442 protein-coding genes, 1 tRNA gene, 5 pseudogenes and 2 riboswitches (1 of these 450 running past the window's edge) are annotated in these 447,488 nt (G+C 63.4%); of the genes and pseudogenes, 234 read left to right on the forward strand and 214 right to left on the reverse strand.

Annotation, left to right across the window (positions count from 1 at the left end; all coding sequences use genetic code 11):
- The 4 genes and pseudogenes from FJ490_RS00005 to FJ490_RS00020 form a co-directional block, all read left to right on the forward strand.
- Positions 1-153: pseudogene (locus tag FJ490_RS00005) on the forward strand (S-(hydroxymethyl)glutathione dehydrogenase); the annotation flags it as partial.
- A gap of 273 nt (positions 154-426) precedes the next feature.
- Entirely contained in the window at positions 427-1,260 is an 834-nt protein-coding gene (gene fghA, locus FJ490_RS00010) for an S-formylglutathione hydrolase (RefSeq protein ID WP_140728063.1), read from the forward strand.
- A gap of 27 nt (positions 1,261-1,287) precedes the next feature.
- Positions 1,288-1,413: pseudogene (locus FJ490_RS00015) on the forward strand (isocitrate/isopropylmalate family dehydrogenase); the annotation flags it as partial.
- 55 nt (positions 1,414-1,468) lie between these two features.
- Positions 1,469-2,539 carry a tartrate dehydrogenase gene (locus FJ490_RS00020; RefSeq protein ID WP_140728064.1) on the forward strand — a complete coding sequence of 357 codons (1,071 nt, stop codon included), beginning with the start codon at positions 1,469-1,471 and terminating at the stop codon, positions 2,537-2,539.
- A gap of 41 nt (positions 2,540-2,580) precedes the next feature.
- Here the strand turns inward: FJ490_RS00020 and FJ490_RS00025 are convergent, their stop codons facing one another.
- Positions 2,581-3,516 carry a LysR family transcriptional regulator gene (locus FJ490_RS00025; RefSeq protein WP_140562362.1) on the reverse strand — a complete coding sequence of 312 codons (936 nt, stop codon included), beginning with the start codon at positions 3,514-3,516 and terminating at the stop codon, positions 2,581-2,583.
- A gap of 77 nt (positions 3,517-3,593) precedes the next feature.
- Here FJ490_RS00025 and FJ490_RS00030 point away from each other — a divergent pair, with 77 nt between their 5' ends.
- Complete coding sequence (locus FJ490_RS00030; RefSeq protein WP_140728065.1) at positions 3,594-4,121, forward strand: hypothetical protein; 528 nt, start codon at positions 3,594-3,596, stop codon at positions 4,119-4,121.
- A 64-nt stretch (positions 4,122-4,185) separates the two neighbouring features.
- Here the strand turns inward: FJ490_RS00030 and FJ490_RS00035 are convergent, their stop codons facing one another.
- The 3 genes from FJ490_RS00035 to FJ490_RS00045 all read right to left on the reverse strand — a co-directional run bounded on the left by FJ490_RS00035 (position 4,186) and on the right by FJ490_RS00045 (position 7,370).
- The gene (locus tag FJ490_RS00035) at positions 4,186-4,932 is read right to left on the reverse strand and encodes an SDR family NAD(P)-dependent oxidoreductase (RefSeq protein ID WP_140728066.1); all 747 of its coding nucleotides are present in this window, start codon (positions 4,930-4,932) and stop codon (positions 4,186-4,188) included.
- Between the two features lie 59 nt (positions 4,933-4,991).
- On the reverse strand, positions 4,992-6,503 hold the full coding sequence (locus tag FJ490_RS00040; RefSeq protein WP_140728067.1) for an altronate dehydratase family protein: 1,512 nt from the start codon (positions 6,501-6,503) through the stop codon (positions 4,992-4,994).
- A gap of 192 nt (positions 6,504-6,695) precedes the next feature.
- Positions 6,696-7,370 carry a GntR family transcriptional regulator gene (locus tag FJ490_RS00045; protein ID WP_140562356.1) on the reverse strand — a complete coding sequence of 225 codons (675 nt, stop codon included), beginning with the start codon at positions 7,368-7,370 and terminating at the stop codon, positions 6,696-6,698.
- Between the two features lie 310 nt (positions 7,371-7,680).
- Between FJ490_RS00045 and FJ490_RS00050 the strand changes: the two genes are divergently transcribed.
- From FJ490_RS00050 to FJ490_RS00075, 6 genes are all read left to right on the forward strand, one after another.
- Positions 7,681-9,180: a sugar ABC transporter ATP-binding protein gene (locus tag FJ490_RS00050; protein ID WP_140728068.1), complete on the forward strand. Its 1,500-nt coding sequence runs from the start codon at positions 7,681-7,683 to the stop codon at positions 9,178-9,180.
- Positions 9,177-10,175, forward strand: a complete 999-nt coding sequence (locus FJ490_RS00055) for an ABC transporter permease (protein WP_246672596.1) — start codon at positions 9,177-9,179, stop codon at positions 10,173-10,175. The genes FJ490_RS00050 and FJ490_RS00055 overlap by 4 nt, the downstream gene beginning before the upstream one ends.
- Positions 10,175-11,170 (forward strand): ABC transporter permease, encoded by a 996-nt coding sequence (locus FJ490_RS00060; protein ID WP_140728324.1) that lies wholly within the window; start codon positions 10,175-10,177, stop codon positions 11,168-11,170. Before FJ490_RS00055 ends, FJ490_RS00060 begins: the two co-directional genes overlap by 1 nt.
- A 14-nt stretch (positions 11,171-11,184) precedes the next feature.
- The gene (locus FJ490_RS00065) at positions 11,185-12,123 is read left to right on the forward strand and encodes a sugar ABC transporter substrate-binding protein (RefSeq protein ID WP_140514469.1); all 939 of its coding nucleotides are present in this window, start codon (positions 11,185-11,187) and stop codon (positions 12,121-12,123) included.
- Between the two features lie 165 nt (positions 12,124-12,288).
- The gene (locus tag FJ490_RS00070) at positions 12,289-12,504 is read left to right on the forward strand and encodes a KTSC domain-containing protein (RefSeq protein ID WP_140514471.1); all 216 of its coding nucleotides are present in this window, start codon (positions 12,289-12,291) and stop codon (positions 12,502-12,504) included.
- A 133-nt stretch (positions 12,505-12,637) separates the two neighbouring features.
- Positions 12,638-13,318, forward strand: coding sequence for an aspartyl/asparaginyl beta-hydroxylase domain-containing protein (locus FJ490_RS00075; protein ID WP_140514473.1), 681 nt, complete (start codon positions 12,638-12,640; stop codon positions 13,316-13,318).
- Between the two features lie 43 nt (positions 13,319-13,361).
- Here the strand turns inward: FJ490_RS00075 and hutH are convergent, their stop codons facing one another.
- Positions 13,362-14,858 (reverse strand): histidine ammonia-lyase, encoded by a 1,497-nt coding sequence (hutH, locus tag FJ490_RS00080; RefSeq protein WP_140514475.1) that lies wholly within the window; start codon positions 14,856-14,858, stop codon positions 13,362-13,364.
- Between the two features lie 249 nt (positions 14,859-15,107).
- Here hutH and FJ490_RS00085 point away from each other — a divergent pair, with 249 nt between their 5' ends.
- Both FJ490_RS00085 and FJ490_RS00090 read left to right on the forward strand, forming a co-directional pair.
- Entirely contained in the window at positions 15,108-15,788 is a 681-nt protein-coding gene (locus FJ490_RS00085) for a GntR family transcriptional regulator (protein WP_246672594.1), read from the forward strand.
- A gap of 197 nt (positions 15,789-15,985) precedes the next feature.
- Complete coding sequence (locus FJ490_RS00090) at positions 15,986-16,819, forward strand: SDR family oxidoreductase (protein WP_246670986.1); 834 nt, start codon at positions 15,986-15,988, stop codon at positions 16,817-16,819.
- 6 nt (positions 16,820-16,825) lie between these two features.
- On the opposite strand, the gene FJ490_RS00095 is transcribed toward FJ490_RS00090, so the two are convergent.
- Positions 16,826-17,701 (reverse strand): SMP-30/gluconolactonase/LRE family protein, encoded by an 876-nt coding sequence (locus tag FJ490_RS00095; RefSeq protein ID WP_140728069.1) that lies wholly within the window; start codon positions 17,699-17,701, stop codon positions 16,826-16,828.
- A complete protein-coding gene (locus tag FJ490_RS00100; protein ID WP_140497561.1) occupies positions 17,698-18,357 on the reverse strand; it encodes a GntR family transcriptional regulator in 660 nt (219 codons plus the stop codon). The genes FJ490_RS00095 and FJ490_RS00100 overlap by 4 nt, the downstream gene beginning before the upstream one ends.
- Positions 18,358-18,498: 141 nt before the next feature.
- On the opposite strand from FJ490_RS00100, the gene FJ490_RS00105 reads away from it, so the two are divergent.
- The 9 genes from FJ490_RS00105 to FJ490_RS00145 all read left to right on the forward strand — a co-directional run bounded on the left by FJ490_RS00105 (position 18,499) and on the right by FJ490_RS00145 (position 28,016).
- Positions 18,499-19,695, forward strand: coding sequence for a UxaA family hydrolase (locus tag FJ490_RS00105; RefSeq protein WP_140728070.1), 1,197 nt, complete (start codon positions 18,499-18,501; stop codon positions 19,693-19,695).
- A gap of 35 nt (positions 19,696-19,730) precedes the next feature.
- Complete coding sequence (locus FJ490_RS00110) at positions 19,731-20,501, forward strand: ABC transporter permease (protein ID WP_140663305.1); 771 nt, start codon at positions 19,731-19,733, stop codon at positions 20,499-20,501.
- Complete coding sequence (locus tag FJ490_RS00115; RefSeq protein ID WP_140583911.1) at positions 20,498-21,250, forward strand: ABC transporter permease; 753 nt, start codon at positions 20,498-20,500, stop codon at positions 21,248-21,250. Before FJ490_RS00110 ends, FJ490_RS00115 begins: the two co-directional genes overlap by 4 nt.
- Positions 21,247-22,053, forward strand: coding sequence for an ABC transporter ATP-binding protein (locus FJ490_RS00120; RefSeq protein ID WP_140497569.1), 807 nt, complete (start codon positions 21,247-21,249; stop codon positions 22,051-22,053). The genes FJ490_RS00115 and FJ490_RS00120 overlap by 4 nt, the downstream gene beginning before the upstream one ends.
- 24 nt (positions 22,054-22,077) lie before the next feature.
- On the forward strand, positions 22,078-23,310 hold the full coding sequence (locus FJ490_RS00125; RefSeq protein ID WP_140497572.1) for a PhnD/SsuA/transferrin family substrate-binding protein: 1,233 nt from the start codon (positions 22,078-22,080) through the stop codon (positions 23,308-23,310).
- A 52-nt stretch (positions 23,311-23,362) separates the two neighbouring features.
- On the forward strand, positions 23,363-24,262 hold the full coding sequence (locus FJ490_RS00130; protein ID WP_140497574.1) for an NAD(P)-dependent oxidoreductase: 900 nt from the start codon (positions 23,363-23,365) through the stop codon (positions 24,260-24,262).
- Complete coding sequence (locus tag FJ490_RS00135) at positions 24,259-24,540, forward strand: UxaA family hydrolase (RefSeq protein ID WP_140497576.1); 282 nt, start codon at positions 24,259-24,261, stop codon at positions 24,538-24,540. The genes FJ490_RS00130 and FJ490_RS00135 overlap by 4 nt, the downstream gene beginning before the upstream one ends.
- Before the next feature lie 125 nt (positions 24,541-24,665).
- Positions 24,666-25,454 (forward strand): DeoR/GlpR family DNA-binding transcription regulator, encoded by a 789-nt coding sequence (locus FJ490_RS00140; RefSeq protein WP_140728071.1) that lies wholly within the window; start codon positions 24,666-24,668, stop codon positions 25,452-25,454.
- A gap of 84 nt (positions 25,455-25,538) precedes the next feature.
- Positions 25,539-28,016: an FAD-dependent oxidoreductase gene (locus tag FJ490_RS00145; protein WP_140555613.1), complete on the forward strand. Its 2,478-nt coding sequence runs from the start codon at positions 25,539-25,541 to the stop codon at positions 28,014-28,016.
- Here the strand turns inward: FJ490_RS00145 and FJ490_RS00150 are convergent.
- Positions 28,013-28,882, reverse strand: a complete 870-nt coding sequence (locus tag FJ490_RS00150) for a LysR substrate-binding domain-containing protein (protein ID WP_140497582.1) — start codon at positions 28,880-28,882, stop codon at positions 28,013-28,015. The genes FJ490_RS00145 and FJ490_RS00150 overlap by 4 nt on opposite strands.
- 293 nt (positions 28,883-29,175) lie before the next feature.
- Here FJ490_RS00150 and FJ490_RS00155 point away from each other — a divergent pair, with 293 nt between their 5' ends.
- From FJ490_RS00155 to FJ490_RS00195, 9 genes are all read left to right on the forward strand, one after another.
- Positions 29,176-30,375: a 2-aminoethylphosphonate--pyruvate transaminase gene (locus FJ490_RS00155; protein ID WP_140497584.1), complete on the forward strand. Its 1,200-nt coding sequence runs from the start codon at positions 29,176-29,178 to the stop codon at positions 30,373-30,375.
- A gap of 25 nt (positions 30,376-30,400) precedes the next feature.
- Positions 30,401-31,657 carry a phosphonoacetate hydrolase gene (gene phnA / locus FJ490_RS00160; RefSeq protein WP_140728072.1) on the forward strand — a complete coding sequence of 419 codons (1,257 nt, stop codon included), beginning with the start codon at positions 30,401-30,403 and terminating at the stop codon, positions 31,655-31,657.
- Between the two features lie 238 nt (positions 31,658-31,895).
- A complete protein-coding gene (gene phnY / locus FJ490_RS00165) occupies positions 31,896-33,353 on the forward strand; it encodes a phosphonoacetaldehyde dehydrogenase (protein ID WP_140583899.1) in 1,458 nt (485 codons plus the stop codon).
- Positions 33,354-33,424: 71 nt separating this feature from the next.
- Positions 33,425-34,783: an aspartate aminotransferase family protein gene (locus FJ490_RS00170; RefSeq protein ID WP_140728073.1), complete on the forward strand. Its 1,359-nt coding sequence runs from the start codon at positions 33,425-33,427 to the stop codon at positions 34,781-34,783.
- Between the two features lie 2 nt (positions 34,784-34,785).
- A complete protein-coding gene (locus tag FJ490_RS00175) occupies positions 34,786-35,796 on the forward strand; it encodes an NAD(P)-dependent oxidoreductase (RefSeq protein WP_140728074.1) in 1,011 nt (336 codons plus the stop codon).
- A gap of 256 nt (positions 35,797-36,052) precedes the next feature.
- Positions 36,053-37,081 (forward strand): 2-aminoethylphosphonate ABC transporter substrate-binding protein, encoded by a 1,029-nt coding sequence (locus tag FJ490_RS00180; protein WP_140555604.1) that lies wholly within the window; start codon positions 36,053-36,055, stop codon positions 37,079-37,081.
- Positions 37,082-37,140: 59 nt separating this feature from the next.
- Entirely contained in the window at positions 37,141-38,253 is a 1,113-nt protein-coding gene (locus FJ490_RS00185; RefSeq protein ID WP_224680228.1) for an ATP-binding cassette domain-containing protein, read from the forward strand.
- Positions 38,246-39,103 (forward strand): 2-aminoethylphosphonate ABC transporter permease subunit, encoded by an 858-nt coding sequence (locus tag FJ490_RS00190; protein ID WP_140497597.1) that lies wholly within the window; start codon positions 38,246-38,248, stop codon positions 39,101-39,103. Before FJ490_RS00185 ends, FJ490_RS00190 begins: the two co-directional genes overlap by 8 nt.
- A gap of 2 nt (positions 39,104-39,105) precedes the next feature.
- On the forward strand, positions 39,106-39,903 hold the full coding sequence (locus tag FJ490_RS00195; protein ID WP_140514512.1) for an ABC transporter permease subunit: 798 nt from the start codon (positions 39,106-39,108) through the stop codon (positions 39,901-39,903).
- 7 nt (positions 39,904-39,910) lie between these two features.
- Here the strand turns inward: FJ490_RS00195 and FJ490_RS00200 are convergent, their stop codons facing one another.
- The 8 genes from FJ490_RS00200 to FJ490_RS00235 all read right to left on the reverse strand — a co-directional run bounded on the left by FJ490_RS00200 (position 39,911) and on the right by FJ490_RS00235 (position 47,220).
- Positions 39,911-40,357, reverse strand: coding sequence for a MaoC/PaaZ C-terminal domain-containing protein (locus tag FJ490_RS00200; RefSeq protein WP_140514514.1), 447 nt, complete (start codon positions 40,355-40,357; stop codon positions 39,911-39,913).
- A gap of 8 nt (positions 40,358-40,365) precedes the next feature.
- The gene (locus tag FJ490_RS00205; protein WP_140514516.1) at positions 40,366-41,442 is read right to left on the reverse strand and encodes a Gfo/Idh/MocA family oxidoreductase; all 1,077 of its coding nucleotides are present in this window, start codon (positions 41,440-41,442) and stop codon (positions 40,366-40,368) included.
- Positions 41,435-41,764: an L-rhamnose mutarotase gene (locus tag FJ490_RS00210; protein WP_140497605.1), complete on the reverse strand. Its 330-nt coding sequence runs from the start codon at positions 41,762-41,764 to the stop codon at positions 41,435-41,437. Before FJ490_RS00210 ends, FJ490_RS00205 begins: the two co-directional genes overlap by 8 nt.
- 10 nt (positions 41,765-41,774) lie before the next feature.
- A complete protein-coding gene (locus tag FJ490_RS00215) occupies positions 41,775-42,887 on the reverse strand; it encodes a mandelate racemase/muconate lactonizing enzyme family protein (protein ID WP_140728075.1) in 1,113 nt (370 codons plus the stop codon).
- A 4-nt stretch (positions 42,888-42,891) separates the two neighbouring features.
- Positions 42,892-43,989, reverse strand: coding sequence for a sn-glycerol-3-phosphate ABC transporter ATP-binding protein UgpC (ugpC, locus tag FJ490_RS00220; RefSeq protein ID WP_140728076.1), 1,098 nt, complete (start codon positions 43,987-43,989; stop codon positions 42,892-42,894).
- Between the two features lie 4 nt (positions 43,990-43,993).
- Complete coding sequence (locus FJ490_RS00225) at positions 43,994-44,860, reverse strand: carbohydrate ABC transporter permease (RefSeq protein WP_140728077.1); 867 nt, start codon at positions 44,858-44,860, stop codon at positions 43,994-43,996.
- On the reverse strand, positions 44,860-45,756 hold the full coding sequence (locus FJ490_RS00230) for a sugar ABC transporter permease (protein ID WP_140728078.1): 897 nt from the start codon (positions 45,754-45,756) through the stop codon (positions 44,860-44,862). Before FJ490_RS00230 ends, FJ490_RS00225 begins: the two co-directional genes overlap by 1 nt.
- A gap of 144 nt (positions 45,757-45,900) precedes the next feature.
- Entirely contained in the window at positions 45,901-47,220 is a 1,320-nt protein-coding gene (locus FJ490_RS00235) for a sugar ABC transporter substrate-binding protein (protein ID WP_140728079.1), read from the reverse strand.
- A 169-nt stretch (positions 47,221-47,389) separates the two neighbouring features.
- Here FJ490_RS00235 and FJ490_RS00240 point away from each other — a divergent pair, with 169 nt between their 5' ends.
- Both FJ490_RS00240 and FJ490_RS00245 read left to right on the forward strand, forming a co-directional pair.
- The gene (locus FJ490_RS00240; protein WP_140497617.1) at positions 47,390-48,175 is read left to right on the forward strand and encodes an IclR family transcriptional regulator; all 786 of its coding nucleotides are present in this window, start codon (positions 47,390-47,392) and stop codon (positions 48,173-48,175) included.
- Between the two features lie 62 nt (positions 48,176-48,237).
- On the forward strand, positions 48,238-49,074 hold the full coding sequence (locus FJ490_RS00245) for an amidohydrolase (protein ID WP_140520947.1): 837 nt from the start codon (positions 48,238-48,240) through the stop codon (positions 49,072-49,074).
- Positions 49,075-49,094: 20 nt separating this feature from the next.
- On the opposite strand, the gene FJ490_RS00250 is transcribed toward FJ490_RS00245, so the two are convergent.
- The 8 genes from FJ490_RS00250 to FJ490_RS00285 all read right to left on the reverse strand — a co-directional run bounded on the left by FJ490_RS00250 (position 49,095) and on the right by FJ490_RS00285 (position 56,657).
- Entirely contained in the window at positions 49,095-50,063 is a 969-nt protein-coding gene (locus tag FJ490_RS00250) for an ABC transporter permease (protein ID WP_140728080.1), read from the reverse strand.
- 1 nt (position 50,064) lies between these two features.
- Positions 50,065-51,015: an ABC transporter permease gene (locus FJ490_RS00255; RefSeq protein WP_140728081.1), complete on the reverse strand. Its 951-nt coding sequence runs from the start codon at positions 51,013-51,015 to the stop codon at positions 50,065-50,067.
- Positions 51,012-51,752, reverse strand: a complete 741-nt coding sequence (locus FJ490_RS00260; RefSeq protein WP_140623720.1) for an ATP-binding cassette domain-containing protein — start codon at positions 51,750-51,752, stop codon at positions 51,012-51,014. The genes FJ490_RS00255 and FJ490_RS00260 overlap by 4 nt, the downstream gene beginning before the upstream one ends.
- The gene (locus FJ490_RS00265; protein WP_140497628.1) at positions 51,745-52,482 is read right to left on the reverse strand and encodes an ATP-binding cassette domain-containing protein; all 738 of its coding nucleotides are present in this window, start codon (positions 52,480-52,482) and stop codon (positions 51,745-51,747) included. The genes FJ490_RS00260 and FJ490_RS00265 overlap by 8 nt, the downstream gene beginning before the upstream one ends.
- A 72-nt stretch (positions 52,483-52,554) precedes the next feature.
- Positions 52,555-53,742: an ABC transporter substrate-binding protein gene (locus FJ490_RS00270; protein ID WP_140623718.1), complete on the reverse strand. Its 1,188-nt coding sequence runs from the start codon at positions 53,740-53,742 to the stop codon at positions 52,555-52,557.
- Between the two features lie 22 nt (positions 53,743-53,764).
- Positions 53,765-54,910 (reverse strand): extracellular solute-binding protein, encoded by a 1,146-nt coding sequence (locus FJ490_RS00275; protein ID WP_140624033.1) that lies wholly within the window; start codon positions 54,908-54,910, stop codon positions 53,765-53,767.
- Positions 54,911-54,942: 32 nt separating this feature from the next.
- Positions 54,943-56,103 (reverse strand): CaiB/BaiF CoA-transferase family protein, encoded by a 1,161-nt coding sequence (locus FJ490_RS00280; protein WP_140497632.1) that lies wholly within the window; start codon positions 56,101-56,103, stop codon positions 54,943-54,945.
- 2 nt (positions 56,104-56,105) lie between these two features.
- Complete coding sequence (locus tag FJ490_RS00285) at positions 56,106-56,657, reverse strand: MaoC family dehydratase (protein ID WP_140623716.1); 552 nt, start codon at positions 56,655-56,657, stop codon at positions 56,106-56,108.
- Between the two features lie 199 nt (positions 56,658-56,856).
- On the opposite strand from FJ490_RS00285, the gene FJ490_RS00290 reads away from it, so the two are divergent.
- Positions 56,857-57,954, forward strand: coding sequence for a lactonase family protein (locus FJ490_RS00290; protein WP_140648981.1), 1,098 nt, complete (start codon positions 56,857-56,859; stop codon positions 57,952-57,954).
- A 299-nt stretch (positions 57,955-58,253) separates the two neighbouring features.
- Here the strand turns inward: FJ490_RS00290 and FJ490_RS00295 are convergent, their stop codons facing one another.
- From FJ490_RS00295 to FJ490_RS00305, 3 genes are all read right to left on the reverse strand, one after another.
- Complete coding sequence (locus tag FJ490_RS00295) at positions 58,254-59,243, reverse strand: Tim44 domain-containing protein (RefSeq protein ID WP_140497638.1); 990 nt, start codon at positions 59,241-59,243, stop codon at positions 58,254-58,256.
- A 68-nt stretch (positions 59,244-59,311) separates the two neighbouring features.
- Positions 59,312-59,608, reverse strand: coding sequence for a zf-TFIIB domain-containing protein (locus FJ490_RS00300; RefSeq protein ID WP_140648984.1), 297 nt, complete (start codon positions 59,606-59,608; stop codon positions 59,312-59,314).
- A 254-nt stretch (positions 59,609-59,862) separates the two neighbouring features.
- Complete coding sequence (locus tag FJ490_RS00305; protein WP_140648986.1) at positions 59,863-60,852, reverse strand: zinc-dependent alcohol dehydrogenase family protein; 990 nt, start codon at positions 60,850-60,852, stop codon at positions 59,863-59,865.
- Positions 60,853-60,955: 103 nt separating this feature from the next.
- Between FJ490_RS00305 and FJ490_RS00310 the strand changes: the two genes are divergently transcribed.
- Positions 60,956-61,858: a LysR substrate-binding domain-containing protein gene (locus FJ490_RS00310; RefSeq protein ID WP_140648987.1), complete on the forward strand. Its 903-nt coding sequence runs from the start codon at positions 60,956-60,958 to the stop codon at positions 61,856-61,858.
- Between the two features lie 140 nt (positions 61,859-61,998).
- Complete coding sequence (locus tag FJ490_RS00315; RefSeq protein WP_140728082.1) at positions 61,999-63,645, forward strand: acetolactate synthase large subunit; 1,647 nt, start codon at positions 61,999-62,001, stop codon at positions 63,643-63,645.
- Positions 63,646-63,728: 83 nt separating this feature from the next.
- Here the strand turns inward: FJ490_RS00315 and FJ490_RS00320 are convergent, their stop codons facing one another.
- Positions 63,729-64,376 (reverse strand): GNAT family N-acetyltransferase, encoded by a 648-nt coding sequence (locus FJ490_RS00320; protein WP_181165161.1) that lies wholly within the window; start codon positions 64,374-64,376, stop codon positions 63,729-63,731.
- Between the two features lie 166 nt (positions 64,377-64,542).
- On the opposite strand from FJ490_RS00320, the gene FJ490_RS00325 reads away from it, so the two are divergent.
- The 4 genes from FJ490_RS00325 to FJ490_RS00340 are packed head-to-tail and all read left to right on the forward strand — an operon-like array spanning position 64,543 to position 68,895.
- Positions 64,543-65,844, forward strand: a complete 1,302-nt coding sequence (locus FJ490_RS00325; protein WP_181165160.1) for an ArgE/DapE family deacylase — start codon at positions 64,543-64,545, stop codon at positions 65,842-65,844.
- The gene (locus FJ490_RS00330; protein ID WP_140728083.1) at positions 65,841-66,899 is read left to right on the forward strand and encodes a phosphotransferase; all 1,059 of its coding nucleotides are present in this window, start codon (positions 65,841-65,843) and stop codon (positions 66,897-66,899) included. Before FJ490_RS00325 ends, FJ490_RS00330 begins: the two co-directional genes overlap by 4 nt.
- A gap of 6 nt (positions 66,900-66,905) precedes the next feature.
- On the forward strand, positions 66,906-68,210 hold the full coding sequence (locus FJ490_RS00335; RefSeq protein ID WP_140514542.1) for an aspartate aminotransferase family protein: 1,305 nt from the start codon (positions 66,906-66,908) through the stop codon (positions 68,208-68,210).
- A 28-nt stretch (positions 68,211-68,238) separates the two neighbouring features.
- The gene (locus FJ490_RS00340; RefSeq protein WP_140555566.1) at positions 68,239-68,895 is read left to right on the forward strand and encodes a GntR family transcriptional regulator; all 657 of its coding nucleotides are present in this window, start codon (positions 68,239-68,241) and stop codon (positions 68,893-68,895) included.
- A 32-nt stretch (positions 68,896-68,927) separates the two neighbouring features.
- Here FJ490_RS00340 and FJ490_RS00345 read toward each other — a convergent pair whose 3' ends face one another.
- Genes FJ490_RS00345 through FJ490_RS00365 form a run of 5 tightly spaced genes read right to left on the reverse strand, consistent with a single transcriptional unit; the run spans position 68,928 to position 73,666 of the window.
- A complete protein-coding gene (locus tag FJ490_RS00345) occupies positions 68,928-70,226 on the reverse strand; it encodes an FAD-dependent oxidoreductase (protein WP_140728084.1) in 1,299 nt (432 codons plus the stop codon).
- Complete coding sequence (locus FJ490_RS00350; protein WP_181165180.1) at positions 70,223-71,200, reverse strand: branched-chain amino acid ABC transporter permease; 978 nt, start codon at positions 71,198-71,200, stop codon at positions 70,223-70,225. The genes FJ490_RS00345 and FJ490_RS00350 overlap by 4 nt, the downstream gene beginning before the upstream one ends.
- Positions 71,197-72,105, reverse strand: a complete 909-nt coding sequence (locus FJ490_RS00355) for a branched-chain amino acid ABC transporter permease (RefSeq protein ID WP_140623697.1) — start codon at positions 72,103-72,105, stop codon at positions 71,197-71,199. Before FJ490_RS00355 ends, FJ490_RS00350 begins: the two co-directional genes overlap by 4 nt.
- Positions 72,102-72,869, reverse strand: a complete 768-nt coding sequence (locus FJ490_RS00360) for an ABC transporter ATP-binding protein (RefSeq protein ID WP_140562033.1) — start codon at positions 72,867-72,869, stop codon at positions 72,102-72,104. The genes FJ490_RS00355 and FJ490_RS00360 overlap by 4 nt, the downstream gene beginning before the upstream one ends.
- Positions 72,866-73,666 (reverse strand): ABC transporter ATP-binding protein, encoded by an 801-nt coding sequence (locus tag FJ490_RS00365; RefSeq protein WP_140514551.1) that lies wholly within the window; start codon positions 73,664-73,666, stop codon positions 72,866-72,868. The genes FJ490_RS00360 and FJ490_RS00365 overlap by 4 nt, the downstream gene beginning before the upstream one ends.
- A gap of 145 nt (positions 73,667-73,811) precedes the next feature.
- Here FJ490_RS00365 and FJ490_RS00370 point away from each other — a divergent pair, with 145 nt between their 5' ends.
- The 6 genes from FJ490_RS00370 to FJ490_RS00395 all read left to right on the forward strand — a co-directional run bounded on the left by FJ490_RS00370 (position 73,812) and on the right by FJ490_RS00395 (position 78,202).
- Positions 73,812-74,540, forward strand: a complete 729-nt coding sequence (locus FJ490_RS00370) for a GntR family transcriptional regulator (RefSeq protein ID WP_140497664.1) — start codon at positions 73,812-73,814, stop codon at positions 74,538-74,540.
- Positions 74,541-75,038, forward strand: coding sequence for a DUF3830 family protein (locus tag FJ490_RS00375; RefSeq protein WP_224706122.1), 498 nt, complete (start codon positions 74,541-74,543; stop codon positions 75,036-75,038).
- 1 nt (position 75,039) lies between these two features.
- The gene (locus FJ490_RS00380) at positions 75,040-75,399 is read left to right on the forward strand and encodes a TIGR04076 family protein (protein WP_140648998.1); all 360 of its coding nucleotides are present in this window, start codon (positions 75,040-75,042) and stop codon (positions 75,397-75,399) included.
- Positions 75,396-76,451, forward strand: a complete 1,056-nt coding sequence (locus FJ490_RS00385; RefSeq protein ID WP_140728086.1) for an aldo/keto reductase — start codon at positions 75,396-75,398, stop codon at positions 76,449-76,451. The genes FJ490_RS00380 and FJ490_RS00385 overlap by 4 nt, the downstream gene beginning before the upstream one ends.
- A complete protein-coding gene (locus FJ490_RS00390; protein WP_140555557.1) occupies positions 76,448-76,879 on the forward strand; it encodes a DUF4440 domain-containing protein in 432 nt (143 codons plus the stop codon). Before FJ490_RS00385 ends, FJ490_RS00390 begins: the two co-directional genes overlap by 4 nt.
- 63 nt (positions 76,880-76,942) lie before the next feature.
- Entirely contained in the window at positions 76,943-78,202 is a 1,260-nt protein-coding gene (locus tag FJ490_RS00395) for an ABC transporter substrate-binding protein (RefSeq protein ID WP_140562039.1), read from the forward strand.
- 108 nt (positions 78,203-78,310) lie between these two features.
- Here FJ490_RS00395 and FJ490_RS00400 read toward each other — a convergent pair whose 3' ends face one another.
- The gene (locus tag FJ490_RS00400) at positions 78,311-79,972 is read right to left on the reverse strand and encodes an alkaline phosphatase family protein (RefSeq protein WP_140728087.1); all 1,662 of its coding nucleotides are present in this window, start codon (positions 79,970-79,972) and stop codon (positions 78,311-78,313) included.
- 131 nt (positions 79,973-80,103) lie between these two features.
- On the opposite strand from FJ490_RS00400, the gene pcaD reads away from it, so the two are divergent.
- Entirely contained in the window at positions 80,104-80,928 is an 825-nt protein-coding gene (pcaD, locus tag FJ490_RS00405; RefSeq protein ID WP_140520927.1) for a 3-oxoadipate enol-lactonase, read from the forward strand.
- On the opposite strand, the gene FJ490_RS00410 is transcribed toward pcaD, so the two are convergent.
- From FJ490_RS00410 to FJ490_RS00420, 3 genes are read right to left on the reverse strand one after another with little or no spacing between them, the layout of a single operon-like run.
- Positions 80,918-81,781: a carbohydrate ABC transporter permease gene (locus tag FJ490_RS00410; protein WP_140497680.1), complete on the reverse strand. Its 864-nt coding sequence runs from the start codon at positions 81,779-81,781 to the stop codon at positions 80,918-80,920. The genes pcaD and FJ490_RS00410 overlap by 11 nt on opposite strands.
- Entirely contained in the window at positions 81,778-82,668 is an 891-nt protein-coding gene (locus FJ490_RS00415; protein WP_140728088.1) for a sugar ABC transporter permease, read from the reverse strand. Before FJ490_RS00415 ends, FJ490_RS00410 begins: the two co-directional genes overlap by 4 nt.
- Before the next feature lie 8 nt (positions 82,669-82,676).
- Positions 82,677-83,969 (reverse strand): sugar ABC transporter substrate-binding protein, encoded by a 1,293-nt coding sequence (locus tag FJ490_RS00420; protein ID WP_140562043.1) that lies wholly within the window; start codon positions 83,967-83,969, stop codon positions 82,677-82,679.
- Positions 83,970-84,290: 321 nt separating this feature from the next.
- Between FJ490_RS00420 and FJ490_RS00425 the strand changes: the two genes are divergently transcribed.
- From FJ490_RS00425 to FJ490_RS00460, 8 genes are all read left to right on the forward strand, one after another.
- Positions 84,291-85,559 (forward strand): extracellular solute-binding protein, encoded by a 1,269-nt coding sequence (locus FJ490_RS00425; protein WP_140514572.1) that lies wholly within the window; start codon positions 84,291-84,293, stop codon positions 85,557-85,559.
- A gap of 50 nt (positions 85,560-85,609) precedes the next feature.
- Positions 85,610-86,542: a sugar ABC transporter permease gene (locus FJ490_RS00430; RefSeq protein ID WP_140514575.1), complete on the forward strand. Its 933-nt coding sequence runs from the start codon at positions 85,610-85,612 to the stop codon at positions 86,540-86,542.
- Positions 86,539-87,396 (forward strand): carbohydrate ABC transporter permease, encoded by an 858-nt coding sequence (locus tag FJ490_RS00435; RefSeq protein ID WP_140555548.1) that lies wholly within the window; start codon positions 86,539-86,541, stop codon positions 87,394-87,396. The genes FJ490_RS00430 and FJ490_RS00435 overlap by 4 nt, the downstream gene beginning before the upstream one ends.
- Positions 87,393-88,130: a PIG-L family deacetylase gene (locus tag FJ490_RS00440; RefSeq protein ID WP_140555546.1), complete on the forward strand. Its 738-nt coding sequence runs from the start codon at positions 87,393-87,395 to the stop codon at positions 88,128-88,130. The genes FJ490_RS00435 and FJ490_RS00440 overlap by 4 nt, the downstream gene beginning before the upstream one ends.
- Complete coding sequence (locus FJ490_RS00445) at positions 88,127-89,002, forward strand: ROK family protein (protein WP_140497694.1); 876 nt, start codon at positions 88,127-88,129, stop codon at positions 89,000-89,002. Before FJ490_RS00440 ends, FJ490_RS00445 begins: the two co-directional genes overlap by 4 nt.
- Positions 88,999-89,769, forward strand: coding sequence for a GntR family transcriptional regulator (locus FJ490_RS00450; protein WP_140497696.1), 771 nt, complete (start codon positions 88,999-89,001; stop codon positions 89,767-89,769). Before FJ490_RS00445 ends, FJ490_RS00450 begins: the two co-directional genes overlap by 4 nt.
- 40 nt (positions 89,770-89,809) lie before the next feature.
- Positions 89,810-90,601 carry an SIS domain-containing protein gene (locus FJ490_RS00455; protein WP_140514582.1) on the forward strand — a complete coding sequence of 264 codons (792 nt, stop codon included), beginning with the start codon at positions 89,810-89,812 and terminating at the stop codon, positions 90,599-90,601.
- 286 nt (positions 90,602-90,887) lie between these two features.
- Positions 90,888-91,922 carry a LacI family DNA-binding transcriptional regulator gene (locus tag FJ490_RS00460; RefSeq protein WP_140728089.1) on the forward strand — a complete coding sequence of 345 codons (1,035 nt, stop codon included), beginning with the start codon at positions 90,888-90,890 and terminating at the stop codon, positions 91,920-91,922.
- On the opposite strand, the gene FJ490_RS00465 is transcribed toward FJ490_RS00460, so the two are convergent.
- Positions 91,910-92,860 carry an alpha/beta hydrolase gene (locus FJ490_RS00465; RefSeq protein ID WP_140685301.1) on the reverse strand — a complete coding sequence of 317 codons (951 nt, stop codon included), beginning with the start codon at positions 92,858-92,860 and terminating at the stop codon, positions 91,910-91,912. The two genes, FJ490_RS00460 and FJ490_RS00465, sit on opposite strands and share 13 nt — an antisense overlap.
- 23 nt (positions 92,861-92,883) lie before the next feature.
- A complete protein-coding gene (locus FJ490_RS00470) occupies positions 92,884-94,032 on the reverse strand; it encodes a Gfo/Idh/MocA family oxidoreductase (RefSeq protein ID WP_140728090.1) in 1,149 nt (382 codons plus the stop codon).
- A 175-nt stretch (positions 94,033-94,207) separates the two neighbouring features.
- Between FJ490_RS00470 and FJ490_RS00475 the strand changes: the two genes are divergently transcribed.
- The 6 genes from FJ490_RS00475 to FJ490_RS00500 are packed head-to-tail and all read left to right on the forward strand — an operon-like array spanning position 94,208 to position 99,487.
- Positions 94,208-95,029 carry a sugar phosphate isomerase/epimerase gene (locus FJ490_RS00475; protein WP_140728091.1) on the forward strand — a complete coding sequence of 274 codons (822 nt, stop codon included), beginning with the start codon at positions 94,208-94,210 and terminating at the stop codon, positions 95,027-95,029.
- 4 nt (positions 95,030-95,033) lie between these two features.
- Positions 95,034-96,110: a Gfo/Idh/MocA family oxidoreductase gene (locus FJ490_RS00480; protein ID WP_140675127.1), complete on the forward strand. Its 1,077-nt coding sequence runs from the start codon at positions 95,034-95,036 to the stop codon at positions 96,108-96,110.
- Positions 96,110-96,931 (forward strand): sugar phosphate isomerase/epimerase, encoded by an 822-nt coding sequence (locus FJ490_RS00485; RefSeq protein ID WP_140728092.1) that lies wholly within the window; start codon positions 96,110-96,112, stop codon positions 96,929-96,931. Before FJ490_RS00480 ends, FJ490_RS00485 begins: the two co-directional genes overlap by 1 nt.
- On the forward strand, positions 96,928-97,761 hold the full coding sequence (locus tag FJ490_RS00490; RefSeq protein WP_140728093.1) for an alpha/beta hydrolase: 834 nt from the start codon (positions 96,928-96,930) through the stop codon (positions 97,759-97,761). Before FJ490_RS00485 ends, FJ490_RS00490 begins: the two co-directional genes overlap by 4 nt.
- Complete coding sequence (locus FJ490_RS00495) at positions 97,758-98,480, forward strand: ribulose-phosphate 3-epimerase (RefSeq protein ID WP_140520915.1); 723 nt, start codon at positions 97,758-97,760, stop codon at positions 98,478-98,480. Before FJ490_RS00490 ends, FJ490_RS00495 begins: the two co-directional genes overlap by 4 nt.
- On the forward strand, positions 98,477-99,487 hold the full coding sequence (locus FJ490_RS00500) for an ROK family protein (protein ID WP_140555534.1): 1,011 nt from the start codon (positions 98,477-98,479) through the stop codon (positions 99,485-99,487). The genes FJ490_RS00495 and FJ490_RS00500 overlap by 4 nt, the downstream gene beginning before the upstream one ends.
- Positions 99,488-99,607: 120 nt before the next feature.
- On the opposite strand, the gene FJ490_RS00505 is transcribed toward FJ490_RS00500, so the two are convergent.
- Positions 99,608-100,936, reverse strand: coding sequence for a dicarboxylate/amino acid:cation symporter (locus tag FJ490_RS00505; RefSeq protein WP_140497716.1), 1,329 nt, complete (start codon positions 100,934-100,936; stop codon positions 99,608-99,610).
- A gap of 323 nt (positions 100,937-101,259) precedes the next feature.
- On the opposite strand from FJ490_RS00505, the gene FJ490_RS00510 reads away from it, so the two are divergent.
- From FJ490_RS00510 to FJ490_RS00520, 3 genes are all read left to right on the forward strand, one after another.
- A complete protein-coding gene (locus tag FJ490_RS00510) occupies positions 101,260-103,065 on the forward strand; it encodes a sensor histidine kinase (protein ID WP_140728094.1) in 1,806 nt (601 codons plus the stop codon).
- A complete protein-coding gene (locus tag FJ490_RS00515; protein ID WP_140728095.1) occupies positions 103,062-104,453 on the forward strand; it encodes a sigma-54 dependent transcriptional regulator in 1,392 nt (463 codons plus the stop codon). Before FJ490_RS00510 ends, FJ490_RS00515 begins: the two co-directional genes overlap by 4 nt.
- Positions 104,454-104,518: 65 nt before the next feature.
- Positions 104,519-104,947: a GNAT family N-acetyltransferase gene (locus FJ490_RS00520; RefSeq protein WP_140663198.1), complete on the forward strand. Its 429-nt coding sequence runs from the start codon at positions 104,519-104,521 to the stop codon at positions 104,945-104,947.
- On the opposite strand, the gene FJ490_RS00525 is transcribed toward FJ490_RS00520, so the two are convergent.
- From FJ490_RS00525 to murA, 9 genes are all read right to left on the reverse strand, one after another.
- On the reverse strand, positions 104,948-106,063 hold the full coding sequence (locus tag FJ490_RS00525; protein WP_140497724.1) for an anhydro-N-acetylmuramic acid kinase: 1,116 nt from the start codon (positions 106,061-106,063) through the stop codon (positions 104,948-104,950).
- Positions 106,063-107,064: a serine hydrolase gene (locus FJ490_RS00530; RefSeq protein ID WP_140497727.1), complete on the reverse strand. Its 1,002-nt coding sequence runs from the start codon at positions 107,062-107,064 to the stop codon at positions 106,063-106,065. Before FJ490_RS00530 ends, FJ490_RS00525 begins: the two co-directional genes overlap by 1 nt.
- A 226-nt stretch (positions 107,065-107,290) precedes the next feature.
- Positions 107,291-109,039, reverse strand: a complete 1,749-nt coding sequence (locus FJ490_RS00540; RefSeq protein WP_140663195.1) for an ABC transporter ATP-binding protein — start codon at positions 109,037-109,039, stop codon at positions 107,291-107,293.
- Positions 109,036-109,875, reverse strand: a complete 840-nt coding sequence (locus FJ490_RS00545) for an ABC transporter permease (protein ID WP_140555523.1) — start codon at positions 109,873-109,875, stop codon at positions 109,036-109,038. Before FJ490_RS00545 ends, FJ490_RS00540 begins: the two co-directional genes overlap by 4 nt.
- On the reverse strand, positions 109,875-110,834 hold the full coding sequence (locus FJ490_RS00550; protein WP_140663190.1) for an ABC transporter permease: 960 nt from the start codon (positions 110,832-110,834) through the stop codon (positions 109,875-109,877). The genes FJ490_RS00545 and FJ490_RS00550 overlap by 1 nt, the downstream gene beginning before the upstream one ends.
- Positions 110,835-110,979: 145 nt before the next feature.
- Complete coding sequence (locus tag FJ490_RS00555) at positions 110,980-112,494, reverse strand: ABC transporter substrate-binding protein (RefSeq protein ID WP_140728096.1); 1,515 nt, start codon at positions 112,492-112,494, stop codon at positions 110,980-110,982.
- Positions 112,495-112,634: 140 nt separating this feature from the next.
- The gene (gene murQ / locus FJ490_RS00560) at positions 112,635-113,567 is read right to left on the reverse strand and encodes an N-acetylmuramic acid 6-phosphate etherase (RefSeq protein WP_140623650.1); all 933 of its coding nucleotides are present in this window, start codon (positions 113,565-113,567) and stop codon (positions 112,635-112,637) included.
- A gap of 174 nt (positions 113,568-113,741) precedes the next feature.
- Positions 113,742-114,626, reverse strand: a complete 885-nt coding sequence (locus FJ490_RS00565; protein ID WP_140562070.1) for an N-acetylglucosamine kinase — start codon at positions 114,624-114,626, stop codon at positions 113,742-113,744.
- Complete coding sequence (murA, locus tag FJ490_RS00570) at positions 114,623-115,879, reverse strand: UDP-N-acetylglucosamine 1-carboxyvinyltransferase (protein ID WP_140728097.1); 1,257 nt, start codon at positions 115,877-115,879, stop codon at positions 114,623-114,625. The genes FJ490_RS00565 and murA overlap by 4 nt, the downstream gene beginning before the upstream one ends.
- A 169-nt stretch (positions 115,880-116,048) precedes the next feature.
- On the opposite strand from murA, the gene FJ490_RS00575 reads away from it, so the two are divergent.
- Entirely contained in the window at positions 116,049-116,909 is an 861-nt protein-coding gene (locus FJ490_RS00575) for a MurR/RpiR family transcriptional regulator (protein ID WP_140497745.1), read from the forward strand.
- A gap of 15 nt (positions 116,910-116,924) precedes the next feature.
- Here the strand turns inward: FJ490_RS00575 and fhuB are convergent, their stop codons facing one another.
- The 5 genes from fhuB to FJ490_RS00600 form a co-directional block, all read right to left on the reverse strand.
- Positions 116,925-118,916: a Fe(3+)-hydroxamate ABC transporter permease FhuB gene (gene fhuB, locus FJ490_RS00580; RefSeq protein ID WP_210239456.1), complete on the reverse strand. Its 1,992-nt coding sequence runs from the start codon at positions 118,914-118,916 to the stop codon at positions 116,925-116,927.
- 11 nt (positions 118,917-118,927) lie between these two features.
- On the reverse strand, positions 118,928-119,776 hold the full coding sequence (locus FJ490_RS00585) for an ABC transporter substrate-binding protein (protein ID WP_224680222.1): 849 nt from the start codon (positions 119,774-119,776) through the stop codon (positions 118,928-118,930).
- A 49-nt stretch (positions 119,777-119,825) separates the two neighbouring features.
- A complete protein-coding gene (locus FJ490_RS00590) occupies positions 119,826-122,015 on the reverse strand; it encodes a TonB-dependent siderophore receptor (protein ID WP_140728098.1) in 2,190 nt (729 codons plus the stop codon).
- A 136-nt stretch (positions 122,016-122,151) separates the two neighbouring features.
- Complete coding sequence (locus FJ490_RS00595) at positions 122,152-123,036, reverse strand: AraC family transcriptional regulator (protein WP_181165159.1); 885 nt, start codon at positions 123,034-123,036, stop codon at positions 122,152-122,154.
- 127 nt (positions 123,037-123,163) lie between these two features.
- Positions 123,164-124,519, reverse strand: a complete 1,356-nt coding sequence (locus tag FJ490_RS00600) for a glutamine synthetase family protein (RefSeq protein WP_140728099.1) — start codon at positions 124,517-124,519, stop codon at positions 123,164-123,166.
- A gap of 474 nt (positions 124,520-124,993) precedes the next feature.
- On the opposite strand from FJ490_RS00600, the gene ftsZ reads away from it, so the two are divergent.
- Positions 124,994-126,031, forward strand: a complete 1,038-nt coding sequence (gene ftsZ, locus FJ490_RS00605; protein ID WP_140728100.1) for a cell division protein FtsZ — start codon at positions 124,994-124,996, stop codon at positions 126,029-126,031.
- Between the two features lie 115 nt (positions 126,032-126,146).
- Here ftsZ and FJ490_RS00610 read toward each other — a convergent pair whose 3' ends face one another.
- Positions 126,147-126,437, reverse strand: coding sequence for a hypothetical protein (locus tag FJ490_RS00610; RefSeq protein WP_140728101.1), 291 nt, complete (start codon positions 126,435-126,437; stop codon positions 126,147-126,149).
- Between FJ490_RS00610 and FJ490_RS00615 the strand changes: the two genes are divergently transcribed.
- The 13 genes from FJ490_RS00615 to FJ490_RS00675 all read left to right on the forward strand — a co-directional run bounded on the left by FJ490_RS00615 (position 126,366) and on the right by FJ490_RS00675 (position 141,406).
- Positions 126,366-127,340, forward strand: a complete 975-nt coding sequence (locus tag FJ490_RS00615; protein WP_181165158.1) for a sugar-binding transcriptional regulator — start codon at positions 126,366-126,368, stop codon at positions 127,338-127,340. The two genes, FJ490_RS00610 and FJ490_RS00615, sit on opposite strands and share 72 nt — an antisense overlap.
- A 45-nt stretch (positions 127,341-127,385) precedes the next feature.
- Positions 127,386-128,831: an extracellular solute-binding protein gene (locus FJ490_RS00620; RefSeq protein WP_140497757.1), complete on the forward strand. Its 1,446-nt coding sequence runs from the start codon at positions 127,386-127,388 to the stop codon at positions 128,829-128,831.
- Positions 128,832-128,991: 160 nt separating this feature from the next.
- The gene (locus FJ490_RS00625; RefSeq protein WP_013896837.1) at positions 128,992-129,915 is read left to right on the forward strand and encodes a sugar ABC transporter permease; all 924 of its coding nucleotides are present in this window, start codon (positions 128,992-128,994) and stop codon (positions 129,913-129,915) included.
- A gap of 12 nt (positions 129,916-129,927) precedes the next feature.
- On the forward strand, positions 129,928-130,785 hold the full coding sequence (locus FJ490_RS00630) for a carbohydrate ABC transporter permease (RefSeq protein ID WP_140497759.1): 858 nt from the start codon (positions 129,928-129,930) through the stop codon (positions 130,783-130,785).
- A gap of 4 nt (positions 130,786-130,789) precedes the next feature.
- Positions 130,790-131,908 carry an ABC transporter ATP-binding protein gene (locus FJ490_RS00635; RefSeq protein ID WP_140728102.1) on the forward strand — a complete coding sequence of 373 codons (1,119 nt, stop codon included), beginning with the start codon at positions 130,790-130,792 and terminating at the stop codon, positions 131,906-131,908.
- The gene (locus FJ490_RS00640; RefSeq protein ID WP_140728103.1) at positions 131,905-133,029 is read left to right on the forward strand and encodes an ABC transporter ATP-binding protein; all 1,125 of its coding nucleotides are present in this window, start codon (positions 131,905-131,907) and stop codon (positions 133,027-133,029) included. The genes FJ490_RS00635 and FJ490_RS00640 overlap by 4 nt, the downstream gene beginning before the upstream one ends.
- Positions 133,029-134,582: an FGGY-family carbohydrate kinase gene (locus tag FJ490_RS00645; protein WP_140728104.1), complete on the forward strand. Its 1,554-nt coding sequence runs from the start codon at positions 133,029-133,031 to the stop codon at positions 134,580-134,582. The genes FJ490_RS00640 and FJ490_RS00645 overlap by 1 nt, the downstream gene beginning before the upstream one ends.
- Positions 134,583-134,592: 10 nt before the next feature.
- The gene (locus FJ490_RS00650) at positions 134,593-135,633 is read left to right on the forward strand and encodes a 2-hydroxyacid dehydrogenase (protein ID WP_140728105.1); all 1,041 of its coding nucleotides are present in this window, start codon (positions 134,593-134,595) and stop codon (positions 135,631-135,633) included.
- Positions 135,634-135,678: 45 nt separating this feature from the next.
- Positions 135,679-137,196 (forward strand): glycerol-3-phosphate dehydrogenase, encoded by a 1,518-nt coding sequence (locus FJ490_RS00655; protein WP_140728106.1) that lies wholly within the window; start codon positions 135,679-135,681, stop codon positions 137,194-137,196.
- A 48-nt stretch (positions 137,197-137,244) separates the two neighbouring features.
- Positions 137,245-138,186 carry a TIM barrel protein gene (locus tag FJ490_RS00660; protein ID WP_140514624.1) on the forward strand — a complete coding sequence of 314 codons (942 nt, stop codon included), beginning with the start codon at positions 137,245-137,247 and terminating at the stop codon, positions 138,184-138,186.
- A 234-nt stretch (positions 138,187-138,420) separates the two neighbouring features.
- Positions 138,421-139,254 (forward strand): transporter substrate-binding domain-containing protein, encoded by an 834-nt coding sequence (locus FJ490_RS00665; protein ID WP_181165157.1) that lies wholly within the window; start codon positions 138,421-138,423, stop codon positions 139,252-139,254.
- A gap of 2 nt (positions 139,255-139,256) precedes the next feature.
- The gene (locus tag FJ490_RS00670) at positions 139,257-140,618 is read left to right on the forward strand and encodes a cation:dicarboxylase symporter family transporter (RefSeq protein ID WP_140564338.1); all 1,362 of its coding nucleotides are present in this window, start codon (positions 139,257-139,259) and stop codon (positions 140,616-140,618) included.
- Positions 140,615-141,406 (forward strand): amino acid racemase, encoded by a 792-nt coding sequence (locus tag FJ490_RS00675; RefSeq protein WP_140580660.1) that lies wholly within the window; start codon positions 140,615-140,617, stop codon positions 141,404-141,406. Before FJ490_RS00670 ends, FJ490_RS00675 begins: the two co-directional genes overlap by 4 nt.
- Before the next feature lie 21 nt (positions 141,407-141,427).
- Here FJ490_RS00675 and fba read toward each other — a convergent pair whose 3' ends face one another.
- Entirely contained in the window at positions 141,428-142,492 is a 1,065-nt protein-coding gene (gene fba, locus FJ490_RS00680) for a class II fructose-bisphosphate aldolase (RefSeq protein WP_140559305.1), read from the reverse strand.
- A gap of 263 nt (positions 142,493-142,755) precedes the next feature.
- On the opposite strand from fba, the gene FJ490_RS00690 reads away from it, so the two are divergent.
- From FJ490_RS00690 to FJ490_RS00700, 3 genes are read left to right on the forward strand one after another with little or no spacing between them, the layout of a single operon-like run.
- Positions 142,756-143,526, forward strand: a complete 771-nt coding sequence (locus FJ490_RS00690; protein ID WP_140564337.1) for a DeoR/GlpR family DNA-binding transcription regulator — start codon at positions 142,756-142,758, stop codon at positions 143,524-143,526.
- An 18-nt stretch (positions 143,527-143,544) separates the two neighbouring features.
- Positions 143,545-144,303, forward strand: coding sequence for a triose-phosphate isomerase (locus FJ490_RS00695; protein ID WP_140728107.1), 759 nt, complete (start codon positions 143,545-143,547; stop codon positions 144,301-144,303).
- 34 nt (positions 144,304-144,337) lie between these two features.
- A complete protein-coding gene (locus FJ490_RS00700) occupies positions 144,338-144,781 on the forward strand; it encodes an RpiB/LacA/LacB family sugar-phosphate isomerase (RefSeq protein WP_140497783.1) in 444 nt (147 codons plus the stop codon).
- On the opposite strand, the gene dhaL is transcribed toward FJ490_RS00700, so the two are convergent.
- From dhaL to FJ490_RS00720, 4 genes are all read right to left on the reverse strand, one after another.
- Positions 144,778-145,413, reverse strand: coding sequence for a dihydroxyacetone kinase subunit DhaL (gene dhaL / locus FJ490_RS00705; protein WP_181165156.1), 636 nt, complete (start codon positions 145,411-145,413; stop codon positions 144,778-144,780). The two genes, FJ490_RS00700 and dhaL, sit on opposite strands and share 4 nt — an antisense overlap.
- A 10-nt stretch (positions 145,414-145,423) precedes the next feature.
- Positions 145,424-146,431: a dihydroxyacetone kinase subunit DhaK gene (locus tag FJ490_RS00710; protein WP_140580665.1), complete on the reverse strand. Its 1,008-nt coding sequence runs from the start codon at positions 146,429-146,431 to the stop codon at positions 145,424-145,426.
- 95 nt (positions 146,432-146,526) lie between these two features.
- Positions 146,527-146,982, reverse strand: a complete 456-nt coding sequence (locus tag FJ490_RS00715) for a 6,7-dimethyl-8-ribityllumazine synthase (protein ID WP_140728108.1) — start codon at positions 146,980-146,982, stop codon at positions 146,527-146,529.
- A gap of 76 nt (positions 146,983-147,058) precedes the next feature.
- Positions 147,059-147,261: riboswitch (FMN riboswitch) on the reverse strand.
- Between the two features lie 59 nt (positions 147,262-147,320).
- Positions 147,321-148,511 carry an MFS transporter gene (locus tag FJ490_RS00720; RefSeq protein WP_140580667.1) on the reverse strand — a complete coding sequence of 397 codons (1,191 nt, stop codon included), beginning with the start codon at positions 148,509-148,511 and terminating at the stop codon, positions 147,321-147,323.
- 49 nt (positions 148,512-148,560) lie between these two features.
- Between FJ490_RS00720 and FJ490_RS00725 the strand changes: the two genes are divergently transcribed.
- Entirely contained in the window at positions 148,561-149,100 is a 540-nt protein-coding gene (locus FJ490_RS00725) for an Lrp/AsnC family transcriptional regulator (protein ID WP_140497789.1), read from the forward strand.
- A 146-nt stretch (positions 149,101-149,246) separates the two neighbouring features.
- Positions 149,247-150,065 carry a class I SAM-dependent methyltransferase gene (locus FJ490_RS00730; protein ID WP_140580668.1) on the forward strand — a complete coding sequence of 273 codons (819 nt, stop codon included), beginning with the start codon at positions 149,247-149,249 and terminating at the stop codon, positions 150,063-150,065.
- 81 nt (positions 150,066-150,146) lie between these two features.
- On the opposite strand, the gene FJ490_RS00735 is transcribed toward FJ490_RS00730, so the two are convergent.
- Both FJ490_RS00735 and oiaX read right to left on the reverse strand, forming a co-directional pair.
- Complete coding sequence (locus FJ490_RS00735) at positions 150,147-151,469, reverse strand: four-carbon acid sugar kinase family protein (protein WP_140520887.1); 1,323 nt, start codon at positions 151,467-151,469, stop codon at positions 150,147-150,149.
- 8 nt (positions 151,470-151,477) lie between these two features.
- Positions 151,478-152,728, reverse strand: coding sequence for a 3-oxo-isoapionate-4-phosphate decarboxylase OiaX (gene oiaX, locus FJ490_RS00740; RefSeq protein WP_140728109.1), 1,251 nt, complete (start codon positions 152,726-152,728; stop codon positions 151,478-151,480).
- 282 nt (positions 152,729-153,010) lie between these two features.
- Between oiaX and FJ490_RS00745 the strand changes: the two genes are divergently transcribed.
- Complete coding sequence (locus tag FJ490_RS00745) at positions 153,011-153,724, forward strand: transcriptional regulator NanR (protein WP_140514647.1); 714 nt, start codon at positions 153,011-153,013, stop codon at positions 153,722-153,724.
- Between the two features lie 2 nt (positions 153,725-153,726).
- Here FJ490_RS00745 and FJ490_RS00750 read toward each other — a convergent pair whose 3' ends face one another.
- The 10 genes from FJ490_RS00750 to FJ490_RS00795 form a co-directional block, all read right to left on the reverse strand.
- Positions 153,727-155,565 carry a hypothetical protein gene (locus tag FJ490_RS00750; RefSeq protein ID WP_140728110.1) on the reverse strand — a complete coding sequence of 613 codons (1,839 nt, stop codon included), beginning with the start codon at positions 155,563-155,565 and terminating at the stop codon, positions 153,727-153,729.
- Entirely contained in the window at positions 155,562-156,596 is a 1,035-nt protein-coding gene (locus tag FJ490_RS00755; RefSeq protein ID WP_140580673.1) for a Gfo/Idh/MocA family oxidoreductase, read from the reverse strand. Before FJ490_RS00755 ends, FJ490_RS00750 begins: the two co-directional genes overlap by 4 nt.
- Before the next feature lie 2 nt (positions 156,597-156,598).
- Positions 156,599-157,663 (reverse strand): ABC transporter permease, encoded by a 1,065-nt coding sequence (locus tag FJ490_RS00760; RefSeq protein WP_140655646.1) that lies wholly within the window; start codon positions 157,661-157,663, stop codon positions 156,599-156,601.
- Positions 157,663-159,210, reverse strand: coding sequence for a sugar ABC transporter ATP-binding protein (locus tag FJ490_RS00765; RefSeq protein WP_140580676.1), 1,548 nt, complete (start codon positions 159,208-159,210; stop codon positions 157,663-157,665). Before FJ490_RS00765 ends, FJ490_RS00760 begins: the two co-directional genes overlap by 1 nt.
- Complete coding sequence (locus tag FJ490_RS00770) at positions 159,207-159,851, reverse strand: DUF2291 family protein (RefSeq protein ID WP_140655649.1); 645 nt, start codon at positions 159,849-159,851, stop codon at positions 159,207-159,209. Before FJ490_RS00770 ends, FJ490_RS00765 begins: the two co-directional genes overlap by 4 nt.
- Before the next feature lie 76 nt (positions 159,852-159,927).
- Positions 159,928-160,869, reverse strand: coding sequence for a D-ribose ABC transporter substrate-binding protein (locus tag FJ490_RS00775; RefSeq protein ID WP_140559315.1), 942 nt, complete (start codon positions 160,867-160,869; stop codon positions 159,928-159,930).
- 275 nt (positions 160,870-161,144) lie between these two features.
- Entirely contained in the window at positions 161,145-161,972 is an 828-nt protein-coding gene (locus FJ490_RS00780) for a phosphogluconate dehydrogenase C-terminal domain-containing protein (RefSeq protein ID WP_140655651.1), read from the reverse strand.
- 95 nt (positions 161,973-162,067) lie between these two features.
- Complete coding sequence (locus FJ490_RS00785; protein WP_140655654.1) at positions 162,068-163,117, reverse strand: ABC transporter permease; 1,050 nt, start codon at positions 163,115-163,117, stop codon at positions 162,068-162,070.
- Complete coding sequence (locus FJ490_RS00790) at positions 163,114-165,594, reverse strand: ATP-binding cassette domain-containing protein (RefSeq protein ID WP_140655657.1); 2,481 nt, start codon at positions 165,592-165,594, stop codon at positions 163,114-163,116. The genes FJ490_RS00785 and FJ490_RS00790 overlap by 4 nt, the downstream gene beginning before the upstream one ends.
- A gap of 74 nt (positions 165,595-165,668) precedes the next feature.
- Positions 165,669-166,691, reverse strand: coding sequence for an ABC transporter substrate-binding protein (locus FJ490_RS00795; RefSeq protein WP_140520883.1), 1,023 nt, complete (start codon positions 166,689-166,691; stop codon positions 165,669-165,671).
- 360 nt (positions 166,692-167,051) lie between these two features.
- Here FJ490_RS00795 and nanR point away from each other — a divergent pair, with 360 nt between their 5' ends.
- The 4 genes from nanR (at position 167,052) to FJ490_RS00815 (ending at position 170,882) form a co-directional block, all read left to right on the forward strand.
- Positions 167,052-167,765 carry a transcriptional regulator NanR gene (gene nanR, locus FJ490_RS00800; RefSeq protein WP_140497819.1) on the forward strand — a complete coding sequence of 238 codons (714 nt, stop codon included), beginning with the start codon at positions 167,052-167,054 and terminating at the stop codon, positions 167,763-167,765.
- 104 nt (positions 167,766-167,869) lie between these two features.
- Positions 167,870-169,132 carry a ribulose-bisphosphate carboxylase large subunit family protein gene (locus FJ490_RS00805; RefSeq protein WP_181165155.1) on the forward strand — a complete coding sequence of 421 codons (1,263 nt, stop codon included), beginning with the start codon at positions 167,870-167,872 and terminating at the stop codon, positions 169,130-169,132.
- Positions 169,133-169,178: 46 nt separating this feature from the next.
- A complete protein-coding gene (locus tag FJ490_RS00810; RefSeq protein ID WP_140655663.1) occupies positions 169,179-170,024 on the forward strand; it encodes a phosphogluconate dehydrogenase C-terminal domain-containing protein in 846 nt (281 codons plus the stop codon).
- 57 nt (positions 170,025-170,081) lie between these two features.
- On the forward strand, positions 170,082-170,882 hold the full coding sequence (locus tag FJ490_RS00815) for a sugar phosphate isomerase/epimerase (protein WP_140655666.1): 801 nt from the start codon (positions 170,082-170,084) through the stop codon (positions 170,880-170,882).
- A gap of 37 nt (positions 170,883-170,919) precedes the next feature.
- Here FJ490_RS00815 and mtnA read toward each other — a convergent pair whose 3' ends face one another.
- Entirely contained in the window at positions 170,920-172,014 is a 1,095-nt protein-coding gene (gene mtnA, locus FJ490_RS00820; RefSeq protein ID WP_140559320.1) for an S-methyl-5-thioribose-1-phosphate isomerase, read from the reverse strand.
- Positions 172,011-173,282: an S-methyl-5-thioribose kinase gene (gene mtnK / locus FJ490_RS00825; protein WP_140514666.1), complete on the reverse strand. Its 1,272-nt coding sequence runs from the start codon at positions 173,280-173,282 to the stop codon at positions 172,011-172,013. Before mtnK ends, mtnA begins: the two co-directional genes overlap by 4 nt.
- A gap of 134 nt (positions 173,283-173,416) precedes the next feature.
- Between mtnK and FJ490_RS00830 the strand changes: the two genes are divergently transcribed.
- From FJ490_RS00830 to FJ490_RS00840, 3 genes are all read left to right on the forward strand, one after another.
- Positions 173,417-174,928, forward strand: a complete 1,512-nt coding sequence (locus tag FJ490_RS00830; RefSeq protein ID WP_140559476.1) for a sugar ABC transporter ATP-binding protein — start codon at positions 173,417-173,419, stop codon at positions 174,926-174,928.
- Positions 174,929-175,020: 92 nt separating this feature from the next.
- Positions 175,021-176,016, forward strand: a complete 996-nt coding sequence (locus FJ490_RS00835) for an ABC transporter permease (protein WP_140520875.1) — start codon at positions 175,021-175,023, stop codon at positions 176,014-176,016.
- Between the two features lie 40 nt (positions 176,017-176,056).
- Positions 176,057-177,109, forward strand: coding sequence for a substrate-binding domain-containing protein (locus FJ490_RS00840; RefSeq protein WP_140623603.1), 1,053 nt, complete (start codon positions 176,057-176,059; stop codon positions 177,107-177,109).
- Between the two features lie 74 nt (positions 177,110-177,183).
- Here FJ490_RS00840 and FJ490_RS00845 read toward each other — a convergent pair whose 3' ends face one another.
- The 4 genes from FJ490_RS00845 to FJ490_RS00860 all read right to left on the reverse strand — a co-directional run bounded on the left by FJ490_RS00845 (position 177,184) and on the right by FJ490_RS00860 (position 180,891).
- Positions 177,184-177,450: a type II toxin-antitoxin system YafQ family toxin gene (locus FJ490_RS00845; RefSeq protein WP_140728112.1), complete on the reverse strand. Its 267-nt coding sequence runs from the start codon at positions 177,448-177,450 to the stop codon at positions 177,184-177,186.
- 1 nt (position 177,451) lies between these two features.
- The gene (locus tag FJ490_RS00850) at positions 177,452-177,709 is read right to left on the reverse strand and encodes a type II toxin-antitoxin system RelB/DinJ family antitoxin (RefSeq protein WP_140520872.1); all 258 of its coding nucleotides are present in this window, start codon (positions 177,707-177,709) and stop codon (positions 177,452-177,454) included.
- A gap of 82 nt (positions 177,710-177,791) precedes the next feature.
- Positions 177,792-179,846 carry a bifunctional aldolase/short-chain dehydrogenase gene (locus tag FJ490_RS00855; RefSeq protein ID WP_140728113.1) on the reverse strand — a complete coding sequence of 685 codons (2,055 nt, stop codon included), beginning with the start codon at positions 179,844-179,846 and terminating at the stop codon, positions 177,792-177,794.
- A gap of 79 nt (positions 179,847-179,925) precedes the next feature.
- The gene (locus tag FJ490_RS00860) at positions 179,926-180,891 is read right to left on the reverse strand and encodes a sugar-binding transcriptional regulator (protein WP_140497839.1); all 966 of its coding nucleotides are present in this window, start codon (positions 180,889-180,891) and stop codon (positions 179,926-179,928) included.
- Between the two features lie 193 nt (positions 180,892-181,084).
- Between FJ490_RS00860 and FJ490_RS00865 the strand changes: the two genes are divergently transcribed.
- From FJ490_RS00865 to FJ490_RS00880, 4 genes are all read left to right on the forward strand, one after another.
- Positions 181,085-182,725 carry an acyl-CoA synthetase gene (locus tag FJ490_RS00865; RefSeq protein WP_140728114.1) on the forward strand — a complete coding sequence of 547 codons (1,641 nt, stop codon included), beginning with the start codon at positions 181,085-181,087 and terminating at the stop codon, positions 182,723-182,725.
- A gap of 405 nt (positions 182,726-183,130) precedes the next feature.
- Entirely contained in the window at positions 183,131-183,739 is a 609-nt protein-coding gene (locus FJ490_RS00870; protein ID WP_140497843.1) for a TetR family transcriptional regulator, read from the forward strand.
- A 56-nt stretch (positions 183,740-183,795) separates the two neighbouring features.
- Complete coding sequence (locus FJ490_RS00875) at positions 183,796-184,941, forward strand: efflux RND transporter periplasmic adaptor subunit (protein WP_140497845.1); 1,146 nt, start codon at positions 183,796-183,798, stop codon at positions 184,939-184,941.
- Positions 184,942-185,189: 248 nt separating this feature from the next.
- Positions 185,190-188,339 carry an efflux RND transporter permease subunit gene (locus tag FJ490_RS00880; RefSeq protein WP_140728115.1) on the forward strand — a complete coding sequence of 1,050 codons (3,150 nt, stop codon included), beginning with the start codon at positions 185,190-185,192 and terminating at the stop codon, positions 188,337-188,339.
- 78 nt (positions 188,340-188,417) lie between these two features.
- Here FJ490_RS00880 and FJ490_RS00885 read toward each other — a convergent pair whose 3' ends face one another.
- From FJ490_RS00885 to FJ490_RS00960, 16 genes are all read right to left on the reverse strand, one after another.
- Positions 188,418-190,127, reverse strand: a complete 1,710-nt coding sequence (locus tag FJ490_RS00885; protein WP_140564312.1) for an APC family permease — start codon at positions 190,125-190,127, stop codon at positions 188,418-188,420.
- Between the two features lie 251 nt (positions 190,128-190,378).
- Positions 190,379-192,748: an aminomethyltransferase family protein gene (locus FJ490_RS00890; protein ID WP_140728116.1), complete on the reverse strand. Its 2,370-nt coding sequence runs from the start codon at positions 192,746-192,748 to the stop codon at positions 190,379-190,381.
- 307 nt (positions 192,749-193,055) lie between these two features.
- Positions 193,056-193,682: a sarcosine oxidase subunit gamma family protein gene (locus FJ490_RS00895; protein ID WP_140728117.1), complete on the reverse strand. Its 627-nt coding sequence runs from the start codon at positions 193,680-193,682 to the stop codon at positions 193,056-193,058.
- Positions 193,675-196,656, reverse strand: a complete 2,982-nt coding sequence (locus FJ490_RS00900) for a sarcosine oxidase subunit alpha (protein ID WP_140728118.1) — start codon at positions 196,654-196,656, stop codon at positions 193,675-193,677. Before FJ490_RS00900 ends, FJ490_RS00895 begins: the two co-directional genes overlap by 8 nt.
- A 202-nt stretch (positions 196,657-196,858) precedes the next feature.
- Positions 196,859-197,134 carry a sarcosine oxidase subunit delta gene (locus FJ490_RS00905; protein ID WP_140520863.1) on the reverse strand — a complete coding sequence of 92 codons (276 nt, stop codon included), beginning with the start codon at positions 197,132-197,134 and terminating at the stop codon, positions 196,859-196,861.
- Positions 197,135-197,144: 10 nt separating this feature from the next.
- Entirely contained in the window at positions 197,145-198,398 is a 1,254-nt protein-coding gene (locus tag FJ490_RS00910) for a sarcosine oxidase subunit beta family protein (protein ID WP_140497859.1), read from the reverse strand.
- A 35-nt stretch (positions 198,399-198,433) separates the two neighbouring features.
- Complete coding sequence (glnT, locus tag FJ490_RS00915; protein WP_140514695.1) at positions 198,434-199,741, reverse strand: type III glutamate--ammonia ligase; 1,308 nt, start codon at positions 199,739-199,741, stop codon at positions 198,434-198,436.
- 63 nt (positions 199,742-199,804) lie between these two features.
- On the reverse strand, positions 199,805-201,133 hold the full coding sequence (locus FJ490_RS00920; protein ID WP_095771140.1) for an FMN-binding glutamate synthase family protein: 1,329 nt from the start codon (positions 201,131-201,133) through the stop codon (positions 199,805-199,807).
- A gap of 6 nt (positions 201,134-201,139) precedes the next feature.
- The gene (locus FJ490_RS00925; protein WP_140497863.1) at positions 201,140-201,871 is read right to left on the reverse strand and encodes a GXGXG domain-containing protein; all 732 of its coding nucleotides are present in this window, start codon (positions 201,869-201,871) and stop codon (positions 201,140-201,142) included.
- A gap of 4 nt (positions 201,872-201,875) precedes the next feature.
- On the reverse strand, positions 201,876-202,772 hold the full coding sequence (locus FJ490_RS00930) for a glutamine amidotransferase family protein (RefSeq protein ID WP_140497865.1): 897 nt from the start codon (positions 202,770-202,772) through the stop codon (positions 201,876-201,878).
- Positions 202,773-202,858: 86 nt separating this feature from the next.
- Positions 202,859-203,188 carry a hypothetical protein gene (locus FJ490_RS00935; RefSeq protein WP_140497867.1) on the reverse strand — a complete coding sequence of 110 codons (330 nt, stop codon included), beginning with the start codon at positions 203,186-203,188 and terminating at the stop codon, positions 202,859-202,861.
- Entirely contained in the window at positions 203,185-203,874 is a 690-nt protein-coding gene (locus FJ490_RS00940) for a hypothetical protein (protein ID WP_181165153.1), read from the reverse strand. Before FJ490_RS00940 ends, FJ490_RS00935 begins: the two co-directional genes overlap by 4 nt.
- Positions 203,875-203,917: 43 nt before the next feature.
- Positions 203,918-205,321, reverse strand: coding sequence for an amino acid permease (locus FJ490_RS00945; RefSeq protein WP_140497869.1), 1,404 nt, complete (start codon positions 205,319-205,321; stop codon positions 203,918-203,920).
- Positions 205,322-205,335: 14 nt separating this feature from the next.
- Entirely contained in the window at positions 205,336-205,497 is a 162-nt protein-coding gene (locus FJ490_RS00950; RefSeq protein WP_140497871.1) for a hypothetical protein, read from the reverse strand.
- Positions 205,498-205,511: 14 nt separating this feature from the next.
- Positions 205,512-205,889 carry a hypothetical protein gene (locus tag FJ490_RS00955; RefSeq protein ID WP_140497873.1) on the reverse strand — a complete coding sequence of 126 codons (378 nt, stop codon included), beginning with the start codon at positions 205,887-205,889 and terminating at the stop codon, positions 205,512-205,514.
- A gap of 15 nt (positions 205,890-205,904) precedes the next feature.
- Entirely contained in the window at positions 205,905-206,186 is a 282-nt protein-coding gene (locus FJ490_RS00960) for a hypothetical protein (protein ID WP_140497875.1), read from the reverse strand.
- Between the two features lie 282 nt (positions 206,187-206,468).
- Between FJ490_RS00960 and FJ490_RS00965 the strand changes: the two genes are divergently transcribed.
- From FJ490_RS00965 to FJ490_RS00980, 4 genes are read left to right on the forward strand one after another with little or no spacing between them, the layout of a single operon-like run.
- Positions 206,469-207,602, forward strand: coding sequence for an aminomethyltransferase family protein (locus FJ490_RS00965; RefSeq protein WP_140497877.1), 1,134 nt, complete (start codon positions 206,469-206,471; stop codon positions 207,600-207,602).
- 40 nt (positions 207,603-207,642) lie between these two features.
- Complete coding sequence (locus FJ490_RS00970) at positions 207,643-208,239, forward strand: dimethylamine monooxygenase subunit DmmA family protein (protein ID WP_140497879.1); 597 nt, start codon at positions 207,643-207,645, stop codon at positions 208,237-208,239.
- Entirely contained in the window at positions 208,236-209,201 is a 966-nt protein-coding gene (locus FJ490_RS00975; protein ID WP_140663114.1) for a PDR/VanB family oxidoreductase, read from the forward strand. Before FJ490_RS00970 ends, FJ490_RS00975 begins: the two co-directional genes overlap by 4 nt.
- A gap of 9 nt (positions 209,202-209,210) precedes the next feature.
- Positions 209,211-210,251, forward strand: a complete 1,041-nt coding sequence (locus tag FJ490_RS00980) for a DUF3445 domain-containing protein (protein ID WP_140497883.1) — start codon at positions 209,211-209,213, stop codon at positions 210,249-210,251.
- A gap of 128 nt (positions 210,252-210,379) precedes the next feature.
- On the opposite strand, the pseudogene FJ490_RS33000 reads toward FJ490_RS00980, so the two are convergent.
- Together FJ490_RS33000 and FJ490_RS00990 are read right to left on the reverse strand one after the other, a co-directional pair.
- Positions 210,380-210,749, reverse strand: a pseudogene (locus FJ490_RS33000) (endonuclease domain-containing protein).
- Positions 210,750-210,860: 111 nt separating this feature from the next.
- On the reverse strand, positions 210,861-211,583 hold the full coding sequence (locus tag FJ490_RS00990; RefSeq protein ID WP_140580709.1) for an XRE family transcriptional regulator: 723 nt from the start codon (positions 211,581-211,583) through the stop codon (positions 210,861-210,863).
- Between the two features lie 261 nt (positions 211,584-211,844).
- Here FJ490_RS00990 and FJ490_RS00995 point away from each other — a divergent pair, with 261 nt between their 5' ends.
- Complete coding sequence (locus tag FJ490_RS00995; RefSeq protein WP_140685241.1) at positions 211,845-213,203, forward strand: NAD(P)/FAD-dependent oxidoreductase; 1,359 nt, start codon at positions 211,845-211,847, stop codon at positions 213,201-213,203.
- Positions 213,204-213,209: 6 nt separating this feature from the next.
- On the opposite strand, the gene FJ490_RS01000 is transcribed toward FJ490_RS00995, so the two are convergent.
- The 7 genes from FJ490_RS01000 to FJ490_RS01030 form a co-directional block, all read right to left on the reverse strand.
- Positions 213,210-213,587, reverse strand: coding sequence for a GFA family protein (locus FJ490_RS01000; RefSeq protein ID WP_140685242.1), 378 nt, complete (start codon positions 213,585-213,587; stop codon positions 213,210-213,212).
- A gap of 34 nt (positions 213,588-213,621) precedes the next feature.
- Positions 213,622-215,598, reverse strand: coding sequence for an ABC transporter permease subunit (locus FJ490_RS01005; RefSeq protein ID WP_140728119.1), 1,977 nt, complete (start codon positions 215,596-215,598; stop codon positions 213,622-213,624).
- Entirely contained in the window at positions 215,595-216,680 is a 1,086-nt protein-coding gene (locus tag FJ490_RS01010) for a glycine betaine/L-proline ABC transporter ATP-binding protein (protein ID WP_140663108.1), read from the reverse strand. The genes FJ490_RS01005 and FJ490_RS01010 overlap by 4 nt, the downstream gene beginning before the upstream one ends.
- A 76-nt stretch (positions 216,681-216,756) precedes the next feature.
- Positions 216,757-217,731, reverse strand: coding sequence for an ABC transporter substrate-binding protein (locus FJ490_RS01015; protein WP_140663106.1), 975 nt, complete (start codon positions 217,729-217,731; stop codon positions 216,757-216,759).
- A 451-nt stretch (positions 217,732-218,182) separates the two neighbouring features.
- Positions 218,183-218,947, reverse strand: a complete 765-nt coding sequence (locus tag FJ490_RS01020; protein WP_140514719.1) for an SDR family oxidoreductase — start codon at positions 218,945-218,947, stop codon at positions 218,183-218,185.
- A gap of 80 nt (positions 218,948-219,027) precedes the next feature.
- Positions 219,028-219,897 carry a DUF427 domain-containing protein gene (locus tag FJ490_RS01025; protein ID WP_140497901.1) on the reverse strand — a complete coding sequence of 290 codons (870 nt, stop codon included), beginning with the start codon at positions 219,895-219,897 and terminating at the stop codon, positions 219,028-219,030.
- Positions 219,898-220,070: 173 nt separating this feature from the next.
- On the reverse strand, positions 220,071-221,726 hold the full coding sequence (locus tag FJ490_RS01030) for an ABC transporter substrate-binding protein (protein ID WP_140514720.1): 1,656 nt from the start codon (positions 221,724-221,726) through the stop codon (positions 220,071-220,073).
- Positions 221,727-221,840: 114 nt separating this feature from the next.
- Between FJ490_RS01030 and FJ490_RS01035 the strand changes: the two genes are divergently transcribed.
- Positions 221,841-222,743: a LysR family transcriptional regulator gene (locus FJ490_RS01035; RefSeq protein WP_140559339.1), complete on the forward strand. Its 903-nt coding sequence runs from the start codon at positions 221,841-221,843 to the stop codon at positions 222,741-222,743.
- 22 nt (positions 222,744-222,765) lie between these two features.
- On the opposite strand, the gene FJ490_RS01040 is transcribed toward FJ490_RS01035, so the two are convergent.
- The 10 genes from FJ490_RS01040 to FJ490_RS01085 all read right to left on the reverse strand — a co-directional run bounded on the left by FJ490_RS01040 (position 222,766) and on the right by FJ490_RS01085 (position 236,381).
- A complete protein-coding gene (locus FJ490_RS01040) occupies positions 222,766-224,817 on the reverse strand; it encodes an ABC transporter ATP-binding protein (RefSeq protein WP_140559340.1) in 2,052 nt (683 codons plus the stop codon).
- A complete protein-coding gene (locus FJ490_RS01045) occupies positions 224,810-225,688 on the reverse strand; it encodes an ABC transporter permease (protein WP_140497909.1) in 879 nt (292 codons plus the stop codon). Before FJ490_RS01045 ends, FJ490_RS01040 begins: the two co-directional genes overlap by 8 nt.
- Positions 225,685-226,638, reverse strand: coding sequence for an ABC transporter permease (locus FJ490_RS01050; RefSeq protein ID WP_140728328.1), 954 nt, complete (start codon positions 226,636-226,638; stop codon positions 225,685-225,687). Before FJ490_RS01050 ends, FJ490_RS01045 begins: the two co-directional genes overlap by 4 nt.
- A gap of 70 nt (positions 226,639-226,708) precedes the next feature.
- The gene (locus FJ490_RS01055; RefSeq protein WP_140497911.1) at positions 226,709-228,373 is read right to left on the reverse strand and encodes an ABC transporter substrate-binding protein; all 1,665 of its coding nucleotides are present in this window, start codon (positions 228,371-228,373) and stop codon (positions 226,709-226,711) included.
- 233 nt (positions 228,374-228,606) lie between these two features.
- Positions 228,607-229,791, reverse strand: a complete 1,185-nt coding sequence (locus tag FJ490_RS01060) for a mandelate racemase/muconate lactonizing enzyme family protein (RefSeq protein ID WP_140728120.1) — start codon at positions 229,789-229,791, stop codon at positions 228,607-228,609.
- Positions 229,788-230,894 carry a mandelate racemase/muconate lactonizing enzyme family protein gene (locus tag FJ490_RS01065; protein ID WP_140728121.1) on the reverse strand — a complete coding sequence of 369 codons (1,107 nt, stop codon included), beginning with the start codon at positions 230,892-230,894 and terminating at the stop codon, positions 229,788-229,790. The genes FJ490_RS01060 and FJ490_RS01065 overlap by 4 nt, the downstream gene beginning before the upstream one ends.
- 29 nt (positions 230,895-230,923) lie before the next feature.
- The gene (locus FJ490_RS01070) at positions 230,924-231,616 is read right to left on the reverse strand and encodes a GntR family transcriptional regulator (RefSeq protein WP_140558256.1); all 693 of its coding nucleotides are present in this window, start codon (positions 231,614-231,616) and stop codon (positions 230,924-230,926) included.
- A 176-nt stretch (positions 231,617-231,792) separates the two neighbouring features.
- Complete coding sequence (locus tag FJ490_RS01075; protein ID WP_140559343.1) at positions 231,793-232,947, reverse strand: efflux RND transporter periplasmic adaptor subunit; 1,155 nt, start codon at positions 232,945-232,947, stop codon at positions 231,793-231,795.
- Positions 232,948-232,962: 15 nt separating this feature from the next.
- A complete protein-coding gene (locus FJ490_RS01080) occupies positions 232,963-236,139 on the reverse strand; it encodes a multidrug efflux RND transporter permease subunit (protein ID WP_140728329.1) in 3,177 nt (1,058 codons plus the stop codon).
- Positions 236,133-236,381 (reverse strand): hypothetical protein, encoded by a 249-nt coding sequence (locus tag FJ490_RS01085; protein ID WP_140497921.1) that lies wholly within the window; start codon positions 236,379-236,381, stop codon positions 236,133-236,135. Before FJ490_RS01085 ends, FJ490_RS01080 begins: the two co-directional genes overlap by 7 nt.
- A 246-nt stretch (positions 236,382-236,627) precedes the next feature.
- Here FJ490_RS01085 and FJ490_RS01090 point away from each other — a divergent pair, with 246 nt between their 5' ends.
- Positions 236,628-237,221, forward strand: coding sequence for a TetR/AcrR family transcriptional regulator (locus FJ490_RS01090; protein WP_140497923.1), 594 nt, complete (start codon positions 236,628-236,630; stop codon positions 237,219-237,221).
- 336 nt (positions 237,222-237,557) lie between these two features.
- Here the strand turns inward: FJ490_RS01090 and FJ490_RS01100 are convergent, their stop codons facing one another.
- The 5 genes from FJ490_RS01100 to FJ490_RS01120 all read right to left on the reverse strand — a co-directional run bounded on the left by FJ490_RS01100 (position 237,558) and on the right by FJ490_RS01120 (position 242,963).
- On the reverse strand, positions 237,558-238,580 hold the full coding sequence (locus FJ490_RS01100; RefSeq protein ID WP_140728122.1) for a LacI family DNA-binding transcriptional regulator: 1,023 nt from the start codon (positions 238,578-238,580) through the stop codon (positions 237,558-237,560).
- A gap of 116 nt (positions 238,581-238,696) precedes the next feature.
- On the reverse strand, positions 238,697-239,488 hold the full coding sequence (locus FJ490_RS01105) for an ATP-binding cassette domain-containing protein (RefSeq protein ID WP_140497927.1): 792 nt from the start codon (positions 239,486-239,488) through the stop codon (positions 238,697-238,699).
- A gap of 3 nt (positions 239,489-239,491) precedes the next feature.
- Positions 239,492-240,478 carry an ABC transporter permease gene (locus tag FJ490_RS01110; RefSeq protein ID WP_140497929.1) on the reverse strand — a complete coding sequence of 329 codons (987 nt, stop codon included), beginning with the start codon at positions 240,476-240,478 and terminating at the stop codon, positions 239,492-239,494.
- 119 nt (positions 240,479-240,597) lie between these two features.
- Positions 240,598-241,533 carry a substrate-binding domain-containing protein gene (locus tag FJ490_RS01115; RefSeq protein ID WP_140497931.1) on the reverse strand — a complete coding sequence of 312 codons (936 nt, stop codon included), beginning with the start codon at positions 241,531-241,533 and terminating at the stop codon, positions 240,598-240,600.
- Positions 241,534-241,805: 272 nt separating this feature from the next.
- Positions 241,806-242,963, reverse strand: a complete 1,158-nt coding sequence (locus FJ490_RS01120; protein WP_140623570.1) for a fumarylacetoacetate hydrolase family protein — start codon at positions 242,961-242,963, stop codon at positions 241,806-241,808.
- Between the two features lie 420 nt (positions 242,964-243,383).
- Between FJ490_RS01120 and FJ490_RS01125 the strand changes: the two genes are divergently transcribed.
- The 3 genes from FJ490_RS01125 to FJ490_RS01135 all read left to right on the forward strand — a co-directional run bounded on the left by FJ490_RS01125 (position 243,384) and on the right by FJ490_RS01135 (position 244,924).
- Positions 243,384-243,869: a 2'-5' RNA ligase family protein gene (locus tag FJ490_RS01125; RefSeq protein WP_246676707.1), complete on the forward strand. Its 486-nt coding sequence runs from the start codon at positions 243,384-243,386 to the stop codon at positions 243,867-243,869.
- Positions 243,870-243,999: 130 nt separating this feature from the next.
- Entirely contained in the window at positions 244,000-244,353 is a 354-nt protein-coding gene (locus FJ490_RS01130) for a nuclear transport factor 2 family protein (protein ID WP_140497937.1), read from the forward strand.
- Between the two features lie 217 nt (positions 244,354-244,570).
- The gene (locus FJ490_RS01135; protein WP_140520840.1) at positions 244,571-244,924 is read left to right on the forward strand and encodes an ArsC family reductase; all 354 of its coding nucleotides are present in this window, start codon (positions 244,571-244,573) and stop codon (positions 244,922-244,924) included.
- A gap of 186 nt (positions 244,925-245,110) precedes the next feature.
- On the opposite strand, the gene FJ490_RS01140 is transcribed toward FJ490_RS01135, so the two are convergent.
- From FJ490_RS01140 to FJ490_RS01150, 3 genes are read right to left on the reverse strand one after another with little or no spacing between them, the layout of a single operon-like run.
- A complete protein-coding gene (locus tag FJ490_RS01140; RefSeq protein ID WP_140514740.1) occupies positions 245,111-245,464 on the reverse strand; it encodes a DUF488 domain-containing protein in 354 nt (117 codons plus the stop codon).
- Between the two features lie 23 nt (positions 245,465-245,487).
- Positions 245,488-246,744, reverse strand: coding sequence for an aminopeptidase (locus FJ490_RS01145; protein WP_140728123.1), 1,257 nt, complete (start codon positions 246,742-246,744; stop codon positions 245,488-245,490).
- The gene (locus FJ490_RS01150) at positions 246,741-247,733 is read right to left on the reverse strand and encodes a LysR substrate-binding domain-containing protein (RefSeq protein ID WP_140728124.1); all 993 of its coding nucleotides are present in this window, start codon (positions 247,731-247,733) and stop codon (positions 246,741-246,743) included. The genes FJ490_RS01145 and FJ490_RS01150 overlap by 4 nt, the downstream gene beginning before the upstream one ends.
- 93 nt (positions 247,734-247,826) lie before the next feature.
- Between FJ490_RS01150 and FJ490_RS01155 the strand changes: the two genes are divergently transcribed.
- The 3 genes from FJ490_RS01155 to sbmA all read left to right on the forward strand — a co-directional run bounded on the left by FJ490_RS01155 (position 247,827) and on the right by sbmA (position 250,639).
- A complete protein-coding gene (locus FJ490_RS01155; protein ID WP_140497946.1) occupies positions 247,827-248,027 on the forward strand; it encodes a hypothetical protein in 201 nt (66 codons plus the stop codon).
- Positions 248,028-248,103: 76 nt separating this feature from the next.
- Positions 248,104-249,264: a YbfB/YjiJ family MFS transporter gene (locus FJ490_RS01160; protein WP_140728125.1), complete on the forward strand. Its 1,161-nt coding sequence runs from the start codon at positions 248,104-248,106 to the stop codon at positions 249,262-249,264.
- A gap of 115 nt (positions 249,265-249,379) precedes the next feature.
- Positions 249,380-250,639: a peptide antibiotic transporter SbmA gene (sbmA, locus tag FJ490_RS01165; protein WP_140497950.1), complete on the forward strand. Its 1,260-nt coding sequence runs from the start codon at positions 249,380-249,382 to the stop codon at positions 250,637-250,639.
- Between the two features lie 36 nt (positions 250,640-250,675).
- Here the strand turns inward: sbmA and FJ490_RS01170 are convergent, their stop codons facing one another.
- Complete coding sequence (locus tag FJ490_RS01170) at positions 250,676-251,689, reverse strand: polysaccharide deacetylase family protein (protein WP_140558293.1); 1,014 nt, start codon at positions 251,687-251,689, stop codon at positions 250,676-250,678.
- 190 nt (positions 251,690-251,879) lie between these two features.
- Here FJ490_RS01170 and FJ490_RS01175 point away from each other — a divergent pair, with 190 nt between their 5' ends.
- Both FJ490_RS01175 and der read left to right on the forward strand, forming a co-directional pair.
- Positions 251,880-252,545: a tetratricopeptide repeat protein gene (locus tag FJ490_RS01175; RefSeq protein ID WP_140497952.1), complete on the forward strand. Its 666-nt coding sequence runs from the start codon at positions 251,880-251,882 to the stop codon at positions 252,543-252,545.
- Positions 252,546-252,548: 3 nt separating this feature from the next.
- Positions 252,549-253,982, forward strand: coding sequence for a ribosome biogenesis GTPase Der (gene der / locus FJ490_RS01180; protein ID WP_140497954.1), 1,434 nt, complete (start codon positions 252,549-252,551; stop codon positions 253,980-253,982).
- Between the two features lie 74 nt (positions 253,983-254,056).
- Here der and FJ490_RS01185 read toward each other — a convergent pair whose 3' ends face one another.
- Positions 254,057-254,977, reverse strand: a complete 921-nt coding sequence (locus FJ490_RS01185; protein ID WP_140497956.1) for a LysR substrate-binding domain-containing protein — start codon at positions 254,975-254,977, stop codon at positions 254,057-254,059.
- A gap of 116 nt (positions 254,978-255,093) precedes the next feature.
- On the opposite strand from FJ490_RS01185, the gene FJ490_RS01190 reads away from it, so the two are divergent.
- The 7 genes from FJ490_RS01190 (at position 255,094) to FJ490_RS01220 (ending at position 260,706) form a co-directional block, all read left to right on the forward strand.
- A complete protein-coding gene (locus FJ490_RS01190; RefSeq protein WP_140728126.1) occupies positions 255,094-256,449 on the forward strand; it encodes an MFS transporter in 1,356 nt (451 codons plus the stop codon).
- 68 nt (positions 256,450-256,517) lie between these two features.
- The gene (locus tag FJ490_RS01195; RefSeq protein ID WP_140671794.1) at positions 256,518-257,699 is read left to right on the forward strand and encodes a cell wall hydrolase; all 1,182 of its coding nucleotides are present in this window, start codon (positions 256,518-256,520) and stop codon (positions 257,697-257,699) included.
- A gap of 257 nt (positions 257,700-257,956) precedes the next feature.
- Positions 257,957-258,355 (forward strand): AtpZ/AtpI family protein, encoded by a 399-nt coding sequence (locus FJ490_RS01200; RefSeq protein WP_140728127.1) that lies wholly within the window; start codon positions 257,957-257,959, stop codon positions 258,353-258,355.
- An 87-nt stretch (positions 258,356-258,442) separates the two neighbouring features.
- Complete coding sequence (locus tag FJ490_RS01205) at positions 258,443-259,201, forward strand: F0F1 ATP synthase subunit A (protein ID WP_140497962.1); 759 nt, start codon at positions 258,443-258,445, stop codon at positions 259,199-259,201.
- 84 nt (positions 259,202-259,285) lie between these two features.
- The gene (locus tag FJ490_RS01210; RefSeq protein ID WP_140497964.1) at positions 259,286-259,510 is read left to right on the forward strand and encodes a F0F1 ATP synthase subunit C; all 225 of its coding nucleotides are present in this window, start codon (positions 259,286-259,288) and stop codon (positions 259,508-259,510) included.
- Between the two features lie 94 nt (positions 259,511-259,604).
- Complete coding sequence (locus FJ490_RS01215) at positions 259,605-260,204, forward strand: F0F1 ATP synthase subunit B (protein WP_140497966.1); 600 nt, start codon at positions 259,605-259,607, stop codon at positions 260,202-260,204.
- 10 nt (positions 260,205-260,214) lie between these two features.
- Positions 260,215-260,706 (forward strand): F0F1 ATP synthase subunit B, encoded by a 492-nt coding sequence (locus FJ490_RS01220; protein WP_140514758.1) that lies wholly within the window; start codon positions 260,215-260,217, stop codon positions 260,704-260,706.
- Positions 260,707-260,956: 250 nt separating this feature from the next.
- Here FJ490_RS01220 and FJ490_RS01225 read toward each other — a convergent pair whose 3' ends face one another.
- Positions 260,957-261,652: a ribonuclease HII gene (locus FJ490_RS01225; RefSeq protein ID WP_140514759.1), complete on the reverse strand. Its 696-nt coding sequence runs from the start codon at positions 261,650-261,652 to the stop codon at positions 260,957-260,959.
- 142 nt (positions 261,653-261,794) lie between these two features.
- The gene (locus tag FJ490_RS01230; RefSeq protein ID WP_140728330.1) at positions 261,795-262,949 is read right to left on the reverse strand and encodes a PA0069 family radical SAM protein; all 1,155 of its coding nucleotides are present in this window, start codon (positions 262,947-262,949) and stop codon (positions 261,795-261,797) included.
- Positions 262,950-263,099: 150 nt separating this feature from the next.
- Here FJ490_RS01230 and FJ490_RS01235 point away from each other — a divergent pair, with 150 nt between their 5' ends.
- Entirely contained in the window at positions 263,100-263,624 is a 525-nt protein-coding gene (locus FJ490_RS01235) for a glycosyltransferase (protein ID WP_140497972.1), read from the forward strand.
- 148 nt (positions 263,625-263,772) lie between these two features.
- On the opposite strand, the gene FJ490_RS01240 is transcribed toward FJ490_RS01235, so the two are convergent.
- The 7 genes from FJ490_RS01240 to FJ490_RS01270 form a co-directional block, all read right to left on the reverse strand.
- Complete coding sequence (locus FJ490_RS01240) at positions 263,773-264,018, reverse strand: hypothetical protein (protein ID WP_140497974.1); 246 nt, start codon at positions 264,016-264,018, stop codon at positions 263,773-263,775.
- 322 nt (positions 264,019-264,340) lie between these two features.
- Positions 264,341-264,895 (reverse strand): molybdenum cofactor biosynthesis protein B, encoded by a 555-nt coding sequence (moaB, locus tag FJ490_RS01245; RefSeq protein ID WP_140497976.1) that lies wholly within the window; start codon positions 264,893-264,895, stop codon positions 264,341-264,343.
- Positions 264,882-265,784: a 4-(cytidine 5'-diphospho)-2-C-methyl-D-erythritol kinase gene (locus tag FJ490_RS01250; protein WP_140497978.1), complete on the reverse strand. Its 903-nt coding sequence runs from the start codon at positions 265,782-265,784 to the stop codon at positions 264,882-264,884. Before FJ490_RS01250 ends, moaB begins: the two co-directional genes overlap by 14 nt.
- Positions 265,785-265,810: 26 nt before the next feature.
- The gene (locus FJ490_RS01255; RefSeq protein ID WP_140497980.1) at positions 265,811-265,996 is read right to left on the reverse strand and encodes a hypothetical protein; all 186 of its coding nucleotides are present in this window, start codon (positions 265,994-265,996) and stop codon (positions 265,811-265,813) included.
- A gap of 137 nt (positions 265,997-266,133) precedes the next feature.
- Positions 266,134-266,997 carry a S49 family peptidase gene (locus tag FJ490_RS01260; protein ID WP_140497982.1) on the reverse strand — a complete coding sequence of 288 codons (864 nt, stop codon included), beginning with the start codon at positions 266,995-266,997 and terminating at the stop codon, positions 266,134-266,136.
- Positions 266,998-267,084: 87 nt separating this feature from the next.
- Complete coding sequence (locus tag FJ490_RS01265; protein ID WP_140497984.1) at positions 267,085-267,885, reverse strand: methyltransferase; 801 nt, start codon at positions 267,883-267,885, stop codon at positions 267,085-267,087.
- A complete protein-coding gene (locus tag FJ490_RS01270; RefSeq protein WP_135901951.1) occupies positions 267,885-268,109 on the reverse strand; it encodes a DUF2007 domain-containing protein in 225 nt (74 codons plus the stop codon). Before FJ490_RS01270 ends, FJ490_RS01265 begins: the two co-directional genes overlap by 1 nt.
- Before the next feature lie 165 nt (positions 268,110-268,274).
- Here FJ490_RS01270 and FJ490_RS01275 point away from each other — a divergent pair, with 165 nt between their 5' ends.
- From FJ490_RS01275 to FJ490_RS01295, 5 genes are all read left to right on the forward strand, one after another.
- Positions 268,275-269,291 carry a polyprenyl synthetase family protein gene (locus tag FJ490_RS01275; RefSeq protein ID WP_140514769.1) on the forward strand — a complete coding sequence of 339 codons (1,017 nt, stop codon included), beginning with the start codon at positions 268,275-268,277 and terminating at the stop codon, positions 269,289-269,291.
- Between the two features lie 106 nt (positions 269,292-269,397).
- Entirely contained in the window at positions 269,398-270,066 is a 669-nt protein-coding gene (locus tag FJ490_RS01280; protein WP_140497988.1) for a GntR family transcriptional regulator, read from the forward strand.
- A gap of 105 nt (positions 270,067-270,171) precedes the next feature.
- Positions 270,172-270,753, forward strand: a complete 582-nt coding sequence (locus FJ490_RS01285) for a biotin transporter BioY (protein WP_140497991.1) — start codon at positions 270,172-270,174, stop codon at positions 270,751-270,753.
- An 8-nt stretch (positions 270,754-270,761) separates the two neighbouring features.
- Positions 270,762-271,277 (forward strand): DUF1284 domain-containing protein, encoded by a 516-nt coding sequence (locus FJ490_RS01290; protein ID WP_140514773.1) that lies wholly within the window; start codon positions 270,762-270,764, stop codon positions 271,275-271,277.
- 110 nt (positions 271,278-271,387) lie between these two features.
- A complete protein-coding gene (locus FJ490_RS01295; protein ID WP_140514774.1) occupies positions 271,388-273,160 on the forward strand; it encodes a tetratricopeptide repeat protein in 1,773 nt (590 codons plus the stop codon).
- 62 nt (positions 273,161-273,222) lie between these two features.
- On the opposite strand, the gene FJ490_RS01300 is transcribed toward FJ490_RS01295, so the two are convergent.
- Positions 273,223-273,684, reverse strand: a complete 462-nt coding sequence (locus FJ490_RS01300; RefSeq protein WP_140514776.1) for a GNAT family N-acetyltransferase — start codon at positions 273,682-273,684, stop codon at positions 273,223-273,225.
- 210 nt (positions 273,685-273,894) lie between these two features.
- Between FJ490_RS01300 and FJ490_RS01305 the strand changes: the two genes are divergently transcribed.
- From FJ490_RS01305 to glyS, 3 genes are all read left to right on the forward strand, one after another.
- The gene (locus FJ490_RS01305; protein ID WP_181165179.1) at positions 273,895-274,815 is read left to right on the forward strand and encodes a glycine--tRNA ligase subunit alpha; all 921 of its coding nucleotides are present in this window, start codon (positions 273,895-273,897) and stop codon (positions 274,813-274,815) included.
- Between the two features lie 180 nt (positions 274,816-274,995).
- On the forward strand, positions 274,996-275,712 hold the full coding sequence (locus FJ490_RS01315) for a DUF559 domain-containing protein (RefSeq protein ID WP_246672590.1): 717 nt from the start codon (positions 274,996-274,998) through the stop codon (positions 275,710-275,712).
- Positions 275,713-275,931: 219 nt separating this feature from the next.
- A complete protein-coding gene (gene glyS / locus FJ490_RS01320) occupies positions 275,932-278,232 on the forward strand; it encodes a glycine--tRNA ligase subunit beta (RefSeq protein WP_140728128.1) in 2,301 nt (766 codons plus the stop codon).
- 87 nt (positions 278,233-278,319) lie between these two features.
- Here glyS and FJ490_RS01325 read toward each other — a convergent pair whose 3' ends face one another.
- On the reverse strand, positions 278,320-278,769 hold the full coding sequence (locus FJ490_RS01325) for a hypothetical protein (RefSeq protein WP_140728129.1): 450 nt from the start codon (positions 278,767-278,769) through the stop codon (positions 278,320-278,322).
- A 162-nt stretch (positions 278,770-278,931) separates the two neighbouring features.
- Here FJ490_RS01325 and FJ490_RS01330 point away from each other — a divergent pair, with 162 nt between their 5' ends.
- The 3 genes from FJ490_RS01330 to FJ490_RS01340 all read left to right on the forward strand — a co-directional run bounded on the left by FJ490_RS01330 (position 278,932) and on the right by FJ490_RS01340 (position 282,096).
- Complete coding sequence (locus FJ490_RS01330; RefSeq protein WP_140762446.1) at positions 278,932-279,906, forward strand: L-threonylcarbamoyladenylate synthase; 975 nt, start codon at positions 278,932-278,934, stop codon at positions 279,904-279,906.
- A 10-nt stretch (positions 279,907-279,916) separates the two neighbouring features.
- Complete coding sequence (locus FJ490_RS01335; protein ID WP_140558224.1) at positions 279,917-281,347, forward strand: FAD-binding oxidoreductase; 1,431 nt, start codon at positions 279,917-279,919, stop codon at positions 281,345-281,347.
- A gap of 182 nt (positions 281,348-281,529) precedes the next feature.
- The gene (locus FJ490_RS01340; protein WP_140498020.1) at positions 281,530-282,096 is read left to right on the forward strand and encodes a DUF6101 family protein; all 567 of its coding nucleotides are present in this window, start codon (positions 281,530-281,532) and stop codon (positions 282,094-282,096) included.
- 75 nt (positions 282,097-282,171) lie between these two features.
- On the opposite strand, the gene ubiA is transcribed toward FJ490_RS01340, so the two are convergent.
- Entirely contained in the window at positions 282,172-283,155 is a 984-nt protein-coding gene (ubiA, locus tag FJ490_RS01345; protein ID WP_181165178.1) for a 4-hydroxybenzoate octaprenyltransferase, read from the reverse strand.
- Positions 283,156-283,223: 68 nt separating this feature from the next.
- Positions 283,224-284,135: a LysR family transcriptional regulator gene (locus tag FJ490_RS01350; protein ID WP_140728130.1), complete on the reverse strand. Its 912-nt coding sequence runs from the start codon at positions 284,133-284,135 to the stop codon at positions 283,224-283,226.
- A gap of 91 nt (positions 284,136-284,226) precedes the next feature.
- Between FJ490_RS01350 and FJ490_RS01355 the strand changes: the two genes are divergently transcribed.
- Complete coding sequence (locus tag FJ490_RS01355; protein ID WP_140558219.1) at positions 284,227-285,048, forward strand: phytanoyl-CoA dioxygenase family protein; 822 nt, start codon at positions 284,227-284,229, stop codon at positions 285,046-285,048.
- Between the two features lie 159 nt (positions 285,049-285,207).
- Positions 285,208-286,491 (forward strand): phosphoribosylamine--glycine ligase, encoded by a 1,284-nt coding sequence (gene purD / locus FJ490_RS01360; protein ID WP_140559370.1) that lies wholly within the window; start codon positions 285,208-285,210, stop codon positions 286,489-286,491.
- Positions 286,492-286,515: 24 nt separating this feature from the next.
- Here purD and FJ490_RS01365 read toward each other — a convergent pair whose 3' ends face one another.
- From FJ490_RS01365 to FJ490_RS01380, 4 genes are all read right to left on the reverse strand, one after another.
- Positions 286,516-287,631, reverse strand: coding sequence for a glycoside hydrolase family 25 protein (locus tag FJ490_RS01365; protein WP_140728332.1), 1,116 nt, complete (start codon positions 287,629-287,631; stop codon positions 286,516-286,518).
- 127 nt (positions 287,632-287,758) lie between these two features.
- Positions 287,759-288,250 carry a GNAT family N-acetyltransferase gene (locus tag FJ490_RS01370; protein ID WP_224684799.1) on the reverse strand — a complete coding sequence of 164 codons (492 nt, stop codon included), beginning with the start codon at positions 288,248-288,250 and terminating at the stop codon, positions 287,759-287,761.
- A gap of 8 nt (positions 288,251-288,258) precedes the next feature.
- Positions 288,259-288,546, reverse strand: coding sequence for a DUF1778 domain-containing protein (locus FJ490_RS01375; RefSeq protein ID WP_140514791.1), 288 nt, complete (start codon positions 288,544-288,546; stop codon positions 288,259-288,261).
- Positions 288,547-288,584: 38 nt separating this feature from the next.
- A complete protein-coding gene (locus tag FJ490_RS01380; RefSeq protein WP_140514793.1) occupies positions 288,585-288,833 on the reverse strand; it encodes a hypothetical protein in 249 nt (82 codons plus the stop codon).
- Positions 288,834-289,056: 223 nt separating this feature from the next.
- Here FJ490_RS01380 and FJ490_RS01385 point away from each other — a divergent pair, with 223 nt between their 5' ends.
- Together FJ490_RS01385 and FJ490_RS01390 are read left to right on the forward strand one after the other, a co-directional pair.
- Positions 289,057-290,826 carry an acyl-CoA dehydrogenase gene (locus FJ490_RS01385; RefSeq protein WP_140623535.1) on the forward strand — a complete coding sequence of 590 codons (1,770 nt, stop codon included), beginning with the start codon at positions 289,057-289,059 and terminating at the stop codon, positions 290,824-290,826.
- Positions 290,827-290,845: 19 nt separating this feature from the next.
- Complete coding sequence (locus tag FJ490_RS01390; protein WP_140728131.1) at positions 290,846-291,595, forward strand: crotonase/enoyl-CoA hydratase family protein; 750 nt, start codon at positions 290,846-290,848, stop codon at positions 291,593-291,595.
- Positions 291,596-291,735: 140 nt separating this feature from the next.
- Here FJ490_RS01390 and pdxH read toward each other — a convergent pair whose 3' ends face one another.
- Positions 291,736-292,353 (reverse strand): pyridoxamine 5'-phosphate oxidase, encoded by a 618-nt coding sequence (pdxH, locus tag FJ490_RS01395; protein ID WP_140498039.1) that lies wholly within the window; start codon positions 292,351-292,353, stop codon positions 291,736-291,738.
- 40 nt (positions 292,354-292,393) lie between these two features.
- On the opposite strand from pdxH, the gene FJ490_RS01400 reads away from it, so the two are divergent.
- From FJ490_RS01400 to FJ490_RS01415, 4 genes are all read left to right on the forward strand, one after another.
- Complete coding sequence (locus FJ490_RS01400; RefSeq protein ID WP_140498041.1) at positions 292,394-292,855, forward strand: RT0821/Lpp0805 family surface protein; 462 nt, start codon at positions 292,394-292,396, stop codon at positions 292,853-292,855.
- Between the two features lie 99 nt (positions 292,856-292,954).
- Positions 292,955-293,902, forward strand: coding sequence for a DnaJ C-terminal domain-containing protein (locus FJ490_RS01405; protein WP_140498043.1), 948 nt, complete (start codon positions 292,955-292,957; stop codon positions 293,900-293,902).
- 105 nt (positions 293,903-294,007) lie between these two features.
- Positions 294,008-294,826, forward strand: coding sequence for an enoyl-ACP reductase FabI (gene fabI / locus FJ490_RS01410; protein ID WP_140498045.1), 819 nt, complete (start codon positions 294,008-294,010; stop codon positions 294,824-294,826).
- A 51-nt stretch (positions 294,827-294,877) separates the two neighbouring features.
- The gene (locus FJ490_RS01415) at positions 294,878-295,465 is read left to right on the forward strand and encodes a histidine phosphatase family protein (RefSeq protein ID WP_140498047.1); all 588 of its coding nucleotides are present in this window, start codon (positions 294,878-294,880) and stop codon (positions 295,463-295,465) included.
- Between the two features lie 105 nt (positions 295,466-295,570).
- Here the strand turns inward: FJ490_RS01415 and FJ490_RS01420 are convergent, their stop codons facing one another.
- On the reverse strand, positions 295,571-295,831 hold the full coding sequence (locus FJ490_RS01420; protein ID WP_140551058.1) for a DUF1344 domain-containing protein: 261 nt from the start codon (positions 295,829-295,831) through the stop codon (positions 295,571-295,573).
- Between the two features lie 182 nt (positions 295,832-296,013).
- On the opposite strand from FJ490_RS01420, the gene aroC reads away from it, so the two are divergent.
- Positions 296,014-297,135, forward strand: coding sequence for a chorismate synthase (aroC, locus tag FJ490_RS01425; RefSeq protein WP_140728132.1), 1,122 nt, complete (start codon positions 296,014-296,016; stop codon positions 297,133-297,135).
- Between the two features lie 125 nt (positions 297,136-297,260).
- Entirely contained in the window at positions 297,261-298,361 is a 1,101-nt protein-coding gene (gene ribB, locus FJ490_RS01430; protein WP_140498053.1) for a 3,4-dihydroxy-2-butanone-4-phosphate synthase, read from the forward strand.
- A 50-nt stretch (positions 298,362-298,411) separates the two neighbouring features.
- Here the strand turns inward: ribB and FJ490_RS01435 are convergent, their stop codons facing one another.
- A complete protein-coding gene (locus FJ490_RS01435; protein WP_140674977.1) occupies positions 298,412-299,635 on the reverse strand; it encodes an MFS transporter in 1,224 nt (407 codons plus the stop codon).
- A gap of 120 nt (positions 299,636-299,755) precedes the next feature.
- On the opposite strand from FJ490_RS01435, the gene FJ490_RS01440 reads away from it, so the two are divergent.
- Complete coding sequence (locus FJ490_RS01440) at positions 299,756-300,361, forward strand: TetR/AcrR family transcriptional regulator (RefSeq protein ID WP_140498058.1); 606 nt, start codon at positions 299,756-299,758, stop codon at positions 300,359-300,361.
- A 41-nt stretch (positions 300,362-300,402) separates the two neighbouring features.
- On the opposite strand, the gene bluB is transcribed toward FJ490_RS01440, so the two are convergent.
- Positions 300,403-301,155, reverse strand: coding sequence for a 5,6-dimethylbenzimidazole synthase (gene bluB, locus FJ490_RS01445; protein ID WP_140520811.1), 753 nt, complete (start codon positions 301,153-301,155; stop codon positions 300,403-300,405).
- 48 nt (positions 301,156-301,203) lie between these two features.
- Positions 301,204-301,384, reverse strand: a riboswitch (cobalamin riboswitch).
- A 121-nt stretch (positions 301,385-301,505) separates the two neighbouring features.
- Here bluB and FJ490_RS01450 point away from each other — a divergent pair.
- The 6 genes from FJ490_RS01450 to FJ490_RS01475 all read left to right on the forward strand — a co-directional run bounded on the left by FJ490_RS01450 (position 301,506) and on the right by FJ490_RS01475 (position 306,469).
- Positions 301,506-302,432 carry a histone deacetylase family protein gene (locus tag FJ490_RS01450; protein WP_140728133.1) on the forward strand — a complete coding sequence of 309 codons (927 nt, stop codon included), beginning with the start codon at positions 301,506-301,508 and terminating at the stop codon, positions 302,430-302,432.
- Between the two features lie 3 nt (positions 302,433-302,435).
- The gene (locus tag FJ490_RS01455) at positions 302,436-302,687 is read left to right on the forward strand and encodes an exodeoxyribonuclease VII small subunit (RefSeq protein ID WP_140498064.1); all 252 of its coding nucleotides are present in this window, start codon (positions 302,436-302,438) and stop codon (positions 302,685-302,687) included.
- A gap of 96 nt (positions 302,688-302,783) precedes the next feature.
- Entirely contained in the window at positions 302,784-303,050 is a 267-nt protein-coding gene (locus tag FJ490_RS01460) for a DUF2277 domain-containing protein (RefSeq protein ID WP_140551052.1), read from the forward strand.
- A gap of 40 nt (positions 303,051-303,090) precedes the next feature.
- Entirely contained in the window at positions 303,091-304,011 is a 921-nt protein-coding gene (locus FJ490_RS01465) for a pirin family protein (RefSeq protein ID WP_140728134.1), read from the forward strand.
- 77 nt (positions 304,012-304,088) lie between these two features.
- Complete coding sequence (gene dxs / locus FJ490_RS01470; RefSeq protein WP_181165150.1) at positions 304,089-306,026, forward strand: 1-deoxy-D-xylulose-5-phosphate synthase; 1,938 nt, start codon at positions 304,089-304,091, stop codon at positions 306,024-306,026.
- 149 nt (positions 306,027-306,175) lie between these two features.
- Positions 306,176-306,469: a hypothetical protein gene (locus tag FJ490_RS01475; protein ID WP_140514815.1), complete on the forward strand. Its 294-nt coding sequence runs from the start codon at positions 306,176-306,178 to the stop codon at positions 306,467-306,469.
- A 25-nt stretch (positions 306,470-306,494) separates the two neighbouring features.
- On the opposite strand, the gene FJ490_RS01480 is transcribed toward FJ490_RS01475, so the two are convergent.
- Complete coding sequence (locus tag FJ490_RS01480) at positions 306,495-306,896, reverse strand: GFA family protein (protein ID WP_140655750.1); 402 nt, start codon at positions 306,894-306,896, stop codon at positions 306,495-306,497.
- Positions 306,897-307,071: 175 nt separating this feature from the next.
- Here FJ490_RS01480 and FJ490_RS01485 point away from each other — a divergent pair, with 175 nt between their 5' ends.
- The 3 genes from FJ490_RS01485 to FJ490_RS01495 all read left to right on the forward strand — a co-directional run bounded on the left by FJ490_RS01485 (position 307,072) and on the right by FJ490_RS01495 (position 309,501).
- Positions 307,072-307,836 (forward strand): TlyA family RNA methyltransferase, encoded by a 765-nt coding sequence (locus tag FJ490_RS01485; RefSeq protein WP_140514818.1) that lies wholly within the window; start codon positions 307,072-307,074, stop codon positions 307,834-307,836.
- Positions 307,833-309,068 carry a class I SAM-dependent RNA methyltransferase gene (locus FJ490_RS01490; RefSeq protein ID WP_140564261.1) on the forward strand — a complete coding sequence of 412 codons (1,236 nt, stop codon included), beginning with the start codon at positions 307,833-307,835 and terminating at the stop codon, positions 309,066-309,068. The genes FJ490_RS01485 and FJ490_RS01490 overlap by 4 nt, the downstream gene beginning before the upstream one ends.
- A 148-nt stretch (positions 309,069-309,216) precedes the next feature.
- Positions 309,217-309,501 (forward strand): hypothetical protein, encoded by a 285-nt coding sequence (locus FJ490_RS01495; protein ID WP_140655752.1) that lies wholly within the window; start codon positions 309,217-309,219, stop codon positions 309,499-309,501.
- Between the two features lie 21 nt (positions 309,502-309,522).
- On the opposite strand, the gene tldD is transcribed toward FJ490_RS01495, so the two are convergent.
- Both tldD and FJ490_RS01505 read right to left on the reverse strand, forming a co-directional pair.
- Positions 309,523-310,935, reverse strand: a complete 1,413-nt coding sequence (gene tldD, locus FJ490_RS01500) for a metalloprotease TldD (protein WP_140514821.1) — start codon at positions 310,933-310,935, stop codon at positions 309,523-309,525.
- 164 nt (positions 310,936-311,099) lie between these two features.
- Positions 311,100-311,645: an invasion associated locus B family protein gene (locus tag FJ490_RS01505; protein ID WP_140494976.1), complete on the reverse strand. Its 546-nt coding sequence runs from the start codon at positions 311,643-311,645 to the stop codon at positions 311,100-311,102.
- Between the two features lie 258 nt (positions 311,646-311,903).
- Between FJ490_RS01505 and coxB the strand changes: the two genes are divergently transcribed.
- The 12 genes and pseudogenes from coxB (at position 311,904) to rnhA (ending at position 321,320) form a co-directional block, all read left to right on the forward strand.
- The gene (gene coxB / locus FJ490_RS01510; protein WP_181165149.1) at positions 311,904-312,920 is read left to right on the forward strand and encodes a cytochrome c oxidase subunit II; all 1,017 of its coding nucleotides are present in this window, start codon (positions 311,904-311,906) and stop codon (positions 312,918-312,920) included.
- A 38-nt stretch (positions 312,921-312,958) separates the two neighbouring features.
- Positions 312,959-314,611 (forward strand): cytochrome c oxidase subunit I, encoded by a 1,653-nt coding sequence (gene ctaD, locus FJ490_RS01515; RefSeq protein WP_140655758.1) that lies wholly within the window; start codon positions 312,959-312,961, stop codon positions 314,609-314,611.
- A 72-nt stretch (positions 314,612-314,683) separates the two neighbouring features.
- Entirely contained in the window at positions 314,684-315,628 is a 945-nt protein-coding gene (locus tag FJ490_RS01520) for a heme o synthase (protein ID WP_140494970.1), read from the forward strand.
- Between the two features lie 2 nt (positions 315,629-315,630).
- The gene (locus FJ490_RS01525; RefSeq protein WP_140494968.1) at positions 315,631-315,792 is read left to right on the forward strand and encodes a hypothetical protein; all 162 of its coding nucleotides are present in this window, start codon (positions 315,631-315,633) and stop codon (positions 315,790-315,792) included.
- Between the two features lie 8 nt (positions 315,793-315,800).
- Positions 315,801-316,433, forward strand: coding sequence for a cytochrome c oxidase assembly protein (locus tag FJ490_RS01530; protein WP_140514826.1), 633 nt, complete (start codon positions 315,801-315,803; stop codon positions 316,431-316,433).
- Position 316,434: 1 nt separating this feature from the next.
- Positions 316,435-317,313: a cytochrome c oxidase subunit 3 gene (locus FJ490_RS01535; protein WP_140494964.1), complete on the forward strand. Its 879-nt coding sequence runs from the start codon at positions 316,435-316,437 to the stop codon at positions 317,311-317,313.
- 74 nt (positions 317,314-317,387) lie between these two features.
- Positions 317,388-317,581 (forward strand): annotated as a pseudogene (locus FJ490_RS33005) (hypothetical protein); the annotation flags it as partial.
- A gap of 4 nt (positions 317,582-317,585) precedes the next feature.
- A complete protein-coding gene (locus FJ490_RS01545; protein WP_140494962.1) occupies positions 317,586-317,972 on the forward strand; it encodes a DUF983 domain-containing protein in 387 nt (128 codons plus the stop codon).
- A complete protein-coding gene (locus FJ490_RS01550) occupies positions 317,969-318,724 on the forward strand; it encodes an SURF1 family protein (RefSeq protein WP_181165148.1) in 756 nt (251 codons plus the stop codon). Before FJ490_RS01545 ends, FJ490_RS01550 begins: the two co-directional genes overlap by 4 nt.
- Before the next feature lie 87 nt (positions 318,725-318,811).
- Positions 318,812-319,822: a 4-hydroxy-3-methylbut-2-enyl diphosphate reductase gene (gene ispH, locus FJ490_RS01555; RefSeq protein WP_140558201.1), complete on the forward strand. Its 1,011-nt coding sequence runs from the start codon at positions 318,812-318,814 to the stop codon at positions 319,820-319,822.
- Between the two features lie 5 nt (positions 319,823-319,827).
- Positions 319,828-320,790, forward strand: a complete 963-nt coding sequence (locus tag FJ490_RS01560) for a homoserine kinase (protein ID WP_140629242.1) — start codon at positions 319,828-319,830, stop codon at positions 320,788-320,790.
- Positions 320,787-321,320, forward strand: a complete 534-nt coding sequence (rnhA, locus tag FJ490_RS01565; RefSeq protein WP_140514831.1) for a ribonuclease HI — start codon at positions 320,787-320,789, stop codon at positions 321,318-321,320. The genes FJ490_RS01560 and rnhA overlap by 4 nt, the downstream gene beginning before the upstream one ends.
- A gap of 172 nt (positions 321,321-321,492) precedes the next feature.
- Here rnhA and FJ490_RS01570 read toward each other — a convergent pair whose 3' ends face one another.
- The 3 genes from FJ490_RS01570 to FJ490_RS01580 form a co-directional block, all read right to left on the reverse strand.
- Complete coding sequence (locus FJ490_RS01570; RefSeq protein WP_140728135.1) at positions 321,493-321,972, reverse strand: DUF2938 domain-containing protein; 480 nt, start codon at positions 321,970-321,972, stop codon at positions 321,493-321,495.
- Between the two features lie 2 nt (positions 321,973-321,974).
- Positions 321,975-322,457 (reverse strand): peroxiredoxin, encoded by a 483-nt coding sequence (locus FJ490_RS01575; protein ID WP_140728136.1) that lies wholly within the window; start codon positions 322,455-322,457, stop codon positions 321,975-321,977.
- Between the two features lie 84 nt (positions 322,458-322,541).
- A complete protein-coding gene (locus FJ490_RS01580; protein WP_140514836.1) occupies positions 322,542-323,348 on the reverse strand; it encodes a protein-disulfide reductase DsbD domain-containing protein in 807 nt (268 codons plus the stop codon).
- 169 nt (positions 323,349-323,517) lie between these two features.
- On the opposite strand from FJ490_RS01580, the gene FJ490_RS01585 reads away from it, so the two are divergent.
- Entirely contained in the window at positions 323,518-324,126 is a 609-nt protein-coding gene (locus FJ490_RS01585; RefSeq protein ID WP_140629245.1) for a YqgE/AlgH family protein, read from the forward strand.
- A 22-nt stretch (positions 324,127-324,148) separates the two neighbouring features.
- Here the strand turns inward: FJ490_RS01585 and FJ490_RS01590 are convergent, their stop codons facing one another.
- From FJ490_RS01590 to thrC, 4 genes are read right to left on the reverse strand one after another with little or no spacing between them, the layout of a single operon-like run.
- A complete protein-coding gene (locus FJ490_RS01590; RefSeq protein ID WP_140514838.1) occupies positions 324,149-327,037 on the reverse strand; it encodes an EAL domain-containing protein in 2,889 nt (962 codons plus the stop codon).
- Between the two features lie 3 nt (positions 327,038-327,040).
- Entirely contained in the window at positions 327,041-327,637 is a 597-nt protein-coding gene (locus FJ490_RS01595; protein WP_140520802.1) for a GNAT family protein, read from the reverse strand.
- A gap of 15 nt (positions 327,638-327,652) precedes the next feature.
- On the reverse strand, positions 327,653-328,945 hold the full coding sequence (locus FJ490_RS01600; RefSeq protein ID WP_140494943.1) for a pitrilysin family protein: 1,293 nt from the start codon (positions 328,943-328,945) through the stop codon (positions 327,653-327,655).
- Between the two features lie 14 nt (positions 328,946-328,959).
- On the reverse strand, positions 328,960-330,357 hold the full coding sequence (gene thrC, locus FJ490_RS01605) for a threonine synthase (RefSeq protein WP_140558194.1): 1,398 nt from the start codon (positions 330,355-330,357) through the stop codon (positions 328,960-328,962).
- A gap of 129 nt (positions 330,358-330,486) precedes the next feature.
- On the opposite strand from thrC, the gene FJ490_RS01610 reads away from it, so the two are divergent.
- The gene (locus tag FJ490_RS01610; protein WP_140494939.1) at positions 330,487-331,212 is read left to right on the forward strand and encodes a hypothetical protein; all 726 of its coding nucleotides are present in this window, start codon (positions 330,487-330,489) and stop codon (positions 331,210-331,212) included.
- Between the two features lie 29 nt (positions 331,213-331,241).
- Here the strand turns inward: FJ490_RS01610 and FJ490_RS01615 are convergent, their stop codons facing one another.
- Positions 331,242-331,931: an HAD family phosphatase gene (locus tag FJ490_RS01615; protein ID WP_140514843.1), complete on the reverse strand. Its 690-nt coding sequence runs from the start codon at positions 331,929-331,931 to the stop codon at positions 331,242-331,244.
- 165 nt (positions 331,932-332,096) lie between these two features.
- Between FJ490_RS01615 and FJ490_RS01620 the strand changes: the two genes are divergently transcribed.
- Positions 332,097-333,230, forward strand: a complete 1,134-nt coding sequence (locus FJ490_RS01620) for a site-specific DNA-methyltransferase (protein WP_140623520.1) — start codon at positions 332,097-332,099, stop codon at positions 333,228-333,230.
- 66 nt (positions 333,231-333,296) lie between these two features.
- Here the strand turns inward: FJ490_RS01620 and FJ490_RS01625 are convergent, their stop codons facing one another.
- Both FJ490_RS01625 and mutY read right to left on the reverse strand, forming a co-directional pair.
- On the reverse strand, positions 333,297-333,908 hold the full coding sequence (locus FJ490_RS01625; RefSeq protein WP_140728137.1) for an HAD family phosphatase: 612 nt from the start codon (positions 333,906-333,908) through the stop codon (positions 333,297-333,299).
- A complete protein-coding gene (mutY, locus tag FJ490_RS01630; RefSeq protein ID WP_224680328.1) occupies positions 333,901-335,175 on the reverse strand; it encodes an A/G-specific adenine glycosylase in 1,275 nt (424 codons plus the stop codon). Before mutY ends, FJ490_RS01625 begins: the two co-directional genes overlap by 8 nt.
- On the opposite strand from mutY, the gene FJ490_RS01635 reads away from it, so the two are divergent.
- From FJ490_RS01635 to smc, 3 genes are all read left to right on the forward strand, one after another.
- Positions 335,174-335,674: a DUF721 domain-containing protein gene (locus tag FJ490_RS01635; protein WP_140555929.1), complete on the forward strand. Its 501-nt coding sequence runs from the start codon at positions 335,174-335,176 to the stop codon at positions 335,672-335,674. The two genes, mutY and FJ490_RS01635, sit on opposite strands and share 2 nt — an antisense overlap.
- Positions 335,675-335,816: 142 nt before the next feature.
- Positions 335,817-336,560, forward strand: coding sequence for a DsbA family protein (locus FJ490_RS01640; RefSeq protein WP_140494928.1), 744 nt, complete (start codon positions 335,817-335,819; stop codon positions 336,558-336,560).
- Positions 336,561-336,674: 114 nt separating this feature from the next.
- Positions 336,675-340,133, forward strand: a complete 3,459-nt coding sequence (gene smc / locus FJ490_RS01645) for a chromosome segregation protein SMC (RefSeq protein ID WP_140629253.1) — start codon at positions 336,675-336,677, stop codon at positions 340,131-340,133.
- Positions 340,134-340,211: 78 nt separating this feature from the next.
- On the opposite strand, the gene FJ490_RS01650 is transcribed toward smc, so the two are convergent.
- The 3 genes from FJ490_RS01650 to FJ490_RS01660 form a co-directional block, all read right to left on the reverse strand.
- Complete coding sequence (locus FJ490_RS01650; protein WP_140555925.1) at positions 340,212-340,580, reverse strand: VanZ family protein; 369 nt, start codon at positions 340,578-340,580, stop codon at positions 340,212-340,214.
- A gap of 67 nt (positions 340,581-340,647) precedes the next feature.
- Positions 340,648-340,722 (reverse strand) — tRNA-Gln (locus FJ490_RS01655).
- Positions 340,723-340,855: 133 nt separating this feature from the next.
- A complete protein-coding gene (locus tag FJ490_RS01660; RefSeq protein WP_140494922.1) occupies positions 340,856-341,200 on the reverse strand; it encodes a VOC family protein in 345 nt (114 codons plus the stop codon).
- Between the two features lie 214 nt (positions 341,201-341,414).
- Here FJ490_RS01660 and ppdK point away from each other — a divergent pair, with 214 nt between their 5' ends.
- Together ppdK and FJ490_RS01670 are read left to right on the forward strand one after the other, a co-directional pair.
- On the forward strand, positions 341,415-344,093 hold the full coding sequence (ppdK, locus tag FJ490_RS01665) for a pyruvate, phosphate dikinase (protein WP_140580795.1): 2,679 nt from the start codon (positions 341,415-341,417) through the stop codon (positions 344,091-344,093).
- A 144-nt stretch (positions 344,094-344,237) separates the two neighbouring features.
- The gene (locus tag FJ490_RS01670; protein ID WP_140649181.1) at positions 344,238-344,978 is read left to right on the forward strand and encodes a polysaccharide deacetylase family protein; all 741 of its coding nucleotides are present in this window, start codon (positions 344,238-344,240) and stop codon (positions 344,976-344,978) included.
- Between the two features lie 38 nt (positions 344,979-345,016).
- On the opposite strand, the gene FJ490_RS01675 is transcribed toward FJ490_RS01670, so the two are convergent.
- Both FJ490_RS01675 and FJ490_RS01680 read right to left on the reverse strand, forming a co-directional pair.
- Positions 345,017-345,406, reverse strand: a complete 390-nt coding sequence (locus FJ490_RS01675) for a DUF427 domain-containing protein (protein ID WP_140520795.1) — start codon at positions 345,404-345,406, stop codon at positions 345,017-345,019.
- A 140-nt stretch (positions 345,407-345,546) separates the two neighbouring features.
- The gene (locus tag FJ490_RS01680; protein ID WP_140551013.1) at positions 345,547-345,903 is read right to left on the reverse strand and encodes a hypothetical protein; all 357 of its coding nucleotides are present in this window, start codon (positions 345,901-345,903) and stop codon (positions 345,547-345,549) included.
- Positions 345,904-346,208: 305 nt separating this feature from the next.
- On the opposite strand from FJ490_RS01680, the gene FJ490_RS01685 reads away from it, so the two are divergent.
- Together FJ490_RS01685 and FJ490_RS01690 are read left to right on the forward strand one after the other, a co-directional pair.
- The gene (locus FJ490_RS01685) at positions 346,209-347,837 is read left to right on the forward strand and encodes a fatty-acid--CoA ligase (protein WP_140728138.1); all 1,629 of its coding nucleotides are present in this window, start codon (positions 346,209-346,211) and stop codon (positions 347,835-347,837) included.
- A gap of 175 nt (positions 347,838-348,012) precedes the next feature.
- Complete coding sequence (locus FJ490_RS01690) at positions 348,013-348,798, forward strand: DUF1499 domain-containing protein (RefSeq protein ID WP_140494907.1); 786 nt, start codon at positions 348,013-348,015, stop codon at positions 348,796-348,798.
- 10 nt (positions 348,799-348,808) lie between these two features.
- Here the strand turns inward: FJ490_RS01690 and FJ490_RS01695 are convergent, their stop codons facing one another.
- Positions 348,809-349,717 carry an MBL fold metallo-hydrolase gene (locus tag FJ490_RS01695; protein WP_140520793.1) on the reverse strand — a complete coding sequence of 303 codons (909 nt, stop codon included), beginning with the start codon at positions 349,715-349,717 and terminating at the stop codon, positions 348,809-348,811.
- A gap of 117 nt (positions 349,718-349,834) precedes the next feature.
- On the opposite strand from FJ490_RS01695, the gene FJ490_RS01700 reads away from it, so the two are divergent.
- The 4 genes from FJ490_RS01700 (at position 349,835) to FJ490_RS01720 (ending at position 352,896) form a co-directional block, all read left to right on the forward strand.
- The gene (locus FJ490_RS01700) at positions 349,835-350,425 is read left to right on the forward strand and encodes a biotin transporter BioY (RefSeq protein ID WP_140494902.1); all 591 of its coding nucleotides are present in this window, start codon (positions 349,835-349,837) and stop codon (positions 350,423-350,425) included.
- 61 nt (positions 350,426-350,486) lie between these two features.
- Positions 350,487-351,512 (forward strand): NAD-dependent epimerase, encoded by a 1,026-nt coding sequence (locus FJ490_RS01705; RefSeq protein ID WP_140728139.1) that lies wholly within the window; start codon positions 350,487-350,489, stop codon positions 351,510-351,512.
- A gap of 77 nt (positions 351,513-351,589) precedes the next feature.
- A complete protein-coding gene (locus tag FJ490_RS01710; RefSeq protein ID WP_140728140.1) occupies positions 351,590-352,297 on the forward strand; it encodes an SOS response-associated peptidase in 708 nt (235 codons plus the stop codon).
- A gap of 419 nt (positions 352,298-352,716) precedes the next feature.
- A complete protein-coding gene (locus FJ490_RS01720; RefSeq protein WP_140728141.1) occupies positions 352,717-352,896 on the forward strand; it encodes a hypothetical protein in 180 nt (59 codons plus the stop codon).
- Positions 352,897-352,986: 90 nt separating this feature from the next.
- Here the strand turns inward: FJ490_RS01720 and FJ490_RS01725 are convergent, their stop codons facing one another.
- The gene (locus FJ490_RS01725; protein ID WP_140555912.1) at positions 352,987-353,337 is read right to left on the reverse strand and encodes a hypothetical protein; all 351 of its coding nucleotides are present in this window, start codon (positions 353,335-353,337) and stop codon (positions 352,987-352,989) included.
- Positions 353,338-353,717: 380 nt separating this feature from the next.
- On the opposite strand from FJ490_RS01725, the gene FJ490_RS01735 reads away from it, so the two are divergent.
- Genes FJ490_RS01735 through FJ490_RS32525 form a run of 3 tightly spaced genes read left to right on the forward strand, consistent with a single transcriptional unit; the run spans position 353,718 to position 355,167 of the window.
- Positions 353,718-354,230 (forward strand): hypothetical protein, encoded by a 513-nt coding sequence (locus FJ490_RS01735; RefSeq protein ID WP_140555911.1) that lies wholly within the window; start codon positions 353,718-353,720, stop codon positions 354,228-354,230.
- Positions 354,227-354,976 (forward strand): hypothetical protein, encoded by a 750-nt coding sequence (locus FJ490_RS01740; RefSeq protein WP_140728142.1) that lies wholly within the window; start codon positions 354,227-354,229, stop codon positions 354,974-354,976. The genes FJ490_RS01735 and FJ490_RS01740 overlap by 4 nt, the downstream gene beginning before the upstream one ends.
- The gene (locus FJ490_RS32525; protein WP_181165183.1) at positions 354,973-355,167 is read left to right on the forward strand and encodes a hypothetical protein; all 195 of its coding nucleotides are present in this window, start codon (positions 354,973-354,975) and stop codon (positions 355,165-355,167) included. The genes FJ490_RS01740 and FJ490_RS32525 overlap by 4 nt, the downstream gene beginning before the upstream one ends.
- Here FJ490_RS32525 and FJ490_RS01745 read toward each other — a convergent pair.
- Positions 355,097-355,988: pseudogene (locus FJ490_RS01745) on the reverse strand (IS1595 family transposase). The gene FJ490_RS32525 and the pseudogene FJ490_RS01745 sit on opposite strands and share 71 nt — an antisense overlap.
- A 309-nt stretch (positions 355,989-356,297) precedes the next feature.
- Between FJ490_RS01745 and FJ490_RS33010 the strand changes: the two are divergent.
- The 5 genes from FJ490_RS33010 to rfbD are packed head-to-tail and all read left to right on the forward strand — an operon-like array spanning position 356,298 to position 360,216.
- On the forward strand, positions 356,298-356,783 hold the full coding sequence (locus FJ490_RS33010) for a hypothetical protein (protein ID WP_246672588.1): 486 nt from the start codon (positions 356,298-356,300) through the stop codon (positions 356,781-356,783).
- 19 nt (positions 356,784-356,802) lie between these two features.
- Complete coding sequence (rfbA, locus tag FJ490_RS01755; protein ID WP_140514965.1) at positions 356,803-357,684, forward strand: glucose-1-phosphate thymidylyltransferase RfbA; 882 nt, start codon at positions 356,803-356,805, stop codon at positions 357,682-357,684.
- Entirely contained in the window at positions 357,685-358,239 is a 555-nt protein-coding gene (rfbC, locus tag FJ490_RS01760) for a dTDP-4-dehydrorhamnose 3,5-epimerase (protein ID WP_140564241.1), read from the forward strand.
- A gap of 31 nt (positions 358,240-358,270) precedes the next feature.
- Complete coding sequence (gene rfbB, locus FJ490_RS01765) at positions 358,271-359,341, forward strand: dTDP-glucose 4,6-dehydratase (RefSeq protein WP_140564240.1); 1,071 nt, start codon at positions 358,271-358,273, stop codon at positions 359,339-359,341.
- Positions 359,338-360,216 (forward strand): dTDP-4-dehydrorhamnose reductase, encoded by an 879-nt coding sequence (gene rfbD / locus FJ490_RS01770; RefSeq protein ID WP_140728143.1) that lies wholly within the window; start codon positions 359,338-359,340, stop codon positions 360,214-360,216. Before rfbB ends, rfbD begins: the two co-directional genes overlap by 4 nt.
- A 75-nt stretch (positions 360,217-360,291) precedes the next feature.
- Here rfbD and FJ490_RS01775 read toward each other — a convergent pair whose 3' ends face one another.
- The 11 genes from FJ490_RS01775 to FJ490_RS01825 all read right to left on the reverse strand — a co-directional run bounded on the left by FJ490_RS01775 (position 360,292) and on the right by FJ490_RS01825 (position 374,071).
- A complete protein-coding gene (locus FJ490_RS01775) occupies positions 360,292-361,410 on the reverse strand; it encodes a glycosyltransferase (protein WP_140494864.1) in 1,119 nt (372 codons plus the stop codon).
- Between the two features lie 60 nt (positions 361,411-361,470).
- A complete protein-coding gene (locus FJ490_RS01780) occupies positions 361,471-362,586 on the reverse strand; it encodes a glycosyltransferase family 1 protein (RefSeq protein ID WP_140494862.1) in 1,116 nt (371 codons plus the stop codon).
- Between the two features lie 52 nt (positions 362,587-362,638).
- Positions 362,639-363,250 (reverse strand): NeuD/PglB/VioB family sugar acetyltransferase, encoded by a 612-nt coding sequence (locus tag FJ490_RS01785; protein ID WP_140494860.1) that lies wholly within the window; start codon positions 363,248-363,250, stop codon positions 362,639-362,641.
- A 69-nt stretch (positions 363,251-363,319) separates the two neighbouring features.
- A complete protein-coding gene (locus FJ490_RS01790; protein WP_140520772.1) occupies positions 363,320-365,002 on the reverse strand; it encodes a glycosyltransferase in 1,683 nt (560 codons plus the stop codon).
- Positions 364,993-367,290: a glycosytransferase gene (locus FJ490_RS01795; RefSeq protein WP_140520771.1), complete on the reverse strand. Its 2,298-nt coding sequence runs from the start codon at positions 367,288-367,290 to the stop codon at positions 364,993-364,995. The genes FJ490_RS01790 and FJ490_RS01795 overlap by 10 nt, the downstream gene beginning before the upstream one ends.
- Before the next feature lie 109 nt (positions 367,291-367,399).
- A complete protein-coding gene (locus tag FJ490_RS01800) occupies positions 367,400-368,152 on the reverse strand; it encodes an ABC transporter ATP-binding protein (RefSeq protein ID WP_140520770.1) in 753 nt (250 codons plus the stop codon).
- On the reverse strand, positions 368,149-368,931 hold the full coding sequence (locus FJ490_RS01805; protein ID WP_181165147.1) for an ABC transporter permease: 783 nt from the start codon (positions 368,929-368,931) through the stop codon (positions 368,149-368,151). The genes FJ490_RS01800 and FJ490_RS01805 overlap by 4 nt, the downstream gene beginning before the upstream one ends.
- A 22-nt stretch (positions 368,932-368,953) precedes the next feature.
- Positions 368,954-370,054: a DegT/DnrJ/EryC1/StrS family aminotransferase gene (locus FJ490_RS01810; RefSeq protein WP_140728144.1), complete on the reverse strand. Its 1,101-nt coding sequence runs from the start codon at positions 370,052-370,054 to the stop codon at positions 368,954-368,956.
- A gap of 2 nt (positions 370,055-370,056) precedes the next feature.
- On the reverse strand, positions 370,057-371,145 hold the full coding sequence (gmd, locus tag FJ490_RS01815) for a GDP-mannose 4,6-dehydratase (RefSeq protein WP_140555890.1): 1,089 nt from the start codon (positions 371,143-371,145) through the stop codon (positions 370,057-370,059).
- 80 nt (positions 371,146-371,225) lie between these two features.
- Complete coding sequence (locus FJ490_RS01820; protein ID WP_140555889.1) at positions 371,226-372,641, reverse strand: mannose-1-phosphate guanylyltransferase/mannose-6-phosphate isomerase; 1,416 nt, start codon at positions 372,639-372,641, stop codon at positions 371,226-371,228.
- Positions 372,638-374,071, reverse strand: coding sequence for a phosphomannomutase (locus FJ490_RS01825; protein ID WP_140494848.1), 1,434 nt, complete (start codon positions 374,069-374,071; stop codon positions 372,638-372,640). The genes FJ490_RS01820 and FJ490_RS01825 overlap by 4 nt, the downstream gene beginning before the upstream one ends.
- Before the next feature lie 542 nt (positions 374,072-374,613).
- Here FJ490_RS01825 and FJ490_RS01830 point away from each other — a divergent pair.
- The gene (locus FJ490_RS01830) at positions 374,614-376,596 is read left to right on the forward strand and encodes a nucleoside-diphosphate sugar epimerase/dehydratase (RefSeq protein ID WP_181165146.1); all 1,983 of its coding nucleotides are present in this window, start codon (positions 374,614-374,616) and stop codon (positions 376,594-376,596) included.
- Positions 376,597-376,815: 219 nt separating this feature from the next.
- Positions 376,816-377,355, forward strand: a complete 540-nt coding sequence (locus FJ490_RS01835) for a sugar transferase (protein ID WP_140494844.1) — start codon at positions 376,816-376,818, stop codon at positions 377,353-377,355.
- Here the strand turns inward: FJ490_RS01835 and FJ490_RS01840 are convergent.
- Positions 377,343-378,290, reverse strand: coding sequence for an NAD-dependent epimerase/dehydratase family protein (locus tag FJ490_RS01840; RefSeq protein ID WP_140728145.1), 948 nt, complete (start codon positions 378,288-378,290; stop codon positions 377,343-377,345). The genes FJ490_RS01835 and FJ490_RS01840 overlap by 13 nt on opposite strands.
- Before the next feature lie 17 nt (positions 378,291-378,307).
- Positions 378,308-379,585, reverse strand: a complete 1,278-nt coding sequence (locus FJ490_RS01845) for an O-antigen ligase (protein ID WP_140728335.1) — start codon at positions 379,583-379,585, stop codon at positions 378,308-378,310.
- A gap of 483 nt (positions 379,586-380,068) precedes the next feature.
- On the opposite strand from FJ490_RS01845, the gene cysD reads away from it, so the two are divergent.
- The 3 genes from cysD to cysQ are packed head-to-tail and all read left to right on the forward strand — an operon-like array spanning position 380,069 to position 383,716.
- Complete coding sequence (cysD, locus tag FJ490_RS01850; RefSeq protein ID WP_140728146.1) at positions 380,069-380,974, forward strand: sulfate adenylyltransferase subunit CysD; 906 nt, start codon at positions 380,069-380,071, stop codon at positions 380,972-380,974.
- Positions 380,975-380,976: 2 nt separating this feature from the next.
- Complete coding sequence (cysN, locus tag FJ490_RS01855; protein WP_181165145.1) at positions 380,977-382,914, forward strand: sulfate adenylyltransferase subunit CysN; 1,938 nt, start codon at positions 380,977-380,979, stop codon at positions 382,912-382,914.
- A 10-nt stretch (positions 382,915-382,924) separates the two neighbouring features.
- Entirely contained in the window at positions 382,925-383,716 is a 792-nt protein-coding gene (cysQ, locus tag FJ490_RS01860) for a 3'(2'),5'-bisphosphate nucleotidase CysQ (RefSeq protein WP_181165144.1), read from the forward strand.
- A gap of 10 nt (positions 383,717-383,726) precedes the next feature.
- Here cysQ and FJ490_RS01865 read toward each other — a convergent pair whose 3' ends face one another.
- The 4 genes from FJ490_RS01865 to FJ490_RS01880 all read right to left on the reverse strand — a co-directional run bounded on the left by FJ490_RS01865 (position 383,727) and on the right by FJ490_RS01880 (position 387,958).
- Positions 383,727-384,869, reverse strand: coding sequence for a DegT/DnrJ/EryC1/StrS aminotransferase family protein (locus FJ490_RS01865; protein WP_140728148.1), 1,143 nt, complete (start codon positions 384,867-384,869; stop codon positions 383,727-383,729).
- Positions 384,870-385,364: 495 nt separating this feature from the next.
- Positions 385,365-386,288 carry a carbohydrate kinase gene (locus FJ490_RS01870; protein WP_140514911.1) on the reverse strand — a complete coding sequence of 308 codons (924 nt, stop codon included), beginning with the start codon at positions 386,286-386,288 and terminating at the stop codon, positions 385,365-385,367.
- Entirely contained in the window at positions 386,285-386,731 is a 447-nt protein-coding gene (locus tag FJ490_RS01875) for an RbsD/FucU domain-containing protein (RefSeq protein ID WP_140494830.1), read from the reverse strand. The genes FJ490_RS01870 and FJ490_RS01875 overlap by 4 nt, the downstream gene beginning before the upstream one ends.
- Entirely contained in the window at positions 386,732-387,958 is a 1,227-nt protein-coding gene (locus tag FJ490_RS01880; RefSeq protein ID WP_140728149.1) for an ROK family protein, read from the reverse strand.
- A 230-nt stretch (positions 387,959-388,188) separates the two neighbouring features.
- On the opposite strand from FJ490_RS01880, the gene FJ490_RS01885 reads away from it, so the two are divergent.
- The 10 genes from FJ490_RS01885 (at position 388,189) to FJ490_RS01930 (ending at position 404,421) form a co-directional block, all read left to right on the forward strand.
- Positions 388,189-389,205 carry a sugar ABC transporter substrate-binding protein gene (locus FJ490_RS01885; protein ID WP_181165177.1) on the forward strand — a complete coding sequence of 339 codons (1,017 nt, stop codon included), beginning with the start codon at positions 388,189-388,191 and terminating at the stop codon, positions 389,203-389,205.
- Between the two features lie 156 nt (positions 389,206-389,361).
- Positions 389,362-390,423: an ABC transporter permease gene (locus tag FJ490_RS01890; protein WP_140494823.1), complete on the forward strand. Its 1,062-nt coding sequence runs from the start codon at positions 389,362-389,364 to the stop codon at positions 390,421-390,423.
- Entirely contained in the window at positions 390,420-391,202 is a 783-nt protein-coding gene (locus FJ490_RS01895; RefSeq protein ID WP_140495053.1) for an ATP-binding cassette domain-containing protein, read from the forward strand. The genes FJ490_RS01890 and FJ490_RS01895 overlap by 4 nt, the downstream gene beginning before the upstream one ends.
- Before the next feature lie 132 nt (positions 391,203-391,334).
- On the forward strand, positions 391,335-393,803 hold the full coding sequence (locus FJ490_RS01900) for a glycogen/starch/alpha-glucan phosphorylase (RefSeq protein WP_140662996.1): 2,469 nt from the start codon (positions 391,335-391,337) through the stop codon (positions 393,801-393,803).
- Between the two features lie 104 nt (positions 393,804-393,907).
- On the forward strand, positions 393,908-396,154 hold the full coding sequence (gene glgB, locus FJ490_RS01905; RefSeq protein WP_140564227.1) for a 1,4-alpha-glucan branching protein GlgB: 2,247 nt from the start codon (positions 393,908-393,910) through the stop codon (positions 396,152-396,154).
- Positions 396,155-396,157: 3 nt separating this feature from the next.
- A complete protein-coding gene (gene glgC / locus FJ490_RS01910) occupies positions 396,158-397,423 on the forward strand; it encodes a glucose-1-phosphate adenylyltransferase (protein WP_140494816.1) in 1,266 nt (421 codons plus the stop codon).
- A 135-nt stretch (positions 397,424-397,558) separates the two neighbouring features.
- Complete coding sequence (gene glgA, locus FJ490_RS01915) at positions 397,559-399,004, forward strand: glycogen synthase GlgA (RefSeq protein WP_140728150.1); 1,446 nt, start codon at positions 397,559-397,561, stop codon at positions 399,002-399,004.
- 3 nt (positions 399,005-399,007) lie between these two features.
- Positions 399,008-400,636 (forward strand): alpha-D-glucose phosphate-specific phosphoglucomutase, encoded by a 1,629-nt coding sequence (locus FJ490_RS01920; RefSeq protein WP_140514918.1) that lies wholly within the window; start codon positions 399,008-399,010, stop codon positions 400,634-400,636.
- 157 nt (positions 400,637-400,793) lie between these two features.
- Entirely contained in the window at positions 400,794-402,797 is a 2,004-nt protein-coding gene (gene glgX / locus FJ490_RS01925) for a glycogen debranching protein GlgX (protein ID WP_140728151.1), read from the forward strand.
- On the forward strand, positions 402,790-404,421 hold the full coding sequence (locus FJ490_RS01930; RefSeq protein ID WP_140728152.1) for an alpha-glucosidase family protein: 1,632 nt from the start codon (positions 402,790-402,792) through the stop codon (positions 404,419-404,421). Before glgX ends, FJ490_RS01930 begins: the two co-directional genes overlap by 8 nt.
- Positions 404,422-404,441: 20 nt before the next feature.
- Here the strand turns inward: FJ490_RS01930 and FJ490_RS01935 are convergent, their stop codons facing one another.
- Complete coding sequence (locus FJ490_RS01935; protein WP_140728153.1) at positions 404,442-406,211, reverse strand: TadG family pilus assembly protein; 1,770 nt, start codon at positions 406,209-406,211, stop codon at positions 404,442-404,444.
- Positions 406,212-406,658, reverse strand: coding sequence for a TadE/TadG family type IV pilus assembly protein (locus FJ490_RS01940; protein ID WP_140555953.1), 447 nt, complete (start codon positions 406,656-406,658; stop codon positions 406,212-406,214).
- A gap of 285 nt (positions 406,659-406,943) precedes the next feature.
- Here FJ490_RS01940 and FJ490_RS01945 point away from each other — a divergent pair, with 285 nt between their 5' ends.
- The 4 genes from FJ490_RS01945 to FJ490_RS01960 all read left to right on the forward strand — a co-directional run bounded on the left by FJ490_RS01945 (position 406,944) and on the right by FJ490_RS01960 (position 412,362).
- Positions 406,944-408,536, forward strand: coding sequence for a peptide ABC transporter substrate-binding protein (locus FJ490_RS01945; protein ID WP_140494803.1), 1,593 nt, complete (start codon positions 406,944-406,946; stop codon positions 408,534-408,536).
- Positions 408,537-408,706: 170 nt separating this feature from the next.
- On the forward strand, positions 408,707-409,630 hold the full coding sequence (locus FJ490_RS01950) for an ABC transporter permease subunit (RefSeq protein WP_140494801.1): 924 nt from the start codon (positions 408,707-408,709) through the stop codon (positions 409,628-409,630).
- Positions 409,623-410,741: an ABC transporter permease subunit gene (locus tag FJ490_RS01955; RefSeq protein WP_140520753.1), complete on the forward strand. Its 1,119-nt coding sequence runs from the start codon at positions 409,623-409,625 to the stop codon at positions 410,739-410,741. Before FJ490_RS01950 ends, FJ490_RS01955 begins: the two co-directional genes overlap by 8 nt.
- 1 nt (position 410,742) lies before the next feature.
- On the forward strand, positions 410,743-412,362 hold the full coding sequence (locus tag FJ490_RS01960) for an ABC transporter ATP-binding protein (protein WP_140520752.1): 1,620 nt from the start codon (positions 410,743-410,745) through the stop codon (positions 412,360-412,362).
- Between the two features lie 26 nt (positions 412,363-412,388).
- On the opposite strand, the gene FJ490_RS01965 is transcribed toward FJ490_RS01960, so the two are convergent.
- Positions 412,389-412,733, reverse strand: a complete 345-nt coding sequence (locus tag FJ490_RS01965; protein ID WP_140520958.1) for a hypothetical protein — start codon at positions 412,731-412,733, stop codon at positions 412,389-412,391.
- Between the two features lie 304 nt (positions 412,734-413,037).
- Here FJ490_RS01965 and FJ490_RS01970 point away from each other — a divergent pair, with 304 nt between their 5' ends.
- Positions 413,038-414,156 carry a glycosyltransferase family 9 protein gene (locus FJ490_RS01970; RefSeq protein ID WP_140520751.1) on the forward strand — a complete coding sequence of 373 codons (1,119 nt, stop codon included), beginning with the start codon at positions 413,038-413,040 and terminating at the stop codon, positions 414,154-414,156.
- A 305-nt stretch (positions 414,157-414,461) separates the two neighbouring features.
- Here the strand turns inward: FJ490_RS01970 and FJ490_RS01975 are convergent, their stop codons facing one another.
- From FJ490_RS01975 to FJ490_RS02110, 27 genes are all read right to left on the reverse strand, one after another.
- Positions 414,462-415,577 (reverse strand): tyrosine-type recombinase/integrase, encoded by a 1,116-nt coding sequence (locus FJ490_RS01975; protein ID WP_140767585.1) that lies wholly within the window; start codon positions 415,575-415,577, stop codon positions 414,462-414,464.
- Positions 415,578-415,964: 387 nt separating this feature from the next.
- The gene (locus FJ490_RS01985; RefSeq protein ID WP_140767586.1) at positions 415,965-416,369 is read right to left on the reverse strand and encodes a hypothetical protein; all 405 of its coding nucleotides are present in this window, start codon (positions 416,367-416,369) and stop codon (positions 415,965-415,967) included.
- Positions 416,366-416,749, reverse strand: coding sequence for a hypothetical protein (locus FJ490_RS01990; RefSeq protein WP_140767587.1), 384 nt, complete (start codon positions 416,747-416,749; stop codon positions 416,366-416,368). Before FJ490_RS01990 ends, FJ490_RS01985 begins: the two co-directional genes overlap by 4 nt.
- A complete protein-coding gene (locus FJ490_RS01995) occupies positions 416,746-416,997 on the reverse strand; it encodes a hypothetical protein (protein WP_140767588.1) in 252 nt (83 codons plus the stop codon). Before FJ490_RS01995 ends, FJ490_RS01990 begins: the two co-directional genes overlap by 4 nt.
- Positions 416,994-417,191 carry a hypothetical protein gene (locus FJ490_RS02000; RefSeq protein WP_140767589.1) on the reverse strand — a complete coding sequence of 66 codons (198 nt, stop codon included), beginning with the start codon at positions 417,189-417,191 and terminating at the stop codon, positions 416,994-416,996. Before FJ490_RS02000 ends, FJ490_RS01995 begins: the two co-directional genes overlap by 4 nt.
- Positions 417,188-417,718: a hypothetical protein gene (locus FJ490_RS02005; protein ID WP_140767590.1), complete on the reverse strand. Its 531-nt coding sequence runs from the start codon at positions 417,716-417,718 to the stop codon at positions 417,188-417,190. Before FJ490_RS02005 ends, FJ490_RS02000 begins: the two co-directional genes overlap by 4 nt.
- Complete coding sequence (locus FJ490_RS02010) at positions 417,711-417,935, reverse strand: hypothetical protein (protein ID WP_140767591.1); 225 nt, start codon at positions 417,933-417,935, stop codon at positions 417,711-417,713. The genes FJ490_RS02005 and FJ490_RS02010 overlap by 8 nt, the downstream gene beginning before the upstream one ends.
- A complete protein-coding gene (locus tag FJ490_RS02015; RefSeq protein WP_140767592.1) occupies positions 417,932-418,402 on the reverse strand; it encodes a hypothetical protein in 471 nt (156 codons plus the stop codon). The genes FJ490_RS02010 and FJ490_RS02015 overlap by 4 nt, the downstream gene beginning before the upstream one ends.
- Positions 418,399-418,659 (reverse strand): hypothetical protein, encoded by a 261-nt coding sequence (locus FJ490_RS02020; RefSeq protein WP_140767593.1) that lies wholly within the window; start codon positions 418,657-418,659, stop codon positions 418,399-418,401. The genes FJ490_RS02015 and FJ490_RS02020 overlap by 4 nt, the downstream gene beginning before the upstream one ends.
- Positions 418,656-419,051, reverse strand: a complete 396-nt coding sequence (locus tag FJ490_RS02025; protein WP_140767594.1) for an HNH endonuclease signature motif containing protein — start codon at positions 419,049-419,051, stop codon at positions 418,656-418,658. Before FJ490_RS02025 ends, FJ490_RS02020 begins: the two co-directional genes overlap by 4 nt.
- A complete protein-coding gene (locus FJ490_RS02030; RefSeq protein WP_140767595.1) occupies positions 419,051-419,692 on the reverse strand; it encodes a hypothetical protein in 642 nt (213 codons plus the stop codon). The genes FJ490_RS02025 and FJ490_RS02030 overlap by 1 nt, the downstream gene beginning before the upstream one ends.
- Entirely contained in the window at positions 419,689-420,318 is a 630-nt protein-coding gene (locus FJ490_RS02035) for a J domain-containing protein (protein ID WP_140767596.1), read from the reverse strand. Before FJ490_RS02035 ends, FJ490_RS02030 begins: the two co-directional genes overlap by 4 nt.
- Entirely contained in the window at positions 420,315-421,151 is an 837-nt protein-coding gene (locus tag FJ490_RS02040; RefSeq protein WP_140767597.1) for a hypothetical protein, read from the reverse strand. Before FJ490_RS02040 ends, FJ490_RS02035 begins: the two co-directional genes overlap by 4 nt.
- A 26-nt stretch (positions 421,152-421,177) precedes the next feature.
- Positions 421,178-421,672: a hypothetical protein gene (locus FJ490_RS02045; protein WP_140767598.1), complete on the reverse strand. Its 495-nt coding sequence runs from the start codon at positions 421,670-421,672 to the stop codon at positions 421,178-421,180.
- 95 nt (positions 421,673-421,767) lie between these two features.
- Positions 421,768-422,670, reverse strand: a complete 903-nt coding sequence (locus FJ490_RS02050; protein ID WP_140767599.1) for a recombinase RecT — start codon at positions 422,668-422,670, stop codon at positions 421,768-421,770.
- A 2-nt stretch (positions 422,671-422,672) separates the two neighbouring features.
- Positions 422,673-422,873: a hypothetical protein gene (locus FJ490_RS02055; RefSeq protein WP_140767600.1), complete on the reverse strand. Its 201-nt coding sequence runs from the start codon at positions 422,871-422,873 to the stop codon at positions 422,673-422,675.
- Positions 422,873-423,871 (reverse strand): hypothetical protein, encoded by a 999-nt coding sequence (locus FJ490_RS02060; RefSeq protein ID WP_140767601.1) that lies wholly within the window; start codon positions 423,869-423,871, stop codon positions 422,873-422,875. Before FJ490_RS02060 ends, FJ490_RS02055 begins: the two co-directional genes overlap by 1 nt.
- Positions 423,868-424,050 (reverse strand): hypothetical protein, encoded by a 183-nt coding sequence (locus FJ490_RS02065; protein WP_140767602.1) that lies wholly within the window; start codon positions 424,048-424,050, stop codon positions 423,868-423,870. The genes FJ490_RS02060 and FJ490_RS02065 overlap by 4 nt, the downstream gene beginning before the upstream one ends.
- A 7-nt stretch (positions 424,051-424,057) precedes the next feature.
- A complete protein-coding gene (locus FJ490_RS02070) occupies positions 424,058-424,639 on the reverse strand; it encodes a hypothetical protein (protein WP_140767603.1) in 582 nt (193 codons plus the stop codon).
- Entirely contained in the window at positions 424,636-424,887 is a 252-nt protein-coding gene (locus tag FJ490_RS02075) for a hypothetical protein (RefSeq protein WP_140767604.1), read from the reverse strand. The genes FJ490_RS02070 and FJ490_RS02075 overlap by 4 nt, the downstream gene beginning before the upstream one ends.
- A complete protein-coding gene (locus FJ490_RS02080) occupies positions 424,887-425,216 on the reverse strand; it encodes a hypothetical protein (RefSeq protein ID WP_181171847.1) in 330 nt (109 codons plus the stop codon). Before FJ490_RS02080 ends, FJ490_RS02075 begins: the two co-directional genes overlap by 1 nt.
- Positions 425,217-425,250: 34 nt before the next feature.
- Positions 425,251-425,484 (reverse strand): hypothetical protein, encoded by a 234-nt coding sequence (locus FJ490_RS02085; protein WP_140767606.1) that lies wholly within the window; start codon positions 425,482-425,484, stop codon positions 425,251-425,253.
- A complete protein-coding gene (locus FJ490_RS02090) occupies positions 425,481-425,798 on the reverse strand; it encodes a hypothetical protein (RefSeq protein WP_140767607.1) in 318 nt (105 codons plus the stop codon). Before FJ490_RS02090 ends, FJ490_RS02085 begins: the two co-directional genes overlap by 4 nt.
- Positions 425,795-426,598 (reverse strand): hypothetical protein, encoded by an 804-nt coding sequence (locus tag FJ490_RS02095; RefSeq protein WP_140767608.1) that lies wholly within the window; start codon positions 426,596-426,598, stop codon positions 425,795-425,797. The genes FJ490_RS02090 and FJ490_RS02095 overlap by 4 nt, the downstream gene beginning before the upstream one ends.
- Positions 426,599-426,628: 30 nt before the next feature.
- Positions 426,629-426,817 (reverse strand): hypothetical protein, encoded by a 189-nt coding sequence (locus FJ490_RS02100; RefSeq protein WP_140767609.1) that lies wholly within the window; start codon positions 426,815-426,817, stop codon positions 426,629-426,631.
- Between the two features lie 388 nt (positions 426,818-427,205).
- Positions 427,206-427,415: an Arc family DNA-binding protein gene (locus FJ490_RS02105; RefSeq protein ID WP_140767610.1), complete on the reverse strand. Its 210-nt coding sequence runs from the start codon at positions 427,413-427,415 to the stop codon at positions 427,206-427,208.
- A gap of 430 nt (positions 427,416-427,845) precedes the next feature.
- Positions 427,846-428,169, reverse strand: coding sequence for a helix-turn-helix transcriptional regulator (locus FJ490_RS02110; protein ID WP_140767611.1), 324 nt, complete (start codon positions 428,167-428,169; stop codon positions 427,846-427,848).
- 97 nt (positions 428,170-428,266) lie between these two features.
- Between FJ490_RS02110 and FJ490_RS02115 the strand changes: the two genes are divergently transcribed.
- From FJ490_RS02115 to FJ490_RS02135, 5 genes are read left to right on the forward strand one after another with little or no spacing between them, the layout of a single operon-like run.
- Positions 428,267-428,491 carry a helix-turn-helix domain-containing protein gene (locus tag FJ490_RS02115; protein WP_140767612.1) on the forward strand — a complete coding sequence of 75 codons (225 nt, stop codon included), beginning with the start codon at positions 428,267-428,269 and terminating at the stop codon, positions 428,489-428,491.
- On the forward strand, positions 428,488-428,682 hold the full coding sequence (locus tag FJ490_RS02120) for a hypothetical protein (RefSeq protein ID WP_140767613.1): 195 nt from the start codon (positions 428,488-428,490) through the stop codon (positions 428,680-428,682). Before FJ490_RS02115 ends, FJ490_RS02120 begins: the two co-directional genes overlap by 4 nt.
- Positions 428,679-430,046 (forward strand): MT-A70 family methyltransferase, encoded by a 1,368-nt coding sequence (locus FJ490_RS33015; RefSeq protein ID WP_246687844.1) that lies wholly within the window; start codon positions 428,679-428,681, stop codon positions 430,044-430,046. The genes FJ490_RS02120 and FJ490_RS33015 overlap by 4 nt, the downstream gene beginning before the upstream one ends.
- Entirely contained in the window at positions 430,043-430,405 is a 363-nt protein-coding gene (locus tag FJ490_RS02130) for a hypothetical protein (protein ID WP_140767614.1), read from the forward strand. Before FJ490_RS33015 ends, FJ490_RS02130 begins: the two co-directional genes overlap by 4 nt.
- Positions 430,398-430,604, forward strand: a complete 207-nt coding sequence (locus FJ490_RS02135) for a hypothetical protein (protein ID WP_140767615.1) — start codon at positions 430,398-430,400, stop codon at positions 430,602-430,604. The genes FJ490_RS02130 and FJ490_RS02135 overlap by 8 nt, the downstream gene beginning before the upstream one ends.
- Positions 430,605-430,618: 14 nt before the next feature.
- On the opposite strand, the gene FJ490_RS02140 is transcribed toward FJ490_RS02135, so the two are convergent.
- Positions 430,619-430,840: a hypothetical protein gene (locus FJ490_RS02140; protein ID WP_140767616.1), complete on the reverse strand. Its 222-nt coding sequence runs from the start codon at positions 430,838-430,840 to the stop codon at positions 430,619-430,621.
- 90 nt (positions 430,841-430,930) lie between these two features.
- Between FJ490_RS02140 and FJ490_RS02145 the strand changes: the two genes are divergently transcribed.
- The 11 genes from FJ490_RS02145 (at position 430,931) to FJ490_RS02190 (ending at position 436,820) form a co-directional block, all read left to right on the forward strand.
- The gene (locus FJ490_RS02145) at positions 430,931-431,287 is read left to right on the forward strand and encodes a hypothetical protein (protein ID WP_140767617.1); all 357 of its coding nucleotides are present in this window, start codon (positions 430,931-430,933) and stop codon (positions 431,285-431,287) included.
- Between the two features lie 60 nt (positions 431,288-431,347).
- Entirely contained in the window at positions 431,348-431,521 is a 174-nt protein-coding gene (locus FJ490_RS32530; RefSeq protein WP_181171849.1) for a hypothetical protein, read from the forward strand.
- Between the two features lie 26 nt (positions 431,522-431,547).
- Positions 431,548-432,126 carry a hypothetical protein gene (locus FJ490_RS02150; RefSeq protein WP_140767618.1) on the forward strand — a complete coding sequence of 193 codons (579 nt, stop codon included), beginning with the start codon at positions 431,548-431,550 and terminating at the stop codon, positions 432,124-432,126.
- Positions 432,126-432,680 (forward strand): crossover junction endodeoxyribonuclease RuvC, encoded by a 555-nt coding sequence (locus tag FJ490_RS02155; RefSeq protein WP_140767619.1) that lies wholly within the window; start codon positions 432,126-432,128, stop codon positions 432,678-432,680. The genes FJ490_RS02150 and FJ490_RS02155 overlap by 1 nt, the downstream gene beginning before the upstream one ends.
- Positions 432,680-433,312: a hypothetical protein gene (locus FJ490_RS02160; RefSeq protein ID WP_140767620.1), complete on the forward strand. Its 633-nt coding sequence runs from the start codon at positions 432,680-432,682 to the stop codon at positions 433,310-433,312. Before FJ490_RS02155 ends, FJ490_RS02160 begins: the two co-directional genes overlap by 1 nt.
- Positions 433,309-434,787 (forward strand): DnaB-like helicase C-terminal domain-containing protein, encoded by a 1,479-nt coding sequence (locus FJ490_RS02165; protein WP_140767621.1) that lies wholly within the window; start codon positions 433,309-433,311, stop codon positions 434,785-434,787. Before FJ490_RS02160 ends, FJ490_RS02165 begins: the two co-directional genes overlap by 4 nt.
- A 169-nt stretch (positions 434,788-434,956) precedes the next feature.
- A complete protein-coding gene (locus tag FJ490_RS02170) occupies positions 434,957-435,139 on the forward strand; it encodes a hypothetical protein (protein ID WP_140767622.1) in 183 nt (60 codons plus the stop codon).
- Positions 435,136-435,468 carry a hypothetical protein gene (locus tag FJ490_RS02175; RefSeq protein WP_140767623.1) on the forward strand — a complete coding sequence of 111 codons (333 nt, stop codon included), beginning with the start codon at positions 435,136-435,138 and terminating at the stop codon, positions 435,466-435,468. Before FJ490_RS02170 ends, FJ490_RS02175 begins: the two co-directional genes overlap by 4 nt.
- Positions 435,465-435,917 (forward strand): hypothetical protein, encoded by a 453-nt coding sequence (locus FJ490_RS02180; protein WP_181171850.1) that lies wholly within the window; start codon positions 435,465-435,467, stop codon positions 435,915-435,917. Before FJ490_RS02175 ends, FJ490_RS02180 begins: the two co-directional genes overlap by 4 nt.
- The gene (locus FJ490_RS02185; RefSeq protein ID WP_023803165.1) at positions 435,914-436,153 is read left to right on the forward strand and encodes a hypothetical protein; all 240 of its coding nucleotides are present in this window, start codon (positions 435,914-435,916) and stop codon (positions 436,151-436,153) included. The genes FJ490_RS02180 and FJ490_RS02185 overlap by 4 nt, the downstream gene beginning before the upstream one ends.
- The gene (locus tag FJ490_RS02190) at positions 436,140-436,820 is read left to right on the forward strand and encodes a hypothetical protein (RefSeq protein ID WP_140767624.1); all 681 of its coding nucleotides are present in this window, start codon (positions 436,140-436,142) and stop codon (positions 436,818-436,820) included. Before FJ490_RS02185 ends, FJ490_RS02190 begins: the two co-directional genes overlap by 14 nt.
- Here the strand turns inward: FJ490_RS02190 and FJ490_RS02195 are convergent.
- Entirely contained in the window at positions 436,817-437,047 is a 231-nt protein-coding gene (locus tag FJ490_RS02195) for a hypothetical protein (RefSeq protein WP_140767625.1), read from the reverse strand. The genes FJ490_RS02190 and FJ490_RS02195 overlap by 4 nt on opposite strands.
- A 14-nt stretch (positions 437,048-437,061) precedes the next feature.
- Between FJ490_RS02195 and FJ490_RS02200 the strand changes: the two genes are divergently transcribed.
- From FJ490_RS02200 to FJ490_RS02270, 14 genes are all read left to right on the forward strand, one after another.
- Entirely contained in the window at positions 437,062-437,565 is a 504-nt protein-coding gene (locus tag FJ490_RS02200) for a hypothetical protein (protein ID WP_140767626.1), read from the forward strand.
- Entirely contained in the window at positions 437,498-438,841 is a 1,344-nt protein-coding gene (locus tag FJ490_RS02205) for a terminase family protein (protein WP_348641008.1), read from the forward strand. The genes FJ490_RS02200 and FJ490_RS02205 overlap by 68 nt, the downstream gene beginning before the upstream one ends.
- The gene (locus tag FJ490_RS02210) at positions 438,841-440,649 is read left to right on the forward strand and encodes a phage portal protein (protein ID WP_140767627.1); all 1,809 of its coding nucleotides are present in this window, start codon (positions 438,841-438,843) and stop codon (positions 440,647-440,649) included. The genes FJ490_RS02205 and FJ490_RS02210 overlap by 1 nt, the downstream gene beginning before the upstream one ends.
- On the forward strand, positions 440,649-440,909 hold the full coding sequence (locus tag FJ490_RS02215; RefSeq protein WP_140767628.1) for a hypothetical protein: 261 nt from the start codon (positions 440,649-440,651) through the stop codon (positions 440,907-440,909). The genes FJ490_RS02210 and FJ490_RS02215 overlap by 1 nt, the downstream gene beginning before the upstream one ends.
- Before the next feature lie 316 nt (positions 440,910-441,225).
- A complete protein-coding gene (locus FJ490_RS02225; RefSeq protein ID WP_140767630.1) occupies positions 441,226-442,374 on the forward strand; it encodes a DUF2213 domain-containing protein in 1,149 nt (382 codons plus the stop codon).
- 2 nt (positions 442,375-442,376) lie between these two features.
- A complete protein-coding gene (locus tag FJ490_RS02230; protein ID WP_140547134.1) occupies positions 442,377-442,814 on the forward strand; it encodes a DUF2190 family protein in 438 nt (145 codons plus the stop codon).
- A 14-nt stretch (positions 442,815-442,828) separates the two neighbouring features.
- Positions 442,829-443,782, forward strand: a complete 954-nt coding sequence (locus FJ490_RS02235) for a major capsid family protein (RefSeq protein ID WP_140767631.1) — start codon at positions 442,829-442,831, stop codon at positions 443,780-443,782.
- A 10-nt stretch (positions 443,783-443,792) separates the two neighbouring features.
- Positions 443,793-444,128: a hypothetical protein gene (locus FJ490_RS02240; protein WP_140767632.1), complete on the forward strand. Its 336-nt coding sequence runs from the start codon at positions 443,793-443,795 to the stop codon at positions 444,126-444,128.
- A 4-nt stretch (positions 444,129-444,132) separates the two neighbouring features.
- Positions 444,133-444,618 (forward strand): DnaT-like ssDNA-binding protein, encoded by a 486-nt coding sequence (locus FJ490_RS02245; protein ID WP_140767633.1) that lies wholly within the window; start codon positions 444,133-444,135, stop codon positions 444,616-444,618.
- Complete coding sequence (locus tag FJ490_RS02250) at positions 444,619-444,999, forward strand: hypothetical protein (protein ID WP_140767634.1); 381 nt, start codon at positions 444,619-444,621, stop codon at positions 444,997-444,999.
- 3 nt (positions 445,000-445,002) lie between these two features.
- The gene (locus FJ490_RS02255; protein ID WP_140767635.1) at positions 445,003-446,043 is read left to right on the forward strand and encodes a head morphogenesis protein; all 1,041 of its coding nucleotides are present in this window, start codon (positions 445,003-445,005) and stop codon (positions 446,041-446,043) included.
- Positions 446,043-446,492: an HK97 gp10 family phage protein gene (locus tag FJ490_RS02260; RefSeq protein ID WP_246676247.1), complete on the forward strand. Its 450-nt coding sequence runs from the start codon at positions 446,043-446,045 to the stop codon at positions 446,490-446,492. The genes FJ490_RS02255 and FJ490_RS02260 overlap by 1 nt, the downstream gene beginning before the upstream one ends.
- Before the next feature lies 1 nt (position 446,493).
- Positions 446,494-446,907 (forward strand): DUF4128 domain-containing protein, encoded by a 414-nt coding sequence (locus FJ490_RS02265; protein ID WP_140767636.1) that lies wholly within the window; start codon positions 446,494-446,496, stop codon positions 446,905-446,907.
- A 55-nt stretch (positions 446,908-446,962) separates the two neighbouring features.
- Positions 446,963-447,488, forward strand: partial view of a hypothetical protein gene (locus tag FJ490_RS02270; protein WP_140767637.1) — the 5' portion only. It continues 209 nt past the right edge of the window; 526 of the gene's 735 nt are visible here — the first part of the coding sequence; its start codon is at positions 446,963-446,965; its stop codon lies beyond the right edge, outside the window.

The following is a 447,488-nucleotide window of genomic DNA, read 5'->3' on the forward strand; positions in this document are numbered from 1 at the left end:
CGCACCGACGTGCCCAGGATCGTCGACTGGTACATGGACGGCAAGATCGAGATCGACCCGATGATCACCCACACGCTCAAGCTCGAGGACATCAACAAGGGGTTCGACCTCATGCATGAGGGCAAGTCGATCAGGAGTGTCGTGGTTTATTGAGGGCGGCCACACGCCGCGGGCCCGAGGACATCCCCGCTTGGACCGACAGGAGCCCTGTCGGCTTGAGAAGGCGGGCCACAGAAATGCCCGGACTTTTCGCTACCTCCAGCCTCCCGGCCAGGTCGGCGTGTTCCCAAAGTCCGGCGTCGACCGGCGGCGTGACCAAGGTGCACCTCGGTTACGCCGCCGGTGCTGTTTGCAGGGCTGAAGGTTGCGGGTGCGGCGGCCGGCAGCTATGTCGGACGGAAAGGTCATGACGAAAAGGCAGAGTTGATGAAAGTCGTTTCCACGTCCAAGTCGCATGGCGGCGTCCAGGGTGTTTATTCGCACGCTTCAGAGGTCTGCGCCTGCGACATGACCTTTGCCGTCTTCGTGCCGCCGCAGGTCAAGGATGGGCCGGTGCCGGTGCTGTGGTATCTTTCGGGTCTCACCTGCACTCATGCCAATGTCATGGACAAGGGCGAGTACCGGCGCCTGGCGGCCGAGCTTGGTCTCATCGTGGTCTGCCCCGACACCAGCCCGCGCGGTGCCGATGTGCCGGACGAGAAGGATAATTGGCAGTTCGGCTGCGGCGCCGGTTTCTATGTCGATGCGACGCAGCAGCCTTACGCCAGGAACTACCGTATGTATTCCTACGTCCTCGACGAGCTGCCGGGATTGATCGGCGCGAACTTTCCTGCCGACATGGCGCGCCAGGGCATATCGGGGCATTCGATGGGCGGACACGGCGCGTTGACGATCGCGCTGAAGAACCCCGACCGCTTCAGGAGTTGCTCGGCCTTCGCGCCGATCGTTCAGCCGACGACTGCTGGCTGGTCGCGGCCTGCGCTCGAGAAATATCTCGGCGCCGACGACAGGGACTGGCGCGCCTATGACGCCACGCTGCTTATCGAGGACGGCCGCCGTTTTGGCGAGTTCCTGGTTGACCAGGGCACGGCCGATGGGTTCCTTGACGAAGGCCTCCGTCCGTGGCTGCTCGATGAAGCCTGCAAGAAGGCCGGCATCGACCTCACCTTGCGCATGCAGGAAGGCTACGATCATTCCTACAACTTCATCTCGACCTTCATGGACGATCACCTGAAGTGGCATGCCGCTCGGCTAGGCTGAAGAACCGCCGGGCATCATCAGCGGTAGGGCCTGTGCATCGGCGAAGGCGACATAGCCACGGCGCAAGCGGCGCACGGGTCCGCGCCCGATATCGCCGGCAAGGGCATCGTCAATCCCTATGCGATGATCGAATCCACCCGCATGCTGCTGCAATGACTTGGCCACAACCGCGGCGCCATCGTCGCTGCCATCGAGAAGGAAACTGAAAATGTCCTCGCATAGGATCGCTGTCATCGGTGGTGACGGTATCGGGCCGGAGGTCGTCGAAGCCGGCGTGAAGGTGCTGGAAGCCCTGACCGCTGTCGAGCCGGGTCTGGCCTTCGACTTCAAGCGCTTCGACTGGGGCTCCGATTATTACCGCCGCAACGGCCGCATGATGCCGCCGGACGGCCTCGGGCAATTGGAGGGTTTCGATGCGATCTATTTCGGCTCGGTCGGCGATCCGGACCTTCCCGACGACATCACCCTCTGGGGCCTGCGCCTGGCCATCTGCCAGGGATTCGACCAATACGCCAACGTGCGGCCGACGCGCCTCTTGCCCGGGCTGACCGGCCCGTTGCGGCCCGATCTCGGCAAGCAGATAGACTGGGTGATCGTGCGCGAAAACAGCGAAGGCGAATATGCCGGTGTCGGCGGTCGCGCCCATCGCGGACTGCCTATCGAGGTCGGCATGGATGTCGCCGTCTTTACCCGCGCCGGGATAGAACGCATCGCCCGTTTCGCCTGCGAGCTTGCGCTGTCGCGCCCCCGCAAGCTTCTGACGGTCGTCACCAAGTCGAATGCGCAGCGTCATGGCATGGTGCTGTGGGACGAAGTCGTGCGCGGCGTGCTTCGCGACTACCCTGATCTCACCGTCGACTGGATGCTGGTGGACGCCATGACCCAGCGCATGGTCAACAAGCCCGGCAGCATCGACACGGTTTTGGCGACCAATTTGCATGCCGACATCCTCTCCGACCTGGCCGCCGCGCTGGGCGGATCGCTCGGCATCGGCTCGACGTCGAACATCGATCCCTCGCGCAGCCGGCCGTCCATGTTCGAACCCATCCACGGTTCGGCCTTCGACATCACCGGCAAGGGCGTCGCCAATCCGCTCGGATCGTTCTGGACGGCGAGCCTGATGCTTGAGCATCTCGGCGAGCAGGCCGCCGCGCGGCGCCTCATGGTTGCGATCGAGCTTGTCACGGACCGGGCGGAATATCTCAGCCCCGATCTCGGCGGCACCGCGAGCACCGCCGAGGTTACCGCCGCGGTGATCGCGGCCCTTCGCGCCAATTAGCGCGGCACGAGCAGGCAAGCACGTCACCGAGGGCGGTGGCCTCAGGGAGTTCGCGCGCCTTCGGCGTCCGTCCCCCGATATTTCACATGCTCTATGAACGCGCGCAGCTTGGGCAAGACCTGGCGTCTGTCGGGATAATACAGAAAAACGCCCGGCGTCGTGACGGCGAAGGGCGTGAGCAACGCTTGCAACCGGCCATCGGCAATCGGGGCCTCGGTAAGAGGGCCGGGCACCTGTGCAAGTCCGACACCTTGGATCGCCGCGCCAAGCAGTGTCGGGTAATCATGCGCGACCAGCGGCCCGGAGACGATTGCCTCGACGGTCTTGTTGCCGTCGATGAAGGGCCAGGGCGCGATCGATCCGTTGGAGCGGCGCATGCGCAGGCAGGCATGGCCGCGCAGATCGTCGAGGCGCTCCGGCCGTTTCTGCCGGCGCAGATAGCCAGGGCTGCCGACGACCACGAGCGGGAACGGCGGCGTCAGCCGAACCGCGACCATGTCGGCGGCGATGAACTGGCCGAGCCGGATGCCGGCGTCGAACCCCTCGGCCGCCAGGTCGACCAGCTCACCGCTTGCGGCGATCTCCACCTCTACTTCGGGATAGGCCTGGCAAAAGGATGCCACCAGCGGCTCCAGCAGGATCGGCACCACGGCGCGCGGCACAGAGAGGCGCAACAGCCCAGTCGGCCGCTGCCCAAGTTCACGTGCGACTTCGCTTGCGGCGACCAGTTCCTCGAAAGCGGGCTTTGCGCGCGAAAGGAACCGTTCGCCGGCTTCGGTCAGGCCGACGCTGCGCGTCGTGCGCATGAAGAGCGCCGCACCGACGCGCACCTCGAGCGCGCGCACCGCCTGGCTGATCGCCGATGGCGTGACGCCGAGCTCCGCGGCCGCTTTTCGGAAGCTGCGGTGTTGCGCGACGCCGAGGAACGCCTCCACGCCGTCGAGCGCACCTTTCCGGATTGTGAAGTTCTGCTTCATGCCCCGTCAACATTATCGCGAATAGTCGACCGCTGGAAGCGGGCGTAAATTGCGCCTTACATCTCTTGGGAGGCCATATGTCGCCTGCAACCATTTTCCTGTTACATCTCGCTCTAGGCTACGTGCCTTGGCTGCTCTGCGTCGGCGTGTATGTCTTGCCCCGGCTCAGATCCGTCAACCTGGTCGAGGCGCAACGTGCCATCGCCACGCTGCACAGCTTCCGCTTCTTCGGGCTTGTCTTCATCGTTCCAGGCGTCGTCGGGCGCGATTTGCCGGCTGATTTCGCCACCTTCGCCGCCTATGGCGACTTCGCAACCGGAGTGTTGGCGATGCTGGCGCTTTTGACGACGAGGATACGTCCGCTGTTCTGGTTGTTCGTCGTCGCGTTCAATCTCGTGGGGACGATCGATATCGCCGTCGACTACTATCACGGCAGCCAAGCCGGTCTTCCTGAGCTGGCGGGGCAGTTGGGCGCTGCATACGCGATCCCCGTAATCTATGTCCCACTGCTGCTGATCACGCACGCCGTCGCGTTCTACCTGATGCTGCGCCCCCAGTTCCAGGCAGCTCGAGTCTTCGCCGGCGACGCGGCCGCATCTCCGTGACGCAGCAAGTGCCGGTGTACCGGGGCGCCGCGGCGCAGACGCTTCGCGGCGCGCCGGTATTCGACTAATAGGTCGTGCGCCCGCCCGACAGGTCGAAGGTCGAGGCGGTGGTGAAGCTGTTTTCCTTTGAGACGAGCCAGGCGACCATGGCGGCGGCCTCGTCGACCTCCAGCAGACGGCCGCGTGGAATGCGCGAGCGCATGTATTCGATGTGCTCGGGCGTGAGCTGTTCGAGGATTCGAGTCTGCGCGGTGGCCGGCGAGATGCAGTTGACCGCAATGTCATACTGCGCGAGCTCCTTGCCGAGCGACTTGGTCATGCCGATGACCGCCGCCTTCGAAGCGGAATAGGCGGCGGCGTTGGGATTGCCTTCCTTGCCAGCGACGGAAGCGATGTTGACGATCCGCCCGTAATTGCGCGCCTTCATCCCGGGCACCACGGCGCGGTTGACGTAGAAGGTGCCGTTGACGTTGATGTCGATGATCTTCTTCCACGTCTCTATGTCGTAGCTGTCGAGCGGGGCGGCGGGACCGGCAATGCCGGCAGAATTGACCAGGATGGAGATTTTGCCGACGCTCTCCTCGGTTTTTGCCCGCGCGGCGTCCACCGTCTCCCAATCCGCAATGTCGACGACCAGGGTCGTGGCGGCCTTGCCAAGGTCGCGCTTGGCCGCTTCGAGGCGCGCCTCGTCGACGTCCCATAAGGTGACCGTCGCGCCGGAGGCGACGAAACGTTTGGCCATCGCGAAGCCGAGGCCTTGCGCGCCTCCGGTGACCACGGCGTGTTGGCCGTCAAGATCGATCCTGTTCATGCCGAGCGTTCTTTCTGGTTGAGTGAATTGAGGTTGCCCGTTGCGGGCGGGCGATGTCGCTACATGGTAGCGCCGAGGTTCCAGGGCACGAACTCATTGTCGCCGTAGCCCAGCGATTCCGATTTGGTACGCGCGCCCGATGCCACGCGCAGGATCTCTGCGAAGATCTCCTGGCCTTTGTCGTCCAGCGTGACGCCGTCGAGGATGTCCCCGCAATTGATGTCCATGTCCTCGCGCATCTGCTCGAAAATGAAGGAATTGGAGGCAAGCTTGATCGAGGGCGTCGGCTTGCAGCCGAAGGCCGAACCGCGCCCGGTGGTGAAGCACAATATGTTCGCGCCGCCGGCGACCTGGCCGGTTGCCGAAACCGGATCGTAGCCGGGCGTGTCCATGAAGACGAGGCCGCGTTCGTTGATCGGTTCGGCATATTCCAGCACCGCGCGCAGATTGGTCGTCCCGCCCTTGGCGGACGCGCCGAGCGACTTCTCCAGGATCGTCGTCAACCCGCCGAGCTTGTTGCCGGGAGACGGGTTGTTGTTCATCTCCATGTCGTGCTTGGCTGTGTAGTCCTCCCACCAGCGGATGCGCTCGATCAGCTTCTCGCCGACCGCGCGGTTTTCCGCGCGCATGGTCAGCAGATGTTCGGCGCCGTAGATCTCCGGCGTCTCGGACAGCACCGCCGTGCCGCCTTGCGCGACAAGCAGGTCCACGGCGGCGCCAAGCGCCGGATTGGCGCTGATGCCGGAATAGCCGTCCGACCCGCCGCATTGCAGCGCGAGCACCAGTTCGGAGGCCGGTTGTGGCGTCCTTTGCGCGGCGTTGACCATGGGCAGCATATCGACGATCGCCTTGACCCCCGCCTCGACCGTGTTGCGTGTGCCGCCGGTCTCCTGGATCGTCATCGTGCGGAAGGTCGTGCTCTCCTCGATGTTGTAGGACTGCATCCAGCGCGGAATCTGGAACGCCTCGCAGCCAAGCCCGACCATCAGCACGCCGCCGACATTGGGGTTCGTGGCAAAACCCCACTGCGTGCGCTTCAAGAGGTCGTAAGCGGGGCCTTTGGTGTCGATGCCGCAGCCAGTGCCATGGACGAGTGAGATCACGCCGTCGACATTGGGATAGTCGCGCAGGATGCCGCAGCGGTTGACCTCTTCCACGATGAAGCGGGCGACACTGGCCGAACAATTCACCGAGGTCAGGACAGCGATGAAGTTGCGCGTCCCGACCTTGCCGCTCGGCCTGCGGTAACCCATGAAGCTCACGCGCTCGGCTTCAGGGACGACGAGCGTTTGCCTGGCGTTGGTGCCGAACAGATAGCCGCGTTCGAAATTGCGCAGATACACGTTGTGCTCGTGAACCCAATCGCCGGCGGCGATCGGTCCGCGGGCGAATCCGATGGTCTGTCCGTATTTCACGACCGGCTCGTCCGAAGCGATGTCGCAGATCGCCATCTTGTGGCCGCGCGGTATGCGCGCCTTCGCGGGGATGTCGCCTGCCTTGTCGCCGATCATCAACGGATCGACCGCCAGAAGGATGTTGTCGGCATGCGAAAGCTGGATGAACCGCGCCATTACGAACTCTGAAAAAGCCCCGCCGGCACAATGCCGCCGAATGGATCGGAATACTAATATAATAGAACGTCAACCGTCAAGCTGCGAACATTGCTCGCCGGGCATCGGCAAACCGGCCGGATGGCAGGTTACAGGTCGACGCTGAATGGACCTGGAACCTCCGCCGCCCGTCTCAGCGCTCAGTCGAGGTCGTCAGTCGAGAAGCTCGGCGGCGACTTCGAGCGTGTTGCGAAATGACGTCTCGAGGTGATGCTCCATCGCCTGTGCGGCGCCCTCGGCGTCGTGACGCTTCAGCGCGTCCAGAATGGCCTCGTGCTGCTCGATCGTTTGCTCGCCATAGCCGGGCTTCGGAATGGCGAGATAGCGGCCGCGATCCATCTGCGCCTTTGAGATGTCGACGGCGCGCCAGATCATCGGCAAGCCGCATATTTCGGCGATGGTGCGGTGAAAGACATCGTCGAGCTGAATCGCTGTGGCGTACCTGCCGCGCGCTATGGCGAGCTTATGCGCTGCCATGTTGTCTTCCAGCAATTCACTGGCAGCCGGCGTCAGCTTGGCGGCGGCGCGCCTGGCGCTCTCCATCTCCAATGCACGCCGGATGACATAGGCTTCCTCGAGGTCGGCCCGGCTGATGGGAGCAACGTAGGTGCCGGTCTGCGCCAGGATCTTGACGAGCCCTTCGTCGCTGATGCGTTTGACCGCTTCGCGCACGGGCGTGCGCGAGACGCCCAGCGCTTCGGCAATTGCGATCTCATTGATGACCTCACCCGGTTTCAGCCGTCCGACGACGATCATGTTGCGGATCTTGTTGTATATCTGGTCGCGCAGCGGGAGGGCTCGATTGAGGGTCGAAGGATCTAGATCCATGGAAAATCCCATCGTTCGTCCACCTGAAATGGCAAAATTATTCGAATGTCAAACGGAATGCACCTGCTTGCGACGCGGGGTTCGTTGCGATCCGACGCCAGTGACGGAGCGGTCAGATCCAGCTTGCCAGAACTATTATATTAGTGCAATAGTGCCGCCCGTTGCGTGATTTTCAGCCTATGGTGAAGTGCCTGGTGCGGATGCGCTGAAAGGGGCCTTCGGGCGGGCTCGAGGTGGGCCGAACCGTGCCTTGAAGTGCATTATACTAACATAACGCTGCCCGCATGCTACCAGGGAGGACCAAGCCTAGATGAGTGCCGCCGCCGATTGTGCCCTGGACATGAGAGGCATCTCCAAGAGTTTTCCCGGCGTGAAGGCCCTGTCGAACGTCAATTTCGCTGTCCGGTTCGGCACCGTCCATGCGGTCGTCGGCGAGAATGGCGCCGGCAAGTCGACGCTGATGAAGGTGCTCAACGGCTCCTACGCTCCGACCGCCGGCACGATCCTCGTCGGCGGCGCCGAAGTGCGCATGCGGCGTCCCGCCGACGCCCAGGCGCTCGGCATCCGCATGGTGCACCAGGAGATCAATCTTGTTCCCGACCTGACCGTCGCGGAGAACGTCTATCTCGGCCGCATGCCCGGCAAATGGAGCTGGCTGCACAAGGGCGAAATGGTCAGGAAGGCCGCCGCCGTCCTCCACGAGCTGGGCGCGGCCATCAACCCGCGCGCGCGGCTCGGCGACCTGTCGATCAGCCAGCAGCAACTGGTCGAGATCGCCAAGGCCTATGCGGCGCAGCCCAGGATCATCGTGCTGGACGAGCCGACATCGAGCCTGAGCGAGCACGAAACCGCGGCGCTGTTCCGGATCCTTCGCAAGATGCGCGATGACGGCATCGCCATCGTCTACATCAGCCATAGGCTGAAGGAGGTTCTCGAGATCGCCGACGAGGTGACCGTGCTGCGCGACGGCTCAATGATCGAGACCCGTCCGATCGACGGCATAACCGCGGCCGAGATGATCAGGCTGATGGTCGGCCGCGAGGTCGCCAACGTGTTCCCGAAAAGCCCGGCCGCGATCGGCAAGTCCGTGCTGCGTGTCGAACGCATCGGCGACGGGGCGCATTTCCGCGATGTCAGCTTCGATGTGCGCGCCGGCGAGATACTGGGCTTGACCGGACTGGTCGGGGCGGGTCGCACCGAGGTAGCACGCGCCATCTTCGGCCTGTCGCGGCTGGTGGAGGGAACGGTCAGCGTCTACGGGCGCAAGGTCGCCATCAACTCTCCTTCCGAGGCGGTGCGAGCCGGGATCGCCTACGTCCCCGAGGACCGCAAGGGCGACGGCATCATTCCGGGCATGTCGGTCCGCGAGAACATCAGCCTGTCGATATTGCGGCGTCTGACCAGCTTCGGCCGTATCAGGCGCAGCGCCGACCGTTCGCTGGCGACGACCTATGTGAAGCAGTTTTCCATTTCGCCGCCCGACGGGGAGCGGCGCATCAACCTGTTGTCGGGAGGCAACCAGCAGAAGGCGGTCATCGCCAAATGGCTCGCGGCCAAGCCCTCCGTGCTCATCCTCGACGAGCCGACGCGCGGCGTCGACGTCGGCGCCAAGGCCGAGATCCACAGCATCATCGGCCGGCTTGTCGCCGACGGCATGGCGGTGGTGATGATCTCGTCGGAACTGCCCGAAATCCTCGGCGTCTGCGATCGCGTCGTTGTGATGCGCGACGGCCGCGCATCGGAGCCGCTCGCCCGCGCCGAACTGAGCGAGGAGCGCATCATGGCGCTGGCGACGGGGGAGGCGGCATGACTGATGCGGCCATGGAGACCAGCGGGGCGAACCGCAATGACCGCTTCACGCGCGGCAGCAGGCTTGCCGATGTCCTGTCCAAGGCGGGGCTTGGCTTTGCCATCCTTGCAGTGATGCTCTACGGCTCATTCGTCAGCCCCGCCTTCTTCACCACGGGCAATCTGCTCAACGTCCTGACCTCGATGTCCATTGTCGGCATCGTCGTCGTCGGCATGACTTTCGTGCTTGTGGCAGGCGGCTTGGCCGACCTGTCGGTGCCGGCCACCATCGCCTGCGGGGCCATCCTTTCGCTCGGGCTGCAGCCAATGATCGGGCCGGTTCCTGCCTTCGTCCTGGCGGTGGCGCTTGCGGGCCTTATCGGCCTGCTCAACGGCGTGCTGGTCGGCTATGTCGGTATCAATCCCATCATCGCCACGCTCGGCATCGGCACCATCGGGCTGGGCATCGTGCAGGCCACTGTCGGCGGCGTCATCGTCTATGGCAACAATCCCGCTTCGGCCGAATTCGCCAAGGGCCGGCTCTTCGGCGTCCCGGTCGTGGTGCTGATTTTCCTGCTGATCGCTCTCATAGGGCATTTCGTCCTCTCGCGCTCCTTCTGGGGCAGGTGGACGCTCGCCACGGGCGGCAATTACAGCGCCGCCGAGGCGAGCGCGGTGCCCGTGCGAGCGGTGAAGGCCGGTGCGTTCGTGATCACGGCGTTGGCTTCGGGCGTCAGCGGCGGCCTGCTGGGCCTGACCTTGCAAAGCGCGCGGCCGCTGATCGGCGCCGGCTACGAGTTCAGCGCCATCACCGCGGTCGTGGTCGGCGGCGTGTCGATTATCGGCGGTTTCGGCTCGGTGCCGAGGGCGATCGCGGGCCTGATCTTCGTGCAGCTTCTGACCAACGTCATGGTGCTCGACGGCGTGCGCACGCCGATCCAGGGTTTTGTCCTCGGCATCCTGATCGTCGGCGCCGTCGGCATGGACGCGGCATTGCGCAAGAGGGGGGTGGCGTGATGAGGTTCCTGGCGCTTGCCTCGCGGCACAGGGTGGTGATCATCCTCGGCCTGACGCTGATCATTTCCGCCTTGGCGGTTCCGGGTTATTTCTCCGCATCGACCCTCGGACTCGGCCTCGACCGGGCGGCGACGATCGGCCTGATCGCCATTGGACTTACGGTGCTTCTGGTCGCCGGCCAGATCGACCTCTCCGGCGGCGCGGTGTTCGCGCTGGCGGGGATCATGTCGGTCATCCTGCCGCGCGAGATCGGCATCCTGCCTGCCGCACTTGTCGGTATCCTGGTCGGCATGCTGGCAGGCGCCATCAACGGCGCGCTGGTCGTCGGGCTGAAGGTGAACTCGCTAGTGCTGACGCTGGCGACGATGCTGATCTTCCGCTCGCTCGCGCATTGGATCACCAACAGCCAGCCGGTGACCGGCACCGACATCATGCTTTCGCTGGCGTTCGCCAAGATCCATCTCGAAATCTTCACCATCCGCAGTGCGCTGTTCATCGTTCTGATCGTGCTGCTGCATGTCTGGCTGACGCGTACCATACCGGGCCGAAATGTCTTTGCGGTCGGGTCCAATCCGGCGGCGGCCAAGGAGAGCGGCATCGCCTCCGATCGCATCGTTTTTCTGGGCTTCGTCTTCGCCGGCACGCTCGCCGGTCTCGCAGGCGTTCTCCAGAGCCTCGTCACCAACACCGGTTCGCCCGTCTTCGGCTCGGAACTGACGGTCGCCGTCATTGCCGCGGTCGTGGTCGGCGGAACCCGCCTCGAAGGCGGCAAGGGATCCGCGCTCGGCACGCTTGGCGGCGTGCTGACGATCGGCTCGCTGACCATCGCGATGGAGTTCCAATCCGTTCCCGCATACGTCCAGCAAGTCGTGTCGGGGCTTATCCTGATCCTGCTCGTCGTGCTCGATCGGGCCGTGACTACCAAGGGGAGGGCGCCGGGCACAGGCCCCGCGCTCATTCGCGACAATCCAATCACTCAAGGAGGAAATACATGATCGGGAGGAAACCTATGGTTGGCAAGAAAAGCATGCTCCACATTACCGCCATGGCGGTAATATTGGCCTCGACGGGCTGGGCCAGTGCAAAGACGGTCTGCTACGTCACGGCCGCGGATTCGCATGCCTATGCGACGCCGGCCAACAAGGCGCTCCAGGCGCGCGCCGGCGAGCTCGGCATCGAGATCCTGAGCCTCAGCCAGGATTTCGACGTCCAGAAGGGCACCGAGCAGCTCAACACCTGCGTCGCGCGCAAGGTTGACGGCATCATCCTGTGGCCGCTCGACCCGCAGGCCTACATACCGGGCCTCGCCCGCGCACAGCAGGCGAACATTCCCGCGATCCTCATCAACTCGCCGATGAGCGACGATGCCAAGCCGTTCATCAAGTCGTTCACCGGGCCCGACGTTTACGAGGAAGGCAAGCTTGCGGCCGACTCGCTCAGCAAGGCGCTTGGCGGCAAGGGTTCCGTCGTCATCATCGCCGGCCAGGCCGGCAACGGCACGACGATCGGCCGCGTCGGCGGCTTCACCGATCGTCTCAAGGAAACCAGCGCCGACATCAAGGTGCTCGATACGGTCAATGCCGATTTCGACCAGCAGAAGGCGCTGGTGGTCAGCCGCGACCTGATCACCCGTTTCGGCGACCAGATCAGCGGCGTCTATGCCAATGACGACACCATGGCGCGCGGCTTCATCGACGCCTGGAAGGAGGCCAATCCGTCCAAGGCGGCACCGCCGATCGTCGGCATCAACGGCCAGAAGGACGCGTTCGAATCGATCCGCACCAACGAAATGTACTCCACCATCGTGCAGTCGCCGGTCGAGGACGGCCGCCTGGCGATCAACACCATGGCGGAGATCATGGACGGCAAGGAGGTCAAGGACCGTTTGCCGATCCCGCTGACGGTCGTCACCAAGGACAATGTCAACGCGGTCGAGCCGGCGTTCTGATCCCTTGGGGCCGGCTCGGCAGAAGCGGGCCGGCTCCTTCATCTCCTGGCGCGGACGGACGATCCGGCTGCGCTGCTCCCGAATGGAAAGGCCTGTCGGCCAGGGCTGCCCGGCACAGTTGGAACTTCCGTTTGCGCCCCGGATTATCCATCCGGGAGAACGCCAATGCCTTCTACGGCCATCCGCAGCACACAGTACGATCCCACCACCAGGGCGCTTTCGGTCTGGTTCGTACCGAGCGGAAACCGCTACGACTACGAAGACGTGGAGCCCGAGACCTACGCTGCCTTCAAAGCCGCCTCTTCCAAGGGGCGCTTCTTCAATGAATTCATACGGGATCGCTACAGGTTTCGTCTGGTCGAACGCGCCCCTGAACGCTGACGAACGCCAGCAACAAGGCGCGGGATCGCGGGACTGTTCGTCGGTCACGAATTCGTGCTGACAGGCATACGCCGAACAAGATCAGCAACTTAATTGCCGGATATTCGTTTCATGATGTCCTCGAGGCCATGAAATGTCTCAAGTTTACGATCTTGCATCCGGTCTGGTGCGGCGGATCTACGAAAAGCGCATCGACGCGCCGGCGATCCTCGATACCGCCAGCGAATTTCCAAACGCCACCAAGTTCACGGCCGCCTGGCAGGCCATCCGCGACGAAGCGCTTGCCGTGGGCAAGGCGCCCCGCTTCCACGACATCATGCCTGAACAGGCCGACATCTCGGCCAATGACGGTCGCGACTGGCGTATGTTCGTGCTCAAGGCTTACGATGTCGCGGTTCCGCAAAACCTCGCGCGAATGCCGGTCCTCGACCGGCTGCTTGCAGAATGCCCTGAGGTGAAATCGGCGGCGATCTCTTTCCTGGCTCCGGGCAAGCACATTCCCAGCCACCGCGGCCCATTCAGGGGCATAATGAGGTTCCATCTCGGCCTGGTGATCCCTCGACAGGCAGATGGTCGTCCGGCGACGGTCATGATGATCAATCATCAGGAGAGGCGGATCGCCGACGGCGAGTGTCTGTTGTGGGACGACACGTTCCCTCATGAAGTGACAAACAACGCCGACAAGCCTCGCGTGGCCCTGCTTTTGGATATCTGGCGTCCACGAATGCCGCCCGACATGGAAATCCTGTCACGGCTGATCGTCCACGGCGTGCAGGCAGGCATGCGCCGCAGAGGCGTGTCCTTTTCTGCGTGAGGAGAGGCTCGCGGGCCATGGGCTCGCCGAGCGCCTTGGCGCGTCAGTCGCGTGGGCCCGCCACCATCCGTGCGATCCGTGTCATGTCCGTGCTCATTTCGCGGTCGTCGTCAAGCGGGCTGACAAGGGAGCGCACGGCGGCGAAGGTGCGCTGCGGTCCGTCGCCCATGCCGTCGACGACACCGCGCAATTCTACCCCCGTAGCCGCAAAGATCAGTTCCATCGCAACGAGATAACGCAGCCGCTCGACGATCTCGGCTGTCTTGGCCACCACGCGCGGGGCCATCGACGACTGATCCTCGATGCCGTCCGAAACGGCAAGCGGGCTGAGCGACATCGGGTTGGCGAGGTGCCGGATCTCGACTTCCAGCGCGGCAAGCGGTTTCTGCAGCTCCGCGTAGCCCTGGCGGCTCCCACCCCTGGCCGACAGGAAGCGCGGCAGCTCCGCCGTTATCGGCGACATCAGCTTCATGCAACGGTTGGCGGTGCCGACCGCGCAATGCGCAAGCGCCTGGCCGAGCTGTTCCCAGGCCAGCGTCATCGCCGTCAGGTCGAAGTTGCCGTTCGAGACGACCCGCTCGATCTCCGGCAGGATAACCGGGTTGTCGCCCGAATGAGCCAGTTCGATCTCCGTCGCCAGCTTCGCCTGTTCGAACGCATGCAGCAGGCCGCCCCACACCTGCGGCACGCAGCGATAGCTGAGCGGGTCCTGGAGACGCCGCGCGGCGTTGTCCTCCCACAGGCCGCTTCCCGCCAGTTCCGCCCGCAGACGCGCGCCGATCTCGCGCTGGCCGAATGCCGGGCGGGCTGACAGCGCCTCCTCGCTGATTGCGCTGACGGATGAGCGGAATGCCTCATAATTGAGGGCCACGGCAGCCAGCGACCAGTCGATGAGATGGGCGACGTCTTCCAGGCACAGGCATGCCGTTCCGGTCGAAAGGCTGTTCGCGACGATGATGGCGTGGCCGTCCTTCTCGCGCAGGTTGAGTGGTTCGAGCCCGGCGAGAGCCAGCGCCTCGGCGGACGGCATGATCTTGCCCTGGAACTCCGCTTCGCCGTCGCCGCGCAGCGCCCTTGCCATATGCCCGAGGGCGGCAAGGTCCGCCGCCCCGATCGATCCCCAACTGGGGATCACCGGATGAACCCCGGCGTTAAGTGCCGCCACAAGGCCCATGACCACATGTTCGGAGGTGCCGGTGCCGCCGGCCGCCATGCCTGAAATCCTTGCGGCCATAAGCGCCCGCACGGCCTCCGTCGGAAGGGCGGGGCCGATGCCCATACTGTGGCTGAGCGGTACGCTATGCTGGAACGCGATCAGGTCGGCCTGCGCAAGCGGCGTATCCACGCACGCACCGAGACCGGTGGTGACGCCATACATGGGCTTGCCAAGTTGCGTGAGATGCTCGATGAGCGCACGGCTCTCGCGGATGCGGCGCATCGCCTGACCGCCCAACTCGAGGCGGGCGTTGCGCCGTGCGACCTCGGCCACATCAGCCGCACTGAGCGGCTTGCCGTCAAGCACTACCATTCTGAGTGTCATATCCTGCCCCCATGATCGCTGCCGCCAATGCCGCGCGGGCCTCACCGCATGCGGCTGGCGGCTGCCGGTTTTGCTGTTTCCGCGGGCCAAACTGCAAGCCATTCCCGTTCCGAAGGTTTCGCCGCGGCGATCTCGCGTCCATGCCGGGCGCATCGCCGCCGGCTTGCAACTCTTCTCGTACACATGGATACCTATATCCGAGAATGAAGCTTTCCCCTAAGCTGACGATACGTGAAATGGGAGCATGGATTGCGCGGATTTGGCGAAGGCTTGATCGAGAGGCCGCAAACGGTTGCCGAGCAGGTCGCCAATGTCTTGCGCGAGGCCATTGCCAGCGGGACCCTGAAGGCCGGCACGACGTTGCGCCAGGATGATCTGGCCGAGCAGTTTGGCTTCAGCCGGATGCCGATCCGGGACGCGCTTCGTCAGCTCGAGGCCGAAGGCATCGTGTCCATCCACCCGACAAAGGGTGCGCACGTCGCCAGAATGGACGGCGACGAGATCCGAGAGATCTATGCCGTGCGCGAACTGCTCGAGTACGAGGCACTGCGGCTCTCCATTCCCGGCCTGCCCGGCGGCAAGCTGGACGAGGCCGAACAGGTGCTCGATCAGATCGATGCCGAGCGCAATGTCGGCAGGTGGGGCGTGCTGAACCGGGCCTTTCATCTGGCGCTTTATGACGCCTGCGGCAATCGCCGGTTGCTCGGCCTGATCGAGGCGCACCATAATGCGGCCGACCGCTACGTCCGTATCCTGTTGTCGAACCTCGACTACCGCGCCCGCTCGCAGACGGAGCATCGCGACCTCTTGGCCGCTTGCCGGCGACGCGACCCCGGCGAGGCCGTCAGCGTTTTGACGCAGCATCTGCGCCAAGGCAGCGAGACACTGGTCAACGCCATAGAAGGCGACGGTCTGTCGCGAAAATCTTAGAATCTTTGTCCAATTCCGATGGGCGCGCGTGACGGGCTGTACGCCTTCGTCTAGCCGCTGCCGCCAGGGACGCTGCTTTTCAGCCTGCCTGATTTGATCAAATGGAAGAATTGGTTCTGGATTTCTCCCTGAAAATGCGTTTTGAAGAGCACTCCAAATAAAAGTGTGATCAAATTGGAAAGGCTGGGCTATTGACGGTGCAAAAAGAAGAGATCGACATCCAGAATGCGCTGGCTCTTGCCGAGCGCTTCACGATGGCTGGCCGGCGCGCCTTGGTGACCGGCGGCAGCGTCAGCATCGGCCGTGAGATCGTGCGGGTTTTTGCCGAGGCGGGCGCCGATGTGGCCGTCCATTTCGCTCGCGACGCCGACGTGGCATTCGGGCAGCCGGATGCGGCCGCCGAAGCTGTCCGTGAAATTCGCGGGAAGGGCAGGCGCGGCGTCGCCATCGATGCTGATTTCGCTCGGGCCGGAGAGGCGGCTCGCTGTGTCCAGGCGGCGATCGAGGCGTTGGGTGGTGTCGACGTGCTTGTCGTCTGCGCCTCGATCCAGTACCGCACGCCTTTCCTCGACCTTCCCACCGATCAGATCGAGCACCAGATCCAGATCAACTTCAAGGCGACGATCGAATTGCTGCAGGCCGCCTTGCCCGGCATGAAGGACAATGGCTGGGGCCGTGTGCTGACGATCGGCAGCATCAACCAGACGCGGCCCGAATCCGATCTCGCCGTCTATGCCGCGCTGAAGAGCGCGCAGCACAATCTGTCATTCAACCTTGCCAAGGATTATGCGCCACACGGGGTGACGATCAACAACCTGTCGCCCGGGCTTGTCGTTACCGAGCGCAATCGCTGGCGCCGCGAGGACGCGGCCAAATGGGCGGAGATCCAGAAGGGGTCCGCGCCGATGCAGCGGGCCGGCGAGGCGCGCGAGATGGCGGGAGCGGCGCTGCTGCTTTGCTCCGACGCCGGCAGCTTCATCACCGGGGCGGACCTGCAGGCGACGGGTGGCCGCCATCTCGGCTGGCAATAGCCGAGATTAACCGGCAAAAGCCGGCTCCGGCAGTCCCGCCACGCCGACGTCGAGTGCAAGCAGGCAACCCGCCAGGGGCTCGTTGGCCAGTTGATCCTCCGTCAGCTTCTGCGTTGCGGTCGTTACGTACAGTGTCTTCAGGCCTGGACCGCCGAAGGCGCAGGAGGTCGGCTGGGTGACTGGGAGAGGGACCAGCCTGTCGAGCCGGCCATCGGGCGCGAACCGCGCCAGCGAGCCGCCTTGGTAGCGCGCATTCCAGAGGAAGCCGTCCGCATCGACGGTGGCGCCGTCGGGCCTTCCAGGCGCCGCGTGCCGGTCGGCGAACAGAGACCACGGCCCCACGAATCCGCTCGCCGGGTCGAAATCCGCCCGCTCTATGTCGCCTTGCCGCGTATCCGTGAAGTAGACGGTACGGCCATCCGGGGCAAAGGCGATCGCATTGGGCACGGCGATCCCGTCGCGGATCCGGCTCGAACTTCCGGCGGCGTTGATCCGGTAAAGCGCCCCGGACGCATGCAGCCCATAGTCCCACATGCTGCCGCAGATTATGCCGCCGCCGGGATCGCACTTCATGTCGTTCAGCCGATGCTCGGGCGGCCCATCCTCCACGCGCGCCAGCAGGCTCAGTGCGCCGCTGGCGGGATCAAATGCGTGGAGACCTTGCCGCAAGGCCACGACGACACCGCCCGATGCTCGTGGAACCACCGAGCTGATGACCTCAGGCATCGGCCACGATGTCACCGCTCCTGTCTCGGGCCGCAGCCTGTGCAGGCAAGGACGCCGCAGATCGACCCAGAACAGCTCTCCGCCCCGCGCCAGCCATGTCGGCGATTCGCCCAGCGTGTCGCCCGTCGACGCCGCGACCTCGAACCCGGCCGTCATTGCCGGCCGATATCGGGTTTGGGATCGACGGCGATGCGCGCCAGGAGGTCGTGTTTGGCCTTTTCGATATGCGCGCCCATCAAGGTCGCCGCCGAGCCGGCATCCTGGCGCTCTATGGCCCGGATGATGTGGCGATGATCGTCGATGACGCCATGGAAGCGCCCCTCGTCATAGCCGTAGCGTTGCCAGATCGCCGCCACCAGCAGCCAGTTGCGATCCACCATCGACAGCGCGCCCGGATTGCCGGCCGCCTCGTTGATGACGCCGTGAAAGATGTTGTTGGCATGTGGGACGGCAAGGAAGTCGTCGCTGGCCACTCTTTGCTCAAGCATGTCCTGCGCGGCCTTCAGATCGCGCAGGTGCTCGGCGGTGCGCCTTTCGCTGGCGCGCCGCGCCAGCATCGTTTCGACGGCGCTGCGGATATCGAACAGGTCGATCACAAACGACATGTGGACCGTCCTGACACTGGCGCCGCGATTGGGTTCCAGCACGACCAGTCCCGTGCCGCTCAAGGCGCGCAAGGCCTCGCGGACCGGCATGTGGCTTACGCCATAACGGCCGGCGAGATCGTCGATCCTCAGCCTTGCCCCGAATGGAATGGCTCCGGAAACGATGTCGTCACGAAGAAGCTTCTGAACGTCGGGAATACGCGCCATGCATCCAAGCCTACCCTGATTTGAGCAAATATTGCTCGCACGGCGATCGAAAGAAGTCAATTTTGCCCTTGCCAAGGCGACATTTGATCAAATATTGAGATTTGAAGAGATTGCCACGCTCGCGACGGTTTGGAAACGCCAATGCCACTGCCTGCCTCCGGTGCCGACAAAACCGACGGCCTGCCGCCATTCAGTGGCTACAGGCGGGTCGATGGCCGCGCCGGAATCCGCAATTATGTGCTGATCCTGTGCATCAATGGTTTGGCGCTGCGTGTCAGCGAGCGAATTGCGGCGGGTCTCGAAGGCGCGCTTCTGGCCGCGACGAGCGCGGGCAGGGGGCACATCGAGCCGGACCTCGGCCTGCACCTTGATCAACTTGTCGGTCTCGGCCGCAATCCGAACGCCGCCGCCGTTCTGGTGGTCGGAGTGGATTCGGCGACGACCGAGATGGTCGCGGCCCGCATTTCGGCTTGCGGCAAGCCGGTCGGCAGCGTTTCCTTCGCCGAGCAGCATGAGGACATGCTGTCGGTCATGGGCGAGGGCATCAGGCGCGGCGCGGCGTTGCTGCGCGAGGCTTCGCGGATCCGGCGCGAGAACTTGCCCGGCGCGCAGCTGGTGGTCGGCATCGAATGCGGCCATTCCGACGCGACGTCGGGTCTGGTCAGCAATCCGGTCGTGGGGGCCGCGGTCGATCTTCTGGTTTCGCATGGCGGCACCGTCATTGTCGGTGAGACCGTCGAGTGGCTGGGGGCAGAACATATACTCGCGGCGCGCGCTCGCGATGCAACGGTGGCACGACAGATCCTGCAGGCCGTGGAGCGCAAGGAACGCTTCGCCGCCGCTTCCGGCCACAGCCTGACCGGCAACAATCCGGGCGAGGAGAATATACGCGGCGGGTTGAGCACGATCGAGGAGAAGTCCCTCGGTGCCCTGGCCAAGACGGGAACTTGCCGCATCGACGGCGTGCTCGGCATGGCCGAGCCGGTCACCGCCGGCGGCCTTTACCTCATGGACGGCCCGTCCTTCTCGCCGGAATCGATGACAGGCTTCGCCGCGGCCGGTGCCCAGATCATGCTGTTCACAACCGGGCCAGGCAACAGCACCGCGAGCGCGCTCGCGCCGACGATCAAGATCACGGCGCGGCGCGAGACGGCTCGCCGGCTGCCTGAGCAGATCGATTTCGACGCCAGCCCGGTTTCGGAGGGGATCGAAACCGTCGCCGAAGCGGCGAACCGGCTGCTGGCGACCATCCTCGATGTCGCCGGCGGCACCCTCACCTTCGGCGAGATTTTGGGGGAAGGGCTCGAAGTTCCGACCCGCGTGCGGGGCTCGTTGTGACGGCTATCTCCTCGAACGATGCCGGCCAAAGGACAATGCGCTTTGCGCGCCTGACCAGCCTGTTCGTGTATTTGCGCACGATGGGCCTGTTCGTCCTTGCCTGGTATGTCGGCTCGTTCTTCGTGCCTTCGAAGCTGCTCTTGCCGTCGCCGGTCGCGGTTGCGCTTGCGCTGCGCGATACGGCCCTCAACGGCGAACTGCTCGGCAATGCAGGGATCAGTCTGGCCCGTCTGCTGGTAAGCGTCGCGGCTGCCGCGGCGGTGGCGGTGCCGCTCGGGCTGCTGATGGGCCGCAGCTGGCTCTGGAACGATCTGCTCGAACTGCCGGTGGAGATCCTGCGGCCGATAGCCGGCATCGCATGGATACCGCTTGCGCTCTACATGTTCGGCATCGGCCATCGGCTGCCGCTGTTCATCATGTTCTATACCGCCTTCTTCCCGCTGCTGATCGGCACCGCCGCGGGCGCCGCCGCCGTCGACAGGCGGCTCGTCGCGGCGGCCAGCACGATGGGCCTGTCTGGGCGGGCGATCATGCGGCGCGTCATCGTTCCGGCGGCGCTGCCGGCGATCCTGGTCTCGGCACGGCTTGCGGTGGCGGCCTCGTGGACCGCCGTCGTCGCTGCCGAACTGGTAGGAGCGCCGAACGGCCTCGGCTACGCCATCGAATACTACCGCAGCATGCTGTCGACGCCGACGGTGATGGCTTTCATCGTCGCCATCGGCCTGCTCGGCTTCCTGACGGACAAGGGGTTGCGCTGGCTCTCTGATGTCTTGACTCCGTGGGCGCGGACGGAGGTGGCGCGATGAACAGGTTTGCGCTTCGCCTCATCGTTCCCGTGCTGCTGCTGGTCGTCTGGGAAGCTCTCGCGTCCGGCTCCGCCCAGGCGCCACGCCCCAGCACGGTGGCCGAAACGGCCATTTCCATGCTGCGCGACGGCGATCTCGTGGCCGGTCTCGCCACCAGCCTCGGACGGGTCTTCGCCGGCTTCGCGGCGGCGGCCCTGTTGGCGATCCCGCTTGGCATCGCCATGGGCAGCATGCCGGCCGTCGAGCGCAATCTCGATCCGCTGGTCGAGACCTTCCGGCCGATAGCGGCACTTGCCATCCTGCCCCTGGTTATCCTCTGGTTGGGCTCGGGCTCCGGGGCAGCTGTCGCCATCGTTGCCTATGCCGCCTTCTTCCCGATCCTGATCAACACCATCTCGGGCGTGAAGCGTATCGAGCCCAGTCTGATGCGCGCCGCGCTGACCATGGGGCTGGCGCCGCTGACGCGGATGCGGGTGGTGCTGCTGCCGGCCGCCTTGCCATCCATTCTGGTCGGCATGCGCATCGGCCTCGGCATCGCCTGGACGGCGATCATTGCCGCCGAGCTCGCGGTCGGCGCCAAGTCCGGCAGCAGCGGCGGCATCGGCCAGATGATGTTCGTCTTCTACGCCTACTCGATCAACCTCAACGGCATGGTGGTCTGCATGATCGCGGTCGGCATCGTGGCCTTCGCGCTCGACCGCATCCTGCGTGCCGCACTCGCCTTCGCCGTGCCGTGGAGCCAGCCATGAGCGATGCCAAGATCCGCCTCGACGGCGTCAGCAAATGCTTCGGGGAATCTGCGTCCGTGGTGGCGGTCGACAGCCTGTCGCTGGACATCAAGGCCGGCGAGTTCATGGCTATCGTCGGCCCGTCCGGATGCGGCAAGACGACCGTTCTCAACATGCTCGCCGGCCTCGACAGGCCGACGTCGGGTACGATGAGCCTGAACGGCAGGCCGATCGAAGGACCGGGGGCCGAACGCGGCGTGATGTTCCAGGACTATGCCCTGTTTCCCTGGCGCACCGTGCGCGGCAATGTCGAGTTCGGATTGATCTATGGGCCGGCCGGGCGAGGGCTTTCGCCCGCGCAGCGCGCCGACCGCGTCAACCGCACCGTCGAAATGGTCGGCCTGACCGGCTCCGAGGACAAGTACCCGCACCAGCTATCGGGCGGCATGCGCCAGCGCGTGGCACTGGCGCGCCTGATGGCGAACGAGCCGGAAATCCTGCTGATGGACGAGCCGCTAGCGGCGCTGGACGCCCAGACCCGCGTCATCCTGCAAGACGAATTGCTGCGCATCTGGGGGCAGGACCGCCCCGCTGCCGAGCGGCGGACGGTCGTCTTCATCACGCACGCCATAGACGAGGCGGTGTTCCTGGCCGACCGGGTCGCGGTGCTAAGCAGCCATCCGGGCCGCCTGAAGCAGGTCATCGACATCGACCTGCCCAGGCCGCGCGGCGACGAGACGCGGCGCTCCGGCGATTTCGCCAGGCTCAGCCAATCGATCTGGGAACTGATCCGCGAAGAGGCTTACCGCGCAACGATGAACTGAAACGACAACAGGGAGAGGATTGTCATGAGGAAACTTCTGGAAACCGCATTCAACCGACGCGCAGTCCTGAGTGGTGCCGCGGCTGCCGCGCTGGCCATGCCATCGATCGTGCGGGCGCAGGACCGCAAGCCGGCCAAGGTCTCAATCGGCCGCCAGCCCTACGCGGCTGGCAACTCGCCGCTGACGCAACGCATGATCAACGAAAAGCTGCTCGAGAAGGCGGCCGCCGAACTCGGCTACGACCTGACAGTCGACTGGCGCGACTATCCTTCCGCGCTGCCGATGGTGGAGGCTTTCGTCTCCGGCGATCTCGACATCGGCATGTGGGGCAACACCCCGATCGTGCGGCTGCTTTCGCAGGCGCAGCCGATCAACATTCTCACCGTCGGTGAGGGCCACATGCGCATGGTGCTGGCGACCCGCAAGGGCTCCGCCATCAAGAACATCGGCGACCTCAAGGGCAAGACCGTCGGCGCGCTTGTCGGCGGCGACCCCTACAACGCGCTCTCGCAAATGCTGCTGCAGGAACTGGGCGACGCCGACCCGCGCGCCTTCGGCATCAACATCGTCAACACGCCGACCCAGGCCGTTGCCGCGTCCCTCCCGGAGGGCATGGACGCGTCGGTGGTGATCTACCCGGCCTTCCTCAAGGCGAATGCCGAAACCGGCCTCACCGGGATCATGAATTCGTTCGGCTATACCGAGGCCGGCTACAGCGGACCCGCGGGCGAGGGCGAAGGCCACATGCTGCCCGGCGTCAAGAAGTCGAAATTCTACCCCGACGGCTACTATTTGCACCGTTCCTTCTGGATCTGCAGCGACCGCATCGTCGGCGACGATGCCGCGCTCGGCCAGGCCTTCCTGACGGCCGCGCAACGCGCGCTTGCCGATCTCCAGAAGATCGACCCGCGGGAGATCTCGCAGTCGGTTGTCAAATATTGGGGGCTCGATCCTGCGCTGGGCGCCAAGGTCATCGGCGACGAGGTGCTTTTCCAGCGCGGCTGGATCTGGCCGACCGAAGGCGATGCGGCGGCAATCAGCCAAATCTCCCAGTTCATGGTTGCCGGCAAGATGATTCCTGAGGCGCTGAGCTGGGACCAGGTCAAGGCCGCCTTCGGCAAGGCGGCGCCGCTGCTTCAGAAAGCCTATGAGGGCACGGGCAAGGTGCCGGACGAAAGCGGCTTCACCGACAAGAATGCCAAGGATCTGCGTGGCCTGCCGGCATGGCAGCTCGACCAGTGGAAAGTGCCGTCCTGAGGAGTTCGGGCGGCACGCGCATTCAGAGTAATTCAGGGAAGGAAGTTGATCCATGACGTCAGTCGGTTTTGTCGGGCTTGGAACCATGGGCGCACCCATGGCCCGCAACGTGCTCAAGGCGGGACACGCGCTGACGGTCTTCGACCTCAATCCCGTGGCGGTGAAAAAACTCGTCGAGGCCGGCGCTCGGGCGGCGGCGTCGCCGCGCGAGGTTGCACAGCAATCGGAAATCGTCATCACCATGCTGCCGGATGCGCCTGATGTGGAGGCCGCCGTGCTCGGTGCCGACGGCATCGGTCATGGCCTCAGGGCCGGCAGCCTCTATATCGACATGAGCACGATCGACCCGCAGACCACCCAGCGTATCGGCGCATGGCTGGCGCAACGCGGCGTCGACATGATCGACAGCCCTGTTGGCAAGACGGTGGAGCACGCCATCGCCGGAACCTCGACGCTGATGATCGGCGGCGATGCCGCCGTGCTGGAGCGCGCGCGCCCGATCCTGTCGAGCATGGGGGCCGACCTCATCCATTGCGGCGGGCTCGGCATGGGGCAGGCAATGAAGCTCACCAACAACCTGCTGGCCAGCGTGCTGATAACGGCCAGCTCCGAGGCGCTGGTCGCCGGCGCCAAGGCGGGCCTGACGCTCGACACCATGATCAACGTGCTGAAGACGACGATGGCCTGGAACCAGCAATTGGCGGTGGCGATGCACAATCGCGCGCTCAAGGGCGACTTCGAGCCAGGCTTCATGGTCAAGCTTGCCCACAAGGATTGCCGGCTTGCCCTGGCGATGAACGACGCGCTCGGCGTCGAGACGCCGGTCGGGGGCGCCACGCTCGCCGTGCTCAGGGAGGCGATGGATGCTGGCATGGCGGGCAAGGATGTCGGCGCCGTGCTGAAGCTGCGCGAAGACGCGACCGGCGTCCAGGTCCGGCTTGCCGGCGCATGACCAAGCCTGGAGCCATAGTGCTGCACGCTGACGACGACGTGGCTGTCCTCGTCGAACCGGTCGAGGCAGGCGCCGAAGTGACGACGCGAGGCGCCCGCGAGGGGGTTGTCCTCAAGGCCGGCGCCGCGTTGCAAGCCGGTCATAAGCTGGCGTTGCACGACCTGGCCGCCGGCTCCACCATACGCAAATACGGCGAGGCGATCGGCCGCCTGACGGCTGCCGTGGCGGCCGGCGACCACGTCCACGTGCACAATCTGCAAAGCCTGCGCGGACGCTGACGCTGGGTCAGCACCCGAACAGGGCCAGACCTTATCGATCGACTATGGCCACGCCGTCCTCGCGGTTGCCTCCCGGCCGGTTCACTGCCACATATCGCCATCATTCGTTCGATATGAGGTTCTTCATGTCCCCCGACAGCCGTCTGCCGGCACGTGCCCTTGCTCCTCGCCGCCATGACGAGATCCTGAGGCGCCTGGGTGCCCAGGGCTCGGTCAGCGTCGCCGAACTGGCCGGCTTTTTCGACGTCTCGCGCGAGACCATCCGCCGCGACCTGAAGCTGCTTTCAGACCAGGGACGGCTCGGCATCGTGCATGGCGGCGCCGCTCGCTTCGAGCCGAGCGAGCCGGCGATGGGCCTGCGCAGCCGGGAGAATGCGCACGGCAAGGCGGCGATCGGCAGGGCGGCGGCCGGCCTTGTCAGCAGCGGTATGGTGGTGTTCCTCGATTCCGGCACCACCACCTTGGCCGTCGCGCAGGCCATGAACGACCTGCGCGATCTCACCATCTGCACGACCAGCCTGAAGATTGCACTGCATCTGTGCCATGTGCCCGGCATGCGCGTGCACATACTGGGCGGTGAAGTCGACCCAGGCGAGGAGGCCGCTTCCGGCATCGATGCGCTCGATGCAATGGCGCGCTTTCGCGTCGACATCGCCTTTCTCGGCGGCGGCGCGTTGTCGCCGAATGGCGAGGTGACCGATTTCACCAGGGCCGGTGCCGAGCAGCGCGGCCGCATGATCGCGCTCGCCGGCAAAACCTATTTCGTCCTCGACAGCAGCAAGTTCGGCAAGCTGACGCCGCTCAGGATTCCGAATTTCGACCGCGCCGCCGGCGTTATCGTCGACGCCCGGCCGCAAACTGCGCTTGCCGACGCGCTTTTACAAAAAGGGCCGGAACTGATCATCGCATCTTGATGTGATATTTTGTGACTTTTTGGCTTGATATTTGACTTTCCTGTGTTAGCTTGCCGACCATCCCTCAAGATGGCGGAACCCCTCATGGCACATGAATTTCCCACGCAGGCACGCGTCGTGATCGTCGGCGGCGGCATCATCGGCTGCTCCGTCGCTTATCACCTGACGAAGCTTGGCTGGGCCGACGTCGTCCTGCTTGAACAGGGGCAGCTCAGCGGCGGCACCACCTGGCATGCCGCGGGCCTGGTCGGGCAATTGCGCAGCCATTCCAACATGACCAGCCTGATCAGATACTCCACTCAACTCTATGGCGAACTGGAGGCCGAGACCGGTCTCGCGACCGGCTGGAAGAATTGCGGCTCGCTGTCGGTGGCGCGCACCGCCGACCGCATGACGGTGCTGAAGCGCACGGCTGCGTCGGCGCGTGCGCAAGGGGTTGAGATCGATGTCATCTCGCCGAGCGAAGCCGGCGATCTGTGGCCGGTCATGGCGACGGACGATCTGGTCGGCGCGGTCTGGCTGCCTGGCGACGGCAAGGCCAATCCGACCGATCTCACGCAATCGCTCGCCAAGGGCGCGCGCAATCGCGGCGCGAGGATATTCGAGCGCGTCAAGGTCACCGGCATCACGGTGAGAAACGGCGTCGCCTGCGGTGTCGAGACCGACCGTGGCGACATCGCCGCCGAGATCGTCGTCAACTGCGCCGGCCAGTGGGCGCGTAAGGTCGGGCTGATGTGCGGTGTTTCGGTGCCGCTGCATTCGGCCGAGCACATGTACATCGTCACGGGCCGGATCGAGGGTGTGCATCCGGACCTGCCCGTCATGCGCGATCCGGACGGCTTCATCTATTTCAAGGAAGAGGTCGGCGGGCTGGTCATGGGCGGCTTCGAACCGCATGCCAAGCCGTGGGGCATGAACGGCATCCCCGAGAATTTCGAGTTCGCGCTGCTGCCGGACGATTGGGATCAGTTCGAGATTCTGATGGAAAACGCGCTGGTGCGCGTGCCGCAACTGGCGCAAGCCGAGGTCAAGAAGTTCTACAACGGTCCCGAAAGCTTTACGCCCGACAACAATTTTCTCCTCGGCGAGGCGCCGGAGCTGAAGAATTTCTATGTTGGCGCCGGCTTTAACTCGATGGGCATCGCCAGCGCCGGCGGTGCCGGCAAGGCGCTGGCCGAGTGGATCGTCAACGGCGCGCCGACCATGGATTTGTGGCCTGTCGATATCAGGCGCTTCGCCGCCTTCAACAACAATCCGCGCTGGCTGCATGATCGCGTCAAGGAGACGCTCGGTTTGCATTACGCCATGCCGTGGCCGAACCGCGAGCTGGACACCGCCCGACCCTTCCGCCGCTCGCCGCTCTACGACCGGCTGGCCGCCAGGGGCGCCTGCTTCGGTTCCAAGATGGGCTGGGAGCGCGCCAACTGGTTCGCGGCCCCGGGAGAGAGGGCCGGGAACGATTATGCCTTCGGCCGCCAGAACTGGCATGAGGCAGTCAAGCGCGAAATGAAGGCGACGCGCGAGGCTGTTGCCGTATTCGACCAGACCTCTTTCGCCAAGCTTCTCGTGCAGGGCCGCGACGCCTGTGCCCTGCTCAACCGCATCTGCGCCGGCAATGTCGATGTACCGGTCGGTACATCCGTTTACACGGGCGTGCTCAACGCGCGCGGCGGGTACGAAAGCGATCTCACCGTAATGCGACTTGGTGCGCAAAAATTCCTCATCGTCACCGGTTCGGCGCAAGCGGTCCACGACGCCGACTGGATCGCCAGGAACATCCCACCGGACGCACATGCCATCGTGACCGACGTCACCTCGTCCTACGCGGTGCTGGCGCTGATGGGGCCGCGCTCGCGCGATCTCCTGGGCAAATTGTCGTCGGCCGATCTTTCCAACGCCGGCTTCCCCTTCGCCACCATCCGCGAGATCGATATCGGCTACGCTACCGCCTACGCCAACCGCATGACCTATGTCGGCGAGCTCGGCTGGGAGCTGATCGTGCCGACGGAATTCGCCGTCGGCGTCTACGAGGCGCTGCACGAGGCTGGCGGCGAATTCGGCCTCCTGGACGCCGGCTACTACGCGCTTGATGCCTTGCGCATCGAAAAGGGTTTTCGCGCCTGGGGCCGTGAGTTGACGCCTGACATTACCCCCTGGCAGGCGGGGCTTGGCTTCGCCGTCGCCATGGACAAACCGGGTGGCTTCATCGGCCGTGACGCGCTGGTCGAGGCCAAGCCGTCGACGGCGCCAGCAAAACGCATCGTACTGTTCACGCTCGACCATGCCGAGCCGATGCTGTGGGGCGGCGAGCTGATCCTGCGCGACGGCAAGCCCGTCGGCGAGGTCCGCTCGGCCGCCTACGGTCACACGCTTGGCCGCTCGGTGGCGCTCGGGCTGATCGAGAACGAGACGGGCGTCGACGCTGCGTTTCTGGCTAGCGGCCGTTTCGAGATCGATCTTGCCGGCGTTCGCCACGCGGCCACGGCACATTTGCGCACCCCTTACGATCCGAAGTCGGAACGGGTGAAAGCGGATGTGGAGGAGATCAGGGCCGCCGCCTAATCCGCCGACATCGAACGCGCCATGTCGAGGAAGGCGCGCACCAGCTTGCCGCCGCTGCGTTCGCGCAGGCAGATCAGCGCTTCGTCCATCAACGTCTCAGGCGCGTCGAGCGCGATCGCTACCAGCCGCGAATCCTGGCCGAATTCGGCCGCCGAGACAAAGCCGATGCCGGCACCCGAGGCGACGATCTCGCGGACGGCTTCACGGCCTTCCGCCTCGATCACCGGCCTGAGTTCGACCTTCGATGCCGCGGCCAGATCCTCGAGCTTCTGGCGCGTCTTGGAGCCGCGCTCCCGCATGACCAGCGATTCCTGCGCGAGTTGCTTGAGGCTCAATGATTTCTTGCCCGACAGCGGATGATCGACGGACGCAAAAGCGATGATCGGCGTCGAATTGAGTTTCAGCACCTCGAAGTCGCGTCCGGTCGGCACCTCGCCCAGCACGCCGATGTCGGCATCATAGCTGTAGAGGCTGCTGATTACCGTCTCGGTGTTGCCGGCGCGCAGCGAAACCTGGACGCCGGGATAGCGCGCGCGAAAACTGCCGAGGATGTGAAGCAGATGATGCGCGGCGTCGGCGACGATGCGCAGCGTGCCGGAGCGCAGGGCGCGCGATTCCGTCAGAAGCTCGAGCGCCTGCTGCTCGGTGTCGAACATGCGGTGGGTAATTTCGAGCAGCTTCTGGCCCGAATGGGTCAGCGTGACCTGCTTCTTGTTCCGGTTGAACAGCAGCACGTCATATTCTTCCTCGAGCTTGCGCACCTGGTCCGAAATTGCCGGCTGCGTCAGGAACAGCGCTTCCGCGGCACGTGAAAACCCGCCTGATATCGCCACCTGGTGAAAGGCTCGCAATTGAACGTAGCGCATGTTCTCACCTTTCTAGATCCGAGTTCCGGCCGCCAACCTATCATAAGCCTCGCAGGCAAAAAGGCATGAAGGAACGATTCTTCTTATATCTGGGGATGATCGCCCACGGTCACGCACATGTCATGGATACCACGCAGGCTGCGCTCGGCTGGAGGCGCGATTATCCCGCCGGGCAATAATTCGACCGCAAGCCAGATCATCGGGTTAGCTTATACATCAATACAAAATAACGATTTTACAAATAGGTCGTTCCAGCCAAGAATGGCCACACATAAAAAGCAGCGGAGGACACTATGCTCGCCGAGACGAAATTTGCCGCGGAGCCGTTGGCCGGTCCGGCGCTGGGCGAGCCATACCTGCTGACGCCCGGGCCGCTCACCACCTCCTATCCGGTCAAGCAGGCGATGCTGCGCGACTGGGGATCCTGGGACGGCGATTTCCGCGCCATGACGTCAGACATGCGCCGCCGCCTGCTGGCGCTGACCGGCGATGCAAAAGGCGAATTCGACTGTGTGCCGATGCAAGGCAGCGGCTCCTTCTGCGTCGAGGCGATGCTGGGTTCGTTCGTGCCGAAGGACGGCAAGGTTCTGGTCCTGGCCAATGGCGCCTACGGCCTGCGCGCGGCCCAGACCATGCAGTATCTCGGCCGCGCCTATACGCTGATCGACAAGGGCGACTACCTGCCGCCGCGCGGCGACGAGGTGGCCGCCGCCCTCGAGGCCGATCCTGCCATCACGCATGTGATCGCCATCCATTGCGAGACCAGTTCCGGCATCCTCAACCCCGTCGCCGAGATTGCCGAAGCCGTCCATGCCAAGGGCCGCAAGCTGCTGGTCGATTCCATGAGCGCCTTCGGCGCCATCGCGCTCGACGTGAACGAGATCCGCTACGAGGCGATGGTCTCGTCCGCCAACAAGTGCATCGAGGGCGTGCCGGGCTTCGGCTTCATCATCGCCCGCAAGAGCGAATTGGAAGCCGCCAAGGGCCGCAGCCATTCGCTGTCGCTCGACGTCCATGCGCAGTGGGCGCATATGAACAAGACCGGGCAGTGGCGCTACACGCCGCCGACCCATGTCGTCGCCGCCTTCCTTGAAGCGCTTCGCCAGCACGAGGCCGAGGGCGGCGTTGCCGGCCGCGGCGCCCGCTACACCAGGAACCGCGACGTGATGGTGGCCGGCATGCGCGAGCTCGGCTTCGAGACTTTGCTCAGGGATCGCTGGCTGTCGCCGATCATCGTCACCTTCTTCAACCCGGCCCACGCCAACTTCGCCTTCGACCGCTTCTACGAGCTGATGAAGGACAAGGGCTTCATCATCTATCCGGGCAAGCTGACCGTCGTCGATAGCTTCCGTATCGGCTGCATCGGCCAGATGGACGAACATGTCATGCGCCGCGTCGTAGAGGCGGCGGCGCAGTCGCTGAAGGAGATGGACGTCGACACCGCCGCTCCTCCCGCCGCGGCAATCGCCGAGCGCGCCAAACTCGCCGCCTGAAGCGGCAGAATTTTTGAGGATTTCGATGAACCAGATGTCTCCCATCAACGTCGCGGTCAACGGCCGCACCTACGCCTGGCCACGTGTGCCGGCCATCGCCATCTGCCTCGACGGCTGCGAGCCGGCCTATCTCGACGAAGCCATCAAGGCCGGGCTGATGCCGGCGCTGGTCAGGATCAAGCAGAAAGGCACGGTGCGTTTTGCGCATTCTGTCATTCCGAGCTTCACCAACCCCAACAATCTGTCGATAGCCACAGGCCGCCCGCCCTCGGTGCACGGCATTTGCGGCAACTACCTCTACGAGCGCGAAACCGGCAAGGAAGTGATGATGAACGACCCGCGCTTCCTGCGCGCGCCCACCATCTTCCAGGCCTTCTACGATGCCGGCGCCAAGGTCGCGGTGGTCACCGCCAAGGACAAATTGCGTGCGCTGCTCGGCAAGGGCCTCGCCTTCGACGACGGCCGCGCGCTGTGCTTCTCCGCCGAAAAATCCGACACCACCACCAAGGCCGAGCACGGCATCGACAATGCCTCGAAGCACTTTGGGCTGCCGGTGCCGGAAGTCTATTCGGCCGAACTGTCGGAATTCGTCTTCGCCGCCGGCGTCCAACTGCTGAAGGAATTCCGCCCCGACATCATGTACCTGACCACCACCGACTATGTGCAGCACAAATACGCGCCCGGCGTGCCCCAGGCCAACGCCTTCTACGAGATGTTCGACAAGTACCTGGCCGAGCTTGATGCGCTGGGCGCGGCAATCGTGGTGACCGCCGACCACGGCATGAAGCCCAAGCACAAGCAGGATGGTTCGCCTGACGTCGTCTATGTCCAGGACCTGCTCGACGAATGGCTGGGCAAGGATGCCGCGCGCGTCATTCTGCCGATCACAGATCCCTATGTCGTGCATCACGGCGCGCTCGGCTCGTTCGCCACCGCCTACCTTCCTGACGGCGCCGATCAGGCCGACATCATGGCGCGGCTGGCGAAGATCGACGGCATCATGCTGGTTGTCGACAGCCCGACCGCCTGCGAGCGTTTCGAACTGCCGGCCGACCGCATCGGCGACATCGTGCTGATCTCGACGCAGAACAAGACGATCGGCACCTCGGAACACCGCCACGACCTGGCAGCCCTCAACGAGCCGCTGCGCTCGCATGGCGGGCTGACCGAGCAGGAGGTGCCGTTCATCGTCAACCGCGTGCTGGCCGATTTGCCTGATGAGCCCGTGCTGAGGAACTTCGACGCGTTCTACTACGCGACGATGGCGGCCGCGCAGGCTTGATCTCGAGCGTGATTGTCGACCCCCACTCCGCCGAGCTTCGCTCGGCACCTCTCCCCCGATCGACGGGGGAGAGGAAAGGCGCCAGGGCTAGCGGCGGCTTAGCCCGGAAACGTGGTGGCGCCGACCTCACCTGATTTCCTCTCCCCCGTCGATCGGGGGAGAGGTGGCCCGAAGGGCCGGAGTGGGGGTCGACAATCCGTTGCACCACTTTCTCCTTCGAATTGCTGGAACGGAACCGATGACCAAGCTCGATACTTCGATCAAAGTCCGCCACGAACCGATGCGCATAGCTGGTCGCAAGGCCGACGCCGACGGCGTCGTTCCTGTCCACTACCCCTATACCAATGCGGTTATCGGCACCGTGCCCGCCGGCCGCGCCGAGCATGCCCGCCAGGCCTTCGAGATCGCCGCCGGCTACAGGTCGAAGCTGACGCGCTACGAGCGCCAGCAGATCCTGTTCCGCACGGCGGAAAAACTGGCGTCGCGCCGGGAAGAAATATCTGATCTCATTACGCTCGAGCTCGGCATCTCCAAGACGGATTCGCTCTATGAGGTCGGCCGCGCCTATGACGTGTTCACATTGTCGGCGCAGATGTGCATCCAGGATGACGGCCAGATCTTCTCCTGCGATCTCACCCCGCACGGCAAGGCGCGCAAGATCTTCACCACGCGCGAGCCGCTGAAGGCGATCTCGGCGATCACCCCGTTCAACCATCCGCTCAACATGGTCTCGCACAAGGTGGCGCCGGCGATCGCCACCAACAATTGCGTGGTGGTCAAGCCGACCGAACTGACGCCGATGACGGCGCTGCTTTTGGCCGACATCCTCTACGAAGCCGGCCTGCCGCCGGAAATGCTCTCGGTGGTGACCGGCTGGCCGGCCGACATTGGCAACGAGATGATCACCAACGACAATATCGACCTGATCACCTTTACCGGCGGCGTGCCGGTCGGCAAGATGATCGCCCGCACCGCCGGCTACAAGCGCCAGGTGCTGGAGCTCGGCGGCAACGATCCGCTGATCGTCCTCAACGATCTCTCGGACGACGATCTGGCCAGGGCCGCGGATCTCGCCGTCGCCGGCGCCACGAAGAACTCCGGCCAGCGCTGCACGGCGGTCAAGCGCATCCTTGTCCAGGAAAGCGTCGCCGACCGCTTCGTGCCGCTGGTGCTGGAGCGGGCCAGGAAGATCCGCTTCGGCGACCCCATGGACCGCACGACCGATCTTGGCACCGTCGTGCACGAGAAGGCGGCGGCACTCTTCGAAGCCCGGGTCCACATGGCCGCCGGGCAGGGCGCCGAAATCCTCTACAATCCGGGCCGGCAAGGCGCGCTGCTGCCGCCGATCGTCGTCGATCGTGTGCCGCACACATCCGAACTGGTGATGGAAGAGACCTTCGGCCCGATCATCCCGATCGTGCGCGCACCGGACGATGACGAGGCGCTGATCAGGCTCTCCAACTCGACCGCCTTCGGCCTGTCGTCGGGCGTCTGCACCAACTCGTTTCCGCGCATGCAGAAATACATCACCGGCCTTGAGGTCGGCACCGTCAACATCTGGGAAGTGCCGGGCTACCGCATCGAGATGTCGCCGTTCGGCGGCATCAAGGACAGTGGCAATGGCTACAAGGAAGGCGTCATCGAGGCAATGAAGAGCTATACCAATGTGAAGACGTTTTCGCTGCCCTGGTCCTGACCGGACGACTCGGCTGACAGAACAACCGAGGGAGCGTTCCACGCTCCCTCATTCGCGTTTCGGAGATGGTTATGGCCGCGATCAAAGAGCTTGTGCATACCGAGGGCGATTCCAACACCACGGCGGCCCGCAGCCGCTGGGATTCCGGCCAGGACGATCCACGCATCCGCGGGCTGCTTAACCGCGACGCTTCGGCCTTCATGCACCAGAGCCTGTCCAGCCCTTGTCTTTCGACGATCGCTAAGGCCGAAGGCATCTGGATCGAGGACACCGCCGGCCGCCGTTTCATGGATTTCCACGGCAACAGCGTGCACCATCTCGGCTATGGCCATCCGAAGCTGGTCGCCGCGATCAAGAAACAGCTCGACGATCTCTGTTTTGCGCCGCGCCGCTTCACCTGCGAACCCGCTGTCGAACTGGCCGAGAAATTGGCCGAGTTGGCGCCCGGCGATCTCGGCAAGGTGCTGTTCACGACAGGCGGTTCCGACGCCATCGAGGTGGCGCTGAAGATCGCGCGCGCCGCGACCGGCCGCTTCAAGACGGTTTCGTTCTGGGATGCCTTTCATGGCGCTGGCTTCGGTGCCGCAAGCGTCGGCGGCGAAGCGACCTTCCGTTCCCATATCGCCGGGCCGATGATGACCGGCACCGAACATGTCGCGCCCTGGGACGGCTACCGCTGTCCTTACGGCCACGGCACCCTGGAAGCCTCCGGGCTCGCCTGCGCCAACATGATCGCCTATGTGCTCGGTCGCGAACAGGATGTGGCCGCGGTCGTCGCCGAGCCGATGCGGGCAACGCCCAACCCGCCGCCGCCCGGTTTCTGGAATCGGGTGCGCGAGGCCTGCGACCGGCACGGCACGCTGCTGATCTTCGACGAGATCCCGACCGGCCTTGGCAAGACCGGAAAATTCTTCGCCCATGAGCATGACGGCGTGACGCCGGACATCGTCGTTCTCGGCAAGTCGCTCGGCGGCGGCATCCTGCCGATCGCCGCTGTCATCGCCCGCCGCGATCTCGACGTCACCGGCGGTTTTGCCATCGGTCACTACACCCACGAGAAGAACCCGGTGACGACGCGCGCGGCGCTGACGACGATCGATATCATCCTGGAGGAAGGACTGGTCGAGCGTGCGGCCGAGCTTGGCCGGCATATGCTGGGACGCATGCAGGATCTGATGGGGCGCTCGCCCCATGTCGGCGATGTCAGGGGCAGGGGGCTGATGGTCGGCGTCGAACTTGTCGAGGACCGTACCTCGCGCCAGCCCGCGCGCGATCTTGCCGAACGCGTCTTCTATGCCTGCCTCGAACGGGGGCTGAGCTTCAAGGTCAGCCACGGCAACGTGCTGACGCTGTCACCGCCGCTGGTGATTTCGAAAGCCGATCTCGACCGTGCGCTCGACATCGTCGAACGCGCTGTGCTGACAGCCTGACCGTGAAGGCCGTCCGCACCGACCGCGAGCTCGAATGTCCAGGCATCGATGCCGGCTTGCGGGCAAGGGGTGTCGAGCTGGTGACGCTGCCGGACGGCATTTCCGAGGCGGAGCTCAAAGCCGCGGTCGCCGACGCCGATCTGCTCTTGATGTGCTACACGCCAGTCACTGCGGAGGTGATCGACGCGGCGCCTAGGTTGAAGGGCATCGTCAAATATGGCGTCGGTATCGACGCCATCGATATCCCCGCTGCCATGAGGCGCGGTATCCCCGTCGTCAACGTGCCCGAATATGCCGAGGAAACCGTCGCCGAAGGTGCTTTCGCCATGATGGTCGCGCTGGCCAAGCGGCTGCCCGCCATCACCGCGGCGGTATCGCGCGATGGCTGGATCTGGCCCGAGCCGCGCTGGCTGGGACGCGACATTTCAGGCGCCACGCTTGGGATCGTCGGTTGTGGCAAAATCGGCCGCAGCATGGCGCGCATGGCCGGCCAGGGATTTCATGCGCGGCTTCTTGGCTTCGATCCCGGTGTCGACGCCGAAACGATGCGCGCCGCCGGCATCGAAAAAGCCGACGACCTCCAGGCAATGCTTCGCGCCTGCGACTTCGTCTCAATCCATTGCGTGCTGAACGACAGCACGCGCGGCCTGATCGGCAAGGCTGAACTCGCCTGTCTCAAGCCCTCCGCCATCATCGTCAACGTCTCGCGCGGCGCGCTCATCGACGAGGCGGCCCTTGTCGAGGCGATCGTTTCCGAGCGCATCGGCGGCGCCGGGCTCGACGTCTATTCGGTCGAGCCGCTGGCCAAATCGGGCCATCCGATGGGCGCGCTTTTCGGCCGCGACGACGTCATCCTGTTCCCGCACCTCACCTTCTTTACGCATCAGGCGATGCGCCGGCTCGAGGACGACACGCTCGCGCGCTGCTTTGAGATTCTCGACGGCCGGCCGGTGACCGTGCGCTCGTCCGACCCGCGGTTGCGGGCGCAGACTTTTGGCGTTTCATTCGTCTGATCACCACCTGCTCGAACGCTTCGACGGCCTGCCCTGAGCAGGCCGAAACATGTTCACGACATGACTGCGACGGTTCCATGACAACTATCAGACGAAGTTTGCCTGTCATAAAATAAATAGATTTTACTTATCGATCTCCAATCCCCAGAGTTGCGCTTAACGACGACGCTGCCGGCACCCACGAAGCAGAAGCAGCCGGCGCGGTCGCCACAGTGCATCGCAGAATGTGCCATCAATCAAAAAAGGGGAACTGGACATGAAATCACGCAACGCAACCATGGTCGCGGCTTTCGCCGCGTTGCTGGCGTCGGCTGCCCTCGTCGGACCGGCGATGGCAGATGGCGTCGTCACCATCTACTCCGCCGATGGCCTGCATGACGGCAACGGCAGCTGGTTCGAAACCGAGTTCGCCGCCTTCACCAAGGCCACCGGCATCAAGGTGCAGTATATCGAGGCTGGTTCGGGCGGTGTCGTCGAGCGTGTCGCCAAGGAGAAGTCGAACCCGCAAGCGGACGTGCTGGTGACATTGCCGCCCTTCGTGCAGCGCGCCGCCGCCGGCGGCCTGCTGCAGGATTACAAGCCCGAAGGGGCGGACCAGATCGACGGCGGCACCGACAAATACCGGCCGCTGGTCAACAACTACATGAACTTCATCTACAACAGCGCCGTGCTTTCGGAAGCGCCGAAGAGCTACGACGACCTGCTGGACCCGAAATTCAAGGGCAAGATCCAATACTCGACGCCCGGCCAGGCCGGCGACGGCACCGCTGTCATGCTGCAGATCATCCATGCCTTCGGCGGCGAGGATGCAGGTTTCGAGTTCATGAAGAAATTGCAGGACAACAATGTCGGCCCCTCCGCTTCGACCGGCAAGCTGACGGCGCTGGTCAACAAGGGCGAGCTGCATGTCGCCAACGGCGATTTGCAGATGAACATGTCGCAAATGGCCGACAATCCCAATATCAAGGTGTTCTGGCCGGCGGGGCCTGACGGCGTGCGCTCCACCTTTGCGCTGCCCTATGAGATCGGCCTGGTAACCGGCGCGCCCAATGCCGACAACGGCAAGAAGCTGATCGACTTCCTGCTCTCAAAGGAAGCTCAGTCGAAGGTCAGTTCCGTGGCTCTTGGCCTGCCGGCCCGCAAGGATGTGACGCCGAACGACGCCAATTTCGCGAAGGCGCAAGAGGCGATGAAGGGCCTGACCATCTGGTCGCCGAACTGGGATGACGCTCTGGCCAAGCTGCCTGACTACGTCAAGCGGTGGAACGAAGCGACCGGAAGTTGATCCCTGCCAATCCGGAGGACCATGCCATGTCGGCCGCCGCTTTTACTGGGACCAGTGTCATGGACATCGACGCCGCGAAGGTTCGCGGCGCCGGCTCCAACGTCCATTTCGACAAGGTTGTTGTCGCCTATGGCGCTCACGTCGTCTTGCATCCGCTGACCCTGGATATTGCTCCCGGCGAGATCCTGGCGATGATCGGCCCGTCCGGCTCCGGCAAGACCACCGCCTTGCGGGCGGTGGCCGGCTTCGTGCGGCCGAGAAGCGGACGAATCCGCATTGGCGCGACGGATGTGACCGATCTGCCGCCTTATGAGCGCGGGCTCGGCATGGTGGTCCAGAACTACGCGCTGTTTCCGCATATGCGGGTCGAGGACAACGTCGCCTTCGGCCTCAGGGCTCAGGGCGCCGACAAGGCGCTGATCGCCGAGCGGGTCAAGGATGCGCTCGGTACCGTCGGCATGGCTGCCTATGCAGGACGTTATCCGCGCGAGCTTTCCGGCGGCCAGCAGCAGCGTGTCGCGATTGCGCGCGCTCTTGCCGTGCGGCCCCGCGTGCTGCTGCTTGACGAGCCGCTTTCGGCGCTGGACGCACAGATCCGCCGCAATATGGTCGAGGAGATCGCCAGGCTGCACCGCAGCCTGCCGGGCCTGACGATCCTCTATGTCACTCACGACCAGACAGAGGCGCTCACCCTCGCCGACAAGATCGCCATCATGCGCGACGGCTCGGTCTGTTCGCATGGACCGACGACCGAGCTCTACCGCCGTCCGCCCAACCGCTTCACCGCCGAGTTCCTCGGCCGCGCCAATCTACTGCCGGTCACCATTGCCGAGGCTGCCGGCTCCAAGGGTTTTGCCGCGGCAAGGCATGGCGACGCGGTGCTGATGGGCACCGGCCGTGACGAGAAGGTCGGCGACAAGAGCCTGCTTTGTATCAGGCCCCAGCACCTCAGCCTGACGGCCGATGGCGACCATACCAACCGCATTGTCGGCACGCTCCTGGAGGTGCACTGGCAAGGCGAACTCACCCATCTCGTGCTCGACGTCGACGGTACGACGGTGCGCGTCTCGGCGACGAGACTGCCGATGGCCCTGCCGGAACCCGGCGCCAAGGTGCCGCTGTTCTTCGCGCCCACCGACACCTCGCTCGTTCCGGAAGACGCCGGTGTCTGAGGCTGTCGCTATCGCCTCGCCAGCGGTCAGGAGAGAGCCTGGCAGATTCTGGATCGTGCCGCCGGCCGCACTCTTGGCCCTGCTGTTCTTCTATCCGCTGGCGCTCATCGCCCGGCAGGCCTTCCTGGACGACAGCGGCGTTGCCAATGTCGCCGAAGTGATCCGCGTCCTGCATTCGCGCTTCTTCCTCAACGCGCTGATCAACACGGTGACGATTTCGGTTACCGCGACTGCCGGGTGCCTGATCGTCGGTCTCGTGCTGGCACTGATCCTGGCCTTTGTTCCGTTCCCCGGCAGCGGCTTCATTGCCAGGCTGATCGACACCTTCATCGCATTGCCGACCTTCCTGGTGACGCTCGCCTTCACCTTTCTCTACGGCTCCGCAGGCATGCTCAACGCAGGGCTGATGGAGACCTTTTCACTGCCGTCGCCGCCCGTCGATTTTCTCTATTCGAGCTGGGGCGTGGTGCTGGCCGAGGTCACTGTCTACACGCCGTTCATCCTGCGGCCGCTGCTTGCCGCCTTCTCGCTGGTGGACCGCGGCCAGATCGAAGCGGCAAGCGTGCTCGGCGCGCGGTCGTTCCGCATCGTGCGCCAAATCATCCTGCCGGCCGCCATCCCGGCGCTCATTGCCGGCGGCAGCCTCTGCCTGCTGCTCACCGTCAACGAGTTCGGCATCGTGCTGTTCATCGGCGCCAAGGGGGTCATCACGCTGCCGCTGCTGATCTATGGCAAGGCGATCCAGGAATCGGCCTATCAGGTCGCCTGCATCATCGCCCTGATCAACATCGCGCTGTCGCTCGGCCTGTTCGGGCTTTATCGTTTCGCAGCCGGCCGGCTGGGGGTCTAGCCATGCTGGTCTGGTCCCGCTCCGGTCGCCTCGTTCTGTGGCTCCTCTTCGCGCTGATCTTCGGTGTGCTGTTCCTGGCGCCGCTTGCGGTCATTCTCCTGTCCAGCCTTGCCGGCCAGTGGAACGGGGTGCTGCCGAGCAGCCTGACGACGGAACACTACAGCGACGTCCTGCATGGCGCGGCCGGCGATGCGGTCAAGGCGAGCCTTCTCACCGGTTTTGCAGCCAGCGCGCTGGCGCTGGTCAGCGGCACCTGGGCGGCGCTGTCGCTGCGGGTCCAGGGGCATGCGCTGCGGCGCCTGCTCGGCCTGTTGTTCTTCATCCCCAGCGCCGTGCCTTCGGTCTCCGTCGGCCTTGGCCTGCTGGTCGCCTTCAGCCATCCGCCGCTGCTGCTCAACGGTACGATCGCGATCGTCATGATCGCGCATTTCGTGCTGATATCGGCCTTCACCTTCGGCAATGTGTCGGCCGGCCTGGCGCGGCTCTCGCCCGACTTCGAACAGGTGGCATCGAGCCTCGGCGCGCGGCCGGCCTACCGCCTCTGGCACGTCACCTTGCCTCTGCTCGCACCCTATCTGGTCGCAGCGTTCGGGCTCAGCTTCGCACTGTCGATGGGTGAACTCGGCGCCACCGTGATGGTCTATCCGCCGGGTTGGGTGACGCTGCCGGTGTCGATCTTCAGCCTCACCGACCGAGGCGACATCTTTGCGGGAGCAGCGCTCACCATGATCCTGGTGGTGGCGACCCTGGCGCTGCTGCTCGGTCTGGAGCGCATCACCGCGCGCGCCACCGGATCGTAGCGCTGCCTCAGCCGGGTTTGCGTTCGACGATGTAGATGTGATCCGCGGCCAACACCACTTCGTCGCGCTGGTTGATCACCTCGCAGCGTTCGATGACCCGGCCCGCGGCCGGCCGCTTCGGATCGTCCTCCTTGGCCGCGATGGTGGTGCGCGTGCGGATCGTGTCGCCGATGAACACCGGCTTGATGAAACGCAGCCGATCATAGCCATAGGAGAAGGCAACGGGATTGACGACGCTTGCCGTCAGTCCGATGCCGACCGAGAACACCAGCGTGCCGTGCGCGATGCGCTGGCCGAACGGCGTCGTCTTCATGAACTCGGCGTCCATGTGGTGCGGAAAGAAATCGCCGGTGTGGCCGGCATGGACGACGAAATCGGTCTCGGTAATGGTGCGGCCGCTGGTCAGCCGCGAGGAGCCGATCTCGTAGTCTTCGAAATAAATGATCTGTTCCATGTCCTGCCTTACGGCTTTTCGGCCAGCGGCGTCGCCGGCGCCGCGCTCGATTTATAGGCGGCTTCCACCAGCGCCATCGTGCTCCAGGCGTCCTCGACCGAGCTGACCAGCTCGTCGTCTTCTCCGCAAGCAAAACGCTGGACATTGGCCATACGCCCGACAAAGGCATCGGGGAACCATTCGCCTGCGAGTGGCACGGCAATCCAATCCGTCCCGCCTTTCGGGTATATTTCCAGGATGTCCGGTTCGCCGCGGGGATAGTCGAGGTTGAGGCCGAGTTTGAGATAGGCCGCGCCCTCGGTGCCGCCGATGCGGAATTCGCAGGCCTGGTGCCGGCGCCCGAACTTGTGGTCATGGTTGATCGACAGCGCGCAGCGCACGGTGTCGCCATAGTCGAGGATGGCGCTGGTGCGCGTCTGAGCCACGGTATGGTTGGGGTGGCCGAGCGTCTTGGCGTGCACCCCTTTGGGTTCGCCCAGCAATTGCCTGACGAGGTCGAGATAGTGGATCGAATGCATCGCGATCTCGACGCGCGGCGCCTTGAGCAGGAATTCCCACAGTTCCCAAGGTGTCGCCAGCGCCAGCCAGGCATCGAAGTCGACGACCTCGCCGAGCCATCCCTTGGCGATGGCGTCCTTGAGCGCCAGCATCATCGGCGCGAAACGCAATTGGAAATTCACCGCAGCCTTGAGCTTCCTGGCGCGGCAGATTTCGAGGATTTCGGTTGCCTCGCCGAGATAGTTGCCCATCGGCTTCTGGATCAGTGCGACCGCCCCCTCGGGAAGCGCCTTCAGGATCTCGGCATGCCGACCGGGCGGTGTCGCGAGATCGAAGATCGCATCGTTGATTCCGGCGGCTTCTTCCACGGAGCGGAATGCGGTGACACCCCATTTCTCGGCCAACGTCCGCGCCTTGGCCTGGTCCGGATCATAGAGGCCGGCAACCGGAAACTCGGCCTTCCGGTAGGCGGGAAAATGGGCATCGCCGACAATCGAACCTGCGCCAAAGGTGACGATCGGCCGGGGCTTTGTAGGCTTAGGCCAGGACTGGATGAGTGAGGCAGGGTCGAAACCGCCTTCAGTCATGATGGAAGACCTCGTCCATCGAAGCCCACCATTCGCCCTCCTTGCGGGTCGCCAGCGGCTCCTGGCAAGGCATGCAGAGGGCCCACCATTCCTGTGTTTTCGGGTCTGCCGCCATCTTGGCCATGTCGGCGGCATAGTCGGTGCCGTGGTATTCGAAATAGGCAAACAGCAGGTTCTCCGGCCGCTTCAGGTAGATCGAATAGTTCTCGATGTTGCAAGCCGAGATCATGGTCAGCACGTCGGGCCAGACGGCGGCATGGAGGCGCACATATTCCTCGACCTTTTCCGGCTTCAGTCCCAGAACCATTCCCATCCGCTGCATGTTCGTTCCCCTATTTCGTGATCGCCGTGGTGAATTCGGCGATGCTCATGGCCTTGACCGCGTCCCAGTCCCAATCGATGCCGATGCCGGGCTCCTCGGGTGCCAGAGCGTGCCCATCCTCGATGCGCATGCGCTTGCCGGTCAACTGGTCAAGCTGCGGAATGTACTCGACATACCGGCCGTTCTGAACAGCGCAGGTGAGGCTGACATGCAATTCCATCAGGAAATGCGGACAGACCGGGATGTCGAAGGCCTCCGCCGCATGCGCCACCTTTAGCCAGGGCGTGATACCGCCAATGCGACCGACATCGACTTGCACGATCGAAGAGGCGCCTTTCTGCATGTATTCGCGGAAATGCCTGATGGAATAGAGCGACTCGCCGATGGCAATCGGCGTCTGCGTCGAATTCGACAGCCTGACATGGCCATCGATGTCGTCGGCCGGCAGCGGCTCCTCGATCCAGGCGAGATCGAGTTCACGCAGCCTCGCTGCGCGGCGGATCGCTTCGTCGACGGAGAATCCCTGATTGGCGTCGGTCATGATCTCGTAGCCGTCGCCCACCGCCTTGCGCACCGCCGCCAGCCGCGCCAGATCTTCCGATCCGTGCGGTTTGCCGATCTTCACCTTCGAGCCGCGAAATCCCTTGGCCTTCGCGGCCAGCGCGTCATCGACCAGCGCCTGCGTCTCGATGTGCAGCCAGCCGCCCTCCGTCGTGTAGAGCGGGCAGCGGTCCTTGGCGCCGCCCGCCAGCTTCCACAGCGGCAGCCCCTGCTTCTTCGCCCGCAGGTCCCAAAGCGCGGTGTCGATCGCCGCGATCGCGATGGCCGTGATCGCGCCGATCGTGGTGGCGTGTGTGGCGAATTCGAGATCGTGCCAGATCGCCTCGATCATGTCGGGGTCGCGGCCGATCAGGCGCGGCGCCAGATGGTCGGACAAGAGCCGCATCACGGACGAGCCGCCGGTGCCGATCGTGTAGCTGTAGCCGGTGCCGACGGCGCCGTCGGAATCGGTGATCGTGACGAGAGGCGTTTCCTGGCTGACGAAACTCTGGATCGCGTCGGTGCGCTTGACCTTGGGCACAAGGTCCACCATCCGCAGTTCTATCTTCTCGATCTTGGCCATGTCGTCAGCTCCGCAATGACTTTCCGGTGTCGGCGGCAAACAGATGCGCCTGCGACAGGTCGAGGCTCATGGCCACCCGCTCGCCCGATCTCAAAGCTCTTGGGTTCAGCATGCGCGAAACCCAGTCTGCGCCATTGAACTCGACGAACACCAGCGTCTCGTTGCCGAGTGGTTCGGTGACCGTGATCGGCAATTCGATCTGGTGGACGTCGGCCGCACCACCGGAACTGATACCATGGCCGGTCGGGTAGATGTCGTCGGGCCGCAACCCGAACACCACCTTGTTACCCCTGGCGACATTGGCTTTGAATTGGCTAGGCAATGGCAGCTTTTCGCCGCTGGCGAAAACCAAGTGGCCGTCATCGATCGTCGCCTCGTGCAAATTCATCGGCGGCGAGCCGATGAAGCCCGCGACGAACCGCGTCGCCGGCCGTCGGAACACCTCGTCTGGGGTGCCGACCTGTTCGATATGGCCGTCGCGCATGATGACGATGCGGTCGGCAAGCGTCATCGCCTCGACCTGGTCATGGGTGACATAGATCACCGTCGACCGCACCTTGGCGTGCAGCTTCTTGATTTCGGTCCGCATCTGCGTGCGCAGTTTGGCGTCGAGATTTGAAAGCGGCTCGTCGAACAGGAACACGTCGGGATCGCGTACGATGGCGCGGCCCATGGCGACGCGCTGGCGCTGGCCGCCGGAAAGTTGCGACGGTCGGCGGTCGAGCAGCGTGTCGAGGCCGAGGATGGCCGAGGCCTCTGCGACGCGGCGGTCCATGTCTTCCTTGGCGGCCCCGGCAATCTTCAGGGAGAAGCCGAGGTTCTCGCGCACCGTCATGTGGGGATAAAGCGCGTAAGACTGGAACACCATCGAGATGTTGCGCGAACGCGGCGGCAAATCGTTGACGACGCGGCCGCCGATCTCGATCGAGCCGGCACTGATCTCTTCCAGCCCTGCGATCATCCTGAGCGTCGTCGACTTGCCGCAGCCGGAGGGGCCGACCAGCGCGATGAATTCGCGGTCCGCGATGTCGAGGTCGATGCCGTGCACGATCCCGACATTGCCGTAGCGCTTGGTCAGCTTTTGGAGGGAAACCGTTGCCATGGGATCAGCCTTTCACCGCGCCGGAGGTCAAGCCGCCGACAAGGTGTTTCTGGACGATGTAGGTGAGGGTGAGCGCCGGGATGATCATCACCACGGCGAGCGCGCACATGCCGCGCCAGTCGATGGTGAATTCGGCCGTGTAGTCGAGCAGGCCGACCGGCAGCGTCTTGGCGCTGACCGAGCGGGTAAGCTGCGAGGCCAGCGCGAACTCGTTCCAGCAGGTCAGGAAAGCAAAGATCGCGGCGGAGGCGATGCCCGGCCCGGCAAGCGGGAACTCGACCTGCCAGAAGGCCTGCCAGCGGGTGCAGCCGTCGATCTGGGCGGCTTCCGCGAGGTCCTTCGGCACCTGGCGGAAGAAGCCGTCGATCAGCCAGATGGTGAACGGCACGTTGAGCGCGACATAGGCCAGGATCAGTCCGAAATGCGTGTCGATGATGCCGAGCCTGACATAAAGGAAGAACAGCGGCAGCGACAGCGCGATGCCCGGCACCGTGCGCGTCAGCATCAGCCCGAGAAAGACGCCCGACTTGCCGCGAAAACGGTAGCGCGCGAAGGCATAGCCGCCGGCCATGCCGATGGCGACCGCGATCACCGTCGAGGTAACCGATATGATCAGCGAGTTACGGAAATATTCGATGACCGGGATGCCGCCCTTGCCGATGCCGCTGAACATCGCGACATAAGCGTCGAACGAGATTTCCTGCGGGATCCACACCGGCGGCTTGGCCATGATCTCGACGGTCGGCCGCAGCGATGACAGCACGATCCAGAGACCGGGCAGGCAGATGATCAGCATCGCCAGGAACAGGCCGATGCGATAGGCGATGCCTGCGAGCCGTCGCTTGAGGCGGGCGGAAGAATTCTCGTCCATCACCACTCCGCACCGATCTGCGTGCGCGCCGCGGCGAGCTTGTTGAAGAAATAGACGGTGAAGGCAATCGACAGCAGGATCGAGAAATAGGCCATGGCATTGGCCATGCCCATGCGTCCGTCGCTGTAGGCGGTGCGTGCTACCAGCGTCCACAACAGTTCGGTACGGCCCGCCGGCCCGCCATCGGTCATGATCTTGACGATGTCATAGGCGCGCGCGACGTCGAGCGAGCGGATGGTCATGGCGATGTAGGCGAAAGGCATGATGAACGGCCAGGTCACATAACGGAATGTCTGCCATGGCGTGCAGCCGTCGACGCGCGCCGCCTCGATTGGCTCCTTGGGCATGGCGAGCAGCCCGGCGAGGATCAGGATGGCGAAGATCGCCGTCGACAACCAGATCTCGGCGATCGAGATGGCGATGAAGGCGAGATGGCCTTCGATCAGCCACGGAATGGCATCCCTGGTGATGCCGAGCGATTGCAGGGCGTTGTTCACCAGGCCGATATTGTCGTTGAACATGAACTTGAACTGGAAGCCGACGAGGATCGGCGAGAACATCATCGGAAACATCATCAGCGTGCGCAGGATGCGCTGGCCGCGCGTCGCCTTTTCGACCAGCATGGCGAGGCCGAGGCCCAGCAGCATTTCGAGATTGAGCGCGATGGTCAGCAACAGAACCGTGCGGCCGAACGCCCACCAGAAACCGGCGTTCGCCAGGATCGAGAGATAATTGCGGAAGCCGACAAAGACGAAGAACGTTTCGGGCTTGGTCAGGCGGAACGGCGTGAAGCTGGAATAGAGCGACAAAAGCAACGGCACCACGACGACCGCCGCCAGCACGATCATCGCCGGAAGCAGCAGCAGGAATGGCGCGGATGGCTTGAAGCCCTTCATTGGGACCCTGTGAGTTGCATTCGATTGCCGCCTGTCGAGCCGGGCGGGGCCGGCATCGTCATCGTGGAACACCCGAGGCAGTGCGCGCCCTAAAACGCGAGCGCCTCCCCCATCCTGATGGGGGAGGCGGCCTTGGGAGCGGTTCTACAGCTTGCCGGCGTCTTCGAGGATTTGCGTCGCCTTGGCGGCGGCTTCGTCCAGCGCCTGCTTGGACGTCTTGTCGCCGAGGATCGCCGCCTGCAATTCGGGATAGACGGCGTTCGAGATCTCGATCCATTCAGGCGTCTGCGGCACGGCGAAGGCGTGCTTGGCTTCTTCCTGGAAGGCGGAGAGGACCTCCTTCTTGTAAGGATCGTTTTCGGCCTGCTTCAGGTCCCAGTCCCAGACCGCGGTGCGGGTCGGCAGCGGGCCCGCGGCGGCTTCCAGCTTCTGGCTGTCCTCATTGGTGAGCCACCACACCAGCGATGCCGCGGCCTCCTTGTTCGGGCAGGTCTCGGTCACCGAGAAGCCATGGAAACCGGACCAGCCGGTGCGCTTGCCGGACGAGCCTTTCGGCGCGACCTTGACGCCGACATTGCCGGCGACCTTCGACGATTTCGGATCGTTGAAGAAGCCGGCCCAGCCCGGCCAGTCCAGATTGATGGCGACGGTGCCGGAGGCAAAACCCTGGCCGAGATCGTCCCAGAGATAATTGGTGGTTCCGGCCGGCACAGCCTTGGCCTTGTAGAGGTTGACGAACCAGTCGAGCGCACGCACGCCGGCTTCGGAGTTGAAGACTGGCTTGCCGTCCTTGTCGAGATACTCGCCGCCCTCGGCCACCACCATCTCGTAGAAGCGACCGTTGATCGCCTCTTCCTTGCCGGCGAACTGCGTACCGTAGAAATTGGGCGGATTGGCGAAGAACTCGGCCTGGTCGGTGACCTCTTTCCAGGTGTCCGGCGGCACCAGATCATAGCCGTATTTCGCCTTGAACTTGGTCTTGTTGTCGGCGTTCTCGTAGAGGCTCTTCTGGTAATAGAGGGCAGAGACGTCGAACTGCGCGCGCGGCAGCATCTCCAGCTTGCCATCTATGGTCGCCGCCTTGATCGTCGATGGCACGAAGGCGTCGATCTCTTCCTTGGGCAGCAATTTGCTGAGGTCGGTATAGAGGCCGGTATACTGCGGCGCGAAGGAGGAATGGTTCCAGCCGACGCACCAGTTGGTGCTGCCCGAGGCGATGTCGGACTTCAACTCCTTGTCGATGTCGAAGCCGTTCTTCTTGGTCAGGATGTTGACCTTGGCGCCGGTCGCCTTCTCCCATTCGGGGATGCGCTCGTAGAGCTTTTCATATTGCTGGCCGCCGATCAGCTTCACGTCGACGGTGACGCCTTCGAACTTGCCGGGCAGGTCGCCGGCAAGGGCTGCGCCTGCGCCTGACGCGAGCAACAAAGCGCCGGCGCACACGCCGGAAAGCAGTCTGTTCATTGGTATCCTCCCTGGGGTGCGCCTTGGCGGCGACCGCAACTCGTCTGATGACAAGAAGCGCTACATTCATATACAAACAAAACATTCATAGAAACGTCAAGGCGAAATTTGTTTCCGTCGGCGGCGTTCCTGCGTATATGAAGAATCGATTTCACTGGAGGGAAAGCCCATGGATGATAGCGAAGACGAGCGGTATCGCGCGCCTGCGCTCGACAAGGGGCTCGACATCCTGGAACTGCTGGCCGGCGTCGACGGCGGCCTGACGCAGGCGGAAATCGCCAAGAAGCTCGACCGCAGCCCCAACGAGTTCTACCGCATGCTGGACCGGCTGGTGCGACGCGGTTATGTCACGCGGCTCGACGGTGACCGCTATTCACTGACGCTCAAGCTGTTCGGCCTGGCGCAACTGCACGCGCCGGTGCGGCGGCTGGTTTCCTATGCGACGCCGTTGATGCGGGAGCTGGCGGAGACGTCGCAGCAGGCCAACCAACTCGTTGTTTTTGATCGCGGTTCCGCCGTGGTCATCGGCCAGCAGGAGGCGCCGAACTACTGGGGCATCTCGATCCGGGTCGGCGCCCACATCAGCCTGTTCGACACCGGTTCGGGACATGTGCTGCTCGCTTTCCGTTCGCAGGAGGAGCGCCAGATGATGATCTCCGAACATGTCCGCAGCACCGACAATACGGCGCAGCCGCCCGAGTTCTTTGCCCGTCTCGACCAGATCAGGGAACGGGGATATGAGATGATGGCCTCGATGCAGACTGCCGGCGTCTACAATCTGTCGGCACCGGTGCGCGGCTCCGACGGCAAGGCGATCGCGGCGCTTTCGATTCCTTACATCACCGTCGTCAACGCACCGTCCGCGCCGGACATGACCCGCACCATCGAACTGCTGCTGGCCACATGTGAAAAGCTGTCGCGTCTGGCCGGGTCGGCCGTCGGTTCATCGGCGTAATTCTTATTTGAATGAAGAATTCCTCCGTGAGATGATGTGAAAGATACGGGAGGAGCCCTGCCATGATCATCGACACCCACCTGCACCTCATCGACCGCTCGGCCTTGCGCTACCCGTGGCTTGCCGGCGTGCCCGCTCTCAACCGCGACTTCTCCTATGAGGAGTACGGCGTGGAAGCTCAACGTGTCGGCGTCGAGCGTGTGCTGCATATGGAGGTCGATGTCGACCCTGCCGATATCGAGGCCGAGACCGAACGTGTCGAAGGCCTGTCGAGACAGGCCGGCAGCATGCTGGCCGGGGCGATCGCCGCCTGCCGTCCGGAAGAGGCCAATTTTGCGGCCTATCTCGAGCGCCAGCGAGCAAAGCCGTTCGTCAAGGGTTTTCGCCGCGTCCTCCACGTCATGCCCGATGAACTCTCGGAAGGCGCGCTATTCCGGGACAGCATCCGGCGGCTCGGCGGCACCGGGCTCACCTTCGATCTCGTCGTGCTACCGCATCAGATTCCCAAGGCGATCGCGCTCGCCGATCTGGCGCCCGACGTCCAGTTCGTGCTCGACCATTGCGGCGTCCCCGACATCAAGGGCAATGGCGAGCACCCGTGGCGCGAGCACATGAGCGAAATCGCGCGGCGTCCCAACGTCGTGGCCAAGATTTCCGGCGTCGTCGCCTATGCGGATCCCGGCAGTTGGACGGTCGAGACGCTGCGGCCCTATGTCGAACACACGATAGGTTCGTTCGGCTGGGACCGCGTCGTCTGGGGCAGCGACTGGCCTGTCTGCACGCTGGGTGGCGGTCTGTCGACCTGGGTGGCGGCGACTCATGCGCTGCTTGCCGGCTGCAGCGTTGCGGAACGCGACAAGCTCTTGTCCGCGAACGCCCGCAAGCTCTGGCGGCTTTAACCGGCTCTGCTTGGGGCTCTTCAGATCGTCGCCGAAACGTGCGGTTCGCGGCCGTAGAGCGACACCAGCAGCACGATGATGAAGCCGAGTGCTGCCTGCACCGCCGAGGGCTGGAAGCCCAGCCCGATGAGCAGCGTGTTGATCTCGGTCAGCACCAGCACGCCGGCGATAGTGCCGAGATAGCTGCCGCGCCCGCCGACCAGCGCGGCGCCGCCGACGACCACGGCCGCGATGGTCTGGAACAGGTAGGGCTGCCCGACATCGCCATAGGCCGAGCCGGTGAAGCCGAGCAGCAGAACGCCCGCCACCGCGGCGAAGAAGGCGCTTGCCGCATAGGTGATCACCCACATGCGGACGGGATCGATCAGCGCCAGAGGCGCGGCACCCGGATTGCTGCCGAGTGCGTAGAGCCGGCGCCCATAGGGCGTCCGCTCCAGCACCAGGACGACGAGCGCCACCAGCACGACAAGGCAGGGCACCAGCCATGGAACCGGCAGTGGCCCGGCCGATCCGCCGATCGACACGAAGCTCGAAACCGCTTGCGGCGCGGAGCCTGAAGGGAAGCCCGCGGTCCATAAAAGCACCAGCCCTTGCACGACCATGCCGATGCCGAGCGTGACGATGAGCGGCTGGATGTCGAGGCTGCGCGCGATCAGCCCGTTCAGGCCACCGATAAGGATCGCCAGCACGCCGACGAGGCCGCAGACGAGGACAAAATTCCAGCCATCGCCGTAGAGTTGCGCGGCCACGACATTGGCAAAGCCGATGACGAAGGGGATCGACAGGTCGATGCCGCCCATGATGACGACCAGCGTCTGCCCGATCGAGGCGACGGCGAGCAGCGAGGCAAGCACCAGCATGGCGCGCACCGCAAACGGGCTGGAGTAGCCCGGAATGAGGATGATGCCGGCAAGATGCAGAAGGGCGGCAACACAGAAGGCGCCGACGACACGGGCATTGGTTGTCGCGAATAGATTTCGGCCAGCCATGTCAGCGCCTCCCGATGGCAAAGCGTTCCTGCAGCGCGGTCAGCATCACCGCCAGCACCAGTATGGCGCCGTAGGCGATCTGCAGCACGAAGGTCGAGACGTTGAACGTCGTCAGCACGCTTTGCAGCAGGAAGATGTCGACAGCGCCGATCGCGGCACCCGCGACGCCACCACGGCCGCCGGCAAGACTGACACCGCCGAGCGCCACGGCGGCGATGGCGATCAGCGTGTAGGTCGGGCCGATGTTGGGATCGGCCGACCCGATCAGCGCAGTCAGCATCAGTCCGGCGCAGCCGCCCAGGATGCCGGTCATGACATAGGCGATGAAGCGCACGAGCGTGACGTCGACGCCGGCCGTATAGGCGGCGCGATCGTCGCTGCCGACCGCCATCAGCTGGTCGTAATAAGGGCTGCGCCGCACCAGCCACCAGAAAAGGAACATCAAGGCGAGCGGCAGAAGCGAGAACGGGCCTGCCAGGGCTTTCAGCCAGGCCGGCGCCGGGCCGATCGGCGCCGGCAGGATGGTCAGCGTCACCCCCGTCAGGATCAGATAGGTGCCGAGCGTGGCCACGATCGGTTGGATGCGCACGATGGTCGCCAGGAAACCGTTCGCCGCCCCGACCAGCGCACCGATGAGCAGCGCCGCCGGAACAAGCGCCAGCGGCGAGGATATTCCGGCGCGCAGGAAAAGCACCTGGATCACGATGGCGTTGACGAAGCCCATCAGCGGCCCGACCGAAATATCGATGCCGCCGCGCCCGGCGAGGATCACCGGGGTCGAGGCGATGGCCGCGCCGATCAGCGGCGCCGCCAGCCCAACCAGCGCACCCCAGGAGCCCGGCTGGAACCGTGCCGGGCTCAGCATCAGATTGACCGCCAGCAGGACGATCAGCAGCACGGCGGCGAAGCCGACGCTTCGGCCGAGGGACAGGATGCGTGCGAAGGGTCTCATGCTGCGCGTCCGAACATGGCTGCGATCACGTTCCCGGTGGTCATCGCCTGGCCGGCGATTTCCGCCGCGACTTCATTTTCGCGGAACACCAGCACGCGATGGCAGAGAAGAAGGATCTCCTCGATCTCGCTGGACAGGATGACGAGCCCCATGCCGTCGGAAGCCAGCCCGCGAAAGACGTCGTAGAGAACATGCCGGGTCGCCACGTCGACGCCGCGCGTCGGATCGTTGAGAAGCAACATTGCGGGGTCCAGCGCGAGGGCCCGCGCCAACAGCACCTTCTGCTGGTTGCCACCGGACAGGGTGGTGATCGGCGCGTCGGGCCGAGGCGCCGATATCGACAGCCTTTCGCGATAGGCCTCGTAGCGCGCCTTGCGCGCCGCCGGGCTGATCAGGCCGAGGCGGGTATCGCGAGACAGCGTCGAGACGGCGAAATTGTCGAGCACCGATTGCGTCGGGAAAATGCCGTTGGCACGCCCGCGCGGAAGATAGGCGATGCCGCTCGATACGGCCTTGCGGAAGCCGGTGATGGCGCGGGATGCGCCGGGCAGATCGAGGGTTATCGAACCGCCAAGCGGCGCGACTAGGCCGGCGAGCATCTCGAGGAAAAGCTCCTGGCCGTGGCCATCCAGGCCGGCGAGCCCAACGATCTCGCCGGCGGCGACCGCCTGCATGATCGGGCTGGCGTCCGGTGCGATGACGAGGTCGCGGATAGTGAGGGCGGCGCGATCAGCCATGCGCCAGCTCCGCGGCGGTGCGTGGCGCCATCGCCTTGAGAAGCTCCGCCGGCGTCGAAGCGCCGCGCTCCTCGGTGCGCACCACGCTGCCGCCGCGCAGGATCGAGATGCGATCCGAAAGCGACGTCACCTCATCCATGCGGTGGGTGATGAACAGGATCAGGCAGCCTTCGCCGGCAAGCGTGCGCATCAGCGAAAAAACGGACTCGCGGTCGGCGAAGTCGAGTGCTGCGGTCACTTCGTCGAGGATCAGGATCTTTGGATCGCGCACGACCGCACGAGCAAGAACGACGAGTTGCTGTGCTGCGAGCGGCAACTGCCCGGCGGGCATGTCGAGCGGCACGTTGGTGACGGCGAAACGTTTGAGGGCGGCGGCTGCCCTGTCGCGCCGCTCGTTGCGGGGAACCGCGCGCCGGACCAGGCCGTCGAGGCCAAGCAGGATATTGTCGGTCACGCTGCGGTCCGGCGCGATCAGCACTTCCTGGAAGACCGTGGCGAAGCCTTGCGCCTGGAAGGCCGAGGGGGTTCCGCCCGAAAACGGCCTGCCTTGCAGGAGGACCGTGCCGCTGTCGGGCTGAACGATGCCGGACAGCAGCTTGACCATGGTGCTCTTGCCCGAACCATTCTCGCCCAGGATGGTGTGGATGGTTCCTGCCCGGAACGCGATCGAGGCGTCCGCAAGCGCGACCGTCTCGCCATAGCGTTTGGATATGTTTCTGATTTCAAGCATGTCGCGTTTCGAAGCTGGCAAGCCGGCCCTCCGAAAGGAGCCGGCTTGTCGAGGTCTTATCTGGCCCAGGCGTCACTTCGCGCAGGCGTCTGGCACCTTCGAATAGTCCCATCCCTTGGTCGGCGCCGGGTTGGAGAAATAGGCGTCGAGCCATTCTTCCGGCATCGGATCCTTGGGCGGCACCGGGAAGATCGATACGGCATCCGTCGTCATGCAGTCCTTGTACCAGGCGCCGAGATCGGCATTGTGGACCGGCGGAATCGGAATGAGCAGCGTGTTCAGCTTCGGCTTCTGGCCGTCGAGCATGCGTTCGCCGACGCGAAACAGCGTTTCGGCGGTCCAGTGCGGCAGCACGGCATGGCCCTCGAAGCGGTACTTGTCGGGATTGGCCTTCCAGTAGCCCAGGGCATCGCCGGTGATCGAACCGGTGATCAGCGGCGCCGGCCGGCCGGCTTCGGCGAACGCCTCCGCGACGACGCGGCTTTCGCTGCCTGTCGTCCACACCGCATCGATCGGCGCCGGGTTGGTGGCGATCGCCTGCAGCACCACCGTCTTGGTGACATTGGCCGTCCAATTGCCGTTGACCGTGCGCGAGATCTTCAGCTTGGGGTTTTCCGCCAGCGCCTTGTCGGCGCCCTGGCGCTCCTGAACCACGATCGGGTGGCCGGCGATGCCTTCGACCAGAAGGATGCTGGCGCCATCAGGCTTGGCCTTGCCGATCGCGGTCATCATGTCATAGCCCCAGCGCGCATAGTTGGAATCGACATTGATCGCGTTCGGGCTGGTCACCGAACCGGCGGCGGTGATGAACGGGATGCCTGCCTTGGCGGCCGCATCGATGGCGTCGTCGAGCGCTGTTGCCGAGCCCGGGATCGAGGTGATGATCGAGCACTTCTTGTCGATGAAGGCGCGGATCTGGTTGATCTGCTGGCTGGCGTCGTTGTTGGAATCCGACACTTCGAAGCTGGAGACGGTGCCGTCGGCGATCAGCCCGTCGACCAGGCGCTTCAGCTCCTTGGTGACGGTGACCCGCCAGGGGTTGCCCTGGTAGGATTCCGAATGGCACCATTTCCATGGCTTGGACGGCGGGTTGAAATTGTCCCAGGCCGATGGCAGCACCTTCTGCGGTGCGCCGTCATATTGCGCCTTGAGTTCATCGGGCAGCCCGCTGATGACGCCTTGTACGTCTTCGGCAAAAGCTGTCGTTGCGAGTGAGGCGAAGGCGGTTGCGGCCACAAGGCCGCGGATCAGGGTTTTCATTTGTCTCCTCCGTTCGATTTCTTCAGGCTCCTCCACCGGCAGTGCCGGTCGCCTGCGCCGGGGCGCTCTGCCGAAACAGGCGATTGAGATCGGCAATGACCTGGCTGGAACGATGCCCTGAGGTCATGCCGGAATTGACGCGGTCGGACGCGGCCTGCTGGAACGCCATGTAACCATCATGGCGAGGCCGCACCCATGCGCCCTCCAGGGTCGCGCGCGTATCGCGATAGAAATTGCCGGTCGCCGCATTGACGGCCTGATCCTCCCAGGCCGCGGCATGGCCGGGCTGTCCGCCGGCCGCGGCATAGGGGCCACGCTGGATCTCGCCGCTGGCGAGCCAGTAGGCGAAATCGGTTGCCGCCTCTTTCGCCTTCGAGAAGGCCGACACCGCTATGCCTGTGCCGCCAAGCGCCGTGCCAATCGGGCCGCTGGATCCGACAACAGGGATGTCGCCAAATGCCAGGCGATGTGGGCGAAACCCGGCCATAGCGTAGGAAACATAGCCGTAGATCAGCGGTGCGCAGACGATCGGGGATCCGGCCTGCGCCATCCGCTCCGAAACGGCGATCGGATCCATCTCGAAGCAGGCCGGGTCGACCAGCGCGGCAATCTCGCGCATTGTCTCGAAGACTTCGCTGCCGGCCTCGCCGTCGATGAGATCGTTGGATGGGTCGGTCGCGCAAGCATGCCCGAGATTGCCTGCGAGCGTGAAGAACACCATCATCGAATGCGGTGGCCGCAACGGCAGCAGCACGCGTGCCTGCCGGGCGAGATCGAGCACTTCGCTCCATCGCGATGGCGGTGCGCCAAGCGCATCGGGCCGCCATGCCTGGACCTGCGTCGCGGCATCGATGGGAAACGCCCACTGCCGTCCCTGCCATGTGTAACTCGGATAGGACTGGCCGACGCTGCCGGAGGAAAGTGCCGCGCGCTCCGCCTCGCGGCCGGCGACATCGAGCGGCTCCAGGCAGCGTTCGGCGGTGATCTGGCCGACATGCGGATGGTCGATGACGATCAGATCATAGGCGCGCGCCAGTTCCTCGACCGGGAAGGACTCGAAGTCCTGCAGCGAACGCTTGTCCCATTCGACGGCAATGCCGGTTTTCTGCTTCCACAGCGACGAGCAGGCGACCATCGGATCATAGCCGCGCGGATGGTTCCAGGTCATGCCCCTGAGCGTGGGCTTTAGGAAGCGCGTGGTCACAGGCCGAACTCCTCGCGGATCGCGGCGCTATGCTCGCCGATGCGCGGTGCTGCCCGGTCGACCTTGGCCCTGATGCCGTCGACCCTGAGCGGCGAACTGGTGGTAAGGATCGAGACATCGTCCTCGCGCGTCACCGTCTGCAGCATGTCGAGCGACTGGAAGCCCCCGCTTGCCAGCATTTCCGGCCAGGTCAGCACCTTGGCGCACCAGATGTCGGCGGGTTCGAGAACATCAAGCCACTCGTCGACCGTCCTGGTCGCGATCCGCTGCGCGACGATCGCCTTGATGTCGTCGCGCGCGGTGAACCAGGATGCCGGCTTGTCGCGGTAGGGCGCCAGTTCCTCCAGCGACAGCAGGTCGGCGAGTTTCGGGATTGGCGTCATGGCGATGGCGAGATAGCCGTCCTTGGCGGGATAGACGCCGTAAGGTGCCGACAGATAGGCATGCGCGCTGCGGAAGCTGGAGCGGCGCGGCAAACGGCGGCCGTCATTGAGATGCGTGGTCAGTACCTCGAACTGGAAGTCGACCAGCGCTTCCAGCAGGCTGGTTTCGATATGGCTGCCCTGGCCGGTGATGCCGCGCCGCACAAGGGCGGCCAGTATGCCTTGCGCGCATGCCGCGCCCGCCAGCATGTCGCCGATAGCAAGCCCGAACGGCACCGGCCCCTGGTCCTCGTCGCCGTTCAGCCACATCACCCCGGAGCGCGCCTGCGCCAGGAGGTCCTGGCCGGGCCGCTTGACCCATGGGCCGTCCTCGCCATAGCCGCTGATCGAGGCATAGACCAGGCGCGGGTTGATCTTGCGGACCGCCTCGTAGTCGAGGCCGAGCCGTTCGATGACACCCGGCCTGAAATTCTGGATCAGCACGTCGGCCTTCGCCAGCAGGCCGCGCAGCGCCTTGAGATCCGCCTCGTCCTTCAGGTCGATGGCGAGGCTTTCCTTGGCCCGGTTGATGGCATGGAAGATGGTGGAATCACCGCCGATCTCGGTGTCGCTGAGATAGAGCCGGCGCGACAGGTCGCCGCCGTCCGGACGCTCGATCTTGATGACGCGGGCGCCGAGATCCAGCAGCCTGAGCGAGCAGTAGGGCCCGGACAGGAACTGGCTCATGTCGACGACGACGAGACCGGCAAGCGGCAATTCGGCTGCTGCCGGCATTTCTACTTCTCCGTCTTGCCGAGGAAATCGGCAGGGTTGCGGTACTTCACCGTCTGCAGATGCTCGCAATAGAGAACGAGTTCGCCTTCGCCCTTGAACACCTGGTAGCTGGCGCGGATCAGCCCCATGTCCTTGTAGCGCGGCGTCTTGTCGAGGTTGGACCGGATCGAATAGATCGTCTCGCCGATGAAGACGGGCTTTATGAAGCGGAGCTTGTCGTAGCCATAGGAAAACGCGTTGACGCAGTTGGTTGCGACGAGCCCCAGGCCAGCCGAGAAGACGAAGGCGCCCGCCACCAGCCGCTTGCCGAAAATGCCCTCTGTCTCGGCAAACATCTGGTCCTGCACGTAAGGATGGATGTCGAGCACCAGCGTGTTGAACAGGTGGCTGTCCCCTTCGGCCATGGTGCGGCGCAACGAGCGGATCTTCTGGCCGACCGGCCAGTCCTCGTAGAACCAGTTCTCGGCGTTCCAAACCGGCAAGGCGGCATGTTCCGCGGGCATGTTGGCCGGATGCGTCGAGGCGACGCCGACGGTCGGTGCGAAGTCGTTCATCGCTGGCTCCGCTGGCACTGCGCAAGGCACGGCACAAGTTTCGGAACACGCGTCAAGGCGCCAGATTGCACGACGTCTCCTCCCGTCAATCTTCTTTTGTAAATACTATTTTCACATATGGGGTTGCGTTGCAAGCGAGGACGGGCGAAATTTTGGCTGTTTCCGCTGCGCTCGAGCCCGGCGGAACAGGGAGGAAAACATGCGCGATGCCTGTCTGGTCTTTGTCGGCAGCCTGAACCGGGAGGCGCCCTATTTTCAGGGCGCACGCGGCGTCGGCCTCGGCGTCTACAGCTTCGACGAGGAGACGCTGGAAACACGAAAGCTGGCCGAGACCAGTGACATCGACAATCCGACCTTCCTTTCGGTGACGCCGGACGGTTCGCGCCTCTACGCCAATTCGGAAGTCTTCCCCTGGCGCGAAGGAACGGTTTCGGCCTACGGCTTCGACCGCGCCTCGGGCACGCTCACTTACCTGAACAAGCAGCCGTCACTCGGCAGCATCACCGCGCATAACACCATCACCCGCGATGGCACGAAGCTGCTGGTCGCCAATTACGGCATGGGCGAGGGCGGTCCGGATCGCGCAGTCGCGGTCTATGGCTTCGACAGCGATGGCGCCTTGTCGGCTCCTCTGGCCAGCGTTTCGCACAAGGGCACTGGCCCGAATCCAGCCCGGCAGGAGCGCTCGCATGCCCATAGCGTCACCGAAACCATCGCCGGCGGAACGGCCATTGTCGCCGATCTCGGCATCGACCGGCTGGTGTCCTACCGGATCGAGCACGATGGCAATCTGACCAAACTGGCCGAATCCGCTTTGCCGCCGGGCGCCGGTCCACGCCATCTCGCCTTGCATCCGAACGGCCGTTTTGTCTTCGTCATGAACGAGCTGGATTCGACCATCGTGTCGATGGCGCTGGACAAGGCAAGCGGCAAGCTCTCGACCATCGACGCCAGGCCGGCCGTGCCGGCCGAGGCGCGCCAGGCCAATCACTGCGCCGATATCCAGATCTCGCCCGACGGCCGCTTCCTCTACGGCTCCAACCGAGGCCATGACAGCGTGGTCATCATGGCCGTCGACCAGCAAAGTGGCGCGCTGAGCCTCGTCGGCCATGTCCCTTGCGGGGGCGCCACGCCGCGCAACCTGGCGCTGACGCCGTCCGGCGGCCACCTGTTCTCGGCCAACCAGAATGCCGACCGCATCTCGATCTTCGCGCGCGACGCCGAGAGCGGCGGGCTGACCGACACCGGCCGTGCCATCGAGATCGGCACGCCGATGTGCGTCAAGATCGTGCGGTGAACCGTGCGCGACATCGGCATCGAGCTTCGGACGGAAACGGGCCGGAGCTCAGGCCGGGCGATCCGGGTTGACGGGTGCCTTCGCCGGAGCTGTTGACGGAGCATTGAACGAAAAAAACCCGCCTGCGCGGCGGGTTCCTGGCGCAACTCAGCACCATAGATAAATATCTACCATAGTTGCCTTCACCCAGTCAAGAAAAAATTCCTATCTTGAGAGCTGCCGGCCATGGAAGGCTGCTGACACAGCCGGACCGGCCGTCGTCAGGCCGCCTTTGTCAACGCGAGTTCGCACGCTGGAGCTCAGGCCTGTTGGATTGCCGAGAGCTTCCAACTCGAGCCATTCTGACGCGTGAAGGTCCACAGCTCCGTCGTCTCCGTGGGATGATCCTCGTCGCCCTCGACGACCTTGCCGCTGGCCCGTTCGCGCATCACGTCGCGCGATTCATAACGCAGGGCCGCCGTGGCATAGTCGCGGTCATCCTCGCGCCAGCTTTCCGCGATGTCGGCCTGCAGGAGGGTGACGTCGGATACCTCGTTCCTGAGGCCCTTCTTCGCGTTGTCGGCCAGCTCTTCAGAGAGATAGGACACCATTTCGGGAGTCGTCGTCTTGCGCAACGCGGCATGATCCTCACGCCCGAACGCTTCCTGGACATCGCTCAACAGCTGCTGGAATGCGTCGAGGTCGGTCTGGGCGAGCCGGATTTCATCGGAACCGGTGGCCGCCGCGGAGCCTCCGCCTGAACCGCCGCCAAAGCCGGGAATGGCGAAAGAACGCGCATTGTTGGCATCGCTCTGTCCGGCTGCGCGGTTTTCAAATCGCGAGGCATTGCCGGCGCCGGCGAGCGCAGGGGCGGGGCCACGCGCGGATTGCGACCGGAAGAACCTGATTGCCAGCATGATGGCGCCACCGATCAGCACGGCCTGCAGCAGGAAACCGAACATGCCCGCCAGCCCACCGAAGCCCTGGCCCAGGAGCAGCCCGATCAGGCCGCCGATCAGCAGGCCGCGCATCATCGTTCCACCGAAGCCGCTCATGAAGCCGGGCCTCTGCGGGCCGGCCTGCGGCTGCCGGGCCGCGGTGTTCACGCCGGTATTGGGCGTCATCGAACGCTCGACCGGAGCGGTCGGCGCCGGAGCGGTCCTGGTCGGCGGCGCTGATTGGAACGTGCGCATGCCGCGGCTGCCGAAACTGCCGCCGCGACGGGCCTCGGCATGGTCTACCGCGACCATGGAGAATGCCAGGAACAGTCCGGCAAACAGGGCGGCAAATCGGCTTGTGCGGGAAATCATCTGGACGGACCTTTATCGATGGGTTTCGGAAATTCTCGACAGACGTCGGGCCGGCTACCGGCGTGCGGTCAATCGAACAGCTCTTCGAAGAACGATTTCTTCCGTTTCGGATAGCGGTGGCCCTGCGAGCGCGCATAGTCGTCATCGCGGTCCCGGCCATGCTGGGGCTGGGAGAACGCTGCCGGCTGTGGCGCGGACGAGGCCTCCTTGGCCGATCTCTCGATGATCTTGTCGAGTTCGCCTCGGTCAAGCCACACGCCACGGCACTGCGGGCAGTAATCGATCTCGATACCCTGGCGTTCGCTCATCACGAGCGCGACGCGGCAGGAGGGGCAAACCAATCCAAGAAGGGAAGACGATGTCATATGGGGCTCCAAACCAAAAGAGATGAGCCCGCTTGACCGAAAGGATGGAAACGGGCCCGTTAAAGCGGTCCGACATCACGGTCGCGAGGTGCGACAGTCAGAGGGGCCCGGCCCGCATGCGAGAGTTAGGAACACAGAGCGGCGCCTTCAAGAGCGACATTGTCCGCGAGGATCGAATTTGTTCCCCATCGCTGACGTCATTGCGCTTCGAGCGCTGGGTACCGCGCCTGCGCCAACGACCCCGGCGTCCCTGCTCAGACCGTCACCACGATCTTGCCGAACTGCTCGTTCGACTCGAGATAGCGATGCGCCTCGACGATGTGCTCGAATGGAAAGGTCCTGTCGATGATCGGCTTCAGCGTGCCGGCCTCCAGCCCTTCGAGGATGAACGCCTTGGCGGCTTCCAGCTTCGCTGGGTCGCCGGTGATCTCGTGGACGAGGTAGCCGCGCAGCGTCAATGTCTTGCCAAGCACGGCGGGCAAGGGAAACGGCGTCGGCTCGGAGCTCAACCCGCCATATTCGATGAGAATGCCACCACGGGACATCGCCGCCGCGAGCGGCTCGAAAATCGGGCCGCCGATCGCGTCCAACACGATGCGCACGCCTCGCGGCCCGGCGATCCGGCCTAGCCGCGCCTCCAGATCCTCCTCGGCCAGGACCACGACTTCAGCCGCGCCGGCGTCGAGCAGGGCCTGCTTCTTCGTCGAGGTCCGTGTCACTGCGATCGCCGTCGCGCCGACGCTGTTGGCGATCTGGATCGCGGCAAGCCCGACGCTGCTCGAGGCTGCCGTGATGACGACGAAGTCCTCGTTGCGCAGCCTGGCGATGTCGATCAGCGCGCCATAGGCGGTGAGGTACGGCATCCACATCGCGGCCGCGGTCTGCCAGTCGAGTGATATCGGGTTTTTGACGACGAGCCCGGCGGGATAGGTAACAAGCTCTCCATAAGCCGGCCAGCGGATCATCGATTGCGGCGGGATGACGCTGACGGCATCACCCGGAGCCAGACCCGTCACGGCTCCGCCGACCGTTTCGATGAGGCCTGCGGCCTCCAGGCCAAGCCCGGAGGGCAGGGGGGGCGTCTCGATATAGGTGCCCGCGCGCAGGAGCGCCTCGGCGCGATTGAGGCCGAGCGCCTTGACGCGGATCTGCACCTCGCCCGGGCCGGGTTGGGGAGGGTCCACATTTTCGATCCGCAGGACCTCGGGGCCACCATGCCGATGAAAGCGAACGACGCGCGCCATTCGGTCTACTCCTAATTGTCTGAACCGAAAGGAGCTATGCCGGTAAGACGAAGTCGGATAAATGGCCTTCGGAGCAGAACAGTAGAAACCAGGAGTTTCGAATATGGATCGGCTTGAGAGCATGGCCGTGTTCGTCAGGGCGGTCGACCTCGGCTCGTTCGCGGCGGCCGCGGCCGCACTCGATCTGTCCGGACCGATGGTCGGCAAACACGTCCGTTTTCTGGAGGAGCGTCTCGGCATGCGCCTGCTCAACCGCACCACGCGCCGGCAGAACCTCACCGAGTTCGGACGCGCCTATTACGACCGCTGTCGGCTGGTGCTGGCCGAGGCCGAAGCGGCCGATCAACTCGCCGCCGACCAGCTCTCGCAACCGCGTGGCAAGCTGCGCGTCACCATGCCGGCGCATTTCGGCCGGCACTGCGTAACACCCGTGCTGCTGAAACTGGCGCGGCAATATCCGATGCTGGAACTCGACCTGTCGCTCAGCGACCGCTTCGCCGATCTTGCCGAGGACGGCTACGATCTTGCCATCCGAACCGGCGATCTGGAGGATAGGGCAGGCGTGATCGCGCGCCGCGTCGCGAGCCAGGACATGATTGTCTGTGCGGCGCCGTCCTACCTGAAAATTCAGGGCGAGCCACGGCGGATCGAAGATCTCGCCAATCATCATGCCATCGTATATCGCCGACTCGGCCAAGCCGTTCAGCCTTGGCTGTTCCCGCGCGAAGGACAACCAGCACAGGAGATCATGCCCGGCGGCCGGCTGCGGCTCGACGATCTCGATGCCATCGCCGACGCTTCGGCCGAGGGCATGGGGCTCGCCTGGTTGCCTTGGTGGCTGGTTCGCGAGCGCATTCAGGCAGGCGCGCTGGTCGAGCTCTTGCCGAACCAGCCGCGATATCTCTATGACTGCCACGCCCTTTGGCTGCAGACGCCCCATTTGCCGCTGAAAGTTCGGCTGGCCGTCGATGCGCTGGCGGCCGCCTTGCCGAAACGGATGGCGTGATCGCCAGCCTCACGGCCACTCTCGTTCGGGATCGCGCGGACATTCCGTAGAGAGGCGCCTCGGCTCTTTGAGGCATCGCTTTCCAGTGCCATATGAGGCAAAGCTGGCGGCATGCAGGCACATTGCAGGAGAGGCGGTTGATGACCAAAGGTTCGGATCTGTTCGTGGCGGCCCTCGAGAACGAAGGGGTCGACCGGATATTCGGCATTCCGGGCGAGGAGAATCTCGACATCGTCGAATCCATCCGCCGCTCCTCGATCCAGCTCATCCTGACCCGTCACGAGCAGGCGGCCGCCTTCATGGCCGCCACCTATGGCCGGCTCACCGGCAAGCCAGGTGTGTGCATCACCACGCTCGGCCCCGGCGCGCTCAACCTGGCGACCGGCTCGGCCTATGCGCTGCTCGGCGCCATGCCGATGATCATGATCACCGGCCAGAAGGGAATCCTGTCGTCCAGGCAGGCGCGGTTCCAGATCGTCGACATCGTCGCGGCGATGAAACCGCTGACCAAGCTGTCGCGCCAGATCGTCTCGCCCAAAATGATCCCCTCGCTGGTGCGCGAAGCCTTCCGCGTCGCGCAGGAAGAGCGGCCGGGTCCCGTGCATCTGGAACTGCCAGAAGACATTGTGGCGGCTGAGTGTGAGGATGTCCCGCTGGTGCCGACGCATCCGGTCGAACTGCCGCTGGCCGGTGCGGGCGCGCTCGACCGCGCCGCCCGCATGATCCTCGAGGCCAAACGTCCGCTGCTGATGTTCGGCGCCGCGGCGTCGCGGCCGCGCGTCACGCCCGATGTCGCCCAGTTCGTGCTGCGCACCCAAATTCCCTATTTCACCACGCAGATGGGCAAGGGCACCGTGCCCGGCGGCACCGAACTCTACATGGGAACGGCGGCCCTTTCGGAACGCGACTACGTGCACGAGGCCATCGAACAGGCCGACCTGATCATCACCATCGGTCACGACACAGTCGAGAAGCCGCCCTTCATCATGGGCGTCAACGGGCCGAAGGTCATCCATGTCGGCTATCAAACCGCCGATGTCGAGCAGGTCTATTTCCCACAGACCGAGATCGTCGGCGACCTCGGCCCTTCGCTGGCGCTGCTGGCGGATCGCATCGAGGGCAAGATCCCCAACGCGCAGGCCCTGTTGCCGTTGCGCGAAGGCATTCTGAGCCGCATCGCCGCGCGCGCCACGGAAGACCGCTTCACGCCGCAACGCATCGTGCATGACGTGCGAGCCGTGATGCCCGCCGACGGGATCCTTGCCCTCGACAACGGCATGTACAAGATCTGGTTCGCGCGCAACTACCGCACGCGCATGGCCAACACGCTGCTGCTCGACAATGCGCTGGCCACCATGGGCGCGGGGCTGCCGTCGGCGATGATGGCGGCACTGCTCCATCCGCAGCGCCGCGTCATGGCCATCTGCGGCGATGGCGGCTTCATGATGAACAGCCAGGAACTGGAGACCGCCGTCCGGCTCAAGCTCAATCTTGTCGTCCTGCTGCTCGAGGACCACGCCTATGGCATGATCCGCTGGAAACAGGCGGTCGACGAGTTTCCGGATTTCGGCATGACCTTCGGCAATCCCGACTTCGTCAAATACGCCGAGGCCTATGGCGCCAAGGGGACCAGGGTCGGCGCGATCGCCGAATTCCGGCCGGCGCTGGAACAGGCCTTCGCCGGCGGCGGCGTGCATCTCGTCGTCGTGCCCATCGACTATTCCGAAAACATCAGGGTGCTTGTCGACGAATTGCGTGAGCGGCTTCCAGCGGTCCAGGCGACCTGACGGCGGCCGGCGCCAAGGCCGAACCGTACGATCAAAACTACGGATGTCGATGCCGAGATGCCTGGCTGGTTGTGAAGGCGTTTTCATCTGGCGTCGGGGGACCAGTCCGTCTCGATCAAGGGAATCTGCGGCGCCGCATCACGCGGCAACGTTCCCTTGGTCCTGGGGTCGTCGGCGATTTCGAAGCCGGTCGCAAAGGGCTCAAATCCGCAGGCCCTGTAGAAACCGATGACACTGTGATGGTCGAAGCTGCTGGTATGAAGCCAAATGCGGCTGGGCCGGAGACGCCATGCCTGGTCGAGCGCGCCGGCCATCAGCCGCTTGCCGAAGCCACGGCCGGTCAAGGAGGGGAACAGGCCGAAATAGGTGATCTCGATCTCGTTGTCCTCGGCCACCGAGAACTCGACCATGCCGACATGGGCGCCGCTTTCATCATGGCCGTAATAGAGATGCTGGCGCGGATCGGCGAAATGCGCGGCGATCTCGGCATCCGACATTTCGGCGGCGCGATCCCAGAGCCAGGGAGCGCCGATCTCCAGGAAGATTGCACGGTAGGAAGCACTGTCGGGTTTCGCGATCCTTGTCATGGTCAACGGCCTCGCGAGACCCGGCACCGGCGCGCGCGCTTCCATCCATGTCACCGCATTGACGATCTTGCCGGCCGGCACCCGCCGATAGCCGACCGTTAGATTGGTGATTTCATCAGGCAATCTGCCTTCGGTGACCAACATCTGTCCTCGACCTTCCCCACCGGCGCGCAAGGAGCTGATGCCAACTCTGCGCTCGCCTGCCAAGAGGCTCCCGAGGTGGGTCAAGATTTTTGGCCCGCCTGTCCCTTGCGTTTCACAGAGATGGCATATGAGATATGATACACCATCGAACGGAAAGCGGAATATCATGCCTGAGCGAATTGCCGACGAGGCCATTTTGAACGCGGTCGACGACGGCTTCGCGCGGCAGGTGGAATTCCTCGCGAACCTCGTGCGCTTCCCCTCGCAACGCGGCGAAGAACACGCGGCGCAATCCTTCATGGCAGCCGCGTATGAAGCAGATGGCTATACGGTGGACATGTGGCGTGTCGATGTCGATGCGATCCGCGACCTGCCGGGCTTTTCGCCCGTGGCCGTCTCCTATGACGACGCCTTCAACGTCGTCGCCACCCACATGCCGCGAAACGCGACCGGCCGCTCGCTGATCCTCAACGGCCACATCGACGTCGTGCCGACGGGCCCGCTCGATCGCTGGCTGCGCGATCCCTATGATCCGGTCATCGAGGACGGCTGGATGCATGGTCGCGGCGCCGGCGACATGAAGGCTGGGCTCTCGGCCTGCCTCTACGCGCTGGCCGCACTGCGCCGCCTCGGCTATCAGCCGGCCGCGAAGGTCTTCCTGCAATCGGTGGTCGAGGAAGAGTGCACCGGCAATGGCGCGCTCGCTTGCCTGCAGCGCGGTTACCGCGCCGACGCAGCCTTCATCCCCGAACCGCTGGAGCCGAAGCTGATGCGGGCGCAGGTCGGCCCGATCTGGTTTAGGGTCGAGGTCGACGGCGATCCCCAGCATGCGTCGGGCGCTTTCTCGGCCGGCGCCAACGCCATCGAAAAGGCTTTCCTCATCATCCAGGCGTTGAAGCAGCTCGAAATCGTTTGGAACGCGCGCAAGGTCGACGACAGGCATTTCTGCGATCACCCGCATCCGATCCGTTTCAATCTGGGCAAGATCGAAGGCGGCGAATGGACATCGAGCGTCCCCGCGCGCTGCGTGTTCGAGATGCGTGTCGCCACCTATCCCGGCCAGAAGCTGGAGGATGCCAGAGCCGAGCTCGAGGCCTGCATCGCCGACGCGGCCCGCGCCGATCCGTTCATGGCCAACCGCCCGCCCAGGATCACCTACAATGGCTTCATGGCCGAGGGCTATGTGCTGGAGGGCGCCGACGAGATGGAAACCGTGCTGCGTCGTAGCCATACCGCCGTCTGGGGCGAGCCGCTGCAGGAACACGTCACCTCTGCCACCACCGATGCGCGCTTCTTCGGCCTCTACGCTGACACGCCGGCCATCGTCTACGGTCCGATCTGCCGCATGCCGCATGGCTATGACGAAGCGGTGGACCTTGATTCCGTACGCAAGGTCACCCAGACAATCGCACTGTTCATCGCCGACTGGTGTGGGCTGGAGCCTGTCGACCCCGAGGCAAGGCCATGACCGGCGCCGTGACCAATGCATTCGGCGAGACGCTGGCCGAGGACGCGCCCGATGTCTCGATCGCCGATGCGCTTGCCATCCTGCGCCAGCACTACGGCCTTGCCGGCACCGCTCAGCCCTTGCCCGGGGAGCGCGACCACAATTTTCACATCCGCACCGATGGCGAGGGCGAATTTGTCCTGAAAATATCGCATCCGGCGGAAGAGGCCGGCTTCACCGATTTCCAGAACAAGGCGCTGGACCACATCCTTGCGGTCGATCCCGCCTTGCCGGTTCCCTCGGTGCGCAAAAGCCTCGATCGCGATGCGCAGTTCGCCGTCAGCATCGGCGATTCGCAGCCGCGCATCATCCGCCTGGTCACCTATTTGCCCGGCCAGTTGCTTTCGCGCTCGCCTGTATCGCCTGTGCAAGATCGCAATCTCGGCATCTTCCTCGCTCGGCTTGGCCGGGCACTGCGCGGCTTTTTCCACCCGGCCGCCGGCAGCGATCTTTTGTGGGATATCCGCAAGGTCGCCAAGACGCGGCCCATGCTGGCACATATCGCCGATGCCGGGCGCCGGGCCATGGTCGAGCGCGTCATCGATGCCTTCGAGGAGCACGCCGCACCCGTCATCCCCAGCCTGCGCGCCCAGATCGTCCACAACGACATGAACTCGTACAATGTGGTGATGGACGCATCGCGGCCGGAGATCGTCAGCGGCATCCTCGATTTCGGCGACATGATCCATTCGCCGCTGATCTGCGATCTCGCCATCGGCGCCGTCTACCGCTGGCCAGCCGACGGTCACCCGCTGGCGCCCGCCGCGCGCTTCGTCGCCGGTTATCAGTCGGTGCAGCCGCTCGAAGCCGAGGAGATCGGCATCCTGTTCGACCTGATCCGTGCCCGCCTTGCTCTCATCGCCAACATTGCCACCTGGCAGGCGGAGCGCTTCCCGGCCAAGCGCGATTATGTGCTGCGCCTCATCACCGAGGTCTGGGCCTCGCTCGAGCGGCTGGACGGACTGTCACACAGCGATGCCCGCCGTTATTTCCTCGATCATTCCAATCCGGAGTAGACGCTCGTGTCCCAATCCTCGCCCGCAAATGCCTCCGCCGATGCCGGTGCATCAGCATCCGCGCTGCTCGAGCGCCGTGCCAGGCTGCTCGGCCCGACCTATCGCGCCTTCTACCGCAACCCGATCCATCTCGTGCGTGGCAGCGGCGTCTGGCTCTACGATGCCCAGGGTCGCAAGTATCTCGATGCCTACAACAACGTCGCTTCGGTCGGGCATTGCCATCCACGTGTCGTCGAGGCGCTGTCGGGGCAGGCGGCCACGCTCAACACCCACACGCGTTATCTCAGCGAAATCATCCTCGACTACGCGGAAAGACTTCTCGGCACGCTTCCGCCTCATCTCGGCCATGCCATGTTCACCTGCACCGGCAGCGAGGCCAACGATCTCGCCATCCGCATCGCCCAGCATTCCAGCGGCAATACCGGCGTGATCATCACCGATTTCGCCTATCATGGCGCCACCATCGCCACCGCGCAGCTGTCGCCGGCTGCGGTCGGGGCGAAGGGCGTGCCCGCGCAGCACAGGACCGTGGCCGCCCCGGATGCGTTTCGCAACCAGGGCCGGGCCGCGCGCGATTTCGCCAGGAATGTCGCCGCCGCCATCGAGGACATGCGCGCACAGAACGTGCGCCCGGCGGCGCTGCTGCTCGACTCGGCATTTTCCAGCGACGGAATTTTCTTCCCCGATGCATCGGTGATGCGCGAGGCGGCCGATCACGTCAGGAAGGCGGGCGGCATCGTCATTGCCGACGAAGTCCAGTCCGGCTTCGGCAGGCTCGGCCAGGGCATGTGGGGTTTCGCCAATTACGGCCTCGAACCTGACATCGTCACCATGGGCAAGCCGATCGGCGACGGGCATCCGATGGCCGCGGTCATCGTGCGGCCGCAGCTTGTTGCCTCCTTCGGTTCCAACACCGGCTACTTCAACACATTCGGCGGCAATCCTGTCGCCGCCGCCGTCGGCATCGCGGTGCTCGACGTGATCGAAGGCGAGGGGCTGGTCGAGAATGCGCGCACGGTTGGGGCCTATACGGGCGAGCTGCTGCGCGCCTTGCAGGGTCGCCACGCCATGGTCGCCGATGTCAGGCATAACGGTCTTTATTTCGGCGTCGAGTTGACTGCGGAGGGGGACGAGGCGCTGGCCTCCACCAGGACGTCGGCGGTCGTCGAAGCCATGCGCGAGGACGGCGTGCTGATCTCGTCGTGCGGTCCGCGCGGCAACGTGCTGAAGATCAGGCCGCCGCTGCCGTTCGCCAGGGACAATGCCGAGCAACTTGCCGAAACGCTCGATCGCACCCTGTCGCGCTGGTGAGGGGATAGGAAAGGGGGCGGCGATCGACATGCTGAAGCTCGAACATCAGACCCTGAACGACCGCGCCTATGGCGCGCTCAAGCAGGAGCTGATTTCGGGCGGCTTCAGCCCGGGCCAGACATTGGTCATCCGCAAGCTTGCCGAGACGTTCGGCATTTCGACGACGCCGATCCGCGAGGCGCTGCAACGGCTCGTCGCCGAGCGGCTTCTGGAATTGCAGAACAACCGCTCGATCATCGTGCCCTTGCTGTCTGCCCCCGCCTTCGAGGAACTGACGCGCATCCGCGTCGCGGTGGAGGGGCTGGCGGGCGAGATGGCCGCCTCGCGCATCACCGAAGACGGGCTGGTCGACATACAGGCCACGCTGGCGGGCATGCAGCGCGCGATCGAGGCGGGCGACGCCGGGGCCTATCTCGCGCTCAACGAGGCCTTCCACTTCGCCATCTACCGGCATGCCGGCGCGCCGATCCTCCTCAACATGATCCGTGATCTCTGGGGGCGGGTTGGGCCCTATCTCAAGCTCCTGATGCAGGCTGAGCGCTACAAACCCCAGTCGAACGAGGCGCATCGCAAGATCGTCGCGGCATTGGCGCAGCGCAACGGCGCCGACGTCAGGACCTCCATAGAACAGGACATCGCCACGGCGGCAGCGGTGCTGGCGGGGAACCTTCGCGCGGCCGAATGACGACGCGATCCCGTCGCGCCCCGGCGATCGGCCTATCCGGTCTTGTCCAGCCGGTCGCGAAGCATGCTCCACGGCAGCAGCGCGTTCGGCGCGAAGCGCAGCAGGCTGTGGAACGGCATCGGCGACGGTGGCCCGAAGGGCAGCGGCAGATCGCGGGCGTCGGTTCCACCAGCCCAATCCGCAAGCACCTTGCCCAGGGCCGTGGTCATGGCGATGCCGCGGCCGTTGCAGGCGCGACCCGCGATCAGCCCCGGTCCGAGATCGATGAGGTGGGGCAGGAAATCGGGTTCGACCGCAGCCATGCCCGACCAGCCATAGGCGAGCGGCGGCAGGTCCGGGAGCTCGAGATGCCGGGCCAGCCGCCGCCGGATCGTCTGCGGCAGGCGTCGTTCCGCACCCGCGCCGAAGACATGCATGCCGCCGCTGATCAGCCTGTTTTCGGCATCGAAGCGGTAGGTGAAGAGATTGCGTCTCGTGTCGCCGACGCCTTGCCCGTAGGGCAACAGGCGGCTGCGCACCTCGCGCGGCAGCGGCGCCGTCGCGATTTGGAAGATTTTCAGCGGGAAATAACTTTTCCGAAGCTCCGGATTGAGCCGTCCGCCATAGGCGTTGGTGGCGATCAGCACCTTTCCGGTGCGCACCGAACCCGTTTGCGTCTTCAGCGACCAGCCGTCCGCGATGGGGTCGATCGCGACGACGCGCGTGTGCTCGAACAGGCGCGCGCCGGTTTTTTCCGCCACGTCGGCCAGGCCGCGCGCATAGGCGACCGGATTGAGTACGCCTCCGGAACGATCCATCCAACCGCCGACATAACCGCGGGCGCCGGTCAGCGCCTCGATTTCTTGCCGGTCCAACACGACGGCCGGTCGGCCGCGCTCCGCCCATTGCCCCGCGCGTGATTTGACCTTTTCGAGCGCGACAGGGGAATGTGCCGGCTGGATCCAACCGTTCTGCACCGCGTCGCACTTGATGTCGTGCCGCCTGATCAGGCCGAAGACCAGGTCGGCGCTGCCAGCGGCGAAGTCGATCAGCCTCTCGCCGCGCGCGGGGCCTAGATGGGCCTTTATCGCATCCGGATCCATTTTGGCGAAGTTCGGTACGATGAAGCCGGCATTCCTGCCGGTAGCGCCCCAGGCGATGGTTTCGGCCTCGAGAACGGCGACCGAAAGACCTCTGGCCGCGGCATGCAAGGCCGTCGAAAGGCCGGTGAAGCCGCCGCCGACGATGGCAAGGTCGACATCGAGCTCGCCTTCCAGCGCCGGGCGGAGGCGGGTCTCACGGCTGACCGCGTGCCAAAGCGAGAGCGCTTCCTGCCGGGCCATTGCGGTCACGAGCCGCTCTCGCTGGCGGCCACCTTCGCCCGCTTGCCGAGCCGTGCCCGCCGCGGCCGTTCCCCGAACAGTCCGTTGGGGCGGACCAGGAGGATGATGCACAGCATGACGCCGATTGCCACGATCTGCAGGGATGCGGCGCGGGCCTGTTGCTCCGGCGGGAACAGCGCGCTGGTGAGCGTGCCCGACCCGGCCCATATCCCCCAGACCAGGATGCTGCCGATGACGGCACCGGCATTGCTGTCCGAGCCGCCGACGATCAGCATCACCCAGACCTGGAAGGTCAGGATCGGCAGGTAATTGTCCGGCGCAATGAAGCCGGTGAAATGCGCCTGCAAGGCGCCCGCTAGGGCCATGATGGCACCGCCGACCGCGAAGGCCTGGACACGGTAGAAGCGCGCGCTCTTGCCGAGCGAGATCGCCGCCCGCTCGTCCTCCCGCAGCGCCTTCAGCACCCGGCCCCACGGGCTTCGAGACAGGTGCTCCAGCGCCAGATAGGCAACCAACGTGACCGCCGAGACGACGGCAAGGTTCGACAGGTTGAACAGCAGCGGCGTCTCGGCGAGGCTGCCGAAGGGGCGCGGGATGAAGCCGATGCCGAACGGACCGCCGGTCAGTTTCTGCGCATTGAGCGCGACCAGTTGCACGACCACGGCGACGCCGAAGGTGGTGATGGCCAGATAGTCGGATCTGAGCCGCAGCGTGGCGATGCCCGTCAGGGCCGCGGCGATGCCGCCGACGACCATGGCGCCGACCCAGCCGGCCAGGATCGGCAGGCCGAAACCGCCCAGACGCGCGGCATCGTCCGGCGTCGTCAGCAGCGCCGAAGTATAGGCGCCGATGGCGACGAAGCCGGCGAGCCCGACATTGAAGAGCCCGGTCAGCCCCCATTGCAGATTGAGCCCCAGCGTGACGAGCGAAAAGATCAGCGCCGTGGTCAGGAAGAAAGCGCCATAGCCGAGCAGGTCCATCAGCGTTCCCTCACACCAAAAAGGCCGATCGGCCGCACGAACAGCACCGCCATCAAGATGATGAAGGAGACCGCCGCGCGCCATTCGGCGCCGATCAGTTGCACGGCGCCCGCTTCGGCGAGCCCGATGATCAACCCGCCGAGCACGGCGCCCGGGATGCTGCCGATACCGCCGAGAATGGCGGCGGCGAACATCGGCAGCAGCATGTCGAAACCCATGAACGGGCGGATCTGCACCAGGATGCCGATCATCACGCCGGCGACGCAGGCAAGCGCTGCGCCGAGGATCCAGGTGACACGCACCACCTTGGCGACATCGATGCCGACGATGCGGGCAAGGGCCGCATTCTGGCTCAGGGCCTGCATGGACCGGCCGGTCTGCGTGCGCGTCATCAACAGGTGTACGCCCAGCACCAGAATTGCTGTCAGCAGCAACAGCGCGATCTGGTCCGGCGTGATGCGGATGCCGAAGCCGACCGGCATGGCGATCTGGATGGCGCGGCTGAAATAGGTCGGGCGTGAGGTGAAGGTGAACTCGAGCAGGCTTCGCAGCGCCATCGAGGCGCCGAAACTTGCCATCACCACGATGATGGCCTGGCCCTGAGAGCGCAGCCGCGCGAACAGCACCTTGTCGAGCAGCAGCGCCAGCAGGGCGGTGAATGCCATGCCGACGACCAGCGCGACGATGAGCGGCCAGCCGAAGGAAAGCGGGGCGATCGGCGCCACCTTGCCGATCGTCGCGCCGATGGCGCCTACGACGGCCAGCGTCGCATAGGTGCCCCAGGCCATGAAGTCGCCATGGGCGAAGTTCGAGAAGCGCAGGATCGAATAGGTCAGCGTCACGCCGATGGCGCCGAGGCCTATCATCGAGCCGGTCAGCAATCCGTCGACGATGAATTGCAGGTTCATGCCGCACTTCCCTTGCCTGAAGGCGCGGCCTTGCCGGCACTGTCCGGGCGCTGGCCAAGATAGAGCTCGGCGACCACCGGATCGCTCCACAATTCAGCGGCGATGCCCTCGTGCCGGTCCTTGCCTTCGACCAGCACATAGGCGCGGTCGCCGATGGCGAGCGCCGCCTTGGCGTTCTGTTCGACGAGAAGGATGGTGACGCCGGACTTGCGGATGCCGGCCAGCATCTCGAACACCATCGAGACGAATTTCGGCGACAGGCCGGCCGACGGCTCGTCCAGCACCAGCACCTTGGGGTGGACGATCAGCGCCCGCGCCACGGCCAGCATCTGGCGTTGCCCGCCCGACAGATTGCCGGCGGCGATGCGGCGCTGGCGCGCCAGGTCGGGGAAGGTCGCGTACATCTCGTCGATGCGGGCGGGAACCCCGCGGCGCTCGATGATGCCGCAGGCAACCCTGAGATTGTCGTCGACCGACATCAGTGGAAACACGTTCTCCGTCTGTGGCACGAAGGCGAGCCCTAGCCGCACCATGGTGTGGGCCGGTGCGGTGGTGATATCCTTGCCGTCGAGGAGAACGGTGCCGCCGGTGACCGGGACGAGACCGGCAATTGCCTTGATCAGGCTCGACTTGCCGGCGCCGTTGGGGCCGAGAACGACGACGATTTCGCCCTTCCTCACCGTGATCGAGGCACCGCGCACGATCGGCACGCCGGGTTCGTAGCCGGCTTCGAGGTTGCGGACGTCAAGCACGGTGCCGGTCACGCCGCGCCCCCGAGATAAGCCTCTATCACGCGCGGATCGCGCGCCACCTCGTCGGCCGTGCCCTCGCACAGAAGCTCGCCGCCCGCCATCACCAGAACGCGATGGCAAAGCCGGGTCACCATGTCGATGTTGTGCTCGATCAGAAGAAAGGTGATGCCGCTTTTGTTGATGTCGCGGATGCGGTCGATGATGACTTCGAGCAGCGTGGCGTTGACGCCGGCCGCGGGCTCGTCGAGCAGGATGATGGCCGGGTCGGCCATCATCACACGGGCAAGTTCGAGCAGTTTGCGCTGGCCGCCGGAAAGCACCCGCGCCGGTTCGTGCGCCAGCCGGGTGAGCGAGACGAGTTCAAGCAGTTCGGCAGCCTTCTCGGCGGCTGCCTTCTCTTCGGCGGCGACCCGCCACGGGATCAGGAAATTGGCGAGCAGCCGCTCCCCTGCCTGACGTTGCGCGGCAAGCATGACGTTTTCGATCAGCGTGAGATTGGGCAAGGGCCGGGGAATCTGAAAGGTGCGCCCAAGACCGCGGCCAATGCGCAGGTGCGCTGCTTCGCCGGAGACGAGCGCCCCGTTGAGACGTATCTCGCCGCTTGTAGGCAGGATGCTGCCGGCGAGCAGGTCGAACATCGTCGTCTTGCCGGCGCCGTTGGGGCCGATCAGGCCGAGGATCTCGCCCGGGCGGACCTCGAACGAGACATCGTTGACGGCGACAAGGCCGCCGAAACGCCGCACGACGTTCTTTGCTGCCAGAACCGGCGCCTGGGTCTCCGTCCCATGCCGTTTCGCCGTGTCGTTCATCAAGCCCTCTGGCCGAAGCGATCTTTGCCGCTTTCTGATTTTTTGATTTGTGATCACACTTGCTTTGATCACGCTAATCAGCTTTAATTTTCTCCGCAAGCCGAAAACAGGCCAGGCCGTCGAAAAGGCCAAGATCGGGAACGCCATGCAAAGGGCTGCTGTCGAGCGCACCAACGAGGTCATCGCCGCGCAACTCGCGCCGGTCGGCCGCGAGACGGTGCAGGACCGCGTCTATTCCGAATTGCGCCGGGCGCTGATTGGCGGTCTCTTCGAGCCGAGCCAGGTTCTGACCATACGCGGCCTTGCCGATGCGCTGGTCACGTCTACCATGCCGGTGCGCGAGGCGCTTGGGCGGCTGATCACGGAAAAGGCGCTGGAAGCGCTTCCAAACCGCTCGGTGCGGGTGCCGCCGATCACGCTGGAACGCATCGACGACCTCCTGCGCGCCCGTGCCCTGATCGAAGGCGAGGCAATCGCGCTTGCCGCCGCGCGCATGGATCCGCGTCAGATCGCCACCATCGAAACCATTCTCGGTGAATGGGACGAGATGCGGGCGCTGAAGCACAAGAAGGATGTCGACCGCGAGGTGACGCTCAATCAGAGCTTTCATTTCGAAATCTATCGCGCCTGCGGTTCCGCCGTGCTGATCCCGATGATCGAGAGCCTCTGGCTGCAGTCGGGACCATGCATCCGAGTTGCAATCTATGCCTTTTCCGAGGCCGGCGAGGTCGACACCGCCCATTATCATCGCAGCATCGTCGCCGCGCTTGCGGCGCAGGATGCCCAGGCCGCACGCGAGGCGCTGGTGGCCGACATCAGCCGCCCTTTCGCTTTCCTGCGCGACAAGCTGAAGTTGACGGCAAAGGCGGAGTGAATGCCTGATATGACCAGACGCATCATCAGGATCACCGAGCCGCATTCCGAGCTGTCGGTGACGGCGCAGTTGCTGCCGGAAAAAGCGCCAGAGAACGCAACGTTCCTGTGGTCTTACCTGGCCGAGCCGCGCGTCGTCGCGGGCATTCATGCCATGTGGACCGGCCCGGAAATCTCCTGTCCGATCCCCACGGCACATCTGGACGGCGAGGCCTTTGCCCAGGCCTTGCCGGCGGAGAACGCGACGCTGACGCCGCAGCCCGGCGACATCGTGCTTTCCTATGTGCCGCCGCGCATGTGGGGCGGCAACCCGCACGCGATCTTCGACATTGGCCTGTTCTACGGGCAAGGCGCGCGCCTGCTGTTTCCGATCGGCTGGCTCGCGGGGAGCGTCGTTGCGCAGGTGCTGCCTGAGCAACGCGATCAGTTCGCATCTGCCTGCGGCATCATTCGCCGCAATGGCGCCTGCGACGTCACCTTCGCGCGGCTGGAGAGCTGAAATGGCTGAACGCGACGACAGCTTCGAACTTTTCGACCTCCGCGTCGAGGCTGTCGTCCCCGAGGGCAAGCCGGTTTATTGCGGCGCCAGGCCCGGCGACTATTTCGAGCTGAAGGGCGAGATGCTGTCGATGCCGGCGGGCCAGGGATTTTCGATCTATTCCATAGCGGCCGTGCTGCCGCTGCTGGCGGCGAAGCAGCGCCCCACCCATGCCAATGACTGGATGACCTCGGATGCCGAGATCGCCTGTCCCGATCCCAATTGCGCCAGCAGGCTCAGGATCGTCAGGACCGGCAAACGGCGGTTCAGCCACGCCGAGACCACGGCGGTGCCGCTGCCGAAGGAGAGTGAGCAGAGATGACCGCCAAGACTTTCGAACTCAGCCCCGGCTACACAATCTCGCGCGTCATTCGCGGTGGCTGGCAGTTGGCCGGCGGCCACGGCGCGGTCGACCGTCAGCAGGCAGTATCTGACCTGATCGCCACGTTCGACGCCGGCATCTGGACCTATGACTGCGCCGATATCTACACCGGCGTCGAGGAGCTGATCGGAGCGGCGCGGCTGCGTCTGGCCAACGAACGTGGTCTCGATGCCGCCGCCAGGATGAGGGTGCACACCAAGCTGGTGCCGGACCTCGAGCGGCTCGCCGGCATCAGCCGCGATTACATCAGAGGCATCGTCGACCAGTCTCTGCGCCGGCTGAAGACCGAACGGCTCGACCTCGTGCAGTTCCACTGGTGGGACTATTCAGTGCCTCGCTATGTCGACGCGATGGGTTGGCTCGACGAGGTCCGGCTGGAAGGCAAGGTGCGCAATGTCGGCACCACCAATTTCGATACGCAGCACCTTGGCGAGATCCTGTCGGCCGGCGTGCCAGTCGTCAGCCAGCAACTGCAATACTCCGTCCTCGACCAGCGTCCGGTGGCGAGCCTCGCCGCGCTCGCGGCACGCAACGGCGTCAGTTTTCTCTGCTACGGTTCGGTGGCCGGCGGCTTTCTCGGCGACAGATGGCTCGGCGTCGCCGAACCGGACATGCCGCTCGAAAACCGCTCGCTGGTCAAATACAAGCTGATCATCGACGACTTCGGCGGCTGGGAGCTCTTCCAGGCCCTACTCAGTGTGCTGAAGCGGATCGGCGACCGCCACGGCGTCGACATCGCCACTGTCGCCAGCGCCTGGGTGCTCGAGCAGCCGCAAGTGGCGGCCGTCATCGTCGGCGCCCGCAACCAGGCGCATGCGCTGGCCAATGCGAAGATCATGGATGTCGCGCTCGGGACTGAGGATCGGGCAGAGATCGGCGCCGTGATCGCCCAGAGCCGCGGTCCTCTCGGCGACGTCTACACGCTGGAGCGCGATCGTCACGGCCGCCACGGCTCGATCATGCACTACAATCTCAACGCGGCCCGGCCATGAGCGCCACCACCGAAAGGCTGTTTTCGCGGGCCAGCACCGAAATCGTCGAGTTGCATCGCTTCTTCGTCGACTGGTTCGTCGCATCGCGCGCCGGCAAGGCCGATTTCAGCCGCTTCGAACGCGTCATGGGCGAAGGCCTGGCCATGGTCACGCCTGACGGCACGGTCCTCGATCGCGATGCGGTGGTCGACCATGTCCGCGCAAGCCGCGCTTCCTGCGACGAAGCCTTCGCCATCTCGATCGAGGACATCCGGCCGGGCTGGCAAACCGGCGACGCGATCGTCGTGCTCTATGTCGAGGCGCAGTTGCGAGGCGGCAAGCATAGCCGCCGTCAGTCGAGTGCGCTCTTCACCACCAATCCATCGGCGCCCAACGGCGTCGAATGGCGACATCTGCATGAAACCTGGCTGCAGATGCCGGAAAGCTGAACAGGCTCCAGACGTGAAATTTGGTTCGTGTAACTCAATTCGTGTAGCTCAAGGGGAACAACAATGAGAAAGACGATACTCCAACTCACCACCGCGCTCGCTCTCGTGACGATCGCCGGCACGGCACATGCCGCCGACTGCAAGATCACGGTCGGCCTGGTCATGGAATTGACCGGACCGGCCGGTGAATACGGCCAGGCCGGCGCGAAATCGGTCGAGATGGCCTTCCGCGACATCAACGACGCCGGCGGCGTTCGCGGCTGCGATCTGGTGACCGACACGCGTGACAGTCAGAGCCAGGGCAATATCGCCGTCGATGCGGCGACCCAGTTGGTTCAGGTCAAGAAGGTGCCGGTGATCATCGGCGGCATCATCTCCTCGGTGTCGATCCCGATCCTGACCTCGGTCACCGCACCGGCCAAGATCGTGCAGGTCTCGCCGGCTTCGTCCTCGCCGACGCTGACCGCACTCGGGCGCGACGGCAAGACGAACGGCATCTTCTTCCGCACCATCACCTCCGATGCGCTGCAAGGCGTGGCCGCCGCGAAATACGCCATCGACAAGGGCTTCAAGAAGCTGTCGATCATCCATGTCAACAATGATTTCGGGGTCAACATGGTGGCCGAATTCTCCCGCGCCTACAAAGCGCTCGGCGGCACCGTCGTCTCCGACACGCCCTACAATGAGAAGCAGTCGAGCTATGCCTCGGAAGTCACGGCGGCCATGGCCGGCGAGCCTGACGGGCTTTATCTCGTCAGCACGCCGGTTGACGGCGCCACCGTCGCCCGCACCTGGATTTCGCAAGGGGGCGTGCAGAAATTCCTGCTCAATGACGGCATGAACAGCCCGGACTTCATCGAGTCCGTCGGCGCCGACTATCTCAAGGAGGCCTATGGCACCTCGTCCGGCACCAGCCCGACCGCCTCCACCGACTACTTCACCAAGAATTACAAGGCGTTTTCGGGCATCGAACCGTCCAATCCCGCGGCCGACCGTTCCTATGATGCCGGCGCCATCGTCGGCCTGGCAATCGCCATCGCCGGCTCAGAGGATCCGGCCAAGATCAAGGACGCCATGTACAAGGCGGTCGATCCGGCCGGCGCGCCGATCTTTGCTGGCAAGGAAGAATTCGCCAAGGCGCTCGGATTGATCAAGGACGGCAAGCCGATCCGCTACGAAGGTGTAATCGGCCCGGTCGCCTTCGACAAATATGGCGACATCACCGGTCCGTTCCGCCTGTGGAAGATCGTCGACGGCAAGGTAACGACCGACGGTGAAATGACCACGGACGACGTCAACGCCCTGCAGGCGAAGCTCCAATAGGCCGCCACATCAGGCAGTCCGGCACCGATCGCTCGATGCCGGACTGCTCGCAACCCGCTCCGGCACTGCGCTCTGAAAACATGCCGTCCACAACAATGGCTGCGGGTTTCATTCTCCCGACCTGCGTGACAGCCAGCGCCTGCGTCTTTCGCGCTGTTCGGCGAGCTCGGCCTCGTCCCAGTAGCCGATCAGCACGCCGGGCTCGATCAACGGATCGAAGTGCCGCATCTTGTCGTCGTTTCCCGTCAGCCATTCCTCGGCGGCGGTGATGCGGTTGTTGGGCAGCGCCAGCCAGCGGAACAGCGCCTGCCGCAGTCGTTCGATGTCGGCCGCCGCCGATGCTTCGGTGCCGAGGTCGCGCAATTCGTCCGGATCGCCGTTCAGATCGAAGAACATCGGCGCCAGGCCCTCGCCATGGACCAGTTTGAAGCGGCCGTCGGTGATCATGTAGAGCTTGCAGTCGGCGACCGGCATAACGAGCTTCAGCCGCGCGGCATCGCCGCCATAGTCGTACTCGCTCACCGCGTGGCGCCGCCAGTTCACGTCCTGGCCGGCCAGCAGCGGCGCCAGCGACCGGCCCTCGAGAACGTGCGGCTTCGCCTTGCCGCCGAAGAAGTCGAGGAAGGTGGGCGCGAGGTCGATCATCTCGACCAGCGCATCGGACGTCGTGCCGCGCGTCGCGTCGGCCTGCCGGCGCGGATCGCAGACGATCATCGGCACCTTGGCCGCGACGTCGTGGAACAGGTATTTTTCGCCCAGCCAATGGTCGCCGAGATAGTCGCCGTGGTCGGAGGTGAACACGATCATCGTGTTGTCGAACAGGGCGCGCTGCTCCATGAACTCGAACAATCCGCCCAACTGATCGTCGATCTGCCTGATCAGGCCCATATAGCAGGGAACGACCCTTTCGCGGACCTCGTCGCGGGAGAAGTTCCTGGAATAGCGCTCCTGCTGGAAGGCTTCGAAGATCGGGTGAGGCGAGACGCGTTCTGCTTCGCTGCGCACGACCGGCTTTATGTCGGCCTTGCCGTACATGTCGTGATAGGGCGCCGGCACGATGTAGGGCCAGTGCGGCTTGATGTAGGAGAGATGCGCGCACCAGGCTTCGCCCCTTGCCTCGGCCTCCTCGATGAAGCGCATGGCGCGGCGCGTCATGTAGGGTGTTTCCGAATGCTCCTCGGGAATGCGCGCCGGCTTGTCGGCATGGACGAGCAGCCAGCCGTTGAAATTTTCGCCATCCTCGCCTTCACCGGAATTGGCCCAGTGCTCCCACGGATTGGCGGCGTCGAAGCCGTGCTCGCGCAGATATTGGTCATAGGCCGGATCGGGATCGTAGGCGGATGACGGATGCAACCCGTCGTCGCGCTCGAACGGTTCGAAGCCGCATTCGGCGACCAGCACGCCGATGATGGACGTCTTGTCGATGCCGAGGCGCTCCATGCCTTCCTCGTCGGCCCTCATATGCGTCTTGCCGATCAGCGCGCAGCGCACGCCGATCTCGCGCAGATGCTCGCCGAGCGTAGGCTCGCCGACCCTGAGCGGCACGCCGTTAAGCGTCGATCCGTGCGAGCGGACATAGCGGCCTGTATAGGCACTCATGCGCGAGGGCCCGCACACGGTCGATTGCACATAGGCGTTGGTGAAGCGCACGCCGCGGCTGGCCAGCCGGTCGATATTCGGCGTGTGCAGGGTCTGGTGTCCGGCGCAGCTCAAATAGTCGAAGCGCAGCTGGTCGCACATGATGAAAAGGACGTTGCGGCGGTCTGTCATTGGTCGTCCGTCATTGTGGTTCGCGCAAGACCGATGTGCCAGAACGGCCGATGTCCTACAACGATGCCTCAAAATATCATTTTACCCAACCAGATGCCTCATGCACTGTGGGAGCCGGGAGGGTCGAAATCGTGCCGTTCGTCACCATTGGCGGCCTTGCGCTGCACCACCGCTATGTCGAGGCGACCGGCACCGCGCGGCCGGTGATCTTCATCAATTCGCTGGGTACCGATTTGCGCATCTGGGACGATGTCATCTCGCAATTAAGCGGTGACATGCCTCTGCTGGTCTACGACAAGCGCGGCCACGGACTTTCCGATATCGGCAGCGGCATCCGGTCGATCGATGATCATGTCGACGATCTCCTGGGCCTCATCGATCATTTCGATCTCGGCAGGGTCGTGCTGTTCGGCCTGTCGGTCGGTGGCTTGATCGCGCAGCGGCTCTATACCCGTCATCCCAGCTGCGTTGAGGCTCTGATCCTGTCCGACACGGCACACAAGATCGGCACGGACGAGAGCTGGAATAAGCGTATCGCCACCGTCGAGCGCGACGGGATCGAGGCGATAGCCGACGGTGTGATGGAAGCATGGTTCACGCCCGGCTTCCATGCCGCGCGTGCGGCCGACCTTGCCGGTTGCCGCAATATGCTGACCAGGCAGGCGCTGCCGGGTTACATCGGGACATGCATGGCGGTCCGCGACGCCGACCTCACCGAGGCCGCGCGGCGTATCGCGGTGCCGACACTTTGCATGGTCGGCGACCAGGACGGCTCGACACCGCCCGATCTCGTCCGCTCGCTGGCAGCGCTGATCCCCGGCGCCCGCTTTGAAATCATTCCTAATGCCGGCCATATTCCCTGCATCGAACAGCCGGAGGCGGTGGTCGCGCTGATCCGCGATTTTGTCGCGTCGCCTCCTCCGGGGCAGAAACCTTTGAGCGCGGCTACCCCTTGATCGCCGAGCCGACGATGGAATCGACGAAAAAGCGCTGCAGCAGGACGAAGAGGATGAGCGGCGGCAGCACGGCAAGCGTCGCGCCGGCCATCACCAACCCGGTGTTGACGGCGCCTCTGTTGTAACTCAACAGCCGGCTGAGGCTGATGACGATCGGATAGGCGTCGGCGTTGCCTTGTAGCACGGTCAGCGGCCACAGATAGCTGTTCCAGTGATAGACGAAGGCAAACAGCGCCAATGCTGCGATCGCCGGCGCCACGCTGGGCGCCACGATCTTGAACAGGATCAGCAGTTCGGAGGCGCCGTCCATGCGCGCAGCGTCGATCAGATCGTCAGGCACGCTTGCAATGAACTGGCGCATCAGGAAGATACCGAAGGCATTGGCGAGGTTGGGCACGATGATGCCGGCGAGGCTGGCATTGAGGCCGATCGAGCCGACGAGGCGATAGAGCGGGATCAGCGTCACGATCGGCGGCAGGAACATGGTCGCGATCAGCACCGAGAACAAAAGCGAGCGGCCGGGGAAGTGGTATTTGGCGAAGGCGTAGCCGGCCATCATGCTGGTGATGAGGATACCGGCTGTGGTGATCGAGGCGATGACCAGGGAATTCCACATAGAACGGCCGACATTGACCACGCCCGAAACTTTCCCGTAGGCGTCGAGGCTCGGCGTGTGCGGGATCCACACCGGCGGCACCTGCATGCTCTCGGCCGGAGTCTTGAGACTGGACAGAACCATCCAAACCAGCGGAAAGGCCGACGCCACGGCCACGAGCAGCATGAGCGTGGCCAGCAGCGCCTTGCGGCCGGCGGGGCGTCTGCGCGGCAACCGGCTCGACGATCCCGCGCTCATTCCTGATCCTTCCGGTTGGCAAAGGCGAACAGAGCGCAGACCACGACGATCAGCGACAGCATCAGCATGACGGCCATGGCCGAACCCAGTCCGCCCTGCGCGCGCTCGATGCCGACGCGGCGTATGTGATAGGTCAAGACATTGGTCGAGCCGACCGGCCCGCCCTGCGTGATCAGCGCCACCGGCTCGAACACCTGCACGGCGTTGATGATGGCGATCACCGCGCTGAACAGGAGTGTGCGCCGCAGCAACGGCAAGGTGATGAAGCGGAACTGCTCGAACCGGTTGGCGCCGTCGAGTTTTGCCGCCTCGTAGAGGCTGCCGGAAATCTGGGTCAGCCCCGCAATCGCCAGCACCGTGAAATAGCCGACCTGCTGCCACACATTGAGCAGGACGATCGAGATCAGCGCCGAGCGCGGGGACGACAGAAAGGGCTGCGGGCCGACGCCGATCAGGCCGAGCATCTGATTCAGCGGCCCTTCACCAGGCGAATAGAGTTTCGACCACACCAGCGCCACCGCGATCATCGGTACCATATAGGTGGAAAACAGCACGGTCCGCAGCGCCGTGCCGCCGCCAACATCGTGCTGGTGGACCATCAGCCCGAAGGCGACCGAGAGCGGCAGGATGAGGATGACGGAAAGCGCGGTGTAGATGGAGGTGTTGATCAACGCGCCCTTGAAGTCGCGTCCGACCGATGAGGCGCCGAAAATCTCGCGAAAATTGTCGAAGCCAATGAAGGTCGCATTGGAAAAAGGCGTCTGCGTCGACCAGTCCTGGAAGGATAGCCAGACGGTGAGCAGCATCGGCAACAGGATGAAGATGCCGATCAGCGTCACGGCGGGCGCCAGCATGATGCCCGCCGAGGCACGGTACCTGTTGATCATGGTTCAGTCTACTTGGCGGCGCGCTCCAGGATCGAGGCGGCGTCCGCTTGCGCCGTCGCCTGCGCATCCTTGGCCGAGACCTGGCCATACTGCAACGCCTCCAGCGTCTGCTGCAGGGATTCCGAGAACTCCTGTCCGCCCGGCACGACCGGGAAGGGCTTGGCGTCGGCCAGCACGCTGACATAGCCCGACAGGAATTCCGAGCCGAGCTTGTCCTTGTGGGCCTCGATATCGGAGCTGCGCGAGGGCAGGATGCCCATCGACATCAATATGTCGGACATCGCCGAGGCGCCGTTCTTGCCGGATTTCGGATTGTTGAGCCAGGCCAGGAATTCCCATGCGGCCTTCTGCTCGGCCTCGCCGGCATTGCCGTTGACCACGGTCATCCAGGAATAGGAGATCGAATGCGGCTTGTCGCCGCTCGGGCCGACGGGGATTGGTGCGGTGGCGATATCCGCGAACCTGTCGCCCATGCCTGCCTTCAGCGCGCTTTCCCACCAATTGGCCATGATGATCATGCCGGTCTTGCCGGAGACGAAATTGTCGAGGAAGGGGCCGGTGGTGTTGGCGTCTGCCGTCGCCATGGCCGGCACGCTGGCGCCCGATTTGATGAGATCCTCATAGAGCTGGAAGGTCTGCGCGGCCTGCGGAGTGTCCAGCGCCGGCTTGCCGTCCTTGACCAGGTCGCCGCCATTGGAGACCAGCAGCGAGGCGAAGGGGTGGACGACGCCCGCCGCCCAGGAATTGATCATGCCGAAACCCTGCTGGCCGGCATCCTTGTTGGTCAGCTTCTTCGCCGCCTCCTTGAACGCGTCCCAGGTCTTCGGCGCAGCAGTAATGCCGGCCTGCTTGAACAGTGCCTTGTTGTAGTTCAGCGCGTAGACGTCGATCTCGTTGGGAATGCCGTAGAGCTTGCCGCCGACCGACGCGGCGCTCACCACGCCAGCGGGCCATGCTCCCTTGACCTCTTCGGCGACAGGGTCGGGGGCGGGCGCGACGAGCTTGTCGCGGGCGAGCTCAGGCAACCAGAGATCGTAGATGCCGCCGATCGTGGGACCGTCCGCGCCGCCGCCCTGGGAGCGCAGCGTGGTCAGGAGATCGCCGAAGGGAACGGCGCGCACGGTGACGCTGACATCTGGATTTGTCTTCGCATAGTCCTTGGCCGCCGCTTCCAGCAATGCGACCGTCTCCGGCGACCAATGGGTGAGATAGGAGATGTTGACCGACTGCGCCCAGCCGCTGGCGGGCAGGATGGCCAGGCTCGCGGCCAGAGCCAGTTTCGAAGTCCAGGCAAGAGACATCCTCATCCTCCCTCAGGCTAGCGATCACGATGACGTTATGACAACATGAAGCATTGGCGCAAGGGCCCGATTGCGAAAAAGCTGCGCATGGCGCTGTCCCTGATTTCTCTGCTGTCCGTTCACATACGAAATTTACGGTGGAAATACAGTTAGCTGTGAAGGAATCATGGTTGATTGGCTTAGCCCAGCCGTTCCCGGAGGGAGTGTCAGACCTCTTGCGGAGGCTGCTATGTCGTTATAATGACTTTCCTGAGGAATGACTCTCCGCGGCGTCGATAGGGCCGCGGGACGCCAAGGACAGATAAAAATGGGAGACTGGCAATGAGCATGCTTTCAATTCACCGACGCGCAGCCCTTGGCCTGATCGGCGGCCTTGCCGCCTGCGCTGGCCTGTTCACCAGCCTGCCGGCGCGGGCCGACAGCACGGTGACGCTGTGGAGCTGGCGCACCGAGGACGAAGCCGCGATGCGCCGCATCTTCGATGCCTTCGAGGCCAAGAACCCAGGCATCAAGGTCAACATCCAGTTCACGCCGGATGCCGACTACCAGAACCGCCTGAGCACGGCGTTGCGTGGCGGGCGCGGGCCCGACATCGCCCAGCTCAAGGCCTATGGCGAATTGCAGCCTTTCGTCGAGGCGGGCTATCTCGACGCGCTCGACGAGAGCGTGCCGGAACTGAAGAGCATGCCGGACGCAGCCCTTGGCGGCGCGCGTGGGCGCTCCGACGGCAAGCTCTACGGCGTGCCCTATTCGGTGCCGATGATGGGCGTCTTCTACAACAAGGATATCTTTGCCGCGCAGGGCATCGAGGTCCCCAAGACCTACAAGGATTTCGTCGCCGCCTGCGACAAGCTGAAGGCGGCCGGCATCACGCCGATCGCCACCGGCGGCGCCAACGGCTCGGCGTGGGAACTGGAGATCGGCGTCGGCGTCATCGGCCCGACCGTCTACGGCCCCGGCTTTTACGACGAGATGATGACCGGCAAGGCGACCTTCGAGGATCCGCGCTATGTCGCGGCGCTGAAGCGCTTCGCCGAGCTGAAGCCTTATTTCCCCGACGGCTTCGCCGGGATCGACTACACCACCGCCACCCAGCAGTTCATTGGTGGCAAGGCCGCGATGTTTCTTGGCGGTTCGTTCGAGAATGGCAGCTTCAAATCGCAGAACCCGAAGCTGAAATTCTCGATCTTCCCGTTCCCCGCCGACGATGCGGGGGCAAAGCTCTACACCTCGGCCTTCTCGGACGGCTCCTACGGCCTCGTCTCCGAAAGCGCGAACAAGGAAGCCGCGATCAAGGTGCTGGACTTCATGGCCTCGGCCGAATTCGCGCAAATGTTCGCCGACGAACTCGGCTGGCCGCCGGCCCGCACCGATGTCACGGTGAAGGACCCGGTATTGGCCGAGATGATGGAGATGTCGAAGAACTCGACGCCCTACCTGACGCTGGTCGGCTTCCGCTGGCAGTCGCCGACCGCCTCTTCCGTCCTGCAAGCGGAGATCATCGACATGGTCGAAGGCAACATCGCACCGGAGAAGCTGGCGGCCGACATGCAGGCCGCCGTCGCCACCTGGTTCAAGCCGAAGCAGTAAGGAGCCGGGCCGGCCGCAATGCGGCCGGCCTCCCACCGGGCAAGCCACGCATGATCGATCGTCGCCGCAAAAGCAGCCTGAAGCGAACGCAGCAGCGCATGGCCGTGCTTTTCATCCTGCCGGCGCTGGCCGTCTACGCCCTGTTCGTCCTCTATCCCTTGGCGATGTCGCTGTGGGGCAGCTTCTTCATCTGGAAGGGGCTGCGCATCACCGAGTTCGCCGGCCTGTCGAATTTTTCGCGCCTGTTCGTTTTCCCCAGTAGCGCCAGGCTCTACGGCGCGCTCTGGCACAACACCGCCTGGTTCTTCGGCATCATGGTCTTCCAGAACGGCATCGGACTGCTGTTCGCCTGGCTGCTGTTCCTGCGTGATCGAGGTGCGGCCTTCTTCCAGTCGGTTTTTTTCTTCCCCGCGGTGCTGAGCCCGGTCATCGTCGGTGCGCTGTGGCGCCTGCTCCTGGCGCCGGGCGGCGTGGTCGAATGGGCGCTGAACGGGCTTGGCCTGCACCAGGGCAGCCTGACCGTGCTTGGCAACAGCCACACCGCGCTGGCCATGCTGGTCGCCGTCGACGCCTGGAACTGGATGGGCCTGCCGGTGCTGATCTACACGGCGGGCCTGCGGCAGATTTCGGGCCAGATCTTCGAGGCGGCGAAACTCGACGGCGCCGGCAATGCGCGCATGCTGTTCTCCGTCGCGCTGCCCTTGCTGATGCCGGCGCTGGGCACGCTGACGACTTTGTCCTTCATCAACACCTTCAACCAGTTCGACATCGTCTATGTGATGCAAGGCGTGCAGGGCAATCCGAGCTATTCGACCGACACGCTGGTGACCTATTTCTACAGGCTGGCCTTCGGCGCGGAGGGCGCCGTCGGCATCACCGACATCGGCCTGGCGCTGGCGTTGGGCACCATGCTGTTCCTCATCCTCAGCGTCGGCACGCTGTTGATGCTGCGTTTCTTCGACCGCCGCACGGTGCAGCTATGAGCGCGCTGACCATGGCAGGCAATCCCGTGATCTCGCGCCGGCTTTCGCGGCTGCCCGGCTGGACGGTGCTTGCCCTGTGGACGGCGGCCGTGCTGCTGCCGCTCTACATCCTCGTCGTCTCCTGCTTCAAGTCGACGGCCGAAATCTACGACAACCGGCTCGGCCTGCCGGCAAGCTGGGCCTTCGACAATTTCGTCAACGCCTGGACGCGCGCCGACCTCGGCCACAATTTCATCAACAGCCTGATCGTCACCGCCGGGACGGTCATCCTCACCATCGTCGTCTCGGCCATGGCCGCCTATCCGCTCAGCCGTTACCGGCTGGGCTGGAACGCCATCATGCTCGGCCTGTTCCTGTCCGGCATCATGCTGCCGATAAGGCTCGCCTCGGTCGAGCTGTTCACGCTGATGCGCAATCTCGGCCTGCTGGATTCCCTGACCGGACTGATCCTCGTCTATTCGGCGATCCGCATTCCCTTCGCCGTCTTCATCTTCGCCAATTTCATGCGCGTTCTGCCCTCCGAACTCGACGAGGCGGCACGCATGGACGGCGCCGGCGAGGTCCGCATCCTGTTCCAGATCATCCTGCCGATGGTGAAGCCAGCGGTGTCGATCGTCGCCATCTTCACGGCAATCGCCGTGTGGAACGACTTCTTCTTCCCGCTGATCTTCATCTTCGACGACCGCTACAAGACCGTGCCGCTGGCCATCAGCGTCTTCGTCGGCCAGTACCGCACCGATTGGGGCCTGGTGTTCGCCTCGCTGGCGATCTCCATGGCGCCGATCCTGATCATGTATTGTCTGCTCGCCCGCCAGATTCGAGAGGGCGTAGGCGCCGGGGGAGGCATGAAATGATCGAGGACAGGATCTATGACGCCAAATCCATCCTCGTCGTCGGTGCGCATGCCTTCGATGCCGAGGTGATCGCCGGACCGCTGGCGGCGGCCGCCGTAATGAGGGGCGCCACGGTGACGTTCCTGCACCTGAGCATGGGCGAGCAGGGCCATCCGTGCCTGATCCCCGAGCATTATTGCGCCCAGAAGGAAGAGGAAGCGGGCAGGGCCGCCGCTCGCCTCGGCGTCGCCATACGCAATCTTGGCCTGCATGACGCCTTCCTGCCTTCCGACGACGAGACGGCGCTGAAACTGTGCGATGTCATTCGCGAGCTGAAGCCGGAAGTGGTCATAACCCATTGGCACGGCAGCTGGCACAAGGACCATCGCGCCGCAGCCAAGCTGACGCAGACCGGCATCTTCTTCGCCGCCCTTCCGACTGTTGCGCGCGACCATGCCGCCTTTACGCCGGGCTTGCTGCTGTTCGGCGAGAACTGGGAGGACGATGACGGTTTCCGCCCCGAGCACCTGGTCGACGTCAGCGACGGCTTCGAGGCGTGGAGCGAGGCGGTGCATGAATACGAGCTGGCGCGGGGCCTGAGCAGCTTCCCCTATGTCGATTACTACAGCGCGCTCTACCGTCTGCGCGGCTGCCTGCGCGGCACGCGCCATGCGCAGGCCTTCGCGGCGGCCTCGCATTCCTGGAACGCCGGCAGCGGTCTGTTCGCGCCACCGGCTGCCGGAGGGCGCCGATGACGCGGGTTCTGGCCATCGATCTCGGCGGCACAAATCTGCGTGCCGCCGTCCAGTCCGGCAATGTCAGCGCGCTGGAGAGGCCGAGCCGCGAACCGGCGCCGGCAAGCCTTGATGCCTTCGTCGCCCGTATCGCGGCGCTTTGCGCCGAGGCTGGCGCGGTCAAGGCGTTGGGCCTGGCGGTGCCAGGTCTCGTCGAGGGGTCGGTCTGCCGCTGGATCCCGAATCTCCCTTGGCTCGACGGTGTCGACATCGCGGCGCTGTTCCCGCAATTGCGCGTCGCCGTTGGCAATGACGCGCAGATCGCCCTGCTGGCGGAAGCCGTTGAAGGCAGCGCGAAGGGCATGTCGGATGCGATCCTGCTGGCAATCGGCACGGGCATAGGCTCGGCGGTGCTCGCCAACCACCGCATCGTCGCCGGCACGCATGGCGGCGCCTGCTCGTTCGGCTGGGCCTGCGCCGACATCAAGGACCATGGCGAGGAGCGCAGCGGCTGGCTGGAGCGCGTTGCATCGGGCCGTGCGCTTGACGCGCTTGCCGGTCAGGTCGGCCTTGCCAGCGGCCGCCAGCTGATCGCGGCTGCCCAGGCGGGCGAACTCGCGGCACAGACCTTGCTCGAGCTGCCGGCGCGCCGGCTGGGCACCGCGCTTGCCGGCGCCGTCGCGCTGCTCGACCCCCAGGTGATCCTGGTTTCCGGCGGCCTTGCCGATGCGCTTGACGTCATCGGACCGCCGCTGCTTGCCGCGCTGCGGCGCCAACTGCCGCCGCATCTGCGCGGCATTTCTCTCAAGGCTGGCGCGTTCGGCCCTGGCGCAGGCCTGGTCGGTGCGGCAGTGGCCGGGCAGGCCGGAAGCGGGTGGAGACAGATCCGATGAGTGAAGCCAGTTTTCAGCAGCCGGATCGCAGAAGGCCCGAGCCGCTCTGGTATCAGGTCGAGGAGGCCATCCGCGCCATCGTCAAGAGCGGCGAATGGGCGACGGGCGACCAGATCCCGGCCGAAGACCGGCTGGGCGCGCTGTTCGGGGTCAGCCGCATCACGCTGCGCCACGCTTTGCGCAATCTGGAGGAAAGCGGATTGCTGCGCCGCGAACACGGACGCGGCACCTTCGTGCGCTCCACCACGCTCGTCGCCGGCACCCGCGAACTGACGAGCTTCACTCAGGAGATGGGCAATATCGGCGTCGTTGCCGGCTCGCGCCTGCTCGATTGCAGCCTCACCACCGCCAATGCGGCAGCGGCCGGCGCGCTGGAGATTGAGGAGGGTGACCCGGTGGTGCGCATCCGGCGGCTGCGGCTCGGCAACAACGAACCGATCGGCATCCAGACGGCGCAGCTCTCAGCCGCACGTGTGCCGGGCTTCCTCGACGCCGGCCTGCTGCAGGGATCGCTGTACGAGGCGCTGGAGCGCCACTACGGCATCGTGCCGGTGGCGGCGCGCGAGAATTATCGCGTCGGCGCGGTTGGCGCGGCGGATGCCGAGCTGCTCGATCTGCCGATCGGCAGTCCGGCTTTCGTGGTCGAGCGTATCGCCACCGACGAGCGCGGTCCGTTCGAGTTCACCGTCTCCATCATGCGTGGCGACCGCTACGAGATACGCTCGACGCTGCGCGCCGGGCGCGTCCCGTCAAATCCGCGAAGCTGATCCATCATCACCCAAGCAGACACTTAACAGGAGTACCCACGTGTCCGACCTCTACATTCACCGTCTCGCCGCCCTCATCGACCAGGCAGCGAAAACCAATGAAGCGGCCTTTGCCCAGGCAGCCAGCCGCTTTGCCGACTCGCTTGAAGGCGGCGGTCTGATCCATCTCTACGGTTCAGGCCATTCGGTGCTGCCGGTGCAGGAAGTGTTTCCGCGTTACGGCAGCTATGTCGGTTTCAACCCGCTGACGGACCCGCGCGTGATGTGGCACAATGTGCTCGGCGCCGGCGGCGTGCGTGAGCTGCTGTGGCTGGAGCGCACCGAGAAATACGCCGAAAAATTCCTGGATCATCAGCCGCTCAACAAGGGTGACTCCATCATCATCTTCGGCCACAGCGGCCGCAACTCTTCCGGCATCGATACGGCGCTCTATGCCAGGAAGCGCGGCATCTTCGTCGTTGCGGTCACCAGCAAGAACAATCTCGACAAGCCCGCGACGCACTCCTCCGGCAAGCGACTGGCCGACGCGGCCGATCTCGTCATCGACACCTGCTCGCCGATCGAGGATGCGATCGTGCCGGTCGAGGGCTGGAGCCGTCCGGTGTCGGGCTCGTCGACCGTGCTCGCCATGATCCTGGCGCATGAGCTGGTCGCGCGTACCGCCGAGCAGCTCGCCAAGCGCGGCATCGAACTGCCGGTCTTCGCCTCGCCGACGATCGCGGGCGTGACCCTGCACGACACCGATGTCATCTACGGCGTCTACCGCGAACGCATGCTGGAAGCGCAGAAAAAGCACCTGCCGGCCTTCCAGGCGACGATGCGGGGCGAATGATGTTCGGGGGCGGGAGGCGTCGCGGACGCCTCCCGCCCATGGATGCGCCCAATGCGAGCTTATCATCGTCGATGCAAGACCGGGCCTATCCCCTTGGCTTCCTTCTGAAGCTCCAGTGCCGCTTTGAAAGCGTCAATAAATAATTTGACGCGCGTAATGACTCTGCGATCCATTGGGAACCGTTAAAACTTGACTGGACAAGTTCGGTCGAGCATTGCTGCTTCCAGGCAACGGCCGCGTGACTGGTGTCGGCCGGGGCGGCGAGGGCAAGGGACCCTGAATATCGATGGCGGAAAAGACGCACCGCACGATGGATGACTTCGCCCGGGCGTGCGGCGTGTCACGGCCGACCCTGTCGAAATATTTCGATGATCCGGCAAGCGTCAAGCCGGCGACGCGCGCCCGCATCGAGGCCGCGCTTCGCTCCTCGGATTATCAGCCGAACCTCTTCGCCCGCAATCTCAACCGCAAGCGCACCCGCAATGTCGGCATCGTCGTGCCGGCGATCACCGATCCGTTCTATGCCGAGATGGTCAGCCGCATTGAACTGCGCTGCCGCGACGAGGGTTTTTGGCCGATCGTCATCTCCTCGCACGGTTCGCCCAGGCTTGAGTCGGAATCGGTCAAGACGCTCACCTCGCTGAAGGTGGCCGGCGCCATCGTGGCCCCGCTGGGATCGGTCTCCGAGCCAGGCGTCTTCGAACGGATGGGCAAAGACATCCCGATCGTCTATTTCGACACCTATATCGAGGGTGACACGCCCTTCGTCGGCAACGACAACCACCAGAGCACGTCGATCATGGTCGATTATCTCTGCCGGTCCGGCGAGCCGCCGGTGTATGTCGACATCCCGCACGTCAACCACAATTCGGGCGAGCGACTGCAAAGCTATATCGAGACGATGCGGGCCGCCGGCCTTGAGCCTGTCGTCATCAACGCGGCGCGCGACTACACCTGGGACTTCGAGCGGATCGGCCATGAATGGATGGAAAGGACGCTCGACAAGGGAGGCCTGCCTGGTCGCACGATCCTGTGCGCCAATGACCGGCTCGCCTTCGGCATCATGTCGGCCGCTTTCACGCGCGGGCTGAAGATCGGCCGCAAGCCCGATTGCGACTTCCGTGTCGCCGCCCATGACGACCACCCGTTGAGCCGCTACACCTGTCCGCCGCTCACCACCATGGCGCAGGACTTCGCCGCAATGGCCGGCCGCAGCGTCGAGATCCTGCTGGCCTTGCTCGACGAGGCCCGCCCGCCCGCGCATGACCTCGTGCGAAACGTCAAGCTCGGCGCGACCCTGGTGATGCGTCAGTCGGCCTGAGCGCGCGTCTGCAATTGGAGCCAGGCCGCGGCCTCGCTCATCGCTTGCCGCGCGGCGAGAATGTAGCGGCCCATCGAGACGAAGCCGTGGATCTGGCCCGGCCAGTGCCGCAGGACCAGCGGCACCCCTTCAGCAAGCAGGCGTTCGCCATAGGCGGTCCCTTCATCGGCCAGGATATCGTGACCGGCGGTCACGACAAACGCCGGCGCCGCGCCTGCAAGGCTCGGTGCCAGCAGCGGCGAAACGCGCCAGTCCTTGATGTCGTCCGGGGTGCGCACATAGTGGTCGCGGAACCAGGCCATGGTGGCGGCGGTCAGTCCAAAGCCGTTGCCGAAACGGCGGTAGCTGTCCGCCGTCTGGCGGGCATCGGTGTTGGGATAGATCAGGATCTGGGCGGCAAGCGGCGGTGCTTGCCCATCGCGGGCGAGCAGTGCCAGCACGGCGGCAAGATTGCCGCCGGCGCTGTCGCCGGCAACGGCGATACGGGCAGGATCGATGCCGAGCTCCCCGGCGTCTTGCGCGATGAAGCGGAGCGCTGCCGCGCAGTCTTCGAGCCCGGCGGGGAATTTGTGCTCTGGTGCCAGTCGATAATCGGGGCAGACGACGAGGGCATTGGCCAGATTGGCCAGCCAGCGGCAGATCTCGTCATGCGAATCGAGATTGCCGATGACCCAGCCGCCGCCATGCAGATAGAGCACGGCGCGCGCGCCGGTTCGCGGTGCGCCGATGCCGCGATGGATGCGGATCGGGACCGGGCCGTTCGGTCCGTCGATCTGCCGCTGCGACGTCGCCGCGACCGGCTCACGTTCGCCTTGCTGCGCCGGGAACGAAGCATTGTAGGCGGCCCGCGCCGCCGCCACGCTGCCGTTCTCGAACGGCGCACCGCCGGCCGCGCGGCCGATTTCCAGGGCACGCAGAGCATCAGGATCGAGCGTCATCGCAATCTCCGTCATGATTGCATCTAGGCGAGCAGGCCGCGCGCCTCGTCCTCCGAGAGTAGGGCCGGCTGGACGACGTCGCCAGCGATGTCGACCGGGCTTTTCATTTCGCCGGAGCGCAGGATCGCCTCCATGATCTCCAGCACATGCAGCGCCAGATTGCCGGACGCCCGGGGCGTGGCACCTGTCGCGAGCGAACGCACAAGGTCGGCGACGCCGAGCATGCGATAATTGGCGCGGTCGGGCGCGGCATAGGGCCAGTTCCGGGCGCCGTAGAGTGCGCCCTCGCTGGGGAAATCCTTCCACTCGGCGCCGCGCTCGGACAAGGACACGGTGCCGCCGAACGTGTCGGGGTCGGGCAGGCGCAGCGAGCCCTCCGTGCCGTGCAGTTCGATCGGATGGTTGGAGTGCTTGAAGACGTCCCATGAGGCGCCGAAGGTGACTGTCGCGCCTGACCGGAATTCGAGCAGCGACAGCACGTTGGTCGGCGTGCCGACCTTGAAGGTCGTGTTCTTGAACGGTCCCTCGGCTGATATCAGCCGCTCCTGCTGGCCCAGCGTCGCCATTGCCATGACGCGTTGGACGGGACCGAGCAAATTGACCAGCATGGTCAGATAGTAGGGGCCCATGTCGAACACCGGGCCGCCGCCCGGCTGGTAGTAGAATTGTGGGTTGGGGTGCCAGTGCTCCATGCCGCGGCCCATCATGAAGGCTGTGCCGGTCACGGCGCGGCCGATGGCGCCATCGTCCATCAGGCGGCGCGCCCGCCGGCCGGCGGCGCCGAGGAAAGTGTCGGGGGCCGAGCCGAGCAGCAGCCCCCGCTTGGCCGCCTCCGACACCAAGCGGCGCCCGTCGCTGGCCGAGGTCGCCAGCGGCTTTTCGGTAAACACATGCTTGCCCGCCGAAAGCGCCGAAAACGAGACGTCGAAATGTGCCGCCGGGATGGTCAAGTTGAGGACGAGATCGATCTCGGGATCGGCCAGCATCGCATCGACGCCGAGCGCACGAATGCCATATTCCTTGGCGCGCAAGGTAGCCATGTCGGCCGAGATGTCGGCGCAGGCGCGCAGCTCGATGCCGCCGAAAAGCGCGGCATTGCGCAGGTAGGTCATCGAGATGTTGCCGCATCCGACGACGCCGATCCCAAGCTTCGTCTTCGATTGTCCGTGCATTTTCTTGTCGTTCCTCCGATGCGGCCACGCTCTGCCCGATCCGTTGCCCGCCAATGGATCATTCCTCGCAGCCGCTATACAACATATTGAATATTGACGCGCGTAAAATTTTTATAGACCATGCGAAACCCAGGGGCGCCAAGGAAACCCAGGGCGGCGTCAAGGAATGAACGACATGACGAAGACGAAGCTCAAGGTCGGCTGCCAGACCTTCACCTGGGAGATGCTCGGCAAGGCCTGGACCGGCGGCCCCAACGATCTCCTGAAGGCGATCGCCGATGGCGGCTATGCCGGCATCGAGATCACCGACACCATGATCGGCCGCTATGCAGGCAAACCGACGGAGTTCGCCGCGGCGCTTGGAGCATCCGGCCTGACGCTGGTCTCCTTCGCCTTCGGTTCGAAAAGCGGGTTCACGCTGAAGGACGAGATCGGCGCCGACCTCGAAGCCGCGAGGCGCTGGATCGATTTCGCTGCCGCCTTCCCAGGTGCGCTAGTCTCGATGGGCTCGGCGACCGTCGTCTCCAACGGCTCGCGCGACGACAAATTCGCTATCGCCGCGGAGGTCTACAACAGGGCCGGCGAGATCGGGCGAAAGGCCGGCGTCCAGGTCGCAGTGCATCCGAGTTCGCACCACAACACGCTGCTGTTCGACCGCGCCGACTACGACGCGATCTTTGCCTTGCTCGAACCCGACCTGGTCGGCTGGGTGCCCGATACCGGCCACATATTGCGCGGCCACAAGGACATGGCCGATACGCTTACCACCTACCGCGACCGCATCCGCTACATCCATCTGAAGGACGTCGACGCCAAGGGCGATTGGGCGATGCTGGGTAAAGGCGTCTGCGACATCCGTGAAGTGATCGAGATCGTCGGTAGGGCACCGCGCTTCAACGGCTGGCTGGTGCTTGAGGAAGAATCCGACACGGCCGCCGCCGATCCTGCCGGCGCGGTCAAGACCAACCGCCAGACGATGCGCGGCTACGGAGCCTGAGACGATGATCAGGAAACAGGACAGGCGCCTCAGGGTCGGCGTGCTCGGCTGCGGCCCCATCGCGCAGTTCGCGCATCTGGAATCCTGCGTCAAGGCAGGCAATGCCGACCTCTACGCCATCTGCGACGCCGCACCCGACCTGCTCGCCCGCATGGGCGTCAGCTATGAGCCGCGGAAGATGTATGCCGACTATGACGAGATGCTCGCCGATCCGGAGCTGGAAGCGGTCATCGTCGCCACCTCGGACGCCTATCACGTGCCGATGTCGATCAAGGCGCTCGACGCCGGCAAGCATGTGCTGTGCGAAAAGCCGATCGGAACTTCGGTCGAGGAAGGCGAGGCGCTGGCGGCGGCGGTGAAACGCTCCGGCAGGATCCTGCAGGTCGGCCACATGAAACGCTTCGATCCGGCGCTGGAGGCGGCGCGCGACTTCGTCCGCGACGAAATGGGCGAGGTGCTGGCGCTGAAGGCCTGGTATTGCGATTCCACCCACCGCTACACCAACACGGATGCGGTGCAGCCGCTGCCTGTCACCAGCAAGCTGGCGAAGAAACCGTCCGGCAATCCGAAGGCGGATCTCCGGCAGTATTTCATGCTGGCGCACGGCTCGCATCTGGTCGATACGGCCCGCTTCCTCTGCGGCGAGATCACGGCCGTACGCGCCCGTCTCAACGAACGCTTCGGCGCCTATTGCTGGTTCGTCGAGACCGAGTTCGCCAGCGGCGCGCTCGGCCATCTCGATCTCACCGTCGCCGTACGCATGGACTGGCACGAGGGTTTCCAGCTCTATGGCGAGAACGGCTCCGTCATCGCCAAGACGTTCAATCCCTGGTACTTCCGCGCCAGCGAGGTCGATATCTTCCATGAGAAGGACGCGACCTCGCGAAAACCGCTCGGCGCCGACGGCCATTTCTTCCGCCGCCAGCTGGAAGGTCTCGCCGACACGGTGCTGAACGGCGCGCCGATGCGCGGTGCCAATGTCGAGGACGGCATTGCCTCGATCCGCGCCATGGTCGCCATTGCCCGCTCCGTCGAGACCGGCGAGCGGATCGAGCTCGCTTCGGTCTCGGGTGCGGTCTGATGCGTCTCGGCATCTTCGCCAAGACCTTTGCGGGCACCGAGCCGGCTGTTGTGCTGGAAGCAGTGCGGCAGGCGGGCTATGAGACGACGCAATTCAATCTCGCTTGCGCCGGCCTGCCGTCGATGCCCGATGCGGTGCCTGACGCAGCCATTTCGGCCATTCGCGCCGCCGCCCGATCAACAGGCGTATCGCTCGCCGCCCTGTCAGGCACCTACAACATGGCGCATCCAGACAAGGCGGTGCGCGACGATGGTCTTTGCCGCCTTGCCGTCGTCATCGATACAGCCGCCGCCCTCGACATTCCGCTGGTCACGCTCTGCACCGGCTCGCGCAATGCAGCCGACCAATGGGCCTATCATCCCGACAACGCCACACCGGCCGCCTGGTCCGACATGGCCACTGAGATGGAAAAGGCGCTGGCGCTGGCCGAAGGGGCAGGCGTCGATCTCGGCATCGAGCCCGAACAGGCCAACATCGTCACCTCGGCGAAGGATGCCACCCGCTTGATCGCCGACATGGGCTCGAAGCATCTGAAGGTCGTGCTCGATCCGGCGAACCTGTTCGAGCATGCGACGCCGGGCGAGGCGCGCGCCATCGTCGCGGCGGCGATCGACGAGGCCGCTGCCCATATAGCCATGGCGCATGCCAAGGACCGGCATGCCGACGGCCGCTTTGCCGCAACAGGGGAGGGCATTGTCGATTTTCCGGATTTCGTCGCGCGGCTGAACGCTGTGAAATTCGATGGCCCGCTTGTCACGCACGGACTGTCGGCCGACGAAGCTCCCGCCGTTGCCGCCTTTCTGCGCCGCCTGCTCCGATGAGCGTCGCACCGACGACCATGCTTCGCGACGATGCGGCGCTTCGTGTCTTCGACACGGAGCAAGGCAGGCTTCCCGTCGTCTTCCAGCACGGTCTCGGCGGTGACGCCGCCCAGGTGGCGCAGAGTTTTCCCGACGGCCCGTCGCGACGCCGGCTCACCGTCGAATGCCGGGCGCAAGGCGGCTCCGGTGCCGGCCATAAGCGCCCCTTTTCGATCGCCATGTTCGCCGACGACGTGCTGGCCGCCGCCGATGCGGCCGGCATCGAACGCTTCGTCGCCGGCGGCATCTCGATGGGTGCGGCGATCGCGCTGCGCCTGGCCGTCCGGCATCCCGAGCGCGTCACCGGCCTGGTGCTGGTCCGTCCGGCCTGGGCCTTCGACGCGGCCCCTGAAAACATGCGTCCCTATGCGGAAGTGGCCGAGCTCATCCGAAACCGTCCGCCGAACGAGGCGCGCGCCGTCTTTGCCGCTTCGGCCACGGCCGCCCGGTTCCGCGCCGAGGCACCCGACAATCTGGCTTCCCTTCTCGGTTTCTTCGAGCGCAACAATGCAGCGGACTTCGCCGAAATGATGCAGGCAATCGCTGGCGATGGACCCGGCGTCTCGCGTGGCGTGGCCGGCTCGCTCGCTGTCCCCACACTGGTCATCGGCAGCGGTACCGATCTCGTCCATCCGTTGGCGATTGCGCGCGAACTGGCGAAGACAATCCTCAACGCGATCTTCACCGAGGTGACACCGAAGGCCACCGACAAGGATCGCCACTTCGCCGAAATCCGTGCCGCGATCGGCGGCTTTCTCGATAAAAATTTCAACAACCAGGACCAGTCATGATCTCGAAACTCCTTTCAGGCCCGGCCGCCATCGCCGCATTGCCGCGCGATCGTCTGATCGCCGAATTCTCGCTGTGGTCGGCCGATCTCGCCAATTTCGAGAGCGACCTCAGGCGCATCGAACCCTATGTCGATCTTCACCACATCGATGTCGCTGACGGCCACTTCGCGCCGTCCTTCCTGTTCTTTCCCGATCTGGTCGCTCGCATCGCCAAGCTGACGGCCAAGCCCATCCATGTCCATCTGATGGTCGACGGGACAATCGTCGGGGAACAGACGCGCCAATTCATCGAGGCCGGCGCCGACATGATCAGCGTCCATGCCGAGAATGGCGAAGCAGGATTGCGCGCTGTGCGGCTGGCGCGCGAACTTGGCGCCGAAGCCGGCGTCGTGCTGCGGCTGGAAACGCCGGTCGAAGCGGTGAGGCCCTTCGTGTCCGAAGTCGCGTTCGTCACGCTTCTGGGAACCGCGATCGGCGTCAAGGGGCAAGGCCTTTCGGAGAAAGCCTGCGACAGGTTGGTTGAGGCCCGCGCCATCCTGCGCAAGACCGGACGCGAGGCGGACGTGGTTCTTGCCGCCGACGGCGGCATCCGCCATGAGACCGTGCCGCTGCTGCGTGCCGCGGGTGCCGAGACCGTGGTTCTTGGTTCGCTCGCCTTCGGTGACAAGGATCTGGCCGGCCGCATTGGCTGGCTGCACGGGCTGAAAGTCGCGGCATGAGCAACGAGGCCGCTCTCGCGATCGATCTGGGCGGCACCGAGCTTCGTGCCGCCCTGGTCGACCGTGATGGCAAGATACTGGCGTTCGCGGCGGTGCCGACGCAGGCGCAGGCCGGTCCCGAAGTGGTGATCGGCCAGATCGAGGCTCTCGCCGCGACCATCCATGCCGAGGCGCCGGCGCTCGCCATCCTCGGTGTCGGCGTCGGCGCGCCGGGACCGCTCGATCCGCTGGCCGGCATCGCGGTCGGGCCGCCGACGCTTGCCGGCTGGCTGGACGTGCCGCTGGCCGACATCCTCGAGCGGCGGCTCGGCCTGCCGGTGCGGCTGGAGAACGACGCCAATGCGGCAGCGCTCGGCGAGTGGCGCTTCGGCGTCGGCCACCGCGCCCGTTCGCTCGTCTTCGTCACCGTCTCGACCGGCATCGGCGGCGGCGTCGTCGTCGACGGGCGCATCCTGCATGGCCGCCGGGGTCTTGCCGCCGAGATCGGCCACATGACCATAACCAACGAAGGCGAGCGCTGCATATGCGGCGTCGTCGGCTGTTTCGAGGCCATCGCCTCGGGCACCGCGCTCGGCCGCCGCGCCAATGCCGCGACGTCGGCCTTCGACGGCTCGACGCTGCGCCGCCTCTCGGCTAATGCCGAGGTGACGGGCCGCCATGTCGTCGATGCAGCGCGGCTGCAGGACGATCTCGCCCTGGCCCTGCTCGAGGAGGAAGCGCGCTGGCTGGGCGTCGGCTTCACCAACCTCCTGCATCTCTATTCGCCCGACGTGCTGGTCGTCGGCGGCGGCATCGCCAATGGCCTCGATCTGATGGCTCCGGCAATAGAGGCGACAATCCGCCAGCGCGCCATGCGCGCCTATCGCGACGTGCCGGTGGTTCAGGCCCAGCTCGGCCGCCACGCCGGGCTGATCGGCGCGGCAAGCCTTGTCCTGTTCGCCGATGGCACGGCCCGCCTGCCTGTCGACGGGCCGAGCAGATATCCCGGACACGAGGACGGACACTGATGGTCGAGGTCAAGCTGCGCGGCGTGCGCAAGTCCTGCCGCCTCACGCGGTGAACATACGAAAAATGGCCGGAGGCAGCGATGCCTCCGGCCGTTTGCTATCGCTGTGCGGCCGTTGTGATTACTCGGCTGGAACGATGTCCGCCGGCAGGCTGTCGTCGGCCGTTCCCGCCAGCGCCCTGGCCAGCTTGGCCTCGTCGAGCTCGCCTTCCCAGCGCGCCACCACCAGCGTCGCCACCGCATTGCCGACGAAGTTGGTCAGCGCCCGGCATTCCGACATGAAGCGATCGACGCCGAGGATCAGCGCCATGCCGGCGACAGGCACAGCCGGCACCACCGAAAGCGTGGCGGCAAGGGTGATGAAGCCGGCGCCGGTGATGCCGGCCGCCCCCTTGGAGGAAAGCATCGCCACCAGGAGCAGCAGGATCTGGTCGCCGAAGGAGAGGTGGATGTTCGTCGCCTGCGCGATGAACAGCGCGGCCAGCGTCATGTAGATGTTGGTGCCGTCGAGGTTGAAGGAATAGCCGGTCGGGATGACCAGCCCGACCACCGAGCGCTTCGCGCCGGCCTTCTCCATTTTCTCCATCAGCGAGGGCAGTGCCGCTTCCGAAGACGAGGTGCCCAGCACCAGAAGCAGCTCCTCCTTGATGTAGCGGATCAGCGACAGGATGGAGAAGCCGTTGTAGCGGCAGACGGCGCCCAGCACGATGAACACGAACAGAAAAGCGGTCATGTAGAAGGTGCCGACCAGCATGGCGAGGTTGATGACCGAGCCGATGCCGTATTTGCCGATGGTGAAGGCCATGGCACCGAAGGCGCCGATCGGGGCTGCCTTCATCAGCACGCTGACCAGCTTGAACATCGGCGCCATCAGCGCCTGCAGGAAATTGAGCACCGGCGCGCCCTTGTCGCCGACCAGGGCCAGCGCGATGCCGAACAGCACCGAAAAGAACAGCACCTGCAATATGTCGCCGTCGGCGAAGGCGCCGACGATGGTCGTCGGGATGATGTTCATCAGGAAGCCGGTGACCGACTGGTCGTGCGCCTTGGCGGCGTAGCTGTTGACGGTCGCGGCGTCGAGCGTCGCCGGGTCGATGTTGAAGCCGGCCCCGGGCTGCACGACATTGGCCACGATCAGGCCGATGATGAGCGCCAGTGTCGAGAAGGTGAGGAAGTAGAGCATCGCCTTGCCGGCGACGCGGCCTACCTTCTGCAGGTCGCTCATGCCGGCGATGCCGGTGGCGACCGTCAGGAAGATAACCGGGGCGATGATCATCTTGACCAGCTTGATGAAGGCGTCGCCAAGCGGCTTCATGCTCTCGCCGAGCGACGGATAGAAATGGCCGAGCAGGATACCGACGGTGATCGCCACCAGCACCTGCACGTAGAGTTGGGCGTAAAGCGGCTTGCGCTGCGCGGCGGGCGCGCGTGATTGGTCTGCCATGTGCATCTGCTATCTCCCTGGCCGGAGGGAACGGCACGCGCCGCCCCGCAAGACTTCTCCCATCGCGGCGCTCCGGTCGCTCGCCGCTGTCGAGAGTTTTGCAAGCGCCGTGCCAGATCGAGAAAAGGCCGGAACCCTGGATTCCCGGCAGTTTTGTCCCCGCTTCGATGGAGGCCTGTGCGGATTTCCGCACTCGCCCTTGTTTGCCTGGGCGGAGTTTCGCATTACAGTGGCTGCTGAACAGCGAACGGTGGAGAGGGCAGACGCCGCAGGCAGACACCGATAGCGCATCCCCGGAGTTCGCCGGCCGCGACCTGCTGCGCGAAGCGATGGCCAGGCTGCGTGACGGCCGCTGGCTCATTCTCCTGATCGGCCTGGCAATGCTGGCGGGAGCGGTCGCGATTGCCGGGCGCCTTGCCGCCAACCAGGCTGCCGGCGATCTGCGCGACGGAGCACTGGCAGCCTTGCCGCTGGCGGCGGGCACCTTGACCGGCGAAATCGAAAAGCAGCGTCTCGTTCCCTTGGTGCTGGCACGCGACGATGCCGTGCGCGACGCGTTGCGCCGGGCCGGCAAAACGCAAGAGACGGCGCTCGACGACAAGCTCCGGGCCATTGCCGCCGATGCCTCGGCATCCGCCATCTATGTCATCGACACGGCAGGCATCGCGATATCGGCCAGCAACGCCGGCGAGCCGGGCAGCTTCGTCGGCATCGACTACAATTTCCGCCACTATTTCACCGACGCCATGACCAAGGGCGCCGCCAGCCAGTATGGCCTCGGCACGATCAGCGGCAGGCCGGGACTTTATCTCGCCAGCCGCGTCGATGACGGCAAGACGCCGCTCGGCGTCGCCGTACTGAAGGTCGAACTCGACGGCGTCGAAGCCAATTGGCGCTCCAGCGGCTTTGTCGTATTTGTCACCGACGAGCGCGGTGTCGTGCTGGCGACCAGCTGGCCCGAGTGGCGGTTCCACGCGCTTGCGCCGCTCTCGGCCGCGGATGCCGCGACAGCTCACGCGCAGCTTCAACTTGCCGAAACCGGCTTCGAACCGCTGCCGATACGACGCGGTGCCGGTGACGGCCTGGCGACAATCGACAATGCCGGAAAATCGCGCCAGTTCGTCGAAGTGGCGCAGGACCTGCCCGGCGCCGTTCCCGGTTGGCGTCTGTGGCTGCTCACGCCTGCCGATGCCGCTTTGACGTCGGCCGCCAACACGGCACGCCTGACCACGCTGCTGGCGCTGCTGTTCACGGGTTTACTTGCCTACGTGCTTCTCAGGCGCCGCCGTGCGCGCCGCGTGAGGCAGGAAGCGCTGGCGCGCATGAATGCTGAACTGGAGAGCAGGGTAAGCACGCGAACGGCGGAACTGACCCGCTCCAACACCGCCCTTGCCGGCGAGATCGCCGAGCGCGAAAACGCCGAGGCCAAGGTCCGCCGACTGCGCGACGACCTCGCCCAGGCCAACCGGCTTTCCATCCTCGGCCAGATCGCCGCCGGCGTCGCGCATGAGATCAACCAGCCGGTGGCGGCGATACGCACCTACGCCGAGAATGCCGGCCGCTTCCTGCATGGCGACAAAGTCGAATCCGTCTCGGGCAACCTGACATCGATCGTGTCGATGACCGAGCGCATCGGCGCCATCACCAGCACGCTGCGCAGTTTCGCGCGGCGGCCAGGCGTCGCCGCCTCGCCGCTGCCGGTGCGCGAAGCGATCGACGGCGCGCTGTCGCTCCTGTCCGGCCGCATCCGCGATTCCGGCGTGACCGTCGTCAAGCCGCGCGGCACCGCCTCGCCGGCGGTCATGGCCAGCCGCATCCGGCTGGAGCAGATCCTGGTCAATCTCTTGCAGAATGCGCTGGATGCCCTGAAGGACCGGCCCGATCCGCGCATCGAGATCGAGCTTGCCGAGCGCGACGACAGGGTGCTGGTTTCGGTGCGCGACAATGGACCTGGCCTCGGGCCGGAAGCGGCCGGCAATTTGTTCATGCCGTTCCAGACCACCAAGGAGAAGGGGCTTGGCCTCGGGCTGGTGATCTCGCAGGAGATCGCTCAGGAACTGGGTGGCACGCTGCGCCTCGACCCCGACAGCAAAAAAGGCGCGTCCTTCACCATCGACCTGAGGCGAATTGAATGACTGAGGGATCAGGGCTGGTCGCGCTCGTCGAAGACGACGCGGATATGCTTCACGCCACCACGCAATTGCTCGAGCTTGCCGGCTTCGGCGTGATCGCGTTCAAGGCCGCGGAGGCAGCGCTTGCCGCCGTCGACCGGGATTTCCAGGGCGTGGTTGTCAGCGATATCCGCATGCCCGGCATGAACGGCTTGCAGCTGTTCGATCGCATCAGGGCGATCGACATCGACATACCGGTGATCCTGGTCACCGGGCATGGCGATGTCGATCTCGCGGTGGCGGCGCTCAAGGACGGCGTCTACGATTTCATCCCGAAACCCTATGCGGGCGAGCGCCTTGTCGAGGCACTGAAGCGGGCAAGCGAAAAGCGGCGGCTGGTGATGGAGAACCGGCGGCTGCACGAGGCCGCCGCACAGGCCGCCGACGGCCTGCCGCTGATCGGCGAGGCGCCCGCCATCCGCCGCCTGCGCGAGACCTTGCGTCAGATCGCCGACATGGATGTCGACGTGCTGGTGGAAGGGGAGACCGGCACCGGCAAGGAGGTGGTGGCGGATCTCCTGCACCGATGGAGCCGGCGCCGCGCAAAGCCTTTCGTGGCGCTGAATTGCGGCGCCCTGCCGGAGACCGTCATCGAGAGCGAGCTGTTCGGCCACGAGCCGGGTGCGTTCACCGGAGCGCAGCGGCGGCGGATCGGCCGCATCGAGCATTCCAGCGGCGGTACGCTGTTCCTCGACGAAATCGAATCCATGCCGCCGCCGCTCCAGGTCAAACTGCTGCGGGTGCTGGAAACGCGCAGCCTCACCCCGCTCGGCTCCAACGAAACGCGCCGCCTCGATCTGCGGGTCGTCGCGGCAACGAAGGTCGATCTAGGCCGGCCGGACCAGCGCGGCGATTTCCGCGAGGATCTCTATTTCCGCCTCAACGTGGTGACGCTGCGCATCCCGCCGCTGCGCGAGCGGCGCGGCGACATCCCGATGCTGTTCGGGCATTTCCTGGGCAAGGCCTCGCAGCGTTTCGGCCGCCCGGTCGCGGCCGTGAATGCCGCGGTGAGCGACCATCTCCAGTCGCATGACTGGCCGGGCAATGTGCGCGAGCTCGCGCATTTTGCCGACCGGGTCGCGCTTGGCCTCGGGCCCGACGAGGAGGCCAGGGCAACGTCCGCGCGCTTGCCGGAGCCCTCGGCGGCGCTGCCCGAACGGGTCGGCCGCTACGAGGCGCAACTCATCCGCGAGGCCTTGCGCGATCATGCCGGCGACGTGCGCGGGGCCATCGACGCACTCGGCGTGCCGCGCAAGACTTTCTACGACAAGCTCAAGCGCTACGGCATTTCCGCCTCCGAATTCCGCAATGGTGGCACCCCGGACCGGCACCCTGTTCGGGGACGGACATAGGCGTTGCGCAGGCGCTCCGGCCTTCGTAACTCTGTTCGTCTCCCGTTGCGCATTTCGGATGAGCCATGATCACGACACTTGAAACGACGGCAACCCCCTTGCCCGAGGAGCTCGCCTTTCTCGGCGAGCGGTTGATGGCGTTCAACGACGGCGATGTCGGCGCTTCCGAAAGGAAGGCCCTTGCGGTGTTCGTGCGTGATGAAGCCGGCGCGATTGTCGCGGGCATTTCGGGCTACACCGCCTGGGGCTGGCTTTACGTGCAATGGCTGTGGGTCGACGAAAGGCTGCGCGGTCGGCACATGGCCGGCACGATGCTGGACGCGGCTGAGAAGGAGGCGATGGCGCGCGGCTGCCAGAACGCCTGGATCGACACCTTCAACCCCAACGCCGCCAGGGTCTATCGGCGCCAGGGCTATCAGCCCTTCGGAACACTCGCCGATTTCCCCGTCGGCCGCAGCCGCGTCTTCCTGCAGAAAAAACTGTCGGCGGGCTGATCAACCGGCCAGCCGTCCGCCGCGCATCGGCTGCGGCGCGCCCGTCGTGCTGGGGAAACTGATCGGCAGGCCGCGCAGCACGCGCACCGCCAAAAAGGCAAAACACTCCGCCTCCACCGCGTCGCCGCTCCAGCCGAGGCTTTCGGCCTGCACCACCTCGACACCGGCGCGGCTGGCGATCATTGCCATCATCGTCGGGTTGTGGCGGCCGCCGCCGCTGACCACCAGTCTTTTCGGCCGGCTCGGCAGAAGATCGAGTGCCTTGCCGACCGCGGCGGCGGTGAAGGCGGTCAAAAGCGCGGCGCCGTCCTCGGCGCTCAGGCCATCCGCCATGGTGGCGCCGAAGTCGAAACGGTCCAGCGATTTCGGATAGGGTTTGGTCAAATAGGGGTGTTGCAGCAGCTTGGCGAGCCGGGCTTCGTCGACCGTTCCCCCCCGGCCAAGCGCGCCGTCGCGGTCCATTTCGCCGAGCCCCTTTGACTTGATGAAGTCGTTGAGCGGCGCGTTGGCGGGGCCGGTGTCGAAGGCAACGACATTGTCGCCGCCGTCCCACCAGGTGATGTTGGCGACGCCGCCTAGGTTGAGCACGGCTACCTCGCCACTGGCGCCGGCGCTGCGCATCAGCGCGGTGTGATAGGCGGCCGCCAACGGCGCGCCCTGTCCTCCGGCGCGCATGTCGGCAGAGCGGAAATCATAGGCGACCTTGGTGCCGAGGATCGCATGCATCAACTCGCCGTCGCCGAGCTGCCGGGTCTGTCCGAGCCTGCCGATTTGCGGCGCGCGATGCAGCACGGTCTGGCCGTGGAAGCCGACGACGCCGATATCCGCCATTGTCATCCCATGGCCTTCGACGAGCTCCCTGACCGCCGCCGATTGCGCGCGCGTCAGCGCCTCCTCGGCCTCGCGGAAGATCGCCGGCTCCGGTCCGGCAAAATTCCAGCCCCGCGCCTGCTTAAGCGTCTCTTCCAGCAGCGAGCGGATCGACGGGGGGTAGGGCATCAGCCGGTAGGTGCCGAAATCGTCGATGCGCTCGCCATCTGTCTTGATCAGGGCGACATCGATGTTGCCGTCCAGCACGGTGCCGGTCATCAGGCCGACGGCCCAGATGGATTCCATTATCGAACTCCATTGATGAGATCGCCGACCGCTTGGCGAAGCGCGACGATTCCGCTGTCGAAGTGACGTGTCGGATGGATCCGGTTGGTAAGCAAGGTCCAGGCCTTTCCCTTGTCGAAGTCGATCCACAGCCCCGTACCGGTAAAGCCGGTGTGGCCTATCGTTTGCGGGCTGCACAAGGCGCCGCCGGACCAGCCGTCATAAGGACGCTCCCAACCGTGGGTGCGGGTAGCGGACAAGGGCGTGCGCATCAGCGCGATCGACCGTTCGGATGCGCCGTCCAGCAGCCCTTGGGCGAAATCGAGCACCGAGGCCGCCGTGCCGAACAGGCCGGCATGGCCGGCGCCTTGCAGCGCCGCGCAATTGTCGTCGTGAACCTCGCCGGACAGAACCCGATGGCGCCAGGTGCAGTCTTCTGTTGCAGCGGCGAGATCTGGCTCGGCGGACCACGCAAAGCCCGGACCGGGCTCCATGTCGCGGATGGTTTTGCCCGACAGCCGCTCGAGCGCAAAACCGAGCAGGATGAAATTGATGTCGGAATAGACCGGATCGCGGGCCCGCCATTCCCGTTGCAGGATGAAGGCGCGCAGCAAGTCGGGGTCGCGCCCGTAAGTGTAGATCGGTTCGACGGCCGGGAAGGGCGTCTGGTGCCCGAGGCACTGGCGAAACGTCACCTTCCGCTCCCAGGCACTCGCGTCATATTGGCGAAGGTCCGGCAGCACCGAGACGAGTGGTGCGTCGAGATCGATGGCACCGTCCTGAGCCAGCGCCAGAATGCGCGGCGTGGTGAAGATCACCTTGGTCAGGGATGCCAGGTCGAACCAGGTCTCCTCACGCATCGGTCGCTGCTTAGGCACGAGTTGGGCTGAGCCGATCGCCCTGGTGATGCGGTCGCCATTCCTGTCAACGATGCCGAGCACGCCACCGGGGATGCGCTTGGCGGCAACTGCCGCTGCGAGTGGTTGGAACGCGCGGTCGAAGATCTGGGCGAGGTTGGTCAATGCGGGCCTCCTGAAAGGCCGAGTTCCGTCACACCCCCCTCTGCCCTGCCGGGCATCTCCCCCGCAAGGGGGGAGATTGGCAGAGTTGATGTCCCGCCAGCCTTCCAACATCGGAGATTGGCGAAAGCCGAGGCGACATCCGATCTCCCCCCTTGCGGGGGAGATGCCCGGCAGGACAGAGGGGGGTGCTGTCCCGCCGACCTAACCGAGCCCAGGGCACCATGCATCACCCTTCCACCCTCGCCATATGATCTACCCCAAATTCCTCCCATCTCGCCGGCGCCGGCTCAAACCCTTGCGGGCGCACCAGGGAAGGCACCTGGCGTGTGTCGACCTCGAAACGCTCATGCCGCCGGTCGATGGCCGGAACCGCTGATATGAGCTTCTTCGTGTAGGAATGTTTCGGCGCCGACAGCACCGAGGCCGCGTCTCCGATCTCGACGATCTGGCCGGCATAGATGACGGCGATGCGATGAGCGATCCGCTCGACGACAGCCATATCGTGTGAGATGAACAGATAGGCCAGCCCGAACTCGCGCTGCAGGTCGACCAGCAGCTCCAGCACCTTGGCCTGAACCGAAACATCGAGGGCGGAAACCGCTTCATCCAGAACGACGACCGACGGGTTGAGCATCAGCGCGCGGGCAATGCACAGCCTTTGCCGCTGGCCTCCGGAGAATTCGTGCGGATAGCGCTGCAAACTGTTCTGCGGCAGGCCGACGCGCTCCAGCAGGCTCGCCATCCTGGCTCGCGTTTCGGCGTCCGCCCGGCCGCCATTGGCGATCACCGGCTCCGCCAGGATGCTCTCGATGCTCAGCCGCGGGTTGAGCGAAGCGTAGGGATTCTGGAAAACCATCTGCACGGGCTTGGCGCCGTGCTTTGCCGAGGCCGTCCGGGCGCCGACCGAGAAGCTGCCGCGCGTCGAGCGCACCAGCCCAAGGACTGCTTTCGCGGTGGTTGATTTGCCCGAGCCACTCTCGCCGACAATGGCCAATGTCTCTCCCGGCATCAGGTCGAAGTCGACACCGTCCACGGCGTGCACCGCGCCGCTGGCATGGCTGAAGAAACTGCTCTTGAGCGAAAACCGCACCACGAGGCCGTTGACCTCAAGGGCCGGGTCCGTCCTTGCGTTCTTGTCGCGCTGCCCGTCCGTGCGTGTCGCGCGGCCGTGGGCGAAATGCGGCACATCCTGCAACAGATGCTGCGTGTAGGCGTGCTGCGGCCTGTCGAGGACCTGGTTCAGTTCGCCCTGTTCCATGGCCTGCCCGTTCTGCATCACCATCACAGTGTCGGCGATCCCGGCGACAAGGCCGATGTCGTGGGTGATGAAGATCATCGACATGCCGCTTTCCTGCTTGAGCTCCGCAAGCAGCGCCATGATCTGCGCCTGTACCGTCACATCGAGCGCCGTGGTCGGTTCGTCGGCGATCAGCAGACGCGGATTGCAGGCGAGCGCAATGGCGATCATCACCCTTTGCAGCATGCCGCCCGACAGCTGGTTGGGTGTGTATTTCAGCCGCCTTGCCGCATCGGGGATGCGCACTCGGTCGAGCGCGTCCCTGGCCGCCGCCGTGGCCTGCCGGCCGGTCAGGTCGCGATGCAGCCGGAACGATTCCTCGATCTGCGTGCCGATCGTCAGCACAGGATTGAGCGAGGTCATCGGCTCCTGGAAGATCATGCCGATCTCTGCGCCGCGAATCCCGGTCAGTTGCCGCTCGGTCGCGGTCGTCAGGTCGAAGAGACTGCCGTCGGCCCGTTTCAGCGTCATGGCGCCGCCGGTGATGCGGCCGCCGCCGAAATCGATGAGACGGTTGATCGACAGCGCGGTGACGGACTTGCCCGAGCCGCTTTCGCCGACAATGGCCAGCGTTTCGCCGTCGGCGAGATCGAAGCTGACGCCGCGCACCACCTCATTGGCTTTCGGGTGGCGGCCGAAGCCGACGCGCAGATCGCGGACCGACAGAAGCGGGATCATGCGAGCGCTCTCCGCATTCTGGGATCGAGGATGTCGCGCAAGGCGTCGCCCAAGAGGTTGAAGCCCAGAATACTGATCATGATCGCCAGGCCCGGGAAGATCATCAGCCATGGGGCGGTTTCCATCAGATTGCGGCTGTCGCTCAGCATCAGGCCGAGCGAGGCGGCCGGTGGCTGCGTGCCGAGACCGAGGAAGCTGAGGCCAGCCTCGGTCAGCAATGCCCAGGCGAGCGCCAGCGTCACCTGGACGGTCAAGGGCGCGATCAGATTGAGCAGCAGGTGCCGCGTGATGATGTAGCTGGAGCTGCTGCCGAAGGTGCGCGCGGCGTCGACGAATTCGCGCGCCTTGAGCGACAAAGCAGGGCCGCGCACCACGCGTGTGAAGATCGGCGTATAGACGATGCCGATGGCGACCACGCTGGTCCATGTGCCCGGTCCGGCAACGGTGACGATCAGCAGCGCCAGAAGAATGGCAGGAAAAGCCAGCAGCACATCCATGATCCGCATCAGCACGCCGTCCCAGCGACGCCCGAGCCAGGCGGCGGCGAGCCCCAGCACGGTGCCGGCAAGCGCGGCGAAGGCGACCGAAAGAAAGGCAACGGTGAAGGACTGGCCGACGCCCGCCATCAGCCGGCTCGCCACGTCGCGGCCGAACAGGTCGGTGCCCATCCAGTAGGCGGCACTGGGCGCATGCAGCCGGTCGACCCGGTATTGCGTGATCGGATTGTGCGGGGTCAGTCCCAACAGGCCGAGGATGGCGACCAGGAGATAGACGCCGACGATCACGCCGCCGACACGGCCGCTGCCGTGCCCGAAGATGGCGCGCAGCATGCGCATCACTGCTCGTCCAGCCGGATGCGCGGATCGAGCGCGACATAGGCGAGGTCGACCAGGAGATTGACGATCATGAAGTTGAAGGCGATGAACAGCACGCTGCCCTGCACCAGCGCGTAATCGCGCTGGAGTATGGCGTCGAGCACCATGCGGCCGAGGCCGGGCAGGGCATAGATCTGCTCGACGATGACCGCGCCGCCCAGGAGATAGCCGAACTCGATGCCGCTCAGCGTCACCACGGGGATCAGCGCGTTGGGCAGCGCATGCCGCCAGATGACGCTGCGCGCCGAGGCGCCCTTGCTGCGGGCGGTGCGCACATAGTCGTCGCTCAACACGTCGAGCATGGCCGAGCGCGAGATGCGGGTGACCGATGCGGCGAAGGCGAAGCCGAGCGTGATGGCAGGCAGGATCAATTGGCTGAGATTGCGCAAGGGATCCTGCCAGAGCGGCGCGAATTCGCCCATGGCCGGCAGCACGCCGAAGCCGGCCGACAGCGCGTAGATGATCAAAAGGCCGAGCACGAAGCTCGGCGTCGACTGGCCGATCATAGCGACGACGCGCACACCGAGGTCGGACAGTTTCTCACTATGCGTGGCGGCGTAGATGCCCGCCGGCATGCCGGCGGCGAGTGCGATGATCATCGACAGCACGGCCAGTTCCAGCGTCAGCGGGAAGCGCTCGAGGATGACGTCCAATACCGGCCTACCATAGGTGACGGAGATGCCGAAATTGCCGTGCAGGATGCCGCCGATCCAGCGCCAGTACTGGACGAACCAGGGCTGGTCGATGCCGAAATAGGCGGCGAGCGCATCGCGCTGTGCCGGCGTCAGCAGGCCGGCTTCGGTGCCCAGCATCGCGGTGATCGAATCGCCCGGCACCATCCGGATCGCCACGAAGACCAGGATCGACACGCCAAGCAGGACGAGAGGAAACGCCGCAAGTCGTCGCATCAGATAGTTCACGCGAAGAAGACCTCTCGTCTAGAGCATGATGCCGAGTGTGAAGCGGTTTTCGGACGACATCATGCTCTATCCCTTTGATCTAGAGGCGGATTCAGATTTCAGGTCGATTCAACCTGAAATCATCCGTCTCCAGGGCCGCCCACGGCTACTGCTGGATGGTAACCTTGCTGAGGCTGAACAGCGTGCCCGTCGGCGTCGGCACGAACCCGGCGACGTTCTTCTGCTGGGCGGTATAGCTGTAGGACGTGTAGAGCCAGATCCAGGGCGAGACTTCGGCGAGGTGCTTCTCGAACTCGGTGAAGATCGCCTTGCGCTTGGCCGGATCGGTCTCGGCGCGGCCTTTCTGCATCAGGCTGTCCAGCGTATCGTCGATGTAGTTGGCCACCTTCTGCAGATTGCCTGATTTGGTCCAGTAGCGGTTGTACATGGTGTAGGGGTCGGCGCGGCCGCCATTGAGCGCGATCGCCATGTCGAAATCGCCCTTCAGCCAGGCGTCGACATAGACGTTGAGCTCCATCATCTTGATGTCGAGCTTGACGCCGATCTCGGCGAGCTGCGATTGGATGACCTGGGCTTCTGCCGCCGCCGTCGGCGGCTCGCCGGTGGCGCCGATCACGGTCGCCGAAAAGCCGTCGGCAAAGCCTGCCTCCGCCATCAACTTCTTGGCCTTCTCGACATCACGCTTGTAGCAGAAGAGCTGGCTGGGATCGGTCGCAAGTGCTGGGATGGTCAGCGGTCCGGTGACCTTGCCTTCGCCGAGCGCGGCGGTGTCCAGAACCTCCTGCCGGTCGATGGCGCAGGAGATCGCCTGGCGCACCTTGAGTTCGGTCATCGGCTTGCGTGACGGATTGAGCTGCAGCACGTTATAGGCCAGCACCGGCGCGCGGTTCAGTTGCAGGCTAGCCTCCTTCGGCACCAGCGTGGCGACGAGCGGATCGTTGAGCAGCGCGAAATCGACCTGCTTGGTGCGCATGGCGGCGAGGATCGCCGCTTCATCGGGCAGCACGCTGATTTCGATACCGTCGACGCCGGTCGCGCCGCCGGCCCATTCCTTGTTGGCGCTCAAGACTTCCTTGGCGTTGGGGTCCCATCTATCGAGCTTGAACGGGCCGGAGCCGACCGTTTTGGTGCCGATCGAGCCGGCCTTGATCTCGGCCGCCGGCACGATGGCCGCGTTGATGTCGCTCATCGCCGTCAGGATCGGCGCGTCGGGCTGCGATAAATGGAACACGACGGTTCCAACGTCCGGCGTGTCGATGCTGGCGATCGACAGGAAGTTGGCGCGGGCGGCGGCGCCTGTCTTCTCGTCCAGGATGCGCTCGAAAGACGCCTTGACGTCGGCCGAGGTCACGGCAGCGCCGTCCTGGAATTTCGCCTTGGGATCGAGCTTGAAGGTCAGCTCCTTGCCGTCCTTGGAGAATTCCCAGGACGTGGCGATGGCCGGGATGATCTGCAGGCTGGCATCGACCCGCACCAGCGGCTCATAGATCAGCTCCAGGAGCCGCAGCGAGGAAAAGGCCGTCTGCTTGTGCGGATCAAGTCCCGTTGCGTCCTGCGACCAGGCCATGTGCAGCGTCGCCGCCTGCGTCGAGACCGTGGCGATGCCGAGCATGGCTGCCAGCGTGATGCCCGACAGCAGCTTTCTTGTGAGGTGAACCATTCTCGTCTCCCATCTTTGCTTGAACCCGATGCCCTTGCAGTTTCTGCGGACCGCTTCCAAGACACACGCGCTTTGGACTATCGGCCCAGTCTATGCGGCTTCGCGCCGTCTTGTGTAAAGCAGCTTCACGCCGTCTGGTCTCAAGCGCCTTCATGCGTCTCGTCGCTGATTGCCTTTCGCAGGAAACCCCTTGCCTTGGCGAGGGCTGCGCGCGCCTCCTCGACCTCAAGCCCGGTGATGGTCAGCAGGATCGCCAGCTTCACGTCGTTGCCGGTCCGGCCGAGCGCGTGGCGCGCCTGCGCCGCCGTGCAGCCTGTGGTCTGCATCACGATCCTGGTTGCCCTGGCGGCCAGTTTCCTGTTGGACGGATTAAGGTCCACCATCAGGTTCTGGTAGCTCTTGCCGATGCGGATCATCGAGGCCGTGCTCAGCATGTTGAGCACCAGCTTCTGCGCCGTTCCGGATTTCAGCCGCGTCGAGCCGGTCAGCACCTCGGGACCGACGACCGGCGAGATGGCGATGTCGGCAATGCCTGCTATGGTCGATGCCGGATTGCAGGACAGGGCGACCGTCGTTGCCCCCACCTGCTTGGCATAATTCAACCCGCCGATCACATAGGGCGTGCGCCCGCTGACCGCGATGCCGACCACCACGTCGTCCGGGGTGAGCTTGATGTCCTGCAAGGCCCTGGCGCCCATCTTGGGATCATCCTCGGCCCCTTCGGTCGAGCGCACCAGCGCGTCGGGCCCGCCGGCGATCAGGCCAACGACCATGCCTTCCGGCACGCCGAAAGTGGGCGGACATTCCGAGGCGTCGAGCACGCCCAGCCGGCCGCTGGTGCCGGCGCCCATATAGATAAGCCGAGCGCCTTTCTGGAAGGCGAGGACGATGCGGTCGACCGCGGCCGCGATGTCCGGCAGCACCTTTTCGACCGCTGCCGGAACCACCCGGTCCTCGTCGTTGATCTTGCGCAGCACATCGATCGTCGGCAGCAGGTCGATGTCCATGGTCCGCGGATTCCGGCCTTCGGAAACCAGCCGGTCCAGCTCGGACATCAAACCTTGCTCGCTCATCCCAGTGCTTTCAAATCAGTGCTTTCAAAAATCAGGCCGCTCAGCCTGTTCGGAAGTGGTTCCTCTTTGGCTCCGGCACACGCGTATTTCGTTATGCTACCCCGTTTCGTTAACGTCTTAGAATTCAATATTCGTTCCGTCAACGGAAAGATGGAATAAATTATTCCTGCCGCGCTAATGCTTGCCGAGTGACCTGCGGGCAAGAATGATCGCCCCGGAAACCGCGTCGCCATCGGCGGCTTTCAGGCGCCGGCGAACGTCGGGTGCGAGCCATGGTTCGAGCGGACTGGCGAGCCCGCCCAGCAGGGCCACGCGCGGCGCGCCTTTTTCGAACAGAACCCGCACCAGCGTGTCGATCTGTTCGGCGGCCTTTTGCACGATGCGCCGCCCTGCCGGATCGCCTTGGTCGGCGTGGCGCATCACCATCGGCGCCAGGGCCGCATAGTCGGTGGCGCTGGCGCGGTCCATCCAGGCCACGGCTTGCATCGGGTCGTTCTCGAAACGCTGCATGACTTCCGCCAGCAGTGCCGTGCGCTCATGCCGGCCGTCATGGGCGCGCAACGCCAGCTGCACGGCCTTCAGCCCGAGATCGGCGCCGCTGCCTTCGTCGGAGATCGGAAAGCCATAGCCTCCGGCGCGCAGGTCGCGGCCCTCGACGAAGCCGAGGCCGATCGAACCGGTGCCGGCGATGACGATGGCGCCGTCCTGGCCCGAATGCGCGCCGAGGCAGGCGGCGACGCCATCGCTGACGAAATCGATGCTGGCAAAGGGATGCGCGATCGCCCGCAGCGCCTCCAGCGCGCCCTTGCGGCCGATCCCGGCAAGGCCGATGCCGGCGTGAATTCGGGCGCTTTCCGCCGCGCCGAACCCTGCCTCCTCGATCGCCGCGCCAAAGGCCTTGGCAACCGACGCCCAGGCCGTATCGATGCCGAGCCGCGTCGACGCCGGACCGGAGAGGCCTTGTCCCAGCACGGTTCCCTCGGCATCCTCGACGCGGGCGCGACAGCCGGTTCCGCCGCCGTCGACGCCGAGAAAATAATCGGAGCGGCCGTTGTTCATGCGCTCAGCCGCTCGATGTCGGCGCCGCACAGACGCAGCTTGCGGTCCAGTTGCTCATAGCCACGGTCGAGATGATAGACCCGGTTGATGGTCGTCTCGCCCTCGGCGACCAAGGCCGCCAGCACCAGCGACACCGAGGCGCGCAAATCGGTGGCCATGACTTGCGCGCCATGCAGTTTCTCGCCGCCGCGCACCAGCGCGGTGGTGCCTTGCAGCTTGATGTTGGCGCCGAGCCGCATCAGTTCGGGAACATGCATGAAGCGGTTCTCGAAAATGGTTTCGCGCAGCAGCGACGCGCCCTGCGCGCAGCACATCAGCGCCATGAACTGCGCCTGGAGATCGGTCGGAAAGCCCGGATAGGGTTCCGTCGTGACGTCGGCGGCCTTGAACGGCCGCTCGCGCGACACGATGAGCCCGCGGTCGCCCGGCCAGACGCCGACGCCGGTCGCCTCCAGCAGTTGCACCACCGAGGCCATGTGCTCGAGCCGGGCATGCGTCAGTTCCAGTTGCCCGCCGGTGATCGCCGCGGCGATGGCATAGGTGCCGGCCTCTATCCGGTCCGGAATGATGTCGTGCCTGGCCGCGCGCCAGTCCGTGTCGCCGGCGATCAGGATGCGATGCGTGCCGGCGCCTTCGACGCGCGCGCCCATCGCGTTGAGGCAAGCGGCGAGGTCAGCCACCTCCGGCTCGCGCGCCGCGTTGAGGATTTCGGTTTCGCCCTTGGCCGTGGCCGCCGCCATCATGGCGGTTTCCGTCGCCCCCACCGATGGCGAGCTCAGCACGATGCGCGTGCCGGTGAGCCCGTTCGGCGCCGAGGCGACGATCAGCCCGTTCTCGATGGCGATGCGGGCGCCCAGCGCCGCGAGTGCGGCGACATGCATGTCGACCGGCCGCGCGCCGATCGCGCAGCCGCCGGGCAGCGAAACCCGCGCATGGCCGAAACGGGCGAGCAGCGGCGCCAGCACCAGCACCGTCGCGCGCATCTTTCTGACGGTGTCGTAGGACGTCTCCCTGGAAACGGCGGCACTGGTGTCGATCGTCGCGGCATGGGCCGATCGCGTCACCTTGGCGCCGTGCAGCCGCACCACGCCGAGCATGTTCTCGACATCGGTCACATCGGGCAGGTTGGTCAGTTCGAGCGGGTAGGGACTGAGCAGCGCCGCCGCGATCTGCGGCAGAGCGGCGTTCTTGGCGCCCGATATGGTGACCGCGCCTTGCAGTCTTTGCCCGCCGACGATGCGCAGTCTGTCCATGGCTGAAACCTTGTGCGCCGGGCCGCGTCCGGGCGCGGCGCTCTCGAAAGCTGTTCCCGAGCTCAATCCGGCCCGCTTGAGAATTAATTCCGCGTTCTTGGCTGTCAATCGAAATTGGAATAAATTATTCCTTGGCCGTGCGGCTGGACGCCAAAGCGCAAGGGGAATCATGTCCGTTCTGAACAGGATCAATGCCAAGCTCGACGGCATGGCGCCCGGCGATCGTGAGATCGGCCAGTACATCGTCGAAAATCCCGAGGAGATGCTGCGGCTGTCGACGGCTGCTCTTGCGGCTGAGATCGGGCGCAGCCAGTCGAGCGTCGTCAAATTCAGCCAGAAGCTCGGCTATGCCAGCTACCAGGAGCTCAAGCTCGCCGTCAGCGAAGCCAAGGCGCGGGAATGGCAGGTGCCGGCCGGTATGATCCACGGTTCGATCGAGGTCGGCGACGGCTATCAGGTCATCTTGAAGAAGCTGATCGGCAGCAAGCTTCTGTCGATGGAGCGGACCGTCGCCGCCAACAGCGAGCGGATCATCTCCAGGGCGCTGGAACTGCTGGATGGTGCGCGCCGCATACATCTGGCCGGTGTCGGCGCCTCCTCGCTGGTGGCGCGTGATTTCTCCTACAAGCTGATGAAGCTTGGCCGCAATGTGCTGCATGACAGCGACAGCCATATCCAGATGGCCAATGCCTCGACGCTCGGGCCTGACGATGTGCTGTTCGCGCTCTCCCATTCGGGCGCCAGCATCGAAACTCTGCGCATCGCCGAGCTTGCCCGCAAGCGCGGCACCATGGTGATCGCGGTCACCGGCCTGCACGACAATCCGCTGAGCCGCGTTGCCGATATCTGCCTCTACACCATCGCCGACGAGGAGCGTGCGCGCTCATCGTCCATCACCGCGCGCGATGCGCAGCTGACGCTGACCGACCTTCTGTTCATCCTCCTGGTGCAGAAGCAGCCGGACGCCAATGACTACGTCCACAACAGCGAGGCGGCGGTCTCGGTGCTGAAGGCCGAATGGTCTTCCTGACATGCCCGGACCGCGTCAGCCCTGACGAGGCACGCCCTTGGCAAGCAGGTAGACGAGATACGGCCCGCCGAGCAGTGAGGCGAACAGGCCGACAGGCAGTTCGTACGGGAAGGCCGCCATGCGCGACAGCCAGTCCGATATGGTCATCAGCAAGGCGCCCAGAAGCATCGCCCCGGCAAGATGAATGCGTGCGCGCCAAAAGCCGAGGAGCCGGGCAAGGTGTGGCGCGATCAGGCCGACGAAGCTCAACGGGCCGACGATCAAAGCGGCCAGCGCGGTCAGGAGCGCGCTGACGACGACCAGCATCAGCCGCCCGCCGGCTACGGGCACGCCAAGTCCGCGCGCGCTGTCGGCCCCGAGCGGCAGGATGTCCAGCCAGCGCGCGGCAAGAAAAAGCGGCAGCGTCAGTGGCAACAGGCAGGCCAGTGCAACGGCTGCGTCCAGGGCGGTCGCCTGGCCGGTCGAACCGCTCAGCCAGCGCAACAGCACATAGGACTGTGTATTGCCCATCGCGATCGTCGCGGTGATCAGCGCGCTGCACAGTGCGCTCATGGCAATGCCGGCAAGCAGCAATCGGTCGGCGCCGAACTTTGCCTTGGCGGCGATGGCCAGCATGGCGGCCAGTGCCGCCAGTGAGCCCGCGGCCGAGCCGGCGAGCTGCCAGCCGAGCCCGGTCGTTGCGCTGACCGTCAGCACGGCGGTCAGACCGGCGCCCGCGCCGGTGCCGACGCCAAGCACTTCGGGGCTCGCCAGAGGGTTGCCGGTAACGCGCTGGATGACCACGCCCGCCGCCGCGAGCATCGCGCCGGCGGCCGCGGCCACGCCGACACGCGGCGCGCGCCAGGAGACAAGATCGGCCAGCAGGTCGCCGCTGGCGATCGACCACCCAGCCGGTCCGCGCCCGACCACGAGGGCCAAGGCGGCGGCAAATGTGAGCGCAAGCAAGACGAGGATGATGAGCCACGGACGGCGGGCCTTGCGCGGCGTCACGCCATTGGAACCGAGATGCGGCCATTCGAACATGCGCAACCGCGGCAGCAGCCACAGCAGCAGTGGGCCGCCCAGAAGCGCGGTTCCCGCGCCGGTCGGAATACGCTCGCCGCCGGAGCCGGCGGCCAGCTGGACCAGCCCGTCCGTCAGCCACAGCAGTACCGCGCCGATCAGCGGCGCGGCGATCAGCTTCTGCCGCAGGGTGCGCGCGCCCGAAAGCATGGCGAGCGCCGGCGCGGCAAGGCCGACGAAACCAATGACGCCGATCTGCGCCGCGACCGTCGTTGCCATCCATACCGCAAGAGCGATGATGAGAAAGCGGCTGGTGTGGCGGGCAACGCCAAGGCCGCGAGCCGAGGCGTCGTCGAGGCCAAGGATGGTCAGCGGCCGCGCCAGCATCAGCGCCGCGGCGGCGCCGGCCGCCAGCCTGATCGTCAGCGCGATGGCCGGTCGCCAATCCTGCTGCACCAGCGACCCGCCGCCCCAGATGAACAGCGAGAACAGGTAATCGCCATTGGCGAGGATCAGCGCGGCGCTGACGGAACTCGCGGTCAGCGCCACCATCATTCCGGCGAGCACGACCGACACCGGCTCCAGCCCGCGCCGCCAGGTCAACGCCAGCACCAGCAGCACAGCGGCGGTGCCGCCGGCAAAGGCCACCAGCCCTTGCGATCGCTCCATCAGCAACGGCGCGTAAAGCGAGGCGAGCGTCATCGCCAGTTGCGCGCCGCCCGAAATGCCGAGCGTCGATGGTTCCGCCAGCGGATTGCGCAGCACATGCTGCAACAGCAGGCCGGACAGGCCGAGCACGGCGCCCGCCAGCACCGCTACGACGGCGCGCGGCAGCGAGCTGTAGAACAGGATGACATGGCGGAGATCGCCCGGCACCGATGCCGGCTGCTGCATGCCGACGCGCCATGCGAACAAGAGTGCGGCCAGCCCCGCGAGCAGGCCCCACAGGATGATGGGCGACAGCGCGCCGCCGATGGTGCGGTGAGGTATCTCGCTTCGGGCCACAGCGCGCTCCGTCACGAAGCATGACCCGCAAGCGCCGCCGTCGCCAGGCGCGCGAAGCGGCGGGCCGACGGCAGGCAGCCGAAATGGTTGATGGCTTCGAGCACCGCGACGCGGCCCTGGCGCACGGCCGGCAGCGCGTTCCACAAGGCATTGGTGGGAAGCGAGCGCCCGACGTCCGCCGGCAAGGGCGAGACGATCAGGATGGAGGCCTCGGGCACCCGCGCCAGCGCCTCCAGGCCAACGGGTGCTGCCGCGCTGTAACTTGTCTCGTCGGACCAGGCATTGACCAGGCCGAGCCGCGTGAGCACGTCACCGAACATGGAGTCCCGGCCGAAGGCGCGGAAGTGCCTGGAGTCGCCGAGGCTAATGACAAAGACCGGCCGTGCGGACCTGGTTGGCAAGGCGGCGCGACGCCGCGCTATGTCGTCGGCGGTTTCGTCGAGGTAACGCTTCGCCTCGGCCGGTCGTCCGAGCTTCTCGCCCAGCGCCAGCGTCGCTGCCTCGGCAAGAGCGTAGGGCGGTACTCCGGCCTCGTAGACGGTTTGCGCGAACACCGGCGCTATGCGTTCCAGAATCGGACGTTGGTACTCGTAGAAATTGGAGATGACGATCAGGTCCGGCGCGACGATGCGCAACAGCTCGTAGTTGGGCGTGCCGCGCAGTCCGAGATCGGTCACGGTTTGGGGAACGGCAGGCTCGACCGCAATCCTGCGGAACTGGATCAGTTCGGTCGCCGCCGCCGGCTCGACGCCGAGCGCCAGAAGCGTTTCCAGCATGCCCCAATCGATCGCGGCAACATTTGGGGTCGCAGTCCTGCCGGCAACCGGCGGCAGCAAGGCCGCGGCCGTTAGCGCAAGCACCTGCCGTCTGTTGGGCGGATGGATCATCGCCGGTGGGTTCGGTCCATGACTACCAACTCGTGTGCGCCTTCAGCTTGAAGGAGCGGCCTTCGCCGTAGGAGCAGGTGAGCGTTGTCTGGCAACTCGACACATAGCTCTTGTCGAAAAGGTTGGTGATGTTGAGGTCGACGCCCCAGTTCTCTTTCTCGTAGCCGAGCTTCAGGTCGGCCAGCGTTACCGCCGGAACCTTCGATGTATTCTCATTGTCTGCCCATGAGGAGCCGATATAGCGCAAACCGCCGCCAATCGAGATGCCGTCATACCAGTCGCCACGGAAGGTGTAATCGACCGATGCGGAAGCCATCACTTCCGGCACGATGAAAGGCGTCTTGCGGATGAGCGCCGGGTTGGCGTCCTTGGTGATGTCGATGTCGTAAGCTGTGAATGCACCGGTAACCCGGAAATCCTCCGTCACGTTCACCTTGCCTTCGAGTTCGACGCCGCGTGAACGCACCTCGCCGGTCTGCATCTGGGTGAAGGGAGTGACATTCGACGGCACGTTCTGGCGGGTCAGGTCGAACAGCGACAGGGTGAACAGGCCATCGACAAAAGTCGGCACGTATTTCACGCCGACTTCGTATTGCGTGCCCTCTTCCGGCTTGAACAGATTGCCCATCGCATCGGTGCCGATGATCGGATTGAAGAAGGTGGCGATGCTGGCATAGGGGGTTACGCCGTTGGCAAACTCATAGGCCAGGCCGGCGCGGCCGGAGAAGTCGCCAACCGTGCTGCTCTGCGTGCTGGAGCCCGCCGAGTAATAGGTCGGGCGGTTGTCGGCTTCGAGCCAGCCACGGTCGTAGCGGCCGTTCAGTGTCACCAGCCAACCATCGCCGAAGCGCATTTGATCCTGTGCATAGAAGCCAAGCTGCTTCTGCGTCAGGTCCTGATTGAGATAGCTGACGCGAGGCGTCAGCGGCGAACCGTACACCGGATCGAAAGCGTCGATCGGATTGTCATAATTGGGATCGTAGAGGCCGGAAGACTGTACCTGGTCGATGTTGTAATATTTGAAATCGACGCCAGCGAGGATCGTATGTTCGATCGCACCGGTTGCCACCTTGCCTTCGATCTGGTTGTCGGCGAGGAACGTCTTGGCCGTGGTGTCGTGATCGAAATTGATGCGCGCCAGCTCGGTCGGCCCTCCGATGGTTGACCAGCCGTTCGGATAGACGCTGACCTCGTCGATGTCGGCGGCGGTGAAACGGGCGCTGGAGCGAACGGTCCAGTCGTTGTCGAACGTGTGCTCGAACTCGTAGCCGAGGGAGTCCTGTTCGCGCTTGTAGAGATCGATGCTCGGCTCCGTGAAGTTCGCATCGGGATCGATGCGGCCATAGTTCACGCCGCCGACAATGTGATCGACCACGGTGCCATCGTAGGGCAGGAAGCTGCCGCCATTATGGTTCTCGTCGATGTGGCTGTAATTGGCCAGTATGGTTAGCGTGGTCGCTTCGTCTGGCTTCCAGCTAATGCTCGGCGAGATGAAGCCGCGCCAGCCGTTCTGCAGGTCGCTGTAGGTATCGCCGCCGGCGACCTTGCCCGTCATCCGGTAGCTGACCGTGCCGTTGCTGGCGACATCGCCGATGTCGAAGCCGAGATAGACATTGCCGGCATCGTTGATGCCGGTTTCGACATAGCGCGTGCGTTCGAAATCCGGGCGCTTGCTGACATAGTTGACCAGGCCGCCCGGATTGCTGCCGCCATAAAGCACCGAGGCCGGCCCCTTCAGCACTTCGATGCGCTCAAGGCCGAAGCTGTCGACATAGAAACCGCCGAAACCATAACTGAACAGCTGGAGGCCATCCATGTAGGTGCCGGTGGCCGTTGCATCGAAGCCGCGAATGTACATCCAGTTGGTGTCGCTGTCGGGACCGAAGGGTTGGGCAAAGACGCCGGCGGTGTAGCGCAGCGCCTCGTCAGCTTTCTGTGCACCCTGATCCTCGATCTCCTGCCGTCCGACCACTGAGACGGATTGCGGGACCTCCTTGATGTCGGTCGCTGTCTTGGAGCCGGTTCTGGTTGTCTTGGCGACGACGCCGTCGACCGGCCCGGTCGCGCTGTCTCCGGCCTCGCCCTCGACCACGACCGGTTCGAGCTGGGTGCTGGATTGCGCCGTCTGCGCGAACGCCGGCATTGGCGGGATCGTCGCGGCAGCGGCGACGCCAGCCGCCAGAAGCGCCTTGATCCGGTAAATTCTGCTCATCAGGAAAGTCCCCGCCTGTCGTCGTTGAGATACTTGATGGTTTACCTCAACTTATCAACGGGTCATTGGACTGATTTGGGCGGCTTGTCCATTCTTGTCCAAACCACTGATATCGCGGTGCCGTGTTGCGGAAATGTCACCGGCGGCCGGCGCTCTTCATCCACGCACCCGGGGTCAATCCGACCACGGACTTGAACACGCGGGTAAGGTGCGCCTGGTCGAAGAAGCCGGTGGCCTGGGCGATGTCGCCAAGCGAGGCAGCCTCATGCGCCATCATCGCCTTTGCCCTGTCGATCCGCGCCTGCATCTGCCAGCGATGCGGCGGCACGCCCGTTGCTGCCTTGAAGGCATGGCTCATCGCGGTTTCGGACAGGCCGGTCAGCGCGGCAAGATCAGCAAGGCGGATCCTGTCCAGGCAGTGGGCGTCGATGTAATCTGTGACGAGGCGCAGTTTGCGGCGGGGCAGGGGCGACCGGCGCCTGGCGGCACTTGGCCGGTCTATCTGGAAAAGGCATGCGAACAAGGCGTTGAGCAGACCTTCGCCATAAAGATCATGCAGGTTCCACTCGCTGCCGCATTCAGCGGCGATAAGCCCGGCAAGCGTAGCGATCCGATCATCGCGAAACTGGAGGCGCGATATCTGCAAGGCATCGCGATCGAGGCTGCGGCCGAAGCGACGGGTCAGTGTCGCCGCGTCGAAATGAAGGTCGAGATGCCTGATCCGTTTGAGTCCTTCGACGCGGCCGCGGATCGGCACCCCGGCCGGTATATAGGCTATGGAAAACGCTTGGTTGTGGCGGCGCGGTTCGCCCTGGGCGCCTTCGACGACGAAGGCACCGTCGCCGTCGATATCGAGAGCGACGAACAGCCGGGGGTCGGGAGAGACGTAATAACCCTCGGCATTGTCACCGCATGAGACATCCCAGAGGTCGGCGACGACGCCGTCCCAGACGTGCCATTTCAGCTCGCCGATCACGGCAAATCCCTGAATCCGGCTCTCCATGCGCGCGACGAAGGTCAATTCTGCTTATCCCGGGCATAAACATGATAGAAAAGATCATGTTTATGCCCGGTCAGCGACAGCACCGCAAGCCCTTGCGTTCGAAGGTCGTGCTGAACCGACGCCGCTGCTGTCGGTCAGCGCAGCCTCAGACGCTTTCGAGATAGGTCTCGATCTCGAAGTCGCTGACGTTGAGCGCGAATGTATTCAGTTCCTGGCGTTTGCAGGCGATGAAAGAGTGGCGCAGGATCGCCGGGAAGATCTCCGCCACATGCGTCCCGCTTTCAAAGGCCGCGATCGCGGATGCCCAGTCCGGCGGCAACTTGGCCGGGGCAAGGCCTTGCCCATCATTCCCGGTTGGGTCGCCCGGTGACATCTGCCTTTCGATGCCGACCAGTGCCGCGCCCAGTATGGCGGCAAGCACAAGATAGGGATTGGCGTCCGCTCCCGACACGCGATGCTCGATCCGGCGCGCACCAGTCGGGCCGCCGGGAATGCGGATCGCGACCATGCGGTTCTCGTAACCCCAGGCGACGGCGGTCGGCGCGTAGGATCTCGGCCGGAGCCTGCGGTAGGAGTTGAAATGCGGCGCGAACACCAGCGTGCTCTCGGCCATCGCCGCCAGCAGTCCGCCGACAGCGTGGCGCATAATGCCGGAGCCCTGGTCGGTGCCGTCGTCGAAGACGTTGCGCCCGTTGGCGTCGACAAGGCTGAAATGGACGTGGAAGCCGTTGCCGGCTCGGTCGCCATAAGGCTTGGCCATGAAGCAGGCGGCAAAGCCGTGCTTGCGGGCAATGCCCTTCACCGTGCGCTTGAACAGGACGGCGTCGTCGGCCGCCCGCAGCGCGTCCGCGACATGGTTCAAATTGATCTCGAACTGGCCGACGCCGTTCTCGGCAATGGCGGTATCGACGGGAATGTCTTGTGCCCGGCAGGCTTCGTAGATGTCGTGGATGAAGGCCTCGAAGTCGTCGATCTCGTCGATTGACAGTGCCGCGTCGGAATCCAGACGCCGCCCGGTGACCGGCGAGACAGGCCCGACCGGTCGCTGCGATTGCGGGTCGACAAGATAGAATTCGAGCTCGGTGGCGGCCACAGGCGTCAGGCCCAAAGCCTTGTAGCGGTCGAGGATACGGGCCAGTGCCCGCCGGGGATCACCGAGATACGGTGCGCCGCCTTCGTCGGCGAGCCAGAGCGGGATGAGGGCGGTCGGATGGGCCGTCCAGTTCACCGGAAGGATGCCGCGGCCTGTCCATTGGCACAATCCGTCTGCGTCGCCGGTCGAGAACACCAGCGCGTTGCCTTCGATATCCTCGCCCCAGATGTCCAGCCCGATCAGCGAATAGGGCATGCGCAGCTTGCCCTCCAGCGCCTTGCGCGCCTGCTCGACCGGGATGCGTTTTCCCCGCATGATGCCGTTGAGGTCGCACACCGCGGCCCTCAGGCTCTGGATGTCGTTTCGGCCCTCAAGCCAGTTCAGAACATCCGCAATTGCATCGCCCAATTTCCAACCTCTGGTTTCGAAGGTGCCCGAGCCCTGATCGGCCGCGCTGTCCCTGGTAAAAATGGCTTGTGAGTTTTCGGGATCCATATCTGGCCGCAGCCGGGATGTTTCCCTATTTATTCAAGTCATTAGCTGGGATGTCGGGAGGCATTTCAAAACCAGTTGCGCGATCTGCGACCGAAACATAGAGGCAAGAGCGTGGAAAGCCAAGGCTCGGCATCGGGCTCGGCGCGCGCAGGTGAAGCCGGGATGCCGGCATCACTCTCGGGCATGCGCGGCCGTCGTGGGGATATGAAACGTCCCTATCACAAATCTTGACCTTCCCCGCACTTGCACCTCTGGCCGCTCTCTGGCTTTTTGGGACACCCATCCGAGCGGACTGATTCGTCACGCCGCTCTGCGTCGATTGCCGTTTTGCGGTGTGATCGATCTGGCGGGGCGTGAAGCGCGAGCGACTGGCGAAGGAGAAGAGGCATGGCCGAGTTCAAGAAGCCCGAGATCTCCGAGATGAGACCCAAGATCACCGTTGTCGGCGTCGGCGGCGGCGGCGGCAACGCCATCAACAACATGATCGCCGAGCAGCTTCAGGGCACCGAATTCATTGCCGCCAACACAGACGCGCAGGCGCTCACCATGTCCAAGGCGACGCGGCTGATCCAACTCGGCGCGCATGTAACCGAAGGGCTGGGCGCCGGATCGCTTCCCGAGATCGGCCGCGCCGCGGCCGAGGAATCGCTGGACGAGATCATGGACCATCTGGCCGGCACCCACATGTGCTTCGTCACCGCCGGAATGGGCGGCGGCACCGGAACCGGCGCCGCGCCGGTCATCGCCCAGGCGGCGCGCAAGGCAGGCATCCTGACGGTCGGCGTCGTCACCAAGCCGTTCACTTTCGAGGGCAGGCGCCGCATGCAGATGGCCGAAGAGGGCATCGAGCGGCTGCGCGAAAGCGCCGACACCGTGATCGTCATCCCCAACCAGAACCTGTTCCGGATCGCCGACGCCAAGACCACATTCGCCGATGCCTTCGTCATCGCCGACCGGGTGCTCTATGCCGGCGTCAGCTGCATCACCGATCTCATCGTCAAGGAAGGCCTGATCAACCTCGACTTCGCCGACGTCAAATCGGTGATGCGCGGCATGGGCCGCGCCATGATGGGAACCGGCGAGGCGTCAGGCGATAGCCGGGCGATAAAGGCGGCGGAAGCCGCCATCGCCAACCCGCTGCTGGACGAAATGTCGATGAAGGGCGCCAAGGGCGTGCTGGTCTCGATTTCCGGCGGCCGCGACATGACCCTGTTCGAGGTCGACGAGGCCGCCACGAGAATCCGTGAAGAGGTCTATGAAGACGCCGACATCATCGTCGGCGCCATCTTCGACAAGAGCATGGAAGGCCGGTTCAGGGTTTCGGTGGTGGCCACCGGCCTCGACCGCGGGCTCGGCGTGGAAGATGCCGATGCCGGCATGGCGCACGACCATTCCATGCCATTCGCGGCGCGGACGTTGCAATAGGCGCTGCTCGCCGGCGGCCTTGGCCGCTGCCGGGCACCTCGACGTCGCCGGCGCACCACCAAGTTCAGCCTGGAACTGATCACCCGAAAGCGGCTTGCCGAATGGTGCGATCCGCTCACCGGCGAATGCTGGGCGCCGCCGCTTCACCTGGACGGCGGCGATGGTGATCGGGTTCCTGCGCTTTCGCTGCCGCTGTTACCCTGACCGGTGTCACGCCGGTGTTCGCTCGTCCATTCTCGTTGAAAATCAGCGTTTGCAGGCGCTTGGCGCTTGACTCCGATGCGTCCATGTGAAAAATTTTGCAGAAACTGAAAAAAATATCAGAGGGCGGAACGTGGTTGGATTTGGAAACGGCCTCTTGCGCGATGATGAAACCGGCATGGCGGCACGCGCCGCCTGGCTTCATTACGCCGGCGGCCTGACCCAGTCCGAGGTTGCCAAGCGCCTCGGGCTGACCAGCCTCAAGGCCCACCGCCTCATCACCAAGGCCAATCAGGAAGGGCTGGTGAAGGTCTATATCGACGGCGAAGTCTCGGAATGCGTCGAGCTCGAGGACGAGCTGTCGCGCCGCTACGGCCTCGATTATTGCGAGGTGGTTCCCGATTTCGATTCCGAGGAATTGCCGCTCAAGGCGCTCGGCATCGCCGGCGCGCAATTCCTCAAGCGTGAGATCGAACGCGGCGAGCAGGCGCTGATCGGCGTCGGCCATGGCCGCACGCTCGCCGCCTGCGTGGAATACCTGCCGCGCAGCTCGACAGACAAGATCCGCTTCGTTTCGCTGCTCGGCGGCTTGACGCGGAAGTTCTCGGCCAACCCGCATGACGTCATTCACCGCCTCGCCGAGCGCACCGGCGCCGAAGCCTATGTTATGCCGGTGCCGATGTTCGCCAACACGGTGGACGACCGCGCGGTATTGCTGGGACAGAAGGGCATCAGCGAGGTTTTCGATCTCGCAAGATCCGCCGACCTTTTGTTTGCCGGCATCGGCACGGCCGAACGCGAAGCCTCGCTCGTCGCCACCGGCATGATCGAGAAGGGCGAGATGGAGGAGATCCGCCGCAATGGCGGCGTCGGCGAATTGCTCGGCCATTTCTTCGACGATGCCGGCAAAGCGGTGGCGACAACCCTTTCCAATCGGGCGCTGGCGCTGGCGCGCGAGGACATCGCCAGCCGCCGGATCGTCGCGGTCGCCGGCGGCAAGGTCAAGGTTCGAGCCGTCAAAGCGGTGCTGGAGGGCCGCTATCTCAAGGGCCTGATAACTGATGAGCGGACAGCGCGATCGCTCGTGGAGGAGACGCCAGTCGGGTAGCCGGCGTCGGTTCAGTTAAAACTACCCTGTGGAGGAGAAGACCAAATGCATGAGAAAGAGAAAGACCTCATTGACGCTTTCCTGCGCGGACAAGTCGACCGTCGTGGGCTGATCAAGGGCCTGGGTGCGATGGGCCTTGCCGCCGGCACGGCCGGTACGCTGCTCAATCTTGGGCAGACCCGGGCGCTGGCCGCCGACTTCGACTGGAAGGCGCACCAGGGCAAGACCATCAAGCTCCTGCTCAACAAGCATCCCTATGCGGATGCGATGATCGCCAACCTCGAAAACTTCAAGCAGTTGACCGGCATGAATGTCGTCTACGACGTGTTCCCGGAAGACGTCTATTTCGACAAGGTCACGGCCGCGTTGTCGGCGAGCTCGCCCGAATACGATGCCTTCATGACCGGCGCCTATATGACCTGGACCTACGGCCCAGCCGGCTGGATCACCGACCTCAATGAATGGATCAAGGATCCGGCCAAGACCAACCCCAACTATGCCTGGGATGACTTCCTGCCCGGCGTCAAGAACTCCTGCGCCTGGAACGGCAAGCCGGGCGGGGCCCTGGGGTCCGAAGACGCCAAGCAATGGTGCATTCCGTGGGGCTTCGAACAAAACAACATCACCTACAACAAGGGGATGTTCGACAAGGCAGGCGTCAAGGTTCCCGGCAATATGGACGAGATGGTGGCCGCGGCCGCCAAGCTCACCAAAGATGTCGGCGGCGGCGTCTACGGCATTGGCGTGCGCGGGTCGCGCTCCTGGGCGACGATCCATCCGGGTTTCCTTTCGGCCTACGCCAATTTCGACCAGAAGGATCTGAACGTGTCGGCCGACGGCAAATTGTCGGCCGCCATGAACACCGCCCAGTCCAAGGCTTTCCACAAGCAATGGGTGCAGATGATCCAGGAAAGCGGTCCGAAGGACTGGTCGACCTACACCTGGTACCAGGTCGGCGCCGATCTCGGCGCCGGCGCCTCGGCGATGATCTTCGACGCCGACATCCTCGGCTACTTCATGAATGGCGGCGACAACAAGATGGCCGGCAAGCTTGCCTTTGCCGCCTTCAAGGCCAACCCGGAGGCCAAGGCGCCAACGCCGAACATCTGGATCTGGTCGCTGTCGATGTCCAACTTCTCCAAGGACAAGGACGCCACGTGGTACTTCATGCAGTGGGCCTCCGGACCCGAGCATGCTCTGTTCGGCGCCACCAAGATGGATTTCGTCAATCCGGTCCGCCAGTCGGTCTGGAAGGATGAGACGTTCCGCGAGAAGCTGAACAAGAGCTATCCCGGTTATGTCGAGATGTTCGACGCCTCGGCGCCGGGCGCCTCGATCAAGTTCACGGCGCAGCCGCTGTTCTTCGATCTCACCACCGAATGGGCGGCGACGCTGCAAAAGATGGTGGCCAAGGAAGTGCCGGTGGACGAGGGTCTCGATAAGCTGGCCGAAAGCATCAACGGCCAGCTCAAGGAAGCCGGCCTCGGCTAGATGTAATGGAGGACCGGCCAGCCTTGGCAGGCCGGTCCTCACCTGACCTTTTCAAGATTGCGACGCGGGGCCGTAAGGTGGCCGCCAATTCGCCCGACCGGCCGCCTTGCTCCCTTGGGCGGCCGGCAGGGCGGAGCGACAGGGACAACGGAGCAGCACGATGACTGCGGTGGTATCGCAAAGGCCCAAGCCCTCGGGCTTCAGGATCAGCAAGAGAGTGCTGCCCTACGTGCTCAGCCTGCCGGCTCTGCTGGTCTGCATCGGCATCCTGATTCCGTTCCTGACCTCGGTCGTCTATTCCTTCCAGCGCTATCGGCTGAGCCAGCCCTGGGCGCGGCAGTTCAACTGGGGCGACAACTACATCTCCTTCTTCACCGATCCGAAGTTCTGGAACACGCTCAAGATCTCGCTGCTCTATGCCGGCACCACGGTGGTGCTGGAACTGCTTCTTGGCCTGGCCATCGCGCTGCTTTTGCAGAAGCGATCGACCCTGAACAACTTCATCTCGATCATGCTGCTGATGCCGCTGATGACGGCGCCGGCACTGGCCGCGCTGATGTGGAAGCTGATGACCAATCCCGGCTTCGGCGTGCTGAGCTATCTTGCCAGCCTCATCGGCTTACAGGATTTCCGCTGGGCCTCGTCGCCGTCGACGGCTTTGTTCACCGTCGTTCTCGTCGATATCTGGGTCTACACGCCCTTCATCATGATCCTGCTGCTTGCCGGCCTGCGCAGCCTGCCGACGCAGCCCTTCGAGGCCGCGGCCCTCGATGGCGTGCCGAGGAGCTTCGTCTTCTTCCGCATCACGCTGCCGATGCTGACGCCGTATATCCTGACGGCGACTTTGTTCCGCCTGCTCGATTCCATCCAGCAGTTCGACATCATCTACGCCATGACGCAAGGAGGACCGGGCGACACGCTGACCGTCTTCCAGGTCGAGGCCTATCTCAACTTCTTCCAGTCGACCAATGTCGGCCGCTCGGCGGCGCTGATGATCATCCTGTGGGCGATCACCTATTTCCTCTCCAACATCTTCATCAAGAACTGGCTCAGGCTGCGCGAGCGCGCCCGTGGCCAGGCATAGGAGGAGGCAGCCATGGAACACACCTCCTTGCTTGAACGCACCCTGCGCGGCGCGGCACTCACGCTGGTCGTGATCTTCTTCATGTTCCCGATCGTCTGGATCCTGATGATGTCGTTCCAGACCAACGAGACCATCCTGCGCATTCCGCCGCAGCTGGTCTTCGAGCCGACGCTCGCCAACTACACCGCGCTGATCACCGGCAAGCTGACGACCGCCGCCGGCACGCTCGACATCGCCTTCATGCGCAACCTGTGGAATTCGGTGTTCCTGTCGGTGACCTCGGTCGCGGTCTCGCTGCTGCTCGGCGTCCCGGCGGCCTACGCCTTCGCGCGGCACAAGTTCCGCGGCTCGGAGGACATCGCCTTCACGCTGCTGTCGTTCAGGTTCGCGCCGGCCCTGCTGGTGCTGTTGCCGCTTACGCTCTATTTCCAGAAGCTCGGGCTGGCCAACACCTATATCGGGCTGATCTGGGTCTATCAGCTGATCTGCCTGCCGCTGATCCTGTGGATCGTGCGCGGCTATTTCGAGGATATTCCGGCCGACATCGAATATGCCTATCGCATCGGCGGCCATTCCTGGTTTGCCACCTTCCGCAAGATCGCGCTGCCGCTCGCCGGCCCCGGCATCGCCGCTGCCGGCCTGCTTGCCTTCATCTTCGCCTGGAACAATTTCGTCTTCGCGCTGGTGCTGGCCTCGGCCGACAAGCAGCCGGTGACGGTCGGCGCGCTCGCCTTCATCACCTCCTCGGGCATCCAGTACGGCCAGATCTCGGCGGCCATCGTCCTGTCGATCACGCCGACGCTGGCGCTCGCCCTCTATGCACAGCGCTATCTGGTCGAAGGCCTGTCGCTCGGCGCGGTGAAGGGGTAGTTCCATGGCCAGCCTCGAACTCAGAAACCTCGTCAAGCGCTACAAGAGCCAGACCGTGCTCGACAATCTTTCGCTGACCGTCGCCGACGGTGAGACGCTGGTCCTGTTCGGACCCTCCGGCGCCGGCAAGACGGTGCTGCTGCGCCTCGTCGCCGGCGTCATCGACCCCGACGAAGGCAAGATCCTCATCGGCGGCGAGGACATGACCGACGTCGACGCCGAATTTCGTGGCGTCGGCATGGCGTTCCAGAATTTCGCGCTGTTTCCGCATATGAGCGCGTTCGACAACATCGCGACGCCGCTGGAGGCCAAGCGGTCGTCGCAGGGAGCGATCAAGGCCGGCGTCGAGAGTGTCGCCAAGCTGTTGAAGATCGCCCATGTGCTTTCCCATAAGCCGCGCGCTCTTTCCAACGGCCAGAAGCAGCGCACCGCGCTCGCCCGTGCGCTGGTCGGCTCGCCGCCGCTGCTGCTGCTCGACGATCCCTTGCGCAATGTCGACGCCAAGCTGCGTTTTGAGATGCGGCTCGAACTGCCGCGCCTGCTTGCCGACCGCGGCGCCACCGTCGTTTACGTCACCCAGGATTATAAGGAAGCCATGGCGCTCGGCGACCGCATCGCGGTCATGTCGCAAGGCGTCATCAGCCAGCTCGGTACGCCCGAACAGATCTATCGCGAGCCGGCCAACATCGAGATCGCGCGGCTGTTCGGCGACCCGACCATCAACCTGCTCGACGTCAAGCCGGCGCTTGGCGCCAAGGGAATCCATGTCGCCCTGTCGAATGTGCAGGTCCATCTCGCCGGGGCTCCCGAGACCGCGGTCGGCCGCGACTGCATCATCGGGCTCAGGCCGGAAGCACTGCATTTCGTCGGCGAAAATGAACCCGGCGCCATTCCGGTGACGGTCGAGGCCGAAACCCCGCTCAACGAAAAGATCGTCACGCTGGTGCGCACGTTGCGCGGCCGCGAGATCCTGGTTTCGCGGCCGGCCGGAACACCGGGCCGCAGCGAAGGCAAGGCCCACATTGCCGTCGACGGCAAGAGCGCCCTGTTGTTCGATCGCGCCGGCGGCGAGCGCATCGGCTCGAAGAATGTCGTCAGTTTGCGCAACGGAGAAGCCGCATGAGCGCGAGCGCACTCACCATTTCCGGCGTCGACAAATTCTATGGCCCGATCGACCGGGGCGTCCACGCCGTCAAGAAGCTGACGATGGAGATCGGCAAGGGCGAGGTCGTGGCGCTGCTCGGTTCGTCCGGCTGCGGCAAGACCTCGACCTTGCGCATGATCGCCGGCTTCGAGGAGGTGTCGCGCGGCGCGATCTCGGTCGCCGGCCGCCAGGTGCACACGCTGCCGCCGGTCAGGCGTAACGTGGCGATGGCCTTCGAGGGCTATTCGCTCTACCCGCCGCTGACGGTGCGCGAGAACATGGCCTTCGCGCTCAAGGCGGCCCGGCTGCCCAGAAGCGAGGTCGAGGCCAGGGTCGCCAGCATCGCCAAGCTGCTCGAGATCGAGGATATATTGGAGCGTTACCCAAGCTCTATCTCCGGCGGCCAGCAGCAGCGCGCCAGCCTCGGCCGGGCGCTGATCCGCGACGCCGATTTGCATCTGCTGGACGAGCCGATGGGGCAGCTCGAACCGCAGCTGCGTGCCGTGCTGCGCGGCCGCATCAAGCATTTCATCAAGGAGCGCGGCTTGACCGCGATCCTGGTCACGCACGACCAGACCGAGGCCAATGCGCTTGCCGACCGCATCGCGGTGATGGAAGGCGGCGTGCTGCAGCAGTTCGATACGCCGGACAGGATCAAGGAGCGTCCGGCGAACCTGTTCACCGGCACCTTCGTTGGCGAGCCGCCGATGAACGTCTTCGAGGCCTATGTCGGCGCCACCGCCGGCCGCATCAATCTCAGGCTTCCCGACGGGCTGTCGCTGGACTACGACAAGGACGCCTTCAGCGCTCCGGTCCGCGACCAGCTGCTCAGCCGCGAGCGGGTGGTCATCGGCATCAGGCCTTATGCGGTGCGGCGCTCGAAGGAGGGTGTTCCCGCCAGGGTCTCGGCCAACCAGTGGCTTGGCGACCAGACCCATATCGCGGCCGATTTCGCCGGCGGCTCGCTGGTCCTGGTCGAGCACGACCGCACCCGGCTGGACCTTGGCGCGCCGATCAATGTCAGCATCGACCCGAAGAACCTGCATGTCTTCGACCAGGCGAGCGGCGAGGCCATTTCGCACGGCATGGAGCTCGCCTGATGCGTGATCTCTTGATCGGTATCGACGCCGGTACTTCCGTCATCAAGTCCATCGCCTTCGACACGAAAGGCCGGCAGATCGCCGCCGCGGCAACGCCGAACCATTACGAGACGCGGCCGGGCGGCGGCGCCGAACAGGATCTTGCGCGCACATGGGCGGATGCGGCGGCGACCTTGCGCCAGCTCGCCGAGAAAGTGCCCGATCTCGCCGGCCGGACCATCGCCATCGCGGTGACCGGGCAGGGCGACGGCACCTGGCTGATCGACGGCAAGGGCGAGCCGGTGGCGAAGGGCTGGCTCTGGCTCGACGCGCGCGCCGCCGGCGTCGTCGAGGAGATCCGCGCGCGGCCCGAGGACCGGCTGCGCTTCGAAAAGACCGGCAGCGGGCTCGCCGCCTGCCAGCAGGGCTCGCAGTTCGTGTTCATGAAGCGCAACATGCCTGAAATGCTCGACAAGGCGGCGACGGCGTTTCACTGCAAGGACTGGCTCTATTTCAAGCTGACCGGCGAGCGCGCCACCGACCCCTCCGAGGGAACCTTCACCTTTGGCGATTTCCGCACCCGCGACTATAGCGAGGATGTGCTCGACGTGCTCGGCGTCGCCGACCTCAGGCATTTGCTACCGCCGGTCACAGACGGCACCAGGCACAGCGCCGGTCTGTCGCAGGCGGCGGCCGCCGCCACCGGCATACTTGCCGGCACGCCGGTCGTGCTCGGCTATGTCGACGTCGTCTGCACCGCGCTTGGCGCCGGCCTGCTCGACCGCGAGCGCAAGCCCGGCTGCACCATCATCGGTTCCACTGGCATGCATATGCGGCTGGCCGAGACGCCGGACGACGTGCAGCTCAACGAGGCCGCGACCGGTTACACCATGGCCATGCCGGCGCCCGGCGTGTTCGCGCAGATGCAGTCCAACATGGCGGCGACGCTAAACATCGACTGGGTGCTTGGGCTGGCCTCCGGCATCCTCGCCTCGCAAGGCATCACCCGCAGCAATGGCGAAATGATTGCGCTCGTCGATGCCTGGATCGCGGCCTCGCAGCCCGCCTCACTGCTCTACCAGCCCTATGTGTCGGAGGCCGGCGAGAGGGGGCCGTTCGTCGATGCCAATGCGAGAGCCGGCTTCGTCGGCATTTCCTCGCGCCACGGCTATGCCGACCTGGTGCGCGCCGTCTTCGAGGGATTGGCCTTCGCCGCGCGCGATTGCTACGCCGCCATGGGGCCATTGCCGCGCGAGATCCGGCTGACCGGAGGCGCCGCCCGAAGCCCGGCGCTGCGCAAGATCCTCGGAGCCGCCGTCGGCGCAGATATCCGCACCAGCCAGCGCGAGGAGGCCGGGGCGGCCGGCGCGGCGATGATAGCCGCGGTCTGCGTCGGCCTGTACAAGTCGATGGACGAATGCGTCGCGGAATGGGTGACGCCGCTGCTTGGCGAGGCGGAGCCGAGCGACCGGAACCTCGCCGCGATCTACGACAGGATGACCCCGTCCTACATGTTGGCGCACAAGGCGCTGCGGCCGGTCTGGCGCGCGATGGCTTCAGTGCAGGCAAATTGAGAAGTCGAGTATGCCCAGGAAAATAGCGATCATTGGCGACAACTTCATGCTTCCGGAGGTGTTTCGCGCCAAAATCGAGAAGGTCGCGAGCGGTGACCTCGATGTCAGGACATTGCAGACGGCCTGGCCCGACGAGCCGATGGAATTCGGCGATCCGGCGCTCGGCCTCGACAAGGTCAAGGAGTATTTCGGCCGTCCCGACGAGGTCGTCGAGTTCATCGGCGACGCCGAGATCCTCGTCACCCAGCTCGCGCCGCTGTCGGAAGGCATGATGCGGCGCCTGCCGGCCCTGAAGCTGGTCGCGGTGTCGCGCGGCGGCCCGATCAACATCGACATGGAAGCGGCCCGCGCGCATGGCATCACCGTCGTCAACGTGCCCGGCCGCAACGCGACCGCCGTGGCCGAATTCACCATCGGCGCGATATTGGCCGAAACACGGCTGATCCGGGTCGGCCACGAAGCGCTGCGCAGGGGCGAATGGCGCGGCGATCTCTACCGCGCCGACCGCACCGGCCGCGAGCTTAGCGAAATGACCGTCGGCGTCATCGGCTATGGCAACATCGGCACGAAAGTGATCAGGCTGTTGCGCGCCTTCGGCTGCCACGTCTTGGTCAGCGACCCCTATGTGCAGTTGAGCGCAGAGGATCGCAACGCCGGCGTCGAACTGGTCGCGCTTGACGATCTCCTATCCCGCTCCGACGTGGTCACGCTGCATTCGCGGGTGACGCCGGAGACGCGCGGCCTGATCGGCAAGGACACCATCGCGCGGATGAAACCCGGCGTGATCTTCGTCAACACGGCGCGCGGGCCGCTGGTCGACTATGACGCACTCTATGAGGCGCTTGTTTCAGGCCAGATCGCCAGCGCCATGCTGGAGACGTTCGCGGTCGAGCCTGTGCCGTCGGACTGGCCCTTGCTGCAGCTTCCCAACGTGACGCTGACGCCGCATATCGCCGGCGCCTCGGTGCGCACCGTGACCTATGCGGCCGAGCAGGCCGCCGAGGAAGTGCGCCGCTATATCGCCGGGCTGCCTCCGGTCAATCCGTGCTGAGGCGGCAGCCATGGTGTGTAAATCCGGCAGCGAGATCGTGACGAGATGAGTGGCGGACCCGAAATCGTCGACCTTTTCGTCATCGGCGGCGGCGTCAACGGCGCCGGCATAGCCCGCGATGCAGCAGGCCGCGGCCTCTCCGTCATCCTGTGCGAAAAGGACGATCTGGCGGAAGGCACCAGTTCGCGATCGGGCAAGCTCGTCCATGGCGGCCTGCGCTACCTCGAATATTACGAGTTCCGCCTGGTGCGCGAGGCGCTGATCGAGCGCGAGGTACTCCTGGAATCGGCACCGCACATCATCTGGCCGATGCGCTTCGTGCTGCCGCACAGTCCTGACGACCGGCCGGCCTGGCTGGTGCGGCTCGGCCTGTTCCTCTACGACCATCTCGGCGGCCGCAAGCGGCTGCCGGCCACCCGCACGCTCGACCTGCGCACCGCGCCCGAGGGCGCGCCGATCAAGGACGAGTTCAAGCGCGGTTTCGAATATTCCGATTGCTGGGTCGACGACGCCCGTCTCGTGCTGATCAATGCGCTGGATGCGCGCGAGCGCGGAGCGAAGATCTTCACCCGAACCGCCTGCACCGCCGCCCGCCGGGAAGGCGGCCTCTGGTCGGTGGAGATGCGCGACGGCAAGACCGGCGTGAAAACCACCGTGCGAGCGCGGGCGCTGGTCAATGCCGCTGGCCCTTGGGTCAACGACATCATCAACCGCGTTGCTGGCCAGAACTCGACGCGCAATGTCCGCCTGGTCAAGGGCAGCCATATCGTCGTGCCCAAATTCTGGGAGGGCCGCCAAGCTTACCTCATCCAGAACAACGACAAGCGGGTGATCTTCATCAATCCTTATCAGGGCGATCTCGCCTTGATCGGCACCACCGACATTCCCTATGACGGCCGACCCGAGGACGTGGCGGCGGATGAGAGCGAGATCGAATACCTGATCAGGGTGGTCAACCGCTATTTCAAGCGCGGCCTCGCGCGCGGCGATGTCGTCTATTCGTTCTCCGGCGTCAGGCCGCTCTATGACGACAATGCCGATAACCCGAGTGCCGTGACCCGCGACTATATTTTCGAACTCGACGCGCCGGATGCTGAGGCGCCGCTGCTGTCCGTCTTCGGCGGCAAGATCACCACCTTCCGCAAGCTCGCCGAGCATGCGCTGGACAGGATCGCTCCGTTCTTCCCCCGGATGGGCAAGCCCTGGACGGCGAAGGCGCATCTGCCTGGCGGCGACATCGCCAATGCCGATTTCGAACAGTTTTTAGGCGATCTCGGGCGGGAGTATCCATGGATGCCTGCATCGCTGCTCAAGCACTACGGCCGGCTCTACGGCACCAGGACACGCCTTCTGGTCGGCGCGGCCCGTTCGCTCGCGGAACTCGGGCGATGCTTCGGCAAGGATTTCTTCGAGCGCGAGGCCAGTTACCTGTTCGAGCAGGAATGGGCTGAGACACCGGCCGACATTCTCGAACGGCGCACCAAGCACGGCCTGCATCTTTCCGCCGAGGAGAGATCGGCTTTCGAACACTGGTGCGCGAGCCGGCTGGCGAGGGCAGGGTGATGGCAATCATCGCCAATGTAGCGCGAAAGGGCTGAGAGGATCGCGATCGTGGCATTCACGCTCTCCCTCAACACCAATCCGCTGGTCAACCGCTTTGCCGAGCCTGACGACCTGGTCGATACCATCGCCTATGACATCGGCATCAGGGACATTCAGCTCACGCATGAATTCGTCAATCCGGGCTGGCCGGCGGCGACGATCGTGAAATTCGTCCGCCTGTTTCGTGGCGCACTCTCCCGCACGGGCGTGCGCGTGACCTCGGGCATGACCGGTCCTTACGGCCGGCTCAACCATTTCGGCCATCCAGACGCGGATGTGCGCCGCTACTATGTCGGCTGGTTCAAGACCTTTGCCGACATCTCGGCCGAGCTTGGCGCCGGCGGCATGGGTACCCAATTCGCGATCTTCACCCATCGCGATTATGATGATCCCGCGCGCCGCGCGCGCCTGTTCGACATTGCACTGGAATGCTGGCGCGAGGTCGCCGAACACGCCCGCGCGGCCGGGCTTAACTACCTGTTCTGGGAGCCGATGTCGGTCGGCCGCGAGTTCGGCCACACGATCGAGAATTGCAGGCTGCTGCAGAATGCGATCGACGCGGCCGGCATGGCCATTCCGCTGGAGATGATGGTCGACATCGACCATGGCGACGTCACCTCCAGCAACCCGGCCGATATCGATCCCTATGCCTGGGCCGAGGCTTTCCCCAGGAAGTCGCCGATCATCCACATCAAGCAATCGTCGATGAACAAGGGTGGTCATTGGCCGTTCACAGCGGCTCACAACAGGGACGGCCGCATCACGCCTGAAAAGCTGCTGGAGACGGTGCGGCGCGGCGGCGGCACCGACAACGAGATCTGCCTCGAACTGTCGTTCCGCGAGCGCGAACCGGTCGACCACCAGGTGGTCGCCATGATCCGCGAATCGGTCGACTACTGGGCGCCCTTTATCGACACGGGCAGGCCTGATCTGCTGCCGAAAACCGGGTAGAGGTCGGGGCGGCAGCCGATGCCACTCGCGCCTGTTGGCGGTCCAACCGGTTGGCCCGCCAGCGAAGCAATCAGATATCCCAGATACATTACATAATGCGAGTATTGCGGCAGCCTGCGTCGCTGATTGCTATAAAAGTACAATGCGAAAGATACTTTTGTTTAACTTCGCCATGCATACTGCGAATTGGTCCGATTTGTTTGTCCGGCTTCCCTCGCGAACTAGAGAATCCGCATGTCGGTTACACGTCGTACGCTGCTCACGGCCGGAAGCGTCGGCTTGCTGGTCGCGCAAGCTCGGGCGGCCAATACTCCAGGACAGCAGGCGGAGATCGCTCCCGTCGTCGGCGACAATGCGCTGCGCATTGCAATGCCGGCTTTTGCCTCCGATCCATTCTTCCCGGCCGATGGATCGGGGAACAGCGGCATAGACATGGAACTGGCCCGCGGCATAGCAGCGGAGCTCGGCGTCGAGCCGGTGTTCGACCGATCCGCCGCAACGTTCGACGGCATGGTGAAACAGCTGACTTCCGGCCAGACGGACATAGCCATCGGCAAGCTCAGCCGAACCCTTCGCCGTGGCCGCTCAATCCTCTATTCCCGGCCCTATGCCATGCTGCACCAAGGCCTCATCGCCAATCGCCTCAACCTGGCGCGCATCGCGCAAGGCAAACCACCCGAGCAGATCATCCGCGATTTCTCGGGCGATCTCGGCGTGATCGAGGGCTCTTCATTCGCAACCTATGCCGCGACGACCTTCCCGCATGCACAAGTTCATCGTTTTGCAGGCTGGGACATGGTTGTCGATGCGATCCGCGATGGGACGATCGACATGGCGTATCGCGACGATTTCGAGATCAAGAAGCTGATGGTCGACGATCCGTCGATGACGGTCGCCGCGCGCTCGATCACGCTGACCGACAAGGTAGACACGATCGCAATCGGTGTGCGACCGGACAATCCGCATCTCGCGGCGTTTATCGACCTTTACCTCGATCTCGCGCGCGGTCAGCAGGTTCTCAACACTGACGAGATCATCGCGCGCTACCGGTTGGGGAGCAAAGCCTGACGATGGCCGTCACGGAAGCAGCCGGACCCTTGGCTTTCGATTGGCGCCTGGCGGCGAGGCACATATTGCGCTCGCCCGCGACGACGATTGCGATGATCGGGGCGGGAATCCTTTGCGGCCTCTATTATCCAGCGTTTGCCCATGCGATCAGCCCGGTGGCGCAGCTCTACCTGAATTTCCTCAAGATGGTCGTCCTGCCCTACCTGGTCTCGTCGGTCATCTTCTCGATCATGTCGATGGTTCAGGATCCCAACTCGGTCCGTTACCTTGGCCGGGTGGGTATGGCGGTGCTGGTCGTGTCGTTCCTGAGCGTATTGGTGAGTGGCACCTACTCGCTTGTCCTTCAGCCGGGCCAGATCGAGAATTCTCAATCGCGCATCGAGCTTGGCGAGTTCATCAATTCGCAGGGCAGTGTATCCACCGATCTCGCATTCCCCTACCAACCACCACCCAATGAGGGATCCGACACCGGGCATTCGATACTGCTCGATCTTGTACCGAACAACGTCTTCAGCGCGCTGGCCTCCGGTCAAACCATCCAGGTCCTGCTGTTCTGCCTGCTTTTCGGGCTCGCGATGGGCAAGATTCCCCAGCCTTCGTCCATGAGCCTGTCTCAGGCGCTGAACGCGGTTTACCGGGCCTGCACGGTCCTTACCAACTGGTTCATCTGGGGATTGCCGTTTGCAACCTTCATCCTGATCGCGGATCAGACCGCGTCGACCGGAACCAAGCCGCTCACGCTGATGGGCGGTTATCTGCTGGTGATGGGTCTTTCCTGCCTCACATTCATCGCCGGCGCATTTGGCGTTATCGCCATCCGCTCTCGGCGAAGCTACTGGGCCACGATCAAGACCTGTCAGCCCCTTCTTATGGTAGCCATCACCACGCGCTCTACCGTCGCCTCGCTTCCGTGGGTCATCAACCTGCTGAGCGAGCGTCTGCGGTTCAGCCTCGTGGTCGTCGAACTGCTCGTGCCGCTGCAGGCGGCATTGCTGCGGACAGGCCCGGCGCTGCTTTACACGTCTGGTGTTCTTTTCATCGCTCAGCTCTACGGCCGTCCGCTGGCAATCCCCGACCTCCTGCTCGTCGGCATCACCTCGGCGCTTCTCGCGCTCACGACCGGCGGCATGGGCAGCCTGCTCATCCTGTCCCAGATGTCGATCGTCTGTGGCTACCTGAAGATTCCCTTCGAGGCGGCGTTCGCCCTGTTCGTCGCGGTCGACGCGGCCGTCGACACGTTCATGACGCTGTCTAGCGTCTGCACCGTTGCGGCGAGCACCGCAATGATCGCGCCCAGCCACAGGGAGACAACGCAGTCTGTCGAAGCGGCGTCGGAACAGCTCGAAGCCGAGCCCGCTCGATGATCGACCATGGCATCAGCCTCCAGCTCGGCGTCATTGGCGGCCTCGGGCCGTTGGCATCGGCTGACTTCTACTTCAAGCTGACCCGAATGACCCAGGCGTTCCGGGACAATGAGCATGTGCCCGCCGTCATCCTCAGCGTGCCACAGCTGCCTGACAGGACCGAGGCGATCCTTGCCGGCCATGACGGTCCGCTGGCGTCTTTGAAAGCCGCGGTCTCGACGCTCAATGCGCTCGGCGTTGCCTGTATCGCAATGCCCTGCAACACCGCCCATCATTGGTATGAGCAGCTGGCGGCGAGCTCGCAGGCGCGGATCATCCATATCGCCGACGCGGTCGTAGCTGAAACCCATCGTAGCCTGGGCCGAGGCAAGGTTACGATCCTCGCCACGCAGGGCACACTGGTCTCCGGCTTCTATCGGGACAGGATGTCGGCGGCGGGATTTGAGCTCTGCTTTCCCGCTGTCACGGAATTCCAGGGTCGCGTCGATAGAGCGATCGGCCTCGTCAAGGCCGGTTCGATCGCGGAGGCGGCGAGCGAAACCGAGCGCGCGCTTGAAATCGCGCGATCGGCCGGCACCGACACGGCCATTCTCGGCTGCACCGAACTATCGGTGGTGGCCGCCAGCCTCAAGCCTACGAACGGATTGGTCGTCATCGACAGCAATGCAGCCCTGGCGCGAGCCTGTTTGACACGGTTGGGCTTCGCCGCGCAGGACGTTCCGCGACCTCGGCCGGTGTTCTCATCCCGCAAAGAGCTGGAGCGGTTCGGCGGTTCTATCCAACACTGAACCGCTCCGGGAATTGGTCGTTTAGCCGAATTTCGGATCGAGGCTGCCCGCTTTGTAACGCTTGGCCATTTCCGAGACCGGCAGCGGCTTGATCTTCGGCGCGTTGCCGGCGGTGCCGAACTGCTCGAAACGCTCCTTGCACAGCTTCCTCATCGCCGCCATCGCCGGCGTCAGATATTTGCGCGGGTCGAATTCCGAGGGATTTTCCGTCAGCACCTTGCGGATCGCGCCGGTCAGCGCCATGCGGTTGTCGGTGTCGATGTTGATCTTGCGCACGCCATGCTTGATTCCGCGCTGGATCTCTTCCACCGGCACGCCCCAGGTCGGCTTCATCTGCCCGCCATATTTGTTGATGATCTCCTGCAGATCCTCCGGCACCGAGGACGAACCATGCATGACCAAGTGCATGTTCGGCAGGCGGCGGTGGATTTCCTCGATGACGTTCATCGCCAGCACCGCGCCATCCGGCTTGCGCGAGAATTTATAGGCGCCGTGGCTGGTGCCCATGGCAACCGCCAGCGCGTCGACATGGGTGTCGCGCACGAACTGCTCGGCCTGCACCGGATCGGTGAGCAATTGGTCGTGGCTGATCGCGCCTTCGATGCCGTGGCCGTCCTCCTGTTCGCCGCCGCCGCTCTCCAGCGAGCCCAGCACGCCGATCTCGCCTTCGACCGAAACGCCGCCCCAATGCGCCATGTCGACGACGCGCTTGGTGATGCCCGAATTATAGGCGTAGTCGGCCGGCGACTTGCCGTCCTCCTTGAGTGATCCATCCATCATCACCGAGGTGAAACCATGCTGGATCGCGGTGACGCAGGTAGCCTCGTTGTTGCCGTGGTCGAGGTGCATGCAGACCGGGATGTCGGGATGGATCTCGACCAGCGCATCGATCAGCTTGGCCAGCACCACGTCATTGGCATAGGCACGCGCACCGCGGCTTGCCTGCAGGATGACCGGCGACTTGGTCTCCTCCGCAGCCTCCATGATGGCGAGGCCCTGTTCCATGTTGTTCATGTTGAAGGCCGGCACGCCATAGCCGTATTCGGCGGCGTGATCGAGCAATTGTCTCAGTGTGATGCGAGCCAACGAATAGTCTCCCGTATCTGGTTTCTAACCTTTGCTTGCTGGCTGTCCGCGCATCGTCCAGCCCACCGATGCTTCTGGCCGGATTTCCGCGCAACCGCAACCGTCAGACACCGTCCCGGCAGCAATTCTTGTTACAGGGCCGTGATGAAAGCCACGGGAATATCCCAGGAAAATATCTCATTATAACAAAAATCATGATAGTTTCAGGAAGAAATATGTTATCTTGTCGAGGAGCCAGCGCCGGTTGGCGGATAACGGCAGCAATGAAGAGCGATAGCAGACGTCAAGGCATCATGGACTTTCTGATGGACGTCGGCGCGGCGAGCGTCGACGATCTTGCCTCACGCTTTGGCGTCTCCAGGATGACGGTGCATCGTGATCTCGACGACCTTGAGGAGAGCGGTTTCCTGCGCAAGGTGCGTGGCGGCGCTTCGATCCAGCCGAGCGGTCTCTTCGAAAGCGATTTTCGCTACCGGCAAAAGCAGGCGACAGGGGAAAAGCAGCGCCTTGCGGCGGCCGCCGTGGCGATGATCGAACCCGGCCAGACTGTCATCATCGACGACGGCTCGACGGCTGGCGGCATCGCACGGCATCTCGCCGATTTCAGGCCGCTGACGGTGATCTCCAACAATCTGGCCGTCATCCAGGACCTGGCCGGCGCCGGGGGCATCGACCTGATTGCGCTCGGCGGCCAGTATAGCAAGAAGTTCCACGGCTTCTTCGGACTGCTTGCCGAGGCTTCGCTGAGATCGCTGCGCGCGGACGTCGCCTTCCTGTCGTCATCGGCTATCCACGGCGCCTCCGCTTTCCACCAGGACCAGGAGGTGGTGCAGATCAAGCGGCTGATGATGGAAGCAGCGACCCGCAAATACCTTCTGGTCGATCACGGCAAGTTCGGCCGCACGGCGCTGCATTTCCTGACCGACCTCGAGGCGTTCGATGCCGTCTTCACCGGTCGCGCGCCTGAGCCCGGAATGCGCGCCGCACTGGATGCCGCCGGCGTTTCGCTGACGGTGGTCGCCAACAAGGATTGAGGATCAAGGAGCGCAGGCGTGGTTTATTGGGTCGGTACAAGCTGGAAGATGAACAAGACGCTCGCCGAGGCGCTGGATTTCGCCGGGGCATTGGCCGGCTTCGTGCCAGGCTTCGACGAGCGCATCCAGCCTTTCGTCATCCCGCCGTTCACGGCGGTGCGCGAGGTCAAGCAGGCGCTGTCGTCGACGCGGGTCAACGTCGGTGCCCAGAACATGCACTGGGCCGATGCCGGGGCCTGGACCGGCGAGATCTCGCCGCTGATGCTGAGCGACTGCGGTCTCGACATGGTCGAACTCGGCCACAGCGAACGGCGCGAGCATTTCGGCGAGACCGATCGTACCGTCGGCCTGAAGACGGCGGCCGCCGTCAAGCACGGACTGATACCACTGATCTGCGTCGGCGAGACGCTGGCGGAGCGCGAAAACGGCAAGGTCGATGCGGTGTTGACCAGCCAGGTCGAGGGTGCATTGCAGTTCCTCGAAGGCGAGGCGAAGGCGGCAAAAATCCTGTTTGCCTATGAGCCGGTCTGGGCGATCGGCGACAAGGGTATTCCGGCCAGCTCCGTCTATGCCGAAAAACAGCAGGCGCTGATCAAGAAAGTGGCCGGCGGCCTGCTGCCGTCCATCCCGCCGGTGCTCTATGGCGGCAGCGTCAATCCCGGCAATGCGGCCGAGCTGATCAGCCAGCCCAGCATCGATGGCCTCTTTATCGGCCGCTCGGCCTGGCAGGCGGAGGGCTACATCGACATCCTCAGGCGCGCCTCGGCGGCGATCTGAACGAACGAAATCTCATTCAAGAAAGGACACGACCATGAAAATAGCCATTGGAGCCGACAGCGCCGGCAAGCCGCTGCTCGATGTCATCGCCGCGCATCTCGCGACAAAATCCGGCCTCACCGTCAGCGACCTCAGCCAGGCCGGCTTTTATGCCGACCTGTCGCAAAAGCTCGCGCAGACGATCATCGACGGCGAGAACGACCGCGGCATCCTGTTCTGCGGCACCGGCATCGGCGTCTCGATCTCGGCCAACAAAGTGCCCGGCATCCGCGCGGCACTCACCCACGACACCTATTCCGCCGAGCGTGCCGCCAAATCCAACAACGCGCAGATCATCACGATGGGCGCCCGCGTCATCGGCCCTGAACTCGCCAAGGCGATCGTCGATACCTGGTTGGCCTCGGAGTTCGACGAGAAGGGGCCGTCGGCCGGCAATGTCCAGGCGATCAACAAGCTCGATGAAGCGAAGCAGGCCTAAGCCAGGTTGTCGCGCAACGCCTCGATGACGGTCACGGCCGAGGCGGCGCCGGGGTCGATATGGCCGAGCGAGCGTTCGCCGAGCCGCGAGGAGCGGCCCTTGGCGGCGATCATGTCCTTGGTCGCCTCCGCCCCCCGGCGCGCCGCGTTCACTGCCGCGTCGAGGCTTTCGGCAAGGCCCTTTCCGGCCGCATTGCTGGCGCCGGCCGCTTCCGCCGCCGGCAACCAGGCGTCGATCATCGTCTTCTCGCCGATCTCGGCCTTGCCGCGATCGCGGATGCCTTGCGCCATCGCCTGGAACAGCGCGACGACATCCGCATCAGCTAGCGTGGTCTTGCCCTTGACGGCAGCGGCGGCGCGCATGAAGGCGGTGGCATAGAGCGGGCCAGACGACGCACCGACCGCGTTGAGGAACGATTTAGCCGCCATGTTGAGAAGCGCGGTCGGCTCGGTCGCCGTCAGGTCGAGTGGCGCCAGCGCGTCGCGCACTGCGTTGAAGCCGAGCGCCATGGCGATGCCGTGATCGGCGTCGCCGATGACGCCGTCGAGCTGGCAGAGCCGGTCCTTGTCGGCTTCGATCGCCACCGCGATCGCATCGAACATTCTCTTCAGGTCAGCGCTATCGATGCTCACGGGTCACTCCTCAGCCGGCGCGGAACATGGCGCAGTCGCACGGATGGTCGAGCATGGTCTGCAACTCGCCATCGAGATGGAACAGCGTCACCGAGGCGCCGGCCATTTCGAGCGACGTGCAGTAATTGCCGACCCAGGTCGCATGGATGGAAACGCCGATGTCGTCGAGACGCTGCTTGACGCGACGGTTCATGATGTAGAGCTCCATCAACGGTGTCGAGCCCAGCGAATTGACCAGCACCGCAACCTTGTCGCCACGCGAAGGCGCCATCTCGGCAAGGATATTGTCCAGCATCTCGTCGCTGATCTCGTCGGCGGTCCCGAGCTTGCCGCGCGCGATGCCCGGCTCGCCATGGATGCCCATGCCGATCTCCATCTCGTCGGCGCCGATCTCGAAATTCGGCCGCCGGGTCTGCGGCAGCGAGCAGGGCGACAGCGCCACGCCCATGGTGAAGGTATGGTCGTTGGCCTTGCGCGCCATGCGCTCGCATTCGTCGAAGGAGAGCATACGATCACAGGCCGCGCCGGCCGCTTTGAAGACGAAGAAATTGCCGGCGACGCCGCGGCGCTTCTGCCGCTGGTCGCGCGGTGCCGAGGCGACATCGTCGGTGGTCAGCACCGTGCGCACCTCGATATCGTCCATGGCGGCCATTTCGGCCGCCATGTCGAAATTCATCACGTCCCCGGCATAGTTGCCGTACGTGAACAGGACGCCGGCGCCGCCGTTCGCCGCCTTGGCGCATTCAAGGATGGGATCGGGTGGCGGCGAGGCAAAGACATTGCCGATCGCCGCCGCGTCCGCCAGGCCCTTGCCGACAAAACCGAGAAAGGTCGGCTCATGGCCCGAGCCGCCGCCGACGACGAGCCCGACCTTGCCGGGACGCGGTCCGTTGCGGGCGATGATCGAGCGCGGGCTGCCGTCCGCGCTCCTGAGATGGCTGGGATGCGCGGCCAGAATCCCCTCTAGCATCTCGTCGACGGCACGGTTGCCGTCATTGATGATCTTCTTGGTCTGCACCGGCATCCTCCCGAACTCGGCATTTTCCCGAGATACTACAGGCTGTTACCGCGATTTCCACCCCGCTCTCGGCTGTTTCAGGCGGCGATGTGCCTTCACGCCGCCAGAATCTGGAGGCATGCGCCGGCCGCTTCCTTGCCCTTTACCTGGAAGTGCTCGAGGAAGAAGCGGTGGTGCTCGGAGCTGTCGTGGTAATTGTGCGGCGTCAGTACCGCCGAAAGCACCGGCACGCCGGTCGTCAACTGCACATTCATCATGCCGTCGATGACCGCGCCGGCGACGAATTCGTGCCGGTAGATGCCGCCATTGACGACGAAGGCAGCGCCGAGGATCGCGGCGTAGCGACCCGTCTCGGCCAATGTCTTGGCGTGCAGCGGGATCTCGTAGGCGCCGGGCACGTCGAAGATTTCGACGGCAAAGCGGCCGTCGCCCAGTGCAGCAAGCTCCGCCTCGAAGGCAGCGACACACTGGTCGACGATATCCGCGTGCCAGCGCGCCCTGACAACGGCAACGCGGGTCGTTTCATAGTCTTTGTGGGAATGCTGATTCATGGGTCCATCCTTCCGTTTCGAACCAGAATCAGGACGCACGATACGAAAACCGGCCGCCGGGGCGGTCCGTCTTCCGTTTCGTTCTCTTCCATCCGGACTGTAACCGTCGGCTCCGGAATCACACCGGATCTGCTGACCCTTCCGGTTTTGCCGGAAAGCGCTCGCGGGCTTGGGTCCCGCGCATGACCCCGAAAACCGGACCGGTTTTCGGAAAGAAATCATGCGCAATCAGGAGTCCTTACCGCCGGTGGGGACTTTCACCCCGCCCTGAGAACATTAACGGCTTTGTATGGAAGGGCAGGGGCGCCGCTGTCAACCGCGCGCGGGCTGGTGGCCCATCACGTCCTGTGTGGCTGGCGCGTGCGCCAGGCGGCGGCCGAAGCCGCGACCAGCATCAGCAACGCCGCCACCATTGCCGATGCGGCAAAGCCGAAATCCGAATATAGCGGCCCGAAGCCGGTGGTGCCGACAAAGACCGCCAGATATGTCACCGCGCTGTTCAGGCCCATGATCGTGCCGCGCCGTGACGGATCGAGCGCCGACAGGCGCATCACCAGCACGTTCAATCCGAAATGATTGGCGAGACCCCAGGCCGCCACCATGGCGAGCGTCATGCCATAGCTGTTGCTTGTTGCGGCGATCGCGACATAGACGATGGCGACGAGCAGGTAAGCGAAGGGCATGACGCGGCGAGCCCCCAGACGATCGATGATGCCGTCGAAGAGCGCCGCCGTGCCGAACCCGGCGCCATAGGCGAGTGCGGCCAGGCCGTTGGCGCTGACCGGCTGGCCCAGCCCGCTGTGCAGATGATCGCCAAGATAGCCATAGACACCGTAGAAGGCGGTCATGAAAGCGCCGCAGGCGATCAGAAGCGGCACGATGCCGGGAATGCCGAGCGCCTCGAGCGGCGCTGGAGCCGGGCCGGCCTTTCTGACATCCGGGAGTGACGATGCGGTAAGGCTGCCAAGCGCCAGCGCCGCCAGCAGCGCCACGGCGGCGAAGACGGCCCGCCAGTGCACGAGATCGGCAAGCACCGCCGACAGCGAAACGCCGGCCACCATGCTGAGCGTCCATCCGGTCAGCACAACGCCGATCGTTCCGCTTTCCCGTCCAGGTGGGGCAATCGCCGCGGAACTGGCATAGATTGCCGGCATGGCGACGCCGGCGGCGATGCCGGTGAGAAGCTGCGCAGCGACCAGCGCCATCACCGTCGGCGCCACCGCGCTTGCGACAAGCGCCAACGTCAGCAACAGCAAGGCCGCCTGAAGCATCCGGCGCGCGCCGACCCGGTCGATGTAGCGTGCCAGGAACAGGGCGCTCGCCGAGGTGCCGAGGCCGAAGGCGGCGGCCGCCATCATAACGACAGGCACGCTGGTCGCGAACGACACGGCCACGGCGGGAGCAATTGGACCCAGCACCAGGGAGTTCGAGCCGATGACGGCGATGCATCCGGTCAAGAGATAGGCCAGCGCCGGGATGGGCGGCCGGGCATTCGCACCCAGGGTTGCTGCTTGATCGCTGTTCGACATATATTCATAATGGCCGTATTTTATTCGGCTACAATCGGGAATTTCCACTATGGACGAAGAAACAAATGGCATTCCGCAGAACAGGCCGGCGCCCCGCGATCTCGACGCGATCGACAGAAAGATATTAGGCGTTCTCGTCGACGACGCCACGGTCAGCTATGCTGAGCTTGGCGATCGTGTCGGCCTCTCGCCGCCCGCCGCGCATGAGCGCGTCAAGCGCCTTCGGCGCAGCGGCGCCATTCGCGGCACGGCTGCCATCATCGACCCCAAGGCGGTCAAGAAGCCGCTGCTGGCATTCGTGCATATCGACACCAAGGGCTGGGGCAAGACGCCGGAGCTGATGGCGGTTTCGCAATATCCGGAGGTCGAGGAGATCCACACGGTTGCGGGCGACACCTGCATGCTGCTGAAGGTCCGCACGGAGGACACGCGGGCGCTCGAAGGCCTGCTGTCGCGCCTCTACGAGACACCCGGCGTCACCTCGACGCGCAGCTACGTGGTGCTGTCGACCTATCTCGAGCGGCCGGTGCAGCCCGGCGTCACGACGCAGTGGCCGGCGCCCAGGCACATGGCCGAGCCCCTGTACTAAGGCCTGATGCCGATAGCGAAGCGGTTTTCGGACGACGTCATGCTCTATCTCTTTGATTTGGAGCTGGACTGGTCGTCTCCGCCGAAAACGGCGCAAAACAAGCAATGATATGCTAATCTCCCGAGCCTCTAGGCAGAGGGCGGGTGATGGCAACGCTGGAAACGGACAAGGTATTCGCTGGCTCCATACCGGAAAACTACGACCGCTATATGGTGCCGTTGATTTTCGAGCCGTTCGCTGCGGATCTTGTAGCGCGAGCAGCGTCCCTGTCGCCCGCCGCGGTTTTGGAGACGGCCGCCGGCACCGGGGTCGTTACCCGAGCATTGGCGCCGAAATTGTCTCCCGGCGCAAGCTATACCGTAACCGACCTCAACCAGCCGATGCTCGACTACGCCGCTTCGCGACAACCTCCCGACGGTCGCATCACATGGCGTCGGGCGGACGCCTTGGCGCTGCCGTTTGAAGATGCGGCCTTCGACCTCGTCTGCTGTCAGTTCGGTGCGATGTTCTTTCCCGACCGGCCATCTGCCTACCGCGAAGCCAGGCGTGTCCTGAGGCCGGGCGGACATTTCCTGTTCAGCGTATGGGATCGCATCGAGGAGAACGTCTTTGCCGATGATGTGACGAATGCTCTCGCAAGGATCTTCCCCGACGATCCGCCGCGCTTTCTGGCACGCACACCCCATGGCTACCACGACAAGGCAGTGATCCGTCACGAGCTGGAGGATGCTGGGTTCTCCGGTGTAATGATCGAGACGAGAGCCGAACAAAGCCGTGCATCCTCGCCGCGCCTTCCCGCCGTCGCTTATTGCCAGGGAACTGTGCTTCGCACCGAAATCGAGGCCCGGGAGGCTGGGAAGCTGCAAGCCGCGACCGACTACGCCGCATCCGCGATTGCAGACAGACATGGCAGCGGCGCGGTGGCCGCCAAAATTCAGGCCCACGTCATCATGGCAACGGCTTAGAGCAATTCCAGGAAAAGTGTGTACGGTTTCCCGGGAAAAGCGCGTAGCGCTTTCCCTATGGAATTGCGCAAAAACAAACATCTAGCTTCCCAGCCGGATCGTCTCGAAATAGGCGTCGGTGCCGACCTGGCCGCCCTTGAGCGCGATTTCGAGTCCATCGATCGCACCGCCGCCATGGGCGACACAGAGCGGTGATCCCGGCGATTGCGGCAACGGCATGCGCACGGTCAGCGCGTCGATGGCCAATTGTCCGAGCGCGTGACTGGAGGTGTCGCCACCGGCGATCACCGCGCGCTTGAGTTTCTGTTCCACGATCAGCCGGCGCAGGATTGTTCCCAGCGCTCGCCCGAGCGTGTTTCGCGCACCTTCGATCCGGTCGATCTCGGCGCCACGGTCGGCCTGTGGGCCAAGCGCGGTGTAGAGGATGACGCTGCGCCCCGCAGCCAGGCTTGCCAATCCGCTCGCGACGGCGCGCTCGATTGCCTCCTTGGCGCCCTCCGTGACCAGTTGCATGGCATCCATCTCGACGCCGTCGAAACCGTGGGCAAGGGCGTGGCGGATCTGCTTTTCGGTGGTCGGCGACACGCTGCCCGAGACCACCGCGAGGCGGTCTACCGGTCCCGGCGGCGCGAACGACGCCTGCCCGGAGGCAATGCCTTTGCCGGCCCATTCGGCAAGCAAGGCATATTCGACGCCCGAGGATCCGACGACGAAGCCATGGCCTTGGTCATGGATGCGCCAGATCTGTTCGCCGACGCGTCTCTGTGTCTGGCGGCTTTCGACATCAAACAGGATGATCGCCCTGTTTTGCACGGCCTGGTCGACCGTTTGCGCGAGATCGTCGGTCTGCAATGCAGCCAGGTCGACAAGGCCGGAGCTGAGACTGGTCTGGCGCGAGAGATGCACGAGCAGGTCTGCTTCGTTCATCGGCGTCACCGGATGCCTGCTCATCACCGGATGCCTGTCGATGCGGAAATACTCGCCGCGGAACGCCGCGAAAAGATTGCCGAAGGCCGTGTAGCGCTTGAGCTGCGGCGCGCCGACGACCATCGGCACGCTACTCTGGCCGAAGATGCGCCGGCCGATCTCGATGGCGCGGCCGATATTGCCGACCGTCGGGCTGGAATCGAAGGTCGAACAGATCTTGTAATGGCAGATCGCCGCTTCGAGGCTCTTCAGCCATTCGAAGGCGGGCGCCAGATTCTGCTCCATCCATTGCGGCGTTTCGCTTCGGCTGGTGCCGGCCAGTCCGACGGCGCGGCAATGGAAAAATCGCGCCAGCAGGCGCTCATCGGGCCGACGCATGAACAGCACCGTCGGCACGCCGCCGAGCTCGAGCGCCTCCATGACATCCGTCGAGCCGGTGAGGTCGTCGCCATAATAGCTCAGGAGCAGGTTCTGCATGGCTTCGCTCAGGCCGCCTTGCCGTCGCTGAATTTCTCGATCGAGCGTGCCAGCTCGGCATGGTCGCGCGCGAATTCGTCGAGGGCAATGCCCTCGACCGCGGCCTGCCACGCTTGCAGCACCGCGCGCACCCCGGCGCCGGGCCCGTCCGGATGGCTGACGATGCCGCCGCCGCAGAGATAGAGGAGATCGACCGTGCGGCCGGTGCGCTCATAGGTCTCGGGCGCCTGGCCGCCCCATTGGCCGGAGCAGGCCACGGGCAGCGCGCAATCGTCTGATGAAAACAGCGGCGTGGTCACCGCTTCGAAGGAGCGGATGAAAGAATCGTCCGGCTCCCAGTATTTCGAGCCGATACCGTTGATCTGGAACTGGTCGACGCCGAGCAGCCGCCAGAATTGCTGCCATACCTTGAAATCCATGCCGAGGCCGGGATGGCGGGTGAGAATGTCCCAGCCATTGCGGTGCGCATGCAGCACCAGCCCGGAGCGCTTCCTGAGGAAAGCCATGCCGCCGAATCCGATGGAGTTGATGTTGACGACCGCGCAATTGCCGCCGGCTTCGAGCACCAGATCGTGGTTGCGCATCATCTCGTCGGGATCGGCATGCGAGATTCCGAAGGCGTACATTACTTTCTTGCCGGTCTTTTGCTCGTGGTCACGGATCAGCGGCATGATCGCCTTCACCCGCTCAGCGAGCGGCGAATAGGCCGGGCTCATCAGCTTCTCGTCGTCCTTGATGAAATCGACGCCGGCTTCGATCAGTTCGCTTACCATCGCGGCTGTCTCGTGCGGCCTGAGGCCAAGCGCCGGCTTGACGATGGTGCCGATGATGGGACGGCCCTCGACCCCGGTCAGCCTGCGGCTGCCGGCAACGCCGAATTGCGGGCCGGGATGGGCGCCCCGGTATTGTTCCGGCAGCTTCATGTCGATGACCCGGATACCGGACAGGCCCCTGATCGAATAGGTGCCGCTGATGGCGATCGTCATCAGCGCCGACAGGTCGGTGCCGATGGCGTCGAACGGGAAGCCGATATCGACATCGGCGCGCCGGAAGGGGCCGTTCCCGGATCCGGGAAGCGACGGCTGCTCGGCATCGGGCAGGGGCCTGATCGCCAGCACACGAGCCGCCACACGCGCCTTTAATTCCTCGGTCTCGCCGGGCAGTGGGACGAAGGTGCCGGTCGACTGGTCGCTCGCGATCTTGGCCGCCAGCGCTTCGATGCTGCCAGAGGTTTCGATGCGATAGGTAAGCGTGATCATGGTCTGTCGGCCGCTCGAAAAGGGTTCGAAAAAAGTTTTGTCGCGCAGGAAATCTGGTATAATGAGTACCTAAGTATTGCAAGCAATATCCCGACTTCGGCAAGAGGGCCGGCTTCGGCAATTCCGGGAAATGAGCGGCGTTTTTCGTTCGGAATGCCTGGAACAAACAGCTGGCGCGGCTTGGCGATTGCATGAAATCGCGGGACCGCTCCAGGCGCAGGCATTCCGGTAATCCTGCCTGGAATGCTAAACAGGAACCGGGCCAGGGAGTGATTCGTCACGATGAACCGTTCGGAGCCGATCGTCCGGCGCAAACTTTCCGACGAAGTCTTTGCAAGGCTGAAGCGGCTGATCACCAGCGGCGAGCTGCAGCCGGGCGACGACATGCCGTCCGAACGCGAGTTGATGGAGCGCTTCGAGGTCGGCCGGCCGGCGATCCGCGAGGCCATGCAGGCGCTGAGCAATATGGGACTGGTCGCCATCTCGCATGGCGAGCGCGCCAAGGTGCTGCAACTAACCGCCAAATCGATCATCAAGCAGGTCGACGGCGCGGCCAAGATCATCCTGTCTTCATCCAGGGACACGCTGGAGCACCTGAAGACGGCGCGCATCTTCTTCGAGCGCGGCATGGTCAGGGAAGCCGCGGAAAAGGCGACCGCCGAGGATGTGCAGCGGCTCAGGGCAACGGTGGCCGAGCAGCGCGCCGCGCGCGGTGATTCCGAAGCCTTCATCTCCGCCGACATGAAGTTCCACACCCAGATATCGGCGATATCGGGCAATCCGATCTATGTCGCCGTCAGCGAAGCCACGCTCGGCTGGCTGAAGGAATACCACACCGAGATGCTGATCTGGACCGGCAAGGAACAATACACGCTTACCGAGCATGAGGAGATCATCGACCGCATTGAGCACCGTGATGCCGACGGCGCCGAAAAGGCGATGATCAAGCATCTCGAACGCTCGCGTGCGCTCTATGTGATGAATTCCGATAAGTAGCTCTAGCCAACCCGGACAATGGCGTAGGGCGACATCGTAAGATGGCCCTGACCCAGTGCCGAAACATCAACCGGGACGTCGTTCGCCGTCAGGTTCGCCAGCCAGACGGCAATGTCGCCCGAGGCGGCGCGACCGGCCAGCGCCGCAACACGCGTCTCGTCGCTTGTTTTCGCGGCAACATGCGCGAGCCCAGCCAGTTCGCAAAGCCCTTGGACGGCCCGGAAAATCGGCCGCGGCGATCCCTCGGCGACAGGTTCGCCGGATGCGGCCAGCACGCCGAATGGTCCGGTGATGCTGGACAGTGTCAGCATCTCCAGCCCGGCCGGCGCGACGCGCGCGGCATAGCCAATGGTCCAGGCGGCGGCAAACTGCGCGGCATGGCGGGGATCACGGTTCGCCATGGCAATGCGTTGGCCGGCAAAATTGTCCTTGGTCGCGCCGCCATAGGGGTTCTGTCGCATGGCAATGGTCGACGGGCCGATCCGGTAAGGCTTGTCGCCGAAGATCTTGCGGGTGGACCGGGTGATGAAGGGCAGCGCCTCCAGCGATTGCATGACGCTGAGATCGTCGGCGGCGTGAACGATCGGACAGGTGCAGTGCGTGACGAAATCGAGTTGGTCGGCGGGCACGCGCTTACGGTTGAGCTCGGTGAAATAGCTGAACATGCCGCCGCCGAGGCGGATCCCGGGAAAGGCGCGCCGCGCCGCGGCATAGATTTCTTCCAGCGGCGGGCATGCCGGCCAGGCGCTGCCCGGCGGCGTCGACTGGCGGTCGACCGAAGGCGAGACGGCAACCGCATCGAGCCGCAGGCCGACCCGGCGCACCATATGGGCGACATCGGAGAATTCGGCATCGAGGTCGCCCGTGCAGGCCACCACGCATTCGAGCGTGGTCGAGGCGGGATGCGCCGCGGCGAGCCGGGCATGGGCGCGCAGCGCGTCCAGGCCGTGGCCGCGCGTCGGATCGAAGTGGAACAGGAGTTGCTGCGGACCGAGCCTTGCGAGCATCGGCAGTTCGGCCAGCGTTGCCTCGACGTCCTCGGGATAGACGATCACGCCGACATCGGGCAGCCTCGGCCCGGTCTCGCCGAGTTCGATGCGGACCGGTTCGGCACTCGCGGTCGCGGCGGGCATCCCGGCGCTGCCGGTGAGGCGCAGGGTCACCGTCTGGCGCAGCGGTTCGCCGGCCGGCAGCACATAGGGCCACGGCAAGGCCAGCGGCCGCACATAGGTCTTGTAGGAGGCGTCCGACCAGTTGCGCTGGTCCTCCATTTCGAAAGTATCGCCTTCCGTCCTGCATTCGGCGCTGACGCCGGGACGCACTGCATGGGTGATGGCACGCAGGTCCTTGAAGGGCTGCCATGGGTCGATCAGATCAGGCAGTTCCGTGTCCACCACCCTGCCATCGGTGTGCTCCACCGTCACCGGGCTGCCGGCGAGGCCGGCGATCGGATGCAGGATGCAGAAGCCGCAGCGGTTGGTCTCGAAATCGCTCTCCGGCAGTGCGGCCACATCGAAGACCAGCCTGCCGTCGGCGGAGCCTTCGATCGTCGCGTGGAAGCGCAGGCTGCTGCCGCCCGGGCCGGTGCAATTCGCCTCATAGCTTACCGAGAAACGGTCGACCTTCTGGTCGATGGTCAGGTCCGTGAGCTCCGGCTCATAAGTGCCCCAGTCGCGGTCGCGTACGATATAGGCGATGGCGCGCAGCACTTCGGTGCCGGCATGCCGGATGGTGCGCAGATTGCCATTGACCAGCTCGGCACTCAGCGCGCCCGCCTGCAGCAGGATCGGTGCCGCTTCGGCCGCCCGTGTGCCGTAAAGATCGAACACGTCGGCCGTCATTGCAGCAAGGCTTCGATCTGCACCGGTTCGCGGCTCGCAGCACCCGCATAGGCGGCCTCGACCAGGGCGAATGTCTTCAGATTGTCGGCGCCCGAGGTCGCCGGCTCCTTGCCGCCGACAAGGCAGTCGACCCAGTGCCGCTGGATGGCCAGCACGCTTTCCTGGATGTTGTGCCATGGCCGCGAGGCCCAGGGCAGGAGCGGCGGCGAGACATCGCTCACTCTGGTTCCGCTCTTGCCGGTGACGGTCAGCCGGTAGCCCTGCGCCAGCCGGATCGTGCCGTCGACGCCGTCGAGCTCGATAAGTGTTTCCGGGAACGGCTCGGTGGCAAGCTTCGTCGCATAGCTGCAATCGACAACCGACGTGGCGCCGCCGGCATGATCCATGAGCATCGTCGCCACATCCTCGCCGGCGATCGCGGGGTTGATGCGTGTGGTCCGCGCGGTCAGGCTCGTGACGTCGCCGAGCAGGAAGCGGGCGATGTCGAGGATGTGGATGCCGAGGTCCTCGATGATGAAGCGTTTTCCGGTCGCCAGATAGGGCTGGCCGGAAAACACGTCATAGCCGGAGCGGAAGGAGATGCGGCCGAAGAACGGCGTGCCGATCTCGCCCTTGTCGAGCAGGGCGCGCACCGCCTGGATCGGCGACTGCCAGCGGAAGTTCTCATGCACCATAAGCGGCACGCCGGCCTTGGCACAGGCTGCGACCATCGCCTTGGCATCGCCAAGCGTCGGCGCGAACGGCTTCTGGCAGATGACGGGAACACCATGCGCGGCCGCCATCTCGACCAGCGGTCGATGGCTGCCGACAGTGGTGGCGATGTCGACGAAGTCGAGCGTCTCGGCGGTGAAAAGTTCCGCCGCATCGGTGTAGCGCCGCGCCACGCCGAACTGGTCGCCGACGATCCGCAACCGCTCCGGATCGCGGTCGCAGATGGCGACGATCGAGGCGCCCTCTATGTCGCGCCAGGCATGCATCTGGTTGACGGCGAAGAAGCCGCAACCGATCAGCGCTCCACGCAACTCCGCCATGCTCAGCCCGCCTTTGCCATCTGCATCAGGGTAACGCGCTGCTGCAGCCGGCGCTGCGCCTGGTCGACGACGACGGCGACGATGATGACGAGGCCCTTGATCACCATCTGCCAGAACGAGCTCACGCCCATCATCACCAGCCCGTCCGAAAGGATGCCGATGACGAAGGCGCCGACGATGGTGCCGCCGATCGTGCCGCGGCCGCCCGACATCGAAGTGCCGCCAAGCACCGCCGCGGCGATGGCGTTGAGCTCAAAGCTCTCGCCCGTCGCCGGATGCGAGGCCATCAGCTCCGACGAGATGATCAGCCCGACGATTGCCGCGCAGAAGCCGGAGAACATGTAGACGAACATCTTGACCATGTTGACGCGCACGCCCGAGATGCGCGCGGCGCGCTCATTGCCGCCGACGGCGAAGATGTGGCGGCCAAGCGGCGTGTAGCGGGCGAGATAGGCCGCCCCCAGCGCCACCACGATCAGGATCCAGATCGAGACCGGCAGGCCGAGCAGCCGGCCGGCACCCAGGAAGCCGAAGCCGGTGGTGCCGAGTTCCGGCTTGCCGACGAGATTGGGGAAAGTGCGGCCGTCGGAGGAAAGCAGCGCGAAGCCGCGCGCCACATAGAGCACGCCGAGCGTGGCGATGAAGGGCGCGACGTTGAGCCTGGTGATCAGCAGCCCGTTGACGGCGCCGATCAGCATGCCGACCGCGAGCGTGATCAAGGCGATCTCGACGACATTGAAATAGATGGTGTAGCCGATCTGCAGGTCGATGCCGTTGAGCACGACGTAGCCGGCCACCATGCCGCACAGGCCGACGATCGAGCCAACCGAAAGGTCGATGCCGCCGGTGATGATGACGAAGGTCATGCCCATGGCGAGAAAGGCATTGAGCGCCACGTGCTTGGCCATCAGGATCAGATTGGCGGCCGACAGGAAGTTCGGCGCGGCGATCGAGAAGAACACCAGCACAGCGATCAGCGCAATGAAGGTTCTGAGCTTCATCAGCGTCAGCAGCGCCGAGCCGCTGGAGGCGGAGGAAGCGGCCGCCCTGGCCGGAATGTCAGTCATCAGCGTTGCTCCCCATGTGCGGCCGGTCCGTGGCCCAGCGCGGACGCGGCGACGATCGCCGCCTCCGTCGCTTCGGCGCGGTCGAACATGCCGGTCAATCTGCCATTGCTCATCACCGCGATGCGGTCGGACAGCGCCATCACCTCATCGAGGTCCGAGGTGGCGAACAGGATGCCCAGCCCGTCGCGCGAAAGCTTGCGCATGGTGCGGAAGACATCGGCCTTGGCGCCGACATCGATGCCGCGGCTGGGCTCGTCCATCAGAAGCACTTTCGGTCCGGTGAGCAGCGCCTTGCCGATCACCACCTTCTGCTGGTTGCCGCCCGACAGCGACGAGACCTCCTGCGCCGGGTCGGCGACCTTGATTGCGAGTTCCCGCACCATCTGCATCACGGCCTGCCGCTCGGCGCCGCCTCGGATGTGAAACAGGCGCACGAAGCGCGACAGGCTCGCCATCGTCAGGTTGCTGGCGACCGACAGGATCGACACCAGGCCCTCGCGCTGGCGGTCCTCGGGGATCAAGGCCAGCCCTCGCTGGATGCGGCGCGTCGTGTCGCGATCCTTCACCTGCTTTCCGGCGATGAAGATCCTGCCGCTGGCATGGCCGTGACGGCCCATGATGCAGTCGAACAGCTCGCTGCGCCCCGCGCCCATCAGCCCGTATATGCCGAGAATCTCGCCGGCGCGCAGCGACAGCGAGACGTGGTCGACCGCCAGCCCGCCGGTGACGCGTGGCAGGCAGATCTCCTCGGCGCGGAAGATTTCCGCGCCCGGCACATGGCCGTCGGCCTTGGCGAAGTCCTTGGCGTCCGAGCCGATCATCTGCCGCACGATCCACTGCGTATCGACGTTTTTCATCTGCTCCTGGCCGGTGATGCGGCCGTCGCGCAGCACGGTGATGTAGTCGCCGATGCGGATCAGTTCCTCCAGCCGGTGGGAGATGTAGACGATGGCGACGCCGCGCGCCTTGAGGTCGGCGATCACCTTGAACAGGATCTCGACTTCGGCGGCGCTCAGCGCCGAGGTCGGCTCGTCCATGATGAGGATCTTGGCGTCGAGCGAAACCGCCTTGGCGATCTCGACCAGTTGCTGCTGGCCGATGCGCAGATCCTCGACCAGCATGTCGGGCCGGATGCCGGCTTCCAGCCGCTCCAGGAATTCACCGGCCCGGCGCTCCTGTTCCTTGCGGTCGATCTTGCGGAAGCGGTTGGTGATCTCGCGCGTGGCGAAGATGTTCTCGGCGACCGACAGGTTGCCGAACAGGTTCAGCTCCTGGAACACCATGCCGATGCCGCGGTCGACCGCATCTCCCGACGACGAGAAAGAGACCTCTTCGCCTTCGAGCAGGATGCGCCCTACGGTCGGCTGCTCGACGCCGGCGATGATCTTCATCAGCGTCGACTTGCCGGCGCCGTTTTCGCCGACCAGCACGTTGACCGCGCCCTTGCGCACTTCGAAATTCGCCTGCTTGACCGCGACCGTGCCGGCATAGACTTTCGAGACATCCTCCAGCTTGAGGATGACGTCATGGCCATTGGCCTGGCTCATGGCTTCGGCCCGATCTCGGCCTCAGCCGGCGTCACCAGCGGCAGGTCCTGGCCGCCTTCGATCGTATAGGCGCCGAGCACCTTGGCGGTGCGGCCTTCCAGCGCCTCGCGCGGCAGCTTGGAGAGCATCGTCTTGGCCGCATGGGCGTTGAAAGCCTTGCCGAACTGGGCGAAGTCGATCTGGTTGGTGAAGTCGTTGAACTGGACGAAGTCGAGGCTGTCGCGCAGTGCCGTGCCGCGCATCGCCGGCCCGATCTGAACGCGCGCGTCCGCCTTGCCGTCACCGTCGGCGTCGACATCGATGGTGGCCGCGCGCGACTGCGTGTTTGCCGCGACGATCTTGCCCTCGACGCGCACGGCGAACGTCCATGGCGAATTCGCCTGCTTCTTCGGATTGCCGTATTTGGCGCCGGCCGCGGCCGGATCGGTCTTCGCCAGCGCATGGACCTCGGCGAACGGTCCAGCCTTCTGCTGCAGATAGGGAATGACTTTCGCCGCCCAGATGTCCTCGACCATCTTGTCAGGGTTGAAGGCGGAGGCATTGCCGTCGCCTTGCGCCGATGGCGTCGGAAGGATCTTGCAGGCGCTGAGCGCGATGCCGGCGGTCAGGGCAAGGATCGGCCAACTCGGCTTTTTCTGCATGGCGGTCGAGGCATCCTGGTGAAAAGGAGCGAGGGACGAACCTCGGTTCGCCCCCCGCTGTTCGCGTTGCGCCGGCTCAGTTCTTGAGCGCGAAGGTTTCCAGCTTGGCGGCATTGTCGCCATTGATGAGCACGCAGTCCATCAGCTGCTTTTCCTTCTCGGGCGACTTCTTGTTCTTGATGAAGTCGTTGGCCTGTTCGACCGCCATCTGCGCCTGGGCATAGGCCGGCTGCAGCACCGTCGCCTTGATGCCGCCCGAGGTGATGGAATCGCGCACGTCGTTCGATCCGTCGAAGCCAACGACGATGACGTCCTTGCGGCCGGCCGCGGCAAGCGCCGCATAGGCGCCCATCGCCATCGTGTCGTTGCCGGAGATGACGCCCTTGATGTCAGGATTGGCCTGCAGGATCGATTCCATCTTGGAATAGGCCTCGGTCTGGCTCCAATTGGCCGATTGCTGCGCGACCATCTTCAGGTCCGGATAGTCGTCGATGACGTCGTGATAGCCCTTGGAGCGGATGCCGGCATTGGTGTCGGATTCCTTGCCGACCAGCTCCACGAAATTACCCTTCTCGCCCATCAGCTTGACGAATTCCTGCGCGCCGAGCTGGGCGCCCTGGTAGTTGTTGGAGACGATCTGAGCCACCGCGACGCCGGTGGCGTTGATCTCGCGGTCGATAAGGAAGGAGGGGACGCCGGCCTCCTTGGCCTTCTGCACGGCGGCGACGGTGGCGTCGGCACCGGCATTATCGAGGATGATCGCCTTCGCGCCGCGGCCGATCGCGGTGTCGATCAGTTCGGACTGCTTGTTGGCGTCGTCGTCATGCACCAGCACCAGCGCCTCGTAGCCCAATTCCTTGGCCTTGGCTTCGGCGCCGACGGCTTCCGCCTTGAAGAAGGGATTGTCGTGCGATGGGGTGATGATGGCGATGAGATCCGCCGCGTAGGCGGGCATCGCCGTGCCGAGTGCCAGCACGCCTGCGAAGGCGGCAAGCGTCATTCTACGTGTCAGTTTCATGAAGTCCTCCCGTTGAAACCCCTGCCTCGATCGTTTCGAGGCCTCTATCTACGATTGAATTCGTCAGGCAGGGCCGGCAGCGCGCCGCCCGGATTTCAGAGCCGATCGCCGGCTGTCATCCGAACTGCTCCTCGCTCCGCTCCCGCCGTCCTCACTCGCATCAACTTCAAACTTCCAACGAAGCATGACCGATCCGAGTCCGGGAACAGCTAAAGCTAACTGGTATAATGAGTCAACCACTAATTCAGGTGATCTGTATCTAAGCGGCGGCCCGCTCAGGTAATCCGCTGGATGCTGGCTGCGATCTCTTCCGGTTCGAAGACCCGCTTCCAGTCGTCGCGCATCAGCACCGGCTTGCCGAATTCGATGGCCTTGTTGCAGGCGTCGGAGAACACACCTTTGGTTTCGCCGAAGATTACGGCGCCGAGCACATTCATGTGGCCGAGCAGGAAATCGAGGGCCGCCTGCTGGTCGACGCCGCGCGCCACGACCTCGTCGACAGCTTCCTTCATGACCACCAGCAGCGAGGCGCACACGGTCTCCGAAAGGCCGGGCTCGAGCAGCGCCATCTGTTCGACGGAGACGCGGTGCGAGCGCATCACCGGCGCCCAGATGATCTTGGCAATGGCCTCGCCCTTGGCGTAGTCCGCTTCCGGTCCCTGCATCAGTGCGCTGACCATGTGCTGCTTGGCCTTGACGCCGCCGAAATAATCTTTCTTGGCCGCCATGTCGGTTTCGTCGTTGAAGATCGGCGGATGGCAGGGGTGGGTGACGAAGTAGGTCAGGTCGGGACGATCAGGCAAATGGCCGGCAAACGGCGCCGCGGCATCGAGAACGATCACCATCGTGCCCGGCGCAAGCTTGCTTTCGATGCTTGCCGCGACCTTGCCGATATGGGTGTCCGGAACTGCCAGGATCACCACCTCGGCGCCGTCCAGCGCCTCGTCGGCACCGACCGTATCGAAGCCAAGCCCGGTCTTCAGCCGCTCGCGCCCGGCCTCGCTGACCTCGACATGGCGGATCGTATAGGGCGAGCCGCGGAAATTGGTCGAAAGGCGGTAGCCCATTTTGCCGCCGGCACCGAACAGCGCGATCGTCGTCATCTAGCTTTGCTCCTAAATATTGAACGATGGTCTCGCCAATCGTCACCTTATATACTGGTATGATCACTCTACCATCTTGGCAAGAGAAATCATTGTCACTGCGGCCTAATTGCCGCAGCGCCCGCCTTAGGTTTCGCCGTGCCGTCGCCGGCTGCGCTCTCGATGGCGGCAGGGTCGATGGCGGCGCGCCGCGACAGCACCTGCCGGCCGGCCAGCGCCAGCACGAAAATGACGACGATGCCCTGGACGATGTCCTGAGCGCCGGGCGGCAGGCCGATGATCTGCATGGTGGTGACGATGAGGATCAAAAGGATGCTGGCGAACAATGTGCCGAGCGCCGTCGCGGAGCCGCCGAAGATCAGCGTCCCGCCCAGCACCACTGCGGCGATGGATTGCAGGAGATAGGGCTGGCCCATTTCAAGAAAGGCGCCGCCGATATAGGCACCCAGCAGCAGCCCGTTGAGCGAGGCCAGCACCGAGGAGATGATGAAGGCCGAGGCGATGACCCGGTTGTTGCGGATCGCTGCTAGCCGCGCCGCCGCGCGGTTCTGGCCGACTGCCGAGAGCAGTTGCCCGTAAACGGTATAGCGTAGCACGAACGACGTTGCGGCGACGCCCAGGATGGCGATGACTGCCATGATCGGCACGCCCGCGACACGGCCCGTCGCCAGCGTCTTCAACAGCGGACTGACGGCGAAGCCCGATATCGCGCGGTTCGACAGCAGCGTTGCGGTTGCCAGCACATAGCCCGTCGCCAGCGTGGCGATGATGGCCGGTATGTTCAGCCCGACGACGAGCAGCGCGTTGAGAGCGCCGACCGCAAGGCCGAGCAGGATCGCGGCGCCGACGCCGACGGCGAGGTTGGCGTCCTGGCCCTTGATGGTCAGCAGCGCCACGAAGGCGCTGAGCGTGATCACCGAGGCCACGGAAAGGTCGATATTGCCGCGCCCGGTGGTGACGACGAACATCTGGCCGATGCCGACGACCGTTAGGAACGAGGCCGACAGAACGATGCCCGACAGGCTGGAGAGGCTGAAGCGGTTGGTGACGATGGACAGCACCAGCCAGAGCAGCAGCACCCCGATCGCCGACCAGATCCAGCGGTTTTTCTGCGCCCAAGGGCTGAAGGCGGCAAGCGCGTTCATTGTTCGCTCCTGCGGTCCGCGGTCAGGCTGCGCAAGGTCAGCAGGGCGATGAGGATCAATCCCTGCGTCGCCGCATTGAAGTCGCTGCTCACGCTCAGCGTGCCGAGCAGGGCGCCGATCAACGCCAGCGTGACCGCGCCGGCGACGGCGCCGACCGGCGAGATGACGCCGCCCAACAGCGAACAGCCGCCCATCACCACGGCGGCGACGCTGAGCAGGGTGAACGAATTGCCGGAATTGATGTCGCTCGCCGTGTTGATCGCCGTCAGCGACAGGCCGGCGGCGGCGGCGAACAGCCCGGCGACGAGATAGCGCACCAGCGCGTAGCGCGTCGGCGACCAGCCGGAACGGATCATCGCGGTCGGATTGTTGCCGAAACCGCGCAGCACCACGCCGAGGGGCAGCCGGTCGATCACGAACACCACGATTGCCACCGCGGCGATGAGGATGATCGAGGTTGGCACAAAGCCGAGTGACCAGTTGAACATTGCCGACAGCCATTCGGGGCTGGTGCCGCCGGGCGTCGGCTGCAGCGCATAGCCTATCCCGACCCAGATGAAGGAGGCGCCCAGCGTGACGACGATGGCCGGGATCTTGCGCGCCTGGATCAGGCCGCCGAGCCCGGCATAGGCGGCGATCGCCGCCGCCAGCGCCAGGGCGCCGAGCCACGGCTGGTCGTAGAGCAGCGTGGCGCTGAGCACGCTGACGAGCCCCGCGAACGCGCCGACGCCGAGGTCGATCTCGCTGCCGCCGACGATGAACATCTGCGCCGCGGTCACCAGCACCAGCGACAGCGCCGGCATCAGCAAGAGGTCGAGCCCGAAAATGGAGGCGACCGCCGGATTGGCCGACATCATCACGGCCAGTACGGCGGCGAGGCCGATGAAGGGGGCAGCGTTCACCAGCCTGCGGGCAAGCCCGGCGCCGACAGCGCCGCTGCGTCTCGCACTGGCAGCTTTGTCCGTCTGCTGGGCAAAGGACGCTCCAACGACGGCTGATTCCGTGATCGCCTCGCCGGCCAGTTCCTTGACGATGCGGCCGCCTGAAAACACCAGCACGCGGTCGCAGGCCAGGAGTTCGGCATCTTCGGTCGTGTGCCAGATGAGCGTGCGCCCGCCTCGCGCAATGTCGTCGCAGAGGCGGTAGAAGTCCTGCTTGGTGGCGATGTCGACGCCGCGCGTCGGGTCGTCGAGCAGGACGATCGGCGTGTCGGCGACGAGCGCCCGGGCAACCAGCGCCTTCTGCTGGTTGCCGCCGCTGAGCTCCAATATGTTGGATCCGAAGCGGGTCTCGTCGAGCCGCAGCCGGCCGGCGGCGTCGGCCGCTGCCGCGCGGTTGGCGCGGTCCGAGACCAGGCCCAGCGCCGGGCGGCGCGCCAGAGCGCCGATGCTGATGTTTCCCAGCACGCTCCACAAGGGGAACACGCCTTCCTTCTGGCGGTCGCCCGCGATGAAACCGGCTTCACCGTTCCTGGCGACGGCCGCATCCGTTCCGGAATCGGGCTTGAAGATTGCGTGCAGCAACTCTTTCTGGCCGCTGCCCTCGAGGCCTGCCAGTCCGATGATTTCACCGCGGCCGATCTCGATGTCGTGGCCGAGTTCGGCCGTCAGGAACCCGGACAGTCGCACCAGCGCTTCGCGGCTGCCGGTGGTGGCGGTACCGTGCTGGTGGATCGAGTTGGCGTCGCCTCCCATGAGCTGCACCAGCTTGCCGATCGACGTATCGGCCACATCGCCGCGCCAGGCGGTGCGCCCATTGCGCAGCACGACCACCTGAGTGGCGATGTCGATGATTTCCTGAAGCTTGTGGCTGATGAAGATGAAGGCGAGGCCGGATTTGGCCCGCTCGCGGATGAAGGCCCGCAACTGTCTCGAGCGATCGAGATCGAGCGAGGAGGTCGGTTCGTCAAGAACGATCAGCTTGACACCGGGTGTCGCGGCGGCGCGCGCAATCTCGACCATTTGCCGTTCGGCGATGGAGAGGTGGCCGACTTCGGCATTCACATCGATGCCGTTTGCGGGGAAGACGGCGTCCAGCGCCGAGCGGGCGCGCGCCCTGTAGAGTGCCCGCCAGCCCGGCCGGTTGGCGGCATCCGCCGGAATTTCCAGGAAGAAGTTTTCGGCCACCGAGAGGTTGGCGCACAGCGACAATTCCTGGTGCACCATGCGGATGCCGCGGCGCTGTGCCTCCGCCGTGTCGTAGCCGGCGAAGCCGATATTCTGGCCGGCAAACGAAATCGAGCCCAGGGTCGGCCACATCGCCCCGCACAGGATGCGCATCAGCGTCGATTTGCCGGCGCCGTTGCCGCCGACCAGCCCGATGATCTCGCCGGTGGAGACGGCGAGGTCGATCTCTGCATTCGCCAGCGTCGGTCCGAAGCTCTTGGTGATCCCGGAAAGCGAAACAACGCTCTGCCGGGTCGGATCGGCGAGCACCGCGGCGGCTGCGCCTTCCGGGGCTACGGCGAGATGGGACATTCGTCCTCCGTTTCTTCACGGGCAGGGACCGGGCGCGGCCGTTCCGCGGCGCCCGGTCCCTGGCATTGCCAATCTTACTTGCTCAGCAGGTTCTGCTTGACCCAGTCGAGCGAATAGCTGGGGCTGATGATCTGGCCGCCAGGCAGCTTTGCATATTCCTTGAGGTTGCCGGCATCGACGGTGGCCACCGGCATGATCATCATCTTGGGTGCCTTGGCGCCCTTGAGCAGCGACAGGCCGAGCCAGAACGCGGCGCCGCCAATACCGGGCGTGGTGTTCATCGAGACCGTCTGGTAGCCGTTCTTGGCGTTCTCCTCGGCCCACCATTTGACGAAGTCGGTGCCGCCGCCGCCTTCGATGATCGGCATCTTGCCGGCATAGTCGCCGCCATACTGGACGAACGCCTGGGCGATGCCGACATCGTCGCTGCCGCCTTGTGCGAGCACGGCGTCGACATGCGGCAGGGAGGGCAGCACGTTGGCGATGGCCGCCTGTGCGACCGACGCGGTCGCCTGGCCATAGACCGTGGCGACAACCTTGATATCGGGATATTTGGCCAGCACCGACTGTTGCGCGTTGAACATGTCGTTGTCGGGCGCCGAACCCTTGACGCCGCGCACCTGGATGACGTTGCCCTTGCCGCCGATCATCTTGAAGACGGCCTCGGCCTGGGCTGCCTTGTAGCCCTTGAAGTCGAAGTTGAGCTGGTAGTTGCAGGGCGCCGAGGCGACCGAATCGAACGAAACGACGATGATGCCGGCCTTGCAGGCTTTTTCGATGATCCCGTTGACCGCGGTTTCCGATGCGGCATCGACGGCGAGCACGTCGACCTTCTTGAGGATCAGCTCGGCGATCTGGCTGTTCTGCTGCGCCACCGAGCCGTCGCCGTTCATGACGATGTAGTCGGCAATCTGGCCGGCCGCCTTGGCTTCCTTGGCCGAGGCTTCGAAAGCCTCCACCATCTGGTGCCGCCAGGTGTTGCCGTAATAGGCGTTGGCGAGCGCGATCACCGGCGCATCCGGTGACGCCATTGCCGGCACAGCCGAGACGCTGACCAGCGCGGCGCCGGCAAGCGCCGCCACGGTTGAAAACTTCATGATATTTTCCTCCCAAAAAACACCGGCCGATACGTCGGCCTTCTGCCATTCCGTTACGACGTCCTCCGAAAGACGCCATACCAGCTACATGTTATACCAGCATACCAAATAGGCAAGCGGGCACCGGAACCTCGATTGCCGAAACCTCCTTCGATTTAAGGACGAGACGAAGCTCGGCCGTCAGCTTCGTTCTTCCTTGGCCAAACGGAGCCGGCCTGCTCCAGCAACTGGTGACCAGTCCAAAGTCGGCCGTAGACGGACGTTAGGTCATCATATATGTAATGTCAATCGATGGCGCGACCCTTGTCTGCCGACGCGACTCGGGATCGATTGTTCCGCGAACACCCCAGGGAGGGACAGATGGAGCCGGTCCAGAAAAAGAAATTGTATGTGGAGGTGCTTGACCGGCTGATGGCGGCAATCTCGACGTCCGAATTCCCGCCCGGCTCTCAATTGCCGTCGGAAAAGGAACTAATGACGATGATCGGCGTCGGCCGGCCCTCGATCAGGGAAGCGATGCTGTCGCTGCAGCAGATGGGACTTATCAGGATCTCGCACGGAGAACGTGCCCGCGTCATCAATCCGACGCCTGATGTCATCGTCGATCAGGTCTCAGCGGCGATGGTCATGATGCTGGCGACGAACTCTCGCGGGCTTGAAGAACTCAAGGAAGTCAGGCTCTTGCTGGAAACCGGCCTGGTTCGGATAGCCACGCGGCGCGCTACGGCCAAGAGTTTGGAACGCCTCGCGGAGACCTTGCGTCATTTGCGCGAGGCAAAGGGCGACCAAGCCCGGTTTGTAGCTGCCGACATGGAGTTCCACGCCGTCATTGCGGAGATGAGCGGCAATTCGATGATAGCGGCGGTGGCGAAGGGAATGCTCGAATGGCTGTCCCGTTTCAAGCGGGATCTGGTGGCGATGAAAGGCGCCGAGCGGCTGACGGTCGAGGAGCATGAGCGGATCTACAAGGCAATCGCCGGCGGCGATCCGGAAGGCGCGAGCGCGGCAATGGCCGACCACATTGGCCGCGCCAACGAGCTCTATTCGAAACTGGCCGGCGGCGGCGCCGGCTGAGCGGCCGCCGAAATTTTTTGCCCGGGAAAACTCATATGATGACATGATTTCTTTTTGGTGCTAACGGTCACTCCGTGAACGTCATTCCAGTCGGGAAGCCTGCATTGTCCGGTCGCCTCCGCGCCACCTATCTGATCGAAACCCGCTACCCGCTGGAGGTTGCCGCGGCTGCGATGGCGGGCGAACAATCAAGCGGGACTTTCCGCGCCATACCCGGAGAAACGCCGGAGCTGCTGCGCAGGTTCGGAGCCCGCGTCGAATTCATCAGCGATGTTGCCGAGGTCGACAGCGAGGCGTTGCCGTTCTCGCGCTCGCCAAAAAATGCGACCGTGAGGCCGCACCGGGCCAAGGTGGGCCTTTCCTGGAACATCGAGAATACGGGGACAGTGCTGGCTTCGGTCTGGTCGACGGTTCTCGGCAATCTGTTCGAGCTGCATCATTTCTCGGCCATGCGTCTCCTCGACGTTACCTTTCCCGATGCCTTCGCGGATGCCTATCCAGGGCCGGCCTTCGCCGTCGAGGGAACGCGTCGCCTGACAAGCGTCGAAGGGCGCCCGCTGATCGGCACCATCGTCAAGCCGAGCGTTGGTCTTACCCCGCAGGAGACGGCAGCCTTGGCCGACACGCTGATTGCCGCGGGTCTTGATTTTATCAAGGACGACGAATTGATGGGAGACCCTCCGCATTCGCCGTTCGAACACCGGTTCGAAGCGGTCATGGCGGTGATAGACAGGCACGCCGACAGGACCGGGCGCAAGGTCATGTATGCGGCCAACATTTCCGGTGACATCGACGCCATGCGTCGCCAGCTGGATCTGGTCGAGCGCCGTGGCGGGACCTGCGCCATGCTGGTCCTGAATTCCGTCGGCCTGTCCGCCGTCATCGAGATGCGTCGCCACTCCGCCGTTGCGCTGCACGGCCATCGGGCCGGCTGGGGCCTCTTCAGCCGCTCTCCCGATCTCGGCATGAGCTATCTCGCCTATCAGAAATTCTGGCGTCTGGCGGGCATCGACCACATGCACGTCAACGGGCTGTCCAACAAGTTCTGCGAGCCGGACGAATCGGTGATGGCGTCGGCCCATGGCTGTCTCACCCCGATGTTCGAGCGGGCTGGCCGTCCCGATACGGTCATGCCGGTGTTTTCGTCCGGGCAGACCGCTGTGCAGGCAGCCGAGACTTATACGAGGCTCGGCTCGGACGATTTCATCTATTGCTGCGGCGGCGGGATCATGGCGCATCCAGGCGGGCCGGCCGCCGGCGTTCGAAGCCTGCATGATGCTTTCGAAGCCGCGGCGGCAGGGATTCCCGCACGCGACTATGCCGCCACGCATCCGGAGCTCGAAGCCGCGCTGCAAGCGTTCGGCTGAATCTGCGCCATCGGCGCGCCATCAAGGCAAATGGGAGAGAAAGCAAATGACGACATCCGTGGCGGTGCTTGGGGCCGGAGGGAAGATGGGCTTCCGCGTGACACGCAAGTTGATCGAAGCGGGCTACGATGTCCGCGCCGTGGAGATCGGCGAGGCCGGCCGCAAGCGGCTGGGAGAGGCCGATATCGGCGCCGTCGCCATGGACGAGGGCATTCCCGGCGCCAAGGTGGTGGTAATGGCCCTGCCGGACAATATCATCGGCCAGGTGGCGCGGCAGATCTCGCCGATGCTTGCCGCGGGCACCATGATCCTCATTCTGGATGCGGCAGCGCCCTATGCCGGCGACTTGCCCGCGGATCGGCCGGATCTCACCTATTTCGTCGGCCATCCCTGCCATCCGCCACTGTTCGGCGAAGAGACGGAATGGGCCGCGCGTCGCGATTACCATGGCGGCATCGCCAGGCAATCGATCGTCTGTGCCCTGATGCAAGGTCCGGAAGAGCACTATGCGCTTGGCGAGGAAGTGTGCAGGGCCATGTGGTCGCCGATCATCGACAGCCATCGCGTCACGGTCGAACAATTGGCGATCCTGGAGCCGGGCCTGTCCGAAATGGTGGCCATGCCCTTCGTCGACACCATGGTCGAGGCTGTCGAGGAGTGCGAACGCAAATATGGCATTCCCAGGAAGGCCGCGATGGATTTCCTGATAGGCCATCTGAACGTCGAGATTGCCATGTGGTTCGGCTTCTCTCCGAAAGTGCCGTCCGATGCGGCGCTACGCCTGATGCGGTTCGCCAAGGGCGTCGTGGTCCGTGACGATTGGCGCGAAGCGCTGTCTCCTGCCAAGGTCAAGGAAGCCTCGGAATTGATCGTCTACGGCAAGGGAGCCTGAGCCCTGCCTTCGCCGCGCCGGACCTCGGTATCGACCGCGCTCTTCGATGGCTATCCCATGGAATTGGCCCTCGAGGAGATTGCGGCGGCCGGCGCCCTCCATGTCGAGCCGGCCTTCATCCGCGGCTATGTCGATTTCGACGAAGGCATGTTTGCGGCTGCGCACGCCGCGAAGTTGCGCCAGGCAGCGGAACATGCCGGGCTGGGGATCAATGCCGTGTCGGCTCATCTCGACCTGTCGGGGGCCGATGCCGTCGACGCCTTGTCCCGCCGCATCGGCTTTGCCGCCGGTCTTGGCGCGTCCTTCCTGATTACCAATGCCGGCCCGGCGAGAAACAGCGCGGCGATCCGCAAAACGATTGACGCCCTCCTGCCGAGGCTGGAGGAAGTCGGCATCGTCCTGGCGCTTGAAAACCCCGGACATGGCCAAGGCGATCTGCTCGGCAGTGCCCGGATGGGGGCAAGCTTCATTCGGGACATCGGATCGCGACACGTGCGCCTGAACCACGACGCCGGAAATGTCTTTACCTACAGCAACGAGACGGTGCAGCCGGCGCAAGATATCGCTGATGCCATCGATGCCGTTGGGCATGCTCATCTGAAGGATGTCGTCAGCACCGGGGAGGGATGGACATTTTGCGCCATCGGTGACGGCTCGATCGGCTACGAACCGTACTGGGCAACGCTTCCCGCGACGCTGCCGGTCAGCATCGAACTGCCATTGCGGCTGCGGCGCCCGCAGCACCGTGATCCCCAACGGCGGAGCGCGCCGGTGGATATCGCCACCATTCGGAGCGCGCTGCGGCGTTCACTGGATTTCGTCAACTCGCTGGAGATCGCAAAGAGCAGCACCTTCTGAACAGCGAAAGGTGGTTCCTTGCCTTTGCGAGAGCCGGCTATCCACGCTCCGGGAACATCGCCTTCAGCCCTTCACGCGAGGCCTTGGCGACGCCGCGTTCGGTGATCAGGCCGGTGACCAGCCGCGCCGGCGTCACGTCGAAGGCGGGGTTTGCCGCGGGCGTCGCTTCCGGCGAGACGCGCACCTGGGCGATCTCGCCGCTCGCGGTCTTGCCCCACACCAGCGAAACCTCGTCGCCGGAGCGTTCCTCGATCGGGATTTCGGCAAGTCCGTCGCCCACCGTCCAGTCGATGGTCGGCGAAGGCAGCGCAACGTAAAACGGCACGTCATTGTCTGCGGCGGCGAGTGCCTTCAAATAGGTGCCGATCTTGTTGCAGACGTCGCCGTCGGCCGTCGTGCGGTCGGTGCCGACGATGACCATGTCGATTGCGCCGCGCTGCATCAGATGGCCGCCGGCATTGTCGACGATCAGCGTATGCGGCACGCCGTGGCCGGCCATCTCCCAGGCCGTCAACTGGGCGCCCTGGTTGCGCGGCCGCGTCTCGTCGACATAGACATGGACCGGAATGCCGGCCTCCGTTGCCAGGTAGATCGGCGCGGTGGCCGTGCCGTAGTCGACGGTAGCCAGCCAGCCGGCGTTGCAATGGGTCAGGATGTTGACGGTTTCGCCCGGCTTTTTGCGCGCCGCGATGTCCTTGATGATGGCGAGACCGTTCTCGCCTATGGCGCGATTGAGCCCGACATCCTCGTTGGCGATCTCGCTGGCGCGACGATAGGCGGCTGCGGCGCGTTGTTCCGTCGGCAGCGGCCGCAGGAACCGCCGCATCTCATCCAGTGCCCAGCGCAGATTGATCGCCGTGGGACGCGTCTCGTGGAGCGTCTCCCAGACGGCATCGAGCGCGGCATCCGCCGGATCGTCCGCCATCTGCATGGCAACGCCATAGGCAGCGGTGACACCGATCAGCGGCGCGCCGCGCACCCACATGTCGCGGATGGCGGTGGCGATGCCATTAACGGTGTCGACCTTCACGATACGGAAGTCATGCGGCAGCCAGCGCTGGTCAATGATCTCCACCGAGCGCCCATCGTCGCTCAGCCAGATGGTGCGATAGTGGCGCTCGCCGACGTTCAAATGCGGTTCTCCTGTTCGATCAGCGCGGCCAGGTTGTTGACCTCGTCGATGCTGTGAATATGACGCCTGTTGACGGCGATGTGGCGGCCGAACTTCAGCGCCCTCGCTTCACATGTGGCGCGCAGGTCTTCGTCGGCAATGGTTTCGAAATCGGCATTGTGGGCGAGGCCGAGGATGCGCCGGTGCACCTCGATGCCGGCAAAGCCGAGGAGGTCGTCCCATATCTGGTGCAGCACATGGTCGAGCGCCTGTTCTGCGCCCAGCCTGTCGCCCTGATCCTCGAACAAGCTCTTTTGATAAAGCATGCCGTTGCGCTCCGTGCGCCACAGATGCGAGAATTCGGTGCGGAACACCGACCACGTCTGCGCCGTGACATCGAGCAGATAAGCGCGCATGGCGTCGCGCTTGCCGCTCTGCTCATGACCCCGCTGCGAGAAGAAGGCCATCCAGAAATTGGCGAGCAACATGCCGACGTCGAACGCCATCGGCCCGTAGAAGGCGAATTCAGGGTCGATCATCCTGGTCTCTGTATCCGTGACCATGATCGAGCCGGAATGCAGGTCGCCATGCAGCAATGTCTCTGCATTGGCGGCGAAAAGATGCTTCAGGCGCTGCGCTTCCACCTTGAGGTCGCGGTCGGCGCGCAACTCGGCGACCAGGGCGTCGAGTTGCGGCGAAGTGTGCCGGTTCATCTTGGCGTCGAAGTAGGGGTCGGAGAACACCAGATTCTCGGTGATGTCGCACAGCTCGACATTGTCGGCGAACAGCGCCAGATCCGCTTTGCGATCCTTGGTCACCATCGAGAAGTCGGAGCCGCGGAACAGGGTGCGGGCCATGAACAGCCCGATATCCCTGGCGATGTTCGGCAATTGCCGGCCCTCGATCAGCGCCCGCCGCAAAATGATGTGCGGCGACAGATACTCCATGATGATCAGCGCCTGGGTCTCGTCGAAATGGTAGATGGCCGGCACCGAGCCCGGCGCGCGCGCCTCCTGCCGTGTCAGCGCGTGATATTCGAAGAAGGAACGCTTCAGCGGCAGCGGCCAGCTGTCGCCGACCAGCCGGACATAGGGCAGGGCCTGCTTGACGACAGCCGCGCCCTTGTCGCCCTCGACGATGAAGACGAGATTCAGATTGCCATCGCCGACCTCGCGCACCTTCCAGCGGCTGGTGTCCTCGCCGATGCGCTGGGTGAGCGCCTCGTTGCTGCCGAGCCGCGTGGCGAGCGTCTCCACCGACAGTGCTTCGAACGGCGTCTTCCCGGTCATCCTCACCTCTCCTGCTCGTCCCCTATAGTAGCGGAGCCACGGCGGCGGGGCCAAGCTAGGTAGCGCTCTGGCAATTGTCAATCGTGTTGACAATTGCCGACGTAGCCCATAGCGTCACCGTCAGGGAGGAACGCATGGTCGGCAATGCCGTGTTCCGCGTAGAGGGACTGAGGAAATCCTTTGGCCGCAACGAGGTGCTTGGCGGCGTCTCGCTCGAACTCCATGCCGGTGAAGTGACCGTCCTGATGGGCGCCAACGGCGCCGGCAAATCCACCCTCGTCAAGATCGTCAGCGGCGTCTACGAGCGCGACGGCGGCACCATGACCCTGGCCGGCCAGGACTTTGCGCCGGGAAGACCGGCGGAAGCGATCCGCGCTGGCGTCGTCACCGTTCACCAGAACATCAATGACGGTGTCGTCGCCGACCTTGACGTGGCCACCAACCTGACATTGGACAGGCTGAGCGGCAGTGGCGCCCCGGTGCTCTTCAACCCGGTCCGTGTGCGTCGCGAGGCCAAGGCGGTTGCCGACCGCATGGACCTGGCGATCGACTTGAAGGCGCGCGTCAGCGATCTCTCGCTGGCCGATCGCCAGATGGTGGCGATTGCCCGCGCGCTGGCACATCAGCCGAAAGTGCTGATCCTCGACGAACCCACCTCATCGCTATCGAGCGCCGAAGCCGATCGGCTTTTTGCGCTGGTCGACAGGCTGCGCGCGCAAGGCGTGGCGATCCTCTATATCTCGCACCGCATGTCCGACATAAGGCGGCTTGCCGACCGCATCGTCTCGATGCGCGACGGCGCCGTGTCCGGCGTCTTCGACAAGAAGCCGCTCGACTACGAAGGTGCGGTCAATGCCATGCTCGGCCGCAAGATCCACCTCGACCAGATCGTCGCCAGGCACTCGGCCAAGGCGGTGCTGACCGTCGAAGGCCTGCGCATCGCCCAGGGCGCCAGGCCGATCTCGCTGACCCTTGGCGACGGCGAGGTCGTTGCCGTCACCGGGCTGGTCGGCGTCGGCAAGACAGCGCTTGCCGAGACGCTATTCGGCGTGCGCAGGCCGATCGCCGGCACCATGACGATGAACGGCAAACCCTACGCGCCGCGCTCGGCCGGCGATGCGATCGCCGCCGGCGTCTTCCTCATCGCCAAGGATCGCGCCACCAGCGGCATCGTCGGCGGCTTCAACATCGAGCGCAATGTCAGCCTGCCGTTCCTGAGGCGGATGTCGAACCTGGGCGTGCTCAAGCGCCGCCTCGAACGCGCCACGGCGCGCCGGCAGATCCAGGAACTGGGCATCGTCTGCCGCTCCGAGAAGGACGAGATGTCGGCATTGTCCGGCGGCAACCAGCAGAAGGTGATGGTCGCCCGCTGGATGGCGCAGGATGCAAGCCTGTTCATTCTCGATGAGCCGTTTCAGGGCGTCGACATCTCGGCGAGGCGCGACATCGCCGCCAAGCTGAGGGCAAGCGCCAATGGCCGCGCGACGCTTTTGTTCGTCACCGAACTCGACGAGGCGCTGGAGACGGCCGACCGTATCCTGGTGATGTCGGAGCAGACCGTCGTCGGCGAACACCGCAACGCGGACATCGATCTCGATCGCCTGCTGGCCGAGGTGGCCGGCGGGCTGCCGCACCGCGCGGCTTGACCGGCTGGAATTGAAGAGCTGACAATGACAATTGGAATGGAGAGCATGGGTTCGAGTTGGGTAAAAACGGCAGCGGCGCGCGGGGGCGCTGAATGACGCAGCGCAACCACGCCATCCGCTACGGTTTCATCGTCCTGTTGTTCGGGCTCGTCGCTTATTTCGCGATCGCCGCCGACGGTTTCGTTTCGCCGCAAAGTGCGGTCTTCATTTTCCAGTCGGTCGCCATCACCGGCGTGCTGGCGCTTGGTGTCACCGCCACGCTGGTCGTTGGGGGTTTCGACCTGTCGATCGGCTCGGTCGCCACGTCAGCCATGATGGCGGCGGCCTATGTCATGGTCGTGCTGGAGCAGAACGCTGTCATCGCGGTCATCGTCTGCCTGCTGATCGGCGTTATCGTTGGGCTCATCAATGGTTGGCTGATCGTCTATATGCGCGTGCCGGACCTGCTGGCGACGCTCGGCATGATGTTCCTGCTGGTCGGCCTGCAGCGTATCCCGACCGAAGGCCGCTCGATCGCCACCGGCATGACCATGCCCGATGGCTCGGTCGCCAACGGCAAGTTCGGCGAGGCGTTCCTGGCGCTCGGCCGCCACCGCTTCGACTTCTTCATTCCCAATCTCGTTCCGGTCTCGGTCGTCGTCCTGGCGGTGCTCGCGGTGCTGATCTGGTTCTTCCTCGAATACACCCGCTTCGGCCGCATGATGTATGCAGTCGGCTCCAATGAGCGCGCCGCCGAACTCGCCGGCGCGCCTGTCAAGGCATACAAAATCTGGGCCTATATCATTTCAGGAGTTTTTGCCTCGATCGGCGGTATTTTGCTCGCCGCCCGGCTTGGACGCGGCGACATCGCCTCGGGTAATAATCTGCTGCTCGACGCCGTCGCCGCGGCGCTCATCGGCTACGCGGTGCTAGGCGCCGCCAAGCCGAACGCGTTCGGCACGGCTGTCGGCGCCGTCTTCGTCGGTGTCCTGCTGCAGGGCCTGACGATGATGAACGCGCCGTACTACACGCAGGATTTCATCAAGGGCGCCGTTCTGGTCGTCGCCCTTGTCTTCACCTTCGCTCTTTCCGGCAGGGGCAGGACATAGATTTCGACCGGGTTGCATTTCAACAAGTGGAGGAAACGACGTGAACATCACAAGAAGACTTTTGGGCAAAGCAGCGCTCGGGCTCGCCGGCGCGGCGTTGCTGGTGCAAGGGACGGCCCTGGCTGCCGATCGCCCGGCGCCGTTCGACAAGCCAGGCGTCAAGATCGCCTTGGTGCGCTATCTCTCGACCGGTGACTTCTTCCAGGCCTATCTGTCCGGCGTCGAGGCGCAGGCCAAGGCCCTCGGCGTCGACCTGCGCGTGCTCGACAGCCGCCAGGACGCCGCCCTCCAGGCCGACATGGTCGACCAGGCCATCGCGCTTGGCGTGCAGGGTATCATCATCCAGCACGGCCTGACGGAATCGATGAAGGACGCCGCCCAGCGCGCGGTCGACGCCGGCATCAAGGTGGTCGCTTTCGACGTCAACGTCGAAAACCCCAAGATCCCGCAGATCGAGCAGTCAGACCGCGACCTTGCGCGCCTCGCGCTCGAGCAGGCGGTCAAGGACAATGGCGAGAGCTGGAAGGCCGGCTATGTCTATGTCGCGGGCATAGCCCCGCTCGACCGCCGCAATGAAACATGGGTCGACGTGAAGAAGAAATACTCGGGCATCAACGAAGTCGCCATGTTCGGCACGCTGGACAACCCGATCGCCAACTCGGTCGCCAACCAGGCGCGCTCGGTGCTGACCGCCCATCCCGACATCAAGGTGATGTTTGCTCCCTATGACGAGTTCGCCAAGGGCGTGAAGATCGCCGTCGACGAGGCGGGCTTGAACAAGGACATCAAGATCTATTCGGCCGACATCTCGACCTCTGACATTGCGGCGATGCGCGAGCCCGACAGCGCCTGGGCGGCAACCGCGGCCACCAATCCGGCCGTCGTCGGCCAGGTCTCGGTGCGTGCGCTGGCGCAGCTGCTGGCCGGCGAAGACCCCGGACACAACGTCGTCGTGCCGCCGACGCTGATCACCCAGAAGGACCTTCTCGACAAGGACATCAAGAATATGGAGGACCTGTCGGCCAAGCTGCCGCAGTTCGCCCATGCCGATGTCGCCATGCCGGCCTGGATGCCGAACCCGAACGCGAAGTAGGCCAATCGATATTGCAATTCGCTCACACTTGGAACAGCCGCTTGCAGCAACTGCAGGCGGCTTTTTTGCTGTCTTCATTCGTTGAACAGATCGGAGTAGGAGCCGGTGCGGGCAAGCCGCAGCTCATCGTCGGCAATGCGGTAGATCAAGAGCCAATCAGGTTCTACATGCGCATCCCGATAGTCTTTCCAGTCGCCTTTTAGAGGGTGATCCTTATAACGCGCCGGCAGTCCGGCGATGAGCAGGCCCAACAACTCGCGCAATTTAGCGAGGTCTTTGCCACGCTTCTCCATGCGCTTAACGTCCCTGCGGAATTGCCCGGAGTGAACGGGCGTCGGCATGTCAGATGCCCAAATCCTTGAACAATTCGTCGGCTGACGCGAAACGCTTGCCTTTGCCTTTTTCCAATTCGGCAATGGCCTTTTGGGTGGTTGCGTTCGGCACCTTCACCGGAAAGGGAAATTCCTTGTCGGCGGCGACGCGGACCAGCAGCAGGCGAATGGCGTCGGAGACCGACAGTCCCATTGCCGCCAGGGCTTCGGTAGCCTGGTCCTTTGTCGCCGTATCAATTCGAGCGCGGACAACCGTATCCGTTGCCATATTGTGACTCCTTGAGTTTGAGCCGCAATGTAGCTACACGCTGGTGTTCTTGCAAGCCTCCTGTGCGCTATGCGTGACCGTGCTACCGCAGCGCCGCCGCGATATTGCCGCCGTCGACCGTCGTTACGTCGGCGGTTGTGCGGTCGGCCAGCGCGTGGTGCAGGAAAGCCTGCGCCACGTCCTGCGCGGTCACTTCCTGGCCGAGCAGATTGCCGGACATGTATTCTTTTTCCGAGACACCGCGCGCGCCGGAACGGCTTGCGATCATGGCGTCGGTCAACAGCCCGGAGCGGATGCGGTCGGCATTGACGGCGTTGGAACGGATGCCATGCGCGCCGTAATCCAGTGCATATTGCCGGGACAGGAACAGCGTCGCCGCCTTCGGCACGCCATAGGCGCCGAATTTCGGACCCGGATTGACCGCCTGCTTGGAGGTGTTGAACAGGAGAGCGCCGCCGGTGCCCTGTTCGAGCATGATGCGCACCGCGTTCTGCGCCACCGACTGGTGGGCGAAGAAATTGAGCTCGAAGCTCTTGCGCAGCAGCGCGTCGTCAAGTTCGCCGATCCGGCCTTCCCAGGCGGCACCGGCATTGGACACCACTATGTCGACGCCGCCATACACGGCGACCGCCTTGTCGAAGGCTGCACGCACTTGGTCCGGATCGGTGATATCGGCGGCGACGCCGATCGAATTGTTGCCCGCTTTCTTGGCCGCATCAGCGGCTTTTTCGCCATCGAGATCGACGACCACCGCATGGGCGCCATTGTCGGCGAAAAGCTTGGCTGTCGCGGCGCCGATCGCACCGGCTCCGCCAGTGATCAGCACGACCTGGCCGGTCAGCGGCTTCGGCTTGTTGGAGGCGAGTTTGGCCTGTTCCAGCGACCAGTATTCGAGCGGGAACAGGTCGGCCTTGGAAAGCGGATGAAAACGGCCGACCGCCTCGGCGCCACGCACGGCCTCGATCCACATTTCGCCGACATCGGAAGCGATCCTGGCATCCTTCAGCGTGCGGCCATGGCCGAACATGCCGAGCCCCGGCACCAGCGTCAGCCGCGGCATCGGGTCGAGCATGGTGCGTTTGACGTCGTCGAGCGCGTCATTGGTCTCGAAATAGGCGCGGTATTCCTTGGCGAAGGCGTCGACATGGCTCTTGATGACGGCCTTGTGGTCGCCGGCCTTGTCCGCATCTGGCGCCGGCACCGCCATCGGCCCGGTCTTGATGCGGATCGACAGGTCCGGCGTCGACACGCCGCGCGCGGCGTAGTCGGCGATCTCGGCCGAATTGATGAAATCGACGATCGCATCCGAGGTGCGGAAATCGCTGATCATGCGGTCGAAGCGGCCTTCGCCGCGTGCCACCGCCACGGCGCCGCGCAACATAGGAGCGATGGAAGCCGGCGTCGCGAGCTTCGCCGGAAGCGCGGCCTTTGCCGCCTTGGGCTTGGCATGCTTGGCTACATACTCCTCGGCGACATTCACATAGTGGATCATCCGGTTGTAGGCCTGCTTGGCGTCGTCGCCGAAGGTGAAGATGCCGTGCTTGTCGAGGATCAGTCCTTCCACATCAGGGTCGGCATCGAAGACGTCGGCCGCCGCCTTGGCGAGGTCGAAGCCCGGCATGATGTAGGGCACGTAGCCCATCTTGGTCCCGAACACCGTCTTCACCAGCGGCTTGCTGTCTTCCTGGTCGACGATCGCCAGGATGGCGGTCGAGTGCGTGTGGTCGACGAATTTGTGCGGCAGGAAGGCATGCAGCAATGTCTCGACCGAAGGATTGGGCGAGGACGGATCGATGAGGTTCGCCCGCTGCAGCGCGACCATGTCCTCGTCGGAGAGCTTGTCCAGCGCGCGCGCCTTGATGAGCGCGCCCATCTTCACCGCCGGCAGGCCCTGCGGCTCGATGACGGCCATATCCCAGCCGCTGCCCTTGACGCACAGCACGTCCCATTCGTCGCCGACGAGGTCGGTCGCCTTGGTCTTGCAGGAGGTGTTGCCGCCGCCATGCAGCACCAGTCGCGGTTCGCCGCCCAGCAGGCGCGTCGTGTAGACGCGCAGCGCGAGATCGCGTCCGACGCCTTTCTTTGCATAGTCGGCAACCATCTTCTCCGCGTCGCCGTCATTCCACAGGTTCTTCATTAGCTTCGTCCAGTTGCTGTCATAGTGGTGAAACAGGAATGCCACGACGCCTTGATGACGGCCGCGGCAGGAATGGTCTCTAGGATACCTTTTTGCCTGGCGCTCCGGCATGATCCAGAAGCCGCTGCGCCATATCGGCGCCGACCACCAGATGTGTGCAAAGACCGCCGGCGATCGCCGCGAGCAGGGGTTCGAACTTGCTGTTCTCCTGCACCACCATCAGCCGCTTCTGAATGGCGCGCAGCGAGGAAAGCTCCGCCGAGATCACCCGCCGGTTGTAGCCGCAGTCGAGCACCTTGCCCTCGGCATCGATGATCTGCCCGGCAATGACGCCGGCCGCGCCCGCCTTGCGCAGGTCGGCCATTTCGTCTGATGTCAGCGCGCCGCATTTGACCAGATGGCTGTCGGCATCGACGGCGCCGACCGAATACAGCGCCAGATCGCATTCGTGGATGCTCGACAGCTGTTCGCGGATTACAGGCTCGGCCCGCAGGCCGCGCGCCAGCTCTTCGGTGGTCAGCACGAGCGGCGCGTAGAAATTGATGCCCTTGGCGTTGAGCCGCCGGGCGATCTCCATCGTGCACTGGTCGGGACGATAGGAATAGGGCGCGCCGAGATTGCCGCAGAGCTGCACCACGGTGACATCCTGGAGATCGGCGTAGGACATGATGTCGGCGATCATGTAGACGGTGCGTCCCCAGGCGACGCCGATGCGGTCGCCTTTTTTCACCAGTTCGAGAAAGACGCTCGCCGCCAGCACCGCGATGTCGGTGGCGGGATCGGCGATATGGCCGTTTTCCGGCGCGATCCAGACCGCGTCGAGACCGAGTGCATCCTCGAGCTTGCGCGCCATGACGTCGTCGGTGAAAAGCTGGGTCGAGGTCGAGATGTTGACGATGCCGGTCTCGCGCGCCTTGCGCAGATACATGGCAACCGAGGCGCGGGAAATGTTAAGCTGGCTCGCCACCTGGTCCTGGCGCAGGCCATGCGCATAATAGAGCCAGGCGGCCTTGTGGATAAGTTGTTCTGCCGGTCGGATTGCCATGCCTTCTCCTCGGCTGACATTAGTCACGGCTCTCGACAAAAGTCAAACCGCGCGGAGGTACGCGATGCCTTTACGCGCGGCAAATCTAGATCATCATTGCGCCAGACGCGCTTTGTCGTGGCATCGTTGCTGGTGACGCGGCCCCAGCCTGTGGTTAGAACATGTCGGCAAAGGGACATACGGGGAGGACACGATGGGCAACCCTTACGAACAGGATCTCGACAGGAACGCTGCCAACCACCAGCCGCTGACGCCGCTCACTTATCTGGAGCGGGCCGCCAAGACCTATCCCGATCATGTCGCCATCATCCATGGCCGGCAGCGCGTGACGTATCGCGATTTCTGGCGGCGTTCGCTGCAGCTCGCCTTGGCGCTCTCCAGGCGCGGCATAGGCAAGGGCGACACGGTGACGGTGATGCTGTCGAACACGCCGCCGATGCTGGAGGCGCATTTCGGCGTGCCAATGGCCAAGGCGGTGCTGCATTCGCTCAACACTCGCCTCGACGCCGCCGTGATCGCTTTCCAGCTCGACCATGCCGGGACCAGAGTGCTTATCGTCGATCGCGAATTCTCCGAAGTGGTTCGGCAAGCGCTTGACCTGGCCAAGGTGAAGCCCCTGGTCATCGACTATGACGATCCCGACTACGCCGCGGACGCTCCCTATCCGAAGGGCGGTCGCATCGGCACTCTCGACTACGAGGCCTTCGTCGCCGAGGGCGAGGGCAATTTTGCCTGGTCGGTGCCTGACGACGAGTGGGACGCCATTTCGCTCAACTACACCTCGGGCACGACAGGCAACCCGAAAGGCGTCGTCTATCATCATCGGGGTGCTGCGCTGATGGCCTACGCCAACACCGTCCATGCCGGCATGGCCAAGCACGCGGTCTATCTGTGGACACTGCCGATGTTCCACTGCAATGGCTGGTGCTTTCCGTGGACGTTGGCCGTCCAGGCCGGCACCCATATCTGTCTGCGCTGGGTTCGGCCGAAGCAGATCTACGACGCCATCGCCGACCATGGCGTCACCCATCTGTGCGGCGCGCCGATCGTCATGTCGGTGCTGATCAACGCCAGGGATGAGGACAAGCGCCAGTTCCCGCAAGCCGTCACCTTCAACACGGCCGCCGCGCCGCCGCCGGAAGCGGTGCTCACCGGCATGGCCGATGCCGGCTTCGCCGTCACGCATCTCTATGGTCTGACCGAGACCTACGGCCCGGCGGTGGTGAACGAATGGCACAATGAGTGGGATCATCTGGAGAAGGGGCAGAGGGCCACGAGGAAGGCCAGGCAAGGCGTCCGCTACGCCGCGCTCGAAGGCCTCACGGTGATGGATCCCGAAACGATGACGCAGACGCCCGCCGACGGCCAGACCATCGGCGAGGTCATGTTTCGCGGCAACATCGTCATGAAAGGCTATCTCAGGAACCGCAAGGCCACCGACGAGGCGTTCGCCGGCGGCTGGTTCCACTCCGGCGATCTCGGCGTCATGCATGCGGATGGATATATCCAGCTCAAGGACCGCTCCAAGGACATCATCATTTCGGGCGGCGAGAACATTTCCTCGATCGAGGTCGAGGACGCGCTCTACAAGCACCCGTCCGTTGCGTCTTGCGGCGTGGTGGCGCGGGCGGACGAGAAATGGGGCGAGGTGCCGGTCGCCTATGTCGAGCTGAAGCCTGGCAAGACGGCGACCGAGGCAGAGATCATCGAGCATTGCCGCGCGCTGCTTGCCCGCTTCAAGCTGCCGAAAGCGGTGGTGTTCGCCGAGATCCCCAAGACCTCGACGGGGAAGATCCAGAAATTCCGGCTAAGGGAGATGGCGAAGGAGGCGTAGGCCGCATGGCCGCTCTTGCCATGACCTCGACAATTTGCGGCGGGCCTTGTGACTTCGTCATCCCAGGGCGAAGCAAGGACCAAGCGACGCGGCGCAGACCCTAGGATCCATGCCCTGATGTCAGTCAAAAAATGAGGTGGATCAGGAAGTTACTGTAGCCTACAGCAGCCATCCTCGACGGCCGGAGCACGGCCGCAAGGCCACGGCATGGATCCTAGGATTTCCGCGACGTCGCTTCGCGACTGCTCCACCCTGGGATGACGAAGTGCGAGGCGAGCCACCCCCCTCACTGTCACCATCTGTCACCATTTTGTACGCGTACGCCGAATCCGCGTTGACATCGCGTTCCTTTCGATTTACGAGTGACGAAAATCAAAATTCATCACTAGTAAATCGAAAGAGGCTATGTCCGAAACCGCCAACCTCGTCGCCGATGCCGCTCGCCAGGAGAATGTAACGCGCATTCTCGATTGCGCCGAGCGCCTGTTCCGGCACTATGGCTACGGCAAGACCAATGTCGCCGACATTGCCCGCGAACTCGGCATGTCGCCAGCCAACATCTATCGCTTCTTTGCGTCCAAGGTCGAAATCCACCAGGCGGTCTGTGGCCGGATGCTCGGGGCCAGCTACAGGATGGCCTACGAGATCATGCATTTGCCGATCAGCGCCGAGGAACGGCTGCGGCGCTACGTGCACGCGCAGTACAAGATGACGATGGAGGTCATGCTCGACGACCAGAAGGTCCATGAGATGGTCATCGTCGCTCTCGAGCGCGATTGGGGCGTCATCGACAAGCATGTCGACAGTATCCACGATCTTTTTGCCGAGGTGATCCGCGAGGGCATCGCGGCCGGCGAATTCAGGGAACAGGATCCGGTGATTGCGTCGCGCTGCTTCGGCGCCGCCACGGTCATTTTGTGCCACCCGCAGATGGTGGCCCAGTGTCTTGCCAAGACCAACCGGGCAATGCCCGACGACCTCATCGACTATGCGATCAAGGCCTTGAAGAAATAGCCGCCGCCCGCCGGGCGCCGGCAACGACAATCAATCTCCAGTTTGGGAGTGCTAAGGTGTCTTCGTCCAATTCCATTATCCGCTGGCTGCCCGTTGCCGGCCTGATCGTCGCGGCACTCGGCCTGGCCGGTTGTTCCCAGGAGAAGGCGGAGGTCAGGGATATCATCCGCCCCGTCAAGGTCGTCGAGATCGGCGCGGCGCAGACCACCCGCCAGCTCGATTACTCCGGCTCGGTGCGTGCTCGCACCGAGATGAATCTCGGCTTCCGCGTTGCCGGCAAGGTCACCGAGAGGCTCGTCGACATCGGCCAGCATGTCACCTCGGGCGACGTCCTCGCCCGCATCGATCCCTCCGATTACGAGCTTTCGGTCAAAAGCGCCGCGGCGAGCCTTGACGCCGCCGAGCGCCAGGTCGAGACGGTGGATCTCGCCAGGAAGCGCGCCGAGCAGCTTTATGCCAAGAATTTCGCGCCGAAATCGCAGCTCGAGCAGGCGACGCTGGCCTACAACCAGGCGGTCGCGACGCGCGATGCCGCCCGCTCGACCCTCGCCCAGGCTCAGAACCAGGTCCACTATACCGACCTCAAGGCGAGCGAGAACGGCATCGTCACCGCGGTCAGTGCCGATGTCGGCCAGGTGGTCGGTGCCGGCACGCCCGTGATGACGGTTGCCGTCGATGGCGAGAAGGAAGTGCTGATCGCGGTACCGGAAATGGATATTGCCGGCTTCAGGCCGGGCAAGGAGGTCAAGGCAAGCTTCTGGGCGGACGATGCGCTGACGCTTGCCGGCAAGGTCCGAGAAGTGGCCGGCAGCGCCGACCCGCAGTCGCGTACCTTCGCCGTTCGCGTCTCGCTTCCCAACGATCCGCGCGTGCTGCTCGGCATGACCGCCAACGTGCAGGCCTCGATCGACAGCAAGACCCAGCTGGTCTCGATCCCGCTCAGCGCCCTGGCTGAAAAGGACGGCCAGAAGATCGTCTGGGCCGTGGACCGCGGCAGCGACACCGTGCATTCGCGTCCGGTCAAGATTGCGAACTTCACCGCCGATGGCGTCGCGGTTGCCGACGGCCTCAAGCAGGGCGACGTCGTGGTTGCCGCTGGCACCCAGTTCATGACCGACAATCTGAAGGTCAAGCTGTCCGGCGATAGTCTCCAGCAGTCCGCCTCGGCGGCGGACGACGCTGCCACCAGCAGCCTGCGCTGACAGCCAGGCACTACGAAAGCCCCCCTGTCTTGGCGGCGCGAGCCGCAAGACCGGGCAGGCCATGGTTTCCGGGCGGCAGGCGCCCGATCGTCGAGACGCCGGCAAGATGGCTCCCCCGCATCATTGTCGCGTCACACGCGATGCGAGTCTCTCCGCTTGAGGGAGCTTCGCCGCCCGGAAGCCAGACGAAGAACGCATGAACGGCATGATGAACCTGCCCTGCAGATCAATTGGACTGGACTGGCGCCATGACCACCGACAGCAACACTGAAAAGCGGCCTTTCAACCTCTCGCGTTGGGCGATCGGGCATCCGAGCATCGCACGTTTCCTGTTCGGCCTGATCATCCTTGCCGGTGCGCTCGGCCTGATGCGCATGGGCCAGAAGGAAGATCCCGATTTCACCTTCCGCGTCATGGTCGTGCAGGCGATCTGGCCGGGTTCTTCGATCCAGGAGATGGAAGACCAGGTCGTCAACAAGATCGAACGCAAGCTGCAGGAAACGCCGCATCTCGACTTCGTGCGCTCCTACACGCGCGCCGGCAGCGCCATCATCACGGTTCAGATCAAGGGCGACACCAATGCTGCCCAGGTCAACGACGCCTTCTATCAGGTGCGCAAGAAGGTCGGCGACATAGCAGGCGATCTGCCGCAGGGCCTGCTCGGCCCCTATTTCAACGATGAATTCGGCGACACCTTCATCACCTTGCATTCGATCAGCGGCGATGGCTTCAGCTATCCCGAATTGAAGAAGTTCGCCATCCAGGCCCGCGATATGCTGCTGACGACGCCCGGCGTCGAAAAGGCGGTCATCATCGGCGACCAGCCCGAGAAGATCTATATCGACGTCTCGTCCAAGGCGCTGGCCGAGCGCGGCCTGACGCTGACTGACCTGCAGAACGCGATCAAGGGACAGAACAATGTCGACCCGGCAGGCTCTGTCGACACCGGCCTGCGCTCGGTCCGCATTTCGGTCGAGGGCGACGTCACCAGGGCGGCCGACATTCGCGAGCTGCGCTTGCGCGCCGGCAACCAGGTGACGCGCCTTGGCGATATCGCCACCGTGAGCTCGGGGCTGGAGGATCCTTTCGAGCGCAAGTACCGGTTCAATGGCCACGAGAGCGTCCAGCTCGGTGTCGTCATGGCCAAGGGCTTCAACGTCACCGATGTCGGCAAGGACGTCGAGGCGACCTACAAGCGATTCGAGGAGGCGCTGCCCTATGGCGTCTCCGTCGACCAGATATCGGACCAACCCGAGGTCGTCAGGGACGCTGTCAGCGAGTTCATGCATGCGCTCGGCGAAGCGCTGCTGATCGTGCTCGTCGTCTCGTTCCTGTCGATCGGCTGGCGCTCCGGACTTGTCATTGCGATCGCCATCCCGCTGGTCCTGGCCGCCACTTTCGCCATCATGTACGAGATCGGCATTGACCTGCAGCGCATTTCTCTCGGCGCCTTGATCATCGCGCTCGGCCTGCTTGTCGACGACGCCATGATCGTCGTCGAGATGATGGAACGCAAGCTGGAGGAGGGGCTGGTCAAGATCGAGGCGGCGGGTTTCGCCTATTCCTCGACCGCTTTCCCGATGCTGACCGGCACGCTGATCACCACCGCCGGCTTCATTCCGGTCGGCTTCGCCGCCTCCACCGCCGGCGAATATGTCCGCACGCTGTTCTACGTCGTCGGCATCGCGCTCGTCGTGTCCTGGTTCGTGGCGGTCTATTTCACGCCATGGCTGGGATATATGATCCTCAAGCAGCGCAAGCATGCCGGCTCCCACCACGACGTCTTCGACACCAGCTTCTATCGCCGGCTTCGCTCGACCGTTACCTGGGCCGTGCGCCATCGCATCATCGTGCTGACGATGACGCTGGTGACCTTCGCCGCCAGCCTGTGGGCCTTCCAGTTCATTCCGCAGAACTTCTTCCCGCAATCGTCTCGCCCGGAAATCCTCGTCGATCTCTGGCTGCCGGAAGGCACCAGCATCAAGGAAGTCGAGACGCAGGCCAAGGCGCTGGAAGCCAAGATGATGGACGACAAGGACAAGCGCTTCATCGCCACCTATATCGGTGAAGGCGCGCCGCGCTTCTTCCTGCCGCTGGACCAGCAGCTCAGGAATCCGAACTTCGCCCAGCTTCTTGTGATGGCCAATGACGAGCCGGCGCGCGAGCGGCTGATCGTCAAGCTGCGTACCATCCTGGCGCAGGACTTCCCCTCCATCCGCGGCAAGGTCGACCGCTTGTTCCTCGGGCCGCCGACAGGCTGGCCGGTGCAGATGCGCGTCATGGGTCCGGACCGCCAGGAAGTGCGGCGCATTGCCGACCAGGTGAAGGCGAAATTCCAGGCCAACCCGCTGCTCGGCGCCGTCCATGACGACTGGCTGGAACCTGTGCCGGCGATGAAGCTGGTCATCGACCAGGACCGCGCCCGCGCGCTGGGCGTCACCTCGCAACGCATTCGCCAGATGCTGCAGGCGTCCATGTCCGGCGCGCCGCTGGGCGACTTCCGCGACGGCGAAGAAACGGTGTCCATCGTCGCCCGCGAGCCGGATGCCAGCCGCGCGCTGCTGTCCTCGGTCGATTCCATCTACATCCCGACCGATTTCGGTGGCTTCGTGCCGCTGTCGCAGGTGGCCAAGGTTGTGCCGGTGCTGGAGCAAGGCGTCGAGTGGCGGCGCGACCGCTTGCCGACCATCAGCGTGCGGGCGACCTTGCCCGACGGCGTGCAGTCCAACGACGTCGTCACCAAGATGTACAACGACATGAAGGGCCTGCGCGACGGCCTGGCGCCCGGCTACAAGATCGAGATCCAGGGCGGTGCCGAGGATTCGGCGGAAAGCCAGGCTTCCATCGCCGCCAAGGCGCCGATCATGCTGGCCGTCATCGTCATATTGCTGATGGTCCAGCTGCAGCATTTCGGCAAGGCCATGCTGGTGCTGGCCACCGGTCCGCTCGGCATCATCGGTGCGGCCGCGGCCCTTTTGATCAGCGGCGCGCCGTTCGGCTTCGTCGCCATCCTCGGCGTCATCGCGCTGCTCGGCATCATCATGCGAAACTCCATCATCCTCGTCGACCAGATCGACCAGGACATCGCGAAAGGCATGGAACGCTCCGAAGCGATCATCGGCTCGGCTGTGCGCCGTTTCCGGCCGATCGTGTTGACGGCAATGACCGCGGTTCTGGCGCTGATCCCGATCTCGCGCGGCGTATTCTGGGGGCCGCTCGCCTACGCCATGATGGGCGGCATTCTGGTTGCAACCGTGCTCACCATCCTGGTGCTGCCCGCCGGCTACGCCCTGTTCTTCGGCCGCGAGCGCAAGAAGGTGCCGACCGACGAACAGACGCCCGAACCAGAAATCGTCGAAGGCGTCGAGAGGCCGCAACTCGCTTTGGCGGCTGAATGAACGAAATCGGCCGGTCTCATTTGAGACCGGCCAATTTCTGTTCTTGCGGAGCCGAAGGCCGCTTGCCCGTCAGGCAAATCAGATGACGAAAAACCAGTTGGCGATCAGCATTACCGCCACGCCGGCGACCAGCGTCAGATAGGGCAGCATGCCCGCCTTTTTCACCGAGAGGTCCGCTCCCGCCATGCCGAGGTCGGCCAGCATGTGGTCGGGGAACTTGCCGCCGTCCTGGATGTAATGGCGGAAGCAGAACACCGGGATGATCAGCGCCGCGGTGATCAGCCCGGCCCACAGCGCCATCGGGTTCCACACCTTGGCGCCGGCGCCCATGAAGATCGCGTTGACATAGGCGAAGATCGCCCCGATCCCCAAGAGCCACGTCGGGGCCTTCCACGGCCGCGCGATATGGCCGTTGTCGATGCGATGGATCCAGCCGGCATTGAGGTTGAGGAAGTTGAAGATGATGTAGCCGCAATTGGATACGGCGAGGATGAAGAAGAAGCTCGTCGCATCGGCCGAGGCGATCGCCAGCACGATCAGGTTGAAGCACAGGTCGGTCCACATCGCCCGCGTCGGCGCGCCATGCTCGTTGACGTGGCTGAGGTAGCGCGGCAGCCAGCCGTCGACGGAGCCCTGGTAGAGCGTGCGCGAGGAGCCGGCCATCGCCGTCATGATGCACAGCACAAGCGCCAGGATCATCAGCATCACCAGCAGGCTGTGGATAAGCCCGCCGCCGCCGACCATGCCGGCGAGAGCATCCGCCACGCCCGAACCGTCGACGATCGGCGTCGCCAGCATGCCGTTGAGGCCGAGCACGCCCTGGAAGGTGAACGGCACCAGGATGAACAGCAGCATGCAGAGCAGGCCGGAATAGAAGATGGCCTTGAAGGTATCGGTGCCCGGGTTCTTGAACTCGGAGGTGTAGCAGACGGCGGTCTCGAAGCCGTAGGTCGACCAGGCGGCGATGAACATGCCGCCGAGCACCAGCGTCCAGCCGGCGATGTTCCAGGCGCCGGGCTCTGGCGCATAGGCGGCGGCCAAGGGAACCAGCGGCGAGAAATTGGCCCAGTTGATCTGGCCGGTGAAGATCGGCACGACGCCGACGATCAGCATCGGGACGATGACAAGCAGGCCGATATATTTCTGCACATTGGCGGTGCCCAGGATACCGCGATGCTGGATCGAGAAGATCATCAGCATCAGCACGGCGCCGATGAAGAAGGTGGCGTTGAAGGTGAAGGACACCGGACCCAGCGTGTGGCTGAACGCCGACCACGTGCGGATCGCCGGGGTCGCCGCCGCGGTCACCGCGGTAATGGCGTCGCCGGCGCTCGTTCCGGCATGTGCCGCGATATAGGCGGCGACCTCGGGCGACGTGTCGGTAAAGATCGGCACCGGCGCCAGCGCATTGAGGATATAGGCGGCGGCGATCGAGCAGCCGAGCGAGAGCACCGGCGACCAGGCAAACCAGTTGCACCATACCGACAAGGGCGCGATGAACTTGGAGTAGCGCAGCCAGGCGGTGGCGCCGTAGATCGAGGCGCCGCCCGATTTGTTCGGGAACAGGCCGGCGATCTCGGCATAGGTGAAGGATTGCAGGAAGCCCATGACCATGGACACCGTCCAGATCAGGAAAGCGAGCGTCCCGGTCGTGCCGGCAATGCCGCCGATCGAGAACAGGACGAGGGCCGGGACGCCGCTCGCCACCCAGAAGGCGCCGCGCCAGTCGATATGCCTGAGCAGCTTGCTTTCGGCAGGCTGGTCCAGGACTGTGCTTATGGTGCTCATGTCGGTGAATTCCCCTTTTTGATGTTCCCCGCCGGCGACGCCTCGGCTGTGCGAAGCTTGCTCCCGGCCAATATCGCCGCGACTTCAGTGTTTCCACTCAGTCGTATTTTTTTCTTAGGAGTGAAGATTGATCCGGCGCGCTTTCACGTCAAGCGTTTTGTCGCGCCGTGCACATCACGCTTGCGGGCGGGCGCACAAATGTGCCCCGCGGCGCCGCCGATGGGCAATCCCGTATGCCCGGAAGGCCGCGGTCAGGAACGCGGCCTGGTCTTCTGCGGATCGTAATGGGCGAAGGCCACGACTCGCGCCGGCAGCCGCTTGGCGTGGCCGTCGAGCTTGCCGATTTCAACTCGCGCGCCGATGGCGGCGTGGGTGACATCGAGCCGCGCCAGCGCGATGGTCTTGTTCAGCACCGGCGAGCGCATGCCCGACGTGACGACCCCGATCTGGGCGCGGCCGACATGCACGCAATCGCCATGGCCGACCGCGACGTTGGCATCGATGTCGAGCCCGACCAGTTTGTTCTGCGGGTTCTCCTTGCGCCGGATCAGCGCCTCGCGGCCGATGAAGTCGTCGGTCTTGGACTTCAGCGGCACGGTGAAGCCGATGCCGGCCTCGAACGGGTCGGTCTGGTCGGAGAACTCGTAACCGGCGAAGATCAGCCCGGCCTCGATGCGCACCATGTCCAGCGCCTGCAGGCCCATCGGCTTCAATCCATGCGGCTGGCCGGCGGCCCAGATCGCGTCGAAGACCTTTTCGGCGTCGCGCGGATGACACCAGATCTCGTAGCCGAGTTCACCGGTATAGCCGGTGCGCGAGACGACGACCGGAACGCCATTGCCGCCGCCGATGCGCGCGACGGCGAAGCGGAACCATTCCAGTTCCTCGATCGACGGCTGCAGCGGCGAGGTCCAGATCACCTTCCTCAGGATATCGCGGCTCTTCGGCCCCTGCACGGCGATATTGTGCATCTGGTCGGTGGACGAGCGTACCAGCACGTTGAGGCCGAGCTTTGTCGCCGTCTCGCGCAGCCATTCGCCGGACAGATCGTCGCCGCCGACCCAGCGGAAATTGTCCTTGCCGAGCCTGAGCAGCGTGCCGTCGTCGATCATGCCGCCATGCTCGTAGCACATGGCGGAATAGACGACCTGGCCGACGCCGAGCTTCTTGACGTCGCGGGTCAGCGTGTACTGCAGCAGCGCTTCGGAATCCGGGCCGGTGACCTCGAATTTGCGCAGCGGCGACAGGTCCATGATCACGGCGTCCTGCCGGCAGGCCCAGTATTCGGCGATCGCGCCTTCCCTGGCGAAGGAGTTGGCCAGCCAATAGCCCCTGTACTCGACGAAGTCGCGGGTGTGCTTGGCAAAGCTCGAATGAAAGGAGGTCTCGCGGGTCATTTTCGGTTCCGAATCGGGCGTCATGCGTCTGGCGATCGCACGCGAGAATTTGTGCTGGCCGGAATAGGTGCGCACATGGATGTCGGTCAGGTCCCAGCCATTGGCCGGCGTCGTATCGTCGGGGCAGGCGGAGGACACGCAGACGATGTCGGTCAGGGCCCGCAGCAGCACATAGTCGCCGGGCCGCGACCATGGCTCGTCGGAGACCATGATGCCATGCGCGTCGATTGCCGTGTTGAAGAAGAAGTTGATAGCCATCCAGCCGGCGCGTGGTGTGACGCCCTTGTCCGACAGCGCGCGGTTGAAGTTCTCCGAGCAGTTGGCATGGCCGGGATAGCCGATGTCATCGTAATATTTGGCGGCGCATGCGAGCGCGAAGGCGTCGTGCCGGCCGCATGTGTCCTGCACCACTTCGACCAGCGGCTCCATGTCCTGGTCGTAATATTTCGAGTGCAGCCCCGGCATCGGATAGCTCGCGCCCATCAGCGTGCGTGTCGTCGTCACATCGAGCGGATGGTCGAGCCCCTTGTCCAGCTTGCGCGCCGAAAAGCACTGGAAGTCGGTGCATTGGCGCCCGTCGACGTCGATGATCTGCAGATAGTCGCCGGCTTTGACGAAGTAGGATTCCGCCGTCGCCGAATGGACGCGCAAATCGAGCACCGGATCGGCGAGCGGGTCGGCCAATAGCGACTTCGCCGCCGGACGGATGGTGGCACGCCGCACGATCACGGTAAGCGGCGTCGCCGTATCATGGCCGTCGACCAGCATCGGCCCGCCGGGCGCGGCAATCACCACCGAGCCGTCGCGCACGACGGTGAAAGCTTGTTCGGTGCCGGCCGGCGTGGCGCCGCCGAACACGCGCACCGCCTTGGCCTGGTCGAGCCGCACCTGCCGGCGTGCGAGCCCGCGCCGCAGGGACGCGAGGCTGTCATCGCCCTCGGCAAGCAGCGCCTTGATGCCGGCGGCATTGCTGTTGGAGTTTTCCCCGAGGATGGAGGGATCGGTCGCACCGGTGCCATCCCATGCCAGCAGTTCGCAAGCCTGGCCGCCCTCGACATTGCGCACTGTGATCGTGTCGCCGGCCTCGACCTCGATCAGCACCGCACCATTGCCCTGGACCGTATAGCGCTCCATGCCCGGCGGCAGCGCGATCTGGCCGGGCCGCAGGATCAGGCTCGGCCGGGGTGGTCCGGATGCGACGGCAGGGTAGGGCGACTGGCTCATCTCAGCCTTGCGGTTCGAGAAACAAGTTTGCCTGTGCGTGAAATTATTTTAGCAGCAAGAATAGCAGTGCGGGTGGGTTTGGCAAGGCGGTGGTGGGGCAGGTTCTTCCTTCTCCCCTTGTGGGGTCCGAAGGACGGGGCGAGATCCGTGGCTCGCCCCAGGGCGGTGGATCAGTGCGCAGCGCCGAGACGGTCGAGGGGGTGGGTGACGGAGTGCCGTCATTGCCAAGCTGGAGCACCGCTCATCCGACCTCGCTCCGCGCGGCCACCTTCTCCTACAAGGGGAGAAGGGAAGGGCGCGCGCAAGGCTACGTCACTTCCTCGGAATGGCTGATATCCACACCATATTCCGCCGCCGCATCGAGCATCGTGTGCCACAGGCTCTCGGCAAAGGTCGCGAAGACCAGAGCGTTGAACATCGGCTGTCCGTCCGCCCGATCATTCCCACGCCAGAGCGAGACGCTGGTGTGATCCATCGAGGTTGCGGCGGCAGAGCCGACCGCGAACACACCGGCATGCAGATCGAGCGATGAAAGCTTGGCCAACATCGCCCGCGCCTTGTCACCGGAGATGCTGATCAGCGCCCGCGCATGCGACTGGTCAGACAGCGAAGCCGATCCGGCAAGCAGAGGAGCAAGCGCCTTCATCCCGTGCTTGCCACTCTTCGACAGCACGAAAAACTGATCCGGCCCGGACCAGATCAGCGTGGCGTCCGCAATCCGCACCGCCTTGGGCGCATCCGGACCGGCAATGCCGAAACACGCCGTCGCAGCCCTGGCCAGGTCACCCGCCTTGCCGCGGCGTGCCATCACTTGCACGAGGTCGAAATTGCGGATCTCGGTCAGCGAAACGCCGGTATCGCCCTGCGCGCCATGCGGACCGACGACCAGCGTGCGGTCGAGAGGGCTGCGCGCATCCCAGGTAAATTCAGCCACGCTGGCGCCCTCCATCCGGGTCGTAGAAGACGGGATTGCACAGTTCGACATCATACTCCTCTGCGCGCAGCGGATCGTGCGCGCGCACGGTCTCGCCGATACGCTCGCGACCACGTTCCACGAGAGCAAGCCCGATCCATTGATCCGATGTCGGCGAGAAGCAGACTGAGGTGACATAGCCCTGGTCGTTATCAGGTCCGGGCGTCTGGCCCTTCGGAACGATGTGCGCGCCGGAGCGCAGCCGCCGCGCCTTGTCGGTCGGCTTGATGCCGACGACGACCTGCCGGTCCGGCGCGACCAGTGCCTCGCGCCCGGCCATGATGCGGCCCACAAAATCCTTCTTGGTCGACATCATCTTGCCCAGGCCGAGGTCGGCGGCCGTGGTCGTGCCGTTCAGTTCCGGTCCGGCGACATGGCCCTTTTCGATGCGCATGACGCCAAGAGCCTCGGTGCCGTATGGCGTCACGCCGAACGGCTTGCCGGCCAGCATCAGATTGCGCACGAGCGCCTCGCCATAGCGCGCCGGCACCGAAATTTCGAACGCCATTTCGCCGGAGAAAGAGATGCGGAACAGCCGCGCCTTGATGCCGCCGCGCAGCGCGACTTCGCGTGCACCCATGAAGGGGAAGCCCTCGTTCGACAGGTCCTCTGTCGGGTCGACGATCTCCTTCAGCAGATCTCGGGTCTTCGGCCCGGCGATCGAGAATTGCGCCCACTGGTCGGAGACCGAGGTCAGTTGCACGTCCAATTCGGGAAACAGCACCTGCCGGCAGAATTCGAGATGCTGCATCACCAGTCCGGCCTTGGCGGTGGTGGTGGTGAGGAAATAATGATCCTCGGCCAGCCGCGAGGTCGTGCCGTCGTCGTAGACGAACCCGTCTTCGCGCAACATCAGCCCGTAGCGTGCCTTGCCGACGGCGAGGTTGGAAAAGGTGTTGATGTAGACGCGGTCGAGGAAGGCGCCGGCATCGGGGCCGTGCACGTCGATCTTGCCGAGCGTCGAGACATCGCAGAAGCCGACGCCGGAACGCACCGTCTTGACCTCGCGTGTGACTGATTCCAGCCAGTCCTTCTCGCCCGTGTGCGGATACCATTGCGCGCGCTTCCACAGGCCGGTGTCGACGAAGACGGCACCCTGTTCGGCGGCCCAGTGATGCGAGGGCGTCAGCCTTGTGGCGTGGAAAGTCTCGTCGCGGTGATGGCCGGCAAAGGCGCCGATCGCGACCGGCACATAGGGCGGGCGGTAGATCGTCGTGCCGGTTTCGGGAATGGACTTGCCCGACACCGCAGCCATGATGGCGAGGCCGGCGACGTTGGAGGTCTTGCCCTGGTCGGTCGCCATGCCGAGCGTCGTGTAGCGCTTCAGATGCTCGACCGATTCAAAGCCCTCACGCTGTGCGAGTTCGATGTCGGAAGCTGTGACATCGTGCTGCTGGTCGACGAACGCCTTGCCCTTGCCGGCGACATGCCAGAGCGGCGTCAACGAGAACGCCTCGTCATCGGCAGTCGGCGCTGTGCCGGCCTTGCCGCAGCGCCCGGCGTCGAGCGCGGCCGCCGCGCCTGCTGCAAACCCTCCCGCCAGGCAGGCGCCGAGACCGAACGAGCCATTGGCTGCACCGGCGGCGACCATGCCGGGAGGCGCTCCGTCGGGCACGAAGGCGGCGATGTCGTCGCGCCATTTCGGCCGGCCGCGATGATAGGAGGTGAGCCCGACCGCCGGGTTCCAGCCGCCGGAGACGGCAAGCCCGTCCGCTTCCACTTCGGCTCGCGCGCCGCCGGTGAGAGAGACGGAGATTTTCCTCACACCGTCCTTGCCGCCGTCCGCACGGCTGACGGCGCCATGCAGCACCGGGAAGCCGCTCTTCGAGGCGAGCGAACGATGGGCGGGCGAGACGTCAGGCCGTGCGTCGATGACCGCCGCAATCTGCAAGCCTGCGCCGAGTACTGTCTCGACCGTGCGCCAGCCATCCTCATTGTTGGTGAACAGCGCGATGCGTTTTGCCGGCGCGGCGGCATAGCGCGCGACATAGGTCCGCATGGCCGAAGCCATCATCACGCCGGGCGTATCGTTGCCGGCAAAGACGACCGGCCGCTCGAGGGCGCCGGCCGCGACGACGCAACGCCTGGACACGATGCGCCACATGCGCTGGCGCACCTGGTGCTCGGGCGGCGAGGGCAGATGGTCGTTGACCCGCTCGATCGCGCCATAGGTGCCGCCATCGTAGACGCCGAACAGCGTCGTGCGGGTCATGATGCGGACATCGGGCATTGCCTCGAGTTCCGCCAGGGTTCGCGACAGCCACTCGGCTGCCGGCAGCCCGTCGATCGTGCCGCCATCCGAGAGCAGGCGGCCGCCGGGAATAAAATCCTCTTCGCACAGGATGACGCGGGCGCCGGAGCGGCCGGCGGCAAGGGCCGCCGCAAGCCCGGTCGGGCCGGAGCCGGCGATCAGCACGTCGCAATGCGCCCAGGCCTTGTCATAGTGGTCGGGATCGGCAACGCCGGCGGCGCGGCCGAGGCCTGCGGCGCGGCGGATCGCCGGCTCGTAGATCGCCTCCCAGAATTTGGCCGGCCACATGAAGGTCTTGTAGTAGAAGCCGGCGACGAAGATCGGCGCGAAGAGCTGGTTGACCGACATCACGTCGAAATGGAGCGACGGCCAGCGGTTCTGGCTGACGGCCTCGAGCCCTTCATAGAGCTCGGCGGTCGTGGCCTTGGTGTTCGGCTCGCGGCGTGCGCCGGTGCGCAGTTCGACCAGCGCGTTGGGCTCTTCCGAGCCGGCGGTCAGAATGCCGCGCGGACGGTGGTATTTGAACGAGCGGCCGACCAGCTTGACGCCGTTGGCGATCAGCGCCGACGCCAGCGTGTCGCCCTCGAAGCCGAAGAACGTCTTGCCATCGAAGCGGAAGCTCAGCGGTGACGAACGATCGACGAGGCCGCCAGTGGAGAGACGATTGGACTGGGAGGAAATCACGATGCAGCCCCATGCACTGGCGTCGCGCTGCCCCTCATCGCCCTGCCGCTTCTTACCCTCCCCCTGGTGGGGAGGGTCGCTGCGAAGCAGCGGGGTGGGGGGGCGGCGCCGACCCCCACCCGGACTTGCGGTCCGACCTCCCCACAAGGGGGAGGTAAAGACGTACCGGCCTTCACCGCGGCGCTGAGCTGGACAGAAAAATTCATTTCGCAACCTGCCTCGCCCCGGCGCCCGCCGCCGGCTCCACGGCCGAAATTTCGTGCGTCAGCGTGTTGCGGGTGACCTTCAGCCACGCTCGGCAGCCGCCGCCGTGGTACCAATTCTCGTCCATCACGCCGGCGACATTGTCGCGCAGGTAAACGTAGTCGAAGACGTCGTCCTCCGAAGCGCCAGCCTCCGGACGCATCGGCTTGGCGTCGCCGAGATAGGTGAACTCGCCGAGGTCGCGTTCGCCGCAGAAGGGACAGGTGATGCGCATGGCAGGGCCTTCAGTGCAGGTTCGGTTGGGCGCCCTGGCCCTTTTCGTCTATCATCGCACCAGACCGGAACCGGTCGAGGCGAAAGCGGGCGGCCTCCTTGTGGGATTGGTCGCGGGCCAGCAGGTGGGCAAAGACGAGGCCTGAGCCCGGCGTCGCCTTGAAGCCGCCATAGCACCAGCCGGCATTGAGGTAGAGCCCGTCGACCGGCGTCTTGTCGATGATCGGCGAGCCGTCCATCGACATGTCCATGATGCCGCCCCACTGGCGCAGCAGGCGCACGCGGCCGATCATCGGCATCAGCGCCATGCCGCCTTCGCAGACGTCTTCCATCACAGGCAAATTGCCGCGCTGGGCGTAGGAATTGTAGCCGTCTATGTCGCCGCCGAAGACCAGGCCGCCCTTGTCCGACTGGCTGACGTAGAAATGGCCGGCGCCGAACGTCATCACATTGGGGATGAGCGGCTTGATCGCCTCGGAGACGAAGGCCTGCAGCACATGGCTTTCGATCGGCAGGCGCAGGCCCGCCATCGCGGCGACACGCGAGGAGGAGCCCGCGACGGCCATGCCGACTTTCCCGGCGCCGATCTTGCCGCGCGAGGTCTCGACGCCGGTCACCTTGCCGTTGGCGTCGCGCACGAAGCCCGTCACTTCGCAATTCTGGATGATGTCGACGCCGAGCGCGCTCGCCGCATGGGCGTAGCCCCAGACCACCGCGTCGTGCCGCGCCGTGCCGCCGCGCCGCTGCAAGAGCCCACCTTGCACGGGAAAGCGCGCATTGTCGAAATTCAGGAACGGCATCATCTTCTTGACCGCGGCAAGGTCGAGCAATTCGGCATCGATGCCGTTGATGCGCATCGTGTTGCCGCGCCGCGCATAGGCGTCGCGCTGCGCGTCGGAGTGATAGAGGTTTATGACGCCGCGCTGGCTGACCATCGTGTTGTAGTTGAGGTCCTGCTCCATCCGCTCCCACAGCTTCATCGATAATTCGTAGAAGCCGGTGTTGCCGGGCAGGCCGTAATTGGAACGGATGATGGTGGTGTTACGGCCGGCATTGCCGGAGCCGATCCAGCCCTTTTCCAGCACGGCCACATTCCTGATGCCGTACTCGCTGGCGAGGAACCAGGCGGTGGCCAGACCATGCCCGCCGCCGCCGATGATCACCACGTCGTAGCGGTCCTTCGGGCTGGCGTCGCGCCAGGTGCGCTGCCAGTTCTTGTGGCCGGAGAAGGCGGCGCGGGCGAGCGAGAAGATCGAATATTTCATACGTTCATTCCGAGGTCGCTCGCACGCTGCGCCGGTCAGATATCCAGCGTGTGGTCGCGCTCCCATTGCGTGAAGTGCGAAGCATAGGAATTCCATTCCTGGTGCTTCAGCTTTAGATAAGCCGACGAGAATTCCTCACCCAGCGCCGTCTTGAGCGATTTGTCATTGTCGAATTCGCGCAACGCGTCGAGCAGGTTGAGCGGCAATTTCGGCGCGCCCTCCACCGTGTGACCGTGCTGGTACATGTCGATGTCGTAGCGCCTGCCGGGATCGGCCTTGGAGCGGATGCCGTCGAGGCCGGCGGCGATGATGACGGCTTGCAGCAGATAAGGGTTGGCCGCGCCATCAGGCAGCCGCAGCTCGAAGCGGCCGGGGCCGGGCACGCGCACCATGTGGGTGCGGTTGTTGCCGGTCCAGGTCACCGTGTTCGGCGCCCAGGTGGCGCCCGAAATGGTGCGAGGCGCGTTGATGCGCTTGTAGGAATTGACGGTCGGGTTGGTGATGGCGGCGAGAGCCGAGGCATGTTTCATGATACCGCCGAGGAAGTGCTTACCCTTGGCCGACAGGCCGAGCTCCATCGAATTGTCGGCAAAGACATTGGTCTTGCCTGATTTGTCCCACACCGAGATGTGCGCATGGCAGCCATTGCCGGTCAGTCCCTGGAAGGGCTTGGGCATGAAGGTGGCGCGCAGGCCGTGCTTTTCCGCGATCGACTTGACCATGAACTTGAAGAAAGAGTGCTTGTCGGCGGTCGCCAGCGCATCGTCGAAGGCCCAGTTCATCTCGAACTGGCCGTTGGCATCCTCGTGGTCGTTCTGGTAGGCGCCCCAGCCGAGCGCCAGCATGTGGTCGCAGATCTCGGCGATGACGTCGTAGCGGCGCATCAACGCTTGCTGGTCGTAGCATGGTTTCGCCGCTGTATCATATTCGTCGGAGATCGTTTTGCCGTCAGGCGAGATCAGGAAGAATTCCGCCTCGACGCCGGTCTTGACATGCATGCCGTCGTTAGCGGCTTCCGCGATCAGTCGCTTAAGCGTGTTGCGCGGTGCCTGGTCGACCTCCTTGTCGTCCATGATGCAGTTGGCGGCGACCCAGGCGACGTCAGGCTTCCAGGGCAGCTGGATAACCGAATTCGGATCCGGCACCGCCAGCATGTCGGGATGTGCCGGCGTGAGGTCGAGCGAGGTAGCGAAACCGGCGAAGCCGGCGCCATCCTTCTGCATATCTGATATCGCCTGCGCCGGCACCAGCTTGGCGCGTTGCCCGCTGAACAGGTCGGTGTAGGAGATCATGAAATATTTGACGTTTTTCGCCCTTGCGAACTCTGCAAGATCAACTGTCACGGAAGTTCCCCATTTTTTGTCGATTGTTGGCCCTAGAGCATATGGCCTTCGGCCCTTTGTTGATCAGAAGCCGTTCTTCCCCGGTATCCAGTTGGTGCCGGCCAGCGGCACGCCGGCCATCGCGGCGGCCTCGATCGTGAGCGCGACGAGATCCTCGGGTTCGAGATTGTGCAGGCTGTTCTTGCCGCAAGCGCGGGCGATGGTCTGCGCCTCCAGCGTCATCACCTTGAGATAGTTCGCCAGCCGGCGGCCGGCGGCCACCGGATCGACCCGCTTCATCAGTTCGGGATCCTGCGTGGTGATGCCGGCCGGGTCGCGGCCCTCGTGCCAATCGTCATAGGCGCCTGATGTGGTGCCGAGCTCGTTGTACTCCGCCTCCCAGCGGGGATCGTTGTCGCCGAGCGCGACAAGGGCAGCCGTGCCGATGGAGACCGCGTCGACGCCGAGCGCCAGCGCCTTGGCGACATCGGCGCCGTTGCGGATGCCGCCCGAGACGATCAGCTGCACCTTGCGATGCATGCCGAGATCCTGCAGCGCCTGCACCGCCGGCCTGATGCAAGCGAGCGTCGGCTGGCCGACATTCTCGATGAACACTTCCTGCGTCGCCGCCGTGCCGCCCTGCATGCCGTCGACGACGACGACGTCGGCGCCGGCCTTCACCGCAAGCGCTGTGTCGTAATAGGGGCGGGCGCCGCCGACCTTGACGTAAATCGGCTTTTCCCAGTCGGTGATTTCGCGCAGTTCGAGAATCTTGATCTCGAGATCGTCCGGCCCGGTCCAGTCGGGATGGCGCGAGGCCGAGCGCTGGTCGATGCCCTTGGGCAGCGTGCGCATCTCGGCGACGCGATCGGAGATCTTCTGGCCGAGCAGCATGCCGCCGCCGCCGGGCTTGGCGCCCTGGCCGACGACGACCTCGATGGCATCGGCGCGGCGCAGATCGCGCAAATTCATGCCGTAGCGCGACGGCAGGTATTGGTAGACGAGCTGCTTGGAATGGCCGCGCTCTTCCTCGGTCATGCCGCCGTCGCCGGTCGTGGTCGAGGTGCCCGACAGCGTCGCGCCGCGCCCGAGCGCTTCCTTGGCCGGGCCCGACAGCGAGCCGAAGCTCATGCCGGCGATGGTGATCGGGATTTTCAGCTCGATCGGCTTCTTGGCATGGCGTGAGCCCAACACGACTGATGTGTCGCAGCGCTCGCGATAGCCTTCGAGCGGATAGCGCGAGATCGATGCGCCCAGGAACAGAAGGTCGTCGAAATGCGGCAGCTTGCGCTTGGCGCCGGCGCCCCGGATGTCATAGATGCCGGTGGCCGCGGCGCGGCGGATCTCGGAAAGCGTGTAGTCGTCGAAAGTCGCGGATTTGCGCGGCGTCGTCGGCGGGTTGCGATAGGTCATGCTGCCTCAATACGCGTCGGCGTTGTCGATATTGAAATTGTAGAGCGTGCGCGCCGAGCCGTAGCGCTTGAATTCAGACGGCTTGACACCGGTGACGCCGGCGCGGTCGAGCAGGCCCTGCAGCAATTCCAGGTGTTCGGGCCGCATTTCCTTGGCGATGCAGTCGGCACCCAGGCTGCCGACCTTGCCGCGCACGAACAGCCGTGCCTCGTAGATGGAATCGCCGAGCGCGTCGCCGGCATCGCCCAGCACCACCAGATTGCCGGACTGCGCCATGAAGGCCGACATATGGCCGATATTGCCGTGCACGACGATGTCGATGCCTTTCATCGAAATGCCGCACCGCGAGGACGCATTGCCCTCGATGACGAGCAGCCCGCCCTTGCCGGTGGCGCCGGCATATTGGCTGGCGTCGCCTTTGACTGTTATCGACCCCGACATCATGTTTTCGCCAACGCCGGGTCCCGCCGAACCATGCACGGTGATGGCACTGCCGGAATTCATGCCGCCACAGTAATAGCCGACGCTGCCGCGCACATCGATGCTGACCGGCTGGTCGACGCCAACGGCGACCGAATGGCTGCCCTTCGGGTTCAACACTTCCCAGGCGGTCTCGTTCGAGCCTGGCGTCAGATTGTGCAGTGCCTGGTTGAGCTCGCGCAGCGACATCTGGTCCAGGTCGAACACCCGGGAGGCATGGTCGCTCGCCGCCGCGGTTGAAAGTTTTGTTGCCGGCATGAACTCAATGCTCCCAGAAATAGACGGTTGCGGGTTCCGGTTCCCAGACTCTCGCATTGTCTATGCCGGGCAGTTTGGTCAGCGCGCGATATTCCGAGCCGAAGGCGACATACTGGTCCGTCTCGGCCATCACGGCGGGCTTGCAGGCGATCGGGTCGCGCACCACGCCGAAGCCGTTCTTGGTGCCGACGACGAAGGTGAAGAAACCGTCGAGATCTGAGAGGGTGCCCTCCAGCGCCTCGCCGAGGTTCTTGCCATGCGCCATCTGCGAGGAGAGATAGGCGGCCGCCACTTCGGTGTCGTTCTCGGTCTCGAATTTCATGCCTTCGCGGACCAGTTCGCGGCGAACGTTGTTGTGGTTGGACAGCGAGCCATTGTGCACCAGGCACTGGTCGGCGCCGGTCGAGAACGGATGCGCGCCCATCGTCGTCACCGCCGATTCCGTCGCCATGCGGGTGTGCCCGATGCCATGCGTTCCGGTCATCCCACGGATGTCGAAGCGGTCGACCACAGCCTCGGGCAAGCCGACTTCCTTGTATATTTCCACGGCTTCGCCGGCACCCATGATGCGGATGTCGGGCCTGAGCGACTGGATGGTCTCACGCGCGGCATCGACCTTTTCGGGCGTGGTCCTGATGACGGCATGCGTCGATTTTACCATGACGCTCACCGGCACGCCGAGCGCCTTGGTGAGTTCGGCGTCCAGTCCACGGAAATCACGCTCCGGCCTCGGCGACTGGATGGTGATCTTGGCCTCGTTGCGGGACGGCGCGCCATAGATCGCGATGCCGGCGCTGTCGGGTCCGCGATCGCTGAGCGATACCAGCATCTGCGACAACATCGCACCGAGCTGCGGCTCCAGCGCCTTGTCCTTGAGGAAAAGTCCAACGATTCCGCACATGCCAGCCTCCAGACCCTTTGTAGCTAAAAATGATGTATCGAATGAGTTCGGGGAATTCAATTGGTATGAAAAAAATATTCCTCTCGTTACGCGTTGTGTTTTGTCCCATCCGGCGGCCCATCGCCTTGTCGGCGCATGGAATGGGCCCATTTGGCGGTCCGGATACGAGCCATCTTGTAGGCGTCGAGGATCGACAGCGCATAGATCAGGAAGCCGCCGGCGTGGCGGCCGACAAAGCTGGCGTCGGGCGGGGCGATCTTCGCCGTCACCCAGGCCAGGATGACCATGAAGAAAAGAAACTGCAGGCCGCGCGTCGGAACGCCCAGCATGACGTGGCCGCTGCCCGGTAGCAGGGTTGCCGCGCCCAGGACGATATATGGGCTGGTAGGTCCGGGCGAGGGGGTTGCGCCGGTCATGCCGCTTTCCGTTCGTTCCTGTTGATCGCGTCGCGCAGTCCCGAAAGGGATACGAGCAGCCGCGAGATCAGCGCCGGGTCGATTTGCGCGTCACCGAAAGCGGCTTGCCGGAAGACACCGTAGCGGGCCCGCTCGGCTTCGGCCAGCAGCCAGACGATACGCACACCCTTTGGCGTGATCAGTAGCTCCTTGGCGCGTCCTTCTGAAAAGGGCTCCAGATGGTCGGCGATGATGTTTTGCGGGAAGCGCACGCCTCTGCGGTCCGTTCGAAGCACCGCCTCGGCGGGAAAGCCGGGCGCCTTCGGCAGCGTGTGGTCGAGATGGTCGAAATTGGAGAATGTCGTCGGCGAGCCCGGCCGCATCATCATGTCGAAGGTGCCGGGCACGGCTGTTTTCTCCGTTATCGATACGCTGAGCCAGCGCGCCGGCAGCTTTCTCGTCGCCAGCGTGTCGACGATGGTGCGCAACTGCACGCGCTGGCCGTTCCACGAGCCTTCCCACGTAACGACGCCGGCAGTACCGTCCGAGACATCTTCGGCGTCGGCAATGACGGCGCGGATGCTGGCCTGGTCGGCGGCGCGCGCCACGGCAGCCCTGTCGCGGCTGCGGCGTGCCAGCCAGGCAAAGTGCAGGACGAGAGCCAGGACAGCCGCCCCGGCAAGCAGTGCTGACGTCACCTCGGACATTTCGTCATGCCAGGCCCGCCCAATTCGGACGGGCCTACTCCCATCAATAGCCCTGCGGTTTCGGCCACGGCATGGTGAACTGGTCGCCGCGCCGTACGAATTTGTAGCGGTAGAAATGGAACCACAGCGAGATCAGGAAATAGAACGCGACCATGGCGATGAGCTGCGAGCCGAAGCCGAGGAAGATGGCGAAGAAGGTCACCACGCACAGGCAGAACAAGACGATCGCCGGCAGCGGGTGAAAGGGATGCGTGTAGCCGCGGCGGATCGAACCCAGAGGCCACTTCTTCCGGAACATCATGATGTTGATGCTCATGAACGTATATTGCAGCACGCCGGACAGGATCGAGAAGGTGATCGCCTGGTTGAGGTCGGCGATAAAGGCGAAGGCGAGCGCGATCGGCAGCAGGAACAGGATCGAGCGGTAGGGTGTGCGGTATCTCGGGTGCACCGCCGAGAACCAGCTCGGCAGGTAGCGATCGCGGCCGAGCGAGAACCAGGCGCGCGCCGCGTCGTTGATGCAGCCATTGGCGGACGCCAGTGCGGCAAGCAGCGTGGCGATGAACAGCAGGTTTTCCAGCAGCGGGTTGCCGGTCAGCTTGCCGGCGTCCCACAGCGGATAATAAGTGATGCCGAGATATTCCCAGGGCATCAGCGAGGCGCAGACATACCAGGTCATGGCGGCGGCGATCAGAAGCGTGATCATGCCGGCCATCGTGCCATAAGGCAGCGAGCGCGCGGGCGAGCGCACTTCCTCGGCCGCCTGCGTGGTGCCCTCGATGCCGAGATAGTACCAGATGCCGAACTGGAAAGCGGCGATGACGCCGATCCAGCCATAGGGCAGCGCGTTCTCTGGGGTGACCAACTCGTTGAGCTTGAGCACCGCGCCTTGCGTCCACGGGCTGACCGAGAAGAACAGGATGACGATAGAGATGTAGGCAATCGCGGTGATGACGAAGTTGACGTTGAGCGTCATCAGCACGCCGCGATAGTTGAGCCATGCCAGGACGACGATGGTGGCGGCGATGAAGGAGTTGTGGGTGAGGCCCTCGACGCCCGCCTTGGCGACGATCGTGTCGCCGAGCAGGATGGCGTCCGACACTTCGAGCATGGTGTAGGCAAAGACCAGGAACAGCGCGACGTTGAAGGCCATCAGCGGCCCGACGATGTGCTTGGCCTGCGCATATTGGCCGCCCGCGGCGGCGACCGTCGACGTCACTTCGGAATCGATCATGGCGACCGAGGTATAGAGCAGCCCGACGACCCAGCAGACAATCAGCGCGGCAAGCGCGCCGCCCTTGTCGGCGGAGAAATTCCAGCCGGTGAACTCGCCGACCAGGACGATGCCCACACCCAACGCCCAGACATGGGCCGGGCCAAGCACCCGAAGCAGCGAGACCCTGTCGCCATTTGTTGCCGAACCCGCAGTTTCAACCACGACCGTCATCGATCAATCCCCACTCAGATCCGGTGTTTTTCGGAAGCGGCTTCAAGTTCGCCTTCGCGCGAGGACGTCAGCACATCCTCGGAGTAGGTCGTATCGACCTTGAACCAATCGTAGAGCATCCACAGCGCAAGCACGATCGAGATGCCCCAGCATGCGTAAGAGAGTACTATCCACATGGTCTGTCCCCGGATTATTTCTCGTCGAACTTCTCGTTGATGACGTCGCGATATTCACGGTCCGATGCCCGGAACAGGAACACGAAATAACCGATCAACACGGCTGCCATGACAACCAGCGTCGGCCAGTCGATGATGTAGTGGAAACGGTTCTGGATGATGTCGTGCGCGGTCTCGGGCGTATAGCCGAGCCTTTCCCAGATCGACGCCATGGTCGGGTTCTGGCCGAGCGCCTCCCAGGTCTTGGCGTCGAGCGCATCGATGGACTTGGCTGCTCCCGCCAATCCCAGTTTCAGCGGCAGCCACAGCGCCACGAAGATGGCGACCACGACGACGGCGATATCGAAGACCTGCCCGGCCTTGCTCTGTTGCGGCGGCGTGTAGCGGGACATGCTTCTCTCCCCCCCTCAGGATTTGCGGTTGCGGTCGTAATTCTTGATGTCGAGCCCGTAGATGAACTCCTTGTCTTCCTTGTAGTGGTTGACCATGGCCAGGATCGCCGCCGTGTTGAAGATCAGCACCGCGGCGGCGGCAATCGCGACGACGGCCTTGATGCCGTCATGCGGGATATGCGGCCATGTCATGAAGAGGACGAAGAGGATCGTCGCCCACAGGCAGATGATCAGGAGCGCGGATCCGCGCAAGTCGGAACGGTACAGCGCCTCGATGCGCTGCTGCAGGTCTGACATCGGTTTTCCCCTTTTTCGACGTCCGGTTCCGAATCCACCGCCCGCCGTTCTCTTTCAAGAGAGTGAAATTTTTTTCATAAATTCAGACCGAATTCGGAAATTGTCAAGACGAATTTACGCAGAGTTAACCGCCTTGTTCGGATGACGAATTTGCCTGACAATGAAATTATTTGCTTTCAGGGGATTGCAGGCCTCCCGCGTTTGCGATCAATATTCGCTCAAAGCTCCAGCCCACGCGCACAGGAGCAGGGAACATAATCAAAATATCAAACGGAGGATCGGATGACGGCATCCTGGAGATTTTCAACCCTGGCGGATCGCCATCGCGCGCTGGGTTCGAAACTCGAAGACTGGAGCGGCATGGGCACCGCCTGGACCTACGACAAGGATGCCGACGAGGAATACATCGCTATCCGCACCAAGGCCGGGCTGATGGATGTCTCGGGCCTGAAGAAGGTCCACATCACAGGCCCGCACGCCTCGCACCTCATCGATCTCGCCACCACGCGCGACGTCGAAAAAATCTATCCCGGCAAATCGGCCTATGCCTGCATGCTCAACGAGGCGGGAAAATTCACCGACGACTGCATCCTCTACCGCACCGGGCCGAATAGCTGGATGGTGGTGCATGGCTCGGGAACCGGACATGAGGAGTTGCAGCGGGCGGCGATGGGCAGGGACGTGTCGCTGCGCTTCGACGACAATCTGCACGACCTCTCGCTGCAGGGGCCGGCGGCGGTCGACTATCTTGCCAGGCACGTGCCGGGCATTCGCGACCTCAACTATTTCCATCACATGCAGACGCAGCTCTTCGGTTTTCCGGTGATGATCTCGCGCACCGGCTATACCGGCGAGCGCGGCTATGAAATCTTCTGCCGCGGCCAGGATGCCGGCACGATCTGGGACAGGATCCTCGACGAGGGCAAGAGCGCCGGCATCATCCCGTGCCGCTTCACTACGCTCGACATGCTGCGCGTCGAGAGCTATCTCCTGTTCTATCCCTACGACAATTCGCAGAAATATCCGTTCGAGAATGAAGGCCCCGGCGACACGCTGTGGGAACTCGGCCTCGACTTCACCGTCAGCCCGGGAAAGACCGGCTTTCGCGGCGCCGAGGAGCACTACCGTCTCAAGGGCAAGGAGCGCTTCAAGATCTATGGCGTGTTGCTCGACGGCAAGGAGCCGGCCGACGAGGGCGCCCCGGTCTATCGCGATGGGAAGAAAGTCGGCGTCGTCACCTGCGCCATGTATTCGCCGCTGGTCGAGAAATCGATGGGCATCGCCCGCCTCGACGTCGACTGCGCCGTCAAGGACACAAGGCTCGAGATCCGCAACAGGAGCGGATCGATCAAGGCGACGGCGCAGCCATTGCCGTTCGACGACCCAAAGAAGACCAAGCGCACGGCGAAAGGCTGAGGCATAGTCGAAGGCGAGGGTTCGAGGCACGAAGCAGAGAATGGCAGCCAAGTCGATCATCAGCCGGCCCGTCTACGGAACCTTGTCTCCGCAGCCCGGCAAGCACCATCTTTTCATCGCCGATGCCGAGGGTGCGCTCGCGATAGCGGACATGGCCAAAACGGCTCCGGACGGGTTCTTCGACGGTGCCGAGATCGTCTTCATTCCCGGGCCGGACGACAGGCAAGTCGCCGCTCTCGAAGCGCTGAAACCGGCGCGCTTCCACCAGGCGCCGTCCTTCGCCAGTCTGCTGCCGCGGCTGAAACAGACGCTTGATAACGCGCATATGGGCCTGCGCCTCTATCTCGCCGGTACCGAAGGGCTGATCGGCCAGGCCATGCAGGTGGCGCTCGATGCCGGCATCGACCACACCGCGATCCAGACCGAACATCGCGGCTCGCTGGCGCGCCGCGTGCAGTGCGTGCATTGCAAGGGCATCACCGAGAATGTAACGACGCAACCCGCCACCTGCTCGCATTGCGGCCTGCTACTTCTGGTACGCGACCACTATTCGCGGCGGCTGGCGGCGTTCCAGGGCGTCTGCATCAATGCCGAGGATCGCAGCGAAATTCCTCCGTTCGAGGAGGTCTTCCGATGAGCACCGGCACCACCAAGCTCGACGTCGTCGTCAGCGATGTTGTGCCCGTCAACGAGCTGGTCACCCGCTTTCATTTCCGCCGCCGCGACGGCGAGCTGTTGCCGACCTTTTCAGGCGGCGCCCATGTCGTGGTCGAGATGCGCGACGGCGACCGCACAAGGCTCAATCCCTATTCGCTGATGGGCTCGCCGCTCGACACGCGCGAATACACGATCTCGATACGTCGCGACGATGTCGGCCGGGGCGGCTCGCTGTTTATGCACCGGAGCGTCAAGCCCGGCCTGGAGATGGTGATCTCCTATCCAGTCAATCTGTTCTCACTCGATCTCCGGGCGAAGAAACATTTGATGCTGGCGGGCGGCATCGGCATCACGCCCTTCATGGCCCAGACCGCGCAGTTGGCAGGCGAGGGCGGCAATTTCGAACTGCACTACACCTGCCGCACGGCTTCGCTCGGCACCTATGCCGATGTGCTGCAACAGCGCTACGGCCGCCGGGTCCGGCTCTATCACGACGACCGCGGGGAACGCATAGACCTCGACCGGCTGCTGTCGTCGCAGCCGCTCGGCACGCATCTCTATGTCTGCGGTCCGGCAGGCATGATCGGCTGGGTGCGCGAGCGCGCCGCCGCGCTTGGCTGGCCACCGGAGACCGTGCATTTCGAGCATTTCGCGGCGCCGCAACCGGGATTGCCCTTCGATGTGACGCTGGCCGTCAGCGGCAAGACCATCCGGGTCGGCGAGCAGCAGAGCCTGCTCGAGGCGATCGAGGCGGCCGGCGTCGATCCGCCCTATCTCTGCCGCGGCGGCGTTTGCGGCCAATGCGAAACCAACGTCATCGCGTCCGACGGCAAGTTCATCCACAACGACCATTGGCTGAGCGAGGAAGATCATCGCTCCGGCTGCAAGATCATGCCGTGCGTGTCGCGCTTCGAAGGCAAATCGCTGGTCTTGGAAAGATAGGAGGCGAGCTTGGGCATCACCTTTCGCAAGGAAACGTTTCGCGACGACTTCACCTTCAGGAACAGCCCTGAGCACATCAGGCGGTTCCCGTTTCCGTTCCATGAAGACAGCTACATGTATGCGGTCAACATCGAGCCGCATGTCGTCGGTCCGAAGGGCAGCGTGCTGGAAAACCTGATAGATGTCGATGAGCACTATGTCGCCGAGATGCAGGACCGCGCTCTGGTCCTGGCCGAGGATCCGTTGCGCTGCCAGTCGCTGCCGCACATGACGCTCGCCGGCTGGGATCTGCTCGAACTTCTGATGGAGCAGCAGGCGCTGGGCTATCCCGAGCATTTCACGCTGACCCGAGACGGCGATCGCTGGCGCTGGATCAACCGGCCGCTCGGCATCGACGACACCTTCACCTTCGGCGACACAACGACGCTGCCTTACGGGCCGATGGAGTACATCACCCGCCAGAGCCAGGGCGATTTCTGCATCCTCGATCAGCGCGACGGCAATCTTTGGATGGATGCCGGAATGGTCACCACCCAGGCCGACTGGTCGCTCGATTTTGACATCGGCATGAACTTCTTCGAGTGGCACGCGCCGGTACCGCTGGCACATGAAAAGGGGATTTTCGTCAGGGCGCTGAAGTTCCTCATCAACATCCAGCAGGGCAAGCCGGCGCGTCGCCTGAACTGGACCATGACCGTCAATCCGCGCCTCGACACCAGCCCCGAGAATTATCACAAATGGGGCCCGGACCGGGCGACGGTGACGCCCGACAATGTCGGCGACAAGGTGCATCTGCGCGTCGAGTTGCAGAGCTTCTGGCGCCTGCCGCGCTCCAACGCCATCGTCTTCCCGATCCGCTGCTACCTGATCAAGATGGACGAGCTGGTGACGCAACCGAAATGGGCGCGCCGCCTGCACCGCGTCGTCCGCGACCTGCCCGAGGAGCTTGCCACCTACAAGGGGCTGACGCGCTACCGCCCGACACTGGTCGAGTGGCTGTCGAAATTGGATGATGGCAGTGCGACGAGCCCGGGATTCGGGCCGGATTGATTGCTGTATTGACGCTGCCCTCCAAGCAGCCAATCTCCCCCCAAGAGGGGGAGATGCCCGGCAGGGCAGAAGGGGCGCCGTGGAGCGCAGGCCTTGCCCAATGTCCAACCTCTAACGCTCCGCGAAACTCACCCGCCGCCCAGCCCGGCCACAATCACGACATGCTGGCAGACACTGTCGATGTCGCGGATAACATCGTCGTTCCAGAAGCGCAGGACGGTCCAGCCCAGGGCTTCGAACTTGGCGGTTCTTGCAGCGTCCAATTCCAACGCTTCGGCTTGGCCATGCTGGGAACCATCAAGCTCGACGATCAGCTTTTTGTCCGGGCATGCAAAATCGACGATATGGCCGGCGATAGGCATCTGGCGCCGAAAACCCCAGTCCCATCAACCTACGTGCCCTGATCTCATTCCAGAGCTTGAGTTCGGCGTCGGTCATCACCTTGCGCATCCTGCGCGCATTGCGGCGGTTGTTGGAGGATACGAGATTATGCGTCATCGCGGTTCGCCCCCCTCTGTCCTGCCGGACATCTCCCCCTCAAGGGGGGAGATCGGATGTCACTTCGGCTTTCGCCAATCGCCAATGCTGTAAAAAAGGAATCGAGCCCCGTTAACCCGCGCTCTGCGGATAGCAAATAATCGACAGATAGCGCATGGGCAGTTTCGTCAGCTGCTCCGGTCCGTGCGGGGCGTCGGCGTCGAAGAACAGGCTGTCGCCGGGCTTCATCGGATAGAGATTGCTGCCGTGCCGGTAAATGACCTCGCCCTCGAGCATATAAAGGAATTCCATGCCCTCGTGCTGGAAGGTCGGGAACACGTCCGAATCCTCGGTCAGCGTGATCAGATAGGGCTCGACGACGACGCCGCTGGTGTTTGAGCCGATATGGCCAAGCAGATTGTACTGGTGGCCGGCGCGCGTGCCGCGGCGCTCGACGTCCAACCCTTCGCCCGCCTTGACGAAAACGGCGCTGCGCTCCTCTTCGAAGCGGCGGAAGAAGGCGGTGACGGGAACACCCAGCGCCCGCGACAGCGCCTGCAAGGTGGTCAGCGACGGCGAGGTGATGCCGTTCTCGATCTTCGACAGCATGCCCAGCGAAATGTCGGTGGCGACCGCCAGATCGGCGACGGTGATGCCGAGCTTCTTGCGGAACGCGCGCACCTCGCGGCCGATCGCCACTTCCAGCACCTTTTCACGCGTGTCGCGGATGGCGTGCGGGTTCTGGGTAAGCGGCGCGCGGATGGTCTTCCCGTCCACCGAGACCTTTGGCAGCGGCTTTGCCTTTGCGCCGCCGGCTCCAGCACCGGCCTTTGGATTTGAAGCGTTTTTCGCCATGTCGCCCCCGGACTTCGCGGATTTATTTCACTCAAGGTGAACATATTCGGTGGCGATACATGAGCGCAGCCGCGTCGGCAAGCCGTCTTATGCCGCATGCGCCAATCCCGCGATTTCGGGCAATGCGGGTTCTTCGCCAGGAATCCGCCTTGCGCAAACGCCGTTCCCGCAGATGGCTGTTGACAGTGCCGGAGGGCCAATTACTGTCACTGCCAGTGAAATTTGTTTCGCTGGGGAAATCAAAAAAATGGAGGCCCGGACATGAACACTCGCGTTGCCGTCATCGGGGCCGGACCGTCCGGCCTAGCACAGCTCAGGGCCTTCAAGTCAGCGGCCGACAAAGGGGCAGACATTCCCGAGATCGTCTGCTTCGAAAAGCAGTCCGACTGGGGCGGCCTGTGGAATTATACATGGCGCACCGGCCTCGACGAACATGGCGATCCGGTGCACGGCTCGATGTATCGCTATCTCTGGTCGAACGGGCCGAAGGAATGCCTGGAATTCGCCGACTACACGTTCGAGGAACATTTCGGCCGACCGATCGGCTCCTATCCCCCGCGCGCCGTGCTGTGGGACTACATCAAGGGCCGCGTCGAAAAGTCAGGCGTGCGCAAATGGGTGCGCTTCAACAGTCCTGTGCGCATGGTGACCTTCTCGGACGAGACGAAGAAATTCACCGTCACCGCGCATGACCGCACCAATGACGTCACCTATTCGGAAGAGTTCGACAATGTCGTCGTCGCCTCCGGGCATTTCTCGGTGCCAAACGTTCCCTATTTCGAGGGGTTCTCGACCTTCAACGGCCGCATCCTGCACAGCCACGATTTCCGCGACGCGATGGAATTCAAGGGCAAGGACATCCTGATCATCGGACGCTCCTATTCGGCCGAGGACATCGGCTCGCAATGCTACAAATACGGCGCGAAGTCGATCACCTCGAGCTACCGCTCCAAGCCGATGGGCTTCAAATGGCCTGAGAACTGGAAAGAGGTGCCGCTGCTGCAGAAGGTCGTCGGCAAGACCGCGCATTTCAAGGATGGTTCAACCAAGGATATCGACGCAATCATCCTGTGCACCGGCTATCTCCATTCCTTCCCCTTCCTCACCGACGACCTGAAGCTCAAGACCGCCAACCGCATGTGGCCGCTGGATCTCTATGAAGGCGTCGTTTGGGAGAAGAACCCGAAGCTTTTCTACATCGGCATGCAGGACCAGTTCTACACTTTCAACATGTTCGACGCGCAGGCTTGGTACGCGCGCGACGTCATCATGGGCCGCATCAAGCTGCCGTCCGCGCAGGCAATGGCCGAGCACGGTGCCAGATGGCGGGCGCGCGAGGAGACGCTGGAAGACGCCGAGCAGATGATCTGGTTCCAGGGCGACTACACCAAGGAACTGATGGACCAGACCGACTATCCCGGCTTCGACGTCGAGGCGGTCAACCAGACCTTCATGGAATGGGAGCATCACAAGGTGGAAGACATCATGAGCTTCCGCGACCATTCCTACCGCTCGTTGATGACCGGCACCATGGCGCCGCTGCACCATACGCCCTGGCTTCAGGCGCTGGACGATTCGATGGAGAGCTATCTGGAGGTGAATGGCGTCGCGGCGGAGTAGCGGCTTTCAGGCCGGCAACACGACCCAGTCGTGGCGGCTTTCGCCATAGACGGCTTGCGTCGGCGCAGGGAATGAGGGATCGGCGAAACAGCCGACCGCGACAGCGACCGCCTCCGGTTTGCGCGACGGATACCAGAACACCGTCGAGCCACAGTTTCCGCAGAAGTGGAAAGTGACGGGAAAGCCGCTGTCGGAATTGCGCCGGAATGTCTGGGATGAGCCGTCGATGTCGATCGCGTCGGCATCGAAGAAAGCCGCTATCCCGAACGGACTGCCGGTGCGCCGCTGGCAATCCAGGCAGTGGCAAAGCGATATTTTGGCCGGCTGTTGCGGACAGCGGATCTGCAATTGGCCACAGGAGCAGCGGGCAATCCTGCTGGTCATGTCTTCCTCCCTTGATAAGTTCGCCGCTTGAGCTTTAACCCAGCCTCGCCCGTGCCTTCGCCGTCCAGGCATTGAACAGCCGGTCGGCGACGATGCCGATGAAGGCGATGGCGAGGCCCGCCACGATGCCGCGGCCGGAATCGGCCTTGGACAGCGCGATGAACACCTCCTGGCCGAGATCACGGGTGCCGACCATGGCGCAGATGATGATCATCGCCAAAGCCATCAGGATCGTCTGGTTGACGCCCAGCATGATCTCGGGCAGCGCGAGCGGCAATTGCACGCGAAAAAAGGTCTGGCGCTGCGTGCAGCCCGAAACCTTGGCCGCCTCGATCAGCGCCGGCGGCACCTGCCTGATGCCGTGATTGGTATAGCGGATCGCCGGCACCACGGCGAAGGCGATCGTTGCGATCATCGCGGTGACGTCACCGACGCGGAACAGCATCACCACCGGAATGATGAAGCAGAAGGAGGGCAGCACCTGCAGCGTGTCGATGACGGGCGTGATCACCTTCTCGACGCGATCGCTGCGCGCGGCCATCAGGCCGATGGGAATGCCGATCAGGCAAGCGATGAAAGCAGAGATGCCGCAGAGATAGACCGTCGCCATCGTCTTTTCCCACAGCCCGGTGACGGCGCAGAAGGCGGTCAGCACTGCCACCAGAGCGGCCAGGCGCAACCCGGAAAGCTGATAGCCGGCAAGGCCGAGCAGGAACACCGCGCCCAGCCACGGAAAGCCCTCGCAGAAGGCCCGCACCGGGTTCAGCACGTTAAGGATCAGCGCCACGCGGAACGCCTCGATGACATCGAAGAAGTTGATCGTCACCCAATTCACCGCCGCTTTCCACAATGGCGCGGTGGTGAAGGTGATCGCCTTCGGCACCGCCGCGAAGGCAGGCACGAAGAGGCCAAGCAGTGTGGTGACGATCAGGATGGCGACGGCCAGCGTCAGATTGCGCCGCCAGAAGGCGGGCTGGACTTGCCGGTGGACGTGACCTTTTGCATGGTTGGCGGCGATGGCCTGGCTCAGCCGGTCGAGCGCGATGGCTAGCGCCACGATGGCCAGCCCCGCTTCCATGGCTTCGCCGACCTTCAGCGCACGCAGCGCCAGCAACACGTCATAGCCTAGCCCGCCGGCGCCGATCATCGAGGCGATGATCACCATGTTCAGCGCCAGCATGATCACCTGGTTGACGCCGACCATCAGCGTCGGCCGCGCCGACGGCAAAAGCACGCGCCACAGTTTCTGCCGCGCCGTGCAGCCGGCCATCTCGCTGAAATCGTCGATCTCGGACGGCACCCGCGACAGGCCGAGCATCGTTGCCCGCACCATTGGCGGCGTGGCGAAGATGGCGGTGGCGATCATCGCCGAAACCGGACTGTTGCCGAACAGAAGCAGCATCGGGATGAGGTACGCGAAGGTCGGGATGGTCTGCATCAGATCGAGGGCAGGGGAGACCACCAGCCGCTCCGCCCAGGGTTTCCGCCAGGCCCAGATGCCGACGAACAATCCCGTGGCGATGCAGAATGGCACGGCGATGGAAATCAGCGCCAGCGTCAGCATGGCGCTGGTCCATTGGCCGAACAGCGCGATGTAGAGCAAACAGCCGCCGACCAGCATGCCGAGCTTGCGGCCGCCAGCGGCATGCCCGGCGACAAACGCCGCCGCGCAGACGCCGATCCAGGACAGGCGCGGCAGCATATGGGCGTCGGCACCGTGGCCGATCTTGAAATTCTTTGCCAGAAGGTCGAGCGCGAAATCGAGCGGCACGCCGAGCACGGCAGTGATCGACCGCGTCAGCCATGACAGGTTTATCTTTATCCAGCGCATCAGGGCGCTGACCCAATCGGCGACCGGCACGATCGCCTCGGCCGGATAGTTGGCAGCCCAGGGGAGACTGTCCTGGAGCAGGAACACGACCAGCACCACGGCAAGCGCTGCGGCCCAGACCAGCAGCCGGGTCTGCGCCGGTCGCGGCCTCGTCCCACTGGCGCTTGCCGTTACTGTCATGCACCGGCTCCTGACCGCTCGATGCCGGCGAGCAGGTCGATCACCGCTTGCGGCGTGACTTCGCCGATCGGCTTGCCGCTGCCGTTGACCACCGCGAACGGTCTGCCGGCCGCGACGATGCTGGCCGAGAAGCTGGCAATCTTGGCCTCTGGCGCCACCGTGCCGCCATGCTCGGCGCCGTCGCAGGCGCGCATCAGGCTCTTCGCCGAGATCACCTTGGCGCGGTCGACGTCGCGGGTGAATTCGGCGACATAGTCGGTCGCGGGATCAACCACCAACTCCTCCGGCGTGCCGATCTGGATGACTTCGCCATCCTTCATGATGGCGATGCGGTCGGCCAGCCTTATCGCCTCGTCGAAATCATGGGTGATGAAGACGATGGTCTTGTGCAGCATGGTCTGCAATCGCATCAGCTCGTCCTGCATCTCGCGGCGGATCAACGGGTCGAGCGCCGAGAACGGCTCGTCGAGGAACCAGATCTCCGGCTTGGTCGCCAGGCTGCGGGCGATGCCGACACGCTGCTGCTGGCCGCCTGAAAGTTCGCGCGGATAGAAATGCTCGCGGCCGCGCAGGCCGACAAGCTCGATCACGTCGCGGGCGCGTGCTTCGCGCGTCGCGCGGTCCTGCCCCTGGATGCTGAGCGGAAAGGCGATGTTGTCCAGCACGTTGAGATGCGGCAGCAGCGCGAAATTCTGGAACACCATGCCCATGCGGTGGCGCCTGAGTTCGATGAGCGCCGCATCGGAGATCTTGAGCAGGTCCTTGCCCTCGAACTCGACCTTGCCGTGCGTCGGCTCGACCAGACGCGACATGCAGCGCACCAGGGTCGACTTGCCCGACCCCGAGAGCCCCATGATGGTGAAGACCTCGCCCTGGCGGATTTCAAGATCGACGCCGCGTACCGCCCCGACCAGTCCGGCAGCGGCGACATCGGCCATGCTGGCCTTGCCGTCGCGCTCGCGGATGAAACTGGCCGCGTTCGAACCGAACAGTTTCCAGACATTGCGGCAGGCCAGCTTTATCGGGCGGGCATCCTTTGGCGCGCCCGCAACGTTTGATCCCTGTTCGGTCTTGTCAGGCATTCAAGCGTCCTTCTGGAATATCGACGATTGAGGCCCGGCCGATCGACGGCCGGGTCTCATTCTCCAGTCGGAGCAATCACTGTGCCCAGGCTTTCCAGTCGGCTTCGTGGACGGCGATCCAGGCGGCGGCGACGTCCTCCGGCGTCTTGCCGCCGAGGTCGATCTCGCCGCTCATCTTGTTGAGCTCGTCGGTGTCGACCGTGTAGGCCTTGGCCACCTTGTAGGCGACGGGCCATTTGTCCTTCATGCCGTTCCAGGCATATTTCCAGATCTCGCCATGCGGCTTGCCGCAATCATATTTGGCATCGGGATTCGTGCCCCATTTCGGGTCGCTGTAGCATTCGGGCGTGTATTCGGGGAATTCGACCCACTCGCCCTTGTATTTGGCCGGCGCCCAATGCGGCGAATAGATCCACAGCATGATCGGCGCCTTGCGCTGATAGGCCGAATCCAGCTCCGCGAACATCGCCGCGTCGGTGCCGGCGTGGATGACTGTGAATGGCAATTTGAGTGCCTCGACGCGCTCGTCGTCAAAACCCTCCCAGGTCACCGGACCGCCGAGATAACGACCCTTGGGTGTCGTCTCGGCTGTCGAAAAGGCCTCGGCGCATTTCGGGTCTTTCAGCGCTTCCCAATTGGGCAGGCCGGGGCATTTCTCTTTCATATATTCGGGGAACCACCACTCTTCCTTGGCCTTGGGGCCGAGCTTGCCGAGGCGCTCGGTCTGGCCGGTGGCATCGGAAGCCTTCATCGCCTCGCCGGCGGTCGTGTCCCAGAATTCCAGGCCGACATCGAGGTCGCCATTGGTGAGACCGGTGGTCAGGCTGGAGAGGTAATCGGCGGTCGGATATTCGACGGTGTAGCCGAGCTTTTCGAGAATGCCGCCGAGAATCTTGGCGTTGAGGTTGACGCTGGTCCAGTCGAACAGCGCGATCTTGATGGGGTCGTTGGATTCAGGGGCTGCGGCGTGGACGGAAAGCGTTGGCAGGCTCAGTGCCGCGAGCGCGGCGGCGCCCAGGCACAGTTTAGAAACTCTGCTCCGAAATGACATGCTTGTTCTCCTTCAAGCTGTGACGGTTATCGTTCGTTCCCTTCTTGCGTCTTTCTGCCCTTGTTGGGTTTTTTCTTGATTGTGTTGGAAAGACCTGCCTTTGCGCAAGGCCGTTTCCGCCATCGCGCGGCCAAAACCGGCGCAGGCGGGATTGTGCTGAGTTTTTGATTTGCGGAAATGGTGCTGAGAGGGTCGGCGTCATAGCTGCCGACGCATCGCTACGACAGCGATCACCTGCCGGTCGATTGCCAGCCTTATGGCGCCCTGCAAAATGCGAGCCATCAGGGTCCCCTGACCTCGGCTATCGGCCCGGCAAGCCCCATCGCCAGGACGGTTTCATGGGATGAAAATTATATATACCAACGTTCATCGCGCGCAACGACTAAGGCTTTGCTGGATGCATAATTCGGACCGCAGGCGAGGTCGCACCCAACCCACCTGCCGAGCCACCTTACCAGCAGACGTAGCCGCCATCGACGATCAGGTCGAGGCCGGTGACGAAGCTCGACGCGCGGCTGGCCAGGAACACGGTCGGCCCGACCATTTCCTCGGGCGCCGCCATGCGCCCCATCGGCGTGTCGCGCTTGAAGATCTTTATCTCTTCCGCCACCTCCGGCCGCTTGTTCATCGGCGTCAGCGTGTAGCCCGGGCTGACCACATTGACGCGCAGGCCGCGGTCGGCCCACTCCATGGCGAGGCTCTTCGACATGTGGATGACGGCGGCCTTCGAGGAATTGTAATGCGCCTGCGTCAGCCCGCGATTGACGATGGTGCCCGACATCGAGGCGATGTTGACGATCGAGCCCTTGCGCCGCGCCAGCATCTTGCGCGCTTCGGCCTGGCAGGACAGGAACACGCCGGCGACATTGACCTCGTGCACCTTCCGCCACGTCTCCAGGGCCATTGTCTCGGCCGGCTCCGATCCGGCGATGCCGGCATTGTTGACGGCAATCGTCAGGGCGCCGAGTTCGCTCTCGACGCGGTCGGTCGCCGCCGCGAGATCGCCCTCGGACGTCACCGTGCCCGTCAGCACCAGCGCCTTGCGCCCAAGCGCGGTGATACGCTGTGCGGTCTCCTCCAGCCCGCCCTTCGATGCATGGCCGAAACAGGCGACGTCGGCGCCGGCCTGCGCCAATCCGATCGCGATTGCCTGGCCGATGCCGCTGCCGGCACCGGTAACCAGCGCGACATCGCCGTCCAGCTTGAAAAGATCCATCGATAGCCCTCCCTGCTTCAGGGAGGGTATGCGCTGTCCCGCGTTCCGATCAAGCCTTCAGCGCGGGCATGGCGACACGGCTAGAAATAGCCGTCGGAGGCGGCCGTGGCTTCTTTCGGGATCTCGACGCCGTCGACCAGGATCTTGTCGACCAGTTCGTGATGGAAGCAGACCAGGCCCTTGATGCGCTCCGCCTCATGCACCGGCTCGGGATAATACCAGACGAGGTTCTCGTGGCGCTTCTTGCCCGTCGTCACGTGATAGTAGTTGGAGATGCCCTTGTAGGGGCAGCGCGAGATGTAGCGGCTGGGCGCGAACATATCGAGCCGCGTGTCGGAGATTGGCAGATAATGGCGTACCGGATGGCCGGTCTCGAACAGGAACACGCCGCGCCGTGAATCGGCGACCTGCTCGCCGTCCAGGATGACCTGCACCCGCCGTGAGGACGGCAGGCAGTCGACCCGCCGGAACGGGTCGCGGGCGTGGACGAAGATCTCCTCGTCCTCCTCATACCAGTGCGTCATCTTGGGCCAGTAGAAGGACATGTAGTCCGCGATCGGCGGACAGCCCTTGACCGGGTCGAGATAGCGCCAGGCGGCATCCTCGACCAGCGTGATGCCGGTGTTGAGCGAGTAGTGCGTAGCCAGGCCCTTGAACGGATCTTCCGTCGTCGTCCTGCTCGGCAGCAGGAACTCCTCGCGCACGTCACTCATCGGGAAGTAGTAGACCGGCAGGTGATCGGATTCGTAGAACACCAGCGCCCTGGTCGTGTCGGCGACGATCATCGATCCCACTTGCACGCGCAGCCGCTTCTGCATCGGCATGGTGAAGGCGACGTAGCCGGGCTCGAACTCATACTGCACGATCGTGTCGAGCAAGGGAAAATGCGGCCCGCGGCCGCGCAAATGAGGCTTGCGAATGGTAGTCTCCCGTTTCTTTTCTTTTGTCATCGAGTGTTCGCGCAAAGCGAGATGGACCTGGATTGAGTCATCGTATCGGAGTGGGTTTCCGGGCGGCGGGCTTCTCCTGAGTCGAGCGGCTCGAACAATGGCCCCCCATCGCCCTTCGCAGCCCGCTGGCGGATAGCCTCGCCGCCCGAAATCAGAAATTGTCCATCCAGCCTCTATCCCAGCGACACCCGGTCGAGCAGCAGGCCGGCGGCGATCGGCGGCAGCCCGCTGACATTCTTGCGCACCGGCACCAGGAGGTCGGGGAAATAGCTGAAGATGACAGGCGTCTCGTCGAGCAGCAGCTTCTGGATGTCTGACGCCGCCGCGCGCTGTGCGCCGATGTCGAGCGCCTTGAGATAGGAAGTGACCATGCCGTCATAGGCTGGGCTCTTGAAATGCGCCGCGTTCCACGGACCGTCGCTGACCAGCGGGCTTTTCAGGAACACGTTCGGCACGCTGCGATGGGCGTAGTCGGTGATGCCGAGCGGGCTGTCCAGCCAGTCCGATTGACCGAACACCGCCTTGCCGTAATATTTGTCCTGGTCCTCGATGTTGAGCGAGACGCGCGCGCCGATCTCCTTGGCGAAGTTCTGGAACAGCTGCGCGTAGCCGGGAATGTCGGAGTAGCGCAGCGTCGTCAGCGTGATGTCGAAGCCGCTGCCGAGGCCCACGGCTTCCATAAGCTGCTTGGCCTTGGCGATGTCCTGGGCGCGCTGCGGCACCGTTCTGTCGGTCGCGGGGAAGGCCGGCGCAAACGGGCTGTCATTGCCGGTCGCCGCCATCCCGCGGCACAGCCCGTCCACCAGCTTGGAACGGTCGATGCACAGCGCCAGTGCCTGGCGCACGCGCTTGTCGGTGAAAGGCGCCATGTCGCAGCGCATGTGAAGCTGGCGGTGCGCGGTCGAGGCGACGCGCAGCACGGTGATGTCGGGGCTGTTCAGCACCACCTGGCTGACATCGAGTGGAACGGCGTCGAGAATGTCCACTTCGCCGGCCTGCAGCGCCAGGATGCGCGGCTGGACATCGCCGTAAAATTTGAACTCGAGCCGGTCCGGCAGCGCCTTCTCGCCCCAATAATCGGGGTTGCGGATGAAGGTCGCGCCGACTTTCGGCGTGTAGCTCTCCAGCCGAAACGGGCCGGTGCCTTCAAAGGTCTTTTCGTAATCGCCCTTGTAGCTCGCCGGCAGGATGACGGCATTGTAGTTGTCGATCGACACCGAATAGGGAAAGCTGCCGTTCGGCACGTCGAGATGGAAGGCGACGGTGTGGTCGTCGACCTTGCGGGTGCCGCCCTTCGACAGCAGGCCCTTGAACACCGAAAGCGCGTTCGAGGCCCCGTCCGGGTCGGCCAGCCGGTCGAAGGTCGCGACGACGTCGTCGGCCTTGAAGTCCTCGCCATTGTGGAATTTCACGCCCTTGCGCAGCTTGAACGTCCAGACGCTGCCGTCCTCGTTCGGCGACCAGCTTTCCGCCAGCACCGGCTTCAGCGTGAGGTCCGGCTGTGTGACGCAGAGGAATTCGGCGGTCTGGAAAACCAGCTGGTAGCTGCCGCTGTCGTAGTAGGTGACGGGATCGATGGCCCCGCCCGGCGTCGCCACGCCGGCGCGCACCGTGCCGCCCGGTTTGCCTTCGGCGCGGGCTTCTTGCGTGCCGAGACCGGCGGCGGCGAGAAGGCTGCCCAAGAACGGCAGCGAAAGGCCGAGAACGCTGCCATGGCGCAGGAAATCGCGTCGGTCGAGCCGGCCGGCCAGCAATTCGTCGACAGCGGAATTTTCGATTGCAGTGAGATTCCGGCGGGCGATGTCGATCCTCTCGAAACGCTTCGGCATGGCTGCAATCCTCGCTTGTATTGGGGCAGGCCATCTAGTTCATCGTTGACCGCCAGCGGAAAGCGATATTTTTTGATAGGGGCCATCGGAATTTTCGATGCGGAGAGCCAAGACATGGACACCGAAAACCTGCGCAGTTTCCTGGAGATTGCCGAGCATGGCAGCTTCACCGTCGCGGCCAATCGGCTGAACCTTGCCCAGTCCACCGTCAGTGCGCGGATAAGAGTGTTGGAGGAGCAGTTGGGGCGACGGCTTTTCGTCCGCGACCGCGATGGCATCACGCTGACGCCGGCCGGCCGCCAGTTCCTGCCGCATGCGTCCGCCATCACCCGCACCTGGGAGCAATCGAGGCAGGACATCGCCGTTCCCGATGGCTATGAAACACTGCTGCGGCTGACCGCGCCCGCCTATCTGTGGGAGCGCATCACTTCGCCATGGGTCGAATGGATGCGCGCCGAGCGGCCGAACGTTGCGTTACGGCTCGAGGGCAGTTTTCCCGATCTGGCGATCGACCAACTGGCCGAAGGCCTGCTCGACATCTGCATCCTCTATCTGCCGCGGCCGCATCCCGGAATCGTTTACGAAACGCTGGCCGTCGATCAGGTCGTGCTTGTCCAGCATGCCGCGCAGACGAAGCCATGGACCGAGAATTACATACTGATGGACTGGGGGCTCGAATTCCGCATCGAGCATGATCGGGCGTTTGCCGGCATGGTCAAGCCGGCCATTTCGGCCGGCCTGGTCTTCATCGGGTTGCAGCACGTGCTGTCGCAGCAAGCCGCCGCCTATCTGCCGCTCAGCGCCGTCAGCGCCCATATCGAGCGCGGCGAAATGAAACGCGTCGCGAACACGCCCGTGTTCCAGCGGCCGATCTATCTTGCCTATCCCAGCAATCCGGCGTCGTCGGATGTGCTCGACGTGGCCTTGGCGGGATTGCGGGCACTGACGAGGGATTGGGCCGGCGAGCAGGGCTTTGCCGAGGGCGACCGGTCCTTCAGCATGGCCGGCCATCCGTGAAGGGCAGGGGCCGTATGTTCGGCTACGCCGGCTCGGTATCGACCGCTGCCGGCCTCTGCAGCCTGGCGAGTTCCGCGTAGGGAATATGGCAGCGGATCGAGTGTCCGGGGCGCGCCTCGGCCAGCGGCGGTTCCTGCTGTTCGCAGATCGGGCCGATCTTGCGTGGGCAGCGCGTGTGGAAGACACAGCCCGGCGGCGGATTGGCGGCGCTGGGGATTTCGCCGTCGAGACGGATGCGCGCCGTCTCGGTCTGGTCGAGCCTGGGCACGGCCGACAGCAGCGCTTCGGTGTAGGGATGATGCGGGCCGGAGAAGACGTCTTCCGACGGGCCGAGCTCCATGATGCGGCCGAGATAGAGCACGGCGATTTTGTCGGAGAGGTAGCGCACCACGCCAAGGTCATGCGAGATGAAGATGTAGCTGACGTCTTCCTCCGCTTGCAGATCGGCGAGCAGGTTCAGGATCGCGGCCTGCACCGACACGTCGAGCGCCGAGGTCGGCTCGTCGCACACGACGATGCGTGGATCGCCGGCGAAGGCGCGCGCTATGGCAACGCGCTGTTTCAGTCCGCCCGACAGCTGGCGCGGCTTCACGGCCAGATGCCGGTCGGTCAGCCGCACCGAGCGGACGAGGTTGTCGAGGCGCGCCTCGAGCGCCTTGCCGCTCAAGCCCGCCAGCCGCTTCAGCGCGCGGCCGATCAGATGCCTTATCGAATGCGACCGGTTGAGTGCGGAGTCCGGATTCTGGAAGACGATCTGCATCGCCTTGACCTGGTCGTCGCTGCGGTCCCCCAGCCGCGGCGCCAGCGCCTTGCCCTCGAGCTCGATGCTGCCGCCGTCGTCGGGCGGCACAAGGCCGAGCAGCAGCCTGGCGAAAGTGGTCTTGCCGCTGCCGGATTCGCCGACCAGCCCGAGCGTTTCGCCCGGCCTGAGATCGAGCGACACGTCCTTCACCGCGCGCAGCGAATGGCCATGGCTGGCAAAGGTCTTGTTCAGCCCGGCGACCCGCAATACCGGCGCGGCTGCGGCTTTCGGCGCGGCGGGCGCGTCGCTGGGCGTCGCGCGCGGCAGGGATTGCGCCTTCTCGTGATAGTGGCAGCGCGACAGCCGGCCGCCCAGTTCGTAGAGCGGCGGCAACTCGTTGCGGCAGCGGTCGGTAGCGAGAGCGCAGCGGTCGGTGAAGGGGCAGCCCTTGATGTCGGCCCCGATGCCGGGCAAAAAGCCCGGGATGGTGTCGAGGCGGCCCTGGTCCTTGCGCTGGCCGCCGCGCGGCAGGCAGCGCAGCAGCGCTACCGTATAGGGATGGCGCGGATCGTTGAAGACGGCCTCCGTCGGCCCTTCCTCGACCAGCATGCCGGCATAGAGCACGCCGACGCGATCGCACATGTTGGAGACGACGGCGAGATTGTGGCTGATGAACAGGATCGAGGCCGACAATTCTTGCCGCAGCTGCGCGATCAGGTCGAGCACCTCGGCTTCGACGGTCGCGTCGAGGCCGGTCGTCGGCTCGTCCAGGATCAGCATCGAAGGATCGTTGGCCAGCGCCATGGCGATCGCCACGCGCTGCTGCATGCCGCCGGAAAGCTGGTGCGGATAGCGTTGCATGACGCTGGCCGGATCGGAGATCCGCACCCGGTTGAGCATGGCGATTGCGCGATCCTCGGCTGCCTGCCCCGTTTTGCCCCCAAGCTCGAAGATCTCGGTCAGCTGGCGACCGATGCGGATCGACGGGTTGAGCGCCTTGCCGGGGTCCTGATAGACCATGGAGACGCTTTCGGCGCGCATTTGCCTGAGCGCCTCGGCATCGAGCTTCATGACGTCCTGGCCGTCGAGCGAGATCGCGCCGCCTGATATCGAACCGTTTCGCGGCAGGTAGCGCACGACGGAAAGGGCGACCGTGGATTTGCCGCAGCCGGATTCGCCGACCAGCCCATAGGCCTCGCCTTGGCCGATGGTCAGGCTGAGATTGCGCAGCACCGCCCGGTTTCGGCCCGAAACACGATAAGCGACCGACAGGTCGTTGAGGTCGAGTGCGTTCTGGGCCTTCGCCTTCCGGGTCTTGGAGGGTTCAGTCATTGAAGGCTCCATGCACGCCGTCGGCCGCCAGGTTGACGCCGATCACCAATGAGGCGATGGCGAGCGCGTCGAACAGCACGGTCCACCAGAAGCCGCCGCCGATCATGCCGTAATTGCTGGAAATCGAGAGCCCCCAGTCCGGCGACGGCGGCTGGATGCCGAAGCCCATGAAAGAAAGCGTGGCAACCGCGAAAATGGCATAACCAAGCCGCACGGTGGTTTCGACCAGGATCGGCGGGATGACGTTGGGCAGGATCTCGACGAACATCGTATGCAGCGCACTCTCATGCCTGAGCTGGGCCGCGGCGACATAGTCGAGCTCGCGCTCAGCCAGCACCGCCGAGCGCACGGTGCGCGCGATGATCGGCGCGAAGCTCAGCCCGATGACCACGATGACGGTGGTCTTGGACGTGCCGAGCGCCACGATGGCGAGCAGCGCCACGATCACCACCGGGATTGCCATGAAGGCTTCCAGGATGCGGCTGACGACATCGTCGACGATGCCGCGGAAGTAACCGGTGAGCAGCCCGAGCGCCGTGCCGGCCACCGTCGCCAGCAATGTCGCCAGCGGCGCCACGGTCAGGATGTCGCGCGAGCCGACGATGACGCGCGAGAAGACGTCGCGGCCGATCTGGTCGGTGCCGAACCAGTGTTCGGCCGAAGGCGGCGCCAGCGCGTTGATGATGTCGTCGGCGAGCGGATCGTAGGGCGCGAAATGTTCGCCGAACAGCGCACAGGCGACCCAGAACAGCACAATGGTGATGCCGACGAGGAAGGTGCCGGAGCGAAGCAGCGAGGACAAAACCTCCGCCAGGGGGCTGCGCTGGCGGGTGTCGTCCTGTCTGGCGGGACTGGTCTGGACGGCGCTCATTGTTCTGACCCCAGCCGGATGCGTGGATTGAGCACGGAATAGAGGAAGTCGGCCACAAGGGTGGCCACGGCATAGACGATTCCGATGGTCAGGATGCCCGATTCCAGCATCGGGAAATCCTTGCCGCGCGCAGCGGTGAAGATCAGCGAGCCGATACCCTGGTAGCGGAACAGCGTCTCGATCACCACCAGCCCGCCGATGAGATAGCCGGTCTGGGTGGCAATGACGGTGATGGTCGGCAGCAGCGCATTGCGCAGCACATGGCGCCAGATCACCGTGCGCCAGGGCAGGCCCTTGAGCACCGCGGTTCGCGTATAGTCGGAATCGAGCGCCTCGATCATGCCCGAGCGCGCCATGCGCGCGATATAGCCGAACAGCACCAGGAACAGCGGCAGCGCCGGCAGGATCAGGTAGTAAAGCTGCGTGAAGAAACCGGCATCGCGCGGCCATGCCGCCGAGATCGGCAGCCAGCGCAGCCAGACGCCGAAGATCAGGATCAGGATGATGCCGGTGACGAACTCCGGCAGCACCGTCACCGACAGGCCGCCAAGGCTGATGATGCGGTCGAGCGGCCGGTTGAGGTTGAGGGCCGCGACGACGCCGCCAAGGATGCCGATCGGCACCACCAGCACGAAGGCGACCGCCGCCAGCTTCATCGAACTCCCCAGCGCATCGATGACGAAGGGGGCGACTGGCGAGCGGAAGATGTAGGACGTGCCCATGTCACCCTGGACGAAGTTTGAAATCCAGCTCCAGTACTGGGCAAGCAGTGGCCGGTCGACGCCGAGCGAATGGTTGAGCGCATCGACGGCGCGCTGGTCGGCGAACGGCCCCAATATGGCGCGCCCGACATTGCCGGGCAGCACCTGCCCGCCCAGGAAGACCATGATGCTGAGCAGGAACAGCGTGACGAGCGAAAGCGAGACGCGCCGGACAAGGAAGGAGAGAATGGCTAACACTCCCTGAGTAGCCAGCTCCCGTCAGGAAGCTGGCTGTTATAGGATTGGCTTTCCCTTCCGCTCAGGCCTTCGACGCCTTTTCGAGGAACAGCTGCGACATCGCGGTCGGCTGCACGCCGGCCACGCCCTTCGCCGTCGCCGTCAGATAGTCGTAGAAATAGCCGAAGATGACCGGCGTCTCCTCGAGCAGAAGTTTCTGGATCTTGCCTGCCGTCGCCTTCTGCGCTTCGAGATCGAGGGCCGCGATATAGCTGGTCGCCAGCGCGTCGTAGTCCTTGTTCTTGAAGTGCGCCGCGTTCCACGTGCCTTCGCTCTTCAGCGGGGCGGCAAGATAGACGTTCGGCACGCCGCGGTGGCCGTAGTCGGTGATGCCCATTTCCGAGTCCAGCCAGTTCGATTTGCCGAACACGGCGTCGCCGTAATAGGCGCTCTGGTCGAGGATGTTGAGCTCGAGCTCGATGCCGATTTCCTTGACCCAGTTCTGGATGAGCTGGGCGTATTCGGGGATTTCGAGATAGCGCTCGGTGGTCAGCGTCATCTTGAAGCCCTTGCCCGCGCCCGCCGCCTCCATGAGCTGCTTGGCCTGCGCGATGTCCTGCTTGCGCTGCGGCACGCTCGCATCGGTCGAGGGATAAACCGGGGCGAACGGGCTGTCGTTGCCAGCCACGGCGCGCCCCTTCATCAGGCCCGCGACCAGCTTGTCGCGGTCCAGGCTGAGCGCGATGGCGCGGCGCACGCGCGCATCCTTCATCGGCCCGTCGTCGCAGCGCAGGTGCAGTTGCTGGTGCGCCGACGATTTCAGGCTGATGATGTCGATGTTGGGATCGTTGAGCAGCGCCACGCCAGACAGCACAGGCATCTGGTTGATGATGTCGACCTGCCCGCCCTGCAGCGCCAGGATCATTGGCTGCATGTCGGCAAAGAAGGTGAATTCGGTGCGTTCCGGCAGCGCCTTCTCGCCCCAGTAGCCTTCGTTGCGGACGAAGGACGCGCCGACCTTTGGCGTGTATTTGTCGATCTTGAAGGGCCCGGTGCCGTCGAAGCTCTTTTCGTAGTCGCCCTTGTAGCTCGCCGGCACGATCACGGCGTTGTAATTGTCGGACGACACCATGTAGGGAAAATTGCCGTTCGGGGCGTCGAGGTGGAATTCCACCGTGTAGTCGTCGACCTTCTTGCTGGCGCCCTTCGACAGGATGCCCGTGAACACCGACAGTGCGTTGGACGAGTTGGCCGGGTCGGCGATCCGGTCGATGCTGGCCACCACGTCGTCGGCCTTCATCTCGCCGCCGCTATGGAACTTCACGCCCTTGCGCAGCTTGAAAGTCCACACCGAGCCGTTGTCGTTCGGCTTCCAGCTTTCAGCCAGCGCCGGCTTGAGCACGAGATCGGGGCCGTCGACGCAGAGGAACTCCGCGACTTGCTGCATGATCAGCAGGCCGCCGGCATCGGCGATGGTGACAGGATCGATCGTCGCCGCCGGCACGCTGCTTGCGACGCGGATCGTGGCGCCTGGCGCGCCTTGCGCCCGGGCGAGCGACGGCATGGCACCGAGGCCCGCGGCCGTGGTGATGCCGCCCAGCAGCGGCAGCGACAGGCCGAGCAGGCTGCCATGGCGGATGAAGTCGCGGCGGCTGACACGGCCGTCGACGAGACCGTCGATGAGATGATTTTCGAGCGGCGACCGATTGCGCCGGATGAGGTCGAGAATGCGATAATTCTTGCTCATGGGTTTGACCCTTTCCCCTGTTTCTTATGGTTGACGAAAATTCGCGACTACACCGTTTCCGGTCGCCAGAGGCCTGTAGACCGGGACTGTAGCACGCGGTTTTGTCCGGTCCATCCAGTCCTTGGCGCGGACGTGCCGGTTTCTGGGCTGCACTGCTTCCTCTGGTCCGTGGCCACCCTTTCCGACCGGGATCGCGGCGGCTGGCTTCTTCTGTTGTGGCCGGCCGCCCTCATCTAGTTCAGCGGCAAACGACGGTAAGTTCCGGGCTTTGCCGGATCGTGATATTTGTTGCAGGGCCCGTTCTCGGCGAAGTCGCGATGGCAGGCAGCGAGCCGTTCTCGCGACAATGTGATGCCGAGACCGGGTCCCTCCGGCACAGGCACGACATTGTTCCTCGGGCAAAACGGTCCTTCCTCGGTGATGTCGGTCGGTTGCATGCGAAACAGCGACTGGTTCGGTTCCCGTATCCAGCCGAGCGCCGCGCATAGATGCAGGTAGGCGGCGCTGCCGATGCCGCTGTCGCCGCTGTAGCACCAGAAATCGATGCCGGCGTGCTCGCAGGCGCCGACGAAGCGCAGCATGCGGCCGATGCCGCCATGCGCGGTTGGATTGCCGACGAAGGCGTCGGGCACCTTGAGGTCCATGGCGCGGGCGATGTCGATGTTGTGGGTCGAGAACGGGATCGAGCAATGGCGCCTGAGTTCGCGCATCTCCTCGATCGTCGCCACTGGATCCTCCCAATTGCGCACGCTAAGCTCTTCCAGCGGCCGCGTCAGTCGCCGGGCGGTGCTGAGCGAATAGGCCTGGTTGGAATCGATGCGGATCATTGCATCGTCGCCGAGCTTCCTGCGGATCAATTCGATCATCTTCAGCGAGATTTTTGGATCCTGCGTCGAGAACTTCCCTTCGAAGAAGGTCGTTCCGTGGGTCTCATGAAGCTCGACGCAGTAGTCGGCGACTTCCTCCGCTGTCGTCTCGCCTTTCACGCTTGGCCCGTCGCCGCGCAGCGAAAAGTAATCGGTGAACGGGATCTCCTTGCGCACGGCGCCGCCGAGCAATTGGTAGAGCGGCTGGTTCCACGCCTTGCCGCGCAGGTCCCAGAGCGCCATCTCGATCGCGCCGAAGGCCATGATGCGGGTGCGGTCGTTGATCGACTGCACGCCGGTCCAGTAGGGGAGGCAGACATGCTCGGCGCCCGCGATGTCGAAGGCGTCGCGGCCCACGAGCCGCGGTGCCAGGATGTCGTTGATGATCGCGGCTGCTGCCGGCGTCGGTGCTTCGCCGAGGCCGATCAGGCCATCTTCGGTCTCCACTTCGACAATGGTCGGCGAGAAGCCGTCGAGTTCACCGAACACCCAGGCATAAGGCGCCTCGAGCCTGAGGTTGATCGGCGTCGCCTTGATGCCGCGGATTTTCACCGGCCGACCTCGAAGAAGGGCTTGCCGAGAAGATCCGGGACGACGTCGATGCCGAGGCCCGGACCACCCGGAACGCCCATGCGGCTGCCGGTGACCGGCGGCTTGTTCGACGCCGTGCGCACCGTCACCCATTCGTGGAACGCGATGGCGTGCAGGCGGCGCTCCTGCGGCGTCGACAGCGACAGATGCGCCATGGCTGCCGTGTCGATCTCGGCGCCGCCGGTATCCTCGACGGTGATCATGAAGCCGAGGTCGACGGCGACATCGCGGATCAGCCGGGTCCTGCCGACGCCGCCGAGCCGCGAGATCTTCAGCGTCAGCCCGTCGGCCGCGCCCTGGCGATGGATCTCCAGCATGTCCTCGAGCGAGGTGACGGATTCGTCGAGCACCATCGGCTTGTCGAGCATGCGGCGCACCGACATGTTTTCCTCGATCGTCGTGCAGGGTTGCTCGAATGTGTAATCGATCGAGCGCGTCGCATCAGCGAACTGGCGCGCCTGGTAGTGCGTCCAGCCGGCATTGGCGTCGCAGAAGATGACAGTGTCTTTCGGCACTGAGGCGGCGACCGCGCTGACGCGTTCGATGTCGTCGCGGACGTTGCCGCCGACCTTGACCTGCAGCCGGTGGAAGCCGTCCTGGACGATGCGCTGCGCAAGTGCGGCCATGGCATCGACGCTGCCATGGGTGACGACCTTGTAAAGCTCGGCCGTATCGCTCTCCTTGCCGCCCAGCATCGTCACCAGCGGCACGTCGGCGGCGCGCGCGGCGAGATCCCAGCAGGCCATGTCGAGCGCCGACTTGATGTAGGGATGCCCTTTGAACACGATGTCCATCAGCCGGCCGATGCCGGCGAGGCCACGCGGGTCGTGGCCGATGAGGTGCGGGGCGATCTCCATAACGCCGGCACGGGCGCCCGCCGGGAAGGCGGCCGAATAGAAATTGCCGAGCGGCGCCATCTCGCCCCAACCGGTGATGCCATCGTTCGAGGTGATGGCGACGATCACCGCGTCGAAGGCGTCGGCGACGCGCCCCTTGGACATGCGGTAGGGGCCGTCCACGAAGGGCTGCACGACATGGTAGGCTTTGATGGTTGCGATCTGCACGTTAATGTCCGTTGTCCGCTGGGGAAGTATCAGGCGCCCTTCGACGGGCGACGTTCGAGCGCGCGCGCGTAGGCTAGAAGCTCTTCGAAGTCGTGGTCTATATGCTCGCGGGCGTGGCGCTGGGCAGCGCGCATGTCGTCGCCCTTGAGCAGCCGCACGTAAGTCTCGTGAACGTTCTCGGCAGGCACCGCTTCGTTGCGTGCCTGCTGGTGCAGGGCAAAATACATCTGCAACCGGCTGGTCAGCCGTTGCCATGTTTCCAAAAGAACGGAATTGTCGGCCCATTCGTGAATCAGGCCATGCAGTTGCAGCGCGGTTTCGATCTGCCTTGTGGTGTCGCGGTCGCGCGTCGCCTGCTTCACCGCCTCATGGCGCCGGTCGAGCTCATCGAAAAAGCGCTGGTCGCGCAGCTCCCATGTCCGCTCGATGGCGAATTCGTCGAGCACCTTGTTGAGCGAGTAGACATCGTCGATGTCCTTGGCGGTGACATTGATGACGAAGGTGCCGGCATAGGGGATGCTGGTCAGGATACCTTCCTGCACCAGCTCGCGCATCGCTTCGCGCAAAGGCGCGCGGCTGACGCGCATCTGTTCGGAAATCCTGAGCTCGTTGAGCTTTTGGCCCGGCTCCAACTGGCCGGTTAGGATTGCCCGTCGCAGCAGCGCCACGATCTCCGCGCGTCGGGTCGTATCCGCGATTGGACTGAAATCCGCCTTTGCCATCCCGGCCACTCCCGACGAAACAAAGGCAAGACAAGCAGATTGTCGACAATCTAACAAGGACTTTTGCGGCTTTTTTCACATCGCCGGTACTGGCCGGGCGGAGCTGCTCGCAAAAGCGGCGCCCGCGACCTGTGGGAAGGCCGGGGCGCCGCGCTGAAACCGGGCCTGCGGGGGAGTCAGGTGGCCGGTTTCTGTGGCAGTGGCGAAATCGGCATTCCAGGGCCGATCTTCTGCAGATTGCCTGTTATCACCTGGTCGCCTTCCGTGACTCCGCTCAGGATGGCGACCAGGTCGCCGCTGGTCGGCCCGGTCGAAACCAGCCGCTGGTCGACCGTGTTGCCCTTGCCGACGACGTAGAGATATTTGCCGAGTTGGCTCGAACCCAGTGCGACCTGCGGCACCATAAGCGCATCGGGCTGCTGTTTGACGTGCAGCCGGACGCGGACATATTGGCCAGGCAGCAGCGCGAACTTGGCGTTGCCGATGGTGGCGCGCGCGGTGATGGTGCCGGTCGAATGGTCGATCGTGTTGTCGATGAAGGTGAGTTCACCCTTCTGATGGGCTTCGGTCTCGCCCGGGAGCAGCACCTCGACCTCGATCGGGCCGGCGGCACGAGCTTCCTCGATCTGCGCCAGATCGCTCTCGCTCGGATTGAAGGTTACATAGATCGGGTCGAGCTGCACCAGCGTGTTGAGCACCGTGCCGGCGACGCTGACCAGCGTGCCGATCGAGGCCTGGTTACGGCCGATGCGGCCTGCGAAGGGAGCGCGAATCTCCGAATAGCTCAAATTGAGCTCGGCCGAGCGGACCGCCGCCTGGTTGAGCGCCAGCGACGCCTGCGCCTCGCGCAAGGTGCTGGTGCGCTGGTCGAAGCTGTCCTTGGCCAGATAGCCGCTCTTGGCGAGCTCGGTGCCGCGGCCGAGATTGGAGCGGGCATAGTCGAGCGTCGCTGTATCACGCTGCACCTGCGCCTTCGCCTGGTCGAGCGCCGCCTGGAAGTCCTGCGGCGCGATCCTGTAGAGGAGGTCGCCCTTCTTGACGTCGGCGCCGTCTTCGGCGGCCTGCTCTTCCAGGTAGCCCGGCACTCTGGCCTGCAGCGTGACGCTGCGGATCGGTTCGGTGCGGGCGGCATAGTCGAGATAGATCGGGATCGTTTTCTTCACCACGCTGGTCACCGGCACCGGCATGACGAATGCCGCGGGAGCGGGCGTTGCCGCTCCGGCCGTGCCGGCATTGAGGCTGAGGCTGCCCATATCGAGCAGGTGAACGCTCGCCACCGAGATTGCGCCCAGCGCGACAGCGGCGCCCAAAGCGATTTTCCATTTACGCATGTTCAGTCTCCAATCTTATTCGGCCGCTTGCGCCATGGGCGGCAAGGCGGGTTCGGCAGTTGGTTCGGAATGCAGGGAAGCGGGCTCGTCGCCGCCGCGCCGTTCGCGCAGCTGTTCGATGACCGCATAGAAGACCGGCACGAACACCAGCGACAGGATGGTCGCCGCCACCATGCCGCCGAAGACGGTGGTGCCGATCGATTGACGGCTGGCAGCACCGGCGCCGGTCGCGAACATCAGCGGCAGCACGCCCAGGATGAAGGCGAAGGCCGTCATCAGGATCGGCCGCAGCCTCAGCCGTGCCGCTTCCATCGCCGCTTCGACGATGCTGAGGCCTTCTTCGCGCCGTCGCCGGGCGAACTCGACGATCAGGATGGCGTTCTTGGCCGCCAGGCCGATCAGCATGACGAAGCCGATCTGCGAGTAGACGTCGATCTGCATGCCGCGCACCCACAGCACCACGAACGCGCCGAACAAGGCGAGCGGCACTGCCAGCAGCACCATGAACGGCATCGCCCAGCTCTCATATTGAGCCGCCAGGATCAGGAAGACGAAGACGATGGCGAGGCCGAAGACGACCGACGCGATCGATCCCGCCTTGAGCTCCTGGAAGGTGATGCCGGTCCATTCGAAGCCGAAATCCCTTGGCAGAGCCGTGGCGGCGGCCCGCTCCATGGCGGCGACCGCCTGGCCCGACGAATAGCCGGGCGCGGCGCCGCCATTGATCGAGGCCGAGGCGTTGTTGTTGTAGTGCGGCACCGTTTCCGGGCCGACGAACGGCACCAGCTTGCCCAGCGTGCTGAGCGGCACCATGCCGCCGGAGGCATTGCGCACATAGAGCCGCGAAATGTCGGCCGCACCCGCGCGTGCATCCTTGTCGGCCTGGATGGTCACCCGGAAGGTGCGGCCGAACAGGTTGAAGTCGTTGACGTAGAGCGAGCCGAGATAGATCTGCAGCGTGTTGAAGACGTCAGGCAGGTTGAGCCCGAGCAGCTTCGCCTTGGCGCGGTCGAGGTCGTAGTTGAACTGCGGCGTCGAGGTCGAGAATGGCGAGAAAAGCTGCTGGGGGTTGATTTCCGGCTGCTTGCGCGCCTCGGCGATCACGGCTTGCGTCGCGTCGTTGAGCGCGGTGCTGCCGCGGCCGGTAAGGTCCTCGACGACGAATTCGAAGCCGCCCGTGGTGCCGATACCCGGGATCGAGGGCGGATCGAAGGAGAGCGCGAACGCCTCCGGGATCTGCATCAGCTTGCCGCGCACGTCGGCGACGAGCTTGGAGGCGCTCTGGTCGGGACCGCGCTCCTCCCACGGCTTGAGGATGGCGAATTCGACCGCGGAATTCGACTGCGCCGCGCTGGTCAGGAAGTTCAGGCCGCTGATCGAGCCGACGATGTCGACGCCGGGCGTCGCCTGCAGGATGTCGCGCGCCTTCTGCGCCACAGCGTCGGTCCGTTCCAGCGAAGCGCCGTCGGGCAATTGGATGACGACGAAGAAATAGCCCTGGTCCTCGACCGGAAGGAAGGTCGAGGGAAGCTTTGCCCAGACGAAATAGGTGGCGACCAGCCCGGCTGCGAACAGGCCGAGCATGATCCAGCGCAAACGGATGAGGATGCGCACGCCATTGGCATAGGCATGCGACAGCCTGTCAAAGCCCGTATTGAACCAGCGGAACAGCACGAACTGCGTGCCTTGGCGATGGCGCAGGAAGGCGGCGCTCAGCGCCGGGCTCAGCGTCAGCGAATTGAAGGCGGAAATGCCGACCGAGATCGCCACCGTCAGCGCGAACTGGTTGTAGAGCCGTCCCGAAACGCCGGGGATGAAGGCGACCGGCACGAAGACGGCCATCAGCACGGCTGTGGTGGCGATGATCGGACCGGTGACCTCGGCCATGGCGGCTTTCGTCGCTGCCAACGGTTTCAGCCCGGCCTCGAGCTGTCGTTCGACATTCTCGACCACCACGATGGCATCGTCGACGACAAGGCCGATCGCCAGCACCATGCCGAGCAGGGAGAGCATGTTGAGCGAGAAGCCCATCATCTCCATGACGACGAGCGTCGCTACCAGCGACACCGGGATGGCGATCGTCGGAATGATTGTGGTGCGCCAGCTTTGCAGGAAGATGAAAACCACGGCGACGACGAGGACCAGAGCCTCGCCGAGCGTGATCAGCACGTCATGCATGGAGGCCGAGACGAAGCGCGTCGTGTCGTAGTGCATGGCATAGCTGACGCCCTTGGGGAAGCGGGCGGACAGCTCCTGCATCTTGTCCTTGACGCGCTGCTGCAGATCGAGCGCGTTGGAGCCGGGCATCTGGTAGACGGCGAGCACCACGGTCGGGTCCTTGCCGAAGAAGGCCGACGACGAATATTGCAGGGCGCCGAGCTCGATGCGCGCGACGTCGCGCAGCCGCACCAGCGAACCGGTGGCGGTGTTGGCGCGCACGACGATGTCGCCGAACTCCTTGGGATCGCTCAACCGGCCGACGGCATTGACCTGCATCTCGAAAGCGGTGCCGGCAGGCGCCGGAGACTGGCCGATCTTGCCGGCGGCCACCTGGACGTTCTGCTCGGCAATGGCGTTCTGGACGTCGACGGCGGTGATGCCGAGATTGGCAAGCTTGTCCGGATCGAGCCAGACGCGCATCGAATAGCGCCGCTCGCCGAAGATCTGCACGTCACCGACACCGGGCAGCCGCTTCAGCGGGTCGACCACTTGCAGATAGGCAAGGTTCGACAGTGCCACCGGATCGACGGAACCGTCGGGCGAGGTGAGGTTGACGATGAGGACAAAGTTCGGATTCTGCTTCTTGATCGTCACGCCGCCCTGATTGACGATCGCCGGCAGCGACGAGGCAGCCTGCGAGACGCGGTTCTGGACGTCGACGGCGGCGGTGCTCAGGGAATAGCCGACATCGAAGGTGATGGTGATCGTCGAGGAACCGTCATTGGAGCTGGTCGACGACATGTAGGTCATGCCTTGCACGCCGTTGATCTGCTGCTCCAGCGGCGTCGTCACAGTGTCGGCGACCACCTGCGCGCTGGCTCCCGGATAGTGGGCGCTGACCACGACCTGCGGCGGTGTGATGTCGGGAAACTGCGAGACGGGCAGCAGGAAATAACAAATCGTCCCGGCGAGCACCATGATGATGGCGATCGCCGAGGCGAAGATCGGGCGGTGAATGAAGAAGTTTACCACGACACGCACGCCTCTCCGGCTGCTCTTGCCCTGCCGAACGCAGTGGCAACCCTGGACAGCCTCTGGCCGCGTCCGAACTCTTCCGACGAACGGAGCAACGGCACCTCGCCGCGCTGCGAACCGGCAAGCGTGCGCAGCATTGTTTCGAAAGCGCGCGGATCGACCCCGTCGGCTTTCATGACCAGCCGGATCATCGGATCCCGGACGGCTTCATCTATGGTAAGATCGCGGCGCTGTGGCATTGGCCGGCTCCTTGTCTGTCGATTCGCAGCCCATGCTCGCGAACCGTTTTTCATCTCTTCACCGGCCGGAGCCGCATGAAATGCAATTTTTCGCCCGCCCCGATCTGGCCGGACCAGATCACGGTCTTGTTATTGACGGCGGACGCCATAGGTGTTACCAGTAAGTAACATTCTGGAAGTTACAGACCGGTAACACCCTAGTCAAGAGGTGGCCGAGGGATTTTTGGAAACGAAAGGAGATCAATGATGACAGACGGCGTCGTGGAGCGTCCTCGTCCCCGGGATCGGATCCTGGAGACGGCGCGCGACATGTTCCACAAGCACGGCATCAAGGGCGTCGGCGTCGACGCCATCACCGAGGCTGCCGGCACGAACAAGATGACGCTCTACCGTCATTTCGAATCCAAGGACGATCTGATCATCGAATGCCTGCGCGCCACCGCATCAAAGGCCGGCGCGATGTGGGACGCATTCGAAGCCGAGCACCCGGGCGACAAGCTCGCGCAACTGCATGCCTGGGTTCGCAAGGCGGCCGAGATGCTTACGGCCGATTGCCGGGGCTGCGACATGGCCAACGCCGCGGTTGAGCTGACTGAACCCGACCATCCGGCCAGGCGCGTGATCAAGGAACTCAAGGAAGCCCAGCGCGAGCGCCTGGTGGCGCTCTGCCGGGGCGCCGGCATCGGCCAGGCCGAACTTCTGGCCGATACGCTTTCGCTGCTGTGCGAAGGCGCGCGCGTGAGCGTGCAGACCGTTGGCACCGAAGGTCCCAGCGCGCAATTGGTGCGCATGGCGGAAGGGTTGATCCAGTCCTTCAGGGGCGGAGCCGCCGCGGGCTGATCCATCGGCAAGGCTCATTGGCGCCGGACAGCGCGTGCGCTTCCGGTTTGCCGTGGCTTTGATGTTGCGTGGATTCCCTGCCGTTCCCGGAAATGTCCGGCATGCAATAAAAAAGCCCGCTGCCGGGAGGAGGTGGCAGCGGGCTCGATTTCGAATGTGGTGCGGGAGGAGGTGCACCCCACTCAGCGTCGGCATCGCATCTGGGAGGAGTAGATGGCCGACAACCAGAAGCTATGGGTTGCCCAATGATTCGGCAATCGTGAATCGTGCATAGCAGCTGTGCAGATTCGCCGTATCGCTCGCGAACACAGTGACCGGAAGACCTCGCGGGCCGCGTCACTGCACCGGGACGTTTTCCCGGAAGATCAGCCGCGGCTCGATGAATTTCCGCGTCAGGTAGGGCGCCGATGATGCGATCGAGCCAAGCAGGCGGATGACCGATTGCTCGGCGATCAGCCTGGCATTCTGGTCGATGACGACGTCGGCTAGATCGTCGACGAGATAGCCGCGCGTTTCCCTCGTCAGGTCGTGACAGATGAATACCGGTTTGCGGTTGGGCCTGGCCTCCCGGATGGCTTTGGCAACGCCGGAGCGTCCGGCTCCAATGCAATAGATGCCGAGCAGTTCCGGCTCGTTGCGCAGCGCCTTCATGGTTTCGGCATAGCTGGCATCGGTCTCGTCGTTGATCTCGACGGCGCTGCTGACGCTCAGGTTGGGGAACTCCTCGCCGAGCACGGAGCGGAAACCCATCTCGCGTTCCTCATGGCCACGATAGGAGCGCGAGCCGACCACCATCGCCAACTGGCCCTCGCGGTCGCCGAGGAAGCGCCCCATCAGGAGTGCGGCGGTCCGTCCCGCCACCCGGTTGTCTATGCCGACATAGGCCGAGCGTGGTGCGGCCGGAATATCGGACACCAGCGTCACCAGGCGAATGCCGGCCTCGACGATGTCGCGCAGGATGTTGCGCGTCCTGGGATGATCGACGGCGATGACGCCGACGCCGTTGGCTTTCAGCGACAGGTTTTCGACGGCGGTCTGCAAAGCGTTCGGCGAGATTCCGGCGAGGTTGTGGATCCGGCACGAGGCAACGAGCGGCAGGCGCGAGGTATAATCCTCGATATGCCTGGCCAAATCCTGCATGAAGGCGTTGCTGCCGATCGGCAGGAAGAATTCCAGATTGGCCGGCCGCGAGGGGAGCGTTACCTGATCGGCGACCGGCAGATAGCCGAGCTGCTTGGCGGCCTCCATGACGCGCTGCCGGTTGGCCGCGCTGACCCCCTTCCGGTTGTTGAGCACCCTGTCGACCGTCGACGTCGACAGTTCGCAGTTCCTGGCGATGTCAGAGACGGTGGCTTTCATGCCGCAACCCTATTGCCGATGCGATGGCACGCCAGACGGGCGATTTGAGCGGCGCCGATCGCGCCCATCGCCCGGATGCCCATTCTGCTGTTTCGCCAGGGATGTTGCGCTCGTCCTCAATGCGACCCCTTGCCATCGGCGATGGCGTCGCGGATCTCCTTGTCCGACATGCCGGTGATGACGCGTTCAACCTCCGCCACGCTGGTCGTCTTGGGGTCGATGTCCCCGGCCACCACCTTGCCGCGCCGCATGACGACGATGCGGTCCACCACCTGGAAGACATGGTGGATATTGTGCGCGATGAAGATGCAGGAATGGCCGGAATCGCGCGCGCTGCGCACGAAGCTCAGCACGCCCTGGGTTTCGGCGACGCCAAGATTGTTGGTCGGTTCGTCGAGGATGATGAGATCGCTGTCGAAATGCATGGCGCGCGCGATCGCCACCGCCTGGCGCTCGCCGCCGGAGAGCGAGCCGATCGGTGTGGTCGGCGGAATGTTCTTGGAAATGCCGACCTGCTTGAGCAGGTCGCGGGCGACCGTGTTCATCGCCTCCTGGTCCATGCGGTTGAGGAAGCGCGGCGGCTTGATCGGCTCGCGCCCGAGGAACAAATTGCGGGCGATCGACAGTTGGGTGACCAGCGCCGAATCCTGGTAGATGGTCTCTATGCCGTTGGCGATGGCGTCGCTGGTGTTGCGCAGGTTCACCTTCTTGCCGCGGATGAAGATGTCGCCGCTGGTCAGCGGCACCGCGCCCGACAGCACTTTGATCAGCGTCGACTTGCCGGCGCCATTGTCGCCGAGCAGGCCGACGATCTCGCGCTCGTTGACATGGAAATTGGCGTCCACCAGCGCCTGCACGCGCCCGTAGGACTTGCGGATGTTCTGCATGCGGATCAGTGGCTCGGCCATGGTTCACGTCCCTGCCTGATGCCGGCGTTCCAGCCATGAATGAAGCGCCATCATGCCAAGGATGATCGCGCCGATGAAGATGTTGTAGGCAAGGCCGGGCACGCCGATCAGCACGATGCCGTTGCGCATGACGCGCAGGATCAGGATGCCGAGCACGGTGCCGATGATGGTGCCGCGCCCGCCCGTCAGCGCCGTGCCGCCGATCACCACCATGGCGATGACCTCGAGTTCGTAGCCGGTGCCGCTGTTGGGGTTGGCCGCCGAGGTGCGCAGCGAGGAGATGACGCCTGCAAGCGAGGCCATGACCGAGGACAGCACGAACAGGCCGATCTTGACGCGGCTGACATTGACGCCGCGCGCCCTCGCAGCGTTCGGGTTGCCGCCGGCGGCCTGGATCCAGTTGCCGGTGCGGCTTTGCGTCAGCACATAGCCCAGCGCGATGGCCGCGGCGATGAACCAGAACAGCGACATGTAGATGCGGAACGGGCCGATGAAGAAATCGCCGACCAGCGCCTCCGCCAGCCAACTGCCCTCGGCGCTCCAGGTGCGCTGCGGAAAGCCGTCGGTGACGAACAGCGCGGTGCCGCGCACCACCAGGAGCATGCCGAGCGTGACCAGAAAGGACGGGATCTTGAGCTGCGTGACGAACCAGCCATTGACCAGGCCGATGAAGGCGGCGACCAGCAGCGCGAGGACGAAGCCCATCTCCAGCGAGGTGAGGCCGCTGTTGAACAGCGTCCACATCAGCACCGGCGAGAAGCCGAACAGCGAGCCGACGGAAAGGTCGAATTCGCCCGACGTCATCAGCAACGTCATCGCCAGCGCGATCAGCCCGAGCTCGACCGTGAAGGCCAACGTGTTGGAGATGTTCTGGGGTGACAGGAAGTCGTGGTTGAAACCCCAGAAGACGGCGATCTCGACGACGAGCAGCACGAAGGGGCCGAATTCCGGCCGCGCGATCAGGCCTTGGACAAGCGAACGATTTTCCACGTGTAACCCGCGACTGGTTGGAATGGGCCGGACCATCGGGCCGCATCAAACGGCTCGATACCAGGCGAAAGGGCGGGACGCCGCACGCCCGGTGGACGCGCGGCGCTGGAGATCAGGGGCTATTTGCCGGACAGGATTTTGTCGTAGATCTCGGCGGTATCTTTCTCATAGAGCGCGCCGGTGATGACGTTGAAGCCCGGGGGAATGCCGCTGGCGGCCATGTTGGCGAGCGACAGCGCGACATAACTGGTCGCCTGCGGATCCTGCCACTGGCCGGCATTGACGTAGCCGTTCAGCACTTCCTGGGTGGTGTCGAGCGAGTTGCCCCAGCCGACGACGGGGATTTCGCCGGGCTTGACGCCGACTTGGTCGAACACGCGTTTGATCGAGCCGGTGACGAGGTCGCCAAGGCCGATGATCGCCTTCACCTTAGCCTTGTTGGCGGTGAGATAGTCGACCATGCGGTTGATCACCTCGGCCTGGTCGAGCGTCGCCTCGGTCACCTCATAGGTGATGCCGAGCGGCTCGAACACGCTCTTGATGCCTTCCTCTTCCTGCACGCCATAGGTGGCGCCGGGAATCTCGACAGGCATCCAGACGAAGTCGCCCTTCTTCACCAGGCCCTTGTCGACCAGATACTGCGCCCAGTGCTTGCCGAAGGTGACATTATCGCCGCCGACATAGGCGTTGAAATTGGCCTTGGGATCGGGCGTGTTGAAATTGATGATCGGAATGTTGGCCGCGCGGGCTTCCTTGACGATCTCGACAAGGCTGCCCGGATCGGGGCTGGTGGTGGTGATGCCGTCGGCCTTGGCCGAGATCGCGGCCCGCACCGCCTCCTGCTGCGAGGCGACGTCGCCATTGTGGAACGAGGTGTTGACGGTATTGCCGGTGTCCTTGGCCCATTGCTTGGCGCCGGCAAGGAAGTATGTCCAGACCGGATCGGCCGGGCCGCCATGTGAAATCCAGTAGAACGTCTTGGCCTGCGCCGCCGCCGGAATGACCGTCAGCGCGACCAGCAGGCCGTATAGAACCACTCTTAGCCGTGTCAGCATTTGATTTCCTCCCGTTTGAAACTGATCAGTTCGAAACCGCCCTCTTGATCGGGCAAGACCGCGTCCTCCCCGCCAACGTCGTGTTGGATGATCAGAGCATCCTCTTTTTCGACAAATGGCAAGCCTCCGCCCGTCAGTCGTAGTCGGCGCCTGACGGGGCGCCATCAGCGGTCCCATCAGATTGCATCAGTTCGGATGATTTTCCGCGGCAGGTGATACCGGCCTCGAGGGTCGCCGGAGCGATGATTGACCGCCCTCGGGTGAACCCAGAGCTAGAGGAGGCCGGCCCTGGCAAGATCGCGCATCAGATGGCTGGCGCCGTAGGTCCAGTGCGGGCAGTCCGGCGACAGTCGCACCCGGTTGACCAGCGCGCCGAATTTCTCCGACGAGATGGTGACGATGTCGCCGACCTTATGGGTAAACCCCTTGCCCTTCTCGCCGCGGTCCTTCGAAGGCACGAACATGGTGCCGAGATAGAGCGCCAGGCCGTCCGGGTACTGGTGATGCGCGCCCATGGCAGCCGCTACGAGCTCTTCGGGAGAGCGGCTGATCTCGGCCATCGAGCTCGCGCCCTCCAGCGAGAACCCGTCCTCACCTTCCACTTTCAGCCGGACCACGGCCCGCTTTACGTCGTCGATGGAGAACGTGCCGTCGAACAGGCGGATGAAGGGGCCGAGCGAGGCGGAGGCGTTGTTGTCCTTGGCCTTGCCGAGCAGCAGCGCGGAGCGCCCTTCGACATCGCGCAGATTGACGTCGTTGCCGATGGTGGCGCCGAGGATCCTGCCGCTTGAGGCGGCGATCATGGCGATCTCCGGCTCCGGATTGTTCCAGGTAGAGACGGGATGCAGGCCGACATCGGCGCCGAAACCGACCGAGGCCATCGGCTGGCATTTGGTGAAGATCTCGGCGTCGGGGCCGATGCCCACTTCCAGATATTGCGACCAGGCGCCGCGTGCGATGAGCTTGGCCTTGATCTCCATCGCTTCCGGTGAACCGGGCTTGAGCTTGGACAGATCGTGGCCGATCAGCCCGGCAATGTCGGCGCGGATGGCGTCGGCCTTTTCCGCCGAACCGCGCGCCTGTTCCTCGATGACGCGTTCCAGCAGGCTGACGACGAAGGTGACGCCCGAGGCCTTGATCGCCTGCAGGTCGACGGGGGAGATGAGATAGGGCCTTGCCGGATCACGCGCGGCCTCGAAACTGTTGGCCGCGATATCATCGAGCGAGCCGATCGGCTTGCCCTTGGCCGAGCGCACATAACCGGCCGGATCGGCCATCTCGCAGATATCGCGCACGGTCGGCGCCGTGCTCGACGTGATGTCGAAGACGGTGCCATCACGCACCGTGACCACCAGGGGATGCGCGGCGTCGCTGCTTCTGGCGCGCCCGACAAAAAGGCCTTCGGCGGGCAGATGCATCGGGTTTGTCATGCGTGCGGTCCTCTGATCATCAAAAATGCGGCTCGCTGGTTCGGCGCGGCACTTTCACCGGATTCCTGTCAAAGGTCTATCCCGTTTGTGGTGAGCCAGGCGCCATGTCTGCCGGCGTCGTCGGCGATTGGCGTACCGCAAGGAAGCACTCCTTCGGGGGTTGAATGCATGCGGCGGTGCGGGAGTCCCGACGCCTGCGTCATTTTTCCGGCTTGCACATGTTCTCGTTTTGTTCTAATATGCCCAACCTGAGTCAATGGGCGGACGAAATCAGTGAGTGGGCAACCCGCATTCGGAACCGCGAAGAACGGCCAGGCCTTTTTCCGATGGGAACAGGCCGGGAAGCATTTCCACCGGCTGTTCTTTGCCATCCTCGTCGGCAGCGCGATTGCTGGTCGTCTCGCGCGAAAGGCCATTGCCTTGAACCGTGAGTTCGGATTGCAAGGCTGGCTGGTTCCGGAAAATCACATCCACATCTCGCTTGTCGGCCTCGGCGACCATGAGGAGTACCCGCAGGAGTTGGCAGAGGCCGCCTGTCATATCGGATCGATGATCGTTGCAAAGCCCTTCGAGGTCTCGTTCGATCGCCTGTCGGCTTTTGGCGGTGGTGCACTGGTCCTGCGCGGCAGCGATGGCAATCCGTCGCTGCAGAAGTTCTGGCGTGACCTGACGGCGGTGATCTCGGACAGCCCGCTAAAACCCTTTCTCACCAGGTCCATCGAACCGCATGTTACATTGCTTCGTGATGAAGTGGGCGTCCCCAGCATTCGCGAGCGGTCGATCGACCCGATCGGCTGGACTGTCCGGGATTTTGTGCTGATCCACAGTCTCATTGGGAAGGGCGCCTACAAGCAGCCCGGACGTTGGCGGCTGACCGGCCAGGACGATGCACTGCCCGCCATGTGAGAGCCTGCATCGTCCTCACATAGTCCGCGCGGTCCATCATCCTGACATGGCATGTCAGCTACCAGACGGCACGACGATGGCAGGCCGCCAACCTTTCCCTATTTGCAATGCGTCTGAACAGGAGGAACACATGACCAACACGGAAATTGCCAAGGATTTCACGGAGCTTCTCAAGCGCGGTGACTACGAAAGTGCTGCCGAGAAATACAATGCCGACGACATCGTCAGCTATGAGGCCATGGAGGGGCCGATGGCCGTCTGCCGCGGCAAGGACGCCGTCAAGCAGAAAGGCCAGTGGTGGCAGGAAAACAACGAAGTCCATGGCGGCTCGGTCGAGGGCCCTTATGTCAACGGCGACCAGTTCGCCGTACGCTTTACATTTGACATAACGCCCAAGGCCACGGGCCAGCGTGTCACCATGGACGAGGTTGGCCTGTACACGGTCAAGAACGGCAAGATTGCCGAAGAGCGCTTCTATTATTGAGACGGGTTTTCGGCTGTCGGCACATTTCGCCGCATCCTAAGCGGCCAGGATCATGTCCTGGCCGCTATCCGACCTGATGCACATCGTCGTCACGGATGGGCGACCGCGCGCCCGCCATTGAATAAACTTACTCTTCGATGGTTCTGCCGGGCCGCTGGCAAAGCGCGCCGGGGCTGCTTAATCTGCGGCCAGATTCGAAGTCCGGAAGGCACCTGTTTTGACGATCACCATGTACGGCATCACCACCTGCGACACGATCAGGAAGGCCCGCGTCTGGCTGGAGGGCCACGACGTGCCTTACCGGTTCCACGACTATCGGGCGGAAGGCATCGAGGCGGGCAGGCTGGATGGCTGGGTCCGCAAGGTCGGCTGGGAAAAGCTGCTCAATAAGGGCAGCACCACGTTCCGCGAGTTGCCGGACAAGGATAAGCAGGGCCTGGATGAAAAGAAGGCCAAGGCACTGATGCTGGCCAAGCCGACGATGATCAAACGGCCTGTGCTCGAGGTTGGCGACCGCATCCTGGTCGGGTTCAAGCCGGATGTTTATGAGGCGGCGGTGGTCGGGAAGTAGGGCGCGGTACACTCTCAATTCGTCATCCTAGGGCGGAGCAGGGAGCGAAGCGACGCGGCGCAGACCCTAGGATCCATGCCGTGACTTTTGGGCGTCGCAGCCGTGCTGATTCTGCTCCGTTGCATTTCCGGACGGACGTCACGGCATGGATCCTCGGGTCAAGCCCGAGGATGACTAAGGGACAGGTCACTGTCCTCTCAGATACCCCGCCAGTGCCACGGCATTGTTGTGCGCCTCGTCATGGGCGCCGTAGAGCAGCGTCACCTTGCCGTCGCGGAGCAGGGCGCGCAGTTGCGCCACGGCCTCGCCATTGCCTTCCAGTTCGGCACGATACCGCTTCTGGAACTCGGCCCATCGTTCGGGCTCGTGCCCGAACCACTTGCGCAAGTCGGTGCTCGGCGCGATGTCCTTCAGCCATAGCGCCAGCGCGGCATGCTCCTTGCTGACGCCACGTGGCCAGACTCGATCGACCAGGACCCGCTGCCCGTCATCGAACGAGGGTGGTTCATACACCCGCTTGACCGCGATCTCGAAGGCCATCCGCTCTCCTTCGTGCGCTCCCGTCAGGCCCACTCGCCCTTGCGCATGACCGGCACGCGACTGCCGTCCCTGCCGACGCCGTCGATGTCGATCTTGTCCGAGCCGATCATCCAGTCGATGTGGATGAAGCTCTTGTTGCCACCGCGCTCCGCGATCTCGGCCTGGCTGAGCGAGGCGCCGTCGACGAAGCACTTCGAATAGCACTGGCCGAGCGCGATGTGGCAGGCGGCGTTTTCGTCGAACAGCGTGTTGAAGAACAACAGGCCGCTCGCCGAGATCGGCGAGGAATGCGGCACCAGCGCCACTTCGCCAAGCCGGCGTGCGCCCTCGTCGGTGTCCAGCACTTTCTTCAGCACGTCCTCGCCCTTCGAAGCCTTCGCCTCGACGATCCTGCCGCCCTCGAAACGCACCGAGATCTCGTCGATCAGCGTGCCCTGGTAGGAGAGCGGCTTGGTCGATGAAACATGGCCTTCAACCCGCCGCGCATGCGGCGTGGTGAAGACCTCCTCGGTCGGGATGTTGGGATTGCAGGTGACGCCGTTCTTGGCGGTGGAGGCGCCGCCCATCCACTCATGGCCGTCGGCCAGCCCGACCGTCAGGTCGGTGCCCGGCCCGGTGAAATGAAGCGCATGGAAATCATGGCCGTTGAGCCATTCGGTGCGGCTGCGAAGGGCCGCATTGTGCGCCTTCCAGTTGCCGATCGGATCTTCCACGTCCACCCGCGAGGCGGCGAAGATGGCGTCGGCGAGCTTGGCCACCGCAACGTCGCCGGCATCATCGGGGAAGACCTGCTTGGCCCAGGCGAGATCGGGATAGGCGACGATGTTCCAATTGATGTCGAAGCCGGTGATCTTTTCCAGCGCCGGCTGGTAGGCCATCGAATTGGCCTTGTTGGCGCGCGCCACGTTCGCCGGGTCCTGCGCCGACAGGAGCGAAGGATCTTCGCCGCGCACGGCAAGTCGCGCCGCATTGTTGGAGAAGGCTTTGGCCATGCCTTCATAGAGCCAGCCGGCGGCGCGGTCGAAGCCGGCGTCCGCGCCATAACGAAAGCGCGCCAGCGTGATCTCGTCATCGTTGAAGATCGGCGTCACCAGCCCCGCGCCGGCCTTGTAGGCATGCTCGACGATGCGCCGGGTCAGCGGCAGCGCGGCGATGGAGGAGGTCAGCACCAGGTCCTGCCCGGGCTGCAATTGCAGCCCCACTTTGATGGCGACTTCGGCCAGCCTGTCGAGCTTCACCGGGTCGATCGTTGCGGAAACGCCGCGCGAATGTGTGGTCATGATCCTGCCTGCCGTAGTTTGATGTCGGACTCTACATAGACCGGCGCCACGGTGCTTTCCACCGTGATCGCGTCGCTCGTGCCCGCCTTCGCTGAGCCGAACTGCGCCATCGTCGCCTCGATCTCTTCCCGGATCCAGAGCTTGAAATCCCGGACCTTGCGGCTTTCGGCCTTGGCGGCGGAGGTCACCAGCCAATAGCCAAGCCCGCTCTGGGCGCGGATCCCGAACGGCGCGACGAGCCGCCCGTCGGCCAGCGCGTCGGCGGCGAGCAACTGCCAGCCCAGCATCACGCCATGGCCGGCAATCGCCGATTCCAGGCAAAGCATCGGATCGGTGAAGCGCGCGCCCTTCAGGAAGGTGACGGGTTCGACACCGGCCGCGGCGAACCAGCTTTCCCAGTTGATCATCGCCCGTTCGTCGGTGATCGCGCAGGTCTGGGCAAGGTCTTCGATCGATTTCAGTTTCTTCGCTATCGAGGGTGCGCAGACCGGGAACACCTCTTGTGCCAAAAGCAACTCCGCCTTGCCGCCCGGCCATTTGCCGTCGCCGAGCCGGATGGCGATATCGATATCGGAATGGTCGAGGTCGGCCAGCCGCACCGAGGCGTCGATGCGCAACAGCACGTTGGGATGCCGGGTGAAGTGATGCGACAGCCGCGGCAGCAGCCATTTCGAGGCGAATGCCGGCGCCACGGAAACCACCAGCGTGCATTGGCGCGCCTCGTCGGCCAGCGCCACGGCCTGGGTGAGCTCGCGGAAACCCGCGCCGAGGCGCATCGCGAACATGGCGCCGAATTCGGTCAGGACCAGCCCCTTGGTCGTTCGCTCGAACACGGCCTGGCCGAGCTGCTGCTCCACGCGCTTTATCTGCTGGCTAACGGCGCTGGCCGAAACGTTGAGTTCGCCGGCGGCCGCGGCGAGCGAGCCGAGACGGGCGACGGTCTCCACGGCGCGAAGGCCGTTGAGGTGGACGCGGTTGAGCATGGCCATTGAGTTTTTCTAAACCAGCGGGGCTGAAATCTCAATTGAAAGTGATGCCGAAAACGCAGACTTTATTCACGGGACAGGCCTGCGGAGGCTGACATGTTGAGGCTGTTATCGTCGCTCAAGATAGTATTCCCTGTGCACGAGCCGCCATACGGTGGCGAAGCGGTCGCCTGGCTGGCCGATCCGCTTGCGCATCCCGTGCTCGACGCCATGTCGGAGCGTGAGCTCGGCGACATACCGTTCCGGCTGACGGCGCGACGCACCGCCCACGAGACGGCGCAAGCGGGCTGCCGCTGATTGGTGCTGACGGTCCGGCGCCTGGCCCAACGCAAGCACGTTGTGTCGCCGGTCTTCGCACTTATTCTGCACCGCGATGACATCCGCCACCTCAACAGCGCTGCGGTTCGCTTTCGCCGGCATGATCGCCATGGCTGTCGCCATGGGCATTGGTCGTTTCGTCTATACGCCGATCCTGCCTGGCATGATGGAAGAACTCCATCTGTCGGCGGCCGATGCGGGCTGGATCGCGTCGGCCAATTATCTCGGCTACCTCGCCGGCGCCTTTGCCGCGGCGGGCGGCTGGGCGCATGGGCGCGAGCGCCTGCTGATGCTGGCCGGCCTCGGCGCCAGCGCCTTGCTTGCCGCGCTGATGGGGCTGTCGGATACGATCGCCGCCTTTCTCGTCATCCGCTTTCTTGCAGGCCTGGCCAGCGCCTTTGTCATGGTGTTCCTGGCCAGCATTGTTTTCAGCCATCTTGCTGCGGCCGGCCGCAGCGATCTGCAGGCGTGGCATTTCGGCGGCGTCGGCCTCGGCATCGCCCTGTCCTCGGTGCTGATGGCGGCCCTGGTCAGCGAACATGCCGGCTGGGCGGCGGGCTGGCGGTGGTCGGCGGCGATCTCGGCTTGTGGCTTCGTCGTCGTGGCGCTGTTGGTGGACAGCGGTCCGCTGGCCAGCGGCGATACCGGCCGCGAGCCGGCGCTGCCAAAAGACCGCTCGCTGACCAAGGTGATCGTCGCTTACGGCTTGTTCGGCTTCGGCTACGTGGTAACGGCGACCTTTCTTGTCGCCATTGTCCGGCAAGGCGGCGGCGGACGCGTGTTCGAGGCGGTGGTCTGGATGGTCACCGGTCTTGCCGGCTTTCCCTCGGTCTGGCTCTGGCAGAAGATATCGGCACGGATCGGCCTTTACGCGACCTATGCGCTGGGATGTTTCGTCGAGGTCGTCGGCATTGTCGCAAGCGTCGCGGTGGGCGGGCGCACCGGGCCGCTGCTCGGCGGCCTGCTCGTTGGCGGCACGTTCATTGCCATCACCGCGATCGGCCTGCAGACCGCGCGGCAACTGGCGCCACAAGCTCCCCGGCGGACCTTCGCCTTGATGACGGCTTCGTTCGGTCTTGGCCAGATCATCGGCCCGATTGCCGCCGGGCTCCTGGCGCAGGCGTCGGGCGATTTCTTCCTTGCCTCGATCGCCGCCGCGGCCGTTCTGGTCGCCTCCGGCGTCATCATATGGTCGGCCGCGCCAAAATCGCCATGATTGTGGGTTTGCTCGGTGCCGGGCATCGGGCATGGGCATTTTCTTTCCCCCTAATGTGTGACTTTATGCCCGCTGAACCCAGCTGATTTGCGCAAAAACCGAGGAATTCGCCACAGTGTTCGTATCCTTCTTCCCGCAGCCGAAGCTGTTTTTCTCTTCGGCCGCCGTCTGGAGCCTTGCGGCGATCCTGTTCTGGTTTTTCGGGGGTGAGCAACTGGGCGCCGTCTTCGGCCTGCCGCCGGCAGCAGCCGGTGCACCGCCCATTATCGGCATCGCCGTCCTCGTCTCGAAGCCGTTTCTCTGGTTCTACATCTACTTCGCGTTCTGCGTGGTCGCTTTCTATGCGTTCTGGAGCTGGTATTCGCCGCATCCGTGGCAACGCTGGTCGATCCTGATGACGGCGGTCATCCTGTTCTTCATCTATTTCAATGTGCAGGTCAGCGTCGCCGTCAACGCCTGGTACGGGCCCTTCTTCGACTATGTGCAGGGGCTGATGTCGGGCACCGGAAAATCGACCAACGCCGAATTCTACATTGGGCTGGCCGATTTCTCGTGGCTTGCGCTGGTCGGCATGAACGTGCAGGTGGTCAACGCCTTCATCGTCAGCCATTGGATCTTCCGCTGGCGCACGGCGATGAACAACTACTTCGTCGAGAACTGGGGCAGGCTGCGCCACATCGAAGGCGCCTCGCAACGTATCCAGGAGGACACGATGCGGTTTTCCCAGATCATGGAAGATCTGGGTTCCAGCTTCGTCCAGTCGATCATGACGCTGATCGCCTTCCTGCCGGTCATGATCCAGTTGCAGGCCCATATAACCGAGTTGCCGATCATCGGCGCGATCCCCCAGCCATTGGTGGTCGCGGCACTGGCCTGGTGTCTGTTCGGAACGATTTCGGTCATGATTGCCGGCATGAAGCTTCCAGGGCTGCAGTTCCGCAACCAGCGCGTGGAGGCGGCCTACCGCAAGGAACTCGTTTACGGCGAGGATCATGCCGACCGGGCCCAGCCCGCCACCACCGCCGCGCTGTTCGCCAATGTTCGCCACAATTATTTCCGGCTGTATTTCCACTACATCTATTTCAATGTCGTCCGGTACACCTACCTGCAGGCCGACAATATTTTCTCGCTGCTGATCCTCGGGCCGTCGCTGGTCGCCCACAAGATAACGTTCGGCGCGCTGAACCAGATTTCGAATGCATTCGGCAAGGTGACAGGTTCCTTGCAGTTCCTGCTCACCTCCTGGTCGACCATCGTCGAACTGCAATCGGTGCATAAGCGCCTGCGCGCCTTCGAGGCGACGCTGCAGGGCGAGCCGCTGCCGGAAATCGACCAGCGCTATCTGGCGCGGCAAGGCGCCGAGGATCCCGCTTAAGTCAGGAAAGACCTGGGTGCGAAACGGGTCGGCGGCTCAGCCGCCGACGGAAGCCTGCTTCTGGCCAGAACCCTGCCGCGAGATGTAATCGCGAAAACTGATGCATTCGACGTCTGATTTGACGCAGACCTCGCCGGCAAAACGCTCCAGCGCGTTCCAGTAGGCGCCGTCATTCATCAGCGCGAAATGGAAGCCGAGTTGCAGCGGAACGCGCTTGCCCCGGTATTGATCCTCGAAGGCGGCGCGGAAAGCCTGGTAGGTGCGGTCCGCGAACTCGCCTGCCTTGCTCGGCCGCTCGAAGCCGCCGGAATGCCTGACATAGAGATTGTAGTCCATGGCGATCACCGGCCGCGATTTCGGTCCTTCCGGGATCTGCGGCAGTGAAAAGCGCGCGAGGCCGGCGGTGGTCGGCGGCTGGACCGGGCCGCGCGAGACGCCGCTGGCGTCGAACCGGTAACCGGCGGCGGGCAGCGCCTCGTAGAGCGCCTTGCTCGTCGACAGATAGGGCGCGCGGAAGCCAACCACCGCATGCCGCGCGAAATCGCGCCAGCCGGTCGGCTCGGGCTCGATGCCGTTGATCGCATAGGCGTTTTCGAGGATGTGCTCGAACGAGGCGAACTCCTTCAGCCAGTCGGCCTTGCTCCAGTCCTTGCCGTCGAAATGGCCGCAGCCATGACTGGCGATGTCATGGCCTTCCGATGCCGCAAGCCCGATCTGCTCCAGCCGCTGGCTCACTTCCTGCGTCGAGGCGGCGAAGCCGATGTTGGATTTGCCCGATGTCTTGCCCGGCGCGGTGTATTGGCTGCGCGTTTCCGATGACAGCAGGAAGACACAGGAGAGGAAATAGGTGAAATGCGCTCCGGTGCGCTTCGCCAGCGCCCGGCTGCGCTTCCATTGCGAGATGTCGCGGGCGCTGTCGAAGGAGATGATGACGACCTGCTTCGGCCTTGCCGGCAAAGGCGCCCGCGAGCCGGGTGGATCGGCGAAAGCCGCACCGGCCGTGGCAAGCGAAGCGAGACAGAACGCGGCAACGCGAGACGAAAAGGATATTGGCAACAGCTACTGACCCCGGGCGGTTTTGGCCCCGCTATAGCGCAAATGTGGCGTGGGTGCGGTGGCCTTTTCGTCCGTTTGCCCCGCGAATAGGTGATTTTCCGGTCGAACCCCTTCCATGCCGACAAAATTTCGCTAAAACGCGGGCTCGCGAACGCTCCGGCCCGGGGCAGGAATGGTTTTATTGATGTCCGACGACAGTTTTATCCGTGAAGTCAACGACGAGATCCGTCGCGAACAGGCGCAGAAGCTGTGGGACCGTTTCGGCCCGGCCCTGCTTGTGGTCGCGGTGCTGGTCGTGCTCGGCACCGCCGCCTTCGTCAGCTACCGCTACTGGGACGAGACCCGCGCCAACCGTTCGGGCGATGCTTTCTCGCAAGCGTTGAAGCTGGCCAATGACGGCAAGAACGACGAGGCGCTGACCGCGCTCGATCAACTGGAGAAGGATGGCTACGGCGCCTATCCGCTGCTCGCCCGCATGCGCGCTGCCACCGTCAAGGCCGACAAGGGCGACGTCGATGCCGCCGTCAAGGATTTCGACGAGGTGGCGGCCGACGCCGCCATTCCCCAGGGCATTCGCGACATGGCGCGGTTGAGGGCGGCGCTGCTGCTGGTCGATCACGGCTCCTTCGCCGATGTGTCGAGCCGCGTCGAGGCCCTGACCTCGGACACCAACACGCTGCGCCACACCGCGCGCGAGGCGCTCGGGCTGGCCGCCTGGAAGGAAGGCAAGACCCAGGATGCGCTGAAGCTGTTCGACCAGATCGCCGCCGATGACGGTGCCCCGCGCAACACCCGTGAACGGGCGACCCTGATGTCCGAGCTGATCCGCGGCTCGGGCAGCGCGTCGTGACATATGAGCTTCAAAGTCGCCATCATCGGCCGGCCTAACGTCGGCAAATCGACTCTTTTCAATCGGCTGGTGGGAAGGAAGCTGGCGCTTGTCGATGACACGCCGGGCGTCACCCGCGACCGCCGCGTCCATGCGGCAAAGCTTTACGACCTGCATTTCGACGTCATCGACACTGCGGGTTTCGAGGACGCCGCCGCCTCGACGCTGCCCGGCCGCATGCGTGCGCAGACCGAGATCGCTATCCGTGAGGCCGACCTGATCTTCTTCACCGTCGACGCCAAATCCGGCCTGTTGCCGGACGACCGGACCTTTGCCGAGATCGTGCGCAAATCCGGCAAGCCGGTCGTGCTGGTCGCCAACAAGGCCGAGGCGAAGGGCGCGCAGGGCGGCATGCTGGAGGCCTGGGAGCTCGGGCTTGGCGAGCCGGTTCCGGTCTCGGCCGAACACGGCCAAGGCATGCCCGACCTGCGCGACGCGGTGATCGCCGCACTTGGCGAGGCGAGAGCCTTTGGCGAAGATGAGGACGACGACGAGGAGATCGCCTCCAGCGAGGTGCTGATCGGCGAGGATATCGCCGATCCCGACGCCGACGAGGTGCCGGCCTATGACGACACCAAGCCGATGCGCATTGCCGTCGTCGGCCGCCCCAATGCCGGCAAGTCGACGCTGATCAACGCACTGATCGGCGAGGAGCGGCTTTTGACCGGACCGGAAGCCGGCATCACCCGCGATTCCATCTCGGTCGATTGGGACTGGCGCGGCCGCCGTATAAAATTGTTCGACACCGCCGGCATGCGCCGCAAGGCCAGGATCCATGAAAAGCTCGAGGTCATGTCGGTGCAGGATGGCCTGCGCGCCATCCGCTTCGCCGAGATCGTCATCATCGTGCTCGACGCCACCATCCCTTTCGAGAAGCAGGATCTCCAGATCGCCGACCTGATCATCCGCGAGGGCCGCGCGCCGGTGATCGCCTTCAACAAATGGGACCTGATCGACAATCCGCAGGAACTCTTGGCCGAACTGCGCGAAAAGACCGAACGGCTTTTGCCGCAGGCGCGCGGCATGCAGGCGGTGACGGTTTCGGCCGAGACCGGACGGGGCCTCGACAAGCTCATGGAAGCCGTCATCCGCACGCACAAGGTCTGGAACAGCCGCGTCTCGACCGGCAGGCTCAATCGCTGGCTGGAAGGCATTCTTGCGCATCATCCGCCGCCCGCGGTTGCCGGTCGCCGGCTGAAGGTCAAATATGTCACGCAGGCCAAGACGCGCCCGCCGGGCTTCGTCGTCTCGTGCTCGCGCCCGGATGCGATGCCGCAATCCTATGTCCGCTATCTCACCAACAGCCTGCGCGAAGCCTTCGACATGCCGGGCGTACCGATCCGCATGGCGTTGAGGACTTCGGACAATCCCTTTGCCGGCAGGGCCAAGAAGCGCTGACGTCCGGGGGAAGGGTGCCAACCCTTCGACGCGGTGTAGACCCTGGAATGACGAAGAGGGGTTGCGACCAGGGCCTAGGCGACCTTCAGCAGGTTCTCATCCGTCCGCGCGCCCTCCGGTAGTGCCTGCCGCGCCGCTTCCAGCAGGATATCGGCGAGGCGGGCGGCCACCGGTTCGGGTTCGGCATCCCTGCGGTGCAGGAACAGCGTCATCCTGGGCAGCGCCGGCAGACCGGCAATCTCCGGCGTCATCGCGCTGACGCTGGCCGGCAGGCCGATGTCGGTGCGGATCGTCAGCCCGAGCCCGGCTGCAACAGCCGCCCAGATGCCACCAAGGCTCGGGCTGGAGAAGGCCATGCGCCAGGGCAGGCCGGCGCGGTCGAGCGTTTCGGTTGCGACCGTGCGCAACAGGCAAGGTGCTTCCAGCGCCACCAGCGGCAGCGGCTCGCCATGGCGCAGGCTGGTCTCGATGCGCTTTGCCGGGCCGATCCAGCGCATCTGCACGTCGGCGACATGCTGGCTGTATGGCAGCGTCGCGCCGCTGTGCCAGGCAAGTGCGATGTCCAGGCTGCCCGAGATGATCCGCTCCGCGAGCTCATGGCTGCGCGCGATGCGGGCCTCGATCTTGACTTTGGGATGGGCACGGGCGAAGCGGCCGAGCACGTCAGGTAGCACCGCCTCGCCAAAATCCTCCTGCAGGCCGAGCCGCACCCAGCCTTCCAGTTCGACATCATGGATGGCGGCGGCCGCCTCGTCATTGAGCTCGACCAGCCGCCGCGCATAGCCGAGCATGGTCTCGCCGGCTTCCGTCAGTGCCAGCCCGCGTCCCGACTTGCGGAAAATCGGCGTCGCCGCCTGCTCCTCCAGTTTCTTCAACTGCGCGCTGACCGCCGAGGTCGAGCGGCCAAGCCGGTCGGCCGCCTTGGCGAAGCTGCCAAGCTCCATTCCGGTGACGAAGCTTCTGAGGACGTCGAGGTCGAATGTCACGCGTCGCATGATAATCCCGTTTTTTAGGATTGTGCGTCAAAAACTTCCTGATTTTATGGACAAAGCTATGGCGATAGACATGCGCCGTCAAGGCCGGTCACCGGGCCGCAAACGGGAATGAAACCATGTCCGCCATCGTCACCCGCACCGATTGTCAGTCGACGCCACGGGCCGAAGGCTCCGGCTCCAGGACCTTCGCGCCCAACCACCGCTGGAAGGTGCTGGGCATCGGCGTCGCCGCCAATGCCGGTTTTTCCGCTACTTTCTCCGGCATACCGGCAACCGCGGTGCTGATGCGGCAGGGCTATCATCTCGGCAATGCTCAGCTCGGCTTGGCGCTTGGCCTTCTTGGTCTGGGCGTTGCGCTCAGCGAACTGCCCTGGGGCCTGCTCACCGATCGCTGGGGCGACCGCCGTGTGCTTTTGACCGGGCTCGGCGCCACGGCGGCATGGCTGTTCCTGATGGCGTTGCTTGTCGTTCCATCCCCGTCCGGCGTGCCGGGCGTTCATGTCCTGGCCGCCGCCTTGCTCGTCACCGGCCTGCTCGGCGGCAGCGTCAACGGTTCGAGCGGCCGCGCCATCATGGGCTGGTTCCGGGAAGGCGAACGCGGATTCGCCATGAGCATCCGGCAGACGGCGGTGCCGCTTGGCGGCGGGCTGGGCGCTCTTGTCCTGCCCTTGCTTGCCGCCACGCACGGCTTCGCGGCGGTCTATGGCCTGCTCGCCGCCTTCTCCGTGATCTCCGCTTTCTTCGCCTGGCGCTGGCTGCACGAACCGCCGACACAGGGTTCGGCCGCGCCGACCGTTCTGGCCGGGCCCCGGCCGCTGCGCAATGTCGAGGTCTGGCGCATCGCAGCGGCCATCGGCCTGCTGTGCTTTCCGCAAGTGGCCGTACTCACCTTCGCATCGGTCTTCCTGCACGACTTCGCCGGCATGGGGACCCTGGCCACCAGCGCAAGCCTCGCCGCCGTGCAGGCCGGCGCCATGGCGATGCGCGTCTGGAGCGGGCGCTTCACCGACCGCCACGGCAACCGCAGGCCGTTCCTGCGCCTGTGCAGTGCGCTCAGCGCGCTTGCCTTCACGCTGCTCTGGCTGCTGGTCCTGGCCGGCCCGACCATATCAGGCGGCCAGCCCGTCGCGATGGCCACGCTTCCCGTGATGCTGATTGTCGCAGGCATCCTGGTCTCCGCCTGGCATGGCGTCGCCTACACCGAGCTTGCCACGCTTGCCGGCGCCGGCCATGTCGGCACCGCGCTCAGCCTGGCCAACAGCTTCGTTTTCATAGGCTTCTTCCTGGTTCCGGTGGCCATTCCCGGGCTCTTGCATCTCTGGTCCTGGCCCGGCGTCTGGTTGTCGGCCGCGGCGTGCGCGTTGATCGCATGGCCCATCTTCCTGCGGCCGGCCTCCGTGTCCGTCCCAAAACCGCCCCACTTCGCAACCACGAGCCTGAGCCGACCGGGAAAACCCGATCGAAGCTGTTAACGTCCCATCAAGGTTAATGCATCATTTTGCTCTCCAGTGGGGTCAGTAGCGTTCCTGGAGAGAGTTCCGTGCATCGACGTGTCTTGACGCGCCTTGTTGCCGTCGCCGGTGAGAAGAAACGCAGCCTCGTGGCACCTTTCATCGTCGGCCTCGGCATCTGGATCGGATTTCCGACGGTTTCCGCCTACCAGGATATGACGAGCCTCGTTTCCGGCCTCGAGGCGCCGACCCGCTGGAATTCCTATGTCGAGAAATCCGTCGCCGGATCGGTCCATGCCGCCGAGATGCCGTTTGTCGACGACGCTGTGACGGGTTCGCTCTCCGGATCGGGGGTGCGCCTGCCCGGCGTCGGCGCCGTCTCCTTTCGCGGCAAGGGCGGCAAGGTCAGCACTACGCCCGATGAGGACCGCATTGTGCGCGCCGACAAGAAGGGCCGCATCGTCCAGATCTCTCCCGTCGCCCCGCCGAAGAACTTCAACGCCGGCTCGATCTTCGAGCGCACCTCATCCCTGCTGCGGCCCAGCATGGACAGCGGCCTGAAGATGGCTTTCGCCAAACCCCAGATCAAAGGCAAGGAAATCCAGATCGCCGCGGCATTCCACGCGCGTGAGGACAAGAAGCCGGATCCCGGCGTGTCGCCCATGCTTGCCGCCCTGGTCAACAACGATCATCCGGATGTGCTGGCGACGGCCTATGCGCAGGCCGCGCCCGATTATGCCAAGGCGTCGCCCTTCGAGGCCCTGCTCCAGGACGAGGAGCCCAACAGCGGCCGTTTCATCCCGCCGATGGCCAAGGGCGACCATTCTTGGATCCAGAATCCGCTTCCGGCGAGCGTCTTCTCCAAGCCCGAGCAGAAATGCCTGGCCAACGGCATCTACTTCGAGGCACGGGGTGAATCCGTGCGCGGCCAGGCCGCCGTCGCCCAGGTCATCCTCAACCGTGTCCGCAATCCGGCCTATCCCAATTCGATCTGCGGCGTCGTCTACCAGAACGACAGCTGGTTCAACCGTTGCCAGTTCTCCTTCGCCTGCGACGGCAGGAAGAAGCGCATCGACAACCCGGTCGCCTACAAGACCGCGCAGGATGTCGGCATGGCGGTGACCGCCGGCAAGGTCTTCATTCCCGAAGTCGGATCGTCAACCCACTATTATGCCAATTACGTCCATCCCAACTGGGCGCGCACGATGCAGAAGATGACCAAGATCGGCCTGCATATCTTCTACCGCACCTATGGCGGCGGCTGGAGCTGAACGCCCGATAGGCGTCCATATTTTTTGCGCGGCTGCGCGGTCTCTCGAAGAGCCGTCGCGCGGGGGATTCGCGCAAGGCGTCCGCGTCGCCATGGCGGGCACGATGTCGCACCTCTATACTGCATTGATTTCCTTACATAAAATACATGGTAACGAACTTCCGCCCGTGGCTTGACGGGCGCAAACCCTCTAACTATGTTGCCGGCGACTTTAGAAGCGGACGGACGGTGACGGTCTGCCCGGGCAGGGGGGTTGCGATGGCCGATGAAACTGGGCCAGGCGGGACCGGAGAAACCGGCCGCGGCAAGCAGCACGAAGCCGCCATCCGCGACGACGAACTTGAGCGCCGCCGGCGTGAACTTGAAGCATCGCTTGCGACAAGACGGCCGGACCGGCTCGAGGGGAAAGACGCGAAACCAGTGACCGGATACGGTCAGGCACTCAAGCTGTCCAGCGAGTTCATCGCCGGGGTGGTGGTCGGTGCCGGCATCGGCTGGATCATCGACCGTCTGGCGGGGACATCGCCATGGGGTCTGATCGTGTTTCTGCTGCTTGGTTTTGGCGCGGGCGTGCTCAATGTCATGCGTTCGGCAGGCGTTGTGGCGGAATTCGGACAGGGCGACAAATCGCGCTCTGGCCGCGACGACAGCAAGTGACCGCCCTTCAGGCGGCATTTGGAAATAGCCGCCTTTCGACGGGCGGCATGGTAACAAGGCCGCATGCGGCACTGACGGGGTTTGAACGTGGCAGCTGACAAGGTCGATCCGATCCACCAGTTCCATATCAACAAGCTGATACCGATCGATATCGGCGGCTACGACTTGTCCTTTACCAATTCGGCGCTGTTCATGGTCGCGACCGTGGTTGTCGCCGCGGCATTCCTGTTTCTGACGACGTCGAGCCGCAGCCTCGTTCCCGGCCGGCTGCAATCGATCTCCGAAATGGCCTATGAATTCGTCGGCAACATGTTGCGCGACGCCGCCGGCACGCAGGGCATGAAGTTCTTTCCCTTCGTGTTTTCCCTGTTCATGTTCGTGCTGGTCGCCAACCTGCTTGGCCTGTTCCCCTATTTCTTCACCGTCACCAGCCACATCATCGTCACCTTCGGCCTCGCCGTCTTGGTTATCGGCACCGTGATCGTCTACGGTTTCGGCAAGCACGGCCTTGGTTTCCTCAAGCTGTTCGTGCCGCAAGGCGTGCCGGTGTTCCTGCTGCCGCTGGTGGTGCTGATCGAAGTGATCTCCTTCGTCTCGCGCCCTGTCAGCCTCTCGGTTCGTCTGTTCGCCAACATGCTCGCCGGGCACATCACGCTGAAGGTCTTCTCCGGCTTCGTCGTCAGCCTCTCGGCGCTGGGCGCGGTCGGCGTCGCTGGCTCGGTGCTGCCGCTGGCGATGGCCGTGGCGTTGACCGCGCTCGAACTGCTGGTCGCCTTCCTTCAGGCCTATGTGTTCGCGGTGCTGACCTGCATGTATCTCAACGACGCCCTGCACCCGGGGCACTGATAAAAAATTTCCGGCGCAAGAGTTTTCAACATTGCCGCCGGAATGGAATCGCAACGGAATTTCAGATCCAAAGGAGTTGAACAAATGGACGTAGAAGCAGCAAAGTACATCGGCGCCGGCATCGCTTGCCTCGGCATGGGCGGCGCGGGCATTGGCCTCGGCAACATCTTCGGCAGCTATCTCTCGGGCGCGCTGCGCAACCCGTCGGCCGCCGATGGCCAGTTCGGCCGTCTGATCTTCGGCTTCGCCGTGACCGAAGCTCTGGGCATCTTCTCGCTTCTCATCGCGCTGCTGGCCCTGTTCGGCTGAGCCCCTGTTTGGCTGAGCCGCTATTTGGCTAAGCTATGGGAAGATTGGACAGGCCGGCCGCGAGAGCGGCGGGTCTGATATCAGGGGATAGTCCATGTTCGTGACATCTGCCTTTGCGCAAGAGTCCGCGCCTGCCACCGAGGCTGGCCACGCTGCGACGGAAGGCGACACGCATTCCGGCACCAGCGTGCCTGCCGAAGCTCATGGCATGTTTCCGCCATTCGATCCGGCGACGTTTCCGTCGCAGCTTCTTTGGCTGGCGATCACGTTCGGGCTCTTCTACCTCTTCCTGAAGAGGGTGGTGGTGCCGCGCGTCGGCGGCATCATCGATGTCCGCAACGACCGTATCAGCCAGGATCTCGATCAGGCCGCGAAGTTGAAGGGCGAGGCCGACGCCGCCGTTGCTGCTTACGAGCAGGAGCTGGCGGAAGCCAAGAAGAACGCCAACGCCATCGGCCAGCAGGCCAATGACGCGGCCAAGGCGGAAGCCGAGACCGCGCGCAAGAAGATCGAGGCCGCGCTCGACGAGAAGCTCGGCGAGGCCGAGGCGCGCATCTCTTCCATCAAGGCCAACGCCATGAAGGAAGTCGGCAGCATCGCCGAGGACACTGCCTCGGCGATCGTCGAGGCGCTGGTCGGCGGCAAGGCCAGCAAGGCCGAGATCGCGGCCGCGGTCAAGTCCGTGGCCGGGTGAGGAGCGCATCATGGACGCCACATCTCTTGCAACGCTCTGGGCCACGATCGCCCTGGTCATCTTTTTGGGTATCGCCATCTACATCAAGGTGCCCCGCCTGATCGCCAAGGCGCTCGATGCCCGCGCCGCCAGGATCAGCAGCGAGCTTGACGAGGCGCGCAGGCTGCGCGAGGAGGCCCAGCAGTTGCTTGGCCAATACCAGCGCAAGCGCAAGGAAGCCGAGCAGGAGGCCGCAGACATCGTCGCCGCGGCCAAGCGCGAAGCCGAACTGCTCGCCGCCGAGGCGCACAAGAAGACCGAGGACTACGTCGCGCGGCGCACCGCTCTTGCCGAACAGAAGATCGGCCAGGCCGAGCGCGAGGCGATCGGCGAAGTGCGCGCCAGCGCCGTCGACATCGCCGTCGAAGCCGCTCGCACGCTGCTCGCCGGCAAGATCGACGCCAAGGCGGGAGCCGACCTGTTCAAGACCTCGCTCGCCGATGTGAAGGCGAAGCTGAACTGAGTTGATCGCATCGAACAATCAAAGGCTGCCTGGGAAACCCGGCGGCTTTTTTGTTGGCTGGGATAATCTCCCCCTCGAGGGGGAGATGTCGCCGAAGGCGACAGAGGGGGTCGGTACGTCCTGGCGCGACCTTCTGTCCGGCGAAAGAGCAGGTCGGCGCTTCACGCGCGGCGACCCCCTCTGGCCTGTCGGCCATCTCGCCCCTCCAGGGTTTCTCGTGGGGGGAGATATGCGCTCGGCTGCTTTCGCCCTAATCCAGCCCGGCGAAGCTCTCTTCTTCCACCACCTCGGCACCTTCAAGCCTGAATGGCGCGAACGACACGCGGTGCAGCCGCGCCACCGGCCCGTGCGTCTCGATCGCGGTGCGATGGCGGACCGTGGCATAGCCCATATGCACTTCGAAGCCGTAGTGCTGGTGATGGCTGCCGCAGCCGCACATCATGCGGTCGCGCATCACCTTGGCGACGATCGAGGCGGCGGCGATGGATTGCGAGCGCTGGTCGCCCTTGATCAGCGCGCGCCCCGTGCAAGGCAGGCCCGGCGGCACGTCGCGCCCATCGGCAAGCGCGAGCTTCGGCTGCACCGGCAGGCCGGCGACCGCACGGCGCATCGCCTCCAGGCTCGCCTTGAGGATGTTGCTGCCGTCAATGCCCTCGGCGCTGACCGAGGCCATCGACACGCCGAGCGCGGAGCCGATGATGCGCACGAACAGCGCCTCGCGTTGCAAATGGCTGAGCCGTTTGGAATCGTCGAGGCCGTCAGGGATGTTGGCAGGGTCGAGCACGACCGCAGCCGCCACCACCGGTCCGGCCAGCGGGCCGCGTCCGGCCTCGTCCATCCCCGCGACCGGCCACAGGCCTTCGGCCATCGCCTTCGTCTCGAAGGAGAAATCGGGTTTCTCGACGATTTCGAAGAGAGGCGGAGAATCAGAACGCGCGCGAGCCATGTTGCGGCGAGGTTCGCATCGGCTCTGATTCTCCGCAAGTCCCTCCGGGTCGGGTGGGGCGCCGGACCGGGAGGGCACCGTCTGCAGGCCGGGGCAGGCCGGACGGGATTTTTTCGCCACGGCGGCAAACAGCCGCGGTCGTTCAAAGCAGCATCAACTGCTCCTGGTCCTTGCCGGCGGCGACGAACTGGTCGGTCCGCAGCGTGCGCCGCTCGGCATTGAGACCGAGCCGCTTGGCGGTGATTTCGAAGCGCCGGCCGATCTGCCAGGCGTAAGGACCCGCGCCCTTCATGCGCTTGCCCCATTCCGAATCGTAATCCTTGCCCTCGCGCATCGAGCGGATCAGCGACATCACATGGCGATAGCGGTCGGGATAGTGGCGCAGCAGCCAGTCCTTGAAGATCGGGCTGACCTCGAGCGGCAGACGCAGCACGACATAGCCCGCCTCGCGTGCGCCGGCATGGTGCGCCGAATCGAGGATGCGTTCCATCTCCTGGTCGGTCAGCCCGGGGATGATCGGCGCCACCATGACCGAAGCAGGGATGCCGGCATCCGCAAGCTGCCTGATCGCCTCCAGCCGCTTGGCCGGCGTCGAGGCGCGTGGCTCCATGGTGCGCGCCAGCATGCGGTCGAGCGTCGTCACCGACAACGCCACCTTGGCGAGGCCCCGTTCGGCCATGCGTGACAAGATGTCGATATCGCGCGTCACCAGAGCGGATTTGGTGACGATGCCGACCGGGTGGCCGCGCGCCTCCAGCACTTCGAGGATCTCGCGCATGATCCGGTACTGCTTCTCGATCGGCTGGTAGGGATCGGTATTGGTGCCGATGGCGATGGTCCGCGGCTGGTAACCGTCCTTCGACAGTTCCTTGTCGAGCAGGCGCGCCGCGTCGGGCTTGGCGAACAGCTTGGATTCGAAATCCAGCCCCGGCGACAGGCCCATGAAACTGTGCGTAGGCCGCGCAAAGCAATAGACGCAGCCATGCTCGCAGCCGCGATAGGGATTGATCGAGCGGTCGAACGAGATGTCGGGCGATTCATTGCGGGTGATGATGGTACGCGGCTTCTCGACCTGTACCTCGGTCTTGAAGGGAGGCAGTTCCTCCAGCGAGTTCCAGCCATCGTCGAAGACATGCCGGCTGACCGGCTCGAACCGACCGGACGGGTTGATGCCTGCCGACCGGCCGCGGTTGCGGTCGGGGCGGACGCGCATGCCGTTCTGCTCGATCATCGCGTTGGCCATTTCGGCTCGTCCTGCTCCGAAGGCGGCAATGTCGGCGCGCATGATCGGTTCCATCTTCGCCCGCTCCCAGGGACTGTCCATGTTGTTTCGAATCGCTCTGCTCATGAATTTAATCCTATTTGCCGAACGAGAACAAAGCAAGAACTTTCTATGGTGCGCCGCAAAAACTGGCGCTGCGTTCCGCTTTCCGCTATTCGGCACACGATGCTCACCGTTCTTATCGAGACCCACAATGACGAGGAGGGCCTCGCCCGCACGCTGGCGACGCTGATCGGCGGCGCGGTCGAGGGCGTGGTGCGCGAGGTCATCGTCTGCGACACCGGTTCCACCGACCAGACCCATCGCGTCGCCGAGCATGCCGGGTGCCAGTATGCGACCGACGGCGTCGCGGCGGCCATCCGGCACGCGAAAGGCGATTGGCTGTTGCTGCTGGAACCGGGCGCGCGGCTGGTCGACGGATGGATCGACGATGTCGTTGCGCATACAGCGAGGCAAACCATGGCGGCGCGGTTTTCACGCACACGCGCCGGCCGCGCGCCATTCCTGGCCCGTATCTTCTCGGGAAACCGTGCCTTGGCCGACGGGCTGCTGATCAGCAAGCGCCAGGCCACATCCTTGTCGAAAAGAGCCGGCAGCGCCGAGGCTCTCGCTCGCGGCCTGGCGACCAAGCGGCTGGATGCCGAAATCTGGGCCGCTCCGGCAAAACAAGAGCACCGCCCGTCCAAATGATTTTGCAGCTGCTCTGTCTACGTGCGTTGCACATGTGACGCGCAGCTAGCTTCCGATCACGCGGGTGCCGGCGCGCAGGCCGCGGCTGATGAAGGAAGTGGTTTCGGTGTCTCGCGGTCCTCGCGCCGGCGCTTCCACGGCGAGCCGGTCATTCGCTAAAACGCATCTCCACAGGCATCCAGCGAAGACGACGTCTGGCTTGACGCTCTGCCTTGCTTTCCGCGTCGTAGTCGACCGGGATCGGTTCCTGACTGAACGACCTTTGATCGTCCAGGGCGTTGATGATGACGATTGCCCTGGCATCGTCCTCTCCGGCGATTGCGGCGGTATAGACACCGCATTCACCGCAGATCAGGTAGTCGGCCGTCCCCAATCCAAAACGGTATTTCTTCAATCGCTGGATGTCCTTGACTGAGATGACCAGCCTGCCGTCCGGATCGGCGACGGCGCGCGAGCCATGCTTGGTACAGAACGAGCACTGGCAGGCGCGAACCTCGATTGTCGATGGATCGAGCTCGGTTGAAAATCGAAGGCGTATGTTGCCGCAATGGCACCCGCCATTATGCACTGTCATCGCGTCCGCCCGTCTTCAACGGCGATGGCCGCCGCCGCGAGACGATACGTCCTGCCGCATCCGGTTTGGAATGGTCTTTCGAAGGCGAAGGCGGTGTTCTGCCTGGCAAACGCGGCGTGAAACCAGCGCCTTGCCTCGGCTTTCACGGAGCCGACATGCCGCGCCGCAGGTGCTCGTCCAGGCGCGGCATGATCTCGACGAAGTTGCAGGGCATGTGCCGGTAGTCGAGCTGCGCCTTCAAGATGCCGTCCCAGGCATCCTTGCAGGCGCCGGGCGAGCCCGGCAGCACGAAGACGAAGGTGGCGTTGACGACGCCGCCGGTCGCCCGGCTCTGGATCGTGGAGGTGCCGATCTTGTCGTAGGAAATGCGGTGGAACACCTCGGAAAAACCATCCATGCGCTTTTCGAAGATCGGCTCCAGCGCGTCCGGCGTCACGTCGCGCCCGGTGAAGCCGGTGCCGCCGGTGGTGATGACGACGTCGATGTCCTTGTCACGCGACCACGCCAGAACCTTGTCGCGGATCTTGTCGCGGTCGTCGGTGACAATGTCGCGGGCGGCGAGGATGTGGCCGGCATCCGCGATGCGATCGGCCAGCGTCTGGCCGGACCTGTCGTCGGCAAGGCTGCGCGTGTCGGAAACGGTCAGCACCGCGATGCGGACCGGAATGAAGGAACGGCTCTCGTCAGTCCTGGCCATGGGCATCTGCCTCCGCCGTCATGCTGCGCGTCGCGGCGACGAACCAGTCGGGTTGCCGGGCGCGGATGTCCGCGGCCGCGCGCTTGGCGACATTGCCGGTCTCGAACAGGCCGAAGCACGTGGCGCCGGAACCCGACATGCGGGCACAACCGGCCCCGGCCTTGTTCAGCACCGAAAGTGCCTTGCCGATGGCGGGCTCGATGGCGCGGGCCGCCGGCTCGAGATCGTTGCGCGTTATCTCCAGCCAGTTGCGCAGGCCGTGGAAGTCAACCACATGCGGCAGCGGCGGCAGCGCATCATTGTCGCGCCGCGACAGCGCGTTGAATACGTCGGCGGTCGAGACCGCCTTGCCGGGATTGACCAGCACCAGTCCGAGCGCCGAGAAATCAGGCACGATCGACAGCTCCTCGCCGATGCCGCGTGCAATCAGCGGCCTGGCTGCCAGACACATGGGAATATCGGCGCCAAGCGAAAGCCCGATCCGCGCCAGCGCGACATCGTCGATGTCGAGTTGCCAGCTTGCCGCAAGCCCACGCAGAACTGCTGCCGCATCGCTCGACCCGCCGCCGACGCCGGAAGCGACGGGCAGGTTCTTTTCGAGCTTGATGGCGACCGGCGGCGTGCCGCGAGGACCGGCTGCCTGCCGCAGCGCGTCACGCGCCCTGAGCACCAGATTGCTGCCGTCGACGGGAACATCCGGAGCGTAGCGGCCGGACACGCTGAAATCGTCTCGCTCGGCAAGCGCGATCTCGATCCTGTCGCCAAAGCGCGTGAACACCGCCAGGCTTTCGATCAGATGATACCCGTCATCGCGCCTGCCGGTGACATGCAGAGCGAGGTTTATCTTGGCGGGCGCCGGCCATATCCGGACGCGCTGGCCGGATTCCAGGCTCTCGATTGCGAGTGAAATGAGGATCAGTCCTTGGCCAGCCGGTACTCGCCGGTCTTCGGATCCTTCACCAGCGTCCCCATCGCGCCGTTTGCCGTCTGCTTTTCGGTGCGCCGCACCTTGGCGGTTACACGCTCGGCCTCGCGGATGAAGGTGCGGTAGCCAAAATAAGCGGCGATCCCGACGACGGCGAAGAAAATGATCTGCGGCATATCAAAACTCCTCCCACGCTGGGCCGGCGAAGGGCGGCCGGTCGGGTCGGTTGGCGCATGTCGTCCAAAGGCGGTTTCTGGAGAAAAACGACATGCATGGAACTTCGAGGTTCATGCTAGACGGTTTTGCCGGGTTTTCAAAGCCCGAAGCGCGCCCACAAAGCGCGCTCTTGCGCCGCATCGATCACGCCCCCGGTGGCAGCGGCGGCAATATCGGGCGCCGAAAATCCCTTGCTCGAGCCGAACAGCCCGAAGCGGCCGAACAAACCGCGCGGCGCCGAGATCAGCTTGAGTTGGGTTTTCGCCCCGAACCGCGTCTTGAGCACGGATCGCATGTCGCCGAGCGCATCGACAAGCCCAAGCTCCAGGCCGCGCTTGCCGGTCCAGAACAGGCCCGTGAACAGGTCGGGATCGTCCTTGAGCTTGGTGCCGCGCCGCTCCTTGACCAGATCGATGAAGGTTTCGTGCACTTCGAGCTGCAGCGCCTTCAGCCGTTCGATGTCTTCCTTTTTCTCGGGCTTGAATGGATCAAGCACCGACTTGTTCTGGCCAGCGGTGTGGACGCGGCGCTCGACGCCGATCTTCTTCATCAGCTCCGGGAAGCCGAACGAAGCCGAGACCACGCCGATCGAGCCGACGATGGACGACGGGTCGGCGAAAATCTCATCGCCGGCGACCGCGATCATGTAGCCGCCCGAGGCAGCGACGTCCTCGACGAAGACCAGCACCTTTCTGTTCTTCTCGATCGCGAGGTCGCGGATACGCTTGAAGATCAGCCGCGACTGCACCGGCGAGCCCCCGGGCGAATTGATGGAGATGGCGATGGCAGGCGCGTCGAAGGAAAACGCCTTTTCGATCAGCCCGGCGGTGGAGGCAAGCGACAGGCTGGGACGGAACGGGCCGCCGCCCGCCAGGATGGTGCCGTGCAACCGGATAACCGGAATGGTGACGACCGTGGAACGCCAGGATTTCGGCAGCAGGCGGTTGAAAAGGCGTTTCACTGAGGTCGATCTCCGCTCGATGGGTTGCCAGCATGTAGGAATTTCAAGGCCAACGGCAATGCCGCGGCCATCGCGGCCAGTTTGTGTTCAATCTCCGAACAGGGAGGCGAGGCCGTTGTTGATCATCTCCGTCCGTTCCGACGGGCCGTCGCCCGTCTGCGCGTGAAGCATCAACGGCGGCCGGATGGCGAGTTTGCCGCGCGCCCCGAACGTTGCCCTGACGATGATGCGGATCGCCGCGGCATCGGGACGGGGATGCACGGCCAGCATCTCGGCGTCGCCGAAACGGCCCGCGATCGCATCGAGAAGCGAACCGAGTTGCTCGGGCCGCGCGATGACGGCAAGCCCGCCGCGCGGCCTGACCACTGCTGCGGCACTGCGGATCCAGCCCTCTAACAGCCCGTCCTCCATGACATGCGCTTCCTTTCTCAAGCGCTCGGGCGTGGCGCGGTCCTGCGCGGCGTTGAAGGGCGGATTCATGATGACGAAATCGAAATCATTGTCGCCGAGGCCGGCCGCCGTCCTGGCGCGGCCCGAAAGCGCGACATTGGCGACGAGCACCGAAGCGCGGTCGACGAGGTGAGCGTTGCCGGGATGCGCGAGCGTGGCCGCGGCGAAAGCCGCCATTTCCGGCGCGCGTTCGACCAGCACGGCCCGGGCCGTCGGGCAGCGCGCCAGAACGGCAAGTGCCGCGGCACCGGCGCCGGCGCCGAAATCGGCGAGACGCCCGCCGAAGGAGGACGGCACGGCAGCCGCCAGCATCATGGCGTCCATGCCGGCGCGATGGCCGCCATGCTTGGGCTGCACCAGCCAGAACCGGCCGCGATGGAAGGCATCGACCGTGTGGGCTGGCGTGTCCGGGGCGAGGGCGGCTGGCGCGGCGGACATTATTTTTGGCGGATCTCGTTGGCGATGCCGGCATCCGTCAGGATGCGCCGCGCCGCGTCGGCCTTGTCGGCGTCGACCATGACGCGCCGCGGCAGGATGCCGAGCGAGCCGTCGAGCACGCTCATATTCTGGTCGGCCACGAAGCAGCCGATGCCGGCATCGCGCATCAGCGATTCGACGAAGGAGATGATGACCGCGTCGTTGGTGCGAATGAGCTCTATCATCTGACGAAACTCTCAGTTTGCCGCGTTCATGTAAACGCATGCGAGGCCCGAAACCAGAGAAGCCGCGCCAATTCGCCACTTGCCGTGGCCGCGTTCGCCGCCCTAGAGTCCGTAACGGAACTAAGGGTGCCGTCGCACGCGTTACATCAGACGGGAGAGTTTGTCGTGGGTGTCGTTCTCAACATCGAAAACGGAAAGCGGGAACCCGCCTCCATCAAGGATCTGATCGACCTGACGGCGGCCGACATGGGGCGCGTCAACGAATTGATCCTGTCGAAGGCCGGATCCGATGTCGAGATGATCCCGGAGGTCGCCAACCACTTGATCTCGTCGGGCGGCAAGCGGCTCAGGCCAATGCTGACGCTCGCCGCCGCACAGATGTTCGGCTATGCCGGCGAGGGCCACGTCAAGCTCGCCACATCGGTCGAGTTCATGCACACGGCGACGCTGCTCCACGACGACGTCGTCGACGAGAGCGGCATGCGACGCGGCAAGAAGACGGCCCGCATGATCTGGGGCAACCAGGCGAGCGTGCTGGTCGGCGACTTCCTGCTTGGCCAGGCATTCCGCATGATGGTCGATGTCGGTTCGCTGGAGGCGCTCGACATCCTGTCGAGCGCGGCCTCGATCATCGCCGAGGGCGAGGTCATGCAGCTTGCCGCCGCCAAGAACCTGGAGACCACCGAGGACGAGCATTTCGCCGTCATCAAGGCCAAGACCGCGGCCTTGTTCTCGGCTGCCGCCGAGGTCGGCCCCGTCATCGCCCAGGCGACGCGCAACGACCGCGCTGCCTTGCGCTCCTACGGCATGAATCTCGGGCTCGCCTTCCAGCTGATCGACGATGCGCTGGACTATGGCGGCACCAGCAAGGATCTGGGCAAGAATGTCGGCGACGATTTTCGCGAGGGCAAGGTGACGCTGCCGGTCATTCTCGCCTACCGGCGCGGCAGCAAGGCCGAGCGCACCTTCTGGAAGCGGGCCATCGAGGACAATGTCACCGATGACGCCGGCCTCGAAAAGGCGATCGGGCTGATGACCCACCACGGCGCGATCGCCGACACGATCGGGCGCGCCCGTCATTTCGGCGAGATCGCCCGCGACGCGCTGGCGCCGCTGGAGGCGACGCCGCAGAAATCGGCGCTGATCGACGTCATCGATTTCTGCATCAGCCGGGTGAACTGAGCCGCTGCCTTTCACGCAGCTCTCCTTTGGCTCGTGCTGGGGAGAAATCCGTGAATCCGTCTCCGCCGCCTCGACAAGCTGCCCAGCTGCAAATTATCTATAAAACATGGCAAAGGGCACGGACGACACCATCGCGGTGCGCATCGGCAAGGTTCTGGCGGATCGCATCATCTCGGGCGCGATCGAGCCGGGCGCCCGGTTGCGGCAGGACCATGTCGCCGAGGAGTTTAACACCAGCCATGTGCCCGTGCGCGAGGCCTTTCGCCGCCTCGAGGCGCAAGGCCTCGCCGTCAGCGAACCGCGCCGCGGCGTGCGCGTGGCGGCTTTCGACCTCGGCGAGGTCAAGGAGGTCGCCGAAATGCGGGCGGCGCTCGAAGTGCTGGCGCTGCGCCACGCGGCGCCGCATCTGACCTCCGCTATTCTCGATCGGGCCGAGGAGGCCAGCAAGGCCGGCGACAAATCCCGGGACGTCAGGTCGTGGGAAGAAGCCAACCGCGCCTTTCACCGGTTGATCCTGACGCCATGCGGCATGTCGCGTCTTCTCGCCACCATCGATGACCTGCACGCCGCAAGCGCCCGTTTCCTGTTCGCCGCATGGCGTTCGGAATGGGAGACCCGTACCGACCAGGACCACCGGGCGATATTGGCCGCCTTGCGGCAGGGCAACACCGAATCGGCCGCGGCGACATTGGGGCGGCACGTGCAATGGATTGGCCGCAAGCCGGTCAGGACAGCCTCCGGCACCACGCGAGAGGCCTTCGCGATCGTGGGCTAACCGCCTTGCGCAAGGCATGCCTTGCCATCGTCCGAAAATTGTGGCTTCGATAATAGATCGAAGGCAAAAATTATCTATAATTTTGGATCGACCAAGGGAGCCCCTATGACCGACATCGCGTTCTCGTCCGCAAAACCGTCCTTCAGCCCGCTCCGGCTTCAGGAGCGATCGCTCGGCTGGCAGGCGGGCGCCGTCGTGCTCGGCACCCTGTTCCTGGCGCTGTCCTCCTACATCGAGGTGCCGATGGTGCCGGTTCCGGTGACGATGCAGACCTTTGCCGTGACGCTGGTCGGCGCGCTCTACGGCTGGCGGCTGGGCGCGATCACCATCGCCGCCTGGCTGGCCGAGGGTGCGGTCGGCTTCCCGGTTCTGGCCGGCGGGGCTGCCGGCGTACAACATTTCATTGGTCCGACGGGCGGCTACCTCTTCGCCTTCCCGGTTGTCGGCGCACTGGTCGGCTGGCTGGCGGAGCGCGGTTGGAACGGCGGCAGGGTCGTGCTTGCCTTTGCCGCCATGCTGCTCGGCAACCTGCTGTGCCTAGCCCTTGGCACGGCGTGGCTCGCCGTCATCATCGGCGCCGAGAAGGCTGTTGCCTTCGGCTTCCTGCCGTTTGTCCTCGGTGGCCTGCTCAAGTCGGCGCTTGGCGCCGCCACGCTGATGGCGCTCCCGCGCGGCAAGGCGAAATAGCGCCAGCCGTGACGATAAGGCTGCGCGCTCATCACCTCTTTTGCCTGCTCACCTATGTGGGCAAGGGATACAGCCCCGCATTCACGGCCAACTACGACGGCATCGCGCAGCCCCTTGGCCGGGGCGAGGACATACTGGTCGTGTCCGGCCCGGACGACATCTGCGCACCGTTGCTGGATGAACAGGAGCCACATTGCCTGCGGGACAGCGCCGCCGAGCGGGACCGGCTTGCCGCCCACGATGTCGGCGCCTTGCTCGGGCGACCAATCCGGGCCGGTGCGCGCCTCGATCGCGGTGCGGACATGCTGGCGCGGATGCGGCAGGCCTTCTCGGCCGGCCTCACGCGCGGAGCCTGCCAGGGCTGCGAATGGAGCGGCCTGTGCAGCGCGGTGGCGTCAGGCGGATATCAGGGCGCGCGCCTGCGGCCCTCCGGTCTTCGGGCACTCCTGACGCCGATGCGCCGGTTTCGGGCTGAAAGCCGTTCTTTGCCGGCATGGTTTGTTAATCGGGTGACCCGATTGTGAATTCGAGGCGGATTGAAGCGTGACCCCAAAAAGGCCATGCTTTTCTCCGAAAGATCGAATCTACGTCGATCCCGCTGACGCGGAGATGGCGCCTGGCTGAAAGGGATACGATGCAGCAGGGACGTGCGCGCTGGCTGACAAGGCTGGCACTTGTGACGGGCATGGCGATTTCGGCGCTGCCGGCCTATGCCAAGCAGACCACCGAACCGGTGAAGATCACATCTTTCTCGGGAGCCTATCTGGCTGCCCGGATCGCCGAGGGTGACAACGACCTGGATAATGCCATTGCCTACTACAAGCAGGCCCTGGCCTTCGATCCAAGCGATACGGGCCTGCAGCAGAGCCTGATGCTGTCGCTGATCGCGCAAGGCCGCTTCGACGAATCCCTTGTCTATGCCGACAAGCTCAAGGAAGTTCCCGACGTCGAACGGTTCTCGCGCCTGGCGCTGGCGGTCGATTCCTTCCACAAGAAGGATTTTTCCAAGGCGCAGTATTGGTTGAAGCTGTCGCTGGAATCCGATCTCGACCGGCTGATCTCCGGCGTCATGTCCGGCTGGGCCCAAGAGGGCGCCGGCGACCCCAGCGAGGCGATGGCATCCATCGACAAGCTGCAGGGGCCGGACTGGTTCGGCCTGTTCAAATCCTTCCACCGCGCGCTGATCGCCGACGCGTCCAACATGCCTGAGAAGGCCGACGCGATCTATGCCGCGACCATGCAGGACACCGCCGCCGGCAGCGCGGCTCCCGAAACATGGATGCGCAATGCGCAGGCCTATGCCTCGTTCCTGGCCCGCAAGGGCGACACGGCCAAGGCGGTATCGGTGCTCGATCAGGCCGAGGCGTTTTCGCCGGGCAAGCTGGAAATTGTCGCCTTGCGCGACAGGATCAGCAAGGGCGACAAGATCCCGCCCTTCATAGCCGGCCCATCCGACGGCGCCTCCGAGATATTGCTCGATCTGGCAACCGCGCTCAATCGCGGCGGCGGTGAGCCTTTCGTCAGGCTCTATCTGCAATATGCGCTGGCGCTGAAACCCGACAGCGATGCCGCCCTGGTGCAGCTTGCCGCCGTTTCCGAACAGCTGAAGGACGGCGAGGGGGCCATCGCGCTCTACCGACGGATACCGGATACCTCGCCGCTGAAGGAGCTTTCGGACTTACAGCTTGGCCTCAACCTGGCCGATCTCGATCGCCATGACGAGGCGATCACGCATCTGAAGGCCTTCGTCGATAAGCATCCCAACGACATGCGCGCCTATCTGGCGCTTGGTGGGGTCTATTCGTCGAAGGAGGATTTCCGTTCCGCCGCCAATCTCTACGACAAGGCCGTCGAGGCGCTGAAGACGCCGACCGCCGCCAACTGGAATATCTTCTACCAGCGGGGCATCGCCTATGAGCGGCTGAAGGAATGGCCGAAGGCCGAGCCGAATTTCCGCAAGGCGCTGGAATTGCAGCCCGACCAGCCGCAGGTGCTGAACTATCTCGGCTATTCCTGGGTCGACATGAATATGAACCTGAAGGAAGGCCTGGCGATGATACAGAAGGCCGTCGATCTCAGGCCGAGCGACGGTTACATCGTCGACTCGCTGGGCTGGGCCTATTTCCGCCTCGGCAGGTACGATGACGCGGTGCGCGAAATGGAACGCGCGGTGTCGCTGAAGCCGGAAGATCCGGTGCTGAACGACCATCTCGGCGACGCCTATTGGCGCGTCGGCCGCAAGCTGGAAGCCACCTTCCAGTGGAACCAGGCGCGCGACCTGAAGCCGGATCCCGACGTGCTTGCCGCCTTGCAGCAGAAGCTGATGAAGGGCCTGCCGCCGATCGAGTCCAACACGGCGCAGGAAACCCCCAAGGTCAAGCCGGCACCGGCTGCGCCGAAGGGCTAAGATGAAATGATGTTGCTCGCGAACGGGGCCCTTGTCGGGCTCCGTTTTCGTTGGCAGCCACGTCAGAACAGCTTGCGGTAGACGACGAAGCCCGAGCGTTCGCCGATCCTGTCGTAGAGCTTCATGGCGGTGTGATTGGTCTCGTGCGTCAGCCAGTACACCCGGCCCGAACCGGCCGCCTGCGCCCGCTCGTAGACGCCCTCGATGAGAGCCCGGCCGATGCCCTTGCCGCGCAAGGTCTCGTCGGTGAAAAGATCCTGCAGGTAGCAGTTTGGCGCGATCGCCGTGGTGCTGCGATGGAAGAGGTAGTGCACGAGGCCGACGAGCCGTCCTTCACTTTCGGCAACCAGCGCATGCACCGGCTCATAGGCGTCGAAGAAGCGCGACCATGTCATGGCGGTGATCTCGCTTGCCAGCGCCGTCTCGCCCGAGCGCCCGTAAAACGCGTTGTAGCCGTCCCACAGCGGCAGCCATTGCGCGAAATCCTGGCGCGTGACCGGGCGGACGGTGATGAAGTTGGGCATGGCTGACCTGTTGTCTGGCGAGGCGGAGTTGTGAGCGTTCACCAGAAGGCACGCGCTCATGGCCGGCAATGGGCCAGCCGCTCGCAAAGCTTTCGACATGCCTCGCGCCGCCCGCGCCTTGCTTGACGCTTCGCCGCCGTGTCTCTAGGACGGGGCCGCAAGTCAGCCCTTGCAGCCGAGGCCACCGTGACGATTGAAATCCCCGCCCATATGCATCCCAGCCGCTCCTTTCAGGGGCTGATCCTGACTCTGCACAATTACTGGGCGGACTATGGCTGCGTGATCCTCCAGCCCTACGACATGGAGGTCGGTGCCGGCACCTTCCATCCGGCCACGACGCTGCGGGCGCTTGGACCGAGGCGCTGGAACGCCGCCTACGTCCAGCCTTCGCGCCGCCCCAAGGACGGCCGCTACGGAGAGAATCCGAACCGGCTGCAGCACTACTACCAGTATCAGGTGATCCTGAAGCCCAATCCGCCCAATCTGCAGGAGCTCTATCTCGGCTCTTTGGCGGCGATCGGCATCGACCCGCTGCTGCATGACATCCGCTTTGTCGAAGACGATTGGGAAAGCCCGACGCTGGGCGCCTGGGGCCTTGGCTGGGAATGCTGGTGCGACGGCATGGAGGTGTCGCAGTTCACCTACTTCCAGCAGGTCTGCGGCATCGAATGCGCGCCGGTTGCGGGCGAGCTCACTTATGGTCTGGAACGGCTGGCCATGTATGTGCAGGGCGTCGACAATGTCTACGACCTCAATTTCAACGGCCGCGACGGCGCCGACAAGGTCACCTACGGCGATGTCTTCCTGCAGGCCGAGCAGGAATATTCGCGTCACAATTTCGAATACGCCGACACGACGATGCTGCTGCGCCACTTCGACGATGCCGAGGCCGAATGCAAGGCACTGCTCGATGCCGGTGCGCCCGCATCGAACGACAATCTGCCTGTGCACCGCATGGTGTTTCCCGCCTACGACCAGTGCATCAAGGCCAGTCACGTCTTCAACCTGCTCGACGCGCGCGGCGTGATCTCCGTCACCGAGCGGCAGAGCTACATCCTGCGCGTGCGCAATCTGGCGAAAGCCTGTGGCGAGGCGTTCTTGAAGACGCAGGCCGGCGGATTGGCGGCCTGATCTCAGGCACCCTCCCTCATCAAATCGAGGGAAGCGTTGATCGGCGATAGAATCTGGCCGCTCGGGCCGGCTATAATGCGCAATGCTTGGCGCACGCCCGGCATCGAGAAGGCGCCATGGGCCTGAGCGGTGAAGCAGGCGCTGAGCGCCAGGATTTGCAAAAGTCTGGATACCGTTTTCATGGTCGTTCAGCCAATAGCTCTCTGCCTGAGCGTGGGTCGCTTCAGCGCTGCGTTCGGTTCATGGAAATCTTTGATCCAAGGACGGGTGGGATCATCCCGTCCCGACAGGACGCCCAAAATTTCTGGAAAGGGTGACAGCGGCCAGCCGAGTTGCTATGGCCTCTTTACCTCCCCCTGGATGGGGGAGGTCGCCGCGAAGCGGCGGGTGGGGGTGACAGCGCGACTTCTCATGCCGAAACTCGATCGGTTCAAACTGCGGTCGGCGCAACGGCTTCGTGCGGCGATGACCGACGAAGAACGCATCTTGTGGCGGCACCTATGGCGCATCCCGGTGGAAAGGCACTCATTTCGCAAGCAGGCGTCGGTCGGTATTTACTTCCCTGATTTCATCTCGCACCGCCTGAAGCTGATCATCGAGGTGGACGGCGCTCACCACAGTTTCGATCGTCAGCAACGACACGACGAAATTCGGACAAAATGGTTCGAAAGTCAGGGCTATCGTGTCATCCGCTTCTGGAACCACGAAATCAAAAACGAACTGGATTCCGTGCTCGATACGATCTATGCGGCGGTGGAAGAACGAAATCAGACCTTCGCCCGTCAGACGCCGAAGGCGCTTGAGATTGAGACGCCGCCACCCCACCCCGGCGCTGACGCGCCGACCCTCCCCATCGAGGGGAGGGTGAGGAGCTATCCATGCCTGACCTGCTTCTAGAACTTCGCTCCGAGGAAATCCCGGCCCAGCCGCGCGCCCGCAACGCCGGAGGCGCGAGGACGCGCGAACAGGAAAATGGCATGCAGGCGGAGACACTCTGATGCCGGACCTTTTGCTCGAACTTCGCTCCGAGGAAATCCCGGCCCAGCCGCGCGCCCGCAGCGCCGGAGGCTCGAGGACGCGCGAACAGGAAAATGGCATGCGGGCGGAGACACTCTGATGCCGGATCTTTTGCTCGAACTTCGCTCCGAGGAAATCCCGGCCCGCATGCAGCGCAAGGCGGCGGGCGATCTGAGGAAGATGCTGACCGACGGCCTGGTCGAGGCAGGGCTGACCTACGAGGCGGCGCGCGAGTACTGGACACCGCGGCGACTGGCGCTCGACATCAGGGGCCTGACCGCGCGCTCGAAGGACATCAGCGAGGAGATCAAGGGGCCGTCGACGACGGCGCCGGAACAGGCGGTCCAGGGCTTCCTGCGCAAGGCCGGGCTTTCCTCGGTCGCCGAGGCACACGTCCATTCCGACCCGAAGAAAGGCGATTTCTACGTCGCCCATGTCTCGAAGCCGGGCAGGGCGGCGGAAGAGATCATCGCCGGGCTGGTGCCTGACATCATCCGCAATTTCCCGTGGCCGAAATCGATGCGTTGGGGGCCGGCCTCGGCCAAGCCCGGCTCGCTGCGCTGGGTACGGCCGCTGCAATCGATCCTGTGCACCTTCGGTCCGGAAACCGAGGAGCCGGTCGTGGTCGATTTCGAGATCGACGGCATCCGTTCGGGCAATGTCACTTACGGCCACCGCTTTCACGCGCCCGGCGAAATCACCGTGCGCCGCTTCGACGATTATGTAAGCAAGCTGGAAGCGGCCAAGGTCGTGCTCGACGCCGACCGGCGCAAGGAGATCATCCTTGCCGATGCCCGCAACCTCGCTTTCGCCAACGGGCTGGATCTGGTCGAGGACGAGGGGCTTTTGGAAGAGGTGTCCGGGCTGGTGGAATGGCCTGTCGTGCTGATGGGCGCGTTCGAAGACGCTTTCCTGGCCATTCCGGCCGAGGTGATCCGCCTGACCATCCGCGCCAACCAGAAGTGCTTTGTGACATCGCGCCCAATCTCCCCCCTCGAGGGGGAGATGTCGGCGAAGCCGACAGAGGGGGTCGGCACGACGGGACGCGACTCCCTTTCGCACACAGAGGACGCCGGCGCTCCACATGAGACGACCCCCTCTGCCCTGCCGGGCATCTCCCCCTCAAGGGGGGAGATCAGCGAACTTTCCAACCGCTTCATCCTCACCGCCAACATCGAGGCGAGCGACGGCGGCAAGGAGATCGCCCAGGGCAACGGCAAGGTGGTGCGCGCGCGCCTCTCCGACGCGCTCTATTTCTGGACGACCGACCAGGGCGATCTGCCCGATCTCGCCGAGCTCGAGGCGTCGGCGAGAAAGTTCGGGCTTGACCTGAAGAAGCCTCTCGACCAGCGCATCGCGCGCCTCGACCACCTCAATGTGACCTTCCATGCCAAGCTTGGCACGCAGGGCGCGCGCGTGGAGCGGATCAGGCGATTGGCGGAGGAACTGGCGCCGCTCGTCGGCGCCGATCCCGCGCTCGCCGCTCGCGCCGCGGTTCTCGCCAAGGCCGATCTGACCACCGAAGTGGTCGGCGAGTTTCCCGAATTGCAGGGCGCCATGGGCCGCAAATACGCGTTGCTCCAGGGCGAGCATCCGTCCGTGGCGGCAGCCATCGAAGAGCACTACAAACCGCAGGGGCCGTCCGATTACGTGCCGAGCGATCCGGTGTCGATCGCCGTCGCGCTCGCCGACAAGCTGGATACGCTTGTCGGCTTCTGGGCCATCGATGAAAAACCGACCGGCTCGAAGGATCCTTACGCGCTGCGCCGCGCTGCGCTCGGCGTGGTGAGGATTTTGGTCGAGAACCGCATTCGACTGGGGCTGACGACGATCTTCGGCAGCGCCTCCATGAATTACACGGTTGGCAGTACGGATCAGGTCCGAGACCTCCTCGCCTTCTTCCACGACCGCCTGAAAGTCTACCTGCGCGATCAGGGCGCTCGCCACGACCTGATCGACGCTGTCATCACGCCGCAGTCGGATGACCTGCTGCAGATCGTACGCCGCGTCGAGGCGCTCGGCACTTTCCTCGACACCGAGAACGGCAAGAACCTGCTTGCCGGCACCAAGCGCGCGGCCAATATTTTGGCTGCCGAGGAGAAGAAGAAAACGGCGATCGCCGAAACCGTCGAGCCCGCGCTGTTCCGCGAGGATGCCGAGAAATCGCTGTTCGCGGCGGTGAATCAGGCCGAGAAGCAAGCCGGCGAAGCGATTCAAAACGAAGACTTTTCCGCCGCCATGCTGGCGCTTAGCGTTTTGCGCGAACCGGTTGATTCATTCTTTGAACGCGTTCTCGTGAATGATGAGGATCAGGCCGTGCGCGCCAATCGATTGGCGCTGCTCGCCCGCATCCGCGCGGCCACCGACCAGGTTGCGGATTTCTCCAAGATCGCGGGCTAGAGACTTCAGGCGGCGACACTCGTCCACGGCGCAAAAGCGGCCTGTCCGGCAATGGTGCCGGACGCCGGACCGACGTCAAGACAGCCGCTACTTGAGCTTGCCGACTCCAGGGACGGGCTGCTGCGCTGCCGCCGCCGGCGCGGCTGCCGGTGATGTCGCCGGGGTCTTCTGCCCATTCGCCGCCGGTGCCGTCGAAGCGGTGGCGGTTGCAGGGGCAGTGGCCGGCACCTTGGCCTGCGCGGGCGTCGAGAAGGCGCTGCCGACGATACCGCCGCGAATGATCATCGGGTTTTGCAGGAAGCCGTGCCGCGCCTCAGGCGCGTTCGGGATCGCCGCCACCTTTTCATAGGTGACGTCAGGTTCACCGAGCGCGGTGACCGACCGCGTATCGCCTGCCTGGGCAGCGTCGGCTGCCTCCAGCGTGACAATGGAAGGCGTTGCGGACGGCGCTCCGGGAAAGACCAGTGACGAGGCCTGGGCCCCGCCGGCCATCGCCGCCAGAGTGACACCCAGCGTTCCCCAAATACGCACAGACACGATGAAAGCTCCCCATTACCCGGAAGCCCCACGATAGCGGGTCGGAATTGATGCCGGCTTTCGCGGAACCGTAGCATTTTAGGGATTGTTAAATCGCCAAGGGCCGGGCTTGCCCCTTGGACGCCATCGTACTACGCAGCCGGCATTCGTGAGGTGACCAGAGTGGCTGAAATTCTTGCCGTCGGCGAGGCGATGGAACGGGCATTGGCGCTGCTTGAAAGCGGCGAGGTGGTCGCCATTCCGACCGAGACCGTCTATGGGCTCGCCGGCGACGCCACCAACGGCATCGGCGTGGCGCGCATCTTCGAGGCCAAGGGGCGGCCGCGCTTCAACCCTCTGATCGCCCATATCGCCGATATGGAGATGGCCGAGCGCATCGCTGTGTTCGATCCGCTGTCGAGGAAATTGGCGCTTGCGTTCTGGCCAGGTCCTTTGACGCTGGTGCTGCCGCAGCGGCCCGGCAACGGCACCCATCCTTTGGTCACCGCCGGGCTCGACACGATCGCCTTGCGCATGCCGAGGGGCTTTGGCGGCGACCTGATTGCAAGGCTCGGCCGGCCGCTTGCGGCCCCCAGCGCCAATTCCTCCGGCAGGATCAGCGCGACGACGGCGCAAGCCGTGGCGGCTGATCTCGGCGCACGCATAAAGCTGGTCGTCGATGGCGGGGCGACGCCGGTCGGGCTGGAATCGACCATCGTCAAGGCCGAAGAGGGAAAATTGCGTCTGCTGAGGCCCGGCGGGATTGCCGCCCAGGAAATCGAGGCGGTCGTCGGCATGGAGTTGTTGCGCGGCGCCGACGCCGGTGTCGAGGCGCCGGGCATGCTTGCCTCGCACTATGCGCCTGACGCCGCGGTGCGGCTCAACGCCGGGACCGTCGGCGAAGGCGAGGCGCTGCTGGCCTTCGGCAAACGTCGCGCTGAAGGCTGGCAAAACGCGGCCGCCTGCCTCAATCTGTCCGAGGCTGGCGACCTGCGCGAAGCGGCGAGCAATCTTTTCGCCTACATGCAGGAACTCGATCGCAGCGGCGCGCGGATCATCGCCGTCGAACCCGTTCCCTTCGACGGGCTCGGCGAAGCGATCAACGATCGGCTTTCGCGGGCCGCCGCGCCGCGTGACAATAGCTTGCCGCCAACATAGTTTCGCGCACATGACCGACATCGCCGAGATTCCCGACACCGCTCTCATCGACCGCTTCGCGGCGATCGTCGGTGAGAAATACGCGCTGCGCGACCAGCGCGATATAGCACCCTACATCACCGAACGGCGCGGGCTGTGGCATGGCGCGACATCGCTTGTGCTGCGGCCAGGCAGTGTGGAGGAGGTCAGCCGGATCATGCGGCTGGCGACCGAGACGGCAACGCCGGTCGTGCCGCAAAGCGGCAATACCGGGCTGGTCGGCGCCCAGGTGCCGGACAACTCCGGCCGCGAGATCGTGCTGTCCCTGTCGCGGCTGAACCGCATCCGCGAGATCGATGTCTTGTCCAACACCGTGACGGCGGAGGCCGGCGTCATCTTGCAGACGTTGCAGGAAGCGGCCGATGCCGCCGACCGGCTGTTTCCGCTGTCGCTGGCCGCGCAGGGCTCCTGCCAGATCGGCGGCAACCTTTCCTCCAATGCCGGCGGCACCGGCGTGCTGGCCTATGGCAATGCGCGCGAGCTTTGCCTTGGCGTCGAGGTGGTGCTGCCGACGGGCGAAGTGTTCGACGATCTGCGCAAGCTGAAGAAGGACAATACCGGCTACGACCTCAAGAACCTGTTCGTCGGCGCCGAAGGTACGCTCGGCATCATCACGGCCGCGGTGCTGAAACTGTTCCCGAAGCCGAAAGGTCGCGAGGTCGCGTTCGTCGGCCTGCCGTCGGCCGCGGCGGCGCTGTCGCTGTTCAGCCTGGCGACGGACCGCGCCGGCGCCGCGCTCACCGCCTTCGAACTGATCGGCAAGCGGCCCTACGATTTCACGCTGGCGCATGCCCAGGGCGTGGTGCGGCCGCTGGCGCAGGATTGGCCGTGGTATGTGCTGATGCAGATCTCGTCCGGCCGTTCACCGGAAGATGCCAGGGCCCTGATCGAGGACGTGCTCGGGGCCGGGCTGGAACAGGAAGTCGTCGGCGATGCGGTGATCGCGGCCAGCCTTGCGCAAGGCGATGCCTTCTGGAATTTTCGCGAGGTGCTGCCCGACGCGCAGAAGCCCGAGGGCGCCTCGATCAAGCATGACATTTCGGTCCCGGTGGCATCGATCCCACGTTTCATCGAAGAGGCCGCCGGCGCGGTGGCTTCGGTCAGCCCCGGAGCGCGCGTGGTCTGCTTCGGCCATATGGGCGACGGCAATCTCCACTATAACATCTCGCGGCCAGTCGACGGCGACGACCAGGCGTTCCTCGATCTCTACCACCCCATGAACAAGGCCGTGCACGACGTCGTGCGCTCCTTCCACGGCTCGATCTCGGCCGAGCACGGCATCGGCCAGTTGAAGCGGGACGAACTGATCGCCACCGCCCCGCCGATGGCGATCGACCTGATGCGCAGGGTCAAGCAGGCCTTCGACCCGGCCGGCATCATGAATCCTGGTAAGGTTATCTGATCCTTTCGGATTCAAGCGCTCGGTCGCATTCCGATAACCATCCCCGTGATCAGCAAAATTTAACCGACTTTCTTAAGCGCGGCGGTAAGGAGGCCGCGCTACTGTTTCCCCATAACGAGGCCGGGAAAACTGGCCCGGAGAGAACCGGACACCGGCTCTCAGGAGAAACAGGAAGGCATTCAATGAACACTGGACTGAAGCCAGTCTGGGCGGGACGCAACATGCGCCTCGACCCATTCCGCCTGCCGCAGGTGGTAAGCTACGCCACGCGCGACGACTATGGCGACGTGACCTTCACCATCGACCACCGTGGCGCCGTGATCCGCCGCCTGCTCGAGATGAGCGGCGTACCGGCGATCATCGCTCTGCCCGCCAATGCGTTCCGCGGCGTTGCCGCCCGCGCGATGGAGGACCCGGAAGGTAACGTCACGGTGACTTTGGAACTCCTGCACAATGATCCGATGCTGTCGGTGCCGCTGCTGGTGGCCGACGATCTCGACGACGTCGCCGCCGACTGGCGCGCCTGGGCCGACGCCTATCGCCTGCCGATGCTGTTGATCGAATCGGACGGCATCGCCCGCACGCTGGAGGAATCGCTCGGCGCCGCCATCAAGACGCTGCCGCCGCAGGACCGCCGCAAGGGCCGCGTTTCGACCATGCGCCGCCCGCGCTTCCTCGCCCGCCGCAGGGCGGGTGACCTCGGTCTCAGGCTGGTGATCGGCGGCGAGGAGATCATCGCGCGCGAATAGGCTGAAATTCTGTCTGGAAGGCTGGCGCCGGCTAGCGCCACCTTCTCTCCGTAAACGGGGAGAAGGAAAAGAAAACTACACCAGTGGCTTCAGCGCCACCCACAGCGCGCCGCCGATGAGGCCGAGGAAGATCAGCCAGCCGACCTGGTTGTTCGACCTGAACAGCCGCAGGCATTGATCCGGATTGTCGATATCCAGCACCAGGATCTGCCGCGCCATGTGGGCGCCGGCGGCGATAAGTCCGGCCAGAGCCACGACAGGGGCCTGCGCTGACGCGAAGGCGATGGCGAAGCAGACAAGCGCGCCGCCGTAAAGCCCGGCCAGCCACGACTTGGTATTGTCGCCGAACAGGCGCGCGGTCGAGCGTACGCCGACGATGGCGTCGTCTTCCTTGTCCTGGTGCGCATAGATCGTGTCGTAGCCGATCACCCACAGGATCGAGCCGAGATAGAGCATGACGGCCGGCCCGTCGAGGTCGCCGAACTCAACCGCCCATCCCATCAGCGCGCCCCAGGAAAAGGCAAGGCCGAGAACCAGTTGCGGCCAGTTGGTGATCCGCTTCATGAATGGATAGATGGCGACGATGGCCAGCGAGCAGACGCCGAGCAGGACGGCGAAGCTGTTGAACTGCAAGAGCACGGCAAGTCCGACCAGTGCCTGCAGGATGACAAACAGCCACGCCCCACGCCGCGTGACCTTGCCCGACGGAAGCGGCCGCGAGCGCGTGCGCTCGACCTGATTGTCGATGTCTTCGTCAGCCAAGTCGTTGTAGGTGCAGCCGGCGCCGCGCATGGCGATGGCGCCGGCCAGGAACAGCACGAGATACAAGGGCGCCGGCAGCAGTGAAAGCAGCGGATCGCCCGGGCGCGGGTAGGCGCTGGCCGCGAGAGCCGCGGACCACCAGCACGGCCACAAAAGCAACTGCCAGCCGATCGGCCGGTCCCATCGGGCAAGCTGTGCGTAGGGCCATATCGGCCGCGGCAGCACGCGGTAGACCCAATGGCCGTTCGGCGCGTCGGCGACGCGGCCCTGGGCTGCTTTCGACTGAACCGTTTCCATGACGATGGAGTGGCAGCAGCCGCGCAAACCGTCAAGCGGCGAGCAGGGCAGTGGCATTCGTCAGCGCTTCAGGAGGCGAAGATGTCGCGGGTGGAGAACCAGCCCTTTGCCACGTCGATGAAGGCCAGCACGGCATTGGGCAGGTGCTGATGCGTGTCATGGGTGAGGATGATGCGCTGCATGGGCAGCGGATCGGAAAGCGGTTTGCAGACGAGAGGCAAGCCGTCATAGCTGCGGTCGCCATGCGGCCTCGTGTAACTGACGGCGACGCCGAAGCCGTTGGCCACCATGCTGCGCTGGAGTTCGAACGAGCTTGTCTGCCTGTCGGCGACCGGCGACAGGCCACGGCTGCGGAACAGGTCCAGCATGTGCTGCCAGCTATGCGGCTGGTCCGTCGTGATCAGCGGATAGGCGGCCAGATCGGCCAGGCTGACATCGGGACGATCCGCCAGCGCGTGTCCAGCCGGCAAAAGCGCGTGCGGCCTGAGCTCATGCAGCAGGATGCGGGCGAAATGCGAAGGCAGCCCAAGATCATAGGTGAGCCCGAGGTCGACGGCGGCATCGCCGAGGCGCCGCCCGAGCGTCTCGAAGGTCTCGTCGCGCACGATCACTGCAACCTCAGGATGGCGTTCCGAGAAGGCGCGGATCAGGGCCGGCGCGAAATAAGGCGCCAGATCTTCGAAGCATCCGAGCACCAGTTCGCCCCCGAGCGCCGACTTGCGCGAGCCGAGACCGATGAGCTCGTCCGTCTCGGCAAGGACCTGTTTCGCCTTGGCCACCACGGCGCGGCCGAAGGATGTCAGCGAAACGCCGCTTCCGCGCTGGCGCACGAAGAGTTTCTGGCCGAAATCCTGTTCGACCGCGTCGATCGCCACCGAAATGGACGGCTGTGAGACGTTCAGCGCCCTGGCCGCGCCGGTAACGCTGCCGTGGCGAGCGACGGCAACCAGATAGCGCAGCTGCGTTAGGGTCAGACTCATAGAGTGGCACTATGTGGCAGATGAGAAGTTATTATTTTACTGAATGAAAGAGGCTTGCGATAGTGGCATCGATCCCTGAAAGGAGAATGCCATGGCTTCCCAGACCGCACCTCGCGCGATCGACACAGGCTTGATCGATGCGCGGACAATAGCGGATTACCAGCGCGACGGCGCTGTCTGCATCCGCGGCGCTTTCAAGGACTGGGTCGAAACGATCGCCGCCGGCATCGAGCGGAACATGCAAAACCGCAGCGCCACCGCATCGGATATCGCCAATGGCCGCGGCAGCTTCTTCGACGACTACTGCAACTGGGAACGCATTCCAGAATTCGTCGAGCTGGTGCGCGAATCGCCGGCGGCCGAACTGGCGGCCGCGGTGATGCGGTCGCGCACGGCGCAGTTCTTCCACGATCATGTCCTGGTCAAGGAACCGGGCACGCAGAAGCCGACGCCCTGGCATCAGGACATCCCCTATTATTTTGTCGACGGCCGGCAGACAGTGAGCTTCTGGATCCCTATCGACCCTGTAAAGGAGGCAACGCTGCGGCTGATTGCCGGCTCGCACAAATGGGACAAGATGATCCTGCCGGTGCGCTGGCTCGACGACAGCAATTTCTATGGCGACGAGGGTGACTACCTGCCGGTGCCGGATCCAGACACGGACTCCTCGCTGGAGGTGCTTGAATGGGAAATGGAGCCGGGCGATGCTATCCTGTTCGATTTCAGGACAGCGCATGGCGCACGCGGCAACCTCACTGCGGCGCGGCGGCGGGCGCTTTCGCTGCGCTGGGTCGGCGACGACGCCCACTATGTCGAACGGCCGGGGCGCACCTCGCCGCCCTATCATGGCCATGGCATGCAGCCGGGGCAGAAGCTGCGCGAGGACTGGTTCCCGATCGTTTTCCAGAGCTGAAGCGCTTTCCAGAAAATCGGCGACGGTCTCCGCCGCCGATTTTCGGGCAGGGGTAACGTTCCCGTGCGCAATTCCGATCAAAGCGCCCGGATGCCTTGACCCGTCGTCCAGAGAGCAATAGCGGGTTCTCTGGAAGATTACAGGCATCAAGAGGTGGCCATGAACGTTCTTCTTCTCGGCTCCGGCGGCCGCGAACATGCGCTCGCCTGGAAGATCGCCGCGTCGCCGTTGCTCACCAAGCTCTATGCCGCGCCCGGCAATCCTGGCATCGGCCGCGAGGCAGAGCTGGTCAAGCTCGACATCGCCGATCATTCCGCTATCGCCGCCTTCTGCAAGGACAGAGAAATCGGCCTCGTCGTGGTCGGGCCGGAAGGGCCGCTGGTGGCCGGCATATCAGACGATCTGCGTGGCTGGGGCATCCGCGTCTTTGGCCCGTCGCGAGCGGCGGCGCGGCTCGAAGGATCGAAGGGCTTCACCAAGGATCTTTGCGCCAGATACGATATCCCCACCGCCGCCTATGGCCGTTTCGCGGACCTGGCATCGGCCAAGGCCTATGTCGAGAAGATGGGCACGCCGATCGTCATCAAGGCCGACGGCCTTGCCGCGGGCAAGGGCGTCACTGTCGCAATGACGATGGATGAGGCGCTGGCCGCGCTCGACGCCTGTTTCGACGGTTCTTTCGGCACCGCCGGTGCGGAAGTCGTGGTCGAGGAGTTTCTGACCGGCGAGGAGGCCAGCTTCTTCTGCCTGTGCGACGGCACTACAGCACTGCCCTTCGGCACCGCGCAGGATCACAAGCGCGTCGGCGATGGCGATGTCGGCCCCAACACAGGCGGCATGGGCGCCTATTCGCCGGCCCCGGTGATGACGCCCCAGATGGTGGAGCGCACCATGCGCGAGATCGTCGAACCGACCATGCGCGGCATGGCTGCAACAGGTGCACCGTTCGCCGGCATTCTCTTCGCCGGGCTGATGATTACGGACAAAGGGCCGAAGCTGATCGAATACAACACCCGCTTCGGCGACCCCGAATGCCAGGTGCTGATGATGCGGCTGAAGGACGACCTGCTGGTGCTGCTCAATGCCGCCGTCGATGGCCAACTCGCGCACATGTCGGCGCGCTGGAGCGACGAGGCGGCACTGACCGTCGTCATGGCCGCGAGAGGCTATCCCGGCACGCCCGAAAAAGGCTCGGTCATTCGCGGGCTCGATGAGGCTGCCAGCGAAGGCGCCCAGATTTTCCATGCCGGCACCGCCATCAATGGCGGTGCGCTGGTCGCCAATGGCGGTCGCGTCTTGAACGTCACCGCGGTCGGCGCGACTGTCGGCGAGGCGCAGGAGAAGGCCTATGCCGCGCTCGACCGTATCGACTGGCCGCAGGGCTTCTGCCGCCGCGACATTGGCTGGCAGGCCGTGGCGCGCGAAGCGGCAGGAGCAAGCTGACCGCAAGCATCCGGTCGCACAAATTCAGCGTTTGCCGCGGTCGGGTTCGGTAGAAGCGGTGCTCACCGGGTCCGCCGCCGCAGCGAAGGCGGCGTCGAGTTGCGCTGGGGTACGCTGCCCGGTGCGCTTCCAGGAGACATATTGGACGATGCCGAAGATCGGCCGCCGCGGCACCGTCTTCACGACAGGCATGCGGAACCCGTCGCGGAATTTCGACCAGCGCGAACCAAGCACCGCGACCATTTCCCCGAAACTCGGTGGCGTCGCCACATCGGCGTAGATGAGAGTGGTCTTGCCGGCCAAAGCGGCTTCGCGCGAGAGCGGCACCGGTACGCTGGCGAGATAATCCGCCGGCACGTCGATCACCCCGCCGAACGGCCATTGCTGGCGCAGCGTGGCGGCATCTGTCGGCGCGACGTTGACGTCGATGTCGTCCGGCGTCCCGGCTACCCTGTAGGGGCAACGGAAGCGGCCGCAATTGGCCTGGGCCGAAAACTGCCAGAGCGCATAGCCTTGCCAGTTGCCGATGGGAAAATGCACGTCGATGTCAGGCTTGTAGCGCGCGTACCAGAGCGGCAGCCGCGACAGCAGCCGGTATTTGTAGCTGTTGTCGGCGATATACTGGGCGGTCTTGCCATTGGTGTAGAGTACCGGGAAGCGGCCGATGCGCCGATGCACCTGGCGCACGAACGCCTCGGCGTCGTCGAGCGACATCCATTGCGCGGGATCAATGCCTTCGATGTCGAGGGCCATGAGGTCGTCCGGCGCGGGATCGGCGAAATCGAGGAAATTATTGGCCTGCTCGACCGGATTGCCGGGGCGGGCGAGGTGATAGGCGCCCCATTTCAGGCCGAGGGCCTTGGCGACCACCTTGCGCGTCTGGAACAGTTCGCGCGTCACCGCATGGCGTTTCCACAGTGCCTTGCAGAGTTTGACCTCGGTATCGTCTCCGGAGCAGGAATAGGGCGGCGACATGCCGTCGGAGGCTTTGTTGATGAAGCCGACGACGCGCTTGTCCGTGGCAAGCTGCGCCCAGTCGATGGAATTGTATTCGTAGGCATCGACGACAAGCGCCCGGTCGGCACTTTTCCACGGCTCGGAGAAATCCGAGGCCCTTGCCGACGTTGTCAGCGCCATCATCGCCGCGAGAGCGATCGCTGGGCGGCGAAGAAGATGCGCCGTTCTCTTCAAACAGGAATCCCCGTTGATCAAAGGCAAATCCTGGACCGCTATGGTTAAGGATTCGCTTTCAAGGCAATGCGGTCCGTCAGCCGAACAGCTTCAACGCCGTCGCTACTGATAGGAACAGCGACAACCGCCGGTCTTGAAATGGCCTGAAACCATATTTGCAATAGAAGGCGGCGGCCATGTCGTCCTTTGCGTCGACGATCAGTGCGAAGGAAGCAGGAGCAGCTTGGGCGCAGCGCCGAAGTGCATCCACGATCAGTATCGATCCTACTCTTTTTCCCTGATATCGGGTATCAACTGCCAACCTTCCGATCAATATGGCGGGCAGGACCGGGTAACGCGGTAGGCGTCTTGTCAGGTCTTCCGGCAGAGAAGTGATGGGCACATTTGACGCTGCAAGAGTGTAGTATCCGGCAATGAGATCGACATCACGGTCCGCGGCGACAAAGCAGTTGCTAACTCGGCGTTTGACGTCCTGGCTTGCCAACTCGTGTAGATATTGGCCGAGTGCCAGCACGCCACAGCTGAATGTCTTACGATCATACGATCCGCCCAGCGGCTCGATGATCAAGCCTAGACTCACCGGGATTCGACGACAACTCGCTTGTAGGCGTCGGCGGCTTTGCGCAGCGCTTCATTAGGTTCGGGCGGATTGAGAATGGCCTCTACCAGAGCGAGCTGATCCTCGATGGACAGGCGGATGATAGCGATCTCCTCAATGGTGCGTTGTGCAGCTTCCTGCGCTGCGGAGACCACGAAGTCGCTGACGCTGCGGCCCTGGATTTCGGCGGCACGTTTCATCACACTCAGCATATCCGGGGATATCCGAGCTTCGAGACGGGAGGTACGGGTCAGTTGGTTTGTCATTTCGATCACCTCTAGCACGGTATGTACGGGAATACATATCAAGTGCGACGGTCAGCGCGGCCGAATGGCTGAACTTCAAACGGATCCGGCGCGGGCTGTTGCGGCAGCGTGCCTTCGGCCGCGCGTTTGCGATGATGGGCGATCGAGCATTTCGGCGAGCACAATATACCGCGATCCGACCAATAGGCGGCGCCGTTTTCCAATTCACCGTGATAATATGAGAACCCCGCCGCCCGGTAGGGCAGGCCGCATTCGATGCAACGGTAGGCGTCAGGTCTGGCGAGCATGAGTTGGTTTCCAGTTGGCTGGTTCTGGTCTGTTGCCGGTCGATTTTGACCCGGCGCCTATCGCATTTAATACGAGCCGGCGCGATTGCAAAATCAGCGTGACAAAATTTGACGTTTACGTAAAAAGAAGATGGTCGCCCAAAGGCGAATACGGTGTGTGGCAAGCAGGTCCCACTCAGGTCCTAGGATCAGCCTGGCCGATGCATCAGGAGGAGCGAGCGGCATGTATTTGGCACCGGTCGAGGACATCGCGTTCACCCTCAAGCATGTGGCCGGCCTGAAGCCTGCCCTCGATGACGGCACGTTCGGCGATCTCGGCGAGGATCTCGTCGACGCCGTTCTTAGCGAGGCCGGCCGCTTCGCCACCGAAGAGGTCGCGCCGCTCTACAAGATCGGCGACGAGCACGGCGCGGTGCTGAAGGACGCGGCAGTGACCATGCCGCCAGGCTGGAAGGAACTTTATCGCCGCTGGATCGACGGCGGCTGGAACGCGCTCTCCGGCCCGGAAGGATATGGCGGGCAGGCGCTTCCGACCATGCTCGGCGTCGCCGCGCTCGAAATGTGGAATTCCGCCGCCATGGCCTTCGGCATTGGCCCGACGCTGACCATGGGTGCGGTCGAGGCGCTCGACAAGCACGCTTCGGAAGAGCTCAAGGCCAAGTATCTCGCAAAGCTCGTCTCCGGCGAGTGGATGGGCACGATGAACCTGACTGAGCCGCAGGCCGGCTCGGACCTCGCTGCCTTGCGCACGCGCGCCGAACCGGCCCGCGACGGCACCTACCGCATCTTCGGCCAGAAGATATTCATCACCTATGGCGAGCATGATCTCACCGACAATATCGTCCATCTGGTACTGGCGCGGCTGCCTGACGCGCCTGCGGGCACGCGCGGCATCTCGCTCTTCCTGGTGCCGAAATTCCTGGTCGGCGCGGACGGCTCGCCTGGCGCACGCAACGACGTCTTCTGTTCGGGCCTCGAGCACAAGCTCGGCATCCATGCCTCGCCGACCTGCACCATGATCTATGGCGACGGTTTTCAGGGCGCCAAGCCCGGCGCCATCGGATGGCTGATCGGCGAGGAGAACAAGGGGCTGGCCTGCATGTTCACCATGATGAACAATGCCCGCCTCGCCGTCGGCATGCAGGGCGTGGCGGTCGCGGAAGCCGCGACCCAGAAGGCGATTGCCTATGCCAATGAGCGCCGCCAGGGCAAGGCGGCGGATTACGCCGGTGCCGGCATGGCGCCGATCGTCCATCACCCCGACGTGCAGCGCAATCTCCTGACCATGAAGGCGCTGACGCAGATCGCGCGGGCGATCAGCTATTCCTGTGCCCATGCCATCGACCTGGCGCGCGTATCGTCTGGTGACCAGGCGGCGCATTGGCGCGACCGGGCCAACCTGTTGACGCCGCTTGCCAAGGCTTTTTCGACCGATATCGGCGTCGAGGTCGCCTCGCTTGGCGTCCAGGTCCATGGCGGCATGGGTTTCATCGAGGAGACGGGGGCTGCGGCACTCTATCGCGACGCCCGCATCGCGCCGATCTACGAGGGCACCAACGGCATCCAGGCGATCGATCTGGTGACCCGAAAACTGCCGCTCGGCGGCGGCGAGCATGTGCACGGCTTCATCGCCGAGCTTGCCGCTGTCGCCAGCGCCGTGCGGACATCGAATCTCGAAGGGTTTGGCCATACGGCCGATGCTCTCGACCGCGGGCTCGACGATCTGACGCAAGCGACACGTTTCCTGCAAAAACTGTCGGCCGATGGCCGGACTGGCGAGGCGCTTGCCGGCGCGACACCCTATCTCCGGCTGGTCTCGCTTGCAGCCGGCGGCGCCTACTTGGCGCGGGGCGCCGTTGCCGATCACGGCCGCGTCGCCCTTTGCCGCTTTTTCGCCGAAAACCTGCTCGGCGAGACAAGTGCCTTGAAGGAGCGCGTTGTCGACGGCCCCGCAAGCCTCGCCGCTGCCGGCAAGACATTGATTTCCGCCTGACGTTCACAAGGAAAGAACCGTGACAGACCATATCCTCGTCGAGCGCCAGGGCGCCATCCAGATCATCCGCATAAACCGCCCGGACAAGAAGAACGCGCTGACGCGCGCCATGTACGCCAAGATGTCGCAAACCTTGGCCGAAGGGGATGCGGATCCGGCAATTCGCGCCCATGTCTTTCTCGGCGTGCCCGGTGCCTTCTCCTCCGGCAACGACCTCGCCGATTTCATGGTCGTCGCCACTGGCGGCGAAGGCGGCACGGAAGTCTGGGATTTCCTGATGGCGCTGGCCAGGGTCGCAAAACCCATCGTCTCCGGTGTCGACGGCATCGCGGTCGGCATCGGCACCACGCTCAATTTGCACTGCGACCTGACCTTCGCCACGCCGCGCACCGTGTTCAGGACACCCTTCGTCGACCTCGGCCTTGTGCCCGAAGCGGGATCGAGCCTGCTGGCGCCGCGCATCCTGGGCCAGCAGGGCGCGTTCGCGCTGCTCGGCCTTGGCGAAGGCTTCTCGGCCGAACGCGCCAAGGCCGCTGGTCTGATCTACGAAGTTGTCGAGGAAGGAGCGCTGGAGGCGTCGGTTCTGGCGGCCGCCGGCCAGATCGCCGCCAAGCCGCCGCAGGCGCTCAGGATCGCGCGCGACCTGATGCGCGGCTCTCGCGAGGACCTCGTCGCCCGCATCAACGTGGAAAGCGAGCATTTTCGCGAGCGGCTGAAATCGGACGAAGCCCGCGCTGCACTGACGGCATTCATGACCAGAAAAAAATAGTTCGGCCCCCGCCTCCCTTAGATGGGGAGGTCGGCCCGCAGGGTCGGGTGGGGTGGAGCGCGGACCTATCCCGCGTGCCTCGGTCGCCACTGGCCAGCCCGGGCTAGGCGCAGTGAGGATGTCGGCGCTAGTTTACAAACTCAGGGATAAAGCCGCGTCTTCTCCCAACCGCCCCCGGCATTGCGCGAAAACACCACGCGGTCATGCAGCCGAAACGGTCTGTCGTGCCAGAACTCGATCGTCTTCGGCACGATGCGGAAACCCGACCAGTGTTTTGGGCGCGGAATCTCGCCGATGGCGTAGCGGGCCGTGTATTCGGCCACCGCCTTTTCCAGCGCGAACCGGCTTTCCAGCGGCCGCGACTGTTTCGAGGCCCAGGCGCCGATGCGGCTGCCGCGCGGCCGTGTCGCGTAATAGGCGTCGGCTTCGGCATCGCTGACGATCTCCACCGGCCCGCGCACGCGCACCTGGCGGCGCAGCGATTTCCAGTGGAAGCACATCGCCGCCTTCATGCTGCCTAGGATCTCCCGGCCCTTGGCGCTTTCGAAATTCGTGTAGAACACAAAGCCGCTCTCATCGAACCCCTTGAGCAGCACCATCCGCACATCCGGCATGCCCTCGGCATCGACGGTTGCCAACGCCACGCCGTTGGGGTCGTTCATTTCGCTTTTGGTGGCGTCGTCCAGCCATGCGGCAAAAAGGCGAAACGGCTCGGCGGCCTCGGTAAAGTCACCGCTTGTTAACTCAGTCTCACTCATAGTTTTTCTCAAATTTTCATCAAACAGGGGAGGTTGCCGATTGTCGCGTATCGCGCAAGCTTTTGACAGCAGGCAAGGCAGCCTATTTGCTTCAGCCAGCGCCAAAGCCGCGATCGTGATGATTGCCTTGCCGCTTGCCGCATGTGGCGCGGGCGGCTTCAGCCTGCAAAAAGCCGAGGTCGATCGCTCGATCCTGACCGGCAGCATTTCGGCTCCAGCCGCGTCGGCCGATTCGGACCGCGATTCCGACCAGACGACGATCGGCAACGCGGTGTCCTCCGCCGACATCGAGCAGCTCGGCGGTCAAGCCGTGCCGTGGGCCAATGCCGGTACGGGTTCGCGCGGCTCCATCACCGAACTGGCGGAATTGAAGGACGGGGGTCAGACCTGCCGCCGCTTCAAGGCTTCGCGCGAAAGCTTTGACGGCGTTGCCATGTTCGCGGGCGAACTTTGCCTGGCCAGCGCCGGCGGCTGGCGTATGCAGGACTTCAGGGCGCTTTGATCTTCCACCTCTGAAATAACGTCCAGCACTGGAATTTCTTCCTATGCGAGCGCATATAAGAGGCGACTATGGACTCACTCTTTCTCCAGGGCAGGAAGCATGCGCGACCCCTATGAGGTGCTGGGCGTTGCAAAGAACGCATCGGCCAAGGACATAAAATCGGCGTACCGCAAACTCGCCAAGAAGCATCATCCGGACCAGAATCCGAATGATCCCAAGGCGAAGGACCGTTTTGCCGCGGCCAATCAGGCCTATGAGATCGTCGGCGACGAGAAGACCCGTGCCGCTTTCGATCGCGGCGAGATCGACGCCGACGGCAAGCCGCGTTTCCAGGGCTTCGAGGGCGCCCCCGGTGGCGGTGACCCCTTCGGCGGTTTTCGCCGCCAGCAGCAGGGAGCCGGCGGTTCGCGATTCGAGTTCCGCTCCGGACGCCCTGGCGGCGATCCGTTCGATGGCAACAGCGATATCTTCAGCCAGATTTTTGGCGACGTCTTCTCCGGCTCGCGCGGCCCCGGCCAAAGCGGGGCAGGAATGGGTGACCGCCGCCAGCCGGCAACCGCCGCCGACCTCAATGTCACGCTCGACATTACCATCGAGGAAGCGGCGAACGCTGAAAAGGTCACGGCGATGTTCCCTGACGGCCGCAAGGTGGCGGTCAAGCTGCCGGCCTATGTCGAGGACGGGCAGACCATCCGGCTGAAGGGGCAGGGCGAGCAAGGGCCGGGCCAGCCCGGCGACGCGTTGGTCAAGATCCGCTTCCGCCGGCATCCGCGCTACCGCCTGGAGGGCCGCGACCTGCATGCCGATTTGCCGGTGGGGCTGGCCGATGCCGTGCTTGGCGCCAAGGTGGCCGTCGAAACGCCGACCGGCAAGCTCGCGGTCAACGTTCCCGCCTGGTCGAGTTCGGACAAGGTCCTGCGCCTGAAGGGCAGGGGCCTGCCGGAAAAGGCCGGCGGCCACGGTGATCTCTACGCCCATGTGCGCATCATGCTGCCAGAAGGCGGCGACAGCGCGCTCGAAGGGCTGTTGCGCAGCCAAAAAGGCTGATTGGCGGCTCTTGTCCCCGAACTGTCCCGTTTGAGCGCTTGAAGGGGCTCTGTGCCTGTGCGATAGGGCTCTCCACAAATAAGAAATCTTGCGGAGAGCACGCATATGGCGGGTGGACAGGGCCTGATGGCCGGCAAACGCGGCCTGATCCTCGGCGTCGCCAACAACAGGTCGATCGCCTACGGCATCGCCAAGGCATGCGTCGACCACGGCGCCGAGATCGCGCTGACCTATCAGGGTGAAGCGTTCAAGAAGCGGGTCGAGCCACTGGCTGCGGAACTCGGCGCCTTTGTCGCCGGCCATTGCGATGTGACCGATCCGGCGAGCCTCGACGAGGTTTTCGCCAATGTCGCCAATCATTGGGGCAAGCTCGACTTCCTCGTCCATGCCATCGCTTTTTCCGACAAGGACGAACTGACCGGCCGCTATGTCGAGACGACGCGCGATAATTTCCTGCGCACGATGGATATTTCGGTCTATTCCTTCACCACCATCGCCAAGCGCGCCGAGGCGCTGATGACCGATGGCGGTTCGCTTTTGACGCTGACCTATTACGGCGCCGAAAAGGTGATGCCGCATTACAACGTCATGGGCGTCGCCAAGGCCGCACTCGAGGCCAGCGTGCGTTACCTCGCCGTCGATCTCGGCGCCAAGAAGATCCGCGTCAACGCGATCTCGGCGGGCCCGATCAAGACGCTGGCCGCTTCCGGCATTGGTGACTTCCGCTACATCCTGAAGTGGAACGAGTACAATTCGCCGCTGAAGCAGACGGTCACCCAGGAAGAGGTCGGCGATTCCGGCGTCTATTTCCTGTCCGACCTGTCGCGCGGCGTCACCGGCGAAGTGCATCATGTCGATTCCGGCTATCACGTCGTCGGCATGAAGGCGGTCGACGCACCTGACATTTCGACAGTCAAGGATTAACTCCTCCGCCTATCCTCCGCCCAGGCCCTGGCCCGACCTCCGGAAGACCTGATGTACCCGCTGGTTTATATCGTGCGCCACGGCCAGACCGCGTGGAATGCCGAATTCCGGCTTCAGGGGCAGGCCGATACCGACATCAACGCGCTCGGCCGCGAGCAGGCGAGCGCAAACGGGCATCGGCTGGCTGACCTGATCTCCAATCCCGCAGAGTTCGATTTCGTCGCCAGCCCGATGCGGCGCACGCGCGAGACCATGGAGCGCATTCGCGCCGCCATGAAGCTCGACCCGGCTGCCTATGGGACCGACCCCCGCCTTGTTGAAGTGAATTTCGGCGACTGGCAGGGTTTCACCTTTGCCGAGCTGGAGACGCAATTTCCGGGTGCGAGCAGGACGCGTGCGCTGGACAAATGGAACTTTCAGCCGCCGGGCAAAGATGCCGAGAGCTACCAGATGCTGCTCGAACGGGTAAAGCCGTGGTTCGACGCGCTCGAGCGCCAGACAGTCTGCGTGACGCATGGCGGCGTCATGCGCACCTTGTTTCGCTTCGTGCTTGACATGGCCGAGGATGATGCGGCGAAGCTGGCGATACCGCAGGACCGCGTGCTCAAGCTGGAAGGCGACAGCCTGGGGTGGCTTTAGGCACCTGGCACAATCCAGGAAGGCTCATGCAGGCTGTCGGTTGCAGGTGCATAAAACGGCTGCAACGGCTCAACAAACGCCGAACGGCCGATTTGCATTGGAAGCCTAGTTGGAGTCGCTGTCCGGCAACTGCATATCGGTGACGACGTTTTCGCCGTTGGTTACGTCATAGGCGATGACGATGTCCATGCCGGGCTTCAGCGCGTCGAGATCGGTTTCCGCGTTCAGCTTGTAGGATTTGCCGTCGTCCAGCGTCAGGGTCAGCGCGTCCTTGTCGATCTTCTTGATCAGGCCTTCGGTCTGCCCGGCGAAAGCGGCGGTGCAAAGCAGGAATGTGGCGGCAACAGCGCCAATCAGGGTACGCATCATCGTCCTCTTTGGTATTGCGCCGGCATGGGTAGCGGCGGATCCTCAACGGCGAATGGAGCAGAGCAGAAACCAATCGAATGTGTCAAAACTAAATCCGTAGATCACGGTTTGACCCCTGTGGAAAACGCCAATAGAAGGCAGGCTTCAGTCGGCTCCGATGCCGGGCAAGGCACTTTGCGATGTCTCACAACACGTTCGGCCATCTTTTCCGCGTCACCACCTGGGGCGAAAGCCATGGGGCCGCATTGGGCTGCGTGGTCGACGGCTGCCCACCCGGCATCCGCTTCACGCGTGACGAAATCCAGGCCGAACTCGACAAGCGCCGGCCCGGCCAGTCGCGCTTCGTCACGCAGCGCCGTGAGCCTGACGAAGTGAAGGTGCTGTCGGGCTTCATCCTTGACGATGACGGCGAGACGATGATCGCGACAGGTACGCCGATCTCCATGCTGATCGAGAATGTCGACCAGCGCTCGAAGGACTATGGAGAGATCGCCCGCCAGTACAGGCCGGGCCATGCGGACTACACCTATGACGTCAAATACGGCGTGCGCGACTATCGCGGCGGCGGCCGATCCTCGGCGCGCGAGACCGCGGCTCGGGTCGCCGCCGGAGCCCTCGCCCGCAAGGTCGTGCCGGGCATGGTGGTGCGCGGTGCACTGGTATCGATGGGCGAGAAGTCGATCGACCGCGCCAACTGGAACTGGAATTTCATTGGCGACGCGGACAATCCGTTCTTCACGCCGGATCCGGCGTCCGTTCCCGTTTTCACGAGCTATCTCGACGGCATCCGCAAGGCGGGTTCCTCCGTCGGCGCCGTGATCGAGATCGTCGCCGACGGCGTTCCGGCCGGCCTCGGCGCGCCGATCTACGCAAAGCTCGACCAGGATATCGCGTCAGGCCTGATGTCGATCAACGCCGTCAAGGGCGTCGAGATCGGCAACGGCTTCGAGGCCGCCCGCATCACCGGCGAACAGAATGCCGACGAGATGCGCATCGGCAATGACGGCCAGCCGGTGTTCCTGTCCAACAATGCCGGCGGCATCCTTGGCGGCATCTCGACCGGCCAGGCGATCATCGCCCGCTTCGCCGTCAAGCCGACGTCTTCAATCCTGACGCCCCGGAAGTCGATCGACAAGGACGGCAACGACGTCGAAGTGATGACCAAGGGTCGCCATGATCCGTGTGTGGGCATTCGCGCCGTACCGATCGGCGAGGCGATGGTTGCCTGCGCAATCGCCGACCATTATCTGCGGCACCGAGGACAGACAGGCAAGGAAGGCAGTAGGGCAGTAAGGCAGTAGGGCAGTAGGGCAGTAGGGCAGTCTGTTAAGCTGCCCGCGAGACGAGCAATTTTTCCTTTCCCTTACTCCCTTACTCCCTTACTGCGCTATTCCCCTACTCCCTTGCGAGCGAAGCGAGCATTTCCATGTCTTACGACCAGAAGAAGATCGTCGAAGCAATCCGGGCCTTCGAGCGGGGCGAGATCGTCGTCGTCATGGATGATGACGGGCGCGAGAACGAGGGCGACCTGATCGTCGCCGCCGTCCATTGCACGCCGGAAAAGATGGCCTTCATCGTGCGCAACACTTCGGGCATCGTCTGCACGCCGATGCCGCGCGAGGAGGCCAAGCGCCTCAACCTTGCGCCGATGGTCGCCGACAATGATTCGGCGCACACCACCGCCTTCACGGTTAGCGTCGATTTCAAGCACGGCACCACGACTGGCATTTCAGCTGACGACCGCACGCTGACCGTGCGCAATCTCGCCAACGGCAATGTCGGCGCCTCCGATTTCGTCCGCCCCGGCCACATCTTCCCGCTCATCGCGCGCGAAGGCGGCGTGCTTATGCGTTCGGGCCATACCGAGGCGGCCGTCGATCTGTGCAAGCTCGCCGGCCTGCCGCCGATCGGCGTGATCTCGGAACTGGTCAATGATGACGGCACCGTCAAGCGCGGCCCGCAGGTCGCGGCTTTTGCCGAGGAGCACGGCCTCAAGCAGGTCTCGGTCGCCGACCTCATCGCCTATCGGCAACGCAAGGAAACACTGGTCGAACGCGTGGCATGCTCCGAGATCGACACGCTCGGCGGCAAGGCGCAAGTCTTCACCTACACGCTGCCCTGGGATTCCATGCATCATGTCGCCGTCGTCTTCGGCGACATCCGCGATGGGGAAGAGGTGCCTGTGCGTCTGCACTCCGAGGACGTGGTGACCGACGTCTTCGGCACCAGCCACCGGCTGGACGCCATCATGAAGGCGATGGGCGAGCGCAAGCGCGGCGTCATCGTCTATCTGCGCGAGGGCTCGGTCGGTGTCGCCCACCAGGAGCGCAACCGGCCGGCGAGCGGCGACGGGGAGGACCACGAAGAGGCGCGCCGCCGCGAGAATGAATGGCGCGAGATCGGGCTCGGTGCTCAGATCCTGAAGGATCTCGGCATTTCCTCGATCAATTTGATCGCCTCGCGCGAGCGCCACTATGTCGGCCTCGAAGGTTTTGGCATCCACATCGCCAAGACCGAGATTCTCTAGATTCGACGGCGGCAATAGCGTCCGATCCGCTGAACCGGACGCGTCATGGTTCATTCCGCGGCAGCGACGGCCGCTTCACACCCATCCAACTCGCATTTGTGAGTGGCAAGACTGCGCTGGCCGAGCAGCACCGTGACCAGCGCGATGCCGCCCGCGACCACCGAGACCCAGAACCCGTTCTGGGCGCCGAACGCATCCACCACCGCGCCGGCGGCGAAAGAGCCCAGCGCCATGCCGATGCCGATTCCCGTTGTCACCCAGGTAATGCCCTCGGTCAGCATCGCTTCCGGCACATGCCGTTCGATCAGGCCGAATGCCGTGATGAAAGTCGGCGAGATCGCCACGCCGCTGATGAAGACGGTCAGCGCCAAAATCGGCACGCTGTCGGCAGTGAGCGGCAAAATCGTGCTGACTGCGATGATGGCGACCGCGACGGTCAGCTGGCGCTGTAGCGGCGTCTTGAGGTTGAGCGCGCCGACCACGATGCCCAACACGAACGATCCCAGCGCATAGACGCCGATCACCAGGCTTGCGGCACCGGCTTGGCCGAACTCCTTGGTGATCGCCACCGTGCTCACTTCCGTCGTCGCGAAGGTCGCGCCGATGAAGATCAGGGCGAAGGTGATGATCTGTACCGGCCGCAGGCGGATTGCCGAGCCAGTCGAACCATGGTCCACCGGCCGCACTTTCGGCTCCGTCGATCGCTGCAGGATGAATGCTATCGAGCCCAAAGCGAGAAACAACGTGCTCGCCAGCATGCCTGCTTCCGGAAACAGCGCCGCACTGAGGCCCACCGACAGCGACGCGCCGGCGATATAGACCAGTTCGTCGGCCGCCGATTCGAAGGCGAAGGCGGTGTTCATCTCCGGCCGGCCGCGAAAAAGCTCGGTCCAGCGCGCGCGCACCATTGCCGGCATGCTGGGCATGGCCGCTGCCAGCAGCGCCGACACGAACATTGTCCATACCGGCCAATCCTGGTTGGCCGACGCAATCAGCAGCAGGAATGCCAGCACGGAGATGATGGTGGTGGGCACGACGATCCATGTCTGGCCGAGGCGGTCGACCAGCCTGGAGATCTGCGGCGCCAGGAAAGCGTTGGCCAGCGCGAATGTCGCCGAGACGGCACCCGCCAGCCAGTATTCGCCACGCGTCTGCGACAGCATCGCCACGATGCCGATCGGCGCCATGGCGATCGGCAGGCGCGCCATGAAGCCTGCAGCGGCAAAGCCCTTGGCGCCAGGGGCTCGAAAGATCTCGGAATAGGGGTTCTGCATGGTCCGTTCCTCGACAAAAGGCGATTCGGAAATTACATACGATGCGTATGAATACTAAATAGATCATACGTCGCGTATGTCAATTGGCATACGTGACGTATGTAGATAAGGCCAGAAGAGATGCACAAGCCCCGCAGGGAAATGATCGCCGAAACGCGCGCCAAATTGATTGCCGCGGCCCGGCATGCGTTCGGAACGATCGGTTATGCCGAGGCATCGATGGATGATTTCACCGCATCGGCAGGGCTGACGCGCGGTGCGCTCTATCATCATTTCGGGGACAAGAAGGGGCTTTTGCAGGCGGTTATCGCCGAGATAGACGCCGAGATGGCGGCACGGGTGAATGAGGTTGCAGCGAAAGCACCGACCCGCTGGCAAAGCTTCGTCGACGAATGCACGAGCTACATCGAAATGGCGCTGGAGCCGGAAATCCAGCGCATCATGTTTCGGGACGGTCCGGCCGTGCTGGGGGATCCCGCGCAATGGCCGAACGCCAATGCCTGCGTCGCGTCGATGACCGATCACCTGACGACGCTGCAGGGCGACGGGGTGGTTGTCCCGGGCGTAGACCCCGAGACCGCGGCACGGCTGATCAACGGGGCGAGCAGCCAGGCGGCGCAGCGGATCGCCAATTCGAACGACCCGGAAGCGACGTCGAAGACCGTGGTGGCGGCATTCAAGCAACTGCTCGAAGGATTGTTGAGGAAGGATGCCGGAGCCGCCTGACGACGGCAGGCCGCCGGCAGCGCGCTGCGCATGCCGTATCGTCAAATCAAGGGTTTGTCAGACTTTTCGCATGTTGCCGCCTTGAGGCGTGCGATCGTTGATTTGAGCGGAACTTCGCCCTGTCCGCAAAACGTCTCGCTCATGATCAGCTCGGGCAGCGGCAGCCGCCGCCCCCAGCCATGTGTTTCGAGGTCCGGTTTCGGCGCGAACTCCGAGACACGGCCGACACAGAGATAGGCCACCGGCGTCACATGCTCGGGAATCGACAGAAGGCCTTTCAACGCCTGCGCCTCGATAATGCTGACCCAGCCAACGCCGACGCCTTCGGCGCGCGCCGCCAGCCAGAAATTCTGCACCGCGCAGACCGTGCTGTAGAGATCCATCTCGGGATTGTGCCAGCGTCCCAGCGGCGAACCCTGTGAGCGTCGGCGGTCGCAGGTGATACAGATATTGAGCGCGCTTTCGCAGATGCCTTCCAGCTTGAGCTTGCGGTAGAGCGCCCGCCGCTCTTCCTCGATCGCCGGCAATTCCTGCTCGCGCGCCGCGAGGAACAGGTCGCGCACCTGTTCCCGTCGTTCGGTGCCACGAATGACGATGAAATTCCATGGCTGCATGAAGCCGACCGATGGCGCGTGATGGGCGGCAAGCAGCAGCCGCGCCAAGACCTCGTCGTCGACGGCCTCTGATGTAAAATGGCTGCGAACATCGCGCCGCGTGAACATGGCGCGGTAGACCGCATCGCGCGCCATCTGGTCGAATCCGTCACCCACGGGGATGGTCATATTGTCCGGCATCGCTTGTCCCCTTGCGATTGCAATCAACTGCCGTCCGCCTGACCATGCGGATGACGATGCCTGCCAGGCCGGTCTTCTGGCTCGGGATCAACCCGCATCCGGCGCCTTCCCGTCATCGACAGTGGCATTTACCGGCGCGGTCCCCCTTACAGCGTTGGGCACGCCACGGTATCAAACCGTGTTCCCGATTCTCCCGCTCGTGGCGGGCACCAGGCAGTGGCCGGGACTTTACGACGAAGCCCCTGCGCCGCCAATCCCCGCGGCGACGCGAATGGACGCAGGCGCGATTTTCCCCAGCCATCAGGCCGCAACGCATGGCCATCGCCGCGCCGGGGCACTAGATAGGGGGCATGGCCACTCGTCTCTACACCCATCCGATCTTCCTTGAGCACATCACGCCGCCCGGCCATCCGGAGCGGCCGGACCGCTTGCGCGCCATCGAGCGTGTGCTTGACGAGGAGGCTTTTGCCGCGCTCGACCGCCTCGAGGCGCCACAAGGCGACGAGGCCACCATTCTCTATGCGCATCCCGAGGATTTCGTCGAGCGGGTACGCGCCGCCATTCCCGAGACGGGCATCGCCCGCATCGATGCCGACACAACGGCCAGCCCGAAGAGCTGGCAAGCGGCGATCACCGCGATCGGCGCCGCCAACGCCGCCGTCGACGACGTCTTTGCCGGCAGGGCAGACAACGTTTTCGTCGCCGCCCGGCCGCCCGGCCATCATGCGGAGAAAGCGACGGCGATGGGCTTCTGCCTGTTCAACACGGCGGCCATCGCCGCACGTTATGCACAGCGCAAACACGATATCGAACGTGTCGCCATCGTCGATTGGGACGTGCATCACGGCAACGGCACGCAGGATATTTTCTGGGACGATCCGTCCGTGCTTTACTGTTCGACCCACCAGATGCCGCTCTACCCCGGCACCGGAGCAAAGAACGAAACCGGCGCCGGCAACATCGTTAACGCGCCGCTTGCGCCGCAAACCGGCAGCGAGGCGTTCCGCGATGCCTTCCTGTCGCGCGTGCTGCCCTCGCTCGACAATTTTGCACCCGACCTGATCATCATTTCGGCCGGCTTCGACGCGCATCATCGCGACCCGCTGGCCGAGATCAACCTGACCGAGGATGATTTCGACTGGGCGACCGGCCAGCTCATGCAGCGCGCGGCGCGCCACAGCGGCAACCGGCTCGTCAGCCTGCTCGAGGGCGGCTACGATCTGCAAGGATTGGCATTTTCGGTTGCCGCCCATGTCGGGCGACTGATGAAAGGATGAATGATGGCTGGTGAAACCAACGAAGACGTCAAGGCGATGAGCTTCGAACAGGCTCTCGACGCGCTGGAGAAGATCGTCGATGATCTGGAGCGTGGCGATGTGCCGCTCGACCAGTCGATCAGGATCTACGAGCGCGGCGAGGCGCTGAAGGTGCATTGCGACCGCTTGCTCAAGGCAGCCGAGGACAAGGTGGAGAAGATCAGGCTGTCCCGCGACGGCAAGCCGGTCGGGACGGAGCCGCTGGACGCGGATTGAGGCACGCAGCCGTTACCGGTTTTTGACACGATCATGATTGAGGATAGAACGCATCCCGATTGAAACGGCTCCAGGACAAGAGGAGATACGGAAGCGATGTGCAGAAACATCAAGACCCTGTTCAATTTTGATCCGCCGGCAACCGATGACGAGGTGCGCGATGCAGCCCTTCAGTTCGTCCGCAAGCTGAGCGGAACGACGCGGCCCTCGAAGCAGAACCAGCACGCCTTCGACCATGCCGTCGAGGCCATCGCGGCGTCGGCGCGCGAGCTTCTCGATTCGCTTGAAACCAACCAGCATCCGCGCAATCGCGAGGAGGTTGCGGCCAAGCTGCGGGCGAAGGCGGCGATCCGCTTTGCCTGATCTGCCCAAAGCAGCCATCGGCCGCTGACAAGGAGAGTTCATGAGCTTCTTCCCCGGGAAGGACCCCGAAATAGGCGACGCCTTTGCCAGCGACCAGATCGAATTGATGGTCATTCCGAACGCCAAGGATATTGGCGGTTTTCAGGTTCGCCGTGCCTTGCCGACCGCCAAAAGGCGGCTGGTCGGTCCCTTCATCTTCTTCGACCGCATGGGGCCTGCCATCCTGCACGCCGGTCAGGCGCTCGACGTCCGGCCGCATCCGCATATCGGTCTGTCGACGGTCACCTACCTGTTCGATGGCAGGATCAGGCATCGCGATTCGCTCGGCACCGAAATGGTGATCGAGCCGGGTGACGTGAACCTGATGACCGCCGGCCGCGGCATCGTCCATTCGGAGCGCACGCCGGAAGAACTGCGCGGCGCGCCGATGTCGGTCTCGGGCCTGCAGACATGGCTGGCGCTGCCGGACGGCAAGGAGGAAGTGGCGCCGGTGTTCGAGAACACCGCTGTCGCGCGGCTTCCCGACATCGACGCGGAAGGCGTCAGTGGCCGCATCGTCATCGGCGATTTCCAGGGGCTGCGTTCCCCGGTGCGGGCCGATTCCGAGACGCTCTACGCCGACCTCAGGCTGGCGCCGGGCGCCAGCGTCAAAATCCCGGCCGACGCGGAAGAACGCGCCATCTACACGCTGGAAGGCGAGGTCTCGATTTCCGGCGACGTGTTTCCGGCCGAACGGCTGCTGGTGTTCCGGCCCGGCGACGAGATCGTCGTATCCTCACAGGCCGGTGCCCATTTCATGCTGTTCGGCGGCGCCTCGCTGGGCTCGAAGCGCTACATCTGGTGGAATTTCGTCTCGTCCTCCAAGGCGCGCATCGAGCAGGCCAAGCAAGAATGGAAGACCGGCCGCTTCGACATCGTTCCCGGCGACGAGAAAGAGTTCATTCCACTGCCGGAAGGCTGAGAAAATCGATGAGGGAGCCGGCCTTCCGCGTCATTTGACAGGCATTTACTTTCGCCTGACGGCGGCCTATCCCGCGCATGAACAGAAGCCTGGGCCTACCCGTGAACGCAACGCCGCATACGCCGCTTCTCGACAAGGTCCGCATCCCGGCCGAGCTGCGCACGCTTTCCGAAAGCGAATTGCCGCAACTGGCATCGGAGCTTCGCCTCGAACTGATCGACGCGGTGTCGCGCACCGGCGGTCATCTCGGCGCCGGGCTTGGCGTTGTCGAACTGACCGTGGCGCTGCACTATGTCTTCAACACACCCGATGACCGGCTGATCTGGGATGTTGGCCACCAGGCCTATCCGCACAAGATCCTGACCGGGCGCCGCGATCGCATCCGCACCTTGCGCCAGGAGGGCGGCCTCTCCGGCTTCACCCGCCGCACCGAGAGCGAATACGATCCGTTTGGCGCCGCCCACTCCTCGACGTCGATATCGGCGGGCCTGGGCATGGCGGCGGCCCGCGATCTTGCTGGCGGCCGCAACAATGTCATCGCCGTCATCGGCGACGGCGCCATGTCGGCCGGCATGGCCTACGAGGCGATGAACAATGCCGGTGCGCTCGATGCCCGCCTGATCGTCATTCTCAACGACAACGACATGTCGATCGCCCCGCCGACCGGCGCCATGAGCGCCTATCTGGCGCGCCTGGCCTCTGGCAAGGCCTATGTCGGCCTGCGCGACTTCGGCAAGAAACTGACCTCGTATCTCGGCAAGCGCGCCGACCGTGCCATCACCAGGGCCGTCGAGCACGCGCGCGGCTACGTGACCGGCGGCACGCTGTTCGAGGAGCTCGGCTTCTACCATATCGGCCCGATCGACGGTCATAATCTGGACCATCTGATCCCGGTGCTGAAAAATGTCCGTGACAATGGGAAGGGCCCGGTGCTGATCCATGTCGTCACCCAGAAGGGCAAGGGCTACGCGCCGGCGGAGGCCGCGGCCGACAAATATCACGGCGTCAACAAGTTCGACGTGATCACCGGCGCGCAGGCCAAGGCTCCGGCCAACGCGCCGGCCTACACCAAGGTGTTCGCCGAAAGCCTGATCCGGGAGGCCCAGGAGGACGAGCGCATCGTCGCCGTCACCGCCGCCATGCCGGGCGGCACCGGGCTTGACCTGTTCGGCGAAGTGTTCCCGGCCAGGACCTTCGATGTAGGCATCGCCGAGCAGCATGCGGTGACGTTCGCGGCCGGCCTCGCTACCGAAGGCTACAAGCCGTTCGCGGCGATCTATTCGACCTTCTTGCAACGTGCCTACGACCAGGTCGTGCACGACGTGGCGATCCAGAAATTGCCGGTGCGCTTCCCGATCGATCGCGCCGGCTTCGTCGGCGCCGACGGCGCCACTCATTGCGGCGCCTTCGACACCACCTTCCTTGCCTCCCTGCCGGGCTTCGTCGTCATGGCGGCGGCCGACGAGGCGGAACTGCGCCACATGGTGCGCACGGCGGCAACCTACGATGACGGCCCGATCGCCTTCCGCTATCCGCGCGGCAATGGCGTCGGCGTCGAGATGCCCGATCGCGGCTCGGTGCTCGAAATCGGCAAGGGCCGCATCGTCAGGGAAGGCAGCAAGGTGGCGCTCCTGTCCTTCGGCACGCGCTTGCAGGATTGCTTGGTCGCGGCCGAGGAACTGGGCGCGGCCGGGCTTTCGACCACCGTCGCCGATGCGCGCTTCGCGAAGCCGCTCGACGAGGATCTGATCCGGCGGCTGGCCCGCTCGCACGAGGTTCTGGTCACGGTGGAGGAGGGCGCCATCGGCGGCTTCGCCAGTCACGTTTTGCAGTTCCTCGCCCATGAGGGCCTGCTGGAAAGCGGCCTGAAAGTGCGCCCGCTTGTGCTGCCGGACATGTTTGCCGACCACGCCAAGCCGGAAAAGATGTATGCCGATGCCGGTCTCGATGCCGCCGGCATCGTCCATACGGTTTTCACCGCCCTCGGGCAGGCGGCCCACGCCCAGCGCGCCTGACTCGACACATCAAGCGTTTTGAATCGGTTTGCCGGCTCGATGTCGTAACGCATTGTTGACATTGCTGTTTGGCGTTTTGCTTACCGTGTCTCTTGCCCGTTTTTCAACGGCACGCTGCTAGGTTCTGGCCAGGCAGGGAGACAACAAAAGTGAAGACGCTTCTATGCGGTATGGCGATCCTGACCGCCATCGCAGCGCCGGCCATCGCCGGAACGCGCTACGACCGCAATCTCGAGAAGGCGGCCGCGGATATAGTCGCCAGCAGGATGGGGCATATCAGGGGCGGCTTCTCCTACAAGCAGCTGCCGCAGCTTATTGTCCCGCCGGACGCCGCATCGGCATCCGCCGCGCCAGTCGAGCGCCCGCGCAGGGAAGTTGCCCGCGATCGGGATGACGGCCTGTCTCCCGCCGTCGAACGGCAGGCTCCCCGCACCATCTTCTGATCTCGCCCAAATCAAACCACCCAAATCAAAACCACATGTCGCGCACGCAGCGGCCATCGCGCGGCAGATCGTCGTAGGTCTCGAGACCGTCGAAATGGTCGATCGGCAGGTCGGCCACGGCTTCCGGCGGCGCAAGCCTTACATTGACGGCGATCCGCGTGCGGCCGGACTCGGCTGGGCGCAAACCGCGCCAGGCAAGCACGCACGCACATGTCGGGCAGAACAGGATCTCGAGCATGGGTTCGGCCTTGCCGGCACGTTTATAGCTTTTTATCGGCCCCACGACGCGGATACGTTCATCGACAAAGTCGTAGGCCCAGAGCGTGCCGTAACGTCGGCACAGCGTGCAGTTGCAAGCGGTGATCGGCCCGGGATCGCCCTTCAAGGTCCAGTGGGCCGCACCGCAATGGCAGGTTCCCGTAAGCATCCGTCCTCCTTCGCCTTCGGCAGCAAAACGGCGTTTCTTCCTTATCATCGTGGCCGACCTGATGCGATATGCGACTGGCCGCGAGCGGCTCTCTGCGGTCGCTGCCCTGCGGCGATTTTGCTTCTCCTGCTCCAATCTCCTTGCCTTCGCCGCCGGCTTTCGCCAAGGAAGACCGATGAATTTTCCCCGGCCAGCCAGCACGCGCCAGCGGCTCGACGATCTGCTCGTAGCGCGTGGGCTGTTTTCCAGCCGCTCGCGTGCACGTGACGCGATCGAACGTGGTACGGTAACGGTTGATGGCGTCATTGGCCGCAAGCCGGGTCAGGCCGTGCAACCGGAATGCGTCATCGCCGTTGATGACCCGGCCCAAGGCTATGTCTCACGCGCGGCGCTGAAGCTGATCGCCGGGCTCGACCATTTCGGCCTCGATCCGGCCGGCTGTGAGGCGCTCGACATCGGCGCCTCGACCGGCGGATTCACCCAGGTCCTGCTCGAACGCGGCGCGACCCATGTCACGGCGATCGATGTCGGTCACGGACAGATGCATGCTGATATCGGCAAGGACGCGCGCGTGACGGTCATCGAGGGGCTGAACGCCCGCGATCTCTCAACCGCCGATCTTGGCGGCCGCAGTCCGGACTTCATAGTCTCCGACGTCAGTTTCATTTCACTGAAACTGGCCCTGCCGCCTGCGCTTGCCATCGCCAAGCCCGGTGCCGCAGCGATGTTTCTGGTCAAGCCGCAGTTCGAGGCGGGTCGCGAGGCGATCGGCAAGGGCGGCCTGCTGAAAGACCCCTATCATGCCGCCCGTGTCGCCGGCTTGCTGCAGGATTGGCTGGATGCCGTGCCCGGCTGGCGCTCGCTCGGCTTGCATCTGTCGCCAATCGAGGGCGGTGACGGCAATCGCGAATTCCTGCTTGGTGGGGTCAAGGACCGATGAGTGCACGCTTCACCATCAAAAAGCTTGGCGCCCAGGGGGATGGCATCGCCGACACCGAAAGCGGCGATCTGTTCATTCCTTTCACGCTGCCAGGCGAGGTCGTCACCGCGGCGCGTGAAAGGGATCGCGCCACGCTGATGGCGCTGATCGAGGCCTCGCCCCTGCGCATCGAACCCGCCTGCCGCCATTTCGGCGAGTGCGGCGGCTGCGCCCTCCAGCATTTGGAGGCGCAAGCCTATCAGCAGTGGAAGCGCGAGAAGGTCGTGCATGCGCTGAGAGGCATCGATTGCGAAATAGGCGGTCTGGTCGCCTGCGCGCCGCACACGCGCCGCCGCGTCGTGCTCGCCGCCAGGCGCACCGAAACAGGCATGCTGCTCGGCTTCAATCGCCATCTGTCGCCGGAAATCATTTCCATCTCCGAATGCCCGATCTCGCTGCCTGGGATCGTCAACGCGCTCGACAGCTTGAGGGCACTCGCCGAATTGATCTGCGCCACCCCGAAATCGTTTCGCATGGCAGTCACAGTGACGGGTTCCGGCCTCGACGTGGCGGTGCATGAATCGGGCAAGCTCGGCGAAAACCAGCGCCGCATCGCCGCCAATTTTGTCATTGCGCAGGGCTTTGCCAGACTGTCCATCGATGACGAGATCATCATCGAGCCGAAGAAGCCTGTCGTCATGTTCGGCAGCGTTGCCGTCGCGGTGCCGCCGGGCGCCTTCCTGCAGGCGACGGAGGCAGCCGAACGGACCATGGCCGATATCGTCGGCGGACATCTGAAACGTGCCAAAAAAATTGCCGATCTCTTCGCCGGCTGCGGCAGCTTCGCCCTGCGGTTGGCCGCGAGATCGGAAGTGCATGCGGTGGAGGGCGATGCGGCCGCACTTTCGGCGCTCGATCGGGGTTCACGCTTCGCCACCGGCCTGAAACGCGTGACCGGCGAGCGCCGAGACCTGTTCCGCCGTCCGCTGACGTTCAAGGAGTTAAACGCCTTTGATGGCGTTGTCTTCGATCCGCCCCGCGCGGGCGCGGAGGATCAGTCGAAGCAGATCGCCCGCTCGGATGTTCCATTCGTTGCCGCGGTCTCCTGCAACCCGGTGACGCTCGCGCGGGATTTGCGCATCCTCATCGACGGCGGCTACGCGGTGAAAAGCGTGACGCCGATCGATCAGTTTCTGTGGTCGCCCCATGTCGAGGCTGTTGCCTTGCTGGAGAAGCCGCGGAAAAGACGCTAGGCGCTTAGCCCTGCTCAGCGAGACCGGCAGCGTCATGCAGTCTGCCCCGAAATCCCAGCCAGGTTTATCGCTAAAGTTGTGGATCATCGCCACTGCGGTTGAATCTGCCCCTCAAAAAGGCATATCCAAATTGGGATAGGGGGAGAAGATGATTTCACCAGGCTTTGTTGCCGAGATTTTTGGCTCGGCTCTCATCATGGCGCTCACCGGTGCGGTGCTCGCTTGGATCTTGAGAAAATTCACGCGTGTGGGGCTGGTGCCATCCTATGCGCTAGGCGTCGCGGTCATGACGTTTGTCGGCGCTGCGCTCTATGTCTCCGGCCATGATGGGACCGTCGACTACCTGAGTGCATGGACCCGGTACGCGATCGGCGGCGTTGTCGGTTTCCTGATCCTGTACGCTACGTCGCGCCGGTCTGTGAGCAAGACCTAGCAGACTGGCCACGAGGCGGCTTCAAACCCTTGTGCCGCCGACCGTCATCTGGTCCATCCTGAGGTGCGGCTGGCCGACGCCGACCGGCACGCCCTGTCCAGCCTTGCCGCACATGCCAATGCCGTTGTCGAGCTTCATGTCGTTGCCGATCATCGAAACGCGGTGCATGGCGTCGGGCCCGTTACCGATCAGCATGGCGCCCTTGATCGGCTGCGTCACCTTGCCGTTCTCGATCATGTAGGCTTCGGTGCAGCCGAACACAAATTTTCCGGAGGTGATGTCGACCTGGCCGCCGCCGAAGGAGACGGCATAGATGCCGTTCCTGACCGAGGCGATGATCTCGTCCGGCTCCATGTCGCCCGATGTCATGTAGGTGTTGGTCATGCGCGGCATCGGCTGGTGCGCGTAGCCCTCGCGCCTTCCGTTGCCGGTGGCCCGCATGCCCATCAGCCGGGCGTTCTGGCGATCCTGCATGTAACCGACCAGCTTGCCGTCCTCGATCAGCACGTTGCGCGCCGAAGGCGTGCCTTCATCGTCGACGGTGAGTGACCCGCGTCGTTCCGCGATCGTGCCGTCATCGACGACGGTGACGCCCTTTGCCGCCACCTGCTGGCCCATCAGGCCGGCGAAAGCCGAAGTTTTCTTGCGGTTGAAGTCGCCTTCCAGCCCGTGGCCGACGGCCTCGTGCAGCATGACGCCGGGCCAGCCGCTGGAGAGCACGATGTCGAACGTGCCGGCCGGCGCCGGTACGGCTTCGAGATTGACCAGCGCCTGGCGCAGCGCCTCCTTGGCGGCGTGCTTCCAGCTGTCCTCGACGAGGAAGTCGCCGAACGCCTTGCGTCCGCCCATGCCGTAGGAGCCGCTTTCCTGGCGGTCGCCGTCGCCGACCACCACCGACACGTTCACCCTGACCAGCGGCCGGATGTCGCGCACCACCTGGCCGTCGGCGCGCACGATCTCGACATGCTGCCAGGACGAGGTCAGCGATGCCGAGACCTGGCGCACGCGCGGATCCTCGGCGCGCAGCCATGCGTCGACTTCCTGCAACAGCTTCGCCTTGGCCTCGAAGGAAGGGGAGGGGATCGGGTTCTCATCGCCATAGAGATGGCGGTTGGTGCGGGCGGGCGCGGCGGCAAGCGTTCCGGAATAACCGCCCTTAACGGTCGAGACGGCGTCAGCCGCGCGTCGCAGCGAAGCCTCGGACAGGTCGCTGGAGTGGGCATAGCCGCTGGCTTCGCCGGCAACCGCGCGTAGGCCGAAACCCTGGTCGGTGTTGAAATTGGCCGTCTTCAGCCGACCGTTGTCGAACATCAGCGCTTCGCTCTCGCTGTATTCGACGAACAACTCGCCATCGTCGGCGCCGTTGATGGTCTCTGCGACGATCTCCTTGACGCGATCGTCGGAAATATCGAATTGGCCGATAAGGCTGTTCATGGCGTATGTCCGTGGATGAATGGTTATATCCGGGATGTAGGCGCGAAGCCGCGCCCAGACAATCGCCAATCGTCATTCAAATGCAGGGCGGCGGCGTCCCGGATCTATCCCAGGTCCGGAAAACCTATCGTTGATCGGCAGCTCCCGGGTCGAGGCGCGGGAGTCTACGGCAGGGCCGCAAATCCGTCAGCAAAACCCTTGAGGTCCACCGGGATGCCGATGCCTTCTTCTGGCGTCTGGAAGACGATGAACGTGGCCGACGTGCCGGTCTTCAGCGTATCGAGCAGCGGCTTCTCGAGAATGACCTCAGCGTAGCAGCCGTCCTGGAAGCAGCGCACGAAATAAGCGCGGCCGATATCCTTGCCGTCGACATTGAGGCCGAGCCCGTTGGGCAAGAGCACGCCGAGCGGCGCCAGCACGCGCAGGATCTCCGCCTTGTTGTCGGCGGTGCGCAGCACCACGACCGACAGCCCCATCTCGGGGCGGTCCTCGGCGACGACGTTCTGCATCATCACGCATTGTTCGGACGTGGCGCCGGCCGGCGTGTCGCAGATGATCGACCACGCGCCATGGGTCGAGCGCACCGTGCCGCTCGGCTGGGCCGCGTTGGCCTGGCCGGCGGCCGACAAGCCGGCGACGGACAAGGCGGCGAGAAAGATGACCTTCGCCAAGGGGCTCGAAAGCCCAAATCCCGACAGCCAAGAGTTCATGACGGCTCCATTGCGAATCACGGCACTTTAAGCCGCGCCAAAGCCAAGTAAAGGACGAGACAGCGGCCGAGCCGCCACGAAAATGCCCATGCGGCGCTTTTCCTAGCCAATTTCGCCCGAATTACGACGCCAGGCGCGCCGGCCGGCAGGAAGCAGCCGATCCGTTGAACATAGCCGATTCGCCATGGCGGCCGCCGCCTTCAAAGATGCATTCCGGCTTGCGCGCAAAAATGCCGCACGGTTTCCTCCGCTCCTTTCTTGCGGAGGGAAAAAGAGTATGGTTTGAACCAGCTTGAGACAGTCGGGATTCCCGTCCCGGCATTGTTCGTTATTCTCGTGGACACAGCCGCGAGGAACTGGGAGACGAAGAGGGCGATGAGAAATTTCCTGGCAAACGCCAAGCTTCCAGCAAGTGCCAAGTTTCTAAGCGCTTGTGCCGTTACCACGTTTTTCGCCGGCACGGCCGCCCATGCCGATCAGCCCGTCGAGTGGGAGACGACCTTCCAGGCGCCGGCAACCGACATGATGCGCCAGATCGAGTGGTTCGGAAACTACACGATGTGGTTCATCATCCCGATCACCGCCCTAGTATTGGTCCTTCTGATCTACTGCATCGTGAAATTCCGCGCGAGCGCCAACCCGGTTCCGTCCAAGACCAGCCACAACACGCTGATCGAGGTGATCTGGACTGTCGGTCCCGTCGTCGTCCTGCTCTGCCTCGCGATCCCGTCGTTCCAGCTCTTGACCGCGCAGTACACGCCGCCGGAAGAAGCTAAGCTCACCGTCAAGGCGACGGGCAACCAGTGGAACTGGGATTACGAATACCAGACCGACAACACGCTCTCGTTCAACTCGGCGATCCTCCAGGATGGCGACCGTGCCGCCGCCGGCAAGGAAGATCGCAAGGTCTATCCGCGCCTGCTTGCCGTCGACAACGAGATGGTGGTGCCCGTCCACACGATGACCCGGGTGCTCGTCACCGCGACCGACGTGATCCATTCCTTCGCCATGCCGTCCTTCGGCATCAAGATCGATGCCATTCCCGGCCGCACCAACGAGACCTGGTTCAAGGCGGAGAAGGAAGGCCTCTACTACGGCCAGTGCTCGCAGCTCTGCGGCAAGGACCATGCCTTCATGCCGATCGCCATCCGCGTCGTCTCCGACGCGCAGTTCAAGACCTGGCTGGCTGCGGCCAAGACCGATCTGCCCGGCGCCAACAAGACGCTGATGGCCGAGATCGATGGCCAGAACAAGGTAGCGGCCGCCGGCAACTGATGCCGCGGGTTAGCAAGATTTAGGGAACGGAGCGGAACATGGCAGACGCTGCAGCTCACGACAGGCACGACCACAAGCCTTATCATGGTTGGGTGCGCTGGGTTTATTCGACCAACCACAAGGACATCGGTACGCTCTACCTGATCTTCGCGATCATGGCCGGCATCATCGGCGGCGCGCTGTCGGTCGCCATCCGCATGGAGTTGCAGGAGCCTGGCATCCAGATCTTCAGCGGCCTGGCGCAGATGGTCTACGGCATGAACGGTGACGCCGCGATCGACGGCGGCAAGAGCATGTACAACGCCTTCGCCACGGCGCACGCGCTGATCATGATCTTCTTCATGGTCATGCCGGCCCTGATCGGCGGTTTTGCCAACTGGATGGTGCCCATCATGATCGGCGCCCCGGACATGGCGTTCCCGCGCATGAACAACATCTCGTTCTGGCTGCTGCCGCCGGCTTTCATCCTGCTGCTTATCTCGATGTTCGTGCCGAGCGCGCCTGGCGCCTACGGCGTCGGCGGCGGCTGGACGCTCTATCCGCCGCTTTCGACCTCCGGTCAGCCCGGTCCGGCCATGGATCTGGCGATCCTGTCGATCCACATCGCCGGCGCGTCCTCGATCCTGGGTGCCATCAACTTCATCACCACCATCTTCAACATGCGCGCGCCAGGCATGACGCTGCACAAGATGCCGCTGTTTGCTTGGTCGGTGCTGGTCACCGCATTCCTGCTGCTGTTGTCGCTTCCGGTCCTTGCCGGCGGCATCACCATGCTGCTTACCGACCGCAATTTCGGCACGACCTTTTTCGCTCCCGATGGCGGCGGCGATCCGCTGCTGTTCCAGCACCTGTTCTGGTTCTTCGGCCATCCGGAAGTGTATATCCTGATCCTGCCGGGCTTCGGCATCATCAGCCATATCGTCTCCACCTTCTCGCGCAAGCCGGTGTTCGGCTATCTCGGCATGGCCTACGCCATGGTCGCGATCGGCGCGGTCGGCTTCATCGTCTGGGCGCACCACATGTACACGACCGGCCTGTCGCTCGACACGCAGCGCTACTTCGTCTTCGCCACCATGGTCATCGCGGTGCCGACGGGCGTGAAGATCTTCTCCTGGATCGCGACGATGTGGGGCGGATCGATATCGTTCAAGCCGCCGATGCTGTGGGCGCTGGGCTTCATCTTCCTGTTCACGATCGGTGGTGTTACCGGGGTTCAGCTGGCCAATGCCGGTCTCGACCGGTCGCTGCACGACACCTATTTCGTGATCGCGCACTTCCATTACGTGCTGTCGCTGGGGGCGGTGTTCGCCATCTTCGCCGGCTGGTACTACTGGTTCCCGAAGATGACCGGCTACATGTATTCGCCCGTCATCGCCAACACCCATTTCTGGGTCATGTTCGTCGGCGTCAACCTTGTCTTCTTCCCGCAGCACTTCCTCGGCCTTGCCGGCATGCCGCGCCGCACCATCGACTATCCGGACGCGTTTGCGGGCTGGAACATGGTGTCGTCCTACGGTTCGTACATTTCGGCCGTCGGCGTGGTGATCTTCCTCTATGGCGTGTTCGAAGCCTTCCAGAAGAAGCGGATCGCTGGCGCCAATCCATGGGGCGAGGGCGCAACGACGCTGGAATGGCAGCTGCCGTCGCCGCCGCCGTTCCACCAATGGGAGCAGCTGCCGAAGATCAAATAAGGCGGCAGCCCGGAATCGAAACCGCCGGCCTGCCGGCGGTTTCGGCCAAACGGAATATGGATTTGAGTACGCATGGCCCTTGTCGACGAAACCAGCATTGACGAAGCGGGCTTCCGCATGTCGGAAGCGACGGCGGGTGATTTCTTCGCCCTCCTGAAGCCGCGCGTCATGTCGCTGGTGGTGTTCACCGCCTTTGTCGGACTGGTCGCGGCACCCGTGACCATCAATCCGCTGCTGGCGGTGATCGCGATCCTGGCTATTGCCATCGGGGCTGGTGCCTCCGGCGCGCTCAATATGTGGTACGATGCCGATATCGACGCGGTGATGACACGCACCGCCACCCGCCCGGTGCCGGCCGGCCGCATCCAGCCCCACGAGGCGTTGAGCTTTGGGTTGGTGCTTTCGGTTTTGTCGGTGATGACGCTCGGCGTGCTGGTCAACTGGCTGTCGGCGGCGCTGCTGGCCTTCACCATCTTCTTCTATGCCGTCGTCTACACAATGTGGCTGAAGCGCTGGACGCCGCAGAACATCGTCATCGGCGGTGCTGCCGGCGCCATTCCGCCCGTGATCGGCTGGGCCGCGGTGACCGGCACGGTCAGCCTGGAGAGCGTCGTCCTGTTCCTCATCATCTTCCTGTGGACGCCGCCGCATTTCTGGGCGCTGGCGCTGTTCAAGTCGCAGGATTATGAACGCGCCGGCATCCCGATGATGCCCAATGTCGCCGGCCCGGCGTCGACCCGCCGTCAGATCTTCGCCTATGCTCTGGTGCTGGCCCCGGTCGGTGTGCTGCCGTGGCTGCTTGGCTACACCACGCCGTTCTATGGCGTGGCTGCCCTGCTGCTCGGGCTCGGCTTTGTCTGGTATGCGTGGAAAGTGCTTGGCATGTCCGACGACGATCGCGCGATGAAGCCAGCCAAGGCGTTGTTCGGCTATTCGCTGCTCTATCTCTTCGCCATCTTCGCCGTCTATCTCGCCGACAGCGTCGTCGAACGTGCACTTGCGGTGGGTGGAGCATGAGCATGATCGAAGACAAGCTCGAAACGGTCACCTTGACCGAACGCCAGCGGAAGGCCCGGCGCAACCGCTCGGTCGCCATCGGCGTAGCCTTGGCCGTGCTGGTCGTTATCTTCTATATCGCGACGATCGTGAAGTTCGGTCATAACCTCTCTGGCACGATGTGAGGCGGGAGATGGGTGTCGACACGAGCGCCAAACCGGCCGGGCACAACAGCAACCGCCTTGTTGCGGCCGTCTGCCTTGCCTTCTTCACCGGCATGATCGGCATGGCCTATGCCGCGGTGCCGCTGTACAAGATGTTCTGCCAGGCGACAGGCTATGGCGGCACGACGCAACGCGTCGAGAAGCAGTATGCCGGCCGCGTGCTCGATCGCGAGATCACCGTCCGCTTCGATGCCAATATCGCCGGCGTGCCGTGGGATTTCCAGCCGGTCCAGCGCTCGATGACCATGAAGATCGGCGAGACGGTGCAGGCGCACTATCAGGCGACCAACAAGTTCGATCGCCCCATCACCGGCCGCGCCACCTTCAATGTCCAGCCTGAACTGGCGGGTCCCTATTTCAACAAGGTCGAATGCTTCTGCTTCACCGACACCACGCTGAAGCCCGGCGAAACGCTTGACATGCCGGTCCTGTTCTACGTGGACCCCGATATCGTCAACGTGCCGGAACTGAAGGACGTGAAGACGATCACCCTGTCCTACACGATGTTTCCGGTCGAGAAGAACAAGCCGGTCGCATCGTCGGAGCCGGTCCAGGGCAACAGCAAGACAATTTCAAATACCGAAGGAAATCTCGGGGGTTGATATGGCAGACGCGCACGCAAAACATCACGACTATCATCTCGTCGACCCGAGCCCGTGGCCTTTCCTGGGATCGATAGGGGCGCTCGTCACCGCCTTTGGCGGCGTTTGCCTCATGGAATACCTGAAGGGCGGCTCGTTCCCGATCTTCGGCTTCAACATCGCCAATCCGTGGCTGTTCTTCATCGGCCTCGCGATCGTCCTCTACACCATGTTCGCCTGGTGGTCGGACACGATCAAGGAAGCGCATGAGGGCCATCATACGCGGGTCGTGTCGTTGCATCTGCGCTATGGCATGATCATGTTCATCGCCTCCGAGGTGATGTTCTTCGTCGCGTGGTTCTGGGCCTATTTCGATGCCAGCCTGTTTCCGAGCGAAGCCCATCAATATGCCCGCACCGCGTTCACCGGCGGCGTCTGGCCGCCGAAGGGCATGGAGGTTCTCGATCCTTTCCATCTGCCGCTCTACAACACCGTGATCCTGCTGTTGTCGGGCACCACGGTCACCTGGGCGCACCACTCCCTTATCCACGGTGATCGCAAGGGCCTGATCAACGGGCTGGTGCTGACCGTCGGCCTCGGCATGCTGTTTACCATGGTGCAGGCCTACGAGTACATGCATGCTCCGTTCGCCTTCAAGGATTCCATCTATGGCGCCACCTTCTTCATGGCGACCGGCTTCCACGGCTTCCATGTCATCATCGGCACCATCTTCTTGGCCGTCTGCCTGATCCGGGCCATGAAGGGCGATTTCACGCCCAAGCAGCATTTCGGTTTCGAGGCTGCCGCATGGTACTGGCATTTCGTCGACGTGGTCTGGCTGTTCCTGTTCGCCTCGATCTATGTCTGGGGATCGGTCGGCGCGGTAATCGAAGCCCATTGATACCGGTCTGATGACTTTGAAGGGGCGGCTGCGGCAACGTGGCCGCCTTCTTCTTTTCGGTGCAATAAGATCCGGCTGCGAGGGCGCGCAGTGTCGATGCCGGCGGCATGATCATGATCCACGGCCAGCCGAACGGATTCGGCGGCTGCTTCAATTGGTCGGCTGGACCGACGGCGGCATTGCCGTTACGGACTCCGGCATGGACGAAGTCTGGGCAGTGGTGGTCGATGGAACACCCATCGGAACACCCATCAGGATTGAGCGGTAAAGCAATGAGCGACGACAAGGCGATCTGGCCTCCGATCGACCCTATTTCGGCGGGCTTGCATGGACGCTGCCCGCGCTGCGGCGAGGGGCGGCTGTTTTCCGGCTTTCTCACCGTAGGCAAACGCTGCACCAATTGCGGCCTTGATTATTCCTATGCCGATGCCGGCGACGGGCCCGCGGTTTTCGTCATCCTGATCATCGGCTTCATCATCGTCGGCCTGGCGCTCTGGGTCGAAGTGACGCTGAGCCCGCCGCTCTGGCTGCATCTGCTGGTCTGGATCCCGCTGGCGCTGGTGCTGTGCCTGACGGCGCTCCGGCTGATCAAGGGGGTGCTGCTTACGCTACAGTACCGCAACAAGGCGGCCGAGGGCCGGCTGGATCGCGGCGAATGACCGACATGTCCGCCAAAGACGGCGGTCGTTCGCGGCCAGGATCGGTATTGCTGCTCGGCATTGGCGTCGTCCTGCTCCTGATCCTGCTGGCGCTCGGCACTTGGCAAGTCCAGCGCCTGCACTGGAAGGAAGGTCTTCTCCAGACCATCGACCAGCGCACCCACTCGCGGCCGCTCCCGCTGGCCGAGGTGGAGAAACAATTCGCCTCGACTGGGGACGTCGACTACACGCCGGTGACGGTGACCGGCACGTTCCTGCATTCCGGCGAGCGGCATTTCTACGCGACATGGGAAGGCGAAGCCGGCTTCAACGTCTACACGCCGCTGGCCCTCGACGATGGCCGCTTCGTCCTGATCAATCGCGGTTTCGTGCCATACGATCTGAAGGATGCCGCCAAGCGCGCCAAGGGACAGGTCGCGGGCAAGGTCACGGTCACCGGCCTCGCTCGCAATCCGCTGCCGGCAAAGCCGTCGATGATGCTTCCCGACAACGACGTGGCGAAGAACATCTTTTACTGGAAGGACCGTGACGTGATGGCGGCGAGCGCTGGCTTGCCGGCGAGCGCCAAGCTGGTGCCAATCTTCATCGACGCCGACAAGACGCCGAATCCGGGCGGTTTGCCCATCGGCGGTGTCACCATCATCGACCTGCCGAACAGCCATCTGCAATATGCTATGACCTGGTATGGGCTTGCCGCGGCACTTGCCGCCGTTCTCATCCTGCGGCTTCGCAGGCCAGCGAAAGAGGAATGAGCGCGACCGACCCGCTTGAAGGGCCATCGCCCTTGACAGGACGGGGGTAGGCACCTCATTTCGGCTCTGATCAAACGGCCCGGATTCATGCTTCAGACCACGACAAAGCCTTCTCTGACGATCCGCCTCTGCCAGCCGCGCGGTTTTTGCGCCGGCGTCGACCGTGCTATCCAGATCGTCGTGCTGGCGCTGAAGAAATATGGCGCGCCGGTCTATGTCCGCCATGAGATCGTGCACAACCGCTATGTCGTCGAGGGTCTGCAAAGCCTTGGCGCCGTCTTCATCGAGGAACTTTCCGAGATCCCGGCCGAACATCGGCAGTCGCCCGTCGTCTTTTCCGCGCATGGCGTGCCGAAGTCGGTACCGGCGGATGCCCAGGCGCGCAATTTGTTCTATCTCGACGCCACCTGTCCGCTGGTCTCCAAGGTCCACAAGCAGGCGATGCGCCACCAGCGGCTCGGCCGCCACGTGCTCCTGATCGGCCATGCCGGACACCCCGAGGTCATCGGCACGATGGGACAATTGCCGGAGGGCGCGGTAACGCTGATCGAGACCGAAGCCGATGCCGCGAGGCTTGCGCCGGCGGACCCGAAGGCGCTCGGCTTCGTCACCCAGACCACGCTATCGGTCGAGGACACGGCCGGCATCATCCGCGCGCTGCAGGACCGCTTTCCCGACCTGCAGGCGCCGGCGGCGGAATCGATCTGCTATGCCACCACGAACCGTCAGGAAGCGGTCAAGGATACCGCCGCGGGCGCCGATCTCTACCTGATCGTCGGCGCGCCCAATTCCTCCAATTCGCGGCGTCTTGTCGAAGTGGCTGAGCGTGCGGGGGCTGCGATGTCGCTTCTCGTGCAGCGCGCCGCCGAGATTCCGTGGGACGACATCGGCGACATCTCGACGCTCGGTCTGTCGGCGGGGGCATCCGCCCCGGAGATAATCGTCGACGAGATCATCGATGCGTTCCGCCAGCGCTTCGATGTCACGATCGACCTGGCCATCACGGCCACCGAAACGGAGGATTTTCCCGTCATGCGGGTACTGCGCGATGTCGAACTGACGGCGGCCGACATGGCTTTCGTCAACGGGGCGCCGTAAGGCACATGGCGGTCTACACCGACGTTGCGGAAGGCGAACTCGGCGCATTCCTGAAGCACTACCCAGTCGGCGATCTCCTGTCCTACAAGGGCATCGCGGAGGGCACCGAGAACTCGAATTTTTTGCTGCACACCTCCAGCGGCTCCTACATCCTGACGCTCTATGAAAGACGGGTCGAAAAGGCGGATCTGCCGTTTTTCCTCGGGTTGATGGGCCATCTCGCCAAAAAGGGCGTGTCCTGCCCGCTGCCGGTAACCGCGCATGACGGCAGCGTCATCGGCACGCTGGCGGGCCGGCCGGCCGTCATCATCACTTTCCTCGAGGGTCTCTCGCTCCGGCGGCCGACATCGATCCATTGCGCCGAGGTCGGCAAGGCGCTGGCCGCCCTGCACCTGGCCGGAGCCGACTTTCCGATGACCCGCCCCAATGCGCTCGCCATCGACGGCTGGCGCAAGCTCTGGTCGGCAGCCCGCGACCGTGCCGACGAGGTCGAGCCGGGCCTTGCGGCCGAAGTCGACGCCGACTTCGCCGACTTCGAGCGGAATTGGCCGAAGGGTCTCCCGGAAGGCATCATCCATGCCGATCTTTTCCCGGACAATGTGTTCTTTCTCGGCGAGAAGCTCTCCGGCCTGATTGATTTTTATTTCGCTTGCAACGACCTCTACGCCTATGACGTCGCCACATGCCTGAACGCCTGGTGTTTCGAGAAGGATTTTTCCTTCAATCTCACCAAGGGCAAGGCGCTGCTTGCCGGCTACCAAGGTGTGCGGCCTCTGAGCAATCAGGAAAAGGCGGCACTTCCGATGCTGGCACGGGGCTCGGCGCTGCGTTTCATGCTGACCCGGCTGTATGACTGGCTGACCGTTCCTGATGGCGGGCTGGTAATGAAACGCGATCCGACCGAATACATCAGAAGAATGCGGTTTCATCGGACGATCAAATCTGCTTCGGAATATGGGCTGGCATGAGCAAACACGTTGAGATCTTCACCGATGGCGCCTGTTCGGGCAATCCTGGCCCGGGCGGCTGGGGCGCGATCCTGCGCTTCAACGGCGCCACCAAGGAACTATCGGGTGGCGAGGCCGAGACGACCAACAACCGTATGGAATTGCTTGCCGCCATCTCGGCGCTGAATGCGCTCAAGGAGCCTTGCACCGTCGATCTTCACACCGACAGCAAATATGTCATGGACGGCATTTCAAAGTGGATCCATGGCTGGAAGAAGAACGGCTGGAAGACCGCCGACAAGAAGCCCGTCAAGAACGGCGAACTCTGGCAGGCGCTGGATGAAGCCAATCGGCGTCACAAGGTCACCTGGATCTGGGTCAAGGGCCATGCCGGCCATAGCGAGAACGAACGCGCCGACGAACTCGCTCGTGAGGGCATGGCGCCGTTCAAGAAGGGCCCGGTCAGGCTTGTTTCTACCCCACCCAAGCCGGTCTCGCAGTCCAAACAGCCGGCGGTGGCAAAGGCGCGGCGTTCGACCCAAAGCTATTGAATTCCGGGGCGGCACCATCCCCAGGCTGGGATCTCTGTCATGCCGGGCCTGCACTATGTGACGCATCCCCAGGTTCAGGTGGACGCCAAGATTCCGGTGCCGGAATGGGACGACGCGCGCCGAATTGTCCATGGGTGGCGGCCGATCGGCAGGCCGGCACAGCCGCAGATCCTCAGCGGATCAACAGCGCCGTGCCCCAAAGCCCGAGGGCGAACACGGTGTGTGACACCAGGTTCAGCGCCCGTACCTTCATCGGGTTGGGCCGCTTCGACGCTGCCCAGCCCGCGCCCATGCCGGGCGCCAGCAGGAACCAGCCGGCGCCGACTGTGACCATGCCGAGGATGAAAGCCGGCAGGAAAATCGGCGCGACAAGCCAGCCCGCTCCGGCCACCACGACAAGGATGATGCCGTAGACGATGCCGACAACATAGTGAAAGGCCCAGCCCAAAGCCGATTCGTGTACATAGGGCGTCGCATCGCCAATATCGTCGTGAAAGACTTTTTCCCGTAAATGCCAGACCCAGCGGCCAACGGGGGCCCAGTTCGGCCGTGCTTGACCGAACATCTTGTAGAGAAGAAAGGCCCAGATATCCATCAGTAGCGTGGCGCCGACGCCGATCGCCACGCTACGCCAGGCGATGTCGAACGTCATGGTCAGAGCAGTTCGAGGATCTTGGCGGCGCCGGATTCATCGACGCCGGGCTTGGTCTCGACATTGAGCGACGTGACCTTGCCGTCATCGACGATCATTGAAAACCGCTTCGACCGAAGACCCATGCCTCCGCCGGAGAAGTCGGCGTCGAGGCCGATCGCCTTGGCGAAGTCGCCATTGCCGTCGGCGAGGAACAGGATCTTGCCTTCACCGCCGGTGAAGCGTGCCCAGGCGCCCATGACATGGACGTCGTTGACCGAAACCACGGCGACCGTATCGACACCGCGCGCCAGGATGGCGTCGCGGTTCTCCAGGTAGCCGGGCAAATGATTGTTGCTGCAGGTCGGCGTGAAGGCGCCCGGCACAGCAAACAGCACGACCTTCTTTCCCGCAAAAATCTCGGCCGTCGTGATCGGCTTGGGACCGTCGGCAGTCATCGTCTTGAACGTCGTATCGGGCAGTCTGTCGCCAGCGGAAATGGTCATGAGTTCCTCGCTTGGGAGAATGGGGAAGGACGTAGCCTTGGGTAGCGAACTATGCGGTTTCCCGCAACCATCGCGGGGGCTGGATCAAGGGAAAGGCAAGAGCCCTTCGACCGCGCCTGCCGAACTCGTCAGCGTGTAGTGAAGTCCGCCATCCGTGGGTGTCGTCGATGGCCGGTCGAGGATCGGCACGGTGAAGACCAGCTTGCCGTCCTTCTGGCTACGGGCCGGCGAACCGAACATGTAGTCGCGGTCTCCTGCGACGAAGAAGTCCGCCGCTTCCGGATCGCCGGGAAAGCTCGCCTCCACAACCAGCGTTTCATGGTCGCCCGGCAGCACGTTGATGCCGAAGTCGGATCTTGCCGGCGCGGGCAAGGCGGCGAAGCTCGCCTTGACCAGCTCCGCGTCCTCGGCATTGTCCGGGTCGGAGCCGGGGTCGACGGTCAGCCGCGTCTGCACAGGGATGCATATCGTCTCGCAAATGCCGAGGAAAATGTCGGCGTCGATGACGGACGGATCCTTCGCGGCCGACAGCGTGAACGTCACCGGCAGCGAGACCGGATAGTCGTAGCCCGCCCATTTGCCGTAGCCGTCGTCATGACGCTTCGGCGCCGGGAAGGAGAGGCTGGCATCGGAAATGTTGGTGCTGGCGGAGATATCGAGTTGCGGCGGCACACCCGCGTCGCCCGGGTCGCGCCAATAAGTCTTCCAGCCAGGCTTGAGCGCTATGTCGAGAACGCCCCGGATGCGGCCGGCATCGTCGGGCTTGCCGCTCGTCACCAGCCGTACCTTGCCGCCTTCGCTGTTGTACCAGGCGGACGAAGAGGCCGCGGCTGGGAGTGTGATTGCCGATCCGATAACGGCGCCGAGCAACAGGATTTTCAAGCTTTGCATGGTGATGATTTGATCGTCCGTTCATGGCCGTGCAATGATTTCATGGTCTTGCCGGTATCATATTTGCGTGACCTTTGCCGCAGGTAATGATCGGCCGGCGGCACGGGCTTGGTCGAAAACCGGCGCGGTACATCTTTTCGGCGCCCGGGAAACGCGTTACCCTCTGATCATGGACTTGTTGCGCCACAAGAAGACGGCCGCCGGCAGCGGCTTTCTCGACGATCAGTTCCTCATTGCCATGCCTGGCATGAAGGACGACCGTTTCGCGCGCTCGGTCATCTATATCTGCGCCCACAGCGATGAGGGCGCGATGGGCCTGATCATCAACCAGACGCAGCAGATGCTGTTTCCGGACCTTTTGGTGCAACTTGGCATCATGAACGAGCACGAGGCGATCCGGTTGCCCGCCCGTACCCGTGATTTCGTCGTTCGCAATGGCGGGCCCGTCGACCGCAGCCGCGGCTTCGTGCTGCATACGGGCGATTACCGGGTGGAGTCTTCGCTGACCGTTTCCGACGATGTCTGCCTGACCGCGACCGTCGACATATTGCGCGCCATATCGTCGGGCCGGGGACCCCGTCACGCGCTGATGGCGCTGGGCTATTCGGGTTGGGGCGCCGGCCAGTTGGAAACCGAGATAGCCGAAAACGGCTGGCTGACCTGTCCGGCCACTCCGGAGCTTCTGTTCGATACCGACATCGAGCGCAAATACGACCGGATTCTCGCCTCGATCGGCATCGACCTCGCGCATTTGAGTGTAGCGGCCGGCCACGCCTGAGCTCCAGCGGCGTGAAAGCCAACTACGCCTGCGTCAGCGGATACTGTTCCTTCAGCGTCTTCAGCACCTGATCCCCGGGCATCGGGGCGCCGAACATGAAGCTCTGCACATATTCGCAGCCCATCTGGCGCAGCTCCAGCGCGTCGCGCTCGTCCGAAATGCCTTCGGCGACCACCGACAGGCCGAGCTCATGCGCCATGCTGACCATGGATTTGAGCAGCACGGCGCGTTTGGGCGTGCTGTCGTCGACGAAACTCTTGTCGATCTTGATCGTGTCGAAGGGAAAGCGCGTCAGATAGGCGAGCGAAGAATAGCCGGTACCGAAATCGTCCAGCGACAGGCCGATGCCGAGCTGCTTCAGCTTGGTCAGCACATGGGCAGTCTGCTCGGGATTGTCCATAACCAGCGATTCCGTGAGCTCGAGCCGGAAGCAGCGCGGCTTCAGATTGGCCCGCGCAATCACGGAGCGGACGTCGCTGACCAGGTCGCGGCGGATGAGCTGGCGGCTGGAAAGGTTGACCGAAACCGACAGCGGCGCGTCGCCGATCTGCTTTTGCCATGCCGCCAGATCCTCGGCGGCCTGCTGCATGGCGAACAGCCCAAGCTGTACGATCAGCCCGCAGCTTTCGGCGACCGGAATGAAATCCGCCGGCGGGATCATGCCGCGGCGCGGATGGTCCCAGCGCAGCAATGCCTCGAAACCGGCGACGCTGCCATCTTCCAGCCGAACGATCGGCTGGTAGGCAAGCGTGAATTCGCGCCGTTCGATGGCACGGCGCAGGTCGGATTCGAACTGCAGCCGATCGGTGCCGACGGTGCGGAAGGCCGGGCGGAACGGTTCGATCCTGTCGCCGCCGAAGCGCTTGGCCTGATGCATGGCAAGCTCGGCGTCCTTGACCATGTCCTCGGCCGAGGTCTGCGCCGAGGTCCAGGTGATCAGCCCGATCGAGGCGGTCAGCACGATCTCGCGCTTGGCAAAGGTGATCGGGGCGTTGATGGCATGCTTGATGGCGTCCGCCACCGCCGCGATGCGGGCCGGGTCCTGCTCGGAAAGCAGCATCAAGGCGAACTGGTCGCCGGCGAAGCGTGACAGCGAGTCCTTCGGCTTCAAGAGCCGGTGCAGGCGTCGCGCGATGGTGAGCAGGATGGTGTCGCCGGCCGAGATGCCGAGCCCGTCATTGACCTGCTTGAAGCGGTCGATGTCGATGACGAAGACGGTCGGGCGCACCTTCTCTTCGGTCCGTGCGATCGAGATGATCGCCTCGAGCCGGTTCATGAACAATTCGCGATTGGGCAGGCCGGTGAGGTTGTCGTGCACCGCGTCGTGCAGCAGCCGCTCCTCGGATTTTTTCTGCTCGGTGACGTCAACCATGGTGCCGACACAGCGGATGACCTCACCGTCCGATCCGATAACCGGGCGCGCGCGCAGCGCAAACCAGTGATAGTGGCCGTCGGCGCCGCGCAACCGGAAGTTCTGCGCCACCTTGCCGCGACGGTGCTCGAGCACCACGTCGAGCGTGGTGCGGAACGTGTCGCGGTCATCGACATGCAGCACCGGCAGCCAGTTGCGGGCTGCACCCCCCAGGCTGTTGGGGGCGAGGCCGAGCTGGATGCTGACGTCGGGCTTGGTGACGACGCGGTCGCGCAGCACGTCCCAGTCCCACACCGTGTCGCCCGAGCCGGCCACCGCCAGCGCCTGCCGCTCGAGGTCGGAGAACAGGCCCTGGTGCAGCGCGCCTCCGGCGAAGGCATGCTGCATGACGGTGAAGCCGATCAGCAGGATGATGAGGATCAGACCGCCGCCAAGCGCCGGCTGGGCGATGTCGTTGTCGAGCATGCCGGTTATCGCCATCCACGATCCGCATAGCCACAACAGCACCATCACCCAACTGGGCACCAGCATGATGGCACGGTCATAGCCGCGTATGCCGAGGAAGATGATCAGGCCGAGCCCGGTCAGCGCGGTGGCGGCGAAGGACAGCCTGGCGATGCCCGCGGCGACCGCCGGGTCGACGATGGCGACGCCGGCGATCAAGAGCAGCCCGAGGATCCAGACCAGCGCCCCATAGCTGAAATGGCCGTGCCATCGGTTGAGGTTGAGATAGGCGAACAGGAACACCACGAAGGTCGCCGCCAGGGCCACCTCCGTTCCCGCCCGCCACATCTGCTCGTTGCCGGGCGATATCTCGATGATCTTGTTGAGGAAGCCGAAATCGACGCAGATATAGGCAAGCACGGCCCAGGCGAGTGCTGCGGTCGCAGGGAACATGGAGGTTCCCTTGACCACGAACAGGATGGTCAGGAACAGCGCGAGAAGCCCGGCGATGCCGATGACGATGCCGCGGAACAGCGTGTAGGAATTGACCGAGTCCTTGTAGGATTCCGGGTCCCAGAGATAGACCTGCGGCAGCTTGGGCGAGGCGAGTTCGGCGATGAAGGTGATCACCGTTCCCGGGTTCAGCGTCACCCGGAAGACGTCGGCGTCGGGGCTGCTCTGGCGATCGAGCGCGAAGCCTTCGCTGGGCGTGATGGCGGCGATACGGGTCGAGCCCAGATCCGGCCAGAAGATGCCGGAATTGACCAGTCGGAAATGCGGCGCCACGATCAGCCGGTCGAGCTGCTGGTCGGTGGTGTTGGCAAGCGCGAACACGGCCCAGTCGCCGGTGGAACGGGCGTCATTGGCCTCGACCTCGATGCGTCGCACGATGCCGTCGGGTCCGGGCGCGGTCGAAACCTGGAAGTTTTCGCCCTGGTTCCGGTAGATTTCCACGGCGCCGGACAGATCGAGCGCGACATCGTCGCGAGCGATCTTGATCGGTTCGACGGCAAAGGCCGAGGACGCCGCGCACAGCGTCAGGATCGTCGCGAGGACAAAGGCGAACAGCGGCCCGTTGCGCAGGAATTTCGTCAAAAATCAGTCCTTCGTTCCAGCGCCTGGCGGATCGTCCGCGATCCGGGCGTAGAGGTAGTGGTCCTGCCAGATGCCATTGATCCTGAGGTAGGATCGCAGAAGTCCTTCGCGCCGGAATCCGGCTTTTTCAAGCACACGGATCGACCTGATATTGTCGGGAATACAGGCCGCTTCGATCCGGTGCAACCTCAGCGTATCGAAGGCGAAGCGGGTCACGACCTTGACGGCGTCGGTCATCAGGCCACGGCCGCCGAAGCGCTCGCCGATCCAGTAGCCGACATGCCCGCTTTGCGAGACCCCGTGGCGTATGTTGCCGAGCGTAATTCCGCCAGCCAACCTGCCGCTCGATTTCTCGAATATGAAGAAGGCGATCGCCGTCCCTTGCGCATAGTCCTCGCGGTAACGGCTGATGCGCAGCCGCCATGCCGCCCGGTCAAGCTCGTCCGGCGCCCAGCGCGGCTCCCATGGTTCTAGAAAGGCCCGGCTCTCGCCGCGCACCGCCGACCACTCCCGGTAGTCATTGGTGAACGGCACGCGCAGCGTCACGCGGTCGCCCTTCAGTGCCGGCAGGTCGCGGCGAAAGAAAGGGAGCGCGAACACGGCGCTTGTGCGGGCTTAGACGGCGAGCTTGCGGGCCGTGGTGGGCGTGCCCGGAAGCGAATCGAGGATCGCTTCGTATGGCGCCAGCGTACCCACGGGCCCTACAGCGGTAAGCGTCGGTTTGGTCGAGAACAGCCGTGACGACAGGTCGGTCAAACGATCGACCGTCAGCGCCGACAGCCGCTCCATCAGTTCCTCCTTGGCGATCGGCCGGCCGAACAAGAGCAGCTGTCGCGCGATCTGCGAGGCGCGGCTGGCCGGGCTTTCCGCCGACATGATCAGACCTGCGCGGTATTGCGCGCGCGCCCGGTCGAGCTCTTCCTGCAGGATGTTCTCGCCGGCCTTCTGCAATTCCTCGATGATGACGGGCACCAGTTCGGCGATGTCGCTCTGCCCGGTCGCGGCATGGACGCCGAATATGCCGGTATCGGAAAAGCCCCAGTGGAAGGCATAGACCGAATAGCACAGGCCACGCTTTTCGCGGACTTCCTGGAACAGCCTGGACGACATGCCGCCGCCGAGGATCATCGACAGCACCTGCGAGGCGTAGAAATCGCGCACATGGTAGGCGCGGCCTTCGAAGCCCAGCACGATCTGCGCGTCCATCAGGTCGCGGTCCTCGCGGAAATCGCCGCCGACATATTGCGCATATTGCGGGATGGTGTTGTCGGCCTTGGTGCGGAAGCCGCCGAGCTGCTTTTCCACTTCGCGCACGAAATTGTCGTGCTTGATGTCGCCGGCGGCCACGATCACCATGCGCTCGGCGCCGTACTGGCGCTCGATGAAATCGTGCAATTGCTTCGAGGTAAAGGATTTGACGGTTTCCGGCGTGCCCAGAATCGAGCGGCCGATGGTCTGGTGGCGAAAGGCGGTCTCGGTGAACCGGTCGAACACGATGTCATCGGGCGTGTCGTGCGCGGCGCCGATTTCCTGCAGGATCACGTGCTGCTCGCGTTCGAGCTCCTGCGGATCGAATTCCGATTCCTGCAGGATGTCGGCAAGAATGTCGACGGCCAGCGGCACGTCGTCGGAGAGCACCCTGGCATAGTAGGATGTGGTCTCGACGCTGGTGGCGGCGTTGATCTCGCCGCCGACGTCCTCGATTTCCGAGGCGATCTCGAAGGCTGTTCGCCGCTTTGTGCCCTTGAACGCCATGTGCTCGAGCAGATGGGCCATGCCATGCTCTTCGTCACGTTCATTGCGGGCACCCGACTTGACCCAGGCACCCAGGGCAACCGATTCGATGCTTGGAAGGGTTTCGGTGGCGACTGTCAGGCCGTTCGACAGACGGCTTACCTCAACACCCATATGGTTCGTACTCCTTAACGCGCCGCTCGCGCACGGCGGCTGACGTAATCTTCCACCATTTTCAGGTCGGATGGAAGTACCGTGTATTTTTCCTCCGATGTCATCAACCCACCTAGCCATGCGGGCAGCGCGGGTGACACGCCGCTGGCGGCCTCGACGGCAGCCGGGAATTTTGCTGGGTGCGCAGTGCCCAGCACCACCATCGGCACGGCATTCGAAGCCTTGCCGGCCGCGACATGCACGGCTGCCGCGGTATGCGGATCAAGCAGGTAGTTGCTGGCCGCGAGCGTCGAGCGGATCGTCGCGGCGACCTCGTCCATATCTGCGCGGCCGGCATCGAATTCGGCTCGCATCCCTGCGATTTCCGTGGCTTCTATGGTGAAGGCGCCGGATTGTTTGAGCCCGGCCATGTAGCGCCGCACGGTCGCCGGGTCGCGGCCCGACGCCTCGAACAGCAGGCGCTCGAAATTCGACGACACCTGAATGTCCATGGAAGGCGAGGTGGTCGCGAACACGCCCTTGGTGCGGTATTCGCCGGTCGCGAAAGTGCGTGCCAGTATGTCGTTGTCGTTGGTGGCGATGACCAGCCGATCGATCGGCAGGCCCATTTTTTTGGCGGCGTAACCGGCAAAGATATCGCCGAAATTCCCTGTGGGCACGGTGAAGGAGACGGGGCGATCGGGCGCGCCGAGCGACAGGGCCGAGGAGAAATAATAGACGATCTGGGCCATGATGCGGGCCCAGTTGATTGAATTCACCCCCGACAGCGAGACACGGTCGCGAAAGCCGTGATCGTTGAACATGTCCTTGAGCATGCCCTGGCAATCGTCGAAATTGCCTTCGATCGCCAGGGCATGCACGTTCTCAGCCTTCGATGTCGTCATCTGCCGTTGCTGCACCGGCGACACGCGGCCATGCGGGAAGAGAATGAAGATGTCGGTGCGGCTGCGCCCGGCGAAGGCGTCTATCGCTGCTCCGCCGGTGTCGCCCGATGTGGCTCCGACGATGGTGGCATGCTGGTTGCGTTCGGCGAGCACATGGTCCATCAGCCGGGCGAGCAGCTGCATCGCGACATCCTTGAAGGCGAGCGTAGGTCCATGGAAGAGTTCGAGGATAAAAGCGTTGGGGCCGGTCTGGACCAGCGGGCAGACAGCCTCGTGGCGGAAGGTGGCATAGGCCTCCCGCACCAGACGCTCGAACACGGGAGCCGGGATTTCGTCGCCAAGAAACGGCGACAGCACGCGGATGGCCAGCTCGGGATAGGCCAAGCCGCGCATGGCGCGGATCTCGGCCATCGAGAATTGCGGCCACTGGCGCGGCACATAGAGCCCGCCGTCGCGTGCCAGGCCTGTCAGGACGGCATCGCAAAACCCAAGCGCGGGCGCCTCGCCGCGGGTACTCACATATTGCATCGTCACAATTCCGTTACTGCCTTGGGTTTTCGACCCACGCAAGGTGGTTAATTTCTACGCTGGCTCAGTCGCATTTTTGCCGCGCGGTTGATATACGTCACCAGCTTTGCGAGAGGGAAGTGCAGTTTCATGGCGTTTCATACATTCAGCGGTCGCTTTTTCGCGGGTCTTGCGCTCACCGGCTTTATGCTTGCCGCCGCCGGCTGCCAATCAGGCGACAACGGTATGCTGAACCTGGGTTTTGGCAAGAAGGACCCGACCGCGCCACCGCCGCCGCAGGACCCCAAGATTCTGGCCAGCCAGTTGAATGCCTATTGCCCGAGGGTGATGCTTCGCGACGGCACGGCATTCTTCAACACCTACGCCAACGAAGCCCGGAAGCCCAGGCCCAAGCTCAAGAAGACCGGCGACGCCGCGCAGGATGCCGCGGCCCAGGCTGCGGCCGATGCTGCCGCTGCTACTCCGCCGGACGATTCGGCGAGGGTCATTTATCAGGCCTCGATCAGCGACGTGACCCGCGATTGCAGCCGCGCCGACGGACAGCTGACGATGAAGATCGCCGTCGCCGGCAAGATCGTGCCAGGGCCGAAATTCACGCCCGGCACCATCACCATGCCGATCCGCACCGCGGTGATGCATGGCACCGAGGTGCTTTATTCGCAGATCCACCAATATCAGGTCCAGGTTACCGACCCCTCGGTCGCCACGCAGTTCGTCTTCACCGATTCCAACATCGTCGTGCCGGCGCCGACGGCGCAGGACTATCAGGCCTATGCCGGCTATGATGAAAATGCGCCGAAGGCCGCGACCGACAAATCGAAGAAAAACAGGAAGAAAGCCGCCGCGACCAACTAAATTCACGGCGGTGCTCTTGATGCGGACGCTCACGCGTCCGCCGACCATTCTGATAGGGCGGCCAGCGTGCCGCTCAGATCCGCCCAGCGGCGGATCACCGTCTCGGCGCCCGCCTCCGTCAGCGCATCGGCATGGCCGGGATAGCTATGGGCGGCGCCGGTGAACCCGATGACACGCATTCCTGCCGACCTTGCGCCGGTGACGCCGTGCACGGAATCCTCGATGACGAAAGTGTTTGCCGGATGGGCGCCGAGCTTTTCGGCGGCGAACAGGAACACGTCCGGAGCCGGTTTGGTTTTTCCGGTCGGCGTCTCCATCGCGGAGAAGATGCGCCCGGCAAAGAATGGCAGCAGATGCACCTTCTCCAGCATGAATTCTATCCGCTCCGAGCGTGAGTTGGAGCAGATGCAACGTTGCGCCGTCACCGAGGCGACCGCTTCGCGCACGCCCTCGATGGCACGAACGTCGCTGCGCAGTTTCCGGTCGACCAGCTCCTCGGCGCGATCGATCAGCGATACCTGGAACGGGATGTTGGACTTCTCCTCAACCCGCATCAGAATGTCCTTGAACGTCAGCCCCGCATAAGTCTCGGCAATCTCCTCGGCCGAGATTTCGTACCCGGACAAGGTCAGGAGCTCGGCCTCGACGCGCGCGGCGATGATTTCGGAATCGACGAGCACGCCGTCGCAATCGAAGATGACAAGGTCTGGCTGGGGCATGGTGATCCGGGCAATGAGAACGGGCAGGCTTCAGGCGGCGCGGCATACACCAACGGGCACGTCGGCGCAAACCGGCGGCGTCCGATCGCTGCCCTTCACCGAATATTTACGCTGATCGGTAACCATAACCGGGAGTAAACAGTAACGCGTGCCTTGGGTGTAAAAATGTCAGCCGTGCGTCTTGTCGACGAGCTTTCCCATGCTCCCCAGCAATCCGAATGGCTGGACACGATCCTGAAGGGCGACTGCGTCGCGGCGCTCGACCGGCTGCCCGAAAAATGCATCGACGTCATCTTCGCCGATCCACCCTACAATCTGCAGCTCGACGGCGACCTGCACCGGCCCGACCAATCCAAGGTCGATGCGGTGGACGACGACTGGGACCGGTTCGAGAGCTTCGAGGCCTACGATGCCTTCACGCGCGCCTGGCTGCTGGCCGCGCGCCGGGTGTTGAAGCCCAACGGCACCATCTGGGTCATCGGCTCCTATCACAACATCTTCCGGGTCGGCGCCAAGATGCAGGATCTCGGCTTCTGGATCCTCAACGACGTCGTCTGGCGCAAGACCAATCCGATGCCGAATTTTCGCGGTCGCCGCTTCCAGAACGCGCATGAGACGATGATCTGGGCCTCCCGCGACCAGAAGGGCAAGGGCTATACCTTCAACTACGAAGCGTTGAAGGCGTCGAACGACGACATACAGATGCGTTCCGACTGGCTGTTCCCGATCTGCACCGGCGGCGAGCGGCTGAAGAACGACAATGGTGATAAACTGCACCCGACGCAGAAGCCGGAGGCGCTGCTCGCCCGCATCATGATGGCCTCGACCAAGCCCGGCGACGTCGTGCTCGATCCCTTCTTCGGCTCCGGCACGACAGGCGCGGTGGCCAAGCGCCTTGGCAGGCATTTTGTCGGCATAGAGCGCGAGCAGACCTATATCGACGCCGCCAATGAACGCATCGACGCGGTGCGGCCGCTCGACGGCGCGGACCTGACCGTGCTCACTGGCAAGCGCGCCGAGCCTCGCGTCGCCTTCGTCAGCCTGATCGACACCGGGCTGGTGACGCCCGGTGCTACGCTCTACGACGCCAAGAAGCGCTGGGCGGCCAAGGTTCGCGCCGATGGCACGGTGGCGATCGGCGACAGTGCCGGATCGATCCACAAAATCGGCGCCGAAGTTCAGGGCCTGGATGCCTGCAACGGCTGGACCTTCTGGCACTATGAACGCAGCGGCGGCCTGACCCCGATCGACGAACTGCGTCGCATCGCGCGTCTCGGCATGGAAAGGGCAGGGGGCTGACCCCCGCCGACCGCCGCGCCTTGGCGTTGATTCAAAGTCTCAACGAAGCGCCCGAAGCGATTCAAATCACGCCTTGATTCCGAGCCGCTCAAGATCTGCTTGAAGTGTCTTGGCATCGGTGAACAGCACTGCTTGCCAGCCGGCCGCCTTCGCGCCGTCCACATTCTTCTGGCTGTCGTCGATGAACAGCGTCGCGGACGGTTCGAGCTCGAACGCGGCGACGTGATGGTCGTAGATGTCGCGATCCGGCTTGATCTTGCCGATCTCGCCCGAAATGGTGACACCGCGCGGACGATTGAGAAAATCGAAGCGTTGGCGTGCTTCGGCCAGCGTATCGGCAGCGAAGTTGGTCAGCATGGTGACATCGTGGCCGCTGTCGATCAGGCCGACCATGATAGCGACGCTGTCGTCATAGGCATGCGGCACCATGTCGTGCCAGTGGCGGCGAAAATTGCGGACGTTATCCGCGTGATCCGGGTGGTCCGCGATCAGCAGCGTTTCCGCCTCTTCCCATGTCCGGCCGCGGTCCTGCTCGATGTTCCAGTCATGCGTGCAGACATTGTCGAAGAACCACTTTCTCTCCTCGGCATCGGGAATAAGCCGGCTGAACGGGATATTGGGATCGTAGTGGATCAGCACTTTGCCGATGTCGAACACGATGTGGCGGATTTCAGTCATGGGGCCTCTCTGCACTGTTCGGTGACGGCTTTTTCGTCGCGCCGGGTATCGCAGCCTCGATTGCCTTTTTCATGACAGTGGGCAGCGCTTCACCCGAAATGTCCGATGGCAGCGACCAGAAATGCCCGGCGGGCGTCTCGCCGGTGCTTCGGGCGAGGAAGATTTCGAGCTCGAGCGCAAAATGGGTGAAGACATGCGCGATCCGGCCGGCTTGTCGCCAGTCGCCGGGAAAGGGTGCGGCCGCCGCTGTGGTCGCGCCGTCCAGCCGCGCCGTCCAGCCGGTCGTCGGCACCTCGGTCATGCCGCCGAGCAGCCCTTTGTCGGCGCGTTTGCGCAGAAGAATGGCACCGTCGCTTCGCACGGCGACGAAGGCTGCGCCGCGCCGCAGCGGTTTGTCGGCCTTGGGCAGGCGCACGGGATATTGTTCAGGATCGCCTGAAACGACCGCGCTGCAGCCCTCGCGCAGCGGGCAAAGCATGCAGCGCGGTCGGCGCGGGGTACAGATCGTGGCGCCGAGGTCCATCATCGCCTGGGCGAAATCGCCGGGCCTCGTCGTGGGAACCATGCGCTCGACACGGGCGCGAATGTCGGCCTTGGCTTCGCTGAGCGGCGTGGCAATGGAGAACAGGCGGGTCACGACACGTTCGACATTGCCATCGACGACGGCAGCCGGCCGGTCGAAAGCGATCGCCGCGATCGCCGCCGAAGTATAGGCGCCGATGCCCGGCAATTCCTTCAAGCCGGCTTCCGTATCCGGAAACCGGCCGTCGCGCCCGGCCACCAGATCGGCGCAGGCCTTGAGGTTGCGGGCACGGGAATAGTAGCCGAGCCCTGCCCAGGCTTTCATCACGTCCTCGACGGGCGCCGCCGCCAGCGCCGCGACATCAGGCCATTTCTCGACAAAGGCGCGAAAATAGGCCTTCACGGCTTCAACCGTGGTCTGCTGCAGCATGACCTCCGACAGCCAGATCCGGTAAGGATCGGGCCGCACGCCACGGGCATTGTCGCGCGGGGTCACGCGCCACGGCAACTCGCGATGATGCACGTCGTACCATGCGAGCAGGCGGGATGCGGTATCGCCAGCTTTGCTGCTGTCCCCGGACGCAGCTCTGCTGCTGTCACTAGACGCAGCTTTGCTGCTGTCACTAGACGCAGCTTTGCTGCTGCTGTCCTCTGATATGGCCTTGCGGGTCTGCTCGTGCGGTGCCATTGATCTCGTATCGGCCTCGGCCGGGAAGAGTGGAGGTGGTGGCTGGAGAACGCACATGGCAGGGAAAAGGCCCTTCGGCAATCCCGTTCCGGTGAGCGATCTCGCCACCGCGATCCTCGACCCGGTGCTGCGCAAGCGGGCGGGCATTTCGGTCAGCCTGGTCCAGTCGTGGGAAGAGATTGCCGGTTCGCGCCTGGCCGGCCATTCGCGCCCTGAAAAGATCCAGTGGCCTCGGCGGCTGCACGAAGACGACCCGTTCGAGCCGGCCGTGCTGGTGATCGCCTGCGAGGGCATGGCGGCGCTCCATCTGCAGCATGAGGCCGGCGAGATCATCAATCGCGTCAATGCATTTCTCGGCTTCACGGCCATCGGCCGCATCAGGATAGTGCAGAAGCCGGTTCTAAGTGAAAAGGCGCGGCCGAAACCACCCGTCAGGCCTCTCAATGAGGCGGAAAAATCAAGACTGTCGCACATCGTCGGCAAGATAGAAGACGATGGCCTGCGTGCCTCTCTGGAGCGGCTCGGCGCCACTATTCTGGGACAAAGAAAGTCATAGCACCGTCGCCAATCTCGCGATTTCGTGATTATAAGCTTCAAGTTTCACGATTGGATTGGGGACGGCGATGCCTTAATTCGCGCCAACTCTCGCCTTTTCGTGCCTTTGCGTTGCAAAATCCAACCCCTGTCAGGTGATTCGTATGAACCGTCCTCCGTTCGGCAAAAGCTTGTCCCGCAGAAACCTGCTGTCTTCGCTGGCCGCCATTCCGGTGGTGGCCGTGCTTGCGGCATGCAGCGACTCTGGTGAGGAAGCCAAGGCGGCCGATGTGAAGCCTGCCGCTCCCGCCGCACCCGCGACATCGGCCACGCCGGCCGCCGTCAAGGCGCCGGAGGCTCAAGGCACCGTCGACATGGCCGAACTGCTTAAGCCCGGCGCATTGCCCGACAAGCAACTCGGCAAGGACGACGCCAAGGTCACGATCGTCGAATACGCCTCGATGACCTGCCCGCATTGCGCGCATTTTGCCGAAACCACCTTTCCGGAATTGAAGAAGAAATACATCGATACCGGCAAGGCGCGCTATATTCTGCGCGAATTCCCGTTCGATCCGAGCGCCGAGGCCGGTTTCATGCTGGCGCGCTGCGCCAAGGACAACTACTTCCCGATGGTGGATGTCCTGTTCAAGCAGCAGGCGAACTGGGTGGGCGTGTCCAACACCAAGGATGCGCTGCTGCAAATCTCCAAGCTCGCCGGTTTTACACAGGAGTCCTTCGAAGCCTGCTTGACGGACCAGAAACTTCTGGACGATGTGAGGGCGGTCCAGAAACGCGGCGCCGACGAATTCAAGGTCGACTCGACGCCGACCTTCTTCATCAACGGAAAGACCTACAAAGGGGCGATGTCGATTGAGGAAATGTCGGCCATCATCGACCCTCAGCTCTGACGTCCTGGCGATGCCGAAGCGGCAGCGCTTCGGCATGCGTGGCCTTTGGCCGTGCTGCGCGCCGCCGCAAACCCGCGGCGCGTTTTCGCAAAAGTCGCTTTCAGGGCGGCGTGAATGAAGTTTTCGCGCCTTCGCCTCCTCGGTTTCAAATCCTTCGTCGAACCAGGCGAGTTCGTGATCGAACGCGGCCTGACGGGCATTGTCGGGCCGAACGGCTGCGGCAAGTCTAACCTTGTCGAGGCGCTGCGCTGGGTGATGGGCGAAAGCTCCTACAAGAACATGCGCGCGTCCGGCATGGACGACGTGATCTTTTCCGGCTCGGGCACGCGCCCGGCACGCAATACCGCCGAGGTCACGTTGTTCCTCGACAACAGCGATCGCTCGGCGCCGGCAGCCTTCAACGACGCCGACGAATTGCAGGTGTCGCGCCGCATCGAGCGTGAGGCGGGCTCGCTCTACCGTATCAACGGCAAGGAAGCGCGCGCCAAGGACGTGCAGCTTCTGTTCGCCGACCAGTCGACCGGCGCGCGTTCGCCCTCGATGGTTGGCCAGGGTCGCATCGGCGAGCTGATCCAGGCCAAGCCCCAGGCGCGCCGCGCCCTGCTGGAAGAAGCGGCCGGCATTTCCGGCCTGCATACGCGCCGCCACGAGGCCGAACTCAGGCTCAAGGCCGCCGAGCAGAACCTCGAGCGCCTGGATGACGTCGTTGGCGAGCTGGAAAGCCAGATCGAAAGCCTGAAGCGCCAGGCACGCCAGGCCTCCCGCTTCAAGAACCTGTCGGCCGACATCCGCAAGGCCGAGGCGACGCTGCTCCATCTGCGCTGGACGCTGGCCAAGGCCCAGGAAGGCGAGGCACGTTCGGCGCTGGCCGTCGCCACCGCCCTGGTTGGCGACCGCGCCGCCGCCCAGATGGCGGCCGCCAGGGAGCAAGGTATCGGCGCGCATCGGCTGCCCGATTTGCGTGACGCCGAAGCTGCGGCGGCCGCGGCCTTCCAGCGCCTGTCGATCGCCAGATCGCAGATCGAGGAAGAAGCCGGCCGCATCCGCGCCCGTCAGGCGGAACTCGAGCGCCGGCTCCAGCAGCTCGACGGTGACATCGCCCGCGAGGAGCGCATGGTGCGCGACAATGCGGATATCCTCGAACGCCTGCGCGCCGAGGAAGCAGCGCTCAACTCCGAAAATGCCGGCGCGGCCGAGCGTGAAGCAACCACCCGCGCCGCCTTCGAACAGGCAGCCGCGACGCTCTCGCAGAGCGAAGCCAGGCTTGCAGCACTTACCGCCGAGCGGGCCGAGGCCGCCGCTTCGCGCAATCAGGTCGAGCGGACGCTGCGCGAGACCGCCGAGCGTCGGGACCGTTTCGCCCGCCAACTCGCCGATGTCGACCGCGAATTGTCGGAAATACTCTCCAAAGTCGCGGGCCTGCCCGACCCGGCCGAGAAGCGACTTCTGGTCGAGGACGCGCTGGCGCGGCTCGAAGAGAGCGAGGCCGGCGCGATTGCCGCCGAACAGGCGGTCGCCGAGGCGCGCGCCGCCGAAAATGCCGCCCGCCCGCCATTACAGGACGCCAGGGCCGAACTGGCGCGCATCGAAACCGAAGCCCGCACGCTGGCCAAGATCCTGAACGCAGCCAGCGGCGATCTCTTCCCGTCCGTGCTGGAACAGATCAGCGTCGAGCGCGGCTATGAGACGGCCTTGGGCGCCGCCCTCGGCGAGGACCTTGACGTGCCGCTCGACCGCAGCGCCCCGGTGCATTGGGGCGAGAGCGCGATCCAGGCCGATGACGCCGCGCTTCCCGAAGGCATCAAGAGCCTGGCCAGCGTGGTACGTGCCCCGGCGCAGCTTGCCCGCCGGCTGGCGCAGATCGGCATTGTCGAAGCCGCCGACGGCCGCCGCCTGCAAGGGCTGCTCGCGCCCGGCCAGAGGCTGGTCAGCCCTGAGGGCGCGCTGTGGCGGTGGGACGGGCTGACCGCCAGCGCCGACGCGCCGACCGCGGCCGCGCAACGCCTGGCGCAAAAGAACCGGCTGGCCGAGCTCGATGCCGAAGCGGTGCAGGCGACGCTTGTGCTGCGCGAGGCCGAGGCGGTGCTCGCACAGGCCGAACAGTCGCTTCGCGAGGCCAGCGAGGCCGAGCGCGCCGCGCGTCAGGCCGGACGCGACGCCCAGCACGGGCTGGACGCCGCCCGCAACGCGCTGGCCGAAGCCGAAAAGGCCGGCGGCGAGTTGGCGAGCCGGCGCGCCGCCCTGGACGAGGCCCGCGCCCGTATTGTCGACAGTCATGAAGAAACTTCGGCCGCCTTTGCCGAGGCGGAAATGCTGCTGCAGGACGCGCCCGATCTCGGCGACCTGCAGATACAGCTCGAGCAATCCTCGGCCAATGTCGCCCGCGACCGCGCCACGCTCGCCGATGCGCGTGCCGTCCATGAAGGGTTGCGGCGGGAGGCCGAGGCGCGGTCGCGCCGGCTCGATGCGATCGGCGCCGAGCGCAGCAACTGGCTGGAGCGCGCCGAGAACGCTTCGACGCAGATCGCCTCGCTGGGCGAACGCAAGGCAGAGGCCGAGGCCGAACGCGAGAGATTGGCCGACGCACCCGACGAGATCGATGCCAAGCGGCGCGCCTTGCTGTCACAGCTCACCGAGGCCGAGACCTTGCGCAAGGCGGCGGCCGACCGTCTGCAGGAAGCGGAGAACAGGCAGGCCGAACTGGACAAGGCGGCCACCAGCGCCATCCAGTCGCTGGCCGAGGCGCGCGAGACCCGTGTCCGCGCCGAGGAGCGCTTGACCGCGGCCGACGAGCGCCGGCTGGAGGTCGAGGCGCGCATCCAGGAGACGCTGAACACGCCGCCACATCTGGTCATCCGCCATACCGGGCTGGAGGCCGACGATCCGATGCCCGAAATGGCCGAGATCGAGCGCCAGCTCGACAGGCTGAAGATCGAGCGCGAGCGGCTCGGCGCCGTCAATTTGCGCGCCGAGGAGGAGCAGAAGGAGCTTTCGGACCGGCTGGAGACCATCGTCTCGGAGCGCGAGGACATCATCGAGGCGATCCGCAAGCTCAGGCAAGCGATCCAGAACCTCAACCGCGAAGGCCGCGAGCGGCTTCTCGCCGCTTTCGACGTGGTCAACGGTCATTTCCAGCGGCTGTTCTCGCATCTCTTCGGCGGCGGCACGGCGGAATTGCAGCTGATCGAATCCGAGGATCCGCTCGAGGCAGGACTTGAAATCCTTGCCCGTCCGCCCGGCAAGAAGCCGCAGACCATGACGCTGCTGTCCGGTGGCGAGCAGGCGCTGACGGCGATGTCGCTGATCTTCGCCGTGTTCCTCACCAACCCGGCGCCGATCTGCGTGCTCGACGAAGTCGATGCGCCGCTCGACGATCACAATGTCGAACGCTTCTGCAATCTGATGGACGAGATGGCCAAGACCACCGAGACGCGCTTCGTCATCATCACCCACAATCCCATCACCATGGCGCGCATGGACCGGCTGTTCGGGGTGACCATGGCCGAGCAGGGCGTCAGCCAGCTCGTTTCGGTCGATCTGCAGGCAGCCGAAGCCATGCGCGAGGCAAGCTGACTTCACCTTCAACGTGCCGTGCTGAAGCCTGATTTTGAGCGTTGTCTTTCGCGGTAAGGCAGTCGGTTCGGCTTCTTCTCACCTTGCGCGTTGCACGATCCAGGTCGCCCAGATCGCGGCCAGCAGACCGCATGCAATGCCAATGCAATCGGCAACCCAGTCGAGCACGTCGAAATCGCGGCCTATCGCCGTGGTGCCCTGGAGAACTTCTATGGCAGCGCCGACAAAGGCGAGGAAGACGATCAGCGCCGGCTTGTGCCGCGGCCAGCCGAGGCTGCCCAGGAAAGCCAGCACGGCGAATGCGCTGGCGTGATTGAGCTTGTCATAATGGAAGCCGATATCGATTCCGAATTGCTTGAGGCGATGTGCCGGCAGCAGCGCGAGAACGAGGACGGCCAGGAGCGTGACGACAAAGGCAATCCGCTCGGCGACGGAATAGATTCTCATTCTGCTCCAACAACATGTCTCCGGTATAAACCGTAACCTATGTGTCCGGAACGGACCCTTGCGCGCTTGGCTGGGGCGCCAGGATTCGAACCTGGGAATGTCGGTACCAAAAACCGATGCCTTACCACTTGGCGACGCCCCAGCAGCTGACATGCGTCGACTGCGCGCGGCCTTATAGGCTGTGCCGGTGGAAAGCTCAATGCCTGGAGATTGCGACTTTCCTGCTGATCCACGACTCCGTTGGCGACGGTCGTCTCATGCGCCGGTCGTGCCGCCTATTCTCCCCACACCGCCATCTCGTTTCCAGCCGGGTCGGCAAAGTGGAACCGCCTGCCGCCCGGAAACGAAAAGATCGGTTTGATGATCGTGCCGCCGGCATTCTCGACGGCTGCCAGCGTCTCTTCCAGATCCTGGGAGTAGAGCACCGGCAACGGCTTGGCGGTGGCGTCGCCGCTGTCGGCCTGGAAACCGCCGTCCAGTCCCTCGCTAAAGGCCGAATAAGTCGGTCCATAGTCGGTGAACGACCAGGCGAAGGCGGCGCTGTAGAAGGCTTTCACACTGTCCAGCGTCGCGCCGGTTGCCGGCAGTTCCAGATAGTCGAGTTTTCCGGTGAGCTTCATGATGCACCTCTTCGTTCCCTGTATGTTCTAGTCTTGGACCGTTGCACTGGCAAGTCCTTTTGCCGCAGCTTTTGCTTAATCGATTGTAGCGGCCAAACGGCTTTGCCGACGCCTTGCCTTTCGCATTGCAGCATCATATCCGTCCAAAGTCGGGATATGGCGGGGCTTTCTGTTTCGTCAATCTTTCCAATCTCCTGCAACCGGAGAGCAAAGCATGACCAAGTGGGTTTTCACCTTTGGCGATGGTGCGGCCGAAGGCCGGGCTGGCGACAAGAATCTGTTGGGCGGCAAGGGTGCCAATCTGGCCGAGATGTGTAGCCTTGGCCTGCCGGTGCCGCCGGGCTTCACCATCACGTCGGAGGTCTGCAACGCCTACTATGCCAACGGCCGCGCCTATCCGGCAGGGCTTGAAGCGGACGTCGCCGTGGCGCTGGACCATATCGGCCGGCTCACCGGCCGCCGTTTCGGCGATCCGTCGAAACTGCTGCTTGTGTCGGTGCGCTCCGGCGCCCGCGCCTCGATGCCTGGCATGATGGACACCGTGCTCAATCTCGGCCTCAACGACGAAACCGTCGAGGCGCTGGCCGCCGATTCCGGCGATGCGCGCTTTGCCTATGACAGCTACCGGCGCTTCATCCAGATGTATTCCGATGTCGTCATGGGGCTCGACCACGAGGTGTTCGAGGAGATCCTCGAGGATCAGAAGGCCAGCCTCGGCCATGAACTCGACACGGAACTGACGGCTATCGAGTGGCAAGGCGTCATCGCGCTCTACAAGGCCAAGGTCGAAGAGGAGCTCGGAAAGCCGTTCCCGCAGGATCCGCACGAACAGCTCTGGGGGGCGATCGGTGCCGTGTTCTCGAGTTGGATGAACAACCGCGCCATCACTTACAGGCGCCTGCACGATATTCCCGAAAGCTGGGGCACGGCGGTCAATGTCCAGGCCATGGTGTTCGGCAATATGGGCGAGACCTCGGCCACCGGCGTCGCCTTTACCCGCAATCCCTCAACCGGCGAGAAGCAGCTCTATGGCGAGTTCCTGGTGAATGCGCAGGGTGAGGACGTCGTCGCCGGTATCCGCACGCCGCAGAACATCACCGAGGCGGCTCGCATCGCCGCCGGCTCCGACAAGCCGTCATTGCAGAAACTGATGCCGGACGCCTTCCAGTCCTTCGTCACCATCTCGGACAGGCTGGAAAAGCACTACCGCGACATGCAGGACCTCGAATTCACCATCGAGCGCGGCAAATTGTGGATGTTGCAGACGAGGTCCGGCAAGCGCACCGCCAAGGCGGCGCTGAAGATTGCCGTCGAGATGGCCAGGGACGGCCTGATCTCGAAAGAGGAGGCGGTCGCCCGCATCGATCCCGCCTCGCTCGACCAGCTCCTGCACCCCACCATCGATCCGAAGGCCGCGCGCGACGTCATCGGCGTCGGCCTGCCGGCGTCTCCAGGCGCCGCCACCGGCGAAATTGTCTTTTCCTCCGCGGACGCCGAGGATCTCAAGACACAAGGACGCAAGGCTATCCTGGTGCGTGTCGAGACCAGTCCCGAGGACATCCACGGCATGCATGCGGCGGAGGGCATCCTGACCACGCGCGGCGGCATGACCAGCCATGCCGCGGTCGTGGCGCGCGGCATGGGCAAGCCGTGCGTTTCGGGCGCCGGTTCGCTGCGCGTCGACTATAAGGCAGCTACGCTGATGTCGATGGGGCAGACCTTCCGCAAGGGCGACATCATCACCATCGACGGCGGCAACGGGCAGGTGCTCAAGGGCGCAGTGGCGATGCTCCAGCCTGAGCTTTCCGGCGATTTCGCCGCGATCATGGAATGGGCGGACGCGGTGCGGCGCATGAAGGTGCGCACCAACGCCGAAACCCCGCTCGACGCGCGCATGGCGCGCTCCTTCGGTGCCGAAGGCATCGGCTTGTGCCGCACTGAACACATGTTCTTCGATGGCGCCCGCATTGTCGCCATGCGCGAGATGATCCTGGCCGACACCGAAAAGGACCGGCGCGCCGCGCTCGCCAAGCTGCTGCCGATGCAGCGAGCGGATTTCCTGGAGCTGTTCGAGATCATGGCCGGCCTGCCGGTGACCATCCGCCTGCTCGATCCGCCGTTGCACGAATTCCTGCCCAAGACCGAGGCCGAGATAGCCGAAGTCGCGGCGGCGATGAATGTTGCGCCGGACAAGCTCAGGCAGCGCACCGAGGCGCTGCACGAATTCAACCCGATGCTCGGTCATCGCGGCTGCCGGCTTGCGGTGTCCTATCCCGAGATCGCCGAGATGCAGGCGCGCGCCATTTTCGAGGCCGCCGTCGAGGCCGGCCGTAAGGCCGGCGCGCTGGTGGTACCCGAGATCATGGTGCCGCTGGTCGGGCTTGTGAAGGAACTCGACTACGTCAAGGCGCGCATCGATGCGGTGGCCAAGAGCGTCATGGACGAGAGCGGCGTCAAGATCGACTACCTGACTGGAACCATGATCGAGCTCCCCCGCGCGGCGATCCGCGCCCATGTCATCGCTGAATCGGCCGAGTTCTTCTCTTTCGGCACCAACGACCTGACCCAGACGACATTCGGCATCTCGCGCGACGACGCGGCCTCGTTCCTGGAGACCTATCGCCAGAAAGGCATCATCGAACAGGATCCGTTCGTGTCGCTGGACATCCATGGCGTCGGCGAACTGGTGCGCATGGCCGCCGAGAAGGGCAGGGCGACGCGGCCAGGGATCAAGCTCGGCATTTGCGGTGAGCATGGCGGCGATCCGGCCTCGATCCGCTTCTGCGAGGAGGTCGGACTGGACTATGTGTCCTGTTCGCCCTACCGCGTGCCGATCGCCAGGTTGGCGGCCGCGCAGGCGGCCGTTCAGGTGGCAAAAGCGGGCCGCGGCTGAGCGCTTGCCGCCGATCGGAACGAGGAACTGCCGCAAGACGGTCAGATTGTCGCGTCTGGTGCTTTTCTGCTATCCAGCTCCGATTCTCGCCTTCATGCGGGTCTTGGGATGCCTGCGTGAAACGCCCGATTGGAATTGGATTTGATTCGCCTGCTGCAAAAAAATCTCTGCATTGTCGCCATGTCTTTGGCCGTGGTGTCCAGCGGCCATGCCGCATCGCTGGTCGAACCGATCCTGCACATCAAGCCGGATACAGGCGGAGCCGGGCGCATTGCCTTGACCCTCGATGCCTGCGGCGGACGGACCGACAACCGCATCCTCTCGGCGCTGGTGGAAAACAGGATACCTGCGACCATCTTCGTCACCGGCATCTGGCTGAAGCGGAACGCCGCCGCCGTCGAGATCATGCGGGCGCATCCCGACCTGTTCGAACTGGAAAACCACGGCGGCCGTCACATCCCGGCCGTCGACACGCCGCAGAAGATCTATGGCATACGCAGCGCCGGCAGTCCGGAAGCGGTTCTGGCCGAGGTCGAGTCGGGCGCCGTCGCCTTGGCCGGGACTGGCGAGCCAGCGCCGAAATGGTTTCGTGGCGCGACCGCGGAGTATAGTCCGTCGGCGATCGCCATGATCCGCAAGCTGGGCTTCAAGATCGCCGGCTTCTCGATCAATGGCGACGGCGGTTCGCTGCTCGGCGCCAGGGAAACCACAAGGCGCATAGAAGCGGCCAAGGATGGCGACGTCATCATCGCCCATATCAACCAGCCGACCCATGCCGCCGGGGAGGGCGTCGTGCAGGGCCTGCTGGCGCTCAAGCAGAAGGGTCTGACCTTCGTGCGGCTCGACGATGCCGAAGGCTTCGGCAATAACGGCACCACCGACTGACCGGCAGGACGGCAGGTCCGGCCTCCTCGTTCGTCCGTTCAGCCTGGCTTGGCTTCGATGCTGACCTTGCTTGCGTAGAACGCGCCGTGGTTGCGGATTTCAGCCATTTCGTCGAAAGGCTGCTCATAGGCCCACATCGCATCCTTGCCTGCCTCGCCGGCAGGCAGCACGCTCCAGTAGCTTGCGTCGCCCTTGTAGGGACAATGGGTGGAGGATTGCGTGCCGCTCAGCTTGTTGAAATCGATGTCTGCGAACGGGATGTAAAAGGCGGCCGGATAGGGCGCTTCCGTCAGCACCTTGGCGTTCGTCGAGGAGGCGATAACAGTGTCGCCTGCACGCACGGTGACGGTGCCCTTATACGGTTCGACGGTGATGACCTTATCGGGATTGCGCTGGAAGCCGGGTGCCGGGTTGGCGATCTTGTCCATGCTGTTTCTCCTCGTCTCAACTTTAAGTGTGTCGACGAGGTGGTTTGCGCAAGGGCGACTGTCGCCGGCAATTCCGCAATCGGTCTCCAGCCGTAGGCGCTACCGACGGCATTTTTAGCGAAGACCTTGTCCGGCGAGGCTCAGGCGGCGGTTCTGAACGCGTCCATCAACCCGGCATAGGCGGCCGCGATACCGGCCACGGGATTGCTGCTCCTGGATGCGGTCTCGACTTTCAAGTGGCCGCCGCCGGTCGGCAGAGTGAGCAGCAGGAATTGACGATTGCCGCCATCGCCCACGGACGCCGCGGCGACGTGCTCGCCTTCCCCTTCGCTCTGAACGCACATCTTGAACAGCAGCGTGCCGCCGACCGCTTCGAGCGCACCGCCGACAACTTCAACAAATTCATCTTCGGAAACAGTCTTTGTGTCCGGCACCAGATCGCCCAGGCTTTCGGCAAGCGTACTTTCCAGTGCCTTATCGTCGAGCTGCGTGTCCATGCGAACCTCTTTCAGTCGCCAATCGCACCCCTTTGCCCATTAACGAAACTTAATGCCGACGATGGCCGGATTGTGGCGGATTCTCCTCTCGGTCGAGTAATTTAGACTTCTCTGATATAATGGATTTCAAGGCCGCCGGTCCTATGACATGAGCGCCAGGCATTCGGACCTCCAAGAAAGACGCGATTCGATCGCTTGCCTGCGCGACCGGCATCCGGATTTGCTTCGCCACCCGGCGGTGGCTGGACAATCCACCGGTTCGCTTCACAATGGCAACAAAAGCGAGGAGCGTAAGGGAGGAACGAATGCTGGGGCTGATGCAGGAATGGCCGCTTCTTTGCCATAAGCTTATCGACAACGCAGAGCGGCAGCATGGCGCGCGAGAGATCGTATCGCGCTCGATCGAAGGTCCGATTGTGCGCACAACCTACGCCAGCATCCATCGTCGCGCCCTGAAGGTCTCCCAGCGCCTGGAGCGTGACGGCTATCGGCTGGGCGACCGCATTGCGACGCTGGCCTGGAACACGGCGCGCCACATCGAGGCCTGGTATGGCATCATGGGCATCGGCGCGATCTATCACACGCTCAACCCGCGGCTGTTTCCCGAGCAGATCGTCTGGATCATGAACCATGCCGAAGATAAGGCGGTCTTTGTCGACCTGACTTTCCTCCCTTTGCTCGAGAAGATCGCCGGCGCGGTCAAGTCCCTGAAACAGGTGATCGTGCTGACCGACAGGGCGCATCTGCCGCAGACCACGCTGCCCAACGTCGTCGCCTACGAAGAATGGCTCGACGAGGCCGATGGCGATTTCGCCTGGAAAGGCTTCGACGAAGGCACCGCCGCCGGCATGTGCTATACGTCTGGAACCACTGGCGATCCAAAGGGCGTCGTCTACAGTCACCGCTCGAATGTCCTGCACGCCATGATCGCCGCCATGCCCGACGCGATGGGCCTGTCTTCGCGCGACACGATCCTGCCGGTGGTTCCGATGTTCCACGCCAATGCCTGGGGCCTTGGCCAGAGCGCACCGATGATCGGCGCCAAGCTTGTCATGCCGGGCTGCAAGATGGACGGCGCCTCCATCTATGAATTGCTCGACACCGAGAAAGTAACCTTCAGTGCCGCCGTGCCGACCGTGTGGATGATGCTGCTGCAATATCTGGAGGAGACCGGCAGGAAGCTGCCCTACCTCAACAAGGTCGTCATCGGCGGCTCGTCATGCCCACGCATCATCACCAAGAAATTCCAGGACAATTACGATGTCCAGGTCGTCCACGCCTGGGGCATGACCGAAATGTCGCCGCTCGGCACACTGTGTACGCTGAAGCCGGACTATGAAAGCCTTCAGGGTGACGCCCGGCTCGATGTCCAGGGCAAGCAGGGTTACCCGCCCTTCGGCGTCGAGATGAAGGTGACGGACGACGACGGCAACGCGCTGCCTTGGGACGGCAAGACATTCGGGCGGCTGAAGGTGCGCGGCCCCGCGGTGGCCAGCGCCTACTACGGCGGCGCCGGCTCGGAGCAGTTCGACGAGGACGGCTGGTTCGATACCGGGGATGTCGCCCACATCGACGCTGGCGGCTATATGCAGATCACCGATCGCGCCAAGGACGTCATCAAGTCCGGCGGCGAATGGATTTCGACCATCGACCTGGAGAATCTGGCCGTCGGCCATCCCGATGTCGCCGAGGCAGCCGCCATTGGCGTCCCTCATTCGAAATGGGGCGAGCGGCCTTTGCTGGTGGTTGTCCGCAAGCCGGGGAAGGAACCGACCAAAACCGATATCCTTGGTTTTCTCGACGGTAAGGTGGCCAAATGGTGGATGCCCGACGACGTCGCTTTCGTCGGCGAAATTCCGCACACCGCCACCGGCAAGATCCAGAAGATCACCTTGCGCCAGCAATTCAGCGACTATCGCTTGCCGACGGATTGACGGGATATTGCGTGTCTCGGCCTGATGCGGTCGTAAAAGGACAGTGCAGCGACGTGCACCTTTCCGGCAGGGCACGATAGCATTTCCAACTGGCGCACGATCCTCCTCGAAAATCGATTCCGATTTTGGTGGCCATGCGCTAAGTCTTCTTCGGCTTGGGATGACGCAGAGAAACATGGTCAGCATTTCGGAACGGCAAACGTCGAAGGCTGCCGGATGGTCGCGGCGCACCGCTGCTTTTTCGGCGGTGCTTTTGCTGACCGTGTTCGTCGGCCATTATTTCAACCTCGTTGAAACGCCGGTGTTCCTGTGGGTGTTGGCTATCGTCGCGCTGTTGGCGGCGCTGGCGCTGCTGTTCGCCGGATTTGCCTTCTCGAGGGTGTGGAATTTTGGCGACTATGGCGGCCGCGACATCACGGTCGGCGTCTTGCTGGCAGTGCTGGTGCTGACCCCCTATGGCATCGCCGCCTATTGGGCGACAATCTTTCCGCCGCTCAGGGATATTTCGACCGATTTCGACGAACCGCCGGCACTCGACGTCACCGGTCGCACGAAGGACATGAACGTGCTCTCGCCGCCGACGCCCGGCGAGCAGCGGTTGCAGACCGACAGCTATCCGCTTGTCACCGCGCGCAGCTACGACCTGCCGTTCGAGACCGTCGTCACTGCCGTTGAAACCGTGCTCGACCGCCGCAATTGGGATCTTACCGGACCCTATCCCGAACTCGCCGGGCAAAGCGACGTGACGATTACCGCTGTCGCCAGGAGCTTCGTGTTGGGCCTCCCCGCAGACGTGGCAATTCGCATCACGGACGACGGGGATACGGTTCTCGTCGACATGCGGTCGGCTTCCCGCTACGGCCGCTACGACCTCGGCGACAACGCTGCGCGCATCACCGACTTTCTGGCGGAGTTGGACCAGGAAGTCGCCGGCCAGGTCGGCGCGGCTCCGGCCGAATAGATGCTCGGGCCTAAGGGGCTGGCCTAAAAATGCCGTCTATGGCCGGCGCGGCGTCTGTCGCGACCAGGCCGCGCGCCACCAGATCCTCCAGATGGGCAAGCACCGACAACCCGGCGGCGCCATGCAGCCGCGGGTCGGTATCCCTGTAGATCGCCTTGACCATGTCTGCGATCGTGCGGTCGCCCGCGCGGATCCGCTCCAATATGGCCCGTTCGCGCATTTTGCGATGGGTCTTCAATCCGCGCATGAAGCCTCGCGGTGCCGTCACCGGCCCGCCGTGGCCGGGCAGCAGCAGGCGGTCACCGCGTTCGATCAGCCGGTCCAGCGAGGCCATGTAGTCCGCCATCGCCCCGTCCGGCGGCGCGACGATGGAGGTCGCCCACGCCATGACGTGGTCGGCCGAAAACAGGATGCCGGTGCCCTCCAGCGCGAATGCCGCGTGGTTGGCGGTATGGCCGGGGGTCAGGACCGTGCGGATTGCCCAGCCGTCGCTGGCGACCAGCGCGCCGTCCGGCAGCGCGAGATCGGGAACGAAAGCGGTATCGGCGCTGGCATCGAGCGCGTTGATCTCGCCAATATGCAATGGCCTTGCCGGCCGGTGCGGCCCTTCCGCCATCACCTGGGCTCCGGTCTCCTGCTTCAGCCGTGCCGCCAACGGTGAATGGTCGCGATGCGTGTGGCTGACGAAGATGTGGCTGACCGGCCTGCCGGCGATGACGTCGAGCAAGGTGCGAAGGTGAGCTTCGTCATCCGGCCCCGGATCGATCACTGCCAGCGTATCGCGTCCGACGATGTAGCTGTTGGTGCCGTGAAAGGTGAAGGGACTTGGATTTCGGGCCGTGACGCGCTGCACGTCGGGCGCGACGCTGACGCCCCCGCCGTAGCAGGGATCGAAGCTGGTATCGAATTCGAGGGCCATGACGGTGTCGATGCCTGTTGCGGGAATGGCAAAACCGATTGCCGCATAGCACGCAAGCCAATATAGGAAAACGCAAGACCGCGATCATCGGATGGCGGCACTCGGATGGGGAAGACCATGGCAACTGCAACGACGATGCGCCCGCTTGTTTCTCTGGCTCTGCCGCAAGATGGCGCGGCGCGGCTGGCAACGCAGTTCTTCCTGGCGATAGCCGGGACATTGCTCCTGACCCTGTCGGCCAAGACCAAGGTGGTTCTGGGGCCAGTCGATATTTCGATGCAGACGCTCGCCGTCCTGCTGATCGGGGCCGCTTTCGGCCTGCGGCTCGGCGTCGCCACCCTGCTGCTCTATATGGCCGAGGGCGCGATGGGCTTCCCGGTCTTCCAGAGCACGCCGGAAAAGGGAATTGGCATTGCCTACATGCTCGGCTCGACCGGCGGCTATCTCGCCGGCTTCGTGGTCATGGCGGCGATCGCCGGCTGGGCCGCCGATCGCGGCTGGGATCGCCATCCGATCAAGCTTTTCAACGCGATGCTGGTTGCTGAGTTCGTCATGATGGCCATGGGCTTTGCCTGGCTGGCGATGCTCATCGGTCCGGAAAAATCCTGGCAGTTCGGCGTCGTGCCGTTCATCGTCGGTGATCTGATCAAGGTTGCTCTGGCCGCAAGCCTGGTGCCCGCCGTCTGGTCGCTGCTGAAGCGCAACTGAGATTGTAGGCAGCTCGGCCTGAGCGGAGGTCAGAGGTCTATTCTGGGGACGGGCGGTTCTGATGAAGGTCCTGGTCACCGGCGCTGCCGGCTTCATAGGCTATCACGTCGCCAGGCGGCTGCTCGAACGCGGCGACGAGGTCGTCGGCATAGACAGCATCAACGACTACTATGATCCGCAGATCAAGCAGGCGCGGCTGCGGCTTTTGGCCGAAGCAAGCCGCAACACCAATGCGGGCTACCATTTCATCCACGGTAATCTCGCAGAGCGAAACGTGGTGGACGACTGCTTTGCCGATCACGCCTTCGACAGGGTGATCCATCTCGCCGCCCAGGCCGGCGTCCGCTACAGCCTTGAAAACCCGCACGCCTATGTCGAGAGCAACATTATCGCCTACGCCAACATGCTGGAGGCCTGCCGTAACAGCCGTGTCGGCCACCTGACCTATGCCAGCACGTCGAGCGTCTACGGCGCCAATACCGACATGCCGTTTTCCGAGCATCGCCCGGCCGACCATCCGCTGCAGTTCTACGCCGCAACCAAGCGCGCCAACGAGCTGATGGCGCACAGCTACAGCCACCTGTTCGGGCTGCCGACCACCGGCTTGCGTTTCTTCACAGTGTACGGCCCTTGGGGGCGTCCCGACATGGCGCTGTTCCTGTTCACCAGGAACATCCTGGCCGGCGAGCCGATCAAGCTGTTCAACAACGGCAATCACACACGCGATTTCACCTACGTCGAGGACATCGCCGAAGGCGTGATCCGCGCCAGCGACAGCCCCGCCTTGGCTAACCCCGCCTGGGATTCCGATAATCCGGATCCTGCGACGAGCAGCGCGCCTTGGCGCATTTTCAACATCGGCAACAACAACCCGGTGAAGCTGACAGCCTATGTCGAGGCGCTTGAAAACGCGCTTGGCCGCAAGGCCATCGTGGAGCTCTTGCCGCTGCAGGCCGGCGACGTGCCTGACACTTTTGCCGATACTTCGGCGCTGCAGGCGGCGATCGGCTATCGCCCCGGCACGTCGGTGACGGAGGGCGTCGGCCGGTTCGTCGAATGGTACCTGGCGTACTTTGGGCGGGGATAGGGCATCATGCCTTTGCGCGCCACTCTGGGTGCAATTTTTGACTAGGCGGCGGAGCGCTCTCGCGGCAAATTGTGGAGATGTGTAATCTCTACAACATCACCACGTCGCAAGAGGCCATTCGCCAATGGACTCGGACTTTACGAGACATCTTGGGCAACCTTGAGCCGTCTATTGACATCTATCCCAACCGGCCGGGCCCTGTCGTCCGCAATGCGCCGGACGGCGAGCGCGAGCTTGCTAATCTTTTATGGGGCATGCCGACACCCGTTGAGCGAATGAAGGGCAAGGCCGACTACGGCACCACCAATATACGCAATCCACAATACGGCCATTGGCAGCAGTACGTTAGCGTCGAGAACCGCTGTGTGGTCCCCGTGACGAGCTTTGCGGAGCCTAGCCCCACATCCGGCGACAAGGATCCCGAGACGGGAATCCAGCGAAACTATTGGTTCGCGCTCAATGAGGACCGCCCTCTGTTCTTCTTTGCCGGGCTCTGGACGCGTTGGCATGGGGTGCGCAAGGTCAAGGATGGGCCCGCCGATTTTGAGCTTTACGGTTTCATGACGACTGCGCCCAACGCCATCATCAAACCAATACACGCAAAGGCCATGCCGGTCATTTTGACCACACAAGAGCAAACGGAGACCTGGCTTACCGCGCCTTGGTCGCAGGCGAAACGGCTACAGCGCACCGCGCGGGACGATGCATTGGTGATTGTGGAAAAGCCAGCTACGCAGGCCAAGTTCCCTCAGCAGGCACCGCCAGCTCAGGGCTCGCTATTCTAGGTCGGACCTAGTTATCTTTCCAGATCACGCGCCGTACCATGCGGACCTCAACTAGCCGCCTAATACGTATCTCCATGCCCTCCGACGCGCTAGGCAGCAAGATATCGACGTCAAGATCGCGACGTTTGCACCGCTCGCAACGCATATGCCGGTCAATTTCCCAAAATGGGATGTCTCCGACGAGCTTGGCGAGATCTCCCGGCAGATAATGGCGGGTGATGTTGCAGTTAATGCAACGGACACGGATTAGTTGTCCCGCCTCATGCGCTCGGCACAAGGTCTGCACAAGGCGGCGTGGTCGTCTGCTCTGTTCTGGCATGCAAAAAAATAAGAAGATATTCCTCGCCGAGTCAATTCGGGCCTTGACAATTTTGTTCCCTTTTTGTTCACTAGAGATACAACACTTTTGGAGCAGTCCCATGGACCATATGGTATCGCTGGATAGTCGCCAAGAAGCCGCCCTCCAGGCAATCGCCGACAAATTCATTGCCCAACACAAAGGCGACCCGGTAAAGGCGCTTAAAGAAATGATCGTTCTAAATGGTCACCTTCAGGATCGGCTTGACACGCTCACGACACCACACCGCTCAACACGCTAAGGAGAAGTGCGATGGCATAACGTCTGAACGTTGCCGAGCCACTTTTACGTCGCCTGGATCACCCGCGGAACGAGAACAATGTCAACGGGCCTAATTGCAGCCGAAAGCACCACAAGAACCGCTGAAGGCGTTCCCATCGGAGTCGGTGCCAGAATAGAAGCTCGAGTTGCCAATCCGCTGTTGCTGCATATGCCAGGCGCCCCCGTCAGCGGCCGTTCCATTTGTGATAGTGGTGTTGCCGAACGTGTTGCTGTTTTGAGACCAAGTCGACCCGGTGTTCGCGTTGTAGCCGGTCATGTTGGTGGTATTGCCGTAGTGCTGAATGTTATAAGAATTACCGTTTTCATCGGTGCATGTCTTGAAAGCATGGCTTCCAAAACAAGCCGCCTGCAATGAAGTAGGCGCAATGGCCAAGACCATTGCCATGAGCAATATTTTCATTCCACCCTCCCAATTGTACGATGACATTGCCACATCGAAGAATGGATGTCGAAAACTTTCGACAGCGGAGCATGTTGCGCCTGATTCAATGATTTCAGTAAATCTTGGCGCGATTGGCCGGAGTAGATTGCCACGTCCCGGCGCATCTCAGCAGCTTCTCTGATGCTAATCCAGCGCTTGTTATCTGCGACTAACCGATGGACGAACCGATGACAGCAGGCGCGTGCGAACACGACCATCCTGCAAGGGATACGCAGTGGTAGTCTCAGATGGATAGAGCGCTTGCCTGCTAAGCGAGAGGACGCGGGTTCGAGTCCCGCCCACTCTCCCCTTATTTTCGAAGACTCGCGTAGCGCGTGTGTTTCGGCTAACCGTAGTGGATGCCGCTACCATCGCTAGTCAATAGCTGGAAGTCGATAGTCAACCCTATCGAGTGGTCCAAGCCGGACCCGGAAGACGGGTACATTCGATTCTATGCTCCGCTGGAAATTGACGGCATCGTTGAAGCCGGCCTTGTCCTTACTGGCGGCACCTACTCACAACATCCCGATTGGCACGTTACGTTTGAATTGTCGGTCGCCGGCCTTGCTGGGCATCGACACACGAAGCTGATCCGCGTCGACTGGCGCGACACCAAGGGCGGCCATTCAAACAATCGCCGCAAGTGTGCAGGCGACGGTAAGCGTGTCCCGGAGACGCATCTACACAGTTTCGAACTTAATTGGATCGAAGCCGAAAGACGGATGAAGCGCGGCAAACTGCCTTGCGCCGAAGCTATTGATCAAGAGCTTCAATCATTTGAACAGCTTAGGTCATTTGTCGGAACTCGCTTTAGAATCAATAACATAGGCATTGTCCCGAGGCCGGATTGGGTGTATGATTTGTTCCAATGATGGTAGGTAGCGTAGTTTCCGCCGAGGTAGAAAGGACCGTTGAAGAGACGGTCCGCGATCTCGTGCGCCTGAAGCGCATCAACGGTGGGTACTACGTAAATCTCCCACTGCTCTATCCCGACGGATCGTTTGTCACGGTTCGGATTGATCAGATTGCGAACGGGGTGCGCGTGAGCGATGCCGGCTTTGCTTATCGGGAAGTTGAAGATCTGAACGCCGCAAAATCGTTCAAGCGGACGGCCAATAAGGTTGCCGAAAGCACGGGCGTAACCGTGGGAGACCGCGTGCTCTACATAGAGGCGCCGATTGACGATATTCACCGGGCAATTCTGGACGTGGCAGAGTCATCCTGGCGCGTGGCGGATCATATCTGCCAACGTATTTTCGATGAGGATGACGAACAACTCGCCAATGAACTGAACGAGCGATTGGTCAGGGTATTCGGTCTAGACAAGGTTGACGAAGGTAAGACAATCATTGGCGCGTCAACGAACCCATGGGAAGTCTCGGCGGTCGTTGCGGTCAATGGTCATACCGCTGTTTTTCAAGCGGTGAGCAACCACGCGAACTCGGTGTATCGGGCCTCGACTGCATTCCATGATTTGGCAGCGCTAGATAAGCCGCCACGGCTTATCGCGGTTGTCAGGGATAGGGGAGCTCTAGGTTCGAAACTAGGGTTGCTCTCCCCCGGTCGCATCATCGAGGATTCGCAGCCGGATGAACTATTCAGGAAGGCGGCTGCATGACCGGTTTGTCTTTGTCTAAGGCGGTGAAAGAAAACCGGCTGGAAGAATTCATCCGCCAGCAAGAGGCCGCTGGCATCGGTCCAGTCAATGAGGCCGCCTTCCTAAAAGCGGCCTCCAAAGTCATCGAACACGAGCCACGATCAGATCAAACATCGCGTTCTGCATCACGCCATGGTTCGAGCGGAAAGTGAATTCCGCAAGGTAGCGGTCCATGTACTTTTCAGAGACATGGATATGCGTCGAGCGAACCGACGCTTTGAACAGGTTCCAAAAACTCTCAACATGATTGGTCGAGTGAGTTTCGCCAGTCCGGTAATCGTAGTGCGACCATCCTTTTGCGAGTGCGTCACGGTGCCGTGCTTGTAGCCGCCGCCGTCCAGTAAGCCATAGGACATGAGTTCGTCGGTCGAGACGACAGAACCCTTCTCAACATTGCGCAGGGTCACGCCGCAAAGCGTAGTCATCTTCACGTTCGGAATAACTTCCGTGCGAATGTCGCCGCCGCGTTCCTTCATGCCCATGACGATGGTCTTGCCAGCCGCGCCGCGACCACGCTTGCCGGGGCTATAGCCGCTGACATAGGTTCGTCCATTTCGACGTGGCCTTGCAGCATGTCGAAGTCCGTTGTCGATCCGATCAGCTCGCGGATTTTCATGCCCATGCGCCAAGCGGTCCTGTAGGTGACGCCAAGCTGGCGCTGAAGCGCTTTGCCCGAGACGCCGTGGCGTGTCGTGACGAACAGATAGATCGCATAGAACCACGATTGCAGCGGCGTGCGGGTATCTTCGAACACAGTGCCAGCGGTCGGGTAAACATGGTCGCCGCAATGCGAGCAAGCGAAGGCGCGTCGGTCGCTCATACGGTGGAACGTCGAAAGGTTGAGGCACTTCCGGCAAGGGTGCTTCATGCCGTGGCGCACGTCCATGATGTGCTGGAGGCAAGCTTCGTCATCCGGAAACCGGGCGAAGAAATCGCGGACAGAGAATTTCGGTGACTTGCTCGGGTTTTCCATGACCCTTAGCACGAAATCACCGTACTTGTGTTAAGGGGATAATCCCCTAACTTTTTGCGTAACCGCTTGTCTCGCTGTCGATGCCGTGCGGTCAATACCTTGCCCTCTCGAAACTCTAGGTCGTCATCGCCATAGACTTCCGCTGTCGGTTCCGCCCAAAGAGCTACCCGAATAGCGGTTGCCAGTTTGGCCAGTTCCTTCTTTCGGCTGTTCGGGAACTCGGCCACGATTGCGCTGGAGCTTGGCGGGGCCGCCAAAGGCAATCCATTCAATTAAGTGTTCGGGATTAAGAGGCACTCCGCCTTGTAGTTGCTTTCTCCTTACGATTGGCTAACCCTCGAAGTCGTTCATGACCTCGAATTGGCACTTGAGGGCGGCATACCGGTCGTTTTGTTAATGATTGTGTATGCCATATTGCCTTTCGCCTCGTCGGTCCGGATTCGCCGGGAGCCGTTACAGAAGGCTGCATTTCTGTCGGTGTCGTTTTTGCTCGTTCACTCTCTTGTCGACTATCCCTTGCGAACCGCAGCACTCGCGATGACGTTTGCCTATTTGAATGCGATCGTCTTTCACAAGGGTTTTGCCGAGCGGCTGAACCAAAGGCGCGAGATGGGCGAGATAGGCCATCACGATGAAGACAATCTGCTTGTCCCGGCCAGGACCTCGGGCCCGGCAAGGCAAGGGCGGTTGGCGGGGGCCGGGGACACTCGCTCGGCCCCTTCGTCGGGCACCAGATTGACAAGCCACGGCATGAAACCTAAGCACGGGCGGCTTGTGTCAGGGGAGGGGACTTAGGCATGTCAAGGAGAGTTTCTTGAAAGGAATTATCCTTGCTGGGGGCAGTGGAACGCGCCTTTATCCGCTAACGTTGGCGGTCTCCAAGCAAATCCTCCCGGTATACGACAAACCGATGATCTATTACCCGCTGAGCGTTTTGATGCTTGCGGGGATTCGAGAGATTCTGGTCATATCCACGCCGCGGGACCTGCCGGTTTTCCGCGAGCTGTTGGGCGATGGATCGGAATTCGGGCTTGAGTTGTCCTACGCCGAGCAGCCGCAGCCCAACGGGCTTGCGGAAGCGTTCATTATCGGCCGCGATTTCATCGGCGCGGACAGCGTTTCGATGATACTGGGCGACAACATCTATTTTGGCGACGGATTGTCCAAGCTTTGCCGCACCGCGGCATCGCGCGAAAGCGGCGCTTCGGTGTTCGCCTACCATGTCGAGGATCCGGAGCGCTATGGCGTGGTGTCCTTCGACAAGACCACTGGAACCGCGCTCACGATTGAGGAAAAACCACAGAAGCCGAAATCCAACTGGGCCGTCACCGGCCTTTATTTCTACGACAACCAGGTTGTCGATATCGCCTCAAGGATTCGGCCCTCGGCTCGAGGCGAGCTCGAAATCACGGCGGTCAACAATGCCTACCTCGAGCGTGGCCAGTTGCAGGTGCATCGGTTGGGGCGCGGCTATGCTTGGCTCGATACCGGCACTCACGACAGCCTGGACGATGCTTCTTCGTTCGTGCGTACAATCGAACGTCGCCAGGGCATCAAGGTCGCCTGTCCGGAGGAAATCGCCTTCGAACAGGGCTGGCTGAGGGCCGATGAAGTGTTGCAGCGGGCAACCCGCTTGGGAAAAAATGAATATGCCGCTTATCTGCGCCGTCGCGTGGTCGAGTTGTCGGAGGACTAGATGCTGGAGGTGAGACCCCTTGGCATCGAAGGTCTGCTCGAAATCATTCCGAAGCGGCACGGCGATGCCCGCGGCTACTTCACCGAGACCTGGAACGCCGCACGCTTCGCCGAGGCCGGCCTCGAACTCGCCTTCGTCCAGGACAATCACTCCTATTCCGCCGCGGCCGGTGTCGTCAGGGGACTGCACTATCAGTTGCCGCCACGCGCCCAGGACAAGCTGCTGCGCGTTGTCAGAGGCAGTGTCCTTGATGTCGCGGTCGATATCCGCCGCTCCTTGCCGACATTCGGAAAATGGGTTGCCCTCGAGGTCTCGGCCGAGAAGGGCAACCAGATCCTGGTGCCCAAGGGCTTCGCCCACGGCTTCATGACGCTCGTGCCCGATACCGAGGTGCTGTACAAGGTGACCGACACCTATTCGCCCGAACACGACCGCTCGATCCGTTTCGATGATCCGGCCATCGGCATCGAATGGCCGCCGCCGGCCGGCGGGTTTCAGCTTTCTGACAAGGACCTCAAGGCGCCGCTGCTCGCCGCCGCCGAGGTGTTTGCCTGATGAACATTGCCAGATGCGCGGGGATAGCGGCATGAATTTTCTGGTGACGGGCGGGGCCGGCTTCATCGGTTCGGCGGTGTGCCGGCATCTGTGCGCCAACCCGGCCTACCGGGTGACCAATCTCGACAAGCTGACCTATGCCGGCAATCTGGCCTCGCTGCGGCCGATCGAAAATGCACGAAATTACAGCTTCGCCCAGGCCGACATCTGCGACGAGCGGGCGGTGCTCGACATATTGCGCCGCGGCGATATCGACATCGTCATGAACCTCGCCGCCGAGAGCCATGTCGACCGCTCGATCGATGGGCCGGGCGCCTTCATCGAGACCAACATCGTCGGCACCTACCGGATCCTCAATGCAGCGCTGGAATACTGGCGCGGCCTTTCCGACGACAGGAAGGGCCGTTTCCGCTTCCATCACGTCTCGACCGACGAGGTGTTCGGTGACCTGCCCTTCGATGGCGGCATGTTCGTGGAAGAGACGCCTTACGCGCCGTCCTCGCCCTATTCCGCCTCCAAGGCGGCCTCCGACCATCTGGTGCGCGCCTGGCACGAGACCTATGGCCTGCCGGTGGTGCTGTCCAATTGTTCGAACAATTACGGGCCCTACCATTTTCCCGAAAAGCTGATCCCGCTGGTCATCCTCAACGCGCTCGACGAGAAGCCGCTGCCGGTCTACGGCGCCGGCGCCAATGTGCGTGACTGGCTGTTCGTCGAGGACCATGCGCGCGCGCTGGAACTGATCGCCACCAAGGGGCAGCCGGGCGAGAGCTACAATGTCGGCGGCAATTCGGAACGCACCAATCTGGGTGTCGTCGAGACGATCTGCGATCTGCTCGACGCCAGGCGCCCCCGGGCCGCCGGCAAAAGCTATCGCGACCTGATCTCTTTCGTCACCGACCGTCCCGGCCATGATCGCCGCTACGCCATCGACGCGTCCAAGATCGGCCGCGAGCTCGGCTGGACGCCGAGGGAGAATTTCGACAGCGGCCTGGCAAGGACGGTCGACTGGTACCTGGACAACAAATGGTGGTGGGGACCGATCCGCGAACAGCGCTATGCCGGCGAAAGACTGGGCGAAGCGCGCAAGGAGGCGGTGTGAGGCTCGTTGTCACCGGACGCGAGGGCCAGGTTGCGGCAAGCCTTCTGGAGGCTGGGCGCGAAGACGTCAAGGTCATCGCCATCGGCCGGCCGCAACTCGACCTCGCGCGGCGCGGGACTGTGATCGAGGCCATCACCGCCGCTAAGCCCGATATCGTCGTGTCGGCCGCCGCCTACACGGCGGTGGACCAGGCCGAGGACGAACCCGAGCTCGCCTTTGCGGTGAACGCCGCCGGCGCCGGCGAGGTGGCGCGGGCGGCGGCTCGGCTCGGCGTGCCCGTCATCCATCTGTCGACCGACTATGTCTTCGACGGCACCAAGGACGGTCCCTATCTGGAAACCGACGCGACCGCGCCGATTGGCGTCTACGGCGCCTCCAAGCTTGCCGGCGAACAGGCGGTGGCATCAGCCAATTCGCGCCACCTGATCTTGCGCACGGCGTGGGTCTACAGCCCGTTCGGCAAGAATTTCGCCAAAACCATGCTGAGGCTGGCCAGCGACCGCGACGAGATACCGGTTGTGGCCGACCAATGGGGAAATCCCACTTCCGCGCTTGATATCGCTGACGCGATCCTGCATGCGGCAGCACGGCTGCACCGCAACGAGGATTTCGCCGCGTGGGGCATCTATCATCTGGCCGGCACGGGCGAGACCAACTGGAGCGGCTTCGCCCGCCATATCCTGGACATAAGCGGTGGGCTCGGTGGCCCCTCCGCGCGGGTGCGCGATATTGCTGCGACGGACTATCCGACCAAGGCGCGCCGCCCCGTCAATTCCCGGCTGTCGAGCGCGAAGTTTGCCTCCGTGTTTGGATGGAGTGCGCCGGTACTGCAGAAATCGGCGCGAGAGGTGGTCCGTCGTCTCCTGAGCAGGTGACCTGACGGGGATTTGACTGCATCAACAACCAACAAATCGCGGGGATTCACCGGCTGCCACAGTGCGAAACCGTATTCAGCGTCGGCGGTTATCGAGTTGGTGATAGAGATCGGCGTATGTTTTTCCCATCCTGTCAGCTGTAAAGAGGCGAACGTAGCGATCGCGAGCAGCTCGCCCCCAGTTCGCTGCCTCGACCGGCGAATCGACGACCTGGTTGATGGCTTCGGCAAGGCGTGCTGGATCGGAAGGCGGTACGACCAACCCGGTCTCGCCGGCTTTGTTCACATAACTTGTTCCCGTTCCGATCTCGCAGGAGATCATCGGTTTACCGCACATCGCAGCCTCGACGAGAGAAAGCCCGTAGGCTTCCGACCTCTGGTTTGACGGAAAAACGAACCCCAGGCAGTTGTGGAGGAGCGCCATCTTGTGCCGCTCGGCCACCTCGCCGAGGAATATCACATTGTTGCGACGCAACGTCTTGGCCTGAAGCTTCAGGCGCTCTTCGATAGGCCCTGATCCGGCAATAACGATCTTGCACCTGACTTTGTCGGCCGCCTGAATCAGCACGTCCAGCCCCTTGTAGTAGCGCAAGACGCCGACGAAGAGCACGAAAGGCTCCGTCACCGCCGCTTGGCACCATCTGTTGTCGGCTTCGGTCGGCGTGGGATAATCGGTTTCATTGATGCCGATTGGGATGATCGCCGATTTGCCCTCCAAGGCTCTGAGAACGGGGCTCGATTTCAAATAGTCCGGAGATGTCGCGACGATAGCGTCCACATCCCTGAGGAAGCGCAGCATCAGCGGCCGATAAAGAGGCAGCAAAAGCCGCTGTTTGACGATGTCGGAATGGTAGGTGACGACGGTCGGTTTGCCATGACGGGATTGAAAATGCACCATGTCCATGAATGGCCATGGGAAATGGTAGTGTATGAGGTCGGCTTTCCCGGCGAGCGCCCCGAACTTCCGAAAGACCTCGAGCGAAAACCCGGTCGACGCCAGTTCGAAATCCAGCCTGGCTTTTCGGGCCATGTGCCCGTCGAGATGCTGCGTGTTCTCGTTCGGAGCACGGCTCAACGAGAGCACTTCGGTTTCAATGCCGCGGCTGGCGGTGCTTTGAGCGATGGCATGTATCGTCCGCTCCACCCCGCCAAAGGTATCGGGCCAGTACGTCTTGAAGAAATGCAGCACTTTCAAATGTTGGTCTTCCGTCTTCGCTCGATGGCCAGTTCAAAAATCTGAAGCATACCTTCCACGTCAGCGCCTTCTTGCGATTATGGCCAATTCGAACACTGCGACCAGGTCCAAGGCGCTTTTTCTCCAGTCGAACCGGAGCGCGTTCAGGGGCGCTTTCTCAGCCAGCCGCGAGCGCAACGCATTGTCGAGTGCCAACCGGCCCATCGCGGCGGAGATATCCTGGACGTTGGTCGGGTCAACAAGAATGGCAGCTTCGCCAGCCACCTCGGGCATGGAAGACATATTTGAAGTTACAACAGGCACCCCAACCCCATTTGCTTCGATAATTGGAAATCCAAAGCCTTCGTATAGCGACGGCATGACAAGAAACTTCGCTCGGCGATAGAGGACAGCGAGATCGCTGTCCGTGACATAACCCGTAAGTCGCACGTCCGATTCGATTTCGAGGCGCACCATGCGCTCGCGCAGGTCGCCGAGACGCCACCCCTGACCCCCCGCTATGACGAGCAGCAGATTTTTCCTGACAGGCTCCGGAAGCAGCGCATATGCTTCCAGGAGATTTGGCAAGTTCTTGCGGGGTTCAAGTGTGCCGACAAAAAGGGCGTAATCGCGGTCGATGCCTTTGTCCGCAAGCACGCTGTTGGTCCCGCCATCCTCCAGGCGCGTCACTCCAGGGTACACCACGTGCAGTTTCTTGGAGACCTGTGGATACAGCATTCGAATGGCATCGGCCGTAGCGCGCGAGACTGCGACGATCTTATCCGATGAAAATACTGCAGGTCGCATGAGGAAGCGATCGCCGAGCCAGCCCTGCAAACGCATTGTCGATGCCGCATGGTGCCATACGAGATCGTGAATGGTCACAACGCGGGGAATATCCGGATCCAAGCTAAAGGGCAATCTGTGGGCAGGGCCCCAAAAGATGTCGATTTTGTCGCGGGCTGCCTGTTTGGGTAAGATGGTTTGACCCCAAACCATGCGCCTGAAATTGCCTGCATGACCAGATATCCGAAACGTTCCGCCCGATAGACGAGAAATATCCGAGACCGGTCGCTCCGGGAGATACAGAAAGATTTCGTGACCGGCTTCCGCCAACCCACGGCACATCTCCAGCACATAGCGGCCGATGCCTGTGAGATTGTGGACAAGGTTGCGGGCATCAATGCCGATTTTCATGAATCGGACCGTTTTTTCTGTTCGAGCCTGAAAGGAAAGCGGCTGGCGCTGTCTAGCCGTGGGCTCGACGGGCCGGCGTGCCTGTATACACGCCGGGCACTTCAATGTCTCGGACGACCGTTGCGCCAGCGCCGATGATGACATTGTCGCATATGCTGAGCCGATCAATCACGGTCGCACCTGCGCCAACCAGAACCTGTGTGCCTATTCGGCAACGGCCTGCAACGGTCGCATTGACGGATATATGAGAAAAATCACCGATCACGCATTCGTGGTCAACGACTGCGCCGCTATTGATGATGACGCCCCGGCCAACCTTTGTAAGCGGTCCTATATGGGCCTGATGAGCGACCAGTGAGCCTTGCCCGATCTCACATTGCCTCCCGACAGAGGCAGTCGGTGCGACGAGCATCGCAAGAGGAACAAGCGCGCTCCCGCATTGCGCGCGTCGCCGCGCATTGTCACCCGAGCCCGGAAACATGAACCAACCGGCGCCGGAGGCATTGCTGGGAAGAACAGCGACAGCAGGAAAGCCCGCAAATTCCTCACCGGCCTTTGCCTGGTCATCGATGAAAATCAAATCATCGAACCCTGACGACAGCGCTATATCCCCTACGCTACGCGCATGGCCGCCAAAGCCAAGAATGAAAAGACCTTTGCTCATAGTGACGGCGTCATGCCTTTCTGCTCGGCTTTTGATCTGCCCGAGGTCCGTCGGCACTGTGTCAGGGGCTTAAACAGCTTCATTGAGTCGTTCGACAATCTCAGGCGTATATGAAAACGGCTTGCCAGCCATGTCGTTCAGAATGTCAATATAGTCGGCGACAACATGGTCCCACGTACGGTTCACCAAAACCTCATCGTAGAATGCTCTCTGGATTTTGTAGAGGCTATCCTTGTGCTGGATCGCCCATTCGATTTTTTCGGCCATCGCCGTCCAGCTCTCGGGATTAAATACTGTCTTTTGATGCACCACTTTGTCGGTCAGGATTTCCTTAGTGACAGGGATGTCTGCCATGACAACTGGGGTCCCGACCGACACTGCTTCTGTAAACGTGAACGGCATCCCACCTTCTGACAAGCTCGGGTTCACAGCGAGGACAGCGCGGTTATAGCACGCGGCCAGTTCCCGCTCGGTGAGATTACGCAAACACAGGACATCATCGTGTAGGTTGTTTTCAGTCAAATACCTGTTGACTTCCCTGTCCGCCTGCCAAGCTCCAGTAAGAATAAGCTTGTAACGCAACAGCTTCTCGCGTCGGAGCCAGCGATACGCCTTCAACAGAGTGACGACATTCTTGTTCGGTCGAAACTGACTTGCATAAAACACAAAACCAAGATCGCCAGAAGAAAACCTCACGCCATTCCAGTTGTTGGTCGCCTTCGAGGTTGCTGACCAGAAATATTGCGCGCTCAATGCATCGCTGGCTTTCCTGTTATCTGCAAAACCAGTCACTGTGATCAGCTCATCGAGCCGGTTTGCGCCATGCGGCACAACGTGAACCGACGATCCCTTGACCTGAAACCTTTCCACCAGCGTCTTCTGCTTCACGTGCTTACTGTAGGTGACAAAGGCATGGCCCGCGTCGATAATTGATTCGATGCGCCGGAAATTATTAAACAATTGATCTGCCGCCGGTTCATCCGTAGCAAACCCGACCGGGAAGCCGGTGAACACTACGTCGGGAACGCACGTCAAACGCGGCTTTTCAATCAGATTGAATTGCGGCCAGAACGCTGTCGGGCAATACCAGGCCGAAATATCATCCCGCCTGTTTGCCATTTCAGCGACAAGCCGGGCTTCTTCGTCACACATCGTTTGATAGAGATGATGCCGCATTCGGCCAAGTAGCCCAAAGATGCGGGGTTTCGCAGGTTGCGTGGTCCCCAGCATTCTGCGCAAAGTAGAACTGCGCCTGAGACGGCCAACCCCCTTCAGAACAGTATTGCGCAGCAGATAGATCAGCGCGGCGAACGGCAGTAAGCTAAGCGCGAGAATGACAGTAGCAACGAACACTAGCGGATTTCGCGTTCGCATGAGATAGCGGGTCACTCGGGACACCAAGCGAATACCAGCAAACTTGATCCGAAGAAGCAGCCCCCCTTTTTTTACGTCATCCTTCTTGCGGACGCGAGACAACCATTTCCTCACTCTCGTTCCTGTCTGAAAGGCTGACCATGAAAGGGAACTCTGCGTCGGACCGAGTATTTCGTATTGGCCTTCACTGACCCCGAAACCATCCATCAGATCTCTGAGATGATCCCTCATCCAGCTCGGCGCTGCGATTACAAACTCGACGTCATCACGCCTAAGGGAGGCGCGCAGAAATTCGGCAAGGTGACGGCCAAGGCCTTCATTGCGCAACTCGATCCGTGGCCCATAGGCCAAATATATTCCGTATTTGGTTACAGGCATTCTGAAATGACGTTCCAATAATCGCGCGCGCAATCCTCAATCGACATCTCACGCCCTTTGAATGGTGCAAGCGGCAAAGAATGGTCCCGAGCGGGTTCGCAAATGTTCCCTGCCATAGAGTTCGGGTCTTCGTCATCGGTCCAGGTAATGTTAAACCCGAGATTTCCAGCATATTCTTTCAACACCGGGCAATGTGCCGCAACAACACGCTTTCTAAAGGCCCGGGCAATGGTTATGGTCGTAATGTCACTGTCGAGTTTGCCTGGGCGCCATAGGAAAGCCGACTCCTTGATGACCCGCCGGAGCTGCCTTTCGGACAACAATTCAGAGATCGAGTAACGCCTGCGCGGAATATTCCATCGGCGCATCGCCTTCGTAAGGTTGCGTTTGACATTGCTGATATCATCGTCGGTCAATTTCGTCTGGTATGCCTCCGAGAGAAGAATATTGCATTTCAGCTTGCCGCTCATCTCATGATAGTAAATTGCAAGCGCTTCCGCAGCACGATCGATGTTGGCGATTGAAAGTGGGTGCAGCACCCAGACAAACGCTTTTGCCTCCTCACCCACATCCAAGGCTGGAGCAACCTCGATTGTTGGCAAAGGTGGCAAAACATGGACATTCCTGGCGGAGACCCCCTCGCAGTGAATCAGCTCCTCACTTGCAAACTGGCTGTCGACGATGACGGCTTCGGGTGCAAGCGTTAACCCAAACTGCCCCATCTTAACGATTTCTTGCGGGCCTGGGCGGAAACGTGGCGCTATCGTGTCTGGAGCTAGAACAATCGGACGAATTGGCAGGATCGGTGTGCTGACTTCTGACGCGACAACCACCCAGAGATCACAATCCTGCAAATGATTGATGCCGTCATCAGGGATGAGATAACTATTTAATGTCAAAGGTCGCGCAGCACCGGCATAAACAAGCGCCCGATTGGCAGCTTCCCGGTCAAGCGCACGCCATGAGAATTCCCTTACGGGCACGTCGAACTCTTCCTTTTCAATCGGTTTACTCGAATAAGCCCGCTTGCTGCGTTCGATGGTGAGAACTATTTCCACATCCTCATTGGCGAGTTTGGCCCCTTCCTCCAGCGCCAAGGCCAAAGCGCGAGCCTTGGCTATGGAATTCTTGTCGGTCAGCACAGCAATGCGCTTGGGCAGCGGTTCCAATTCCTCCGCATCAGCTCGCGATTCTGCAAGCTTGGTGAATACCTTCTCCATGCCTTGACGCCAGAACCCGGTACAGTTCTCTGCCTTCATCGGATCGAGCAGGACCGCTTGGCTCTCACGTATCTTATTAATCAGTTTCCAGTCATCCTTGAGGATGCGGTCAATTTTTTTTCTCGCCTCCTCGATAGTTGCGCAACGGCCGGGCAATTTCTTACCACCGAACATATCGAGAATGCCGCCACCCATGAATACAAGCGGCATCCCAGCTTTAATCGCCTCGAACGGGTGGAAGTGAATATGGTTAGGTTCTTGGCTGTGATAGAACATCACGCGCATCTCGCGCATATTTCTGCGATGTTCCTCGATCGGCAGATAACCCAGCACGCTTGGGTCTGTCGTCTTGACCGATTGCGCGCCGCCGATTGCATAGGGAAACCCACGGAAGTCTTTCTTAAATTTCTGGAATATCTCTACATAGGCTTGGTTAAAACCAATGTCGGGGCAGATGAACAGGATGCGCCGGTCACCGCCGTTCCATTCCGCCGAGATCGGATCACTTGCCCCGCCCATACCTAGTGGCAGAAACACGGTCTTAGATGCAAGATAATCAGGCTCGACTTTATGCAGATGAGGATAGCCTTCGGTAAACCAGAAGCGTTTTCCAAGGGCCTGGATTGCAGTGTAAACACCTTGGTAGAATGGCATTGTTTCGATGATCTTCGAATAAGTATTGTTGCCCGCCAAGCCATAGGTACGCCAGAGCATTGCTCCCTGGAACCGCCTGGCGGCAATTTCAAAACCCTTGGGATCGAAGACGATGCAGAACATGATGTCAAAATATTTGTTGGCGATTTCCCAAGCTTTGCGCGGCGCGCCTCTATACCAATCAGCCTTATTCAGAACTGCAAGGTCATCCGGCGGGATTGTTAAGTTTTTATCCTCCGAATAATCGACGGAAGCGCTTCGGAAATTAGCATCGTCTGGATAGATCTTTGGAGTAAATACCTCATAGCCGAGTTCCCGCAACATTGGGATCTCGAATTTTCTGGCCGCAGTGTGATTGAGGATCCACATTACACGCGGCACATTGTCGACCCGGACGCTCTTTTCTAAACGCATAGGACTCTCTTTCTAGCAACTTCGATAGCGCCAGTATATTAGCTGACCTTAGCATTTCTCAAACGGGCTTGTATCAGACTAGAATGAGAAGAGCGCTTGAGACCCATGGCTAGGCAGCTATCCCATTTGCCCTATTGTATTCTGCGATCGCGCCAAGAATGTCGCCGTCAAAAATGATTTCGCCGTGATGAAATACAACTCCCCTTGCGCATATGGATTGCAGTGTTTTGAAATCATGCGAAGCTAACAGCAGAATCTCCGCCTGCTCGACAAGATCCAGGATGCGTTTGCGCGCTTTTCCCATAAAATTCGCATCACCGGCACCGATCACCTCGTCGAGGAGGAGAATGTCACCGCCGACCGCTGTCGAAATCGCGAAGGCGAGGCGCACCTGCATGCCAGCGGAATAGGTTTTGATCGGATAGTCGATAAACTCCCCGATATCGGCAAAGGCGACAACCTCGTCCTCTATCGAGCGCATGAATTTGGGCGAGAGACCAAGGAGAAGTCCGCGGTACAGGATGTTCTCCCGGCCGGTGGCATCAGGCTCGAAACCCAAACTCAGGTCAAACAAAGACCGGACGGTCCCCTCGACCACGCGCTTCCCGGAAGATGTCGGGTATAATCCTGCCACCATCTTGAGGAACGTGCTCTTGCCGGCCCCATTGTGTCCTAAAAGGCCAACGCGTTCGCCGGGACCAATGTCCAGACTAACATCCTTCAATGCGTGGATGTCGACGATCTTCTTGCCTCCTCCGTTCAACGTCGCCAGCGACGCCAGCATGGATTTCAACGACCGCTCGCTGAAGCCGACGGATGCATAATGGAGGTTTACCGACTCGAGGTGAATCCGGTTTGTCATAGGTAGAAGATCACCCTCTTTTCGGCGGACCTGCCCACGAGTGCTGCGATCAGCATGAGCACTGCGATAGTCCCGAAGCACCACAGGTAATTGGCAGCGACGGGCCATTCACCATGCAGGAGTGGAGCGCGTACGATCTGGAGGAGGTGATAAAGCGGATTGTAGTCCAGAAGGACATGCAGATTGCCTTTGCGGAACACCGAAGTCTCGAAATAGATTGGTGAGACAAACCATAGGGCTTGCAATATCAGGCCAAGCGCATGCGGCAGATCGCGAAAACGGGCAGAAAAATATGCCATTATCGTCGCCCACGGCCAGACAATCAGACCGATGATCGGGAATATCGTGAGGGCGGCAAGCCAAGACCAGCCGAAATTCTGCGGCATAACGACAAGCACCCAACCGATGAGGCTGATGCTGGCCAGGGCAAGCACCATAAGCCCGGAAATAACGTTTCGAAGCGTATATATCGCTAACGGGTGACGTGTCTGCTTGATGTACGCGTCGGCTTGGACGAAAGCCAATGCGCCTCCACTTACATTGAAGACGATGTACTCCCAGATGATGACCCCGGAGAGAATGTAGGGCGCATATTCCGAGATCGCGGCGTCGAAGATGCGACTGAATACGATGGAGATAAGGATCGTTAGGCCCAGAGGCTGGATAATCGACCACAGGACACCGAAGAAGGACCTTCTCCAGCGACCGCGCAGATCGGACATCGCGAGATGCATCCAAAAATATCGCGCGGCCCAAATGCCCCTAAGATACTCGTTCACAGGCCATTTCCTTAACGCAAAGTCACCGCGGTCGATCCTCGAAATAACCGATGATCGAAGAACATATGCGGTTCAACTGTTCCTCGGTCAGTCCGGGGTAGCTCGGCAGATTGATGCCACGCTTGCTTACGCTATCGCCATTCGGAAAGGCCCGGTCAGAATAACAGTGCGGCATGTGGCTGGCTAAGGGGAAAAACGGGCGTGTCTCGATTTCGTCGTCGGCAAGACGCGCACGCAACCGATCTCGATCCTCAACGTGGTCAACGACAATCGAACACATCCAGTGCGAATGATTAACGTCGCCCACGGGATCATGGGTCCTCAAGGGAAGCCCGGACAGTCGGGTCCGGTATATCTCTGCGATCTGCTGCTTGCGGTGGATGATCTCTTCAGCCATCTCGATCTGGGCAAGCCCGATCGCCGCCTGGATATTGGTCATCCGATAATTGTAGGCGAGCATGTCGTGCCAGTATTCGCGGGTCGGCGAGACACCTTGGCTTTTCAGGCGCCGACACTTGTCCATCACCTCAGCCGATCGCGCCAGAACCATTCCGCCTTCGCCAGTTGTGATTGTCTTGTTCCCGAAGAAACTGAAGGTGGCAACATCACCAAACGTGCCGACATGCCGGCCTTTCCACCGGGTCCCGAAGCCTTCCGCGCAGTCCTCGATGAGCAAAAGAGCATGATCGCGGCAAAGGGCCGAGATCGCATCCATATCACAGGGATGGCCATACAAATGCACCGCCATGACCGCGCGGGTTCTCGGGGTTATAGCGTCACGTATTGCCTGCGGATCCACCTGCAGCGTGTCTTCCAACGAATCGACGTAGACTGGCGTCGCGCCGGTCTGCAAAATGGTGTTGACCGACGCTATGTAGGTGAAGCTTGGAACGATGACCTCGTCGCCGGCACCGATGCCCAATGCATCCAACACAAGGTGGATGGCTACGGTACCGTTTGCCACGCTTGTCGCCTCTTTCGCGCCTACATACTCCGCAAAAGCCTTTTCAAATCGGGATATGAAGGCTCCACGTGAGGAAATCCAACCCGTAGTCAAGCACTCGTTGACATACGCCGATACGTTTCCGCTAAGGTATGGCTCATATACTGGAATTCGTGCCATGGTTATTCTGCGCGAGTGAAGCGTTGATAGCCATGCGTTGTAAGCAGCTTTTCCTGCTCGGCACCCTTAAAGTCCTCGCGAATCATTTCTTGGACCAGCTCGGTGAATTTAATCCTAGGTTCCCAGCCAAGGTTCTTTCGAGCTTTACTGGCGTCGCCAAGAAGCGTTTCGACTTCTGTCGGCCGAAAGTAAGCCGCATCGACAGCCACTATACATTGACCGCTTTTGTTATCGTACCCTTTCTCGCCGACGCCTTTTCCCTCCCATCTTACGTCAATATCCAGTTCCGCAGCCGCCAGAGTCACAAATTCGCGCACGGAATGCTGCTCGCCAGTTGCGATAACGTAATCCTCAGGCGCCTCCTGTTGCAACATAAGCCATTGCATCTCAACATAGTCTTTGGCATGCCCCCAGTCGCGCAGTGAATCTAGATTACCCAGGTAAAGCTTCTCTTGCATGCCTAGCTTGATGCGTGCCAGCGCTCGCGTAATCTTACGCGTCACAAACGTCTCACCTCGCATTGGGGACTCGTGATTGAACAGAATGCCGTTACACGCATAGATGCCGTATGCTTCGCGATAATTGATCGTAATCCAGTATGCATACAATTTGGCCACGGCATAAGGAGACCGTGGGTAGAATGGCGTGGTTTCCTTTTGCGGCGTCTCTTGCACGAGCCCGTACAGCTCAGACGTAGACGCCTGATAGAAACGGACCTTCTTCTCCAAGCCGAGAATTCGGATGGCTTCCAAAATTCTCAACGCCCCTAGAGCGTCGGAGTTGGCGGTGTATTCAGGTTCCTCAAATGAAACGGCTACGTGACTCTGTGCCGCCAGATTGTAAATCTCATCCGGCTGAACGAGCTGAATGATCCGCATCAGACTTGATGAGTCAGTCAGATCGCCATGATGCAACGTCAGATCTACACCCTTTTCATGTGGATCATGATACAAATGATCGATGCGATCCGTATTAAAAAGGGATGTGCGGCGCCTTACGCCGTGAACGGAATAACCCTTTTCCAGCAGGAATGCCGCCAGATAGGCGCCGTCCTGCCCGGTGATGCCGGTTATCAGTGCTTTTTTTTTCATCAATGTTCTCGATGTATCCGATTTGTGTCCGCCCAGCCCCTAAGGCTTTGCCGCCCCCAGCACCGTGAGCCAATGGATTGTCAGGCGCGGCCGTATACGTCGTCAAAACGCACGATATCGTCCTCGCCGAGATAATCGCCGCTTTGCACTTCAATGATCACCAGGTCAATCCGGCCAGGGTTTTCCAGCCTGTGTTTATGACCGCAGGGGATGTAGGTTGACTCGTTGGTCGCCAGGAACAGCTCCTGGTCGCCATTGACTATTTTCGCGGAGCCGCTGACCACGACCCAGTGCTCGGAACGATGGTAGTGCATCTGCAGGCTCAAACGTCTGCCGGGTTTCACCTCGATGCGTTTGATTTTGAAGCGCTCGCCTTCCTCCAGAACCGTATAGGTGCCCCACGGCCTATGTACGGTGCTGTGGACCAAATGTGCCTCATGCCCGGAAGCCTTGAGGCCCTCGAACAACTTCTTGACGTCCTGAACGCGATCGCGGGAGGCGACAAGCAATGCGTCGGGAGAATCGACGATCACCAGATCGCTGACCCCGACCGTGCCGATGACGCGTTTGTCGGAACTTATATAGCTGCCGGTGGTGTCCACCATATGAACATCGCCGCGTAGCCTGTTGCCGCTTTCGTCAGGAGTGATCAAATCGGCCATTGCGTTCCAAGATCCGATGTCGTTCCAATCCATGTCGCAAGGAACCACGGCAAGATTGTTTGCCTTCTCCATAACCGCATGATCGAGAGAGATACGCGGAGCGGAGCCAAAATGCTCGGGCGCGAGTTCGATTTTGGCAAAGCCTTCGCCTTGACTGAATCGGCCGTTCTCATAACTGTCGGAAACCGCCTGGATCACTTCGGGGCAATGCAAAGCCATCTCGTCGAGCATGCGTTGCGCGCTGAAGCAGAATATCCCCGCGTTCCAGAAGAAGCGTTTGGATTCGACATAGGCTTTGGCTGTGTCGAGATCCGGTTTTTCAACGAAACGGACGACTTTCTCACCATCGGCTTCGATATAGCCGAACGCCGTGTCCGGCCTGGTTGGGCTGATGCCCAGTGTGGCAATCCGCCCCAGTTTTGCATATTCGATGGCGCGGCCCATAACGTCTAGAAATGCGGGCAGGTTGCCAATCATGTGATCGGCCGGGAAGACGCATAGAATCGCATCAGGGCCCTGCGTTGCCTTGGCATGGACAGTGGCTGCCGCCACGGCAGCGGCCGTATCCCGGCCTTCCGGCTCGAGCAGAAACGTACGTGGCAACACAACCGAATCCAGTTCGTCGAAGTCGTCCTTCGTGAGGAAAAGGTGGTCCCCGGACGTTACAGCCACGAGTTCCACCACTCCCTCAATCGACGCGGCGCGCAGCACTGTGTGCTGAATAAGCGAATGCCCGTCCGCCACTTTAAGAAAAGGCTTGGGGTGCGATTGCCTTGAGGCAGGCCATAGTCGCGATCCGGCTCCACCGCTGATGATGACGGGAACCACTTTCATGAAATGACCTCTGCTTCGTTTGTGGATGCGATCGCCAGCGCCCTGTCGAGCGTCAGCGCCACAATCGCTCTCGCTCTGCCTGGGTCTGCTGCCTCCGAATAACAGCGAAGTTCAGGCGCGTTGCCGGACGGCCGCAGATGGATGATCTCGCCAGTCAGCATTTGTGTCCTTAGGCCGTCGGTCTCGTCAACTTCAGCAACAGTCCCGAACGGGGCCAGAAACCGCTGCAGTGCAGGCCGATCCGCGAGCCGACGCATCAAGCTGCGCGAACTCTCCACTGGAAAATTCTCAAGGCGTTCGCTTGCACAGGCCGGAAGATTCCACAACGCGCGCAGACCTGACAGCGATTTTCTTGTCGATGCGACCATCCCGAGGACAGCCAGGATGGGGAGCAGTGAATCCCGTGTCGGCAATGCCGTCAATGTCTTGCCGTGTAGCGAACAGTCCGACCCCAAGAGAACGCCACCATTGGCTTCAAAGCCCACAACGATTTTCCCGGGGCGGTGTGAGGCTTCCATGGCTTCGACAACAAAGGGAGATCCGACCTTCGTTCTCAGAACCGTAAAACCGAAGGCTTTCGAAATACCTGAATTCGAAGTCACGGGCGTCACCACGATGTCAGCCCGCAGGAACAGAGCCGTGGCGAGGCCGATCAGGTCGCCGCGAAACAGGTCACCATTCTCGTCGGCAATCAGTGGCCGATCAGCATCGGCATCGGTCGACACGATGGCGTCGAGGTGGAATTCCCGCGCCCAACCCTTGAACTTTGCAATTGTGGTTTCGTCAACGGCTTCGGTATCGACGGGTACGAAGGTCTCCGATTTCCCGACAGGTGTCACATCTGCGCCAAAGGATCGGAGAACCTCCACCAGAAGATCCGCCGCGACCGAACTGTGCTGATAGACGCCGAGCCTCAGGCCCGAAAGGGACCCTGGCTCCAAGATGTCATCAGCGCGCGCGCGATAGGCGGCGATCGCATTGTCGTGATGCCCCGGCAAAGCCGTACCTATTGGCGGCGGGGGGCAATAGGCGTCTAGCCGTTCGGCAGCATAGTGTGCCATAGCGGCTTCATCGGCCTTGGTGATCTCGCCCCGCGGGCTATAGAACTTGATGCCATTGCGGTCCGCAGGGATGTGCGAACCCGTAACCATGAGCGCCGCTGCGTCATGCTGCCCGGCATACAACGCCAAGGCTGGCGTTGGAATGGCACCGCAATCGATCGGTTGAAACCCACTTGCCGCCAAGGCAGCCATGCAGTTGGCGGCGATCGTCGGACTGCTATCGCGCAAGTCGCGACCAACGAACACCTTGGCCTTCGATCGGACCCCATCGGCAACGAGACGACAAGCGAAAGCCTCCGTATAAAGGCCGCTGGGTTTCCCGACTAATTCTGAAGCCAACCCTCGCAGGCCACTTGATCCAAACTTCATCACTTCGCTTTGGCTGGTAAAGGGAAGACCGTCATATTGCAGCAGACTTGGCTGTCAACCGCAAAATCGCTTCGGGCGGTTCACCTTTCCTTCCAGCTATCCACACTGCATTCCCAGCCGCGTCGACAGGGTGAGAGCCGCCTGGCGTCAAGGACCGAGCGATGGCCTCACGATCGCGCTGCCGGCATTCTCGAACCGCTTGATATCTGCGGAACCATAGGCCATAGGTCGAGAGCAGACCGCACCAGGGCAAAGAGTAGTCAAGGATTGATCTCTCCGGCCGACCCCTCTCTCTATCCTGAGTTGCTGTCGGACTCTAGGGCTCTTTGCAGTTGATGTGCAAGATCTTGATCAAACGGACTTTCTCTTCACCCGCCAACCTATGAAAAAATCTCTGGCGATGATTTCAAGTCCACGCTATGCGATACACGCGGCGGGGGCCGAAGATTTGGTACTAAAAAGAAGCCGCCGGTGACGGATGGTATTCGCTCTAGAGCCACTTTAGTATTGAAGTCTTCGCGCCTGGAGTTCAGTACCGTCCGATGAAATCCTATGTAGAAGCTGTACCCGGACTCCGGCCCACAATGCGTCGCGCCATCATCATGATTCAAGACATCGCCATGGTTTTGGTGGCGGTGGCGCTTAGCCTGACTTTATCGCAGTCGAGGCTGTCGTTCGAAGCGTTCTCTCCAGCGGGTTTCGCTTGCTGGGCGAGCATCATTATTCTTAGTCATCTGTTATTCAGATATTGCGGCCTCTACAATACTGTGTGGCGCTTCGCCTCGACGCCGGATTTCTTCAATATCCTGAAGGGCTGCGCAATACTGACCATCGTCCTTTACTGTGTTTCGCTTTTTGTTCGTTCCTTTCAGCCGGTGGCGGGCCTCAATGAGCGCCAGTTCATCGTCTTCTTCCTGGTTTCTTTCACGATCATCTCGGCGCCCCGGATTTTCTACCGGTTCTTTCGCGACGGCGCGAGCTGGCGCATTCTGAGTCGCGGCAAAGCTTCGACCAAGAGAGCGGTGTTTGTCGGCAAGCTGAGCGAGGCCGACGTAATCATCCGTTTCACGCGCACGACGCAGCCTGTAGAGTATTCAATTGCAGGGATTATGGCGATTGAACACGGTGTTCCGCAGGGCACTCGGATCCAGGGCGTTCCCGTCGTGGCCACCCGCCCCCGCCTGATCGAGGTGCTGGAAGAATACGCCAAGGGTACGACAAGCCTGGACCTGCTGATTTTCGGCAGCGGCGCCGAACATGAGATCGAGGAGTATTCGGAGCTCGTCCGTGTTGCCCGGCAAGGCGACATAGCGGTGGTGCAGTTCTCGGGGCTTTCGCAGCTTGGCCAGGAAGGAAAGCTCGTTCTCGACGAGGTCGAGATGGAAACGATCCTGCGCCGCCCCACGGTTCCGTCCGACATCGAACGGATCGGGGCCTTCGTCGGCGGCAAGCGCGTCCTGGTCACCGGCGGCGCCGGTTCCATCGGCCGCACCCTGGTCAAGAGGTCACTGGAACTGGGCGCGGAGGCGGTGCTGGTTGCCGATAATTCCGAGTTCGGCATTTTCCAGTTGAGCCAATATGTCGAAGAGAAGGACCACGACCGCCTCAAGGTCCGCATTGTCGATGTCGCCGACCGGCGCCAGATGACGCGTGTCGTCACCGAGTTCAAGCCGGACATCGTTTTCCACGCCGCGGCACTGAAGCATGTGCCTTTGCTCGAGGAAAACTGGGATTCGGCCATCCAGACCAATGTCTTCGGAACGCTTGTCTGTGCCGAGGTTGCCGCCAAATGCGGCGTCAAGCAATTCGTGCTTGTTTCGAGCGACAAGGCCGTGGACCCGACATCCGTGCTGGGCCTGACGAAGCGGGCGGCCGAACAGATCGTCAGCGCCTTGCATGAAACGCCCGCCGGCGAGCCCGGCGCGCGGCGCCCCGCCACCAAGTTCATAGCCGTTCGGTTCGGCAATGTCTTTGGCAGCAATGGCTCGGTCGCAACCATATTCCAGGCGCAGATCGAGGCCGGAGGTCCGGTCACCATAACCGACCGGCGCATGACGCGCTATTTCATGACCGTGGCCGAAGCCGTCGACCTCGTCATCATGTCGGCTGCCGATGCCGCCTCGCGGAAAGCCGGCGACGACTACGCCGTCTACATGCTCGACATGGGCAAACCGGTGCCGATCCTCGAAGTTGCCGAGACGATGATCCGCATGTCCGGAAAAAGCCCATACACGGACATCCCCATTCGCTTCACCGGAATCCGGCCCGGTGAAAAACTCCATGAAACGTTGCATGGTGAGGATGAGGAACTGGTCGAACTCGGCATTTCCAAGATTTTTGGCCTGAGCACCGATGTCGCGGAATGGTCCGATGTCCAGGCGGCGCTTGCGGCCCTGCAGCAATCCGTGAAGAGCCAGGACAAGGCATCCTCGCTCGCGGTGCTTGCGGGTCTTGACCATACCAAGAAGGTAAGAGGGGACGTGCCTGAGGCCGTGATCCCGAAAGCGGCCGGGCAGGCGAACTGATGCTTCAAAAGACCCTGGCCTTCTTCGGCGCTTGAGCAGTCTGCGCAAGAGCGGCATTTATCGGCGGACCTTCGGGACCCTGGGGCGCTGGCTGGCATTCCTCTGCAGGCGCATCCGAGCAGGCGAGGGGTCGAGCTTGGTCGAGCGATAGCCTCATGCTACGTCGAGCGGATTCGTATTTTCGTCTTTGGTTTTGGCAACGAGCACTATCGGCGGTTCATGAAGACAGCCAAGCAAATCTTCGATCTTGCCGGCGCGGCGCTGCTGCTCCTGGTCACTTCACCCGTCCTGGCGCTCGCTGTCCTGGCTGTTCGTATATCGTCGCCCGGTCCGGCCATCTTTTCTCAAACGCGGGTTGGCCGCGATGGCGTGCTCTTTCGCTGTCACAAATTGCGCACGATGTATGTCGGCACGCCATCCTTGCCTTCGCACGAGGCGCCGGCGAATGCCGTGACGCCGGCCGGAAAGACCCTGCGGAAGTTCAAGCTCGATGAGCTGCCGCAGTTCTGGAATGTTCTGAAGGGCGAGATGAGCTTGGTCGGACCGCGTCCCTGTCTGCCGACGCAAACCGAGCTGATCGAGTGCCGCCGACGGCTGGGCGTTTCATCGGCGCTTCCCGGCATCACCGGCCTGGCTCAGGTCAAGGGCATCGACATGTCGGACCCGGCCCTATTGGCCGAAACCGATGCCGACTATCTCAAGGTCGCGTCGATCGGCCTTGATCTTCGCATCCTGCTTGCGACGATTTATCCAGGTTGAGCTTGCCTGCTGCGCGCCGCGATTTCGCTTAGACGATCAAGCGTCGCTGTTTCCGGCAGCCAGCCCTGCGAGACGAGCAGGGAAGGGTCGCATATCTGTGTCGCCGTCATGCTTTCCCAAAACGCCCGCTTGCCTAGCGCCACCGCGGCCATCCGCATCAGGCTGGCCGGTACGGCAGCCAGGCGCACCGGCCGCCCAAGTCCCTTACGGAAGGCGCTTACGACGGCTGCCACCGACACCGGAGGCACGTCGCTGGCTATATAGGCAGGGCTGAGCGGCCCCGGATGAGTCAACAAATGCCGCACGGCTTGCGCGGCTGCGTCGGCCGACACCAGCGAGCGGGTTCCTGTCAGAATACCTGTCGGCAGCGGCAGGCCCGTACCGGCCAGGCGCATCAGCATTGCCAGATTGCCCTTCATGCCGCTTGCGTAGGCGGCAGGCAGGCGCAGCACGGCGGCGTCGGCGCGGCCGTGCGATGCATAGGCGTCCAGGACCCTGATCTCGCCCTCGCGTTTCGAGCGCCCGTAGGCGCATTGCGGATCGGGGACCGTATGCTCGTCGATCGTTGCGCTGACGCGGGCGCCGATCACGGCCCGAACCGATGACAGTTGGATGAAGCGTCCGCTTGCCTGCATGGCGGCCGCATGCGCCAGCCGCGCGCTCAGTTCCGCGTTGGCGGCTCGGTAGTCGGCTTCGGTGGCACCGCCGTGATCATTGTTCAGGCCGGCGCAATGAACGACGTCCGTGGCATCGCGGGTGACGGCAAGGAAGGCCTCGGCCGGCGCATCGAAACGCGGCAAGGCGACGATGTCGCTGCCCGAAGCGAGGCTTTCGGGATAGCGCGAGGCGAGGCGAACCTCCACGCCTGCCTCGCAAAGCCTTTGCACGACGAGACGTCCGATGAAGCCCGATGCGCCTGTGACCAAGACCTTCATTGCCTTGCCCGGAGCCGCTATTGCGTGACTGGCGGAAGCGGCATCTCTTCCGGCAACGGGGCCTGACGTCCCGACGCAAGATAGGTCCCGGATACCAGGAAGACCATGAACACCGAATCCAGGATGTCTTGGCCGATCAGGATGCCTGTCATCCCAGCCGTCAGGTAGGTGATCACCATGACGACGACCATGGTGGCGCCAAAGCGCTCGATCGGGTCGGCGCTGTTGCGCAGGACCAGGGCGGCGTTTCTGCCGGCGACGACAAAGATCGCCGCCAAAGTCACGGCGCCCAGGATGCCCGCCTGTACCAATGCCGTCAGGAAGCCATTGTGGAAATGATTGAAACCTGCCGTTTTCGCGAACAGGTCTTGGAAGCCCTGCCTGATCAAGAGCTGGTTGGCGCCCACTCCGTGTCCGAACAAGGGCATGTCGCGGAATGCCTTCAGGCCGATGTCCCAGAGGGCAACACGTATTCCAAGCGAGGTGTCGTAATTGCCGTGCGCCCCAAGCGCGTCCCAATCAGAGCGCAGAAAATCAAATCTGTCGGATATTGTATGGAAGCCGATAGCGGCGACCGCGACGCCGATCGCCGCCAGCAGAAGCAGCAGACGGACGGCATTCTTCCCTTTCAGCCAATGCTGGTTGATCAACAGCACGGCAATGCCGGAAATCAGCAGCGCCAGCCAGATGATGCGCGTGCCGGAATAGATGATGGCGATCGTTCCGCCGAGCGCTGCGCAGATCAGCGCACTCTTGTGCCTTTCGATGCCCGACAGGGCACCGGCCACGCAGGCCATCACTGCAAGGCAGACGACCGTGGCGAACACGATCGCATTTCCCGCTCCGCCCTCCGCCCTCATCCCGATCCAATATTGCTGGATGATCGCCAACAGCAGCGCGACGAAACAGGCGGCCATGCTGCTGAGGATTATGATCCGGACAAGGGTTGTTTTCTGCGTAATGCTCCAGGTTGAATAGGAGAGGGGGAAAAACAGGAAGGTGACGAGCGGGATCAGATGCGGCGCATCCCTGACAATTGCGTTATTGGCGAGGGAAGCCAGGAGATTTGCCGCGCAATAGGCATAGATCGCGATCGTGAGCGCCATCATCGCCCGGTCGATGTTGAAGCGCCTCTTTTTCGAGGCGATCAAAAGAACCGACCACAGGCCGCCGCCGTTGAACACGAAGCTCACCACAGACCCCAGGACCGGTGGAAAAAAGAAGCAAGCGATGGAAAAATAGATATTGATCCGCGCGGGCGAAAACTGCCGTCTTATCGATGAAAGCTGGCTCAAGGGCGGCTCACCATTCTCGGACGCTTCACACGGCGGATTGTCTGACGGCGGCGAACATAGCCCTGCCGAAATTGCCCGTGTCGCATCGTGCATCTGCCCGCTTTCAGAGGCCGGTATAGCGGCTTGGGCTTTTTTCTGAAAGTGCATCAAGGCCGATTGCCACCGAAAATCGGTAGTCGCTGGCAGACGATCGGATTTGGGCGCGGCGAAGACTGCGTGCTTTTCATCAAGCAATTTTTTCCCCCGCATTTTCGCAGCCGCCGGCGTGACAAGCAGGAATTTCCGGATTTTGACGCATGGATGGAAAATTCATTCCCGAACCACTCCTTGCCAGGCGCGTCTTGCAATGTTCTGGGCAGCGGCGATCTGCTAGAACGCCCGCAAGAATAACATTGTCCAGAAGCAAGCTTGAACCGGGCGTGAAGCCCGATGATTTGATGCCAGGTCTTCTGTCGGAAGGCACGAGAGAACGCTAGACAGGCCATGACAACAGCGCTTACGCACCTGCAGCGGCTTGAGGCCGAGTCAATCCACATATTCCGTGAAGTCGCGGCCGCCTTCGCCAAGCCGGTCATGCTCTATTCCGTAGGCAAGGATTCGTCCGTGCTGATGCACCTGGCGATGAAGGCGTTCTATCCCGCCAAGCCGCCCTTTCCGTTCCTTCATGTCGACACAACCTGGAAATTTCGCGAGATGATCGCCTTTCGCGATCAGATGGCGCAAAAACTCGGTTTCGATCTCCTGGTTCACGTCAACCAGGATGGCGTGCGCGACAACATCAATCCCTTCGATCATGGCTCGAACACGCACACCCATGTGATGAAGACCGTGGCGCTGCGCCAGGCGCTCGGCAAATACGGTTTCGATGCCGCCTTTGGCGGCGCCCGCCGCGACGAGGAAAAATCGCGCGCCAAGGAGCGCATCTTTTCCTTCCGCAACGCCCAGCATGTCTGGGATCCGAAGAATCAGCGCCCCGAAATGTGGAAGATCTTCAACACCCGCATCGCCACGGGTGAATCGATCCGCGTCTTTCCGCTGTCCAACTGGACCGAGCTCGACATCTGGCAGTACATCCTGCAGGAGAACATCCCGATCGTGCCGCTCTATTTCGCCAAGCAGCGGCCGGTCGTGGAACGCGATGGCATGCTCATCCTCAAGGACGACGATCGCATGAAATTGCGCCCCGGTGAGGCGATCGAGAATCGGCTGGTGCGCTTCCGCACGCTCGGCTGCTACCCGCTGACCGGCGCCATCGAATCGGAAGCAGACACGCTGGAAGCTATCGTCGGCGAGATGCTGACCGCGCGCACCTCCGAACGGCAGGGCCGCCTGATCGACCGGGACGAAGCCGGCTCGATGGAAAAGAAGAAGCGCGAGGGGTATTTCTGACCATGCGCCACATCATGGCAAAGAGCCTGGCACCTACCGACGGCGTCCGCGATTATCTGGCGGCGCAGGAGAAGAAATCGCTGCTGCGCTTCCTCACCTGCGGCTCCGTCGACGACGGCAAGTCGACGCTGATCGGCCGTCTGCTCTCCGACACCAAGCAGATTTTCGAGGACCAGCTTGCCGCGCTCGAACGCGATTCGCGCAAGCACGGCACGACCGGCGACGACATCGATTTCGCACTGCTGGTCGACGGTCTCGAAGCCGAGCGCGAGCAAGGCATCACCATCGACGTCGCCTATCGCTTCTTCGCCACGCCAAAGCGCAAATTCATTGTCGCCGACACGCCCGGCCACGAGCAGTACACGCGTAACATGGCGACCGGCGCGTCCACCGCCGACCTGGCAATCGTGCTGATCGATGCTCGGCAAGGCGTGCTGCGCCAGACCAGGCGCCACTCGATCATCGCCTCGCTGCTCGGCATCCGCCATATCGTGCTGGCCGTCAACAAGATCGATCTCGTCGATTTCGATAAGGCGGTCTTCGACCGGATCACGCAGGACTATCAGCAGTTTTCGCGCGATCTCGGCTTTGAGACCATCGTGCCGATCCCGATGTCGGCGCGCTACGGCGACAACGTCACCGGCCGCTCCGACAGGATGGAATGGTATTCCGGCCCGACGCTGATCGAACATCTCGAAACCGTTTCGGTCGACGAGGCCGCGGCCGAGCTGCCGTTCCGTTTTCCGGTGCAGTACGTCAACCGCCCCAATCTCGATTTTCGCGGCTTCGCCGGAACGATCGCCTCGGGCGCGATCTCGCAAGGCGACGAGGTCGTCGTCGCCAAATCGGGCAAATCCTCCCGCGTCAGGCGCATCGTCGCGCAGGGTGGCGACCTCGCCCAGGCGGTTGCCGGCCAGGCCATCACGCTTGTCCTCGATGACGAGGTCGAGATTTCCCGGGGCAACATGCTGGTGGCGCCTGCGGCACGCCCGCAGGTCGCCGACCAGTTCGCCGCCAACATCGTCTGGTTCGACGAACATGCGCTGCTGCCGGGCCGCTCCTATATCCTGCGCACCGAGACCGACCAGACCAGCGCTACCGTCACCGATTTGAAATATCGGGTCAATGTCAATGACTTTGCCCGTGAAGCTGCCAAGTCGCTCGAGATGAACGAAGTAGGCATCTGCAACATCTCGACGCGCACGCCGATCGCTTTCGACACCTTCGCCGAGAACCGTACAACCGGCGCGTTCATCCTGATCGACCGCATCAGCAACGCCACGGTCGGCGCCGGCATGATCCTGCATTCGCTGCGCCGTGCCGAGAACATCCATTGGCAATCGCTCGATGTCGGCAAGCGGGTACGTGCCGACATCAAGAACCAGCGGCCCGCCGTGTTCTGGTTCACGGGGCTGTCGGGCTCGGGCAAATCGACCATCGCCAACCTGTTCGAGAAGAAGCTGTTCGCCTCCGGGCGCCATACCTACATTCTCGACGGCGACAATGTCCGCCACGGCCTCAACCGCGATCTCGGCTTTACCGACGCCGACCGCGTCGAAAACATCCGCCGCGTCGCCGAAGTGGCCCGCCTCATGGCCGATGCAGGGCTGATCGTCATCGTTTCCTTCATTTCGCCTTTCAGCGCCGAGCGGCGCATGGCCCGCGAATTGATGGCCGAAGGCGAGTTCATCGAAGTGTTCGTCGACACGCCGTTCGAGGAATGCGCCAGGCGTGACCCGAAAGGCCTCTACGCCCGGGCGCTCAATGGCGAGATCAAGAACTTCACCGGTGTCGACTCGCCTTACGAAGCGCCGGAAAAACCGGAAATCCATCTGAAGACACTCGGCAAATCGGCCGAGGAGATGGTAGATGCCCTGGAACAGTGGCTGAACGAGCGTGACATTGCCGAAGACCAATACGACAATGGCGGCGGCATCTGACGACAGGTCGATGCTCGAGATTTTCGAGGGGCTCGCTTTGGCGGCCGGCCGCGAGGTCATGCGTGTGTTCCACGCCGGCTGCGCGGTCGACCAGAAATCAGATTCCTCGCCGGTGACCGAGGCGGACCGCGAGAGCGAGAAGATCATTCTGGCCGGATTGCGTGCCGCCTTTCCCGACATTCCCTGCGTGGCCGAGGAGGAAGCATCCGCCGGCATCGTGCCGCCGGACCTGGACGGTGCTTTCTTCCTGATCGATCCGCTGGACGGCACCAAGGAATTCGTCAATCGCCGCACCGATTTCACCGTCAACATCGCGCTTGTCCGCCACGGCGTGCCGGAAGTCGGCGTCGTTTTCGCGCCCTGCACGGGCCGGTTCTTTTCCGGGCTGCCGGGCAAGGCGGAATTCCTCGAAATAGATGGCGACTTCCGCATCGTCTCTCGCCGGCCGATTTCGGTGAGGGCGGCTGCGACGCCGCTGGCGGTGGTTGCGAGCCGCTCCCACAACACGCCCGAAACCGAAGCCTATATTCGTGACCTAGGCATCGCCGAGATCGTCTCTGTCGGCTCGTCGCTGAAATTCTGTCTGGTCGCCAATGGCGAGGCGGACATTTATCCGCGCTTCGGTCGTACCATGGAGTGGGATACCGCAGCCGGCGATGCCGTGCTGCGCGCCGCGGGCGGCATCACGCGCACGTTGGATGGACAGCCCTTGATGTATGGCAAGCGAGACCAGGGCGGCGATGCGGATTTTGCCAATCCGCATTTCATCGCCAGCGGCAGGGCAGGGGCAAGCTCCGCCTGAAGCCGGCTGGTTACTCGGCCGCGGCCTGCGCCGAGTTCGATCCGATATAGTTGCGGATCGTCTCGATGATCCGGTCCTGATCGGCTTCGCTGAGATAGGGATGCATCGGCAGGCACAGGATGCGCTTGGGCAATTGCTCGGATACGGCAAGGCCGGTCGGCGTTCTCGGATAGTCGCGATAGGCGATCTGCTCGTGCAGCGGCTTCACATAGTAGATGACCGACGGAATGCCTTTTTCGCCGAGATGCGCCTTCAGCCCGTCGCGCTTGGGCGTCTCGATGGCGTATTGCGCCCAGGCCGAGCGGCTGCCGTCCAGGTTGCGGGCTGCCGTGACGACATTAGCAAGCCCTTCGGCATAACGGTTCGCCACCATTTGCCGGGCAACCATCTCGTCCTCGAGAATGGCGAGCTTTTCGATCAGGATCGCGGCCTGCAGCGTGTCGAGCCGTGAATTGATGCCGACCCGGATGTTGTCATATTGCGTCTCGCCCTTGCCGTGGAAGGCGAAGGAGCGCAGCTTGTCGGCCAAGGCGTCGTCGTTGGTGAACATCGCTCCGCCGTCGCCGTAGCAGCCGAGCGGCTTCGCCGGATAGAAACTGGTCGAGCCGACCGTGCCTAACGACCCGCACATCTTGCCGTCCGCCGAACCGCCCATCGATTGGGCGGCATCCTCGATCACCATCAGGCCTTCTCGGTGGGCGATCGCCATGATGGCATCGTAGTCGGCGGCAAGGCCGAAGAGGTCGACCGGAATGATCGCCCTGGGCTTCAGCCGGCCTTCGTTCTTGATCATCGCGATCGCCGCCTCGAGGCTGGCGATATCGATATTGTAGGTGTTGGGATCGACGTCGACGAACACCGGCTCGGCCTTGGCCAGCGCCACCACTTCCGCCGTGGCGGCAAAGGTGAAGCTCGGAACGAACACGGCATCGCCCGGGCCGATCCCGGCGGCGAACAGCGGCAAAAGCAGTGCGTCGGTGCCGTTGGCGCAGGCCACGACGTGTTTGACGCCGACATAGGCGGCGAGCTTTTTCTCGAATTCGGCTACCTGGGGACCGAGGATATAGCGGCCGTCCTCGACGACATGGTCGATCGCGGCCTTCAGCCGGTCGCGGATTCGTTCGCGCTGTGCGCCAAGATCGATGAACTGCATGTCGTCCTCAAACGATTTTAACCGGGCGGTCTAGCCTCGACCCGCTGGTATCAGAATTGCGCCTGCCGAGAAAGCCGGGCGCGCGGAGCGACAAATTGCCCCGGTCGTGGCAGTCTGTTACCGCATTTTCCGGTGTCGGTCAGCCGGATGCCGGAAATCCGGGATTCGTGCGGCGCAATTACGGCCTTATAACCCCAGAGTCGACCCTGCTAAACATAAAGTGATCGGCCGGCTCAATCCATGTTGGGCCTTACCACGGCCCGAACTTGGGTCAGCCAAGGCCTGAGAACGGCCAGTCCGCAGTGCGGCAGCTATCCGAAGATAGGAATTTTTTCTTGACTGGGTGAAGGCAACTATGCTACATATTTGCCCATGGTGCTGAGTTGCGCCAAGGACCCGCCGCACAGGCGGGTTTTCTTTACTACCTCATCAACAGCGCGCCGGCGAAGGTTCCAAGGAACCTGTTAATTCGGATTCGTTCCTCTGGCGCGCCATTCAGGCGATCTCATGGCGCCAGGGCGGATTGGCGCCGGCCCGCGATACCGTCACCGCCGCCGCTTTGGCGCCGAGTGTCAGGGCCGCACGGATGGCGTCCTCGGAAAGGCCTGAAATCGCCGCTTTCGTTAGCCGGCCCTGCTCATGCAGCGAGGCGAGGATGCCGGCATTGAACGTATCACCGGCGCCGACCGTATCGACCACCTCGACTTTTTGCGGCGTTACGCTGACCGTGTGGTCCCTGGTGTAGCCGACGGCGCCTTCGCTGCCATGGGTGACGACGATCAGCTTGGGTCCGCGGTCGAGCCAGTTGCGCACGACGTCCTCGTGCGAGCCGGCTTCGTCGAACCAGTGAAGATCTTCATCCGAGAGTTTCACGATATCGGCCATCGCCATCATCTCGCGGATACGCTTCAGATGCTTTGCCTTGTCCGGGATGAAGTTCGGCCGGATGTTGGGGTCGAGCATCATGACGCGACGACCATGCTCGCGCTTCATCAATTCCTCGTAGGCGGCCCCCGCCGGGTCCGAAATAAGGCTGATGGCGCCGAACAGCATGGCCTCGATCTCCGGACCAAGTTGCGGCAGATCCTCGCCGGTCAGCATGCGCCCGGCGGTGTTCTCGTCGTAGAAAGTGTAGGTTGCCTGGCCATCGTTCAGCCGCACGAAGGCGAGCGTCGTCGGCCGGGGCGAAGTGTGCGCATAGGTGGAACTGACCTTGCTCGCCCCGAGCGCTTCGCGGAGCTGGCCGCCGAACAGGTCCGACGACAGGCCCGAGAAGAAGCTGGCAGGAGCGCCCAGCCGGCCGAGCGCAATGGCGGTGTTGAACACCGCGCCGCCGACATAGGGTGCGAAGGCCCGTTCTCCCTCCGTCGTCGTGCGCGGCAGCATATCGATCAGGGCCTCGCCGCAGCAAAGGATCATTGTCTTGTCGTCTCCGGCGGATGGATCACGCCCTTGCGGATGATGATGTTGGCGTAGAGCCTGGGTTCGCTGGTCGCGACGATGGCGTGCGCGGCCCTGACGCGTGCATAGAAGTCGGCACCGGCCAGCGCAACCACCTTGCGCCCGGGCGCGCGTTTTGCACACAGCACTTCGATTTCATGATGCACGGGATCGGCGAGCGAGGGGTCGCCCTTGGCCGAGGCGCGAAACAGCGCCTCCGGCACGACGTCATCGACGGGCAGCACGCTCAATATGGCGTCCAGCACCGGAATGAGATGGTGGCCGTCGGCCCGCACCAGCCGCCTTGCCTGCTCTTCGGCCGGGTAGTTTCCATCGACCAGGGCGATTTCGTCGCCATGCCCCATCGCACGCAGGATCGCCAGAAGCTCCGGACCGAGCAGCGCCGGAATTCCGATCAGCATTCAGATGCTCCTGGAAATCGTGGTCGAACCGATCAGGAAGCGCTCGGATAGTGGCAGGCTGGCGCCGCCGAGAGCGCGCGCGTGAATACCGACGGTGCCTTCGCGGACGTTTGGCAGTTTCAATCCCTCGGCATCGATAGTGTCGATGGTGGCGATGACGGCGTCGACCAGCCTGCGGCGCACCTGCGTCGGCATCCAGCCGTCGATCACCGCCGCCTCGAAGTCGATGACGGACGACGCCGCGACGATGGCATAGGCGAGCGCCCGCGAGGCGTTTGTGATCCAGTCGTCGAGCTCGGCGCCGATCTCGCCCCAGTCCTCGGGCGACGTCCACAGATGCGACGCCTCGACGCCACGTGCATTGAGCGCTTTTTCGAGCATGGCGATCGAGGCCACGTCGATCAATTGGGTCGGCTTTCCCTCCGGTCCGGGCACCGGCATGGAGCCCAGCGCGCCGGCGTTGCCGGTCGGGCCGCCAAAGAGCCGTCCGTTGAGGACGATGCCGCCGCCGGCAAAGGCGCCGATATAGAAATAGACGAAATCGCGCGGGGCGCCTGCCTGACCGAAGACCAGTTCCGCGCCGCAGGCCGAAGTGGCGTCGTTCTGCAGATAGACCGGAAAATCGCATTGCGCCTGGATGTCGGCGCGGATATCGCGATGGCGCCATTCGTCCATGACGTCGCGCGGCGCGCCGGCGGTATCGGCCCAGTTCCAGAGCTCGAACGGCATGGCGATGCCGAGTCCCGCTATGCGTTTGTCCTGCGCGGGCGAAAGCTCGCCACGCATCTTCTTCATGCCTGATGTGACGAATTCCACCGTCTCGCGCGGGGCAGGGTAGCGGTAGGAATGCTGCAGCATCGAACGTACATTGCCGAGGAAATCGATCAGCACGAGTTCGGCGCTGCGGCGGCCGATCTTCAGGCCGATGAAGAACGCGCCTTCGGGATTGAGCGCCATGGGGATGGAGGGCTGGCCGATCTTGCCGCGCAGCGGCGCCTGCCGCAGCAGCAGGCTTTCCTCCTCGAGCTCGCGCATGATGACGGAGACGGTTTGCGCCGACAGTCCGGTCATGCGGGCGATGTCGGACTTCGCCAGGCTGCCATGCTGGCGCACCAGCGACAGCACCAGCCGCTCATTGTGGTCCCGCATGCCGCTCTGGTTGGTGCCACGGTGAATAAGGCTCTCATTCGCCTCGGGCGAACCATGCCTGGCAATGGCCGTCTCCACCCCTGTTCCTCCCGTCATTTCCCCTCGAGGCTTTTGGAACAGAATGTGCGAACGGCGCAAGGCTGTCAATAATAAATAAGAATGATTTAATTATTGACAGAGAGATTGGTCTGGTGTCATTTGAGGCAGGCATCCCCACCGGGAGAGGTTGCTTGGATGCCGTACGGATGCCGGTTGGCCGGCATCCGGAATGTTCCACTGGGAGGAAAATCGTGACCAATACAAAACTGTTGAAGTCCACCGTTTTTGCGGCGGCCGCTCTGGGCCTGATGGCATTCGCCTCGTCCGCATCCGCGGCCGGTGTCGGCGCCTGCCTGATCACCAAGACCGACACCAATCCCTTCTTCGTCAAGATGAAGGAGGGTGCGACCGCCAAGGCCAAGGAGCTTGGTGTCGACCTCAAGACTTATGCCGGCAAGATCGACGGCGACAGCGAAAGCCAGGTCGCGGCGATCGAGAGCTGCATCGCCGACGGCGCCAAGGGCATCCTCATTACCGCGTCCGACACCAAGGGCATCGTGCCGACGGTGAAGAAGGCGCGTGACGCCGGCCTGCTGGTGATCGCGCTCGACACGCCGCTCGATCCGATCGACGCCGCCGACGCGACCTTTGCCACCGACAATTTGGAGGCCGGCAAGCTGATCGGCGCCTGGGCCGCCGCGACGCTCGGCGACAAGGCCAAGGACGCCAAGATCGGCTTTCTCGACCTGACCCCCTCGCAACCGACCGTGGACGTGCTGCGCGACCAGGGCTTCATGATGGGCTACGGCATCGACGTGAAGGATCCTAACAAGATCGGCGACGAGGATGACGCGCGCATCGTCGGCCATGACGTCACCAACGGCAATGAGGAGGGCGGCCGCAAGGCCATGGAGAACCTTCTGCAGAAGGACAACACCATCAATGTCATCCACACCATCAACGAGCCGGCCGCGGTCGGCGCCTATCAGGCGCTCAAGGCCGTCGGCCTGGAAAGCCAGGTGCTGATCGTCTCCGTCGATGGCGGCTGCCCCGGCGTGAAGTCGGTGGCCGAAGGCGTCATCGGCGCGACATCGCAGCAATATCCGCTGCAGATGGCGGCGCTCGGCATCGAGGCCATCGCCAATTTTGCCAAGGACGGCACCAAGCCGAAGCCGACCGAAGGCAAGAACTTCTTCGACACCGGCGTCAATCTGGTGACCGACAAGCCGGCCAATGGCGTGAAGTCCATCGACACCAAGGAAGGCCTCGCCAAGTGCTGGGGCTGATGCCGGTCTGACTGGCAACGAAAAACGGAGCGGCCGGACTTGATCCCCGGCCGCTTCGGGTGGACGATGGTCGCGTGACCGCGAACAATCCCGGCAGGAGACCGGAAAGACGTGGACGGGTGTCGCCGCGTGGCTGATACCCTACGGGGAGGAAACATGTCTCAAGCTCAGGAATTCGAGAAGGTTCTCTCTGGCAGCGACACGAGCGTTGCCGCGTTTGACGAGCATAAATCGGCGGTCAGACGCATCCAGCATTTTCTGCACTCGACGCCGGCCGCGGTGCCGCTGATCGTTCTGGTCCTGGCGATCATCGTGTTCGGCCTCACCATTGGCGGGCGTTTCTTCTCGTCCTACACGCTGACGCTGATCCTGCAGCAGATCGCCATCGTCGGCATACTGGGTGCCGCCCAGACCCTGGTCATCCTCACCGCCGGCATCGACCTGTCGATTGGCGTCATCATGGTGATTTCGGCTGTGATCATGGGCAATTGCGCCGTCAGCTACGGCCTGCCGAGCGTCCTTGCCGTGGCGATCGGACTTGCCGCGGGTGCTGCCTGCGGGCTGCTCAACGGGGTGCTTGTCGCCTACATGAAACTGCCGCCATTCATCGTGACGCTCGGCACCTGGAACATCGTCATGGCGACGAACTTCATCTATTCGGCCAATGAGACGATCCGCGACACCGACGTCGACGTTCAGGCGCCGCTGCTGCATCTGTTCGCGCTCAGCTTCAAGGTCGGCACCGCTGTGCTGACGGCCGGCGTGATTGCGATGGTCGCGCTCGTGCTGCTCCTCTGGTACGTGCTCAATCACACGGCATGGGGCCGCCATGTCTACGCTGTCGGCGACGACCAGGAGGCGGCGAAACTGTCGGGTATCCAGACCAAGAAGGTGCTCATGACGGTCTATACCCTGGCCGGGCTGATCGCCGCTTTCGCCGCCTGGGTCTCCATCGGTCGCAATGGGTCGATCTCGCCGTCGGCCGCCGTGACCGACTACAATCTGCAGGCGATTACCGCCACGGTGATCGGCGGTATTTCTCTTTTCGGCGGCCGCGGCTCGATCCTCGGCACGCTGTTCGGCGCGATGATCGTCGGTGTCGTCTCCATGGGCCTCAACATGCTGGGCGCCGATCCGCAATGGAAGGTGCTGCTCACCGGCGTGCTGATCATCGGCGCCGTGGCGGTCGATCAATGGATCAGAAAGGTTTCGGCATGACCCAGGACCCTATCCTCACCGCTCGCGGACTGGTCAAGCGCTACGGCCGCGTCACCGCCTTGGACAATGCCGATTTCGACCTCTACCCCGGCGAAATCCTCGCTGTTATCGGCGACAACGGCGCCGGCAAGTCGTCGCTCATCAAGGCGATTTCAGGCGCTGTCGTGCCCGATGAAGGCGAAATCCGGCTTGAGGGCAAACCGGTCGCCTTCAAATCGCCCATGGAGGCCCGCGAAGCCGGCATCGAGACCGTCTACCAGAACCTGGCGCTGTCGCCGGCGCTGTCGATCGCCGACAACATGTTTCTCGGCCGCGAGATCCGCAAGCCCGGCTTTGTCGGCCAATGGCTTCGCATGCTCGACCGTCCGGCGATGGAAAAGCGCGCCCGCGACAAGCTGACTGAACTCGGCCTGATGACCATCCAGAACATCAGCCAGGCGGTGGAGACGCTATCCGGCGGCCAGCGCCAGGGCGTGGCAGTGGCGCGCGCCGCCGCTTTCGGCTCCAAGATGGTCATCATGGACGAGCCGACGGCAGCACTTGGCGTCAAGGAAAGCCGCCGCGTGCTGGAACTCATCCTCGACGTGAAGAAGCGGGGCCTGCCGATCGTGCTGATCTCGCACAACATGCCGCATGTCTTCGAAGTGGCAGACCGCATCCACATCCATCGGCTGGGTCGTCGGCTGTGCGTCATCGATCCCAAACAACATACAATGTCCGATGCCGTCGCCTTCATGACCGGGGCAAAGACGCCGCCGGAGGCGGCGCTAGCGGCCTGAACTGCCAAATTGCCGCTGGGTAAGTCGCCTCCGGCTTACTTAAATCGATTGAACGTTTGCTGCAATGCGGTAGCATGGGCTGGGATGAATGATGAAAGCCGGTATGATCGTGGCAAACGCACGAGAGGCAGCATGACGCGCACGATGACATCCGACCCCCTCCCGCCACTGCTTGAAAATCCCGACCCCAAGACGCTCGCAAGGGAAGTCTTGATGGCCCTCAAATACAGGGTCGGCAAGGACACCACCGTCGCCACCCAGTACGATTGGCTGACCGCCTCGATCAAGGTCGTGCGCGACCGCATCGTCGATCGCTGGATGCAGGCGACGAAAGAGGCCTACGCCCAGCAGGAAAAGCGCGTCTATTACCTCTCGCTGGAGTTCCTCATCGGCCGCCTGATGCGTGACGCCTTCTCCAATCTCGGCCTGATGGAGAACATGCGCGAGGCGTTGTCGTCGCTGGGTGTGGAACTCGACCTCATCGCCACGCTTGAGCCGGATGCAGCACTTGGCAATGGCGGCCTCGGCCGGCTCGCCGCCTGCTTCATGGAAAGCATGGCCACCGTCGATATTCCCGCGCATGGCTACGGTATCCGCTACGCCAACGGCATGTTCCGCCAGGAGATCCATGACGGCTGGCAGGTGGAATTGCCCGAGACCTGGCTCGATCACGGCAATCCCTGGGAGTTCGAACGCCGCGAACGGTCGTTCGAGGTCGGGTTCGGCGGCTCGGTGGAATCGGTCACCACCAGGGATGGCCGGCTGGAACGCCATGTCTGGAAGCCGACCGAGCATGTGCTGGCCGTCGCCTACGACACACCCGTCGTCGGCTGGCGGGGGAACCGCGTCAACACCTTGCGGCTTTGGTCGGGCATGCCGGTCGATCCGATCCTGCTCGACAAGTTCAATGCTGGCGACCACATCGGCGCACTCGCCGAAAGCAACAAGGCCGACGCGTTGTCGCGCGTGCTCTATCCCGCCGATTCCCACATGGCAGGGCAGGAACTCAGGCTGCGGCAGGAATATTTTTTCTCCACCGCCTCTTTGCAGGACATCGTGCAGCGGCATCTCAGTCAATATGGCGACCTGAAGTCGCTGCCCGACAAGGCGGCAATCCACCTCAATGACACCCATCCGGCGATCGCCGTGCCGGAGCTGATGCGCCTCCTGATGGACGTCCACGGCATGGATTTCGACCAGGCCTGGGACACCACCAAACGCACCTTCGGCTATACCAACCACACGCTGCTGCCGGAGGCGTTGGAAAGCTGGCCGGTGCCGCTGTTCGAGCGGCTTTTGCCGCGCCACATGCAGATCGTCTACGCCATCAATGCGCAGGTGCTGCTCGAGGCGCGCGCCACCAATCAGTTCTCCGGCGAGCAGATCAGCCGCATCTCGCTGATCCAGGAGAATGGCGACCGTCGCGTGCGCATGGGCAATCTCGCCTTCGTCGGCTCGCATTCGATCAATGGGGTCTCGGCGCTGCACACCGAGCTCATGAAGGAAACGGTGTTCGCCGACCTGCACACGCTTTATCCCGACCGCATCAACAACAAGACCAACGGCATCACGCCGCGGCGCTGGCTGATCCAGTGCAACCCAGGTCTGACCGCACTCGCCCGCGAGGCGATCGGCGACCGCTTCCTGGATGATATCGAGGCCATCAAGGGGCTCGATGCCTTTGCCGCCGATACCGCTTTCCGCGAAAAATTCGCCGGAGTGAAGCGGCAGAACAAGGTGAAGTTGGCCAATCTCGTCGCCGACCGGCTCGGCATCAGGCTTGATCCCTCGGCGCTGTTCGACATCCAGGTCAAGCGCATCCACGAATACAAGCGCCAACTCCTGAACATCCTCGAGGCGGTCGCGCTCTACGACCAGATCCGCTCGCACCCGGAGCGCGACTGGATGCCGCGCGTGAAATTCTTCGGCGGCAAGGCTGCGCCCAGCTACCACAATGCCAAGCTGATCATCAAACTGGCCAACGACGTTGCCAGGGTCATCAACCGCGATCCGGCCGTTCGCGGCTTGCTCAAGGTGGTGTTCGTGCCGAACTACAATGTCAGCCTCGCCGAGATCATGATGCCGGCCGCCGACCTCTCCGAGCAGATATCGACCGCCGGCATGGAGGCTTCGGGCACCGGCAACATGAAGTTCGCGCTGAACGGCGCGCTGACCATTGGCACGCTCGACGGCGCCAATGTCGAAATCAAGGAGTGCGTCGGCGACGACAACATCTTCATCTTCGGCCTGACCACGGCGGAGGTCGCCGAGCGCCGCAACAATGGCTACGATCCGCGTGGCGTCATCAAGGCATCGCCCGAACTGTCGCAGGCGCTCGCGGCCGTTTCATCGGGCGTCTTTTCGCCCGATGATCCCAACCGCTACCGCGATCTCATCAATGGTCTCTACGACAGCGACTGGTTCATGGTCGCGGCGGATTTCGACGCCTATGCCGCTTGCCAGCGAGACGTCGACGCCGTCTGGCGCAACAGTCCGGACTGGTACGCCAGGGCAATCCGCAACGTCGCGCGCGTCGGCTGGTTCTCTTCCGATCGCACGATCCGCCAATACGCGAAAGACATCTGGAACGTACCTGCCTGATGTGATTGCATGAGGCCAAGAACGATGTAGTCCGGGGTGTGAGTTCAAACGCCGAATTTATACCTTAAAACAAACATTTGGTGCCCGGGGAGGGACACTGCCCGATGAGGAAACCGCGCGCGACCGCTGCGACAAGCGGGCCGGACGGATCGGCGCCGGCCAGCGATGTCGCGGCGATTGTCGCCGGCACGCACGGCAATCCGTTTGCGGTCCTCGGCGTCCATGAGGTGGGCAAGAACCTGTTTGCCCGCTGTTTCGTTCCGCATGCGGAGTTCGTCACCGCCTATACGCTGACCGGCATGATTGCTGGTGAACTGTCCAGGCGTGACGATGGCGGCTTTTTCGAAGGCAAGCTGTCGATCAAGAAGCGCCAGCCATTGCGCTATCACGCCAGGAATGCCGGGGGCGACTGGTGGTTGACGGATCCCTATTCTTTTGGCCCGGTGCTCGGTCCGATGGACGATTACTACATTGCCGAGGGCTCGCATCTGAGGCTGTTCGACAAGCTCGGCGCGCATGTCATCGAGCACGAAGGCGCCACCGGAGTGCATTTCGCCGTCTGGGCCCCCAATGCAAGGCGCGTCTCGGTGGTCGGCGATTTCAACGACTGGGACGGCCGCCGCCATTCGATGCGCGACCGCCGCGACACCGGCATCTGGGAGGTATTCATCCCCGATATCGGCGCCGGCAGGCCCTACAAGTACGAGATCATCGGCCCCGATGGCGTGAGATTGCCGCTGAAGGCCGATCCGTTTGCCTTCAAGTCCGAACTGCGCCCGGCGACCGCGTCGGTGACCGCTGCGTCGCCCGCCCATCAATGGGGCGACGAGGCGCATCGCAGTTTCTGGCGCAATGCCGATCCCCGGCGCGAGGCCATCTCCATCTACGAGGTCCATGCCGGCTCCTGGCAGCTTCGCGACGATGGAACGTTTCTGTCATGGGATGAACTGGCCGACCGGCTGATCCCCTATGTCGTCGAGACCGGCTTCACCCACATCGAGTTCATGCCGATCTCCGAACATCCCTATGATCCCTCCTGGGGCTACCAGACGACAGGCCTCTATGCGCCATCGGCGCGCTTTGGCGACCCGGCCGGCTTTGCCCGCTTTGTCGACGGCGCCCACCGTGCCGGCGTCGGCGTCATCCTCGACTGGGTGCCGGCGCATTTTCCGGTCGACGAGCACGGCCTTGTCCATTTCGACGGCACTGCGCTCTACGAGCATGCCGATCCGCGCCAGGGCTTTCATCCCGACTGGAACACCGCGATCTACAATTTCGGCCGCCGCGAGGTGGTGTCGTTCCTGGTCAACAACGCGTTGTTCTGGGCCGAAAAATATCATGTCGACGGCCTGCGCGTCGACGCGGTCGCCTCGATGCTCTACCTCGATTATTCGCGCAAGGCAGGCGAATGGATTCCTAACGAGAAGGGCGGCCGCGAGAACCTCGAGGCGGTCAGCTTCCTGCAGAAGATGAACAAGGAGCTCTACGGCCACCATCCGGGCGTCATGACCATCGCCGAGGAATCGACCTCGTGGCCGAAGGTCTCGGCGCCGGTCCATGAAGGCGGGCTGGGCTTCGGCTTCAAGTGGAACATGGGCTTCATGCACGACACGCTGGAGTATTTTTCCAGGGAGCCGATCTTCCGCAAACACCACCACAACGACCTTACCTTCGGCCTGGTCTATGCCTTCTCGGAGAATTTCGTGCTGCCGCTCTCGCATGACGAGGTCGTGCACGGCAAAGGCACGCTGCTTGGCAAGATGGCCGGCGACGACTGGCAGAAATTCGCGACATTGCGCGCCTACTACGCTTTCATGTGGGGCTACCCCGGCAAGAAGCTGCTGTTCATGGGCCAGGAGTTCGCGCAGCGCCGCGAATGGAGCGAGGCGCGCGCGCTCGACTGGAATCTTCTCGATTTCCGCTCGCATCGCGGTGTCTGGCAGGTGGTGCGCGACCTCAACTATCTCTACCGCTCGCGACCGGCCCTGCACGGCCGCGACTGCGAGCCGGAGGGCTTTTCCTGGCTGATCGTCGACGACAGCCAGAATTCCGTCTTCGCCTGGCTGCGCAGCGCGCCGGGAGGCAATCCGGTCGCGATCATCTCCAATTTCACGCCGGTGCCGCGCGACAACTACCGCGTGCCGCTGCCGAAAGCCGGCACATGGCGCGAGATCATCAACACGGACGCTTCCGAATATGGCGGATCCGGCAAGGGCAATGGCGGCGCCGTCGAAGCGCGGGCGGAGGAAGGGGGCATCTCCGCAACGATGCTCTTGCCGCCGCTGTCGACGATCATGCTTGAACTGGTCGCGGAACAAGCCATGTCGAGACCGGGTAACTTGGGAGGGTAGAAAATGGCAAACTCGAAACGAACCCAGCCGCTGGCCCGCGACGCCATGGCCTATGTGCTGGCCGGCGGGCGCGGCAGCCGCCTCAAGGAACTGACCGACCGGCGCGCCAAGCCGGCGGTCTATTTCGGCGGCAAGACGCGCATCATCGATTTCGCGCTCTCCAACGCCCTCAACTCCGGCATCCGCCGCCTTGGCGTTGCAACCCAATACAAGGCGCATTCGCTGATCCGCCATTTGCAGCGCGGCTGGAACTTCCTGCGGCCCGAACGAAACGAAAGCTTCGATATCCTGCCGGCCAGCCAGCGCGTGTCGGAAACCCAGTGGTATGAAGGCACGGCCGACGCGGTCTACCAGAACATCGACATCATCGAGGCCTATGGCCCCGAATACATGGTCATCCTCGCCGGCGATCACATCTACAAGATGGACTACGAGCTGATGCTGCGCCAGCATGTCGACGCCGGCGCCGATGTCACCGTCGGCTGCCTCGAAGTGCCGCGCATGGAGGCCACGGGCTTCGGCGTCATGCATGTCGATGCCAAGGACAACATCATCGCCTTCGTCGAAAAGCCGGCCGACCCTCCCGGCATTCCAGACAAACCGGAGTTTGCCCTGGCCTCGATGGGCATCTACGTGTTCAAGACCAAGTTCCTGATGGAGCAGCTGCGCCGCGATGCGGCCGAGCCCGGTTCAAGCCGCGACTTCGGCAAGGACATCATCCCCTATATCGTCGAGCACGGTAAGGCGATCGCCCACCGCTTCGCCAAGTCCTGCGTGCGCTCGACCGCGGAAAATGAGGCCTACTGGCGCGATGTCGGCACCGTCGATGCCTATTGGGAAGCCAATATCGACCTGACCGACGTGACGCCCGAACTCGACCTCTACGATCGCGACTGGCCGATCTGGACCTATGCCGAGTTGAAGCCGCCGGCGAAGTTCGTGCATGACGAGGATGGACGGCGCGGTTCGGCCGTGTCCTCGCTGGTATCGGGCGACTGCATCGTCTCGGGCGCGACGCTCAGGAAAAGCCTGATTTTCACCGGCGCGCGCATCAATTCCTATTCGACGCTGGAAGAAGTCGTCATGCTGCCCGACGTCCATGTCGGCCGGAACGCAACGTTGAAGCGCGTCGTCATCGACCACGGTGTAAGGATACCGGAAGGGCTGGTGGTCGGTGAGGATCCCGTGCTCGACGCCAAGCGCTTCCGCGTTTCGGAAAAGGGCATCTGCCTGATCACGCAGGACATGATCAACAAGTTGTCAACCTGATCAGTTTGATCAACAAGTTGTCAATCCGATCGGGTTGATCAACAAGCTGTCACTTTAGGGTGGTTTGTGCATGTCCTTGCCCCAGAACCGCTGCACGGTTTGGGCTACATGCACCAGGAGCGGTTCGGTAAGCGCATGCAGGTTCTGTCGGTCACGCCAGAGATCTTTCCGCTGATCAAGACCGGCGGGCTTGCCGATGTGACCGGCGCGCTGCCCGTCGCGCTGGCCGCCAAAGGCGTGACGATGCGCACGCTTATTCCCGGTTTTCCCATGGTGATGGACGCCTTCAAGAAGAAAAAGTCTGTCTACAAGTATCCGCTGCTGCAGGGCGGCAAGGCTTCGGTCCATTCTGTCCAGCTTGCCGGGCTCGATCTTTTCGTGCTCGATGCGCCGCATCTGTTCGATCGTCCCGGCGGTCCTTATGGCAATGCCGCGGGTGCCGATTGGCCGGACAATTGGCGCCGTTTCGCAGCGCTCAGCCAAGCCGGCGCCGACATCGCCGGCGGTGCCATCTCCGGTTACATGCCCGATATCGTGCATGCCCATGACTGGCAGTCGGCGATGACGCTGGCCTATATGCGCTATGGCAAGGCGGTCGGCACACCGTCGATGATGACTGTCCACAACCTCGCCTTCCAGGGGCAGTTCGGCGCCGGCATCTTCGGCGAACTCGGACTGCCGACGGCGGCGATGGCGCTTGACGGCGTGGAATATTATGGCGGCGTCGGCTTCCTCAAGGCCGGCCTGCAGGCTGCCTGGGCAATCACCACCGTCAGCCCGACCTATGCGCAGGAAATCCGCTCACCGGAATTCGGCATGGGTCTCGACGGCCTGATCAACATGCGCTCCAGCGATCTCTATGGCATCGTCAACGGCATCGACACCGCCATCTGGAACCCGGAGACCGACAAGCATCTGGTGTCGAACTATACAGCCGCCTCGCTCAAGGCGCGCGCGCCCAACAGGGCCGCTGTCCAGGGCCGTTTCGGGCTCGATCGCGACGGTAGCCCGATCGTCTGCGTCGTTAGCCGCCTGACCTGGCAGAAGGGCATGGACATACTGGCGACGGCGGTCGACGGCATCGTTGCGACGGGCGCGCGGTTGGCTATTCTGGGTTCGGGCGATGCCGGCCTCGAAGGCGCGCTGCTCGCCGCCGCCGCACGCCACCGCGGCCGCATAGGCGTCGTCGTGGGGTATGACGAAGGCCTGTCTCACGTCATGCAGGGCGGCTGCGACGCCATCGTCATCCCGTCGCGCTTCGAGCCTTGTGGACTGACGCAGCTTTATGGCCTGCGCTATGGCTGCGTGCCGGTGGTCGCCCGCACCGGGGGGCTCGCCGACACCATCATCGACGCCAACGAGGCGGCGATTGCCGCCGGCGTGGCGACCGGGTTCCAGTTCGCGCCCAGCGACGGCGGCGCGCTGCTTCATGCCATCCGCCGCCTGGCCGAGGCCCATGCCAGCCCCGCGATCTTCGAGGCCATCCAGCGCCAGGGCATGAAGACCGACCTGTCCTGGGACCGAAGCGCTGACAAATACGTTGAACTCTATCGCCTGCTGCTTTCGAAAAGGGTTGCTTGAAGCATGATACGCACCGTTCCCACCAAACCCTATTCCGACCAGAAGCCCGGCACTTCGGGGCTGCGCAAGAAGGTGCCTGTATTCCAGCAGGAGCACTATGCCGAGAACTTCATCCAGTCGATCTTCGACGCGCTGGACGGGTTCAAGGGCGAGACCCTGGTGATCGGCGGCGACGGCCGCTTCTACAATCGCGAGGTCATCCAGAAGGCCATCGCCATGGCCGCCGCCAACGGGTTTGGCAAGGTGATGGTCGGGCAGGGCGGCATCTTGTCGACGCCGGCCGCTTCGCATGTCATCCGCAAATACAAGACGTTCGGCGGCATCATCCTGTCGGCCAGCCACAATCCGGGCGGCCCGCACGAGGATTTCGGCATCAAGTACAATGCCGGCAATGGCGGCCCGGCGCCGGAAAAGCTGACCGATGCGATCTTCGCCAGGACCAAGGCGATCTCCAGCTTCAAGACCGTCGACATCGATCCGATCGACATCGACGCGATCGGCACGGTCAAGGCCGCCGGCATGACGGTCGAGATCATCGATCCGGTCGTCGACTATGCCGAGCTGATGGAAAGCCTGTTCGATTTCGACGCGCTGCGCAAACTGTTCAAGTCGGGCTTTCGCATGCGCTTCGACGCCATGCACGCGGTGACCGGCCCCTACGCCAAGGAGATCCTCGAACACCGGCTTGGCGCGCCCGACGGCACCTGCCGCAACTTCAAGCCGCTGCCGGATTTCGGCGGCCACCATCCGGATCCGAACCTGGTCCATGCCAAACATCTCTATGACGAGATGATGGGACCGGACGCCCCGGATTTCGGTGCCGCTTCCGACGGTGACGGCGACCGCAATTTGATCATCGGCAAGGGCATTTTCGTCACCCCGTCGGATTCTGTCGCCATGCTTGCCGCCAACGCCCGCCTGGCGCCGGGCTACAAGGAAGGCCTGAAGGGCATTGCGCGCTCGATGCCGACCAGTGGGGCCGCCGACCGCGTCGCCGAAAAACTCGGCATTGGCATGTATGAGACGCCGACCGGCTGGAAATTCTTCGGCAATTTGCTCGACGCCGGCATGGCGACGATCTGCGGCGAGGAAAGTGCGGGCACCGGCTCCAACCATGTGCGCGAGAAGGACGGCCTGTGGGCCGTGCTTTTGTGGCTCAACATCCTCGCCGCGCGCGGCGAGAGCTGTAAGCAGATCGTCACCGAGCACTGGGCGACCTACGGCCGAAACTATTATTCGCGCCATGATTACGAGGAAGTCGAGAGCGGGCGCGCCAATGCGCTGGTCGATGAACTGCGCGCAAAGCTTGGCTCGCTGCCGGGCACCAGCGTGCGCGGCCTGAAGATCGCCAATGCCGACGACTTCACCTATCACGATCCGGTCGACGGTTCGGTGAGCGAGCATCAAGGCATCAGGGTGCTGTTCGAAGGCGGCTCGCGCGTCGTCTTCCGGCTTTCCGGCACGGGCACCTCGGGCGCCACCTTGCGCGTCTACATCGAGCGCTACGAGCCGGACAAGGCCAGGCACGATCTCGATACGCAGAAGGCGCTCGCCGATCTGATCGCAGCAGCGGATGACATCGCGGGAATCAGGAGCCATACCGGCCGCGACAAGCCGAGCGTGATTACTTGAGCGTGGCGGTGGCTTCACCCTCCCCCTTGTGGGGAGGGTCGATCCGCGTAGCGGGTCGGGGTGGGGGTGCTCGTAGAGGGCTTTGCCGGCGTCACCCCCCACCCCGCTCACTTCGTTCGCGACCCTTCCCACAAGGGGGAGGGTGGAGGACGCGCCGATGACCTCACTAGGCGCCACCATCACCCCCGACGGCATCCGCCTTGCCGCCTGGTCCTCGTCGGCGCGCCGCCTCTGGGTCTCGATCTTCGACGAACAGGGAAACCGCGAACTCGACCGGCTGGAGCTGAAAGCGGAAGGAGAGGGGGTGCATGCACTCTTCGTCTCCGGCCTTGCCGAGGGCACCCGCTACGGTTTCCGCGCCGATGGCGATTACGCGCCCGAGCGCGGATTTTGGTTCGACCCCGACAAGCTGCTGACCGATCCCTACGCCGTCGAGATCGATCGGCCCTATGCCTATCACTGGCGTCTCGCCGCGCGGCGCAACGAAGGTGCCGACACCGCGCCGCTGATGCCCAAGGCGGTGGCGAAAGCCTTGCTCACGGCTGTGCCTGTGCCGCCGCCGCTGTTCCGTCCGGGCGGCCTGATCTACGAAGTGCCGGTGCGCGCCTTCACCAAGCTGCATCCGGATGTCCCGGAAAAACAGCGCGGCACGACCGCCGCACTTGCTCATCCGGCTATCGTCGAGCACCTGCAAAGGCTCGGCGTCTCCGCCGTCGAACTGATGCCGGTGACCGCATCGATCGACGAGCGGCATCTGCCGCCGCTCGGGTTGAGCAACGCCTGGGGTTATAACCCTGTCACCTTCATGGCACTAGACCCGCGCCTGGCCCCTGGCGGCCTGGCCGAATTGCGCGTTACCGTTGCCGCGCTGCGTGCGGCCGGCATCGGCACCATTCTCGACCTCGTCTTCAACCACACGGGCGAAAGTGACAGGCTCGGTCCGACATTGTCGCTGCGCGGCCTAGACAATCAGGCTTATTACCGGCATCAGCCGGATGGCAGGCTGGTCAATGACACCGGTACCGGCAACACGATTGCCTGCGATCACCCGGCGGTGCGGGAAATGGTGCTCGACACGCTTCGCCATTTTGTCCGCCATGCCGGCGTCGACGGTTTTCGTTTCGACCTGGCACCGGTGCTGGGGCGCGTCAACGGCACATTCGAAGCGCAAGCGCCGTTGCTGGAGGCGATGCGCGAGGATGCGCTGTTGGCCGGCCGTGTGTTGATCGCCGAGCCCTGGGACATCGGTCTCGATGGCTATCAGCTCGGCAACTTCCCCTCCCGCTTCCTGGAATGGAACGATCGTTATCGCGACGATGCCAAGCGCTTCTGGCGCGGCGATGCCGGCATGGTTGGTACGCTGGCGACACGACTTGCCGGTTCGTCCGATATTTTCGCCAAGGGCGGCCAGCCCGCCAGCCGCACGGTGAATTTCATCGCGGCCCATGACGGCATGACGCTGGCCGACATCGTTGCTTATGAGGAGAAGCATAACGAGGCCAATGGTGAGCAAAATCGCGATGGCCACAACGAGAACCTGTCCTGGAACAACGGCGTCGAGGGCGCGACGGACGACGCGGCAATCGCGAAGGCGCGCTTCAGCGACCAGTGTGCGCTGCTCGCCACGCTGTTCGCCTCGCGCGGCACGATCATGCTGACGGCCGGCGACGAATTCAGCCGCAGCCAGCAAGGCAATAACAACGCTTATGCGCAGGACAACAACATCACCTGGCTCGACTGGAAGGGGCGTGACCAGGCGCTGGAAGGCTACGCGCGTGCACTGGCCGCCTTGCGCCGCGCGGTGCCGGCGCTCTCTAATACAGATTTCCTCACCGGCCAGCCGCTGGCCGGGTCGGACACTGCCGACGTCGCCTGGCTCACCGAGACGGGGGCGCTGCTCGGCGAGGCGGAGTGGAACGATCCCGCCCGGCATCGCCTCGTCATGCTGCTCGGCGGCGTGGATGGCCGGCTTGCCGTCATGGTCAATGGCGATCGCCGCCAATGCATCTTCACATTGCCCGCGCGAGACGGATTCCGATGGCATCCCGCCATCGAAGCGCAAGCAGTTGATCTTTCTCGCGCGCTGCCGGGCCGCAGCGTGAATTTCATGATCGAGCGCAGGACGGAAGGGCCCAGACAGGGAAAGGGTCGTGATGACTGACGACAATGCCGAGCGAGCGGCCGACTGGTGGCGCGGTTGCGTCATTTACCAGGTCTACCCGCGTTCCTTCCAGGACACGACCGGCGACGGCAGCGGCGATCTCGCCGGCATCACATCAAGGCTCGCCCACATTGCCTCGCTCGGCGCCGATGCCGTCTGGCTGTCGCCTTTCTTCAAGTCGCCGATGGCCGATATGGGCTACGACGTGTCGGATTATTGCGACGTCGATCCGATGTTCGGCACGTTGGAGGATTTCGATACACTGGTTGCCGAAGCGCACCGGCTTGGCCTGAAAATCATCATCGACCAGGTGCTGTCGCACTCCTCCGACAGGCACGAATGGTTCGTCGAAAGCCGCGCCAGCCGCGACAATCCAAAGGCCGATTGGTACGTGTGGGCCGACGCCAGACCGGATGGTGGTGTGCCCAACAACTGGCTGTCGGTCTTCGGCGGCCCCTCGTGGGAATGGGATGCGACCCGCCGGCAGTACTATCTGCACAATTTCCTCGCTTCGCAGCCGGATCTCAACTTTCACAACCCGGAGGTCCAGGACGCGCTTCTGGATACAGTGCGGTTCTGGTTGGAGCGCGGCGTCGACGGCTTCCGGCTGGACACCGTCAACTACTACGTCCACGACCGCTGGCTGCGCAGCAACCCGCCCTTGGCGTCGAGCGTTGCAGGCACCAACACCGAGACCAACACCTACCTCTACCAGGAGCACCTGTTCGACAAGACGCAGCCGGAAAATCTAGCGTTCCTGCGGCGCTTTCGGGCGCTGCTCGACGAGTACGGGGATCGCGCCGCCGTCGGCGAAATCGGTGATGAGGGGCGCTCCCTACAGACGCTGGCCGCCTACACCTCCGGCGGCGACAAGCTGCAGATGTGCTACACCTTCGATCTGCTTGGCCCGCAATTTTCGGCGGCGCATGTGCGCGGCTGTGTCGAGGCTTTCGAAAACGCTGTCGTAGATGGCTGGGTCTGCTGGGCGTTTTCCAACCATGACGTCATGCGTCATGTCAGCCGCTGGACGCGGCCGGGCGGCGATCCTGACGTGGTGGCCAAATTCTCGATCATGCTGCTCTCTTGCCTGCGTGGCTCGATCTGCCTCTACCAGGGCGAGGAACTCGGTTTGCCGGAGGCGGAACTTGCCTATGAGGACCTGCGCGATCCGGTAGGCATCCGCTTCTGGCCCGGTGTGAAGGGAAGGGATGGCTGCCGCACGCCCATGGTCTGGGAGTCCGGCGCCGATAATGCGGGCTTCTCCACCGGTAAACCCTGGCTGCCGGTGCCGGAAAGCCATCGCGCTCGCGCGGTCGATGTACAGAGCGGCGATGAGCAATCGGTACTTTCCGCCTACCGTTCGGCACTCGCTTTGCGCAAGCGGCATCCGGCGCTGGTCGGCGGTTCGATCCGCTTTCTCGACGCCGAAGGCGTGCTGGCCTTTGTCCGCGAGCATGGCGATGAGAGGCTGCTTTGTGCCTTCAATTTCGCCGGGGAACCGGCCAATTGGCCGCTGCCGCAAGACTTAGGAGCGGTTGCGAAACTTGGCGGCGATGCCTCGCTCGCCGGAGAAGCCGTGCTTTTGCTGCCGACACTCGGATGCTTTCTTGGACACCTTGCCTAGATCAGCGCGTGCCGGCCATCTTACTGGACAAGCACGGCACGTCCGCACGTTGCGCCGGTGACCCGGACGTCGGCTTCACCGAGACGCACGCCAAGAGCTTCGAGCAGATTGGTAAGCAACGTGTCGACCGGAGCTGTTACGCTGTTCAGAAGTGCCACCACTGGCGGGCTTACGGTTGCGATCAGCGTGTTCAGATTCAGCAGCGGCAGACCGAGTAAATTCGCCGTCAGCGACAAATCGCTGACCAGCGACGTAGTCAACGACTGGGTAAAATTTTGGGTGTAAGCGGTCCTTATCGTCTTGGCATCGATATCGGCCTTGTTGAAAGTCAACGTCGTTGGCGTGTTGTTGGCCATGTCGAACGCCGCTGAGCCCACCACCGACAGCACCGGGATGATCAGAAGTTTCACGCTCGCGATTTCCGTGTTGGAAAACGTCTCCTTGTTGGTGAAATCGGCAAAGCCGGCGCTGCTGCTGTCGCCGAGATGCCCTTCGACGATACCGGGACGGGTGGCGATGGTCACCTTGATGCTGCTGGGGCCTGTCGGACAACTTATGTCGGTGAGCTTGGCCTCGGCATAGGCGACTTCGACATGCAGAGGCAGACTGAACGACACCAGGGTGATACCGCCTCCGACATTGCTGTTGCCGGCTCCGATCTTCACCACCAGCTTGATACGGGTCTGGGCCGTCCGCACAATGGTGCCGACTTCGCCAACCTTCAGCCATGGCGAGGATTGCGGCGGTTCGCCGACGGCGATGGCGAGCGTGCTCGACAGCACCCCCGGTATGCCGGTGCTGAGACCGAGGTCGATCTGCTTCGAACCGTTTGCCAGTTCGGCGGCGGCCATCAGCATTCCCATCGCGCTGGCGTCAACGCCAAGGCCGGCTGGCCTCTGCCCGAGGCCAAGTCTGCCGAGGGGGCCGAGGTCGATGAGATGGCTGAGCGGAATCTTGACCGTGTTGGTCGATTTGCTTGCCATGGTTTGCAAGGCGACCTTGGCCGTGTTGCCGAGCCCGGGAACATTGGCCATGGCGGTGGCGATCTGGCCGACTGTAGCCTTTGAGGCCAGAACGTCCGCATAGGTCACGCCCGTCAGGTTCAATTGCACCGCCAGGGCATCGACGAAGGAAAGCACGCTGACATCGGCGGAGATCAATCCGTTGTAGTCCATGACGCTGAGCGAGATGTTGCCGCCTAGGAGGCCGCCGAGAAGCGCGTTGAGGATGGGGCTGTTGCTGGTATTGACGCTGAGCAACCTCGATCCGACCGAGAAAGTGGCCTGTGGCGTCATGCTGGCGGTGGCTTCGGTGCCAATGATGGGCGTTGGGATCAGCGAGCTTGCGAAATAGCGGTTGGGGATCTTGCGCAGGGTCACATGAACCGCGTTGTAAGGGGTTACGCCTGCTTGGAAGCGTTGATCCACATTGACCGAGGATGCCCCTGCATATCGGCCCCGCGTGACCGTCACGACGGTTTTGCCCACCGCCGCGGGAATGGTTTGACCCGAGCCCTGAACGACGACACCTGGCATCCCGTTGTCGGTGAGCGTGGTCAAGACTGCGGTCTGGACGTTGTTGATGTTCGAAGCCGCGGTGATCGCTGCCAGGTCGACCATCGCCTGTGCTTCTCGGCGCTCGGTGTAAATGGAGGCCTCGTCGATCGCCACCGCTGCCAGCGCCAGCGCGACCGGCGCGCTCAACGCCGTCATCACCGTGAAATTCGCTCGCCGGTCACCAAGCATCAGGCGTGCAAGCCTGCCAATCTTCAAGTGCGCGCAGAGCAGCATTTAGATGCCCCCGACCCTGATCGTTGATTGGCGTTTGATCGTTGTACCCGGCATGGCTATGCCCGGAAAGAGATTCCAGATCGGCAGGTTTCGGGCATCGTACTGGATCGACACCACGAACTGATTGCCGTCCGCCGTGCTGTCATTGGCCTGATAAGTCAGCTTGCTGGCGTCGACGAAGGGATATCCACCGGCATTATTGGCGAGAAACGAGGCCACGAGCGTCTGCCGCTCGGTCTGGTTCAGCCCCGAGATGGCCGTCCGGGCGGCGTCCGCCGCGATCTGCTGTATTGAATTGGCCGCGCCGAAATAGACACCGTATGCAACCATTCCGAGCAGGAGAAGGATGAATATCGGTGAAAGGAGAGCGAACTCAACCGCCGAAGTTGCCGAAGTGTCTGTCTGGAATCGGCGCCCCTGGACCCGGCGAATGACGTTCTGAACCATGCCGCCGAGCATGCCAAAGTTCGCATGCAAAAAGCGAAAACTCTAGGCGCAACCTGGAAGTGTGTATGATTGAAAAGCTACGCTAATTTAGCCGCGGCTTCTTTGATTCCTGGCTATTGACTTAGGGTCAATCAGTACTCGGTTGAAAAGAGCTTGCCGCCTGTCTAGTCTCCTGCCACCAGCCGACGGAGGGAACCGGCGGCGCGCTCAAAGGGGCCAGACATCGGTCCCGGGGCGTCAACACGCAAAGGCGCGCCGTTGGCAGCGCCGACAGGGAGAAACTTCATGCTGAAAAACATGCTGAAGGCGACGGCATTCGCCACAACCATGGCGCTGGCCGCCGGAACATTCTACACGCCGGCCTTTGCCGAGGTCGTCTACAACAGAGGCACTGCTGCCGAATCCGAGTCGGTTGATCCGCATAAGACCTCGACGGTCTATGAAGCCAACGTCTTGCGCGACCTGTTCCAAGGGCTGGTGATGCAGGACGAGAAGGCCAACGTCATCCCCGGCGCCGCCGAGAGCTGGACGGTGTCGGATGACGGCACCGTTTACACCTTCAAGCTCAGGAAGGACGGCCAGTGGTCCGACGGCAGCCCGGTGACGGCCGAAGACTTCGTCTTCGCTTTCCGCCGCCTCGAAGACCCGGCCACGGCCGCCGAATATGCCTCGATGCTCTATCCCGTCAAGAACGCCGAGGAAGTCAACACCAAGAAGGGCAAGCCCGAGGATATGGGCGTCAAGGCGATCGACGCGACCACCCTTGAAGTGACGCTGAAGGCGCCGACGCCCTATTTCCTCGAAATGCTGACCCACCAGGCGACCTATCCGGTCAACAAGGCGTCCATGGACAAGCTCGGCGCCGACTGGATCAAGCCGGGCAATCTCGTTTCCAACGGCCCCTATACGCTGGCCGAGTGGGTTCCCAACGATCATATGAAATTGGTCAAGAATCCGAAATTCTGGGATGCCGGAAGCGTCAAGATCGACGTCGTCAACTACATCCCGACAGAGGATCGCTCCTCGGCGATGAAGCGCTTCGAGGCCGGCGAACTCGACAGCTACGACGATCTCCCGACCGAGCAGCTCGCCGACCTCAAGGCCAAGTTCGGTGATCAGATCAAGGTGGGGCCGTATCTCGGCACCTATTACTACGCGATCAAGACCGACAAGAAGCCCTGGGACAATGTCGAGCTGCGCAATGCCATCTCGATGGCCATCGACCGCGATTTCATTGCCGAGAAGGTCTGGCAGAACTCAATGCTGCCAGGCTATTCGATGGTCCCTCCGGGCATCGAGGGCTACACGCCGGCGATGGCCAAATATGCCGACATGTCGCAGATCGACCGCGAGGACGCAGCCAAGAAGATCCTCGAGAAGCTCGGTTACACGCCGGAGCATCCGCTGAAGATGGAGATCCGTTACAACACCTCGGAGAACCACAAGAACACCGCGGTCGCCATCCAGGAGCAGTTGAAGCCGCTCGGCGTCGACGTCACGCTGCTCAACACCGACACCAAGACCCACTACTCCTTCCTCGAGCAGAGGGGCGACTATGACGTTGCGCGCGCCGCCTGGATTGCCGACTACAAGGATCCCGAAACCTTCCTGGGCATCTCGCGCAAGGCCAGCGGCAACAACTATTCGGTCTATGACAGCCCGCAATATGAGGCGGCCATGGACAAGGCGGCCGCCGCCGGCGGCAAGCCGGAAGAGCGCATGAAGGAACTCGCCGCCGCCGAGCGTATCCTCGTCGACGACGTCGGCCAGATCCCGCTTCTCTACTATAGCTACCACGATATCGTTTCCCCGAAGCTCCATGGCTTCGTCGACAACGTCATGGACGTGCATCCGTCCCGCTTCATCTCCAAGGATTGAAACCTTGATCGACCCGCCGCCCGTTCAGGACGGCGGTTCGAGCTGTCGTCGCATGGGGCCCGAAAGTCGAAATCGATTTTCGCAGGCCATGGTGCGAAGATGAGAGGTGCCAGAGCGCTGCGGGCGTCCGGTTGGATGCCCATCACCCTGGCCGAAGCAGGGCACCGCCGATGCTACGCTACATTTTCAGGCGGCTTCTGACCGCCATTCCAACGCTATTCGTCATCGTGACCTTGGCGTTCTTCCTGATGCGCGTCGCACCGGGCGGCCCGTTCAACCAGGAGCGGGGCCTGAGCCCCGAGATCAGGGCCAATCTTGAAGCCCAGTTCGGGCTCGCCGACCCGCTCTGGCTGCAATATGTCCACTATCTCGGCAATCTCCTGCGCGGCAATTTCGGCCCGAGCTACAATATGCCGGACTTTACCGTCACCGAGCTTTTCGCGAAGGGCTTGCCTATTTCCATTCAGCTCGGCGCCTCCGCGCTGATCTTGGCGCTGCTGCTCGGCAGCGTGCTCGGTACCATTGCGGCGCTCAACCAGAACAAACTTGGCGACTATACGGTGATTGCGCTGGCAACCGCGGGCAGCACCATCCCGACCTTCGTCATCGCGCCGATTATCCAGCTCGTGTTCGGATTGACCTGGAAGCTATTGCCGATCGGCGGCTGGGGCGATGGCGCGCTTATCAACAAGATCGGTCCCGTGCTGACGCTTGCCCTGCCGCAGATCGCCATCGTCGCCCGCCTGATGCGCGGCTCGATGATCGAATCGCTGCGCTCGCATCACATCCGCACGGCGCGCGCGCTCGGCCTGTCCGACTGGTCGGTGGTGGTCAAGCACGCGCTGCGCGGCGCCGTCCTGCCGATCGTCTCCTTCACCGGTCCGGCTGCCGCCGCCCTGCTCACCGGCTCGATCATCGTCGAGACGATCTTCTCCATTCCCGGCGTCGGGCGCTACTTCGTCGATGCCGCGCTCAACCGCGACTACACGCTGGTGATGGGGACGGTGGTGGTCATCGCCATCTTCACCATCGTCTTCAACCTGATCGTCGACGTCATGTATGCCGTCGTCGATCCGAGGGTGCGCTATGACTGATATCGCGATCGCCGCACCGGTCGTCGGCCGTTCGCTGTGGGGCGATGCCTGGGCGCGCCTCAAGGCCAACCGCGCCGCCATGTTCAGCCTCTACTATCTGATCCTGATCGCCGTGATCAGCGTGTTCGGGCCCTGGTTCGTGCCGCACCAATACACCACCATCTATGGTGATTATGTGCGTACGCCGCCGAGCCTGTCGGCCTATCCGAAGCCGGACATGATCGAGACCGCGCTTAATGAGGCGATCAAGCGCATGCGTGTCGACATCAAGGACTGGCGCCAGGACGGCAATCGCGTCTTCGTCACCGTCACCTCCAGCAAGGCGATCGACGACCGCAACATCCGCTATCTCGACCGGTCCGACGCCTTCGACGACACCAGGATCGAAAGCAAGTCGCCTGACGGCCTCGAAGCGACGATGAGCGCCTCGGTCAAGCAGCAATATTTTCTTTTCGGCACCGACAACACCGGCCGCGATCTGTTGTCGCGGACGCTGATGGCCGGGCGCGTTTCGCTGGCCATCGGTCTGCTCGCCGGCGTCGTGGCCGTGGCCATCGGCGTGCTCTATGGCGCCACTGCCGGTTTTGCCGGAGGCAGGGTCGACGAGGTGATGATGCGCATCGTCGACGTGCTTTATTCGCTGCCCTTCATCTTCTTCGTCATCATGCTGGTGGTGTTCTTCGGCCGCAACTTCGTGCTGATGTTCCTGGCGGTCGGCGCCGTGCTGTGGCTCGACATGGCCCGCATCGTGCGCGGCCAGGCGCTGTCCATCCGCCGCCAGGAATATGTCCAGGCGGCCGAGGCCATGGGCGTCGGCCAGCGCGGCATCCTTTTGCGCCACGTCATTCCCAACCTGCTCGGGCCGGTGGTGATCTACATGACGCTGCTGGTGCCGCAGGTCATTATCCTGGAGAGCTTTCTGTCGTTCCTCGGGCTCGGCATCCAGGAGCCGATGACCAGCTGGGGCGTGCTGATCTCGGTCGGCGCCAAGAATATCGGCACTGCAAACTGGCTGCTTCTGTTCCCTGCCTTCTTCCTGGTCTCCACCTTGTTCGCCCTGAACTTCGTCGGCGACGGCCTGCGCGATGCGCTCGACCCCAAGGACCGCTAAGATGGACGCAGCAGAGACCATTCTCAGCGTAAAGGATCTTCGCGTGCGCTTCCGCACCCTCGACGGCGCGGTCGAGGCGGTGAAAGGCATCAACATCCACGTCAAGGCGGGCGAAACCGTCGCCGTGGTCGGCGAATCCGGCTCCGGCAAGAGCCAAACGATGATGGCGGCGATGAGCCTGCTGGCCTCCAATGGAGAAGCCACCGGCAGTGTCGATTATCGCGGCCGCAATCTTCTGACGCTAAGCAAATCCGAGTTGAACAAGGTCCGCGGCCGCAAGATCAGCATGATCTTCCAGGAGCCGATGACCTCGCTCGATCCGCTCTATTCGATCGGCAACCAGCTGATCGAACCGATTCGCCGGCATCGGGGCTTGAATGCGGCGCAAGCGCGCGAGGAGGCGCTCAACCTGCTCAGGCTGGTGCATATTCCCGATCCCGAACGGCGCATGAAATCCTATCCGCACGAAATGTCGGGTGGCCAGCGCCAGCGCGTCATGATCGCCATGGCTTTGGCAAACGATCCCGATATCCTGATTGCCGACGAACCAACGACGGCGCTCGACGTCACCATCCAGGCGCAGATCCTCATGCTACTTGCCGAGCTGCAGCGCAAGCTCGGCATGGCGATCGTCTTCATCACCCACGATCTCGGCATCGTGCGGCGCTTTGCCGACCGGGTCTATGTCATGCGCTCCGGCGAGGTGGTGGAGGAGGGGGACGCGCAAGCCATCTTCGCCAGTCCTCAGCATGCCTACACCAAGATGCTGCTGGCCGCCGAGCCGACCGGAACCAAGGCGCCGCCGCCGGCCAATGCGCCGGTCCTGCTCGAAGGCAGAAACGTCGAGGTTACCTTCCGTATCGGCGGCGGCTTTCTGGCCGGCGAGCCGCTGATGCTGCGCGCCGTCGACCACATCTCGATCAGGCTGAGGCGCAATCAGACGATCGGCATCGTCGGCGAATCAGGCTCTGGAAAATCGACGCTTGGCCGCGCTTTGCTGCGGCTGTTGCCGAGCGATGGCGTGATCCGCTTCGGCGACCGCGATATCTCGACCGCCGACCGCCAGACGATGCGGCCGCTGCGGCGCCAATTGCAGCTGGTCTTCCAGGATCCGTTCGGTTCGCTGTCGCCGCGCATGACCATCGGCCAGGTCATCACCGAAGGGCTGCTGGTGCATGAACCGAACCTCTCGGGCAAGCAGCGCGACCAGCGCGCCGTCGAGGCGCTGCGCGAAGTTGGCCTCGATCCCAACTCGCGCAATCGCTATCCGCACGAATTCTCAGGCGGCCAGCGCCAGCGCATCGCAATCGCTCGCGCCATGATCCTCAAGCCCAAGCTGGTGGTGCTGGACGAGCCGACCTCCGCCCTCGACCGCTCGGTGCAAAAACAGATCGTGGAGTTGCTGCGCAAGCTGCAGGCCGACCATGAGCTGTCTTACCTCTTTATCAGCCACGACCTCGCCGTGGTGCGCGCTATGGCCGACTACATCATCGTCATGAAGCAGGGCAAGATCGTCGAGGAAGGGCCGACGGAAGACATTTTCAGCAATCCGCAGGCCGGCTACACGCAGACGCTGATGAGCGCCGCAATCGATGTCACGCGGTTTCGTTTGAGTGCGTGAGGCGAGCCCGGCAGCGGCGCCTCAGCTCAATTCCCAAGCCCTGGGCATCTGCGCGCCCTGGCGGCGGCCATGGCCGCTTGCTGCTGCTTCAGCCGATCGATCCTGGTCGTTTCGCGATTGGCGACGGCGGCCTTGACGCTTGAGCCGCCCAGCAGCCATCTCGGAACACTGGTGCTGGCGACCTTGCCCCGCGTGATGGCTGTCTGCGAGATGCCTTTGGCGGCTTCGCCTATGGCGCTGTTCAGTTCGGCGCATGTCATCTTGTCGTAATTGGCCGGATCGATCGATCCGCTGGTCGACGCGCAGCCTCCGATAAGGGCGAGGAGGAGCACGGGGATGAACGGCCTGCTGGGGGTCGAATGCAATTTCATGTCCACGACCTTACTCCAGCGTAAGCGACCATGGCCACCCTCCGATATGTCCGCATCCGTGCGGACGCCGAAACGAACCGGGGTCATTCACATTCACGACGGTCACGAGTTCGGCCTCGGCGGAAGCCTTGAAAGAGAGCCTGCGAGCCCCATCTGCGTTGACAAATATTCCTGGTTGGTTGATGGCTGAGGCGATATCCTATATCAGCGGACAGAACGAGCTTGTCATTGCGCGGCTATTGCCTACATCGATCGTTTGTCGAAAATTTTGGATTCTTTTTGGCTGAAATGGAATAGTCATTCCATGAAAAGTTGGATCAAGAATTCAAAAGAGCCGGCAAAGGCACTGCCGAAGGCTGGCAACGTACAATCAATACTCATAAATCAGACGAAGTTTATCGGGGATGTTGTTCTAACTTCGGTTCTGGTCAGGCATCTGCGGGCAGAGTTTCCGAACGCGACGATCACCATGCTATGCCAGGCGGCGCTGGCGAAATTCGTTCTGGAGCAAGGCATCGCCGACAGCGTGGTTTCGCTCGATCGCGGCAAAATGCGCGGCTCCCCTTTCGAGCGCATGTCCGGAATGACCAGGCTCCTGCACGATCTGAGGAAGTCGGATTATGATCTTATCATCGATCTGTCCGACTCCAAGACATCACGGCTTGTGATGCGCTTCGTCAAGGCGCCTTTTCGCGTAGGCTATGTTCCATCGGAGCAGCCCCTGAAATTCTGGGAGCGCCAAAGCGCCAACATCTTTGCCGCCACATACGGCCATGGCGGCGAGCATTATCTGCATCGGTACCTGTCGCCGCTGTTTGCCCTTGGCATTCCTGTGACCGATCCTATTCCGTCCCTCAAGCCAACCGAATCCGGTTCGCGTCAGGCAAAGCAGCTGCTTGCCCGACACGAACTGGAAACGAAGTCGTTTGTCGCCGTCCATGCCGGCGCCAGTTTCCCAGGCCGTTGCTGGCAGCCTGACCGTTTCGCATCGGTCCTGGGAGAGATTTACCGTCGAAAGGGTCTGCGGGCGGTCATCGTTGGCGGCCCGGACGAGGCAGGTATCGCAGGCAAGGTGTTGGATGCGGCAACATCGCCGATCGTAAATCTCGTTGGCCAGGCACCCCTGACCACCCTTTTGCCCCTGCTGGGCGAGGCCCTGATCTTCCTGGGCAACGAAAGCGGACCCATGCACCTGGCCGCGGCCATGAAAACGCCCGTCGTTGGCCTGTTCGGTCTGACCCAACCTGACATCTGGGGGCCTCTTGGCGTTCCCAACCGTACGCTGCAGCCTCCGATGCCATGCAAGTGCATAGCGCCGGGCCTCTGCAAGGTGGGCAATGCAGGGGGCGTTTATTGCGTTCAACGGCTTGACGCCGCCGACGTCACCAAAGCGGCAATCGAACTCATAGAACGCGTCAGCTAAACCAACTCCAGGAAAAGTGCGCAGCGGTTTTTCCGTCCGGAATTGCGTAAAGCGATGAATTGGAGCAGGCGACGATCAAACATCGAGCCGCTGCGGCGGGAACAACAAACACGCGTATCGCTTTGTTTTTCTGGTCGGAGTGGCAGGATTTGAACCTGCGACCCCCTCGTCCCGAACGGCGTAGGCTCCCAAAAAGCTCAACGGATTCAACGAAACTCATCGCAGCCGATCTAGCTCTGTTCCGCCCATGTTCCGCGAAACGTTGCGGTTTCATTGCGGAAACCGGGTTTGTTCCAGCGGCGGTGTCAGTAGGCATCGGCCGCCGATTTCTGAAAGTCAGGATCATTGTGCAGATAGGTGCGCTCGTACTCCTCCGCCGTCAGCCCGAGTGAGGCGGCGGCTTCATTCGGCGGCACATTGGCCTGCGCAAGCCACGTACCGCGCGTGTGGCGCAAGACGTGTGGCGTGACTGTCGTCGGCAACTGCGCGGCCGCTATGGCGCTCCTGAATGCCTTGTTCGGCTTTGTCACCTGGCTGCCGAGATAGTTGACGATATAGCGCAGTCCGACCTTCTCGTCGCTCCAGCCGTCCAGCCGGCGCCAGCGCTTCAGATGCGCCATCAGCCGACGGGCGATCTTCACAGGCGGCTTGCGCTTGTTGTGCGCCACGCGCTCACCTTCGGCGCGGCGGAAGATGACGCCTCGGTCGAGATCGGCCCATCCGCCTGTGGTGTTCCGGATCCACTGCAAGGACAGGATCGCGCCGGGCCGAGTGCCGGTATAGAGGCCGATGAGGATCAGCCGGGCGAGGTGCGCTCGTTTCTGGTCCCGCCGGCGCAGCCAATAGGCATTGTCGCCCGTTCCCTGCTTCTCCCAGCCCAGCGCCGCCCACAAGAGTTCTGCCGCCTGCGATCGGGTCAGGTAGACCTCGCGCGGTGTGCCCTTGTCCGGCAGCGTGAAGGCGGGGACGACGTCCAGCCCGTATTCCTTGTGATAGTGGCGGACCGCCGCACGCATCACCTCGAGGTCGCGCCTGGCCCCGGATCGGGTGCCGCGGTGAGTTTCGAATTCCCGGCAGAGCTTGCCCTTGACCTCTGAAACGGTCTTGGCGCCGAAGAAGTCGTTCAGCCGGCCGATGGTCTGTTGCGTCTCTTTTGGCCTCGCCGAGGCGGCGGACTTCTCATCCAGGTAGACCGTCAGCACCGCGCCAAGGGTTATTTCTGAAGCTCGGCCGCCCTTGGGCGCCTCGTACTTGCTGGCGAGGTAATCGTTGAGGGCCTGCCCAGCTTCTGCAACCTGATGCGCAAGGCATCCTGTGCGGTGATGGGTAGATCCGTCGAGGATGACCCAGGTGGAGCGCTGCTTGTCTCCGTCCTTTTCGGTTCGAAGCCAGAGGCGGGGCGGCTTGCGGGCACGCGGCATTTTTCCTTCATCTCCTCGATAGCTCTCCGGGTCACGAAGTCCTTGCGGGCAATCTGCGTGATCACCAGGCGACCCTTTGCCGCCTCAGTCCGCAATGCCGACGGCGAGAGACGGCCACCGAAGAACAGCCGGCAGGCTTCCGCAAGGGTCACGGGCTCATCGTCCCCGATATCCACCGGTGCCGGCAGCGCCCGCGTCATGGCTTCCCCTCGTATGGGGGATGGGCGTTGGCGCTATTCCAAGCTTCGCTTGGCTCGCTGTTGGCATAAATGCCAGCACGGCGGCATTCACCAGGCCCTTGCGGCGAGTAGCAGCCGCATTCAGGCCACCGACAGCGCTGGTCGTCCGCCGTCCCGCTCTTCGCCGCCTTGCTATGGGAGGGGTGGGTCATGGGCGCGGCTCCTCATCTTGTGGAGCGGCGGCGAAGGGAGCCCACATTTCCTGCATGTAGGCCCAATATTTTGATAGGAAGGCATGCACGCGAGGCTCATCGGCCCGACAAACGGACACTTCATGGCTTCCGAGGTAAGCCTTGCGCTGTCCGATGATTTGAAGCTTTAGAATGCCGTTGCGGTAATACACATCGCCGTTAAACTCGCCCGCTCCGTTGTCTTCGCCTTCAAGCCAATCCCATCGAACGAACCAGTTATAGTCGATGTCTGAATCGCGCCACTCGCTTTCGAAGGCATCCCACGTCGGGTATGTTTCGTGGCACCCGTTTTTGAAATAGTTTCCCTCTGTCATATAGTAGGGGTGGTCGCACTCCCAGAGGTGCTTCGCTGTCGCGCTCACTGCTCTCCCTCCCCAGCCTGAGACAGGGAACGGGCGGCGAGCTTCTTGCGTTGGCTCATGATGTCGCAGAGAGCGATGCCGAAAAGATGGTGTTCGTAATAGCGCGGCGTTTTCTTCCCATCTGGCCCCAACAGCAGCGACGACCATTCGGACAGAATGCCCTCAACCGATTGGTTTAGAGCCTCGGCAAATTGAGCCCTGCGGTGCAGTTTGCGGTTCCGCCCGCGCTCTTCTTCCAGCGCAGTCTTCAGCCGAAGGTTATCGGCCTGGATGGAGGCGATGAGATCGAGAAGGGTGCGGATGTTTTCGGGTGAGCAAAGCGGAGGCCAACCCTTTTCAAGGTCAATCCGCAGCCGCTCTATCAGCTTGTCCGCGCTCATGGGCGCACCTTCGATCCGAAAGATGCGATCTCACGCCCAACATCGGTAAGCACGAAGATGCTTTGCAGGCCGTTTTGTGCATAACCGATGCGTTCAATGAGACCCAAGCGCTTCAGGGCGTCAGCCGAGGCGACCCTACGGCCAACAATTATGGCGCTGCCAGCTTTGGGCATGGAGAGCAGGACGGCCTTTTGCGGCGGCGTGAGCCGGCTCCAAGTCCAAGAGGTGAAATCTGTCTTTGCGCTCATGGCTCGCTCCCGGAAGAGAGGGCGGCACGGCCGGCAGGTGTGAAATGCGCCTCGGAAAGCTCGCGGCGCAGATAGCGCTTGCGAAGCCCGATATCGATGGCCTCTTGCTCAGTCGGGTTTTCTCGTATCGCGTGGATCCAGCCGCGCGATACGAAGCGATTGAGGAAAGTTCGATGCGCCTCTGTCAGCTTCATGCCTTCTCTCCTTGCTGGGGAGAAGCGGCGAGCATGGCCTCCCACAGATCGCTGACAACCTTGTCGTGGTGGCGGTTCTTGTAACCATAGAGGGTGTCAGCCATAGCCGCCCACATCTCGCGCGTCGGCTCTTTCGGCACCAGCACCCAGCCGTCCTTCACCGCCAGTTCTCCAGCAGCGGGGGTGGAAAGGCGCTCGCGAACGATTTCGAGCAATTCGTTGAAGCTCGCCGCCGCGAATGAGGGGTATTGGATTACGCCAAGAACCTCGGCCAGCGCGTCCGCCAGCCGCCCCTCAACAACCCCGGCATAGGTTTTCATGCGCTCGGTTTCGGCCTCTCCCTCCTCGGGTAGCGGGGATAGGGATGCGAGGGCTGCGCGCAAAGCAGCATCGATTGAATCGCTTCGGACAAATGGATCGTCACCGTCCCAATCAATTTCAAGGTGCTTGGCCATTTCATCTGCGGCGGCATTTATCTGCGCCTCTGTCACGCCCTTGGCGGCGGGTGGGGATGAGACCTTAGACACCGGCGCCTCCGTCGGCACGAAGGCCGGTCGGCGTGACATCTTCGCCGTGGTCGTTTAGAACGTTGAAGGCGTTACTCTCGCCGCTACCTTGGACATCGATGTCTGACGGGCACACAAAAACCGAACCGTCATAGACGCACATGCGCAGACCCGCATCACGTACCTTGCTGAGGGCTCGCTTTAATGTGGTGGCGGCTTTTTTCTGAGCGCTGTTCATGAGCGATTCTCCTCGGTATCGGGTAGAGGTGGGGAGGCGAAGAGGGGTTCAACGATATCGCCGGCTTTTGCCCACTGATCGGCGAATGATTTCACGTCCGTCACTGCCGTGCTCTGGGTCATCTGCTTATTCATGCGCCGCCATGCCACCGGCTCCACCTCCCCGGTGTTCTTCCTAGCTAGAGAGGCGCGGAGGAACCGAGCGATGTGCGCAAGGCGGTCGCTTGGGATATTGCCAGAGTCGTCAGTTTGGTCGCGTAGCCAGACATACCAGTCGCGCGGGGATCTCGCTCCCGCTCCATCCAGACAGGGGGAGAGGGCGCGAAGGATCACAGCGCTGTTCTCTACCGTGAAATCGGCAATGAGGTTCCAAGCTTCAGCCTTTGTGGATTCTCCGGCATCATCGTCCTGGTATTCGCCAATGAGGCGCTTCAGTTCGTCCGCCAGCGTCTCTCCAACCCTGGTCATGGCTTGGCTCCGGCGCGGGCGGCAAGCATGGCGTCGGCGAGGGCGTAGGCATCTTGCGCGATACCCTCGACCACCTTGGAATAGGTCGAATTGCGAACGTCGACACCGGACGGTTGGTGCTTGCCGGCTGACGTCGCATTGACGATCGCCGGCAGCGCCTGACCCGCAAACCAGTCGCGCAAGGTCATGCCCTCCCGGCCAAAGGTCGCGCCAGTAACCGGGAACGCCGGCCCGCCATCGTTTCGCTCTTCACTCATGACTGCTCCAATCTTTGAAATAGGTTTCGACGGGGAGGCAGGGGCTTCGGGGCCGGTTTCTCGGCCTTCGGCGGGCTGGCGATCTTCGCCTTTACCCTGGTCTTCATGCCCATAAGCGATTGGGCTACGGTCTTGGCCGCGGTCGGCGTGTCTCGGTTCGCCGTCTTCCAAGCATGGCACTTCGGGCAGACCGCGGCGCAGTTCTCCAAGCTGTTGTCCTTGGAGTTCGCGTCCAGAATGATGTGGTCGTATTCGACCCCATAGGCGAGGTCGCGCGTGCAGCGCTCGCCGGCCGGCAGTCCATACCAAGCGCCCTCGGCCTCACAGCGCTTGCCGGAGCGAGCCAGAGCCGCCTTGCGCGTCTTGGAGGTGAACTCCTTACGGTCGGCCATCAGGGTGCCTCCGCATCGATGTCGCGGTGCTCGACGCTGAAACTGACAGCGACAACCCACGGGTTGGTGTCCCATCCGAGGCCGCGATCGTGGTTTAAGCTGTCCCATAGCCCGCAATAGCTTGTGATCGGGCTGGCGGCATGGTGGTCGTGGTCGATATGAAACAGCCCATCAACGGACTGAACACCCTCGGCGACAGCATCGGCCTCGCTGATGTCCTGCAACCGCTGCACGCGAACGTCTGTCACCATCAGCGTCAGCCGCGAAGCCCAGCGCGGCATGTGCATGCCCTGGCGGAAGCGGCCGAGCTTGGCGATGGCTGGATACCCCCAGGTCTGATGGGCACCGTCCGCCACGTATAAAATGGCTTCATCGCCGCCCATGGCAGCCGGTGAAATGTCGTCATAGGCCGCATGGGTTTTCCATGCCTCGCGGACATAAAGGCGGTCGCCGACGGCATACGGGATGCGGAAATAATGGTTCATCGTCAACAGACCGGCGCCGGTAGACAAATGGAAATCGCCGACACGACGGAGGTGCGGCAGAGTTGTCTCGGTAGCGACCCGCCGCGTCTGCGTCTTGGTGCCGGCGAGCAGCGCGCGGACCATCGGGGCTGAAAACAGGATGGGGCGATCGGTCATGACCGCACCGCCTTCAGCGCTTCGTCGCGGGCTGCATTCAGTTCAGCCATGGCGGTATGCGAGCCGCCGGTGTCCGGGTGCGCCTTCTTGGCTGCCAGCCGGAAGAAATAGTCGATCTCGGTTGCGGTGACAGGAACGTTCGGCGCGATGCCCAGAACTTCACGCCAATGCCGCCGCGCGCCGGGCGCGGGCAGGGCTGTGAAACCTGCGAACATCTCGGCGACCGAAGATACTCCGTGCCGCTCGATCGCTCTGGTGGCCTCGATATGGGCTGCAATGGCTGCAATGTTCTGCGCCACCTTGGTGTAGGTGTCGCAAGGCATGCAGTGCGGCTTGCCTTGAAGCTGGAAATAGAGCGCGACACCAGGGTCCGACGGTTCGGGTTGGCCTGAACGCGGCAGACCATTGAGCCGCGTCTGAAGATTGGTGCTAACGACGGGCAGGATGGCGCCGATCCGGTCAAGTTCGTCTTGCAGTCTGGAAAGCGCATCAGCAACGCTCACGCCATGGGTCTGGAGATATCGCCCGTTGCTGCGCTTGATGTTGAAGCGACCGTCTCGTCGCGCTGCGGCAGGCTTGCGCGCGCGGCCCTCGGGCCATTGGAGCGGGAAGGCTGAAACGCTCATTCCGCCAACTCCTGTTCCTCAACACCGATCAAGCCGGCCAGATAGCGGCCGACCTCGACCGTGCCTTTGGTCGGATTTTCGCCACAGCAGTCCTGAAGCCGCTCGCGGATGGTTTTCGCCTTGGCGCGGACCAGAGCGGACTTGCCGCCGATCTCGTCGGTGAACACCAGGGCCTGACGGGTGAACACGTTCACCTCCGGCCCGACGGCAGCTTTCATCGTCTTGAAGACGCGGACGAGGAAAGCCTTGTCGCTGTCGGAAAGAGAAACGGAGGCCGGCGCCGCGGAATCGGGATGATCCGCTTCAAGGCTACCGGCCTCCTGGTCCGCCGCAGCGGGCACAGGTTCGGCAGCGACGGCTGGGCTGTCGGGGGACGGGGACGCGCCGTCGCTGCCTTGACCACCGACGCTGGAGCCGTCGGCGGGTTCATGTTCATCTTCGCCGACATCGGCGATTTCCTTCTTGAGCGTGGCCGGATCGATGCCGGTCATCCGCTGGATAAGGTCCATCATGTCGCGGACGGCCTCGTCGAGCTCCGGGTCGGTCAACTCGGTCAGGCTCTTGGGATAGGCCATGAACTCGCCGCCGACGGTCTTCGACAGGTTCACGATGCCGAGCGCCAGTTTGACCGCCTCGGATGCCTGATCCTTGTTCGTCCACGGCACGTTGCACTGCTTCACGACAAGACCGAGGATCGCAAACCACTTCCGCTCCATAACCCTGCCGCCGTCGCGCACCATGACAACGTTGACCGGTGTTCCCCGCCTGTAGGTGTCAAGGCGCTCTTGGTCGTAGGCGGTCGCCGGCACAAGCTTGCCGGCCTCGATGACCATCTTGAACGGAGGGCTTTCGTGCTTGGTCATCGCGCGACGTCCTCGGGAAGGCTGGCGCGCAATGCGGCAAGCCAGCGGTTGCGGTCCTCGGTGCGAGCGATTTCATCCTCGCGGTGCTTCTGGTGGTAGGAGAGATCGCGTTCGGCCTTCTCAATCGTTGCGGCCCGCCATTCGGCGCCAGCCAGTTTCTTCGGCGGCTCGGAAGGATAGTCGTCGAGCGTCACACCAAGCTGCTGGAGCATGAACTCCTTGATGCCTTCCGCTTCAGTCTGCCAAGCCATGACTGCCGCGCGCATATCGAGGCACCGGCGGTTGCGTTCGTTTCGCTCGCTCTCGTATTTGCGATGCGCGTCACAAGCCTCCAACCATTCGGCTGCCGCCATGTTGTCGCACATTTTTTCGGTGTAGTTCGGCACCGTCGCCAGAACTTCGCGCGCCTTGGCCAGGCCCTCATCATAGAATTTGGTAGACGGCTTGAACCGTTCCGGAATGGGTGCATCCCAAGGCTCATCTCGCATCATGATGCATGCGCCCATGCCTCGAGCGCATTGAAGCGCGAACTGGCGAAGGGTAGTGATCGTTCCGTCTACAACTGCTGCGGTATATCCGGTGGGCATCACTTTGCTCCCGCAATGCGCTTCTCAGCCTGCTTGCGGATAGCCAGGGCGATGCTCTGGTTTGTCTCGGCGTTCGGCTGGCCTTCGAAGCGGGAAAGAGGGTCGAACTCGGTCCAGACCTCCTCGACCGATGCGGCGTCGGACACGACGGCAAGCGCCGCCTCCAGTTGTTCAAAATAGGTGGTGTCGTCCACCATGGCATCATCGGTCACGTCGGGGGTGTCGCCATCGATGCCGTCGGCAACCGCGTCGACCGTGATCTCCCCGGTTTCGTTGTCGATGGTTTCGGACGGGCCGGCGATCTGCGCGGACGGCGAGACTGGCGGCTTCGGCGGGACAGGGCGCGTCATCGGCGTGACGTCGCGCATCTCGGCAATCTTTTCGCCTTCGTCCTCGTCGTAGATCCCCGAGAAGCCGAAGGCATAGCGGTTGCACTGGATGACCGCCTTGTGGCGCAGCATGCGCCGCTTCATCTTCCACGGGTCGGTCTGGCGGATGCACTCCGATAGGTATTCAGTGACGATGATCGGCTTGCTGCGATCCTTCCGGTAAATCCGGCAGGTGCATGAAATCGGGTTGCCCTGCTCGTCGTCGGTGAATTCGGTCTCCAGGCCGTCGAAGGCCGGGTGCGAGTTCATCAGGTTGAGCCAGCCGTCGATCGATACGATAGGAACGATGCCTCCGCCCTTGGCCGGGAAGGCATAGATTTCCTTCAGGATCGGATCGAGGTCATATTTGCTCGCGACAAGCATCAGAGCTGCGAACTGCTCATTGGTGTGGTTCGCCGGCATGACCGTGGCGCGCACGGTCTTCGCGAACTGCTCAGGGTCCATGTTGCGCTGGGCTGCCATTACGGCGATCAGTGACGGCTTGGCGTTCTCAGTTTTCGTGACGGCGTTCATGATCAAGCCTTTTCCGCTCGGGCGAGAGCGTCCTTGAGAGTGATGTTCATTTCTCGGGCGGCCCAGTCGCCGAACGGCTCGCGCTCATGCTCGTCCGAGCCAAGCGCGGCACGAAAGCCGCGGCACCAGCACAGGAGGTCCGCCAGGCCGGTCGACATGCTTTCGGCTTTGTCGCGGCGGATGGTGATAGTGATCTCGTCCATCACGCCACCTTTGCTTGTTCTTCGGTGACGATGCCTGGCACGGTGCGGCCGGCGTCAAGCGCGACCTGCGCAAGTTTGAGCATCACCTCGTCGAGCCTCGGGTGTCCGTTGAGGTAAGCGAAAAGCGCTGGCGGGTCGGAAATTTTGGTGGCCACCAGCACAAGCTTGACGCTGGCGGCCTTGCCATACGTCCCTTTGATTGGCGTGGGCATAGCGGCCACGGGGGCGGGCGCTGGGGCGATCGGCTCCGGTGCGGGCTTCCCTGCCTCCGCTGCCTTCTGGCGGGCTATGTCAGCCTCGCGTTCGGCGGCGCGCTGGCGACGAAGTTTTTCCGTCTCCCATTCGCCCATTGCCGCGCGGATGGCGTCTGCGGCTTCCTTGGCCGACTTGACCAGCGGCTGCCATTCCTTGTCGATCGCCTTGCCGGCTTCGAAGTGCGGCCGCTTCAGCGCCTCACGCCTCTTGTCGGCCTCGCCGGAAAGTTCGTTCAGCCTGGAGCGCAACGACTGCGCCTTGGTCAGCATCGCGTCGTCGGTGATCTTGGCGTAAGCGCTGGCGCCCTTCTTGGCCGCCTCGATCTGGTCGCGCAGGATTTCCGCCTCGCTGACATCGCCGCTGTTGTGGCCGGGCGGCGCCGGCGCGAGCTGCGCGGCAACCGTGGCGTCATCATCCGGCCAGCCGCCGCCGTCTGCGGCCTGCTGATAGGCCTCATAGGTGACCGGCATCCGGCAACAGAACGACCACAGTTGGCCGACGTCGACCTCTCGGCCGGCGCGGTAGGCAACCAATTCGTTCGATCCCTCGGGATAGAAGATTGCAACAGGGTCAAGGCCGCCGCCCTGGTTGCGTGTCCTGAAATAACCTTGGTGCGGTTCGTTCTCATGCACAGGCAGGCTCTTGCCGATTTCGGCCGGCGCCTTCAGCGCTTGCTGCCACCATGCCCAGCGGTTTACGAGCTTGGCGGTGACGTCGCCGATGGATTGGAATGTGTCCGTCATGCTGCAATCTCCACTTCAACAGCCGCCATCGCGGTCCGGTCTTCATCTGCAAGCCTGGCAATGCGCTCGGCTTCGTCTGGGTTGATGCCGGCGGTGAGGAGCAACAGGCGGTCCCATGCGATACGCTGGGCGCGGGAAAGGTCGATGAGGGCGAGTTCGGCGATGTGGTCGCGGGCCATGTCAGCCTCACTTCGTCGCTACTGTGACTTTGAGCTTGCTGGTGACATCGCTGATGGCCTGCTTGGTCGCGACCTCCAAACCCTTGGCTATTGACGTGTTGACGCTCTGAAAAGCGTCCTTCATCGCGCTCTCAATCGAGTAGTGAAGGTGCTTGTCGATCATGTATGCGACACGCGTGCCTTGGGCTCGCCATGAAAAGCTGTCCGTTCCCTTCGGCTTGCCTTCGTAACTGACCTCCTCCTGCATGTAGGCTTCGGCGCGCTGACAGAGGTATTCCTTGAAGGTAACAGGGTTGCCGACCTTCTCACCCCATTGGTTTGTCCGCTGAAGAACGAGGGTTTCAACCATCTCGTTCACGCGCGGAAGGACGTGCTTGTCAGCGAGGTCGTTTACCACTTGGTCGAGGCGGGCCTTGACCAAGGTGTTCAATTTCTTCGCGAAAGGACTCGTACCAAACCAGTCTTCGCCATCTTCGCCATCTTCGTCATAGCCGATGCTTGTGAGCATGTTCTGCGCTAGGCGGTCGACAAGCTTCTCTGCAAGCTTGTCTTGGTCGAGGCCGAGACTTTCCAAGGTAATGTCGGTCATGCTGCGGTTTCCTTATTTTCGGCTTCGATGCGGGCGGGGCGGCGTTCGCTCATCTGCCCGAGAGCGCTGGCGAGGGCGTCGTTGACAGTGTTCCCGTTGCCGCCAACGCAATCTCTTGCGTCGGAATCCTCATGGTCGTTCCAATGGAGGTAGACGGTGAAGGGCGTGACCTTGGCTTCGAGGTAGAGTGCGACAGAAACCGAAGTGAGACGATGCTTGGAGCAAAGGGCCTTCAGGCGCTTGTCCATCACGCCCTCCAATCATCAGAAGAAACCGCGTATTCCATGCCCACGGCATCCATCTTGGCCTCGGCCATCGACACGCCTTTGACGTGTTCGAGGTAGAGCGACAGCCGCCATGGCAGGAGCTTGCGGGCCTGATCGACCGTCTCGGCCCGGTGAAGGCGAACCGTCGGCGTCAGCATTTCATCAGCCTCGGCTATGGTCTGCATGTACTGCCGGCAGAACCGGATCGATTCCGCGACTTCCTGGCAGTTGATGCGCCATGCATCGCCAAGGCGGGCGTCAAATGTCGGGTTAGCGAAGGCTGTCTGGCTGTGGATGAAGGGAGCGTTCACGGCTTCTTTCCTTCTTGTTCGATGAGAGTTGGGATTAGCGCAGAAGGTGGCCACGACCGGCGTTCACCATGTCCTTGCGAAACTGGCTGTCATCGCGCCCGCCGCTCTCAGACAGGCTGTCCTGCTGGCGCTGGTAGGCGTCTTCCATCTGCGCGTCGTAATCGGTGTAGGCGTCCTGTAGGAGGTTCTTGGCCTCATCCAGCGAGCAGTCGAAATCCTTGAGGACTTCAACCAGGGCTTCGGTGATTTGCCAGTTGCGCGGTTTCATGCTGCCCTCCGGGAAAACCATTCGGTTTCATCTGGTCCGACGATGCTGTAGGAGTGTTGGAACAGGTCGTGCATAAGCTGATGCGCCAATTCGCCAGCACGTAAGCGAAGCTTCTCAGGATCGGACGGGAATCGCGGATAGTTGATTAGCCCGACGCGGACGCCAGCTTCCTCGCCGCCTGTATAGATGTAGCTGACTGGTTCGACGGTGACGCAAAGGCCGATGCCGAAGCAGTAATTGCGGCAACTCTGTCTTGCCTGATCGAAATCACCGGCAATGAAGATGTCGTAGCGGATCGTGGGACAGGTGTTCATGCTGCTTCCTCGACTGCATCGCAGTCTTCGATTTGGATTGATGCTGATTGGCAAATGATGCCGCAGGAAATGTCCGGCTCCGTGCCGTAATTGCCGAGGTCTGGCGGGAGCCGGTCCAGCGGGATGCGCTCCAACTTGCGAACGCCGTCTTCGACCCATTCGCGCTTGCAAATGGCGCGGCCTAGCTCGCGTTCGATCTGCGCCATTTCAGCGAAGCGCTCGGGGAAATCGACGCGGATTTTGTTCCAGTATCCGGCTTGGCCTTTGACGCAACCGATGCAATTGTTGTTGCGATAGCCAAGCTTGTACATGGTCGGCAGTTCGATGCCGGCGCGCTCGACTATTCCGAGACAGTCGTCATGGGTCAGGCCGCGCTCGTAGAGGATGGGCCAGAAGTCAACCAGAGGTTCCGACTGCGTGAGACGTTCGTGCCTTGTCTCGTATTCGTCCGCGCCGTAGCCGATAACCACCTTGTCGTTTGGCCTCTGAAAGCCAAGGCGAACGGAGCGCTTCAGTTCAGCGGTGCAGCGGGCACCGCGCGGGCCGACGAGGAAGCGCGTCTTACGAAACACGACATCGGTGTCGCGCTCGTATTCGTCGTTGCCGAGGATAAGCACCTTCTGGCCAAACCATGCTTCACAGTCGGCCATGAAGCGCCTATTGTCGGGATGCTCGCGCTTGAAGGTGTCGCAGTAGGCAACAACCACTTCGCGTCCATCCGCCGCCTGAATGGCAAGCTTCGTTGCAACAGCGCTGGCGGCTCCACATGAAAACCATGAGACGATCCGGGCGGTTTTCATAGCTGTCTCATCCCTTGTTCGATTGAGGTGTCAGGAAGCGGCGTAGATGACTGCGCCCGGCTTCACGTGAGTGGTGAGGCTATCGAAGCTCCAGCCCGTCAGGCGGCTCACGAGATAGCGGGCGTCGTAGTCGTCCTCAGCCTCGACCCGCATGACAAGATCGCGTGTGGCTTCCCGGCAGACAGTGAAGATGCGAGTTGCGGCGGCTGCGGTGTTCATGGTGTTGCTCCCGGTTGATGGGAGGAACGTAACGCCAAACGTGACAGATAGTCAATAGGGTTGTCACGCCTAACGTAACAAATATTTTGACACGTTACGAATCGCGTGCCAAAAGAGCCGCATTGATAGCGGCGACCCGGTGCAATCCCGGGCTGGTGAAGCCACAAGCGCGGGGGTCGTAAGCCCAACGGTGCTGCCAGAAACTGAGGGCCAGGTATCCGACAAGGACCTGTGGCGTGCGTCCCATCCCGGCTCCGGCCTTCAGGACACTGCCAAGCGATCTTCCTTCTTCAGGGCCTCTTGATTGGGGTCTTGGGGGAGGGGGGTCTTTGGCAGGAACCCTCCCCCACCACCCTTCAAAACCCGAAGAAATGCAGAGGGGAAAGGGTTAAGCGCTGCCCTTGTCTAGAATCGAGATAACCTCGTTCAAGAGTTTTAGAGCTTCCGCGCGGTCGGCATCATCGATCGAAAACGACCGTTCGAGCCGGGCCGATATTTCGGCGTTCATGCTGCGATCGTTTTCCACGGCGGCAAGCTTGAGCTGCTTCAAAAGGAGCGGCGGCACGCGAACATGGATTGTGAGGCGATCTGGCGGCATCCCGCGCTTATGGACGAAAGGTCCACAACCGGAAATAGCTCCACTCGCGCTATAGTTACCCCACTCGTGCTACCACTTATCCCCGCTATTCACAGCGGCGACGTTACAGTTTGAAATATTATGTTAAAACCGTACAAACGACTGTAGACGTATCAAAACGGTACATGTCGAAGTGCTGGTGAGTAGATTAGAAATAACTAAAACAAAAAGGGTTAGGGAGCGGGAGTGGCGCAAGTCGCGGTTATCAACAGGCGAGCAGTGGTTTCGGGAATATTTGCGGCGGCGGCAGTGGCCACGCCAGCTACCAGAGGACCAACGCCAGGTGATCAGGTCGAGAAAGACGCGGCGGCCCTGGCAGCTTCGATGAAGTCTATGCACGGCGGTGAATGGAGCGTCCGCATCGACCACTCCCTGCAACTGGTTCTGGTTATCAGCCAGTAAGCGCCTTCAGCACGCGCACGGCCTGGTCCCGGTTCTTGTCGTTGATCAGCCGGAGCAGATCCACGACTTCGCCATTCTTGGTCGGGTCGACCGCCAGAAGATCGATCGGCGTCACCTCCAGAGCCTCAGCTATCGCTTCGAGGATTTCCTGGGTGTAGGGCTGCTCATATTTTTCGATGCGCTGGATGTTGGCGTGCGATGTCAGCAGCTCACCGGGTTCGGTCTCCATGCGCTCGGCCAGGCGCCGCAGCGAGAGGCCGCGAAACTTGCGCCACTCCCGAATAAAATGTTTGCCAAGCTCTCGTTTTGCCATGTCCGGGACTATATCCCGACGCTGTAACGCCGTGGTCACGTTAGACGTTACAAATAATTCTTGACGCTTGTCACGGTTGGCGTTACACATACGTCCCATGGCTCACATTCACCCCCTGATCGAGTTCTCGAAACGGACTGGCAAGTCCATCACGGCAATTGCCAAGGACGCCGAGTGCAGCCGTATGACGCTGTACCGGATCATGGACGGGGCGAACACGACCACTGACCAACTCCGGAAGATCATCGCGGCCTGCGATGGCGAGGTGCCGTTTGAGGCGTTCATGGCAGCCGGCGAGGCGAAGTCGGAGCAGGCGGCATGAACAAGCGCCAGACCAAGCGCATGAAGCGGAATGCAGCAAAAGCGCCGCGCTGGCTGCGCGATGGCGCGGCCGCCGTGTTCGACCCGCAGGGGGCCAGGGCGCATCGGACAGCCAAACTCGGCACATTCGGAGCCGCCTCCGAGGTCCGTCATATCGATCCTGCCGAATACAAGCCGGCAGGTGCCGCATGATCCGCACCGCGCAGACAAGCCCGGCGCCGGCGGCAACCAGCCTCGCACGATACGATGCAGCATGCCGGGCGCTTTCGGAAGCCAAGACCATCGATGAGGTGAAAGACCTCCGCGATAAGGCCGAGGCGATGCGAGCCTATGCCCGCCAGGCCAAGAACAAGGACCTGGAGGCCGACGCGGCCGAAATCAGGATCCGCGCCGAGCGCCGGCTCGGCGAGATGATCGCCTCGCAAAAGGCGACCGTTGGGTTGAGCCAAGGTGGCCGTCCGGCAAAAACCGGTTCCGTCGTGGCACCGGTTTCTGCGAAGGCCACTCTGGCCGAGGCTGGCATCGACAAGAAGCTTTCCGCCCGTGCCCAGAAAATGGCCGCCGTACCTGAATCTGAATTCGAATCGATGGTCGGAGAATGGCGGGAACGAGTCGAGGCCGAGAACGAGCGGGTCACAACGAACCTCTTGGCGGCAGGCGAGAAGAAGCTGAGCCGCGACGAGAAGGAAGCCGCGCTTGCCGACAAGATGAAGGCGGCCGCAGAATCTCTCGGTCAGGGCGCGTTCGGTGTGATCCTGGCCGATCCACCTTGGCGCTTCGAACCCTACAGCCGCCAGACCGGCATGGATCGTGCAGCCGACAATCACTACCCGACGATGGATGTCGACGCGATCGCCAAGCTCGAAGTGCCGGCGGCCGCTGACTGCGCGCTTTTCCTCTGGGCAACCTCGCCGATGATCCGTGAAGCCCTCTTCGTCATGTCGGCATGGGGATTCGAATACAAGTCGCAGCTGATCTGGTTGAAGGATCGGATCGGCACCGGCTATTGGGCGCGCAACAAGCATGAGATCCTGCTTATTGGCACGCGCGGCGATATTCCCGCGCCATCCCCAGGAACGCAGCCGGAAAGCGTGGTCGCGGCAGCAGTCGGCGCGCACAGCGAAAAGCCAGCCGCCTTTCACGAGATCATTGAGCGCATTTACCCGAATCTTCCACGCCTCGAGATGTTCGCTCGCGCCAGCCGGCCAGGTTGGAACGGATGGGGCGCGGAGGCGGAAACCATTGCCCCTGACCCGCAACCCTCCAAGACTGACGGCGGGCAGTCTCCAAGCTTGAATGATGCCGGTGCAAAAAGCGGTGCTCCTCGCACCGTCGATCAGGGCGGCCTTGGGCCGGAGTACATTTGCGGCGAATTCAAGCAACAGGACGCCAGCGCATCGCAGGACCGGAATAAGCCGGTATCCGAAAGCGGGGCGGCCGCCACCCGCAAGCCATTGCGTCCTCATTGCCTCAATCCTGGGCTGTGCGCGGGGTCGGGGCGCGAACACTGCCACGCCTGCAAGAAGGCGATGGCCGGGGCTGAGGTGGTGGCATGAAGCCGCGGCATTCCCTCACGCCAGAGCAGAAGAAGGAAGCCGGAACGCTGTTCAAAGCGGGCTGGACCTATCTGCGGATCGGGGAAAAGCTGCGCTGCCATTACCAGACGGTGAAGCGAGCACTGGACCCGGAATACGCATCGTGCCGCTCGGAGCAAGCTCGGCATTGCAGGCGCAAACGTGCCAAGGGCGCGAAGCCAGTCAACCCGAAGCGTGAGCACGCCTTGTCGATCGACGTCAAGGCGGATGCCGCCGCTCGTCTCTCCGAAATTCCACCAGACACGCGCAGCCTGACCGGTCGCATGTTCGGCGATCCAATCCCAGGTGACACCCGCCGCGAGAGGTTCAACCATGGCTGAGAACAAAGTGCCGCGCATCTCGATTGCTGTCCCGGAAGCCTATCGGGCCCATCTGGAGGATATGGCAAAGGAAGCCGGCCTGACGGTCACCGGCATCATGTGTTCAATGCTGCTGGCGGTCGTCATCGACAACCGCGCGGCCCATGGCCTGCCAGCGCTCGACCGATCCGTCTTGAACCTCAGAGGCTCGCGAGCATGACCACGCTCGCTCTCCTACTCGGCATTGGAATTGGATGGACCGCTGCGCGCTATCGCATCGCGAAGCGTGAGGCCCAGGCGGACGAGCTTCGCTTCCTGCTCGCCCCGGTGGTCCAGCACTCCGTTGAAGACGCTGCGCGTCGGGCCGGGTGCTGAGAATGGGCAATCGTCGTTATCGCCAAACCGAAGTTTCAACTGGATCGGCCTCTGAGCCTGCAAGCGTGCGGTTCGATCCATTGAACATTCCTTTCCTACCATTTTCCGGCCCAGGTTTTGCGTCCCGGAACGGCTCCTTCAACGCTCATCAGAGTATTGAAGGAGTCACCCATGAGCGTGGAAAATTCACCCAAGAACGTGGAAAGCTCAGCCATGCAAGACGCTGATCTAGCCGCAAGTCTTCTTGATGAAGTGATTGGAATTCGCGGCATCCGCGAGCCGGTCAAATCCATGTTGGAACGTGCCTACAGCGAATTGCGCAAGCGTAACAATGCGTGGACGAGGCGGCGTGTTCGCGCCGTCTTCAACAAAGAAGCAAACCGGATCGACTACCGCGAAATCGAGGAGATGCGCGCTGTCGCCGAGGCGAGGAAACAACATGCGGCCTACAGAGAAGAAACCGCCCGTATTACTGCGCTGGCTTTCATTCGATCGCCGTCACCGGATCGCGGTCTGGATCCGAGATAGCGCGGCCGATTGGGCCGAATGGATTTGCCCGGAAATCTCTTTCAAGGACGGAGAGGACAAATGAACGCCTTCACGAAAATGCTTGTCGACGACCTCGATCGCTGGTCCGAGCCGGAGATCACACCAATCGCTCACCCGGTCCTCATGCTGGTGTTTCTCATCGCAATCGCGTGGGCGGCGGTGATTGGTGCTGGCTATGCCGCGTATCGGGCGTTCGAGCTTTTCGCAGCCTAACCCCCAACCAAGGAGCCTGAAACACCATGAGTGCAAAGCGCAAGGCAGCAGAGCCGCAGGCCGGCCACAACGTCGACGTCGGCGAGGCTGACCGCAAGGTTCTGTTCTTCATCGGTCGCAAGAACTATCTCGCCGCGCTCGCCGAGCAGAAGGCGGCAACAGCCAAGCTCAAACAGGTTGGCAAGGTCATCAAGGCCGATCTTGGCGAATATGGGCTTGACCAAATCAAGGCTTATGAGAAGGCCCAAACCCCGGAAGGCCTCGCCAAGATCAAGGCGGCGCAGGAAGCCGAGCGCCAGGCCCTGCGGTTCGCCGGTGTCCCGATCAACACCCAACTCGACATCTTCACCGACCGCATGCCGCTGGACGAGCGCGCCTATCGCGACGGCGAGGAAGCGGGCCTGCGCGGTGATACCCTGTCCAATCCCTACAGCGAGGCTTCACCCGAAGGGCAGGAATGGGCGCGTGGTTGGCATGACGGGCAGGGCGCTCTCTTTGCCGGCATCAAGAAGAAGGAAGACGCGGCGGCCGATGAATTGATTAAGGCCGGCGACGAGGATCCGGACTTTCTCGATGACGAAGACGAGAAGGATGAGGCCGCCTGATGTCGCTGATCCTCGGCCTCGACATCGCGACAGTGACCGGGTTCGCTTGGTATGAGCCCGGCTCCTCACTGTCGTCGATCAAGACCGGCCTCATCAAGGCGGCCGGCGACAATGCCGAGGAGAAGGCGGAATCGCTCGGCCGCCAGTTGCGCGACATGATCAAGGGCAACCGCCCCGACTTTGTGGCGATCGAGCAGCCGATGCGCAATGTCGTGTCGTTCAAGAAGACGCGCCAGACGCTTGCCGGCCCGGTCGACGAGCAAACCATCAACCCCAACGCCTTGCAGCTCGAGGGGCTGGTCTGCGCCGCAGTGGCCATCATCGGCGGTGGCTATGGCATTCCGTGGGAAACCATTCCGTCGTCGACATGGCGGAAACATTTCCTCGGCATGGGGCGATCACCAGGATTCGACCGCGCCATGTGGAAGCGGGCCGCGATCGAACGCTGCCGGGTTCTGAAGATCGACGTGAAGAATGCGGATGCCGCGGAAGCGGTAGGCATCGCGATGGCCGGCGAGGCCTGTCAGCGGTTCAAGATGGCGAGGGCGGCGTGATGGCTCGCATACTAGTTGCCTGCGAATATTCCGGCACCGTCCGGCGCGCCTTCGCCAATCGGGGCCATGATGCATGGTCATGCGATCTCCTGCCTTCCGAGGATCGCAGCAACAAGCACATTGTCGGCGACGCCCGCGACCTTTTGGGCGATGGCTGGGACTTGCTCATGGTCGCACACCCGCCTTGCACCCGGCTTTGCAACAGCGGCGTTCGCTGGCTCTCGGTCCCGCCGCCCGGCAGGACAGCAGACGACATGCAGCGCGAGCTACGCGAAGGTGCGGCGCTGTTCTCCGCCTTCTGGAATGCACCGATCGAACGCGTTTGCGTCGAGAACCCCGTCATGCATCGCCATGCCAAGGTGCTGATTGAGAACTACCGCGAGCCGGCGCAGTCGGTTCAGCCTTGGCAGTTCGGCCACGGCGAGACCAAGCGAACGTGCTTCTGGCTAAAGAACCTCCCGCCTCTTGTGCCGACCAACATTGTCGACGGTCGCGAGCCCCGCGTTCATCACGCCTCGCCCGGCCCGAACCGTTGGAAGGAGCGTTCCCGCTTCTTTGCAGGGATCGCCGAAGCGATGGCCGACCAGTGGGGCGGCCTGCCTGATGATCTATTCGCGAGGGCCGTCGCATGAACGCGCATCCCCGAGACTTCAAAGCGCCATTGCCTGACGCCATCGAGGCCGAGGCCGCGCTGCTTGGTGCCATCCTCCACACCAATGACGCCTATTGGCGCGTGGCCGGGTTCCTGAAACCCCAGCACTTCCATGAACGGCTGCATGGAACGCTCTACGAGGTGATGGGCACGATGATAGCCGAGGGCCGGCCGGTCAACCCGATCACCATCAAGCCCTATATCCCCGCCGAGGAGATGGTCGGGGAACTGACCATGTTCCAGTATGTGATCCGGCTGTTTTCCGAGGCAGTCACGACATCGGGCGCCTACGACTATGCCCGCGGCATCATCGAGATGTGGGCCAGGCACCAGCTCATCGCCGCGGCGAATGACCTCGACGCGCTGGCCCGCAACATGCCCGTCGATATGACGCCGGAGAAGATCATCGGCGCGACGGCTGACGAACTTACCCGGATTGCTAGGGAAGGGAACGAGCGCGCCGCCTCGCTGCAATATGGCGTCATCTTGCCGAACGCGGTCACCAAGGCGGCCAAGTCGAGCGGTGATGCCTCTTCGCGCATTCCCTGGTTCCTGCCGGAGATCACATCAGCGCTCGGCGATATCAGGCGCGGCAATCTTATCGGGCTGATGTCGGATTCGGGCGGCGGCAAGACATCCTTCAGCCTTCAGCAATGCCGCTTCGCCGCCTCTCAGGGCTTCAAGAGCGCATTCTTCTCCATCGAGGTGACCGACGAGGAGGCCGCGCTCCAAGCCGCCGCCCAGCAGTCGCATATCTCGCTGGGCCGTATCGACGCCTACACGCTCAACTCGAAGGAAACCGGCGACCTCGAGAAGGAGATGATGACCTCGACCGACCTGCCGTTCTACATCGTCGGCTTTGGTGAGTGCACGCTGTCCGATATCAGGATCAAGGCCGAGGCCATGGTCAAGAGCCAGGGTCTGGACCTGATCATCATCGACCACGCCAAGATGATCACGTTGCCCAATCCCAAGGACATGTTCGCCGAGCGCGTCAATGCGCTCTACCGCGGGCTGAAGGCGCTGGCCAAGACGCTGAACGTCGCCGTGGTCATCCTCATCCAGCGCAATGACGACTGGAAACGCCGGTGGCAGTCCAGTGGATCATTCACAGCCTTCCGGCCGGTCATGGGCGATGCCTACGGCGGCGGATCGATTAAGCAGGCCCTGGACGTCTGGTTTTCACTCTACCGGCCGGAGCCGCTGTTCCGCGAGATGATCCCGACCATGCCGCCGGAGCGGTTGTCGCAAAAGCAGATCGAGGACGGCGCGCTGACCAAAAAGCAGATCATGATCCAGAAGATGGATGAATCGCGCGGCAAGGCGGCCATCATCAACCACAAGCGCCGGCGCGGCGAGCCCGGGCAATCGCCCCAGATCGGTTTTGAAGCCGAGTTCACGCTGTTCAAGTCGCTGATGGAAGAGGCGCCGCCTTCATTCGAGGGGTTCGACTGATGAAAATGCCAACCGGTCTCAATTGCCCATCATGCGGCTCAGACCTGTCTACGATCATAGACACGCGGAAGGCTGAGAACGCCAAGATCCGCCAGCGTCGGTGCTTCAAGTGCTCGGAGGTCTACAGGACCATCGAGACCATCGCGAAAATCAGGATTGGAGGCAAAGCATGACAGCGGCGCTGGTTAAAGCGGCCAAGGCACTTATCGATTCCGTCACCTTCGACGTTTCGGGCGTCGATGGGCGCGGCGGCAACGGCGGTCTCACGTCGATCGAGACCATCCGAAAGTGTGACGAACTGCGGCTTGCCATCTATCGCGAAGAACGCGACGAGAAAGACGACAAGGCATGACCACATCCTTCCTGCCCGAATACAACGCTGTGCCCGTTCGTGGTGGCTATCGCGGTTCATACCGCCTGTTCGATAGCCAGCCGTTCCGGTTCATCCCCGGCTGCGAACCTTATCCGACCGCCGGCCAAGCGCTGACGGCCGCCAAGGAATACGTTCGCCTCCGCCTGAACCCGCCGATACGCGGCGAGGTCACGGAGGCCAAGGATGTGCTCGGCCTTGCGGCATGGCATGTCGAAAAGGCAGCACAGCGCGCGGCAGAGCAGGAGCAGGCGCTGGGCGCCATCATCGTCAAGGGCAGGCAGGTCAAGGTCGAGCGGAGGCGCGCATGAAGCTGGATCCGCGCGTCCAGGCCATGTGCGACGAGTTCGGCATCCGCATCGTCGAGAAGCACCGCTATCCGGAGCCGGGCGAGACGCGCGCGGTCGAAACGCTGGCCAGGATCATGCGCCGGCACGGGGAAGGGCACTTGCGCCTGGTCCTGTCGACGCTGGCCGAAACCGACAACAACAAGGGGCAGCTCGACGAGGTGCTGTTCTGGGCCGCGTCGGACATGGTGCGGGCATGCCCCGAGATCATCGAGCGCCGCGCCGGCGATTGGCTGGCCATGTGGGATGCTTGCCCGGTCGGCGAGCTCCAGTTTATTGCTCAGGATCTTCGCGGTGTTGTGCCACTAAGATTTGCCCTTGTCGGCATGCTATATGAGCGTGTGGTCAAAGCATTTGGCCCGCGGGCAATCCAGCCGGATTTGTTCGATGATCGCAGGAGATATTCGGCATGAGTAACGTCGTATCGCTTCATGGCGACAAACGCTGGAAAGCTGTTCTCGTCTACGACCACCAGAACGGTCCCATCACGATCGAGCACTTTTTGGAAGAAATTTCCGAGCTCCATAACGTCATTGAGCACGGCCCGGACTGGAACACCCTGATTACGTGCACGGTGACAATCAACCGGACGGACGGCGGCGAGGAGCAGAACAGCCAGGAAAAGGAAGCGCGCCATGAACATCGGTGAGATCGCGGAGCGCTTCATCCGCCAGGCTGAGATCGAGCGTGCCAGCCATGAGCACATCGGGCCGGCGGCGCTTCGTGCGCAGCAGCTGCCATATGTGCACACCTACACGGACAAGCTCGGCTGGCGCAAAGAGGTCGGCGACAAGCTCGACCCGAAGGCCGATCCGCTGGCAGACGAGCGCAAGGCGTTCTGGGAGCGCATCGGCATCATGCCCACGGCGCAGGAGCTCAGCGAACTGGAGGCGCTGCACGAATGGCTGCTCGCCGTCGGCAACGAGAAGGAACGTCGCGCCCTGCTTGCCTGGGCTCGATCTAAGGTCGGCGGCAAGTCGTTTCGGCGCTGGTGTTTCAAGGTCGAAGGCATCCATCCGAACACTGGTCGAGATCGGAAAAACCGCGCCTTGCAGCAAATTTCAGCCATTCTCGCCCGCAGGACGTCGCAGAATAGCGAAACGGCCGAAATCAGGCTGTTGCACCACACCCATGAAATCAGCGATGTTTCGGCTACGCTCGCAGAAGATGCGGGAGAACGAGACCACCTCAATTCATGGATCGCCGACGGCGCCTTCGCCAAGATCCTCTCATCCGAAAATGACGATTTCTCTTGGGCCGCCAAGCGCAATGAGATGCGCCGGCAGCGGGAAGCGCAGCGGCGGAAGGCGGCCTAGGCCAAGTGGTCGCGATCTATTGTAGCGATCACGCCCTCAAGAGCCGCAACTGACCGCTTCGACCTCTCAACATGGGCGGCGGTCATGTCAACTCGGCCCTTGGTTGGGTCGATGGTCCACATGCTGGTGATGCCGGCTTCGGCGTTTGCGATGAACCGGCGCTCGTCTTCGAGGTTTTCGACAAGCTCGGCTCGGAATTTGTTCCAATCGTCTTTCGTGGCGGCCATGGTTCCCCTCCCAAGTGAAGGCGGGCACCAAACCACCAAAAGCCACCATGCGCAAGAAAGCAGAGGGTTTCTTGACCAGCAATAAAAAGGCCAAGGCCTCCCCGAACAAGGGAGGCAGGCCGCCGGCGATAGAGCCTGATGCCAAGACGCTGAAGACGATACTCGGTCTCGGCAAGATCCAGGCGACGACGCGGGAATGCGCTGCCGTCCTTGGTGTGTCGCATCAAACCTTCATTGCCACCATGCAGCGGCATCCCGAGATCGGCGAAGCGCTGGAGGTCGGCAAGGAGCAGGGCAAGGTCTCACTCCGCCGGACGCAGTTCGCCTTGGCTGCGAAGAACGCCGGCATGGCCATCTTCCTCGGCAAGAACATCCTCGACCAGACCGACCGGCAGGACATCAATTCGTCCGTGACGGTCGATGTGACAGTGACGGACGCGAGGTCGAAGCTTGAACGTCTCATCGCTCGCCAGGCTGGCGCCGGAGCAGATACAGGCAGCGCTCGCAAGCCTCACTGACGACGAGTGCGAAAGCCTGCTCCATGATTGGAGGTTTCTCGCCCGGCCGAACCAGATCGCCCCGAGTGGTGATTGGCAGACATGGCTTGTTCTCGCTGGCCGCGGATTTGGCAAGACGCGATGCGGTGCCGAGTGGGCGAGGGAGCAGATCAAGGCTGGTGCCTCACGCCTTGGCCTCATAGCACCGACGGCATCAGACGCTCGAGACGTGATGGTCGAGGGCGAAAGCGGCATCCTTGCCGTGTGCTGGGCCGGCGACAAGACATTAGATGGCGATCTACTCGGCCGTCCGTCCTATGAGCCGTCCAAGCGGCGGCTGACATGGGCGAACGGGGCGATTGCGACGCTCTTCTCAGCGGAGGAGCCGGAACGCCTTCGCGGTCCCCAGCATGACGTGCTGTGGTGCGATGAACTGGCGGCATGGAAGTATCTTCGTGAGACCTGGGACATGGCTATGTTCGGCCTGCGTCTCGGCGATCGGCCGCGCACATGCATCACGACGACGCCGAAGCCTCTGCCGCTGATCAAGGAAATCGCCAAGGACGCGCATACGGTGCTGACGAAGGGATCGACCTTCGACAATGCCGGCAACCTTGCGCCGACCTTCCTGAAGGCGATCAAGGACAAATACGAGGGCACCAGGCTCGGCCGGCAGGAACTGAACGCCGAGATCCTCGACGATCTGCCTGGAGCGCTGTGGACCCGCGATGCGATCGATAAGAACCGCCTCCGCGACTTCCCTGATCTCCAGCGGGTGGTGGTAGCGGTCGACCCATCAGGCACCAAGGGGCAAAGCGATGACGGCGATGAAATCGGCATTGTCGTGGCCGGCAGAGGTGTTGATGGGCGCGCTTACGTCCTGGCTGACAGGACATGCAAGCTATCTCCTGACGGCTGGGGGCGCCGATCTGTCGATGCATATCATGGCCGCTGGTCGCGGACGCCAGACAAGGTGAAGGCCGACAGGATCGTGGCGGAGCGCAATTTCGGCGGCGCCATGGTCGAGCACGTCATCAAGACCATCGATGCGACCGTTCCCTACAAGGAAGTGACGGCATCGCGCGGCAAGGTCGCGAGAGCCGAGCCGGTGGCCGCACTTTATGAGCAGGGCCGGGTTTCACACGTCGGCTCAATGCCAGAATTGGAAGATCAGATGTGTCTCATCGCACCGGAGGGCTATGTCGGAGAGGGTTCGCCCGATCGCGCCGATGCGCTGGTCTGGGCGTTGACTGAGTTGATGCTCGACGGCTCGACCTTCACGTTGGCGCATATCTGATGGCTGGCAACATCATCACGCTTGCCAGGGACAGCCTGACCAACCTCGTTTCCCGCATGGGGACGGGTCGGGACAAGGCGGCGTCGAGCTATTACGCGTTCACGCCGCTGTCGGATGCGGAACTGCTCAACGCCTACCGAACGGCTTGGCTGCCAAGAAAGATCGTCGACATCCCGGCCTTTGATGCCGTCCGCGCATGGCGCGACTGGCAGGCCGAGGGAAACGTCATCGAACCGATCGAGGCGGAAGAGAACCGGCTTAATGTTCGCGGCAAGGTGTTCGAGGCCAAGGTAAGGGCCAGGCTCTGGGGTGGCGCTGCAATCCATATCGGGACCGGTGACGCTGATCTAGCCGCGCCGCTCGAGATCGAGCGTATCGGCAAGGGAGGGGTCAAATACCTCACCGTTCTGTCGCGCCGCCAGTTGAGCGCCGGCGAGATCGACCGCGACCCGGCGTCTGAGTTCTACGGCCAGCCGAAATTCTACACGCTGACCGCCGGTACAACTGCGCAGGTCCAGATACACCCGTCGCGGCTGGTCATCTTCCAGGGCAATGCGCAGCCGGATATCGATCTGGTCGAAGGCCAGTTGTCTTGGGGCGATAGCGTGCTCCAATCCGTGATGGACGCGATCAAGCAGGCCGATGGCACCGCGGCAAATATCGCCTCGCTGGTGTTCGAAGCGAAGATCGACATCATCAAGGTGCCGAACTTCATGGCGAGCCTCGCCAACGAGGACTACAAGGCCAAGATCCTCGAGCGATACACCCTCGCCAACACGGCCAAGGGCATCAACGGTACCCTGCTCCTCGACAAGGAAGAGGAATACGAGCAGAAGTCGGCATCCTTCGCCACGCTGCCCGACGTGCTCGACCGGTTCTTGCAGATCGTGTCCGGCGCGGCAGACATTCCCGCTACCCGTCTGCTGGGCCAAGCCCCGGCGGGAATGAACGCCACCGGCGAATCGGACCTGCGCAACTACTATGATCGCCTCTCCGCCATGCAGCAGGTCGAGATGACGCCTGCGATGCACCGGCTGGACGAGTGCTTGATCAGGTCCGCGCTCGGCTCGCGCCCGGCCGATGTCTATTACGAGTGGGCGCCGCTCTGGGGCATGTCGGAGAAGGAGAAAGCCGACGTCTTCAAGACGAAGTCGGATGCGGCGCGCGCTCTCGCTGGTGGAAATGGTCAATCACCGCTGCTGCCGATCGATGCGCTCAGCGAGGCGCTGGTCAACGCCTTCGTCGAGGATGGCTCGTTGCCTGGCTTGGAAGCGGCGATCGAGGAATTCGGCACGCTGGCCGAGCAGGAGCCTAGCGAGGAAGATATCGCGGCCGCGGCTGTTGCGGCGCCACCAGAGCGTAAGGCCGCCAACGATGCCGCGCCGCGCACCCTGTATGTGCGCCGGGATGTGGTGAACCGCGCTGAGATCGTCCGCTGGGCCAAGGCGCAGGGCTTCACCGACATTGTGCCCGACCTGCATGTGACCATTGCCTACAGCCGCACGCCGGTCGATTGGTTCAAGGTCGGCCAGTCTTGGTCGGAAAAGCTGGATATCGCAGCCGGAGGACCGCGCCAGATGGACAGGCTTGGGCCGGACGGCAAATACATCGCCCTTCTGATCACGGCCAATGAACTTGTCTGGCGCAACCGCGAGATCAGGGAAATGGGCGCGTCGTGGGATTGGCCCGACTATCAGCCGCACATTTCCATCCAGATCGGCGGCGAAGTCGACTTGAATAAGGTCGAGCCTTACCAGGGCAAGATCGTGCTTGGGCCGGAAATCTTTGAAGAAGTGAGGATTGACTGATGACCCATGAAACCGTCGATGCCGGCAACAAAGTCAAGACCGTCAGCAGCACATCCGACGAGCGCACCGTGAACAATACCATGCGCCACGCCTATCGCGTTCTCTCTGATGAGGAGAAGACCGCCATGCAGGAGATCAAGGACATGGGCCTCGCATTCCATGACCGGATCGCTGCACTCGGCAACAGCCGTGAATTGTCCCTGGCGAAGACGAAGGTGGAAGAAGCCGTGATGTGGACGGTGAAGCACATCACGGCTTAACCACTCTATCCCTTTTGCTTGGCGTGGATGAGTAACCGCCAGACAATAGGCGACTTGTTCGCGTGCTGATGATGGTTCTGAGGAGGAAGTGGATTGCCCTTATTGGCCGCGATCTCATCCCCGCAGTTCTTACACCTGTATATCCCAGAGTTCGGTGGCGCCGACCCTGGGGACCATTCATTGTCGTATGCGACGCTGTCTTCCTCCGTTAGGTATTCACCGTATTTGTAGCCCGCCATCCCGAATCTCCTTTTGTTGGCAATGGAGAGGCTGCACGATTTCCTTCGCGCTGGCGCGGCTAATCCGAGAGTTATCCATGCAATTCATCGACAAAGTATCTGTCGCGGGGACGCGCCAGACCGCTGACGGCTACCTAGTCGCCACCGCGCGCGCCGTGCGCACCGGCATCCAGCTTTACGCGGGACATGAGGTCGGCAAGCCGGATCAGGAGGTTGTGCGCGTCTACCGCGCCGCCGATCAGGTTTTTGCCCAAGACAGCCTCCAGTCGTTCTCCCACGCTCCGATCACCGTCGATCACCCCGACGAGGAGGTGACGGCCGAGAACTGGAAGGCGCTTTCGGTCGGCGAGGTCAGCACTGCCGCCAAGCAGGACGGCCAGTGGGTCATGCTGCCGCTGATCCTCAAGGACGCGGCCGCCATCAAGTCGGTGATGGATGGAAAGCGCGAGCTCTCCGCCGGCTACACCTGCGATCTGGACTTCACGCCCGGTGTGACTGCCGACGGCGAGGCATTCGACGCGCAGCAGCGCGGCATCAAGATCAACCACCTGGCGCTCGTCGATCGGGCCCGGGCCGGTTCAAAAGCTCGCATCGGTGACGGTGTGGGACCATGGGGCGCCGCCCCGATTTCAACCACTGACAAGGAGACCATCACCATGAGTGATGCACTTCGCACTGTGGTCGTGGACGGACTGTCGGTGACCACCACCGATCAGGGCGCCCAGGCCATTTCCAAGCTGCTCGCGGACTTGCAGTGCTCGGCGGCCAAGCTCGCCGATGCCGAAACGAAGCACCAGACCGCTCTTGCGGCCAAGGATGCCGACCTCGCCAAGGCCCACGCCGAACGCGACGCCGCCATCGCCAAGGTGCTGTCGGATGCCGATCTCGACAAGCGTGTCGCGGCCCGCGCCGACCTGATCACGAAGGCCAAGGCGATCGCCAAGGACGTCAAGACCGATGGTCTGTCCGACGGCGCCATCCGCAAGGCCGCCGTCACCGCTGCGCTCGGCGATGCCGCGGTCAAGGACAAGGCCGACGCCTACATCGACGCCCGCTTCGACATTCTTGTCGAGGACGCGGCGAAGAAGATCGGTGGCGCCGATCCGTTCCGCCAGGTCGTGCAGAACGGCCTCCAGACCAATGACGCGGCCGGCACTGTCGCCACCGCCCACCAGGCCATGACCGATCATCTCGCCACGGCCTGGCAGAACAAGAAGGAGGCCTAATCATGCCGGCAGTCCAGACTACCTATAGCGCCCAGCATGCGCGCTGGATCGAGGGCATGGTCCTCAACATGGAGCCGTCCGATATCGTGTCCCGCCTTTGCGAGGACGCGGAAGGCATCGGCTTCGGCAAGGTCGCGGTCCAGGGCACGGCTGACAACCAGGTCGTGGACAGCGAGGCCACCGTCAAGTTCTGCGGCATCGCGGTTCTGGATGCGACGCAGCCGACTGGCAAGTACGAGCAGTACGCCACAGCGGCAATCATGAAGAAGGGCGTCATCGTCGTCCAGGCTTCGGTCGCGGTCGCCGTCGGCGATCCCGTCTACTACGTGCCGGCGACGGGCGTTCTCACGAATGTCTCGACGTCCAACACCCTCATCGCCAATGCTCAGTGGGATACCAGCACCGCCGGTGCCGGCCTCGCTGCGCTGCGCCTCGGCTAACAGGAGCGGCCACAATGAACGCACACATCATGCATGACGCTCAGCAAGTCGCGATGAGCTTCCTTATCCGTCAGGCCACGCTCATCGAGCCGACGGTCTACGCGATCCGGTATCAGGACATCCAGTATCCGTCCCTGGTCCCGGTCGACACCTCCGCCCCGGAATGGATCCAGTCCGTCACCTACTTCTCGATGGACTCGGTCGGCCAGGCGCAGTGGTTCAACGGCAATGCGCACGACGTGCCCAAGGTCGAGCTGACCCGCGAGAAGTTCGAGACGACCGTCTCCATGGCGGCGATCGGCTACGGCTACAATCTCGAGGAACTGGGCACCGCCCAGCTGCTCGGGATGAACCTGTCGAACGACAAGGCTTCGGCCGCGCGCCGCATCGCCGAGGAGAAGATCGACAGCGTTGCCTTCGTCGGCGATGCCGGGAAGGGCTTCCTGGGTCTGGTCAACTCCACCACGCCGACGGCAACCACGGCGCCGGCGGACGGTACGGGTTCGGCCACGACCTTCGCGTCGAAAACGCCCGACCAGATCCTGCGCGACATCAACGGCCAGCTCACCGGCATCTTCACCGGCACGCTGGGCGCGGAGATCGCGGACACCATCCTCCTGCCGTATTCGGTGCTGCTCGACATCTCGACGCGCCGCATCGACGCGGTGAACCAGACCACGATCCTCGAATGGGTGATGAAGAACAACATCTATACGCTGGTGACCGGCCAGCCGCTCACCGTCCGCGGCATGTTCGGCTACCTCGACGCGTCGGGCGCCGGCAGCACCAAGCGCATGGTTGCCTATCGCCGCTCGCCGGAGGTGTTGAAGTTCCACATGCCGATGCCGTTCCGCTTCCTCCCGGCGTGGCAGACCGGGCCGATCAAGTTCGATGTTCCCGGCATCTTCCGTCTCGGCGGCGTCGACATCCGTCGGCCGAAATCGATCCGCTATCTCGACGGCGTCTGAGGAGGCGATGATGAAAGTCACCAACACCCAGGCTGGCCCTCGCGGTCTCAACACCAAGGATGGTCCGGTTCTTGTCGAGCCGGGCCAGACCGTCGATGTCGATCTGTCGGATGCTGAACTGAAGGTTGCCAAGGGCACCGGCTGGTTCGGCTTCGAGGGCGGCAAGACCAAAGCCGCGCAGACCGACGATACGGCCAAGGCCGTCCATCACGGCGGCGGCAAGTTCAACGTCGTGAAGGGCGATGATCTGCTTCTGTCCGGCCTCAACAAGGCCGATGCGGACGCCTTCAACGCCATGAGCGACGAGGACAAGACCGCCTTCATCGACGCCTCGAAAGGCGAATAGTACCATGGCCGGCTACGGGACCGATGACGCCCTCAAGGCATATTGGGACGCGGCCGGCTATACCTATGCGGCGGATGCCCCGTTTGCTGCTCTGCGGCAGCGGGGCAGCGCCTACATCGACGGCACATATGGGCTGCGGTTTTCGGGCCAGCCGACGGGTGGCATTGCCCAGGAACGGGAATGGCCGCGCACCGGCGCAACCGCCTATGGCGCCGCGCTCGCGTCCGACCTGATCCCGACAAGGGTTGAGCAGGCCAGCTATGAGGCGGCCTACATCGAATTGAAGAAGCCGGGATCGCTGTCGATCTCGTTCGACCCGTCCAAGAAGGTTAAGCGCCAGAAGGTCGAGGGCATCGAGCGCGAGTTCTTCGAGCCGACCGACGATGGCAACATCTTCGCGCCTGACGCGCCTGTCTCGACCATCATCGAGGGCCTGTTGGCCCCGCTGATCGGGCCAGTGTATGGCCTGCCGGCCATCATGGTGGTGTGAATGGCCGGTTTCTATGACGACATGGCCGAGATGGTCACCGAACTGCTCCAGCCAGACGCTGACGGCGGGCTAGGGCAGGGCACCGTGCAGTTGAAGCGCGAGACGCCCGGCGTTGTCGATCCTGACCAGCCATGGGTGCCGGTTGAGCCGACGGTGACGACATGGCCGCTCGATGCCGCGGTGCGCCGTGTCTCGCAGAAATATGTCGACGGGACGCTCATCGTGGCTACCGACAACCAGGTCACGTTCGCCGTGCCTGCCGTTATGCCCGTCATGACCGACCTGCTCGTCCTCGACGGTGCAGAACTGGCGATGAAGGATCTGCGCCCGATCCCGCCGGCAGGGACCGTGGTCGCGTATATCGCTTTCGTGGCGGGCTGATCGATGCTCGTCCGCCTCACCCCTCGTCAGCGCTTCGATATCCTCGTCTCGCAATTCGAGCCGGCTGTTCGCGCCGCCTTCATGGAAGCGATCGACGACATCACCAGCAACATCGTCCTGCGCCGGATCGTGGAGCGCCTGGAGCGAGGAGACATCAACGGCGCGATCGCGGCAATGCACCTTGACCCGACCGCCTTCCGGCCGCTGGATGAGGCGATCCGGGCGGCTTTCAACGGCGGCGGAGTGGCGACTGTCGAGGGCATGCCAACACTTCGCGATCCGTCCGGCCACCGCATCGTGGTGCGCTGGGATCCGCGCAATCTGGCGGCCGAGCAGTGGCTACAGGCTCATTCAACGCAACTGGTCACCGGCATCGTGCAGGACCAGCAGACCGCGATCAGGACGGCGCTGGAGACAGGCTTAAGCCGAGGCGACAATCCGACCAAGACGGCTGTTGCGGTCGTCGGTCGCGTTTCCACCGTCACCGGGCGGCGAGAGGGCGGCATCATCGGCCTGGCGGGTCCGCAGGCCTCATTCGTGGCCACCGCGCGCGAGGAACTGCTATCCGGCGATCCGGCGCAGATGAGGAACTATCTTGAGCGGAAGCGGCGCGACAAGCGGTTCGACAAGACCGTGGCCAAGGCGACCGCCGACGGCAAGACAGTCCCGGCCGCCATGGTCGACAGGATCACCGGCCGCTACGCTGACAGCTTGTTGAAGCTGAGAGCCGACACCATTGGCCTGCATGAGACCTTCGCTGCCTTGGGCGCCTCGAAAGACATCGCGTTTCGCCAGCAGATGGAGAAGGGCAATCTTCGGGCCGATGTGGTCACGAAGGGCTGGAAGCACACGCCGCAGGAGCACCCTCGAATGCAGCACGTCGCCATGCAGGGGCAGGTGGTGCCGTTCGATCAGTCCTTTACGGCGCCAGACGGCACGTCTATCCCGTATCCGCATGCACCCGGCGTGCCGACCAGGCACACGCTCGGATGCAAGTGCTTCGCAGAATACAAGATCGATTTCGTCGCCCAGCTGGTGCGGTGATGGCGTCTTTTGCCGCAACCGTCGGCGACTGGTGCGCCAAAGTGCCCAACGCGCTGGAGATCGTGTTCAAGGAATCGGCGCAAGAGCTTGTTTCGCAACTCGATCAGCTTCTCGCCGACGAGGTCTACGCGAAGCCGCAGCCGCCAGGGTACAAGCGCACCGGCTTCCTCCGGGCCTCGCTGATGGCGTCGACTTCGGCAATGCCGACGCTGTCGCGAAACAATCCCGGCGCACCAGTGCCGGCCGATCTAGGCGACGTCATCTTGGTCATCAATGGCGCTGATCTCGGCGACACGATCTATCTCGGCTACACGGCAAACTATGCAGCCTATGTCCACTATGGCGCCAACGGCACGACACCGCGGCCTTGGGTGACGCTGGTTGCGCAGCGCTGGGTCATGATTGTCGAGGCCAAGGCGGCCGAAGTGAAGCGCAGGCTGGGGCTCTGACATGCCGAGTACCGAAACCCAGATATGGCTAGCGCTGAAAGGCCGGGTGCAGACCCTCACGTTGTCGCCAGTCCTGCCGATCGCATGGCCAAACGAGGATTTCACCAAGCCGATCACCGGATACCTACGCGTCACCCACGTGCCGAACATCAACCGCCGGCTGTTCATCGGCTCAACCGATCCTCACCAGCGGATTGGCCTCCTCCAGATCGATGTCTTCGCCAAGAAGAACCAGGACGCGTCGGTCGCAGCGGAGATATCAGGGCACGTGGCGGCGTGGTTCCCGACCGATCTCCAGATGCCATACGGGGCGATATCACTGCGGGTGACCAAAGCCCCGGACGTCGCCCAGCCCATAGCTGACGATACCCATTGGCAGACGCCGGTGACGGTTTCTTACGAAGCTTTTGCCTGACGCCATAAGCCGCCCCTGGCGAGGGCACCCCACCTAAACTGAAAAGGAGGCAGCAATGCCTATTAAAGTGTCCCCTGTGGCGGGCAGCCGCTTCTATATCGGTTCCGCGCCCATCGACGTCCCCGATGTCGATGTCGTCGAGGCTGATTTCGCCAGCGTGTCATGGATCGAGGTCGGCCAGTACGAGACGATGGGCAATTCCGGCGATGCCGCCCAGGGCAACTCTGTCACGCTGCTCAACCGCCGGCGCACCTACAACTGGAAGGGATCGCGACAAGCCCCGCAGCGTTCCGACAATTTCGCTCTGAACGTCAATGATCCCGGCCAGTTGGCGATGATCGCGGCGGAGCAGACCGACTACAATTACCCGTTCCGCATCGTTCTGAATGGCGCCCCGATCCCGAAATCCGCGGCCGCTACCATCACGATCGCCGCGCCTGGTGTCGTGACATGGACCGCGCACGGTCTCGTGGCCGGTACTAAGGTCAAGTTCTCGACTACGGGCGCTCTGCCGACCGGCCTCGTCGCCGGCACGGAATACTTGGTCAAGGCTGTTCCGGACGCCGACACGTTCACGCTTT

It is taken from the genome of Mesorhizobium sp. B2-5-11 (genome assembly GCF_006440835.1).
In the GTDB taxonomy this organism is placed as follows: domain Bacteria; phylum Pseudomonadota; class Alphaproteobacteria; order Rhizobiales; family Rhizobiaceae; genus Mesorhizobium.

What these genes read in the sequence shown, in the direction of transcription:
- FJ490_RS00065 (WP_140514469.1), top strand. Translation starts at nt 11,185, where the DNA reads ATGGTTGGCAAGAAAAGCATGCTCCACATTACCGCCATGGCGGTAATA.
- FJ490_RS01010 (WP_140663108.1), bottom strand. Translation starts at nt 216,680, where the DNA reads ATGCCTGACAAGACCGAACAGGGATCAAACGTTGCGGGCGCGCCAAAG.
- FJ490_RS00145 (WP_140555613.1), top strand. Translation starts at nt 25,539, where the DNA reads ATGGCACATGAATTTCCCACGCAGGCACGCGTCGTGATCGTCGGCGGC.
- FJ490_RS00940 (WP_181165153.1), bottom strand. Translation starts at nt 203,874, where the DNA reads ATGTCCGAGGTGACGTCAGCACTGCTTGCCGGGGCGGCTGTCCTGGCT.
- FJ490_RS00635 (WP_140728102.1), top strand. Translation starts at nt 130,790, where the DNA reads ATGGCCAGCCTCGAACTCAGAAACCTCGTCAAGCGCTACAAGAGCCAG.
- FJ490_RS00460 (WP_140728089.1), top strand. Translation starts at nt 90,888, where the DNA reads ATGGCGGAAAAGACGCACCGCACGATGGATGACTTCGCCCGGGCGTGC.
- FJ490_RS02105 (WP_140767610.1), bottom strand. Translation starts at nt 427,415, where the DNA reads ATGCCGCCAGATCGCCTCACAATCCATGTTCGCGTGCCGCCGCTCCTT.
- FJ490_RS02190 (WP_140767624.1), top strand. Translation starts at nt 436,140, where the DNA reads ATGAACATCGGTGAGATCGCGGAGCGCTTCATCCGCCAGGCTGAGATC.
- FJ490_RS01790 (WP_140520772.1), bottom strand. Translation starts at nt 365,002, where the DNA reads ATGCCTGTAACCAAATACGGAATATATTTGGCCTATGGGCCACGGATC.
- FJ490_RS01890 (WP_140494823.1), top strand. Translation starts at nt 389,362, where the DNA reads ATGTCTCAAGCTCAGGAATTCGAGAAGGTTCTCTCTGGCAGCGACACG.
- FJ490_RS02000 (WP_140767589.1), bottom strand. Translation starts at nt 417,191, where the DNA reads ATGAAGCTGACAGAGGCGCATCGAACTTTCCTCAATCGCTTCGTATCG.
- FJ490_RS02010 (WP_140767591.1), bottom strand. Translation starts at nt 417,935, where the DNA reads ATGAACAGCGCTCAGAAAAAAGCCGCCACCACATTAAAGCGAGCCCTC.
- FJ490_RS00590 (WP_140728098.1), bottom strand. Translation starts at nt 122,015, where the DNA reads ATGAGCAGAATTTACCGGATCAAGGCGCTTCTGGCGGCTGGCGTCGCC.
- FJ490_RS01675 (WP_140520795.1), bottom strand. Translation starts at nt 345,406, where the DNA reads ATGGACAAGATCGCCAACCCGGCACCCGGCTTCCAGCGCAATCCCGAT.
- FJ490_RS00880 (WP_140728115.1), top strand. Translation starts at nt 185,190, where the DNA reads ATGACCACCGACAGCAACACTGAAAAGCGGCCTTTCAACCTCTCGCGT.
- FJ490_RS00120 (WP_140497569.1), top strand. Translation starts at nt 21,247, where the DNA reads ATGAGCGATGCCAAGATCCGCCTCGACGGCGTCAGCAAATGCTTCGGG.
- FJ490_RS01120 (WP_140623570.1), bottom strand. Translation starts at nt 242,963, where the DNA reads ATGACAAACCCGATGCATCTGCCCGCCGAAGGCCTTTTTGTCGGGCGC.
- FJ490_RS02015 (WP_140767592.1), bottom strand. Translation starts at nt 418,402, where the DNA reads ATGACCAGGGTTGGAGAGACGCTGGCGGACGAACTGAAGCGCCTCATT.
- FJ490_RS00425 (WP_140514572.1), top strand. Translation starts at nt 84,291, where the DNA reads ATGAGCATGCTTTCAATTCACCGACGCGCAGCCCTTGGCCTGATCGGC.
- FJ490_RS00330 (WP_140728083.1), top strand. Translation starts at nt 65,841, where the DNA reads ATGACCGGCGCCGTGACCAATGCATTCGGCGAGACGCTGGCCGAGGAC.
- FJ490_RS00195 (WP_140514512.1), top strand. Translation starts at nt 39,106, where the DNA reads ATGCTGGTCTGGTCCCGCTCCGGTCGCCTCGTTCTGTGGCTCCTCTTC.
- FJ490_RS02235 (WP_140767631.1), top strand. Translation starts at nt 442,829, where the DNA reads ATGAACGCACACATCATGCATGACGCTCAGCAAGTCGCGATGAGCTTC.
- FJ490_RS01145 (WP_140728123.1), bottom strand. Translation starts at nt 246,744, where the DNA reads ATGACCACACATTCGCGCGGCGTTTCCGCAACGATCGACCCGGTGAAG.
- phnY (WP_140583899.1), top strand. Translation starts at nt 31,896, where the DNA reads ATGACCAAGCTCGATACTTCGATCAAAGTCCGCCACGAACCGATGCGC.
- FJ490_RS01785 (WP_140494860.1), bottom strand. Translation starts at nt 363,250, where the DNA reads ATGAGCAAAGGTCTTTTCATTCTTGGCTTTGGCGGCCATGCGCGTAGC.
- FJ490_RS01840 (WP_140728145.1), bottom strand. Translation starts at nt 378,290, where the DNA reads ATGAAGGTCTTGGTCACAGGCGCATCGGGCTTCATCGGACGTCTCGTC.
- FJ490_RS01640 (WP_140494928.1), top strand. Translation starts at nt 335,817, where the DNA reads ATGAACCGTCCTCCGTTCGGCAAAAGCTTGTCCCGCAGAAACCTGCTG.
- FJ490_RS01580 (WP_140514836.1), bottom strand. Translation starts at nt 323,348, where the DNA reads ATGCAAAGCTTGAAAATCCTGTTGCTCGGCGCCGTTATCGGATCGGCA.
- FJ490_RS01175 (WP_140497952.1), top strand. Translation starts at nt 251,880, where the DNA reads ATGTCCGACGACAGTTTTATCCGTGAAGTCAACGACGAGATCCGTCGC.
- FJ490_RS00130 (WP_140497574.1), top strand. Translation starts at nt 23,363, where the DNA reads ATGACGTCAGTCGGTTTTGTCGGGCTTGGAACCATGGGCGCACCCATG.
- FJ490_RS01480 (WP_140655750.1), bottom strand. Translation starts at nt 306,896, where the DNA reads ATGCTTACGGGAACCTGCCATTGCGGTGCGGCCCACTGGACCTTGAAG.
- FJ490_RS01620 (WP_140623520.1), top strand. Translation starts at nt 332,097, where the DNA reads ATGTCAGCCGTGCGTCTTGTCGACGAGCTTTCCCATGCTCCCCAGCAA.
- FJ490_RS01735 (WP_140555911.1), top strand. Translation starts at nt 353,718, where the DNA reads ATGCCGCTACCATCGCTAGTCAATAGCTGGAAGTCGATAGTCAACCCT.
- FJ490_RS02140 (WP_140767616.1), bottom strand. Translation starts at nt 430,840, where the DNA reads ATGGATCGAACCGCACGCTTGCAGGCTCAGAGGCCGATCCAGTTGAAA.
- ispH (WP_140558201.1), top strand. Translation starts at nt 318,812, where the DNA reads ATGCTTCAGACCACGACAAAGCCTTCTCTGACGATCCGCCTCTGCCAG.
- FJ490_RS00640 (WP_140728103.1), top strand. Translation starts at nt 131,905, where the DNA reads ATGAGCGCGAGCGCACTCACCATTTCCGGCGTCGACAAATTCTATGGC.
- FJ490_RS00480 (WP_140675127.1), top strand. Translation starts at nt 95,034, where the DNA reads ATGATCAGGAAACAGGACAGGCGCCTCAGGGTCGGCGTGCTCGGCTGC.
- ftsZ (WP_140728100.1), top strand. Translation starts at nt 124,994, where the DNA reads ATGGCCGAGTTCAAGAAGCCCGAGATCTCCGAGATGAGACCCAAGATC.
- FJ490_RS02120 (WP_140767613.1), top strand. Translation starts at nt 428,488, where the DNA reads ATGAACAAGCGCCAGACCAAGCGCATGAAGCGGAATGCAGCAAAAGCG.
- FJ490_RS01435 (WP_140674977.1), bottom strand. Translation starts at nt 299,635, where the DNA reads ATGCAGAACCCCTATTCCGAGATCTTTCGAGCCCCTGGCGCCAAGGGC.
- FJ490_RS02030 (WP_140767595.1), bottom strand. Translation starts at nt 419,692, where the DNA reads ATGACCGATCGCCCCATCCTGTTTTCAGCCCCGATGGTCCGCGCGCTG.
- FJ490_RS00960 (WP_140497875.1), bottom strand. Translation starts at nt 206,186, where the DNA reads ATGTCAGACCTGCAGCAGCGCATCGAGGCGCTGTACCGTTCCGACTTG.
- FJ490_RS00225 (WP_140728077.1), bottom strand. Translation starts at nt 44,860, where the DNA reads ATGGACGAGAATTCTTCCGCCCGCCTCAAGCGACGGCTCGCAGGCATC.
- FJ490_RS01940 (WP_140555953.1), bottom strand. Translation starts at nt 406,658, where the DNA reads ATGGTTCAGAACGTCATTCGCCGGGTCCAGGGGCGCCGATTCCAGACA.
- FJ490_RS00445 (WP_140497694.1), top strand. Translation starts at nt 88,127, where the DNA reads ATGACGCGGGTTCTGGCCATCGATCTCGGCGGCACAAATCTGCGTGCC.
- FJ490_RS00795 (WP_140520883.1), bottom strand. Translation starts at nt 166,691, where the DNA reads ATGAAGTTTTCAACCGTGGCGGCGCTTGCCGGCGCCGCGCTGGTCAGC.
- FJ490_RS01810 (WP_140728144.1), bottom strand. Translation starts at nt 370,054, where the DNA reads ATGGCACGAATTCCAGTATATGAGCCATACCTTAGCGGAAACGTATCG.
- FJ490_RS01740 (WP_140728142.1), top strand. Translation starts at nt 354,227, where the DNA reads ATGATGGTAGGTAGCGTAGTTTCCGCCGAGGTAGAAAGGACCGTTGAA.
- FJ490_RS01610 (WP_140494939.1), top strand. Translation starts at nt 330,487, where the DNA reads ATGGCGTTTCATACATTCAGCGGTCGCTTTTTCGCGGGTCTTGCGCTC.
- FJ490_RS00625 (WP_013896837.1), top strand. Translation starts at nt 128,992, where the DNA reads ATGACTGCGGTGGTATCGCAAAGGCCCAAGCCCTCGGGCTTCAGGATC.
- FJ490_RS00665 (WP_181165157.1), top strand. Translation starts at nt 138,421, where the DNA reads ATGTCGGTTACACGTCGTACGCTGCTCACGGCCGGAAGCGTCGGCTTG.
- murQ (WP_140623650.1), bottom strand. Translation starts at nt 113,567, where the DNA reads ATGAGCGAGCAAGGTTTGATGTCCGAGCTGGACCGGCTGGTTTCCGAA.
- FJ490_RS01415 (WP_140498047.1), top strand. Translation starts at nt 294,878, where the DNA reads ATGTACCCGCTGGTTTATATCGTGCGCCACGGCCAGACCGCGTGGAAT.
- FJ490_RS00655 (WP_140728106.1), top strand. Translation starts at nt 135,679, where the DNA reads ATGAGTGGCGGACCCGAAATCGTCGACCTTTTCGTCATCGGCGGCGGC.
- FJ490_RS00260 (WP_140623720.1), bottom strand. Translation starts at nt 51,752, where the DNA reads ATGGCTGATCGCGCCGCCCTCACTATCCGCGACCTCGTCATCGCACCG.
- FJ490_RS33015 (WP_246687844.1), top strand. Translation starts at nt 428,679, where the DNA reads ATGATCCGCACCGCGCAGACAAGCCCGGCGCCGGCGGCAACCAGCCTC.
- FJ490_RS01820 (WP_140555889.1), bottom strand. Translation starts at nt 372,641, where the DNA reads ATGAAAGTGGTTCCCGTCATCATCAGCGGTGGAGCCGGATCGCGACTA.
- FJ490_RS00305 (WP_140648986.1), bottom strand. Translation starts at nt 60,852, where the DNA reads ATGGCGCGCGTCGTTCGCTTTCATCGGCATGGTGGCCCCGAGGTCCTG.
- FJ490_RS00790 (WP_140655657.1), bottom strand. Translation starts at nt 165,594, where the DNA reads ATGTCCCATCTCGCCGTAGCCCCGGAAGGCGCAGCCGCCGCGGTGCTC.
- FJ490_RS01460 (WP_140551052.1), top strand. Translation starts at nt 302,784, where the DNA reads ATGTGCAGAAACATCAAGACCCTGTTCAATTTTGATCCGCCGGCAACC.
- FJ490_RS02160 (WP_140767620.1), top strand. Translation starts at nt 432,680, where the DNA reads ATGGCTCGCATACTAGTTGCCTGCGAATATTCCGGCACCGTCCGGCGC.
- FJ490_RS01225 (WP_140514759.1), bottom strand. Translation starts at nt 261,652, where the DNA reads ATGGCTCGCGCGCGTTCTGATTCTCCGCCTCTCTTCGAAATCGTCGAG.
- FJ490_RS01525 (WP_140494968.1), top strand. Translation starts at nt 315,631, where the DNA reads ATGATCGAAGACAAGCTCGAAACGGTCACCTTGACCGAACGCCAGCGG.
- ctaD (WP_140655758.1), top strand. Translation starts at nt 312,959, where the DNA reads ATGGCAGACGCTGCAGCTCACGACAGGCACGACCACAAGCCTTATCAT.
- FJ490_RS00850 (WP_140520872.1), bottom strand. Translation starts at nt 177,709, where the DNA reads ATGGCAACGGATACGGTTGTCCGCGCTCGAATTGATACGGCGACAAAG.
- FJ490_RS01725 (WP_140555912.1), bottom strand. Translation starts at nt 353,337, where the DNA reads ATGAAAATATTGCTCATGGCAATGGTCTTGGCCATTGCGCCTACTTCA.
- FJ490_RS00275 (WP_140624033.1), bottom strand. Translation starts at nt 54,910, where the DNA reads ATGACCTGGAACCATCCGCGCGGCTATGATCCGATGGTCGCCTGCTCG.
- FJ490_RS01965 (WP_140520958.1), bottom strand. Translation starts at nt 412,733, where the DNA reads ATGAAATTGCATTCGACCCCCAGCAGGCCGTTCATCCCCGTGCTCCTC.
- FJ490_RS01105 (WP_140497927.1), bottom strand. Translation starts at nt 239,488, where the DNA reads ATGGCCGAGCCACTGATCCGCATGCAGAACATCCGCAAGTCCTACGGG.
- FJ490_RS00715 (WP_140728108.1), bottom strand. Translation starts at nt 146,982, where the DNA reads ATGAATCAGCATTCCCACAAAGACTATGAAACGACCCGCGTTGCCGTT.
- FJ490_RS00490 (WP_140728093.1), top strand. Translation starts at nt 96,928, where the DNA reads ATGAGCGTCGCACCGACGACCATGCTTCGCGACGATGCGGCGCTTCGT.
- FJ490_RS00545 (WP_140555523.1), bottom strand. Translation starts at nt 109,875, where the DNA reads ATGCGCATGCTGCGCGCCATCTTCGGGCACGGCAGCGGCCGTGTCGGC.
- fabI (WP_140498045.1), top strand. Translation starts at nt 294,008, where the DNA reads ATGGCGGGTGGACAGGGCCTGATGGCCGGCAAACGCGGCCTGATCCTC.
- FJ490_RS00355 (WP_140623697.1), bottom strand. Translation starts at nt 72,105, where the DNA reads ATGAACCTGCAATTCATCGTCGACGGATTGCTGACCGGCTCGATGATA.
- FJ490_RS01440 (WP_140498058.1), top strand. Translation starts at nt 299,756, where the DNA reads ATGCACAAGCCCCGCAGGGAAATGATCGCCGAAACGCGCGCCAAATTG.
- FJ490_RS02265 (WP_140767636.1), top strand. Translation starts at nt 446,494, where the DNA reads ATGCCGAGTACCGAAACCCAGATATGGCTAGCGCTGAAAGGCCGGGTG.
- FJ490_RS00155 (WP_140497584.1), top strand. Translation starts at nt 29,176, where the DNA reads ATGCTCGCCGAGACGAAATTTGCCGCGGAGCCGTTGGCCGGTCCGGCG.
- FJ490_RS01700 (WP_140494902.1), top strand. Translation starts at nt 349,835, where the DNA reads ATGGCAACTGCAACGACGATGCGCCCGCTTGTTTCTCTGGCTCTGCCG.
- glgA (WP_140728150.1), top strand. Translation starts at nt 397,559, where the DNA reads ATGCAGGTTCTGTCGGTCACGCCAGAGATCTTTCCGCTGATCAAGACC.
- FJ490_RS00365 (WP_140514551.1), bottom strand. Translation starts at nt 73,666, where the DNA reads ATGAACGACACGGCGAAACGGCATGGGACGGAGACCCAGGCGCCGGTT.
- FJ490_RS01835 (WP_140494844.1), top strand. Translation starts at nt 376,816, where the DNA reads ATGAAGACAGCCAAGCAAATCTTCGATCTTGCCGGCGCGGCGCTGCTG.
- FJ490_RS00315 (WP_140728082.1), top strand. Translation starts at nt 61,999, where the DNA reads ATGACCAAAGGTTCGGATCTGTTCGTGGCGGCCCTCGAGAACGAAGGG.
- FJ490_RS01305 (WP_181165179.1), top strand. Translation starts at nt 273,895, where the DNA reads ATGCATCCCAGCCGCTCCTTTCAGGGGCTGATCCTGACTCTGCACAAT.
- FJ490_RS01975 (WP_140767585.1), bottom strand. Translation starts at nt 415,577, where the DNA reads ATGCCGCGTGCCCGCAAGCCGCCCCGCCTCTGGCTTCGAACCGAAAAG.
- FJ490_RS00375 (WP_224706122.1), top strand. Translation starts at nt 74,541, where the DNA reads ATGCCTGATATGACCAGACGCATCATCAGGATCACCGAGCCGCATTCC.
- FJ490_RS02115 (WP_140767612.1), top strand. Translation starts at nt 428,267, where the DNA reads ATGGCTCACATTCACCCCCTGATCGAGTTCTCGAAACGGACTGGCAAG.
- FJ490_RS01650 (WP_140555925.1), bottom strand. Translation starts at nt 340,580, where the DNA reads ATGAGAATCTATTCCGTCGCCGAGCGGATTGCCTTTGTCGTCACGCTC.
- FJ490_RS00025 (WP_140562362.1), bottom strand. Translation starts at nt 3,516, where the DNA reads ATGAAGCAGAACTTCACAATCCGGAAAGGTGCGCTCGACGGCGTGGAG.
- FJ490_RS00935 (WP_140497867.1), bottom strand. Translation starts at nt 203,188, where the DNA reads ATGACCGGCGCAACCCCCTCGCCCGGACCTACCAGCCCATATATCGTC.
- fghA (WP_140728063.1), top strand. Translation starts at nt 427, where the DNA reads ATGAAAGTCGTTTCCACGTCCAAGTCGCATGGCGGCGTCCAGGGTGTT.
- FJ490_RS01335 (WP_140558224.1), top strand. Translation starts at nt 279,917, where the DNA reads ATGACCGACATCGCCGAGATTCCCGACACCGCTCTCATCGACCGCTTC.
- FJ490_RS01220 (WP_140514758.1), top strand. Translation starts at nt 260,215, where the DNA reads ATGGACGCCACATCTCTTGCAACGCTCTGGGCCACGATCGCCCTGGTC.
- FJ490_RS00475 (WP_140728091.1), top strand. Translation starts at nt 94,208, where the DNA reads ATGACGAAGACGAAGCTCAAGGTCGGCTGCCAGACCTTCACCTGGGAG.
- FJ490_RS01365 (WP_140728332.1), bottom strand. Translation starts at nt 287,631, where the DNA reads ATGATGGCGCTGACAACGTCGGCAAGGGCCTCGGATTTCTCCGAGCCG.
- FJ490_RS01035 (WP_140559339.1), top strand. Translation starts at nt 221,841, where the DNA reads ATGGACACCGAAAACCTGCGCAGTTTCCTGGAGATTGCCGAGCATGGC.
- FJ490_RS01130 (WP_140497937.1), top strand. Translation starts at nt 244,000, where the DNA reads ATGACCAACACGGAAATTGCCAAGGATTTCACGGAGCTTCTCAAGCGC.
- FJ490_RS00910 (WP_140497859.1), bottom strand. Translation starts at nt 198,398, where the DNA reads ATGAAATATTCGATCTTCTCGCTCGCCCGCGCCGCCTTCTCCGGCCAC.
- FJ490_RS01690 (WP_140494907.1), top strand. Translation starts at nt 348,013, where the DNA reads ATGGTCAGCATTTCGGAACGGCAAACGTCGAAGGCTGCCGGATGGTCG.
- FJ490_RS00990 (WP_140580709.1), bottom strand. Translation starts at nt 211,583, where the DNA reads ATGGCGAAAAACGCTTCAAATCCAAAGGCCGGTGCTGGAGCCGGCGGC.
- FJ490_RS01695 (WP_140520793.1), bottom strand. Translation starts at nt 349,717, where the DNA reads ATGGCCCTCGAATTCGATACCAGCTTCGATCCCTGCTACGGCGGGGGC.
- FJ490_RS00400 (WP_140728087.1), bottom strand. Translation starts at nt 79,972, where the DNA reads ATGACAGACCGCCGCAACGTCCTTTTCATCATGTGCGACCAGCTGCGC.
- FJ490_RS00920 (WP_095771140.1), bottom strand. Translation starts at nt 201,133, where the DNA reads ATGACCTATCGCAACCCGCCGACGACGCCGCGCAAATCCGCGACTTTC.
- FJ490_RS00435 (WP_140555548.1), top strand. Translation starts at nt 86,539, where the DNA reads ATGAGCGCGCTGACCATGGCAGGCAATCCCGTGATCTCGCGCCGGCTT.
- FJ490_RS00675 (WP_140580660.1), top strand. Translation starts at nt 140,615, where the DNA reads ATGATCGACCATGGCATCAGCCTCCAGCTCGGCGTCATTGGCGGCCTC.
- FJ490_RS00860 (WP_140497839.1), bottom strand. Translation starts at nt 180,891, where the DNA reads ATGGCAATCCGACCGGCAGAACAACTTATCCACAAGGCCGCCTGGCTC.
- FJ490_RS00020 (WP_140728064.1), top strand. Translation starts at nt 1,469, where the DNA reads ATGTCCTCGCATAGGATCGCTGTCATCGGTGGTGACGGTATCGGGCCG.
- FJ490_RS02215 (WP_140767628.1), top strand. Translation starts at nt 440,649, where the DNA reads ATGACCCATGAAACCGTCGATGCCGGCAACAAAGTCAAGACCGTCAGC.
- FJ490_RS01200 (WP_140728127.1), top strand. Translation starts at nt 257,957, where the DNA reads ATGGCCGATGAAACTGGGCCAGGCGGGACCGGAGAAACCGGCCGCGGC.
- FJ490_RS01300 (WP_140514776.1), bottom strand. Translation starts at nt 273,684, where the DNA reads ATGCCCAACTTCATCACCGTCCGCCCGGTCACGCGCCAGGATTTCGCG.
- FJ490_RS02240 (WP_140767632.1), top strand. Translation starts at nt 443,793, where the DNA reads ATGAAAGTCACCAACACCCAGGCTGGCCCTCGCGGTCTCAACACCAAG.
- FJ490_RS02230 (WP_140547134.1), top strand. Translation starts at nt 442,377, where the DNA reads ATGCCGGCAGTCCAGACTACCTATAGCGCCCAGCATGCGCGCTGGATC.
- FJ490_RS00810 (WP_140655663.1), top strand. Translation starts at nt 169,179, where the DNA reads ATGACGACATCCGTGGCGGTGCTTGGGGCCGGAGGGAAGATGGGCTTC.
- FJ490_RS02040 (WP_140767597.1), bottom strand. Translation starts at nt 421,151, where the DNA reads ATGGTCATCGAGGCCGGCAAGCTTGTGCCGGCGACCGCCTACGACCAA.
- FJ490_RS00320 (WP_181165161.1), bottom strand. Translation starts at nt 64,376, where the DNA reads ATGTTGGTCACCGAAGGCAGATTGCCTGATGAAATCACCAATCTAACG.
- FJ490_RS01545 (WP_140494962.1), top strand. Translation starts at nt 317,586, where the DNA reads ATGAGCGACGACAAGGCGATCTGGCCTCCGATCGACCCTATTTCGGCG.
- FJ490_RS00075 (WP_140514473.1), top strand. Translation starts at nt 12,638, where the DNA reads ATGTCTCAAGTTTACGATCTTGCATCCGGTCTGGTGCGGCGGATCTAC.
- oiaX (WP_140728109.1), bottom strand. Translation starts at nt 152,728, where the DNA reads ATGATCACGCTTACCTATCGCATCGAAACCTCTGGCAGCATCGAAGCG.
- FJ490_RS01875 (WP_140494830.1), bottom strand. Translation starts at nt 386,731, where the DNA reads ATGCTGATCGGAATTCCGGCGCTGCTCGGTCCGGAGCTTCTGGCGATC.
- ubiA (WP_181165178.1), bottom strand. Translation starts at nt 283,155, where the DNA reads ATGGAAACGGTTCAGTCGAAAGCAGCCCAGGGCCGCGTCGCCGACGCG.
- FJ490_RS01075 (WP_140559343.1), bottom strand. Translation starts at nt 232,947, where the DNA reads ATGCGTAAATGGAAAATCGCTTTGGGCGCCGCTGTCGCGCTGGGCGCA.
- FJ490_RS01720 (WP_140728141.1), top strand. Translation starts at nt 352,717, where the DNA reads ATGGACCATATGGTATCGCTGGATAGTCGCCAAGAAGCCGCCCTCCAG.
- FJ490_RS01560 (WP_140629242.1), top strand. Translation starts at nt 319,828, where the DNA reads ATGGCGGTCTACACCGACGTTGCGGAAGGCGAACTCGGCGCATTCCTG.
- FJ490_RS00380 (WP_140648998.1), top strand. Translation starts at nt 75,040, where the DNA reads ATGGCTGAACGCGACGACAGCTTCGAACTTTTCGACCTCCGCGTCGAG.
- FJ490_RS00255 (WP_140728081.1), bottom strand. Translation starts at nt 51,015, where the DNA reads ATGAGACCCTTCGCACGCATCCTGTCCCTCGGCCGAAGCGTCGGCTTC.
- FJ490_RS01800 (WP_140520770.1), bottom strand. Translation starts at nt 368,152, where the DNA reads ATGACAAACCGGATTCACCTCGAGTCGGTAAACCTCCATTATGCATCC.
- FJ490_RS01960 (WP_140520752.1), top strand. Translation starts at nt 410,743, where the DNA reads ATGGACGCAGCAGAGACCATTCTCAGCGTAAAGGATCTTCGCGTGCGC.
- FJ490_RS00670 (WP_140564338.1), top strand. Translation starts at nt 139,257, where the DNA reads ATGGCCGTCACGGAAGCAGCCGGACCCTTGGCTTTCGATTGGCGCCTG.
- FJ490_RS00855 (WP_140728113.1), bottom strand. Translation starts at nt 179,846, where the DNA reads ATGAAGAACCTGTGGAATGACGGCGACGCGGAGAAGATGGTTGCCGAC.
- FJ490_RS00945 (WP_140497869.1), bottom strand. Translation starts at nt 205,321, where the DNA reads ATGACGGTCGTGGTTGAAACTGCGGGTTCGGCAACAAATGGCGACAGG.
- FJ490_RS01920 (WP_140514918.1), top strand. Translation starts at nt 399,008, where the DNA reads ATGATACGCACCGTTCCCACCAAACCCTATTCCGACCAGAAGCCCGGC.
- FJ490_RS00270 (WP_140623718.1), bottom strand. Translation starts at nt 53,742, where the DNA reads ATGAAAACCCTGATCCGCGGCCTTGTGGCCGCAACCGCCTTCGCCTCA.
- cysD (WP_140728146.1), top strand. Translation starts at nt 380,069, where the DNA reads ATGACAACAGCGCTTACGCACCTGCAGCGGCTTGAGGCCGAGTCAATC.
- FJ490_RS01100 (WP_140728122.1), bottom strand. Translation starts at nt 238,580, where the DNA reads ATGAAAGCCACCGTCTCTGACATCGCCAGGAACTGCGAACTGTCGACG.
- FJ490_RS00035 (WP_140728066.1), bottom strand. Translation starts at nt 4,932, where the DNA reads ATGAACAGGATCGATCTTGACGGCCAACACGCCGTGGTCACCGGAGGC.
- FJ490_RS01015 (WP_140663106.1), bottom strand. Translation starts at nt 217,731, where the DNA reads ATGTCATTTCGGAGCAGAGTTTCTAAACTGTGCCTGGGCGCCGCCGCG.
- FJ490_RS00415 (WP_140728088.1), bottom strand. Translation starts at nt 82,668, where the DNA reads ATGATCAACAGGTACCGTGCCTCGGCGGGCATCATGCTGGCGCCCGCC.
- thrC (WP_140558194.1), bottom strand. Translation starts at nt 330,357, where the DNA reads ATGCAATATGTGAGTACCCGCGGCGAGGCGCCCGCGCTTGGGTTTTGC.
- FJ490_RS00450 (WP_140497696.1), top strand. Translation starts at nt 88,999, where the DNA reads ATGAGTGAAGCCAGTTTTCAGCAGCCGGATCGCAGAAGGCCCGAGCCG.
- FJ490_RS00045 (WP_140562356.1), bottom strand. Translation starts at nt 7,370, where the DNA reads ATGGATCTAGATCCTTCGACCCTCAATCGAGCCCTCCCGCTGCGCGAC.
- rfbB (WP_140564240.1), top strand. Translation starts at nt 358,271, where the DNA reads ATGAATTTTCTGGTGACGGGCGGGGCCGGCTTCATCGGTTCGGCGGTG.
- FJ490_RS02180 (WP_181171850.1), top strand. Translation starts at nt 435,465, where the DNA reads ATGAAGCTGGATCCGCGCGTCCAGGCCATGTGCGACGAGTTCGGCATC.
- FJ490_RS02170 (WP_140767622.1), top strand. Translation starts at nt 434,957, where the DNA reads ATGACAGCGGCGCTGGTTAAAGCGGCCAAGGCACTTATCGATTCCGTC.
- ugpC (WP_140728076.1), bottom strand. Translation starts at nt 43,989, where the DNA reads ATGGCAACGGTTTCCCTCCAAAAGCTGACCAAGCGCTACGGCAATGTC.
- der (WP_140497954.1), top strand. Translation starts at nt 252,549, where the DNA reads ATGAGCTTCAAAGTCGCCATCATCGGCCGGCCTAACGTCGGCAAATCG.
- FJ490_RS00230 (WP_140728078.1), bottom strand. Translation starts at nt 45,756, where the DNA reads ATGAAGGGCTTCAAGCCATCCGCGCCATTCCTGCTGCTGCTTCCGGCG.
- FJ490_RS32525 (WP_181165183.1), top strand. Translation starts at nt 354,973, where the DNA reads ATGACCGGTTTGTCTTTGTCTAAGGCGGTGAAAGAAAACCGGCTGGAA.
- FJ490_RS00905 (WP_140520863.1), bottom strand. Translation starts at nt 197,134, where the DNA reads ATGCGCATCACCTGTCCCTTCTGCGGCGAACGCGACCTCGGCGAGTTC.
- FJ490_RS00030 (WP_140728065.1), top strand. Translation starts at nt 3,594, where the DNA reads ATGTCGCCTGCAACCATTTTCCTGTTACATCTCGCTCTAGGCTACGTG.
- FJ490_RS02045 (WP_140767598.1), bottom strand. Translation starts at nt 421,672, where the DNA reads ATGATGCGAGATGAGCCTTGGGATGCACCCATTCCGGAACGGTTCAAG.
- FJ490_RS01900 (WP_140662996.1), top strand. Translation starts at nt 391,335, where the DNA reads ATGACGCGCACGATGACATCCGACCCCCTCCCGCCACTGCTTGAAAAT.
- FJ490_RS01190 (WP_140728126.1), top strand. Translation starts at nt 255,094, where the DNA reads ATGTCCGCCATCGTCACCCGCACCGATTGTCAGTCGACGCCACGGGCC.
- FJ490_RS01680 (WP_140551013.1), bottom strand. Translation starts at nt 345,903, where the DNA reads ATGGACACGCAGCTCGACGATAAGGCACTGGAAAGTACGCTTGCCGAA.
- nanR (WP_140497819.1), top strand. Translation starts at nt 167,052, where the DNA reads ATGGAGCCGGTCCAGAAAAAGAAATTGTATGTGGAGGTGCTTGACCGG.
- FJ490_RS02145 (WP_140767617.1), top strand. Translation starts at nt 430,931, where the DNA reads ATGAGCGTGGAAAATTCACCCAAGAACGTGGAAAGCTCAGCCATGCAA.
- FJ490_RS02195 (WP_140767625.1), bottom strand. Translation starts at nt 437,047, where the DNA reads ATGGCCGCCACGAAAGACGATTGGAACAAATTCCGAGCCGAGCTTGTC.
- FJ490_RS01950 (WP_140494801.1), top strand. Translation starts at nt 408,707, where the DNA reads ATGCTACGCTACATTTTCAGGCGGCTTCTGACCGCCATTCCAACGCTA.
- FJ490_RS32530 (WP_181171849.1), top strand. Translation starts at nt 431,348, where the DNA reads ATGAACGCCTTCACGAAAATGCTTGTCGACGACCTCGATCGCTGGTCC.
- FJ490_RS01160 (WP_140728125.1), top strand. Translation starts at nt 248,104, where the DNA reads ATGACATCCGCCACCTCAACAGCGCTGCGGTTCGCTTTCGCCGGCATG.
- cysN (WP_181165145.1), top strand. Translation starts at nt 380,977, where the DNA reads ATGCGCCACATCATGGCAAAGAGCCTGGCACCTACCGACGGCGTCCGC.
- FJ490_RS00100 (WP_140497561.1), bottom strand. Translation starts at nt 18,357, where the DNA reads ATGGCGCGTATTCCCGACGTTCAGAAGCTTCTTCGTGACGACATCGTT.
- FJ490_RS02065 (WP_140767602.1), bottom strand. Translation starts at nt 424,050, where the DNA reads ATGGCCCGCGACCACATCGCCGAACTCGCCCTCATCGACCTTTCCCGC.
- FJ490_RS01040 (WP_140559340.1), bottom strand. Translation starts at nt 224,817, where the DNA reads ATGACTGAACCCTCCAAGACCCGGAAGGCGAAGGCCCAGAACGCACTC.
- FJ490_RS00845 (WP_140728112.1), bottom strand. Translation starts at nt 177,450, where the DNA reads ATGCCGACGCCCGTTCACTCCGGGCAATTCCGCAGGGACGTTAAGCGC.
- gmd (WP_140555890.1), bottom strand. Translation starts at nt 371,145, where the DNA reads ATGAAAAAAAAAGCACTGATAACCGGCATCACCGGGCAGGACGGCGCC.
- FJ490_RS01830 (WP_181165146.1), top strand. Translation starts at nt 374,614, where the DNA reads ATGAAATCCTATGTAGAAGCTGTACCCGGACTCCGGCCCACAATGCGT.
- FJ490_RS01150 (WP_140728124.1), bottom strand. Translation starts at nt 247,733, where the DNA reads ATGGCCATGCTCAACCGCGTCCACCTCAACGGCCTTCGCGCCGTGGAG.
- FJ490_RS00115 (WP_140583911.1), top strand. Translation starts at nt 20,498, where the DNA reads ATGAACAGGTTTGCGCTTCGCCTCATCGTTCCCGTGCTGCTGCTGGTC.
- FJ490_RS01945 (WP_140494803.1), top strand. Translation starts at nt 406,944, where the DNA reads ATGCTGAAAAACATGCTGAAGGCGACGGCATTCGCCACAACCATGGCG.
- FJ490_RS01710 (WP_140728140.1), top strand. Translation starts at nt 351,590, where the DNA reads ATGTGTAATCTCTACAACATCACCACGTCGCAAGAGGCCATTCGCCAA.
- rfbC (WP_140564241.1), top strand. Translation starts at nt 357,685, where the DNA reads ATGCTGGAGGTGAGACCCCTTGGCATCGAAGGTCTGCTCGAAATCATT.
- FJ490_RS01870 (WP_140514911.1), bottom strand. Translation starts at nt 386,288, where the DNA reads ATGATCCTTTGCTGCGGCGAGGCCCTGATCGATATGCTGCCGCGCACG.
- FJ490_RS01585 (WP_140629245.1), top strand. Translation starts at nt 323,518, where the DNA reads ATGGACTTGTTGCGCCACAAGAAGACGGCCGCCGGCAGCGGCTTTCTC.
- FJ490_RS00055 (WP_246672596.1), top strand. Translation starts at nt 9,177, where the DNA reads ATGACTGATGCGGCCATGGAGACCAGCGGGGCGAACCGCAATGACCGC.
- FJ490_RS01270 (WP_135901951.1), bottom strand. Translation starts at nt 268,109, where the DNA reads ATGATAGAGCTCATTCGCACCAACGACGCGGTCATCATCTCCTTCGTC.
- FJ490_RS02020 (WP_140767593.1), bottom strand. Translation starts at nt 418,659, where the DNA reads ATGAGTGAAGAGCGAAACGATGGCGGGCCGGCGTTCCCGGTTACTGGC.
- FJ490_RS00170 (WP_140728073.1), top strand. Translation starts at nt 33,425, where the DNA reads ATGGCCGCGATCAAAGAGCTTGTGCATACCGAGGGCGATTCCAACACC.
- FJ490_RS00470 (WP_140728090.1), bottom strand. Translation starts at nt 94,032, where the DNA reads ATGCACGGACAATCGAAGACGAAGCTTGGGATCGGCGTCGTCGGATGC.
- FJ490_RS01520 (WP_140494970.1), top strand. Translation starts at nt 314,684, where the DNA reads ATGGCCCTTGTCGACGAAACCAGCATTGACGAAGCGGGCTTCCGCATG.
- FJ490_RS01465 (WP_140728134.1), top strand. Translation starts at nt 303,091, where the DNA reads ATGAGCTTCTTCCCCGGGAAGGACCCCGAAATAGGCGACGCCTTTGCC.
- FJ490_RS01705 (WP_140728139.1), top strand. Translation starts at nt 350,487, where the DNA reads ATGAAGGTCCTGGTCACCGGCGCTGCCGGCTTCATAGGCTATCACGTC.
- FJ490_RS01285 (WP_140497991.1), top strand. Translation starts at nt 270,172, where the DNA reads ATGACCGACATCGCGTTCTCGTCCGCAAAACCGTCCTTCAGCCCGCTC.
- FJ490_RS00515 (WP_140728095.1), top strand. Translation starts at nt 103,062, where the DNA reads ATGACTGAGGGATCAGGGCTGGTCGCGCTCGTCGAAGACGACGCGGAT.
- FJ490_RS02245 (WP_140767633.1), top strand. Translation starts at nt 444,133, where the DNA reads ATGGCCGGCTACGGGACCGATGACGCCCTCAAGGCATATTGGGACGCG.
- FJ490_RS01635 (WP_140555929.1), top strand. Translation starts at nt 335,174, where the DNA reads ATGGCAGGGAAAAGGCCCTTCGGCAATCCCGTTCCGGTGAGCGATCTC.
- FJ490_RS00290 (WP_140648981.1), top strand. Translation starts at nt 56,857, where the DNA reads ATGCGCGATGCCTGTCTGGTCTTTGTCGGCAGCCTGAACCGGGAGGCG.
- FJ490_RS00385 (WP_140728086.1), top strand. Translation starts at nt 75,396, where the DNA reads ATGACCGCCAAGACTTTCGAACTCAGCCCCGGCTACACAATCTCGCGC.
- FJ490_RS01490 (WP_140564261.1), top strand. Translation starts at nt 307,833, where the DNA reads ATGAGTGCACGCTTCACCATCAAAAAGCTTGGCGCCCAGGGGGATGGC.
- FJ490_RS01385 (WP_140623535.1), top strand. Translation starts at nt 289,057, where the DNA reads ATGTATTTGGCACCGGTCGAGGACATCGCGTTCACCCTCAAGCATGTG.
- FJ490_RS01210 (WP_140497964.1), top strand. Translation starts at nt 259,286, where the DNA reads ATGGACGTAGAAGCAGCAAAGTACATCGGCGCCGGCATCGCTTGCCTC.
- FJ490_RS00205 (WP_140514516.1), bottom strand. Translation starts at nt 41,442, where the DNA reads ATGACTGAAGGCGGTTTCGACCCTGCCTCACTCATCCAGTCCTGGCCT.
- FJ490_RS00060 (WP_140728324.1), top strand. Translation starts at nt 10,175, where the DNA reads ATGAGGTTCCTGGCGCTTGCCTCGCGGCACAGGGTGGTGATCATCCTC.
- FJ490_RS00280 (WP_140497632.1), bottom strand. Translation starts at nt 56,103, where the DNA reads ATGCCGGCAGCAGCCGAATTGCCGCTTGCCGGTCTCGTCGTCGTCGAC.
- FJ490_RS00620 (WP_140497757.1), top strand. Translation starts at nt 127,386, where the DNA reads ATGCATGAGAAAGAGAAAGACCTCATTGACGCTTTCCTGCGCGGACAA.
- FJ490_RS00830 (WP_140559476.1), top strand. Translation starts at nt 173,417, where the DNA reads ATGGTCGGCAATGCCGTGTTCCGCGTAGAGGGACTGAGGAAATCCTTT.
- FJ490_RS00235 (WP_140728079.1), bottom strand. Translation starts at nt 47,220, where the DNA reads ATGAACAGACTGCTTTCCGGCGTGTGCGCCGGCGCTTTGTTGCTCGCG.
- FJ490_RS00870 (WP_140497843.1), top strand. Translation starts at nt 183,131, where the DNA reads ATGTCCGAAACCGCCAACCTCGTCGCCGATGCCGCTCGCCAGGAGAAT.
- FJ490_RS00885 (WP_140564312.1), bottom strand. Translation starts at nt 190,127, where the DNA reads ATGAGCACCATAAGCACAGTCCTGGACCAGCCTGCCGAAAGCAAGCTG.
- FJ490_RS01405 (WP_140498043.1), top strand. Translation starts at nt 292,955, where the DNA reads ATGCGCGACCCCTATGAGGTGCTGGGCGTTGCAAAGAACGCATCGGCC.
- FJ490_RS01115 (WP_140497931.1), bottom strand. Translation starts at nt 241,533, where the DNA reads ATGCTGACACGGCTAAGAGTGGTTCTATACGGCCTGCTGGTCGCGCTG.
- FJ490_RS00340 (WP_140555566.1), top strand. Translation starts at nt 68,239, where the DNA reads ATGCTGAAGCTCGAACATCAGACCCTGAACGACCGCGCCTATGGCGCG.
- FJ490_RS02035 (WP_140767596.1), bottom strand. Translation starts at nt 420,318, where the DNA reads ATGAGCGTTTCAGCCTTCCCGCTCCAATGGCCCGAGGGCCGCGCGCGC.
- FJ490_RS02260 (WP_246676247.1), top strand. Translation starts at nt 446,043, where the DNA reads ATGGCGTCTTTTGCCGCAACCGTCGGCGACTGGTGCGCCAAAGTGCCC.
- FJ490_RS00265 (WP_140497628.1), bottom strand. Translation starts at nt 52,482, where the DNA reads ATGCTTGAAATCAGAAACATATCCAAACGCTATGGCGAGACGGTCGCG.
- FJ490_RS00325 (WP_181165160.1), top strand. Translation starts at nt 64,543, where the DNA reads ATGCCTGAGCGAATTGCCGACGAGGCCATTTTGAACGCGGTCGACGAC.
- FJ490_RS00865 (WP_140728114.1), top strand. Translation starts at nt 181,085, where the DNA reads ATGGGCAACCCTTACGAACAGGATCTCGACAGGAACGCTGCCAACCAC.
- FJ490_RS00765 (WP_140580676.1), bottom strand. Translation starts at nt 159,210, where the DNA reads ATGAGCCAGGCCAATGGCCATGACGTCATCCTCAAGCTGGAGGATGTC.
- FJ490_RS00950 (WP_140497871.1), bottom strand. Translation starts at nt 205,497, where the DNA reads ATGTGGATAGTACTCTCTTACGCATGCTGGGGCATCTCGATCGTGCTT.
- FJ490_RS01025 (WP_140497901.1), bottom strand. Translation starts at nt 219,897, where the DNA reads ATGACAAAAGAAAAGAAACGGGAGACTACCATTCGCAAGCCTCATTTG.
- FJ490_RS01030 (WP_140514720.1), bottom strand. Translation starts at nt 221,726, where the DNA reads ATGCCGAAGCGTTTCGAGAGGATCGACATCGCCCGCCGGAATCTCACT.
- FJ490_RS01230 (WP_140728330.1), bottom strand. Translation starts at nt 262,949, where the DNA reads ATGGAACCGATCATGCGCGCCGACATTGCCGCCTTCGGAGCAGGACGA.
- FJ490_RS00390 (WP_140555557.1), top strand. Translation starts at nt 76,448, where the DNA reads ATGAGCGCCACCACCGAAAGGCTGTTTTCGCGGGCCAGCACCGAAATC.
- FJ490_RS01140 (WP_140514740.1), bottom strand. Translation starts at nt 245,464, where the DNA reads ATGGCCTTCGAGATCGCGGTCAAGCGGGTGTATGAACCACCCTCGTTC.
- FJ490_RS00755 (WP_140580673.1), bottom strand. Translation starts at nt 156,596, where the DNA reads ATGGCGGAGTTGCGTGGAGCGCTGATCGGTTGCGGCTTCTTCGCCGTC.
- FJ490_RS02155 (WP_140767619.1), top strand. Translation starts at nt 432,126, where the DNA reads ATGTCGCTGATCCTCGGCCTCGACATCGCGACAGTGACCGGGTTCGCT.
- FJ490_RS00955 (WP_140497873.1), bottom strand. Translation starts at nt 205,889, where the DNA reads ATGTCCCGCTACACGCCGCCGCAACAGAGCAAGGCCGGGCAGGTCTTC.
- FJ490_RS01340 (WP_140498020.1), top strand. Translation starts at nt 281,530, where the DNA reads ATGAACACTGGACTGAAGCCAGTCTGGGCGGGACGCAACATGCGCCTC.
- FJ490_RS01295 (WP_140514774.1), top strand. Translation starts at nt 271,388, where the DNA reads ATGCAGCAGGGACGTGCGCGCTGGCTGACAAGGCTGGCACTTGTGACG.
- FJ490_RS00180 (WP_140555604.1), top strand. Translation starts at nt 36,053, where the DNA reads ATGAAATCACGCAACGCAACCATGGTCGCGGCTTTCGCCGCGTTGCTG.
- mutY (WP_224680328.1), bottom strand. Translation starts at nt 335,175, where the DNA reads ATGTGCGTTCTCCAGCCACCACCTCCACTCTTCCCGGCCGAGGCCGAT.
- FJ490_RS01070 (WP_140558256.1), bottom strand. Translation starts at nt 231,616, where the DNA reads ATGGCAAAGGCGGATTTCAGTCCAATCGCGGATACGACCCGACGCGCG.
- FJ490_RS00730 (WP_140580668.1), top strand. Translation starts at nt 149,247, where the DNA reads ATGGCAACGCTGGAAACGGACAAGGTATTCGCTGGCTCCATACCGGAA.
- FJ490_RS02090 (WP_140767607.1), bottom strand. Translation starts at nt 425,798, where the DNA reads ATGAACACCTGTCCCACGATCCGCTACGACATCTTCATTGCCGGTGAT.
- FJ490_RS00775 (WP_140559315.1), bottom strand. Translation starts at nt 160,869, where the DNA reads ATGAAACTGACACGTAGAATGACGCTTGCCGCCTTCGCAGGCGTGCTG.
- FJ490_RS00465 (WP_140685301.1), bottom strand. Translation starts at nt 92,860, where the DNA reads ATGACGCTCGATCCTGATGCTCTGCGTGCCCTGGAAATCGGCCGCGCG.
- ribB (WP_140498053.1), top strand. Translation starts at nt 297,261, where the DNA reads ATGTCTTACGACCAGAAGAAGATCGTCGAAGCAATCCGGGCCTTCGAG.
- dxs (WP_181165150.1), top strand. Translation starts at nt 304,089, where the DNA reads ATGAACAGAAGCCTGGGCCTACCCGTGAACGCAACGCCGCATACGCCG.
- FJ490_RS01570 (WP_140728135.1), bottom strand. Translation starts at nt 321,972, where the DNA reads ATGACGTTCGACATCGCCTGGCGTAGCGTGGCGATCGGCGTCGGCGCC.
- FJ490_RS02225 (WP_140767630.1), top strand. Translation starts at nt 441,226, where the DNA reads ATGCAATTCATCGACAAAGTATCTGTCGCGGGGACGCGCCAGACCGCT.
- FJ490_RS00240 (WP_140497617.1), top strand. Translation starts at nt 47,390, where the DNA reads ATGGATGATAGCGAAGACGAGCGGTATCGCGCGCCTGCGCTCGACAAG.
- FJ490_RS00690 (WP_140564337.1), top strand. Translation starts at nt 142,756, where the DNA reads ATGAAGAGCGATAGCAGACGTCAAGGCATCATGGACTTTCTGATGGAC.
- FJ490_RS00105 (WP_140728070.1), top strand. Translation starts at nt 18,499, where the DNA reads ATGCCACTGCCTGCCTCCGGTGCCGACAAAACCGACGGCCTGCCGCCA.
- FJ490_RS00110 (WP_140663305.1), top strand. Translation starts at nt 19,731, where the DNA reads ATGCGCTTTGCGCGCCTGACCAGCCTGTTCGTGTATTTGCGCACGATG.
- FJ490_RS00040 (WP_140728067.1), bottom strand. Translation starts at nt 6,503, where the DNA reads ATGGCGCGGTTCATCCAGCTTTCGCATGCCGACAACATCCTTCTGGCG.
- FJ490_RS02050 (WP_140767599.1), bottom strand. Translation starts at nt 422,670, where the DNA reads ATGAACGCCGTCACGAAAACTGAGAACGCCAAGCCGTCACTGATCGCC.
- FJ490_RS00745 (WP_140514647.1), top strand. Translation starts at nt 153,011, where the DNA reads ATGAACCGTTCGGAGCCGATCGTCCGGCGCAAACTTTCCGACGAAGTC.
- FJ490_RS02210 (WP_140767627.1), top strand. Translation starts at nt 438,841, where the DNA reads ATGGCTGGCAACATCATCACGCTTGCCAGGGACAGCCTGACCAACCTC.
- FJ490_RS00505 (WP_140497716.1), bottom strand. Translation starts at nt 100,936, where the DNA reads ATGCACATGGCAGACCAATCACGCGCGCCCGCCGCGCAGCGCAAGCCG.
- glgB (WP_140564227.1), top strand. Translation starts at nt 393,908, where the DNA reads ATGAGGAAACCGCGCGCGACCGCTGCGACAAGCGGGCCGGACGGATCG.
- FJ490_RS00285 (WP_140623716.1), bottom strand. Translation starts at nt 56,657, where the DNA reads ATGAACGACTTCGCACCGACCGTCGGCGTCGCCTCGACGCATCCGGCC.
- FJ490_RS00760 (WP_140655646.1), bottom strand. Translation starts at nt 157,663, where the DNA reads ATGACTGACATTCCGGCCAGGGCGGCCGCTTCCTCCGCCTCCAGCGGC.
- FJ490_RS00430 (WP_140514575.1), top strand. Translation starts at nt 85,610, where the DNA reads ATGATCGATCGTCGCCGCAAAAGCAGCCTGAAGCGAACGCAGCAGCGC.
- FJ490_RS00890 (WP_140728116.1), bottom strand. Translation starts at nt 192,748, where the DNA reads ATGAGCCAGTCGCCCTACCCTGCCGTCGCATCCGGACCACCCCGGCCG.
- FJ490_RS00540 (WP_140663195.1), bottom strand. Translation starts at nt 109,039, where the DNA reads ATGATCCCGCTTCTGTCGGTCCGCGATCTGCGCGTCGGCTTCGGCCGC.
- FJ490_RS01045 (WP_140497909.1), bottom strand. Translation starts at nt 225,688, where the DNA reads ATGAGCGCCGTCCAGACCAGTCCCGCCAGACAGGACGACACCCGCCAG.
- FJ490_RS01865 (WP_140728148.1), bottom strand. Translation starts at nt 384,869, where the DNA reads ATGCAGTTCATCGATCTTGGCGCACAGCGCGAACGAATCCGCGACCGG.
- FJ490_RS01090 (WP_140497923.1), top strand. Translation starts at nt 236,628, where the DNA reads ATGACAGACGGCGTCGTGGAGCGTCCTCGTCCCCGGGATCGGATCCTG.
- FJ490_RS00495 (WP_140520915.1), top strand. Translation starts at nt 97,758, where the DNA reads ATGATCTCGAAACTCCTTTCAGGCCCGGCCGCCATCGCCGCATTGCCG.
- FJ490_RS01970 (WP_140520751.1), top strand. Translation starts at nt 413,038, where the DNA reads ATGAAAAGTTGGATCAAGAATTCAAAAGAGCCGGCAAAGGCACTGCCG.
- FJ490_RS01780 (WP_140494862.1), bottom strand. Translation starts at nt 362,586, where the DNA reads ATGAAAATCGGCATTGATGCCCGCAACCTTGTCCACAATCTCACAGGC.
- FJ490_RS01315 (WP_246672590.1), top strand. Translation starts at nt 274,996, where the DNA reads ATGGTCGTTCAGCCAATAGCTCTCTGCCTGAGCGTGGGTCGCTTCAGC.
- FJ490_RS01530 (WP_140514826.1), top strand. Translation starts at nt 315,801, where the DNA reads ATGGGTGTCGACACGAGCGCCAAACCGGCCGGGCACAACAGCAACCGC.
- FJ490_RS00525 (WP_140497724.1), bottom strand. Translation starts at nt 106,063, where the DNA reads ATGGAATCCATCTGGGCCGTCGGCCTGATGACCGGCACCGTGCTGGAC.
- FJ490_RS01990 (WP_140767587.1), bottom strand. Translation starts at nt 416,749, where the DNA reads ATGAGCGCGGACAAGCTGATAGAGCGGCTGCGGATTGACCTTGAAAAG.
- FJ490_RS00210 (WP_140497605.1), bottom strand. Translation starts at nt 41,764, where the DNA reads ATGCAGCGGATGGGAATGGTTCTGGGACTGAAGCCGGAAAAGGTCGAG.
- FJ490_RS01625 (WP_140728137.1), bottom strand. Translation starts at nt 333,908, where the DNA reads ATGACTGAAATCCGCCACATCGTGTTCGACATCGGCAAAGTGCTGATC.
- FJ490_RS00750 (WP_140728110.1), bottom strand. Translation starts at nt 155,565, where the DNA reads ATGACGGCCGACGTGTTCGATCTTTACGGCACACGGGCGGCCGAAGCG.
- FJ490_RS01375 (WP_140514791.1), bottom strand. Translation starts at nt 288,546, where the DNA reads ATGACAAACCAACTGACCCGTACCTCCCGTCTCGAAGCTCGGATATCC.
- FJ490_RS01930 (WP_140728152.1), top strand. Translation starts at nt 402,790, where the DNA reads ATGACTGACGACAATGCCGAGCGAGCGGCCGACTGGTGGCGCGGTTGC.
- FJ490_RS01955 (WP_140520753.1), top strand. Translation starts at nt 409,623, where the DNA reads ATGACTGATATCGCGATCGCCGCACCGGTCGTCGGCCGTTCGCTGTGG.
- FJ490_RS01350 (WP_140728130.1), bottom strand. Translation starts at nt 284,135, where the DNA reads ATGAGTCTGACCCTAACGCAGCTGCGCTATCTGGTTGCCGTCGCTCGC.
- FJ490_RS00520 (WP_140663198.1), top strand. Translation starts at nt 104,519, where the DNA reads ATGATCACGACACTTGAAACGACGGCAACCCCCTTGCCCGAGGAGCTC.
- FJ490_RS00630 (WP_140497759.1), top strand. Translation starts at nt 129,928, where the DNA reads ATGGAACACACCTCCTTGCTTGAACGCACCCTGCGCGGCGCGGCACTC.
- cysQ (WP_181165144.1), top strand. Translation starts at nt 382,925, where the DNA reads ATGCTCGAGATTTTCGAGGGGCTCGCTTTGGCGGCCGGCCGCGAGGTC.
- FJ490_RS02175 (WP_140767623.1), top strand. Translation starts at nt 435,136, where the DNA reads ATGACCACATCCTTCCTGCCCGAATACAACGCTGTGCCCGTTCGTGGT.
- tldD (WP_140514821.1), bottom strand. Translation starts at nt 310,935, where the DNA reads ATGAACAGCCTTATCGGCCAATTCGATATTTCCGACGATCGCGTCAAG.
- FJ490_RS00420 (WP_140562043.1), bottom strand. Translation starts at nt 83,969, where the DNA reads ATGTCTCTTGCCTGGACTTCGAAACTGGCTCTGGCCGCGAGCCTGGCC.
- pdxH (WP_140498039.1), bottom strand. Translation starts at nt 292,353, where the DNA reads ATGAGTGAGACTGAGTTAACAAGCGGTGACTTTACCGAGGCCGCCGAG.
- FJ490_RS02110 (WP_140767611.1), bottom strand. Translation starts at nt 428,169, where the DNA reads ATGGCAAAACGAGAGCTTGGCAAACATTTTATTCGGGAGTGGCGCAAG.
- FJ490_RS02185 (WP_023803165.1), top strand. Translation starts at nt 435,914, where the DNA reads ATGAGTAACGTCGTATCGCTTCATGGCGACAAACGCTGGAAAGCTGTT.
- FJ490_RS01450 (WP_140728133.1), top strand. Translation starts at nt 301,506, where the DNA reads ATGGCCACTCGTCTCTACACCCATCCGATCTTCCTTGAGCACATCACG.
- FJ490_RS02250 (WP_140767634.1), top strand. Translation starts at nt 444,619, where the DNA reads ATGGCCGGTTTCTATGACGACATGGCCGAGATGGTCACCGAACTGCTC.
- FJ490_RS00700 (WP_140497783.1), top strand. Translation starts at nt 144,338, where the DNA reads ATGAAAATAGCCATTGGAGCCGACAGCGCCGGCAAGCCGCTGCTCGAT.
- FJ490_RS01280 (WP_140497988.1), top strand. Translation starts at nt 269,398, where the DNA reads ATGGCAAAGGGCACGGACGACACCATCGCGGTGCGCATCGGCAAGGTT.
- FJ490_RS02255 (WP_140767635.1), top strand. Translation starts at nt 445,003, where the DNA reads ATGCTCGTCCGCCTCACCCCTCGTCAGCGCTTCGATATCCTCGTCTCG.
- FJ490_RS01895 (WP_140495053.1), top strand. Translation starts at nt 390,420, where the DNA reads ATGACCCAGGACCCTATCCTCACCGCTCGCGGACTGGTCAAGCGCTAC.
- FJ490_RS02070 (WP_140767603.1), bottom strand. Translation starts at nt 424,639, where the DNA reads ATGACCGACATTACCTTGGAAAGTCTCGGCCTCGACCAAGACAAGCTT.
- FJ490_RS00150 (WP_140497582.1), bottom strand. Translation starts at nt 28,882, where the DNA reads ATGCGCTACGTTCAATTGCGAGCCTTTCACCAGGTGGCGATATCAGGC.
- glgX (WP_140728151.1), top strand. Translation starts at nt 400,794, where the DNA reads ATGACCTCACTAGGCGCCACCATCACCCCCGACGGCATCCGCCTTGCC.
- FJ490_RS02085 (WP_140767606.1), bottom strand. Translation starts at nt 425,484, where the DNA reads ATGAAACCGCGCAACTGGCAAATCACCGAAGCCCTGGTTGAAGTCCTC.
- hutH (WP_140514475.1), bottom strand. Translation starts at nt 14,858, where the DNA reads ATGACACTCAGAATGGTAGTGCTTGACGGCAAGCCGCTCAGTGCGGCT.
- FJ490_RS01005 (WP_140728119.1), bottom strand. Translation starts at nt 215,598, where the DNA reads ATGACAGTAACGGCAAGCGCCAGTGGGACGAGGCCGCGACCGGCGCAG.
- FJ490_RS01685 (WP_140728138.1), top strand. Translation starts at nt 346,209, where the DNA reads ATGCTGGGGCTGATGCAGGAATGGCCGCTTCTTTGCCATAAGCTTATC.
- FJ490_RS02055 (WP_140767600.1), bottom strand. Translation starts at nt 422,873, where the DNA reads ATGGACGAGATCACTATCACCATCCGCCGCGACAAAGCCGAAAGCATG.
- FJ490_RS01995 (WP_140767588.1), bottom strand. Translation starts at nt 416,997, where the DNA reads ATGAGCGCAAAGACAGATTTCACCTCTTGGACTTGGAGCCGGCTCACG.
- FJ490_RS00725 (WP_140497789.1), top strand. Translation starts at nt 148,561, where the DNA reads ATGGACGAAGAAACAAATGGCATTCCGCAGAACAGGCCGGCGCCCCGC.
- FJ490_RS00610 (WP_140728101.1), bottom strand. Translation starts at nt 126,437, where the DNA reads ATGAAGCCAGGCGGCGCGTGCCGCCATGCCGGTTTCATCATCGCGCAA.
- mtnK (WP_140514666.1), bottom strand. Translation starts at nt 173,282, where the DNA reads ATGACCGGGAAGACGCCGTTCGAAGCACTGTCGGTGGAGACGCTCGCC.
- FJ490_RS00815 (WP_140655666.1), top strand. Translation starts at nt 170,082, where the DNA reads ATGGAATTGGCCCTCGAGGAGATTGCGGCGGCCGGCGCCCTCCATGTC.
- moaB (WP_140497976.1), bottom strand. Translation starts at nt 264,895, where the DNA reads ATGGCCAGGACTGACGAGAGCCGTTCCTTCATTCCGGTCCGCATCGCG.
- ppdK (WP_140580795.1), top strand. Translation starts at nt 341,415, where the DNA reads ATGACCAAGTGGGTTTTCACCTTTGGCGATGGTGCGGCCGAAGGCCGG.
- FJ490_RS00215 (WP_140728075.1), bottom strand. Translation starts at nt 42,887, where the DNA reads ATGGCCAAGATCGAGAAGATAGAACTGCGGATGGTGGACCTTGTGCCC.
- FJ490_RS02060 (WP_140767601.1), bottom strand. Translation starts at nt 423,871, where the DNA reads ATGACGGACACATTCCAATCCATCGGCGACGTCACCGCCAAGCTCGTA.
- FJ490_RS00835 (WP_140520875.1), top strand. Translation starts at nt 175,021, where the DNA reads ATGACGCAGCGCAACCACGCCATCCGCTACGGTTTCATCGTCCTGTTG.
- FJ490_RS01550 (WP_181165148.1), top strand. Translation starts at nt 317,969, where the DNA reads ATGACCGACATGTCCGCCAAAGACGGCGGTCGTTCGCGGCCAGGATCG.
- bluB (WP_140520811.1), bottom strand. Translation starts at nt 301,155, where the DNA reads ATGCCGGACAATATGACCATCCCCGTGGGTGACGGATTCGACCAGATG.
- FJ490_RS01485 (WP_140514818.1), top strand. Translation starts at nt 307,072, where the DNA reads ATGAATTTTCCCCGGCCAGCCAGCACGCGCCAGCGGCTCGACGATCTG.
- FJ490_RS00735 (WP_140520887.1), bottom strand. Translation starts at nt 151,469, where the DNA reads ATGCAGAACCTGCTCCTGAGCTATTATGGCGACGACCTCACCGGCTCG.
- FJ490_RS01380 (WP_140514793.1), bottom strand. Translation starts at nt 288,833, where the DNA reads ATGCTCGCCAGACCTGACGCCTACCGTTGCATCGAATGCGGCCTGCCC.
- FJ490_RS00575 (WP_140497745.1), top strand. Translation starts at nt 116,049, where the DNA reads ATGTCCGTTCTGAACAGGATCAATGCCAAGCTCGACGGCATGGCGCCC.
- FJ490_RS01255 (WP_140497980.1), bottom strand. Translation starts at nt 265,996, where the DNA reads ATGCCGCAGATCATTTTCTTCGCCGTCGTCGGGATCGCCGCTTATTTT.
- FJ490_RS01155 (WP_140497946.1), top strand. Translation starts at nt 247,827, where the DNA reads ATGTTGAGGCTGTTATCGTCGCTCAAGATAGTATTCCCTGTGCACGAG.
- FJ490_RS00650 (WP_140728105.1), top strand. Translation starts at nt 134,593, where the DNA reads ATGCCCAGGAAAATAGCGATCATTGGCGACAACTTCATGCTTCCGGAG.
- FJ490_RS00485 (WP_140728092.1), top strand. Translation starts at nt 96,110, where the DNA reads ATGCGTCTCGGCATCTTCGCCAAGACCTTTGCGGGCACCGAGCCGGCT.
- FJ490_RS01185 (WP_140497956.1), bottom strand. Translation starts at nt 254,977, where the DNA reads ATGCGACGCGTGACATTCGACCTCGACGTCCTCAGAAGCTTCGTCACC.
- FJ490_RS01615 (WP_140514843.1), bottom strand. Translation starts at nt 331,931, where the DNA reads ATGCCCCAGCCAGACCTTGTCATCTTCGATTGCGACGGCGTGCTCGTC.
- FJ490_RS00200 (WP_140514514.1), bottom strand. Translation starts at nt 40,357, where the DNA reads ATGGAACAGATCATTTATTTCGAAGACTACGAGATCGGCTCCTCGCGG.
- FJ490_RS00970 (WP_140497879.1), top strand. Translation starts at nt 207,643, where the DNA reads ATGGCAGCCAAGTCGATCATCAGCCGGCCCGTCTACGGAACCTTGTCT.
- FJ490_RS00965 (WP_140497877.1), top strand. Translation starts at nt 206,469, where the DNA reads ATGACGGCATCCTGGAGATTTTCAACCCTGGCGGATCGCCATCGCGCG.
- FJ490_RS01505 (WP_140494976.1), bottom strand. Translation starts at nt 311,645, where the DNA reads ATGAACTCTTGGCTGTCGGGATTTGGGCTTTCGAGCCCCTTGGCGAAG.
- FJ490_RS00555 (WP_140728096.1), bottom strand. Translation starts at nt 112,494, where the DNA reads ATGGTTCACCTCACAAGAAAGCTGCTGTCGGGCATCACGCTGGCAGCC.
- rnhA (WP_140514831.1), top strand. Translation starts at nt 320,787, where the DNA reads ATGAGCAAACACGTTGAGATCTTCACCGATGGCGCCTGTTCGGGCAAT.
- FJ490_RS01000 (WP_140685242.1), bottom strand. Translation starts at nt 213,587, where the DNA reads ATGACCAGCAGGATTGCCCGCTGCTCCTGTGGCCAATTGCAGATCCGC.
- FJ490_RS01935 (WP_140728153.1), bottom strand. Translation starts at nt 406,211, where the DNA reads ATGCTGCTCTGCGCGCACTTGAAGATTGGCAGGCTTGCACGCCTGATG.
- murA (WP_140728097.1), bottom strand. Translation starts at nt 115,879, where the DNA reads ATGGACAGACTGCGCATCGTCGGCGGGCAAAGACTGCAAGGCGCGGTC.
- FJ490_RS00440 (WP_140555546.1), top strand. Translation starts at nt 87,393, where the DNA reads ATGATCGAGGACAGGATCTATGACGCCAAATCCATCCTCGTCGTCGGT.
- FJ490_RS01355 (WP_140558219.1), top strand. Translation starts at nt 284,227, where the DNA reads ATGGCTTCCCAGACCGCACCTCGCGCGATCGACACAGGCTTGATCGAT.
- FJ490_RS00245 (WP_140520947.1), top strand. Translation starts at nt 48,238, where the DNA reads ATGATCATCGACACCCACCTGCACCTCATCGACCGCTCGGCCTTGCGC.
- FJ490_RS00370 (WP_140497664.1), top strand. Translation starts at nt 73,812, where the DNA reads ATGCAAAGGGCTGCTGTCGAGCGCACCAACGAGGTCATCGCCGCGCAA.
- FJ490_RS01215 (WP_140497966.1), top strand. Translation starts at nt 259,605, where the DNA reads ATGTTCGTGACATCTGCCTTTGCGCAAGAGTCCGCGCCTGCCACCGAG.
- FJ490_RS02165 (WP_140767621.1), top strand. Translation starts at nt 433,309, where the DNA reads ATGAACGCGCATCCCCGAGACTTCAAAGCGCCATTGCCTGACGCCATC.
- FJ490_RS02095 (WP_140767608.1), bottom strand. Translation starts at nt 426,598, where the DNA reads ATGAAAACCGCCCGGATCGTCTCATGGTTTTCATGTGGAGCCGCCAGC.
- FJ490_RS01455 (WP_140498064.1), top strand. Translation starts at nt 302,436, where the DNA reads ATGGCTGGTGAAACCAACGAAGACGTCAAGGCGATGAGCTTCGAACAG.
- FJ490_RS00140 (WP_140728071.1), top strand. Translation starts at nt 24,666, where the DNA reads ATGTCCCCCGACAGCCGTCTGCCGGCACGTGCCCTTGCTCCTCGCCGC.
- FJ490_RS00070 (WP_140514471.1), top strand. Translation starts at nt 12,289, where the DNA reads ATGCCTTCTACGGCCATCCGCAGCACACAGTACGATCCCACCACCAGG.
- FJ490_RS02100 (WP_140767609.1), bottom strand. Translation starts at nt 426,817, where the DNA reads ATGAACACCGCAGCCGCCGCAACTCGCATCTTCACTGTCTGCCGGGAA.
- FJ490_RS02135 (WP_140767615.1), top strand. Translation starts at nt 430,398, where the DNA reads ATGGCTGAGAACAAAGTGCCGCGCATCTCGATTGCTGTCCCGGAAGCC.
- FJ490_RS01235 (WP_140497972.1), top strand. Translation starts at nt 263,100, where the DNA reads ATGCTCACCGTTCTTATCGAGACCCACAATGACGAGGAGGGCCTCGCC.
- glgC (WP_140494816.1), top strand. Translation starts at nt 396,158, where the DNA reads ATGGCAAACTCGAAACGAACCCAGCCGCTGGCCCGCGACGCCATGGCC.
- FJ490_RS00770 (WP_140655649.1), bottom strand. Translation starts at nt 159,851, where the DNA reads ATGCAGAAAAAGCCGAGTTGGCCGATCCTTGCCCTGACCGCCGGCATC.
- FJ490_RS00510 (WP_140728094.1), top strand. Translation starts at nt 101,260, where the DNA reads ATGGCCAGGCTGCGTGACGGCCGCTGGCTCATTCTCCTGATCGGCCTG.
- FJ490_RS01020 (WP_140514719.1), bottom strand. Translation starts at nt 218,947, where the DNA reads ATGGATCTTTTCAAGCTGGACGGCGATGTCGCGCTGGTTACCGGTGCC.
- FJ490_RS00395 (WP_140562039.1), top strand. Translation starts at nt 76,943, where the DNA reads ATGAGAAAGACGATACTCCAACTCACCACCGCGCTCGCTCTCGTGACG.
- FJ490_RS01660 (WP_140494922.1), bottom strand. Translation starts at nt 341,200, where the DNA reads ATGAAGCTCACCGGAAAACTCGACTATCTGGAACTGCCGGCAACCGGC.
- FJ490_RS00995 (WP_140685241.1), top strand. Translation starts at nt 211,845, where the DNA reads ATGAACACTCGCGTTGCCGTCATCGGGGCCGGACCGTCCGGCCTAGCA.
- FJ490_RS00930 (WP_140497865.1), bottom strand. Translation starts at nt 202,772, where the DNA reads ATGTGCGGAATCGTTGGACTTTTCCTCAAGGACAAGGCGCTGGAGCCG.
- FJ490_RS00975 (WP_140663114.1), top strand. Translation starts at nt 208,236, where the DNA reads ATGAGCACCGGCACCACCAAGCTCGACGTCGTCGTCAGCGATGTTGTG.
- purD (WP_140559370.1), top strand. Translation starts at nt 285,208, where the DNA reads ATGAACGTTCTTCTTCTCGGCTCCGGCGGCCGCGAACATGCGCTCGCC.
- FJ490_RS01795 (WP_140520771.1), bottom strand. Translation starts at nt 367,290, where the DNA reads ATGCGTTTAGAAAAGAGCGTCCGGGTCGACAATGTGCCGCGTGTAATG.
- FJ490_RS01825 (WP_140494848.1), bottom strand. Translation starts at nt 374,071, where the DNA reads ATGAAGTTTGGATCAAGTGGCCTGCGAGGGTTGGCTTCAGAATTAGTC.
- FJ490_RS00095 (WP_140728069.1), bottom strand. Translation starts at nt 17,701, where the DNA reads ATGACGGCCGGGTTCGAGGTCGCGGCGTCGACGGGCGACACGCTGGGC.
- FJ490_RS00310 (WP_140648987.1), top strand. Translation starts at nt 60,956, where the DNA reads ATGGATCGGCTTGAGAGCATGGCCGTGTTCGTCAGGGCGGTCGACCTC.
- FJ490_RS01495 (WP_140655752.1), top strand. Translation starts at nt 309,217, where the DNA reads ATGATTTCACCAGGCTTTGTTGCCGAGATTTTTGGCTCGGCTCTCATC.
- FJ490_RS00185 (WP_224680228.1), top strand. Translation starts at nt 37,141, where the DNA reads ATGGACATCGACGCCGCGAAGGTTCGCGGCGCCGGCTCCAACGTCCAT.
- phnA (WP_140728072.1), top strand. Translation starts at nt 30,401, where the DNA reads ATGAACCAGATGTCTCCCATCAACGTCGCGGTCAACGGCCGCACCTAC.
- glyS (WP_140728128.1), top strand. Translation starts at nt 275,932, where the DNA reads ATGCCGGATCTTTTGCTCGAACTTCGCTCCGAGGAAATCCCGGCCCGC.
- FJ490_RS00300 (WP_140648984.1), bottom strand. Translation starts at nt 59,608, where the DNA reads ATGACATCGTCTTCCCTTCTTGGATTGGTTTGCCCCTCCTGCCGCGTC.
- FJ490_RS00645 (WP_140728104.1), top strand. Translation starts at nt 133,029, where the DNA reads ATGCGTGATCTCTTGATCGGTATCGACGCCGGTACTTCCGTCATCAAG.
- FJ490_RS00720 (WP_140580667.1), bottom strand. Translation starts at nt 148,511, where the DNA reads ATGTCGAACAGCGATCAAGCAGCAACCCTGGGTGCGAATGCCCGGCCG.
- FJ490_RS01420 (WP_140551058.1), bottom strand. Translation starts at nt 295,831, where the DNA reads ATGCGTACCCTGATTGGCGCTGTTGCCGCCACATTCCTGCTTTGCACC.
- aroC (WP_140728132.1), top strand. Translation starts at nt 296,014, where the DNA reads ATGTCTCACAACACGTTCGGCCATCTTTTCCGCGTCACCACCTGGGGC.
- FJ490_RS00410 (WP_140497680.1), bottom strand. Translation starts at nt 81,781, where the DNA reads ATGAGCGCGGGATCGTCGAGCCGGTTGCCGCGCAGACGCCCCGCCGGC.
- smc (WP_140629253.1), top strand. Translation starts at nt 336,675, where the DNA reads ATGAAGTTTTCGCGCCTTCGCCTCCTCGGTTTCAAATCCTTCGTCGAA.
- FJ490_RS00125 (WP_140497572.1), top strand. Translation starts at nt 22,078, where the DNA reads ATGAGGAAACTTCTGGAAACCGCATTCAACCGACGCGCAGTCCTGAGT.
- FJ490_RS01535 (WP_140494964.1), top strand. Translation starts at nt 316,435, where the DNA reads ATGGCAGACGCGCACGCAAAACATCACGACTATCATCTCGTCGACCCG.
- FJ490_RS00565 (WP_140562070.1), bottom strand. Translation starts at nt 114,626, where the DNA reads ATGAACAACGGCCGCTCCGATTATTTTCTCGGCGTCGACGGCGGCGGA.
- FJ490_RS00250 (WP_140728080.1), bottom strand. Translation starts at nt 50,063, where the DNA reads ATGGCTGGCCGAAATCTATTCGCGACAACCAATGCCCGTGTCGTCGGC.
- FJ490_RS00500 (WP_140555534.1), top strand. Translation starts at nt 98,477, where the DNA reads ATGAGCAACGAGGCCGCTCTCGCGATCGATCTGGGCGGCACCGAGCTT.
- FJ490_RS00050 (WP_140728068.1), top strand. Translation starts at nt 7,681, where the DNA reads ATGAGTGCCGCCGCCGATTGTGCCCTGGACATGAGAGGCATCTCCAAG.
- FJ490_RS00780 (WP_140655651.1), bottom strand. Translation starts at nt 161,972, where the DNA reads ATGACGACGATCGCGCTGTTCGGTGCCGGCGGCAAAATGGGCTACCGC.
- FJ490_RS02025 (WP_140767594.1), bottom strand. Translation starts at nt 419,051, where the DNA reads ATGGCCGACCGTAAGGAGTTCACCTCCAAGACGCGCAAGGCGGCTCTG.
- FJ490_RS02075 (WP_140767604.1), bottom strand. Translation starts at nt 424,887, where the DNA reads ATGGACAAGCGCCTGAAGGCCCTTTGCTCCAAGCATCGTCTCACTTCG.
- FJ490_RS00785 (WP_140655654.1), bottom strand. Translation starts at nt 163,117, where the DNA reads ATGAACGCGCTTGCCGCCTTCAGCCCTTGGGCGCAGAAAAACCGCTGG.
- FJ490_RS01055 (WP_140497911.1), bottom strand. Translation starts at nt 228,373, where the DNA reads ATGAGCAAGAATTATCGCATTCTCGACCTCATCCGGCGCAATCGGTCG.
- FJ490_RS02130 (WP_140767614.1), top strand. Translation starts at nt 430,043, where the DNA reads ATGAAGCCGCGGCATTCCCTCACGCCAGAGCAGAAGAAGGAAGCCGGA.
- FJ490_RS00925 (WP_140497863.1), bottom strand. Translation starts at nt 201,871, where the DNA reads ATGCCGGCAACAAAACTTTCAACCGCGGCGGCGAGCGACCATGCCTCC.
- FJ490_RS00135 (WP_140497576.1), top strand. Translation starts at nt 24,259, where the DNA reads ATGACCAAGCCTGGAGCCATAGTGCTGCACGCTGACGACGACGTGGCT.
- FJ490_RS01600 (WP_140494943.1), bottom strand. Translation starts at nt 328,945, where the DNA reads ATGGGTGTTGAGGTAAGCCGTCTGTCGAACGGCCTGACAGTCGCCACC.
- FJ490_RS00295 (WP_140497638.1), bottom strand. Translation starts at nt 59,243, where the DNA reads ATGATTTCCCGCACAAGCCGATTTGCCGCCCTGTTTGCCGGACTGTTC.
- FJ490_RS01265 (WP_140497984.1), bottom strand. Translation starts at nt 267,885, where the DNA reads ATGTCCGCCGCGCCAGCCGCCCTCGCCCCGGACACGCCAGCCCACACG.
- FJ490_RS02150 (WP_140767618.1), top strand. Translation starts at nt 431,548, where the DNA reads ATGAGTGCAAAGCGCAAGGCAGCAGAGCCGCAGGCCGGCCACAACGTC.
- FJ490_RS01085 (WP_140497921.1), bottom strand. Translation starts at nt 236,381, where the DNA reads ATGCCACAGCGCCGCGATCTTACCATAGATGAAGCCGTCCGGGATCCG.
- FJ490_RS01575 (WP_140728136.1), bottom strand. Translation starts at nt 322,457, where the DNA reads ATGACCATTTCCGCTGGCGACAGACTGCCCGATACGACGTTCAAGACG.